Here is a 461,373-nt window from a genome sequence, read left to right as displayed (position 1 = left end):
CATCCCTGAACCTATAAGGTTCCTGAAGGGTTGTTGGAGACTACGACGTAGATAGGCAGGGTGTGTAAGCGTTGTGAGGCGTTGAGCTAACCTGTACTAATTGCCCGTGAGGCTTAACCATACAACACCCAAGGGGTTTTACGGACTCCATGAGCACTTGAATGTAGTGCGAGAACATCAGCTTTCGAGATTGTAAGAATTTTGCTTGGCGACCATAGCATTATGGACCCACCTGATCCCATGCCGAACTCAGCAGTGAAACGTAATAGCGCCGATGGTAGTGTGGGGCCTCCCCATGTGAGAGTAGGACATCGCCAGGCTTTAAATTTGCACTTGCTTACAACGTAAGCAAGTCACCATAGAGCTTTAAGTTTTCTTAGAGTTTTATGTTGACTTTCAAAGTGAGTAGCGTATTATACGCGTCCTGCTTAAGTGCTAAGGCACTGAAAGGCAATATGTTCTTTAACAATTTGACCATGCAATCTGTGTGGGCACTCGTGAAATGATAGTCAAAAAGAATTATCAATGAAACTGAGTGACCAAATCGAATCGCAAGATTCGGCACAGTCAATTCATTCATTACTTCGGTAATGGATTAACAGTATTCATTGAGCCAAAACTTTAATTGAAGAGTTTGATCATGGCTCAGATTGAACGCTGGCGGCAGGCCTAACACATGCAAGTCGAGCGGCAGCGACATGACTGAACCTTCGGGGGACGTTATGGGCGGCGAGCGGCGGACGGGTGAGTAATGCCTGGGAATATGCCCTGATGTGGGGGATAACCATTGGAAACGATGGCTAATACCGCATAATCTCTTCGGAGCAAAGAGGGGGACCTTCGGGCCTCTCGCGTCAGGATTAGCCCAGGTGAGATTAGCTAGTTGGTGAGGTAAGAGCTCACCAAGGCGACGATCTCTAGCTGGTCTGAGAGGATGATCAGCCACACTGGAACTGAGACACGGTCCAGACTCCTACGGGAGGCAGCAGTGGGGAATATTGCACAATGGGGGAAACCCTGATGCAGCCATGCCGCGTGTGTGAAGAAGGCCTTCGGGTTGTAAAGCACTTTCAGTTGTGAGGAAGGCATTGTCGTTAATAGCGGCAGTGTTTGACGTTAGCAACAGAAGAAGCACCGGCTAACTCCGTGCCAGCAGCCGCGGTAATACGGAGGGTGCGAGCGTTAATCGGAATTACTGGGCGTAAAGCGCATGCAGGCGGCTTGTTAAGCCAGATGTGAAAGCCCGGGGCTCAACCTCGGAATAGCATTTGGAACTGTCAGGCTAGAGTCTTGTAGAGGGGGGTAGAATTTCAGGTGTAGCGGTGAAATGCGTAGAGATCTGAAGGAATACCGGTGGCGAAGGCGGCCCCCTGGACAAAGACTGACGCTCAGATGCGAAAGCGTGGGGAGCAAACAGGATTAGATACCCTGGTAGTCCACGCCGTAAACGATGTCTACTTGGAGGTTGGTGTCTTGAACACTGGCTTTCGGAGCTAACGCGTTAAGTAGACCGCCTGGGGAGTACGGTCGCAAGATTAAAACTCAAATGAATTGACGGGGGCCCGCACAAGCGGTGGAGCATGTGGTTTAATTCGATGCAACGCGAAGAACCTTACCTACTCTTGACATCCAGAGAACTTTCCAGAGATGGATTGGTGCCTTCGGGAACTCTGAGACAGGTGCTGCATGGCTGTCGTCAGCTCGTGTTGTGAAATGTTGGGTTAAGTCCCGCAACGAGCGCAACCCTTATCCTTGTTTGCCAGCACTTCGGGTGGGAACTCCAGGGAGACTGCCGGTGATAAACCGGAGGAAGGTGGGGACGACGTCAAGTCATCATGGCCCTTACGAGTAGGGCTACACACGTGCTACAATGGCGTATACAGAGGGCTGCCAACTTGCGAGAGTGAGCGAATCCCAGAAAGTACGTCGTAGTCCGGATTGGAGTCTGCAACTCGACTCCATGAAGTCGGAATCGCTAGTAATCGTGGATCAGAATGCCACGGTGAATACGTTCCCGGGCCTTGTACACACCGCCCGTCACACCATGGGAGTGGGCTGCACCAGAAGTAGATAGCTTAACCTTCGGGAGGGCGTTTACCACGGTGTGGTTCATGACTGGGGTGAAGTCGTAACAAGGTAGCCCTAGGGGAACCTGGGGCTGGATCACCTCCTTAACGATATGACTGCGTTTTATGCAGTGTCCACACAGATTGCTTGGTCGAAAAGTAGAGAACATGTTCAGGTACCCAAACCTGAAAACACTTAGTCCCATTCGTCTAGAGGCCTAGGACACCGCCCTTTCACGGCGGTAACAGGGGTTCGACTCCCCTATGGGACGCCACGGGTCGTTAGCTCAGTTGGTAGAGCAGTTGACTTTTAATCAATTGGTCGCAGGTTCGAATCCTGCACGACCCACCATCTTCTCCTTTGAAGATGTAAAACATCGGAGGGCGATTAGCTCAGTTGGGAGAGCACCTCCCTTACAAGGAGGGGGTCACTGGTTCGAGCCCGGTATCGCCCACCACTCTCTAATCATTTTCTGCACGGATACGCAGATTCAATGAAGGTTAACTTTGTTGGGTCCGCTTTTTTGCCGCCGAAAATCATTAGAAAGTGGTTATCTAACGATAAACACATGCTCTTTAACAATCTGGAAAGCTGACTAGTAAATTGAATTTTTAAAATTCAATACTAATAGTTCTATCGAAAGATAGAACGAGTTCTCAAGCAACACACATTCAAGTGTCTTGTGTAAGAGTCCGGCGAAACACAGTTCATCACAACTCAGATGAACAACCTTGGTTGTTGAGCCATACGAAAGACCTCTTGGGGTTGTATGGTTAAGTGACTAAGCGTACACGGTGGATGCCTGGGCAGTCAGAGGCGATGAAGGACGTGCTAACCTGCGATAAGCCAAGAGAAGATGGTAAGAATCACTATACTCTTGGATTTCCGAATGGGGAAACCCAGCTGCATAAGCAGTTATCGTAACGTGAATACATAGCGTTGCGAGGCGAACCGGGGGAACTGAAACATCTAAGTACCCCGAGGAAGAGAAATCAACCGAGATTCCGGCAGTAGCGGCGAGCGAACCCGGATTAGCCCTTAAGCTAGTTTTGCGTCAGGTGAATGTGCTGGAAAGCACAGCGATACAGGGTGATAGCCCCGTAACCGGTAGCGCATTATCAGTGAAAACGAGTAGGACGGGACACGTGTTATCTTGTCTGAAGATGGGGGGACCATCCTCCAAGGCTAAATACTCCTGACTGACCGATAGTGAACCAGTACCGTGAGGGAAAGGCGAAAAGAACCCCTGTGAGGGGAGTGAAATAGAACCTGAAACCGTGTACGTACAAGCAGTAGGAGCCCTTCGGGGTGACTGCGTACCTTTTGTATAATGGGTCAGCGACTTAATTTTAGTAGCAAGGTTAACCGATTAGGGGAGCCGTAGGGAAACCGAGTCTTAACTGGGCGTACAGTTGCTAGGATTAGACCCGAAACCAGGTGATCTAGCCATGGGCAGGTTGAAGGTGAGGTAACACTTACTGGAGGACCGAACCGACTAATGTTGAAAAATTAGCGGATGACTTGTGGCTAGGGGTGAAAGGCCAATCAAACCTGGAGATAGCTGGTTCTCCCCGAAAGCTATTTAGGTAGCGCCTCGGACGAATACTACTGGGGGTAGAGCACTGTTAAGGCTAGGGGGTCATCCCGACTTACCAACCCTTTGCAAACTCCGAATACCAGTAAGTACTATCCGGGAGACACACGGCGGGTGCTAACGTCCGTCGTGGAGAGGGAAACAACCCAGACCGCCAGCTAAGGTCCCAAAGTTATAGCTAAGTGGGAAACGATGTGGGAAGGCTCAGACAGCCAGGATGTTGGCTTAGAAGCAGCCATCATTTAAAGAAAGCGTAATAGCTCACTGGTCGAGTCGGCCTGCGCGGAAGATTTAACGGGGCTAAGCTATACACCGAAGCTGCGGCAATGCATTTTATGTATTGGGTAGGGGAGCGTTCTGTAAGCGGTTGAAGGTGCATCGTAAGGTGTGCTGGACGTATCAGAAGTGCGAATGCTGACATGAGTAACGATAAAGGGAGTGAAAAACTCCCTCGCCGGAAGACCAAGGGTTCCTGTCCAACGTTAATCGGGGCAGGGTGAGTCGACCCCTAAGGCGAGGCCGAAAGGCGTAGTCGATGGGAAACGGGTTAATATTCCCGTACTTCTTACTATTGCGATGGGGGGACGGAGAAGGCTAGGTGGGCCTGGCGACGGTTGTCCAGGTTCAAGGGTGTAGGCTGTAATCTTAGGCAAATCCGGGATTACTTAAGGCTGAGACCCGATGTCGAGGCACTACGGTGCTGAAGTCATTGATGCCATGCTTCCGGGAAAAGCCTCTAAGCTTCAGATAGTAAGGAATCGTACCCCAAACCGACACAGGTGGTCGGGTAGAGAATACCAAGGCGCTTGAGAGAACTCGGGTGAAGGAACTAGGCAAAATGGTACCGTAACTTCGGGAGAAGGTACGCTGCCGGCGGTGAAGAGACTTGCTCTTGGAGCTGCTGGCAGTCGCAGATACCAGGTGGCTGCAACTGTTTATTAAAAACACAGCACTGTGCAAAATCGAAAGATGACGTATACGGTGTGACGCCTGCCCGGTGCCGGAAGGTTAATTGATGGGGTTAGACTTCGGTCGAAGCTCTTGATCGAAGCCCCGGTAAACGGCGGCCGTAACTATAACGGTCCTAAGGTAGCGAAATTCCTTGTCGGGTAAGTTCCGACCTGCACGAATGGCGTAATGATGGCCACGCTGTCTCCACCCGAGACTCAGTGAAATTGAAATCGCAGTGAAGATGCTGCGTACCCGCGGCTAGACGGAAAGACCCCGTGAACCTTTACTACAGCTTGGCACTGAACATTGACCCTACATGTGTAGGATAGGTGGGAGGCTTTGAAACCAGCACGCCAGTGTTGGTGGAGCCGTCCTTGAAATACCACCCTTGTAGTGTTGATGTTCTAACGTCGCCCCGTTATCCGGGGTGCGGACAGTGCCTGGTGGGTAGTTTGACTGGGGCGGTCTCCTCCCAAAGCGTAACGGAGGAGCACGAAGGTGGGCTAATCACGGTCGGACATCGTGAGGTTAGTGCAATGGCATAAGCCCGCTTGACTGCGAGAATGACGGTTCGAGCAGGTGCGAAAGCAGGTCATAGTGATCCGGTGGTTCTGTATGGAAGGGCCATCGCTCAACGGATAAAAGGTACTCCGGGGATAACAGGCTGATACCGCCCAAGAGTTCATATCGACGGCGGTGTTTGGCACCTCGATGTCGGCTCATCACATCCTGGGGCTGAAGTCGGTCCCAAGGGTATGGCTGTTCGCCATTTAAAGTGGTACGCGAGCTGGGTTTAGAACGTCGTGAGACAGTTCGGTCCCTATCTGCCGTGGGCGTTGGATGATTGAGAGGGGCTGCTCCTAGTACGAGAGGACCGGAGTGGACGAACCTCTGGTGTTCGGGTTGTGTCGCCAGACGCATTGCCCGGTAGCTAAGTTCGGAATCGATAACCGCTGAAAGCATCTAAGCGGGAAGCGAGCCTCAAGATGAGTCATCCCTGAACCTATAAGGTTCCTGAAGGGTTGTTGGAGACTACGACGTAGATAGGCAGGGTGTGTAAGCGTTGTGAGGCGTTGAGCTAACCTGTACTAATTGCCCGTGAGGCTTAACCATACAACACCCAAGGGGTTTTAACGGACTCCATGAGCACTTGAATGTAGTGCGAGAACATCAGCTTTCGAGATTGTAAGAATTTTGCTTGGCGACCATAGCATTATGGACCCACCTGATCCCATGCCGAACTCAGCAGTGAAACGTAATAGCGCCGATGGTAGTGTGGGGCCTCCCCATGTGAGAGTAGGACATCGCCAGGCTTCCAATTTATTTTCACTTTTAAAAAGTGAAGACAAATAGGGCACTTGCTTACAACGTAAGCAAGTCACCATAGAGCTTTAAGTTTTCTTAGAGTTTTATGTTGACTTTCAAAGTGAGTAGCGTATTATACGCGTCCTGCTTAAGTGCTAAGGCACTGAAAGGCAATATGTTCTTTAACAATTTGACCATGCAATCTGTGTGGGCACTCGTGAAATGATAGTCAAAAAGAATTATCAATGAAACTGAGTGACCAAATCGAATCGCAAGATTCGGCACAGTCAATTCATTCATTACTTCGGTAATGGATTAACAGTATTCATTGAGCCAAAACTTTAATTGAAGAGTTTGATCATGGCTCAGATTGAACGCTGGCGGCAGGCCTAACACATGCAAGTCGAGCGGCAGCGACATGACTGAACCTTCGGGGGACGTTATGGGCGGCGAGCGGCGGACGGGTGAGTAATGCCTGGGAATATGCCCTGATGTGGGGGATAACCATTGGAAACGATGGCTAATACCGCATAATCTCTTCGGAGCAAAGAGGGGGACCTTCGGGCCTCTCGCGTCAGGATTAGCCCAGGTGAGATTAGCTAGTTGGTGAGGTAAGAGCTCACCAAGGCGACGATCTCTAGCTGGTCTGAGAGGATGATCAGCCACACTGGAACTGAGACACGGTCCAGACTCCTACGGGAGGCAGCAGTGGGGAATATTGCACAATGGGGGAAACCCTGATGCAGCCATGCCGCGTGTGTGAAGAAGGCCTTCGGGTTGTAAAGCACTTTCAGTTGTGAGGAAGGCGTTGTCGTTAATAGCGGCAGTGTTTGACGTTAGCAACAGAAGAAGCACCGGCTAACTCCGTGCCAGCAGCCGCGGTAATACGGAGGGTGCGAGCGTTAATCGGAATTACTGGGCGTAAAGCGCATGCAGGCGGCTTGTTAAGCCAGATGTGAAAGCCCGGGGCTCAACCTCGGAATAGCATTTGGAACTGTCAGGCTAGAGTCTTGTAGAGGGGGGTAGAATTTCAGGTGTAGCGGTGAAATGCGTAGAGATCTGAAGGAATACCGGTGGCGAAGGCGGCCCCCTGGACAAAGACTGACGCTCAGATGCGAAAGCGTGGGGAGCAAACAGGATTAGATACCCTGGTAGTCCACGCCGTAAACGATGTCTACTTGGAGGTTGGTGTCTTGAACACTGGCTTTCGGAGCTAACGCGTTAAGTAGACCGCCTGGGGAGTACGGTCGCAAGATTAAAACTCAAATGAATTGACGGGGGCCCGCACAAGCGGTGGAGCATGTGGTTTAATTCGATGCAACGCGAAGAACCTTACCTACTCTTGACATCCAGAGAACTTTCCAGAGATGGATTGGTGCCTTCGGGAACTCTGAGACAGGTGCTGCATGGCTGTCGTCAGCTCGTGTTGTGAAATGTTGGGTTAAGTCCCGCAACGAGCGCAACCCTTATCCTTGTTTGCCAGCACTTCGGGTGGGAACTCCAGGGAGACTGCCGGTGATAAACCGGAGGAAGGTGGGGACGACGTCAAGTCATCATGGCCCTTACGAGTAGGGCTACACACGTGCTACAATGGCGTATACAGAGGGCTGCCAACTTGCGAGAGTGAGCGAATCCCAGAAAGTACGTCGTAGTCCGGATTGGAGTCTGCAACTCGACTCCATGAAGTCGGAATCGCTAGTAATCGTGGATCAGAATGCCACGGTGAATACGTTCCCGGGCCTTGTACACACCGCCCGTCACACCATGGGAGTGGGCTGCACCAGAAGTAGATAGCTTAACCTTCGGGAGGGCGTTTACCACGGTGTGGTTCATGACTGGGGTGAAGTCGTAACAAGGTAGCCCTAGGGGAACCTGGGGCTGGATCACCTCCTTAACGATATGACTGCGTTTTACGCAGTGTCCACACAGATTGCTTGGTCGAAAAGTAGAGAACATGTTCAGGTACCCAAACCTGAAAAAAACTTGTGTTCCGGTATGATGTCGCTTCTCGCAAGCTCGTCACTCCGCTTACACAAAGTTAGCGAAATGTATTTCGCTGACAAACTTTGTGTCCCATTCGTCTAGAGGCCTAGGACACCGCCCTTTCACGGCGGTAACAGGGGTTCGACTCCCCTATGGGACGCCACGGGTCGTTAGCTCAGTTGGTAGAGCAGTTGACTTTTAATCAATTGGTCGCAGGTTCGAATCCTGCACGACCCACCATCTTCTCCTTTGAAGATGTAAAACATCGGAGGGCGATTAGCTCAGTTGGGAGAGCACCTCCCTTACAAGGAGGGGGTCACTGGTTCGAGCCCGGTATCGCCCACCACTCTTTCTTCTTGAAAGACACCATTTCGATGGGGCTATAGCTCAGCTGGGAGAGCGCCTGCCTTGCACGCAGGAGGTCAGCAGTTCGATCCTGCTTAGCTCCACCACTCTCTAAAAACATTCTTGTGAGTGTGTTTAGAAAGTGGATGTCGAAAGACAAACACATGCTCTTTAACAATCTGGAAAGCTGACTAGTAAATTCAATCGATAGATTGATTTATTTTGTTCTTCTTTATGAAGAACGAGTTCTCAAGCAACACACATTCAAGTGTCTTGTGTAAGAGTCCGGCGAAACACAGTTCATCATACTCAGATGAACAACCTTGGTTGTTGAGCCATACGAACAGACCCCTTGGGGTTGTATGGTTAAGTGACTAAGCGTACACGGTGGATGCCTGGGCAGTCAGAGGCGATGAAGGACGTGCTAACCTGCGATAAGCCAAGAGAAGATGGTAAGAATCACTATACTCTTGGATTTCCGAATGGGGAAACCCAGCTGCATAAGCAGTTATCGTAACGTGAATACATAGCGTTGCGAGGCGAACCGGGGGAACTGAAACATCTAAGTACCCCGAGGAAGAGAAATCAACCGAGATTCCGGCAGTAGCGGCGAGCGAACCCGGATTAGCCCTTAAGCTAGTTTTGCGTCAGGTGAATGTGCTGGAAAGCACAGCGATACAGGGTGATAGCCCCGTAACCGGTAGCGCATTATCAGTGAAAACGAGTAGGACGGGACACGTGTTATCTTGTCTGAAGATGGGGGGACCATCCTCCAAGGCTAAATACTCCTGACTGACCGATAGTGAACCAGTACCGTGAGGGAAAGGCGAAAAGAACCCCTGTGAGGGGAGTGAAATAGAACCTGAAACCGTGTACGTACAAGCAGTAGGAGCCCTTCGGGGTGACTGCGTACCTTTTGTATAATGGGTCAGCGACTTAATTTTAGTAGCAAGGTTAACCGATTAGGGGAGCCGTAGGGAAACCGAGTCTTAACTGGGCGTACAGTTGCTAGGATTAGACCCGAAACCAGGTGATCTAGCCATGGGCAGGTTGAAGGTGAGGTAACACTTACTGGAGGACCGAACCGACTAATGTTGAAAAATTAGCGGATGACTTGTGGCTAGGGGTGAAAGGCCAATCAAACCTGGAGATAGCTGGTTCTCCCCGAAAGCTATTTAGGTAGCGCCTCGGACGAATACTACTGGGGGTAGAGCACTGTTAAGGCTAGGGGGTCATCCCGACTTACCAACCCTTTGCAAACTCCGAATACCAGTAAGTACTATCCGGGAGACACACGGCGGGTGCTAACGTCCGTCGTGGAGAGGGAAACAACCCAGACCGCCAGCTAAGGTCCCAAAGTTATAGCTAAGTGGGAAACGATGTGGGAAGGCTCAGACAGCCAGGATGTTGGCTTAGAAGCAGCCATCATTTAAAGAAAGCGTAATAGCTCACTGGTCGAGTCGGCCTGCGCGGAAGATTTAACGGGGCTAAGCTATACACCGAAGCTGCGGCAATGCATTTTATGTATTGGGTAGGGGAGCGTTCTGTAAGCGGTTGAAGGTGCATCGTAAGGTGTGCTGGACGTATCAGAAGTGCGAATGCTGACATGAGTAACGATAAAGGGAGTGAAAAACTCCCTCGCCGGAAGACCAAGGGTTCCTGTCCAACGTTAATCGGGGCAGGGTGAGTCGACCCCTAAGGCGAGGCCGAAAGGCGTAGTCGATGGGAAACGGGTTAATATTCCCGTACTTCTTACTATTGCGATGGGGGGACGGAGAAGGCTAGGTGGGCCTGGCGACGGTTGTCCAGGTTCAAGGGTGTAGGCTGTAATCTTAGGCAAATCCGGGATTACTTAAGGCTGAGACCCGATGTCGAGGCACTACGGTGCTGAAGTCATTGATGCCATGCTTCCGGGAAAAGCCTCTAAGCTTCAGATAGTAAGGAATCGTACCCCAAACCGACACAGGTGGTCGGGTAGAGAATACCAAGGCGCTTGAGAGAACTCGGGTGAAGGAACTAGGCAAAATGGTACCGTAACTTCGGGAGAAGGTACGCTGCCGGCGGTGAAGAGACTTGCTCTTGGAGCTGCTGGCAGTCGCAGATACCAGGTGGCTGCAACTGTTTATTAAAAACACAGCACTGTGCAAAATCGAAAGATGACGTATACGGTGTGACGCCTGCCCGGTGCCGGAAGGTTAATTGATGGGGTTAGACTTCGGTCGAAGCTCTTGATCGAAGCCCCGGTAAACGGCGGCCGTAACTATAACGGTCCTAAGGTAGCGAAATTCCTTGTCGGGTAAGTTCCGACCTGCACGAATGGCGTAATGATGGCCACGCTGTCTCCACCCGAGACTCAGTGAAATTGAAATCGCAGTGAAGATGCTGCGTACCCGCGGCTAGACGGAAAGACCCCGTGAACCTTTACTACAGCTTGGCACTGAACATTGACCCTACATGTGTAGGATAGGTGGGAGGCTTTGAAACCAGCACGCCAGTGTTGGTGGAGCCGTCCTTGAAATACCACCCTTGTAGTGTTGATGTTCTAACGTCGCCCCGTTATCCGGGGTGCGGACAGTGCCTGGTGGGTAGTTTGACTGGGGCGGTCTCCTCCCAAAGCGTAACGGAGGAGCACGAAGGTGGGCTAATCACGGTCGGACATCGTGAGGTTAGTGCAATGGCATAAGCCCGCTTGACTGCGAGAATGACGGTTCGAGCAGGTGCGAAAGCAGGTCATAGTGATCCGGTGGTTCTGTATGGAAGGGCCATCGCTCAACGGATAAAAGGTACTCCGGGGATAACAGGCTGATACCGCCCAAGAGTTCATATCGACGGCGGTGTTTGGCACCTCGATGTCGGCTCATCACATCCTGGGGCTGAAGTCGGTCCCAAGGGTATGGCTGTTCGCCATTTAAAGTGGTACGCGAGCTGGGTTTAGAACGTCGTGAGACAGTTCGGTCCCTATCTGCCGTGGGCGTTGGATGATTGAGAGGGGCTGCTCCTAGTACGAGAGGACCGGAGTGGACGAACCTCTGGTGTTCGGGTTGTGTCGCCAGACGCATTGCCCGGTAGCTAAGTTCGGAATCGATAACCGCTGAAAGCATCTAAGCGGGAAGCGAGCCTCAAGATGAGTCATCCCTGAACCTATAAGGTTCCTGAAGGGTTGTTGGAGACTACGACGTAGATAGGCAGGGTGTGTAAGCGTTGTGAGGCGTTGAGCTAACCTGTACTAATTGCCCGTGAGGCTTAACCATACAACACCCAAGGGGTTTTAACGGACTCCATGAGCACTTGAATGTAGTGCGAGAACATCAGCTTTCGAGATTGTAAGAATTTTGCTTGGCGACCATAGCATTATGGACCCACCTGATCCCATGCCGAACTCAGCAGTGAAACGTAATAGCGCCGATGGTAGTGTGGGGCCTCCCCATGTGAGAGTAGGACATCGCCAGGCTTCCAATTTAGATTATCGTGCTGAACACACGGTGATTTGAGTGGAGCGGTAGTTCAGTTGGTTAGAATACCGGCCTGTCACGCCGGGGGTCGCGGGTTCGAGTCCCGTCCGCTCCGCCACTTATTAAGAAACCTCAGTCGAAAGGCTGGGGTTTTTTGCTATCTGACGCTCCCGAAAGTGCTGTGCACTTTTTCGCGGGCCGGGATGCCGGACCATCGATTCCCGTCCGCTCCGCCACTTATACTAAGCCCGAGTCGAAAGACTCGGGCTTTTTTACGTCTGTCGGACATGTTCGCCTTGCAGGCGAATGAGTCCTGCTGGTACGCCAGCCCGTCCGCTCCGCCACTGACACTAAGCCCAAGACTGGGCCCTGCTGCTTTCTTCAACAGGGCTATTTACTGTTTTAAAGGTGTGTTACGCCTCTTTGAGACAATAGGTCTAAGGCTGGCTTTCAATGACAAAGAAAGGCGCCAGTAGCTCTAGGATTGTCTCGCGAAAAGGTTCATGGGTCTTACTGCCAAGTAGATCTGCAATTTCTTGACCTGTTGGTGATAAGCGATAATAGGTAAAGCTTAAACCTTTTTGGTGAGGGGTAAGTTGATAAGTATTATTTTGGTAACTAAAAGGAAGTGATATACCTGAAACTAGCTCTCCAGACTCTAACTCACTTTTTAAAATGAGCCCTAACTCCAGTAAGATTAGGAGGTCAGAATAAGGCAGAGAGAAATTACCCAATGTAACTTTATGGATAGTTGTCGTGAAAAGGCTAGGTAAAAACTTATGCTTCGCTTTTAAAGACGTCAGGATCTTTTTGCTTCTATCGTTGCCAAACTGGCATGACAGCGTGCAGGCTCTATGGAAAACCTGTGCTTCCTTGTGTGTCATATTACGAAGCGTATCAAGTGTTTTTAGTGATACCGAGCCAGGGGACAGAAACTCTTGTCTGAGGATGCGACTCCACAGTTGTTGCATTGAGCTGTTGCGGATATCTTGTGCGATTGATGTGAAATGGCTGAGCCAATCCGGGTCTATATTTTTGGCCTTATCTGATGCCGTATTATCAAAGGTTAATTTGAAAATTTTCTCAAGGCTTTCTTGTTGTGAGTAAAGAACTTTTTTATGTCGGTCTTCATACCTTTCGGCAAGAGTATGTGGGGCTTCTTTGGTAATGAGATAGCTGACCCCTAGCTCTTCCGCAACAGAGCTAATAATGTTTGGGGGATTGCTTCTCGTTTTTTCTTTGTCTGTCGGTTGTGGTTCGAGGGGCACGGGTACTTTGCTCTCGGCTTGGCCTTCCATTGGATTTACCCTATAAAATGAGTGGCCAGCCCAGAGGTGAGTTGGCCAAATTGCGTTTACATGTCATCGTAATCTTCGATAGCACTACCTTCTAATAGATAGCCTACTTCAGCGAGTTCATGACTGACCGATTGTGTTTTTAATGTTCCCACTACATACACCACATCCCATAGCTGCTGGATCGGTGCACCTTTGGGGAATTTCACGTAAACAATTTGGTTAGGCGGAGGTGGTGGAACGTGGATACATGCGCCAAAGTAAGGGACTAAAAGAAATTCGGTGATTTTTTTGTCGTCACCTTCTAAAGGGATCACAAAGCCAGGTATCTTGACTTCACTTCCATTTAGCTCTTCTCTGACACTGCCAATCATTGATTGCTTGGCTTGATCTCCGTCATGATTGAGTATTGGCATTTGGTTCGCGTTGAACTGGGTACGCTCTTTTTCTGGTACCAGGTCAATCCAGTCCAAGGTTAACGCTTCATTCGCAGCGCTGAGCAGTGGAAACCAGCAGCAAAGTGCAAGTAGCCATCTTTTCATCTATTTATACCTTTATAGTCATGCCATCCGATAGCGAATGATGATAAGCGCGGATAGCTGGAATAATACCAACTAGCATACCAGCTAACTGGACAAGTACTAACAACAACAACTCATGGTCTGTAGGAGCTGTGATCGGAATGAGTAATCCAAATTGTGCTTGGATTATCGGCTGTGTGATTAACAATATTATGTATAACAATGATGTTCCGGCTATCACTCCCAGTGCAGTTAACAGGGTTGCTTCACTGGTGAGTAGGAAGAAAATATGCCCAGGCCTTGCTCCCATCGCCCTAAGGATAGCCATTTCACGGCGCCTCTCATTCAAGCTTGTTAAGAGGCTGGTCAGCATGCCCAGAAGACCAGCGATCACGACAAAGCCAGATACTACCAGTAGCGCTTGTTCTGCTACTGACATCATGCCCCATAGTTCATGCAGTGCGATACCCGGCATAATTGCACTCAGGGGTTCTTTAGAGTACGTGTTGATATGGCGTTGCAGGGCAAAGGTTTGTATTTTTGAATTTAGCCCAAGCATGAATGCGGTGATCTGCTTAGGTTCAAATTGATGTGCAGCCAATGACTCTGCGTTAGGTGTTGGACCTAGACGTGCCCCGCTTTCCCAGCCGACATGAATAGCTTCAATCGCAGGTAAGGATACATGCACGCTGCGATCCACTGGGGTACCTGTAGGTTCAAGGATCCCCACTATTTTAAATGGTAGGCTATCGTGGCGGTTAAATGACTGATCGCTAATACCATGGGCAATGATGATCTCATCGCCGATCTTGTAATCGAGTTTTTTTGCTACTTCCGCACCGACCACGGTCTCGAAAAGGCTGTCGAAGACTTCGCCTTGGGCTAGTTCAAGGGGCTGCTTTTGGCCGTATCGATAATGCTTGAAGTAATCACCGTTGGTCCCGATGACCCGGAATCCACGGTGTGAGTCTCCCAGTGAAATAGGAATTGCCCATTTGACGGAGCGGTGTTGGCTGATTTCTTGGAAGCTTTGCCAATCAATATTATTGGTTGCATTACCGATCCTGAACACAGAATAGAGCAGCAGGTTTACCTGACCGGAGCGTGAGCCGACGATGAGGTCTGTTTCCGATATGGTATTGGCAAAACTCGACTTGGCCTGTGTCCTGACTTTTTCGACGCCAAGTAATAGTGTGACAGATATGGCCACGGTAAGTAGCGTCAGTACTGCGGTAGTTTTCCGATTGGATAAGCTCTGCCAGGCAAGGCGGATGATGGCTGCCATTAGTACCTCCTTGCTGCTTGGTTAATAGTATTGAGGCAGATACTACGATCAAATAAAGACTCTAAGGTTTGGTCATGGCTGACAAACAACAGTGTCGTTCCTGCCTGATCGCACTCAGCCATTAGCAATTTGATGAAGGCTTCCCGATTATCATGATCTAACGCTGAGGTAGGCTCATCAGCAATTAACAATTTCGGCTTGCCTATCAAGGCTCTTGCTGCAGCCACGCGTTGCTGCTGTCCGATACTGAGTTCACTTATAGGACGCTCCAAGCATTCATCAGGAAGATGAAGCTGGGAAAGCAGTTGTTTGGCTTGCTCATACATTCCGCCGCCAATGTGCTTTTTGCGTAATTTCGAAAAGCGGCAAGGGAGTAGGACATTATCAATTACTGACAGGTAGGGAAGGAGGTTGAACATTTGGAAGATATAGCCGATGTGATCGGCTCGAAAACGGTCTCTAGCCGTGGGTTTTAGGTTGCTGAAGGGCCGTCCGAGCAGCTCGACGGTACCCGATGTCGGTTCGTTTATACCGGCTAGCAAGCTTAGAAGGCTTGATTTACCACTGCCGCTGGGGCCTTTGATGAAAACTTTCTCACCCTCGTTTACCACCAATGATGGGACATCCAATAATGGTTGGGTTTGGCTAGGCCATTGGAAGGTGAGTTCGCGGATCTCTATGATGCTCATGATCTGTCCTGAAATGGGGAATGACTCCCCCATTTTGGTTACTTTGGAATTAGAAACGGAAAGTGGTGTTTGTGTTCAGCGATCCACCTTTTTGTCCTTTCTCTGTGATAGCGTTAACGGTAATGCGCTCTGTGGTTGGGAAATGTGTGAACCATTGGGTTTTGATATCAGTAAGCTGATTAATATCACCACACTTGTAGATATATTGTGCCGAGAACTCACCGTGGGCACTATGGTCATGCTGGTCATGCTGGTCATGCTGGTCATGCTGGTCATGCTGGTCATGCTGGTCATGCTGGTCATGATCGTGGCCGAGGTCATCATGATCGTGAGCATCACCACCTTCCTGGGAGGATAGCGTTTCTGTTACCTGGCTATCTACTAATTGGCATTGTGCACTTGCCGTTAGCATCCAAATCTCCCCAGGAGATTTTAGCTTCTCGATTGCGTTTTCAATCGCCGCTTTTTGCTCGTCAGTCTGCGGTGCGTGCTCAAAGCCGACAATATCGGCACCCGGCGCGTGAACTTCCATTAGTAAGTCTTGCCCATCCTGGGCGATGTTCACTTCAACGACGCCGTGGACGTGGGCGTCATGTTGGCGGAAGTGATCATCCGCAGCGGCCGAACCAGAGGCTGCGAGGCCAAGGGTGACGAACAAAGTGGCAATAGGTGAAAGAGATCGATTAAAACGCATGGTTACCCCCAAAAAAAATAGTTAATGATTTAAAAGTATCTGAATAAAACCATTTAATGTATTGGAGGTGAACGTGCTATGGGGGGAAGGTATCGCCGGAAGCCTTTTCCTGTCTTAGGAGCGGCCATTACTGATAAGTGCTTTATTGGGTACGCAATGAGAGTGGTTTGGTGATGGAAGCTGTCATGAACAATATGGCAGATCGAGCAGTCAATGGCGTGGTGGTGGTCAGTTGTTGCCTCAAGTTGGTGCAATACAGTGACTGGCCCGATGGCAATGATCAAGCTAATAAGTAAAAGGCTTAGTCTGGGTGTCCAACGCTGCGCAAGATTCACTTTGGTAAAATAAAAGCCATATCCAGAAGATGTAATAATATAACATTACTACTGTTGCTAGAATATGGCCTTCTTGGTCATTTTATTCTAATTTTCGCTTCGTTAAGCTGATTTAAAGGTTACTTTTCACCAGTTCAAGAGCTTGATTAATTTCTTGTTCTGTTAGCTTGCCCTCTTTGACAAAGAGTACCTGGCTCTCTTTATCAAGAACAATGATGGCGGAGTTTTCAGCAGCTAGCTGCCACGACTCATGAACACTGCCATTGGCATCAAGTACCATGGAAGACCAGGAAAACTCCTTCTTGCTGTCTTCGGCAGATGATTTTACGAAGCTCCCTGTGCCCCAGATCGCATCATCCTGGTTGATGATAGTGGTGGTTTGGTAGTGTTCATCAGGAAAGTCGGCGGCAGTAATCGCACTCATGAGATCCGCATTCATCGCTTTTGCTGAGCTGCGGCCGGCTATCGCTTGGATCACACGCACTTTGCCTGCAAGCTGATTACTGTGCCAGTCTTGATAGACAATTTTGTCATTCTGTAGGGTTATTTCCCCTTTATCTGCCACTGTTACACTCGGAAGAGCTTCACCAACAGCAAGGTTATGGGCAAGTACTGTCCCTGGCAACAGTATGGCTAGCAGGGCAAAAATAGGCTTCTTGTTCATCATTATTTCCATTATTTAATAGACGCGCCATTATCTTAGATTACTGATGGCTGGCTGGTTTAACCAGTTTCTAAAGCCTTGAACTTTATCACGAAAATATAAAACAAAGTGCATGGTTAAGTGGGCTGCTTGGAGTAATGAACAATAAGTTTGCTAATTACCGTTTAATTGGCAGATAACTTGCTTGATTTATCTTGTCTTAGAAAAAGGAAACATCCGAGCTTTTTCAGGGTCTATAGTAATAGTAATTTTGTGAGGGAACCATGTTAAGAGTATTCAAACAATATCGACCAAACCAAGTCGCTCGGTATGTGAAAAGTTATTTCAGAGGGCGATTATTTATAACCGGAGTTGGGGCTTTTGAATTTGATTGTGGGCGTTTGTTGCCTCCAAAGAAACAGGATACCAAGGCGCTGAATGTGCTTAGCGAAGTAAACAGAGAAATTCAGCTCCTCAGTGCAGAGGCTGTTTAGCCCGACTTATTGTGGAGGCATACAGACACCAGTGCCTCCCAGTCCGCAATAGCCGCCGGGGTTTTTAGCCAAGTATTGCTGGTGATAATCTTCTGCGAAGTAGAATGTCCCAGCCGGTAGGATTTCGGTGGTAATCGTGGCATCGGCAAGCGCTTGCTGGTACCGTTTTTTACTGTCCAGTGCTTCCTGGTGCTGCTTATCCGAATGGGTATAGATAGCCGAACGGTACTGGGTCCCAATATCATTGCCTTGGCGCATTCCTTGGGTGGGATCGTGCTTTTCCCAAAACAAGGTGAGTAGGGCCTCCAAACTAATTTGTTGTGGGTTGAAGATCACCCTGACTACTTCACTATGGCCGGTCCGTCCGGTGCATACCTCCTCATAGGTCGGATTGGGGGTGAGTCCCCCACTGTAACCAACCGCAGTGCTGTATACGCCGGCTTGTTGCCAAAAAAGCCTCTCTGCCCCCCAGAAACACCCCATGCCGATAGTGAGCACCTCCATACTTGGCGGAATATCATCATTTAACTGTGTTCCATTTACCGCATGGGGCAAAGAAGGGAGAATGGACGTTGCCCTGCCAATCAGGGCTTGGCTTTCATTGGGTAAGATTTTCTTTGCTGACGACATAGGTATTTCCTTATTTTGAAGTCACTGACTTTCTTCAAAGTAGAGGAAACCGGGAATACATTCAACTAAGGCTGAATTTCGAAGCAAAACATTGGCAGTTCAGGCTGTGCTTTGTCAAAATTAACCATGCAAAGACATAACAAAATAATGCGCTAACCAATGAAGTAAATAAGAATGAAGATACCTTTTTTGCGGTATGGCCTGGCAACACTTGCGCTCACCGTTGCTATACCGGCTTCAGCCGCAACCTCTCTGACGATTAAAGGTTTAAAAGGGAGCCTCAAGGATAATGTTGATGCCTATGTCTCAGCGATCCCGGAAGATGATTACAGTACCTCTCTGCGCTTTCGTGAGCAACTTGAGGGGGAAATTCGCGATGCACTCAAAGCATTGGGGCGATATAACCCAACCATCACTTACAGCGAAGCGGAAGACGGCAGTGAGCTTGTCGTTCAAGTCGACGCCGGCCCGAAGACTATCATTGCTCGAAGCAACATCATTTTGACGGGCATGGCGAGAAATGATCCTGATTTTCTTGCGTTGGTGCGTACCAGTGGGCTGGGATTAGGTGAGACGATCAACCATGGAAAATACGAGTCGCTGAAGTCTTCGCTGACTAGCCTGGCGCTGAGAAAAGGTTATTTTGATGGCGAGTTGAAAGTCAGTCGCCTGGAGGTTGCCCCAAGCCGTAACGAGGCGTTTATCACCATCGAGTATGCCTCTGGACAGCGCTATAACTTTGGTGAAACCGTTTTTGAAGGCAGCCAGATTGATCTCGACCGACTTGAGTCTTTAATGCCTTACGAGGAAGGGGACCCTTATCTTGCCTCGACCTTGGGTGAATTCAACCAGCGCCTGTCCAACGTCGGTTGGTTCTCTTCGATATTCGTCGGTGGTGAGATTGCCAATATCAAGGATGATGAAATCCCTGTTAGCGTAGTGGTTAAACCGCAAGTGAAGAACCAAATTGAAACGGGTATCGGCTATTCGACCGATGTTGGGCCCCGCCTGAAATTCAACTGGCGTAAACCGTGGCTTAACAGCAAGGGCCACAGCTTGAGCATTAAAACAGAGCTGTCAGAGATCCAGCCAAAGATCGAGGCAACCTACAAAATCCCGCTAGATGATGTGCTGAATGACTACTACCAAATTGTCGGGGGGATCCGCTATGTTGATAACCACGACACCATCAGTACTGAAACCAATTTGGCGGTAGAGCGCCACTGGCGCTTGGAATCGGGATGGAAACGGATCGCTTCAGTGCGTTTGCTCTATGAGGACTATACCCAGGGCAAAATAGAGAGTGGCAACTTGTTTATGGTGATCCCGGGGATAAGCTATGACAAAACCCGCCTCCGGGGGGGAGCGATGCCTACTTGGGGAGATAAGCAGCTGATATCTGTTGAGTATTCTGATCCAGCTTTAGGTTCTGACACCCGCCTGACGCGCCTGCGTGGTCGCTCGGCTTGGATTCGGAGTGCCGGGGAAAATCACCGGGGATTATTCCGCCTAGATGGCGGTGCGGTGATTGCTGATAGACTAGCAGATATTCCGCCGTCAATGCGCTTCTTTGTTGGCGGTGACAACAGCCTGCGAGGCTATGGGTATGAGTCAATTTCCCCTCGTAATGACCTTGGCTTGAGGGAAGGCGGTAAGTATATGCTTACTTCGTCACTGGAGTACCAGTACCGCGTCTATGGCGACTGGTGGGGAGCGGTGTTTTACGATTATGGCTCGGCCTGGAATGACAGCCCCGAATGGGTGGCCGGTACCGGGGTTGGCGTACGCTGGGCCTCGCCAGTAGGTCCTATCCGTGTTGATTTTGCTTGGGGACTGGACAAAGAAAAAGATAAGTTCCAGCTCCACTTTGTATTGGGGCCAGAAATATGATTTGGGTAAAGCGCTCTGCAATTGCCTTATTGGCACTATTGTTGGTATTGGTTATTGCCATTGCGGCATTGCTGTACACCCCTGCCGGGATCAAGGTTGCAGTTTGGGGGGCGCAGAGAGTGTTGCCGTCACTGAGCATCGGTGCCAGCCAGGGGAGCTTGCTCAATGGTTTTTCCCTGCAGCAGGTCGGTTATAACGATGACAGTATCAATCTGTCCGTCGCGCAACTGGCTCTGGATATCGAAGACAGCTGTTTGCTGACTCCGGCGGTGTGTATTTCTAACCTTGCGGTTTCCGGAGTGCGTTTCTCTATGTCGGAATTGCCGCCTTCGTCAGAAGAAACTGAGGAGGACGTAGCGTCTGAGCCGGTGACAGACATAAGCTTGCCAATTCCTATCTCCCTCTCTCGCTTGATACTTGATGATATTGAGCTGGATGTGCTGGGCAATAAAGTGGCTTGGAAGCACTTCTCAACGGCGGCAGAAATGCAGGGCGAGCGGATTGTTCTCAAGCCAACCGACTGGCAGAAGATAGATCTTACGCTGGCTCCGGCAAAGGCTGAGCCGGTTGCGGCGGCTGAACCAGAGAAAGTAGATTCAGGGCCGATCGTGTTGCCTGAGGTGATTATCCCGCTGTCGGTTGATATTGAACGTTTTACGGTAGAAGACTTTACCCTCCATGGTGACACGCCCCAAACCGTCAAAAAGCTCGACTTGGTGGCCTCAGCCAGAGGCAGTGAGGTTGTGGTTAATAAGCTGGAGGTGTCTGCCTCCCAGGCCGATCTTCAGGCCGAGGCCAATATCGCCTTGACGGGTGGTTATCCGCTGGCACTCAAGGCGGGTATTGCCATAAAAATGGCCCCGGTAGAGAACCATAACCTGATACTCAATGCCGAAGGCAGTGTTGCTGACCTGATCCTCGACGCGCGGCTTAAAGGGACGCTTGATGCCGGGCTGAAAGGTCGTCTGTCACCACTCGAGCCAGCGTTGCCGTTCGAGCTCTCCCTTAGCAGCCAACACCTACAGTGGCCGATAGACAGCGAGCCCGATTTCGAGGTCAAAGAGACCCAACTGACGGCAAAAGGGAGTCTTGAGGGGTACAGCTTCTCGCTGAACAGTCAGATTGATGGTAAGCCAATGCCGGCTGTCGGCGCTGAGCTGGTCGGCAAGGGCAGCCTTGAGGATATCGAACTGAACCGCCTGGCTATTGATACCCTGGGAGGTACGATTTCGGGCAGTGCCAGTGCAAGCTGGAAAGACTTGGTAAGCTGGCAAGGGGAGCTGGCTTTTAGCCATATTCAGCCGGGCTTGGAATGGCAGGATGTGCCGGGTGATTTAAGTGGCAAGCTGAAGACGTCGGGTGGCTTAACGCGTCAGGGAGGCTGGTATGTTGAATTGCCGGAATTGGTGGTTGATGGGGTCGTGATGGAGCAGCAGCTCGACCTTGCAGGGCAATTGTCGGCTAAAGATACCGCGGGCAAGGGAGAAGTACAGCTAGACACCCAAGGCCTGGCCCTCAAGCATGGCCCAAATGGTTTCTCGGCAAAAGGCCGGCTGACCAAGGCCTGGGATATGGCGGCGGAAATCAATGCGCCTGATTTGTCTCAGTCCGTTCCCGGTTTGCGTGGTAGCGTGCTGGGCAGTATTCAGTTAAAGGGGAAAATGGCCGAGCCGGACTTGGATGTCGATTTGGTAGGCGAAGCGTTGGGCTGGGAGGCGTTGGCCTCGCTGGATAGTCTGACGCTTAAAGGCAAGATTACCCCGATGCCTGCGTTGGATGCCGATCTCAGCCTGACAGCGGCTGGCGGTCGCTATGATGCGTTTACCTTAAAAGAGCTTTCACTGCTGTTTAAAGGCAGTGAAAAGCGGCATCAGCTAGCGCTTGATATGAATGCCGAACCGGTAAGTACCGTACTGCGTTTGCAAGGTGAGCTCAAGCGAGACTCCGGGTGGCGTGGTGTTCTTCAACAAGGGGAAATTGATACCGAGCTAGGGATATGGAAGCTTGACCGCTCTACAGCTATTGGATACCGCTTTGATAAGCAGTTGGCCAGTGTCGCGGCGCATTGCTGGGCACAGGACAAAGACAGGGCGGCTCTGTGCCTGACTCAGAACATGGAAGCTGGAGCAAGCGGTCGCGCCAATGTCGTCTTGAGCAACGTCGACTTCGAGATGCTTGCTCCTTACCTGCCAAATAATGTTGAGCTTAAAGGCAGTGCGGGGGCGCAGGCCGAAGTGGCATGGGCGCCGAAGTCTGCACCGTATGTCAAAGCCAGTGTCAATTTGCCTGCAGGCAGTGTCACCCAACAGCAAGATCCCGAGTTGGAACCTGTCACCGTTGCTTGGGATAAGGTGGCGGTTAACGCGGAAGTGAAGCAAGACACGCTCACTGCCGATTGGCTATTTGCGATTCGTGACAATGGTGACTTGAGTGGCCGTGCCAAGGTTGCTCCCCTGAGTGGAGAACAGCAGCTAGACGCTAATCTGAAATTGGACCGCTTTATGCTCGGCTTCTTGAAGCCATTATTGATGGATTACCATACCTTCGATGGGCAGGTTGATGCTGACCTTTCTGTAACAGGACCGGTGATGCACCCTGCAGTCAATGGCCTGTTTAAGATCAGCAATGTCAAGGCGTCGGGGCGGACTGTGCCGGTTGATGTCGACAGAGCCGATATTACGGCGACGTTCAGTGGCTATCAGGCTCGGCTCAATGGTGAGGTTGTGACACCTGACGGTAAATTGAATATCACAGGTGACGGTGACTGGCAGGATCTGGCGAATTGGCGTGGGCAGCTTGGGGTCAATGGCCGAGAGCTTGAAGTCACGGTACCGCCTTTATTGGCGGTGAAGGTGACGCCGGACCTGACCATCAAGGCCTCGCCGCAGCAAGCGGAAATTACCGGCAGCGTGGCTATTCCGTGGGGGCGGATCACGGTCGATCAGTTGCCGGAGTCTGCGGTCTCGGTATCGGATGACGAGATTTTGCTGGATGATGACTTGCAGCCAGTGGAGACGGATAAGCCGATCCCGTTTAATGTCAAAACCAATGTCCTGGTGAGAATTGGCAACGACGTCAAGTTGTCGGCTTTTGGGCTCAAGGCTGGGTTAGTCGGTGACTTGAATGTCCGTCAGGATGAAAAAGGTCCACTGATATACGGTGAAGTCAATCTGCGCAATGGTACCTACCGCTCTTTTGCCCAAGAATTGGTGATCCGCAAAGGACAGATCCTGTTTAACGGCCCGGCTGACCAACCTTATCTGTCGATTGAGGCGATTCGCAATCCCAACAACATAGAGGATGACGTGATTGCCGGGTTGAGGGTGACAGGACCAGCCGATGAGCCGAGGGTCGATATTTTTTCCGATCCGGCCATGCCACAGCAGAATGCCCTATCCTATATTTTACGGGGAAGGGATTTGGACAGTGAGTCGGGTGATACTGGTGATGCGATGGCAACGACATTGCTGACGATGGGCTTGGCACAGAGCGGCCAGCTGGTGGGGAATGTCGGTGAAGCATTCGGGGTCCAGGACTTGTCACTGGATACGGCCGGCGCGGGCGACGATACCCAGGTTACGATCAGCGGTTACATTGCCCCGGGCTTGCAGGTGAAATATGGAGTCGGGATATTTAACTCGATCCCCGAGTTCACCGTGCGTTATCGCTTGATGAAAGATCTCTATATCGAGGTCGTATCGGGTCTGGATAGTGCGGCAGACTTACTCTATCAGTTCGAGTTCAACTAAACGGAGGGTGCGTGAAGGTCTTTGTCTACGGGACGCTACGAGCGGGGGAGGCCAATGCCTACCTGCTCAAAGATGCGGTGAGGTTGGGTGATGAGTGCTTAGCCTCCGGGTACATACTGCATGACTTAGGGGCTTACCCCGCTGCCATTGCGTCCCTCGGTGGGACGCAACTTCTTGGCGAGGTTTATCAAATTAATGATGAGATCCTGCATTCTCTCGATTGGCTCGAGGAGTATCCGGTGGAATATGATCGGGTCGAGATCATGACCTCATACGGTGTGGCATGGATATACCTGTACAACCACTCTGTCGCAGGGTCACCGGTTATTGGCAACGGGGATTGGTGCCAGCGAAAAAGGCTGGCCAAGGCGAGTTAGCCATCGCTTAATGACTTGGCATTGCCTCGGCGAGCGCCTGATAGCTTTCACCATTGAAGATGTTGGAGTAGCCCAGTTTGTGCAGGGCAGCTTCGGCGATACCTGAACGGCGACCCGTTCGGCAGTAGATAAATAGGGACTGGCTTTTATCTGGGGCGAAAGTGGTTAGCAGTTCGATTTGATCGTAAGGGATATTGATGGCACCCGGTAGGTGACCGGCAATGAATTCTTGATGGCTGCGGACATCAATGATCATCGGTTTGCCTGAGTGGGTCCCATGGTAGGCATGCCAGAATTCTTCCGGTGTAACGACATCAGCAAATGACGTGTTGGCAACAGAGCCCAACAATAAGGTAGTGGCTATCAACAGCCTTTGCATAGGGGGTCCTCATTACTGTCCCGGGCATATTGCCCGGGAGGTTGTCGAATTTGCGGTTACTTTTCTTGGGCGCGCTTGAAGGATTCAAGGATCTCTTCTTTGGCGGCAGCAGCATCAGCCCAGCCTTCTACTTTTACCCACTTGCCGGGCTCAAGCTCTTTGTAGCGCTCAAAAAAGTGAGTGATTTGGGCCTTTAGCAGTTCCGGCAGGTCATTCACATCCTGAACATGATCATATTCTTTGGTGAGTTTGCTGTGAGGTACGGCAACGACCTTGGCATCTTCCCCGGACTCATCAGACATCTTCAGCACCCCGACTGGACGGCAGCGGATCACCGAGCCAGGTACCAAAGGATAAGGTGTCGGGACCAGCACATCAACCGGATCACCATCGAGTGATAGGGTATGGTTTACATAACCGTAGTTACAAGGATAAAACATCGGGGTAGACATGAACCGGTCTACGAAAACGGCGCCACTGTCTTTGTCGACTTCATACTTGATGGGATCGGCATTGGCAGGGATTTCAATGACAACATAGATATCTTCGGGTATGTCCTTTCCAGCTGGGACCTGATTAAGGCTCATTGTCTCTTCCTTTTGCTAGGTTAATCAATTGTTGGTGATGTTAAATTATAATACCAACAACCTTATTTTATTGTCTAATGGCAATAACTTGTCGGGAGTGATTCACAGTTTTTGGGGCGAGTGTCGGGGGCAGGGAAGAACAGGCTGAGCTGGTCAGCCTGTTGGTTGGTTTAGTCTAAGTCAGGGAATTCAGCCAAGAACTCCTCGACTTTGTTGACCATGTTGGTTGAGCCAACAAAGAAAGGCACGCGCTGGTGGAGCTCGGTCGGCTTGATATCCATGATGCGCTGTTCACCATCTGAAGCCTTACCGCCAGCCTGCTCGATCAGGAAGGCCATTGGGTTGCACTCGTACAGCAGGCGCAGCTTCCCGGTTGGGTGGGTTGCTGTGCTCGGGTACAGGTAAATACCGCCTTTCAAGAGGTTGCGGTGGAAGTCTGAGACCAGTGAACCGATGTAGCGTGAGGTATAAGGACGGTCGTCTTCCGGGACATTTTCCTGGCAGTACTTGATGTACTTTTTCACTCCCATCGGGAAGCGGAAGTAGTTCCCTTCGTTGATGGAGTAAATACGGCCATCTTCTGGTGTTTGCAAATTCTCGTGTGACAGGCAGAACAGGCCCAGGGAAGGATCGTAGGTAAAGCCGTGCACACCGTTGCCAGTGGTGTATACCAACATGGTGGATGAGCCATAGATGATATAACCTGCTGCAACTTGCTGGTTACCTGGTTGGAGGAAGTCTTCTTGGGTTGGTGGTGTACCTACCGGGGAAACCCTGCGATAAATCGAGAAGATAGTACCGACGGAAACGTTTACGTCAATATTCGAAGAACCATCTAGTGGATCCATCAAAACAACGTATTTAGCATTACGGTTCAGCTCTTTGTTGAACGTAATAGCTTCGTCCTCTTCCTCACTGGCTACACCGCAAACCTGGTCACGGGCTTCCAGAGCGGCCTTGAACTTATCGTTGGCATACACATCGAGCTTCTGTTGCTCTTCTCCCTGTACATTCTCGTCGCCGAACGAACCTGTGATATCAGCCAAGCCGGCTTTGTTGATTTCACGGTTGACGATTTTCGCCGCAAGTTTGATGGAGCTCAGCAGAGAGGATAGTTCACCGCTGGCGTGGGGGAAGTCGTTCTGTTTCTCGACAATGAACTCGCCAAGGGTTCTAATATCGGACATATACAATCCTTGCATCTTGTTGTCATTGGGGTAGTTAAGTCAGGTACAATGTCTCTAATGGACAATTTTTATACCCATAATGGCATGTCGCCGTTTTATAGTGTGTGCTCTGTTTTGTATAAAATATTGTATATAAAGATCTTTTTTATGGTAACGAAGTAACGCATTAGCGTGAAAATCGTGAAAATTACCGAGTGAGCCGAAAGTTATGCACATCCATATTCTAGGAATCTGTGGCACTTTTATGGGCGGTGCAGCAATCCTTGCCCGTCAGCTGGGTCACAAAGTGACCGGCTGTGATGCCAATGTTTACCCGCCGATGAGCACTCTGCTTGAGTCTCAAGGCATTGAAATCATTCAGGGTTACGACCCTTCACAGCTAAATCCTGCACCTGATCTCGTGGTGGTCGGCAACGCAATGAGCCGTGGTAATCCTTGTGTGGAGTATGTGCTGAACAACAATCTGCGCTATACCTCTGGCCCGCAGTGGCTGCAGGAGATTTTGCTGCATGACCGCTGGGTGTTGGCGGTGGCAGGTACCCACGGCAAGACCACGACAGCCAGTATGCTGGCCTGGATCCTGGAAGATTGCGGTTATCAGCCAGGTTTCTTGGTCGGTGGCGTGCTCGGAAACTTCGGTGTTTCCGCGCGTTTAGGCGAAAGTATGTTCTTTGTCGTCGAGGCGGACGAATACGATAGTGCTTTTTTCGATAAGCGTTCTAAGTTTGTTCATTATCGACCACGCACCTTGGTGATGAACAACCTGGAGTTCGATCACGCAGATATTTTCGATGACTTGAAGGCTATTCAGCGCCAGTTCCATCACCTGGTCAGAACGGTGCCAGGTAACGGCCGGATCCTGGCCCCTAAAGGTGTGACGGCGATTGACGAAACCCTGGAGATGGGCTGCTGGAGCGAGCTGGAGTATATCGGGGACGATGGCCACTGGCAGGCGATCAAGCAGGATACAGCCGGCAGCCGCTTCGATGTCTTGCTTGACGGCGACAAGGTAGGGACGGTGGACTGGGATCTGATTGGCGATCACAATGTCAACAATGCCCTGATGGCCATTGCGGCGGCCCGCCATGTAGGCGTTACGGCCGACTTGGCGTGCGAGGCATTGGGAACGTTTATTAATACCAAGCGCCGGCTGGAACTCAAAGGTGAGCAAGCCGGGGTCAAAGTCTATGACGATTTTGCCCATCACCCGACAGCGGTGGAGCTGACGCTCGGTGGCTTGCGGGCGAAAGTCGGAGATCAGCGTATTCTTGCCGTCCTTGAGCCTCGCTCGAACACCATGAAGCTTGGCGTTCATAAATTGGATTTGGCACCTGCACTGGCAGCGGCCGATGAGGTCTTCATCTACCAGCCAGATAATATTCCTTGGTCGGTGGATGAAATTGCCGAACATTGCCAGCAACCGGCGCAAACCGATGGTGATTTGGATGCCTTGGTGGGCAAGGTGGTGGCGAGTGCTCGCCCGGGCGATAACATCCTGGTGATGAGTAACGGCGGCTTTGGTGGCATTCACGGTAAGTTGCTCGCGGCGCTGGAGGCTACTGGTGAGTAGCCCTGATAAACGCATTACCTTGGCGTGGACGGGGGCCTCTGGTGCCCCTTATGGACTGCGCTTGTTGGAGTGCCTGCTGGCGGCGGATTATCACGTTTACCTGCTGATTTCTTCGGCGGCCAGGGTGGTGTTGGCGACCGAGCATGGTCTGAAACTCCCATCTGGGCCGGATGCGACCAAGGCCGCATTGGTGAAGCACTTGGGGTGTGATCCCGACGGGCTTGATGTCTGCGGCAAAGAAGACTGGTTCTCACCGGTCGCTTCAGGCTCTGCCGCGCCCAAGCAGATGGTGGTTTGTCCGTGCTCGGCGGGTACGCTGGCCTCGGTGGCCCATGGCCTGTCGGATAATTTGCTGGAGCGGGCGGCGGATGTCGTACTCAAGGAGCGTGGCCAACTGCTGATGGTGGTGCGGGAAACCCCGTTTTCGACACTTCACCTGGAGAATATGCTGAAGCTGTCGCAAATGGGGGCCACGATTATGCCGGCAGCACCAGGATTTTATCATCAGCCAGAGAGTATCGAAGACTTGGTGGACTTTATGGTCGCTCGCATCTTGGATCACCTGGGGGTTGAACAGGGGCTGGTGCCTCGCTGGGGCTACGACCAGAGAAAGTAATCTCTTGCTCAAAAAAAGCCCTTCATTTTGCGGGCTTTTTGATTTTTGCTATTTTTCCCTTAAGCACTCTCTGACAGGTGCCCCTGCGGTTTGAGGACCAAGACATTGATCGGGGAGTTCTCCACCACCTTGGCGGCCACCGATCCCAGCATGACTCTGTCGATGCCAGATCGCTTGTGGCTGGGCATGATGATCAAATCAGCCCCTACTCGCTCGGCATGATCTAAGATAGTCGTCCAGGTTTTACCTTCCGAGACATATTGGTGGTGGACGATTTCCGGTGGGATATATTCTTCAGCAAAGGCTTTAAGCTGTTGCTGGGTATCCTGCATCATTTTGCGCGCCGCGTCTTTGGGGAAGTAGCTAGACACCATGGCCATGTGGATACCGGGTAGGACATTGAGCAGGTGGATGGTGGCGTTGGAATGCTTGGCATGCCATACCGCCAGCTCAACGGCTTTGTCTGCGAACCCTTTTTCATTGAGATCGACCGGAACTAAGATTTGCTTGTACATACTTCTCTCTTTGTTCACGCAGGGAATGGCTCCCTATAGTGTATACCAAATAGGCCTGACCCTTTCGTGATGAAAGGGTCAGATTGGGGTTTACTTGATATGACCCAGTTTTTTGGCTCGTCGGCGCTGGTTCCAGCCCAGGGCACCCAGCACCAGCAAGGTAGGAATGAATACCCACTCTTTCATTGGCCTGACGGCAGGGAGGCTGACCGTCGTGATTTCCCAGTCAAAGTCGATGCCTGCCTGCTCTGCCGGGCTGCCAAACTCCACCATATCAACGATCATCTTCTCGCCGTCCTGACGCAGCATCAGACCGGTAGAATCAATCCGTTCATCGGCTGAGACGGCGCGCTCGTCAAAGGGCAGCAAGACATGCTTGGAGACGAATTTTCCTTCCAGGTTCTCCCCGCTGACCTGGAGCTCAAGCGGCTGGCCGATGGCGAGTTTGTCCGCCGCATCGGCGATTAAGGTACCTGGCATCTCGTGCTTGGGCGGATAGACCATATCCCACCAGAACCCAGGACGGAACAAGGAGAAGGTGATGAGCAGCAGGGCAGCGATCTCCCACCATTTGGTCTTGGTAAACCACCATCCCTGGGTCGCAGCGGAGAAGGTGAGCATCGCAATAATGGCAGAGCTGACAGTCAGCATCAGGTGCCACCAGGAATCGATATTCATCATCAGTAGCTGAGTATTGAAAATGAACATGAACGGTAGGATGGCCGTCCGGATGTCGTAGGTAAAACCTTGGATACCGGTCCGGATAGGATCACTTCTGGCGATGGCGGCCGCGGCAAAAGCCGCTAGGCCGACAGGGGGGGTATCGTCAGCAAGGATGCCGAAATAGAAAACGAACAAGTGAACAGCGATCAATGGAATGATCAGGCCGTGCTGGGCTCCCAAGGTCACAATAACCGGAGCCATCAGAGTCGATACCACGATGTAGTTGGCCGTTGTCGGCAGCCCCATACCGAGGATCAAGCTGATCAGAGCCGTGAACAGCAACATCAGAATGATGTTACCGCCCGAGATGAACTCGACGAACTCGGTCATCACTAGGCCTATCCCGGTGAGGGTGACCACGCCGACGACGATACCCGCCGCAGCCGTTGCCACACCGATGCCGATCATGTTTCGAGCCCCTGATACCAGGCTCTCCAGCAGGTCGACAACCCCTTCTTTGCCGGCTTCAGCCAGTGTCTTTTCTTTATTGAAGAGCGCCAGCAATGGACGTTGGGTCAGCAGGATGAAGATCATAAATACCGTTGCCCAAAAAGCAGACAGTCCCGGCGAGAAGCGCTCTACCGTCAGGCACCATACCAGCACCACAATCGGTAACAGGAAGTAAAGGCCTGACTTCATGGTCGGTCCGGGATCCGGTACTTCGGTAATGTCGGCGTTAGGATCCTCTAGCGCGTGATCTTGGTAATCTGCGGCGAGCTTAATCAAAGCGACGTAAGCAATCATGATCACTGCGGCGATCATCGGGGTGGCTGCTGCGCCGAAGACATCCTTGGTCCAGCCCACGCCGTAGTACACCGCGGCACTGACAACAATCAAGCCAAGGATCGTGCCGCAGAATGACAGCAGGCTCTGGGCAAGGGTCGGCTTATAACGACGCTCAAGACCGGACATCCCAGCTTTGCAGGCTTCTAGGTGCACGATATAAATCAGCGCGATGTAGGAAATCAGAGCTGGCAGCAAGGCGGCCTTGATGACTTCGACATATGAGATCCCGACGTATTCCACCATCAGGAAGGCTGCCGCCCCCATGATTGGCGGAGTCAGCTGACCATTGGTTGATGCGGCTACTTCGACGGCACCGGCCTTGGTACCAGGGAAGCCAACCTTTTTCATCAGCGGGATGGTAAAGGTACCGGTGGTGACTACGTTGGCAATGGATGAGCCTGATACTAAGCCAGATAGGCCCGAGGCGACGACGGCGGCCTTGGCGGGACCGCCACGCATGTGGCCTAGCAGCGAAAAGGCCACCTTGATGAAGTAGGCACCGGCACCGGCACGCTCAAGCATGGCGCCAAACAAAACAAACAGGAATACGAACGAGGTGGAGACGCCGACCGCGATTCCGAAAACCCCTTCCGTGGTTAGCCACAGATGTGACATGGCCTTGTTGAGGCTGGCACCTTTATGGGCAATAACATCCGGCATGTAAGGGCCGCCGAAAGTGTAGAGCAAGAAGACGGCAGCGACGACCATCAAGGGGGGCCCTAGTGCGCGGCGAGTCGCTTCAAGCAGTAGCACCATACCGGTAACAGCGACCACAATATCCATCTGGGTCGGGGCTCCAGAGCGGCCAGCCAGTTGGGTATAGAACAGGAACAGGTAGGCCGCGGCGAAGCTGCCTGCCAGCGCGAGGAGCCAATCGATCAGCGGGATCCTGTCTCGCGGTGAGTGTTTCAGTGCAGGGTAGGCGGTAAATGCCAGGAAGACGGCAAATGCCAAGTGAATCGAACGGGCTTCAGTGTCGTTTAGAACGCCAAAGTTAAAAATAAACGGTAACGGCGAAGCGTACCAAAGTTGGAACAGTGACCAACAAAGTGGAACAAACCACAGGATACGTCCAGCCAGTCCAATCGGGCTTCTTGCCCCGGTATCCGCCTGAGCCACCATATCTTGCACATCTGTCGACGATTGCGTTGTCTTCGTCATGCATAATCCTTCTTCGATGGGCTAGGGTGTGATTAGAATTTATCGGAATGAAAAATAGAGAAACAGCAAGCACCATAAGCTGGTGCTTGCTGGACAGTATTGCCTATCAGCAGGATTACTTCAGGTAACCTGCTTCTTTGTAGTATTTCACTGCGCCTGGGTGTAACGGGATGGACAAGCCGTCTTTGACCATGTCCTCAGGCTTGAGGTTGGCAAATGCTGGGTGGAGACGTTTGAACGTGTCGAAGTTTTCGAAAACGGACTTCACGACAGCGTAGACCACGTCGTCAGAAACGTCGGTGGAGGAAACCAGTGTAGCTGCAACACCAAAGCTGTTTACGTCGCTGTCAGTTCCCTTGTACATGCCACCAGGCACGGTACTCTTGGCGTAGTAAGGGTTGTCAGCCACGATCTGGTCGATCTTCGGTCCAGTGGCCGAGATCAACTTGGCATCACATGAGGTTGTCGCTTCCTTGATGGAACCGTTTGGATGGCCTACCACATAAACAAAGGCATCAATCTTGTTGTCGCAAAGTGCCTGCGAACGCTCGGAACCTTTTAGCTCGGAAGCCAGTTTGAAGTCTTTGTTGGTCCAGCCCATTGCGTCCATGACAACGCCCATGGTGGCACGGTCTCCCGAGCCAGGGTTACCGATGTTGACGCGCTTGCCTTTCAGATCTTCGACACCGTTGATGCCAGCATCGGTGCGGGCAATGATATTGAACGGTTCGGTATGTAGTGAGAATACCGCACGCAGTTTTTTGTATGGACCCTGCTCTTCGAATTTGCTGGTACCGTTATAGCCATGGTACTGCCAGTCAGACTGTACGATACCGAAGTCTAGTTCGCCGGCACGCATGGTGTTGACGTTGTAGATCGAGCCGCCGGTGGATTCCACCGAGCAGCGAACATTGTGTTCTTTGCGATCTTTGTTGACGAGCTTACAAATAGCACCACCTGTCGGATAGTAAACACCGGTGACAGAGCCGGTACCGATAGTGATGAAGTCTTGGGCATTGGCCATGCCAGTTGTCATAACTGCAGCAGCAAGTGCACTGACTTTGACGAATTGCTTTAATGCCATGTTTGTCCCTTCCTAGTTGTTGTTATTTCCAGAGAAAAGCCTTTTCCACCTGTGGAAAGGCATGTCTACCTGAAGGTAATTCATCGCTGAATCTGGCCAATGATATCAAAACAAAGCGATAACTTTAAAACTATGTTAACAATAATGGGGTGTTGGCCGAGTGGAAATAGTTGCTGACAGTAAGAGGGATTAGAATAATTATTTAAAGCAATCAATGGCTTGCAAGAAGAGTGGGCGTTTGGTGAAAGTTTGCCTTATTGTGATCTAACTCTCACAATACCAAGTAGCAAAACGTATTGTTTGCTACCTGGTATCCCGGTCGAAATAAGCAATTACTTGCTATAGTCGAACAGTTCACAGACAGAATTGTAAAGCTCTTCTGTCGAAATGGCGTTGGTTGGTGTGATAAAAATAGTATCGTCACCGGCAACGACACCTAGGATCCCTTCAGCCTTACCAAGAGAATCAAGTAAGCGGGCGATGACTTGGGCGGCGCCTGGACCTGTGTGGATAACGACGAGGGCACTGTTATAACCAATCTCCATCACTAACTCTTTGAGAGGGCTACTGGTTGTAGGAACGCCAAGCTCTACCGGCAGGCAGTAGACCATTTCCATCTTCGCATTACGGGTACGTACTGCACCGAATTTCGTCAGCATGCGAGAGACTTTGGACTGGTTGATATTGTCGAACCCCTGGGCTTTCAATGCGTCGACGATTTCACCTTGAGAGCTGAATTTCTCTTCTTTTAGAATTGCCTTGAATGCTTTGACCAAGCGTTCTTGTTTATCTGAATTTCGCATAAGTAAATTTCATGTGCAGGGACGAGGTGCTGTATTCTGGCACAACTTTTCGGATTCAAGCAAACAGTGTTCAAGTAAACTGGTGCATGTATCACCATTATAGAGGGATAAACTGAATAAATATTGGCGGATATGCAAGTTTCACGCGTTGCCGCCGTCAAGGCCATGGGGTGAAATGTTATAGGGATGTAGCACATTTTATTCTTGCTTATGCGCGATATCGCAAAGCTGGTGGCATCTGATTGTATTTCTGTATGGGTTGCTATAACGTCAGTTCTGTTTGTGATATGAAATCAGTGTTTTAAATCGACTGTGATTTCATATGATTAGGTCTGAAAATTTATACTTCTATCGTAAAGGAGAACGAACATGAAAGTTGCTGTAATTGGTGCGGCCGGTGGTATCGGCCAGGCTCTTGCCCTGTTGCTTAAAAACCGTCTGCCAGCAGGATCAGATCTGGCGCTATACGATATCGCCCCTGTAACACCAGGTGTTGCGGCTGATCTGAGCCATATCCCAACTCCTGTTTCTATCAAGGGATATGCCGGTGAAGATCCAACTCCGGCACTGGAAGGTGCTGATGTTGTTCTTATCTCAGCGGGCGTTGCTCGTAAACCAGGGATGGACCGTGCCGATCTGTTCAATGTGAACGCGGGCATCGTGAAGTCATTGGCTGAAAAAATTGCGGTTGTTTGTCCGAAAGCCTGCGTGGGTATCATTACTAACCCTGTTAACACCACGGTTGCAATTGCGGCGGATGTGCTGAAGAAAGCGGGTGTTTATGACAAGCGCAAACTATTCGGTGTGACCACGTTGGATGTTATCCGCTCCGAGACATTTGTGGCCGAGCTAAAGAATGTCGATCCGGGCGAAGTCCGTGTCCCTGTTATCGGCGGCCACTCTGGCGTGACAATTCTGCCGCTATTGTCTCAGGTAGAAGGTGTTGAGTTCACTGAAGATGAAATCAAGGCCTTGACGCCACGTATCCAGAATGCGGGCACTGAGGTGGTTGAAGCAAAAGCAGGAGGCGGCTCTGCGACCTTGTCTATGGGTCAGGCGGCTTGTCGTTTTGGTCTGTCGCTGGTGCGTGCGCTTCAGGGTGAAACGGGCCAGGTTGAGTGTGCTTATGTAGAAGGTGACGGCAAGCATGCCCGTTTCTTCGCACAGCCTATCTTGCTTGGTAAGGAAGGTGTCGAAGAGGTGATGGATTACGGTGCGTTGAGTGCGTTTGAGCAGGAAGCGCTGGAAGGTATGCTAGATACTCTTCAGGGCGACATTGCTAAAGGCGAAGAGTTTGCAGCCAAGTAACCACTGAGCAGCACAGCTAAGCAGTATGATAAGAAGCGGCCACCGGGCCGCTTTTTTTGTTGTGTGCTGGCCTGTCGATTTATCAATAGTAAGTATCGCAACCGGTATGTAGCTGAGGCTGCTCGACAAGATCATTGCAGTTAATGTTGATCCTGCGGTGATCGCTCATGTTCTCGATGATCGCGGTGTTGTGCTCTTGATCCACATCGATAACTTCAGCAACGCCCTGTTGGTACTCAACCCACATTCCAGGCTTCAGTTCTTTCGCTTGCATGGTGGCCTCCTGTCGTGATCTTGATGATCCAGCCGTTATTGATATAACTATAGAATATTGTCTATCCGATGAACGAGTACGGCGGCTGGGCGAGCTGGGATCAAAAAAGCCTGCCGGGTGGCAGGCTTTTGAAGAGCCGTTCAGGGGTTACTTACTGCGGTGAACCGCGAGGTGGGCCAGAGCAACCAAGGCTTCTTTATATTCGCTGTCGGCAATCGGGTCCAGGCTGGCAATTGCCTTCTCGGCCTCTTCCTCGGCCCGCTGCTGGGTATACTCAAGTGACCCAACCTGTTTCATGCATGCCAGGATAGGTTCGAGTTTGTCGAGGCCATTGCCCTTCTCGATAGCTTCGCGGATCATTGTTGCCTGCTCGGTGCTACCGTGTTGCATCGCGTGAAGCAGAGGAAGGGTCGGCTTGCCTTCGGCCAGATCGTCACCGACGTTTTTACCCATTTCATCGCCGTCAGCATTGTAGTCCAAGACATCATCAATCAGCTGGAAGGCAGTGCCGAGGTAGCGGCCGTAATCTTGCAGGGCACGTTCGATATCTGCTGGGGCATCGACGAGGATGGCGGCAATCTGGGTCGCGGCTTCGAACAGGCGGGCGGTCTTGGAGTAGATCACCTGCATATAGCTCTCTTCGGTCGTGTCGGGATCGTTGCAGTTCATCAGCTGCTGTACTTCCCCTTCGGCGATCACATTGGTCGCTTCGCTCATGACATCAAGGATCCGCAAGGATCGCAGGCTGGTCATCATCTGGAACGAGCGGGTATAGATATAATCGCCGACCAAGACGCTGGCCGCATTGCCAAACATGGCATTGGCGGTTGCCTTGCCCCGGCGCATATCCGATTCATCGACGACATCGTCATGCAGCAGGGTGGCGGTATGGATAAATTCCACAAAGGCCGCTGCGGTGGTGTGTTGCTCGCCTTGGTAGTCAAGGGCACGGGCTGCCAGTACAGCAAGCATCGGGCGAAGACGTTTGCCACCGCCGCTGACAATGTAAAAACCTAGTTGATTAATGAGGGCCACATCTGAGTTCAGTTGAGCCAGTATCTTCGCGTCGACCTGTGCCATATCATCGGCAGTGAGCGCTTGGATAGCTTTGAAATCCATTGTACATCCAGCAAAGTAATGTGCCGCACCCGGCGGATTGTTGTGCGTATTGGTTGATAGCGAATCAGCATTGCCTCAATTCGAACAAGCCTCCACTGAACGGGAGGTGGCTCACAATGAGTGATAAAAGGGTTGCATCGTCGAGATTTGTTAATCAACCAAGAAAAATTAATTATCGGATATTACACTAAAAGACAGCAATCTTCATAACCTCGATTGCGTTTAAATCGATGACTTTTATTACTGAGCAGCTTTTCGCCAATTTTCTTTGCACAAGCGCTTGCCAGTAGCCCTAATTTCGCGTAACATTCGCGCCCTATTGATGACAAGATTAAGCGCATACCCATTGCCCAAATTATACCTGGCAAATGGCCTATGCGGACAAGCGGAGTAAGACATGTACGCTGTTTTCCAAAGTGGTGGTAAACAACACCGTGTAAGCGAAGGCCAGACCCTACGCTTAGAAAAACTAGACGCTGAAACAGGCGCTAGCATTGAATTTGACTCAGTACTTCTAGTAGCTAACGGCGAAGAAGTAACTGTAGGCGCACCTTTCGTAGCTGGCGGTAAAGTAACTGCTGAAGTAGTTACTCACGGTCGTGGCGATAAAGTAAAAATCGTTAAGTTCCGTCGTCGTAAGCACTCTCGTAAGCAAGCGGGCCACCGTCAGTGGTTCACTGAAGTCAAAATTACTGGCATCAGCGCTTAATAACAGGAGAATTTAAAGATGGCACACAAAAAAGCTGGCGGTTCTACTCGTAACGGCCGTGATTCAGAAAGCAAACGTCTAGGTGTTAAGCGTTTCGGTGGCGAATCTGTACTAGCAGGTAACATCATCGTACGTCAGCGCGGTACTAAGTTCCACGCTGGTAACAACGTAGGTTGCGGTAAAGACCACACTCTATTCGCTCTATCTGACGGTAAAGTGAAGTTCGAAGTTAAAGGTCCTAAGAACCGTAAATTCGTTTCTATCGAAGCTGAATAATTCAGTCTCGACACGAATGATAAAGCCCTGCCTACTGGCGGGGCTTTTTGTTTATGGGGGGCTTTATGCCACAGCAAAATCCCACGGCTGGGATGCTTCTAGCATTGCTGACCGCTGTGTTCTGGGGAGCGCTGCCCATTGCAATGAAGCAGGCTGTCGAGGTGATGGATCCCTTTACCATTGTCTGGTACCGGTTCATGACGGCAGCCATCGGTTTGGGCCTCTGGTTGGCCTACCGACGCAAATTGCCCAGCCTAACTGGTCTCGGGGTCAAGGGAGGCAGTCTGATGTTGCTGGCAAGCTTGGGGCTTGCGGGTAATTTTGTACTGTTTAACAGCTCACTGTCTTACCTCAACCCGGCGGTGGTTCAGGTGATTATGCAGCTGGCCCCGATGATGCTGCTGCTGTCCAGTGTCTGGTTGTTCAAGGAGTCTCTGGGCAGGCATCAGGTGGTTGGCGTGGTGGCCTTGTTGTCCGGCTTATTGCTGTTTTTCAACGAGCGATTGGCCGAGCTGTTTACCAGCATGAGCGCGTACACCACTGGCGTATTACTGGCAATAGCTGCCGCGATGGTTTGGGTGGTTTATGCCTTGGCCCAGAAGCGCATGCTTAGGCAGTTTTCGTCACCGCAGATCTTGTTGATGATCTATGTGATCTGTGCACTGATCTTGATGCCAGTGGCAACACCAAGCCTGATCCAGCTGATGGATCCGCGTCAGTTGGGCATGCTGATATTTTGCTGCCTCAATACGTTGGTGGGATATGGGGCCTTTGCCGAAGCGATGGCCCGCTGGCAGGCATCTCAGGTGAGTGCGGTCATTACCTTGGCGCCGCTGTTTACGATCCTGTTTGTAGATCTGGCCAGTTTGGTATGGCCTGACTACGTAGCACCCGCCGCTCTGAATCAGTGGGGCTATGTCGGTGCTTTGATTGTCGTCGGTGGGGCGATGTTCAGCGCTATCGGCCATCGCCTGCTGAAGCGAAAGTAATATGGGCACCTGTGTTGCCCACGGTCATGCACGACAAAAGGTCGGATAAGCACGACGTTTGGTTGTACAATAGGTTAATAGCAACTTGGATAGCGCTATCCGGGTTGGAAAGTTTTAACGCCACAGTGCGGAGAAAGAGATGAAGTTTGTAGATGAAGCGGTAATTCGTGTTGACGCCGGTGATGGCGGTAACGGTACAGTAAGCTTCCGTCGTGAAAAGTATGTCCCGAAAGGTGGTCCTGACGGTGGCGACGGCGGTGATGGTGGCGATGTTTACCTACTGGCCGATGAAAACCTCAATACATTGATCGACTATCGCTTTGAACGATTCCATGCTGCGCAGCGTGGCGAGAACGGTCGTGGTGGTAACTGTACCGGTAAACGTGGTGAGGACTGTGTACTTTCGGTGCCGGTTGGTACTCGTGCTGTGGATGAAGAGACTGGCGAAGTGATCGCGGATTTGACTCAGCATGGCATGAAGGTGATGGCAGCCAAAGGTGGCTTCCACGGTCTGGGTAACACCCGCTTCAAGTCTTCGGTCAACCGTGCTCCACGCCAGAAGACCATGGGTACCAAGGGGGAAGTACGTCACCTTCGCCTTGAGCTTCTGCTATTGGCCGATGTGGGTATGCTGGGCTTGCCGAATGCAGGTAAATCCACCTTTATCCGTTCGGTATCGGCGGCTAAGCCGAAAGTGGCGGATTACCCGTTCACCACGCTGGTGCCTAGCTTGGGTGTTGTGCGCATCGATAACGAGCGCAGCTTCGTGGTTGCCGATATTCCTGGTTTGATCGAAGGCGCGGCTGACGGGGCTGGTTTGGGGATTCGCTTCCTGAAGCACCTTGAGCGTTGCCGTGTATTGCTGCACATGGTTGATCTGTTGCCTGCCGATGGCTCGGATCCAGTCGAGAATGCCTTCACTATCCTCAATGAGCTAGAGAAGTACAGTGACAAGTTGGCCAACAAGCCGCGCTGGATTGTGTTCAATAAGGTTGATTTGATGCCTGAGGAAGAAGCTCAGGAGAAGATCGACGAAGTACTGGATGCTCTGGCATGGGAAGGTGATTACTACTGTATCTCCGCTCTAAACCGTATGGGTACCAAAGAGCTGACGTACGATCTGATGCGCCAGATCGAGTCGATGCCGGCCCAAGTCTTCGAAGAAGACGAGGAAGAGACAGAAGATAAGAAAGTCGAATTCAAGTGGGATGATTACCACGAGCAGCAAGTTAAGAATGCTGACGCTGATGACGACGATGATGACTGGGATGATTGGAACGAAGACGACTACGATGTCGAAATCATCTACAAACCATAACTGGTAGTATATCGATGGTCAAAAACCGCCTGCAAGGGCGGTTTTTTTGTGCCTAATCAAGCTGATAATTTTAAATTTGTATGATAATTCATCATCCAGATCACAATTTAGAGGCAGGGGGCAGAAATGGAGGAGCCAAACGGGGCGTTGACCGAGCCAGTGCAGCGGGAGATTTCCCGGCTTGCGGTATTGGCGGGGCAAAGGCTATTGCAACACGGAGCGGAGAGTACCTTGGTGATGGATGTCGCCAGGCGGTTAGGGTTGGCGTTGGGGGTGGACAGTGTTGAAGTGTCCTTGTCAGCCAGTTCAATGGTATTGACGACTTTGAGTGACGGCCGCTGTATTACCACGACGAGACGGTGTCAGGATCGCGGGATCAACATGCAGGTGGTGACCGAGATCCAGCGGGTATGCATCATGGCCGAAAGGGGGGTGCTGGATGTCGATGGCGTTCATCTGCGGCTCGAGCAAATCAAGCCGATGCGCTACAACCGCTATTTGGTGATCGTGATGATCGGCCTGTCGTGTGCTTCGTTCAGCCGTTTGGCCGGCGGGGACTGGCCGGTGTTTGCGCTGACCTTTGTGGCATCGGCGGTGGGGATGTTCGTCCGTCAGGAAATCGCCCATTGCCATTTCAATCCACTGCTCAATTTCGGTGTTACCGCTTTTGTGACCACCTTGATATCCGGATTCGGGCAAGTGTATCAAATCGGCGAGGCCCCGTTTCTGGCGATGGCTTCTTCGGTATTGATGTTGGTGCCGGGCTTCCCGCTGATTAATGCCATATCTGACATGGTCAAAGGGTACGCCAACATGGGGATAGCACGTTGGACCATGGCCAGTTTGCTGACGCTGTCGACCAGTATGGGGATCGTTGCTGCCATGAATGTGCTCGGGGTATGGGGGTGGCTGTCATGATCACTATCGACTTTTTGCTGGCACTTCTCAATGACATGTTCTTTGCCTTGATCCCGGCGGTCGGTTTTGCCCTGGTGTTTAACGTGCCGCCGAAGGCATTGAAGTACTGTGCTATCGGCGGGGCGCTTGGCCACGGCTGCCGCTTTGCCCTGATGCATTGGGGCCTGTCGATTGAGTGGGCGACCCTGTGTGCCGCAACCCTGGTGGGGATGATAGGCGTGCATTGGTCGCACCGTTTCCTGGCTCACCCTAAGGTGTTTACCGTTGCGGCGATGATCCCCATGGTCCCCGGTGTGTTTGCCTTCAAGGCGATGATCGCACTGGTTGAGATCAACCACCGCGGCTTTACCCCCGAGCTGTGGGGCTTGCTGGTGGAGAACATGCTCAAAGCGGTCTTTATCGTCGCGTCTCTCGCAATTGGTCTTGCCATGCCTGGCTTGCTGTTTTATCGCCGCCGTCCTGTGGTATAACTCTTGCCAACAGGAACAGAGGAGACATTATGAAGATCAGTATGGTTGCCGCAATGGCCAAGGCGCGGATCATCGGTAAAGACAACGCCATGCCATGGCACCTGCCCGCCGATTTTGCCTGGTTCAAGAAAGTCACGATGGGCAAGCCGGTGGTGATGGGCCGCAAAACCTTCGAGTCCATCGGCCGTCCGCTACCGGGCCGACACAACATTGTGATTAGCCGCAATGCGGGTTATCAAGCCGAAGGGATCACGGTTGTCGCTGATATTGAAGCGGCCAAGCAGGCCGCCGGTAATGTCGATGAGTTGATGGTGATCGGTGGGGGCAGTATTTATGCGGCTTGCTTGGCAGAGGCCGACCGCCTGTACCTGACTTTCATTGATTTGGAGGTTGAGGGCGATACCCAGTTTCCTGATTGGGGGGAAAACTGGCGGGAGGTACACAGCGAGTCCTACGCGGCCGATGAGAAAAATGCCCATGATATGCGTTTCGTGATTTTAGAGCGCTGATCGGCTACGGCTTTAATGAAAAAGAGGCTTGCCTGACGGCAAGCCTCTTTTGTTTTGGGGGTAACAAAACGGATCAGGCATGTACCGGACAGGCGTGCTCGAAGCGGGCCCCGTCTTCCCAGCGCAGCAGGGTCATGCTGTTGCCCCATACGCAGCCTGTATCGAGCCCTATCACCTTATCATCCTCATAGCCCATCAGTGCAGCCCAGTGGCCGAAAATCATCGTCTTGGACTGCTCTGGACGCGGTAAGGTGAACCATGGCACCAGTTGATCGCTATTAGCCTCCTGCGGCGAGAGCTTGCACGCCATATCGAGGCGGCCGTCCGGATAGCAGAAGCGCATGCGGGTGAAGGCATTGATGGTGTAGCGGTAGCGCTCGATACCTTTAAGCGCTTCTGACCATGTGTCCGGTCCATTGCCGTACATGTTCTCAAGGAGCCATAGGAAGTGCTCGCCTTGCAATACCTGCTCGACCTCTCTGGCCCGCTCTCTGGCCTGCGGGAGATCCCATTGGGCAGGGATCCCGGCGTGAGTCATGACAAAAGGCAGTGCTGGGTGTTCGGCCAGCAGAGGCTGGTGGCGAAGCCAATGCAGCAGCTCATCGCGGTCCGGAGCATCGAGGATCGCTTGGAGTTTGTCTTTGGCTTTGTTTTTGGCAATGCCTTCGGCAACGGCCAGCAGGTGGAGATCATGGTTACCCAGTACAGTGGTTGCCTGTGGGCCGAGGTCTTTAACAAAGCGCAGTGTTTCAAGTGATTGGGGGCCACGGGCAACAAGATCCCCGGTTAGCCACAGTTGATCTTGGTGCGGATCGAAACCGGCGGTATCGAGCAGCTGGCGCAAATCATCGAGGCAGCCCTGGATATCGCCAACGAGGTAGGTCGACATAGTGATCCTTTAGTGGAGAATATTGGGTACCGATAGGCGAAACGGTGAGATCTCGGCGACAAACTCGTCACCGTTTTCATTGACCATGACGTAATGCCCCTGCATCACCCCTAATGGTGTTTCAATGATAGTGCCGCTGGTGTAGGTGTATTCTTCATTGGCCGGAATGGTCGGTTGCTCGCCGACAACGCCTTCCCCTTCAATCACCAACTTTTTGCCGTTGGCATCGGTGATCAGCCAGCGCCTGCTGAGTAGCTGGGCCTCTCCAGATCCCAAGTTGGCGATGGTGATGGTGTAGGAAAAGACATAGCGCTGGTTGTCAGGCTCGGATTGCTCTTCGATGTAGTGCGTGACGACCCGGCACTTGATGGTTGGTGTTACGTTCGTTGTCATTGTTATGCTTCCTTTCTCGGCAAGCTACCGGCACAGAATTAACAGTGCCGGCAGCTAGTCAATGTCATTGGCGAACGCAAATTTATTTGGTGTGGTTTGCATCCAGCCAGTTTGCCATTGCGACAAACTGCTCAAGCGTTAGGTTTTCTGGGCGCATACTTGGGTTGATCCCCAGTGCTTCCAGCTGTTCGCCAGTCATCAGTGACTTATAGCAGTTGCGGATTGTCTTACGACGCTGGTTGAAGCCTTCACGGCAAACACGATCCAACCATTTAAGGTTAGTACATGGGTGCGGCAAGGTTTCATATGGCGTCAGGCGGACAACGGCAGAGTCAACCTTTGGTGCCGGCTTGAATGACTCTGGCGGCACTTCCAGCACAGGCATGACGCGGCAGTAGTACTGGGTCATCACGGTCAAACGACCGTAAGCCTTGCTGCCCGGCCCCGCTGCCAAGCGGTTTACTACTTCTTTTTGCAGCATGAAGTGCATGTCTTCGACATGCTCGTGGAATGACAGCAAGTGGAAGATCAGCGGCGTAGAGATGTTGTACGGTAGGTTACCGAAAATACGCAGCTTGTTGTTTTCCTTAAGAAGCTGCGTGAAGTCGAAACGCATCGCATCACCTTCGTGGATGGTTAGCTTGTCAGCCAGATCCGGGTGATTGCGAAGACGCTCGGCCAGATCACGGTCAAGCTCGATAACCGTGAACTTGTCAACCATTTTACCGACAGGTTCAGTGATTGCACCAAGGCCCGGGCCGATTTCGACCAGGTTTTGGCCTGGGCGAGGGTTGATGGCGGAAACAATGCCATCAATGATGTATGGGTCGTTCAAAAAGTTCTGGCCAAAGCGCTTACGGGCGCGGTGACCTAGGTGGACTTGATCGCTGCTCATGCTTGTTTTTCTACCAATTCGAGGGCGTGTGATAGCGCTGTCCAAAGGCTACCCGTGTCCGCCTGTCCAGTACCGGCGAGTTCCAGTGCGGTACCATGATCTACTGAAGTTCTGATGAAGGGCAGGCCTAACGTAATGTTGACGGATTTACCAAAGCCTTTGAATTTCAGCACTGGTAGCCCTTGATCGTGATACATGGCCAGTACCGTGTCGGCATCGGCCAGATATTTTTCTTGGAAGATGGTGTCCGCTGGCAGTGGGCCAATCAGATCCATACCTTCCTGCTGGCGGAGTTGCTCCAGTGCCGGGGTGATCACATCGATCTCCTCGGTACCCAGGCAACCGTCTTCGCCTGCGTGTGGGTTTAAACCACAGACATAAATTTTAGGTTCGGCGATACCGAACTTGCTGACAAGATCAGCATGCAGGATACGAATCACCTGCTGTAGCCGCTCTTCGGTGACGGCCTTGGATACACAAGCCAAAGGGATATGGGTTGTGGCCAAAGCCACTCGCAACCCTTCGGTGGCCAGCATCATTACTACCTGGGCAGTATTGGATTGCTGGGCAAAAAACTCGGTATGGCCGCTGAACGAGACACCCGCCCGGTTGATCACCCCTTTATGGACTGGGCCGGTGACGACGGCAGCAAACTCACCGCTCATACACCCTTGGGCGGCTCGCTCCAGGGTATTGAGCACATAGTGGCCATTCTGCTCATTGAGCGTGCCTGCCTCTACGGAGGCTGCCAGTGGCAGATCGGCAACCACCAAGGTGCCAGCCTGGTGGGGCTCGGCAGCTTGGCTTGGATCATAGGCTCTGACAGCCAGTGGCAAACCGAGCTGGGCTGCACGTTCTACCATAAGCTGGGCGTTAGCACAAATGACAAGTTGGTGGGGCCAGTCCTGCTGGGCAAGGGCAAGCACCAAATCGGGGCCTATTCCTGCAGGTTCGCCCGGGGTGATGGCAATACGTTTAACCTTGGTCATCGGCACGTTCCGGTTGTTCGATAAAGGCTCCGGCACGCAGTTCTTGCAGCCAGGCCTGGGCTTCTTCGTTAAATTTACGGCTGAACAAGATGCGGTAGGCGCGGTTTTTCACCGCTGCATCGGTGCGGTCGACATCGCGGCGGTCAAGGACCTCGACAATGTGCCAGCCATGTACCGTTTTGAACGGTTCGCTGATCATGCCTTCCGGTAGTGTTTCCACTTTTTCCTTGAACTCCGGTACGTAGAGATCAGGCGTCTGCCAGCCAAGTTCACCGCCGTTGGCCGCAGAGCCCGGATCGGCACTCAGGGCCTGGGCTGCATCGGCGAAGCTGCGCTCACCGGCCAAAATTGCCCGTCGGGCTTGTTCCAGCTGTTCTTTGGCCCCCTCATCGCTGAGGATCACGGACGTTTTCACCAGAATGTGGCGGGCGTTCACTTCGGTTACGGAGACCGTTTCCAAGCCGTCAACCTGATTGATTTTCAGGATATGGTAGCCGACGCCGCTGCGGAAAGGGCCAACGATGGCACCGGTGCCTTGAGATTGGATTTGATCGGCAAAAATGGTCGGCATCTCTTCTTTGCGCATCCAGCCCCATTCTCCGCCCTGCAAGGCTTTCGGACCCTTGGAGTAGCTATAGGCTAGGTTGGCAAAGTCAGCGCCGTCTTTAAGCTGGTTGACAAGCTGCTGGGCTTCTTTGGCGACGGCATCGCGTTCTACGGCGCTAGCACCTTCTTCAACACGAAGCTGGATGTGGCTGATGTTGTAGCGCACCCCCTGCTGCTCATGCTGGCTCAGTTGGCTAGCCAAGGTTTCGACTTCCTGCGGCAGGATGTTGATCCGGCGGCGTACCTGGATCGTGCGGGCTTCGCTGGCGGTCATATCGCGGCGCATTTGCTCGCGGAAAATCGAGTAGCTGATGCCATTGGCTGCCAGCATCTGCTGCAGCTGGCCAACCGTCATTTGCTGCTCGGCGGCCATTTGGTTGATGGCCTGATCAAGGCGGTTGTCATCGATGCGGATCCCGAATTGCTCGGCTTGCTGGAGCTGAAGGCTTTCCATCACCAGTTTTTCCATGATCTGGTCGACCAGTACATCATCCGGTGGCAGTGGCTGGTTCTGGCCGGCAGCATTCATGCGCACGGTTTTGAGCATGGCATCGACATCGCTTTGCAGGATCACGCTGTCATTGACGATCGTGACAATACGATCCAGTTCTTGTGGTGCGGCAATGGTACCGGCCGAAAGGCCCAGTAAGGCGATACCGAGCAAGCTAGACTTCCAATTTTTCATAGTTTGTTTCCATCGTGCGCCGGGGCGCGTTAAATCTTGATAGGAAGGGCAGTCCCTTCCTTCTATTAATTATTGAGGTAGAAAGGGCGACCGTAGCTGATCGAGTTGTTGTCACTGGTCGTGCCAATCGGTGCCAACCCAAGTCCAATCAGGCTGAACGAAATACTGAAGTTCCGCTCGTATTCGGCCGGGCTCGACGATACGTTCTGGCGTGTTTTCAGGTATTCGTTATAGCCCAGGCTGATCATCCAGCAGGCCGTGCGGAAGTTAAGGCTGATCTGCCCTTCCAGCATCTGGTTTTCGGTCAGGTCGTGGTAGTAGTCACCGCGCAGCGTCACCCCATTATAGACAGGGAAGCCGGTAGAAAAGCCTAGCTGCGAGATACCGTCCTCGGTATAGCGATTGAGCTGCTCCTCGTCGAGGATGTTATCGAGCAGGTACTCTTTCGAAATATAGCGGTAGTTCAGCTGGCTAAAGGTGCCCCCTTCGCGGTATTCAATCGCACCGTTGGCAAACTGGAGATCTTTTTTGCTGGCGTCATACTGCAAGCCGCCATGGAAGAACAGCCAATCATCGTAGTTAAAGTCCGACTCGAACGCGGTTGCCGAGTAGTTGGGGCTGGTCTCGTTGTCAGTATCTAGGTTTCTGCCGGCATCATTGAGGTAGAAAATTTGCCCCACCGCAATATTGAAGCGCTCCTTGAATTGGTTATCGAAGTAGCGAGACGTGGCACCGACGGTAAACTGATTGGCGGCGGCAATCCGATCGACACTGGAGTAGCGCTTGTCGCGGAACAGGCCGTAGTAGTCCGTTTGCATCAGGGTGGTGTCGTAGGCATCGTAAATCCCTCTTTGATCTACGTCCTTGACATACAGGTACTGGATTTGCGGCTCAAGGCTCTGGGTGTAGCTGTCGCCCCAGATCAGGGTATCCCGCTCGAGGTACAGGCCGCTGTGGAGCCGGATACTCGGCACGGTCCGCGAGACGCTTTCTTCTAGCTCAAGGCCTTTATCCACGATTTCCTGGGCATTGGGGTCAAAGTCCTGGTTGTAGTAGGTGTACATCAGCTTGGCCTCGCTGGTCACCGACCACCAAGGGGTAGCATAAGGCAGCGTCAGGGTCGGCTCGAAATGAACGCGATCCGCGGTTGGCTTGTCTGGGTTGTCATTTTCAAACCGGCTGACATGGCTGTTCAGGGAGAAGTCCAGGCCGTACGGCATGTCTTCGTAGTAATAGTTCGCCTCCACCTGTGGCATCAGGCGGTAGCTTGAAGAGACACCGAGGGTCAGTGGCTGGAAGTCTCGGACACGGAGCGTGGAATCCCAATTGCGGTCACGGTAAGACACTTCTGCCGTTTGCAGCAGGTTGTTGTCTTCTCGCTCACCGATGCTGGAGTCGATATCAGAAAAGTATGTCGGATCGCTGACCTTGCTATAGTCAATTTCGAATAACCAGTGCTGGTTATACATGCCGTTGTGAGACCAGTTGAAGCCCCAGCGTGGATCTTTGTCTGAGTCTTTCTTGTCATTGCCTAGGTACTCGCCGGAGAGGCTGCCCGTACCGAATTCGGTGAGGTAACGGAACTCGGAGTTGAGCTGCAAGCCTCGGTTGCTCATGTACTTCGGTGTGATCGTCATGTCATAGTTGGGCGCGATGTTCCAATAGAACGGGGTTTCGAGCTCGAAGCCATCGCGTGAGCCGTAGCTGACTGATGGGTAGAGGAAACCAGTCAGGCGCTCGTCGCCGACAGGGACCCGAAGGTAGGGCATGTAGAATACCGGGACATCGGCCACTTCGAACCGGGCATTGTAGAGATCGGCAAAGGGCGAGTCATTCTCCCGCTCGATGCTGGTGGCCGAGAACTGCCAGCTTTTGTCGCCCGGCGGACAGGTGGTATAGGTGCCGTTTTTCAGCCGGTAGTAGGAGATCCCGTTTTTGGTCACACGCTCGGCCTCACCGCGACCGGCTTCGCAGGTCATGTTGTAGACCGCATTGTCCATCTGAGAATCTTCGGTATCCAGGTTGCTCTGGATACGGTCTGAATATACCTCGATGGTACCGTCATGGAAGTAGACGTTACCTTCGGCGGTGACAATATTTTCTGGTTGCTGCAGCTTGGCCGTATCGGCGACAACAGTACGGTTACCCTGGCGGACGATAACATCGCCGGTGTAGGTAACGTTCTGGTTATTGAGGGCCTCAGCTTGATCGGCGGTGACTCTGATCGGCTCGTTGTTAGGATCGGCCGGCATCTGCTCTGGGGCAATACAGGTACCACGAATCATTGCCAGTTCGTCAGTTTCATCACTGACCGCAGAGTCGCTACTGGTTGTCTCTGGGGCGGCTTGGTTTGCGTAAGCCACCGTCGGGCCGAAAAGTGCCAGGCTGATCATGGTTGCCAGTAAGCTGCGGGAAGTTGATGACATCTAACTAAACGTTCCTGTAATAAAAGTTTTTAGCGCATTTGTTATTGTTGACTGGGTTTTGACAAGCTTTCCCAGTAAATGCCAGCTATGATAATGCAAATTCTACCCGACGGCATCTTTTGGCTCATTTTTTGACTTTAGCTATCGGGTTTAATGCAAAATAAATATTTCTAAATTTAGCAAATTACCAGAGAGTAGCGAATGCAGGTTTGGGGCAAAATACTTGGGGCATTTTTTGGCTTCCTCCTTGGCGGGCCGTTTGGTTTGTTGTTAGGTCTCTTTTTGGGCCATAAGTTCGATAAAGCGCGTGCAAAAATTTATTACGGTGGCGGGTTTGGCGGTTTTTCCGGTGGCCATAGCTCGGCGGAAAACCAAGCGGCCTTCTTTTATGCGGCCTTTGCCGTCATGGGCCATGTGGCCAAGGCCAAGGGGCGGGTCACCGAAGAAGAAATCCGGGTAGCCAGTGCCTATATGGATCGGATGGGCTTGCAAGGTGAAGCCCGCCGCCAGGCCCAGGAGGCCTTCCGCGAAGGCAAGGAAGAGCATTTTCCATTGGAAGACACCTTGATGCGGGTGCGCCAGGCCAGTGCCGGCCGGGCGGATTTGCTCCAGTTTTTCCTCGAGCTGCAAATCCAGGCAGCGTTTGCCGATGGCTCGTTGCATCCGAGCGAGCGCAAGTTGCTCCATGTCATCGCCCGCATTCTGGGTTTTTCCGCCCAGCAGTTGGAGCAGCGGCTGCACATGCAAGAAGCGGCATTCCGTTTCCAGCAAGGTGGGTTTCACCAGCAGTACCAGCAGCAGGGCACTTACCGCCAGGCTCCGACCCGAGACCAATTGGCCGATGCCTTTGAGTTGATGGGAGTCCCCGAAACAGCCTCTGCGCAGGAGCTCAAGCGGGCCTACCGCAAGCAGATGAACGAGCACCACCCGGATAAGCTGGCAGCCAAGGGCTTGCCGCCGGAGATGATGGAGCTAGCCAAGCAGAAAACCCAGGAGCTACAGGCTGCCTACGATCTGATCCGCAAGGAGAAGGGGTTTAAATAAGGAAGAACGGTGCTTTGGGAACAAAGGCGGTTCTATGAACCTATGGTTTAAGAGCGAAAGTTTGTAACCGTTAGTGACAGATTACCTTGCGTTTTTTGCGCCTGCTTGCAGGACCGCAGGACCACAAAAAAGGCGAGACCGTTGGTCTCGCCTTTTTGCTTTTTAGGGCCGGTGCGTACCCATCAAACCTGATTCTGCGGTATGCCGGCGGCAAACGCATTGAGGTTGTCGACAAGCTGGTTGGCCAGGGCCTGGATGGCACTGTCTGAGCCCCAGGCAACGTGCGGGGTCAGCAGCAGGTTCGGCAAGTGGCTGTTGGCAATCAGCGGGTTATCCTTCCCGGCTGGCTCCTCGGTGAAGACATCGCAGCCGGCCCCGGCGATTTCGCCCGAGGCCAAGGCATCGATCAGGGCCCGCTCGTCCACCAGCCCGCCGCGGCCGGTATTGATCACGATGGCACTGTTTTTCATCTGCTTGAGCTCAGCACGGCCGATGATATTGCGGGTTTCGTGGTTGAGCGGGCAGTGCAGGCTGATCACGTCGGCCTGCTCCAGGACATGGCTGAAAGGCAGGTATCCCTCTCGGCTTTGCGGAGCGCCTTTCCTGTCGGCAAAGATCACTTTCATTCCCAGTGCCCGCCCAAGGGTGGCCATGGCCTGCCCCAATCCTCCGCCACCGATAATGCCCAGGGTCGCGCCGCGAATATCACCGATAGGGTGGGTGAAAAAGCAGAACTGCTTCTTTTCCTGCCAGACGCCTTGCTGGATATCACGATGATAGCCCAATAGGTTGCGGCGCAAGGCGAACATCATGGCAACGGCGTGCTCGGGCACTGAATCGATGGCGTAGCCACGGATATTGCTCACTGTGATGCCCTGCTGGCGGCAGTATGCCAGATCAACGTTGTTGGTGCCGGTGGCGGCAATGGCGATCATCTTGAGCTTTGGCAGTTGGGCTAGGATCGCTGCATCAAGAACCACTTTATTGGTAATGGCGATGGTTGCATCCCTGAGCCGTTCGATGATCTGTTCGGGGTGGGTGGACGAATACTGTGTCCATTGGTGATCAAACTCCGGGGAAGGAAGAGCGATGTGGTCCGGTATCGTGTCGCGGTCGAGAAAGACAATGTGTTCCATGGTTAGCCAAATATAGGATCGAGGATAGTGGGCTTAGTACACACTATCCTCGGCGGCCAACTCAACCCCTAGGATTTGGAATAGTGATCCGGTAGGGTCTTTTGCGGTGCCCCGGTAAAGAACTCACATGGCGCGAACAGGTGCATCGGCGCCCCGCTGCGCGGGTGGAAGAAGCTCAGCTCTGCGGCATGGAGCTGCAGGCGCGGGGCCATCGCTTTGGCCTCCGGGTGGGCGTAGAAGCCATCACCGAGGATCGGATGGCCCAAGGCAAGCAGGTGAACTCGCAGCTGGTGGGAGCGGCCGGTGATCGGACGCAGGCGGACCAGGCTGGCGTTGTTGCCTCGCTCAAGGACTTGATAGTGAGTAACGGAAGGCTTGCCGTCGTCAAAGCAGACCTTTTGCTTCGGCCGGTTTGGCCAATCGCAGATCAGCGGCAGGTCGATAGTCCCGCTGTCTTGCTCGATATGGCCGAATGCACGGGCATAATAGACCTTTTCGGTACGGCGCTCGCGGAACTGGGCCTTGAGATCGCGTTCGGCCTCTTTGTTCAGGGCGAGGACAATCAAGCCTGAGGTGGCCATATCAAGGCGGTGGATGATGTGCGAGTCAGGGAAGTCGGCCAATACCCGAGCATAGATACTGTCATGGAACGCAGGATCACGGCCTGGGTTCGAGAGCATGCCTGACGGCTTGTTGACGGCAATGATATCGTCGTCCTGGTACAGGATATCCAACCAAGGATCTTTGGGGGGGTTGTAATCAATCTCTGGCAGTGTGCTCATGGTCGCAGGGTCCGCTATAAGGGCCGGTAAAAGAGGCCGTGAAATTGGAAGGCGGCGATAATAGCATAATTGCCCGCGGCGTAATGCGCCTGAAACAAAAAAGCCGCCTGTGAAGGCGGCTGGAAATAGCGATGCGACAGGGCGCTTAACCGTGGCTGACTACGATAAGGCGTAGCGAGTCCAGTTGGATCTGCGCCTTGGCGATGTAGCCGGTGAGCTCCTCGATTTGGTTTTCGATCAGCTCAAGCTCGTCGTCACGAATATTCGGGTTGACCGCCTTCAGAGCCTGGAGACGATCCAGCTCTGCGCGTAGCGTTGCTTCCATCTCGGCTTGGGCTGCGTCGCGGATAGCAACCAGCTCACCGGATACCACTTGTTCAGCACTTTCAATCAAGGTGTGAATATCTTTCTGCACCGAGTTCACCAGCTTGCTGCCAAGGTGGCGGTTAACCGGGCTCAGCTGGCGGTTGAAGCCTTCGAACTCGACCTTGGCCGACAGGTTGTTGCCCTTGGCGTCTAGCAAGATGCGGATCGGTGTCTTCGGCAGGAAGCGGCCGATACCGGATTGCTTCGGTGCCTGGGCATCAACCACATACACCAACTCAAGCAGCAAGGTACCCGCAGGCAGCGCCTTGTTCTTCAGCAGCGATACCGCCGTGGTACCGACACCTTCGGACAGCAGCAGATCGATACCGCCCTGGATCATCGGGTGCTCCCAGCTGATGAAGTGCAGATCTTCACGTGATAGCGCGGTGTCACGGTCGAAGGTGATGGTACAACCATCGTAAGGCAGGCCTGGGTAGCTCGCCACCATCATGTGCTCAGACGGGGTTACCACAATGGCGTTCTCGCCTTTGTCGTCCTGGTTCAGGCCGATAGTATCGAACAGACCAAGGGCAAAGGTCACCAGATTGGTGTCGCCGTCTTTGCTGCTGATCTCTTCAACCAGCTTCTGGGCGTCAGCGCCGCCGTTGGAATGGATTTCCAGCAGGCGGTCACGGCCTTGCTCCAGCTTACCCTTGAGCTCATGGTGCATTGATGCACTTTTTTCGATGAGCTCATCGAGTTGGTCGCCGTCAGGCTTGTCGCTGGCCAGCAGCTCCAGCAGATCGCCGCTGAAGGCATCGTACACGGCACGGCCGGTCGGACAGGTTTCTTCAAAGGCATTAAGACCTTCGTTGTACCAGCGGGCCAGTAGGGCTTGCGAGGTGCCCTGTAGGTGCGGCACATGAATTTCGATATCACGCTTCTGGCCAATACGGTCAAGACGGCCGATGCGCTGTTCAAGCAGATCCGGGTTGTTCGGTAGATCGAACATCACCAACTGGTTGGCGAACTGGAAGTTGCGGCCTTCCGAGCCAATCTCAGAACACAGTAGTACCTGGGCACCGTCTTCTTCCTGGGCGAAGTAGGCGGCAGCCTTGTCGCGCTCGATGATCGACATGCCTTCGTGGAACACGGTGGCACGGATCCCCTCGCGCTCACGCAGAGCTTGCTCGAGGATCAGGGCTGTTTGGGCGCGAGAGCAGATCACCAGCACTTTTTCCTGGCGGTTGGCTTTGAGCATATCCAGCAGCCAGTTTACGCGTGGGTCGAAATGCCACCAGGTTGCGGAGTCACCTTCGAACTCCTGGTAGATATCTTCTGGGTACAGCAGCTTGAAGGCCTTTTGCTCCACGCTCATTTTGCCGCCCATCATACCGGCTACGCGCATGGCGGTTTGGTACTGCGATGGCAAGTCCAGCGGATACATGTTGAGGTGGCGCTGCGGGAAGCCCTTGATAGCGGCGCGGGTGTTTCGGAACAGTACGCGACCGGTACCGTGGCGGTCCATCAAGTTGTCGATCAGTTCGTGGCGAACGGTCTGCTGTTGCTCTGGGTCGAGATTATCGGCTTCGATAATGCGCAGCATCGGTTCGATATCTTGCTCCGGCAGCAACTCCACCAGGGTATTCTTGGCGTCGTTGTCGAGCTTCTCGCCAGACAGCAGGCGGGATACCGCATCGGCGACCGGGGCATACTGGCGTTCTTCTTCGACGAAGGCGTCGTAGTCGTAGAAACGGTCCGGGTCGAGCAGGCGCAGGCGGGCAAAGTGGCTCTCGTGGCCCAATTGTTCTGGGGTTGCCGTCAGCAGCAGCACGCCCGGCGCCTTTTCGGCCAGCTCCTCTACCACCTGGTATTGGCGGCTCGGCTTGTCTTCGCTCCACTCAAGGTGGTGGGCTTCATCGACCACCAGCAGATCCCAGTCGGCATCCAGCGCTTGCTCGAAGCGGCGGCGGCTTTTGCGCAGGAAGTCCAGCGAGCACAGCACGTACTGGGCGGTATCGAACGGGTTGGCTGAATCGGCAAAGGCTTCGACGCAGCGCTCTTCGTCGAAAATTGAGAAGTGCAGGTTGAAGCGGCGCATCATTTCGACCAGCCACTGGTGCTGCAGGGTCTCAGGTACCAGGATCAAGATACGCTCGGCCCGGCCCGACAGCACCTGCTGGTGGATGATCATCCCGGCCTCGATAGTTTTACCCAGGCCGACTTCATCGGCCAGCAGTACGCGCGGCGCATAGCGGCGGCCGACTTCATGGGCGATGTAAAGCTGGTGGGGGATCAGGCCGGCACGCATACCGCACAGGCCACGCAACGGGCTCTTGTGTTGCTCGTACTGGTTCTTGAGCGCGCGATAGCGCAACGCAAAGCGATCCATCCGGTCAATCTGGCCGGCGAACAGTTTGTCCTGCGGCTTGTTGAAGCGGATTTGGTTGCTGAGGAAAATCTCACGCAGGGCGACATTCTCTTCGCCGGTATCGGTACGGGTACCGATGTAGGTAAAGACGCCGCCGGTTTCGTCGACCTGCTCGACATTGAGCGACCAGCCGTCATGGCTTTCAACCACATCACCGACATTGAACATTACACGGGTCACGGGGGCATCATTGCGCGCATAAAGTCGGTTCTCTTCACTGGCTGAGAACATCAGAGTCACGGTTCTGGCATCGACAGCCACGACCGTACCTAGACCCAGATCACTTTCAGTATCACTGATCCAACGTTGGCCCAAAGCAAATGGCATAGTGGTTAAAACCTTCTAATTATTTGAAATTAAGGAAAATGCTAAGCCGATGCACCAGCATTTATGAACTACACTCAAAGTAATACCGTACTAGATGGTATCTACCAGCTGCCGCTGGCAGCGAGTATCGGTATATAAGTGTAAGCCAGAATCCGCACCGGTAAAAAGGGGAGTAATGTTACTGCAAGCCGTGAGCAAGGTCACGGTCATTGTGACAAGAAAGTACCAAACTGTAACTGTCACATTTTTTTAATTATCTCCGGTCTTAAATAGTATTACCCCCGTTTGGCGGGCACAGGAAATACCCTGGTGGAGCACCCACCGTTTTGTTACCAAGGAGGTACCTATGGATGAAGCTGGCAGGAAAGTTTTCGTTCTAGACACCAATATTCTGCTTCATGAGCCCCTCGCAGTTTATTCCTTCAAAGAGCATGATGTTGTTATTCCGATGACGGTGCTCGAAGAACTCGATCGCATCAAGGACAGTAAGCGGGATGTCTCCCGTGATGCCCGGGTTGCCATCCGCACCCTGGAAGATATCTTCCATGACGCCACCCCCGAGCAAATCGCCGAGGGTATTCCTCTTAGCCCACAAGGTGGCGAGCTTGGCAAGGTTGCCATTTTTGCCGATTACGAAGTCACCGAAACGGTCCACGCCTTTGCCGACAAGGCAGGGGATAACCGTATCCTCAATGGCGTACTGTTTCTCCAGGCCCACTACGCCCCGCGAGAAGTGGTACTGATCACCAAAGACATCAATATGCGGCTGCGTGCCAAAGGGGCCGGGGTCTGTTTTGTCGACGACTATCGCACCGACCAGCTGATTGATGATGTCAAAATGCTGACCAAGGGGTTCTACCAGTTCAGTGGCAACTTCTGGGAGCGGGTCGGTGAATGCTATTCGGAGAAGAAGGGACGCTCGACCGTGCATACTCTGCCAGCGGAGTTGTTCGAGGCGCCATTTATCAACCAATATCTGATTGACGAGGACAGTGACTTTGCCGGTCGGGTCCAATCGATTGATGCTGGAACCCTGACCTTGAAAGATATCGGCCACGAGCGGATGCTAAGCCGCCAGGCCTGGGGGATCCACCCGAAAAACATCTACCAGGGCATGGCGCTGGATGCTTTGATGGACCCGAAAATTGACCTGGTGATCCTAACGGGTCCTGCCGGGTGTGGTAAAACCATTCTGGCCATGGCAGCGGCGTTGGAGCAAGTGATAGAAAAAGGGATGTATGACAAGATCATCGTGACCCGTAATACCCCGGAAATAGCAGAGTCCATTGGTTACCTACCGGGTACTGAGGAAGAGAAAATGATGCCATGGCTGGCGGCGGTCACCGATACCATGGAGGCTTTGCACAAACACGATGTGTGTACCGATGGCTCGATGAAGTACATTTACGACAAGGCCAATATTCAATTTAAATCGATTAACTTTATGCGCGGACGTTCCATCCAGAATGCATTTGTATTACTGGATGAGTGTCAGAATCTCACCGCCTCCCAGATCAAAACCATCATCACTCGCTGCGGGGAGGGCACCAAGCTGGTTTGTTCCGGTAACCTGGCCCAGATTGACTCCAGTTACCTGTCTCCTGTTACGTCGGGCTTGACCTATATCGTCGAGCGTTTCAAGAATTTTGAGGGCAGTGCCAATATCTATCTCAATGGCGTTGTCCGCAGCCGGTTGGCTGAGTTCGCCGAGGAAAACCTGTAGTACCTGCAGGTCTTATCTGTAACCTATTAGCAAAAGCGAGCCATCTGGCTCGCTTTTCCGTTCATGCCCCTCAGTGGCCGAGGTAATGTACCAGGGCAGGATCGCTGGGGGCGGCCAAAACGTCCCGGCACGGACCAAACACCTTCACCCGCCCCTGGTAGATAAAGGCGCACCTGTCGGCAATTTTCAGGGCATCCTCTGGGCTATGGGTGACCATCAGCACGGTCGTTCCCTGCTCCCGGGCCAGTTTGCTGACCAGCTCCAGCATTTCCTTGCGCAGTGCCGGATCCAGGGCCGAGAACGGCTCATCAAGCAGCAGTAGAGGGCGCTGGCGGATCAGGCAGCGTGCCAAGGCCACCCGCTGGCGCTGGCCGCCGGAGAGTTGCTCCGGCAGGCGGTCAAGGTAGCCCTGGAGCCCAACTTTCGCCGCGGCGACCACCACTTGCTCTTTCTGTTCGTTGCTGAGCTTGAGGGCCGGGTTCAAGCCGAGGCCGATATTTTCATACACACTCAGGTGGGGGAACAGGTTGTGCTCCTGAAACAAGATTGAGAGCGGCCGCTGGGCCGGGTGCTGCTGGACGATAGGCTGGCCGTTGACCGTCAGCGTGCCGCTGTCGGGGGCGAGGAAGCCTGCCACCATGGCAAGCAGGGTACTTTTACCGGCACCGCTCGGGCCGAGCAGGGCGACAATATCTCCGGCCTCTACGCTGAGGTCGAAACATAGCTGGGTAGATTGGCCGGGTTGCTTGGGGTGATGGAAGCAATGTTGTAGGCGCTGCAAAATTAACATCATGGAGTCCGGATGATCAGTTTTTCAACCAAGGAGAAGAGACCGAGGCTAAGGGTGAGCAGGATCAGGGCAGCCACGGCGGCGGCGTCCATCTGGTAGCTGCCGAGTAACTGGAACAAATACAGTGGCAGGGTCTGGAAATCCTGGCTGCCAAACAGCGCGATTGCGCCCAAGTCACCGAGTGACAGGACAAAGCCGATCGCCAGAGACTGGGCAAATGGCTTTTTCAAGGCCCGCCATTCCACCAGCTTGAGCCGCGATAGCCCGGCCATCCCGAGGCTTTGGCACAAGGGATCATATTGCTGGGCAACGTGGAGCATGGGCTGGCTGAGGGTTTTGAGTACATACGGCAGCGCCATCAGGGCATTGACTGCGATGACAACCCAGAAAGCGACGGCAAACGCATCGGTGAACTGGCGCAGCAGCAGGAAGATCCCGGTACTCAGGACCAGCCCCGGCGTGACCAGGATAATGGTGCCGATCAGATCCAGGCCATCAGCCTGCCAGCGCTGGTGGCGAAGCCGCCATTGCCTGCTGGTCAGAAGGATTGCCACCCCGCCAACCACTGCCAAAAGACAAGCCAGACTGGCGATCCGCAGTGAGTTGAATACTGCCTGCCACAGCCCGGGGCTGCGCAGCGAGGTGAGGGTTTGGCTGTTGAACCCGGCAAGGATGACCGCAATCAGCGGGGGGAGTACCAGCAGCAGGGCCAACCCGATCCAGCCCCAGTCCCAGCAGCGGCTGGCCAGACTGTCAAACTGGCTCTGGCGCCGGCTTGTGATGGATTGGCTCGAGGTCGCCAGCGGCTTGGCAAAGCGCTGGCTCAATAGCACCAGGCTGCAACACAGCAGCATCTGCCACAGGGCGAGAATCGCACCGCCGGCCAGGTCGAAGTCGTAGCGCAGGGCCTGGTAGATAGCCAGCTCAATCGTGGTTGCCTTGGGGCCGCCGCCCAGTGCCATGATGACCGCAAAGCTGGTAAAGCACAGCATAAAGATCAGGCTGACGACATGGGGAAGTTGCTGGCGCAGTCGTGGCCAGGCAACGAAGCGGAAGGTCTGCCAGCTCGACATACCGAGATGGGTGGCCAATTGGTGCTGCTCAAAGGGGATCCCCTCGAGGCTTTGGACAAACAGCCGTGCTGCCAGAGGGAGGTTGAGGAAAACATGGGCCAACAAGATCCCCTGCAGGCCGTAGAGTGAAAAGCTGCCCTGCCAGCCCAGCATTGCCAGTACCCCGGTTAGCACACCGTTGTTGCCGTAGATCGCCAGCAGGCCGAATACCGCGACCAGTACCGGCAGCACCAGGGTCATGGCAAAGATCCGCATCAGCAAGGCTTTGCCGGGAAATTGCCGGCGTGACAGGGCATAGGCAACCGGGATCGCCGGCAGCGTGCTCAGTAGGGTTGAAAGCAGGGCCTGGGTAAAGGAGAAACCGGTAATATGGCGTAGGTAGGGATCGTGCCATAGCGAGGCAATGTCGAGAGCACTGGCCTCATTGACCAGGGCACCAAGGGCGCTGATCACCAGGCACAGGATAAGCCCGGCGGTGACAAGGCCGGGCATCAGTTGGGTATTGCGTGTGTTCAAAAGTGAGTGCCTGCTACTTGGTCAGAGCCTGTTGCCACTCGCGTACCCAGTTCCTGCGTTGCTTGGCAACCTCCTCGGCAGAAAACTCCAGGGCCTTGCCCGGTAGGGTGAGAACCTTGAACTCGGCTGGCTGGGCGACATCCGTTACCGGATACATCCAGTTGCCCGTCGGGATCACGGATTGGAACTCCGGGGTCAGGATAAAGGCAAGAAACTCGTCGGCCAGCGTCTGGTTAGGGCTGGTTTTGAGTTTGGCCGCCACTTCCACTTGCATGTAATGGCCCTCGCTGAAGTCGGCTGCCTGGTATTTATCGTCCTGCTCGGCAATCAGGTGATAGGCAGGCGAGGTGGTGTAAGAGAGCACCATATCTGACTCGCCCTTGAGGAACATGCTGTAGGCCTCAGACCAGCCCTTGGTAACCGTGACTGTTTTCTTGGCCAGCTGCTGCCAGGCTTGCGGTGCCTGGTCGCCGTAGACTGACTTCACCCACAGCATCAGGCCCTGGCCCGGCGTCGAGGTGCGCGGATCTTGGTAGATGATAGTCAGATCATCACGGCTGACCAGCTCATCCAAGCTTTTCGGCGGGTTGTCCAGTTTGGTGCGGTCATAGACAAAGGCAAAGTAACCATAGTCGTAAGGCACGAAGGTGGTATCGCTCCAGCCGTTTGGCAGGGTGAGTTTACTGGTGTCCACTTGGTGCTCGGCCAGCAGGCCCGTTTTCTTGGCCTCGGCAATCAGGTTGTTATCGAGCCCAAGCAATACATCGGCTTTGGTGCGCTTGCCTTCGAGGCGGATACGGTTGAGGATCGACACCCCGTCATCCAGGGCGACAAATTCCAGGTTGCATTCGCACTGTGCCTCGAACGCTTGCTCGATGGCTGGTCCCGGCCCCCAGTCAGAGGCGAAAGAGCTGTAGGTGTAAACCGTAAGGGTATTGTCCGCAGCCAGTGCTGGCATGGCGGCTAAAGTAACAAGTGGGAGTATTTTTTTCACTATGCGCTCCTGATGCTCTTGCGTCCGGCAAGAGGAAAAATAATCGTACGAGCGGCACAGGGTTGAGCCGCAGGCTGGCGTCATGCCAACCCGGCGGGATAAGAAGGCTTACCGTATCGAACTCAATTCCTACGCCAGTACTAACTGGATCAGGTTCTGTGGGTCTTGCCGCGGCAATCTCAGCAGCTTGCTCTGATAGCGCAGTGCTACCAGACAAGCGCTCCCCAATGAGAACGCTTGTTATTGTAATGTGCCGGGCTACGGGTTGCCAGCAGGAACGTATGATTATGCTGGCTTAGGCATGGAGAGCGGTTGGGGTGGCCGGTTACCTGAGCTCATTGAGCGACCAATCGTAGTCATAGCTGACATTGCCAAGGCTGATTGGCGTACCTTGACGATACTGGTTGATGTGTTTCTGTAGCTGGGCCTGACTACCGAAATCGCTGCCGTACCAGTCATAAATCGAAGAGAGCTTGGTTTTGCCGCCCTGCGTATTGACGCCCTTGCGGCTGTTGATAAAGCGGGTGGCCGCCTTGTCCAGCAAGCGCTCGCGGTTGCTGGCCGTAAATACCTCCGGTTGGAGATCCGGACACCCCAGGCTGGCGCAGTTGACCGCATAATGGATACGCGGGTCGCGCCAGATCGGGCGCAATATGCGGTGCTCGATATCATTGAGGGATAGGGTTTTGCCGTTGATGGTAAGCACTTGCTGATCCCACGGTCCGAAACTGAAAAAACCGCCCAGTTTGGTGATGGATGACACGGGGTAGCTATCGAGGATCAGTTTGACCGTCTGGGCATTGTAGAGGTTGACCCAATAGGCAAACTGCTCGTGGCGGCTCAGTTGGCGTGGATCAAGCCTCGTCAGGTCGCGCAGGTAGCGATCCAGCTCATACTTGTCGCTGTCGGTCACCTGGTTATAGCGAAACAGGGTTTGGTTGGGCTGGACAACCAAATACTTATCGAGCAGGCGCTGCCAGCGGCTGTGGTCGACCGTTTGCGAGTCGGTAGTGGCGTATTGCTGCCAGTAGGGCCAGAGATCGGCTTTGGGAGCGGCGAAGGCGCAGGCCGATAAGATGAGAAGCAGCAGGCTGACAAAAAAGCGCATAGGATATCCTCGGTTATTTCACCCAAGTTAATACAAATTACCTGGGTATCACTAGCTTAGACGACCTGGTGTGAGGGGAGTTTATTGCAAAAAGAAAAAAATACGCCCCAGCCATAATGAACTGGGGCATTTGTGTTTTCAGTATTTGGCGAAAACAGTAATGGCGTTACGCCAAGAACGCAGGGATCTTACTTTCGTACTCGGCAATCTTGTCTTCGTGCTGCAAGGTCAGGCCGATGTTGTCCAAACCATTCAACAGGCAGTGGCGGCGGAATTCGTCAATCTCGAAGCTGTACTGCTTGCCGTTGGCCGTGACCTGCATAGCCTCCAAGTCTACCGTGATCTCCGCGCCTTCGTTGGCCTCGACGTACTGGAAGATCTCATCGACTTCTTGTTCGGTCAGGCGAACCGGTACCATTTGGTTGTTGATCGAGTTGCCGTAGAAGATATCGGCAAAGCTTGGCGCGATCATCACCTGGATACCGTAATCGGCCAGTGCCCACGGGGCGTGTTCACGCGACGAGCCACAGCCGAAGTTTTCGCGTGCCAGCAAGATGCTGGCACCTTGGTAGCGCGGCGCATTCATCACAAATTCTGGGTTAGGCTGCTCGCCGGCATCGTCGAGGAAGCGCCAGTCATGGAACAGGTGCTTGCCAAAACCAGTGCGCGTCACTTTCTGCAGAAACTGCTTAGGGATGATGGCATCGGTATCGACGTTGGCGGCATCCAAGGGAACGACCAAGCCGGTGTGTTGTTTAAATCCTGTCATTGTCTCGTTCCTTCTCTTAAGCCGTTTCTGCAACGTTTTCTAGTTCGCGGATATCCACAAAGTGGCCGGCACACGCCGCCGCTGCCGCCATGGCGGGACTCACCAGGTGGGTACGACCATCACGGCCCTGGCGGCCCTCGAAGTTACGGTTACTGGTTGAGGCGCAGCGCTCGCCCGGGCCTAGGCGGTCGTTGTTCATGGCTAGGCACATTGAACAACCCGGCAGGCGCCATTCAAAACCGGCTTCGATGAAGATCTTGTCCAGGCCTTCCTTTTCAGCCTGGGCTTTCACCTGCTCCGAGCCAGGAACGACCAATGCCTGTACGTTGGCGGCGACTTTGCGGCCTTTGGCAATTGCCGCGGCGGCACGCATGTCCTCGATACGCGAGTTGGTACAAGAGCCGATGAATACTTTGTCGATAGCAAAGTCAGACAGCTTCTTGCCGGCTTCCAAGCCCATGTAAGCCAATGCTTTCTCTGCAGATGCTTGCTCGACCGGATCGGCAAAGTCAGTTGGTGCAGGGATAGGTTGGTCCACGGCAATTACCTGGCCTGGGTTAGTGCCCCAGGTGACCTGCGGCTTGATGTCTTTGGCCTCTAGGGTAACCACGGTGTCGAACTGGGCATCGTCGTCAGTTTTCAGGGTCTTCCAGTATTCGATAGCTGCTTCTAGATCGTCACCCGCCGGTGAGAACTTGCGATCTTTGATGTAATCGAAAGTGGTTTGGTCTGGGGCGATAAGGCCGGCTTTGGCGCCTAGCTCGATAGCCATGTTGCAGACCGTCATACGGCCTTCCATGGTCAGATCGGTAATGGCTTCGCCGCAGAACTCCACCACGTGGCCGGTACCGCCGGCTGCCGTGGTCTTGCCGATGATTGCCAATACGATGTCTTTGGCGGTAATGCCTTCAGCGACCTTGCCTTTGACTTCGATTTTCATCGTTTTGGCGCGCGCTTGCTTGAGGGTCTGGGTCGCCAGTACATGCTCGACTTCCGAGGTACCGATACCAAAGGCCAGTGAGCCGAACGCACCGTGGGTCGCGGTGTGCGAGTCACCACAGACAATCGTCATGCCCGGCAGGGTGATGCCCAGCTCGGGGCCCATGACATGGACGATGCCTTGGTATTTGTGGTTTAGGTCATAAAGGGTGACGCCGAACTCTTCACAGTTCTTGGCCAGGGTTTCCATCTGGATCCTGGCCATTTCGCCTGATGCCTTGATGTCCTTGGTCTGGGTTGAGACGTTGTGGTCCATGGTGGCGAAGGTTTTGCCCACCTGGCGTACCTTGCGGCCTTTTTCACGCAAGCCGTCGAAGGCTTGCGGTGAAGTTACCTCGTGCACCAAATGGCGGTCGATGTATAGGATCGGGTTCTCGCCTTCGGCGGCAACCGCAACGTGGGCATCGTAGATTTTTTCGTATAGCGTCTGAGGCGCTTTGGTCGTAGACATTGCTCGTTTGCTCCTTGCTGCGATTAGGCTTGGCGGACGTACTGGGCGATCTTGTCGCCCATTTCGCTGGTGCTCAGTGCCGGGCCGTTGCCCGCTAGGTCTGCGGTGAGTTCACCGGCTTCCAGTGCTTGCGATACCGCTTGTTCGATAGCGCGTGCCGCCTGCTCTTCGCCCAGGCTGTAGCGCAGCATCAGGGCGGCAGACAGGATTTGTGCGACTGGATTGGCAATGTTTTTGCCGGCGATATCTGGTGCCGAGCCGCCAGCTGGTTCGTACATGCCGAACTTGTCCTGGTTCAGGCTGGCAGAAGGCAGCATCCCCATCGAACCGGTGATCATCGCGCATTCGTCCGAGATGATGTCGCCGAAGATGTTCGAGCACAGCATTACGTCGAATTGCGAGGGATCCTTGATCAGCTGCATGGTCGCGTTGTCGATGTACATGTGGTTCAGGGCGACTTCCGGGTAGTCTTTGGCCACTTCCTCAACCACTTCACGCCATAGGATAGAGCTCTGCAGGACATTGGCTTTATCGATGGAGTAGACGTTTTTGTTACGCAGCATCGCTGACTCGAACGCGATACGGGCAATACGCTCGATTTCAAAGCGGTGGTAAATTTCGGTGTCGTACGCTTTCTCTTGAGGCCCTTCCCCCTCGCGGCCTTTCGGCTGGCCGAAGTAGATACCGCCGGTTAGCTCGCGGACTACGACGATATCGAAGCCACGCTCGGAGATATCGGCACGTAATGGCGAGAACGCCTCCAGGCCACTGTGGATCTGCGCCGGGCGCAGGTTACAGAACAGCTGGAAGTGCTTGCGCAGCGGAAGCAGGGCACCGCGCTCTGGCTGATCGTTAGGTGCAAGGTGCTCCCACTTCGGGCCGCCTACCGAGCCAAACAGGATCGCATCGGAGTCTTCGCAGCCTTTCAGTGTTGCTTCCGGTAGCGGGCAACCATGGTTGTCGATGGCAATACCGCCGACATCAAATTCGCTGCACGCTAGGGTGAAGCCGAACTTTTCCTGCACAGCGTCCAGCACTTTGTGGGCCTGCTGCATGACTTCTGGGCCAATACCGTCACCCGGTAGAACGGCAATCTTATATGTACCTGCCATGGTTATACTGTCTCCATTTGGGATTTCTGTTTAATTTCTGCAATCTTATCGGCGCGATGAATGCTGTTGATCACGTGAAGTAGTGCTTGCCCTGATGCTTCGACAATGTCGGTCGCCAAGCCGGTACCGTGGTACTTGCGGCCTTTGTAGTTGGCGATGATGTCGGCTTGGCCCAGGCCATCCTCCCCCTCGCCTTTGGCGGTGAGGTCAAATTTATCCAATACGATGTCGTAGCCGGTCAGGCGGTAGATACACTGGTATAGCGCATCAACCGGGCCGTTGCCGACCGCGGCTTCGCATTTTTCCTCGTCGCCGCACTGCAGCTTGATGCTGGTGGTTGCCATCACGCTGCCCGACTGGACGCTCAGGTAATTCAGCTTGAAGAAGTCGTCTTCTTCACGCAGGTTGGCAAAATGCATCAGCGCTTCCAGATCGTAGTCGAAGACTTGGCCCTTGCGGTCGGCCAGCTTCAGGAAGTCGGCGTATAGGGTATCTAGATCGTATTCGTTTTCGGTGTAGCCCAGCGCATCCATGTGGCTCTTCACTGCCGCACGGCCCGAGCGCGATGTCAGGTTCAGGGCTTGGTTCTTAAGACCAATCGACTCCGGGGTCATGATCTCGTACGTATTCTTGTTCTTCAGCATGCCATCTTGGTGGATGCCCGAAGAGTGGCTGAAGGCGTTGGCACCGACGATCGCCTTGTTGGCCTGTACCGGCATGTTGCACAGCTGGCTGACCATCTTGCTGGTACGGTGGATTTCGTCGTGCTTGATATTGGTGTGGACCCCCAGCAACTCGGCGCGGGTCTTGATGATCATGGCGATCTCTTCCAGCGAACAGTTACCGGCGCGTTCGCCGATACCGTTGATGGTCCCTTCGACCTGGCGGGCTCCGGCCTGGACGGCCGCCATCGAATTGGCCACGGACATGCCAAGGTCGTCGTGGCAGTGCACCGAGATAATTGCCTTGTCGATATTGGGCACCCGGTCGAACAGCTGGGAGATGATACCGCCGAACTCGCTTGGCAAGGTATAGCCAACCGTGTCTGGAATATTGATGGTACTGGCACCGGCATTGATTGCGGCTTCTACCATGCGGCATAGGTTGTCGATCGGGGTACGGCCAGCATCCTCGCACGAGAACTCGACATCGTCGGTATAGTTGCGGGCACGCTTGACGGCAGCAACACCCATCTCAATCACGTCATCATAGCTGCGGCGCAGTTTGTCCTGGACGTGGACCGTCGAGGTGGAGATGAACGTGTGGATCCGGAATGCCTCGGCCACTTTCAATGACTCGGCAGCCACATCGATGTCTTTGGCGACAGCGCGGGACAGGGCACAGACCCGACTGTTCTTGATGTGTTTGGCAATGGTCTGGACTGATTCGAAGTCGCCCGGGGAGGACACAGGGAAGCCAGCTTCGATAACATCAACCCCGAGGCGTTCAAGGGCATAAGCGATCTGCAGTTTTTCTTTCACCGTCAGGCTGGCTGATAGCGCCTGTTCACCGTCCCGTAACGTGGTATCGAAAATGATAACCTGATCTTTCATTGCAACTTCCTTTCATTGGCTGCCGGTATCGGCGTGGTCCGCATCCGCTTGCGCTGGCCTGTATAAGAAAAAACCCGCGCAGTGTGCGCGGGTTTTTTGAATTCTTAGTGGTGTTTCCCACCCATAAGCTACCCGCGCGATCTTGTCACGATAAGGAGGAGGCTTAGGAGAAGAGATGAGAAACGTGTTTTCATAATTGAAATATATCCACAAACTTGGTTAACAAATGAATACCAAATAGACAGGTGGACCGTCAACCCCAAATTGCATGTTTATTTTCATTTTATGGTTATTGAGTTGATATTTCGTGGCTATGATGACAAATCAGACCAGTTGTATTCACGGTGGCCGAGACGGAATGGTTTGGACTGGCCGCAGCAACGGACCGACGCGAATGTTATTTCTTTGTTGGTGTCACATCAAAGAGAGAAAATCTCTCTTAATATTAAAATTAATCAATTGATTAAATTGTGGGGAATTAATGCCCTGTTAGTCTGATGGGCAAAGCTTAAAATTAATCAACTGATTAATTGAACGACATGGAAGCAAAATGTGCGCAAGAACAACGGTCTTACGGAGGCATCATGGTGGGTAAAACGGGGCGTCCCGTCGGGGATTCCGATGCCAGGGAGCGGTTGATTGTCGAGGCGAGGAAACTGTTTGTCAGTTTGCCTTACAGCAAGGTGTCGACACGGATGATTGCGAGCCGTGCTGATGTGAACGTGGCGTTGATCCGCTATTACTTTGCCAACAAGGCTGGCTTGTACGAAGCCATGTTGAGAGAAACGATCACCCCTATCCATGCGCAGTTGAAAGTAACCTTGAACAAGGGGGACTTTGCCTCGATCGGTGATTTGATGCGTACCTATTACCGTATCATGGCGCCAAACCCGGATATGCCTAAGTTGATCGCGCGAGCCATGATGATGGAGCCAGCAGATCTCCAGCGCCAGACGATGGAAAAGATCTTCAACGAGGTGGCGCGTCCAGCAATTGAAGTCATGTTTCTGCAACTGCAAAAGCAGGGTGTGTTAAGGGGGGACGTCTGCCCGGACAAGGCGAGAATGAGTTTTATCAGTTTGATGGTATTCCCCTTTCTCATTCCACCTTCTTTGCTGACATTACAAAACATTGAGATGGACGAAACGTACCTGGCCGAACTGGCTGAGCATAATGTCAACCTGCTTGTGCGTGGCCTGACGATGCCGAAGGAAGAGAATAAATCATGCTGAAAAATCGAAAATTGCTCTTGTTTCCTGCTGTACTGATCGGCGTGGTGATATTGGTAATGGCCATCAATCTACGTCCGTCACCAGAGGTGAAACCGACGCTGGAGCGGGCCCGGGTGGTGGACGTGATCAATCTCGAGCAGCAATTGCTTGCCCCCGAGGCGGCCGGTTTTGGCCGGGTGGCGCCCAAGGTTGAATGGCAGGCCATCGCTGAAGTCTCGGGCAAGGTGGTATATCGCCACCCTGACTTGAACAAGGGACGGGTGCTTGATGCCGGAACGGTCTTGCTCAAAATAGACCCGTTGGATTATGAACTGCGCTTGGCGCAGGCCGAAGCGGATGTTAGTGCCAGCCAGGCACAACTGGCCAAGCTGGCCCAGGAAGAGCAGAACCTCAAAACGACCCTCAAGATTGAAAAAAACCGATTGGCAATCAGCAAGAAAGAGCTGGCGCGTAAGCAGGAGCTGCGTACCAAGGGGCTGACCTCACAGTCGACGGTGGATCTCGAGCAGCAGAATACGTTGGCCAGTCAGAAAGTGGTCCAGGAAATTGAAAACCAGCTCATTGTGCTGCCCAACGAGCGCAAGGTGACCCAGGCTCAGCTGGAAGTGAACTTGTCGCGGGTCAGCGAGGCGCAACGAGCACTGGAAAAAACCGTGATCTCCCTGCCGGTTGATGCCCGGATATCTAGTGTGGATATCGAACAGGATCAGGTGGTCAATACCCAGCAGGTGATGGTGGTGGCCCACGGTATCGACACGGTGGAAATTGATGCCCAGATTGCCCTGCATGACATGCAGGTCCTGGCTGCGAGCCTGACCCAGTATACCGCCCATGCCGATGGTAAGCCGCGCGCCGATCAGCTTGATCTCAGTGCCCGCATCCAGCTCTCAAGCGGCAGCTTCATCCAGCAATGGCCAGCCAAAGTGACCCGCATCAGCGACACGGTCAATGCCAACCAGGCTACCGTCGGGGTGATCCTCGAGGTGGATCAGGACTACAGCCAGCTGTCACCGGAAACCGCTCCGCCTTTGGTCAATGGCATGTTTGTCGAAGCGCGACTGTCAGGTCAGCCCAACCCGCACTGGGTGATCCCGGAGCGAGCCCTGCATGGTGACAAAGTCTATTTGGTCGATGGTGGCAGCAATTTGAAAATACAGCCGGTGACCGTGCTGTTTCGCCGCAGTGGCCAAGTGGCGATCAGTGGCGAACTGGCGTCAGGCACCCAATTGGTGGTCAATGATCTGCTGCCTGCTGTGGCTGGCATGGCGCTGAAAGTCGTGACGGTCAATGGCAAGCCGGTAGCAGAGGCTCAGCATCAAGGGCATGGGGAGGAGCCGGCATCATGATCCGTTATTTCTCCCGCCATCCGACGGCTGCCAACTTGATGATGCTGGCACTGATTATCCTCGGTCTGGTGTCGCTGCCGAAAATTAAGCGTGAAACCTTTCCGGAGTTTTCTCCGCCCTACATCATTGCCTCGGTGGTGTACCCCGGTGCTTCGCCACAGGAAGTGGAAGAGAGCATTTGTATGCGGATGGAAGATGCCGTCGACGGGCTGGCCAATATTGTCGAGACCCGATGTGAAGCGGTAGAAGGCTCGGCGTCGTTGATCCTCAAGCTGACCAATAGCGAGGTGGTCTCGCGGATGCTGGTGGATGTCCAGACTCAAATCAATGCGATCAATGATTTTCCGTCCGAAATTGAATCGCCGATTGTCCGCGAACTGGACTGGAATGAGCCGGTGGTCGATGTTGCGATCAAAGCCGATACCAGCCTGCCGCACCTCAAAGCCTATGCCGAGCAGCTCAAGCGGACCCTCAAGCTTGACTACGGCGTCTCGCTGGTCGAAGTCAGTGGCTTTTCCGATCACCAGCTCAGGGTGGAGCTCGATGAGGTGGCGATCCGTCAGCTTGGCTTGAGTGTGAGTGATATCGCCAGCAAGCTGAGCCGTCAGAATATCAAGCTGCCAAGCGGCAATATTGAGTTGGCAGACCGTAACCTGCTGATCCGCTTTGACGAGCAGAAAATCACTCCGGAGACCATTGCCCGCACGGTGGTCGGGGCCGATGCGCAGGGGGCGGTGCTGCGGCTGGGGGATGTCGCGACCATCACCGACCGTTTTGCCCTTGATGAACAGAAGGTGCTGTTTGATGGCGTACCGTCGGCCATGCTGCGAGTCAGCAAGAACAAGGCCGATGATGCGCTGCGGATCAAAGAGCGGGTTGAAGCGTTTGTCGAGGCTGAAAATCTGCGGGCGCCGACGGGGGTCACCTTGACCCTGACCAATGATCTGTCATCGCTGCTGTGGGATCGTCTGACCATGATGGTCAAAAATGGCTGGCAGGGGGTCGTCTTGGTCTTTGCTGTGATGTGGCTGTTCTTCTCGTTCCGTTATTCGTTCTGGATCGCGGCAGGCCTGCCGGTCGCTTTTCTCGGCAGCATGTACCTGATGGCGACCTTTTCCCTGTCGATCAACATCATGTCTCTGGTGGGCTTGCTGATGGCCATCGGGATCATGATGGATGATGCGATCGTGATATCTGAGTCCATCGCCTCCCATCTTGATCGCGGCCAGAAGATCCAGGATGCGGTGTACAACGGGGTCAAGAAAGTGCTGCCGGGGGTGGTGTCGTCGTTTCTCACCACCATCTGTATTTTCGGTAGCCTGATTTTCCTGGAAGGGGAAATGGGGGCGGTATTGCGGGTGGTGCCGCAGGTACTGATCTTGGTGTTGTCGATCAGCTTGGTTGAAGCCTTCTTGATTTTGCCGAGCCACCTCAGCCATTCACTGCATCGCCAGAAGCAGGAGCGGCGGCCGCCGCGCTGGAAGCAGAGTTTCCTGGCCCGCTTTGAGCGGTTTCGTAATGAGTACTTGGTCAAGATGGTAACCCTCGTGGTGCAGTGGCGTTACCTGTTTGTCGGCGGGGTGATTGGCCTGCTGTTTGCCTCCTTTGCCTTGTTGGCGGGCGGCGGTTTGAAGTTCGTCGGTTTCCCTGAGCTCGATGGTGATATTGCCGAAGCGAGGATCATCCTGCCACCGGGCTCGACACTCAGCCAGACCGAGGCGGTGGTTGATGTCATTGTGGCTTCAGCCAAACGTCTCAATGAGCAGTGGAGTGAGCGCAACGAAGGCGGAGTCTCGCTGGTGAGCAACATCACCGAGCAGTTTAACTTCAACGCCGATGCCGACGAGAATGGACCGCATGTGGCAACTGTCCGGCTTGATCTGCTCAGTGCCGAGATCCGCAATAGTTTGATTGATGAGTTCATCGATGCCTGGCGGGAAGATGTTGGCGAACTGGCAGCGCCGGTGGCTTTGGTTTACAAACAGCCAATGATGGGGCCTGGTGGGCGTGCCATTGAGGTACGGATGCAGCACGATGATTTGGCGATGCTCAAGGCTGCTTCTGTCGAAACCCAACAGTTCTTCAATGAGTTTGCTGGTGTATCGGGAGTACTGGATGATATGCGGATGGGTAAGCCGGAAGTGCTGATACGCTTACGCCCAGGGGCAGAGGCTTTCGGTGTCGACGGCCAGATGATTGCTTCCCAGCTCCGGGCTGCCTATTTTGGCCAGACTGCCGATGAAATCCAGATCGGACCTGAGAATATCGAAATCGAAGTGATGTTCAACAAGGAGCGGGCGGCGGATCTGCAAAACTTATCGAGCTTCCCGATCATATTATCCGACGGTAGCCAGATCCCATTGGCCTCGGTGGCGATCCTCGAGCACCAGCGTAACTATGTCCGTATCCAGCGCATTAACGGACTTCGCACCCTCAGTGTCTACGGCGATCTGCAAGAGAGTGTGATCAGCTCCGGTGAGGTGCTGGGTCAGTTCAGGGCCAAACTGATGCCGAAACTGCAGCAAGATTACCCAGGACTCCGGTTTGACTTCGAAGGTGCGGCCAAGGACACCGCGGAAACCGGCCAGTCGATGGCGACAGGGTTTGTGCTGGGGATCTTCGGCGTGTTTGTGATCCTCAGCTTCCAGTTCCGCAGCTATCTCGAGCCGTTTGTGGTGCTACTGGCGATCCCCCTGGCACTGATCGGGGTATTCTGGGGCCACCTGCTGCTGGGTCACCCGTTGAGTATGCCGAGTATGATGGGGTTCGTGTCACTGGCCGGGGTGGTGGTCAATGACTCTATCTTGCTGGTGCAGTACATCCGCCACCATCTCGACGATGGCGACGATATCGAGAAAGCCGTGGTCCAGGCAAGCCGCGAGCGTTTTAGGGCGGTATTCCTCACCTCGCTGACCACGGCGGCCGGCTTGTTGCCGCTGATGCTGGAGACCAGCCTACAGGCCCAGGTGATAAAGCCGCTGGTGATTTCGATTGTGTTTGGTATTTTCACATCGACTTTGTTGGTGCTGTTCATGATACCGGCGGCGTATGTGATCCTCTCTGACTTCAAGCTGGTCCATCGCCACGAAAGTTTGGTATCGGCGTGAATGCCGGACAATCCTTCCGCCGAGCGCCGCTGCTCTGTGCGGAAGGATTGTCATTATCCCTCCTTTAAAGCGTCACTGCGCTGTCATATCCCCCTTCTAACCTGATATTGAATCTAATCCAGAGAAGGATCGGGGAATGACCTTACTGACACCGTTACAGCGAATGGATTATGCCTTTTCGGCGCTTTGTCTTTGCCACCGCTTTAACCTGAAAGTGGCTCGCTTGAGCCGCGCGGTATCCCATACGGGGGATGGTCACTTGTATGTGATGTTTGCGGCTTTGGTGTGGGTCGCGGACCCCCGTCAGGGAGCCGATGTGGTGAAAACTGGCGTGTTGGCGTTTGCCTTGGAGCTGCCCGTTTACTTGATCCTCAAAAACAGTTTGAAGCGGCGTCGCCCGGTGGCATTGCCCACTTTTGTCACGCCGTCGGACAGGTACAGCCTGCCATCGGGCCATACCTCGGCAGCGTTTGTCATGGCCTCGCTTGTCACGGCCTTCTATCCGGACACCTCGTGGTTTATCTGGCCGTGGGCGGTAGCGATCGGCTTTTCCCGGGTCCTGCTCGGGGTGCACTACATTACCGATGTCATAGCCGGGGCGCTGCTGGGTATACTGTGCTTCCAGTTGGTGAGTGTGTAGGGAGTAGCCAACGATGAAGATCCTTTATGGTGTCCAGGGAACGGGCAATGGCCATATTTCCCGAGCTCGAGAAATGGCCAGGGCGTTTGCGGCACTCGGAGCCGAGGTAGACTTTTTGTTTTCAGGCCGTCCGGACAACCGTTATTTCGACATGGACTGTTTTGGCCCGTACCAGGTTCGACGCGGGCTGACTTTCGTGACGGAAAATGGTGAAGTGAACCGCTGGAAAACCTTGGCCCGCAACCACATCGCCACTTTCCTGCGTGATGTCCGCACCCTCGATGTGTCCGGCTATGATGTTGTGATCAATGACTTCGAGCCGGTGTCGGCTTGGGCGGCAAAGAGGCAGAAAGTACACACTATCGGTCTTAGTCATCAAAATGCTTTTCTGTACGATATCCCGACCCTGGGACGGACCTGGCTTGATGGGATGGTGCTCCGTGGTTTTGCGCCGGCATCCCAGTCGCTGGGCGTGCATTGGTTTCACTTCAACCAGATGATCCTGCCGCCGATTGTACCTATGTCTGAGGTCGGGATGGACAATGATCAGTCAGTGCTGGTTTACCTGCCTTTCGAAAATTTGCAAGCTGTACTTGAGTTGTTGACCCGCTTCACTCAGGTCCATTTTTATTGCTACCACCCCGAAGCCGAGGAAGATCGGGATTATGGCAATGTCAGTATTCGCAAACTGTGCCGGGAAGGTTTTCATTACCGGCTGCAACGCTGCTGTGGGGTGATTGCCAATGGCGGTTTCGAATTACCCTCTGAGGCGATGAGTTTGGGCAAGAAGCTGCTACTCAAGCCGTTACATGGCCAGTATGAGCAGATCAGCAATGTGATGACCCTGGAGATGATGGGGCTGGCCAGTTCGATGAGCTATTTGGATCCGGCGGCGGTCAGAAATTGGTTGGACAGTGGTTCAGCCGGACCGGTGATCGTACCGGATGTGGGGATGGGCATTGCACGCTGGGTGTTATCGGGAAACTGGTATAACTGCGGTGAATTATGGCAGCAGCTGTGGGAGAGGGTCGAGTACCCGGAGGTGGTCCAAGAGGCGATGGTCGAATGGAATGGTCAGCACAGCCCCCGCCGTCAGCATTCCGTGATAACGACGTTATAACCTTGCTGTATTGACTCTTGGAGAAAAGGCCGCCTAAGGCCTTTTTTTGTCTCTTCTAACTCTTTAATTTTGCTTATAATTGAAGCTTTATTTTAATTATAGATATTTTAGGTTTTTTTATGGTTGCTATAAACCATTGATATATAAGTATTTGTATTCTGAATTGAGCTTTTTATATATCAATGCATCAATTTGCTGATACCCGCCTATTTATTTCGTCAATCTATTTGAAACATACTGGCATCTCCCCGAGAGAGGGAGTCAGTTTTCAGAGGCATTGGAATGCCCAGTTATTCACCGGTGGCATAACGGATTTTGCCCCATAACGGTAATCTATAGAGGCAAATAATGGCACGCAAAAATTCACCAATTCATCCTGTTGATGGATACAAAATGGAATCCAATTTACGCAGCGTTGATCTCAATTTGTTGACGGTGTTCGATGCGGTGATGCAAGAGCAAAATATCACCCGGGCGGCACATAATCTGGGGATGTCCCAGCCGGCAGTCAGCAATGCCGTGGCCCGCCTGAAGGTGATGTTCAACGATGAATTGTTTATCCGCCATGGTCGCGGAATCCAGCCTACCCAGCGTGCCAAGCAGCTCTTTGGCCCATTGCGCCAAGCGTTGCAGTTGGTGAAGAATGAACTGCCGTCTTCCATTTTTTCACCAGACACCTCGACCCGCACCTTCAAATTGGCGGTTTGCAGCCCGTCGGATATGCGTTTTGCGCCCCGGATCCTAAGCAACGTGGCCGAGCAGGCCCCCTATGTCAGGGTACAGGTGGAAGCCGAGTTAGATGCCGAGCTGCCACAGAAGATGCGCTACCAGGACATTGATTTTGTCATTGACTATGCGCGCTTCGATGAGCCGGGCTTCTGCAGCACCGAGTTGTTCACCGATGAGCTGGTCGTGGTCGCCGCCGGTAATCACCCGCGTATTGGCGAGACGCTCACTGAGGCTGAGTTTGCCCAGGAGCAACATGCGGTCATGAAGTCGATCCCGGGGGTGAAGATGTTTGCCGACCACATTTATCACAGCCATACCAGCTATCAGGAAGCCTACCAGGGCGCGAGCCTGAGCAACATAATGTATGTTGTCAGCCAGTCTGAGCTGATTGCCGTGGTACCACGTTGGCTGGCCAACGTCACCGCCGCCAGCCAGCAGCTGAAGGTTTTGCCGTTGCCGGTGGAATCACACAAGATTGCTGGGTATCTCAGCTGGCATGAATCATCACAAAAGGACAAAGGCCATATCTGGATGCGCGATCAGTTGCTGTCGGTATGTGGTGACAGCTCGATCTAAACCGCTCGTCCTTGCCTTTGCGAAAAGAAGCCAGCACTTGCTGGCTTCTCTGTTTCGCAGCAAGCCCGAGCGTACCGTTATACTGTAAGTAGGCGGATAGTTAGACGTATTTCCTTACACTTTGTAGCCATGCTATTAGGGAAAGGTAGAGCCTTTGTAATATCTGGCTTTTCAATTCTGGTCGTACCAGAGAAATAGGGATTTTGTGAGCTCACGGAGTTGCCTTTTTCCCTGCGTCACGGGTAGACTCCCCAGCGGAATAGGCTTACAGGTGTAAGCCCGAATGGCAGAGTAGTTATGGCTAAACGTGAATTTCATATCGTCAACCGTATTCGTTCTCAAGTTGAGCGTTTAGGTGATCAGGTTGCATTACGCCACCAAGTGGCAGGTCAATGGCAGGATATCCGCTGGAGCGAGTTTGGCGAGCAGATCCAACAGCTGGCGCTGGCCATGGTTGGGCATGGTCTGAATGTCCAAGACAAGGTCGGTATTTTCTCCAACAACATGCCACGATGGACAGTGGCTGACTTTGCAACCCTCTACAACCGAGCCGTAACTGTCCCTATTTACCCTACCAACACGCCGCAGCAGGCCGCATACATCATCAATGATGCCGGGATCCGTATTCTGTTTGTCGGAGAGCAGGCTCAGCTCGATGCCGCAGTTTCCGTAGCGGGCGATTGCCCGGAGCTGGAGCATATCGTGGTGATGGGAGAAGTGGAAAGCCTGACCGAGCACCCGCTGGTGATCCGCTTTGACGATTTTGTGGCGGCTGCCGACTCAGCAGCCAATGAAACCCTGGCCCAACGCCTCGACGAAGCGGCCATGGACGATCTGCTGACGCTGATTTACACCTCGGGCACCACCGGGACGCCAAAAGGTGTCATGCTAGACTACGCCAACATAGCCTCCCAGATCGAGGGCCACGACCAGACGCTGGCTTTGGAAGAAGGCGATGTGTCGCTGTGTTTCCTTCCACTGTCGCATGTTTTTGAGCGTGCGTGGACCTTCTATGTCCTGCATCGCGGAGGGGTGAACTGCTACCTCGCCGATACCAACCTGCTAAAAGAAGCCTTGGCCGAAGTGAAGCCGAATGTCATGGCGGCAGTACCAAGGGTCTACGAGAAGATTTATTCAACCGTCCACGACAAAGTGGCCCGTGCCCCTTTCCAGCGCAAGGTGATCTTCACTTGGGCGGTAAACATGGGCGCCCGTATGGCTCTCGCTCGCCAGGAGTGCCGTGAACCGTCATGGCTGCTGAAGAAGAGCCATGCGCTAGCTGATAAGCTCGTGCTGTCCAAGCTACGTGCCATCCTGGGCGGTAACATCAAGTTTATGCCGTGCGGTGGTGCCAAGCTCGATGAGAGTATCGGCCGCTTCTTCCACGCCATTGGTATCAACGTCAAGCTGGGTTACGGCATGACGGAAACCACGGCGACCGTATCGTGTTGGGATGACAAATGCTTTAACCCGGACTCGATTGGTATGCCGATGCCGGGTGCCGAAGTCAAGATTGGCGAAAACAACGAAATCTTGGTGCGTGGTCCGATGGTCATGCGCGGTTACTACAACATGCCGGAAGAAACCGCTAAGAACTTCACCGACGATGGTTTCTTGAAGACTGGTGATGCCGGCCATATCGATGCCGATGGCAACTTGTTCATCACCGATCGTATCAAGGAGCTGATGAAGACTTCTGGCGGTAAGTACATTGCCCCGCAGGTGATCGAAGGTACGATTGGTAAAGATCATTTCATCGAGCAAATCGCAGTGATAGCCGATACCCGTAAGTTTGTATCGGCCTTGATTGTGCCATGTTTCGAAACCCTGGAAGAGCATGCCCGTGAGCTCAATATCAAGTACCAGGATCGGATGGAGCTGATCAAGCACAACCAGATCATAGAGTTGATCGAAAAGCGCGTGGTAGAGTTGCAGAAAGACTTGGCACGTTTTGAGCAGGTGAAGAAGTTTACCCTGCTGCCGAGCGCGTTCTCGATGGATAAAGGCGAGCTGACACCGACCCAGAAACTGCGTCGCAAGGTTATCCAGGATCGTTACCACCAGCAAATTGAGCGCATGTACGAGGAAAGCCACAAAGCGGCGAGCAAGTAATTGCATCTCATCCCTGTAAAGGAGAGCTCCGGCTCTCCTTTTTTATTGCCTGTTGAAAGGTGGGCGCGAGGAGTGGGATGCCCGAAATCCCGTGCTGTGGCGTAAAGGGGGATATTCTTGCTGGTTTGAGCAGTCAAACATGCTGCCATGGTGAGGGTTGGTGGGGCATTATCTCAATCTGGCTCTATTGGTTAGCTATTATCCTGACGAATATTTACTCATTTTAGAGGAAACGTGTTAACTGGCTTCGAGCAATAGACTTGTTTGCTAAAAAAACGTTACAGTTGTTGCGGATTGCTGCTCGTGTTACGACACAGAGCAGAACACATAGCATGAAAACATCACTTGATTTCATTTTATTAGGCTAAAAATAAGCCCTAACTATGTTATATCAGCCTGTATAGCTAATTGAGGCAGCCGTGCAACTCGAGGCTGCGGTATTTCCGGTAGCAGGCTAGCGCAACCCGTGCTGATGCCCTGTCTGTTTGCTCCTCCAACCGAACAGACGGGATCAGGCCGCTAGCCGAGAGCCTAGGAATGAATTAGCTATGCAGGGTGGTATACGCGACCTGGAGGCAGAAATATGGAAATGTTGTCCGGCGCCGATATGATCGTTCGTTCGATGATCGATCAAGGCGTGAAACATATCTTCGGATACCCTGGTGGTTCAGTACTTGATATCTACGATGCGCTGCATGAGAAAAGCGATATCGAACACGTACTGGTCCGCCACGAGCAAGCGGCAGTGCACATGGCCGATGGCTATGCCCGTGCCACTGGTGAGGTCGGCGTGGTGCTGGTAACGTCTGGCCCGGGGGCGACCAATGCCATTACCGGTATTGCCACCGCTTATATGGACTCCATTCCTATGGTCGTACTCTCCGGCCAGGTCATGAGTAACCTTATCGGTAACGATGCCTTCCAGGAGTGTGACATGGTGGGGATCTCCCGCCCTGTGGTCAAGCACAGCTTCTTGGTGAAAAAGCCGGAAGATATCCCAGCGATCATCAAAAAAGCCTTCTACATTGCCTCTAGCGGCCGTCCTGGCCCTGTGGTTATTGATATTCCCAAAGATATGCTCAATCCGGCTGAGAGCTTTCCGTACAAGTATCCTGAGTCGATTACGATGCGTTCTTACAACCCGACCACTCAGGGCCACAAGGGCCAGATCAAGCGCGGCCTCAAAGCCTTGCTAGCCGCCAAGAAGCCGGTGTTGTATGTCGGTGGTGGGGCCATCATGGCCGACTGCAGCCCGCAGTTGCTCAAGCTGGCCGAAAGCTTGAATATTCCCGTTGTGAATACGCTGATGGGGCTGGGCGCTTTCCCGGGCTCGCACAAGAACAACCTGGGGATGCTGGGCATGCACGGTACCTACGAAGCCAATATGGCAATGCACAACTCGGATCTGATCTTTGGTGTCGGCGTCCGTTTTGACGACCGCACTACTAACAATGTCGAGAAGTACTGCCCCAACGCCACTATCATGCACATCGATGTCGATCCGTCATCCATCTCAAAGACTATCGCGGCCGATATTCCGATTGTCGGCTCGGCGGATACGGTGCTGAACTGCATGCTCAAGATGCTGGATGAGCAAAACAGCCAAAACGATGATGCCGCTATCGATGAATGGTGGAGTGAAATCGAATCTTGGCGTGGTCGCCAGTGCCTGAACTACAGCAAGGATAACGAGCGCATCAAGCCGCAGGAGGTGATTGAGGTGCTTCACCGGCTGACTGATGGCGATGCCTATGTTGCCTCGGATGTGGGTCAGCACCAGATGTTTGCTGCTCTGTATTACCCGTTTGACAAGCCGCGACGCTGGATCAACTCCGGCGGCCTTGGCACCATGGGTTTTGGCTTGCCTGCCGCAATGGGGGTGAAGTTCGCCCTGCCGGATGCCGAAGTGGTCTGTGTGACCGGTGATGGCAGTATCCAGATGAACATCCAGGAGCTCTCTACTGCGTTGCAGTATGATATTCCGGTCAAGATCATCAACCTCAACAACCGTTTCCTGGGCATGGTCAAGCAATGGCAGGATATGATTTATCAGGGCCGCCACTCCCACTCCTACATGGATTCGGTGCCTGACTTCGCCGCTATTGCCGAGGCTTATGGTCATGTCGGGGTACGGATTTCCGATCCCAACAAACTGGAAGAAGAGCTGGAGAAGGCGCTGGCACTGAAAGATCGCCTGGTGTTTATCGATATCAGTGTCGACGAGACCGAGCATGTCTACCCAATGTTGATCCGTGGCGGGTCGATGAGCGAAATGTGGCTGAGTAAAACGGAGAGAACTTAATTATGCGCAGGATTGTATCAGTACTTCTTGAAAATGAACCGGGCGCATTGTCACGGGTTGTCGGATTGTTTTCGCAGCGGGGCTATAACATTGAGTCGCTGACGGTAGCGCCGACGGATGATTCAACGCTATCTCGATTGAACATCACAACCAATGTTGAGGATGATGCCGCGCTGGAGCAAATCGAAAAGCAACTGCATAAGCTGATTGATATTCTCAAGGTCAGCAATGTCACCGAGAGCGAGCATATCGAGCGTGAGCTGATGCTGGTCAAGGTCAAGGCCAGTGGTTTTGCCCGCGCGGAGGTCAAGCGTACCGCTGATATATTCCGCGGGCAGATCGTCGATGTGACCAGCCAGATCTACACTGTTCAGTTGGCCGGGGCGAGCGAGAAGCTGGATGCCTTTATATCGGCTGTCGGTGAGGCAACGGAAATTATTGAAGTCGCGCGCAGTGGTGTGGTCGGTATAGCCCGGGGGGAGCGGGCGCTCAAGGCTTAGCCCTTCCGTAAACTGTATCATGACTAATACACCCGGTGTTTTCACCGGGTGTTGTCTTATGGTCACCCTGAAAGTCTAGCCTTATTAGACTAAAGTCTAATAAGGCTAGGTGCCAACTGGGTTGTATGGCACTAGGGGGAATCGATGAATCATAAGTTTCTGGCAAGGTTGACAGTACTCAGCCTTTTTTTACTCGGCTTCAATGTCAGTGCCTTGTACTTCCTGTTGGCGGTATTGCTGCTCAATACCCACCACAAGGAAATTTTCTGGTAGGTTACTCGAGATCACCTTTAATCATCTCCATGGCCCGTTCTGAATGCGTAGCCATGATTACGAGTGCCTGTTCGGTATTGCGGTCCAATACCGCTTTCATCATCGCCTCATGCTCACCGTTGTCGTGATAGCGCTCCTCATACCGGCGGTGGCGGCTTACCCAAAGGTGGCGGTAGCGCTCGATTTGCTCGTAGACCTGGCGGTATAGGGCCAGCATGGTCGGTGATTGGCTGCCAGCCAGCAGGGCGTGGTGAAAGTCGCTGTGTCTTTGCTCCCACTCGGAAAAGTCTGTTGTTGCTTCGGCTGGGTTTAGCCGGCTTAGTTTGTGGAAGCTGGTGAGGATATTGATCTCCCAGGCCTCATCGCCATGCTGTATCGCGCGTTGTAGCAGGATGTTGGATAGCTCCTGGCTGGTATCGAACAGATCTTCCAGTTCAGCCGCAGAGACACTGGCGACCCAGCATCCTTTTTGCGGGGCAAAGTGCACATACTTACGCCAAGCCAGTTGGACCAAGGCCTCGCGGATCGGTGAGGCTCCTACTTGATATTGCTGCTTCAGATCAGCGACAACCAGTTTTTGGCCGGGGGACAGTTCACCTGACAAGATATCTTGGCGGATCATTTCCATGACTTTATCGGCAAGGGTAGGGCTGGACACGGTCTTCCTCTTGTGTGGTTTCAGCTCAAAATGGACAGTGTTACCCGTGATGTTAGGTCCATGAGGCTATGCTCTGGGGGAATACTGCATGGTGAAGTATATCGAGGAAAAAAATGGAGTGCGATTGCTAAGTTTCATTATTGTGAGAGGTCATCACAGATCATTTGGGCTGCCGGCCCGGAGAGCGGTGGGGGATAAAAAAACGGGAGCCGAAGCTCCCGTTTCTAATAATCAGCGTGGTAGCACTTACAGTACGTGTACAGAAGCTGTGTTTGTTGTACCAGAAGGAACTAGCGCGCCCGATACCATAACAACGATATCGCCTTTCGCACCTAGGCCAGTTTCTAGTGCAAGCTCTTTACCGCGACCGTAGAACGCATCAGTGTTGTCGATTGAGTCAACAACCACTGGAGTAACACCTTTAGTCAGAGCCAGCTGAGCTGCAGTCTTAGTGTTAGTCGTAACAGCTAGGATGTTAGCCGTTGGGAAGTACTTACGTACAGAACGTGCAGACTTACCAGCTTCAGTTGCGACAACGATAAGTGGTGCGTTTAGTTTCTCAGACGTGTCTACCGCACCTTTACATACTGCTTCAGTGATGCGAAGGCGTGGGCTGTCTAGGCGAGAACCTAGCTCTGCTTTTAGGGCAGCGTCAGTGCGCGCACAGATCTGAGCCATGATAGTTACCGCTTCGATTGGGTACTTACCTTTCGCAGACTCACCAGAAAGCATTACAGCATCAGTGCCGTCCATGATTGCGTTCGCAACGTCACCCGCTTCTGCGCGAGTTGGACGTGGGTTCTTGATCATAGAGTCAAGCATCTGAGTTGCAGTAATAACCACTTTACGTGCACGGTTACACTTCTCGATCATCATCTTCTGAGCGAAGATAACTTCTTCAACTGGGATCTCAACACCAAGGTCACCACGAGCAACCATGATACCGTCAGAGGCTTCTAGGATTTCGTCGAAGTTGTCAACGCCTTCCTGGTTCTCGATCTTAGAGATGATCTGGATGTTTTCGCCGCCGTTAGCTACTAGTAGCTCACGGATTTCTTTAACGTCAGACGCTTTACGGATGAAAGAAGCGGCAACGAAGTCAACGCCTTGCTCACAACCGAATACTAGGTCAGCTTTGTCTTTTTCAGACAGTGCAGGAAGCTGTACAGAAACGCCAGGCAGGTTAACACCTTTGTTTTCGCCTAGGTCACCGTTGTTAAGAACTTTACACTTAACTTCAGTGTCAGTGGTTTCTAGAACTTCCATTTCGATCAGGCCGTCGTCAACAAGGATAGTGTTGCCTTTAGCCAGGTCTTTAGCGAAGCCAGGGTAAGTTACCGCCACGCGGTCTTGGTTACCGATTACAGAAGTGTCAGTTGTGAACGTGAACTCCTGACCAGCAACAAGAGAAAAGTCTTGACCGCCTTCAAGCTTGATAGTACGAATTTCTGGACCTTTAGTGTCTAGAAGAATCGCAAGCTGCTTACCCGTTTCAGCCATAACGTCACGTAGGTTCTGGATACGCTGGCCGTGCTCAGCGAAGTCACCGTGTGAGAAGTTTAGGCGCATTACGTTCATGCCAGCATTTGCTAGCTTAGTAAGCATTTCTACAGATTCAGTTTTAGGTCCAATCGTACATACGATCTTGGTCTTTTTCATTGAGAATGGTCTCCGGACGAACTTTTACCCAAGGGAAATTTGATTCACAGAGTTATACCTGAAAACGCAGTGCCATTGATGTTGAAATACGCCTACAAAATGTGGCGGACATCAAAAAAATGTAACTTCCGTCCAGTTATCACCAGTGATAATACAAATTTTTTCAAAAATATTGCCTTACAAAAGCAGTCGGTTTGCTTTTGTAAGGCATCTCTTGTGAGCCAAAGCTGCCGTTAACCGGGAGGGTCATTGGCAAGGTGTCATGATTATACTGTAGTCCCATGACGCTTGTATGTCTGCCTTACATAAATCGGCAGGCCAAACAAGGGTCGTATACTAACATAGTCAATCTCTTTAATCACCTTGTGATAGTGCGCAAATTTTTAACGCTTGCTCAAAGAGAGGGTGAGATTATCTACATATTTCACAGATTTTTTTTGTTTATTATCAATTGATGATTTATTTAGGAGAGAAAAATAAATCATAAACTTGTTAATAGGTTAAGGTTGCAGCAAGGCGGAAGGGAGTAACGGCATGATCCTAACAGCGTGCTGGCTGAATCGGATCCAAATAGCAAAAGGCCTGAGTGGTTACTAACCGCTCAGGCCTTTCTATATTTGGTGGCCCCTCCCAGACTTGAACTGGGGACCAAGCGATTATGAGTCGCCTGCTCTAACCACTGAGCTAAGGGGCCGAATGGGGGAAATTATATGGGAAGGCTGTCAGCTTGTCTAGCGAATAAACTGGTTGTTTTGCTTGCTTTTTAGGCAGTTAACGGCAAGTGCCGAAGGTCGATAGCGCGGGAGTTAAGTGCTTGATGGTTTATGGAAAGAAATAAAAAACGGGCCGTTGGGCCCGTTTATATAAGCAGTGTCAGGTTGGGTGATTATTCATCCAGGAAGCTGCGGAGCACGTCTGAGCGGCTTGGGTGGCGAAGCTTACGTAGCGCCTTCGCTTCGATCTGACGGATACGCTCACGGGTAACGTCGAACTGCTTGCCCACTTCCTCAAGGGTATGGTCAGTGTTCATGTCGATACCGAAACGCATACGCAGTACCTTCGCCTCACGTGGCGTTAGCCCTGCCAGTACTTCGTTGGTTGCCATCCGCAGGTTAGTGGCGGTGGCTGCATCCATCGGTAGCTGAAGCGTGGTATCTTCGATGAAATCACCCAGGTGCGAATCTTCATCATCACCGATAGGGGTTTCCATCGAGATTGGCTCTTTGGCAATCTTCAGTACCTTGCGGATCTTGTCTTCCGGCATTTGCATCCGCTCGGCCAGCTCTTCCGGCAATGGCTCACGGCCCATTTCCTGCAGCATCTGGCGAGAGATACGGTTCAGCTTGTTGATGGTCTCAATCATGTGAACTGGGATACGGATAGTACGTGCCTGGTCAGCGATAGAACGCGTGATCGCCTGGCGGATCCACCATGTCGCATAGGTCGAGAACTTGTAACCACGGCGGTATTCGAACTTGTCTACCGCTTTCATCAGGCCAATGTTACCTTCCTGGATCAGATCCAAGAACTGCAGGCCGCGGTTGGTGTATTTCTTGGCAATCGAAATAACCAGACGCAAGTTGGCTTCAACCATCTCTTTCTTCGCACGGCGCGCTTTTGCTTCACCGATTGACATGCGACGGCTGATGTCCTTGATACGCTCGATAGACAAGCCCGTATCTTGCTCAAGAATACTCAGCTTGGTGGTAGCACGACGAAGATCTTCTTCGTATGTTTTCAGGCGCTCAGCATAAGGCTTGCCCGAGTTCAGTGCCTCGTCAATCCACTCAGAAGAGGCTTCGTTGCCGGCAAACAGGCCGACAAACGTTTTCTTCGGCATCTTGCTGTTGTCGACACACATACGCATGATCAGGCGCTCGTTGGTGCGCACTTTGTCCATCGACTCACGCAGGGAGCTGATCAGCTTGTCGAACTGCTTCGGGATCAGGCGGAATTGCTTGAAGACTTCAGATAGCTCTTCAATCGCCACCTCAGTTTTCGGATCCTGACGGCCATGAGCATCAATGGCTAGGGCCATGTTCTCGTAGGCTACACGCAAGTCATTGAACTTCTCGCGTGCGACCTCTGGGTCGATACCAGAATCTTCCTCGCTCTCGGTATCTTCGTCTTCGTCTTCTTCCAGATCTTTGTCTTCGTCTTCAAGATCTGCTTCGCTAAGCTCAGAGCCGATGTGTGTTGCTGTTGGGGCCGCAGTTTCTTCTTCATTCGGGTCAACAAAACCAGAAATGATATCGGTCAGGCGAAGCTCTTCGGCTTCCACCTTGTCAAACTGTTCTAGAAGATATGCGATGGCGCTAGGGTATTCGGCAACAGAGCACTGAACTTGGTTAATACCGTCTTCAATGCGTTTTGCGATATCAATCTCGCCTTCGCGGGTAAGTAGTTCAACGGTACCCATTTCACGCATGTACATACGTACTGGGTCCGTGGTGCGGCCAATTTCGCTTTCTACACTTGATAGGGCCTGGGCCGCGGCTTCAATCGCGTCTTCGTCCGCATTGTCTTCTGTCATCATCAGATCATCGGCATCAGGGGCAGTTTCAACCACCTTAATACCCATGTCATTGATCATCTGAATGATGTCTTCCACCTGATCAGAATCGACGATGTCCTCTGGTAGGTGGTCATTTACTTCGGCGTAGGTCAGATAGCCTTGTTCCTTGCCTTTAGCAACAAGTAACTTTAGCTGTGACTGCGGATTTTGCTCCATAGACGATATCCAACTTAGGGTCTGATTGAGAATAGTAGTATGCAGAGATGCAAACCAATAATTATAACAAATTTCTTAATTGATGACTACTTACTAGCCGGGACGGTTGAGTATCAGCAACTGCAATTCCCGTTTCTCTTCGACTGATAAGCCGACGGTTCTCGATTTAGCCTGCAACTTTTCGATTTGTTGTTTAACGCACTGGTCGATGACTTTGTCCATTGCGTCAAGAAAAACATCTAGAGTGTTGTCCTCTTCTTTGGCGAGGGGGAGTTCCCAGGCTGCCAGACGTGCCAGCATCCCTTCACTTTTGCTTCCGCGCCAACCCTCTAGGAGTTGTCCAGTTTTAATATTGGGGTTCGCCCGACACTTTTCAACTATTGTTATCAATAAATTTAGTCCAGCGACTTCAATCCCTTCAAATGCGGCCATATCAAATTCTAGGCTATTCACAAATTCTGGGTTCTGGATCAGCAGGGCGATAACCTCCCGCATCGGGGTACGCTTGATTTCCGGCTGGCCGGCTTTCCTATGTGTCTCGGCCCCTTGCTTTGAGATTAGTTGCTGCAGTTGCTCTTCGTTGGGCAATCCTAGTTTTCTGCCAAGCATCTCGCGCAAATAGAGGCGCAGGGTACCGCCGGGTACTTTATCGATAAGCGGCACGGCCAGGGTGCTGAGCTTGGCCTTGCCTTCGTTGCTGCTGGTATCCACCTGCTGCAGCAGGGTGCTGAACATGAAGTCCGACAGGGTCATGGCCTGGTCGACTTGCTGCTCGAACCCGTCCTGGCCGTACTGGCGGATATAGGTGTCGGGATCCTCACCGTCCGGGAGGAACATAAATTTAAGCTGGCGGCCGTCGTTGAGGTACGGTAGGGCCTGCTCCATTGCACGCCATGCCGCATCGCGGCCGGCCCGGTCGCCGTCGTAGCAGCACACCACGGTGCCGGTCTGGCGGAACATCATCTGGATATGATCGCCGGTAGTAGACGTACCCAGCGAGGCTACGGCATAGTCAACCCCGAACTGGGCTAGGGCGACAACATCCATATAGCCTTCGACGACCAGCAGCCTCTCCGGCTCGCGGTGGGCCTGCAGGACTTCGTACAGGCCATAGAGCTCACGCCCCTTGTGGAAAATCGGGGTTTCCGGCGAGTTGAGGTACTTTGGCGTACCGTCACCCAGTACCCGGCCACCGAAGCCGATCACCCTGCCGCGGCGGTCGTGGATCGGGAACATCACCCGGCCACGGAAGCGGTCGTAGCGTCTGCCGTTGTCGTTTTCAATCAGCATACCGGCACTGACCAGTGCCTGCTGGGCCTGCATATCGCGACCAAAGCGGTTGCGGATCAGATCCCACTGATCCGGCACAAAACCGATACCGAATTTCTTGACTACCTCGCCCGACAGCCCCCGTCCTTTGAGGTAGTCGATGGCAACCTGACCTTCCTGGGTACGCAGCTGGCTCTGGTAGAACTGGGAGATCTGGCCCATCATCTCGTACAGGCCGAGCTTTTCTTTGCTGCGCGCACCGGACTGCCCGCCGCCGCTACCTTGTTCGCGCGGGACTTCGAGCCCCAATTGCGAGGCCAGTTCTTCGATGGCTTCGACAAACTCCAGCCGGTCGAATTCCATCACGAAGTCGAGGACGTTGCCGTGGGCACCGCAGCCAAAACAGTGGTAGAACTGTTTTTCCTGGCTGACCGAAAACGATGGGGTTTTTTCGTTGTGGAACGGGCAGCAGGCACCAAAGTTCTTGCCCTGTTTCTTGAGCTTTACCCTGGCATCCACAATATCCACGATGTCATGGCGCGAGATCAGATCATCGATAAATGTACGTGGGATTTTTCCTGCCATAGCGTGGTGTTACCTGCCTGCGTTGGAGTGGGGTTAGCAAATCAAAGTGTTATCGCCAAGTGATGATAGCATTTTGATTTGTTACCGGAGAAATAATATCGACGGATGCTGAATACGAACAAGCCGCGCAGTCCGGAACCGGATAGCACGGCTTGTTGCAGAATAAGGGTAGGGATTAACCTAGCTTGGCTTTCACCAGCTGGCTAACTTTACCCATATCGGCACGACCCTGAACTTGTGGCTTCAGCACACCCATTAGCTTGCCCATGTCTTGCATGCTGGCAGCACCGGTCGCAGCAATTGCCTCATCCAGCAGAGCGGCGACTTCATCGTCGCTCAGCGGCTGTGGCATAAACTCTTCCAGTACTGTGATTTCGGCAAGCTCGACATCAGCAAGATCTTGGCGACCTGCTGCTTCATATTGAGCAACAGAATCACGGCGCTGTTTTACCATTTTGGTCAGTACTGCCAGCACGTCGTCTTCGGAAAGAGTGATCTTTTCATCGACTTCACGCTGTTTGATGGCAGCCATTACCAAGCGAATAGTGCCAAGACGAGGTTTGTCTTTGGCTTTCATCGCTGCTTTTTGTTCGTCTTTAAGACGTTCAATCAGGGTCATAACACGTTCCTTCTGTTAATCAGCAGATTAGTACAGACGAACGCGACGCGCGTTTTCGCGAGCCAATTTCTTCAGGTGACGCTTAACTGCCGCTGCTTTCGCACGCTTACGTACAGTAGTAGGCTTTTCGAAGTGCTCACGACGACGAACTTCAGAAAGGATACCTGCTTTTTCGCAAGAGCGCTTGAAACGACGTAGTGCTACGTCAAACGGTTCGTTTTCACGTACTTTGATTACTGGCATGTAATACTCACCTCAGAGTGATTCGGTTAATGCTGACGTTCAATAAAGTGTCAGCTGATTAAAAATGGTGCGAAATTCTAATCTGATCTGGGGGCATTTGTAAAGCATTCTGCAACCCCGAACTGGTTAATTTCTGTCAAGGGCGGTAGTATGGCCCCCAATTACCATAAGTATAGAGGTTGTTATGCGTATACTGGGCATCGAAACCTCCTGTGACGAAACAGGCGTGGCTATTTTCGATGATGAAAAAGGCCTATTGGCACATGAACTTTACAGCCAGGTAAAACTGCATGCCGACTACGGCGGTGTGGTGCCGGAGCTGGCGTCGCGTGACCATGTGAAGAAGACGATTCCGCTCATCAAGGAAGCGCTTAACAATGCCGGCTTGACGCCCGCAGATTTGGATGGCGTGGCATATACCGCGGGCCCTGGTCTGGTCGGCGCACTGCTGGTTGGTGCAACTATTGGCCGCAGCCTGGCGTATGCCTGGGATCTACCTGCGGTTGCAGTACACCATATGGAAGGCCACCTGCTGGCCCCGATGCTGGAAGACAACCCGCCTCAGTTTCCGTTTGTGGCCTTACTGGTGTCCGGCGGTCACACCATGATGGTGGAAGTGAAAGGCATTGGCGAATACCAGATCCTCGGCGAATCGATTGATGATGCGGCCGGCGAGGCATTCGATAAAACCGCCAAGCTGATGGGCTTGGATTATCCAGGTGGTCCGCTATTGTCACGCTTGGCCGAAAAGGGCACGGCAGGGCGCTTTACGTTCCCGCGCCCGATGACTGATCGCCCTGGGCTGGATTTCAGCTTCTCGGGCCTGAAGACATTTGCTGCTAACACGATCCGCGACAATGATGATAGCGAGCAGACCCGTGCCGATATTGCCTACGCGTTCCAGGAAGCGGTGGTGGATACCTTGGCGATCAAGTGTAAGCGCGCCCTCAAGCAGACGGGCTTCAAGCGCTTGGTGATTGCCGGCGGCGTGAGTGCCAATAAGCACCTGCGTGAGCAGCTGGAAGCGATGATGACGAAGATGGGCGGCGAGGTGTTCTACCCGCGTACTGAATTCTGTACAGATAACGGGGCGATGATAGCCTTCGCTGGCATGCAGCGTCTGAAAAACCAAGAAACGATGGACTTGGGCGTGAAAGCCTATCCGCGTTGGCCCATCGATCAGCTCAAGCCGATCAAAGGCGAATAAAGCCCACTGTCTATAGAGTGGCAGTTTTGGCACAATGAGTAAGCAACCCCGTGACAGGCTGGATATCAGTCTTGTGGCGGGGTTGTTTTGTTTCTGCGCTGGAGTTTATTCCAGATTTTGCTTTCTTGCCCTTCGAGCAAGCGGCGAACGTTGTCGTGGTGGCGGAAGACGATCAGGCATGACAGCATGGCTACCGGCATGGTGTACTCCGGTTTGACCCACCAAGTAAACAATGGTGCGGCCAGAGCGGTAACCATGGATCCGAGAGAGGAGTAGCCGGTGATTAACACAGTGAGTAACCATGTGCTGATCAGCAGGCCGCTAAGGTCCCAGCCAATGGGGGCCAATGCGCCCAACGCGGTCGCGACACCTTTGCCGCCGCGGAAATGGAAAAAGATAGGGTAGATGTGCCCGAGGCAGGCGGCAATACCGATGAAACCCAGCATAAATGGGTTGATGCCGATAAAGTAGCTCAGCCAGACCGGTAGCATGCCCTTGAGGATATCGCACACCAGTACACTGGCCGCCGCCCCGCGTCCGCCCAGGCGAAGGACATTGGTCGCCCCCGGGTTGCCCGAGCCATTCTCGCGCGGATCCGGCAGGCCGTACAGGCGGCAGATCAGGACGGCACTGGAAATTGAACCCAGTAAATAGGCGCCGATAATGATCATGAGTACAAGTGGTGTCATGCAAGGTCCTGTAGCAAGCGGCCAGAGGGCGCTGATTTAATCTATCGCCGGCCATGATGCATGGGCCAGCATATGATATAGTGCTCAACCAACGCCGGATAGGCAACACGATGATCATATAAATCAAGATCATAGTATATAGACGATTACGACCTGATAATACGCGTTTTTGCTCAAATTAGGTATCCGACCTCTAACAATATTAGCGATTGAACATGGATTCAGTATTTATCGAACATCTAGAAGTCATCGCCACCATTGGTGTGTATGACTGGGAACAGGAAATCAAGCAGAAACTGGTGCTTGATTTGGAAATGGCTCACGATAATCGTCCTGCGGCACAAAGCGATGATGTCGCCTATGCCTTGGATTATGCGGCGGTGAGCGATGCCGTGACGCAGCATATTCAAACGGGTCGCTTCTTGCTGGTAGAGCGCGTTGCTGAAGAGATCGCTAACCTGATCATGACGCAGTTCTCGGTACCGTGGATCAAGGTACGGGTGACCAAGCCGGGTGCGGTTGCCAATGCCCGCGGTGTGGGGGTTGTGATTGAGCGGGGAAGCAAGTGACCACGGTCTACATCAGCCTTGGCTCAAACATCGACCGTGAACGCCACCTTGCGGCGGGCCTGGCCGGTTTGAGCTCGCTGGGCTCGGGCATGCAGGTTTCGACCATTTATGAAGCCGAGCCGGTGGGGTTTAGCGGGCCGAACTTTTTTAATTGTGTTGCTGTCATCGAAACGTCTTTGTCATTAGATACACTTTGGCAGGCGCTGAAGCAGCTTGAGCTGCAGCATGGCCGCGCGCCAGATGCCGCAAAAAATCAGAGCCGTACCCTGGACCTGGATATTCTCCTCTACGGGGATACCGTGCAGGAGAGCTATCCGGTGCTACCTCGCAGCGATATTTACAAGTTTGCCTTCGTGTTGCAGCCCTTGATGGAGTTGTGCCCACATCGGGAGATCCCCGGTGATGGCCGTACGGTAACCGAGCTTTGGCAAGCTTCTCGTTTTGAACAGGCACTTTGGCCTGTTGAGCATCATTTTGTTGTTTAGGGATTGTTATGAGTTATTTTGAAGCCTTTATGCTGGCCCTGATCCAGGGGCTGACGGAGTTTCTGCCGATATCGAGCTCTGCTCATTTGATTTTGCCTTCCGCTATTTTGGGCTGGGATGATCAGGGGTTGGCGTTTGATGTTGCCGTCCATGTCGGAACGCTGGCTGCGGTGATCTGGTATTTCCGCAAGGAGGTGGTTGCCCTGCTATCGGCGTGGTTCAGCTCCATTTTCAAGAAAGAGCACAGTGCCGAGTCCAAGCTGGCGTGGATGATCGTGCTGGCGACGATCCCGGCGTGTATTTTTGGCCTGTTCATGAAAGACATCATCGAGATCTACCTGCGCTCGGCATGGGTCATTGCTTGTACCACGATTTTCTTCGGCTTGCTGCTGTGGTGGGTGGATGTGCGTGCCATGCAGAAAGATGATGAGTATCAGGCGGACTGGAAGCGCTCGTTGTTTATTGGCCTCGCCCAGGCGGCGGCAATGATCCCGGGGACCTCGCGTTCCGGTGCCACCATGACCGCGGCGCTGTACTTGGGCTTTACTCGAGAAGCCGCAGCGCGTTTCTCGTTCCTGATGTCGATCCCGATCATTCTGCTGGCTGGTGGTTACCTGGGGATGAAGCTGGTGGCCAGTGGGGCACCGATCCAGATTGAGGCCCTGACCATTGGTATCGCGGTCTCTTTTGTCAGCGCTTATGCCTGTATTCACGCGTTCCTCAAGCTGGTGACGCGTCTGGGGATGCTACCTTTTGTGGTATACCGCCTGTTGCTTGGCGCTGGCCTGATGGCGTTTCTGCTCACCCAGTAGTCCCTTTTCATCGGATTGATACAGAAAGCCCGGCCATAATGCGCCGGGCTTTTTTTGGTGCGCCGAGCATGGCGTTGTTCTAGGAGGTGAAAGTCCTCTACGGGCTCAGTCGAGCGAGAACCGTTAGCCTATGCAAGGGTGCCCACCGTGAGGTGGGATCTGAAGGAAGCAAACGGCAAAACTTGGTTGTGACGAACAGAAATCTGATAGTAGGCCAGTACAACTTGGGTAACCTAGCCATATATAGAATAGCCCAATGCCTCGACGGGAAGTGTGTACGGGTAAATCAGGCACAACCAAGGGAAAGAACAACGTCTTACCTCGGGAGATCTTATTAGCTGTCTCGGACGAGACTAGTGCAGCAGTGATGCTGCGTGACGGTTAATAAGAAGTCAGCAGAAGGCATAGTACCTTGGGGAAGTACAACCCAAGGGAAGGCCGGAACTGAATATATCAAGAAGCAGTCATTAGACACTCAATCATGTGGAGTCATAGCAAGATGAACAATATCTCTACGTACCAATGGGCAACACCGCAAGTGACGCTCATGGCCACGAAGAATGACAAGCATGTTTGGCGTAGACAGGAGGACGAGTCTTGGTGACCTCCACTCAGTTGATGGAGCAGATCTGTTCATCAACGAATCTGAACCAAGCCCTGAGAAGAGTAAAGAAGAACAAGGGATGTGCTGGGGTTGATAAACTCGACATAGCAGCCACTATCTCGGTGCTTCGGCAGTCTTCCAATGGGCAAGCGCTCCGCCAGAGCCTTCTGGACGGTAGCTATCAACCCCAACCCGTCTTGGGTGTAGAAATCCCTAAACCTAGTGGGGGAGTGAGGCAGCTAGGTATCCCAACGGTACTTGATAGGATCGTCCAGCAGGCCATCACATCAGTCCTGACAGATATCTACGAACCTAAGTTCTCCAACAGCAGTTACGGGTTCAGGCCCAACCGTAGTGCCCACCATGCTCTGGCGGCAGCAAGCCACTACATCAGGGAGGGGCGGGGTTATGTAGTCGATGTTGACCTAGCGAAATACTTCGATACTGTGAACCACGATAGGCTGATGCACAGGTTATCGAAAGATATCACAGATAAACGGGTACTGAAGCTGATCAGGTCATACCTACAGGCAGGCATAATGCGAAACGGGTTAGTCGAGCAGAGGCAACGAGGGACACCACAGGGTGGCCCATTATCTCCGCTGCTATCAAATATCGTATTAGATGAGTTGGATAAAGAGCTTGAACGAAGAGGGCATAAGTTCTGCCGATATGCAGACGACTGCCAAATCTACGTGCACAGTGAGGAAGCCGCAAATCGAGTAAAAGCCTCGATAACGGAGTTCTTGGAGCAGAAACTGAAACTCACGGTCAACCGGGAGAAGAGTGCAGCAACAAGAGTGACAGAGCGGACTTACTTAGGCCATCGCTTCCAACGAGATGGAAGTATCCATATCTCGAAGACAGCACAAACTCACATGAAGAAGCGAGTGCGTCAAATAACGAAGCGGAATCGAGGACGAGAGTTGAAGACAGTAATAGTCGAACTAACTCAATATCTAAGAGGTTGGCAACACTACTTCAAGCTCGCCATGCGGAAAAGCGCGATGCAGCGCTTGGATGAATGGATAAGACGGCGCTTACGGTGCTACCGACTCAAGCAGCGAAAACGCAGACACAGCATAGCGATATGGTTACGCCAAGAAGGCGTAAACGAGCGCAATGCTTGGAAGCTAGCGATGTCAGAGAAAGGATGGTGGCATCTGGCTTTATCGCCGCAGCTCAATCAGGCCATGCCAACGAAACGGTTCAAGGAGATGGGCATGTACTCATTGAGAGATGGGTATGAGTCACTGAAAATATATTCGGAACCGCCGTATGCGACCCACGCTTGTACGGTGGTGTGAGAGGACGGAGGCCGTGAGGCCTCCTCCTACTCGATTGGGCAATGAAGCCGGTGCTGCGGCTAGCGAAGGTGGGTGAGGGCGACGGCGACGGCTTCTGCACGTCTTAGGGCCAGTTGCTCTTTGATTTCCTTACCTTTGAATCCGGCCTCGACGATAGGTTTGACGTCGACAGACTGGGCGGCGGCAAAGGTACCTTCGAAGATATCGGCCTGCGGGTAGGGATCATTTTCGAACCCGGTTCGGCCACGGACATCAGCCCGGCAGCAAGTGGCCAGCTGGGCGACGCGCTCCGGTTTTCGCCAGGCATCGATTTGGTCGAAGATATTGATGAAGGTGGCAGGGCGCAGCGCGGCGGCATGGTGGATCTTGGTGTGCTGGGCACAGACCACGAGGGCAATGTCACGGTACTCGTTGGGTACTCTCAGGCGCCGGCACAGATCGCGTATGGCATCGAGCCCGGTGCGGCAGTGCATCTTGTGGCTTGGGAGTTCTTCCTTCGGAGTCAGGGCCTTACCGAGATCATGGACCTGGGCGGCAAAGCGGATCACTGTTGACGTACTGAGCTTCGCCGCCTGCTCGGCTACCAGCAGGGTGTGGATGCCACAGTCAATTTCCGGGTGCCATTTCTCCGGCTGGGGAACACCGAACAGGGCGTTGAGCTCCGGCATGATCACCGCAAGGGCGCCGCACTGGCGCAGTACTTTTAGGAAGATCTCGGGGCTGTCCGACTGCAGTGACTTCTCCCACTCGATCCAGACTCGTTCGGGTGTCAGTGCAGAGAGTTCACCGGCAACCACCATATCCTGCATCAGCGCCATGGTTTCGGGGGCGACGGTAAAACCAAGATGGGCAAAGCGGGCGGCAAAGCGAGCCACGCGCAGGACACGCAATGGATCTTCGACAAAAGCCGGGGAGACATGGCGCAGTTGGCGGAGCTCGAGATCGCGTTGGCCTTGGTAGGGATCAATAAGGCTACCGTCGTCGGCTTGGGCGATAGCATTGATTGTCAGATCTCGGCGCATCAGATCCTGCTCGAGGGTCACATCCGGTGCCGAGTAGCAGGTGAACCCGGTATAGCCCTGGCCTGATTTTCGTTCGGTACGGGCAAGCGCATACTCTTGTTTGGTTTTCGGGTGCAGGAAAACCGGGAAGTCACTGCCGACCTGGCTGTAACCTTGGGTGAGCATTTGCTCGGGGGTCGCCCCGACAACGACCCAGTCTTTATCTTTCACGGGCAACCCAAGCAGGGCATCACGGACAGCTCCGCCTACTAAATACGTTTGCACTTTTTTATCCTTTTGTCGCTCGGCCTGCAGGCTGTTGTCTGTCGATTATACCAAACCTTGCCGGGTCCCACGAATGGCTTGAGCAAGGCCGAGGTTTGATGGTTAGCGGCTTGTCAGGCTTGAGCTGAGGGGCTATACATTCAGTTAAGGGACAGGTAACTTAAGGGCTTTCCCCTTCCAGGCCAACAAAAAGAGAACACATGGCATGTACAAGGACTTTTTTGGCATCACCGAGCCACCGTTTTCCATTGTGCCTAGCGCACGCTTTCTTTATCTGAGTGAGCGTCACCGCGAGGCGCTGACCCATATGTTGTCTAGCCTCAATGGAGGGGGCGGCTTCGGGTTATTGACCGGAGAGGTTGGTACCGGAAAAACGACGGTGCTGCGGGCGTTGGTGTCACGCCTGCCTCAGGAAACCCAGGTCGCGCTGATTATGAACCCGTCGCTGTCCACCCTGGAGCTGCTTGCCAGCCTGTGCGATGAGCTCGGCATTGACTATAGCGAAGGGGCCACGATCAAAATTCTGACCGATGGGATCTACCAGCACCTGCTGGCTAACCACCGGGAAGGCCGCCAGACGCTGTTGCTGATTGACGAAGCCCAGCACCTGTTGCCGGAGGTGCTTGAGCAGCTGCGTCTGCTGACCAACCTCGAAACCGACAGCATTAAGTTGCTCAAGGTGGTGCTGGTTGGCCAGCCTGAGCTGCAGCAGCTGCTGCAGCAAGATCGGTTGCGCCAGCTTGCTCAGCGCATCACCTCCCGTTATCACTTGCTGCCGCTGACGGAAGACGAGGTGCGGGAGTACATCCATTACCGGTTGCAGGCGGTAGACTGCCTGCATGAGGTTTTTCCTCCGGCCCAGACCAAGCAGATTGCCAGGGCAACCGGTGGGATCCCCCGGCTTATCAATTTGGTGTGTGATAAGTCGATGCAATTGGCCCACCAACAATCAACCCACCAGCTGAACAAGGAATTGGTCGAGCGTGCTTGTAATGATGTCTTGAGCTGGCAGCTGCCGCATTACACTGCGCCTGGTGCCTCCGAGGCCTCTCCCGCTTCGCGTAAGCCGTTGGTCGCGGCGCTGGCGGCTGGGGTGCTTACGGCTGCTGGTCTGGGGTACTGGTCAGGGATAGGGGCGTCGTTTGGCCTTCCTTCCTTACCTTCTGAGCCTGCCATTGCTAAGCAAGTTCCGGCCCATAATTCGGCGCCTGTCGCAAGGGCTGAGGAGCCAACCGCTGCCCGCCAGGCTGTTTCTGCGTCTCCAACGGTTACTCAAGCTGCGCCGACAGTGCAGGCTCCCCCGCAACAGCTCTCTCCTCAAGAGCAGTGGCAACAGGTTGTTAAGCAGGCGGGCTCCGAGCGACTGGCGATGCAAACGTTATATAGCCTGTGGGGATATAGCACCCAGCTCAACCAGGCCAATTGTGAGTCCGGTCGACGGGTCCAGCTGAGTTGCTTTAGCGGCAGTGGCACACTAGAGCAACTGGCACTGATCAACCGCCCGGCGATTGTCGCTCTCTCTGAGCCGGGAGGGGAGGCATATTTTGCCACCTTGTATGCGATTGGCCAGGAGCGGGTTGAACTGTTATTGGCCGGCCAGCGTTTTGCCGTGAGCCCGAAATGGTTATCCCAGCGCTGGAGCGGGGAGTATACCTTGCTATGGCGGCCGCCTCTGGGCGATAACAGTGCTATCCGTTATGGCCAGCAGGGGCCAAGGGTACAGTGGCTCGACCGCCAGCTAAGTCAGTTGCTTGGGGTCATGCCTGAGAACCAGGATACTTTCGAGCAGGCTCTGCTCAACAAACTGCGTCGTTTCCAGCGCGCACAGGATTTATCGGTGGATGGGATCGCCGGGCCACGCACCCTGATGGTGATTGATTCAGCCCTGAATTTACCGGGCCCGACCCTGCAACCGGAGAAAAGTTAATGTCGAAGTTATTATCTGCTCTGGCCCAGTCGGATGCCCAGCGCACCCCGGCAACTCCGCCATCGGTAGGGGCTTTCCGCTCGGGGCCGGCAGCTAAACCCGCCACCCCTTGGCTGCTGCCGGGCGTCGGTTTTGCCCTGCCGGTCATTGGGATGCTGGGGTATTTGTTCTTCCAGCAACAGCAAACGGAACCGCACAAGGTGCCTCAGCCACAGGCACCCGAACATCAGGTTGCTGTTGCGTCGGAGGTGACCTGGAGTCGGGTATCCGTTCCGGCTGCGGAAGGGGGACCGGCACCAGTCCTTGAACCGGCCGCCGAGATTGAGGTGCCGAAGTTTCCGCAAGGCATTGAGAAACTCGATTACCCGCAGCTTTATGCCGAGCCTCTCCCTAGCCAACAGGGACAGCCATACCGCGCACGATCCCCCCAAACGGCATCCGTCCCGGTTCGGGCTGGCAGTGTACCAAATGGCTGGGACAGCGAGCCGGCTCCATTGCCTGCATCGGTTGAGCTGCCGGTTAATAGTTCAGCGCGTAAGTCGGGGAGTTCGGTTGATGATAGTTGGGATCTGGAAGCGCTTGACTATTCGGAGCTGTCACCACAACTGGCGAACCAGCTTCGGGCCGCGATAGCTGCAACAGGAGAGGGCGAGACCCTGCCGCAGCTGCTGCAGGAAGAACGTTTGCCGTCAATGCCGGAGCCGCAGGCGCCGCTAAGTGCCGTTTCGATTGGCGACTTGCCGGCCTCGGTCCAAAACAGGATACCGAGCCTGAACTTCCAGACCCATATTTACTCTTCGTCGGCGGATAGCCGGTGGGTGAAGGTTAATGGCAGTGAGGCCTATGAAGGAGATGAGATTGCTCCGGGGGTGGTGCTGCGACGGATCGAGCCGCGAGCGGTGGTCTTCGATTTTGAGTCTTATCTGGTCTCCATGCCGGCGCTGTCGGAGTGGTAGTCCGCCGCGATTGGACCGGAAATAAAAAAGGCAGCCAAGCTGCCTTTTTTTGACCCTGCTAGAGACTACCGGGGGTTATGCCCAGCCGTTGTTGCGCTTGCGACGGCGCGGGATAAGGTGCGGCAGGATCAGGCCAAACAGCAAACCGCCGCCGGCAACCATACCGCCGTAGGTGAACCAGCGCATCAACAAGTCGTCTTTTTGGGTATCCAGGCGGGCACGTAGCTCGCGGATTTCCGCTTGTGACGTCATTAGTTGCTCGTTCAGTTGGCTGTTTTGTGTTTCCAGATCAGAAATCTGGTCGTTGCGAAGCTTGAGTGACGTTTGCAGGCTAGCGGTTTTCTCATCGCTTGATTCCAGCGCTTCTTCAAGCTGGGCCTTTACTTCGGTCAGCTCTTTTTCTAGGGCCGGAAAACGTACCTTCAAACCCACTTGTGTTGAAACAAAATCAGAGTTGACCCAGCCGGTGCGGCCGCGGTTATCGCGAATTTTGCTAAAACCGGTATCACGGTTAGTTTCCAGTAGCTCGACTTTGGTGCCGGCATTCACACTGCCCATGATACGGAACTGTGTGCTTGGACCGTTGTGCATGTAGGTGAATAGGTTGTCGGAGATATACCGAGTTTGAGCCTGTGCAGGCATGGTCACCATGGCACAAGCGAGTAATAGTAAGCTGATTAGCTGCTTCACAATTTGATTCCTTGGGGGAGAGCCTGTTTTTTCTCTAAGAGGCAAAGTCTAAGAATTTTGTGGGCCGGGTGCAAGAAAAGAGGGAGGCATCGCCTCCCTCTTTTGATCTTGAGCCCGCTTTGACGGTGTTTAACCAAACACCGCTTGCATTACGTAGAAGAAAATGACTGCCAGCAGGGCACCTGCAGGTAGGGTTACCACCCAAGAGGCAACAATGTTACGTACCACGCCAAGGTTCAGTGCGGCGATACCGCGGGCAAAACCTACGCCCAATACTGCACCAACCAGTGTTTGGGTGGTTGAGATAGGTAGACCAGTACCAGAAGCCAATACTACGGTAGAGGCCGTTGCCAGCTGAGCGGCAAAGCCACGGCTAGGTGTTAGTTCGGTAATACCGGTACCAACGGTTGCCATTACCTTGTGGCCAAGTGTTGCCAGACCCACAACGATACCAAAGCCACCCAAAGGCAGGATCCACCAAGCAATTGCGCTTTTCGACGTGATCTCACCCATATGCTCAACAGTAGAGACAACGGCAGATAGAGGACCGATAGCATTGGCTACGTCGTTTGAGCCGTGGGCAAAAGCCATCGCACAAGCTGTAACCACCATGAGTAGGCTGAAAATACGCTCTACACCGGCATAACCGTTGCTATCAACAGAAGAGCCGTCATCTGTATACTTGCGGTTAATATAAATGTAACCAAACACCATTACAATCAGTGACACGACAACGGAAGCAATCCACGCCTCGCCGCTGGACAGGTGAAGGCCTACGTGCTTCAAGCCCTTTTTGATAGTCACTAGTGCGATGACTATCGTGGTAATGAACATGTAGACAGGGACAAAACGCTTTGCGTTGACCAGTGGGTTATCCGTATCGAAAATCAGGCGTTGGGCGCTGACGAAAATACCGTAAGCGAACAAACCTGAAATAAACGGCGTGATGATCCAACTGCCGACGATACCTTGTACCGAGCTCCAGTCAACGGCTTCAGTACCGACTGAAACACAGGCAAAACCGATGATGGCACCAATGATGGAGTGGGTTGTTGATACCGGCCAGCCCATGTAGGACGCAACCAGTAGCCAGGTACCCGCAGCCAGCAGGGCTGACATCATGCCGTACACCAAAATTTCCGGGTTGGCAGCATAGTGGGATGTCTCGATCACTCCTTTACGGATAGTGTCGGTTACTTCACCACCGGCTAGGTAAGCACCTGCAAACTCGAAAATCATCGCAATGATGATTGCTTGTTTAACGGTCAGTGCTTTTGAACCAACCGAGGTGCCCATGGCGTTGGCAACATCGTTTGCACCAATACCAATAGCCATCAAAAAACCAAAGAAAGCCGCCACCAAAATAATTATGGTGCCGTAGTTAGCCAGGATTTCCATTGTAAAACCTTGTTTTTGTTACAGTCTTTCGCTTATGAACGCGATAGCATGATTTCAAGACGCGAGCCGACACGCTGTGCCTGATCAGCAATAGCGCCAACCCACTCGAGAATCTTGTAAAGGAACATGATATCCACCGGACTGTGTTGGTCTTCGATGGACATGAGCTGTTGACGAAGTTTGATCTGCATGCTGTCTGTATCGTCTTCGATAACATCAAGCTGGTTGATCATCTCTGCCACGAGCGTCACTTCTCTGCCTTTAAAGCCTGTTTCAAGTAGCTCGTCCAGTTCGTTGATCACACGGTTCGCCTGATTGGCGGCGTCAAGACAACGTTGAACGTAGGCAATAAAGTCAGGATACATTTCGGAAGGGATTTGGAGCTGGCGACCCAAGACGCGGCCTGCAATGTCTTTCGACAGGTTGGCAAGCTTATCTTGCTGGGTCAGCAGGCTTAGCATGTCAGTACGATCGACTGGCATGAAAAGGCCACGAGGTAGCTTCAGACGGATCTCACGCTTGAGCACATCCGCATCTTTTTCAAGCTGGGAGATCTGCTCGCGCAGGACAGCCGCCTGCTCCCAATCACCCGCCTTACAGGCTTCGAAGAAAGGGACAAGTAGTTCGCAACATTCATTTACACGGGTAACGTGACGTTGCAAGGGTTTGATTGGGGACTTAGCAAATAGCCCCATAATAGTATTTACTGGCATAGCCGAATAACCTAGAAAGTGCCTTAAATGGCTAATTCTTGTGCGATGGTCATTAAGGCGCGCATGGTAACGCATAAGTAAGTATAGGGGAACTAATTTCGATCAAGGTTTTGTTTATATTTCGTGCTTGCCCCGGAGTGCAATTGCCAATATCCTTGGTTTGCCACTGTTTATAGGTAGAACTATGGAAACTGAGATAGAACTGAAGTTTTTCGTCTCACCAGAATTTTCGAGCCAGTTACTGAAAAAAATCGCTGAAGCGAAAGTTCTGCAGCAAAGTCGTCGTGAGTTAGGCAACGTCTACTTCGACACCCCAGACCAAATTCTTCGCCAGTACGATATCGGCCTTAGGGTCCGTCGTTTTGATGATGTATTTGTCCAAACATTGAAAACCGCAGGCCGTGTGGTTGCCGGATTGCACCAGCGTCCGGAGTACAATGCCGAAACCAAAAGCACTGATCCCGATCTTTTCCTGCATCCAGCTGATGCCTGGCCGGAAGGCTTTGATGTCGAGCGCACCCAGCAGCAACTGATGCCGCTATTCTCTACGGATTTTGTCCGACAGCAATGGTTGGTCGCCATGCCTGACGGCAGTCAGGTCGAGCTGGCGTTTGATCAGGGCGAAGTCAGCGCCAATGGTGAAACGTCACCGATCTGTGAGGTGGAGCTCGAACTGAAATCCGGTCAGACCGAAGCCTTGTTTACCCTGGCGCGTGAATTGTGTGCCGATGGCGGTATGCGCTTGGGCAACCTAAGCAAGGCCGCTCGGGGCTACCGCCTGGCTGCGGGCTATCAGGGCGATCAGGTAACGATGCTGGCACCGGTTGAGCTCGACGGCCATGAGTCGGTAGAAACCGTGTTCGTCAAAACTCTCGAGCATGCCCTGGAGCACTGGCATTACCACGAGCAAATTTTTGCTGAGCGGCAAGAGCCGGCGGCATTGGGGCAAATCCAGCAGGCGCTGGGCTTGATCCGCCAGACTCTGGTGACGTTCGGCGGTATGATCCCGCGCCGGGCCAGTGCCCTGCTGCGCCAGGAGCTACAGTGGCTGGAAGGCGAATTGGACTGGTTGGGCGATGCTGCGGGTTTAGATTACTTGTTGGCAGAAAAGGGCCACGCCCTGAAAAAGCTCAATGCACGCAAGCAGCTGGTCAAGCAGCTTGAAGCCATTGAGGCCGATCTGCCTGATGACAACGAAATGCTGCTGCTGATCAGCTCAGCCCGCTATTGTGGCTTGCTGCTTGATTTGAGTCGCTGGCTGTTAAGCCGGGGGTGGCAGCCATTCCTCGATGATAAGTCACGGGCGCGCCTGGCCGAGCCGGTTAAAGGATTTGCCGATAATATGCTGGCACGATCCTGGCAGGAGCTGCTGGATGTCTTTCCGGCCGAGCGCCAGCTCAATCGGGTCGACTACCTGGATCAGCAGCCGCGTTTGATCCGCAATCTGATGAGCGGTCTGAGTTTTGCTTCTCTGTATGAAGAAGAGAAACGGCTGGCCTTCCGGATGCCTTGGCTTGATTTGTTGCAGGGGATTGAGGACCTGCGCCATCTCGAACCTATCCGTCAGCTGCTGGATCAACAGGAGGATGAGGAGGACCGAAGCCAGATAGAGAAATGGCTGCAGCGCAAGGAAGAGTCCCTGATCCATGCCATGGATCAGACCCGGCAAATGGGGATTGAATTAATCCCGTACTGGCCGTAAGCCCCATCCCCAAAAATACCCGGCGATACGCCGGGTGTTTTTTTAGCCGTTACTTCTGCTCCAGCTTCTTTTCGATGGCCTCAAGGCGCTCGATCAAGCGCTGCTGGTTGGCCAGCATCGCTTGCCATTCCTGTTCATGGCGGACATCGTCCAGCTCTTTGGTGTGCTCGGGATCGGAAATGATCGCACTGACCAGACCGGCCACCATACCAAACAAGCCGACGCCACAGATAATAATGACCGCTGCCAGTACCTTGCCCAGCAGCGTGACCGGATAATGGTCACCATAGCCGACGGTTGAAATCGTGACGAAAACCCACCACAGGGCATCGCTGGCATCTTTGATGTTGGACTCGGGGACATTGCCTTCGAGGATCAGCATCAGGGCAGAGCCAACAGAAACCAGCACGGTTAACAGCAGGAAAATACTGGCGACGGTCGCCTCACGGCGGTTGCTGCGGATTTGGCTCAATATCTGATGGCTGGAGCGGATCAGGCGGATCACCCTGAAGATTTGCAGCAGCCGGGCGAAACGGATTTGCTCAATGATCGGAATGCTGGCGATAAAATCGAGCCAGTGGGTTTTGAGGTACTGCACTTTCTCCCTGCTGCGGAAGAAGTCTGCCAGCAACTGGCACCAGAACACCAGACAGATAAAGGTATCAATGCCTAGCAGCAGGCGGTAGCCGTTACTTTGCTTGGGCAGGAAGATCATGGTGGTCACAATTGTCAGTGATACAAACGACAATACCAGTGACATCAAGCTCATCGGATTGAGTTCATATTTGACGGGGTCGATCTTTTTCATCATTAAATTTTTTAACTGCGCAGCCGATAGATAGAATGGAATTTATTGTTTCGGTGCGAAAAATAAATAGATTTCTAGGCACCGATTCCCTACTTCCCCAAGCGTCGATGTCGGTCGTATGACGGCCAAAGTGTGCTCTGGGGCGTAATAAGAATATATGGAGATACCACATGACCAAAATGGTTTTCAAGCCATGGGAAAAAGGGCTGACAAATATTCGGTTGATACCCAAGCTGTTATTGCTGATGGTGTTCAGTACGATTCTATTGGTTGGCAAGCAGCTTTGGGATGCCAGCACCTTCTATCAATCGGTAGTGGAAATCCAGCAGGACAGGGCAAAAGAGCAGGCCCGGGCAACGGCGGCGGTGATACAGGCATTACCGGTAGCCAGCCAGCAGGATACGGCACTGGTCGAGCAACTTGTCAGCGCTCAGGCGACAGTCATGAACCGCGGCGCCTATGTCTACTTGGTGGAGCGGGGAAGCAATACCGTCATCGGCCACCCAAGTGCCAGTGCGCTGGCTGATCTGCAGAGCGATATAGACAGCCAAGGCAGCCTTAACCGCACCTTGCAGCAACTGACTGGCCATGCGAGCTTGAATTTTGCCGATCAGTCCCGTTTTGAATATGCGGTTGAACTGCCCCGTCTCAATTGGGTGGTCGTGGCTTCGCAGCCGGCCTCGGAAGCCGAAGCATACTATCAGCAGTTCTTGGTACAGGTGGCTTGGCAAACGGCCCTGATGGTCATTGCCTTTGTGGTGATTTTGCTCGGTGGCTCCCATGTCATGTTGCGCCAGACCCGCTACCTGGCCGATAACATCAAGCATTTGGCTGCCCGCGATCTGACCCGGCCAATTGTGATGGAGTGCCGTGATGAATACGGTGATTTGGCCCGTGAGTTGGAGAAAACCCGGCTTCAGCTGCGTGACGTGATTGGGAGCCAACGCGATGCGGCCGGCGAGCTGTCAGGTCTTGCGGAAGTGATGTCGATCAGCATGGTGGAAACCAAGGAGTCGGCGCAGGAAGAGTTCAATGAGATTGACCAGCTGGCATCGGCCATGAGTGAGATGACCTCAACGGTCCAGACGGTGGCCGAGCATGCCCGTGAAGCTTCCAGTGCTACCGAGGGGACGTCAGGCCAAGCGGTGCAGGGGCAACAGTTCGTGGCTCAGACCATAGGGACTATCAACCAGCTGTCGCAGGATATCAGCCAGTCAGCCAACGCCGTTAACCAAGTGGAGGAGCGGGTTGAGAAGATCGGCAGTGTGATTGTCACCATCCAGAGCATTTCCGAGCAGACCAACTTGCTGGCGTTGAATGCGGCGATTGAAGCTGCCCGGGCCGGGGATGCAGGACGTGGCTTTGCGGTGGTTGCCGATGAGGTTCGTAACCTCGCCCAGCGCACCCAGACCGCGACAGTGGAAATTCAGGAGATGATCTCCCAGCTGCAAACCAGTGCTCAGCAAGCCGTGGGGTTGATGGAGCAGAGCGTGGTGGAAGCGGCTGAGGGCGTAGAGCTCGTCACCAGTGCCGGCGGGGAACTGGATAAAATTGTTGAGCAGGTCAGCCTGATCAATGACATGAACTTCCATATTGCCTCGGCAGCCGAGCAGCAGAGTACTGTTGCCGATGAGATGAACCAGAACCTGACTAATGTTCGCGAGCTGGTGGAGGCCTCGGTGGTGGTGGTCTCGGAGCTGTCGGAGACATCCGATGCCATGCAGAGCCATGCCACTGAATTGGAGAAGAAAATACAAGCCTTCCAAGTATAGTTAAGTACACGGGACAGAGCTGATTTTCGGCCAAATCAACGCCCGCCTTTGGCGGGCGTTGTGCTATCGTAAGGACAATTAAAACGCCGTCAGGCAATACCGCTTATTGCGCGGCAGGCCGCTGGCTGGCAACAACAAGGCATTTGAAAAGGAACCCCTATGACTGTGCAGGATCATTTCCAAACCGCAATGGACAAGGCTTGGGACAAGGTGAGTTGCGCCCAGCCAGAAGCAGTAGCCAGCTGGCCGGCGGAAAAGCTGGCCGAGCTCAAGCAGGCACTGGCCTACAGTGACTTCATTACTGCCGCGGTAGCCCGCGATGCCGCTTTGTTGCCTTGGCTGGCCCAGCACCTTGGGGAGTCGGCGCGGGCTGAAAACTACCGCAGCGAGCTGGCCGGAGAGCTGGCAACGGTCAACGATGAGGTGGGTATGATGCGGGTGCTGCGCCAGTTCCGCCGGCGGGAAATGGTCTGGATCGCATGGCGTGACTTCATTGGCCACAACAGTTTGGATTTGAGCCTGGGCCATCTGTCCATGCTGGCGGAGGCGATGATCATGGAAGCCTACGGGTGGCTTTATGCCCAGTGCTGCCGGGAGTGGGGAACGCCGATGAACAGCTGCGGCGAGGCCCAGCCGATGCTGATCCTCGGGATGGGCAAGCTGGGGGGCGGTGAACTCAACTTTTCTTCCGATATCGATTTGATCTTTACCTACCCGGAGAACGGGGAAACCCAGGGCGGCCGCCGCAGCCTCGCCAATGCCCAGTTTTTTACCCGCCTGGGTCAGCGTTTGATCAAAGCACTCGATCAGCAGACCTTTGATGGCTTCTGCTATCGGGTCGACATGCGCTTGCGCCCGTTCGGTGATAGCGGCCCGTTGGTCATGAGCTATGCGGCGCTGGAAGACTACTACCAAGAGCAGGGGCGCGACTGGGAGCGCTACGCCATGATCAAAGCCCGGGTCATGGGGAGGGAGAGCTTTTCCCAGTACCAAGAGCTGCGCCAGATGCTGAGGCCTTTCGTTTTCCGCCGCTATATCGACTTCAGTGCGATTCAGTCACTGCGGCGGATGAAGGCGATGATCAGCAGTGAGGTGCGCCGCCGTGGCCTGACCAATAACATCAAGCTTGGCCCTGGTGGGATCCGCGAAGTGGAGTTTATCGCCCAGTCGTTCCAGCTGATCCGCGGCGGCCGTACGCCGGAGTTGCGGGGGCGTGGTTTGCGCGAAACCCTGCGGGCCATTCGGACTCAAGGTTTGTTGCCGCCTCAGCAGGTCGATGATCTCGAGCAGGGCTATGCGTTCTTGCGCAGGCTGGAAAACTTGCTGCAGGCTATCGATGATAAGCAAACCCAGACGTTGCCGGACAAACCTTTGGATCAGTACCGCTTGGCCTTGGCGATGGGCTATGGGGATTGGGCTGGGCTCGAGCAGGCCGTTGGCCAGAATATGGCGGCGATCCACGCGGTATTCGATGACATCATCGGGGCCGATGAGGAAGAGCCGCACAGCGAGGCAACGGCCCAGTTCCATGAAATGTGGGCCATGATCAAAGATCCCGAGGTGGTGACGGCTATCCTCGCAGAGCTCAATGCCCCTGAGGCTGCCAGCCAGCTTTCTGTTTTGACCAATATGAAAGCCGAGCTGTCAAAGCGCACGCTCGGCCCCCGTGGCCGCGAAGTGTTGGCCAAACTGATGCCGGCAGTACTGATGCTGATTGTCACCCGTGATGATGCCCCCGCCGTGCTGGAGCGGGTATGCAAATTGATTGTGCGCATCGCGACTCGGACCACCTATCTCGAACTGCTCAGTGAGCATCCGGCAGCACTTGAACAATTAGTGCGTCTGTGTGCGGCGAGCCCGATGGTCGCTACCCAGCTGGCCCAGTACCCGATCTTGCTTGATGAACTGCTCGATCCCCAGCATTTGTACAACCCTACGCCACTGGAGCATTACGGCGATGAATTGCGGGAGTTCCTGGCCCGGATCCCGGAAGAGGACATGGAACAGCAGATGGAGGCGATCCGTCAGTTCAAGCAGGCCCAGCTGCTGCGTATTGCGGCGGCCGATATTGCCGGGGCCCTGCCATTGATGAAGGTCAGCGATCACCTGACCTATCTAGCCGAAGCCATTGTTGCGGCCGTGGTCAATCAGGCCTGGTTGCAAATGGTCGACAAATACGGCGAGCCGACCCATTTGCTCGAGCGAAGCGGGCGCGGGTTCGCGGTCTTGGGCTACGGCAAGGTGGGGGGCTGGGAGCTGGGGTATGGCTCGGACTTGGATCTGGTGTTCCTCCATGACTGCCCGGACAACGTGTACACCAATGGCCGCAAAGAGATAGACGGCAGGCAGTTCTACCTGCGCCTGGCCCAGCGGATAGTCCATCTGTTTTCGACTCGGACCGCCTCGGGGGTACTGTACGAGGTCGATATCCGCTTGCGGCCGTCTGGCGCGTCGGGCTTGCTGGTCAGTACCATGGATGCGTTTGCCGACTACCAGCAGCAAGAGGCGTGGACCTGGGAGCACCAGGCCTTGGTGAGGGCGAGAATGATATATGGTGATGCCCCGCTCCAGCAGGCGTTCGCGGAGGTCAGGCAGTCGGTCTTGATGGCTCGCCGAGAGACCGTGGCTTTGCGTCGGGAGGTGGTGGAGATGCGCCAAAAGATGCGCGAACATCTCGGCAGCAAGAAGGCGGGCATGTTCGGCCTCAAGCAGGATGAAGGCGGGATCACCGATATCGAGTTCCTGGCCCAGTATTTGGTGCTGCAACACGCGGCGAAAGAAAAGGCCCTGACCCGCTGGTCCGACAATGTCCGCCTGTTCGATACCATGGCGGATCACGACATCTTGGCACCGGAGCAGGCCGTGCAGCTCAAACAGGCCTACTGCGTGATGCGGGATGAGATCCACCGTCTAAGCTTGCTCGGTCTCCCCGCCTATGTGGAAGAAGGTCGGTTTGCCGCTGAGCGGCAGGTCGTCCAGGCTGTTTGGCACGCATTGCTCGAGGCCGATGCCTAGCTACAGGTTGATCTGCATGCGAAGGTGCGGGGGAGGCCTCGCTCTTTGTGATTGAATAACCGTTGAAATCCCCTGAGCAGATGCATGCTAATTTGGCTTTGTGTTAATATTTGGGGGTTATCACAATCCCGGAGAAAAAAATGAAACTGACTCTTCCTGATTATGATCAAGCAGGCGTGCTGGTCGTGGGTGATGTCATGCTGGATCGCTACTGGTATGGGCCGACCGGCCGTATTTCCCCTGAAGCCCCCGTTCCTGTGGTGAAAGTAGATCAGGTCGAGGAGCGTCCGGGGGGGGCGGCGAACGTGGCAATGAATATTGCTGCTTTGGGGGGCCATGCCCGCCTGGTTGGTCTAACTGGTATCGATGAGCCGGCCCGTGCGCTGTCTGAAAAGCTCTCGTCGCTTGATGTGCGCTGTGACTTCGTGACGTTGCCGGATTACCCGACCATCACCAAGTTGCGCGTGATGAGCCGCGGCCAGCAGATGATCCGTTTGGACTTCGAAGAAGGTTTCCATAACGTGCCGGCGGATGTGATTTTGCCGCGTATGGAGCAGGCCTTGCCTTCCAGTAAGGTGGTGGTGCTGTCAGATTATGCCAAGGGTGCGCTGGAGCACGTGCAGGCGATGATCCAGCTGGCGCGCAAGGCTGGGATCGCGGTCATGGTCGATCCTAAAGGGGCGGACTTTGAACGCTACCGCGGTGCGACTCTGCTGACGCCGAACTTGTCTGAGTTCGAAGCCGTAGCGGGTAAAACCGAGTCGGAAGAAGATTTGGTCGAAAAAGGCCTCGCGCTAATCGAGCGCTTTGAGCTGGAAGCGCTGCTGGTGACGCGCAGCGAGCACGGTATGACCCTGCTGCAAAAAGGCCTGGAGCCGCTGCATATGCCGACCCAGGCTAAAGAGGTGTATGACGTGACCGGTGCCGGTGATACCGTGATTTCGGTGTTGGCGGCCTCGCTGGCAGCGGGCAAGTCGCTATCGGACTCTTGCAAGCTGGCCAATGCTGCCGCGGGTGTGGTGGTTGGCAAGTTGGGCACCTCGACCCTGTCGACGATTGAATTGACCGAAGCGATCCATGGTAGCCAGGACAGTGGGTTTGGTGTGATCAGTGAAGCCCAGCTCAAGCAGGCCGTGAAAGCCGCCCGTGCTCGCGGCGAGAAAGTCGTGATGACCAATGGGTGTTTCGATATCCTGCATGCCGGCCACGTGGCCTACCTCAACGAGGCAGCGAAGCTGGGTGATCGTCTGATCGTTGCTGTCAATTCCGATAGCTCGGTACAGGCGCTGAAGGGGCCGGGGCGTCCGGTCAATCCTGAAGATCGCCGTATGGCGGTATTGGCCGGATTGGGGGCCGTTGACTGGGTGGTGCCGTTTAGCGAAGAGACGCCACAGCGTTTGATCAGTGAAATTTTGCCGACCCTGTTGGTAAAAGGTGGCGACTATAAGCCGGAAGAGATTGCTGGTGGCCAGGAAGTGATTGCTGCCGGTGGCGAAGTCCGGGTCCTGAACTTTGAAGACGGCTGCTCGACAAGCGAAATCATTGCGGCCATCAAAGGGGGCCGTGGCTAACTCGCCTCTGCCGTCGTAACGTGCCTCGGGCTTGCTGAGGTCTCACCAGGACAACAAAAAGCGCCATCAGCTGATGGCGCTTTTTTTATGCTTGGTGTCGAACGTTAGGCGATTACTTCGCCTTGATCAGTCCTGCATTAACATCCAAGACATCTTGTTCGTTCAGTGAACCTACGGCTTGTTTCAGCTGAAGCTGGCTGATGATGTAATCGTAGCGGGCATTGGCCAGCTGGCGGTTGGCATCATACAGGCGGCGGGTCGCATCCAGGACGTCAACAATGGTACGGGTACCGACATCGAAACCGGCTTCGGTCGCTTCAAGTGCCGACTGGGCCGAAACCACGGACTGCTGGTAAGCGCGAAGGGCACCGATAGAGGCGTTGATGTTGTTGTAGAAAGCACGTACGTCACGGACCACGCTGCGGTAAGAGCCTTCCAGATCTTCACTTGCCGCCACATAACCGAACTGGGCCTGCTTCACTTCGGAGGTCACACGGCCGCCGGTGTAGACAGGTAGTGCCAGGTTGATACCGGCGGTCAGTGTGCCGTCATCAGTGCTTGCTAGCTTGTCATCGTAGTTGTAGCCGGCATTGAAAGACAGGGTCGGCAAGTGGCCAGACTCTGCCAGGGCAATTTGATCGCGGGCGATATCTTGCGAGATACGGGCCGTCAACAGGTTAAGGTTTTCCGTCTCGGCATCCTTGATCAAATCTAGCACGCGTGCTTTGGGTGCGCTGGCGCTGAAGCGGCGGGTATCCAAGGTGCTGAGATCGGTGTGCTCTTGGCCGGTGATTTCACGGAGGCCTTCGTAGCTGTTGGTCAGGGCATTTTCAGCCAAGATCTCATCTGCCAGCACGCTGTCGTACTGCGCCTGGGCATCGTGCACATCGGTGATTGCTGATAGGCCGACTTCGAAACGCTGCTTGGTTTGCTCTAGCTGGCGGCCAACGGCTGCTTTCTCGGCACGGACGAAGTCTAGGTCATCCATTGCGCGCAGCACGGCGAAGTAGGCATCAGAGACACGCAGGATCAGGTTTTGCTGAGAGGTCGCATAGAATGCATCGCTCTGGCGGGCCACCTTCTCGCTGATATCCAGGTTTACCCAGCTGGCACGGTTGTAGATCGATTGGTCCAGGGTCAAACCACCGTTGAAACCATCGGCATCGCCATCCATGCGGGCGATGTTATAGCCAGCGGTTAGGTTGATTTGTGGTAGCAGTGCGCTTCGGGTTGAGTTAATCGCTTCGAACGCAGTATCTTTATCGGCAGCCGCACGGAGCAGCTGAGGGTCATTCTGTTTGGCTTGTTGGTAGATTTCGGCGAGATCATCAGCCAGTGCAGTGTGGCTGAGACCGCCAAGCGCAAAGCTAACAAAAAGCGGAAGCAATTTTTTCATGTATGCCTTTCCTGGTCCTGACAAAAATAAGAGCAAGGCTCCAGTTTAACCTATGTTTCCTTGCCTGAAACTGATCATTGAACAATTTACTTTATTTTACGATATTTTACTGGATTAATTGTGATTCTAATCTTTTCGTTGGGAAAAATGACTTAAAAAAAATCATAATTATTGTCATAAATGTTGAATTAAATCATTGCCGTTCCTTACCGGGGATGGAATGATATACGCCTTCGTCGGCCGGAGGCCGTGCCAGAAAGGGTTATAAGGAAGAAAAACATGGCAAAAACAGGTAGTAAGCAAGCCGGGCCGGGACAGTTTTCTGCTGATGATGTGGAAATTCTCGCCCAGGAGCCGTTGTATCAGGGCTTTTTCAGTATGGTGAAATACCGTTTTCGTCATCGCCTGTTTGCGGGGGGCTGGAGTGAGCCACTGGACCGCGAGATGTTCGAACGTGGCCATGCTGCTGCTATGTTGCCTTATGATCCGGCCACCGACCGGGTGGTGCTGGTCGAGCAGTTCCGGGTTGGAGCGATGGCGGCGGATTGCTCGCCATGGCAGTTGGAGATCGTGGCCGGCATTATCGAGCCGGGCGAGCAAGCCCAAGACGTGGTGCGCCGTGAGTCGGTGGAAGAGGCTGGCGTTGACGTTGGCCAGTTACATAAGATTACCCGCTATCTGTCGAGTTCCGGCGGTTGTTCGGAAACCTTGGATATTTTTGTCGGCGAGGTAGACAGCACGGCGGCACAAGGCATCCATGGCCTGGCAGAGGAAGGCGAAGACATAAAAGTGCATGTGGTTTCTCGGGAAGAGGCTTACCGGTGGGTGGAATCTGGTAAAATTGAGAATGCAGCCTCAATCATTGCCCTGCAATGGTTGCAATTGAACTACACTCGGTTGCAGGCGGCCTCTTAGACGGACACAGCACAGAGGATACCGATTGAATAGAAGATACGCTGTTGATTTTGCTGGTATCATGCGTTTGTACGAAACCAACTATGCGAAGTTGCTCCCATTGCTACCAAAAAGCGATCAGGTAGGGGACCATTGCATTTATTGTGTTTCGGAACAGGAATATCATCTGACCATTATTGAGTCGACCCGTTATACCACGGTGGTTGAATTACATCTCAAGGCAGAGGAATCACTGCCTGACTACCTGATCCCAAAAATGACGATCAGGTTGTACCACGATGCTAGGGTCGCAGAAGTGTGTTCAGCTCAGCAGACTTCTCGTCTAAAGCCAAGGTATGATTACCCCAATATGCGAATGCATCAGAAAGATGAGAAGCATCAAGTTAACCGTTTTCTGGGAGACTGGTTGGCATACTGCCTAAAAAACGGGATCAGCAGACAGTCGGTTTGTTAATAGAATCAGATAGACAAGGTTTTTGACGTTTTGCAGAACTTTACTCTGCCACAGACGAACCGCGATAGTGTGGTTCTTCTGCAAATTACCGATACCCACCTTTTTGCCGATGATGGCGGCAGTTTGTTGGGCGTCACGACAAAAGATAGCTTTCATGCCGTGCTGGATGCGGTAGATGCAGCTGCGCGCCCTTTTGATGCCATTGTGGCAACGGGCGACATTTCCCAAGACCATACTGAATACTCCTACCAGCGCTTTTGCGAGGGGATCGCGCGCTGGTCGCAGCCATGCTTCTGGCTGCCTGGCAACCACGACTACCAGCCTAGCATGCAGGCGGTGTTGCCTTCGCCACAAATCAAGCCATGCCACCAAGTGCTGGCTGGCGAGCATTGGCAGGTGATCCTGCTCGATAGCCAGGTAAAGGGGGTTCCCCACGGCGAATTGAGCGGGGAGCAGTTGGATTTGCTCGATCAGGCCCTGTCGGCCCATCCGGACCGCCATGCGCTGGTTCTGTTGCACCATCATCCGTTGCCGGCGGGTAGTGCCTGGCTCGATCAGCACCAGCTCCACAACAGTGAGCCGTTTTGGCAGGTGGTTGGCCGTTATCCGCAGGTGAAGGCGATTTTGTGCGGCCATATCCACCAAGAGTTGGACCGCATCCACCGGGGCGTGAGGGTCTTGGCAACCCCGTCGACCTGTATCCAGTTCCAGCCGGATTCGCAAGATTTTGCGCTGGATCAGAAAAGTCCTGGCTGGCGCTACCTTGCGCTGCACCGCGATGGGCAGCTCGATACCCAGGTCCACCGTCTTGAAGGCCATGGTTTTACCCCGAACTTTGACTCCGCAGGTTACTAGATGAAGCCGCTACTCTTGTATATCCACGGCTTTAACAGCTCACCGAAGTCGCTCAAGGCGACCCTGATGGCTGAGTATTGCCAGCGTGAACGGCCGGATATCAGGGTCGAGATCCCGCAGATGCCGAGCTACCCGACCGACGCCGCCGAGTTTATTGATGGGCTGGTTCGGTCGTTTATAGGTAATCATCAGGTCGGTTTGGTCGGTAGTTCGCTGGGGGGCTACGTATCCACCTGGCTTAATGACCGCTATCAACTGCCCGCCGTACTGGTCAATCCTGCCGTCAAGCCGTATGAGCTGTTGCAGGACTTCTTGGGCGAGCAGGAAAATCCCTACACCGGGGAGCGCTACCTCCTCGAAACCAAACATATGGATGAGCTGCGCCAAATGGATGTGGCCAAACTCCGCCACCCCGAGCAGTTGTGGCTGCTCCAGCAAGAAGGTGACGAAGTGCTGGATTACCGCCAGGCTGTCGAGAAATACTCGGCCTGCCGGCAAACGGTTGAGCCCGAAGGGGATCATAGTTTTGTCGGATTTGATCGTTATCCCGAACAAATCATTCAATTTCTGGGTCTGTAATACTTACCGAGCACTTGTTGCTTGAGAGGATTTGTCCCGACTTGGATCAAATTCGACTCACAATTGTGGGCCACATTTTCGGCCCTAGCTTGACATCCGAGCTGGGGTTACTGACTATTGTGGCAAAAAATTTTTCCGTAACTTTCCGTAATTATGACAGATCAAAGCTATAACGCTGGAGCCATTGAGGTTCTAAATGGCCTTGAGCCAGTACGCCGCCGTCCGGGGATGTATACCGACACGGTACGGCCTAACCACCTAGGCCAGGAAGTCATCGATAACAGTGTCGACGAAGCCTTGGCTGGCCACGCCCGCAAGGTAGAGGTCATTCTTCATGCGGATCAGTCACTGGAAGTGATTGATGATGGCCGGGGGATGCCGGTCGATATTCACCCGGAAGAAGGGGTCTCGGGGGTTGAGCTTATCCTGTGTAAGCTGCACGCCGGTGGTAAATTCTCAGGCAAAAACTACCAGTTTTCTGGTGGTTTGCACGGGGTGGGGATCTCGGTGGTTAACGCCCTGTCGACCCGCGTCGAAGTCACGGTCAAGCGTGATGGCCAGATTTACCAGATCGCCTTTGAAAACGGTGACAAGGCCAGCGAGCTGGAGGTGATTGGTACCTGTGGCCGCCGCGCCAAGGGAACCCGGGTGCATTTCTGGCCGGATGCCAAATACTTCGATAGCCCGAAATTCTCTGTCTCCCGCCTGAAAAACATCCTCAAGGCCAAAGCGGTGCTTTGTCCGGGATTGGAAATTGTCTTTACCGACAAAAACAGCGATGAGACCCTGCGCTGGTGCTATGACGATGGCTTGAAAGACTACTTGGCCGAAGGCGTCAAGGGGTACACCCTGTTGCCTGAAGAGCCGTTCACCGGCGCATTCAGTGGCCAGAGCGAAGCGGCGGATTGGGCCTTGCTGTGGTTGCCGGAAGGCGGTGAGCTGATCACTGAAAGTTACGTCAACCTGATCCCGACCGCCCAGGGCGGTACCCATGTCAATGGCCTGCGCCAGGGCCTGCTGGATGCGATGCGCGAGTTCTGTGAATTCCGCAACCTGCTGCCGCGCGGTGTGAAGCTGACCGCTGATGATATCTGGGACCGCTGCTCGTACGTGTTGTCGGTCAAGATGCAGGATCCGCAGTTCGCCGGCCAGACCAAAGAGCGCCTGTCATCGCGCCAGTGTGCCGCCTTTGTCTCCGGTGTGGTCAAAGATGCCTTCAGCCTGTGGCTGAATGAGCGTCCGCAAATTGCCGAGCAGCTGGCCGAAGTGTGTATTGCCAACGCCCATCGCCGCATGCGTGCCAGCAAAAAGGTGGTGCGCAAGAAGGTGGCTTCGGGCCCGGCGCTGCCGGGTAAGCTGGCTGACTGTTCGCAGCAGGATTTGTCACGTACTGAACTGTTCCTGGTCGAGGGTGACTCGGCAGGGGGCTCGGCCAAGCAGGCCCGCGATCGTGAATTCCAGGCGATTATGCCGCTGCGCGGTAAAATCCTGAACACCTGGGAAGTGTCTGCCGATCAGGTGCTGGCCTCGCAGGAGGTCCATGATATTTCGGTCGCGCTGGGCATTGATCCGGACAGCGATGATTTGAGCGGCTTGCGTTACGGCAAGATCTGCGTGCTGGCCGATGCTGACTCGGATGGTTTGCACATTGCCACCTTGTTGTGCGCCTTGTTTGTCCGTCACTTCGAGGCCTTGGTCCGTGCCGGCCATGTGTATATTGCGATGCCGCCGCTGTACCGTATCGACCTGGGCAAGGAAGTCTACTATGCCCTGGACGATGCCGAGAAAGACGGGATCCTCGATCGCCTCAGCAATAAGCGCGGCAAGGTTAATGTCCAGCGCTTCAAAGGTCTGGGTGAGATGAACCCGCTCCAGCTGCGCGAAACCACCATGGATCCGAACACCCGCCGCCTGGTTCAGCTGACGATCGATGATGACGAGCAGACCAACGAGATGATGGATATGCTGCTGGGCAAGAAGCGGGCGGAAGACCGCCGCCACTGGCTGCAGAGCAAAGGCGATATGGCCGAAGTGTGATTGATTGGGCCGGCCACAATATTGGCCGGCCCTGCCTGATGATTTGATAGCCTCTGCGATATGTTGGCACGGGCTGGAAACATAAACGGAATACCCAACGATGACTGATGTCTCAATGGATGGCGTTGAACAGCTTCCGCTACGGAAGTTTACTGAAGACGCCTACCTCAATTACTCCATGTACGTGATCATGGACCGTGCCTTGCCGTTCATCGGTGATGGCCTCAAGCCGGTACAGCGCCGTATTATCTATGCGATGTCTGAGCTTGGCCTGTCGGCAACCGCGAAATACAAGAAGTCGGCCCGTACCGTCGGTGACGTACTGGGTAAGTACCATCCGCACGGCGACTCCGCGTGTTACGAAGCCATGGTATTGATGGCGCAGCCGTTCTCCTACCGCTACCCGCTGGTTGACGGCCAGGGTAACTGGGGGGCACCGGATGATCCGAAATCTTTCGCGGCGATGCGTTATACCGAATCGCGCCTGTCGCGCTTCTCTGAGGTGCTGCTCAACGAGTTGGGCCAGGGCACGGTTGACTGGGGGCCGAACTTTGACGGCACCATGAAAGAGCCGAAGATGCTGCCAGCCCGCTTGCCGCATATCCTGCTCAACGGCGTCACCGGTATTGCCGTGGGGATGGCAACGGACATCCCGCCGCACAACGCCCGCGAAGTAGCCAATGCGGTTGTTCATCTGATCGAGAACCCGAAGGCCGAGCTTGATGAGGTGATGGAATTCGTTCAGGGGCCGGATTACCCGACCGAAGCGGAGATCATCACGTCGAAGAGTGATCTGAAAAAGGTCTACCGTACTGGCCGCGGCAGTATCAAGATGCGTGCGGTGTGGCACAAGGAAAACGGTGATATTGTGATCACCGCGTTGCCACACCAGGTCTCTGGCTCGAAGCTGCTTGAGCAGATTGCCAGCCAGATGCGCGCCAAGAAGCTGCCGATGGTGGAAGACTTGCGTGACGAGTCGGATCACGAGAATCCGACCCGTATCGTGATTGTGCCGCGCTCTAACCGTGTTGACAGCGAGCAGCTGATGAATCACCTGTTTGCCTCGACGGATCTGGAGAAGAGCTTCCGCGTTAACCTCAACATGCTGGGCCTTGATGCCCGTCCGCAGGTTAAAGGCCTGGTGCAGATCCTCAACGAGTGGCTGCAATTCCGTCGTACCACGGTACGCCGCCGTTTGCAGCACCGTCTGGACAAGGTCAATGCCCGTTTGCATATCCTTGAAGGTTTATTGGCGGCCTACCTCAATATCGATGAGGTGATTGAGATCATTCGTACCGAGGATGATCCGAAAGCCGAGTTGATGTCGCGCTTCGATCTGACCGTGATTCAGGCCGATGCCATTCTTGAAATCAAGCTGCGCCAGTTGGCTAAGCTGGAAGAGATCAAGATCCGCGGTGAGCAGGATGAGCTGTCGAAAGAGCGCGATCACCTTGAGAAGCTGCTGGGCTCTGAGCGCCGTCTGAACACCCTGATCAAGAAAGAGATCTTGGCTGATGCCGAGAAATACGGCGATGACCGCCGCTCGCCATTGGTTGAGCGTGAAGAGGCCAAGGCGCTGACCGAGCGTGAGCTGATCCCATCTGAAGCGATCACTGTGGTACTTTCCGAGAAAGGCTGGATCCGCCATGCCAAGGGCCATGAGGTTGATCCGACGTCATTGAGCTACAAGTCGGGTGATGGCTATCAGGCCCATGCCCGTGGTAAGAGTAATCAGCCGGCTATTTTCCTCGGTTCGGACGGACGCAGTTATGCGCTCGAATCCCATACATTGCCATCAGCGCGAAGCCAGGGTGAGCCAATTACCGGCCGCTTGAATCTGACGCCGGGCAGCCAGGTTCGCCAGGTGATGATGGCCGATGATGACCAGTTATGGCTGATGGGTTCGGATGCTGGCTACGGTTTCATCTGCAAGGGGAGCGATATGGTATCGAAGAACAAGAACGGTAAGGCCTTGTTGACGGTACCGGAAAAGGCCGAAGTGATGCCGCCGCAGAGCATCGCTGATTTGGAGAACGATGAGATCCTGGCCATTACCAATGAAGGTCGGATGTTGTTGTTCCCAATCAAGGAACTGCCACAGCTGGGTAAAGGCAAGGGTAATAAGATCATCAACATCCCGGCTGCCCGTTCGAAAGCTCGGGAAGAGTTCTTGTCCCAGCTGGTGGTCCTACCGCATGGCAGCCACCTGACGCTGTACGCGGGCAAGCGTAAGCTGGGCCTGAAGCCGAGCGACTTGGATAACTTCCGTGGTGAGCGTGGCCGTCGTGGCAGTATGCTGCCGCGCGGTTTGCAGCGGGTGACTCGTTTTGAAATCAAATCGCCGCAAGAGTCTGACGCAGAATAAGTTCCTGCTGTGTGCCGGAATGTGAAGCCCTCCTGTTGGAGGGCTTTTTGTTGGTTCATGACTGCCGAAAGGGGCTGAAACAGGCCGCCAGTGGTCTAATTTCTGCACATAAAAGGTGTTTTTTCCCGCAGCCCAAGTATACTAGCGAACGCTTGTACGCTGAGGAGAGTCTGATGTTATTTGTATTGCGCATGATTGCTGTAGCAGTGTTTGCTGTTGTCATGTTTGTTTTCGGCTGTGGCTACTGTCTACTGAGCCCCCGCAACCCCAAGAATGTTTATATTGTCGGCCGCCATTTCTGCAAGATGGCGCGTATCTTCGGTATTAATCTGGAATTTCGCTACCCTGAGGGGGAACAGCCTATGCCCAGCGTATACATAGCGAACCACCAGAATAACTACGATATGTTCACGGTATCGGGAGCGATCCAGCCTCGTACGGTAACGGTCGGCAAGAAAAGCATTGCCTGGATGCCGTTGTTTGGCCAACTTTACTGGTTAACCGGTAATATCTTGATTGACCGTGCCAACCGCAGCAAGGCCGTGGGCACCATTGGCCAGGTGGTTGAAAAAATCAAAGAACGCAATGTGTCAATTTGGATGTTCCCGGAGGGCACCCGCTCACGAGGCCGCGGTTTGCTGCCGTTTAAAACGGGCGCGTTTCATGCCGCGATTGCTGCGGGTGCGCCGGTCGTTCCCATTGTGTGCAGTAGCACGGAAAATGTTAAACTCAATAAGTGGGATAACGGCGTGGTGATTGTCGAAGTACTGCCAGCCGTACCGGTAGACGGGCTGACCAAAGAAGATGTTCGCCAGTTGTCCAATCAGTGTCGTGATCTGATGGCGGCAAAACTGGATGAGCTCAATGCTGAGGCGACGCGCCGCTCGGCAAGCTAACAGATCGGGCGCAACTGCCTACTGTGACTTATTAAGGACATGCCAATGCGTGTCCTTTTTGTTTTTAAGTTGAATAAAGCATGATTGAAGAACAGGTTATATTAGTCGATCCGCAGGGCAGGGAGCTAGGCGTAGAAGAAAAAATGCAGGCCCACCGGGACGGTGTCCTTCATTTGGCTTTTTCGGTATTGCTGTACCGGGATAGTGGCAAAGAACGGGAGTTCTTGATGCAGCAGCGCGCATTGGGGAAATACCACAGCGGTGGGTTATGGACCAATACCTGCTGCTCTCATCCGCGGCAGGGAGAGTCGATGGAACAGGCGGGGATCCGCCGGCTGGCGGAAGAGATGGGGATTGTTGATATCCAGGCACTATCTGATGTGGCCAATTTCGTCTACCGCGCCAAGCTTGACAACGGGCTGGTGGAACACGAACTGGATCATGTCTTGGTGGCTTCAGCTCCAGAGGTCATGGTGGTGCCGAACCCGGAGGAAGTATTGACCTATCGCTGGTGGCCTCAGAGTGAGTTGCAGACAGCGCTAGCACAAGAGCCCGAATGCTTTACCGCTTGGTTTCCGCAGGTACTGGAACTCGCTCTAGCCAACGCCTAGTGAAGTGCCTTGTCGCTCGGTCACTGAATCGAAAAAAGCTGCCATCAGGCAGCTTTTTTTCGTGTTGGCGCTAATCGAACAGGCGATTATTTACGAACGGCAATCGCTTCAATTTCGATTTTTACGTCTTTTGGCAGGCGAGCGACTTCAACGCAAGAGCGCGCTGGGTATGGTGCATTGTGCTCGTCGAAGAATTTGCCGTACACTTCGTTAACAGTGCCAAAGTCATTGAGATCTTTAACGAATACCGTCATTTTGACGATGTCAGCGACCTTAAGGCCAGACGACTCAACTACAGCCTTAACATTTTCTAGTGACTGGCGAGCCTGCTCAGCGATATCGTCAGACACTTCACCGGTTTGAGGATTTACAGGGATCTGGCCTGAAGTGAGTACCATGTTGCCTAGATCTACACCTTGTACATAAGGGCCGATTGCAGCTGGTGCCTGCTCTGTGTGAAGTACTTGAGTCATTACTTGTCCTTACTTAAATTATGTTAGGTCATCGTTAGAGGTCTAGTTTGCAACCCATTGGCGAAGAGGTCAAAGGGTTTCAGGTAGGCTGGATAAAAAGGCAGCATTATTGGGCTGCCTTGTTTCGCGCGAGAGGGCGTCGACGCTTCAGGCTGGGATCCCGAGCCTTGCCTTGACCACTTTTTCACACTCATCAATACGGGTGATATCTTTCGGCGCGACCATGACCGTGTCGTTGCCGCCTACGGTACCGAGGATCTCGGCATGTGGTTGTATGTCGATGAGCCTAGCCACAAGCTGGGCGCCGCCGGGGTGGGTTTTTACAACCACGACCAGTTGGTTATGGGTAATAAACTCTATTTGGGAGGCAATCGATGAGCCAACTTGTACCGGCTCGCTTTCTACGGTTAGGCAATAGACTTTTTTGCCATAGGCATTGGGTACCTTTGCCACGCCCAGCCTTGATAACAGGCGGGAGACGGTGGACTGGCTAACATCTTCAAAGCCCATGGCGATAAGCTGTTTTCGGATATCGTCCTGGGTTGAAAAGCTTTGTTGCTGCAATAACCGCTTGCAGGCGGAAGTCATGCTTTCCTCTTGGCAGAAAGCGTCTATCGCTCCGTGCATACTGTATCCACTCACGGGCAACTCCTTGTTATTCTATTGGTCTTTTGATCGTATCTCGTTCGTAAGCCCTCGCAACGGTGGGGTGTTGTGTGAAGTCTCCGCTTCTTCTCGGTGCGAGTTATCGGCTGCATAGTGGCAAGATATAATGTCTCGGTTGCATAATCTTGCAATGGCATCATATCAACAATGTCAAAGTAATTTATTGACCCCTATCACCAAAACAAAACGCCATCCATTTGCTCAGAATGAGGGATTATATCCTGACTGGTTGAGTAGGGTTCGAGGATCTAACTTGACCGCTGGTTGGGGTTGGTTGGCGGCCACTCCTTCTTCCTCGTCAGGGAGGTTGAGCCCCGACAGGTTGCCCGGGGGATAGTCTTTGTACTGGGTTGCCGGTAACAGGGCACGGCGTTGCTGGCGGTCAGGTGATGCGATGGGGCTGCTATTGCTGACAACCTGAATCGCTTCTTTGCTCGGGCGGTTGAGTTCGCTGACGTAGTCTGACACTTTGACTCCGGCCAGCTCGACACTGGCCGACTTCACTTCGATACCTAGGGCATCCAGCCAGTCGAAAATCAGCGGGGAGGGAACAAACTGGCTGTAGCGCGCGGCCGGCCGCAGGTTGTCCAAATCTTGCGGGTTGTTGACGATGGCCACTGTGATCCCGGCAATTTCCCCGTCTTCATTGAAGACCGGCCCACCGCTCATGCCCGACATGACAGGTGCATCACTGAGTGAATAGAGGCAATCGGTGTTGGTATCAACTACATCCTGGAGGTATTTGCCTTTGCCACTCACCGTGGTCCCTACCAGAGAGTGGCCATGGTGGGTGACGGACTGGTCGGGGTAGATCAAGCCCCAAATCGGTTGGGTATTGGAGGGGCGTCGGATCAGGGCTAAGTCGCATGCCGGGTGGTAGATGACATCGAGATCCCAGGACAACTGGGCGACATGCTTGGCGGTGATCATATAATCATTGCTGATCGGTACGGCCGAGCCGAAGCCGCCCAGCAGCATTGGCACCCCGATCACTACCATCTCGTTGGCAGAATGCTGGTAGGTCTGCTGGACGGGACCGTTGCTGGTAACACAGCCAGATAATGTGGCTGAAACAAGAAATATATGACAGGGACGGACAGGCAAGCACCAGACTGCTTTGACAAGGCGCGCATGATTTTTCATTTCACTAACCTATGATTGTTTTTGATTTTATTGTTTGCCAGCACGCAGGGCCGGAATATTAAAGGTAGTGAGCCAAACTAAGTGACGGGTGGTCGGAAATGAGAATAAAAAAGCCTGCTCAAAGTTGAGCAGGCTTTCTTTTTCCTAGGGCATAAGATGTCGTAATTGAGACGGTTTTTTCAACCAGTTAGCCGCTTTTGAGCTGGTGGCTTAGTTGCTTTCTGTGACGATTTCCCGTGAGAAGACTTTTTCGCAGTACTTACACTTGAGTTGGATGTCTTCTTTCTTGGTGATCACCTTGAAGCTGCTATCGACTGGTTCGCCGTGTGAAATACAGTTACTGTTCGGGCACTTGAACACCGCATTGATTTGCTCCGGCAGCGTCAGGTTCAGCTTTTTCACCACTTCGTAGTTTTCGATTTGGTTGACGGTCGCCTGTGGCGCGTAAAGGGCCAGCTGGCTTGCTTGCTCTTCACTGATGAAGATGTTTTCGATCTTGATCAGATCCTTGGCTCCCAGTGCCGAGGAAGGCAGGTTGAGGCCAACGGTGACGCGCTGGTTGGTTTTGTGCATTTTGAACAGCTTCAGGACCTTGAAGCCGACATTTGCAGGAATATGGTCGATAACAGTACCGTTCTTGATCGCTTCGACCTGTAGTTGAGTTTCCTTCGCCATTGTTTTCTCTCCTGCTTAGATTGCTTCGTTTAGGACCAGTGCCAGTAGGGCTTCACGTGCGTACACACCGTTTTCTGCTTGCTGGAAGAAGTAAGCATGCTTGGTCTTGTCGACATCAGTGGTAATTTCGTCAATGCGTGGTAGCGGGTGCAGTACTTTCAGGTTGTCACGGGCTTCGGCCAGCATTGGGGCCGTAAGGATGTAAGCCGCTTTCATGTGGGCATACTCAGACTCGTCGAAACGCTCTTTTTGCACGCGGGTCATGTACAGGATATCTAGCTCAGGGATCACTTCTTCCATCGCGTGGTGGATGCTGTAGCTGATGCCGGCTTCGTCCAGCTCTTCGCAGATATAATCTGGCATTGCCAGCACTTCCGGCGCAATGAAGAAGAACTTCACATTGTTGAATTTCGCCAGTGCTTGGGTCAGGGAGTGAACTGTGCGACCGTACTTCAGGTCACCGACGAACGCCACATTGAGGTTATCCAGCGTGCCCTGAGTTTCGTAGATAGTAAACAGGTCCAGCAGGGTTTGGGTTGGGTGTTGGTTGGCACCGTCACCACCGTTAATCACAGGGACGTTGTTTGAGAACTCGGAGGCAAGACGGGCTGCCCCTTCCTGTGGGTGGCGCATCACAAAGGCATCCACATACGAGGAGATGACCTGGACGGAGTCGGCAAGGGTCTCACCTTTTTTCGCCAGTGAGGTGTTACCACCGTTGTCAAAGCCAATCACGGTGCCGCCCAAGCGCTGAACCGCAGTTTCAAAAGAAAGGCGGGTACGGGTGGATGGCTCGAAGAAACAGCTTGCAACTACCTTGTTCTTCAGAAGTTCAGGGTTCGGTTCGGCTTTCAGTTTGCCTGCAGTCTCGACAACCAGCTCAAGCTCACTACGGCTCAGTTCCGGGATGGAAATGATGTGCTTTTGAAACAGCGAATTCGCCATGGCTTCTCTTCCCTTTTAATTACGATGATGAACGACAGGTGCCTGCGGGTGTTTGTTGCAGGCAAAAAAAAGCCCCCTTAATAAAGGAGGCTCTTTTTACAAAAACAGGAAAAACAAAAAACGGCGCCAGCGCCGAGAATCGGCGTAGGGTCATCAGGTTTAGCTGAAAAGACGGGCGCATTTTTTATCTCTCTCTGGACAAATTGCGAAGGATTATACCCCCATTTTTTGCGAACGCAAGCGTTTGCCTAAAGTATTCATTTGCTGGAACTTTATGCACTATGTATGGGTATTTTTCGGGCTAGGCAAGGCTGCCTAACATGCTGATCTCGCGGAGGTTGTTTTGCTATAGGACGCCGGTAGGTGGTGGGTATATCGGCATAAAAAAATACCGGCCCGAAGGCCGGTATGGGTTTGAGAGTAGTTACACTCAAGAGAGTCGATTATTGACCCAGTGTCGCTACCATCACAGCTTTGATGGTGTGCATACGGTTTTCAGCTTCGTCGAATACGATAGAGTAGTCAGATTCAACCACTTCATCAGTTACTTCACAGCCTTGTGCCAGTACTGGGTATTCTGCTGCTAGCTGCTTACCAACAGTGGTGTCTTCACCGTGGAACGCTGGTAGGCAGTGCATGAATTTCACGTGTGGGTTGCCAGTGGCTTTGATCATGTCCATGTTGACCTGGTAAGGCAGCATTAGGTTGATACGCTCAGCCCATGCTTCTTTCGCTTCGCCCATAGAGACCCAAACGTCAGTGTATAGGAAGTCTACGCCTGCAACGCCTTCTTGTACGTCTTCAGTCATAGTGATTTTCGCGCCAGTGGTTTCAGCAATTTCACGGCACTGAGCAACAAGTGCTTCTTCAGGCCAGAACTGCTTAGGAGCCACTAGGCGGATGTCCATACCCATTTTCGCTGCACCAACCATTAGGGAGTTACCCATGTTGTTGCGTGCATCGCCAAGGTAGGCAAATTTCATTTCGTGTAGCTGCTTGCCACGGCCGTGCTCTTGCATGGTCAGGAAGTCAGCTAGGATTTGGGTTGGGTGGAATTCGTCTGTTAGGCCGTTCCATACTGGTACACCAGCGTATTGGCCTAGCTCTTCAACGATTTCCTGACCGAAACCGCGGTACTCGATGCCGTCATACATGCGGCCAAGAACGCGAGCGGTATCTTTCATTGATTCTTTGTGGCCGATTTGAGAGCCTGATGGGCCAAGGTAAGAAACTTGTGCGCCTTGGTCGAAAGCCGCTACTTCAAAAGCACAGCGAGTACGAGTCGATGTTTTTTCGAAGATTAGGGCAATGTTCTTGCCGGTTAGGCGAGGCTGCTCGTAACCGTTGTACTTCGCTTTTTTCAGCTCAGCAGATAGCTCTAGTAGGTGCTGGATTTCACGTGGAGTGAAGTCTAGTAGTTTTAGGAAGTTACGGTTGCGAAGGTTAAAAGCCATGATGTTATCCTCTCTGAATCTGTATCTCTCTGTCCGGGGAGAGGCTGAATGATTTGGGTAGCCCCGCCGCCGGAAGGTTTTATGTATTGTTTAACGTATTATTTATGATTTGTGAATAACTATTCTGTTATTCTGCAATAATATTTGTGCCAGCTTCACCTTTTAGGATGGCGAGGCCATCTTCAAGGGCACCGATCCCAACCAGCTTGCCGCCTTTCTTAATGAAATCGCATGAGGCATCGATTTTCGGTCCCATTGAACCGGCATCGAAGGCATACTGAGCCAGCTCACGTGGAGTGGTGCTGCGTAGTGCTTTCTGGGTTGGTTTACCCCAGTCCAGGTAAACCGCATCGGCATCGGTCAGGATCAGTAGGGCATCGGCATTAAGCTGCTGGGCAAGGTATGCTGCAGACATGTCTTTGTCGATTACCGCTTCTACGCCAACCAATTTGCCATTTTCTTTCTTGACCGGGATACCGCCGCCGCCGGTACAGATCACCAGATGCTCTTGCTTGATCAGGGTGGTGATTGCATCGCTCTCGACAATACCGGTTGGAAGTGGGCTTGGTACCACGCGGCGGAAGTACTGGCCGTCAGGCTTGACTGTCCAGTGGTATTTCTCTGCCATTTCGCGGGCTTCAGCTTCTTCGTAGACTGGACCAATAGGTTTGGTTGGATCGGCAAAGGCCGGATCGTTCGGGTCTACGGTCATTTGGGTCAGCATGCAGGAGACGTCTTGCTCCGGCAGTAGGTTCTTCAGTTCTTGCATCAGCATGTAGCCAATCATGCCCTGGGTCTCTGAACCCAGTACATCCAATGGGTATGGGCTGACCTTTTTGTATTCAAGTCCTTGCAGTGCCAGTAGGCCAACCTGCGGACCATTGCCGTGTACAAGAACAACGTTGTACTCTTTGCCGATCTCCGCGATGGTCTGCGCCGCTTTGGCAATATTCTGGCGCTGGATATCAGCTTCGAGTGGCTCGCCGCGGCGAAGCAGGGCATTACCGCCCAGTGCCACAACAACAGTTTGCTTGGTCATGTGATCGTCTCTCTTGGTTTTTACTCTCAGTTATTGTTTTGTTTGGCTTTTTGCCTGGATTCTGAGAGGTCTTGCTGTTGTGTGGCCGGTGCCGGGCACCGGCCGTTAGGTTAGGCTAGTTGCCTCGGTATTAGATACCGTCACGCTCGATTGGGCAGCTCATGCAGCGAGCACCACCACGGCCGCGGCCTAGTTCATCACCTGGGATAGGTAGGACTGTGATGCCTGCCTTGTCGTATTTCTCGTTGGTGTAGACGTTGCGCTCGTAACCGATAACAACACCTGGCTTAACAGTCAGTACGTTGTTCGCATCGTTCCACTGCTCACGCTCAGCTTCGAAGCTGTCACCACCGGTGGTGATAAGGTTCAGCTGACCGACACCCAGTGCTTTCTCGATAGCAGTTACGAAGTAGCCTTCTTCTTTCGCTTTCACTGCGCCAGACTCGTCGCCAGTTAGGCTCCAGCATTTCACATCTTTGCGGACCACTTCTGGGTAAACCGAGAAGGTATCTTCACGCATGTGCGTCATTACGGTGTCTAGGTGCATGCAAGAGCGGTGCTTAGGTAGCTCCATCGCAATAACCTGCTTGGCCTGACCGTGCTTGAATAGGCTTGACGCCAACTGCTCAACACCTTGTGCTGTTGTACGCTCGGACATACCGATAAGCACTGAGCCTTTACCGATAACCAGCACGTCGCCGCCTTCGATAGTCGAGTTGTCGTATAGCTTCTCTTCGTCACCGAAGTACTTGATGAAGTCTTCACCGGCGAAGGTTGGGTGCCAGCGGTAGATAGCACGTAGGTGGTTGGTTTCACGCTGGCGAGCAGGTTTAGCCATTGGGTTGATAGAAACACCGCCATATACCCAGCATGAAGTATCACGGGTGAACAGGTGGTTTGGAAGCGGCTCGATGATGAAGTCGCTTGGCTCATGCATGCCCTGCAGCATAGAAGATGACTGGATTGGTAGCTCAGAGTATGCCAAGCCGCCCAGTAGGATTGATGCTAGTTCGCGATGAGGTAGATCTGCTAGGAAGCAGCGTACATCATTGGCGAAAGTTGGGCCGAAACGGTAGTCAGAGATCTGGGTGCCTAGCAGCCAGTCTTTGGCTTCAGGAACCGCTAGGGTTTCAGCCAGCATGTCGTGTAGTAGGAAGACCTCAACACCTTGCTCACGCAGTGTGTTGGCAAATACGTCATGCTCTTCGCCAGCGCGTTCAACAGCCAGTACATCATCAAATAGTAGATCGTGGCAGTTAGAAGGCGTCAGGTGAGTGAGAGCTCGCTCAGGGCGATGAAGAAGAACGCGACGCAGTTGGCCTATTTCAGAACCTACATAGAACTTACTCATGATCGTATCTCTCTTTATTTATTGCCAATGGTTTGGCTGTATTTGTTTTATTGCAAAGTAAGAAGTTATTTATTTCTTTGCTTTCGTATCTGGGGTTTATTTTACCCTTAAGGCGTTCACAGTCTTAGAGGTTTATCACAGTTTTGTTATTAATGCGGTAACGCTATATATTTGTTTTATTAACATTTTTAATGCATGTGTCACTCGATTACGCGCATGGGTATTTATGTGTTTTGACTAGGTTTTAAGTAGTTTTATGTTGGTTAAGTTGTTGTTTTTACTGTGTCTAAAAGGGGTGTTGGGAATCTTATTCAGATTTTTTCACGTTGCTTGAATGTAAAAAGCATAATCTTATGCACTAAAACTGTTTGTCTATATAAAAATAAGCAAAATGTTACTGCGCTGGTAACAAATATTTTTCCTTTTATATTTTGTTTTGGGGTTTTTGTAATTTTAGTACATTGGTTTTTCAGTGCTTTATTTGTCGTTGTATAGGAGGTTAAATTCAGATTTGAATTATTTATACAATGTTTTTGTGGTGCCAAATTAATATTTGATTCAATAAGGTTGTGATGAATGGTCGGGATTTATTCTTCGAGGTACCGGCGTATTGAGACTGTACTGGGTGAGTGCAAAATCGTTGTGTGGTGCTGGGCACACAATTGTCGGGGGCGTGCTCACTAGGGGAGCTTCACGTCGCTAGATATTTATGGGTCGATTTGCCCTGGAAGGCTAGAGGTTAATTTGTTGCCGGTGGGGAAAGAAAAAAGCCGCCCCATAGGGGCGGCGAAACAAGCAAGATCGAAAGGGGGGATTAAAGCATGGCGCCTACACTCAGCATTGCCATGATCAGTACTGTTAGGATACCTAGCAGTGGAGCGACCCACTTAACCCAGCGTACGTAAGGGACGCGTGCGATAGCCAAGCCACCCATTACCACCGCAGAGGTTGGTGTCATAAGGTTTACAATACCTGAGGCAGACTGGTATGCCGTTACCACTAGATCGCGGCCCACACCGGCGAAGTCTGCTAGCGGAGCCATGATAGGCATGGTCAGTACCGCTAGGCCCGAAGACGAAGGCACCAAGAACGACAGCAGGATTTCCAGCCAGTACATCACGTTGATGAATACGATTGAAGACAGGCCGGTTACTGCGTGCTCGGCAGAGTTCAGGATGGTATCAGTGATCATACCGCGGTCCATAATTACCACGATACCGCGGGCGATACCGATAATAAGGGCAACACCGAGCAAATCGCGGGCACCGTCGATGAAGCTAGATGTGAACTCTTCTTCGCTCATGCGGGCAATCAAACCGATGATGATTGTTGAGGCCAGGAACATAGCGGAAATTTCTGCCATCCACCAACCCACAACGGCCACACCGTAAATCATAATACCGAAAGAAGCAGCAAAGATAGCCAGGATAACTTTACGGGTTGTAGTGAACTCCAGCATTTCGCCAGACTGGTTGCCCAGGAAGTGTGCTTTGTTTTCTTCGTACTTGTCATAGACAATCGATTTGGTCTTGTCGGCACGTACCATCTTGGCATAGCGCATGACATAAGCGACACAGATCAGCCAGCCAACAACCAGCATGGCAACGCGTAGCATGATGCCATCGGTGAACGGGATACCGGCCGCGTTGGCAGCGATAACTGTAGCAAATGGGTTGATGGTTGAACCCAGGGTACCGATACCGGCACCAAGCAGTACGGTTGCAGCGGCAACTACTGGGTCGAAGCGGGCGGCCATCATCACAGGCACCAGCAGGGTATAGAACGGCAGGGACTCTTCAGCCATACCATAGATAGTACCGCCGGCGGCAAAGAGTGCCATCAGGATCGGGATCATCAATTCTTCCCGGCCCTGCAGTCGGGCGGTAACCCGTTCGATACCTGCGTCAATCGCACCGGTTTTGGTCACTAGGCCAAGGAAGCCACCGATGACCAGAATGAACAGTGAGACATCGATAGCCGCTGCTTCATAGGTGTTGTGATCGTAGAAGCCATCGATAGGAGCCAGTAGGACATCTACGACACCTTGCGGGTTGCTCTCTACTGCGTGGTAAGTTCCGGTAACTGGTACTTCTTTGCCCAGGTCTTCATTCATGACACGGTCATACTGGCCAGCCGGTACGATCCAGGTCATCAATGCGACGAGGGCAATAAGGGCAAATAAAATGGTATAGGCAGAAGGGAATTTAAAGTTGGCGAAGAAGCCGCCTTTTTCTTCCGGTTTCATTGTTTCGGTTGTCATTGTTTTCTCCTTGCCCTTGTACATCCAAATACAAGGGTGATTCATCTACCAGGCCTGCCGTTAGGCATGACAGGGCTCGCCGACATGACGCCGGAGCAGGCAGAACCAGGCATTAGCAATAGCTAACGGAAATGGTTTATAGGTTGTTTATCCTTGCTGGCGAGGCAGCTTGGATAGGGGGTGTCAATGTTGGGTGAGATGTCGGAGCCGTACACTCGCACTCTGGCACCGCAAAGGACTCCGTCGGCGCAATGCCGTCCAATGCTGTTGTCAGGTGGGTGAGTGTCCTACGGGGACGACGCAGCTGGCTGCGGCGCCGTCTCCCTGGCTCAGGGCCGTGGTAGAAGTTACTCATGATCGTATCTCTCGTATGCTTATATAATGGCCATCAGTCTTTGCCGTGGCTCTATTTGTTTGTTGCCAGTGAATTTTATGCCGCCGAGCGCAGTATATCTTTGGGATTGTTCACATTTTTTTGGCGCTTTCATACCGCCCACCTATCGGTAAACAGAGTGCTCAGGGTATTTCTCTGGGTTTTATGGGTGAATATGCTATTGAGGGTTTTGTGTTTATTCGCTTAAAGCGCATATCGGGGAATATTATGCATTTTCTCGCTTCATCACCGCTCGAAATATATTTATCGTTAGTTTGATAAATATCAAGTTTCAGGGAGAGGGATATTTCATTTGGTATTTTATTGCGATCCGTGCGATATTTGCGTTCGAATTTATTCCATAGGTGGAGTTTCCCCATGTCTTATGCAGAACTAATCGAAGAGCAGAAGGAAGAAACGCGCGAAATCATCGCGGCGTTGCTAGAAGATGGCAGTGATCCTGATGCACTTTACAGCATTGAGCACCATTTCTCGGCGGATACGTTCGAAGAGCTTGAAGGTGCAGCCGTAGAAGCTTTCAAAATGGGCTTCGAGGTACTAGAAGCCGAAGAGCTTGAACTGGCTCCTGAAGACGGTGGCGGTAAAGTGGTATGTTTCGATGCTGTTATGGAATCGGCACTGAATGCAGAAGTCATTGATGAGCAGGCTGAGAAGCTGATCCAGCTAGCCGAAAAGCATAACATTGACTACGACGGCTGGGGAACTTACTTCGAGTCGGGTGAAGATGACGAAGAAGAGTACGAAGACGAAGAGTGATCTTCGATACCCGTAACGTCGAGATAAAAGCTGGCATTAAGCCAGCTTTTTTGTGTCCGCCATTTTCTAATTAGGCTTTTATTACTCGTTTTCAGAGCCCAGAATCAGAGCGTTTTGAGCATCCTGACTTCGCAGGCATCGTGGCCGGTTTGCCCCATGGCCTGTGAAATTTGGATAAACCCCAGCCCCTGGTATAGCTTGATGGCGGCCTGCAGCGAGGCTGTGGTTTCAAGGTAGCATGCCTTGAAGCGGTTCTCCCGGGCGAATTTCAGAGCCGTGGCGGCGATCCGTCGGGCGAAGCCTCTGCCACGTAGCTCTGGCAGGAAGTACATTTTCTGCAGCTCGCAAACGCCTTCTTCCCCTGTAAGGGGAGCTATTCCCCCGCCGCCCAGGATGCGGTTGTCTTTTTCTATTACCCAGTATGCGCTGTCAGGCTCGCTGTATACCTCGCTCAGGGCGTCCAGCGTCGGATCGGCAACACCGTAGCCTTTGTCCGCAGTTAGCCCGTGCTCGGCGGATACACGGCGTACTACGGCGGCCATAGCGGCATTGTCGAGTGGAGTGAGCAGCCTCAGCTGGTAGCCCTGCTGTTGTTTGTTGGCCTGAATCGCCTTGGTATAGCGTTGCAGGCTTTGGGCGAGGCAGGTGATTTCATCTTGGTCGAGTTGCTCCATAAACTGGGCAACTTGCAGGTTGAGAGCCTGGTTGAGGCTATCGAGCAAGGTTTGGCCCTGCAAAGACAAGCTCGATAGCTGCCGGCGGCCGTCATGGGGATCGGCGTGGGTGATCAGAAGGCCGGCATTGAGTAGGCTAGCGCTGGTGCGGCTGGCGTTGGATTTATCCACTTTTAGCCGGGCGGCAAGCTGGTTGACGGAAAGCGGTTGGTTTTCCAGTTCAATCAGGGCGTGGGCTTGGACCGGGGTAATGTCGAGATTACCGCACTGGCGGTCAAGCATGCCCAATTCCCGCACAAGTAAGCGGGACTGGGCTCTGAGGGTCGCTGCGTCCATGTATCAGGTCTCTTTTGGTTGCTTATTGCAACCAAAATTAGTTGCTTGTCGCAACATTGTCAACAGTGATATCGCTGACATCGGCACACTCCCGCAGTTTGCCATGGTGGCAAGCAAGGTGGCCCAGTGCTTCCTTGGCAGCTTGCTGTGCGGATTTCTTCTGCCAGATGCGCTCGTGGAAATAGTAGGCTACCGTGTTGATAGCCGGCTCAATCATGGCCATCACACTCCCAACCAGCACATCACTGGTTAGCAGGTAGGCGACACCGAATGCGACGCTGAAATGGACAACGGCAAAACTGGCCGTTTTGCGGCCTGGGTTGGCAAAGCCACTGCGAATAAGTGCCTTGTGTTGCCAAGCTTTTTCATGGAAATAGAAGGCCACTGTATTGACCATTGGCTCGATCATGGCGATCAGGCTGCTGATCAGGATCTCGCCTGTCAGTAGATAGGCGATACTGAATGCGACAAAAAAGTGGATAACGGCAAAACTAACGGTCTTCTTCATGGTGGTTTCTCCCTCAGTGGATAATTTCATGCTAGTGATAATTGTTATCATTTGCAATCTGTTATCATCTATAGCTTTGATAGGTGTGACCGATGATCGATTGCGGTTATCACTAAGGGTGAAACAAGGCTAGGGAGCAGAGTGGATATGGCGGGCAATAAAAAAGCCGGCGCAAGGCCGGCTTTGAGTCATGGTATTGTTGGCGGTTACAGTGCCGCGATGGTTGCTTGCTGCTCGGCCAGCTTCACTAGGGTGTCCTTGTAGCCTTCAAGCTTCTCGCGCTCTTTGGCAACAACCGCTTCAGGTGCTTTGGCTACGAAACCTTCGTTGCCCAGCTTGCCTTCGATGCGCTTGATTTCACCTTCGGTCTTCTTGATTTCTTTCGCTAGGCGATCAAGCTCAGCGTCTTTGTCAATCAGGCCTGCCATTGGGATCATCAGCTCAGACTTGCCAACCAGTGATGTTGCACAGGCTGGTGTCTCTTCACCGGCAGCCAGTACGCGGATGTTCTCTAGCTTGGCTAGAGAAACCAGTACTTGTTTGTTGGCTTCAAGGCGCGCAGCATCTTTTTCGTCTGCGGCTTTTAGCATTACATCAAGCGCTTTGCTTGGGGCAATGTCGTACTCGGCACGCAGGTTACGGATGCTGGTGATAAAGCTCTTCACCCACTCGATGTCAGCCAGTGCTTCTGCATTGAAGTTCGCTTCATCGTACTGAGGCAGTGCCTGCAGCATGATGGTATCGCCGTCAACACCGTCAACCAGCGGCTTGACGCTCTGCCAGATAGTTTCGGTGATGTATGGGATCACTGGGTGAGCCAGACGCAGGGTCTTCTCGAGTACGGTGATCAGAGTACGGCGGGTTGCACGCTGCTGCGCTTCGGTGCCTTTCCACAGAACCGGCTTGGTTAGCTCTAGGTACCAGTCACAGAACTGGTTCCAGATGAACTCGTAGATCGTGTTCGCCGCCATGTCCAGACGGAAGTTGTCGATATGACCGTTGAACTCTTTCGCTGCAAGCTCGAACTGAGATTCGATCCACTTGTCAGCCAGCGAGTACTCTAGCTCGGCATCTGCGGCGAAACCACAATCTTGCTCTTCTGTGTTCATCAGTACGTAACGGCTGGCGTTCCATAGCTTGTTACAGAAGTTGCGGTAACCCTCAAGGCGTTTCATGTCCCAGTTGATGTCACGGCCGGTAGAAGCCATGGCTGCAAGGGTAAAGCGCAGGGCATCGGTACCGTAAGGTTCGATACCGTTTTCGAATGTCTTGCGGGTGTTCTTCTCGATCTTCGCGGCCAGCTGCGGCTGCATCATGTTACCGGTACGCTTGGTAACCAGTGACTCTAGATCGATACCGTCGATCATGTCGATTGGGTCAAGCACGTTACCTTTTGACTTCGACATCTTGTCGCCGTTTTCGTCACGGATCAGACCCGTTACGTATACGGTCTTGAACGGAACCTGTGCCTTGCCGTCTTCGTCTTTACAGAAGTGCATGGTCATCATGATCATGCGGGCAACCCAGAAGAAGATGATGTCAAAACCCGTCACCAGTACATCTGATGGGTGGAAGACTTTCAGATCTTCTGTCTGCTCAGGCCAGCCTTGAGTACCGAACGTCCATAGTGCAGACGAGAACCAGGTATCTAGTACGTCATCGTCCTGGCGAAGAACCACAACCGGTGCCAGGTTGTTCTGCTCGCGAACTTCTTCTTCGCTGCGGCCAACATAAACGTTACCGTCGTTGTCGTACCAAGCAGGGATACGGTGACCCCACCAAAGCTGGCGAGAGATACACCAATCCTGGATATCACGCATCCAAGAGAAGTACATGTTTTCGTACTGCTTAGGTACGAATTGGATGTCACCGTTTTCTACCGCAGCAACCGCAGGCTCTGCCAGAGGAGCAGCACGTACGTACCACTGGTCAGTTAGCATTGGCTCGATAACCACACCACCACGGTCACCGTAAGGTACCGTCAGATCGTGATCTTTGATTTCGTCCAGCAGGCCTAGCTCGTCGAACTCGGCAACAATAGCTTTACGCGCGGCAAAGCGCTCCATGCCGTGGTATTTCTCTGGCAGTTCAGTGCTGTAGGCATCGCTTGGCTCACCATTGGTAGTGAACACTTCAGCCGCGTTGCGAATATCAGCGTTGAACGTCAGGATGTTGATCATCGGCAGGCTGTGGCGCTTGCCCACTTCGTAGTCGTTGAAGTCGTGCGCAGGGGTGATCTTCACACAACCAGTGCCTTTTTCCATATCGGCGTGCTCGTCGCCTACGATTGGAATACGGCGGTCAACGATTGGCAGTAGGATTTCCTTGCCAATCAGATCTTTGTAACGAGGATCTTCCGGGTTTACGGCCACACCGGTATCACCCAGCATAGTTTCCGGACGGGTAGTCGCTACCACGATGTAGTCTTTGCCTTCAGCCGTTTTCACGCCGTCAGCCAGCGGGTAGCGGAAGTGCCACATGTGGCCTTTCTTGTCTTTGTTTTCAACTTCAAGATCAGAAATCGCAGTGTGCAGTTTCGGATCCCAGTTAACCAGACGCTTGCCGCGGTAGATCAGATCTTCTTCGAATAGGCGGACGAAAACTTCCTGAACCGCGTTAGACAGGCCGTCGTCCATCGTGAAGCGCTCACGGTCCCAGTCTACAGAAGCGCCTAGGCGACGAAGCTGCTTGGTGATAGTGCCACCAGACTCGCCTTTCCACTCCCAGATTTTATCGATGAAAGCGTCACGGCCGTAGTCGTGCTTGGTCTTGCCTTCTTCGGCAGCAATTTTACGCTCCACAACCATCTGGGTCGCGATACCTGCGTGGTCGGTACCGACTTGCCATAGGGTGTTCTTGCCCTTCATGCGCTCACAGCGGATCAGGGTATCCATGATGGTATCCTGGAACGCGTGGCCCATGTGCAGGCTACCTGTGACGTTCGGCGGTGGGATCATGATGCTGTAGGCATCTTTTGATGTGTCACCGTGAGGCTTGAAGTAACCAGCCTCTTCCCAGCGCTGATACAGCGCTTTTTCAATTGATTGTGGGTTGTATGTCTTTTCCATAGCGCTCTTAGAAGGATCTATGTGGAATTAGGGCGTCTTAGCAGCATTGGCGGTGTTGAGCTGAATACCAGCCTGGCGATATTGCTTGTAGCGTTCGCGTGCCAATTGCTTCTGTTTTTCATCGCAAGGGACGAAGTCTACCACTTGTGAGAAGGTAACGGCAAAATTTGGTGCGTCTTGTCCCAAATTAATCAGGATCCCGCGCCGTCCGCTGTGGCGCAGTCCGGGCCAGCCAATCTCGACCGGTGAACCGCCTCGGGGGCCTTCACCAATCAGGTTATGGGGCACGAAGTTATCGGGATCCAGTTGCCATAAGTACTCATCTATTTGTTCTGCTTGCGCTTTGTCTGCAGCAAGCAAGTAGACTTTGTGGCCCTGGCGGTAACTCATTGCTGCTTGATGACAGGCAAAATGCAGCTGGAAGTCGTTATCCTCTGCATGTTGCTGTTCACTGATTATATAAAAAGTAGCATGAGTCATGGCGTTTACTCTATAAACGAAGGGGGCCGTTTGGCCCCCTCTAGCGTCAATGTTACTCGACGTTCTCTAGGCCGGCTCGGTTGAGCAGGAACTGGACCAGCAGTGGGACCGGACGACCGGTTGCACCTTTTGCCTTGCCACCGACCCAAGCGGTACCTGCGATATCCAGGTGCGCCCAGTTGTATTTCTTGGCAAAGCGAGACAGGAAGCAACCTGCGGTAATGGTCCCAGCCCCCGGAGTGCCAAGGTTGGCCATATCGGCAAACGGGCTGTTCAGTTGCTCTTGGTACTCGTCATTCATTGGCAGGCGCCATGCGCGGTCACCGGCTTGCTCCGAGGCGTTGATCAGCTCGTGGGCCAGCGGGTTGTGGTTCGAAAGCAGACCACTGATATGGTTACCCAATGCCACTACACAGGCGCCAGTCAGTGTCGCGACATCGACAACGCACTCTGGTTCGAAACGCTCAACGTAAGTCAGGGCGTCACAAAGTACCAGGCGGCCTTCGGCATCGGTATTTAGCACTTCTACTGTCTGGCCAGACATAGTGGTCAGGATGTCACCTGGACGGTAGGCACCGCCACCCGGCATGTTTTCACAGCCTGCCAAGATACCCACCACATTGATCGGCAAGTTCAGTTTGGCCAGGGCCTTCATGGCGCCAAAGACAGTCGCCGCACCGCACATGTCGTATTTCATTTCATCCATCTGGGCTGATGGCTTGATAGAAATACCGCCGGAGTCGAAGGTCAGCCCCTTACCGATCAGGACAATTGGCTTGGCATCTGAATCCGGGTTGCCCTTGTATTCGATGACCGACATCATGGCTTCGTTCTTCGACCCCTGGCCGACGGCTAGGTATGAGGTCATGCCTAGTTCTTTCATTTCCTGCTCGCCAATGATCTTGGTACTAACGGTATCGAAATCATCAGCCAGGCGACGAGCCTGTGAAGCCAGGTAAGCTGGGTTGGCCACGTTTGGCGGCATGTTGCCGAGATCTTTACCAGCTTTGACGCCAGAGGCTACAGCCAGGCCGTGCGAAATGGCACGTTCGCCCAAGGAAAGCTCGCGGCGGGTCGGTACATTGAAGACCAGCTTGCGCAACGGGCGGCGGGTTTCCGGCTTGTTGCTCTTGAACTGGTTGAAGGTGTACAGGCTGTCCTTGGTCGTTTCTACGGCTTGGCGGACTTTCCAGTAGGTATCGCGTCCCTTGACGTGCAGCTCGGTCAGGAAGCAGACCGCTTCCATCGAGCCGGTTTCGTTCAGGGTGCTAATGGTTTTTTTGATGATCTGCTTGTACTGGCGTTCATCAAGTTCGCGCTCTTTACCACAACCAACCAGTAATACACGCTCTGATAATACGTTTGGTACATGGTGAAGCAGCAGCATTTGGCCAGGCTTGCCTTCTAGATCACCACGGCGAAGCAGTGAGCTGATATAGCCATCGCTAATTTTGTCGAGCTGTTCGGCAATGGGAGAAAGGCGACGTGGTTCGAATACGCCAACGACGATACAGGCACTGCGCTGTTTCTCGGGGCTACCACTCTTTACACTGAACTCCATGCGTACTCCTACATCCTAATAAAGACAATTAAAGCTAAATGTTAGATAATGCCGCACTTATGTTGCTGGACCATAAATTCGGTATAGGATTAAAGTGCAGGTTAACAATTAGCCGAAAGATTAAAAAAATAACTGATTAACCGAAAAATTATAGTGATTCCAGTAAAAAAACAAGTTTTCTATGGGTAATTAAAGCGTGATTATTGTTCGGTATTTGACGCGTGAGACATTAAAAAGCCAATTTGCGGTGCTTTTTGTCCTTTTTCTTGTCTTTATCAGTCAGAAATTTATTCGCATTCTAGCTGATGCAACAGAGGGTTCCATCCCGAGTGATTTGATCGCCACCTTGCTCGGTTTATACATGCCTTCCATGGCCCTGCTGATGCTGCCGCTCAGTTTGTACATCGGTATTTTGCTGACTTTCGGCCGCTTGTATGCCGAAAGTGAAATTACCGTGATGAATGCCACTGGTATTGGCAATAAATTCTTGATCCAGGCTGCGTTGTGGCTGGCGATTATCACCGGCTCGGTAGCGGCTTTTAATGCGCTGTGGTTGGCCCCGTGGTCGGTGGAAAAAACCGAGCAATTAATGGAGCAGGTTAAAGCGGATTCCGGCCTGGATTTGTTGGTGAAAGGACAGTTTCAGTCTGCGCCGGATGGCCAAGGGGTGGTATTTGTTAACGATATCACCAACAGCGGCAGCCGTTTGGACAAAGTGTTTATTGCCCAACTGTCCGCCCGCGATGCGTTGCGTCCGAGCGTGATGGTAGCAGACCGTGGTTATGTCAGCGAGCTGCCAGATGGCCGGCAGGTATTGGACCTGAAAGAAGGGACTCGCTATGAGGGGATCCCGACCCGGTTGGATTATTCTATTACTCAGTTTGATGACTATCAGGCGTTGATTGGCCAGAGGGCAGTACGGGAAAAGAGCCGGGACTGGGATGCCTTGTCGACATTGGAATTGATGCAGCGCCCGGAGTTGGCAGCCAAGGCCGAGTTTCAGTGGCGGATGTCACTGGTGTTATGTATTCCCTTGCTGACCATGGTGGTTGTTCCTCTGTCGGCAGTTAACCCGCGTCAGGGGCGTTTTGCCAAGCTGGTACCGGCCGTGCTGATTTACCTGGCTTACTTTCTGGCCATCAGTGCGGCCAAGTCTGCCGTCGAAGACGGGGGGCTGCCGTCATATATTGGTCTGTGGTCAATCAATGGGGTTATTTTTGTCGTGGCGATAGCCCTTAATAGCTGGGATACCTTACCGGTACGTAAGTTGAGAGAGAAGTTTCGGAGACGTGGCTGATGTTTAAGATTCTGGATTTATACATTGGCCGAACGCTGATTTCGACCTCGGCCCTGACTTTGTCAACTTTGGTGGGGCTATCGGCCATCATCAAGTATGTTGAGCAGTTGCGTAAAGTAGGCGACGGCACCTACGATCTGTGGAAAGCGTTGGCTTATGTTTTGCTCAGTATTCCGCGTGATATTGAAATGTTCTTCCCGATGGCAGTATTGCTGGGCGCGCTGATTGGCTTGGGAATGCTGGCGTCGAGTTCGGAGCTGGTGGTCATGCAGGCTGCGGGCTTTTCCAAGCTAGATATTGGCTTGTCAGTTTTGAAGACAGCGGTGCCGTTGATGTTGATGGTTACCCTGCTTGGTCAGTGGGGGGCGCCTGAAGCCCAGAAAGCCGCGCGAGAGCTTCGTGCCCTGTGGACCTCTGGCGGTAATATCCTCTCGGTCCAGCGTGGAGTTTGGACCAAGGATGACAATGATTTTATCTATATCGGTCGGGTCCATGAGCAGCAAGAGCTTTACGGGATCAACATCTGGCAGTTTAACGAAAAAGACGAGCTGACCCATTCAACTTTTGCCGAGTCGGCGACATTTGAAAATGGGAAAGGCTGGTTACTCAAGGATGTAACGCTAACATCTTTGGGCCGGGAGCAGCAGGTCAATGAGCGCCTGCCGCAGATGCACTGGCAGACGACCCTGACCCCGGATAAGTTGGCGGTTGTGACTCTCAAGCCGGAGGAGCTGTCGCTCTCTGGCGTTTATGATTACAAGAACTATCTTGAGGATTCCAAGCAGGACGCGTCGCGTTATGCCTTGGCGTTCTGGCGCAAGGCGCTGCAGCCCTTCTCGATTGCGGTGATGATGCTGCTGGCGTTGTCGTTCGTCTTTGGCCCGCTGCGTTCGGTGACTATGGGCGCGCGGGTGCTGTCTGGGGTGATCTTCGGTTTCGGTTTCTATATTTCGAATGAAGTATTCGGGCCGATGAGTATTGTCTATCGGCTCCACCCGATCATCGGAGCAATAGGCCCAAGTCTGGTGTTCCTGTTTATCACCATCTATCTGCTGCGAAGAAAGCTATAATCTCGACTAAAAAAGGCGCCACTGGCGCCTTTTTTGTGTCTGTTGTTTATTACCAGCCTAGATCAGTTGGCCTTCGGCAGGACAACCATCTCACAGTCGGCCATGGCATCCTGGAAAGACTGCTTGGTTTTGCTGAAAGGCGCCAGCAAGTTGCCTAGCCCAAATGCTGACGTCGCCATGCGGATCATTGCCTGTGTTGGGCGGATATTGGAACCATCCTTATTTTGGATGCGCAGTTTCCATGCTCGCATCCCCAGGGTTTGTCCTGCTTGGCACCAGAAATAGGTAAAGAAGCCAACGATGACCATCGCGAGGTAGCCGGTATAGAGCATGCCAACCACAGGGTGCATGGTCATGTAGGCACTGACATCCTCGTAGCCGCTGATATCGACCAGGCCGATGGAGACCAGCAGTGCCATCAGGCCGATAGCAATGCCGCCTGCGAGCATCAGTACGGCGGCGATGACCAGGCTGTCATAGAGCCAGGCGGCCAGGCGGCGGAAAAGGCTAGGGTATTGTTTGGTGGTGTCAACGTCCGGTTGTTTCTTCTTTTTCACAGGGATATCCAAATTAGCTAAGCTTCAAGATCTTGCGTGCAGTGTAGCAATATAACTGGCGAGGGTGAATGATGCGGATCTTGGAAATGAGAGTCATCCCAACAGCAGTTTTGGACAAGGGCACTATATTTATTGAAGTCTGTGGCCCCAAATTGCCTCGGAGCGAGGAAGGAGAGGCCGATTTCCAAATGAAAGCCTTCTTGGGCTTATTGTGATTGAGGAGCAACACCATGGCAGATACCAATGACAATACAACCAACTGGCCGGAACTGGCTGGTGCCCTTTATGACAAACTGACGGAGCGACATGCTGAATTAACCTATGATTTTGATCACGTTGAAATCAGTGTACCCAGCGGTGCCGGCGAAAAGTCGGACCATTCTATCTGGAAGGTCAACGGCAGTATTAGTATACGCGGCCGCAACCTCGATTGATGCTGGAGTACAATGGTGGCGTTGAGGTCGAGCTTGATGGGGAAGTCGCTCACCTCAGCGCTCAGGGGACTCAACTGACCCTTACGGTTCCGAGCGCTGGGATGCTGTCGGCTTTGGTTGGTTTGTATTGTCGTGTTGCTGTATCTAAGACGTTATCGCACGCCCCTTTTATCTTTGCCGGACATCAGTTAGTTGTGCTTGTCCCTAATGGTGGATCTCTGAGAATTACCCGGCGTCAGAGCTGGCTGCGTGCCTGGCTGCCCTATAAAGTCTCGATGACAGGGCTGGGCTGGTGGCTACAACATGGACCTAAGTGTTTATATCAATTCTGGCGGGTTTAGCGCTGGGTTATGGGCTTGATTTTCAAAAATGCTCAAAATCTCAGCAAACAAACTTGAGAGCGCGATTTTCTTCCTTTTTCCTATTGCGTTGGCAAACTAGATACGTAGAATGATTCGCATGCCCGGGTGGCGAAATTGGTAGACGCAGCGGATTCAAAATCCGCCGGTGAATAACTGTGCCGGTTCAAGTCCGGCCCCGGGCACCATTTTCAAATGACAAAGCCTCGACGAAAGTCGGGGCTTTGTTGTATCTGGCACTCGCCAATATCAAATCATCTACAGTTTGCTAAATAGGGTTGGCTCGTTATCGGGTGTCCAGTTCGGCTGCGAAATATGGGCTGCGTTGACTACATAGCGTGCACCTTTGTAGGTCACGACATCGCCCTCATCGTAGCTGACATTGACCGTCCATACTGTGAGGGGCATGCTATTCACCCAAAGACTCGATGTCGATGATGGTGCCCAATCAGCTTGCGCCGTGTGATCAACCGTTGCGGTATACAGGGTATTGTCGAGGGTGACATAGTCGCCTTTGGCGTACGAGGTACCTACTGTCCACTCCGGGGTATAGTTGTCCAAAGTGTCGAAGGTATACCCTGCCTCCTTGGCGATCTTGAGGAACTTGCGTAGTTTAGGCAGATTCTTGGTTGCCCCCATACCACGCTTGCCATCTTCGTAGAGGAAGGCATGGGTCAGTACGATCACCTTGTCGGCATGGAGCGGTGTACCGCATGGGAAGTTCTGGGTCTTTGAATTGACCGGCTCAATGGTTGTGGGGGCGCAAGTATTGAAAGCGGCTTCGACATATCCCAGAAAAGCTTCGGCTTCAGTTAAGCTGTTGGCTGGCATGTCAATGCCCCAGTTTTCCGGTGCCCAGTCGACATCCCAGCCGTGGAACTGGTAATTTTTATTGGTGAGGATTTCCGCAACGCCAATGGATGAGCGGACGCTGTTGGAGGGATCGGCTGGGTCGCAGATATAGCCAGGCTCCCAGGGCTTGTAGTCATCGGAGGTTGCACATAGTCCATCCCCCTTGAAATCTTTGGCGACCCGCCAGCTGTTGGTGTAGGGCAGGCGGGCGAGGTTTTTACCTTTGTAATTCGGGTAGCTGTTGATAGCTGGAATATATGACTCAAGTACCGTCACATTCATATCGAACATAGAGGCATCGAATGCAGGATCTTGGTAAGAATTAATCTGATGGTTACCGGTCGCGTTGCACTCTGCGGCACTATTGGGGCCGAACTTCTCGACACAGTTGTGCACCATATGGTTGTAGCTGTGGTTGGCGACGGTATGTCCAGTGTCGAGGAGCAGCTGCAGTGCCTCAAGTGCTCTATCCTCATTCTCGTCACCGATCCCATCGAGGTGCCAGCCATTGACATAGAAGGTCCCCTTTACACCAGCCTCGTTCATGATTTCCACAATGGGGATGGTTGCATCGATTGGTCCATCGTCAAATGTCATGTAAATCGTGCCTTTAGAGGCTGCCTGGGCTGTTATTGAGGTCGCAAGTATTGCGCTGTAGCAGAATACTGCTAGCGTTGTTTTATTCAGGTTCATAGTTACTCACATATAGAGGTTGGTCAAAGTATCAAATATTTATTGATATAACTGTAATAAATGCTTTGGAAATCAAATAACTCGTGATTGGTTATTTAATAGCGCTCCTTTTATTTGAAATATTCTACAAAGGTACTTTGATTATGCGGGCCATTTCTCATTATGTTTAATTTGTTTTATTTTATTTCATGGAAACTTTGATTTAAATGATGCTATAAATGACTATCGACAAATTACTCATTTATAATGAGGTTAAATAATATTTTTGTGTTTTTATTTGGTTGGAGTGTTTTAATTCATTTTCCATTATAAATTGAGAGTGTGTTCACAATTAATGCAACCGGTTGCGCTTTAGGTTTTTATCTTATTTGTTTAGACTTTTTATAACGTTTGGAAAGCGTAAAAAAACTGGAGAGTGGGATGAAGAAGATTTTGTTATGTTGTAGCGCTGGCATGTCAACCAGCATGTTAGTTCAGAGAATGGTAAAAGCAGCGGATGAGCGTGGTATTGATTGCCAAATTGAAGCGCAAGCAGTGACGGCGTTTGAAGATGCGATACAAGTGTTTGATGTCTGCCTGCTAGGCCCGCAAGTTCGCTTTCAGCTAGAGGAACTGAGGAAGACGGCTAGTCGCTATGGTAAACCGGTTGAAGCGATTTCACCGATGGCTTACGGCATGATGAAAGGCGAGGAAGTTCTCGATCAGGCCTTGTCATTAATATCAGATTAGAGCCAAGCAAAATCAATAGAAATATACTCGGCTGTTTTAACTTGATTTTAAATAAGGAATTCTTTGTTCTCTATGTTTGTTTTTGAGAGAAGCTTAGATGAAAGAAAAGGACTGGTTATATGAAGTTTTATGATAAGGTCATGAACGTCGTCGAACAGCATATCGCTCCGTTGGCGTCGAAAGTGGGTACACAAAAACATGTACGGGCAATGCGTGATGGCTTTATTACCGCAATGCCCTTTATTATCGTGGGTAGCTTTATTTTAATATTGGCTTTCCCCCCGTTTTCCGAAGACTCTCAAAATGCCTTTGCCCGTGCTTGGCTGGATTTCGCAAGCAATAACTTCGACCAAATAATGATGCCATTCAACATGTCGATGGGCATTATGACAATATTTGTGTCGCTGGGCGTCGCCTATAGTCTCGCTCGCGCTTACAAGCTCGATGGCATCACCAGTGCATGCCTGTCGCTGATGAGCTTCTTGTTGGTTGCCTCCCCCGCCCGAGATGGCGGATTGCCGACCGCGCACATGGGCGGCACGGGGATCTTCACTGCCGTTTTGTGTGCGTTCTTCTCGGTTGAGCTATACCGCTTACTGAAAAAGCACAATGTGACCATTCGGATGCCCGAGCAGGTTCCGCCGGCGATTGCTCGCTCGTTTGAAATGCTGATCCCGGTATTGGTTGTGTTCATGACGTTGTATCCACTGAGCCTGTTTGTCCAGACCCAGTTTGACATGCTGATCCCGGATGCGGTGATGCAGATGTTCAAGCCGCTCGTCAGCGCTTCGAACTCCTTGCCTGCCATCATTGGTGCGCTGTTACTGTCTCAGCTGCTGTGGTTTGCCGGTATCCACGGTGCAGCCATCGTTGTTGGTTTGCTATCGCCAATCTTCCTGACTAACATTGGCGCCAATATCGAGGCGTTTGTGGCTGGCGAGCCTATCCCTAATATCTTTACGCAACCTTTCTGGGACTTCTACATCTTCATCGGCGGCTCGGGGGCAACCTTGGCGCTGGCTATCCTGATGGCGTTCAGCCGCTCGGCTCACCTGCGCAGCCTAGGACGAATGAGTGCGGTTCCGGGCTTCTTCCAAATCAACGAACCGATTATTTTCGGTGCACCGCTGGTACTTAATCCAACTTTGTTTGTCCCGTTTGTTTTCGCCCCTATTTTCAATGCAGTGATTGCCTATACCGCCGTGCATATGGGCTTTGTCGGCATGGGGGTCGCCACAACCCCGTGGACAACCCCGGCAATTATCGGTGCATCGTGGGGGAGTGGCTGGACGCTGGCCCCAGTGTTGCTGGTTGTTGCGCTGATTGTTGTCGATCTGTTCATCTACCTGCCGTTCTTCAAGATTTTTGAAAAGCAATTGCTCGAGCAAGAAGGTGAAACCGCAGCAGCCCAAGAGAAGGCCCCAGAGGGGGAGGGTGTCACCGCTTAATATTTACCGGGAGGCGGGAGAGCCGCCGCCTGGCTTTTCACTAAGGAGAGTTATATATGGATCAAGAAGCGGTAGTGATGAACATCATCGTTAATGCGGGCGAGGCACGCAGTTTGTGCTTTGAGGCACTGTCATTGGCAAAAAAACAAGAGCTGGACCAGGCTCGCGAACGGCTTAAACAGGCCAAGGTGTGCCTGAACCAAGCCCATCTGACCCAAACCCAGCTCATTGAAGCGGATGAAGGGGAAGGCAAAGTGAAGATGACCCTCGTGATGGTCCACGCCCAGGATCACTTGATGACAACCATTCTTGCCCACGAGATGGCGACGGAGATGGTGTCCTTACATGAAAGGTTGTCAGGTAAATAAGGAACGATTATGACGAAACCATCACTCAAGCTTGCGATTATCGGTGGGGGAAGCAGCTACACGCCAGAGCTGGTCGAAGGAGTGCTCAAGCGGCTAGACAGCCTGCCAGTCACGGAGATGCACTTTGTCGATATTGAAGCCGGCCGAGAAAAGCTGGAGATCATCGAGGCGCTCACGCGGCGAATGGTCGAAAAGTCTGGGGCGAAAATGACGGTTCGGGCATCGCTGGATCGCCGGGCAGCCATTGACGGTGCGGATTTTGTTATGACCCAGTTCCGGGTGGGTGGTTTGCAGGCGCGTGCGAACGATGAGCGAATTCCCCTTAAGTACGATGTGATCGGGCAGGAGACAACGGGCCCGGGCGGGTTTGCGAAGGCACTCAGAACGATCCCGGTTATTTTGGATATCTGCCGGGATATTGAAGAACTGGCCCCTAATGCGTGGATGCTCAATTTCACCAATCCGGCAGGACTGGTGACCGAGGCGATCTTGAAACACACCAAGGTGAAATCCATTGGCCTTTGCAATGTCCCGGTATCGATGAAAATGATGATTGCGGAGATCATGAAATGCTCGCCAGAGAGCCTATCGCTGGAATGTGCCGGGCTGAACCATTTGGTATGGGCACACCGTGCCTGGCTTGATGGCACAGATATCACTGCTGAGGTGTTGGAAAAAATCGGTGACGGTGCGAACTTCAGCATGAACAATATCTTCGAAGAGCCGTGGGATCCTGACTTTTTAAAAGCGCTGGGGGCGATCCCTTGTCCGTACCATCGTTATTTTTATCAGACTGATGCCATGCTGGCCGAAGAAAAAGAGGCCGCGCTCAACGGCGGGACTCGGGCCGAGCAGGTCAGGGAAACCGAGGCCGAGCTGTTCGAGCTATATAAAGATACCACGCTGGATCATAAACCCGAGCTGCTTGAGAAGCGCGGCGGCGCTTACTACTCCGATGCGTCATTGAACTTGGTCGATGCCATTTACAACAACCTCAACACGATCCATGTCATTAATGTTCGCAATAACGGGGCCATCACAACCCTACCGGATGATGCGGTGATCGAATGCAGTGCGGTGGTAGGGAGCTGGGGAGCTCGTCCGCTGGCGATCGGGACGCTGAGTCCGGCAATGAGTGGCTTGATCCATCAGGTCAAAGCTTATGAGCAATTGACGATCGAGGCCGCGGTCAGTGGTGACTATGACAAAGCGTTGATGGCATTGGCAAGCAACCCTCTGGTTCCGGATATCACTCGGGCCAAAGGGATACTTGATGATACGCTGCGGGTAAATCACGACTATTTGCCGAATTTTTCTGCACGCTAACTTACCTGCGACCAGTGCGGTGGCATGCCGCGCTGTTTCGCATGAGGAGGTAAATTATGCATGTCATATTTAACGCCGATGATTTTGGTTTGACGCGAGGCGTCAATCTTGGGATCGCTGATGCGTGCTATAACGGGGTAGTGCGCTCGACAACCATGATGGTTGGGGAGCTGGCGGAGAATCATGCAGTTCAACTAGCTGCCGAGAATCCTTCGTTGGCTGTCGGGCTACACCTACGGTTAACTGCCGGAGCTCCTTTAACCGTTCCCTCCTGCCTCGTGGGAAATGATGGCTACTTTTTGAATAAAGATGAGTTCTGGTTAAGGCGGGATTTTAATGAGCAACAGGTGGCCGATGAGGTAACAGCACAGATTGAGTGTTTTTTGGCTACGGGGTTACCGCTTAGCCATGTCGACAGTCACCACCATACGCATATGCACCCCAAGCTATTGCCTGTTATCGAGGATGTTGTTGGCTGCTATCAGGTACCGCTCCGGGCTTCGAGTTCGTTTAGCGGACGTAGTTATGCCTTCAATAAGGACTTCTATAGCGATGCCCCGAAGCTTGATGATCTGTTGGCGATTATTGATCAGCACCGTGGGCAGTGCGAGGTGCTAGAGATTATGTGCCATCCGGCCTATGTCGATCAGCCTTTACTCGAATCTAGTAGCTATGTGCTGCCAAGGGCGAAGGAATTAGAGATCTTGACGGACGATAGGCTGGGTGAAGCACTGGAACGGTGGGAGGTGACCGTCAGTAATTTCAATGTTCTTAAGTAACTTGCAGTTAGAGCGGTGAGGGAGCAATAAAAATAATAGCCGCTGCCAGTAGTGCATTATTCCCCCTCTGTATATGAACCGATGCATTCTACTGGCAGCTTGCTATATGTTGAGATCTGAATATTAAAACGCTCGTTAATCACTTCATGTACCAATTAAATCACTTTATAGTCGCTAGCGAGATATGATGAACCAATAATATGGTTGGAAAATAATGGTGAAGGAGGAGAGGCAACTGCCATGGCAAGTATAAAAGATGTTGCAGCATTGGCTGGTGTCCACCGCTCGACAGTATCGCGGATCATAAATGGAGAAGGTGCCTTTCGTTCCGATACCAAAAGGAAAGTCGAGCAGGCAATGGCAGAGCTAAACTATCGGCCAAGTGCGATCGCCCGTTCGTTGGCGACAGCTTCATCCAATATGACTGGTTTGCTTGTCACCTATTACACAGGTGGATTCTTTGGCCAAATGATGGAGCAGGTACAGGCAGAACTGGATTTGCACAAAAAGTTTCTGATCACCGCTCAAGGACACCACAGCGCAGAAGGTGAGCGGGAAGCGATTCGCCGGTTCCATGCCCTCCGGTGTGAAGGATATGTCCTGAATAGTCGCCATTTGAGTGACGATGAATTGAGGGAGCTTGCTCAGGAATCTACTCCGTTTGTGATTCTGGACCGGGTGGTTGAAGGCTTGGAGTCTCGCTGCATTACTTTTGATCATACTCTAGCAGCAAAAATGGCGGTGGAGCATTTGATAGAGCAGGGGCATCGCCACATTGGTTGTATCACCGGTCCTATAAGTCGTCCAAGCAGCCACCTCCGCCTACAAGGTTATAAAGAAGCTTTGCACCAATCGGCGATTAGTTTTGAACCTGCGTTTTGTGCAGAGGGAGACTACGGCAGAAAAAGTGGTTATTTAGCGGCGGAGCAACTCCATCGCTCTGCACCATCAATGACGGCATTGTTTTCATGTAGTGAGGAAATGACCCAGGGGGCATTGCAATATTTCCATGAGCATAATGTAAAACTGCCGCAACAACTATCCTTGATAAGTTTCGACAGTATTGAGCTTTGTGCTGCGCTTTATCCGCAGGTGTCGTCGGTTCACTTTCCTATTAGTCAAATGGCTCAAACCGCCGTTGAACTACTGATGTGTCAACTCAACCAAACGGAATGCTCTATCACGAAGCACTTTGTACCGGAGTTACGCCTACGACAGAGTATAAATAAACAGGCTATCCCTGAAGTATGATTTCTGATGCTCTCAAGTAATTGATGAGGATCTACTCAACAAAGAAATGATGCCATAAGCTGGTGGTGCTGTTTTGAACGTATTGGTTGCGTACTATGCACCTGCAGGGTGGTTTTGATAAGATAGAAAAAAATGATTGTCTATCAGGCTGATATACGTATAATGAGCCGCATCTGCCCGGGTGGCGAAATTGGTAGACGCAGCGGATTCAAAATCCGCCGGTGAATAACTGTGCCGGTTCAAGTCCGGCCCCGGGCACCAATTTCAAACAACAAAGCCTCGACGAAAGTCGGGGCTTTGTTGTATCTGCACCTAAGCAAAGTGAACGTGCCTCTCATATATTACCATCCAAGCTGCCTCTGTATAAAAGATTGCCTATAGTGGCACCCTCACTGCAACGATCTGGAATATAGGCGATGCCATCAGGGAGAGAGCCAAGCCCGGCTATCATTGTTATTGAGCTGATTAAGCAGCAGATTAACCAGCAAGTCTGGCTGCCGGGCGAGCGGATCCCGTCGATTCGCAAGATGAGCCAGTTGCAGTCCATCAGTCCAATGACGGTAATGAAAGCCTATGAGCAACTAGAGCTCGACGGTTGGATCTATGCCAAGCCCAAAAGTGGTTACTTTGTCTCACCGCATTTTAACCAGCTTCTCCCCACTCCACCGCAGCAACCACAAGTCGTCAACCAGTCGATCAACATTAACCGTCATGTTTTTGAAGTGATGAGGGCCATCAAGCAACCGGATGTGATCCCGTTTGGCTCTGCGTTTCCTGATCCTTCTTTGTTTCCGATGCCGACATTAGGCAGGTTGTTAAGTCGCACGGTGAAAACGATGCCATACGACAGTGGCATTACTGATTTAGCGCCAGGGTGCGAGTCTTTGCGCCGGGCTATCAGCCAGCGATACGCCAAAGCTGGTATTAATGTTAGTGCAGAGCAAGTTGTGATCACCTCTGGTGCGACAGAAGCGCTCGGTTTGGGCTTGGCGGCAGTGACACAACCTGGTGATATGGTCGTTATTGAGTCACCTGCTTTTTATGGTGCTTTGCAAACTATTGAAAGGCTTCATCTCAAGGCCGTAGAGATCCCTGTTTGCCCCACGAAAGGTTTAGACACGAAAGCCCTGGACAGCTGTCTTGAGCGCTATCCGATAAAAGCTTGCTGGTTGATGAGTAATTTCCAGAACCCAACAGGAGTGAGTCTTGCTCCTAAGCAGCAACGTGCTGTGTATGATCTGCTTGCTGCGAGAAACGTTGCCATCATAGAAGACGATGTGTATGGCGAACTCTATTACGGTACGCATAAGCCACCTTGTTTCAAGGCTATAGATAGTGAAGGACTGGTGATCCACTGCTCCTCGTTTTCTAAATCCCTTGCCCCTGGTTTTCGTGTCGGTTGGGCGTTGGCTGGACGGTTTACCCAGCAAGTTACCGAACTACAGTTTATGTCGACGCTTTCAGCGCCAGTACCAAATCAACATGCTATTGCCAGTTATATTAAAGAAGGGGTGTATGACAGTCACCTGAGGCAATTACGTAGAACTCTGGTAAAGAGACAGCAGCAGATGATAAAAGCAATACACCAATTGTTTCCCGCCGGAACGACAGTAACTAAATCGGATGGTGGTTATTTTGTTTGGGTGGCGCTCCCGTTTGATCTAGATAGCTCCGAGTTACTCACTCTATTACTTGAGCGTTATCGCATCAGTATTGCACCGGGCACACTGTTTTCCTCAGGCAAGCAATACCGGCATTGCATACGTATCAACAGTAGTTATGAACTGAGCGCTCAGAACTACGAAGCGCTTAAAGCCTTAGCACAATTGCTCAGTAGTCATAAGCAATAAACTGTTTAGCCGTTTTTAAGGCTAACTGTGCTACCTACTTTCTTATTTACTCCTGTTCAATATTGATTTATTGCGTAGATAAAGGAGAACAGTATGGAGAGGAAAGCCAATCGGGTTGAGCTGAAATTGATAGGGGTCGCAATAGCGTGTGCATTGTTGTTGGTCTTTGGTCATCTCATCTTGGCCAAACAGCTAATTGAATATGCTTGGGTTGAATATACAGCCGCGGGGATTCCCTTTCTATTGTTCGCTATTGCTGCTTGGGCAATACGCTATACCTTACGATTGGAGCAGAAAAGCTAGGTTTTCTTATGGAAAGCCTTAGCTCAAACAGAGTGGCTTGTAGGGATTTTATGCGCAAAACAGAGCTGTTGCTTGTTTATTGAGCGCTTGGTTAATTTAAATGAAATAATTGCATTTTGGCTATTGCCAATGTGATCGAAGTCTCTATAATGCCACCTCACTGACACGGAGCACGGCAACTTAAGCCGCTAACCAATCAGTATTGTTCTTTAACAATTTGACCATGCAATCTGTGTGGGCACTCGTGAAATGATAGTCAAAAAGAATTATCAATGAAACTGAGTGACCAAATCGAATCGCAAGATTCGGCACAGTCAATTCATTCATTACTTCGGTAATGGATTAACAGTATTCATTGAGCCAAAACTTTAATTGAAGAGTTTGATCATGGCTCAGATTGAACGCTGGCGGCAGGCCTAACACATGCAAGTCGAGCGGCAGCGACATGACTGAACCTTCGGGGGACGTTATGGGCGGCGAGCGGCGGACGGGTGAGTAATGCCTGGGAATATGCCCTGATGTGGGGGATAACCATTGGAAACGATGGCTAATACCGCATAATCTCTTCGGAGCAAAGAGGGGGACCTTCGGGCCTCTCGCGTCAGGATTAGCCCAGGTGAGATTAGCTAGTTGGTGAGGTAAGAGCTCACCAAGGCGACGATCTCTAGCTGGTCTGAGAGGATGATCAGCCACACTGGAACTGAGACACGGTCCAGACTCCTACGGGAGGCAGCAGTGGGGAATATTGCACAATGGGGGAAACCCTGATGCAGCCATGCCGCGTGTGTGAAGAAGGCCTTCGGGTTGTAAAGCACTTTCAGTTGTGAGGAAGGCGTTGTCGTTAATAGCGGCAGTGTTTGACGTTAGCAACAGAAGAAGCACCGGCTAACTCCGTGCCAGCAGCCGCGGTAATACGGAGGGTGCGAGCGTTAATCGGAATTACTGGGCGTAAAGCGCATGCAGGCGGCTTGTTAAGCCAGATGTGAAAGCCCGGGGCTCAACCTCGGAATAGCATTTGGAACTGTCAGGCTAGAGTCTTGTAGAGGGGGGTAGAATTTCAGGTGTAGCGGTGAAATGCGTAGAGATCTGAAGGAATACCGGTGGCGAAGGCGGCCCCCTGGACAAAGACTGACGCTCAGATGCGAAAGCGTGGGGAGCAAACAGGATTAGATACCCTGGTAGTCCACGCCGTAAACGATGTCTACTTGGAGGTTGGTGTCTTGAGCACTGGCTTTCGGAGCTAACGCGTTAAGTAGACCGCCTGGGGAGTACGGTCGCAAGATTAAAACTCAAATGAATTGACGGGGGCCCGCACAAGCGGTGGAGCATGTGGTTTAATTCGATGCAACGCGAAGAACCTTACCTACTCTTGACATCCAGAGAACTTTCCAGAGATGGATTGGTGCCTTCGGGAACTCTGAGACAGGTGCTGCATGGCTGTCGTCAGCTCGTGTTGTGAAATGTTGGGTTAAGTCCCGCAACGAGCGCAACCCTTATCCTTGTTTGCCAGCACTTCGGGTGGGAACTCCAGGGAGACTGCCGGTGATAAACCGGAGGAAGGTGGGGACGACGTCAAGTCATCATGGCCCTTACGAGTAGGGCTACACACGTGCTACAATGGCGTATACAGAGGGCTGCCAACTTGCGAGAGTGAGCGAATCCCAGAAAGTACGTCGTAGTCCGGATTGGAGTCTGCAACTCGACTCCATGAAGTCGGAATCGCTAGTAATCGTGGATCAGAATGCCACGGTGAATACGTTCCCGGGCCTTGTACACACCGCCCGTCACACCATGGGAGTGGGCTGCACCAGAAGTAGATAGCTTAACCTTCGGGAGGGCGTTTACCACGGTGTGGTTCATGACTGGGGTGAAGTCGTAACAAGGTAGCCCTAGGGGAACCTGGGGCTGGATCACCTCCTTAACGATAGACTGCGTTTGCGCAGTGTCCACACAGATTGCTTGGTGAAATGGTTTTAGAATGAGCAAAAGTGCTAATGAATAACGTCAGTTATTGATTAACGCTTTTGCGTTATGCTCTTTAACAATCTGGAAAGCTGACTAGTAAATTCAATCGATAGATTGATTTATTTTGTTCTTCTTTATGAAGAACGAGTTCTCAAGCAACACACATTCAAGTGTCTTGTTATGTTTGATTTCACTTTTTTAAAGTGAAGACAAATAGTGAGTCCGGCGAAACACAGTTCATCATACTCAGATGAACAACCTTGGTTGTTGAGCCATACGAACAGACCCCTTGGGGTTGTATGGTTAAGTGACTAAGCGTACACGGTGGATGCCTGGGCAGTCAGAGGCGATGAAGGACGTGCTAACCTGCGATAAGCCAAGAGAAGATGGTAAGAATCACTATACTCTTGGATTTCCGAATGGGGAAACCCAGCTGCATAAGCAGTTATCGTAACGTGAATACATAGCGTTGCGAGGCGAACCGGGGGAACTGAAACATCTAAGTACCCCGAGGAAGAGAAATCAACCGAGATTCCGGCAGTAGCGGCGAGCGAACCCGGATTAGCCCTTAAGCTAGTTTTGCGTCAGGTGAATGTGCTGGAAAGCACAGCGATACAGGGTGATAGCCCCGTAACCGGTAGCGCATTATCAGTGAAAACGAGTAGGACGGGACACGTGTTATCTTGTCTGAAGATGGGGGGACCATCCTCCAAGGCTAAATACTCCTGACTGACCGATAGTGAACCAGTACCGTGAGGGAAAGGCGAAAAGAACCCCTGTGAGGGGAGTGAAATAGAACCTGAAACCGTGTACGTACAAGCAGTAGGAGCCCTTCGGGGTGACTGCGTACCTTTTGTATAATGGGTCAGCGACTTAATTTTAGTAGCAAGGTTAACCGATTAGGGGAGCCGTAGGGAAACCGAGTCTTAACTGGGCGTACAGTTGCTAGGATTAGACCCGAAACCAGGTGATCTAGCCATGGGCAGGTTGAAGGTGAGGTAACACTTACTGGAGGACCGAACCGACTAATGTTGAAAAATTAGCGGATGACTTGTGGCTAGGGGTGAAAGGCCAATCAAACCTGGAGATAGCTGGTTCTCCCCGAAAGCTATTTAGGTAGCGCCTCGGACGAATACTACTGGGGGTAGAGCACTGTTAAGGCTAGGGGGTCATCCCGACTTACCAACCCTTTGCAAACTCCGAATACCAGTAAGTACTATCCGGGAGACACACGGCGGGTGCTAACGTCCGTCGTGGAGAGGGAAACAACCCAGACCGCCAGCTAAGGTCCCAAAGTTATAGCTAAGTGGGAAACGATGTGGGAAGGCTCAGACAGCCAGGATGTTGGCTTAGAAGCAGCCATCATTTAAAGAAAGCGTAATAGCTCACTGGTCGAGTCGGCCTGCGCGGAAGATTTAACGGGGCTAAGCTATACACCGAAGCTGCGGCAATGCATTTTATGTATTGGGTAGGGGAGCGTTCTGTAAGCGGTTGAAGGTGCATCGTAAGGTGTGCTGGACGTATCAGAAGTGCGAATGCTGACATGAGTAACGATAAAGGGAGTGAAAAACTCCCTCGCCGGAAGACCAAGGGTTCCTGTCCAACGTTAATCGGGGCAGGGTGAGTCGACCCCTAAGGCGAGGCCGAAAGGCGTAGTCGATGGGAAACGGGTTAATATTCCCGTACTTCTTACTATTGCGATGGGGGGACGGAGAAGGCTAGGTGGGCCTGGCGACGGTTGTCCAGGTTCAAGGGTGTAGGCTGTAATCTTAGGCAAATCCGGGATTACTTAAGGCTGAGACCCGATGTCGAGGCACTACGGTGCTGAAGTCATTGATGCCATGCTTCCGGGAAAAGCCTCTAAGCTTCAGATAGTAAGGAATCGTACCCCAAACCGACACAGGTGGTCGGGTAGAGAATACCAAGGCGCTTGAGAGAACTCGGGTGAAGGAACTAGGCAAAATGGTACCGTAACTTCGGGAGAAGGTACGCTGCCGGCGGTGAAGAGACTTGCTCTTGGAGCTGCTGGCAGTCGCAGATACCAGGTGGCTGCAACTGTTTATTAAAAACACAGCACTGTGCAAAATCGAAAGATGACGTATACGGTGTGACGCCTGCCCGGTGCCGGAAGGTTAATTGATGGGGTTAGACTTCGGTCGAAGCTCTTGATCGAAGCCCCGGTAAACGGCGGCCGTAACTATAACGGTCCTAAGGTAGCGAAATTCCTTGTCGGGTAAGTTCCGACCTGCACGAATGGCGTAATGATGGCCACGCTGTCTCCACCCGAGACTCAGTGAAATTGAAATCGCAGTGAAGATGCTGCGTACCCGCGGCTAGACGGAAAGACCCCGTGAACCTTTACTACAGCTTGGCACTGAACATTGACCCTACATGTGTAGGATAGGTGGGAGGCTTTGAAACCAGCACGCCAGTGTTGGTGGAGCCGTCCTTGAAATACCACCCTTGTAGTGTTGATGTTCTAACGTCGCCCCGTTATCCGGGGTGCGGACAGTGCCTGGTGGGTAGTTTGACTGGGGCGGTCTCCTCCCAAAGCGTAACGGAGGAGCACGAAGGTGGGCTAATCACGGTCGGACATCGTGAGGTTAGTGCAATGGCATAAGCCCGCTTGACTGCGAGAATGACGGTTCGAGCAGGTGCGAAAGCAGGTCATAGTGATCCGGTGGTTCTGTATGGAAGGGCCATCGCTCAACGGATAAAAGGTACTCCGGGGATAACAGGCTGATACCGCCCAAGAGTTCATATCGACGGCGGTGTTTGGCACCTCGATGTCGGCTCATCACATCCTGGGGCTGAAGTCGGTCCCAAGGGTATGGCTGTTCGCCATTTAAAGTGGTACGCGAGCTGGGTTTAGAACGTCGTGAGACAGTTCGGTCCCTATCTGCCGTGGGCGTTGGATGATTGAGAGGGGCTGCTCCTAGTACGAGAGGACCGGAGTGGACGAACCTCTGGTGTTCGGGTTGTGTCGCCAGACGCATTGCCCGGTAGCTAAGTTCGGAATCGATAACCGCTGAAAGCATCTAAGCGGGAAGCGAGCCTCAAGATGAGTCATCCCTGAACCTATAAGGTTCCTGAAGGGTTGTTGGAGACTACGACGTAGATAGGCAGGGTGTGTAAGCGTTGTGAGGCGTTGAGCTAACCTGTACTAATTGCCCGTGAGGCTTAACCATACAACACCCAAGGGGTTTTAACGGACTCCATGAGCACTTGAATGTAGTGCGAGAACATCAGCTTTCGAGATTGTAAGAATTTTGCTTGGCGACCATAGCATTATGGACCCACCTGATCCCATGCCGAACTCAGCAGTGAAACGTAATAGCGCCGATGGTAGTGTGGGGCCTCCCCATGTGAGAGTAGGACATCGCCAGGCTTCCAATTTATTTTCACTTTTAAAAAGTGAAGACAAATAGGGCACTTGCTTACAACGTAAGCAAGTCACCATAGAGCTTTAAGTTTTCTTAGAGTTTTATGTTGACTTTCAAAGTGAGTAGCGTATTATACGCGTCCTGCTTAAGTGCTAAGGCACTGAAAGGCAATATGTTCTTTAACAATTTGACCATGCAATCTGTGTGGGCACTCGTGAAATGATAGTCAAAAAGAATTATCAATGAAACTGAGTGACCAAATCGAATCGCAAGATTCGGCACAGTCAATTCATTCATTACTTCGGTAATGGATTAACAGTATTCATTGAGCCAAAACTTTAATTGAAGAGTTTGATCATGGCTCAGATTGAACGCTGGCGGCAGGCCTAACACATGCAAGTCGAGCGGCAGCGACATGACTGAACCTTCGGGGGACGTTATGGGCGGCGAGCGGCGGACGGGTGAGTAATGCCTGGGAATATGCCCTGATGTGGGGGATAACCATTGGAAACGATGGCTAATACCGCATAATCTCTTCGGAGCAAAGAGGGGGACCTTCGGGCCTCTCGCGTCAGGATTAGCCCAGGTGAGATTAGCTAGTTGGTGAGGTAAGAGCTCACCAAGGCGACGATCTCTAGCTGGTCTGAGAGGATGATCAGCCACACTGGAACTGAGACACGGTCCAGACTCCTACGGGAGGCAGCAGTGGGGAATATTGCACAATGGGGGAAACCCTGATGCAGCCATGCCGCGTGTGTGAAGAAGGCCTTCGGGTTGTAAAGCACTTTCAGTTGTGAGGAAGGCATTGTCGTTAATAGCGGCAGTGTTTGACGTTAGCAACAGAAGAAGCACCGGCTAACTCCGTGCCAGCAGCCGCGGTAATACGGAGGGTGCGAGCGTTAATCGGAATTACTGGGCGTAAAGCGCATGCAGGCGGCTTGTTAAGCCAGATGTGAAAGCCCGGGGCTCAACCTCGGAATAGCATTTGGAACTGTCAGGCTAGAGTCTTGTAGAGGGGGGTAGAATTTCAGGTGTAGCGGTGAAATGCGTAGAGATCTGAAGGAATACCGGTGGCGAAGGCGGCCCCCTGGACAAAGACTGACGCTCAGATGCGAAAGCGTGGGGAGCAAACAGGATTAGATACCCTGGTAGTCCACGCCGTAAACGATGTCTACTTGGAGGTTGGTGTCTTGAACACTGGCTTTCGGAGCTAACGCGTTAAGTAGACCGCCTGGGGAGTACGGTCGCAAGATTAAAACTCAAATGAATTGACGGGGGCCCGCACAAGCGGTGGAGCATGTGGTTTAATTCGATGCAACGCGAAGAACCTTACCTACTCTTGACATCCAGAGAACTTTCCAGAGATGGATTGGTGCCTTCGGGAACTCTGAGACAGGTGCTGCATGGCTGTCGTCAGCTCGTGTTGTGAAATGTTGGGTTAAGTCCCGCAACGAGCGCAACCCTTATCCTTGTTTGCCAGCACTTCGGGTGGGAACTCCAGGGAGACTGCCGGTGATAAACCGGAGGAAGGTGGGGACGACGTCAAGTCATCATGGCCCTTACGAGTAGGGCTACACACGTGCTACAATGGCGTATACAGAGGGCTGCCAACTTGCGAGAGTGAGCGAATCCCAGAAAGTACGTCGTAGTCCGGATTGGAGTCTGCAACTCGACTCCATGAAGTCGGAATCGCTAGTAATCGTGGATCAGAATGCCACGGTGAATACGTTCCCGGGCCTTGTACACACCGCCCGTCACACCATGGGAGTGGGCTGCACCAGAAGTAGATAGCTTAACCTTCGGGAGGGCGTTTACCACGGTGTGGTTCATGACTGGGGTGAAGTCGTAACAAGGTAGCCCTAGGGGAACCTGGGGCTGGATCACCTCCTTAACGATATGACTGCGTTTTACGCAGTGTCCACACAGATTGCTTGGTCGAAAAGTAGAGAACATGTTCAGGTACCCAAACCTGAAAAAAACTTGTGTTCCGGTATGATGTCGCTTCTCGCAAGCTCGTCACTCCGCTTACACAAAGTTAGCGAAATGTATTTCGCTGACAAACTTTGTGTCCCATTCGTCTAGAGGCCTAGGACACCGCCCTTTCACGGCGGTAACAGGGGTTCGACTCCCCTATGGGACGCCACGGGTCGTTAGCTCAGTTGGTAGAGCAGTTGACTTTTAATCAATTGGTCGCAGGTTCGAATCCTGCACGACCCACCATCTTCTCCTTTGAAGATGTAAAACATCGGAGGGCGATTAGCTCAGTTGGGAGAGCACCTCCCTTACAAGGAGGGGGTCACTGGTTCGAGCCCGGTATCGCCCACCACTCTCTAATCATTTTCTGCACGGATACGCAGATTCAATGAAGGTTAACTTTGTTGGGTCCGCTTTTTTGCCGCCGAAAATCATTAGAAAGTGGTTATCTAACGATAAACACATGCTCTTTAACAATCTGGAAAGCTGACTAGTAAATTGAATTTTTAAAATTCAATACTAATAGTTCTATCGAAAGATAGAACGAGTTCTCAAGCAACACACATTCAAGTGTCTTGTGTAAGAGTCCGGCGAAACACAGTTCATCACAACTCAGATGAACAACCTTGGTTGTTGAGCCATACGAAAGACCTCTTGGGGTTGTATGGTTAAGTGACTAAGCGTACACGGTGGATGCCTGGGCAGTCAGAGGCGATGAAGGACGTGCTAACCTGCGATAAGCCAAGAGAAGATGGTAAGAATCACTATACTCTTGGATTTCCGAATGGGGAAACCCAGCTGCATAAGCAGTTATCGTAACGTGAATACATAGCGTTGCGAGGCGAACCGGGGGAACTGAAACATCTAAGTACCCCGAGGAAGAGAAATCAACCGAGATTCCGGCAGTAGCGGCGAGCGAACCCGGATTAGCCCTTAAGCTAGTTTTGCGTCAGGTGAATGTGCTGGAAAGCACAGCGATACAGGGTGATAGCCCCGTAACCGGTAGCGCATTATCAGTGAAAACGAGTAGGACGGGACACGTGTTATCTTGTCTGAAGATGGGGGGACCATCCTCCAAGGCTAAATACTCCTGACTGACCGATAGTGAACCAGTACCGTGAGGGAAAGGCGAAAAGAACCCCTGTGAGGGGAGTGAAATAGAACCTGAAACCGTGTACGTACAAGCAGTAGGAGCCCTTCGGGGTGACTGCGTACCTTTTGTATAATGGGTCAGCGACTTAATTTTAGTAGCAAGGTTAACCGATTAGGGGAGCCGTAGGGAAACCGAGTCTTAACTGGGCGTACAGTTGCTAGGATTAGACCCGAAACCAGGTGATCTAGCCATGGGCAGGTTGAAGGTGAGGTAACACTTACTGGAGGACCGAACCGACTAATGTTGAAAAATTAGCGGATGACTTGTGGCTAGGGGTGAAAGGCCAATCAAACCTGGAGATAGCTGGTTCTCCCCGAAAGCTATTTAGGTAGCGCCTCGGACGAATACTACTGGGGGTAGAGCACTGTTAAGGCTAGGGGGTCATCCCGACTTACCAACCCTTTGCAAACTCCGAATACCAGTAAGTACTATCCGGGAGACACACGGCGGGTGCTAACGTCCGTCGTGGAGAGGGAAACAACCCAGACCGCCAGCTAAGGTCCCAAAGTTATAGCTAAGTGGGAAACGATGTGGGAAGGCTCAGACAGCCAGGATGTTGGCTTAGAAGCAGCCATCATTTAAAGAAAGCGTAATAGCTCACTGGTCGAGTCGGCCTGCGCGGAAGATTTAACGGGGCTAAGCTATACACCGAAGCTGCGGCAATGCATTTTATGTATTGGGTAGGGGAGCGTTCTGTAAGCGGTTGAAGGTGCATCGTAAGGTGTGCTGGACGTATCAGAAGTGCGAATGCTGACATGAGTAACGATAAAGGGAGTGAAAAACTCCCTCGCCGGAAGACCAAGGGTTCCTGTCCAACGTTAATCGGGGCAGGGTGAGTCGACCCCTAAGGCGAGGCCGAAAGGCGTAGTCGATGGGAAACGGGTTAATATTCCCGTACTTCTTACTATTGCGATGGGGGGACGGAGAAGGCTAGGTGGGCCTGGCGACGGTTGTCCAGGTTCAAGGGTGTAGGCTGTAATCTTAGGCAAATCCGGGATTACTTAAGGCTGAGACCCGATGTCGAGCCGCTACGGCGGTGAAGTCATTGATGCCATGCTTCCGGGAAAAGCCTCTAAGCTTCAGATAGTAAGGAATCGTACCCCAAACCGACACAGGTGGTCGGGTAGAGAATACCAAGGCGCTTGAGAGAACTCGGGTGAAGGAACTAGGCAAAATGGTACCGTAACTTCGGGAGAAGGTACGCTGCCGGCGGTGAAGAGACTTGCTCTTGGAGCTGCTGGCAGTCGCAGATACCAGGTGGCTGCAACTGTTTATTAAAAACACAGCACTGTGCAAAATCGAAAGATGACGTATACGGTGTGACGCCTGCCCGGTGCCGGAAGGTTAATTGATGGGGTTAGACTTCGGTCGAAGCTCTTGATCGAAGCCCCGGTAAACGGCGGCCGTAACTATAACGGTCCTAAGGTAGCGAAATTCCTTGTCGGGTAAGTTCCGACCTGCACGAATGGCGTAATGATGGCCACGCTGTCTCCACCCGAGACTCAGTGAAATTGAAATCGCAGTGAAGATGCTGCGTACCCGCGGCTAGACGGAAAGACCCCGTGAACCTTTACTACAGCTTGGCACTGAACATTGACCCTACATGTGTAGGATAGGTGGGAGGCTTTGAAACCAGCACGCCAGTGTTGGTGGAGCCGTCCTTGAAATACCACCCTTGTAGTGTTGATGTTCTAACGTCGCCCCGTTATCCGGGGTGCGGACAGTGCCTGGTGGGTAGTTTGACTGGGGCGGTCTCCTCCCAAAGCGTAACGGAGGAGCACGAAGGTGGGCTAATCACGGTCGGACATCGTGAGGTTAGTGCAATGGCATAAGCCCGCTTGACTGCGAGAATGACGGTTCGAGCAGGTGCGAAAGCAGGTCATAGTGATCCGGTGGTTCTGTATGGAAGGGCCATCGCTCAACGGATAAAAGGTACTCCGGGGATAACAGGCTGATACCGCCCAAGAGTTCATATCGACGGCGGTGTTTGGCACCTCGATGTCGGCTCATCACATCCTGGGGCTGAAGTCGGTCCCAAGGGTATGGCTGTTCGCCATTTAAAGTGGTACGCGAGCTGGGTTTAGAACGTCGTGAGACAGTTCGGTCCCTATCTGCCGTGGGCGTTGGATGATTGAGAGGGGCTGCTCCTAGTACGAGAGGACCGGAGTGGACGAACCTCTGGTGTTCGGGTTGTGTCGCCAGACGCATTGCCCGGTAGCTAAGTTCGGAATCGATAACCGCTGAAAGCATCTAAGCGGGAAGCGAGCCTCAAGATGAGTCATCCCTGAACCTATAAGGTTCCTGAAGGGTTGTTGGAGACTACGACGTAGATAGGCAGGGTGTGTAAGCGTTGTGAGGCGTTGAGCTAACCTGTACTAATTGCCCGTGAGGCTTAACCATACAACACCCAAGGGGTTTTAACGGACTCCATGAGCACTTGAATGTAGTGCGAGAACATCAGCTTTCGAGATTGTAAGAATTTTGCTTGGCGACCATAGCATTATGGACCCACCTGATCCCATGCCGAACTCAGCAGTGAAACGTAATAGCGCCGATGGTAGTGTGGGGCCTCCCCATGTGAGAGTAGGACATCGCCAGGCTTCCAATTTAGATTATCGTGCTGAACACACGGTGATTTGAGTGGAGCGGTAGTTCAGTTGGTTAGAATACCGGCCTGTCACGCCGGGGGTCGCGGGTTCGAGTCCCGTCCGCTCCGCCACTTATTAAGAAGCCTCGTCGAAAGACGGGGCTTTTTTACGTCTGTCGGATAAGTTCGCCTTGCAGGCGAATGAGTCCCGCTGGAGCGCCAGCCCGGCCCTCCGCCACTTATTAAGAAGCCTCGTCGAAAGACGGGGCTTTTTTACGTCTGTCGGATATGTTCGCCTTGCAGGCGAATGAGTCCCGCTTGTGCGCAAGCCCGGCCCTCCGCCACTTATTAAGAAACCTCAAACTAGGCGTCCCCGACGAAAGGCTGGGGTTTTTTACATCTGTCGGTTATGTTCGCCTTGCAGGCGAATGAGTCCCGCTGGAGCGCCAGCCCGGCTGTTCCGCCACTTATTAAGAAGCCTCAACGAGGCGTTCCCGAAGAAATACTTGGGATTTTTTACGTTTCCGACCAATGCTATCGGCTTGAGGCTACAGGCAATAAAGCAATATCTTCGGAATAGAGAAGCCTGAGCTCGTGGAATAGCTGAGTATCTCCTTGTGCGAAATACCAACTTTTCGCAGCATTATTTAATGACACCTTCTGTTTGAAAGAGATATTTGTTGGATCGCCAATTGTCCGAGGTTTAGATAAAGAAAAAGGGTAGCTAAGCTACCCTTGCCGCCAAGGCTAAAGCCTGCGAAATGTAACAGCTATGCGCGTGTTACGATAGGACTCAACGTGTATCCCCAACACCAGCCAAGGCAGTGGTATGGCTAGTGTTGAGAAAGGGGGAAGCGTTAAAGGTTGAGGAAAGTCTTCAATTGACTCACAACCTTTTCTGCCTGTTCTTGGTTCTCCATCTCAGCGAACAGTCGTAAAAGTGGTTCCGTGCCCGAGAAACGGGCCAATGCCCAGCCCCCGTTCTTGAAGTAGACCTTGGCACCGTCGGCATAGCTGACTCGCTCGACCTCCCATTCAAACTCAGGCAACTCTTTGTTGATGTAAATTCGGTCGTAGAGATGCTGGCGCTCGGCTGGGCGGAAGGTACAGTCACCTTCGGCGGTATAGGCATAGCCATATTTGCTGTAGATTTCATCGAGCATTTCCGACAGTTTCTTGCCGGTGACGCTGATCATTTCGACCAGCAAGCTGGAAGCGAATACTCCATCTTTACCTTTGATATGGCCACGTATGGTCAGGCCGCCCGAGCTTTCACCACCAATGAGGGAGTCATCGGCCTCCATTTGTGAGCTGATGTGCTTGAAGCCGACAGGGACTTCGAAGCTCTTTTCGCTATGGTCTGCCGCAATTTTATCCAGTAGGTGCGTTGTGGCAATATTGCGCACAACCGAGCCTTTCCAGCCCTTATACTCAAGCAGGTAGTAATAGAGCAACATCAAGACTTCATTGGGGTGAATGAAGTGGCCTTTCTCATCGATGATCCCGAGACGATCGGCATCACCATCGGTGCCGATACCGATGTCGTAGCCCTCGTGGGCGACAAGGTGTTTCAGGCGGTACAGTGTTGCCGCACTCGGTGAAGGCATCAAGCCGCCAAATGCAGGATTTTGGCCATCGTTGATCACATCAACATCACATCGTCCCGTGATCAGCACGGTTTGCAGGGCGTTTTTGGCGACCCCGAACATAGGATCAATCAGTACTCGCAAGTTGGCTTTTTTGATCGCTTCAATATCGATGAAGTTAATGATGGAGTCGACAAAGTCATTCATCGGGTTGATCAAGGTAATCAGCTTGTCCTCAAGCGCTTGCTCGAAGTCGACTGACTTGACGTCTTTGGCTGTGAGTGTCGCGACCTGCTGTTCAATTTTAGCCGTAATCACTTCATCAGCATCTCGGCCCCCTTCGATGAAGACTTTGATACCGTTGTAGTCGGCAGGGTTATGCGAGGCGGTGATACAGGCCGAGTATGTAGCCCCGGTTTCCTTGGCCTGGAACATAACAATCGGAGTGGGAACAAACTTATTGATAAAGCTGACTTTGATCCCGTTTGCGGCCAGTACTTCGGCAAACCAGGCCGCTGCTTTGTCTGACAGAAAACGGCGGTCATACCCGATAACAAACCCGTTATCAGTAACCTGCTCGGCGATCATGATATTTGCTAACCCCTGGGCAGCCAAGCGCACATTGTCTTTGGTGAACTCTTCACCGATAAGTGCTCGCCAGCCTCCGGTTCCAAATTGGATCATAGTGGAACTCCTATTCTCTCGTAGATAGACGGGGCGCAACTGGCGCCCCAAGATGTGTTAGCCCATAACAACGGTCACGGTATTGGTGCTGCCAGCTGGCTGCACCGGAATGGCCCCTTCAATCAATTCGCCATTGAGGTTAATTGAACGAATGCCTTTGCTGACGCCGTTCGGGTTTTCCACTGTTATCTGATATGTTGCACCGCGCCACTGACGAGTGACCTCAAAGCCCGGCCAATGGGTCGGAATACAAGGGTTTACCGTCAGACCCGCAAAACCAGTCTGTACGCCCAAAATGAAGTTGGTGACAGCAAAATAGGCCCAGCCAGAGGTACCTGTCAGCCATGGGTGGTTAGCTCGGCCATGGTCTTGATGGTCGCGTCCCATGATGAACTGAACGTACGAATAAGGTTCGGCAATGCGTTTTTCGATGATGTCATTTTGGTTGTAAGGGTTCAGGGCATCGTAGAACTTCATTGCCTGATCGCCTCGGCCGAGCTTGGCTTCCGCTACCCAGGCCCAAGGATTGGGGTGGGAGAAGATGGCGCCATTCTCTTTTACTCCCTGGTAAACGCGGGTAACAAAGCCGATGTCATCATTTGGTGTGGCAAACGATGGGGCATTCAGGTGCAAGCCGTATTCCGAGAATAGGTTTTCGTCGACGGCATCCATGGCTTGCTCGCCGCGCTCTTGGGATGCCAGGCCTGACAGAACCGCAAGGGTGTTGGATTCAAGGTGGATGCGCCCCTCTGTTTGCTGGGCGGTACCGATCTTGTCACCGTTTTTGGTGAGGCCTCGGATATACCAGCCGCCTTCCTCGTCCCACAGGTGTTTTTCACAGGCTTCTCGGACATTGGCTGCCATTTCTGTATATTTGGCCACATCCTCGCTATTGCCAAGATACTTGGCCAGTTCGATGAATTCCTGTAGTGCCCAGAAGTGAAGGAAGGACACCATGGCTGACTCGCCCCCGCCAAGGTTCAAGCAGTCATTCCAGTCGGCACGCAAGCCCTTACAGATCCCCGTTTGCCCCACATATTCAGCAGAGAAGTTCAGCGCTGCTTTCATGTGCTCGTAAACGGTCGCATCGCCGCCGTCGGCATAGGTGATCACTTCATCAAAGAAGTGCTCTTCGCCGGTTTCCATCACGTACTTACAGATAGTCGGGATCAGCCAGAGGTGATCGTCCGAGCAGGTATCTTCGATACCGTGGATCTTATCTTCGTCGCTCGGGGTTGGGACAACCGTTGGCGACTTGGAGGGTTTGACATCGGCTTTCTCCGGATCAAACCAGTCGGGATCGAACAGGTGAAGGCCATAGCCAGCTTTAACCTGGCCGCGCAATAGATCGACTAGGCGCTTGCGGGTCATGGTGGCGTTGGAGTGCGGCACGGAAATGGCATCTTGGGCGGTATCGCGATAGCCCAGCCCGGTGCGTCCGCCGACTTCGATGAAGGAGGCAAAACGGGACCAGACCACACAGGTTTCGGCCTGATACAGGGTCCAGGCATTGATCATGGTGTCGAGCCCTTCATTGGGTGACTTGACTTGGAATTTGGCGCAACGCTCATCCCAGTGGGCTTTGATCCCTGCGAAGGCCGCATCGATTTCCTCAGGGTTCTGGTATTTGGCCCTCAAGCGTTCGCCATTGCCCTTGCCGATACCGAGGATGTAAGCAAAGCGGACTTCTTCACCCGGTTGAATGGTGAACTGCTTGTGCAGAGAGCCACAATGGTTGTAACAGGTCTGGGCTGAGTTTGAACACTGGCCTTTTTCAACGGCAATCGGGTTGGCTTCGTCACGGTACAGGCCGAGGAAGCTGTCACGCTGGCCATCGTAACTGTCAGGCGAGAACGTTGAGGCCAGGAAGTAGAAGCCTTCAAAGTCATTAGTGTTGTAGTAGAGATCGTATTCGATCACGCCATCGTTGTACTCCGTACCGGCAGAGTACAGTGACATCTGGTGGTTTTGGTTATCAGACTGAATATGACTGAACGAGAACTCAACAAATGAGAAGGCACTGATGGTACGTGGCTTATCGGTGGTGTTTTTGATAACCACATCCCACACTTCGGCATCTTCACCTTTGGGAACAAAAAGGGTTTTGGTCGCGGTGATACCACTGTATTCACACTTGAACTTGGAGTATGACAAGCCATGGCGGATTTCGTAGTTGGCTTCATCTAGGCTTTTGGCCACAGGCTGCCATGAAATAGACCAGTAGTCGCCTGTTTCGTCGTCGCGCAGGTAGACATAGTGGCCAGGGCGGTCGAAGGTCGCGTTCGGGCGGAATTTGGTCACCCGGTTGTACTCTGGTGAGTTATAGAAAGAGTACCCTCCCGCGTTGTGCGAGATAACGGTACAGAATTTTTCTGTTCCCAAGTAGTTGGTCCAAGGCGCGGGGACGTCAGGACGAGTGATCACATACTCTCTATTGTCGTTATCAAAAAAACCGTATTTCATGGTGTTTCAATCCTTTTATTGTAATCGTTGTCCTGCGCCTTACTCGCAGCGACGGTAATTGATGCCTACTTTGTCTAAATAAGCAAACTGGCCGGCTAGGCGGGCGGTGAAATCTGGCCAGCTGCGTTTTTCCGGGGCTGTCCAGCCGATCTCGGCGATGGCCAGCAAGCGTGGGTAGATCATGTACTCGAATCGGCTCTGGCTATTGATCAGCTCGCACCAGAGGGCGCACTGGATGCCTCTGATACGTTGGTGGGCGGGATCTGAGGTCGGCAAATCGGCAAGGGGCTGGTATTGGTATACCTGCTCCAGGACAAGCTTGCCTGCCCAGTCGACCCCCGCCTCGTCGGCAGAGTCGCCTTGGGCCATATCGAGGTAAGTACTTTGGCCGGGTTGCATCACAACTTCATACCCCGCTTGGGCTGCGGAGAGTCCGGCTTGCTCGTTCAACCAGGAGAAAATAATGGTGTCCTTGCTGACCTTGTCGCCGTGGGTCGCTTCTTCCCAGCCCATCATGCGCTTGCCTTTGCTGTTGAGATGATGCTCGGCAAAGCGCAAGAGGTGGCCCTGAAGCTCCATGGGTTCGGCGTAGCCATGTTCGTCCATCAAAGCCTGGCAGGCAGGGCTATCGGTCCAAACTCCTGTCGGGACTTCATCGGCTCCGATATGGACATAAGGCGCGGGGAAAAGCTCGCAGATTTCATCGAGTACCTTGGTGAGGAAGGTATAAGTCCCCTGCAATGCAGGCGACAAGATGTTGTCGTTGTACCCCTGAATACTTCGGTAAACAGAGCGGTCCTGAGGATCCACAAGTAATTCGGGTAGTGATTTTATTGCCGCACGACAATGTCCCGGGATATCAATCTCCGGGATCACCATGATCCCGCGATCCGCGGCATAGTCGATGATGTCACGGATATCCTGCTTGGTGTAATAGCCGCCGTAGCGGTGGCTTATGGTGGTAAATTGCGGTTGGATTGGCTCGTTGGGGCCACGCCAGGCACCAATGCGAGTCAGTTCCGGGTAGGCATCTATCTCTACGCGCCAGCCTTCGTCATCGGTGAGGTGCCAGTGGAAAACGTTGAACTTGTATCGTGCCAGCTGGTCGAGCAAGAACTTGATCCGCGCCACCGGATGGAAGTGGCGGGCACAGTCCAGCATCATGCCGCGGTGGCCAAAGTGCGGTGCATCGCTGATCTCCACCATGGGTAGGCGACGGGCCGCTTCTGCCCGGTGATTGGGTTGCGGGGGAAACAGCTGCAGCAAGGATGAGGTGGCATAACAGAAGCCGGCTTCAGAGCTGGCCAGCAACCAGATATCATCTTGTTCCACCAGCAGCTGATATGCGCCCTCAGCCAACTGCCCCCGGTATTGGTAGTGAATATTGCCTTGCGGCTGGACGTCGATCGGCTCGTTAAGTTGGCGCTCGAGCTCGGCCTGCAACCAGCGGCAGCAACCTTCAGCCAGAGGGGTACCCAGTGAGATGGCCGAGTGGGGAGTGAATGTAAACTTTCCGACCAGGGCTTTTAGCTGTTGCGGTGCAGGGACGAGACTGATTGCCGCGGCCGGTTCAAGCGGCGTACTGTGACGGTTGCGGTTCGGCTGCTGCAAGCCAAAGGCGGTGATTTCTACCGGCTGAGGGGTGATTAATGGCGTTTGGCCCTCACTGCAGATGAAAGCGTCAATGATTCCATCATCCAGTAGCGTAAACGGCTTGGTCCCTATGGTGAACTCGGTGTAGAAGTGGTCATTGGGCTTTAGCACTTCATCACGGCCAGGGGTTAAGGTGCAGTAGCTTCCTACCTGTTCAAGCTGGCCATGGGTCAAGCTGGTATGGTTGATCCAACGCCCCAGTGTGAAATGCAGTGACCACAGACACAGCGGCCGGTCTGACAAGTTGTGAAGCGTCAGCGCGAGCCGGGATTGATCCGGCTGCTGGTCGATGACGACAAAATCGAGACGAAAGCTCATAGCTACCTCACAATGGGTATAGGTTGTGGTTACCGCGGGCCATGGCCAGCGCACCATCCATCGCGTCACCCAATGGCGGGGTGATGCGCTGTTGCAAAGGCGGGATCAGCCAGGGCCTGATCCGCTCGGCAATACTGCCCATCAGGCAGATTTGATTGGCCCCGCGATGGATCAGGGCTTTCATCCACATTTCTACGTCCGCTGCCGTCTGGTTGAGCAGTTCGATCCCCAGTGCATCACCCCGGTAGGCCTCTGCAAAAATAGCAGGAGAGAATTGGCCGTAATCACAGGGGCGGGCAGTTTTAGACCAGCTGACGATGGCATCGATATCATGGTTGAAGTGGTCAAGCACATGCTCTGCCAGTGCCGTCATGGGACGGATCCCGTCATGGGCCAGCAGGGTTTGCTGGATAAGGCGAAGCCCCATGACGGCGCCGCCGCCCTGATCGGAGATCGGAAACTCGCGTCCGCCAACCACGTGCTGTTTGGTGTCTTTGAGCAAGATCCCGCACGAGCCTGTGCCTGCGATCAAAATTGCCCCGTCGTTACCGCCCCAGGCACCAAGGCAAGCCCCGTAGGCATCGGTGTTTAGGGTGACAGCCCCAAACGGGTGTGGCTGGGCCATAAACTCATACCATGCCGAGCGCTGCTCGGCGCCCGCCAAGGCCAGGCCAACAGACATTGCCGGGTAGCAGTCCTCGGTAAGGCCCGCGGCGGCGGCTGCGGTCGCAATGGCATCGATGATCGATGCCATGGCAACATCAGCGCCCAGCAAGATATTGGCGCTGCCGGTTTTGGCTTCCCCCAGGCAGTGCCCGTTATGGTCGGTGATCCGGGCGCGGCAGGATGTGCCGCCCCCGTCGACCCCGACGTAATAGCGAATAGGATCAGTCATCGTGTCGCTCCTTGAATTGCAGCGTTACAGCCAATAAATACCATGCGGCATGGGGGATCCATTGCTCCCCCCAGCGCCAGTTCTGCAACATATCCTGATGGTAAGGGGCCGGGTTAAAGGCAATGTCATGCTCGTTGTCGACCCCAGAGGTGATACCGTTGCAGATGCCGCCTCTCGCATTGAAAAAGCCGAGCTCTGGCAGGTAGTCCGGATTATTGCGGCCGTGGCCATCAAGCATCGAGATATCAAATGGGTTCAGTCCCAGCAGCCAATCAAGCAAGCGTTGGCCATAGGCTTTGAGCTGGGGGCGCAGTGGCTGGCAGCTTGGTATGCCCGCGGCAAGGAATGCCATACTGGCAAGCGAGGCCAAACGGGCATTTTCTCCCTGCCACCAGTAGCCGGTTTCGTTCTGGTGGGGAATGAAAAATGTGGCTGCTTTCTGGCCGTTAAGAGGTTTGGTGTACTGGCGCGGGTAGCCAAACGGGTTGGCCACGCCATGGGTAATATTGAGTTCGAACGCGACGGCATTGGCGATAACCTTTCCCAGTCGTTGCCGGCGCTCTGAGTCGGGTTCGATGGCCAGATACTGGAGCAGGCTGATCACCGGCAAGCCGGCTTCGGCTGCATGAAAGTAAGGCCGGCTGCCATCGTGGTTAGCAGACCAAAAATGTTGTTGCTGCTCGTCACTACATTGCCGCTTGGCCAGCCTGTCGGCCCAGTGACGGGCCTGAATTAAGAAGTCCTCATCGCCGATGGCACGGAATAATTCTACGCTAGCCAGCAGCGCACAGTATTCATCGATAATATTCTCGGTACCGTCATTGAGGTATTGGGTGTTGTACTCGATCAGGTGCCAGTAGCCTTGTACGGCAGCCTTCAGATAGGCATCGCGGTTTATTGCCGGGTAGCCTATGTGTTGTGCCGAAGAACTACGCAAGATCCGGCTAGCCGCAGCCAAGGCAGCAATAGCTACGCCCCCGCCCTGACGGAAGCCCGCTTGGAAATCGTCAGACTTGTCGCCACTCTGATGGGCGTAGCTGCAGATCTCACGCTGATCGGTTTGCTTGCTCCATTTATCGAACACGGTGGTGTAGAAGAAGCCCTGCGGTGATTGCATTTTCAGCAGGAAGTCAGCTCCATGAAGGGCTTCTTCCAGCAGCCGGACCCGGCTGAAAGCCGCGAAAGACTGTTCGTCGGCCAGCTTTTCGAATGCTGTCAGCATATTCCATACCACCATCGGAGTCTGCTGGGGATTGAAATAGTTGCTGAAAGAAAGGTGACTCAGGTATTTGCTGACGTCGCCGGATGCGTCGTACCAGCCACCGCGGACATCAACTCGGGTATCGGTGCCAAGTAGCGGTATAGCTTGATCCGCAAGGTCAAACTTACCGCCGCAGCGCTGGGATTTAAAATAGTGCAGGACATCGCTGAAAGTGCGCGTCATCAATAGCCCCTCGGCGATGGCAAATGGCTCCGACAGGATTTCACCAACACGCATCAGGTAGTCCCCGCACTTGTTGAGTGCGGAAAAGTCGACCGTGTAGGTGAGTCCTGTATGCCATTGATCGACCGGACCACAGGCCACAAGAGGCAGCTGCATAATTGGCTGGTGGCTGTTGGCACACAGTAGCTCGGCATATTGGGTGTCAATGGCCGAGGACGCTTGGACGACTGCTTGCTTATGGCCAAATTGCTCATAGCCTAAGTGATTGATTAACAGCTGCATGATCCCTCCGTTAATTCTCGTACAGGTAACAACGCACGAAATGGTTGTCGGAGAGCTGGGTAACTCCCGGCAGTTGCTGGCGGCACTTGTCGGTGGCGTGGGTACAGCGACCGGCAAATGGGCAGCCTAGGCTCTCCGGTGTCCAGAGCGGGATCTCCCCCTTGTTCCCCTTGAGCTTCTCGTGGATCGACTTCTTCGGATCCGGCACTGCCGATACCAGCAGCTGGGTATATGGGTGCTGGGGATCGTGGATGATCTCCTCGGTGTCCCCCCATTCGACCATGTGGCCGACGTACATCACCGCCAGATCTTCAGCAATGTAGCGCGCGGTTGCGATATCGTGGGTGATGTAAAGCAGCGCCATCTCGCGCTCGAACTTCATCTCTTCCATCAGGTTGAGGACCCCGGCCCGGATCGACACATCGAGCATCGACGTGGGCTCGTCGGCCAGGACCACCTCAGCACCGACGGCAATGTTTCTGGCCAGGTTCACGCGCTGGCGCTGGCCGCCAGAAAGCTGGTGCGGGTACTTGGCTGCTGTTTCTTTCGGCGGGATTAGACCAACCTGTTCGAGCAAATCGTAGACCTTCTCTTCCAGCTCCTTCTTGTTGCCCTTGCTCACCTTGTTGTGGATCAGCAGCGGGCGGGCAACATGGTGGAAAATGGTATGGGTCGGGTTCAACGAGCCGAACGGGTCTTGCCATACCATCTGGATTCCCTGGCGGTATTGCATCAGATCGGCTTTTTTCTCAATGGTGGCAATATCGCGCCCGTAGTATTCAATCTTGCCGGCTGTCGGGGCATACATTTTGGCTATCATCTTGGCCGTGGTCGATTTGCCCGAGCCGGATTCGCCGACGACGGAGAGGCCGCGGCTTTTGTACATCTTGAATGACACGTCGTTGATAGCGCGCATCATGGATTTCTTCAGCGAGTTGCTGTTGACCGGGAAGTCCTTAACCAGGTTCTTCCCTTCAATAATTGGTTGTCCGGTTGGCTTGCTCATAATGCTTCCTATTACTTAATCCTTAACTGCTCTTGTGGAATAGGTGGCAGTTACTAAAACGGCCGTGTTCCAACTGGCGAAGCTGGGTTGCTTGGCTAAAGCAGGCGTCATGGGCTTTGCCGCAGCGGGCCTGGAACCGGCACCCGGTCGGTACTTCCAGCAAGTTGAGCGGGTTGCCCGGGATCCCTGTCAGGCGGGTTTTCGGTCCGGTCAGCGGTGGGAATGAACTGCCCAGCCCTTCGGTATAAGGATGGAACGGGGTTTCCAGAATTTGCTTCGACGGTGCGACTTCAACCAGCTCGCCGGAATACATGATGCCGATACGATCGGAGAACTCGACCATCAAAGACAGATCATGGGTAATGAACAGGATAGAGAAACCGAATTCTTCCTTCAGGGCGTAGATCTTTTGCAGGATCTCGCGCTGTACCACCACATCCAGGGCGGTTGTCGGCTCATCCATGATGATCATCTTTGGATTGAGAGCCAGGGCAATGGCGATCACCAGACGCTGGCGCATACCGCCAGAGAACTGGTGCGGGTAGTCACGCAGCCGGCTAGGGTGGATATCAACGATTTCCAGCAGGCCTTCTGCTCGGCGCACTGCCTGCTGGCGGGTCATGGCGGTATGGCGCATGATCACATCGCAGAACTGCTCCTCCAGTGTCAGCACCGGGTTGAGGGCGTTCATCGCACTTTGGAAGACCATCGAGATCTCGCTCCAGCGAAAGGCAGACATCTGCATGTCATTGAACTTCAGGATGTCACCGTGGCCGTCGAAGATAACCTCACCGCCGGTGATAAATGCAGGCGGCTTGTGCAGGCGCATCAGGGAAAAGGCCACGGTGGATTTACCACAGCCGGACTCACCAGCCAGCCCAAAGATTTCGCCTTTGCCGATATCGAAGCTGACGTTGTTTACCGCACGCACATCACCGGCATCGGTAATGTAGTCAACGCACAGGTTGCGGATAGAAATTTGTGGATTGGTCATTATTTCTCTCCCCCTTCAAGGGCTGGCTGAGGCTTGATAGTGGCCTGAGCGTGTTTCTGGTTTTCTTTAGCCATGTTCTTCCAGCGGCGCATGCCTTTGTGCGAGCGCAGCTGCGGGTTGGCGATTTCATCGACTGCAAAGTTAAGCATCGCCAGACCAACGGCAATGAATGTCAGGGCCAGACATGGAGCCAACAGTTCCCACCAGGCACCGACCAGCATCGAGGAGGAGGTCTGTACGTTGTAGAGCATGATGCCCCAGCTAATCGAGTTCGGGTTACCCAAGCCCAGGAAAGACAGGGTTGCTTCGGTCATAATGGCGAGCATGACCGAGCCGATGAAGCTGGCGCCGACAATGGAAATCAGGTTAGGCAAGATCTCGACAAAGATGATGCGCACAGGTGATTCGCCCAAGACCTCTGCCGCCTTGACGAATTCTTTCTCACGCAGGGACAGAGTCTGGGCCCTGACTACACGGGCACCCCATGCCCAGGAAGTCATCCCGATGACGATAGCGATAGTGAGAGGGCCCGCCTGACCAATGAAGGCGGCAATCACGAACAACAGCGGCAGCTGGGGGATCACCAGCATGATGTTCATAGCGGCTGACAGGATGTCGTCGACACGGCCACCAAAGTAACCGGCGGAGACACCGATAACCGTTGCCAAGAAGCACACCATGATCCCGGCACCGAAACCGACAGCCAGTGACGTACGGGCACCGTAAACCACTTGAGACCAGACATCCCGGCCCATGCGGGTGGTGCCTAGAACGTGGTCAGCATCCTTGGACATCCGTAAGGTACGCTTACTATCGGCCAGGCTGGTTGCCACCCAACCGTCAGGGTTATTCTGCGCAGCCTTCACGACAAAGGCCGGGTATTCATGCGGGTTACCGGTACGCTTATCAGGTGCGTGCTTGGTGATCATTGGGGCAAACAGCGCACCACAAACGAAGGTCGCGATGATGATAAGGCCCAGCATAGCTTTGGCATTGCCAGAGAGTAGTTTAATTAGTCCTTTCATGATTATTTGCCTCCCTTACGTAGGCGAGGATCCAGAGCAACGATAAGAATGTCGGCCAAGAAGTTGAAGAACAGCATGAACATCGTCATGATCAGTAGCTGGCCCTGCAGCACTTGGTAGTCACGGGTGTTAATGGCATTGAGCAGTACAGTGCCAAGCCCCGGGTAGTTGAAAATCATCTCGATGATCAGTTGGCCACCGATGGCCATACCGATAGCCATGGACAGGGCGGTGACACTCGGCAGCATGGCATTTCGGGCGGCGTACTTGAAGACCACGCGGTTTTCGCTCAGGCCCTTGCCTTTTGCCATCGTGATGTAGTCTTCGTTGAGCAGGTTGATCATGTTGTTACGCATGTTGATCAGGAAGCCACCGATCTGGATGATCGTGGCGCAGAACAGCGGCAACACGGCGTGGTAGCCCACATCCAGGTAGAAATCCAAGCTGGTCCAGTCAGGCGTTGTCCCCGGGGTGTAGGCATAGGTCGACGGGAACCACTTGGTGCCAATCGCGAAGGTGTAGAGTACCAGCATGGCCACGACCACAGGTGGTACGGCTTGCACCACCATCATGCCCGGAGAAATGAAAGCGTCGTACTTGCTGCCGCGCTTCCATGCCGCAAAGATGCCGAGGGTCGAACCGAGGCAGAATGCCAAGATAACCGCGGTCCCTGCCAGGAACAGTGACCAGCCAACGGCATTGCCCAAAACGTCGTTAACGGTTTGCGGGTAGGTCTGGATGGAAATCCCCAAATCCCACGACAGGATTCCTTTTAGGTAGATCAGGTATTGCTGGTAGATAGGGCCGTCGACAAAGCCCAGCAGCTCTTTCATCGCGGCAATACGTTCTGGGGTCACCTGCACGGCGGCATTGGCAAACATCATGGTGACCGGATCACCGGGCATGGCCCGGGGAATAATAAAATTGAGGGTTATTGCGAACAGGAGCGCAATAAAATAAAAGCTAAGTCTGCGTATAAAAAATCCCATAACTCACACCTTAAAATATCCAGCTTCTCTAACCAGATTTCAGACACACTCTTCCCTGACCACTGGCCATAGTTATTTCTAAGGGGGAAGGTTGAAGGGGCGGTGCGCAAGGTGCGCACCGCAAATTGCGAAAATTACGATTTAGGTTTTAGGTCAAGTACTTGCAGTAGACGCTCTTGGGTGTTGGTGATTGGCATTGGACGCCCTTTCGGGTTGTTCTCGTTCCACCAACCGGTAAAGCGTGAAGTGTTGTACTGCGAGGTGTAGGCACCAGACATGACTGGGATGGTTACCTGGTTCTCTGCAATGATCTTCTGGATAGCGTGAGCCATTTTCACCTGCTCATCGCGATCTGCCGTCTTGTAGAAACCAGCCAGTAAGCTATCTAGCTCCTTGCTCTGCCAGTAGTGCAGCGCGAAGCGAGGCATGCCTTCGTTGGCCTGGAAGCGAGAGTGGTAAGCACTATCCCAGTAGGTGTAAGGATCCGCACCGTGGAAGTAGTTGGTGTACGCCACATCATACGTCGCATCTAGCATCGCCTGGTTGTATACCGAGAAGTCCGGGGTGCTGGCCTTGGCCTTGATGCCCACTTCCTGAAGCATTTCAACGCTGAGCTGTACGGTATTGTTGAAGTCGGTCCAACCGTTAGGCGACTGGATAGTCAGCTCAATGCTCTTGCCGGTCGGGGTTTCAACATAGCCATCACCATTGGTGTCTTTGAAGCCTGCTTTCTTCAAAAGGGCCTTGGCGTTAGCAACGTTGTAGGTCATGTATGGCTTGTACTTCTCGTAGACCGCATTGTCGGACCATGAAGCAAATGCCTGGCCCAGGCCTGATGCGTAGTCATTCACCACACCGCCGCCGTAGAAGGCGATATCAATGATCGTTTCGCGGTCGATTGCCATTGAGAAGGCACGGCGGAAGTCAATGTTGTTGATGGCTTCGTGGTTGCCCTTGTTCGGCGTATTGTAGTTCAGCATGAATGCCTGAGTACCACCGGCAGGGTACCAGTACTTGTTGTTCGGGCTAGCGGCGGCGTAGGTGCTGTCCACATCCGGAATGAACGCGTATGTCCAGTCAAACTGGCCGCTCAGTACCTGGCCAAGGAATTGGTCGTTGCCACCCACCTGCGGCAGGCGCAGACAGTCCACGTCTAGGTTGGCGTTGTCCCAGTAGTTCGGGTTACGGCACTGGGTGTATAGCTGAGGGGTAAAGGTATCGATTTCGGTAAACGGACCGGTACCGACAGGGTTTTCATTGGTAAAGCGTGTAGGATCGTCCACCTTGCTCCAGATGTGCTCTGGAACCACTGCAACTTTGGAGATCAGGTAAGGAACATTCGAGTTCGCTTCATTTAAGCTGAAGGTCACTTTGTCGCCTTTCGCTTGGACACCTTTCAGGCGGGCATTGATACCAGTGCGGTCAAGCTCTGGGTGTTTTTTCAGTAGTTCGAAGGTGAAGGCAACATCTTTGGCGGTAAAGGTTTTGCCGTCAGACCATTTTACGCCATCACGGATTTCGAAGGTTACTTGCATCAGGTCATCAGACATGTAGTAGTCTTTTGCCAAACGCATGACCGGCTCGTTGCCCTTCAGCTCATTGAACACAACCAATGGTTCGAAGATGAAGTCATAGGTGGTATCCAGCTGAGTCTGTAGGTAAGGGTTAAAGTTACGTACAAAGGTTGGGTAGAACTTAGGCACCATGGTTAGCTCGCTGCGCTCTGCAGCTGACGCCACTGGGGCGGTTAACATAGTTGAAGCGGCTGCGACAACGGCTAGCGCTAACTGGGTTTTCTTTATATTGGCAAGCATAGCTGTTCCTTACTCTTTGCTCTTAGTTTCACTTATGGAAAAAGCCCCGTATGCACGGGGAGGAAGAACCTACTTTGTTCAAGTTGAGTAACGCACCTGAACAAATGGCCTTGTAGGCTCTGTGTGCCTTAAGGAAACTCCGGATTAACAAAACGGTCAATCAGGCTGCCCGTCAAAAACGTTAAATTCACGCTTCCCTCCGTAAAAAACGTTAATAACGGACTGTGATCCAGCGCCCGCCCTCGACGGAGGTGTGCGGGAGGTCGCGTTTTTTATTTTTCTGTTTCATTAGTCAATAATCACCACGCCTAGTTAAGTTAATTTAAAACAATAACTTACGCGTAGGTGATTTCGGTGGGAATGTAACAGCGGAAAAAAACAGCTTAATTCCTTGCGGAAAATTTATGCGGAGACTTTGTTGTGATTACCTTCTCATAAACTGAAAGTTTTCATCGGAACAGCTGGGTTTGACGCATCATATGGCTAGAGTTGCGGAGTTTTTGGCCACTGTTTCGGTTTGTCATCTCGCGGCTTTTGCATTTTTCTAAGGATAATTTGAGGCAAAAAAAAGCCTGCACCAGGCAGGCTTTCCGAGGGGGCGCGCGCTATTGATTGATAATGTGCTGCAGCTGCTCCTTCATTGCCAGCAGCTCGGAATGGGCCGCGGTATTGCAAGGGCTGCGCTCAAGGACAAAATCAATGGTACTGAGTACGGTACGCCAGCGGGGCGTTTTCGGCAGGGTTTCCAAATGCAGGTATTTATCCAGCGTGCGGGTTTGCAGGGTGCTACGGTCGAGATAGACCCGCCACAGGCCACTTTCCTCTGCCAGTTCAAACTTGGTTTTTTGGGTCGACTCTTCCCAGTGATTGAGGGTGGTTTTCATGATGTCGACCAGCAGCTCCCGCAGGGTGTCATTCTTGCTTTTGCTGTTGCCCTCGAGCTTGTCTGCCAGGGAGCAGAACTCGTCACCCAGATGGCGCAGCTTCTGCAGACTGTCCTTGTTGCGGTTGAAGGCGAACCCCGACAGTACTTCGACGGCATTTTCGAGCACTTCTATACGGTGGCTGCTGGTTTGGCCTTGGTTATCGAAGATAAACATCCTTTGTAGTCCCGACTCTTCGGGGAGATTGATGACATCGGTATCAAGGGACTGGAGGCTATCGCCGATCCGGAACATCAAGCTGCCGTGGAAGTGGTGACTTTGGCTGATATCCTGAGGCAGGTGAGTGGCCAGGATATCTTCGATATGGTGGCGCTCAACCTGCTCCGGCGAGCGGTTGAAGAGCTTGCCTGCCGCGGCATTGGCATAGCGTATCCGCCCCCCGCTTTGGACGCAGAGAATTGCCTCGTTGGAGGACTCCAGCAAGCCAAGCAAGCGGTTTTGGGTTTCCAGCAGGCTGTTTTCCACCTGCTCCCGGCGTTCGATTTCTTCGGCAAGGCGCTGGTTCTCCTTGAGCTGACGCTCGGTTTGCCCGGCTTTGAGGTGGGCGCCGATCCGTGCCGTCAGCTCCTCTTTGTTGAACGGCTTGGTGAGGTAATCATTGGCCCCTGATTCGAAGCCTCGGATCCTATCCTGTACCTGCCCGAGTGCCGACAGCATGATGATCGGGAGATCCAGCATATTGTAGCGCTGGCGTAATTGTTCACACACTTCATAGCCTGACATTTCCGGCATCATGATATCCAGCAGCATCAGTGCTGGCTGGTGGCTCTCGACCAGTTTCAGCGCTTGCGGGCCACTTTCTGCGGTGATCACCCGGTAACCCTCGAGGCGGAGGAAGTTGTGAAGCACCTGCAGGTTCACCGGCTCATCGTCAACAATGAGCAGCAACTCGCCATCGGGGTTTTCCTCGATGTGCTCCAGTTCGTAGGCCTGGGCTTCCACGGAGGGAATCTGGAAGTGGCGGCTGCGGTCGGACAGCTCGCTGTTGGCAATATCGGCTTCGGAAGCGAGGTTGAGGGTGAAACTGAAGGTGGTACCGATCATTGGCTGGCTGCTGACATACAGCCGTCCCCCCATCAGCTCGATGAGCTGGCGGCTGATTGACAGGCCGAGGCCGGAGCCTTGGCGGTAGTTGGCCGACTGGGTATTGGCCTGGATCAGTGGCTCGAAGATGTGTTCCAGCTGTTCGGCCGGGATCCCCTGGCCGGTATCGACCACCTGAATGCGCAGCTGGGATTCTAGGATGGTGGCGGAAAGAATGATTTTTCCTTCCGAGGTGTACTTAATGGCGTTGCCGACCAAGTTGTAGAGAACTTGCTCCAGCCGCTGTTCATCACCCTGTACCAGAGGCAAGTCATTGGGGATCTGGTTGATGATACGTACCGGTTTGCTGCCGAGCAGATGGCCGGAGAGCTCCAGTACCAACCTGGCAGCGGAGGCAACATCCACCGCTTGTTTATGGATATCGAGATCGCCGTAGCGCATCTTGTGGTAGTCGAGCAGATCATCAACCAGGTTGGTCAGTCGCTGGCCGCTGTTGATCATCACTTCAAGCTGGCGCCGTTGCGAATGCTGGACCGGGCCGTTGGCACCGGCCAGCAGCGACTCGGCAATCCCGACCATGCCATGGAGCGGGGTACGCAGTTCATGGGATGTGGTGGCCAGGAATTCATCCTTGAGTTTATCGGCGGTCTGCAGCTCTTTGTTTTTCTGCTGGATGATCTGGATACTCTGCTCCAGCTCGTTGTTTTGCTCGCGGATCAGGGTCATTTTTTCCCTCACCGAGGACTGCATCCGGGCAAAGCTGATCGCCAGACGACCGATTTCGTCACAGCGCTCGGTTCCCTCGATCTTTTGGTCCATGTCACCGGCCGAGACTTGTTCCGCAGCCCAGGTGAGACGCAGCAGGGGGGCGGTGATGGAGTTCGACAGCCAGTGCGAGGCGATAATGACCAGCACAATGGCCGTCAGCATGGCAACAAAGAAGATCACCTCTAGCTGGCGGATACGGGCGAAGGCTTCTTCTTCTGGCAGCTCGACCACCAGCGCCCAGGGGCTATCCATAATGGTGAGCGGGGCAAAGGCACTGAGCACGGGAACACCGTTGAAGTTGGCGAAGCTGCCGACGCCGCTGTCTCCCTCAAGGGCACGGTTGATGCTGCTACTGGAAAAAGAGGCAGGATCATTGCTGGAGGTCGGCAGTCTGGAGCGGTGGTCTTGGCCTACCAGCAGGGTTTGGACCGAATAGGAGTTATTGCCGGTATCACTAAGGAAGTCGCGGATTGATTGGTTGCTCAGCTTGAAGAGCACGTAGCTGTGCAAATAGCCTTGCTGGATGATTGGGGCGGCAAACCACGCGGCAAGATCCGCTTCGCCTTGTGATTGGCTAAAGTCGGTAAAGGTAACCGGTACTTGATCGGTTTCTCCTTCTGAACGTTCGGTTTTTTTCTGGATTGCCGAGAACGTTTGGCTTAGTGCCGGGTATGTCTGGGCTGATTGCGGAAGGTTAATGCCGAAGATGTCAGGGCTATTGGCGGCATAGACAATATTCCCGCTGATATCAACCAGTAGAATGTCACTGAAGCTTGAGCGCTTGAGGTACTCTTCGTAGGCCCAGTTGTAGCGTTTGTACATCAGCCGGTAGCGCTCGTGACCTATATAGTTGCCGGTATCCTGTTCGCCGGCTGACTTGTTGATCAAGGTTTCGGTGTAGTAGCGGCTCCTACCGGTATTGCGTAGCACCTCGGAGATATCGCCGAGCTGGTGGTAAGCACCGACCAGGCCATAAAAACGCCCTCCGCTGGCATTGGCCAGTTCGGAGCGGGCAAAACTTTGTACCTCTGATTCCCGGCTGGCAAAGAAGTTGTTGAGTTGTTTCTTCTTGTTGTCGAGCAGGGAGGCAAGGTGATTCGTGCTCTGCTCAGACAGATCCTTGGTATGTGAGTTCAGGAAGAAGAGGGCCGACAGTATTAACGGGGTAATACTCAAAACTAAAAAAGCCAGCATTAAGGTGTGCTGGAGACGCTTTAAACGGGTAGTCTGCTGCATGCCAGTGCCTGAAATTACCTGTGAGACAAGCTGTGAACAAGGCTCATCTATAGCCTTGATTTATAATGAAATGATTGCTGGTGGTGACCGGTAAATTGACGGAGTCAACGGTTACTGGTACGGAATATTCACCATAACGTTCAGTTATACTGTGTTTTTTCGCTGAAGCAAGAAAGTGGATGCGGAAGCGTGTGCCGACACACAGATTTGGTGCTGGTGAGGTTGTGAATGACAAGGTTATTGCCCATATTTCGCCATTTTGTCTTGGAATGTGGGCAAAGGCCGGGGAGGCCGGCCTTGTGGTTGTTTGGTTAGCCGTTATTTTTTCGCGGCGTAAATGCTGAACTTGTTGTTCTTGGCAATTGTTTCGCAGCTGCCGAGGCTATCCTCAATCAGTGGCGGATAGCGCAGAAAACTATTGGCCACGATGATCAACTGTCCTTCGCTGCGCAGGTATTGCGGTGCTTGAGCGATAAAATCTTCGGTCGCCGCATAGAAGGTTTTCAGCCCGGCATGGAACGGAGGGTTGCTGATCAGGTAATCGTACGGGCCTTGCAGCGAGGCATAGACGTCGGTTGCCGTAAAGGTCCCCTCAAGTTGGTTGACCCGGAATGTCTCTTCGGCTGAGGCAATCGCCAAGGCACTGATATCACAAAGCTCCAGCTCGATAGACGGGTTGTTGGTCTTCATCACGGCACCAATCACACCGGCACCGCAACCGAAGTCCAGTACGCGGCCTGTCAGGGCGGGCAGGGTATCAAGCAACAGCTTGGAGCCTTGGTCGAATTCACCGTGACTAAATACGCCCGGCAGTGAGCGGATAGTCAGCTCGGCACCCGCGATATTCAGCGGGTAGCTGCGGAACCAGTCGTTGATGTCGAAGGCCGGTGCCGGCTTGTCACAGCGTCCCCAGAAGAAGCTGCAGCGTCGGGCCGAGTCGTACTTGGTCAGCTTGCCGTAAGGGGCAAACATTTTTTCTGCGCTGCGGACACCGCTGCGGTTTTCGCCGACCACGCAGATTTCGGTTTCCGGGCCAAACTTAGCCAGTAACATGGCCAGCAGGTATTCCGCCTCGGCTTTGGCTTTCGGCCAATACAGCAAGATCATATCGATATCGGCTTCTTCGCTGAACTCGGCACCAAACACGGTGTGAACGCTGTTGTGGGAAGACATGCGGCGGGCATAGCCAAAGTTGGTGGTAAAGATCGTTACCGACGAGGCGGTCTGCGAGAGCTCAGTTGGAAAGGTGTCATCAAGTTCGCCGGCCACTAGGACCTTGCGGTTTTCAAAAAATTCCAGCTGGCGGGCGGCAACCTGGCTAGCAGCACTGTATGACATAACGACCTCAAGAATGGATGAAAGCTGTATTGGGGCGCGAATTGTTCCACAAATTCGTCGATAAGAAAAGACGGGCCGGGGAAGGGCCCCCGGCCAATCTCATCAGTGATGGTCCTGGTGTTGCAGGAAGTCCTGGAATTCGGTTTCGTAGAGCTTGAACAGTACCAGGGTGACGGCGAAGATGATGGGGCCGTAGATCAGGCCAATCAGGCCAAAGACATGCAGACCACCGATAATGGAGAAGAAGATCAGTAGCGTACTCATGCCAGAGCTGCCCTGCATCAGCAGCGGTCGCAGGAAGTTGTCTATCGAGCCGACGACAATGGCGCCCCAGCCAACCAGGAACAGGGCCCATTCCCATTTACCAATCAGCAGTAGGTAGATACTGGCCGGTAGCCAGATCAGCGCGGTGCCGACCACGGGGATCAGCGAGGCAAAGGCCATCATCGAGCCCCAGAACAGCCCCTGAAAGCCAGCCAGCCACATGGCAAAACCACCGGCAAAGCCTTGGGCGAGAGCGGTAAGGAATGAGCCTAAGACAGCAGACTTGGCGACCTGCTCGACTTCATTGAGTACCGCATCTTCCTGGCTGCGGGAGAGCGGCAGTACATGCCTGATGGTTTGGACGATCTTGTCGTGGTCGCGGAGCAGGAAGAACAACACGAACAGCATTAGCATGAAATTGATCAGGAAGTTGGTGGCATCACCCAATAACCGGGCACTGACGTTGAGCAGCTGGGCGCCGAACTTTGACGATGCCGTCGCCACTTTCTGGATCACCGCTTGGGTATCGAGTGGCTCGAACGGGGAGTATTTCTCGATAAGGGCCAGAAGCTTGACTACGGATGGGTGGGCCAATACTTCCTGAACACCGCCGGAGGTTAGCCAGGTATAGCTCTCTTTGGAAAAGGTCGTCCCCTGGTGGATGATCGAGCTGAAGACCACCAGCATCGGGATCACGATGATGAAGGTCAGTAAGGTACAAGACAGTACCGATGACAGGTTGGGCGAGCGAGGCATCAACTTGTCCAGCTTGACATGCAGCGGGTAGTAGAGCAGCGATATGATGAAGGCCATCACGATAGGGCCGATGTAGGGCTCAATCAAGGTGTAGCTGGCGTAGGCCGCCAGCGCCAAAGCGGCAATAAGCATCCAGTGGCGTGATTCAACTTTGAATGGTTTGGGCACGATGCATCCCTTCTCGATAGTATTGATGAGGCGATAGTTGCAGTTTGGTATTATGATTGCACCACATTGCTTGCGAGGCAATCGATAATATCTGCCTGATTTTCCAAGAGAGGAGGTACGAAGATGGGGTGCTGTGATTGTGGTTGCGAGACCAAAAAAAAGCGGCGGGTCCCGATGGCGGCCTGGGTGCTGCTGTCACTGGTGCTGTTGGCGGTTTGGTTCTGGCAGTAACCTAGACGGATAGGCAAGAAAGCAACAAGCCGCTCTCAGAGCGGCTTGTGTCTTTATGGTGGCCCGTTTGACTCGAACGCGGATTACGCAGTCGCTTCTTCGGCCAGGGTCTTGAAGGCGTACTCTGCCGCTGCCAGTGTTGCTTCAATTTCCTTGTCGCCATGGGCAAGGGAGGTAAAGCAGGCTTCAAAGGCTGAAGGGGCCAGGTAGACACCTTTTTCCAGCATCAGGTTGAAGAAACGCTTGAAGCGTTCAATGTCGCACTTGGCCACGTCGTCGTAGCAGGTAACTGTGTCCTGATCGGTAAAGAAGAAACCGAACATGGCGCCAACCTGGTTGGTTTTCAGTGGGATACCGTACTTGTCAGCCAAAGCCTGGAAGCCATCAGCAAGACGCTGGGTTGTGTTGGCAAGTTGTTGCTCGTGACCTTCTTTGGTCAGTACGCTCAGGCAAGCGTGGCCAGCGGCCATGGCAACAGGGTTGCCCGACAACGTACCGGCCTGGTAGACCGGGCCGGTTGGGGCAATATACTCCATCACTTCACGGCGGCCGCCGAAAGCACCGACAGGCATACCGCCGCCAATAACCTTGCCCAGCGTGGTCAGATCCGGTTTGATGTTGTAGTAACCCTGTGCACCACCGTGAGATACACGGAAGCCGGTCATGACTTCATCGAGGATAAGCAACGCGCCGAATTCATCACAGATCTCACGCAGGCCTTCCAAGAAACCCGGTACCGGTGGAATACAGTTCATGTTGCCTGCTACCGGCTCGACGATAATACAAGCGATCTGCTCAGGGTGTTCAGCAAATGCTTCGCGCACAGACTCTAGGTTGTTGAAAGTACAAGTTAGGGTGTGCTTGGCAAAATCAGCCGGTACACCCGGTGAGCTTGGCTGACCCAGGGTCAGGGCACCAGAGCCGGCTTTGACCAACAGGCAATCGGCGTGGCCGTGGTAGCAGCCTTCGAACTTGATGATCTTATCACGGTTAGTGAAACCGCGGGCCAGGCGGATCGCACTCATGGTTGCTTCGGTACCCGAGCTTACCATACGGACCATTTCCATTGACGGTACCAGTTGGGACACCATTTCAGCCATGGTGATTTCCATCTCGGTTGGCGCACCGAAACTCAGGCCCTGCTGGGCCGCGTTGATCACCGCATCGCGAATCGCGACATGGTTGTGACCAAGGATCATCGGACCCCACGAGCCAACATAGTCAATATAGGCTTTGCCATCGGCATCAAAGATATAGGCGCCATCTGCGCGCTCGATAAATAGCGGGCTGCCGCCTACGCCGGCAAAGGCACGGACTGGTGAGTTAACGCCACCAGGGATCGTCTGTTGCGCTTTGGCAAATAAATCAGCTGACTTGCTCATTGTGATGTCCTGTTATTGAAGATTGTCCGATTTGAACTGCCGGCATTGTACCTAGGCTATGTAGGGCTTTCAATTGGTGGTGAAGGAACTCTGCGCTAGCGCAAAACGAGAAGGCACTAAAGTGCTGTGCATCACTGAAAAGCTAGTTTTCAACATTGAATATGTAAAAAAAACAGTCGCTCAGCTATGCTTTCTCAAGGTGTCAGCCCCCATTCGTTGGGATAGCGCCCCTTTCTTTTATTTCCCGGCTCCGGGATGACTTCACGATTACGGCAACTTTGATGACAGATAATAACCAAGGCACCCCTGCGCCTGAGAGACTGCAGCCGAGCGGGCTGGTCCGGCGCTTCCTATCGCGCGATAAAACCCCTGTTTCCGTCCTTTTCCTTTCTGCGCTGGTGGGGTTGGGGGCCGGCTTGTTATCGACCTTGTTTGAAATTGCGGTACATTGGGTGTCGGAGCAACGCACGGAGTGGCTGCGCCATGAAATCAGCAATGTGTTGCCATTGTGGTTGTCGGCCTTTTTGATCAGTGCACTGTTGGCCCTGGTTGGCTATTACCTGGTCCACCGTTTTGCCCCTGAAGCCGCGGGCTCTGGGATCCCGGAAATTGAAGGGGCGATGGATGATATCCGCCCGGTTCGCTGGTGGCGGGTGCTGCCGGTAAAATTCATCGGTGGTCTGGGGGCGCTAGGTTCGGGAATGGTGCTGGGCCGAGAGGGGCCGTCGGTACAGATGGGCGGCAATATCGGCCGGATGGTGTCGGATCTCTTCCGGCTCAAGGACAAAGAAGGTCGCCATGCTCTGCTTGCTTCTGGTGCGGCGGGAGGGCTGGCTGCAGCTTTCAATGCCCCGCTGGCGGCTATTATGTTTGTGGTCGAGGAAATGCGGCCGCAGTTTCGTTACAGCCTTATCTCGATTAAGTGCGTAATGATCTCGGCCATTGTCGCCAATATTGTTTTTCGCAGCATTTCCGGCCAGCAGGCGGTGATCACCATGCCGCAATACGATGCGCCGTTACTGCGTTCGCTGTGGCTGTTCCTGTTGCTCGGGATGGCCTTCGGAATCTTCGGGGTGATCTTCAATCAGCTGATCACTCGCAGCCAAGACATGTTTGCCCGTATCCACCGCAACAACCGCCGGCGCTACTTGCTGACGGGCACCCTGCTGGGGGGGAGCTTCGGTCTTATCCTGCTGTATCTGCCAGAGTTGACCGGCGGGGGGATCAGCCTGATCCCGAGTGCGACCAACGGCGAGTATGGCATCAGTGTGCTGTTGATCCTGTTCTTGGCCCGAGTGGCGACGACCCTGCTGTGCTTCGGATCGGGGGCGCCGGGGGGGATTTTTGCCCCGATGCTGGCGCTGGGTACCCTATTCGGTACCTTCTTCGGCACCCTGGCCCAGCAGCTGTTTCCTGAGCTGGGTCTGGAGCCGGGGATGTTTGCCATTGCCGGTATGGGGGCGCTGTTTGCGGCCACGGTGCGAGCCCCAATCACCGGTATCCTGTTGGTGATTGAGATGACCAACAACTACGATTTGATCTTGCCGCTGATCATTACTACGTTGGGGGCAACCATGCTGGCCCAGGTACTGGGCGGCAAGCCAATTTACTCCCAGCTCTTGCATCGCACCATAGAAAAGGAAAAAATGGCTCAAAGGGAGCAGTCTTCGGTGGTCAATACTTGAACGAGATAGTCAGGTATTAGATAATCACTGTCATGACCGATAGTATTTGAGAGGTTTTTAATGAGCGATGCCAATCTGCCGCTGAATTTTTCCGATGTTGCAGCGAATAAAGTGAAAGCGCTTATTGCCGAGGAAGAGAACCCGGAGCTGAAGCTGCGTGTTTACATCACCGGCGGTGGTTGCAGTGGTTTCCAGTACGGCTTTACCTTTGACGAGAAAGTCAACGAAGGCGATACCACGATTGAAAAGAGCGGAGTCACACTGGTTGTTGACCCGATGAGTCTGCAGTACCTGATCGGTGGTACAGTTGACTATACCGAAGGGCTGGAAGGTTCCCGCTTCTTCGTTGACAACCCGAACGCGACGACCACTTGTGGTTGCGGTGCATCGTTCAGCGTCTAATTGAGCCATCGGCAGCCCGACTTGGTTGCCGTTGTGCAGGAAAATAAAAAGCCGCTCCCTTAGGGGGGCGGCTTTTTTTGTGCTGTCTGGCTGTTAGGTCCGGTCGCCAAGCAGCGGGCTGTTGTCGGCGATAAACTGGCTGAAGTGGTTCAGCTGGGCCATCCGCTCTTTCGCATATTGCTGGAACTGGGTCTTCTCTTTGCCGCTCAGCGAGCGGGCCTGAGGCAGTTTGACCGTTCTCGGGTTCTTGTGGACGCCGTTGACCAAGAACTCATAGTGCAGGTGAGGGCCGGTTACACGCCCGGTACCGCCCAGAGTACCAATGGTTTGCCCCTGCTTGACCCGCTGGCCGGTTTTGACGCTGCGCTTGGTCAGGTGGAGGTACTTGGTTATGTAAGTCGAACTATGGCGAATGAACACATAGTTACCGTTGAACTTGTTGTAGCTCGACTGCATGACCACACCGTCACCGGCAGCCCAAATCGGTGTGCCTACCGGAGCGACATAGTCGGTCCCGCGGTGGGGGCGGACTTGGCCGGTCACCGGGTGCAAGCGACGCGGGTTGAAGTTCGAGCTGACGTAACGGAAGTTGATGGGCGAGCGCAGGAAGGCTTTGCGCATCGCCTGGCCTTTTTCGTCATAGTACTTACCGTCCTCGCTGCGGATCGCGGTGAAGGTCTGGCCCAAATTGCTGAAGGTTGCGGCGAGAATATTGCCCCGGCCGATAGGTTCGCCTTCGACCAGGCGCTCTTCGAACAGGACAGAGAAACTGTCACCGGCGCGGATATCCAAAGCAAAATCGATATCCCAACCAAAGATCCCCGCAATTTCCATGATCTGGTTGGCGGTGAGCCCAGCTTTGTCGGCGGCATTCCAGAAGCTCGAGGTGATCACGGCCTGGGCAAAATTGAGCTGGAGATCGACGTCCTTGCTTTCTTTGTCCGAATAAAAAGTATCGGCGGTGCGGGTGATCACCAGGCTGTCGGTCGCACTCTGAGGCTGTATCAGCTGGACTAGTTGGTTGTCCTCGTCAAAGCCGAAGCGCAACTTGTCGCCAGGGCGCAAGTTGGTGAGAGACTTTGTCCCTTCATCGGCATTGACCAAACGGTAGAGTGTTGCCGGCGACAGACCGACCTTGTCGAATACTACTGCGAGGCTCTCGCCGGATTGTACTTCGTGCTCTTTCCATTTCAGGGCCGGGATTGCCGGCTTATCGTCTGTCGCCATTGGGCGTAATTGCGCACTATCGAGGGAGATTTCCAGTGGGTAGAGCTTACCGATTTCAAATTTTCGTTCAGGATGCCCGCTGTTTTCCGTACTCGGCCATAATATTAACACCACGAGCAGCGTGCTGATCACGGTGATGAGGGTTTGGTGCATCCTTGGCAACCGGCGGAGTATCGGTACTTGCATGTGGTAATTTTTTGCGATTTCATAAAAAATAAGACAACCCTTAGTCTAACTGGTTTCAAAAAACATCGCTATTCAAGTAAGATTGAGGATTATTACTTTTTTGCCAATTCTGTGGGAGCGAACAAGAATGGCCAGCATTGAACAAGCTTTAGCTGAAATTAAGCGTGGTGTGGATGAGCTGATTCCGGAAGAGGAGCTGATTGCCAAGCTGAAAGAGAACCGTCCTCTGCGAATCAAACTGGGTGCCGATCCAACTGCACCGGATATTCACCTGGGTCACACCGTGATCCTGAACAAACTGCGTACGTTCCAGGAGCTAGGCCATGATGTCACGTTCCTGATCGGTGACTTCACCGGTATGGTGGGTGACCCAACAGGCAAAAACACGACTCGTCCACCGCTGACACGCGAAGACGTGCTGCGTAACGCTGAAACCTACAAAGAGCAGGTTTTCAAGATCCTAGACCCAGCCAAGACCAAGATTGAGTTCAACTCAAGCTGGCTATCAGAGCTGGGCGCAGAAGGTATGATCCGCTTAGCAGCAAACCAGACTGTTGCCCGTATGCTTGAGCGTGACGACTTCAAAAAGCGTTACAATGAAGGTCGCCCAATTGCGATTCATGAATTCATGTACCCGCTGCTGCAGGGCTATGACTCTGTTGCAATGGAGACAGATGTTGAGCTCGGTGGTACCGATCAGAAATTCAACCTGCTGATGGGCCGTGAGCTGCAGAAAGCCAATGGCCAGAAGCCACAGGTTGTCCTGACTATGCCACTGCTTGTTGGCCTGGACGGCGTGAAGAAAATGTCGAAGTCTGCCAACAACTACATTGGTGTGACTGACGTACCAAGCGAGATGTTCGGTAAAATCATGTCTATCTCTGATGATCTGATGTGGAACTACTTCGAATGTCTGTCTTTCCGCCCGCTGGAAGAGATTGACCAGTTCAAGGATGATATTGCTGGTGGTCGTAACCCGCGTGATGTGAAAATCTTGCTGGCGAAAGAAATCATTGCCCGCTTCCACAGCGAAGCTGATGCCGATGCAGCCGAGCAGGAATTCATCAACCGTTTCCAGAAAGGTGCGATGCCAGATGAAATGCCTGAATTCGAGTTCGAAGCTGGTATTGCGATTGGTAACCTACTGAAAGAGGCTGGTCTGGTAAACTCTACCTCTGACGCGATGCGTATGATCCGCCAGGGCGCAGCGAAAATCGATGGCAACAAGATCGAAGATACCAAGCTGATCCCTGCTGACGGTACAGCGGTTTACCAGGTTGGTAAGCGCAAGTTTGCCCGCGTGACCCTGAAGTAATCCTACTTCTGTTTTCATTGATTAAAAGGCGCCCCTGGCGCCTTTTTTGATCCTACTGCCAATAGCCAACAGGCTATACGCTATAGTCATTGCGCTGGCCGTTATTCTGGCTCAGGTATTCGATAAATTCCCACTCGATGCCGTTGGGATCCCAGAAATAAATCCGCTTACGCCAGGGATGCGATGTCTCCATCTCGTTTTCCTGATAGCCCGCTGCCAGCAAGCGGGCGCGGATCTCTTCTACATCGTCGCTCACTAAACCGATATGGTTGATACCGCTGTCCACGTATGGGGTGCGGTCGACCGATGCCCGCTCGACGACCTCCTGTAGGGCAAGATAGCTGTGTTCCGTTCCGATATGGCACCAGCGGTAGCTATCTCCCTGGCCGCAATGGCGGACGGCAAAGGCGGGCAGGGCGGTTTGGATGAACTCGATAGTATGGTCGATATTGGCGACGGTGATGTTGGCATGTTCTACGTAGGGCATCATAGGCACTTCACTCCTTATATAAATTTTTTTGTTTATTTAAATGTAGAGCAGTGGTTAATTAAGTAAAGTTTTTATTTTACTTAATTGGTGTGAGACAGAAAAAACCGCCAGCATGGCGGTTTTTGTGAAGGGGCGTAAGTGATTGCACTAAAAGCTTGGGACCGATTAGTGTCTCAGGGCGAAGGTGGGCAGGGAAAGGTGCCAGCGTATCGCCGCGAGGCGAATGGTCAGGGTCGTGATGATCCCTGCCAGGGTTGCGACTGCTGAATCGACACTTGCCGATAGGGCCATGGTGTGGACAATGCCGCCGAGGATACAAGCGGTGGCGTACACTTCGGTGCGCAGTACCATTGGAATTTCTCGTGCCAACACATCACGGATCACCCCGCCACCACAACCGGTTATCACGCCCATAATCACGGCTACCATCGGCGTGGCACCGAAACGCAGGGCCTTCTCGACCCCAATGGCGACAAAGACAGCAAGACCGATGGCATCGGCCACGGGTAATATCCACCAGGCCATCTGGCGTGGGCGGCGGATGGCCAGCATGCTCACCAGGCAGGTAATGAAGATCACCCACAGGTAGTTGGTATCGGTGATCCAGAAAACAGGCGTGGCACCAAGGGCCATATCGCGAATGGTTCCCCCGCCGATTGCGGTGACGCTGGCCAGCACCACTACCCCGAACGGATCCATCCGGAGCCTGCCTGCCAGTAATACGCCCGAGGCGGCAAACACGGCCGTCCCAAACATATCGAGAATATAAATGAGCATCATGAAACCTGCTGAGTCAGAGAATATAGGGAGATCGCGCAGATTGTACGACGAATCAGACGGCTGACAACTCGCTGCAATCGCTTTGTGAGATGACTCACAGTGATTGTTGATGGCGTGTTACAACGCAGACTGACGTACCTGATCAAGGTACTGGCAGATTTCCTCGGCAGCCAGAATAGTGCGTGGTGTCGGCCGGTTTAACCAGTCTGAGGTCACGGTAAAAATGTGCTCTCTTTCCACTGCGGGTAACTGCTGACGCCAATTATCCCACACCGAAGGGTCGGCTGCGGCATGCGAGGTACCGAAAATTACCTCTGGCTGGCGGACAATCACTTGCTCTTGCGAGATTTGCGGGTAGGCCGCGCGGCTGTCGGCAAAGATGTTTTCCCCGCCGCACACGGCGAAGACTTGGCTGGGCCAATTGTTGCCAGCCACCGTGATCATCGGGCTGCTGCTGAGCTGATAGAAGTAGCTGACTGGCTGCTTGTCCTGATGGGCTCGACGCAGTGCATCCAGCCGCTGGCGAAAATCGCTAGCGCTACGCTGGGCCTGGGTTGGTGAGTCGGCAAACTGGCCCAGTTGTTCCAGGGTGCTGGCGATATCTTCCAGTGAGCCGGGATTGGAGTAGAACACCTTGAAGCCGAGCTGCTCCAACCGGGTCATTTCGCGGCTGGGGTTGCCTCCTTTCCAGGCCAAGATCAGATCCGGCTGCAGGGCGACGATACGCTCCATTTTTATGCCGCGGTAGTTGGCGACCCGCTCGAGGGACTTGGCCGCTTCCGGATAGTCGCTGTAGTCACTGGCGGCGATCAGCTTGTCACCCAGTCCTGCGGCATAGGCCATTTCGGTCGTATGTGGCGAGAGGCTGATGATCTTTTTTACGGGTTCGGCAGCGACAGAGAAAACGGGGAGTAGCAGTAGGCATAAAGCGGCGAAACGCACTTAAACGGCTCCTTGTAGCATTAACAGTAACAGGCTTTGGGCTGCGACCCAGCCCCAAAGGCGCTGGTTGGCCAGGCGATCTATCTGGCTCAGGTGAAAGGCTGCCGGGGCGATTCTGCCGCCGAGCTTTGGCCGCTCCATCTTGGTTTTATCGTAGATAGCAGGTCCGCCCAGCGATAGTGATAGTTTGTGTCCGGCAGCGGCTAGCAGCCATCCTGGTCCCGGAAGGAGCCAGTTTTCTCCCTGTTGCTTGAGGCCCCGCAGTGCCATTTTCCCGTTGTTGCCAAGTGTCAGCAGCAGGGCAAACAGGCGCAGTGGAACAATATCCAGTACGGCTAGTATCGTGGTAGCGGGCTGGCCGAAATGACGGAATTGCTGCCTGCTCGGTGACCAGCAGCGGCTAAGCTCGACGGCCAGGCGATACAAAATTGCGCCGATCCCTCCGGCAAGGGCGTACCAGAACAAGACGCCGGCAGCCAACCGGCCGTAGCCGATCAGCAGGGTTTCAGCGCCGGCCTTGCCCAGGCCCAGCAAAGAAAGGCTGTCGGTATGGCGGTTGAGCCTGCTGCCAAGCAAAACCCGGCACTGCAGTTTGTCTTCCCGGCTGTAGGCGCGGATAAATTGCTGGCTGAACTTGTGCATGTTGCGCCAGTCAAGGGCGATCCACAGCAGCAGGAGGTGGAAAGCGGTATCGATCCACACTAGCTGGTACAGGCAGATCAGAACAACCAATACGGTTAGCCATAGCAGTGACCAAGAAAGCAAGCCTGATAGGCGTCTTTGCTGCGGGGCGTCGCTGGGTTTGTTGACCCGAGCGGCGAGAGCCAGGGCAAGCTGGCGCCAGATTTGCAGAGGATGTAACTGGGTGGGGATAGGCAACAGCCATTGCACTGCCAGAGCACCCCACAAGGCAAGCAGGGTGCTGTTTTCGGCGATGAGTGCAATGGCGTCGGTCATCGTTACTGGTTCAGCAGCTCAACCATTTTGGCGACCATTACCGAAGAGCTCTGGGCCGCAACCGGCAGGAATTCTTCAAAGCTCATTGGCGACTCTTTGTCTGCCACATCAGAGATCGCACGCACGACCACGAAAGGTACCTTGAACTGGTGACAGGCCTGGGCAATGGCTGCAGCTTCCATTTCAACGGCAATGACAGACGGGAAGTTGTCACGGATAAAGGCTTGTCTTTCAGCCGAGCACACGAAGGCGTCGCCAGTACAGATCAGGCCGCGTACCGCGTGAGTGTCAGCCATGGTGGCCAGTGCCTGCTCGGCAACATCCATCAGCTTGGCATCAGAAGCAAATGCCGCTGGTTGCTGGGCCATCTGGCCGATTTCGTAACCGAAGGCTGTAACATCGGCATCGTGGTAACGGACCTCGGTCGAGATCACCACATCACCGACATTCAGGCTACTATCGAAGCCGCCGGCTGAACCGGTGTTGAGTACGACATCAGGCTGGAAGATTTCAAGCAGAACCGCAGTGCCTACAGCAGCTGCCACTTTGCCGATACCAGACTGAAGCAATACCACGTCAGCGCCGTTCAGCGTACCTGTGTAGAACGTACAGCCCGCCTTGCTGTGCGTTTCGCGGTTCGCCAGTTGATCTTTAAGGATGGCAACTTCTTGCTCCATCGCGCCGATAATGCCGATTTTCATCAATACAGTCTCTTGTTAGGTAACAAGCCCCCGTAGAGGGGGCGTTGGGAATGGCGTGATTGTAACATGCTGAAGCCGGACAATGCCAAGTTGCCGACCGGTTAGTTACACATTGAGGTAGTCGAGGATCCCCTCGGCGGCACGGCGTCCTTCATCGATAGCAGTGACGACCAGATCCGAGCCGCGGACTGCATCGCCGCCGGCGAATATCTTCGGGTTGGTGGTCTGGAAGGCAAAATCACCGCGCTCCGGAGCCTGGATCCGCCCCCATTGGTCCAGCTCGACCCCGAATTCGGCCAGCCATGGCATGGCATGGGGTTGGAAGCCGAAGGCCATGATCACCGCGTCGGCAGGCAAAACATGATCGCTGCCCGGCACGGGTTCAGGGCGACGGCGACCGGCCTCATCAGGCTTGCCGAGTGCGGTCCTGACCATCCTGACGCCGCAGATCTGGCCGTTGCCATCGACTTCCAAGCCGGTAGGCTGCAGGTTGAACTGAAACATCACACCTTCCTCGCGGGCATTTTTCACTTCGCGTTTCGAGCCGGGCATATTGGCCTCATCTCGGCGGTAGGCACAGATCACGTTGTTGGCCCCCTGGCGCATCGAGGTTCGGACACAATCCATTGCGGTATCACCGCCGCCGAGCACCACCACATTCTTACCGGCCATATCGATAAATGGTTGCTCGTCTTTGAGCCCCATAACCCGGTAGGTGTTGGAAACGAGGAAAGGCAGGGCATCGAATACCCCGGGGGCGTCTTCGTTCGCCAAGCCGGCCCGCATGTTCTTGTAGGTTCCGACACCGAGGAAGACGGCATCAAACTCAGCTACCAGCTCGGCCAGTTGGACATCCTTACCTACTTCGGTATTGAGGCGGAACTCGACACCCATATCGTTGAAGATCCGGCGGCGGTTGATCATTACCTCCTTTTCCAGCTTGAACGACGGGATACCGAACGTCAGCAGGCCGCCGATCTCCGGGTAGCGGTCGAACACCACAGGTTTGACCCCGTTGCGTACCAAGATATCGGCACAGGATAGGCCGGCCGGTCCGGCGCCGATGATCGCCACCTTCTTGTCAGTCCATTCGACATGGGACATGTCCGGTTTCCAGCCCATCTTAAATGCTTTGTCGGTAATGTATTTCTCGACATTGCCGATGGTGACTGCGCCGAAGTCATCGTTGAGGGTACAGGCCCCTTCGCACAGGCGGTCCTGTGGGCAGACCCGGCCGCAGACTTCGGGCAGGGTGTTGGTTTGGTGCGAGAGCTCAACCGCTTCGATGATCCGTCCCTCGTTGGCGAGTTTGAGCCATTGGGGGATATAGTTGTGGACTGGGCACTTCCACTCGCAATACGGGTTGCCGCAATCGAGACAGCGGTCGGCCTGGGCGCTGGCCTGTTGTTGGGTGAACGGTTCGTAGATTTCGACAAACTCAATCTTGCGCACTTTCAGTGGCTTCTTGGGCGGGTCGATACGCGCCACATCGATAAACTGGTAAATGTTCTGGCTCATCGGGCTCCCTCCCTATTGGGCTTGTACGCGCAGCTCGGCGGCTGAGCGGCTCTGGTGGCCGAGTAAGGTATTGACATCGGCAGTCTTTGGCTTGGCTAGGTAAAAGCGTGGGATCCACTGGTCGAATTCGGCCAGGATCTCTTGCGCTCTATCCGAGCCGGTCAACTCAAGGTGCTGGTCAATCAGGCCTCGCAGGTGTTCTTGGTGGATTTTCAACTCAGCCAGAGGCAAGGCTTCGACCAGCTCGGGATTGACCCGTCCGGCAAAGTCGCCGTCCTCGTCGAGGATATAGGCAAAGCCCCCGGTCATCCCGGCGCCGAAGTTAACCCCGGTCTTGCCGAGAATGGCGACGATGCCCCCGGTCATGTATTCGCAGGCATTGTCGCCGGCTCCCTCGATAACCGCGATGGTGCCCGAATTCCGCACCGCAAATCGCTCCCCGGCTTTACCGGCGGCAAACAGTTTGCCGCCCGTTGCGCCATACAGGCAGGTATTGCCGATAATGGTCGACTGGTTGGATTTGAATGCCGACCCAAGCGGTGGGCGAATGACTATTTGCCCGCCGGTCATGCCCTTGCCGACATAGTCATTGGCATCGCCGGTGAGGAAGAGGTTGAGGCCCCCGGCATTCCATACCCCGAACGACTGGCCGGCGGTACCCGTCAGGTGGAGGTTGACCGGTGTCGACGCCATGCCCTGATTACCCCAGCGTTTGGCGATTTCTCCTGATAGCCGCGCCCCCACCGAGCGGTCGGTGTTGCGGATATCCTGGAAGATGTCCGCGCCGCTGCGCGCCTCGATAGCTGGCAGGGCCTGCGCGAGCAAGGCGCCGTTGAGCGGTGCATTGTCAAACGGGGTATTGGTTTCACTACAGTACAGGGTCTTGCCCTCCAACGGCTCGCTGGTCGCGAGCACCGGAGAGAGATCGAGTTTGCTTTGCTTGGCGGTGTAGCCCCCGATGACTTCGAGTAACTCGGTCCGGCCAATCAGGTCGGTGAGCTTTTCGATGCCCAGCTCGGCGAGGATTTCCCGCACCTCCTGACCTAAGCCGATGAAGTAGTTCATGACTTGTTCGGGCAAGCCTTTGAAGAAGTCGCGCCGCAGGGTTTCATCCTGGGTTGCCACTCCGGTGGCGCAGTTGTTGAGGTGGCAGATGCGCAAGTATTTACAGCCCAATGCTACCATTGGTGCGGTGCCGAAGCCGAAACTCTCGGCACCGAGGATTGCGGCCTTGACCACATCGAGGCCGGTTTTCAGGCCACCGTCGACCTGGAGCCGGATCTTGTGGCGCAAGCCGTTGGCGACCAGTGCCTGCTGGGTTTCGGCCAGGCCCAACTCCCACGGGCTACCGGCATATTTCACCGAGGTGAGAGGGCTGGCCCCGGTACCGCCGTCGTAGCCGGAAATGGTAATGAGATCGGCGTAGGCCTTGGCGACCCCGGTGGCAATGGTCCCGACCCCTGGCTCGGACACCAACTTGACCGACACCAAGGCCGTCGGGTTGACCTGCTTGAGGTCGAAGATCAGCTGGGCCAGATCTTCTATCGAGTAGATGTCATGGTGAGGCGGTGGCGAGATCAGGGTGACACCCGGCACCGCATAACGCAGCTTGGCTATTTCGGTAGTGACCTTGTGGCCGGGCAGTTGGCCACCTTCACCCGGCTTGGCACCTTGTGCCACCTTGATTTGGATGACATCGGCATTGACCAGGTAGTGCGGGGTGACACCAAAGCGGCCGGAGGCCACCTGCTTGATGCGCGAGTTGCGCTCGCTATTGAAGCGGCGCGGATCTTCACCGCCTTCGCCCGAGTTGGAAAAGCCGCCCAACCGGTTCATGGCGATCGCCAGTGCTTCGTGGGCCTCGGGGCTCAGGGCTCCGATGGACATCGCGGCAGAGTCAAAGCGCTGGTAGAGCGCTGCGGCTTCTTCGACCTTGTCGATGGCGATAGGGGCATTGTTGGCTGTTAGCTTGAGCAAATCGCGGATAGCCGCGACGGGCCGCTCGTTGACTTGCTTGGCGAAGGCCTGGTAGTCGGCGTAGTCACCGGATTTGACCGCCCGCTGCAAGGTAGCGACAACATCGGGGTTGTAGGCATGGAACTCGCCGCCGTGGACGTATTTGAGCAACCCGCCATGTTCGATCGGTTTGCGCTTGAGCCAGGCCCGGCGGGAAAGGTTGAACAAGTCTTGCTGGAAGTCGGCAAACCCCGCTCCCTGGATCCGGCTCGAGACACCGCGGAAGCACAGTTCGACCACCTCATCATCAAGGCCGACAGCCTCAAACAGCATGGCACAGCGGTAGGAGGCAATGGTGGAGATCCCCATCTTGGACATGATTTTGTACAGGCCCTTGTTGATCCCGTTGCGGAAGTTGAGCATCACGTCGCGGTAGGGCTTGGCGATGGCACCGCTATCGACCAGTTGGCCGAGGGTCTCATAGGCCAGGTACGGATACACCGCGGTGGCCCCGAAGCCGAGCAGCACCGCAAACTGGTGCGGATCGCGGGCGGTGGCGGTTTCGATGATGATATTGGCATCACAGCGCAGCTGCTTGCTGACCAGCCGGTTCTGTACCGCCCCCACCGCCATTGCGGCCGGGATTGGGAGCTTGCCGGCATTGATACCGCGGTCTGACAGGACAATGAGGACGGTACCGCTGCGCACCAGGCGCTCTGCCTGATCGCAAATATCGATAATGGCCTGCCTGAGATCTTTCTCGTTCGGGTCAAAGTTGATATCGATAATGCTGTTGCGGTAGTACTGGTTGTCGAGTTCGAGCAGCTGTACCAAATCGGAATAGAGCAGCACCGGCGAGGCAAAGGCGACCCGGTGGGCATGGCTGTCGGTTTCGCAGAAGACGTTGATTTCACGGCCGATACAGGTGGCCAGCGACATCACATGCTTTTCCCGCAGCGGGTCAATCGGCGGGTTGGTAACCTGGGCGAACATCTGTCGGAAGTAGTCGGTGACGGCGCGCTCGCGCGAGGACAGTACGGCCATCGGCGCATCGTCGCCCATTGAGCCGGTGGCCTCCTGGCCGTTTTCGCCGATCACCCGCAGTACCTGATCGATCTCTTCGCGGTTCATGGCGAACTGCTTCTGGCAGGTGCCGAGCTCGGTATCATCGAACGAGCGGAATCCTACCTGCTCGTCCCCGAGTTCTTCAAACGGCACCAGGCGCTTGACGTGGCTGGCCATCCACTCCTTGTAGGGGTGGCGTCCCATCAGGTCGTTATCGATATCGGCTGAATGCCAAATCTTGCCGAACTTGGTGTCGATCACCAGTAATTCGCCCGGCCCGACTCGGCCTTTTTCGGCCACCTCATCGGGTGCGTAGTCCCAGATCCCGACTTCGGAAGCCAGGGTGATCAGCTTGTCCTTGGTGATGATATACCTTGCCGGGCGCAGGCCGTTGCGGTCGAGGTTACAGGCGGCGTAGCGGCCATCGGACATGACGATACCGGCCGGGCCATCCCACGGCTCCATGTGCATGGAGTTGAAATCATAAAAAGCCCGCAGCTCGGGATCCATGTCGGGGTGGTTCTGCCAGGCGGGCGGGACCAGCAGCCGCATGGCGCGGAACAGATCCATGCCGCCGGACAGGAACAGCTCGAGCATGTTATCGAGGCTGGAAGAGTCAGAGCCGGTTTCGTTGACAAAAGGGGCCGCCGTCTGCAGATCCGGCAACAGCGGCGAAGCAAACTTGTAGGCCCGGGCCCTTGCCCACTGGCGGTTGCCGGCAATGGTGTTGATCTCACCGTTGTGGGCGAGGTAGCGGAACGGCTGGGCCAGCGGCCAGCGGGGTTGGGTATTGGTCGAGAAGCGCTGGTGGAACAGGCAAATGGAAGACTCCAGCCGGATGTCACCCAGATCCCGGTAGAAGCGGGGCAGATCGGCCGGCATGCACAGCCCTTTGTAGACGGTCACCTGAGTCGAGAGGCTACAGATATAAAAGTCGGGGTCGTCCGTAATGCGCTTTTCGATCCGCCGCCTGGCCACATACAGTCGGCGGTCGATATCGCGGGGTTTCCAGCCGGCCGGAGCGTTGATAAAGACCTGCTCGATATTGGGGAGAGTTTCGGTGGCTATCGGGCCCAGTACCTGTGGGTTGATAGGTACGGGGCGCCAGCCGACCAGCGACAGGGTTTCCTTGGCCAGCTCTTCGCTGATGATGGTACGGGCCTGCTCGGCAAGCACCGGATCTTGGCTGAGGAACAGCATACCGAGGGCAAACTCCCGCGACAGTTTCCAGCCGCTGTCCTCGGCAACGATGCGGTAGAAGCTGTCGGGCTTTTTCATCAACAGCCCGCAGCCATCGCCGGTTTTGCCATCGGCGGCGATACCACCGCGGTGGGTCATGCGGTCGAGGGCGGAAATGGCGGTCCGGACAAGCTTATGGCTGGTTTCTCCTTCGATGTGGGCGATTAACCCGAAGCCACAGTTGTCTTTATCCAGCATGGGGTTATACAGTGTCATTGCAACTCTCCCTAGCTTCTGCCTGAATAAGCAGAAATACTGCATTTTTTGACGGTCTTCCTGACCATCGATGACAGCCTTTGCGCCTCCCAGGTTGTTGCTTTTTGATTGTCGGGTGGTCGCTAAAGGTACCTATTTGCTTCCAGCGACCTTTCAAGTTAACGGCTATTTACAGAAAGGTCAAACTATAAACAATAAATTAACATCAGGAGTGGGCACGGATAATGCAGCGAAATAGGGCTGGGTAGCAGTGAATAATTATGGCGGTCAGGGCTTGGAGGAAAGAAAAAACCGGCCGTTACGGCCGGTTTGGATTCAGTCTACCGAGATGAACGGGGGAGTGGCCACTTAGCCATTTGATAGCATCAGCGAATCAGCCTTGGCTTCAAGGTTGCTGTTCCCCATCAGGTAGGCATCGATTTCCCGGGCACACTCGCGGCCTTCGTTGATACAGCGAACCACCAGTGATTGGCCAGTACGCATATCGCCGGCAGCAAAGACGCCTTGCTGGTTGGTGGCAAACCCTTGTGTTGCGACGTTGCCACGGTCATCAAGCTTGATATCCAGCTGGGCCAGCACGCCTGTTGGCTCTGGATGCAGGAAGCCCATCGCCAGAAACGCCATATCACACGGAATGATACGCTCCGAGCCTGCCACTTCGGTAAAGCCTGGGCGCTCACCCGCTTTTGCCTCTTCCCACTGGATGTCAGCAATACGCAGTGCTTTGACATTACCCGCTTCATCGCCAATGAACTCCTTGGTTAGGATATTCCAGTGACGTTCACAGCCTTCCTCGTGGGAGGTCGAGGTTTTCATGATCATCGGGTAAGAAGGCCATGGCTGGTTGGCTGGGCGCTTCTCAGGCGGGATCGGCATGATCTCAACCTGGGTAATGCTCTCTGCACCGTGGCGGTTGGATGTACCCACACAGTCAGAGCCGGTATCACCACCACCGATCACCACTACATGCTTGCCTTTGGCGTGGATCGCTTCGGTCTTTAGATCCATGTCGTTGGCACGACGGTTGTTCTGGGCAAGGAACTCCATGGCGAAATGCACGCCTTTGAGTTCACGGCCTGGGATTGGCAGATCGCGCGGGACCGTCGAACCACCGGTCAGCAAGACGACATCAAAGTCCTGGCGTAGCTGTTGGGCGTTGACGTCGACACCAACATGGGCGTTCACTTCGAACTTGATCCCGGCATCGGCCATCAGGTTGATCTTGCGATCGATAATGTCCATGCCCAGCTTGAAATCCGGGATCCCGAAACGCAGCAAACCACCGACTTTCTCATCGCGCTCGAACACTGTCACACAGTGACCGGCACTGTTGAGTTGCTCGGCTGCAGCCAGGCCCGCCGGGCCCGAGCCGATGATGGCGACCGTTTTACCGGTACGCGAACGTGGTGTCTTCGGTTTGGCGTATCCTTCGCGGTACGCCGTCTCGACAATGGTCTTCTCGATATTACAAATCGTGATTGGGTCTTGATTGATCCCCAGTACACAGCCACTCTCACAAGGGGCCGGGCACACACGGCCGGTGAATTCCGGGAAGTTGTTGGTCGAGCTCAGGATGTGCCACGCCTCTTCCCAGCTGTCACGGTACACCGCGTCATTGAACTCCGGGATGATGTTACCGATCGGGCAGGAGTTGTGGCAGAAAGGAACACCGCAGTCCATACAGCGCGAGGCCTGCGTGTTGATCTTGTCACCGAACTCCTCGTTGAGAACAAACTCCTTGTTGTCCTGGATACGGACACTCGGATCCAGCTTCTTTGGCAGCTCGCGGCCAAACTCTAAAAATCCAGTAGGCTTACCCATTGACGGCCTCCAACTCTTCCTTGTTTTGTGCTTCTGCCTTGCGCTTCTGAAGTACTGCCTTGTAATCCCTTGGCATTACTTTCACCATCTTCTCGAGGTTGGCCTCGAAGTTAGACAGGAAGGTTTCCGCGACCGTACTGCCAGTAAGCTCGACGTGCTTGGTCAGCATATCGTGCAGCAGATCTTTGTCTTCCTGCTCGATTGGGTCGAGGTCGACCAGCTCAGGGTTGAGCTTGGTGTCGAAGTCTTCGAACTGATCCCAAACATAAGCCACGCCGCCACTCATTCCGGCTGCGAAGTTACGGCCCGTTTGACCCAGAATAACGGCCACCCCGCCTGTCATGTATTCACAACCGTGGTCTCCGACGCCTTCAACCACTACCTTGGCGCCCGAGTTACGGACACAGAAGCGCTCGCCCGCCATACCGCGGATGTAGGACTCCCCCGATGTTGCACCGTAGAAACAGACGTTACCGACCACGATGTTGTCTTCCGGGATGATGTCAGATTTGGCATCTGGGTAGAGTACCAGCGTACCGCCCGACAGGCCCTTGCCCCAGTAGTCGTTGGCATCGCCTTCGACTTCGAACTTGACGTTCTTGGCCAGGAAGGCACCGAAGCTCTGGCCGGCAGAACCCGTGAACTTAACGTTCATTGGCTGCGGCAAGCCCTTGTCTTTGTAAATCTTGGAGATTTCGTTCGACAACATGGTACCGGCACTGCGGTCGGTGTTGATGATGTCAAACTCGGTATCCACCTGCTTGCCCTCGTACAGGGCCGGGGCCGCCGCTTCAATCAGTTTGCGATCCAGTACCTCTTCGAGGTTGTGGTTCTGCTCTCGCTGGTTATACACACCGTCTTCGTCACGGGCAGGCTCGATGTACAGTACCGGGCTCAGATCCAGGTTCTTGTACTTCCAGTGGCCGATGTTGTCACGGATTTTCAGTTTGTGTGATTGGCCAACCATTTCGTCGACGCTGCGGAAGCCCAGCTCTGCCATGATTTCACGTAGGCCTTCAGCCATGTATTGGAAGAAGGTCACAACATCTTCTACGCGGCCGTCGAAACGCTCACGCAGGGTCTTGTTCTGGGTCGCGATACCTACTGGGCAAGTGTTCTTGTGACACTTACGCATCATGATACAACCTTCAACCACCAAGGCTGCGGTTGCGACGCCCCACTCTTCAGCACCTAGCAAGGTGGCGACGGCAAGGTCACGCGGGGTCTTCATCTGACCGTCAGTCTGGACCACGATACGGTTACGCAGGCCGTTCTTCAGCAGGGTCTGGTGGGTTTCAGCCAAGCCAAGCTCCCACGGTAGACCGGTGTGGCGGATAGACGACATTGGTGATGCACCAGTACCACCGTCGAAACCTGCGATAAGCACAACATCCGCTTTCGCTTTGGCAACACCGGAGGCAATCGTACCGACACCGGCTTCCGATACCAGTTTGACGTTGACGCGGCCGGCGCGGTTGGCGTTCTTCAGATCGTAGATCAGCTGTGCCAAATCCTCGATAGAGTAAATATCGTGGTGTGGCGGTGGCGAGATCAAACCGACGCCCGGGGTGGAGTGACGGGTTGCCCCGATCCAGTCATCGACCTTATCGCCCGGTAGCTGACCACCTTCACCCGGCTTGGCACCCTGTGCCATCTTGATCTGAATTTCATCAGAGTTGGTCAGATAGTAGGAGGTTACACCGAAGCGGCCAGATGCGACCTGCTTGATCGCAGAGCGTTCCCAGTCACCGTTATCTTTCTTCTCAAAACGGGCCGGGTCTTCACCACCCTCACCTGAGTTGGATTTAGCGCCGATACGGTTCATCGCTACAGCAAGCGTCGAGTGGGCTTCGTAAGAGATGGAGCCGAAGCTCATTGCACCGGTCGCAAAACGCTTGAGGATGCTCTCGATTGGCTCAACCTCTGCCAGCGGGATAGAGCCTGCAGGGTTCTTGATGAACTCAAGCTGGCTACGCAGGGTCGCTGCGTTATCGCCCTGGGCATCAACGGCGTTGGCGTACGCTTTGAACTGGGCAAAGTCCTTGTTACGGGTAGATTGCTGCAGCAGCGAGATAGTTTCTGGGTTAAACAGGTGTTTTTCACCACGCTGTTTCCACTGGTAAACGCCACCGACATCCAGCATCTGAATTGGTACTTCGCGCGTAGGGTAGCCCAGGCGGTGACGGATCAATACTTCCTTGGCAATGTCATCGATGGTCAGGCCCTGGATACGGGAAACCGTACCGGTGAAGTACTTATCGACCACTGACTTGCTGATCCCTAGCGCTTCGAAGATTTGGGCGCCGTGGTAAGACTGCAGGGTTGAGATCCCCATCTTGGAGAAGATCTTCAGCAGGCCGCCGTTCACACCCTTGCGGTAGTTGTTGAACAACTCTTCGGTCGGAACTTCTGGATCCAGCTTGCGCTTGCGCTGCAGGTCAACAATGGTCTCGGTGACCAGGTATGGGTTAACCGCATTGGCACCATAGCCTACAAGAGTTGCAAAGTGGTGGGTTTCGCGGGCATCACCGGTTTCAACCACGATGTCACACTTGGCACGCAGGCCTTTGCGGATCAGGTGGTGGTGAACCGCACCGACGGACAGCATTGCTGGGATAGCGGCATGGTTGGAGTTTACCGCACGGTCGGTAAGGATAATGATCGAGTAGCCGTCGATAACCGCATCTTCCGAGTACTGGCAGATACGCTTCAGCGCTCGTTCTAGCTTGCCGTCTTCGCCGCTGGCGCGGAACACGATATCCAGCGTCTTGGCCTGCAGGTGCTCGTTATCGATGGCCCGCAGTTTTTCCAGCTCGGCGTTGCTCAGCACCGGAGATTCGATTTCAACCTTCCGGCAGTGCTCAGGGGTTTCGGTCAGCAGGTTGTGGTCTTTACCCAGGTAGGTATTGAGTGACATCACCATACGCTCGCGGATCGGGTCGATCGGCGGGTTGGTGACCTGGGCAAACAGCTGCTTGAAGTAGTTCGACAGGTGTTGTGACTGGTGCGACAGCACAGCCAGCGGCCAGTCGGCACCCATGGCGCTGAGCGGCTCGTAACCTGTTTTCGCCAGCGGCACAATGATGTCGTTGACTTCTTCCGAGCTCATGCCGAAGGCTTGCTGATGGTGCAGCAGACGCTCAGGCGTTGGCTGGTGGTGCATGTTGTCCGCTTCAGGCAGGCTCTTCAATGTCAGCAGGTTGTCCTTGACCCACTGCTCATAAGGCTGGGCTGAGGCAATCGTGTCTTTGACTTCTTCGTCAGAGATAATGCGGCCTTGTTCAAGGTCGGCAACAAAGATACGGCCAGGCTGCAGGCGGCCACGGAACTGGACGTTCTCCGGTTCGATTTCAACCACACCGGATTCCGAAGCCATGACCAGGAAGTCATCCTTGGTCACGGTGTAGCGCGATGGGCGCAGGCCGTTACGGTCAAGGGTGGCACCCACCTGGACACCGTCGGTGAAACAGACTGAGGCCGGGCCGTCCCAAGGTTCCATGACGTTGGCATGGTACTGGTAGAAAGCACGGCGCTTCGGATCCATGTTTTTGTTTTCTTGCCAAGCTTCAGGGATCAGCATCATCAGTGCATGCGGCAGGCTTCGGCCCGACAGCACCAGCAGCTCCAATGCCATATCGAAGTTGGATGAATCTGAACTGCCTTCCTGACAGATAGGCAGCAGCATATCGATTTCCTGCTGGCTGAACAGTTCCGACTCAAGGATGGCTTCACGGGCCTTCATCCAGTTCAGGTTACCGCGCACGGTGTTGATCTCACCGTTGTGGGCGATGTAACGGAAAGGCTGGGCCAAGCGCCATTTGGGGAAGGTGTTGGTCGAGAAGCGGGAGTGGACCAACGCCAGTGCCGTTACCATCGACGGGTTCTGTAGATCAAGGAAGTACTGGGGGACCTGTTCAGTCGTTAGCTGGCCCTTGTACACCAATGTCTTGTATGACAGGGAGTTAATATAGAAGTCATCACCGATGTTGGAGATGCTTTCCAGGCAGACGCGAACGGTGTAGTTACGCAGTACGTATAGCTTACGTTCGAGCTCGGCCGGATCCATGCTGGCGCCGCCGGTAATAAAGACGTGCTCAAACTGGGGCTCGGTACTGAGCGGATCGACACCAATCATTGAGTTGTCTACCGGCAGCACCCGGTAGCCAATGACTTCAAGGTCTAGTCGTTTGGCATTGCGCTCGAGGATGTCACGGCATTGCTGACGTTTGTGTTCGTCTTTGGGGAACAGCACCACACCTACGCCGTATTGGTCGAACGACGGCAGGCGGATCCCTAGCTTGACGGTTTCTTCCAACAGGAATTCGTGGGGTTTTTGCAGCAATATACCGGCACCATCACCACTGCTCGGGTCACAACCCTGGCCGCCACGGTGTTCCATCCGAGCTAGCATATCAAGGGCTTGGGTGACAATTTCGTGGGATTTACGGTTCTTCAGGTGGGCCACAAAGCCGATACCGCAGGCATCGTGCTCCATTTCAGGCACATAAAGTCCCTGAGCATTCAGCTCTTGATCTGTCATAGATACTTCCTTCCAGTTTCAACAGGTACCAATCCAGGCACCTGAGTTATCCCTAATTTTGTTTATACATCCTGCTGGGCCTTGGAGGGACTCCTGTCCGGCCGTTTCGGATGGGTTTGCTGTGGGATGATGTAGTCAATCAATAGCAAACTTCATTCTGTAGCACCTGTGCTCTGGTATGCAAAAGCGCTGCAGTTTTGAGGGGAAGCAACATAAACCACCAAATATTTGCCAAGTTTAGTTACTTTTATTGTTCATAAATTGCACACAGCTGTAACTATCCTACAATTTTGATTGATTAATTACCAATAAAAAATATCCCATCTCCATAACATCCCGGCATGGCAATGAATTAATTGCTAATTCAGGTGCGTATCTATTCGAAAATGAAGGTCTGGGTGCATAGTGGTGTACTTATCTCTTGCTTTTTGTATGGTAATTGGGAGGGGGTTAGACCAAAGTATTACAAAATGATGTTGTTGCTAATTTTCATTCCTTTTATCGGCCCATAAATGGTGAAAAAAACGCCTTTTTTGTTTTTGCACAACTTTTGACGGTGCCGTTGGTGCTAATCTGTGCCGCTTTTTCGACCCCTTGAATGACTAGGTGACAAGATGCAGCTGCATGAGCTCGTGAATACATTTGGCCAGGACCTACAGCGCCGCTACGGAGAGAAAGTGCACAAACTGACGTTGCATGGTGGCTTTAGCTGCCCGAACCGTGATGGCACCATTGGCCGTGGCGGCTGCACGTTTTGCAATGTTGCCTCTTTTGCCGATGAGCAGGCGCAGCACAAACCCATCACCGAGCAGTTGGCGCAGCGTGCCGGGGAGGTCAACCGTGCCAAGCGCTACCTTGCCTACTTTCAGGCCTATACCAGTACCTATGCCGAAGTGCAGACCCTCAAAGTGATGTATGAGGAGGCATTGGAAGCGGCGGATATCGTTGGCCTTTGTGTCGGCACCCGGCCTGACTGTGTACCGGATGAGGTATTAGAGCTGCTGGCGGGCTACCGTGAGCAAGGCTATGAAATTTGGTTGGAGCTCGGCCTGCAGACCGCCAATGACAAAACCCTCAAGCGCATTAATCGCGGCCATGATTTTGCCTGTTACGAGGCCATTGCCAAGCGGGCGAGGGCACTTGGCCTGAAAGTGTGCGCCCACTTGATAGTCGGGCTGCCGGGCGATACCCGTGAGGACAATCTCGAGACAGTGCGCAAGGTGGTGGCGGCCGGCGTCGATGGCATCAAGCTGCATCCGCTACATATTGTCGAGGGGAGTATCATGGGCCTATCGTGGAAAGCGGGCCGCCTGGCTGAGCTGAGCCTCGAAGACTATACCGGTATTGCGGCGGAGATGATCCGCCTGACCCCGCCGGAGGTCGTCTACCACAGGGTATCGGCCAGTGCGCGCAAACCTACTCTGCTAGCCCCTGAGTGGTGCGAAAACCGCTGGTTGGCGATGACCGAAATTGGCCGAAATTTGGACCAGCTTGGCGGCCAGGGGACAGTGCTGGGCAGGCCGTTTGAGTACACGCCACCCACCCCTCGTGCGATGGCAAAACCTGCCGGCTGACGCAGGGGCCTTGCATTAGCGATTAGGACGGTAAGTGTGTTAGATTACGAGTAAAATGACGTCAATTACTAATATCAATGCATACTTCCTGTCAGGAACGATCTTGTAGTCCTCTACTGCTTACATTGCTCACCTTACTGGCCCGTTACGGGGGGCTCCTGCTGCGGGTAGGGGCTCGTTATCTGGTATTGTTGGGGGCGATGCTCTTCGCCCCGGCCACATTGGCCTCGACTGTCTCCCAGTGGTTCCATGTTGGAACTCCGGCTTTGCTGCTTTCGCTCCTGATCCTCTTGCTGGCCATTGGCGGGGGACTGCTGAGCGTACTGCTTCACCACCTCGACGTTGGCTCTTTTCGCCGCCTCCATCTTCAGCTCAGCGTTATGCCTATCGCCGTTGCGATTGTCCGCAAGAAGGATGGCCACCTGGTATATGGCAACAAAGCCTGTCGCCAGCTGCTGGGCGTGCGTAAGCTCAATGACAGGTACCTCTATCCCGACGGGCTCAGCAGCAAGATGCTGTGTGATTTCTTGCGGCCATTTGCAGGCCTGAAAACCTTCAAAGATGTCGATGAGGCCCTGCCCCAAAACAACGGCAAGGTGATCCCGCTGGTGGTGTCGGGGTTATCGATACGCTGTCAGTGGCAATCGTGCTGGCTGCTGTTTATGGACCCGCCGCGTGCCTGTCATGGCGAGCAGGTGAAGTTGGAGAACGAGCAGCGGATTTTCCAGCAGGTACTCAATTCCCTGTCCGAGCTGGTGTATTTCAAGGACAAGTCAGGCCAGTTAATCGGGACCAACAAGGCGTTTGACCGTTTCTGGCGTGGGCGGGTTGAAGAAGGTATTACCGGAGAGCAGGATATTGGTTCGCTGGGTAATAGCGCGGCCCATACCTGGACCACGGCGCCGGACGGTTCCAGTCGTTTGCTGGAAACCAACTGCAACTTATTAATCGGCGATACCGGTGAGGCGATCGGTACGCTCAGCATCAGCCATGATGTAACCGACTGGCACGAAATGCAGGAAGTGCTCAAAAGCGAGATAGAAAAGCGGGAAGTGACCGAGCAGGAGCTGGCTCAGCGTAATACGCTGCTCGATACCATTCTCAGTGCCAGCCGGGATCCGATTGCCCTATATAATGAACACGGGGTTTATGTGGGGTGTAACGAGCCGTTTGCCCGCTCGCTCGGCTATACCCAGCACGCCTTGTTGGGGAAATCTTCCGCCGATGTACTCGAGCCGGATAAGTTGGAGATATTTAGGCAGACGGACCAGCAGGTTATCCAGCAAGGGATCAGCGTAAAGCTCGATGACTACGTCATTTTAGAGGACGGCACGCCGATTTGGTACGAGGTGCTCAAATCCCCCTACCGGGATCCGACGGATGGTACCACCGGGGTGTTGATGATGGCCCGGGACGTGACCGAGCGCAAGATGGCCGAGCAGCAACTGGCCGACGCCATCATGGAGCTGCAGGAACTCAGTTTCGTCGATAGCCTGACTAAGGTTGCCAACCGCCGCAGCTTCGACGAGCAATTGCGGAAAATGTGGTATAGCCATATCCGCGAGCAGCACCCGCTGACTCTTATTTTGTGTGATATCGACTACTTCAAGGCATTCAACGACAACTACGGCCACCAACAGGGTGACTTTGCCTTGCGCGAAGTGGCCAAGGTGCTACGCAGTGTGGTCAAGCGTGAAACTGACGAGGTAGCCCGCTATGGCGGGGAGGAGTTCGCCTTCCTGCTGCCTAATACCAGCCTCGAGGGCGGGCAGGTGGTTGCAACAGAAATTCACCGGGCATTGGCCGAGAAAGGGCTGTCTCACCGCTACTCAGATATTGCCTCCACACTGACCGTGAGTCTGGGGGTCGCGACACTGACTCCCAAACCTAGCCAGGACTACGGTAAGCTGGTGGAACTGGCCGATGTGGCACTCTACCGGGCCAAGGCTGCAGGCCGAAACTGTACCATGACGATGTCGGAAAAAGAGGCCGGGTAGCTCGGCATCGGGTGGCGAGAAGACCGGATAAACAAAGTGTGAAGGACGGCAGGCGAATGGGAAAAGCCTGCTTGGGTTCTCGGCGGCTCGCCTTTATGATGGGGGGAGCGGTAGTGAATAGGAAGCAATAATGAAACAAATCAAAGTACTGGCACAGTATTACGTCGATCTGCTGGTCAAGCTCGGACTGGTTAAGTTTAGCTTGTTACTGGCAATGGCATTGGTTGCCCTTGCGGTGGTGGTGCAAATAGGCGTCACCTTGGTTTTGCAGGGGGAAGTGCTAGATATTGATATTGTCCGCTCGGTCTTCTTTGGCCTGTTGATCACGCCATGGGCCGTTTACTTTCTCTCGGTGGTGGTGGATCAGCTCGAGGAATCCCGCCAGCGCTTGTCCAAGCTGGTGACCAAGCTTGAAGAGATGCGTTCGCGCGACATGCTGCTCAATAAACAGCTGCATGAAAACATCAATCAGCTGAACCAGGAGATCGAAGAGCGGGAAAAGGCCGAAGAAGCCCGCCGGGAAGCGATGCAGGACTTGGAAAACGAAGTCTACCAGCGTGAAAATGCCCAGCTAGAGCTGGCAGAGCAGAGTGCCTTGCTCAAATCCTTCCTCGATGCCTCCCCGGATCTGATTTACTACCGCAACGAAAAAGGCCAGTTTTCCGGCTGCAACCGGGCAATGGAAGAGCTCACCAATCATACCGAGAAGGAGTTGGTTGGGTTGACGCCGTGGGATGTCTACAGCGAGGAGGTGGCGAGCAAAATTGCCGAGACGGATCAGCAGGTGTTCCAGAAAAATGTCTCGCTGACCTATGAGCAGTGGTTGGAGTACCCGGATGGGCGTAAGGCGATCTTCGAGCTGCGCAAGGTGCCTTTCTACAGCCGTGACGGTCGCCGCTTGGGCTTAATGGGCTTTGGCCGTGATATTACCGAGCGCAAGCAATACCAGGATGCCCAGGAAAAGGCGAGCCGCGACAAGACGGCCTTCATCTCGACCATCAGCCATGAATTGCGTACGCCACTTAACGGTATCGTCGGCCTCAGCCGGATGCTGCTCGAAACCAAGCTTGATCAAGAGCAGCGCGATTACATGCGTACTATTTATGTCAGCGCTATCACTCTGGGTAACATTTTCAACGATATCATAGATATGGATAAATCTGACCGACGTCGTCTGGAATTGATGCCCAAGCCGCTCGACTTCCATGATTTTGTTGCCGAGATGGAAAATATCTCGGCCCTGATGGCCGGTCAAAAAGGGCTACGCTTTGATCTCGAGAGGCTGACGGAGCTGCCGGAGTGCATCGAGGTTGATGGTACCCGCCTGCGCCAGGTGCTGTGGAACTTGATCAGTAACGCGACCAAGTTCACCAAGGAAGGGGGGGTGGTGATGTCGGTCAGTAGCGAAGTGGAGGAGCAGCAGGCCCACATTACCTTCGAGGTGGAGGATAGCGGGATTGGGATCCCGGCGGCTGAGCTCGACAAGATTTTTGCCATGTACTACCAGGTCAAGGATGAGGATGACAACCTGCATGCGGTCGGTACCGGGATTGGCCTATCGGTGTCCCGCCAGCTGGTCCAGATGATGGGCGGCGATATTACCGTCAGCTCGGAAGTGGGCGAGGGCAGTACGTTTACCGTGACCATTACGGCACCGTTGGTGGAGCGGGTAGAGGAGGAAGAAGCCCTCCCGGCCTTGCCGCAGATCAGCCTCAATATCTTTATGGTCGAAGATATCGAGCTTAACATTACCGTGGCCAAGGCGCTGCTGGAGAGTCTGGGTCATGAGGTCACCGTGGCCATGCGCGGCGAAGAGGCCTTGGCGATGTTTGATCCCGAAGCCTATGATTTGGTCCTGTTGGATATCCAACTGCCGGATATGACCGGTTTCGATGTAGCGGCTAAACTTCGAGAGCGGTTTGACTACTTGCCGGCCTTGGTGGCACTGACGGCCAATGTGATCAAGGATAAGAGTGAGTATCTGGCCAAGGGGATGGACGACGCTATCAGCAAGCCGCTGAGCGTCAAGGCCATCACTGAAGTGATCCAGCGTCTGGTGCTGACCTGCCCGCTGGATGATGATGAGGGAGAAGAACTGGTGGTTGAGAGTGATAGCCCGAATGGGGTCAGTGATGAGATGATCAACACGTTGTTGGATCTGGAAATGCTGTCTTCCTATGTGGAGATAGTGGGTACCAAACCGGTATATGACAGCATTGCAATGTTCGAGGCCAAGATGCCCGAGTACATCGCGATCCTCGATTCCAACATGACCGCCAAGGATCAGGACGGCATCAAGTTTGAAGCGCATAAAATCAAGGGGGCGGCAGGCTCGATCGGCCTCAAGCATATCCAGCAGGTTGCCCAGAAGGCACAATCACCGGAACTGCCGGCCTGGTGGGAGAATATCAATGATTGGGTCGATGAAATCAAAGATGGCTACCACAATGATCTACAGGTGCTCAAAGACTGGCTAGCCCAGCAGGAGAAAGCATGATGGGGACAAAAGCAAAAAGACTGTTGCTAGCGGCAGGGATCCTCGCGCTGGTGGGGTGCGGCGAAAAGGCTAAAGACCAAGACACGCAACCCCAGGCGCCGGCAGTGGCCGAGGAGTCGGCCGTAGAGGAGGCGCCTGCCGTTGCAGAGCTACCGGTGACTCTGCCAGCCGAAGTCGACATCTGGCAGTCACCGCAGGAGCTGGTACTGTCCGATGTGGCCGTTTATCTCGGCAGCGAGCTATGGCTCAACAGCATGCCGGTGATCGGCGATGACGGCAGCAAGCCGGCCGACAAACTGCATGCCTCTATTCGTTTGCTGACAAGAGATATGAAGCCACTGCCGCAAGGGGTCGAAATCTTGCAGGTGATGGTGGCACAGGATGATCAGCAATGGTTGGGGCAGGAGAATCTTGACGTGCGCTCAGAGGGTGAGATGAGCCTAGAAGTGAGCTTGCGCGGTGGGCCGGAGTGGCTGCCGGGCAGCAAGGCAGATATTGCGGTAACGATACTCTATCAAGGCCAGGAGCAGATAGTGGTACAGCGCGACGTGCTGATCAGCCAGGTGTTCTGACCGGTTGTTTCTATCGCCACGTGCGTTGCACTAAAAACAAAAAAGGCTCCGCGAGGAGCCTTTTGCTTTGGGGATATCCAGAAGGATTATTCTTCTTCCAGATCGCCGCAGAAACGGTAACCTTCACCGTGAATAGTCGCGATGATTTCCGGCGTATCGGCAACTGATTCGAAGTGCTTGCGAATACGGCGGATGGTTACGTCCACAGTACGGTCGTGTGGTTTCAGCTCGCGGCCTGTCATCTTCTTCAGTAGCTCGGCACGAGTTTGGATTTTGCCTGGGTTTTCACAGAAGTGAAGCAGGGCACGGAACTCAGAACGCGGCAGCTTAAACTGATCGCCATTCGGGCTCACTAGCGAGCGGCTGTTGATTTCCAGCGACCAGCCGTTGAACTCGTAACGCTCCACCATGCGCTTGTCTTCGGTTGGCAAGCCTTGGTTCATTGCACGCGTTAGCAGGTTGCGGGCACGGATAGTCAGCTCGCGAGGGTTGAAAGGCTTAGTGATGTAGTCATCCGCACCGATTTCCAAGCCCAGGATCTTATCGACTTCGTTGTCGCGGCCAGTCAGGAACATCAGCGCCATGTCACCCTGCTCGCGAAGTTCGCGCGCAAGAAGCAGGCCATTTTTACCTGGCAAGTTGATATCCATGATCACCAGGTGAACGGGATGCTCAGAAAGCATCTGGTGCATTTCAGCGCCGTCATTGGCTTCAAAAACCGTGTAACCCTCTGCCTCAAAGATGCTTTTCAGGGTGTTACGTGTTACGTGCTCGTCTTCTACAATTAGAATGTGAGGGGTTTGCATTGGCAGTACCTAATTTCTAAAAACGGAATCTGGTCAAAAACAGAATAGTAAAATTCTATATAAAAAATTCACATACAGGCAAAAACTTGGGAGAAATACGTGCTTGGTTGTATTTGCTCGTTTTCCTGTTGGTACGCCATCCATTTATTCAGCTCATCAAGGCATGATAATTTTCGCTGAAAAAGCCCAAAGTTAGGGGCATTGGCTACAATTTCCGTGGGATGGCGACGATTGTATTCACTTAACAGCTCGCTAACAATATAAGTGCTTTGTTTCCGGGCTGCTTTCGGGCACTTTATTGATTTACATCAAACAGTATGAAGTGTATTACGACTCTCCACTTTGTTTAACATTCGCTACAAAAAAATGCATCGTCCCAAGGGTGTCCTTTTCTATGTGTGAAAAAAAATCGCTATGGTGTAGCTACCAATCGATCATTTTTAATCTTAAGCAACACCCTGTTTACCCTTGCTTTGCAATTCTAACAGCATTTAATCCGAGAAGCATCGTTCTTAGCAATAAAGAGAACTTATCGCGTCACCATCAGCTGGAGTTGGTGCTCAAGTCACAATATCAAGGTGTGTTACCGATAAGCTGCAGTGCGGTGGACGGGCAATGGCAAGAGTTGGGGTTTGTGGTACCCATGCCTTTGGCCCAGGCATGCCGGGAGGCGGCCCGTTGGGGGCAGAATGCGATTTACTGGGTTGAGGGTAACGATCTGTTTTTAGTGCCTGTTTTAATCAAGGGGGTTGAAGCACAAAGATTGGGTGATTGGCCGAGCTTTCTCTACACTTAACTTAACCCCACGGAATTGGGGGAAATGGCCCCGGACAGGAAAGGCCACAACGATAATAAAGGAGCCTGCGATGAAAGATTTGACCCCAGATTTATGCGATAACTTTGAACAGGATGTGCGTTGGTTACCGTTGAGCATGCAAGACTATGGAGGCCGGAGCGTATTTTATGGCGAGGTAGTCACCTTGCGATGCTTTGAAGATAACAGCCTGGTTCGTGATATTCTCGCCCGCGACGGTAAAGGCAAGGTGCTGTTCATCGACGGCCATGCGTCTTGCAGCAAAGCCTTGCTGGGGGATCAACTGGCCCTGTTGGCCGTCCAGAATGGCTGGGAAGGGATCATTATCAACGGTGCGGCGCGTGATGTCGGTACCATCGCCACGCTGGATATTGGTGTCAAGGCGTTGGCGACCTGCCCGGTGAAAACGGTCAAGCGGCAGACCGGGGAAGAAAATGTTACGCTCACTGTTGCCCACACCCTGGTCTATCCCGGCGATATGCTGTATGCCGATCTCAATGGCATCGTGTTCAGCAAGCAGCCTCTTGATTTGTCTGTGGTCAGCGCCTAGTTCCGCCCCCAGGGCGAGACAGTAAAACGCCTGGCATTGCCAGGCGTTGTTTTGGTGTCTACTGCCGATGCTGGCCATCGCCGCTAGAAGCGAAAGCCGATCCCGACCTGGTAGATTTGCTCCAATGCCTCGTAGTCGAGGGTAGCGTGCAAATTTAGCCTTTCCGTGACTTCATATTGGCTCGAGACCTCGACACCCATCACGGTATCTTGGTTCTGGGTTTCTGACGTCACCGCGCTCTGCAAGCTCAGCTTCGACGTGAAGTTGTATTTTACCCCTGATAACAGCCCGCGACTGGCGGATTGTTTATCGTTGCCGGTTTTCAAGCGAGTACTGAGATAGAGCTCGGTGTTGTCTGAGATAGAGTACGCATAGCCGCTGTCGATTTGCCAGAGATCGAACTGCTCGGCCCCCTTGGACTGGGATGACATAAACCACCCAGAGGACGTGTTATCGTCCAGTATACTAAATAGTCTGCTTTCTGCTGCAGTTGTTGGTAACGCCACTACCAGCAGGGCAATTGTGATTAGCCATGTACGCATTCATCACCTTCCCTGTTTTCTTGTTGTATTTTGTTGTTTATATCCTTAACAAAATAATACTAGGTCAATTAGTACAAAAATGACACAAAGGTTTTGCATTGTTGAGACATTTTGTCCGTTCTATCCCATAGGCTGGCCGACAGTGAGCCGTTGCTGGGTGCTGTATGGGAAGACATCCTCGAACTTTCCTTCTTCGATATTCCGCTGTAATTGCTGCCAGTAGCGGGGGTCGAACAAGTCACTGTGCAGCTCATTGAACAGCTGCCGTACCTTCGGGTTGATGAGCAGGAAGGTTCTGAACTCTTCGGGAAAGACATCGTTGATCCCGACGCTGTACCAAGGCTCTGCCGCCATTTCGTCTTCCGGGTAGCGGGGAGGCGGGATCTGGCGGAAGTTCATTTCCGTCATGTAGCTGATTTCATCGTAGTCATAGAACACGACCCGCTTGTGGCGGGTCACCCCAAAGTTCTTGAACAGCATGTCCCCGGGGAAGATATTGGCTGCCGCCAGTTGTTTGATGGCCTTGCCGTATTCGTCGACCGCGTGGCGTAGATCTGCATCGTTAGCCTGTTCGATATACAGGTTGAACGGGATCATCCGCCGTTCGATATACAGGTGCTTGATCAAGATTTGCTTCTCGGTGACCTTGACGATGGACGGCGCGACCTTGAGCAACTCGTCTAGCAACTCATCACTGAAGCGGTGGCGGTCGAAACTGAAGTTGCGGTATTCCTGGGTATCGGCCATACGACCGACCCGGTCATGTTCTTTTACTAGCCGGTACTTTTCCTTGACCACGGCATGGCTTATCTCTTTTTGTGGCGCAAATTTGTCCTTGATGATCTTAAACACAAAGCCGTAGGACGGGAGGGTGAAGACCGACATCACCATGCCCTTGATCCCCGGCGCTAACACGAACTGGTCGTCAGAATGCTCGATATGGTGCAGGAACTCGCGGTACAGCTCGGTTTTGCCATGTTTCTGGCAGCCGATCGCCGTGTAGAGCTCGGCTTTGGTTTTGTTCGGCATCAGCTCACTGAGAAAATGGACCAGCGCCGCTGGGGCGGGGGCGTATACCATGAAGTAGGAGCGGGCGAAGCCGAACAGGATACTGACCGCATCGACATCGACCAGGCAGGCATCGACGTACAGCTTGTTGTCCTCGGTGGTTAATATCGGCAGGACAATGGGAAGGTGATGATGGTCATCGAAGCGGATCCGCCCGACCAGATAGGCAGCCTTGTTGCGGAAAAAGGGCTCGCGGACCATTTCTATGACAGGAGGAGGATTGCCGATAGCGGCCAAGTGTTGGTGGATGCGTTCGCCAAGCAGCTGGATATCGCGCTGTTTATCCTGCCATTCCAGGCTAAAAGGCGTGTCGTCGAGGATTCGGCCCAGCAGGGTTTCAAGGCTTGCCCCGGTGTTGTACAGGCGGCTGAGGTTAGTCGGGTAGATGGGGATCCGGCCTTCTTGGGAGCTATGGACGAATAATTTGTCGCGTTTGATGTTGCGGTGTTCGAAAATCCGGCAGTAGACGGAATTGAAAAAGCTCTCGGCAATATCATAGCGAGGGTAATCGAGCAGCAGATCCTTGTAGGCGTTTTTTACCGCCATCAGGAAGGTGTGGTTGGCATAGCGTTTGCCCAGCATGATGGTAATTTGGCTGGTGACCAGGCCGACATGGTGATCGTAGAACTTGATACGGGTCTTGAGTGCTTGCTGGACCGCTGGCCAGTTCTGGCTTTCAAAGCGCTCCTGCGCACCGGCGGTGACATCCAAAAATCGGCCATACATGGCATCGAAACCTTGCAGAATCGTATGGGCGACAAGTTGTTCCATTGCTGCTGTCATTACAACTCCCTCTTAAATTTTCGTTTGTCTACACGTCACGGTGCTTAGCAACCCCGTTCAGGCGTACCACCCTGCATTGCTTAATTATTCATCACTTTTACTATGCATGGTGTTTAAGATAACTGCAATAAAATGATGCCAGTCATGCTTCAATGGTATAGCTATATCGCTAGTTTTACCCGCATTTTGCTAGCCAAATAGACAGCTCGGGTAAAAAATAAGGTTGACTCGGGAAAATGATTACGGTAAACGTAAATGCATACATATATCGGTTATCTCTTTAGGACACGTATGTTTAACGCATTCAGCATGAATACCACCACCATTATTATTACCGGCACCATGGTTGCTGGGGTGGGCTGATGCGCGAAAGAATTGCAAAGAAGAGCCCACATCCCAAAAAGATGTGGGCTTTTTTTTAACCTGATATTTCATCCTGGAGTGGCAAAGAGTCCCCAGGGGCACGTTTTAGGAAGTTGTGGGAGTAGGGAATGCGAGTATTAAAGTTTGGTGGTTCATCGCTGGCCGATGCAGATAGGTTTTCGCGGGCTGCGGATATTATTGCCAATAATGCCCAGCAAGGGCCGGTGTCGGTAGTGCTGTCGGCACCGGGCAAGGTGACGAACAAATTGGTCTCGGTGATCGAAAATAGCATCCAGTTTGGCGAGGCGGACTTACAGCTGGCTGATCTGGAAGCGGTGTTCTCGGAGCTGCTGGCTGGGTTAAAAGCGGTGGAGCCGGGGTTCGACAAGGAGGCCTTGGATGCCAAGCTAGCGAGCTCGCTGGGCCAGCTGAAGCAATACGTTCACGGTATCAAATTGTTAGGCTTATGCCCTGACAATGTCTACGCCAAGATCATCAGCAAGGGCGAAAGGCTTTCCATTGCCACTATGCAGTCGCTGCTGCAGGCCAAGGGCCATCAGGCTAGCCTGATCGACCCGGTGGCTTACTTGCTGGCACATGGTGATTACCTCGAAGCCCATGTGGATATTGAGGCCTCTACCCAGAATTTCCGCCAGAACCCGTTGCCACAGGATCATGTCAATATCATGCCGGGGTTCACTGCCGGTAACGAAAAGGGCGAGCTGGTAACTCTGGGCCGTAATGGTTCCGACTACTCGGCGGCGGTGCTGGCTGCCTGTTTACGTGCCGAATGTTGTGAAATCTGGACCGATGTCGATGGTGTGTACAGTTGTGATCCGCGCCTGGTACCCGACGCCCGTCTGCTGAAATCATTGAGCTACCAGGAAGCGATGGAGCTGTCTTATTTCGGTGCCTCGGTACTGCACCCGAAAACTATTGCCCCTATCGCCCAGTTCCACATTCCTTGCTTGATCAAAAACAGCTTCAACCCTCAGGGCGCCGGCTCCTTGATCGGCCTGGATACCGGCGAAGACAAGCTTGATATCAAGGGGATCACCACGCTGAAAGATCTGACCATGGTCAATGTGTCCGGTCCGGGCATGAAAGGTATGGTCGGTATGGCCGCCCGCGTCTTCGGAGCGATGTCATCGGCGGGGGTATCGATTGTGCTGATCACCCAGTCTTCGTCGGAATACAGTATCAGTTTCTGTATCGAGAGCGGCGATAAGCTAGCGGCCCAGCGCGCACTCAGGGAACATTTTGAGCTGGAGTTGAAAGAAGGCCTGCTCGAGCCAGTTGAATTTATGGATAACGTAGCCATCGTGACATTGGTTGGCGATGGTATGCGCACTTCCCGCGGGGTTGCTTCGCGCTTCTTTACCTCGCTGGCGGAGGTGGATGTCAATATCGTGGCGATAGCCCAGGGCTCTTCCGAGCGGGCGATTTCTGCCGTGATCCCGGATGACAAGGTTTCGGAATCGGTCAAGGCATGTCATGAGAACCTGTTCAACAGTCAGCACTTCCTCGATGTATTCGTTATCGGGGTCGGTGGTGTTGGCGGTGAGCTGGTGGATCAGATCCAGCGCCAGCAGGCGAAACTGGCCGAAAACGGCATCGTGATCCGGGTATGCGGCTTGGCCAACAGCAAGGGCCTGTTGCTTGACAGCAATGGCCTGCCGCTGGAGAACTGGCGCGACGCGATGGGCCAGGTCACTGAGCCATTGAGCCTCGCCCGTATGATCCAGTTGGTTAAGCGCAACCACGTGATCAACCCGATAGTGATTGATTGTACGTCTGATCAAGGCATTGCCGAGCAGTATGTCGACTTCCTCTCGGCGGGCTTCCACGTGATCACGCCGAACAAAAAGGCCAATACCGCCAGCATGGCGTACTACCAGCAGCTGCGCCAAGCAGCGCGCTCGATGCGCCGTAAGTTCATGTACGACACCACGGTAGGGGCGGGCTTGCCAGTTATCGAAAACCTGCAGAACCTGATGGCGGCCGGTGATGAACTGGAGCGCTTCTCGGGCATCCTGTCGGGCTCGCTGTCCTTTATCTTCGGCAAGCTAGATGAAGGGATGAGCTTCAGCGAGGCTACGACCGTTGCCCGTAACAATGGCTTTACTGAGCCGGATCCGCGTGATGACCTGTCGGGTATGGATGTGGCGCGCAAGCTGCTGATCCTCGCCAGGGAAGCGGGTATGGCACTGGAGCTGGAAGACGTAGTGGTCGAGCAGGCCCTGCCGCCGGGCTTTGATGCCGAGGGGGCGGTGGATGACTTCATGGCTCGCCTGCCTGAGGCGGATGCCTACTTCGCCAAGTTGGTTGAAGAAGCCGCCAACGAGGGCAAGGTCTTGCGCTATGTCGGTGAAATCAAAGACGGACAATGTGCCGTGAAGATTGCAGCGGTCAACCCGGATGACCCTATGTTCAAGATCAAGGATGGTGAGAATGCATTGGCTTTCTATAGCCGCTATTACCAGCCAATCCCATTGGTGCTGCGAGGATACGGTGCAGGTACCGAAGTAACAGCCGCTGGGGTCTTTGCTGATCTGATGCGTACGCTGGGCTGGAAACTAGGAGTTTAAGATGAGTGTTGTGGTATATGCGCCGGCGTCGATTGGCAATGTCAGTGTCGGTTTTGATGTGCTGGGGGCGGCCGTGTCGCCTCTTGATGGCACCCTGCTGGGCGACCGGGTGCTGGCTGAGCAGGGGGCTGAGCCGTTTTCGCTGAGCTGTGTCGGGGCGTTTGTCGACAAGCTGCCCAAGCAAGCTGAAGAGAATATTGTTTACCGCTGCTGGCAGGTGTTTGCCCGCGAGCTGGATAAAAAAGGCGCGGAGCTAAAGCCGGTCGCCCTGACATTGGAAAAAAACATGCCGATCGGTTCAGGACTGGGCTCCAGTGCCTGTTCGATTGTGGCGGCGCTCGATGCGCTGAACCGTTTCCATGAACAACCGCTCGACGAGAATGAGCTGCTGGCCCTGATGGGGGAGATGGAAGCGGAGATTTCCGGTAGCTTGCATTACGACAATGTTGCTCCGTGCTATTTGGGCGGGTTGCAATTTATGGTCGAGGAGCTGGGCATCATCAGCCAGCCGGTACCCTGCTTTGATAACTGGTATTGGGTCATGGCCTATCCCGGTATTAAAGTCCCGACCGCAGAAGCCCGCGCTATTCTGCCATCCCAGTACCGCCGTCAGGATGTGATTGCCCATGGTCGTTATCTGGGCGGGTTCATTCATGCCTGCCATTCTGGTCAACCGGCGCTGGCGGCAAAAATGATCAAAGATGTGGTCGCTGAACCTTACCGCGAGCGTTTGCTGCCTGGCTTTGCCAAAGCACGGCAGTATGCGCTGGAAGCCGGGGCGTTGGCTAGCGGGATCTCCGGCTCGGGGCCGACGATGTTTACCGTGTGTGACGACCTTGAAGTCGCAAAACGTATTGCACGATGGTTGCAAGATCATTATGTTCAGAATGAAGAAGGATTCGTCCATGTCTGTCGTTTGGACGGGCAGGGCTCAAGAGTAACAGGAAGTGAGCTGTAACCATGAAGCTATATAACCTAAAAGATCACCAAGAGCAGGTTTCGTTTGGCCAGGCAGTCCGCCAGGGGCTGGGAAGCAACCAGGGCTTGTTTTTCCCCGCCGACCTCCCGGCTTTCGACAATGTCGATGCGCTGCTGGAACAAGACTTTGTCAGTCGCAGTACCGCCATTCTGTCGGCGTTTATCGGCGAGGAGCTAGCCGCAGAGACCGTCTCTCAAATGGTCGGCAACGCTTTCCAGTTCAATGCGCCGATCAAGCCGGTGAAAGAGGGGGTCTATGCCCTTGAGCTGTTCCATGGCCCGACGCTGGCCTTCAAGGACTTTGGCGGCCGTTTCATGGCCCAGTCACTGGCTGCGGTGTCTGACAGTGACGGCAACATCACTATTCTGACCGCGACCTCGGGTGATACCGGCGCTGCTGTTGCCCATGCGTTCTACGGTATGGATAACATTAAGGTGGTGATCCTCTACCCGAAGGGCAAGATCAGTCCGCTGCAAGAAAAGCTGTTCTGCACCCTAGGCGGCAATATTTCTACGGTTGCCGTAGACGGCACCTTTGATGATTGCCAGGCACTGGTCAAGCAGGCCTTTGACGATGCCGAGCTGCGCCAGGAGGTGGGGCTGAACTCGGCCAACTCGATCAACATCAGCCGCTTGCTAGCCCAGATTTGCTACTACTTCGAAGCGGTTGCCCAGTTGCCGAAAGCGCAGCGCGAGGAGCTGGTCATCGCGGTCCCTAGCGGTAACTTCGGTAACTTGACCGCCGGTTTGTTGGCCAAAGCCATCGGCCTGCCGGTGAAGCGCTTTATCGCCGCAACCAATGTCAATGATACCGTGCCTCGTTACCTGCAAACTGGCGAGTGGGCTCCGGAGCCAACGGTACCGACTATTTCCAACGCGATGGATGTCAGCCAGCCAAACAACTGGCCGCGGATCGAGGAGCTTTGCCGCCTCAAAGGCTGGGGCCTGGGTGAGCTGGGCTACGGCGCGGTCAATGACGAGCAGACGGCTGAGACCTTGCGCGAGATGGATCAGGAAGGTTATTTGTGCGAGCCGCACGGGGCCATTGCCTACCGCGTATTGAACGAGCAGCTGGCCGCCGGTGAAACCGGGTTGTTCCTGTGTACCGCTCACCCGGCCAAGTTCAAAGAGGTCGTGGATGAGATCTTGGGCAAGGACATCGAGCTGCCGGCGCCTCTGGCCAAGCACAATGCAATGGAGCTACTGTCGCTCGAGCGTGACAACGATTTTGAGCAGCTTAAAGCGGTACTGCGTAGCGTTCAGTAAGGTTTTTTCGTTGTAAGCAAATGCAAAAGGGAGCCAGCGGCTCCCTTTTATTTTTTTGTTTTACCGCTTATGACTAGGCGGTTTGTTCGCTGCTGGCAGTGGCAGTTTCTGTTTCGGTCGAAACAGCGTCATCCGCAAACTTGTCAACCCACAGTGCCAGTGCACCGTCACCAGTGATATTACAAGCGGTACCGAAGCCATCTTGGGCTAGGTGCAAGGCAATTTGCAGGCCAATCATCGCTTCGGTAAAGCCCATCATTGATCCCAGCAGGCCTACGGCCGCCATGACCGCACCGCCTGGCGCGCCCGGTGCGGCAACCATGGTGATACCCAGCATGCCGATAAATGGTAAGGCTTCAAGGAAACTCGGGACGTTAGCATTGCCCGTTACCAAGAGCACGGCAACGCAAACAGAGGTGATACTGATTGCCGAGCCGGACATATGGATATTGGCACAGAGCGGCACCACGAAGTTGGCGATCGGCTTTTTCACGCCGTTTTCCTGCGTTTGGCGCAGGGTGACAGGCAGGCTGGCCGCCGAGGACATGGTACCCAGCGCGGTGACATAGGCCGGCAGCATAGTTTTCAGCAGTTTGAGCGGGGAGCGGCCAAGCAGTGCGCCGGTACTGATAAACTGGAAGGTCAGCCATAACCAGTGCAGCACAACAATCAGCACCAGTACCAGGGTGAAGGTCTTGAGCGTCGAGAAGACAGTGCCTTTGACGGTCATATCGGCAAACACGCCGGCAATATAGAACGGTAGCGACGGCACCATGACTTTAGCCAGGAACAGCTCGATGATATTGCGGCCTTCATCGCTCAACTTGCGTAGGTGCTCGCTGTTGGTTGCCGTGATCCCCAAGCCAAAGATGAAGGCTACGGCTAGTGCGGTCATCACCCCCATTATCGGCGGTATCTTCAGGTCGATCAACGGGGCAAGAGTGCGCGCTGCTTCACTGACTTCTGCTGAGCTGTGCAGCATGGAAGGCAGGACCTGCCCAGCCACGAGATAAGCCATTGCTCCCGCGCCCATGGTCGACAGGTAGCTGAGGCCGACGGTTTTCCCCAGCAGTTTGCCGGAGTTTTTCGGGAGGTTTGCGATCCCGCTGGTCACAAAGAAGAGAATAAGCAGGGGAATGGTGAAGCCAATCAGCTGGCTGATCAAAGCCTTCATGGTGATAAGGATTTGAACCAGCACATCGGGGGCAAACAGGCCGAAAAGAATACCGGCCAGAATGCCAGCAATGAGTTTTAAAATCAGTTTCATCGCCAATAGTCCTATTGAGGAAAATGGATAGTAGTCCGTAACAAAGCGGCGACGTTTTACCATTACTTGGCAGAGGATGCCAAAAAAGAGGTGTTTTATGTGTTACATGGGGTGTAATCGTTAATTGTCTGGGTGCAATCCAAGCATATCGGTTGTTTTGTTGACATAAATTAAGGCGCAGCTGATTACTTGGCTGGGCCAAAAAACATCATACGCTATAGGTGTCATAAAAAAGGCAGGCCCAGGCCTGCCTTGCGTGAGAAGGTTGTCTTGTTATGATTCTGTTTGCTCGATAGCCTGAGATTGTGGCTGTTTGGCAAACTTGTTGACCCACAATGAGATAGCCCCATCTCCGGTAATATTACAGGCCGTACCGAAGCTGTCTTGGGCCATGTACAGTGCAATCATCAACGCCAGCTCTGCCTCTCCGAACCCAAGCATAGAGGCCATCAGGCCAAGTGCTGCCATTACCGCGCCACCTGGAGCGCCCGGTGCGGCAATCATGGTGACACCTAGCATCATGATAAATGGCAGCATTTCAAACAGGGAGGGGATGGCGATGTGCTGGCTGAGTGCCATGACCGCGGTGGAGCAGGTGACAAGGGTGATGGTCGAGCCAGACAAGTGAATCGTGGCACACAGCGGGATGGTGAAGTTAGCAATCGCTTCGTCAACATTGTTCTGCTTGGTTTGGCGTAGGGTCACCGGAATGGTGGCCGCCGAGGACATGGTGCCGATTGCCGTGAAGTATGCAGGCATCATGTTTTTGATCAGCTTCAGCGGTGAGTGTCCCAATGCCAGCCCGGTCACGGTGTACTGGATGGTGATCCATACCCAGTGCATGAAGATAGCCAGTGCCAACACCAATCCGAATGTTTTCAGGGTCGTGAATACCGTGCCCTCTGCAGCCATTTCGGCAAAGACGCCTGCAATATAGAACGGCAGGAGCGGGATAATAATGTTGGAAAGCAATAGGTCGATGATCCTGCGGCCGTCTTCGGCGATGGTTTTCAATGGCTTGCTATCGGTAATGCTGATCCCTAGTCCAAACAGGAAAGCGGTAGCAAGGGCGGTCATCACCCCAAATAGTGGTGGCACTTCAATGGTAATGAAGCTGGTTAGCTTCTCGGCGCTGTCTGCTGCTGCGCCAGCAGGCTCGGCCATGGTGCCAATAACGGTACTGGCCACAATGAAGGCCAGGCTGCCGGCAATAATAGTTGAACCGTAGGATAGGGCCACGGTTTTACCCAGTAGCGAGCCGGAATTTTTCGGCAGGCTGGCAATACCGCTGGTGATATAGAACAGGATGATGAGAGGGATAGTGAAACCGATGAGCTGGCCACCGAGGAGTTTGATGGTCAGCAGGACGCGAATGATGGCGTCGGGGGCAAAAAAACCAAGGAGGATACCGATCAAAATACCCGCGATAAGCTTGAGGATTAACTTCATGAACTGGCTCCGATTATAGTGTTATATGTATTGCTCCATTTTTTTGACATTGCCCGTGGAAAAGCTCAGGTGGTAGGCAACGCTATGAATGTACACTTTTATTAACATTAATACCTAAATTGTTGTCACATTTTAGATGATAATATAACCAGTATCTGCGGTCGGATAACTGTGGTGGTCGAACCGGGGCAAAAAAAACGGCACCCAAAGGTGCCGTTTTTTGCTAACAGAGGCTGTGATTACAGGCTGTTAGTGAAAGTACGTGCGATAACGTCACGCTGCTGCTCTGTAGTCAGAGAGTTGAAGCGTACTGCGTAGCCAGATACACGGATAGTTAGCTGTGGGTATTTTTCTGGGTGCTTAGCCGCATCTTCCAGCGTCTCACGCTTCAGTACGTTAACGTTTAGGTGCTGGCCACCTTCGATTTTTGCAGGCGTTTCGATAGCAACTTCACGAGACTCGTACTCACCTAGGTCAGCAGCAGGGATTACCTGATCAGCTTCGAAACCGGCAGAAGCAGCCACACAGCGAGCTTCGTTAGTTTCAGTATCTAGTAGCCAGATTGAGTTCAGTAGGTCATCGTTAGCTGATTTAGTGATTTGAATACCTTGGATCATGACTTTCTTCTCCGTTTTGAGACTTATCTTTTATGACCTAACCCCTAAGGTTTAAGCCTGATTTTGCAAAATTATGACTATTGAAAAATACGACCGAATTTCGGTTTTTATGAATTAGTGAAGCTATGTGAGCAACAAGCTTCAACCGCAACAAGCCATATTTTTTAGTAGTTATAATTTGCAATCTCCGCCTTGGGGATGTCGTTAGTTTTTTCGATTTTCTCGTTGAGTTGCGTATTATATATCTCGTCGGTGCTAATTGTGTATTGATTTAGATCAAATTACAACAAAAAACCATAAATTAAATCGGGCTATTTTATTGAGCTAGGTCAACTAAGCCGCATATTTATTGATGTTTAACTAATATTTTATCATTTAAAAAATATTTGAATTGATCATTTGTAGTAAAATTACATCAAAATAACGAGTGGGGTTTACCTAACCTCTCGGAAAGTGTGTACTGCCCCGGATCAACCTGTAAGCGCTGACGTTGATAAATAACGTACAATCCGTGCTGTAAAAATTGAATATCGAAGTAGGAACAAAATGAAATTAATCGGTGCGCACGTATCCGCTGCTGGCGGTGTGCACAACTCGCCAGAGAATGCCAACAAGATCGGTGCTAACGCATTTGCCTTGTTTACCAAGAACCAGCGTCAGTGGGCTGCCAAACCACTTGAGCAAGATGTGATCATGGCATTCAAGGCCCGCTGCCAACAATACGGCTTTACCCCTGATGCGATCCTTCCCCATGATTCATACCTGATAAACCTTGGGGCGCCAGAACGCGAAAAGCTGGAAAAGTCGCGTACTGCCTTTGTTGATGAAATGGCTCGCTGTGAGCAGTTGGGACTGCATCTGCTTAATTTCCACCCGGGCAGTCATTTGAAGAAAATCTCCGAAGCCGAATGCCTGGCTTTGATTGCCGAGTCGATCAATTTAGCCCATACCGCCGTGCCGAATGTGGTGGCGGTGATCGAGAATACGGCCGGGCAAGGGAGTAACCTCGGTTGGCGCTTCGAGCAGCTCGCCAGCATTCTCGAACAGGTCGAAGACAAATCGCGGGTGGGTATCTGTATCGATACCTGCCATGCGTTCGCCGCAGGCTATGACTTGCGTAGCGAGACGGCTACGGACAAGACCTTTGCTGAATTTGACCAGGTTGTCGGGATGCAGTATCTGCGCGGTATGCATCTCAATGACTCTAAAGGTGGATTGGGCAGCCATCTTGACCGCCACCACAGTTTAGGTGAAGGGGAAATCGGCTGGGAGTGCTTCCGCTATCTGATGCAAGATAAGCGTTTCGACAATATTCCGCTGGTACTGGAAACGATTAATCCCGATATCTGGCAGCAAGAGATTGCGACATTGCGTTCGTTTATCCCCGGGGCAGCCTAGGCGAGGCGGCACAGTAGCCCCGGCGGGTATTGTGTGTCCTAGATTGGGGCAGGTTTCACCAAGGTTGGGCGGTGAGAACTAAAGGGGGAGCTAGTTTCTTTTATAAGGATCTGAAATTTAAATCTTTTTGTTTGTTCTCAATATTGGCATTAAGTTTTCATGTCTATATCCAGTGGTTTAGCAACTGGGTAGGGAAAACTATGAATGCTGAAATGATGATGTTGAGTTACGGGATCTCTCGTTTGCCGCAGGCTCACCGCCATAATCAGGGCCGGGGTCACTGGCGCACGCCGGTGCATCCTAAGGCGCGCTATCAGGTGGACTAGTACTGCGCACTTTTCTCCTTTGATGAGCCCCCCTATCCGCATGGCCGGATAGGGGGCTTTGTTTTCTCGGCCAAACCCATACAATGGGCAGCCAAAGAGGAGGAGCAAAGAATGAGCCCTGTATTGAGTTGGCAAGATGTTATTGATAGTGAGCGCCAGAAACCGTATTTCCAGCAAGTGGAGCAGTATGTGGCAGCCGAGCGCTCGGCTGGCAAAGTGATTTACCCACCTCAGGAAGATGTGTTTAATGCGTTGCTGGCCACACCGCTTTCGCAGGTCAAGGTGGTGATCTTGGGGCAGGACCCTTACCATGGCCCCGATCAGGCACATGGCCTGAGCTTTTCGGTCCGTCACGGAGTGAAGATCCCGCCGTCTTTGGCCAATATGTACAAGGAGCTGGCGACCGATATCGACGGCTTTTCCCCGCCAGCCCATGGCAACCTGCAAAGTTGGGCCGAGCAAGGGGTACTGCTGCTCAATACGGTATTAACGGTAGAGCAGGGCAACGCCCATTCCCATGCCAAAATCGGCTGGGAGACATTTACCGACCGCTTGATTGAGGTTATTGACCAGCAATGCGAGGGGGTCGTCTTTTTATTGTGGGGCGCGCACGCTCAGAAGAAAGGAAAGAAAATCAATACTGAGCGTCACCATGTGTTGCGTGCTGCCCACCCATCTCCGTTGTCAGCGTATAGAGGCTTCTTCGGTTGCAAGCATTTTTCCCAGACGAACCAGCTCCTATTGCAGATGAATAAGCCGGGAATTAACTGGTTGCTGGATGATTAAGCTTTTTTTGTTAAAATGTATAGTTAATGTAAATTATCTGCGCGTAAAATAATCAGGATCAAGGTGTTTTTTTCTATCCTTGCATACACTTACAGTAATGGAGACGACTGGGAGACTTATGCAATGATGCTTGATGATATTCACACTGAACATGGTTATATCTGCCGGCTGTTGAAAATTCTTCAACAGAAGCTTACTGCAATACGTAGCGGGCAAGAGGTTAACTATGGCTTGATCAAAGATATTGTTGATTACTTGCAGAATTACGCTGAGTGCTGTCACCATCCGAAAGAGGATGTGCTCTACCATTATTACCAGGCACATTATGCCGACCATGTCGGTGAGGTAGAAAGCCTGGCGAAAGAGCATGAGGAACTGGCGAAGCTGACCCAGGAGTTTGCCGATACGGTCGATATGATCCTGATGGACTCGGTGATCCCGTTGGATGTGTTTGCTGAAAAACTTAATGCATTTGTCGTTCGTCAGTATGCCCATTTGGAGTTTGAGGAAAAGCACATCCTCCCCTTGATACGCGACCATTTCACTCAGGAAGATTGGTTGGCGGTGTCACAACAATATGAAGAATGCGACTGTGACCCATTGTTTGGAGCCCAGGTTAATGATCGGTATCGTAATTTAGCTGAGCGCTTGCAGTTATAGCTTCAGTAGGACAAGCCCAGAGAACCAAAGAGCCGGCGGAAGCCGGCTCTTTGGTTAAGCATGGCTGTTGAATTAGAAATCAAGATCGTCGTCTGATAACTCCTTGAAAATATCAATATCAGCAAGTTCACGACGTAGTCGTTGCCTATCTTTAAGCGCTTCAATTTCACGCCACTTGCGTTTTACGGGCTTGCTACGGGAACCACGTCTTGGTGTTTCTGTTGCAAGAATGTCATCGAATGCATAGCTGTCCATAGAGCACCTCTTCCTTACAATCGGTCTTACTTAAATATCATAGCAAGCCACAAAATAAAATTGATGTGTTTCGCAAATGTTACTTAATCATGAACTTTTGATGTGCGTACGATCCCATTATTAATTTGGTTGTATAAAAAAACACCAGGCAAGAGAGGGGGTTAGAGGTTGAACCGGCAGGTAGAACTTAGAATATCGCCCTTAATTTCGCCAGTATAAGGCCAGATAAGCAATATTCATCAGTAGAATATTGATTTTTGCTGGTTATCTTTGCATGATCATCAGCCATCTGCAGTTATACCATATAAGGTCCAGTTAGCAGGTGGCTTTCTTTCTACGCCTTCCGTTAACACCATACCAACATAATAGCTGCGCCAGATAGCGGCCTGTACGAGCAGGAAGGTCCTTTGCTGTCTTTTGCCACATAATAAAACTAAGGTTGTAGTATCTGTTTGGCCAAAACGACAGGCTTTCGTCAGTGTGGTCGATGGGCTATAGCGATATTTTCTGTAGGCGGTCTGGTTGGCCGGCTTCAGCTCATTTTGATTTCTAGAGGGGTAGACGTGTCAAGTCAGATTAATTTTTTGAACGATCTGTTATGGGGCTCAGTGCTCATTTATTTGCTGATTGGCGTTGGCGTGTTCTTTACCTATCGGTTGGGCTTTATTCAGTTCCGCCATTTTGGCCACATGTTCAGCGTGATGAAAAACAGCCGTAAATCCGATAAAGCCGGCATTTCGTCATTCCAGGCGCTATGTACCAGCCTGGCTGCCCGGGTGGGCACCGGCAATATGGCTGGTGTTGCTGTTGCCTTGACCCTGGGTGGTCCGGGGGCGATTTTCTGGATGTGGTTGATCGCCATGCTGGGGATGGCGACGGCATTTGCTGAAAGTGCCTTGGCTCAGCTCTACAAGACCCGTGATGATGATGGAAACTACCGTGGTGGCCCTGCGTACTATATGGAAAAGGGACTGGGCATGCGCTGGATGGGCGTGGTGTTCTCTATTTTCCTTATCATCGCATTTGGCCTGGTGTTTAACTCGGTTCAGGCCAATTCTATTACTCAGGCGATGAATGTCGCTTTCGGCTGGAACCCGACTTATGTCGGTATTGTGCTGGTGGTGATGGCCGGAACCATTATTTTCGGTGGCCTGCGTGCTATAGCCCGTACCGCAGAGATCTTGGTGCCTGCGATGGCCCTGTGCTATTTGCTGCTGGCCCTGTTCATCATGTTCACCAATATTGATAAGCTGCCTGAGGTGCTGGGGTTGATTTTCCGCAGTGCGTTCGGCCTGGAAGAAGCCGCATCAGGCGCCTTGGGCTATACCATTGCCCAGGGCATGATCAACGGCCTCAAGCGCGGTTTGTTCTCTAATGAGGCCGGTATGGGATCGGCTCCTAATGCCGCTGCGTCGGCGACGCCGTATCCGCCGCACCCGGCTTCTCAGGGCTATGTGCAGATGCTGGGGGTGTTCATGGACACCATAGTGATCTGTTCAGCGACTGTCGCGATTATTCTGATGTCGGGCGAGTATGTCCCGCATAGCGAAATTACCGGTATCGAGTTGACCCAGCGCGCACTGAGCTCCCAGGTCGGTGGCTGGGGGGCGATTTTCATTGCCGTGGCGATCTTCTTCTTTGCCTTTACGTCTCTGGTGGCCAACTATTCTTATGCTGAAACCAATCTGATTTTCCTTGAGCATAACCACAAGGCCGGCCTGGCCGTGTTCCGTATCGTGGTACTGGGGATGGTGATGTTCGGCGCGGTCGCCGATTTGCCGACAGTCTGGGCGATGGCGGATGTGTCGATGGGAATGATGGCAATCATTAACCTGATTGCCATCGTGCTGCTGTCCGGTACGGTGGTGAAACTGGCCAAGGACTACAACCGGCAGCTGGATCAGGGCAAAGTTCCGACTTTTGACAGCAAGGACTACCCGGAATTGCATGCCCAGTTAGAGGAAGGGATTTGGGACCAACCGAACAAGAACTGAGTTGCCGACTGATTGATGTTGACCATCGATTTTGGCGATAGGTGCAATAGAAAAGACCATGCGTACTGCGCGTGGTTTTTTTTTGTCAGGCTGTTAACATTCCTATATCAACGATTATAAGGAAGCATCCCATGTTAATTGTGGTTTCACCGGCTAAAACCCTCGACTATGACTCGCCGCTGGCAACAGAGACGTTCACCCAGCCTGAGTTGACTGATCATTCCGCCGAGCTGATTGAGGTGTGCCGCGAGCTGACACCGGCACAGATTGCCAGCCTGATGAAGGTGAGCGACAAGATTGCCGGCCTGAATGCAGCCCGCTTTGCCGAGTGGCAGCCTGAGTTCACCACCGAAAACGCCCGCCAGGCGATCTTGGCCTTCAAAGGGGATGTCTATACCGGATTGGCTGCGGAAACCATGGATGACCGGCAATTTGCCTATGCCCAGCAGCACCTGAGAATGCTGTCTGGCCTTTACGGCTTGCTGCGCCCGCTGGATCTGATGCAGCCGTACCGACTGGAGATGGGGACCAAACTAGCTAACCCGCGCGGTACCAATTTGTATCAGTTTTGGGGGAATATTATTACCGACAAGATCAACCAGGCGCTGGCAGAGCAGGGCGATGAGATCCTGATCAACCTGGCTTCGAACGAGTACTTCAAGGCGGTAAAGCCCAAGTTAGTGGCCGGTAAGATCATTACCCCGGTATTCAAAGACTGCAAGAATGGCACCTACAAGGTCATCAGCTTTTATGCCAAGAAGGCGCGTGGCATGATGGCGCGCTACATCATTGACAACCAAGTGGGTTCAGTGGAACAGCTCAAGCAGTTCGATACCGCGGGCTATTACTTTGTCCCGGCGGAATCGACAGCCACTGAGTTGGTGTTCAAGCGTGAAGAGCAGTAAACGTTTGTCTATTGTCTCGTCCTAGGAATAAAAAACGGGCTGGTATCTACCAGCCCGTTTTTTTATTTGTTCCCTGCGGCAAAAAGCCTTACTTCTTGGCTTTTTTCTTTTTCGCCGCTACCTTCTTTTTCGGATCTTTTTTCTTCTTCTTTTTCACCGTAGCAGGCTTTTTGTGTTGCGGGCGCATGCCTTCAATAAAGCGCTCAGCGACTTCTTCCTTCATGTAACGGCCGACACGCTCGATCATGGCCTGATCGTGGGCTTCAATCAAAGAAACCGCGGTGCCTTTCTTACCGGCACGGGCAGTACGGCCGATACGGTGGAGGTAGACATCGGCGGTGCGCGGCATATCGAAGTTGATCACGTGGCTGATATCAGGCAGGTCGATACCACGGGCCGCAACGTCGGTGGCCAGCATGATGTTCACTTCCCCCTCGCGGAAACGGCGGATAGTGTTGTTACGCGAAGCCTGGGCCATCTCGCCCTGGATCCAGCAGCATGGGATCTGCATGGCAGCCAGCTGATCGCGCAGGGTGGCAAGACGCTCGCGGGTCTTGACGAAAATAATAGTGCGCTCGGCTTCTCCCTTGAGGATGTTTTCCAGCAATGCCAGCTTGTGGGCCATGTCATCACAGCGGTGGTAGTACTGGTGGATCTTCTTACGTTCGCGGCGTGGCGGCTCGGCATTGACTTCAACCGGCTCGTTGAGGATGGTGCGCGAGAAGTCGCGGACACCCTTGCCTTCCAGCGTGGCTGAGAACAGCAAGCTCTGGCGACGCCAGCGGCATTCGTTGTGAATACGCTCAACGGCTTTGCCAAAGCCCATATCCAGCATGCGGTCGGCTTCGTCGAGGATCAGGCACTCGATGGCACGGCAGTCGAAGCGCTCGCTTTCGATGTACTCCATCAAACGGCCCGGTGTGGCCACCACGATATCCTGGGTTTTGCCCAGGAGCTCGGCATGCTCGTCGTAGGAGATCCCGCCGGTAATGGTAAACACCTTTAGCTGGGTGTGTTTGGCCAGCGCGCGCGCCTGATCGGCAACCTGGATAGCCAGTTCACGGGTCGGGGTCAAAACCAACACGCGGGCAGGCCCCGGTTTTTTACGCGGGAAATCCTGCAGGTGCTGGATCATCGGCAGAAGAAATGCTGCGGTCTTTCCGGTACCGGTAGGAGCGGACGCCAGTACATCCCGGCCATCCAGCGCGTGCGGGATCGCCTCAGCCTGGATCACGGTTGGGCGATCGTAGCCGATATCTTCAATGGCCTGCAGCAGCTCGCTATCTAATTCTAATTCGGAAAAGTCTCTCACCAGTCATTTCTCCTTGGGAACTCAGGGGATCTTCCCATTTTCTCGGGGAAGCCTATAGATCGCCGGTTACGTGCAAATTATATAAGGGGCGGCATTATAGAGATTATTGCCGCAACGATCACCGATAAAAGTATAAAAACTTCCGCAATTTGCCAAACCGCATCAGCCTTGCCGCTTACATCTTCAGGTAAAACGCCTTGGTCAGGGCAACAAAAGCCTCGCTGTATTCGCCGCCTTGGTGGATCACCAACTGCTCGGTTTGGCAAGTTGACGGGCTGGCTGACAAGGCAATAAGAAGCCGGCTAGCGACCTTGCGCTCTGTGGTTTTTACTTCGCAAACCCGTTGGCAGTATAGCTGGTGGGAAGGGGCGGCTGCTATCAGTTGCTTGCCTTCGTAGACCGGCAGGATCAAGCTGGCGCTCCCTGTTGGGCTCAGCAGGTGGTTGATAGCCGCCAGCAATTCATGATGCGGCAGGGTATCGGTATGGCGTGCCGTGGCCCGCGCCTGGCAGTCGGCCTGCTCGCCGTGATTGAAGTAGGGAGGGTTGCACACAATCGCTGCCACGCTGCCGGCAGGCTGCTGGCTGGCCCAGCCCTGGATAGTTTGATGGGCCAGCCCGATGCGCGGTGCCCATAGGGAGTCCGCAAAATTACGCCGGGCAGCCTGCGCGGCCCCATCATCGACTTCTATGGCGGTGATGGCATTGCCGTGCTCAGCCGTGCGCTGCGCGACCATGAGCGCGAGCAGGCCACTGCCGGTGCCGATATCGAGGATCTGGCCCGATACGGGTAGCGCTGCCCAGGCGCCGAGCATGACGCCATCGGTACTGACAGGCATGCCGCAGCCGTGGTCGTTGACGTGGAATTGCTTGAAGGTGAACCCTTTTGCCATGGTGTTGCTGGACCTTGTTATGTTTTTGACCATGGCATTATAGCCCGCCAGTGGCGAATTGCAGAATGGCAACCTTCTGTTGAATAGATGTTGCATAGTTATTAATTCTGTTTTTTATCTTTCTTATAAGTGGCTTTTATTGGTTTTATCTGTTGTTTGGGTGGGGCGGCTTGGTTGTTCATGCTGGTTTTTGAGTTGCACAGCCAAAGATTATGGTGTTTTTCACTATGATGTTGCTTGTTGGCTGCTTTTTCGTCATTATGCTGCGAGCAAGGTCACATTCAGGTAATCCTTTTTTGTGGCCAAAAAAATAACAAAAGTTACGAAAACAGCAAACATAACATCAGAGTGGAAGGTGCAGTTTGAAAAAGTCACTCAGTTTAACCGATATCATGGCGTTGGGTTTTATGACCTTCGCTTTTTTCCTGGGCGCAGGTAATATCATATTCCCGCCACAGGCTGGCCAGCAGGCCGGTGATCACCTCGTTCCGGCAATGCTCGGGTTCCTTTCAACCGGTGTAACCTTGCCGCTTGTCGCCATCATTGCCGTTGCTGTCGCAGGCGGCTGGAAAGGGATGACCCAAGATCTGCCGTCAAAAGTTGCCACCTTGCTGGCAGTGCTGATTTTTATCGTCATCGGTCCGGCGTTCGCCGCTCCGCGTGCCGGTTTGGTGGCCTATGAAATGGGTGTGAAGCCATTTATTGCCGATGCAGGACAGCTTAGCCTTACTCTTTTCTCAATTGTCTTTTTTGGCATTGCGATGGTCCTGTCTCGCTCTCGCGGTAATCTGGTTGATATGGTCGGTAAGTTCCTGACTCCAATCTTGTTCATTGCTCTGGTGGCACTGGCTGTCAGCGTTGTCGCCAACCCGCAGGATGCAATTGAGGCCGCGCGTGGCGATTATATCGAAATGCCTTTCCTTAAAGGTTTTGTCGAAGGGTACAACACCCTGGATGCGGTAGCGGCGTTGCTGTTTGGTATGGTGATAGTTGATGCCGTTCGCAGCAAGGGCGTGAGCGACGAGCAGGCAACTCGCAAATACTTGGTCATGGCTGGCCTTATCGCCGCTGCGGGTCTGGCATTTGTTTACATCTCCCTGTTCTACTTGGGTGCGACCAGTGTGAATATCGCAGCCAATGCGTCAAACGGTGGTGATATCCTGGCTATTTACGTTGCAGCTTTGTTTGGCCCTGCTGGCCAGATGATGCTGTCGCTGATTGTATTGCTGGCCTGTTTGACCACGGTAGTTGGCTTGATCAGTGCATGTTCTGAGTATTTTTCTTCTTTGACAAGCTGGTCTTACGAAAAATGGGCTGTGGTATTGTCAGTGACCTGCTGTGTGGTGGCCAATGTTGGCCTGAACCAGCTGATTGTCCTGTCTCTGCCAGCCTTGTTTGCCTTGTACCCAATCGCTATGGCACTGGTTATCCTGACGTTTATCCGTCGTTGGTTGCCAAATCCTGCGCTGTCTTACCGTGTGGTGATGCTGGTGGCATTGTCGTTCAGTATGATTGATGCGGCGAAGGTGTCGGGCTTTGATGTGTCGGCGTTCCGTGTGATCCCACTGTTCGACTACGGTATGGCGTGGTTGATGCCGACCTTTGCGGCACTGGTGGTGACGTGTTTTGTCGGTGCGCAGAAAGCCGCCCAGCAAGAAGGCCAAACAGCCTAACTGTGGACGTGTTTTACAGTACGTAGCAAAAAGGGATGCCTCGGCATCCCTTTTTCGTTTCGGTGTTCGCCTGGAGTTTGGCGATAGCGGCTGGCGTTATAGCGTTTCACTGTACTCGGTGAGGATTTGCTCGCACCAGGCGGTGATTCGTTCGTCGCTCAGCTCGTACTGGCTGTCTTCGTCCAGTGCCAGCCCGACGAACAGCTTGCCGTCTTCGGTCAGGGCTTTCGAGGCCTCGAACTCATACCCTTCGTTGGGCCAGTAGCCGACAAACTGGGCTCCGGTCGGTAGCAGCTTGTCGTGCAGCATGCCCATCGCATCGAGGAACCACTCGGCATAGCCTTCCTGATCGCCCAAGCCAAACAGGGCCACGGTTTTGCCTTCCAAGCTCAGTCCGTCAAGCTGCTCCCACACGGCTTCCCAGTCTTCTTGCAGCTCTCCGAAGTCCCAGGTCGAGATCCCCAGGATCAGCATGTCGTACTGGTTCATCTCGGTGAGATCTGCTTGTTTGATGTTGTGTAAATCAACCAGTTCGGCACCGATACAGTCGCGGATTTTTTCCGAGGCCATTTCGGTATAGCAGGTGGTTGAGCCGTAGAATAAGCCAATCTTCATGCTGCTTGTCCAATGTGTAACGAATTAATGATGAGGGGATTCTACCTAGCTTGGGCGGTCTTGACTATTTCTGAGTGATTGAGTCAGAAATTCCGGTTCTCTCCGGGGTGGGTCGTTACATTTAGTGGGAAATCGTCTACCATTGACTACTGTGTATTTATCCATGTGTTTTGCCGGGCAATAATCCATGCCCCAAAACGGACACCGAGGTTGTAGTGGAAAACGATGAAGTGATCATCGAGCGGTTTCTCGATGCGATGTGGATGGAGCGGGGCCTGTCTGAAAATACCCTGATGTCCTACCGTAATGATCTGAAAAAGCTGGATAACTGGCTAAAAGACCAAAGTCTGACCCTGGAGAAGGTGTCGACCGATGATCTTCAGCGCTACCAGCAGTGGCTGTTTGACGCCGAGTATAAACAGACTTCCCGGGCCCGCATGGCATCGGCGATCCGCCGGCTGTTCCAGTATTTGAACCGGGAGAAAATGCGCGATGATGATCCCAGTGCCATGCTGGTCAGCCCCAAGCTGCCCAAGCGCCTGCCCAAGGATATTACCGAAGAGCAGGTGGATGCTTTGCTGTCGGCCCCCGATCCCAATGACCCTATCGAGCTGCGGGACAAGGCCATGCTTGAGTTGCTCTATGCCACAGGCTTGCGTGTTACCGAGCTGGTCAGCCTGACGATGGAAAATGTCAGCCTGCGCCAAGGTGTGGTCCGCGTTATAGGCAAGGGTAATAAGGAACGCCTGGTTCCAATGGGGGAAGATGCCATTGATTGGATCGAGCAATTCTTGCAAAGCGGCCGCCCACAGCTGCTGGGCGAGAAAAGCTCAGATGTGGTGTTCCCGAGCAAAAGGGCCAAGCAGATGACCCGCCAGACGTTCTGGCACCGGATCAAGCACTATGCCGTCAAGGCGGGCATTGACGGCGATACCTTGTCGCCGCACGTTATGCGCCATGCGTTTGCCACTCACCTGCTCAATTACGGGGCGGATTTGCGGGTGGTGCAGATGTTGCTTGGTCACAGTGATTTGTCGACCACCCAGATCTACACCCATGTCGCAACCGAGCGTCTCAAGCAGCTTCATCAAGCGCACCATCCGCGAGCTTGAATGGGGCAAAGCCCACCTTAGCGCAAAAGCGGGCCTGCCTTGGCGTGCTGCTTGGGTGTATACTAGAAGAGGTTGAGATATTTTGCGGAATATGAAATTTTTTTGCACTATCGGGGTCATATAGCCGAGTAACCTAGGTATAAAGTCTACCAGTAGTGATGGGGGCTGGCGGAGAGCGCTACAGCCCGGCACGCATTTATTATTTGAAAGGAAAGAGTCACATGCACTTTTTGGGTCGTACGTTACTTGCAACCGCAGTCGCAATGACAGCCTTTACGGCATCAGCTAAGCCCGATGAGGCGGCAATTACCAGTAAGTTGAGCAAACTGGGGTTGGTGCCGGTTACCATCAGTGCTTCTCCGCTGCCAGGGCTTAACGAGGTCGTGACTGACCGCGGTATTTTTTATGTCTCCGATGATGGCGGCCATTTCATTCTTGGCAGCTTGTATCAGGCAACGGATGCCGAGCCGGTTAACCTGACTGAGCAGAAGATGGCCAAAATGAACAAGGCCAAGCTGCAGGGCATGGAGGACGAAATGATCGTCTATCCGGCCAAAGATGAAAAATACGTGGTGACTGTGTTTACTGATACCAGCTGTGGTTACTGTCGTAAGCTCCATAACGAGATGCAGGCTTACAACGATGCTGGCATTACGATTCGTTACCTGGCTTTCCCGCGTGGCGGTGAGCGCTCGCGCAACTTCAGCGAAATGAGTGCTATCTGGGGAGCCAAAGATCCGGCCAAGGCGATGGATCAGGCCAAAGAAGGCAGTTTCAACCCGGAAGGTGTCGAGCAGCAAACCGAATTGGTGAAGAAACATTACCAACTGGGTGTCGCGATGGGCGTTTCCGGTACCCCGGCGATGATTTTGGAAGATGGTACCATGCTGCCTGGCTACCAGCCGGCACCGATGCTGCGCAAGATGCTGGATAACCGCAGCTAAATCGCTAAAGAGCCCTGGCCTTGGTCGGGGCTTTTTTTTGGGTATCGAATTTCTGTTGCCCACTTATGCCCAGAGCCTATAATGGCTTGATGCGTGGTATACCCAAGTAACCTTAACCTCCCCCTGCCGATAGATAGTTCCGATGATTGAAATTAAACGCCGTCCAGAAGCCGATACCAGCCAGTTTACCGATGTTACTCCCCCGCTGTTGCAGCGGATATATGCTGCCCGCGGTATCACCAGCGAAGCCCAATTGGAGCGCGGGGTGCGCGGTTTGCTGGGTTATAACCAGCTGTATGGTATTGCCCCGGCAGTGGCCCTGCTCAAGCAGGCGCTGGCCGAGCAGCGCCGGATCATCGTGGTGGGTGATTTTGATGCCGATGGGGCGACCAGCTCGGCACTGTCGGTACTGGCCCTGCGGATGCTGGGCAGCCGCAATGTTGACTACCTGGTGCCCAACCGCTTCGACGATGGTTATGGCTTGAGCCCGGAAGTGGTCGAGCAGGCTGCCGCGCGCGGTGCCGAGTTGATCATGACGGTGGACAACGGGGTGTCTTCGATCGCGGGCGTCGCGGCGGCGAAAGAGCGGGGGATCCAGGTGCTGGTCACCGATCACCACCTGCCGGGGGATACGCTGCCGGAGGCGGATGCGATCGTCAACCCGAATTTGCACGAGTGTGATTTTCCCTCCAAGGCCCTGTGCGGTGTGGGGGTGGCCTTTTATCTGATGCTGGCCGTTCGGGCGGCGCTACGTGAGGAAAACTGGTTTGCCGAGCAGGGGCTACCTGAGCCTAATTTGGCGGAACTGCTCGACTTGGTGGCATTGGGTACCGTGGCTGATGTGGTGGCACTCGATGGCAACAACCGGATTTTGGTCCATCAGGGCTTGCAGCGTATCCGGGCGGGCAAGTGCCGGCCGGGGATCCGCGCCTTGATTGAAGTGGCCAACCGCGATCCGGCCCGGCTGGTCGCCACTGACTTGGGGTTTGCCCTCGGACCGAGGATCAATGCGGCGGGGCGCTTGGATGACATGTCATTCGGGGTCGAGCTATTGCTGTGTGACAATATCCAGGCGGCACGCCGAATGGCGACCGAGCTGGATGCCCTCAACCAGACCCGCAAGGAAATCGAGCAGGGGATGAAAGAAGAGGCGGTGGCGATCTGCGAGCGGCTCAAGTTCAACCAACAGGATATGCCATACGGCTTGGCGCTGTTCCAGCGTGACTGGCATCAGGGCGTCATTGGCATTCTCGCCTCGCGCATCAAAGAGCAGTACCACCGCCCGGTGATCGCCTTTGCCGACGCCGGCAATGGCGAGATCAAGGGCTCATGCCGCTCAATCCCGGGCCTGCATATGCGTGATGTACTCGACGGAATTGATACCCAGAACCCGGGTATGATCCTCAAGTTCGGCGGCCACGCCATGGCGGCGGGGCTGACCATTCCGGAGGCGAAGCTCGAGGCCTTTAGCCTGGCGTTTGACCAGGCGGTGCGTGCCGAACTGGACGAGGATGCCCTGCGCGGGGTGCTGCTCAGCGACGGCGAGCTGATGCCACAGGAGCTGAACTTGCAGACCGCGGAAGTTTTGCGGGCCGGTGGCCCGTGGGGGCAACAGTTCCCCGAGCCGATGTTCGATGGCCGCTTCCGTCTGCTGCACCAGAAACTGGTGGGCAGTAAGCACCTCAAGATGATGCTTGAGCCATTGGCCGGCGGCAGTGTGATTGATGCCATTGCGTTCAATGTCGATGTCCGGCGCTGGCCCGATGCGTCGGTCCAGCAGGTTGAATTGGCTTACCGCCTGGATGTTAACGAGTTCCGAGGCAACCGCAGCGCTCAGTTGTTGGTGGAGCATATTGCTGCCCTTTGATGGGTTTTCCCCAGCCGCTTGGGTGATGGCTGGCAGGCGGTAGTGCCCTGCCAGTGTGCCCATGGCAGGGCGGCGAATCCCAAAACGCGGGTATGCGGTAGGGGGTGTTTTTGTGATCAGCTTAATAAAATAAATTCACCGATTCCCTTCCCTTTTCCCTGTATATTCTATCTACAATTCGATAGAATCCTCCGGTTATGTCCATTTCGGCAATGAAGAGTGGCAATGTTCGAGATTAATCCTATTAAAAACCGACTTGAGGATGTATCAGCGCGTACTGATGTCCTTAGGGGGTACCTTTGACTATGATGCCAAGAAAGAGCGTCTAGAAGAGGTTAATGCAGAGTTAGAGCAACCAGATGTATGGAACGAGCCAGAGCGTGCACAGGCGCTGGGCAAAGAGCGTGCATCCCTGGAAGCGGTTGTTGACACTATCGACCAGCTGGATCAAGGCGTAGAAGACGTCGAGGGTCTGCTTGAGCTGGCGGTAGAAGAAGAAGACCAAGAGACATTTGACGAGATTGAACCAGAACTCGCTGAGCTAGAGAGCAAACTGGCCAAGCTTGAGTTCCGTCGCATGTTCTCTGGCGATCACGATAGTTCGGATTGCTACATCGACCTGCAGGCAGGTTCGGGTGGTACCGAGGCACAGGACTGGACATCAATGATGCTCCGCATGTACCTGCGCTGGGCTGAAGCGAAAGGCTTCAAGACCGAAGTGATCGAAGTGTCTGAAGGCGATGTGGCGGGCCTGAAGTCGGCGACAGTCCGTATCAGCGGTGAATACGCATACGGCTGGCTGCGGACTGAGACCGGGGTTCACCGCTTGGTGCGTAAGTCGCCGTTTGACTCTGGCGGCCGTCGCCATACGTCGTTTGCTTCTGCGTTTATCTACCCGGAAGTGGACGACAATATCGATATCGAGATCAACCCATCTGATCTGCGTATTGACGTTTACCGTGCCTCGGGTGCCGGTGGTCAGCACGTTAACACCACCGAATCGGCGGTACGTATTACCCACGTTCCGACCAATACCGTGGTGCAGTGTCAGAACGACCGCTCTCAGCACAAAAACAAAGATCAGGCCATGAAACAGTTGAAAGCAAAACTGTTCGAGCTTGAGATGCAGAAGCAAAATGCTGAGAAGCAGGCCAATGAAGATGCCAAGTCAGACATTGGCTGGGGTAGTCAGATCCGCTCCTACGTGCTGGATGACTCCCGTATCAAAGATTTGCGTACCGGGGTGGAAAACCGTAACACCCAGGCCGTACTTGACGGCGATTTAGACCGTTTTATTGAAGCCAGCCTGAAATCAGGTCTGTAACCGACTCCGGTTAAAACATTTAAGGGTTAACCCATGACTGATCAATTACAAGATGAGAATAAGCTGATTGCTGAACGTCGCGCGAAATTGGATAAAATCCGCGAGCAGTGCAAGGCAAACGGCCACCCAAATGATTTCCGTCGCGATAGCCTAGCGGCAGATCTGCAGGCTAAATACGGCGAACTGAGCAAAGAAGAACTGGAAGAAGCGGGCAACGTTGTGGCGATTGCTGGCCGTATCATGGCTAAGCGTGGTCCTTTCCTAGCTATCCAGGACGTATCTGGCCGCATTCAGGCTTATGCTGACAAGGCGGTTCAGAAAGAGCTGAAAGAAAAATACGCAGGCTTGGACATCGGTGACATCATCGGTGTGAAAGGTGCCCTGCACAAATCAGGCAAAGGCGATCTTTACGTCAACATGGAAGAGTACGTGCTGCTAACCAAGGCACTGCGTCCTCTGCCGGAGAAATTCCACGGTCTGACAGACCAGGAAATGCGCTACCGTCAGCGTTACGTTGACCTGATCGTCAACGAAGAGTCGCGCAAGACATTCATCATCCGCTCTAAGCTGGTGGCATCTATCCGCAACTTCATGATGTCGAAAGGCTATCTTGAAGTGGAAACGCCAATGATGCACGTGATCCCTGGTGGTGCGACGGCACGTCCGTTCATTACCCGCCACAACGCACTGGACATTGACATGTATCTGCGTGTGGCGCCTGAGCTATACCTGAAGCGTTTGGTCGTTGGTGGTTTCGACCGTGTGTTCGAAATCAACCGTAACTTCCGTAACGAAGGCCTATCGCCACGTCACAACCCTGAATTCACTATGATGGAATTCTACCAGGCATACGCGGACTACAAAGATCTGATGGATCTTACCGAAGAGATGCTGAGCACGGTGGCGATGGATGTACTGGGTTCAACGTCTATGCCTTACGGTGACGAGACGGTCGAGTTTGGTGGCAAGTATGCGCGTATGAGCATGTTCGAGGCGATCAAGCACTACAACCCTGATCACGAGCAAATTCAGGCGCTGACAGAAGAAGATCTGCAGAACCGTGAGCTTATGGTTGCGATTGCCAAGTCTGTTCACGTTGAAGTGGAAGATTTCTGGACATGCGGCCAGCTGCTTGAGGAGATCTTTGGTGAAACGGCTGAGCCTAAACTGATCCAGCCAACCTTCATCACTGGCTACCCGGCAGATATCTCGCCATTGGCTCGCCGTAGCGACGACAACCCGTTCTTCACCGACCGTTTCGAGTTCTTCATCGGCGGTCGCGAAGTGGCGAACGGCTTCTCCGAGCTAAACGATGCTGAAGATCAGGATGCGCGCTTCAAGGCTCAGGTTGAAGCCAAAGATGCGGGTGACGACGAGGCGATGTTCTACGATGCGGACTACATTACCGCACTGGAGCACGGTCTTCCGCCGACAGCGGGTCAGGGTATCGGTATCGACCGCCTGGCGATGCTGTTCACCAACACGCACACGATCCGTGACGTGCTTCTGTTCCCGGCAATGCGCCCGCAGAACAACAACGCGTAAGCAACGTGAACTGCATCTACTAAGCCACCTTCGGGTGGCTTTTTTTATGGTTTCCGATAATAAAAACGGTGGAAAAATGTTCATATAGTGAATTTTTGCATGTGACAGAGCACACGTTTTCCGTAATTGACAAGACTGTAGATCGGCTAATATGCCGCCATACTTTCTGCTAATGATGGTGCAAATAAGTTGCCGTTTTGTATGGCTTTTGGTGTTTTGTTTTGTGTTTTTTGCGACTGGCTGGTGATTAATATTGTGTTTCAACTGTAGCCAAATTGTAAAAATTGTTCTTTTAAGTTTGTTGTGGCTGTGTAAAATGACGCTCAATCTCGCGATGGACAGCGGGAACAAGAAGTAAACAGAGTTTTTACAAGCACAACAGACTGGAGATGGACGATGAAGAAATCGCTATCAGGAAAGATTTTTACAGGCCTGTTTGCCGGCCTGATTATCGGTACGGCAATACAGTACCTGTTTAACGGCGTGACCTTGATGGATACTTATGTGCTCGGCCTGGCAGAAGGGGCTGGTGGCATGTTTGTTTCGCTGATCAAATTACTGGTCGTGCCTTTGGTGTATGTGTCGATTGTTTGCGGCATCGTTGAACTGAAAGACATTACCGCGTTTGGTCGCCTTGGTGGTAAAACTTTTGCCCTCTACATTATTAATACTATCATCGCGATCACCTCTGCCCTGACCATTGGCATGATTATCCAGCCGGGTGCGGGGGCTAACTTGGCCGGTACGGTGACTGAGGCTGTGCAGTTGACCACGACCGAAACGCCGGATATCTTCTCCCTGATCGTCAACATCGTACCGAGTAATCCGGTACAGGCATTTGCCAATGGCGACATGCTGCAGATCATCTTCATGGCGATCCTGACAGGCCTGGCCATTCAGGCGCTTGACACCCGTGGCGGCCCTGCGATCAAGACGTTTAAAATGGCCAACGAAATCATGATGAAGTTGGTCGGGCTGGTCATGAGCCTAGCACCATTCGGTGTATTTGCACTGATGATCCAACTGGGTGCCACCTTGGATGCCAACACCCTGATGTCGGTAGCCGGCTATGTTGCCTTGGTTGTCTCGATGCTGGTGTTCTGGATTTTCATCTTCTATCCAATGATGGTAGGCCTGACTACCGGTATTAAGCCGAGTGCCTTCCTGCGCCATACCCGCGAGCAGATCCTGTTCTCGCTATCAACCGCGAGCTCGAACGCCACGATTCCGGTGACCATGCGTACCCTGACCGACAAGATTGGTGTGTCTAAGTCTGTGGCGGGCTTCGGTGTGCCTCTTGGTGCGACCATGAATATGTCTGGGGTGTCTATCTATATTGCTTTGGCTACCCTGTTTGTCGCCAATGCTTTTGGCCAGCCAATCAACAGCGCGGATATCTTTACCCTCGGTCTGACCATCCTGTTGCTATCTATCGGTGCCGGCGGTGTACCGGGCGGTGGTGTGGTGATGGTCGGTGTATTGTTGCACCAACTGGGTCTGCCGCCAGAAGGGCTGGCGATTGTCGCAGCGGTTGACCGTATCAATGATATGTTCTGTACCAGCTCGAACGTGGTTGGTGATACCGCAGTCAACACCATCGTGGCAAAATCGGAAAATGAAATTGGCAGCGTTGACGTTGATGCCGAACCACAGGCCGACCGTGTCACTGTGAGCTAGAGCCACAACTAAACATGCAGCAAATTGGAAGCGCCCTCGGGCGCTTTTTTTTATTTGCGTCCAATATTTCTTCCAATCGCCAGATTTGGCTACAATTTTATTATTAAATTAATTGCGCATTGATTGAGTCGTGTTCACTGGTTGGGAATAACCTGGTCTTGGCATGGGGAAACCTATGTCTGTAAAAGTCCTTCAGTCTGCATGGATGCATTGGCCGAGAGGTATCGTGGATGAAAAAAACAAAGGGAAGCAGCACTGCACTGGGAACATTGGTGATCTTGGGGGGAGGGGCTCCGGCGTGGATAAAAATGCTGGAGCAAGCGGGTTGGGCTTGCCACCGCTGTTATGATCTCCGTGCTGCAGAATCACTGTTGCTGGAAGTGGGCCCTTGTATCGGGGTGGTCGATCTCACCCGGGATGAGTTCAGCCTGCAAGGGGTGGCAGGCTTAGTGAACCGCAATAAGCAAGTTCGATGGTTGGCGTTGGTCCAAGAGCGCCAGCTGGACCATGATGCGATATGCCAATTTATCCTCAACTTCTGCATTGATTACTTTACCGATCCTGTCCCTGAGTCCCAGTTGCTCGATACGATTGGCCATCAGCGCGGGATGCTACAGCTTGAGCGCCGGGTATGGCCGCAACTTGGCGTGTTCGGCCACTCGGGTTTGCAGGGTGAGCAGGCAGCGATGAAGAGCTTGCGCCACCACGTTAAGCGGATTGCCATGACGGAGGTTCCGGTCTTGATCCAGGGGGAGATCGGCACAGGCAAGGAGTTGGTTGCCAGGGCTATCCACCAAGCATCTACGCGTGGCAAAGGGGCTTTTGTCTGTGTTAATTGCGAGTCGCTGACCGAAAGCTGGATGGTTGATATGGGGGCGGGTAATTTGCCCAAGTGCTGCCTGCAAGCGGCGGATCGCGGGGTATTGTTCCTCGATGAAGTTACCCACCTAGACCTGGCACGGCAGCAGGATTTGGCCCGCTTCCTGCGTGATGAAAGCTTTACGACCGAAACCGGTAGGCAGGTGAGTGCGGATATTCGTTTGGTGGTATCCACCCGCTATACCCCGGATGAATTGTTGGACTCAGGCTTGCTCTGTGAAGAACTGTATTTCCAGCTCAATGCGTTTGGGATCATGGTGCCCGCGTTGCGTGAGCGGGGTCAGGATATCGTGTTGCTGGCTGAATTTTTCATGCTTAAGTTTGCCCGGCAGTATAACAGTCCGGTCAAACAGCTATCACCGGAAGCGGGCCAGTTGCTGATGGGCTATTCGTGGCCTGGCAATGTCAGGGAGATGATCGGTCATATCAAGCGGGCGATTCTGCTGAGTGACGACAAGGTGCTCGAAGCAGAGCATCTTGATCTGCCGAGAACGTCGGATGACAAGCAGAGCCTTAAGGAAATCCGCTCTGACTCTGAGCGTGGAGCAATACTGGCGGTACTTGAAAATAATAAAGGGCAGATTTCCGCGGCGGCAAGAGAGCTCGGTATTTCAAGGGCAACGATGTACCGGTTGCTCAACAAGCATGATCTGGTGCCTCCGCCCAAGTACCTACGCCAGGATAGCTAAGGTGTCATAGTCTGGAATCGGCCCGGATGGTGGTGAATAATTCATCAAAATACGCTTTTCATCGACAGGGTTTAGATTATTGTTGTTTTTATCGTCATTTATAGCCTAAGTGGTTGTTTAGTATTCACTGCTTGTTACAATAACCCCATATTTCACATCTTCATAACTTATTGCCGGAGGAACTGATATGCCAATTACTGTCATGATGTCGCACACCTGTTCCTGTGGTGATACCAGCATCAAACCTAATCATTAACGGCAATCCGCTGTGTAAATGGGCCGCGGATTTCTGTCGCGGCTAGTTAAGTTATAGACTTATGTTGTCAGCCTGAACGGCAGGATCTGTGTCCCTCCAATTATCTGTCAATCATATGGAGAGCACGATTATGCGCCAATCAGTCTATTTACGCCTTGCAGTCTTTCTTGTTCAACTCGATGTTAAACGCGAGGACGCTCAATGGCGACGGGAGCACCGCCGAATTCAGGTACACATGCCCTATCCTTTTTCTGCCCATTTACTCAAAGATATGGGAATTGATAAGGAGAACCGCATTTCTCAGGATCAACTGACCTCTTCAGCGGCTCGTAAGGTACGACACCTGAGGCGGGAGTATAAATCAAGACTTGTGACGTGATGCCTCCCCCCGCAATGCGTTTGCGGGGGGAGGGAAATATGACGAACTGTTAGCAACCGCACTAGCCCGTCACGGCTTGTAACATTTCCCAACGCTTTGCGACGAATGTGGCCTAGAGCCATTGGCAAGGCTTAGGTAAAGTAGCTGGGCATCAACAAAGGTGTCTACCTAAGTTGGTTGAGCTAATGTTTTTCGGCCCCCGTATTACGGGGGCTTTTTTTTACCTGCGTTTTGCGCTGGGGGGGGGGGAGCTATGGGCAAGGGTTGGAGTATTGAATACCGGCCTCTTGCAGCTCCTCTAGCACATCTGCGCTCAGTACGGTATCCAGACTGTCGATATTGGCATTGAGCTGCTCAAGTGTTGTCGCGCCAATGATATTGCTGGCGACGAAGGGACGCTGGTTGACAAAAGCCAGTGCCATCTGGGCCGGATCTAATCCATGCTTATGGGCAATGTTGACATAGGCCTCGGTAGCGGCGATGCCCTGCGGCTTGAAGTAACGCGAGAAGCGCTCGAACAGGGTACAGCGAGCCCCTTGTGGGCGTGCACCATTGAGGTACTTGCCGCTCAGGGTACCGAAGGCCAGCGGTGAGTAGGCCAGCAGCTCGACCCCTTCATGGTGGCTGATTTCGGACAGGCCGACTTCAAAGCTGCGATTGAGCAGGTTGTACGGGTTCTGGATAGTTACCACTCTCGGCAAGTCGTGCTTTTCGGCCAAGCGTAAAAAAGACATCACGCCCCATGGGGTTTCGTTGGACAAGCCGATATAGCGGATTTTTCCGGCCCGGACCAGTTCGGCCAGCGCCTCAAGCGAGTCGGTCAGGGTCACACCGGAGTGATCTTCTTGGTATTGGTAGTTGAGCTGGCCGAAGCAGTTGGTTTCCCGTTGCGGCCAGTGCAACTGGTAGAGATCGATATAGTCGGTTTGCAGTCGGTTGAGGCTGGCTTCAACCGCATCGTGGATATTGCGTCGGTCGAGGGCCATCTCCGGCCGGATGTAGGGCAGGTTACGCGGGCCCGCGACTTTGCTGGCGAGGACCACCTTATCCCTCACCCCTTTGTTTTTCATCCAGTTGCCAATAAAGGTTTCTGTCAGTCCCTGAGTTTTTCCGTTGGGGGGGACTGGATACATTTCGGCGGTATCGATGAAGTTGATCCCGCGCTCAAAGGCCAAGTCAAGCTGGCTGTGCGCGTCTTGCTCGTTATTTTGTTCACCGAAGGTCATGGTCCCTAGGCAGATTTTGCTGACCTCAAGACTCGAGTGGGGGATCTTGTGGTATTTCATTAGCCCTCCTTGGACTCATCAGATGTTCGCTCTTCGACTATAACGCGAGTTCTATAGTGTGAGAAGACCCACAACACATTGAATCGTCTTGATCTTGACCTTGCCGGGTTTAGTTTTGTGGCCAATAGTTAACCTTTATAGGGTAAGGTTGGGGAGGGGGGATGAAACTGTCACAATTGAAGCACTGGACCAAATCGGGCACCGGGTCGATACCGGCGTGCATCTTGACCAGCTATGCTGGATGCTCCGACTATCTGCTTGAGGTGGAGTACAAGCATCACCTTGAACCGCTCAAGACCGATAGCGGAGAGATGGTCAAGTTCCAGTCGATTGAACAGGTGGGGGAGCTATTGCGCCCGCTTGGTATCACCAGCGTGACACTCAGGGTGATAGATCCCTATGATGAGTTCTCGCCTGACGGCCAGCTCAGTCAATGCCGGGAAGACATGACTATCGCCTTGTAAGGCGCTTTACAGAATAAAGTATTTTTCCAGCAAGCCGGCGGTGAACTGGGTCTTGAGGTAAAAGCCCCGCGGTAGGGTCTTTATTGGCTGGCCGTTGGCACCGTAGGCTTCTGTTAGCGCTTTGCTGTTGGCTGCTTTCGGGCGCAGTTGCAGCACCTCGCCGTGGCGGGCAGTGATTTGCTCGACTTGGCCGAGCACGATCATATCCATCAGCTCTTCCCAGTCCTGCCTGAGTTGTTGTTCCTCTTCTGCCGAAGGACTCCACAGCAGCGGTGAGCCGACATGGCGTTCGGCCAGGGGAATATCACGCTCACCCTCTACCGGGATCCACAGCACCCGGGCCAGCTTATGGCGAATATGACTATTTTCCCAGCACAAGCCGTGTAAGCCTATCAGAGGAGCCACGCAGACGAAGGTCGTCTCCAATGGCTTGCCGTGGTACCCGATCGGGATGGTCTTGAGCTCGATGCCGAGCTCCGCGAAATCTGGTACCGGCTTGCTGCCGGCGCTGGCTCCTAGGTGCCATTCCAGCAGCTGCCCCACCCAGCCTTTGTCACGCCGCAGATCTGGCGGGACCGTGATATTGGCCATTTGCGCCAGTTCGCCGAGGGTCATCCCGGCGAGTGCGTTGGCACGCATCAAAAGTTCCTGTTCAGTCTTCGGAGTCGGTTGCATGGTGTTTACCTTCTGTGTGGCAGGCGATCCTACCATAGCCGCGATGAAGGATCCTATTATCTAGTTATCCACAGGGTGCGCTGAAAAAAACATCATTATACCTTGTCTGTGCATTTATACAGGGGTTGGTTGGTAATTTAACCAGTTGGCTGGTGGTTTTTTGAGTGGTTGATGCTTTTTGATGTGGATAAAATGATGGGTGGTTGATCTTTAACCGATCTAAAAGTGTGACAGTAATGATCTAGTCATAAAGTGGCGGTAAAATTCACTTTTTATTCTTTAGTCTATGTTTAGTAAGGTTTTTGTTTGGTGTTTATGCAGTGTCTTCTTGTTTGCTTGTAGCTCCCGCTGGCAAAGTAACCCACTGGATTGACGGCTTCTTCACAATTCTATCCACAGAAAACGTGTATAAATGTGGGCTATGTCTCATTGTGATGTTTATAAAGTATCCGGCAGCGAAAAGTTATCCAGATTGTGTGGCTCAGCTAGGAAAATAGACGGATAAATAACAATGTTTGTTTACCCATAGGGTTGTCTGTGAAAAAATCACTATTAATAGAGATTTAATTGAGGTCGTCCAGTGATTGATGGCGATGGGTACCGCCCAAATGTGGGTATTGTGATCTGTAATAGCCATGGCCAAGTATTCTGGGCTCGACGATATGGACAACATTCCTGGCAGTTTCCGCAAGGTGGGATTGATGAGGGGGAGACCCCTGAGCAAGCCATGTATCGGGAATTATACGAGGAAGTAGGGCTAACCAAGAAGGATGTACGGATTGTGGCGTCTAGCCGCCATTGGCTGCGTTACAAATTACCCAAGCGGCTGGTTCGCTGGGATTCCAAGCCGGTTTGTATCGGGCAAAAGCAGAAGTGGTTTCTGCTCAGTCTAGAATGCGATGAGTCTAAGGTGAATATGCAACGTGGCAGTACGCCGGAGTTCGATGGTTGGCGCTGGGTCAGCTATTGGTATCCCGTGCGGCAGGTTGTGTCTTTCAAGCGAGATGTATATCGCAGAGCATTAAAAGAATTTGCTGCCATAGCCATGCCTTTTAAAGAGCGCAAAGAGCGAAAAAAGCGCCGAGTCAAGCGCGGCTAAGTCAGTTGGTAGGGAGCGGGGCGGATTATGCTGACGCAACTAAGAGAAATTGTTGAGAAGGTGGCGGCAGCCCCGAGTCTGCTTGATGCCCTCGAACAACTGGTGATCAGCACCTGCAAGGCAATGAAGACCGAGTGTTGTTCGGTCTATATTGCGGATGAGCAGCGCCAGCGTTTTACCTTGATGGCGACCAAGGGGCTGAGAAAGCCCCATCGTCATGTTGGCTTGCCTTTTGGCCAAGGGTTGGTTGGTCTGGTTGCCGACCGGGCTGAACCGATTAATGTAGCCGATGCCCGGCATCACCCTCATTTCAAACATCTCCCTGGGATCGGGGAAGAGTCTTTCAGCTCCTTTTTCGGTACGCCGATTATTCATCAGCGCCAAGTTCTGGGTGTACTGGTTATCCAGCAGCGTGAACAGCGTGAGTTCGACGAGAGTGAAGAGTCCTTCATGGTGACGCTGGCCGCCCAGCTGGCCGTGTTGCTTGCCCACGCCAAGGCGCAGGGGATGTGGCCGGATCAGCATAACGGCCTGCATTTGGTAGGCTCTGCGGCCTCCTCCGGGGTAGCGGTTGCTCGTGCCTGGTGGGACGACAATCAGCCCCGGCTGGAACACGTAGTCCCCGCCTCCTGCCTGGATCGCGAAGCGGAACAAGAGCGGTTGAGTATCGCCATCGAGATGGCGAGCGCCGAGTTTCGCCGCCTGCGTAAGCGCTTCGACAGTGAACTGCACAAGGAAACGCTGGCCATATTCGACCTGTTCAGCCACCTGCTCAATGACCCCATGCTGCGCAAGGATCTGTTCCATAAAATTGCTGGCGGTGATTTGGCCGAGTGGGCGATCCGCCAAGTGGTGGAAACTTATTCTGCCCGTTTCGCCAATATGGAAGATGCCTACCTCAAGGAGCGGGCGCAGGATATCCGTGAGCTGGGCCAGCGGTTGCTGTTCTTTTTGGCCAATGAGGAGGCTTCCGAACTCTCTTGGGAGGAGCCGGTTGTATTGCTGACCCGTGAGCTGACCGCAGCCATGCTGGCCAGCGTGCCGCGCGATAAGCTGGCTGCCGTCGTTTCCCAGGAAGGGGCGGCCAACTCTCATGCCGCGATTCTTTCCAGAGCGCTGGGGATCCCCGCGGTGATGGGGATCGATTTTGTGCCGGAGAAAATTCATAACAGCCTGGTCATTGTCGACGGTTACCGTGGCGACTTGCTGGTCAACCCGAACCGTCATGTGCTGGCTGAATATCGGCGTTTACAGAAAGAAGAGCAGGAGCTGGCGGCAGTCGTTGAAACCGGATTGGACAAACCGGCGGCGACACTCGATGGTGAGCGGATCCACATCTTTCTCAATGCTGGCCTCAGTGCCGATACCAGTATTGCCGTAAACCGCGGTGTCGATGGCGTTGGCTTGTACCGTACCGAGGTGCCGTTCCTGCTGCAGCGCAGTTTCCCGTCGGAAGAAGAGCAGACACAGCAATATCAGTCGATCCTAGAAACCTATGGCGGCAAACCAGTGGTTATGCGCACCTTGGATATCGGAGGTGATAAACCGCTGCCTTACCTAGCGATTGAAGAGGATAACCCGTTCCTGGGCTGGCGAGGCATCCGTTTTACCCTGGATCATCCCGAGATCTTCTTGATTCAGGTGCGGGCGATGCTTAAAGCCAGTATCGGCCATGACAACATGGATATCTTGCTGCCAATGATTTCCGGCATTGCCGAGCTGGACGAGTCGCTGGTACTGATTGAACGGGCCTATACCGAGGTCGCGAAAACAGCAGCCGAGCAGGGGTTTGTTTTACGTCGGCCCCGGATCGGAATCATGATTGAAGTCCCTTCCATTCTCTACCAATTACCGGTGCTGAAAGGGCGGGTGGATTATATTTCTGTCGGTAGCAACGACCTGACCCAGTATTTGTTGGCCGTTGACCGGAACAATTCACGGGTTGCCGGTGTCTATGATGCGCTGCACCCGTCGGTGATCCATGCGCTCAAGCATATTATTGATGTCAGTCGGCAGCTGCAGCTCCCTGTCAGTGTGTGTGGTGAGCTGGCCGGTGATCCGATTGGCGCCTTGCTTCTGGTGGGCATGGGGTATCGGTCGCTCAGTATGAATACCCGCAATGTTGCGAAAATAAAATACATGCTGCGCCACGTTTCGGTCGATGACATGAAGCACTTGGCCGATTACGCACTGTCGGCCACCTATGCTGATGAGGTCAGGCGTAATACGATCGAGTTTGTTGACGGCCACGGCTTGGGCGGATTTATTCGTGCCGGTAAGTAGTCTCGTTGTTTTAGCTAGTTGGTGTGAGTAGTATGGCCGACATGTTGGTTTTGTATGGCAATGAACTGTGGGTGTTTGCCTGCTGTTTGGTGTTGGGTGCCATTGTCGGCATTTTAGCCGGCCTGCTCGGGATCGGGGGCGGGTTGCTGGTGGTACCGGCGCTGGTCTGGCTGTTGCCGCAAGCCGGGGTCGAAGCTAACTTGGTAATGCATATTGCCTTGGGCACCTCCCTTGCCAGCATCGTGCTGACATCGGGCTCGTCGGCGCGCAACCATTTTCGGCTCGGTAATGTCGATTTGGCTATTGTCCGTGGTTTGGCGCCGGGAGTGGTATTGGGGGGACTGGGCGGCAGTTTTGTTGCCGAATTGGTGCCAAGCTCGCTGCTACCGAAAATCTTTGCCATTATTGTGTTATTGCTGGCAACCCAAATGCTGTTGTCGATGCGGTTTAGCAGCCAGCGTGATTTGCCCCGAGGCATGGGAACCTTCTGCTCGGGCGGGGTGATCGGTGTGGTGTCGAGCCTGGCCGGAATAGGCGGCGGTTCGCTGACTGTGCCGTTTCTCAATTGGCATGGCGTTGAAATGCGCCGGGCAATAGGGTGTGCCTCTTTCTCCGGGGCGCTGATTGCGATTGCGGGAATGACCGGGTTTGTACTGGCGGGAGTCGGTGAGCAGACCCTGCCACCGATGAGTTTGGGTTATGTCTATTTGCCGGCGTTGCTTGGGATTGTCCTGGTCTCGATGCAGACAACACGGTTTGGTGCCGCGTGGGTAAGTCACCTGCCGACACCGGTATTGAAGAAAATATTTGCTGTTTTTTTACTGTTTGTCAGTATCAAAATGTTTATGGGATAGTCATCATGGGCACACTGCCTGTGAAGAATAGAGATAGAGTTGATGAGCCAAGGTTATTTAACGTTTCCGAATATAGATCCGGTGTTGATTGAAATCGGGCCGCTAGCCATTCGCTGGTATGGCATGATGTATCTGTTGGGATTTGTATTTGCGCTGTGGTTGGCCAATCGCCGGGCGGACAAGCCGGGCAGCGGTTGGACTCGCGATCAAGTCAGTGACTTGTTGTTTGCCGGCTTCCTCGGCGTGGTGCTGGGTGGCCGTATTGGCTACGTGCTGTTCTACAATTTCCCGTTGTTTTTGGATAATCCGCTGTACTTGTTCAAGGTATGGACGGGCGGGATGTCATTCCACGGCGGTTTGCTCGGGGTTATCGCGGCGATGTTCTGGTATGCGCGCAAGCATAACCGTACTTTTTTCAATGTCGCCGACTTTGTTGCTCCGCTGGTGCCTTTTGGCTTGGCGGTAGGGCGTTTGGGCAACTTCATCAATGGGGAGCTCTGGGGGCGTGTCACCGATGTGCCTTGGGCTATGATCTTCCCTACAGGTGGTGATCTGCCTCGCCATCCTTCGCAGTTATATCAGTTCTTCATGGAAGGCTTCTTACTGCTGATTATTCTTAATGTCTTCATTCGCAAGCCGCGCCCGGCTGGGGCGGTATCAGGGCTGTTCTTGTTTGGCTACGGGGTGTTCCGCTTCATTGCCGAGTACTTCCGCGAGCCGGATGCGCACCTTGGCCTGTTTGCCGGGTGGATCAGCATGGGGCAGATCCTGTCGTTGCCAATGGTCATTGGTGGTGCCCTGATGATGTTGTGGGCCTACAAGTGCCAGCCGAAAGGTAAGATGGCCTAATTTCTCCAGATGATGACAGGGCAGCCTTGGGGCTGCCCTTTTTTTTAAACCAGACCAATAATTCGTGTAGAATTGGCCCACTTTATTTTTGAATTAGGGCCAGCGGAACCATGAAACAGTATCTCGCGCTTTGTCAGCGCATTGTGGACGAAGGAGTGTGGGTTGAGAACAAGCGAACAGGCAAACGTTGCCTGACAGTGATCAATGCCGACTTGAGCTACGATGTAGCCAACAACCAGTTTCCGCTGATCACCACCCGCAAGAGCTTTTGGAAAGCGGCGATTGCCGAAATGCTGGGCTATATCCGTGGCTACGACAATGCGGCTGACTTCCGAGCCCTGGGCACCAAGACCTGGGACATGAACGCCAATGACAATGCCGCTTGGCTGGCCAACCCGCACCGTAAGGGCGAGGATGATATGGGCCGCGTTTATGGGGTACAGGGTCGTAGCTGGCAAAAGCCCGATGGCAGCACCATAGACCAGCTGCGCAAGATCATCGATAACCTGAGCCAGGGTATTGACGACCGCGGTGAGATCCTGACTTTTTACAACCCAGGTGAGTTCGATATGGGTTGTCTACGTCCGTGCATGCATACCCACACCTTCTCGCTGGTTGGCGATACCCTGCACCTAACGAGTTACCAGCGCTCTTGTGACGTGCCACTGGGACTGAACTTCAACCAGATCCAGGTCTTTGCTCTACTGGCATTGGTGGCCCAGATCACCGGGCACAAGCCGGGTCAGGCCTATCACAAGATCGTCAATGCCCATATTTACGAAGATCAGCTTGAGTTAATGCGTGATGTCCAGCTAAAGCGCGAGCCGTTCCCGTCGCCGCAGCTGAAGATCAACCCTGAGATCAAATCGCTGGAAGATCTGGAAACCTGGGTCACCATGGACGACTTCGAGGTCGTGGGCTATCAGCACCACGACCCAATCAAGTACCCTTTTTCTGTATAGAAACCTTGCTGCGGGTAACAAAATATTGCCGCAGAAACATATTTTTGCCCCTAAAAGCCTCTTTTAGGGGCTTTTTTATGGGTTAAGAGCGGTAAAGAGTAGCGGTACTGTGGTTCGATGGCTCTATGGATTTGCGCCTAGATTATTCGAATTAGGAGGGCGTTTGACGAGCAAAAATGAAGATAGATTGCTTGACTAAAGTAGCCTTCAGATCAAGCCTGCACAGCACCACAGCACCACAGCACCACAGCACCACAGCACCACAGCACCACAGCACCACAGCACCACAGCACCACAGCACCACAGCACCACAGCACCACAGCACCACAGCACCACAGCACCACAGCACCACAGCACCACAGCACCACAGCACCACAGCACCACAGCACCACAGCACCACAGCACCACAGCACCACAGCACCGCTTTTTCAACCAACAAAAAACCCCGCCGGAGCGGGGTTTTGTTCAGTGTTTCGGCTTGTGGCTTATGCGGTCAGCGCTAGGATTGAGCCAGGGATCAGCACGAATACCAGGGCGATGTAACCAGCCACTGCGGCTTTGCTCTTGGTACCGATCTCACCTAGGTAGAAGGCTCCTTTCAGTGGCAGTTCACGCAGGAACGGTACACCGTAGATTAGGATTGTTGCCAGCAGGTTGAACGCAAGGTGTACCAGTGCGATTTGTAGAGCAAACACTGCGTACTCGCCCGATACAGCGGTTGCAGCCAGTAGAGCCGTGATACAGGTACCGATGTTAGCGCCTAGCGTGAACGGGTAAACATCGCGTACTTTCAGCACACCGGTACCAACCAGCGGTACCATCAGGCTCGTTGTTGTCGAAGATGACTGAACCAGAACTGTGACGACTGTACCTGAAGCGATACCGTGGATTGGACCGCGGCCAATCGCGCTTTTCAGGATTTCACGGGCACGTCCTACCATCAGGCTACGCATTAGCTTGCCCATTGCAGTGATAGAGACAAAAATCAGGCCGATACCAATCAAGATCATGAACACGCCACCCATGGTGCCGAAGCCAGCCAGTGGGCCTTTGATCAGGCTTACGCCCGGGCCTGTCAGTACTTTCATGAAGTTCATGCCACCCATGTCCATGTTAGCTGTGCCCATCATTGGCGATACCAGCCAGGTGGAGATTTTGTCCAGCAGGCCGAACATCATTTCCAGCGGAAGGAAGATTGCAACAGCTAGCAGGTTAAAGAAATCATGAATCGTGGCACTGGCGAAAGCACGGCGGAATTCGTCTTTACAGCGGGCATGGCCCAGGCTAACGAGAGTATTGGTCAGAGTTGTACCCATATTGGCACCCATGACCATCGGGATCGCCGTCTCAACCGGCAGGCCGCCTGCCACTAGGCCGACAATGATAGAGGTTACCGTACTTGACGACTGGATAAGCGATGTTGCTACCAAGCCGATCATCAAGCCAGCAATCGGATGCGAGGCAAACTCAAACAGCGTTTTAGCTTGTTCACCAACAGATAGTTTGAAGCCGCTGCTCACGACAGAGACAGCAACAAGTAGAACGTAAAGCATGAACGCCAGGTTAGCCCAGCGGACCCAGCGCATAGAGCTGTTCATTGGCTGTTCAGCAGTAGAGGCTTGGGTAGTCATAATCATTTCTCCATGACAGGAATATGTCTTTTGGGTTTCATATTTTTGAAATCTGGGGGCGATGTTAGAGATCGAATATTTCAGAAATATGACAGTTGCTGTCACAAAGTAAGTTTGTGCTCATTTTGCGATGGGAAGCGACGGTTTTAGGTGTAATGAATAATTTACTTTTTATGTATTGTATTGATTTTTATGGTTTTTTATCGATCTGCTAAATTAATGGAGTGGTGAAGTTTTTTTCTCTTGTCATCCTGTGTTTTTTTAGAATTAATGTGGTTTTGGCTGTTTTTTGAACAGTTCTGGGTGGCGAATATGACAGGGTAAATAACACAGTACGGATATTGCTTACCTTGGGGATGTATTGTTCGGTTTTACCGATGTTTATCTTCTGAACAAACGATTTAACAGTTTAGTGCTGTGACGGCTAAACTAAATTTACATTTTTATTGTGACATTTGTTTCATGCAAAGGAGTTCCGGTCAATGACCGATGCGATTCGTAAATTTTTAAAACTGGAGTCTGCTGGTGGGATAATCCTGATCATCGCGGCAGCGATGGCTATGATGATTGCGAACTCGCCATTGCAGGATCTGTATAACGGAACACTGCACACTTATGTTGCAGGTTTATCAATTTCACATTGGATCAACGATGGCCTGATGGCTGTGTTCTTCTTGCTAATTGGCTTGGAAGTAAAGCGCGAACTCATCGAAGGGGCGCTCAATACCAAAGAAAAAGCGATCTTCCCGGCCATTGCAGCAGTAGGCGGCATGATTGCGCCAGCGTTGGTTTACGTACTGTTTAATTTTGCCGATCCCCTTGCCATTCAGGGGTGGGCGATTCCGGCAGCAACAGACATTGCTTTCGCTTTGGGGATCATGGCCCTGCTAGGCAGCCGAGTCCCGGTTAGCCTCAAAGTCTTTTTGCTGGCATTGGCGATTATTGACGATCTAGGCGTTATTGTGATCATCGCGCTGTTCTACAGCAGTGATTTGTCAACCTTGGCATTGGCTGTGGCCTTTGCGGCAACAGCTGCACTGTTTGTGATGAATGCCAAAAATGTTACCAAGGTCTCTTGGTACGTTGTGGTTGGCCTGATCCTTTGGATCAGCGTCTTGAAGTCTGGGGTTCATGCCACACTGGCTGGGGTGGTGCTGGGCTTTGCGATCCCGCTGTCGGGCAAAGACGGCTTATCGGACGAGCATTCGCCGCTTAAGAAAATGGAGCATGCACTGCATCCGTATGTCGCTTTCCTGATTTTGCCTGTGTTTGCGTTTGCCAATGCCGGGATCTCATTAGACGGCGTTTCGCTGGCGGGTCTGACGTCCATGTTGCCATTAGGTATCGCTATGGGTCTGATGATCGGCAAGCCTCTTGGTATTTTCACCGCGAGTTATCTGGCAATCAAAACCGGTCTGGCGAGCATGCCGGAAGGAATTGGCTTTAGACAGATCTTTGCGGTCTCAGTACTGTGTGGTATCGGCTTTACCATGTCCATCTTCATCTCGTCGCTGGCCTTTGTCGGCGCTCCTGAGGACTTCAGTACGTACTCTCGTTTGGGAATTCTGTTGGGATCGACAGTATCCGCTGTATTGGGTTACATGATGCTAAGCCGGTCGTTGCCAAGGAGTGTTGCCAAGGAAAATGGAGGTGTTATATGAAACACGCATGGGTTATTGCCGGGATCATGATGTCAGCAACAGCGGTGGCTGTGCCTGATTACCAAAGCTGCAACCAAGATAGCAGCTCTGATATCTGCCAAGCCTACCTGGCCGGTGTCAACCACGGCAAAGCGGCTGGTGAAACGACCGCAATGGTGGAAAACGAAAGCTCATTCCGCTCAAGGGCATTGGAGCAGCGGGTGGGGGAGCGCTACCGAAAAATGACATCGATCGAGCCTAAAACACCTTTACCAGTAGATTGACTGTTTTTCCGGTGTATGAACACTGAATAAGTGTAATATTTCATTGGTGAATGAATAATTACAGTTGAAGCACCCAGAAGCTAAGCGTAAGCTGGCTTCTGGGATTTTTATTTTTTGGTAGCTTTATTTCCAATCAGCATTAATCAGGCCTAAGTTGCTGGTTATGGCGACCGACTACGTCATCAGCATTTTGGTAACCCCGTTACCGTTATCTCCTCTTGTATTCGGTTGCTCAACCTCCGAGTTGGCCCTTACCTATCCCGATTGGAAATATACTGTTTATGGAAAATGGTAGCTAAACATGTCTCACCTTAACTACAACCACCTATATTACTTCTGGATGGTTTGCAAGCAGGGCTCAGTCACCAAGGCTGCCGATGCGTTGTTCTTGGCTCCGCAGACGGTCACCGGACAGATCAGGGCGTTGGAAGAGCGCCTCAAAGGCAAACTGACCAAGCGGGTTGGCCGTAATATCGAGCCGACTGAACTGGGCCAGCTGGTCTTTAAGTATGCCGATAAGATGTTCGACCTCAGTTACGAGATGTTGGATATCGTCAATTACACCCAGCGCGAGAACTTGCTGCTGGAAGTCGGGGTGGCGGATGCGTTGTCCAAGCGGCTCGTCAGCAAAGTGTTGATGGAAGGCCTGCCAGAGGACGATCGTATCCATCTGCGCTGCTACGAATCGACCCACGAAATGCTGCTGGAGCAGCTGTCGCAGCACAAGCTGGATATGATCCTGTCGGATTGCCCGGTTGACTCCACCCAGAGCCCTGGGCTATACAGCAAGAAGCTGGGGGAGTCGACCATGAGCTTCTTCTGTAACGAGCCGGACAAACCGCTGAACTTTCCTGCCTGTATTGAAGATTACAAACTACTTATCCCTGGGCGGCGCACCGCGATGGGGCGCAAGCTGATCCATTGGTTCGACCAGATGGGGATCACCCCAAATATCCTCGGCGAGTTCGATGATGCTGCCCTGATGAAGGCTTTTGGCCTGTATCAGCAGTCGATGTTTGTCGCGCCGTCGATCTATGCGGCCGAATTGGAAGATACGGCCCATAACATCCGCGAGGTGAAGCGGGTGAAAGAGATCAAAGAAGAGTACTACGTTATTTTTGCCGAGCGGATGATCATGCACCCTGCGGTCAAACGCATTTGTGAGGCGGATTTTAGAAAACTGTTTAAATAAAGTTGCTAGATTTTGTTCGTTTGATTCAAATATCCATACTGTGTGCTAGAAAACCATGTTTAAATTAAGTACATTAGCGTTAACTTAATTGACTGGTGGTAGCAGTATGGAACTACAGCAAATGGAGCAAAATGCCCCTAAAGCCGTAGCTCTGCTAAAAGCAATGGCCAATGAGCGGCGTTTATTCATCCTGTGCTATTTACTGGAGGAAGAAATGTCGGTTGGTATGATGAGTGAGCGACTGGGGATCAGTCAGTCGGCATTGTCACAGCATTTGGCGTGGTTGCGGCGCGATGGCCTGGTAGAAACCAGGAAGGTTGCTCAGACGGTGTATTACCGTCTCAAGAGCGACGAGGTCAAAGCGATGATGCAGTTGCTACACAAGATGTATTGTGGAGCCTAGCAGCGCAGCGATTGCTGAAAAGCAGATATAAAAAAACCGGCGCAAGCCGGTTTTTTTATCAAAATCAGAAACTCAAATTATAGAGCTTTGATTTTTGCAGCTAGACGAGCTTTGTGACGTGCAGCTTTGTTTTTGTGGATCAGGCCTTTAGTAGCCATGCGATCCATAACAGGTTGCATTTCAGCGAAAGCTTGAGTAGCAGCTTCTTTGTTGCCCGCTTCGATAGCAGCAATAACTTTCTTGAAGAAAGTACGCATCATTGAACGACGGCTAGCGTTGTGCTGGCGACGTTTTTCAGAAGTGATCGCACGTTTCTTAGCAGATTTGATGTTAGCCAAGGGTATAACTCCAAAACTTGGTACGGTGACATTTTAAGGCCGAGGACTATGCCTGTTTAGCCAAAGATTGTCAAATGATTTGTGCAAATAAACGCCTAACCAATTGAATTGGCACTTGCGGATTAACACGGTTAATATGGCGGCAGATTTTACCAGCATTTGGCTACGGAAGTCACCTTTTGGGGCCATCTTTATGAGGTTTTTTTTGTGAGCAAGCGTCTTTTGCGCTCAGGACTGATTGTCAGCACCATGACATTGGTCTCTCGGGTGCTTGGTTTGGTGCGCGATGTCGTTGTTGCCAACCTGATGGGGGCCGGGGCTGCGGCCGATGTTTTCTTCTTTGCCAATAAAATTCCCAATTTTCTGCGGCGGCTGTTTGCCGAGGGGGCTTTTTCCCAAGCTTTTGTCCCGGTTCTGACCGAATACCATGCTTCTGGCGAGATGGATCGTACCCGGCAGTTGATTGCCCGGGCGTCGGGTACCTTGGGCGTGATTGTCACTGTGGTTACCCTGCTGGGTATTTTGGGCTCGGGTGTGGTCACGGCCTTGTTCGGGGCCGGATGGTTTATCGACTGGCTCAATGATGGCCCGTCGGCACCGAAGTTTGAGCTGGCCAGCTTGCTGTTGAAAATTACCTTCCCGTACCTGTGGTTCATCACCTTCGTTGCCTTGTCGGGGGCGATCCTCAATACATTGGGGAAATTTGCCGTTTCATCATTTACCCCGGTATTCCTAAATGTCGCGATCATTGGTTGTGCGTGGTTTGTTTCCCCTAACCTCAGCCAGCCCGAAATTGGCTTGGCATTGGGGGTATTCCTCGGCGGTCTGATCCAGTTTTTGTTCCAGCTGCCGTTTTTATATAAGGAAGGTATGCTGGTGAAGCCGAAATGGGGATGGAATGACCCCGGGGTGGTGAAGATCCGTACCCTGATGATCCCGGCTCTGTTCGGGGTATCGGTCAGCCAAATCAACCTGCTGTTTGATACCTTCATTGCCAGCTTCCTTACCACCGGTTCAATCAGTTGGCTGTATTACTCCGACCGCTTGTTGGAGTTTCCGCTAGGTCTGTTTGGTATTGCCATTGCCACGGTGATTCTGCCGGCCCTGTCACGCAAACACGTTGACCAAAGTCCGGAGCAGTTCGCCCATACCATGGACTGGGGGGTGCGGATGGTACTGTTGCTCGGGATCCCTGCCATGCTCGGATTGATGGTGCTGGCCAAGCCGATGCTGATGGTCTTGTTCATGCGCGGTGAATTTAGCCCCAATGATGTGCAGATGGCATCCATGTCACTGCTGGCCTATGCATCCGGCTTGCTCAACTTCATGTTGATCAAGGTGCTGGCACCGGGATACTACGCAAGGCAGGATACCAAGACCCCGGTGAAGTTTGGTATCGTCGCGATGGTGACGAATATGTTCTTCAACGCCATCTTTGCCTATTTCTACGGCTATGTTGGCCTGGCGATGGCAACGGCGCTGTCGGCGCTGGTTAACGCCGCCCTGTTGTATCGTGGCCTGCACATTACGGGTGTATACAAGCTGACGGGCGAAACCTTGTGGTTTGTCTTGCGCCTTGTCGTCGCGGGGGGAGCCATGGTCGGAACATTGCTTTGGGCTCTGCCAGAGATGGCGGTTTGGCTGGAGTGGACCCTGCTAGACCGTGTGCTGTGGCTGACTGGTCTTATCGGTGCCGGTGCTGGGGTATACCTAGTGGCTGTTATGCTGATGGGCGTTCGTCCCCGCCACCTGCGTGCAGCCAGCTAACGGGGCTAAAGGTGGTGCTAGTGCGGATTATTCACCGATAAAATCTCGCTGAAAGATGCATATTGGAGGGGTTTGGGTATATAATCCGTCAGTTTTTCACTCTGCGAAAATGAACTTGACGCATGGAATTGATCCGAGGAATACATAATATCCAGCCAAAGCACCGCGGTTGTGTGCTGACGATTGGTAATTTTGATGGTGTTCACCTAGGTCACCAGGCAGTGCTACGCAATGTCATGGCCAAGGCTGAGGCTCTGGGCTGTCCAGCGACAGTGATGAGCTTTGAACCCCAACCTCAGGAGCTGTTTGCCGGAGACAAGGCGCCTGCTCGGCTAACTCGTTTTCGAGACAAATACTTACGCTTGAAAGAGCAGGGTTTGGACCGTTTCCTGTGCGTCACCTTCAATCGCCATTTCGCCAATTTGTCGGCACAAGATTTTGTCCGCCGCTTGTTGGTTGAGCAATTGGGTGTTAAGTTTCTGGTAGTTGGTGACGACTTTCGTTTCGGCAAAGGCCGCAGCGGGGATTTCGCCATGTTACAAGCTGCCGGTAAAGAATATGGTTTTACTGTGGTGAGTACCCAGAGTTTCTGTGTCTCCGCGCAGCGTGTCAGCAGTACGGCAATCCGTCAGGCTTTGGCGGAAGATCAGCTCGAGCTGGCTGAGTCTATGCTGGGGCGTCCGTTCAGTATCAGCGGGCGCGTCTCCCATGGCCGAAAACTAGGACGGACGATCGGATTTCCGACAGCCAATGTCCCACTAAAACGCCGGGTCTCTCCGGTTTCTGGCGTTTATGCCGTCGACGTCTACGGCGTGGCCGATACTCCGCTTGCCGGGGTGGCCAATGTCGGCCGTCGACCGACGGTAAATGGCGTGCGCCGCCAATTGGAAGTGCACCTGTTTGATTTCCAGTCTGATCTCTACGGAGCTAAGATTGACGTCGTGCTGCGCCACAAGCTGCGCGACGAGATAAAATTTGAATCATTTGATGCGTTGAAAGCACAAATCGAGCGTGATGCGCAGTCGGCACGGGTGTGGCTGGCTGAGCGTAATAATGTCCAACTTCGCCCAAGTAACGGAATCGAGAATCAATGAGCGACTATAAAGATACCCTGAACCTGCCTGAAACAGGGTTTCCGATGCGAGGCAACCTAGCTCAGCGTGAGCCTGCAATGCTTAAGCGTTGGTACGATGAAGATCTTTACGGTGAAATTCGTAAAGCCAAGAAGGGTAAGAAATCCTTCGTACTACACGATGGCCCTCCATACGCCAACGGTGATATTCACATTGGTCACGCGCTAAACAAGATTCTTAAAGACATTATTATTAAGTCAAAGACTCTGTCAGGCTTTGATGCGCCATATATTCCTGGTTGGGACTGCCACGGTCTTCCTATCGAGCTGATGGTAGAGAAGAAAGTCGGCAAGCCGGGCCAGAAGGTGACGGCCGCGGAATTCCGCGAGAAGTGCCGTACCTACGCAGCTGGCCAGGTTGAAGGCCAGAAAGAAAGCTTTATGCGCCTTGGCGTACTGGGTGAGTGGGACAAGCCATACCGCACGATGGATTTTGGCACCGAAGCCAACATCATCCGCTCGCTGGGTAAGATTGCCGATCAGGGCCACCTGCTGAAAGGTTTCAAACCTGTTCACTGGTGTACAGACTGTGGTTCTGCACTGGCTGAAGCAGAAGTTGAGTACAAGGACAAAGTGTCTCCGTCTATCGATGTTCGCTTCAAGGCGGCTGACGAAGCGGCTACTGTGGCTAAGTTCCAGTGTGCTGACGGCCATGCCGGCGAAGGCGATATCTCTATCGTGATCTGGACCACCACACCTTGGACACTGCCTGCCAACCGTGCGGTTGCGGTGCGTGACGACTTGGAATACGTACTGATCCAAGTAGAAGGCGAGAAGAAAGAGCGTCTGATCGTTGCCTCTGAGCTAGCGAAAGATGTACTGGACCGTGCCGGTATCGAGCATTTCCACAACCTTGGCTTCTGTAAAGGTGCGGATCTGGAGTTGGTGCGTTTCAACCACCCATTCTACAGCTTCGACGTACCGGTGATCCTGGGCGATCACGTTACCACTGAATCGGGTACGGGTTGTGTGCACACTGCACCGGGCCACGGTCAGGAAGACTTTGCGGTCGGTCAGAAATACGGCCTTGAAGTTGCTAACCCTGTGGGCAGCAATGGTGTTTACCTGCCGGATACCGAGCTATTCGCTGGCCAGCACGTATTCAAAGCCAACGATGCGGTTGTTGAAACCTTGAAAGAGCACGGTGCGCTACTTCACCACCATGCCTACGAGCACAGCTACCCGCACTGCTGGCGCCACAAGACGCCAATCATCTTCCGTGCTACGCCGCAGTGGTTCGTGTCGATGGATCAGGCAGGTCTGCGAGCTAAAGCTCTGGAAGAAATCAAAGCGGTACAGTGGATGCCTGAGTGGGGCCAGAGCCGTATCGAAGGTATGGTTGAAGGTCGCCCTGAGTGGTGTATCTCTCGTCAGCGTACCTGGGGTGTGCCAATTGCCCTGTTTGTTCACAAAGAGACGCAGGAACTTCATCCGAACAGCGCTGAGCTGATCGAGAAAGTGGCGCAACTTGTCGAGCAGAAAGGTATTCAGGCGTGGTGGGATCTTGACCCTGCAGACATCATGGGTGAAGAAGACGCTGCCAAGTACGAAAAAGTACTCGACACTCTGGATGTATGGTTCGACTCGGGTGTGACTCACTTCTCGGTCGTTGACAGCCGCGAAGAATACAACGGCAACAGCGCCGATCTTTACCTGGAAGGTTCTGACCAGCACCGTGGTTGGTTCCAGTCATCACTGATTTCATCGGTGGCGATGAAAGGCAAAGCACCTTACAGGCAAGTACTGACCCACGGTTTCGTGGTTGACGGCCAAGGCCGCAAGATGTCGAAGTCTATCGGTAATGTTGTCGCTCCGAAAGATGTGACCAACAAGCTGGGTGCTGACATCCTGCGTCTATGGGTTGCGTCGACTGACTACACCGGTGAAGTTGCGGTTTCTGACGAGATCCTGAAGCGTTCTGCCGATGCTTACCGCCGTATCCGTAACACAGCGCGTTTCTTCCTGGCGAACCTAAGCGGTTTCAATCCTGAAACTGACCTTGTGGCTCCAGAAGAGATGGTGGCACTGGATCGCTGGGCGGTTGGCCGTGCGATGGCTGCGCAGGAAGAAATCATCAAGGCATACGATGAGTACAACCTACATGCGGTAACTCAGCGCCTGATGCAGTTCTGCTCGGTTGAAATGGGTTCATTCTACCTGGATGTGATCAAAGACCGTCAGTACACCGCCAAGCGTGGTGGCCATGCACAGCGTAGCTGCCAGACCGCACTATACTACATCGTAGAAGCACTGGTTCGCTGGATGGCGCCTATCATGTCATTCACCGCTGATGAGATCTGGAACGAAATGCCGGGTCAACGCGACAAGTTCGTATTCACGGGCGAGTGGTTCGAAGGTCTGTTTGGCCTAGCTGAAGGCGAAGAGCTAAACAACGAATTCTGGGCTGAACTCCAGACCGTACGTGGCGCGGTAAACAAGCTGCTTGAAGGTGCGCGTAAGGACAAAGTGATCGGTGGTGCCCTGCAGGCCGAAGTGACCCTTCATGCCTCTGAAGCACTGGCTGCCAAGCTGAACAAGCTGGAAGATGAACTGCGTTTTGTTCTGCTAACATCAAAAGCAGAAGTCGTTGTTGCTGACAGCAAGCCAGAAGGCGCACAGGATACTGACGTTGACGGCCTGTTCGTGACCGTGAAAGCGTCAGAAGCGGCGAAATGTGATCGCTGTTGGCACCACGTTGCCGATGTTGGCACTATCGAAGGCCACGAAGAAGTGTGTGGCCGCTGTGTCAGCAATGTCGAAGGTGAAGGTGAAGAGCGTAAGTTTGCCTAATGAGTAAGTTATCGTCTGAAAACGGACTATCGCTGAAACAATCTGGGGTTCGCTGGCTGTGGCTGGCGGCTCTGGTATTCATTGTAGATATCGGCAGTAAGCTACTGGTGATGAATACGATGGAGTACGGTTGGCCTAACCGTATTGAACTGCTGCCATTCTTTAATTTGCTGTACGTCCACAATACCGGGGCGGCCTTTAGCTTTTTGAGTGATGCTGGCGGTTGGCAGCGTTGGCTGTTTGCAGCGATAGCTCTTGGGGTCTGCTCCATGCTGGTGTTCTGGATGCGCAAGCTGCCGGCGACCCAAAAACTGGCCAATGTTTCTTATGCCCTGATCATTGGTGGGGCATTGGGCAACTTGTTTGATCGTCTGTACCACGGTTTTGTGGTCGACTTTCTCGATTTTTATGTCGGGAGCTACCATTGGCCGGCCTTTAATATTGCCGACATGGGCATATGTATCGGTGCCGGTCTGATCATCCTTGATGGCTTCTTGTCTGATAAGGACAAGAAGAAGCAAGCGGTTAAGCATTAAATCGGCCTAAGGCTCAAATATCCCTAAGCGCCGTCCGTTGATACGGGCGGCGCTTTGTTGTTAAATGGGCGGGTATAATTAGAGAGAAGGATCCTACATGTCGGTCATTACGGAAAGCAGTGAAGTACTCATGCACTTTGCCATCAAACTTGAAGATGGCTCTGTGGCAGATTCAACCCAGGCGATGGGCAAACCGGCAAAATTCAAAATGGGCGATGGCAGCCTGACAGACAATTTCGAAAAATGTCTGCTGGGTCTGGCAAAGGGGCAGCAGAGCAGCTTCGACCTGGAGCCGGAAGATGCGTTTGGCTTGCCAAACCCAGATAACATCCACCATGTTGACCGTACCAAATTTGGTACCGATGCCCCGGCCGAAGTTGGTAACATTATCGCCTTTGCCGGTCCTGACGGCAGCGATATTCCGGGCATCATTACAGAAGTTCTCGGTGACTCTGTGACCGTTGATTTCAATCACCCGCTTGCAGGGCAGCGTGTGACTTTCGAAGTTGAAGTCGTTGCCATTGAAAACTAAGAGCAGTTAGCAATGAAAATCTTACTCGCGAACCCTCGGGGTTTCTGTGCCGGTGTCGACCGAGCCATCAGTATTGTTGAGCGTGCGCTGGAAATGTACCAGCCACCGATTTACGTCCGCCATGAAGTGGTCCACAACCGTTTTGTGGTCGAGGGATTGAAACAGCGCGGTGCCATTTTTGTCGAAGAACTGCATGAAGTGCCGGACGACAATATTGTGATTTTCTCGGCTCACGGGGTGTCGCAGGCGGTACGCAGCGAAGCCAAGGTCCGCCAGTTGACGGTATTCGATGCGACCTGCCCGCTGGTGACCAAGGTCCATATGGAAGTGGCGCGTGCCAGCCGCCGCAATATGGAAGTGGTACTGATCGGCCATGCCGGCCATCCTGAGGTGGAAGGCACCATGGGGCAGTACTCGAGCGAGACGGGTGGGATGTACCTGGTTGAGAAGCCGGAAGATGTCGAGGCTTTGAGCGTTAAAGATCCAAGCAACCTGCACTACGTCAGCCAGACAACCTTGTCGGTCGACGAGACGGCTGATGTGATCAACAAGCTGCGCGAAGTTTTCCCCGAGATCCAGGGGCCGCGCAAGGACGATATCTGCTATGCGACCCAAAATCGTCAGGATGCGGTACGCGAAATGTCGGCGGCTGTCGATGTGATGATCGTGGTGGGGTCGAAAAACTCGTCGAACTCCAACCGCCTGCGCGAGCTGGCCGAGAAGCTCGGCACGCCGGGTTACCTGACCGATTGCCCTGAAGATGTTGATCCGGCCTGGTTTGACGGCAAGGCGAAAATCGGTATTACCGCCGGTGCCTCTGCGCCAGAAGAGCTGGTTAACCAGATCATCAGCCGTATTCAGGCCCAAACGGATGCCAGCGTAGAAGAATTGACCGGCCGTGAAGAAAATATGTTTTTCGAAGTGCCGCGTGAATTGCAGGTCAAAAACGTCTAAGCGCCGAACGACTGTCGATGAGCGTTTCAGATTTATCAGCCCCAGCATACGCTGGGGCTTTTTTTATCTGTCTCAACAGGCTACATTGGAGAACACAAAGAACATAGAACCAGGGAGATGAAGCGCAATGGTAAGAATTGCGATTGCTGGCGCGGCAGGACGTATGGGCCGCCAGTTACTGAAAGCGACACACTTGTCCGAGCAGGCGGTATTGGGCGCAGCGACAGAGCGTCCTGAATCGACGTTGATTGGTGCCGATGCGGGTGAGTTGGCTGGGATTGGCCCGGTATCGGTAATGATTGTCGAGGACTTGGTCAAGGCCGCTGATGATTTTGATGTGCTTATCGACTTTACTGCACCGGCAGCGACGTTGGCGAATCTGGCATTCTGCCAGCAGCACGGTAAAAAAATCGTAATTGGTACCACGGGTTTCAGCGATGAAGAGCGTGCCCAAATCGATCAGGCTGCCAAGTCTGTCCCTGTTGTGATGGCTCCGAATTACAGTGTCGGTGTCAACCTGGTGTTTAAGTTGCTTGAGAAAGCGGCCAAGGTGATGGGGGATTACTGCGATATCGAAGTGATCGAGGCCCACCATCGCCATAAGGTGGATGCGCCGTCTGGTACCGCGATTGGTATGGGCGAGGCGATTGCCGGGGCGATGGGCAACAAGCTGAGCGATGTTGCTGTCTATGCCCGCGAAGGGATCACCGGTGAGCGCAGCCGAGATGAAATTGGCTTTGCGACGATCCGTGCGGGCGATATCGTTGGAGAGCATACCGCCATGTTCGCAGATATCGGTGAGCGGGTGGAAATTACCCACAAGGCGACCGATCGTATGACCTTCGCCAGCGGCGCTGTTCGCGCGGCAGCATGGCTAAATAGCAAGCCGGCGGGCTTCTATACCATGCACGATGTGCTAGGGCTCGATGAGCTGTAATCGACATGACATGAACCGGCCTGTTGGCCGGTTTTTTTATACCCTATCACCACGCTAACCCGGTGAGACGGAGGAAAACCCGTGCAGAATGGCGGGATGGCTGTATTCCCCAGGGGAATCTTTCGATGTGGCATGCATGGCCGATATGCTTGTCGAGTGCATAATCAGCCACTTTCATGCTGGCTGGTTGCTAGGTTGGCTGGCAATTGTCAAATTGGCGGCGCTCTCTTGCTTTTAGCTTTGGTTTTGCCGTGTTTGGTGCTTTTTTTCTATGGTTTGCCCAAAACCAATAGTAAAGTATGGGCTATTTGGCTTTTGTGGTGGTGCTTTTTTGATTTTGATTTTTGTCGGATTGAGGCAAACGATAAACCCGATCTTGGGTGAAAAAATAACCATGAAAAGATGGGGTTTTCTTGGCGTTTTACCCGTCTTCGCTGGTTTTTATGGTGGGTTGGCTAAAAAATAATTTTATTTTTGGTGATCTGTTGACAGATCCCGATGTCGTCACTAGAATGCGCGCAATTTGTCAAAATTCTGCTTGACTCGGATTTTGACTTTGTATGGAATGGGTAATTGCAACTTTATCTGTTTTAATTGCATTTTTATTATTTTTGGAGGTTGTCTTGAGCAAATCAGCGCTGTTAGTCCTGGAAGATGGGACAGTGTTCCGCGGCGTGTCCATTGGGGCAGATGGTTCGGCCGTTGGTGAAGTTGTTTTTAATACCTCGATGACGGGGTATCAGGAAATTCTCACCGACCCTTCTTATTCTCAGCAGATTGTTACTCTTACTTATCCCCATATTGGTAATACCGGAACTAATTCCGAAGACGAAGAATCCTCCTCAATCCACGCCCAAGGCCTGGTAATTCGCGACCTCCCTCTTATCGCTTCTAACTTCCGTAATCAGCAGTCCCTTTCTGATTACCTGAAATCCCAGAACATCGTTGGCATCGCTGACATCGATACCCGTAAGCTAACTCGCCTACTGCGCGAGAAAGGTGCACAGAACGGTTGCATCGTTGCGGGCAACAACCTGGACGAGGCGCTGGCACTGGCGAAGGCGAAAGAGTTCCCTGGCCTGAAAGGCATGGATCTGGCTAAAGAGGTCACAACCTCTGAAGCTTACCAGTGGAAACAGGGCTCGTGGACGCTGGAAGGCGGCCTGCCAGAAGCCAAAGATGACAGCGAGCTGCCATACCACGTTGTGGCGTACGACTTCGGTGCCAAGCGCAATATCCTGCGCATGCTGGTAGACCGTGGCTGCCGCCTGACTGTGGTACCAGCCCAGACTTCGGCGGAAGAGGTACTGGCGCTGAACCCAGACGGCGTCTTCCTGTCAAACGGCCCTGGTGACCCAGAGCCATGTACTTATGCGATTGAAGCAACCAAAGTGTTCCTTGAAAAAGGCCTACCAATTTTCGGTATCTGCCTAGGCCACCAGATCCTAGCTCTGGCTTCAGGTGCACAAACGGTGAAAATGAAATTTGGTCACCACGGTGCCAACCACCCGGTTAAAGACCTTGACCGCAACGTGGTAATGATCACCTCTCAGAACCACGGCTTTGCCGCTGATGAAGCAACGTTGCCTGAAAACCTACGTGCGACCCACAAGTCACTGTTCGACGGCTCGCTACAAGGTATCCATCGTACTGACAAGCCTGCCTTCAGCTTCCAGGGCCACCCTGAAGCAAGCCCAGGCCCGCACGATGCAGCGCCACTATTTGATCACTTCATCGACCTAATTAAGCAGCACAGCGCCTAAGCCGGAGTAACTAAGCAATGCCAAAACGTACTGATATTCAAAGTGTTCTAATCCTAGGTGCTGGCCCGATCGTTATCGGCCAGGCATGTGAGTTTGACTACTCGGGTGCCCAGGCGTGTAAAGCCCTACGTGAAGAAGGCTACCGAGTTATCCTGGTTAACTCGAACCCTGCAACCATCATGACTGACCCAGAGATGGCCGATGCAACTTACATCGAGCCAATCCACTGGGAAGTGGTGCGCAAGATCATTGAAAAAGAGCGCCCGGATGCGGTACTACCGACTATGGGTGGCCAGACAGCGCTGAACTGTGCGCTGGATCTTGAGAAGCACGGCGTACTTGAAGAGTTCGGCGTGGAGATGATCGGTGCGACCGCTGACGCTATCGACAAAGCGGAAGACCGCTCTCGCTTCGATGCGGCGATGAAATCAATCGGCCTTGAGTGCCCGCGCGCCGATACCGCGAAAACCATGGAAGAGGCTTACAAAGTCCTCGATATGGTTGGCTTCCCATGTATCATCCGTCCTTCATTTACTATGGGTGGTACCGGTGGTGGTATCGCTTATAACAAAGAAGAGTTCGAAGAAATCTGTCGCCGTGGTCTGGACTTGTCTCCTACCAACGAGCTGCTTATTGACGAATCTTTGATTGGTTGGAAAGAGTACGAGATGGAAGTGGTTCGTGATAAGAACGACAATTGCATCATCGTATGTTCAATCGAAAACTTCGATGCCATGGGTATCCACACTGGTGACTCAATCACGGTAGCACCAGCACAGACCCTAACAGACAAAGAATACCAACTAATGCGTAACGCATCGCTAGCAGTACTGCGTGAAATCGGTGTTGAAACCGGTGGTTCTAACGTACAGTTTGGTATCAACCCGAAAGATGGCCGTATGGTTATCATCGAGATGAACCCACGTGTATCTCGCTCTTCGGCGCTGGCATCTAAAGCAACAGGCTTCCCAATCGCAAAAGTGGCGGCGAAACTGGCTATCGGCTTTACTCTTGATGAGCTGATGAACGACATCACTGGCGGTGCAACGCCTGCATCGTTCGAACCAACTATCGACTACGTTGTTACCAAGATCCCTCGCTTTAACTTCGAGAAATTCGCTGGTGCCAACGACCGTCTGACCACTCAGATGAAGTCGGTGGGTGAGGTAATGGCTATCGGCCGTAACCAGCAGGAATCGTTGCAAAAAGCCCTTCGCGGCCTCGAAGTTGGCGCGAACGGCTTTGATGAGATGGTTGACCTAGACGCGCCTGACGCACTAACCACTATCCGCCATGAGCTGAAAGATGCGGGTGCCGAGCGTATCTGGTATATCGCTGACGCATTCCGTGCCGGTCTATCAGTAGACGGCGTATTCAACCTAACCAATGTTGACCGCTGGTTCCTAGTTCAGATTGAAGAGCTGGTTAAACTTGAGAACGAAGTGAAAGAAGGCGGCTTTGCTGGCCTGAATGCCGATGTGCTTCGCAAGCTGAAGCGTAAAGGTTTTGCCGATGCTCGCCTAGCTAAACTACTGGGTGTTGCTGAGTCTGAAATCCGCAAGCTGCGTGACCAGTACGATATCCACCCGGTGTACAAGCGTGTTGATACCTGTGCGGCGGAGTTCTCTTCAGATACGGCTTACATGTACTCATCATACGATGAAGAGTGTGAAGCTCTACCAACTGACAAAGACAAGATCATGGTATTGGGCGGTGGCCCGAACCGTATCGGTCAGGGTATCGAATTCGACTACTGCTGTGTTCATGCCTCATTGGCACTGCGCGAAGACGGTTACGAGACCATCATGGTTAACTGTAACCCAGAGACTGTATCTACCGATTACGATACGTCAGACCGTCTATACTTCGAGCCGGTAACGCTGGAAGACGTATTGTCTATCGTCCGTGTTGAAAAGCCAAAAGGCGTTATCGTTCAGTACGGTGGCCAAACGCCACTGAAATTGGCGCGTGCGCTGGAAGCGGCTGGCGTGCCAATCATCGGTACTAGCCCAGATGCTATCGACCGTGCCGAAGACCGTGAGCGTTTCCAGGCAGCCGTTGAGCGCCTAGGCTTGCTACAGCCAGAAAACGCAACCGTAACGACAATGGAGCAAGCGGTTGAGAAGTCAAAAGAAATCGGTTTCCCGCTAGTTGTTCGCCCATCTTACGTACTGGGTGGCCGAGCGATGGAAATCGTCTATGACGAAGCTGACCTGCGCCGTTACTTCAACGAAGCGGTAAGCGTGTCTAACGAGTCGCCGGTTCTGCTTGACCGCTTCTTGGACGATGCAACAGAAGTTGATATCGATGCCATCTGTGACGGTGAGCGTGTGGTTATCGGCGGTATCATGGAGCACATCGAGCAGGCTGGTGTTCACTCGGGTGACTCGGCATGTTCGCTTCCGGCTTACACCCTAAGCCAGGAAATCCAGGATGTGATGCGCCAGCAAGTTGAGAAGCTTGCCTTCGAACTTGGCGTACGCGGCCTGATGAACACCCAGTTCGCGGTGAAGGACAACGAAGTTTACCTTATCGAGGTGAACCCACGTGCTGCGCGTACGGTACCGTTCGTCTCGAAAGCAACAGGCGCACCACTGGCTAAAATTGCTGCGCGCGTAATGGCGGGCCAGTCTCTTGAGTCGCAAGGCTTTACCAAAGAGATCATCCCACCTTACTACTCAGTGAAGGAAGTGGTTCTGCCGTTCAACAAGTTCCCTGGTGTTGACCCGCTACTAGGCCCAGAAATGCGCTCTACCGGTGAGGTCATGGGTGTCGGTGACACGTTCGCTGAAGCATTTGCTAAAGCTGAACTAGGCTGTGGCAAAGAGAAGCTAGCGAAAGGTCGTGCACTTCTGTCTGTTCGCGGTAACGACAAGCAGCGTGTGGTTGACCTGGCTTCCAAGCTGGTTAAGCAGGGCTACGAGCTGGATGCAACCCACGGTACCGCAGTCGTACTTGGTGAAGCGGGCATCAACCCTCGCCTAGTGAACAAGGTACACGAAGGTCGTCCTCACATTCTTGACCGTATCAAGAACAACGAGTACTCGTACATTGTCAACACAGCGGAGGGCCGCCAGGCTATCGAAGACTCGAAAGTCCTTCGCCGCGGCGCACTGGCCGAGAAGGTGAACTACACCACCACGCTAAACGCAGCGTTCGCAACCTGCATGGCTTGGACGGCGGATGACCGCAACAAGGTGACTTCGGTTCAAGAGCTGCACGCGCGCATTAAAGACGCATAATCACTGTTTCAGCTAGCACAAAATAGTACCAAAACGGCCTGTGAATACAGGCCGTTTTTTATGGATGGCAAAGCGAAATTCACCATAATGTCATGGTATTGAAAAACTGTGACGCCATTAATAATTTGTGTCAATTCGGGTTGAAAATATCCTTGCAACCCCATTTTAAGCGCGTACAATTAGCCGCGTCGCATAAGCGATAATTTTTTTTGGAGACTTAGATGAACGATACCGACCATCCCCCGAGTATGAAGGTGGAAAATCAAACCTGCTAGCGGTGTCGGTCTCCTGTGATTCCGAACTGTCCTCAGGTTCGGAATAGTCTGTTCTTTTCTCATCTTTTGATGACCCTTTTCAAACATACTTTTCCTCGGTTTTCCCAGCCATTTTCTCAATATAGAATGTCGCCAATGTGTGGTGAATGACAGGCTTTTTGCTGTCTGCCAAGTGCTTTGTGAATGAGCTCGTGCAGATAGGAACTAGCACATTCACGCCGTGGTATGGCGTGTTCTGGTGGTCGTTGCCGTTACCTAGCTAATCGGGAGATTCGCCATGGCGGTAATGAACTATGCAGCTGATGCTGTACTGGTAAACGAAAATCTGGCTCAGAACGATGTTCTGGCCGCACGCAACGCTTTTCTGAAATATGACATTGATGAGCAGGCCAAACTGCTGGTCAAGATGCCACTTTCTGAAGCGATTGCGATCTTGAGTGAAATGCCATTGCGTCATGTACAGACCCTGTTGGATCTACTCGATGAAATGGACGAAGAAGTGTGCATGCGCCACTTGGCGAACGGCCTTGGTCTGATCTGCTCGGAAGCCGAGCCTGCGGGGCACTATCTGCAGAATAGCGTGTTTAGCCATGTGCGCGAGCGTATTGGCTGGATTGTTGGCCTAGCATTGCTGGGTATTGTTTCTGGCCTGATTATCTCGCATTACGAAGACACCCTGAGTCAGCTGGTATTGCTGGCAGTATACATGCCGGTCATTGCCGCGGCAGGTGGTAACACGGGGTCGCAGGCGGCAACGCTGGTGGTACGTGCACTGGCGATGGAAGAGATTCGGTGCCGGGATTGGGCCAAGGTGCTATGGAAGGAATTCCGCGTCGCACTGATGATTGCCGGCGTACTTGCCGTTGTGATCATGGGGCGGGTGATGATGTTCAGCGATGGCTCGTCGCTGCCAATCGGTATGGAGCTGATGGACATTGCCATGGCGATCGGTGTGGCCATCTCTCTGCAGGTTGTCCTGTCGACAACTGTCGGTGGTGTGTTGCCGATGGTCGCCCGTGCGGCCAAGCTTGACCCGGCGGTACTGGTCAGCCCGGTACTGGCCTCGGTGGTGGATATCACCGGTATGATCATCTACTTCAAGACGGTCAATGCTTTCCTTGGCCTAGCCTAGACACCAAGCTATAACAACACATATCGAAAAAGCGAGTGGTGATGAGCCACTCGCTTTTTTAATGTGCTCAATGCTCACATCGTCATTAAAACTGCTGGTACATGCCCCGGTACAGGCTGCGCTCGAAGGCTTCGATCGGCGGGGCAATAGCCGGCAGGTTTTCGTCGCGCTCCGGTGGGAAGTAGTTACTCACCATCTGGACAAACAACAGGGTTTGGCCTGACTGGGTCTTGATTAGGCCTGCTAGGTTATAGGTGCCGTACAATGAACCGCTCTTGGCGAGGATAGCTCCCTGCAGCGGTGGTTGGCGGAGACTCTGGCGGTAGCGTAGGGTGCCGCTTTGGCCGCTGACAGGCAGGGTTGCCACTAGTGCTAGCTGACTGTCATGCCGGTAAATGTAAGTGATCACTTCCATCATCTGGCTTGCGGTCATGCGGTTGTTGCGCGACAGGCCGGAGCCATCGACGATGACTGCCCGCTCCAAATCAATATTGGCCTTGTCTTTTAAGATAGCCTTGATCGCTTTGCTTCCGTTGGCAAAACTGCCCGGCTGGTTGAAATACTTGGCGCCCAGGGTTTTGGCAATGTTGTCTGCGTACAGGTTATCGGAATCCTTGACCATGGTATCGAGTAGCTCATGAAGAGGGGCCGAGCGGTGGCGCGCGATCACCTTGCCAGTGGCTGTGTCGTCACGCTTGATCTCGCCTTCCAGTTTGATACCGAGTCGTTTGAGTTCGGCTTGTATCACATTGCTGATGTAGGCCTCGGTATCCTGCACCGCGAAATTGAGCGGCAGAGGCTTGTCACGCTTAATCAGGCAACCGCTTAAGTGGTAATGGTTGTTGCCTTTGTCTTTCAGCTCAAGATCGCAATGGGTGGCTTTCTGGCGCTCTTTGGTGGTAACGCGGGCACTGGTCGTAACGGTCAGTGGCTGGTGGCTGGGAATGTTGACCCGTGTCGTTTCACCTACCGCTTGGTTGCTGTACAGCGCCCCTTGCACACAATTATGCTCGAGGCTCAGGCTGCTCGACGGGGCGCTGTAACACACCCCGAGAATATCCCAAGGCCAGCCGGGAGCCTGCTCGTAACCGCTGAACTGGCTGCCATTTAACAGCAGGTTACCTTTGAGGGTTCTGCCGCTGTGGGGTTTTAGTTTACCCAGCAGCGTTGCGAGCTGCTGGCGTGACAGCGCCGGGTCACCACTGAAACGCAGTACGATATCGTCCCCTAGCAGCTCAAGCTGGGTGGTAAAGCGGTAGTCCTTGCCAAGGTACAGTTGGGCCGCCAGTGCCGTCACCATTTTCTGGGTACTGGCTGGCGGCTGGTATTGGTATTCGCGCTGGGCGTAAACGATATTGCCGGTATCGGCCTCGGCAACCAGCAAGGCAGTATCGTGACCCGCGGGCAGCAAGCTGAAATCAGGTTGATACGTGCGGGGGACAACCGCTGGCTGCGCTGAATGAGCCTGATTGGCCATGAGCTGTGGTGAAAGCAGCGCTAGGCTAGCTGAAAAAAGCAAAAATCGAAATGGCAGACGCATTGGTGGCCTTTTATTGAATATTGGGGTTAGTTCATCACTGCCGTCATGATAAACAATATTAGGCAGATAAAAAGTCAGAGATCGGCAAGCTTAAGGTCGAAGACCCTCAAGGTCAGCTTGAATATCCAGAGATAAAAACACCGGCCCAAAGGCCGGTGTTTAGAAAAGGCGGAGTTACATTTCTCTATCCAAGCAGGGTTAGAAGTCGTAACGTGCACCCAGAACGAATTCGTCAGACGTACCCGCGCGAGTACGGTCACCAGCCTGGTCTAGGTTGTTGAACTTGTAAGACGCGTAAGTACGGAAGTTCTTGTTGAAGTAATGTGTGGCATCAAGGGCAATGGAGTCAGTCAGATCTGCTGCCTTACCTGATGCGTTACGATCTTCTAGGTAGTTGTAGGTTGCGGTAAATACCGTGTTGTTGAGCGTATAGGCCGCCGCAAATTCGTAACCACGGGTTTCGCTGGCTAGGTTGCCAAAGACGTTGTCAGATGCATTACGTGCATCTTGGTATAGGCCGGCAATGTAGAAGTCACCGTGGGTGTAGGAGATAGCACCGAATGCCTGCTTCGCCGTACGGTTGGTATTTGTGCCAAGCTCTTGCTCACCGTAGCCCGCACCGAAGGCTAGACCCATGTCCAATGCGTAGATTGCGCCGAACGAGTAGCCGTCCTCTTCAGAGCCATTGTCGAACACGTAGTTCGCTTTAACCGTTAGGTTGTCACCCATGATGTCGAAAGAGCCAACGTAGGCTAGGTTGTTACCCGTACGGTCAGCTGCTGCGATTTTACCGCCCGCTTCGTTACCGTGGTAAGACATGATATCGGTGAAGTCGGTGATCATGCCCAGAGAGCCGTCTGTCTTACCGTAGCGAACCTGGCCGAAGTCACCACCGATACCTGCGTTCAGGTGGCGGTTGTTGACTGCATTACCGTCCGTGTATTCGCCTTCCCAGAAGCCAAGTGCATATACTGTGTCAGTGATGTCTGTCTTACCGGCAACGTTGACACGCACGCGTGTGGCATCGTTGACTTTGGTATCGCCGGCATCATTGTCGGCCATCACGGCGCGAGCTTCGAAACGGCCACCTACTGCGAGGCTGGACGTTGCATCAGAGTAGACTTCAGCAGCATTGACCGAAGTGATAGAAGCGGCAGAAACGGCCAGCGCAATCAGGGTTTTGTTCATTGTCGAATCCTTTATAAATATTGTTCATGCAAAGTGATGTTTTTGCATGTCATTCTTTTTACTTGTCTTTTTTTGTTTTGGGCAGTAAAAAAAACTGAAAAATGATGTTTTTTGGGTTGTGTCCAAATGTATTTTGGTAGCCGTTTTGCTACCAGTACGGTTCGAACCCTATTGTTCGCTCTGGGGCGGAGCAAAGTGGGATGGATGCCAGGGGGAGGCTAGCGAGGTGAGTGATTGGCGACGAGAGTGACAGGGGTGAAATAAAGAAAAACACTGGCCCGAAGACCAGTGTTTAGAAAAGGCGGTGTTAGATTTCTATATCCAATCAGGATTAGAAGTCGTAACGTGCACCTAGAACGAACTCGTCAGAAGCTGCTGCTTTACCAACATCTTTAGAGTCTAGGTTGTTGAACTTGTATGACGCGTAAGTGCGGAAGTTCTTGTTGAAGTAGTGAGTCGCGTCGATTGCGATAGAGTCTGCAAGATCAACGCTGTTGTCTTTGTCTTCTAGGTAGTTGTAAGTTGCAACGAATACAGTCTTGCCGTATGTGTATGCTGCAGCAAATTCGTAACCTTGTGCTTTGTCAGCTTGGAAGTTACGAGTGTCTTGGTATAGACCTGCTACGTAGAAGTCGCCGTAAGTGTACGAGATAGCACCGAATGCCTGCTTACCAGTTGCGTCAGCACCAGACTCTTTCTCGTAGCCGTCTTGCTCGCCGTAACCAGCACCGAACGCTAGACCCATGTCCATAGCGTAGATTGCACCAACAGAGTAACCGTCTTCAAGGCCATCTTTGTTGCTGTCGCCTTCGAATACGTAGTTAGCTTTAACTGTTAGGTTGTTGCCGCCTAGGTCGAAAGAACCTACGTATGCTAGGTTGTTGCCAGTACGGTCAGCAGCAGAAATTTTACCACCAGCTTCGTTACCGTGGTAAGACATGATATCAGTGAAGTCAGTGATCATGCCTAGAGAGCCGTCAGTCTTACCGTAACGGATTTGACCGAAATCACCGCCGATACCAGCGTTTAGGTGACGGTTGTTTACTTCGCTACCGTCAGTGTATTCGCCTTCCCAGAAACCTAGCGCGTATACTGAGTCAGTGATGTCTGTTTTACCAGCAACATTGATACGTACACGAGTCTTGTCATTAACTTTGCTGTCGCCAGCATCGTTGTCCTGCATTACTGCACGCGCTTCAAAACGACCGCCTACTGCTAGGCTTGAAGTTTCGTCAGAGTAAACTTCTGCTGCGTTTGCTACAGAAGAGATAGATGCTGCTGCTACTGCTAGAGCAATCAGTTTCTTGTTCATTGTCGAATCCTTTTGGAATTTTTTGTTGTATGCATATCTGTGCTAAATGCATGCTGTTCTTTTTACTGGTGTCTGGCGCGATCTGTTAGTAAAAAAAACTGAAAAATACTTTATTTGAGTGGGTTTGATGCTAATTGTGAGTGCTAACCGACGAAATATCAGGTGGTTACCAGTGATCGAAAAAGTTCGGTGTTGGGGGCGTTTTTTAGCTATTTTTAGGCTTTGCCGCTTGCATTTTTAGGTGGGATATTTTGTATAAATACGTGATTTTGTGATCTTTGGCGCATAATTTTTAATCGCTATGCGCTAGGCGTATTGAACATGACATTTTTATGATTTGCAGGCGATAGGGTAGCGCTTGTAACCTAAGTTATGCCGCTGAATGAACAAGGGTGATCTCTTTGGCATCTTTGTTTAGAATGAAGTGTTCCCATTAGTAATCGCTTTGTTCGACCAAACTGTCGGACAGGCTTTGTTTTGCCTTTTATAGCTGTGGCTATACGGGCGTTGAGGTAATAAGAGTTATGGATAAGATTCCAATGACGGTTCGCGGCGAGAAGCTGCTACGTGAAGAACTGGATGTACTAATTAAGCGTCGCCCGATCATTTCACAGGCCATTGGTGAAGCGCGTGAACTGGGTGATCTGAAAGAGAATGCCGAGTACCACGCAGCCCGTGAAGAGCAGGGTATCTGCGAAGCGCAGATCCGTGATATCGAATACAAGCTATCAATGGCACAGGTTATCGACGTGACCAAGATGCAGAATACTGGCAAAGTGATTTTCGGTACCACAGTGACTTTGATTGATGTGAACACGGATGAGGAAGTCACTTACCAGATCGTGGGTGACGACGAGGCGGACATCAAAGCGGGACGTATTTCAGTGAATTCTCCGATTGCCCGCGGCCTAATCGGTAAAATGCAGGACGACGAAGTGACTATCACCACACCGGGCGGTGCGCGTGAGTTCGAAATTGCGGAAGTCGCTTACATTTAATCACACGAAATTGTTATTAAATGTATCTGTAAAGGTTGGATCATGGCATTCCGTGCCATGATACAGACATAAAAAAGGCCGCAGCGGCGGCCTTTTTTATTTGCGCGGAAGTTCGATCTTACGCTCTTCGCTCTGGCGGTATAGTACCAGTGTCTTACCGATCACTTGGACTTTTTCTGCCTTGGTTTCGCGAACAATTGCGTCAACGATCAAAACCTTGGTCTCGCGCTCTTCAGCAGCCACTTTAACCTTGATAAGCTCGTGGTGGTCAAGTGCCAGTTCAATCTCGGCAATCACGGCTTCAGTCAGGCCATTTGCGCCCATTAGGACAACTGGCTTTAGGTTGTGGGCAAGACCTTTGAGGTATTGCTTCTGCTTGGTGCTTAGATTCATGTCGGCTCTATTATTAATTTAGGGTTGAAAACCGCGTATTCTAACGCCATATAGTCTAGATGACTAATTTGTTTAGTATACGCCATTTGTGGTGTTGCTGAGTATACTTGATAAGTACCCAAACTCATTAGGTAAATCATGAGTAAGAAAAAACATTCGGGCAGCTCTGGCCGATGGCTGAAAGAACATTTTGACGACAAGTATGTTCTAGAAGCGCAAAAAAAGGGCTACCGTTCCCGCGCGATTTTCAAAATCGAAGAAATCCAAAACAAAGACAAGCTGCTGAAACCCGGTATGACGGTGGTTGACTTGGGGGCGGCTCCTGGTGGGTGGTCTCAGTATGCTGCAGAGGTTGTTGGCGACGAGGGCCAGGTGATTGCCTGTGACATCCTGCCAATGGATTCGCTGCCAGGCGTGAGCTTCCTGCAGGGAGACTTCCGAGAGGAAGCGGTGTTGGATGCATTGCTAGAGCGTATCCAGCCGGACATGGTTGATGTTGTGTTATCGGACATGGCACCGAACATGAGCGGCAACTTAGCTTCGGATCAGCCTAGAGCTATGTATCTTGTTGAACTAGCATTAGATATGTGTAGACAGGTACTTGCACCTAATGGCAGCTTTGCGGTAAAAGTTTTCCAAGGGGAAGGCTTTGATCAATATCTGGCAGAAGTGCGTAGCATGTTCAAAGTGGTCAAAATCCGTAAGCCGGATTCGTCACGAGATCGTTCTCGTGAGGTATATATTGTAGCTACAGGTTACAAACTGTAGTACCCTAAATTCATCTATTAGTTATCGCGGGGTTAACACCTTGAGTGACATGGCAAAAAACTTGATTTTGTGGTTGGTCATCGCTGTGGTTCTGATGTCTGTATTCCAGAGCTTCGGTCCCGGTGATAGTGCTGGCCGTCAAGTCGACTATACAACCTTTGTCCGTGAAATCGGTCAGGATCAGATAAGGGAAGTGCGATTCAATGATCGTGAGATTACCGTATTCAAACGTGATAACACGCGATACGTCACTTATCTGCCTGTCGTTAACGACCAAAAGCTGTTAGACGATCTGATTAACGCTAACGTAAAGGTCATGGGTACTCCGCCTGAGGAGCCAAGCCTACTGGCCTCAATCTTTATCTCCTGGTTCCCGATGCTGTTGCTCATCGGTGTCTGGATCTTCTTCATGCGCCAAATGCAGGGCGGCGGTGGCAAAGGTGCCATGTCGTTCGGTAAGTCTAAGGCCCGCATGATGAGCGAAGACCAGATCAAAACCACCTTCAATGACGTTGCCGGGTGTGACGAGGCGAAGGAAGATGTGAAAGAGCTGGTGGATTACCTGCGTGACCCGAGCCGTTTCCAGAAACTGGGCGGTAAGATCCCGACCGGTGTGTTGATGGTCGGTCCTCCAGGTACGGGTAAAACCTTGCTGGCGAAAGCCATTGCCGGTGAAGCGAAAGTACCGTTCTTTACGATCTCTGGTTCTGATTTCGTGGAAATGTTCGTCGGTGTGGGGGCATCCCGTGTCCGTGACATGTTCGAGCAGGCGAAAAAAGCCGCGCCTTGTATCATCTTTATCGATGAGATCGATGCCGTCGGTCGCCAGCGTGGTGCCGGTGTGGGTGGTGGTCACGATGAGCGTGAGCAGACCTTGAACCAGATGCTGGTTGAGATGGATGGTTTTGAAGGTAACGAAGGTATCATTGTTATCGCCGCGACCAACCGTCCTGACGTACTGGACCCTGCGCTATTGCGTCCTGGTCGTTTCGACCGCCAGGTAGTGGTTGGCTTGCCGGACGTACGTGGCCGTGAGCAAATCCTGAAAGTGCACATGCGCAAAGTACCGCTAGACGGTGATGTGAAGCCTGAGCTTATCGCACGTGGTACTCCTGGCTTCTCGGGGGCGGATCTGGCCAACCTGGTTAACGAAGCTGCTTTGTTTGCTGCTCGCGGCAACAAGCGAACCGTATCTATGGTGGAGTTCGAACTGGCCAAAGATAAGATCATGATGGGTGCCGAGCGCAAGTCGATGGTAATGACCGATGAGCAGAAAGAGTCGACGGCTTACCATGAAGCGGGCCATGCCATCATTGGTCGCTTGGTGCCGGATCACGATCCTGTGTACAAGGTCTCTATCATTCCGCGCGGTCGCGCATTGGGTGTGACCATGTACTTGCCTGAGCAAGACCGTGTCAGCCACTCGCGTGAGTTCTTGGAGTCAATGATTTCAAGCCTGTACGGCGGTCGTTTGGCTGAAGAGCTGATCTACGGTGTGAATAAGGTCTCGACCGGTGCATCGAACGATATCGAGCGAGCCACTGATATTGCCCGCAAGATGGTGACCCAGTGGGGCTTCTCTGAGAAATTGGGTCCGTTGCTGTATGCGGAAGACGAAGGCGAGGTTTTCCTTGGCCGTTCGGTGACGCAGAGCAAGCATATGTCTGACGACACAGCGAAGCTTATCGACAACGAAGTTCGCGCTATCATCGACCGCAACTATGAGCGTGCGCGTGAAATCCTTGAGCAGAATATGGATATCATGCACGCGATGAAAGATGCGCTGATGAAGTACGAGACCATCGATGCTGGCCAGATTGACGACTTGATGGAACGCAAGACTGAAATCCGTGCACCGAAAGGCTGGGGTGACGAAAAAGATACCCTGAAAGCCAGTGACGCTGCTCCAGAGCAGCAGAGCGAGCAACAGGAAGCACCTGCTGAACCAAAAGCAGAAACGCAGCCTGAGCAAGCGCCTGAAGCACAGCCAGTGCAGAACAAAGAAGATGACAAGCCACAGGCTTAATCATTAATCGATAAGCAAAAACCCCGGCCTAGGTTCGGGGTTTTTTTATATAAAAGACCCAGGAGCGGTAAATTTGATCCTCAAGAGCAAAACCAAGACGCTAGATCTTTCCCGTCCCCATACCATGGGGATCTTGAATGTCACCCCTGATTCTTTTTCCGATGGTGGTCGATTTAACCAGCTGGATGCCGCCTTGCGTCATGCCGAGGAGATGTTGTCAGCGGGCACGTCTATTTTGGATATCGGTGGTGAATCTACCCGCCCTGGGGCGGATGACGTCTCGCTGGCGCAGGAACTCGACCGAGTGGTACCGGTGATTGAAGCGCTGCGCCAGCGCTTCGACTGCTGGATATCGATTGATACCAGCAAGGCTGCGGTAATGCGCGAGGCCGTTGCGGCTGGGGCGGATTTGATTAACGATGTCCGAGCTTTGCAGGAGCCGGGGGCACTGCAGGTGGCTGCGGATGCCGGGGTGCCGATTTGTATAATGCATATGCAAGGGCAACCACGTACAATGCAGCACCAGCCGACATACCAAGATGTCATCGCCGATGTCGGTGACTTTTTGGCTGAAAGAATTCATGCCTGCGAGCAGGTGGGGATCCCCCGGGAGCAGTTATTGCTCGACCCGGGGTATGGGTTTGGTAAAACCCTCGAGCACAACTACCAATTGCTGGCTCACCTTGATGAATTCCACCGCTTTGGCCTTCCCTTGTTGGTTGGCATGTCGAGAAAATCGATGGTGTTCAAATTATTAGATAAACAACCGGCCGATTGCCTGGCTGGTAGCCTTGCCTGCGCCGCTATCGCTGCCATGAAAGGGGCCCAGATCATCCGGGTCCATGATGCGAAAGAAACGGTTGATGTGCTGAAAGTGTGCGAAATGACCATGTCCCAGTACCGGGATAAATGAAGTCAGGTAAGGTTGTAATTATATAGATTGCTAGGAGCAGAGAATGGCTGAACGCAAGTATTTTGGTACCGATGGGGTACGTGGTTTTGTGGGCAAAGGTCCAATTACCCCGGATTTTGTCTTGAAATTGGGCTGGGCTGCAGGACGTATCTTGTCACAGCAGGGTACCAAGAAAGTTATCATAGGTAAGGATACCCGCATTTCCGGCTACATGCTGGAATCGGCACTTGAAGCGGGGTTGGCTGCCGCTGGCTTGCAGGCGGCATTCACCGGCCCGATGCCGACGCCGGCCGTCGCCTACCTGACCCGCACTTTCCGCGCGGAAGCCGGGATTGTGATCTCGGCGTCGCACAACCCTTACTACGATAACGGGATCAAATTCTTCTCATCGGAAGGTACCAAGCTGCCGGACGAGGTTGAACTTGCCATTGAAGCCGAGCTGGACAAGCCGCTGACGTGCGTTGAGTCTGCCATGCTCGGCAAGGCATATCGCATTAATGACGCGGCTGGCCGGTATATCGAGTTCTGCAAAGGTACGTTCCCAAGCCAGTATGACTTGGCCGGGTATAAGATCGTGGTTGACTGTGCCCACGGCGCGACCTACCACATCGCCCCTAATGTGTTCAAAGAGCTGGGTGCCGAGGTGATCACTATGGGCTGCGAGCCGAACGGTACCAATATCAACGACAAGGTCGGTGCGACCGATGTGGCGGCGCTGCAGGCGAAGGTACTGGAAGAGAAAGCCCATTTCGGTATTGCGCTGGACGGTGACGGCGATCGGGTGATCATGGTCGATGAAGAGGGCAACAAGGTCGATGGCGATCAAATTGCCTATATCATTGCCCGTGATGCCCTGCGCCGCGGCGAGCTGAAAGGCGGTGTGGTCGGTACGCTGATGACCAATCTGGGGATGGAAAATGCCCTGAAGAACCTGGGGATCCCGTTTGTTCGCGCGAAAGTAGGCGATCGCTACGTAATGGAAGAGCTGAAGAAGCACGACTGGCTGATCGGTGCCGAGAACTCGGGCCATGTCATTTTGCTTGATAAAGTGACCACCGGTGACGGTATTGTCGCTGGCCTTCAGGTGATGGCATCAATGGTCGGTAGCAAGATGTCACTCAAGGAGCTGGCTGATGGCATGACGATGTACCCGCAAGTACTCGAGAATGTTCGGTTTGCCGGCGATTCCAATCCGCTGGAATCAGAGGCTGTTTTGTCAGCTGCGGCTGCCGTTGAAGCTAAACTAGGTGATAAGGGGCGCGTACTGCTGCGTAAATCCGGCACTGAGCCGCTGATCCGCGTAATGGTGGAAGGCGAAGATGCGGAGCTGGTCAAGGAATCGGCCCTGTACATTGCCGAGGCAGTGAAACAAAGCTGCTAAGTGTGCGCTAAATTCGACTAACTGGTGTCGGTTTTGCCTAATTCTTCGACAAGTGATTCAAGAAACAGAGTTTTCGGAGAAATTTTACTTGTCAGTGAAGAGAGCTTTCGCTAGTATTCATCCCGCTCCTAGTGGAAGGGGTGCGCTGGCACTGCTAAAGCAAAGCCGGCACAACAATTTAACCATAGGTGGAACCCATGTACGAAATTCTACTTGTGATTTATCTGTTGGCTGCGCTTGGTGTTATTGGCCTAGTTTTGGTTCAACAAGGTAAAGGCGCAGATATGGGAGCTTCATTTGGGGCTGGCGCATCAGGTACCCTGTTCGGCGCGAGCGGCTCTGGAAACTTTTTGACCCGAATGACCGCGATTTTCGCGACCATCTTTTTCGTCATCAGCCTAGTGCTTGGCAACATGAGTACCAAGAAGGCGCACGAAACCAGTGGTTGGGAAAACCTAAGCGCTCCAGCGACTGAGCAAGTTGTTGAGCCAACTCAGAATGCACCGGTAAATAGTGACATTCCTGAGTAAAAAAAGAATTTAGCCGAGATGGTGAAATTGGTAGACACGCTAGCATGAGGTGCTAGTGCCGCAAGGTGTAGGGGTTCAAGTCCCCTTCTCGGCACCATTATTACTCACTTGAAAGAGTGATGTCTGGGCGATATAATCGCCGTCAGATTACGGACGCGGGGTGGAGCAGCTTGGTAGCTCGTCGGGCTCATAACCCGAAGGTCGTCGGTTCAAATCCGGCCCCCGCAACCACTTTCCGAAAAAACAGCTATTCTTAGTAAGGTTGTTTTTTCTATCACAGCGATATGCTGTGGTATCAGGGTCCAGTGATATTAAACCCCGTAATTCGGGGTTTTTTATTATCTGAAACATGACCATTCAGGTATCTACTGGGCTTTATAGCCCTTTTTTTGTTTCCGGGGGGTTGTCTTGACAGCTTTAGAGATGCAATTGACCGAACTGCTTGAGGCGCCGGTAACGGCCACAGGCTATGAACTTGTCGGTCTGGAATTTATCCGTGCAGGCGAACACTCAACACTGCGTGTATTTATCGATCACGAAAACGGGATCACCGTTGAAGATTGTGCCGAAGTTAGCCGCCAGATCAGCGCGGTGATGGATGTTGAAGATCCAATCACTGTTGCCTATAACCTGGAGGTCTCTTCCCCTGGTCTAGAAAGGCCGCTATTTAAAGCCGCACATTACCAACAGTTTATTGGCCACGAGGTCAGCCTGGTGTTGAAAATGGCGATGGGCAACCGTCGTAAGTGGAAAGGTGATATCGTTGCCGTTGACGGCGAGCTTGTCACATTAAATGTTGATGGCAATGAAGAAACATTTGCACTGAGCAATATTTCCAAGGCCAACCTGGTTCCAAAATTCTAACCGCTAAATTGGGGCATTAGAAATGAACAAAGAAATCTTGGCTGTCGTTGAAGCGGTATCCAACGAAAAAGCTGTACCTCGTGAGCGCATCTTTGAAGCACTTGAGATCGCACTGGCAACAGCAACGAAGAAAAAATACGAAGCGGAAATCGACGTACGCGTAGCGATCGACCGCAAGACCGGTGAGTTCGAAACTTTCCGTCGCTGGAAAGCGGTTGAGGAAGTGACTCAGCCGACTCTGGAGATCACTCTGGAAGCAGCGCAGTACGACGACGAAACGATCAACCTTGATGATTACGTCGAAGAGCAGATCGAGTCGGTAACGTTTGACCGTATCACGACTCAAACGGCCAAGCAGGTTATCGTTCAGAAAGTTCGTGAAGCTGAGCGTGCACAAATCGTTGAGCAATTTATTGACAACGAAGGTGAGCTAATCACCGGTGTAGTAAAGAAAGTTAACCGCGATGCTGTTATCATTGACCTTGGTAACAATGCAGAAGCTGTTATCCAGCGTGACGACCAGTTGCCACGTGAAAACTTCCGCCCGGGTGACCGTGTTCGTGGCCTTCTGTACAAAGTAGCGCCAGAAGCACGTGGTTTCCAATTGTTCATGACTCGCTCTAAGCCTGAAATGCTGTCAGAGCTATTCCGCATCGAAGTGCCGGAAATCGGCGAAGAGATGATTGAACTGATGGGTGCAGCCCGTGATCCAGGCTCTCGTGCCAAGATCGCCGTTAAGACTAACGACAAACGCATTGACCCTGTGGGTGCATGTGTAGGTATGCGTGGTGCACGTGTACAAGCCGTATCTGGCGAGCTAGGTGGCGAGCGTATCGATATCGTACTGTGGGACGAGAACCCAGCCCAGTACGTGATCAACGCGATGGCTCCGGCAGAAGTTAGCTCTATCATCGTTGATGAAGACAACCACACGATGGACATTGCTGTTGAGAAGGACAACCTTGCTCAGGCAATCGGCCGTAGTGGTCAGAACGTTCGCCTAGCGTCTCAGCTGACTGGCTGGGAACTGAACGTAATGACGGTTGAAGATCTTCAGAAGAAACACCAGGAAGAAGCCCAAGAGTCTATTGAAGTGTTCACTAAGCACCTTGATATCGACGAAGACTTCGCCACTGTACTGGTTGAAGAAGGCTTCACCACGCTAGAAGAGATCGCCTACGTACCAGTAGCCGAACTGATGGCGGTAGAAGGTCTGGACGAAGACACCGTTGAAGAGCTGCGTAACCGTGCGAAAGAAGCGCTTACCACGCTAGCCCTTGCTCAGGAAGAATCTTTTGACGGTGTTGAGCCGGCAGAAGACCTACTGGGTCTGGAAGGCTTGGAGCGTGAGCTTGCATTCAAACTGGCCGCGAAAGGCGTTGCGACGCTAGAAGATCTTGCTGATCAGGGTACTGACGATCTAACAGATATCGACGGTATCGATGAAGCAAGAGCGGGCGAGCTGATCATGGCTGCTCGTAACATTTGCTGGTTCAGTGACGAAGCATAATATTTAATCGCAAGGGAGGAGCAGCATGTCAGAGGTTACAGTTAAAGCACTTGCCGAGGAAATCGGCACGCAGATTGACCGTTTGCTTCAACAGTTTGCCGATGCTGGTATCAGCAAGAAAGCTGAAGATAGCGTAAGCCAACAAGAAAAACAGAGTCTATTGGCCCACCTGAAGAAAGAACACGGTGGCGATAGTACATCTGGCGAGGCTCCTACACGCCTTACTTTGCAACGTAAGACCCGAAGCACGCTGAGTGTTTCGGGCTCGGGTGGCAAAAATAAAAGTGTTCAGGTAGAAGTGCGCAAAAAGCGCACCTACGTAAAGCGTTCTGCGCTTGAAGAAGAACAGCGTGCCGCGGAAGAAGCAAAACGCCAGGCTGAAGAAGCAGCCCAGCGTGAAGCGGAACAAGCCGCTCAGCGAGCAGCCGAAGAAGCTGCCAAGCGTGAAGCAGAAGAGCTGGCAAAACGCGAGGCGGAAGAAGCTGCTAAGCGTGCTGCTGAAGAAAAGCGCTTAGCTGAAGAACAAGCTAAGCAAAATGCAGAACAGAATGCGAAGCGCGATGCAGAGGACAAGCTGAAGCGTGAAGCAGAGGACAAGCGTTTGGCTGAAGATAAAGCGAAACGCGCCGCCGCTGACGACCAGGCTAAGAAAGAAGCTGAGGCGCTACAACGTCGCCGGGAAGAGGAAGCCAAGCGTAAAGCCGAAGAAGAGAGTCAGCGTCAGCTAGAAGAGGCACGCAAAATGGCAGAAATGAATGAAAAGAACTGGTCAAAAGCTGACCAGGAAAAAGGTAATATGGATAAAACAGACTACCATACTACGACGTCTAGCTACGCTCGCGCAGCGGAAGACGAACAAGACCGTAAAGAAGAAGGCGGTCGCCGTCGCAAGAAGAAGAAAGCGGGTGCTAAGCAAGACGACCGTAATGCAAATGCTCGCGGTGGTCGCAATCAGCGTGGCCGCGGCAAGCCGCAGATGGCTAAGCCTACGTCAATGCAGCACGGCTTCGACAAAACAGCAACCGTTGCTAAGCAAGACGTAGTGATCGGCGAGACTATCGTTGTGTCTGAACTTGCTAACAAGATGTCGGTAAAAGGCGTTGAAGTTATCAAGGTGATGATGAAGATGGGTGCAATGGCAACCATCAACCAGGTTATCGACCAGGAAACTGCTGCGCTAGTAGCAGAAGAAATGGGTCACAAAGTTATCCTGCGTAAAGAAAACGAGCTGGAAGAAGCGGTACTGTCTGACCGCGATGAGAACCTAGCTGTTGTTCCTCGTGCGCCGGTTGTAACCATCATGGGTCACGTTGACCACGGTAAGACTTCTACCCTTGACTACATCCGTAAAGCACACGTTGCAGCGGGCGAAGCAGGTGGTATTACCCAGCACATCGGTGCATACCACGTTGAAACTGAAAACGGTATGATCACCTTCCTTGATACTCCGGGACACGCCGCGTTTACCGCAATGCGTGCTCGTGGTGCTCAGGCGACAGATATCGTTGTTCTTGTTGTTGCAGCGGACGATGGCGTGATGCCACAGACAATCGAAGCGATCCAGCACGCGAAAGCGGCAGGCGTGCCTCTGATTGTTGCTGTGAACAAGATCGATAAAGAAGATGCTAACCCAGACAATGTTAAGAACGAGCTAGCTCAGTACGACGTTATTCCTGAAGAGTGGGGCGGTGAGAACATCTTCGTTCACATCTCTGCGAAACAGGGTACTAACATCGACGGTCTTCTTGAGTCTATCCTGCTTCAGGCTGAAGTTCTTGAGCTGACAGCCGTTGCAGAAGGCATGGCGAAAGGTGTGGTTGTTGAATCTCGCCTAGACAAGGGCCGCGGTCCTGTTGCGACAGTCCTAGTTCAGGAAGGTACGCTGCGCAAGGGCGACATCGTTCTTTGTGGCCTTGAGCACGGCCGTGTTCGTGCTATGCGCGACGAGCTTGGTAAAGAAATCGAGTCTGCTGGTCCTTCTATCCCAGTTGAGATCCTAGGTCTTTCTGGTGTGCCTTCTTCAGGTGATGAAGCGACAGTTGTTCGTGACGAGCGTAAAGCCCGTGAAGTTGCGCTTTACCGTCAAGGTAAATTCCGTGATGTTAAACTGGCTCGCCAGCAGAAAGCGAAACTGGAAAACATGTTCTCTAACATGGCTGCCGGTGAAGTTGCTGAGCTTAACGTAGTACTGAAAGCTGACGTACAGGGTTCTGTAGAAGCGATTGCTGACTCACTACGTAAGCTATCGACTGACGAAGTTAAAGTGAACATCGTTGGTTCTGGTGTGGGTGGTATCACCGAAACTGACGCCGTACTGGCTGCTGCGTCTAACGCTATCATCCTTGGCTTCAACGTTCGTGCTGATGCATCTGCGCGCCGTACTATCGAGACCGAGAACCTTGACCTGCGTTACTACTCAATCATCTACCAGCTGATTGATGAAGTGAAAGCAGCGATGGGCGGTATGCTGTCTCCTGAATTCAAGCAGGAGATCATTGGTCTGGCTGAAGTACGTGATGTGTTCAAGTCGCCTAAGATCGGTGCTATCGCAGGTTGTATGGTTACTGAAGGTATCATCAAGCGTAACAACCCAATCCGCGTACTGCGCGACAACGTGGTTATCTACGAAGGTGAGCTAGAGTCACTACGCCGCTTCAAAGACGACGTTCAAGAAGTTAAGAACGGCTACGAGTGTGGTATCGGCGTTAAGAACTACAACGATGTTCGCGTCGGTGACCAGATCGAAGTTTACGAAATCATCGAAGTTCAGCGTACCCTTGACTAATTTTCAAGGTCTAAGCTGTTCTAATATATACATATAATCCATGGGGAGCTTCGGCTCCCCATTGTTTCAAGAGAGCTTTCTCTAAGAGAGGCAATGAATGTCTAAAGAATTTAGCCGCACCCAGCGTGTTGCTCAGCAGCTGCAAAAAGAGCTAGCTGTGATCCTGCAGCGTGAGATCAAAGACTCGCGTATTGGCATGGCCACCATTTCAAGTGTCGATGTTTCCCGCGATATGGGTTACGCCAAAGTCTATGTCACCTTCCTGACCGTAGGCGAGCAGACCCCGGAAGGCAGCCTGGAAGCACTGCGCGAGATGGCACCGTACATCCGCTCGCTGTTGGGTAAGCAGATCCGTCTGCGCGTGACACCTGAGCTAAACTTCATCTTTGACAAGTCACTAACTGAAGGTATGCGTATCTCCAACCTAGTGTCTCAAGCTGTCCGTGATGATGAAGAGCGCCGTGGCGATGAGCCGCAGGCAGAAGACGAGGAGTAATCCATGGCACGTCGTCGTAAGGGCCGTCCTATTGATGGTGTTATCTTGGTGGATAAGCCGACCGGGATCAGCTCGAATGATACGCTGCAGAAAGTAAAGCGTATCTTCTTTGCCCAGAAAGCCGGCCATACCGGTGCCTTGGATCCTTTAGCGACGGGCATGCTGCCGATTTGCTTTGGTGAAGCGACCAAGTTCTCCCAGTTCCTGCTGGATTCGGACAAGCGCTACCGAGTGATAGCCAAGCTGGGCGAGCGTACCGATACCTCGGACTCCGACGGTGAAGTGGTACAGACCCGCGAAGTGAAAGTCGATCGTGGCCAGCTGGAGCGTTGTATTGCCAAGTTCCGCGGTACCACCGACCAGATCCCGTCGATGTACTCGGCACTGAAATACCAGGGCCGTAAGCTGTACGAATATGCCCGCGAGGGGATTGAAGTGCCGCGTGAATCGCGCAAGATCACGGTGTACTCGGTTGAGCTGCTGCGCTTTAGCAATAATGAAGTGGAAATGGAGCTGCATGTGTCGAAAGGCACCTACATCCGGACTATCGTTGATGATCTGGGCGAGATGCTAGGTTGCGGCGCCCACGTCACTTACCTACGCCGTACCGGGGTATCCAACTACCCGGTTGAGCGCATGGTGACGATTGAGCAACTGGAAGCGCTGCTGGATCAAGCCAAGGGCCAGGATATTGCCCCGTCGGAACTGCTTGATCCGTTGCTGCTGCCAATGGATACCGCCGTACAGGATCTGCCGGAAGTGAATATCATCCCGCAGATCGCCATCTATGTACGCAATGGTAACCCGGTCAACGCCGGCCGTGTTCCTGCCGAAGGGACCCAGGTACGCATTACCGTCGGCGAAGAGCGTGAGTTCATCGGTGTCGGTGTTATCGACCGCGAAGGCATGCTAGCGCCAAAGCGTGTGGTAGTTAACGAGCAAACAGCTCAGTAACGGATACTGCTCTAAAATCCCCAGCCAAGTGCTGGGGATTTTTGTTTTTAAGAAAAGGTTCTATGGTCCTATGGATTTGCGTCTAGGACATTCAAATAGATAGGGAGTTTGACGTGTGAAAGTGAATTTAGAATGCTTGACTAAAATAGCCCCTTAAGAAAACTTGTACAGCACCACAGCACCACAGCACCACAGCACCACAGCACCACAGCACCACAGCACCACAGCACCACAGCACCGCTCTTCCCAATAAATTTTCTTGTAGTTATTTTGCGCTCCACGTATAATCCGCGGCTCGGGTGTCGGCTGAATCAGAGATTGGCTGGCACAAATTAGAAACATCTTTGTATTAGGAATGAGTTATGTCTCTGAATGCAGAAACTAAAGCAGCAATCGTTGCTGAATACGCGCAGTGCGAAAACGACACTGGTTCTCCTGAAGTTCAGGTTGCTTTGCTAACAGCACAAATCAACCACCTTCAAGGTCACTTTGCTAACCACAAACACGACCACCACAGCCGTCGCGGTCTTCTACGCATGGTTTCTCGTCGTCGTAAGCTTCTAGACTACCTAAAAGGTAAGAACCTAGATCGCTACCAAGACCTAATCAAGCGTCTAGGCCTACGTCGCTAAGATTGCTTTTGAGAAAGGAGCCTTATGGCTCCTTTCTTTTTTCCGGTAATTCATCACAATTCACGAGTCGTTTTCGTCGACCTAGAGGTCGCGGCTAATGACAGTTCTTCGATTATTGAGAATTATCATTAGTCGCGATACGTGAAATTGCTGTAAATTGCCTTTCATCACATGACGCTTTTCCTTGTGTCAGATATACTTAACGGCGCAAATAGAAAGCGGAATAAATTTAAGGAAATTCACGTGAATCCTATCGTAAAGACTTTCCAGTACGGTAACCACACGGTTACCCTTGAAACTGGTGTTATGGCGCGTCAGGCGACCGCTGCTGTTATGGTTAGCATGGACGATACATCTGTATTCGTTTCTGTTGTTGGTAAGAAAGAAGCTGTTGAAGGCCAAGATTTCTTCCCGCTAACGGTGAACTACCAGGAGCGTACTTACGCTGCAGGTAAAATCCCAGGTGGTTTCTTCAAGCGTGAAGGCCGTCCATCTGAAGGCGAAACTCTGACAGCCCGTCTGATTGACCGTCCAATCCGTCCGCTATTCCCAGATGCATTCAAAAACGAAGTACAGGTTATCGCGACTGTGGTTTCTGTGAACCCAGACGTTCAGCCTGACATCGTTACTATGATCGGTACATCTGCTGCGCTTGCGATTTCTGGTATCCCGTTCAACGGCCCAATCGGTGCTGCACGTGTAGGTTACATCAACGATCAGTTGGTACTGAACCCAAGCAACACTGAGCTAGAAGATAGCAAGCTAGACCTAGTAGTTGCGGGTACTGAGAGCGCTGTACTGATGGTTGAGTCAGAAGCTGACCGCCTATCTGAAGAGCAGATGCTACAAGCTGTTGTTTTCGGTCACGATCAGCAGCAGGTTGTTATCAATGCGATCAACGAGTTCGCGGCTGAAGTTGCAACTCCAGCTTGGGAGTGGGAAGCACCAGTGGTTAACACTGAGCTGAAAGCCCGTGTTGCTGAGCTTGCAGAAGCTCGCTTGACTGACGCTTACCAGATCACTGAAAAGATGGCGCGTTACGAGCAAGTAGGTGTTATCAAGAACGAAGCGGTTGAAGCGCTTCTTGCCCAAGACGAGACACTAGACGAGCGCGAAATCCGCGGCATGCTAGGTTCTCTAGAGAAGAACGTTGTACGTAGCCGCATCATCGCGGGCAACCCACGTATCGACGGCCGTGAGAAAGACATGGTTCGTGCGCTTGACGTACGCACTGGCGTACTTCCACGTACCCACGGTTCTTCTCTGTTCACCCGTGGTGAAACTCAGGCTCTAGTAACTGCGACTCTGGGTACGCAGCGCGATGCACAGATCATCGACGAGCTAACTGGCGAGCGTAAAGATCACTTCCTGCTGCACTACAACTTCCCTCCATACTGTGTGGGTGAGACTGGCTTTGTAGGTTCGCCTAAGCGTCGTGAAATCGGCCACGGTAAACTGGCTAAGCGTGGTATCGCTGCCGTAATGCCTTCTGTTGACGAGTTCCCATACACAGTACGTGTGGTATCGGAAATCACTGAATCTAACGGTTCTTCTTCAATGGCTTCTGTATGTGGTACGTCTCTTGCGCTTATGGACGCAGGTGTGCCAATCAAAGCATCTGTTGCGGGTATCGCAATGGGTCTTGTGAAAGAAGGCGATGACTTTGTTGTTCTGTCTGACATCCTGGGTGACGAAGACCACCTTGGTGACATGGACTTCAAAGTAGCGGGTACTGAAGACGGCATCACTGCACTGCAGATGGATATCAAGATCGAAGGTATCACTAAAGAAATCATGCAGATTGCTCTGAACCAAGCGAAAGGTGCGCGTACGCACATCCTTAGCGTGATGGATCAGGCTATCAACGCGCCTCGCGAAGAGATTTCTGAGTTCGCTCCTCGTATCCACACGATGAAGATCAACCCAGAGAAGATCAAAGATGTTATCGGTAAGGGTGGCGCAGTTATCCGTGCACTAACGGAAGAAACTGGCACGACTATCGAAATCGAAGACGACGGTACAGTGAAGATCGCGGCAACCGAAGGTACAGCTGCGAAAGAAGCTATCCGCCGTATCGAAGAGATCACCGCTGATGTTGAAGTTGGCCGTATCTACACCGGTAAAGTTATGCGTATCGTTGACTTCGGTGCCTTCGTATCGGTTATCGGTTCGAAAGAAGGTCTTGTTCATATTTCTCAGATCTCTCAAGAGCGTATCGAGAAAGTGGCTGATCACCTTGAGATGGGCCAGGAAGTTCAGGTTAAGGTACTGGAAATCGACCGTCAGGGCCGTATCCGCCTGAGCATGAAAGAAGCACAAGCTGAGCTGAACCCAGCACCGGCTGCTGAAGAGAAGCCAGAAGCATAAGGCTTTTTGCTAAAAGCATGATATAAAGGGGCTATTCAGCCCCTTTTTTTATTATATTTAGAGCTCACCGGAAAATCCCTCGCAATAATCGGTCAGGAGAACGCGGTTGCGTCTCTAATGGGCTACGATGGTATATGCTAGAGGTAGACGTGTCTCACTCAGGGAGAACTGCATTGATTGCAAATAGGATAAAACTCGCATGCTTGGCGATCGTCTTGGTCTTGTCAGGCTGTTCATCACCTAAATCGCAGTGGAACCAGCCTCCGATGGCGGTCCCGTTCCAGCCAACGATCCAACAGCAAATTCAGTTGGCACGCATTGATCAGCTATTGCAACGAGATGATCTTAACAACGAAACCTTGGCCCAGGTGTATTACGAGCGTGGCTTGTTGCATGACAGCTTGGGGCTGCGTGATTTGGCTCGACTGGACTTCAACCAATCCCTATCTTTGAAGCCGGATCAGCCAGATGTGTTCAATATCCTTGGGGTCTACTTTACCCAGGGCGCCCACTTTGACGCCGCTTATGAAGCCTTTGACTCAACCCTGGAGCTCAATGTCCGTCACCCTTTTGCCCAGCGTAACCGCGGTATTGCCCTCTACTATGGCGGTCGCTATGAATTGGCGTTTGAGGATCTTAATGCCCATTACCAGCAGAACATCAACGATCCTTACCGGGTGATTTGGCTGTACCTGACTGAGCTTGAACAAGATCCTGCAACCGCAGCGGAGAAACTGCGCAATCGCTACAATGCGGCTACAGATAACAATGACTGGGGGTGGCAGATCGTCCGCCTTTATCTCGATGATGTCAGTGAGTCAGAATTCCTGCACCAGATCGCCTTAGAGAGTGAGGATAACGATGTACTGGCCGAGCGCCTGACGGAAGCCTACTTCTACCTGGGCAAGCGCTACCATTACAACAAAGATTTCTCATCGGCACTGATGCTCTACAAGCTGACCTTGTCCGGTAATGTGTACGAATTTGTCGAGCACCGTTTTGCCTTGCTAGAACTCAATCGCCTGATGACAGAAGTTAACCTCAGCCAGCCGGTTTCGCTGCCAGAGGAAGAAGAGGTGTAGCCTTCTACTGCTTGCCGACCCCGATTAAAAAGCCGCGGACTACCGCGGCTTTTGTGTGCTTGATGGGGCGAACAATGTTGGCCCTACTCAATGTTAAGGCCGGCCAGATTGTGCCAGTAGCCGTTGCAGTGATGGCCGCCTTCGAGCTTGTGCTGGTGGGCACCCTGCTGGTTGGCACGGAAGGTATCTACCAGGGAAAGGGTATCTATGCCCATTGGGCTCAAACGGACCACATCCACTAGGCCTGCCATGCCAGGTTGATCGTTGATCAGGTTATAGCAGTAACCGGACTGAGTCTGGATCCCGTTGAGGGTGAAGACTTTCTGCTCTTCCTGGCTATTGACCGTGATCCCGGTTGGGTATTTGATACAGCAGGTTTCGCAGTCATCCTTGGCGCGGTCTTCGGCGCGGGCGGTAAAGCAACGCGCCGAGTAGGCCAGCGGCAGGTAGCCGTAGCTGAAGACTTCGGTTTCGAACTTGTCGCGGATCCCCATCTGTTCGCACTCGTTGGCCACGTTTTGCAGCCACTGGCGTGAGAGTTCAACCGGCATACACCAGCGGATCATCCCTTTTTTCAAAAACAGGTTAAGGGTCTGGGCGTTGTAGCAGTTCACCGCCGGGCCGACCACAAAGGGTACCTTGCTTTCGTGGGCCAGCTGGATGGCCGAGACATCGTTGGCCTCAATCGCGAAATCACCGTTATCAATGTACTTTTTCATCACGTTGACTTCGCTCGGTGCTTCGAGCAGCGCCATGGTCGACAGGACCACCTGCTTGCCGGTGGCAGAAAGCTCCTTGGCGATATCGAACCAGTGGGCCGGTTTCATCTCGCGGCGTTTGGAGCAGACGGTTTCACCGAGGTAGATAATATCGGTATTGGCGTCTTTGGCTTGCTGGTAGAACGCTTCGACATCCATTTTTGGCCAGAAATACAGTAGGGGGCCAAGAGAATATTTCATTGTTGGCTCCTTATTGCCATTTGCGGTGGTAGGCACCGAGGGTGGTCTGCTTGCCTTCTGAGACGTTGCCCAGGCAGGCATTCCAAGCCGGCTCGACATGGTAGCTTTCCGGTGAGGCGAGATAGCGATCAATCGCGGCACGCCAAGTACGGGTTACCTGCTCGACGTAGGCCGGGCTGCGCTGGCGGCCTTCGATTTTTACCGAGGCAATATTGGCCTTGAACAGTTCAGGTAAGATTTCCAGGGTGTTGAGACTGGTCGGCTCTTCCAATGCGTGGTAGCGGCGGTTTTCCCCGTCGAGGTTGACGTCAAAGCGGCCTTTGCACAGGGTGGGGTAGCCGGCATTTTCTCCATGGGCGTAGCGGTCGATCAGCACCTCGTTGAGGCGTGACTCGAGCCCGGTCGGGGTCTCCTGCCAGCGAACGTATTTTGCCGGCGAGCAGGCACCGACGGTATTTGGCGATTCGCCCGTCATGTAGGAGGACAGGTAGCAGCGCCCTTCCGACATGATACACAGGCTGCCGAAGGCGAATACCTCCAGTTCGACATCGGTATTGCGAGCCAGCTGCTTCACTTGGTGGATAGACAATACCCGCGGCAAGACGACCCGTTTGACATTGAAATTCTGGCGGTAGAAATCAATGGCAGCCGTATTGGTGGCCGATGCCTGTACCGAAAGGTGCAGCTCGAGATCCGGGTACTTGGTGGCCGCATATTCCAACACCGCGATGTCAGCCACAATCAATGCATCGACGCCCATGGCCGCGGCGTTGTCGACGGCGTTGCGCCAGCGCTCGAAGCCATCGGGATGGGCGAAGGTATTGAGGGCGACATGCAGTTTACGGTCGTGGTCACGTACGTACTGCACGGCTTTTTCGAGTTTACGTCCTGTAAAATTTAAACCTGCAAAGTGGCGCGCATTGGTATCGTCTTTAAAACCGATATAAACCGCGTCGGCACCGTTATCAATGGCAGTTTTCAGCGCCGGCAAGTTACCAGCGGGGCAGAGTAGCTCCATATTATTTTTATCTACCAGTGTTAGAAGAAAGTAATAGAAGCAAATAGTAGGGGGCAGGCTGCCGGCGTGTTTTGATGTCAGGCAGGTTTTGTTGATTTAGGACAACTTATTTTCCACTTTTGCACAGATGAATAACCACTAATGATGGCTTCGTGGATCAATGGTGCTTGTGCAGCGTTGCCTCTAGCTCGTTTTTCGGCAGCGGCTTGTAGAAGTGGAAGCCCTGGATGGCATGGCAGTCGAGATTCGACAGCAGGGTGGCCTGCTGGCGGGTTTCGACCCCTTCGGCAACTACGCTCATGTTGAGGGATTTACCGAGGTTGATGATGTTCTCGATCAGCGTCAGCTGCTTGGGAACCTCTTCGATGTCTTTGATGAAGGCACGGTCGATCTTCAGCTCGTCCAGCGGGAAGCGGGCCAGGTAGGACAGCGATGAGTAGCCGGTACCGAAGTCATCGATAGACAGCGAGAAGCCGAGCTTCTTGATCGCGTTGAGCATCTGGATGGTATGTTCGCCATCGCTCATGACTGCACTTTCGGTGAGCTCGAAGGTAATGTCGTTGGGGTTGACCCCGGTAGCCTTGCGCAGCTTGTCGACAAACTGGATGAGGTTCGGGTTGCCGAATTGCTGCGGTGACAGGTTAATTGCTACTTTGCCCGGCAGTAGCCCTTGGGTTTTCCAGTAGCGGACGGTGGTGAATACCTCGCGCATGACTACTTGGCCGAGTTGCTCGATGAGGCCAGAGCGTTCGGCGACAGGAATAAACTGAGCCGGGCTGATATAGCCCTCGACAGGGTGGTTCCAGCGTACCAGTGCTTCTGCGCCGTTGATTGAAAAATCACGGGCATGCACCTTGGGTTGGTACCACACTTCGAGCCCATTGTTCTGCAATGCTTTCTGGAGCTCGATCTCCAGCCATAGCTGCATTCGGGCCTCTTTGTTCATTTCCTCGCTGAACTTCACGGCCCGGTTACGGCCGCGGTTCTTGGCTTCGTACATGGCCGTGTCGGCATTTTGCAGCAGGATACGGGCGTCATTGCCGTCACCGGGGTATTGCACCATCCCGATAGAACAGGCCAGGTGCTTGCTGAAGTGATGCAAGTCGAAAGGTTGGTTGATCAGGGCAATGACTTGGTCCGCAATCAGGTTGCTTTGCTGGTTATGTTCCGGGTTGGGGAGCACGATGGTGAACTCATCCCCGCTGAGGTGGCCGATGATCGCACTGTCGGGCAACAGCCGCTTGAGCCGCTGAGAAATCTCCTGCAGAACCTGATCACCGATATGGTGCCCGAGTGAATCATTGATGTTTTTGAAATTGTCGATATCGAGGTAGAGCATCACCAGCGGGATCTGCTGGTTGATCAGTTGCTCTAGCTGGCGGCTGATCCCGTGGCGGTTGAGTAGCCCGGTAAGCGGATCGATATGGATGGATGACTCTACTCGGTTCTGCTTGGAGCGTGTTGGGGTGTAGGACTTGAGGATCACCAATTGGGCGGCGGCCCCGAGTACCTCGATAGGCGATGTCGAGAGCTGCAAGGTTTGCGGCTGCGGACAGTGGCGGCTGGTCTGGCATAACCAGCCTTCACCTTGCTGTAGGGAGACCAACTGAGCCGGGGTAACCGGCTGCTGCTGGCTATCGACCACCAGTTTGCTAAATGCCTTGCCCTTGAGATCATTGGGGTGTTCAAAACCGAGCAAGAGTGCGGCTTTATCATTGGCTGAGAGCACCGTGTCATTCTCGACGATACAGCTGCCGTCATGCATCAGCTCATTGAGGGTTTGCAGGTGCTTTTCGTGCTCTTGGATAGCATTGGTCAGGATTTGCCGTTCGGAGGTATCGGCGCAGTGCAGGACTATATGGGTGATTTTATCGCCTTCGCTGCGCAGCGGGGAGAGGCTGAAGTGCATGCTGGTGTCATGATGGTTGTCATCGAGAATGACTTCGCTTTCCAGGGTTTCGCCATTGAAGGCCCGTTCATAGAAGGGACGCATCGCGTGGTAAAAGGTTTTGCCAAGGGTGTCGACATCACTGAGGCCGATAAGCTCTTCACGGCTCAGGCCGCTGAGCTCGCAGTATCGGTTATTAACCATTAAATAGTTGTGCTGCTGATCCAGTACCGCAAACAGGAATGGGCTGTGATCAGTGAGAAGGGGAAACCAATGGTTGAGTTGCTCTGTCGGCATGGTCTTGGGATACTGTTCCGTAGGTTGCTGCCATCCAGCTGCGAGGTGACAGGTGGGTTTGCAACCACTATATCTAGGTCCCTAGCACAATACCAAACTTTACCCGAACAAAGCTGTATTTTTTGACTCAAGGCATAAAATTACTGCCTTGTCTTGCCATACAATTAATAAATATATGCGACCGACTACAGGAAAAATAATTCAGTGATTGCTCAACTTAGAAAACAGCTGGTCCAGAATGGGCCTGCCTTATTGCGTGTTCCTGCCAAACTGGCTCCCTTCCCCCTCCAGAAGAAGGTCATGCTGGAGGGATTGGGCATGGTGTTCAAGGAAGCACTGGAAGATGGCGACTTTGAATTTCTAGAAGATCGTTGGCTGAAAGTGGAAGTGCGTGATCTGGATCTGCGCTGGTACATCAGTTACCAGGATGAGCAATTGGTGGTGGCTGAGCACGTTGAGCAGGAAGATGTGAGCTTCAGTGGTGAGTGCAATGACTTGGTATTAATTGCCGCTCGCAAGGAAGATCCTGATACACTGTTCTTCCAACGTCGCCTTCGCATCGAAGGGGATACCGAGTTGGGGCTGGAAGTGAAAAACTTGATGGATAGTATCGATCTCGACTCGCTCCCGGCACCGGTTAAATTTGTACTGCACCAGTCGGCCGATTTCATCCACAAAGGCATGCAGTCGGCGGCTGGGCAAGAAGAGGTCATGAATGCTCATTAGAACTGAGGCCCCGGCCGATATTATGCCGATTGATACTTTGCTGAAGTCTGTTTTTGAAACGGAGGCCGAAGCCGAGTTGGTCATGCGGTTGCGGGAAAACGGCAAGCGCACCCTGTCGCTGGTGGCGTGCACTGACGACGGTGAGCTGATTGGCCATGCCTTTTTTAGCCCGGTTATGCTTGATGGCGAGGATCACTGCTGGCAAGGGCTGGCCCCTATGGCGATCAAGCCTGAGTATCAGCGTCAGGGCATAGGCCTGGCCATGCTGGAAGAAGCCAAGCAGACGCTGGCAGAACTCGGCTACCCGGTGGTGGTGGTACTGGGTCACCCAGACTATTATCCGAAAGCTGGCTTTACACCGGCGGCCCCTCAAGGCATTCAATGCCCGTGGCCGGTGCCGGAAGAGGTCTTCATGGTATTGGAAGTGGTACCCGGAGCGATGGGCGATAAGACCGGCATGATCAGCTATAGCGAAGAGTTCGACGCGCTGTAGGTTGTCAGCGAAAATCAGTTACATGAAAATACCACCGCGAGGTGGTATTTTTTTGTGTTTTGATTTGCCTGCTATCTGTCCTTTTCCATCCTTGCGGATAGGCCAGAATATTACTCAGTTTGGGATAAATTCTGGTAGTATTCCCGGCCAAAGTGAACATCATCAAGGTGAGTGGATGAAACAGCGTGATTTACAGTTGATGAAGGCGATCGGGTTGACCTATTGGCAGATCCGTAAACCGGGCTTTTTTCCCGAGCAGGAGCAGCCGGTGATTGACCTGCCGGAAAGCTGTAAGTTGTTGTTTGTTTGCGATGAAGAGCTGGACGAGCACGACCGTTGGCTGTTTGGCCGGATCCTGGGCAGCATGAAGCTCAAGCCGGAGCAAGCGCTATGTATTCCGGCGGAAGCGGTTGAGCAAGTTCGCGAACATCAGCTGAAATGGTGTTGGGTGGCCGGTTGTGAAGCCGCCCATCCGGCGGACTGCCAACTGCTGACGTCGGCTTCACTGAAATCGATGCATACCAACCCCGGCGCGAAAAAAGCGCTGTGGCAACAGATTTGTTCTTATGACGCATAACATTGTGACTTTGGCGCCCCATCATCTCGATGATGTCTGGCGCATCGAGCAGGCGGCCCATGCCTTTCCTTGGGCAGAATCATTGATCCGCAAAGAGCCCAATAAATTGGCACTTAACTGTGGGTTGGAGATAGATGGCCAGCTGGTCGGTTATTGCTTCGGCCAGCTGGTGGCAGGCGAAGCGACCCTGCTCAACATCGCTGTCGACCCGGCCTGCCAGGGCAAAGGCTACGGCAAGGCTTTACTGGAAGGCTTCATTACCCTTGTTGAGCAACAAAAAGGCGAGGAAGTCTGGCTGGAAGTCAGGGCGAGCAATACCCGGGCTTACCAGCTGTACGAGTCGCTCGGCTTTAACGAAATCAACCGCCGCGAAGGGTACTACCCGGCAGAAAATGGTCGCGAGGATGCGCTGATCATGACCTACTTGGTGATGTAGCATTTCGCTCGTTGTTGCCGGCAGGCCCTGCCGGCATGTTACCGCTGTCTCTTTGGCCGGAGTTTGCGTATAATTCCGCCATCTTTATCGCACCGGCTCGCGGCAGTCGCAGTCGTTCGATTATTGAAATCTCTAACAGGATTATCAACGCTTATGTCTTTTCAAACTGAAGTGAGCAAACGCCGTACGTTTGCGATCATTTCTCACCCGGATGCGGGTAAAACAACCATTACCGAAAAAGTCCTGCTGTTCGGAAACGCGATCCAGAAAGCGGGTACCGTTAAGGGCCGCGGCTCCAACCAGCATGCCAAGTCAGACTGGATGGAGATGGAAAAAGAACGTGGTATCTCGGTGACCACGTCGGTGATGCAGTTCCCCTACAACGATTGTCTGGTAAACCTGCTAGATACCCCGGGACACGAAGATTTCTCGGAAGATACCTACCGTACGCTAACGGCGGTTGACTCATGCCTGATGGTGATCGATGCGGCCAAAGGTGTCGAGGATCGTACCCGCAAGCTGATGGAAGTGACCCGTCTGCGTGATACGCCAATCGTGACCTTCATGAACAAATTGGACCGCGATATCCGCGATCCGATGGAGCTGCTTGACGAAGTCGAAACCGAACTGAACATGGCGTGTGCGCCGGTATCATGGCCGATTGGCTGTGGTAAGGAGTTCAAGGGTGTATACCATATCCACCGTGACGAGACGATCCTGTACAGCACCGGTCAGGGCCATACCATCCAGGAAGAACGCATCATCAAGGGCTTGGATAACCCTGAGTTGGATGCCGCGGTGGGTGACGATCTTGCCGAACAGTTGCGCGAAGAGCTGGAGCTGGTGATCGGTGCATCGCACGAGTTCGACCGAGAACTGTTCCTGAGCGGTGAGCTAACCCCGGTCTTCTTCGGTACCGCATTGGGTAACTTCGGTGTTGACCACATGCTAGATGGCCTGACGGAGTGGGCGCCTGCGCCGATGCCGCGTAAAGCCAATGAGCGTGAAGTCGAAGCGACCGAAGAGAAATTCTCCGGTTTCGTCTTTAAGATCCAGGCCAACATGGATCCTAAGCACCGTGACCGTATTGCCTTCATGCGAATTGTATCGGGCACCTACAGCCAGGGCATGAAGATGAACCATGTCCGTACTGGTAAGAACGTGAGTATCTCCGATGCGGTAACCTTCATGGCCGGTGACCGCGCGCGTGCGGAAAAAGCCTATGCGGGTGACATTATCGGTTTGCACAACCACGGTACTATCCAGATCGGTGATACTTTCACCCAGGGTGAGAGCCTGAAGTTTGCCGGTATTCCTAACTTTGCGCCGGAGTTGTTCCGTCGTATTCGCCTCAAAGATCCTCTCAAGCAGAAGCAGCTGCTAAAAGGTCTGGTCCAGCTGTCGGAAGAAGGCGCGGTACAGGTATTCCGTCCGCTGCAGAACAACGACCTGATCGTCGGTGCGGTGGGTGTGCTTCAGTTTGACGTGGTGGTTGCCCGCCTGAAAGCGGAATACAACGTGGAAGCGATCTACGAAGGCGTCAACGTCGCAACGGCCCGCTGGGTTGAATGCGATGACAGCAAGAAGCTGGAAGAATTCAAACGCAAGAACCAGTCTAACCTGGCATTGGATGGCGGTGATAACCTGTCTTACATCGCACCGACCATGGTTAACCTGAACCTGGCCAAAGAGCGCTTCCCTGATATTGACTTCCGTGCAACCCGCGAGCACTAATTCGCACTAGGCCACGGGCATCAAGCTCTACCTCGAAGCCGTCACACTGTGGCGGCTTTTTTTGTACTTTTTGTGAAGCGGACCTCCCCCGGCCAGGTTTGGGTCGACTATTCTGGTTATGCAGGCTGGTGCATTGGGTTGCCAACGCATTGGCAAAAAGGCACATGCGACAAACCATGGGGATGCTGGCATGAACAGGGGCAACGATAACATCGCACTCAGTACCGCGTTGGCGGCAGATAATCAGATCTATACCTTGCAAGGCGAGGCGTTCCCGCTCGGTTCGTCGGTGCGCGAGGGCGGGGTGAACTTCAGTCTCTACTCCAAAGATGCCACCCGGGTGACGTTGCACTTGTTTGCCAGTGCCGACTCAGCCGGGCCGTTTCGCTCTTTCGAGCTCAGCCCGGTGCTGCACAAGCGCGGCCATTACTGGTTTATCTTTGTCGGCAATATTGGCCACGGCCAGCACTACGGCTTTCAGGTGGACGGGCCTTGGGTTCCCGAGCGGGGGTTGCGTTTTGATAGCGACAAAATCCTGATTGATCCCTATTGCCAGGCGGTGGGGATTGGCCATAACTACCGCCGGCTGCGGGCAGTCGAGTCGGGCAGCAACATCGACGCCTGCATGAAGAGTATCGTGGTTGACCACAGCGGCTTCGACTGGCAGGGGGATGTGGCCCCACGCCACTCGCTGACCGATACCATCATCTATGAAATGCATGTGGCCGGCTTTACCCGCCACTCTTCTTCCGGCGTAGAGACGGCCAAGAAGGGGACCTTTTCCGGGATCATCGATAAAATCCCTTACCTGAAATCGCTCGGCGTCACAGCCGTCGAGCTGATGCCCGTCCAGCAGTTCGATATCGATGATGGGCCGGAAGGGCGGGGGAATTACTGGGGCTACAGCCCGATCAATTTCTTTGCCGTTCATGCCGACTACTGTGTCGAGAAAGCCCCCCTCAGTGCCATCGATGAATTCAAAACTCTGGTCCGTGAGCTGCACAAGGCAGATATCGAGGTGATCCTCGATGTAGTCTTCAACCATACCGCCGAAGGGGATGAGCAGGGGCCGACGTTCTGTTTCAAGGGGCTGCAAAACGGGGCTTACTACCTGCTGGACAGGGAGACAGGGCGCTATAGAAACTACAGCGGCTGTGGCAATACCTGCAACGCCAACCACAGTGTCCTGCGGCGGATGATCATTGATGCCCTGCATTACTGGGTGACGGAGATGCATGTTGACGGCTTCCGGTTTGACCTGGCCTCGGTGCTGGCCCGCGATAGCCAGGGCAAACCGATGCGGGAGCCGCCGCTGCTGTGGTCGATCGATTCGGATCCGATCCTGTGCAGTACCAAGATCATCGCCGAGGCCTGGGATGCGGCAGGCCTGTATCAGGTCGGTTCGTTTATCGGAGATCGCTGGAATGAATGGAACGGCAAGTTCCGTGACGATGTTAGGGCATTCTGGCGTGGTGATGCTGGTTACGTCAGCCGGTTTGCCTCGCGGATCTTGGGGTCGCCGGACATGTACTGCAGCCACCACCATTCGCCGCACCGCTCGGTGAACTTCATTTGTGCCCATGACGGCTTCACCCTCAACGACCTGGTGAGCTACAGCGAAAAGCACAACGAGGCCAACGGGGAGGGCAATCGCGATGGTGACAACCATAACCTGTCAAGCAACTACGGGGTGGAAGGGCCGACGGCCATTGCCGAGATAGAATCGCTGCGCCACCGCCAGTGTAAGAACATGCTGGCGACACTGTTCCTGGCGCTCGGTACCCCGATGCTCAATATGGGCGACGAAGTGCGCCGGACCCAGCAGGGCAACAACAATGCCTACTGCCAAGATAATGAAATCAGCTGGTTTGACTGGAGCTTGGTGGATACCCACAGCGATTTGCTGCGCTTTGTCACTTTGCTAAGCCAGTTGCGCACCGCCGAGCCGACCATCGACTGGAACATGCACATGTCGCTTAATTCGGTGCTCGAGGATGTCGGGATCCGCTGGCACGGGATCCAGCCCGGCCAGCCCGATTGGTCGGAAAACTCTCATTCCATCGCCTTGACAGTGTACCACCCGATCACCCAGGACGAGCTGTACGTGATCTGCAATGCCTTCTGGGATCCGCTGGAGTTTACCCTGCCGGATCGCCACAGCAGCGACTGGCACCTGGTGATCAATACCGCCAAGCCGTCCCCCTATGATATTTATCCCATCGATGACGCACCGCTCTATACCCGCGATACCATCTTGGCGACCGGGCGTAGTATGATCGTTATGGTTGCCAAGGCCACCAAAACGACAACCTAACAGGATAGATAGCCATGATGTCACTCATAAAGCGTGGGATAGCGGTCTATGACCGCTGGTGTGAAAAAATGGGTCTGGTGCCCGAGAATCGCCGCTGCTGTGCGCCGGTTCGCTATGACAGTGACGACCCTCGCCACCCAGCCAACAGGCAGAGTGGCGCTGCCGTACAGGGCAAGTCGGATGCTGATTGATAGCCACTGTCATTTTGATTTTGCGCCGTTTTGTGATGACCCCGAGCATTACTTGGCATTGGCCCGCCAGGCCGGGGTAGAGAAGATCGTGATCCCGGCCGTCGGGCAGCGGAACTGGCAGGTGCTGCGTGACTTGTCCGGAAGCTTCCCCAACCTCTATTTTGGCCTGGGGTTACACCCTTTTTTCAGTACCGAGCATGATGCAAACGCCTTGTCGCAGTTGGAGTCGGCGCTGGCCGCAGAGGCTGTGCTGCGAGAAAAAAGCGTATCTCGCTGCGTTGCTGTTGGGGAATGTGGACTAGACTTTGCCATTGTGAATGCCGATAGAGATCAACAGATTTCGTTATTGGCAGCCCAGTTACAGCTGGCCAACCGCTTTGAACTGCCGGTGATTTTGCATTGCCGCAAGGCGTTTCCCGAGTTGCTTCGGGTTTTGAGGCAAAACAGGCCGATTGCCGGTGGGGTGTACCATGGATTTAGTGGTAGCCACCAACAGGCACAGCAGCTTATTGATCTAGGTATCAAAATTGGTGTCGGGGGAACGATTACATATCGCCGGGCCAATAAGACTCGAAATACAATAGCTGCACTGCCACTGGATGCATTGCTGCTGGAAACGGACGCACCAGACATGCCAGTCGCTGGGTTTCAAGGGGAGCCAAACCGACCTGATCGGTTAGTGAATGTGCTGGGTGAGCTTGCAGCGATCCGGGCGGAAAGTGAACAGGAAATTAAGCAGGTCATTAGCTTAACCACTGCTGAACTTTTCCGTATCCAGGTGTGAATGAGCATCACAAAATAAACGTTTGCGTAAAACGTTTGCGTTAAAGTGTGATGGGTCTCACATTTGGAATTGAACTTTCACTCCCTTTCCTTGCAAACTGTGAAGTCGGCATTATTTTATCCGCCGCAGCATGAGTATAATGCGCCGGACTCTTAATGAGCCGAATTGTCGAGACGCCAAACTTAACTAAAGGGAAGCCATAAACTATGAGCATGTTTATGAGCCTGGTTGGGATGGCAGTACTGCTAGGTCTTGCAGTACTTCTATCTGATAACCGTAAAGCTATCAATCTACGTACTGTGGGTGGTGCATTTGCCATCCAATTCTGTTTGGGTGCATTTGTTCTTTATGTACCTGTTGGCCGTGACGTACTGTATGGTATGTCTAACGCCGTTGCCAACGTTATCGCCTACGGTAACGACGGTATCAACTTCCTATTCGGTGGCCTAACTTCAGACAAAATGTTTGAAGTGTTCGGTGGTGGCGGCTTCGTGTTTGCCCTGCGCGTACTACCAGTAATTGTTTTCTTCTCTGCACTGATCAGCGTACTTTACTACCTGGGCATCATGCAGGTTGTGATCAACATCCTAGGTGGTGGTCTGCAGAAAGCACTGGGTACTTCTCGTGCCGAATCAATGTCTGCAACAGCTAACATCTTCGTTGGTCAAACGGAAGCTCCTTTGGTTATCCGTCCGTTCGTACCAAAAATGACTCAGTCTGAGCTGTTCGCGGTTATGTGTGGTGGTCTGGCGTCTGTAGCGGGTGGTGTACTTGCGGGTTATGCTTCTATGGGTGTACCTCTAGAATACCTGATCGCTGCTTCATTCATGGCAGCTCCGGGTGGTCTTCTATTTGCTAAGATCATCAAGCCTGAAACTGAAGAGCCAATTGAGCAGCTTGCAAGCGATGCAAATGCAGGTGACGACAAGCCAGCTAACGTCATTGACGCAGCGGCAGCGGGTGCCTCTTCTGGTATGCAGCTAGCGCTAAACGTGGGTGCAATGCTTCTAGCCTTCATCGGTCTGATCGCTCTAATCAACGGTATGCTAGGTGGCATCGGTGGTTGGTTCGGTATGCCTGAGCTGACTCTAGAGCTTATCCTAGGTTACGTATTCTCTCCTCTTGCATTCCTAATCGGTGTGCCATGGGAAGAAGCAACGATCGCAGGTTCTTTCATCGGTCAGAAGCTGGTAGTTAACGAATTCGTTGCTTACCTGAACTTTGCCCCATACCTAGCTGAAGGTGCTGCAGTTACTCTATCTACGAAGACTGAAGCAATCATCTCGTTCGCTCTATGTGGTTTCGCCAACCTATCTTCAGTAGCAATCCTACTGGGTGGTCTAGGTGGTCTGGCGCCAAGCCGTCGCCACGATATCGCACGCTTCGGTATGAAAGCTGTTGCCGCTGGTACGCTTTCTAACCTGATGTCTGCAACTATCGCAGGTCTATTCATCAGCCTTGCTTAATTATAGCGAGCTGAAAGCCTGATAAAACGCCGCGGGTAACCGCGGCGTTTTTGTATGTAAAAAACACGGGTTTCTGGTTCCTAGGTCCTAGATCCTGGGAAGAGCGAAAAGCAGAAGTAAGAGCTTGGCGTATCATAGCTATAAGCGAGTGCTACTTGCAGAACCCAGAACCCAGAACCCAGAACCCAGAACCCAGAACCCAGAGCTCTTTCTCCAGGAACTAGGATCGCTCTTTCCCCTAGGATCTTGAATCAACAGATTCAGTAAACATCTTCCCCATCGTTTCTATTTGATGCCATAAAATCGATTGCGCTCCGGTTTCTGGCAAAACCCTCTGCTACCATTACTTTCATCGCGGGGCAGGCTACACTTTCTTTGTGCTGTACCAGACAGAGAAAATGATTATGAATGAAGTACTGCTGGCGATGATTGCTGGGTTTATTGTCGGAGTGTTGTTTTCTGCGATTAAACTGCCAATTCCGGCACCCCCGGTGCTCCCGGGTGTGATGGGCATTGTAGGTGTCTATGTGGGTGGGGTTGCCTACCAATGGATCGTTGAACGGTTCTTTACCTAGCCACTGGGGCAGGCCCAGAACAGAACAGGACAGTGGACAATTCCTTTCGTTGGGTAAACACATTGTCCACGCTGGGAAACGTAACTTTCGTGGTGGCAACTAGGCCTGCTTGGTATTATAGAGCAGCACCATCACAAACAGATTTTCGTTGCTCAGGTCAATACCGTCATGGTGTTACCTTTCGCTAGGCAAGGCCTGGGCAACGTATTTGCAGGGAAGTGGCGAGAACACTTCCCATGCGGTGAAAAGGATATCAATCAGGGAAATGCCAGCGCATTGTTTACCTGAGTCTTCAAGGAGTCAAGTCCGTAACCCCGTCGACAGATGGCTGGTTGTCGGGGCACCTGTTCGCGTAAGCGGGCCGTTTGGCGGTGGCGCAATCTATACCGTCAGGCGTATCTATTGCTTAGTAGAAAACAGCTTGGTAGAAACTAATTGGACTGGAGATAGTCATGAGCGAATTGAAAGCGGCTGCACTGCGTGCACTTAAACTAATGGACCTTACCACTCTTAACGACGACGACACTGATGCGAAAGTGATCGAGTTGTGTAAGAACGCGAAGAGCCCGGTAGGCAACACAGCGGCCGTATGTATTTACCCACGTTTTATCCCAGTTGCTAAGAAGCAGCTTCGTGAGCAGGGTACACCAGAAGTCCGCATCGCGACGGTAACTAACTTCCCGCACGGTAACGACGATATCGAAATCGCTGTTGCAGAGACAAAAGCGGCAGTGGCTTACGGTGCTGACGAAGTCGACGTAGTATTCCCATACCGCGCACTGATGGCTGGCAACGAAGAAGTTGGTTTTGAGTTGGTTAAGCAGTGTAAAGAAGCGTGTGGCGATATCATGCTGAAAGTGATCATCGAAACGGGCGAGCTGAAAACAGAAGAGCTAATCAAGAAAGCGTCTGAGATTTCAATCAAAGCCGGCGCAGACTTCATCAAGACCTCAACCGGTAAAGTGCCAGTTAACGCTACACCAGAATACGCAGAAATCATGCTGAATGTAATCAAAGATATGGGTGTTGCGGAAACGGTAGGCTTCAAGCCAGCTGGTGGTGTTCGCACAGCAGAAGATGCGCAGCAGTACCTAGATATGGCAGACCGCATCCTGGGTGCCGACTGGGCTGACAACATGCACTACCGTTTTGGCGCATCAAGCCTGCTAGCTAACCTGCTTCACACCCTAGGTGAAGGTGAAAAAGCAGCGGAAGGCGGCTACTAATTCTTTCCATTAAGGTGGCCTTTGGGCCGCCTTATTTTTAATTACCTGTGACTCTTTACTGTTTGGTTCTTGCCTTACTGCACTACGCAGCCTAACGGGCGGTTGCCCTGTACCCGAGAATCAGATCATGCGTTAGATAATCGCTCACAGCGAAGGCGCACACTCCAAGTAAACAGTCATGACCCTACACTAGAATTTACTGGGGAATACCATGTATTTACCACAAGAAATCATCCGTAAAAAACGTGACAACATTGAACTGACCGCTGACGAAATTAATTTCTTCATCCAGGGTATTGCTAAAGATACCGTATCTGAAGGCCAGATCGCAGCATTCGCCATGGCGATTTACTTCAACGACATGACCATGGACGAGCGTGTGGCACTGACGTGTGCGATGCGCGACTCTGGTATGGTTATCGACTGGAGCCACATGAACTTCGATGGCCCGATTGTCGACAAGCACTCAACTGGCGGTGTAGGTGATGTGACGTCACTGATGCTTGGCCCTATGGTGGCAGCATGTGGTGGTTACGTGCCGATGATTTCTGGCCGTGGCCTTGGCCACACTGGTGGTACGCTGGATAAGCTGGAGGCTATTCCTGGCTACAACATCACGCCAAGCAACGAAGTTTTCGGCCAGGTGACCAAAGATGCAGGGGTGGCGATCATCGGCCAGACCGGCGATCTTGCTCCTGCTGACAAACGTGTTTACGCGACCCGTGATGTGACCGCTACGGTTGATAACATCTCGCTGATCACCGCTTCTATCCTATCGAAGAAGCTGGCTGCTGGCCTTGGCTCTCTTGTGATGGACGTGAAAGTGGGTTCCGGTGCATTCATGCCGACCTACGAGGCGTCTGAAGAACTGGCAAAATCGATTGTTGCGGTTGCTAACGGTGCCGGCACCAAGACCACGGCATTGCTGACAGACATGAACCAGGTATTGGCATCAACTGCTGGTAATGCACTCGAAGTGCGCGAAGCCGTGCAATTCCTGACCGGTGAATACCGTAACCCTCGCTTATTTGAAGTGACCATGGCATTGTGTGCAGAAATGTTGGTAAACAGTGGTTTAGCAACAGATATCGAGCAGGCACGCGAGAAGCTTCAGGCTGTTCTGGACAACGGTAAAGCGGCAGAGTGTTTTGGTAAGATGGTTGCTGGCCTGGGTGGCCCGGCTGACTTTATGACCAACTACGACAACTACCTGGAAAAAGCCGAACTGGTGAAGCCGGTTTACGCCGAAACCACAGGTTATGCCTTTGCTATGGATACTCGCGCACTGGGTATGGCCGTTGTCGGCATGGGCGGTGGCCGCCGAGTGGCGACCGACACTATCGATTACGCGGTAGGCCTGAGCGACATGATCCGCCTGGGTGATGAAGCCAATGCTGACAAGCCGCTGGCTGTTATCCACGCTCGCAACGAAGCACAGTGGGAAGAAGCAGCGAAAGCGGTACGTGCTGCGATTACTATTTCAGAACAGAAACCAGAACCGACACCTGAAGTTTACCGTCGTGTTCGCCCAGAAGATGTTTAATGGAGTCATCATGAAACGTTCTATTATTCTCGTCCTTGATTCATTTGGGATTGGCGCTACAGAAGATGCCGTTCAGTTCGGCGATGTAGGTTCCAACACACTGGGTCATATTGCTAAAGCCTGTGCCCGCGGCGAAGCGGACAATGGCGAGCGCAGCGGTAAGCTACACCTGCCAAACCTGAACAAACTGGGTTTGGGCAAGGCATGTGAAGAGTCTTCGGGCTACTTCCCTGACGGCCTGGATGCCGATGCGCAGATCACCGGTGCGTATGCTCACGCTGCTGAGCTGTCCTCTGGCAAAGACACCCCGTCTGGCCACTGGGAAATTGCCGGTGTACCTGTGCTGTTTGACTGGGGCTACTTTACCGACAAAGAAAACAGCTTCCCGAAAGAGCTGACTGATCGCATCCTTGAGCGTGCTGGCCTGCCAGGCTTCCTGGGCAACTGCCATGCTTCAGGTACCCAGGTACTGGACGATTTGGGTGAAGAGCACATGAAGAGCGGTATGCCGATCTTCTACACCTCTGCGGACTCAGTATTCCAGATCGCGTGTCACGAAGAGACCTTCGGTCTTGATCGCCTGTTGGAGCTTTGCCAGATCGCCCGCGAGGAGCTGGCAGACTACAACATCGGCCGTGTGATCGCCCGTCCGTTCATTGGCCCGGGCAAAGGCCAGTTCGAGCGTACCGGTAACCGCCGTGACTTGTCTGTCGAGCCGCCATCTGCGACCGTACTGCAGAAGCTGGTTGACGAGAAGCAGGGCGACGTGGTGTCGATCGGTAAGATCTCTGACATCTATGCTGGCTGTGGTATTACCAAGAAAGTGAAAGCAACCGGGATCCCGGCCTTGTTTGAAGCCACGCTGGAGCAAATCAAAGCCGCGGGTGATAACACCATCGTCTTCACCAACTTTGTTGACTTCGATTCTGCCTACGGCCACCGCCGTGATGTTGCGGGTTATGCTGCGGCACTGGAATACTTCGACAAGCGCCTGCCTGAAATCATCGAGTTGCTACAGGAAGACGACGTGCTGATCCTGACAGCCGACCACGGCTGTGACCCAACGTGGGAAGGCACCGACCATACCCGCGAGCACATCCCGGTACTGGTTTCGGGGCCGAAAATCGCCGCCGGCTCTCTGGGCCGCCGCGAGACATTTGCTGATATCGGCCAGAGCTTGGCGGAATACTTCGGTACGTCTGATATGGAATACGGTAAGTCATTCCTGTAACCGGCGAGGGCAGGTGACCCCTGCCCCAAAAGACGATTCTTTTTATGGTTTCGGTCTATATTTGTCCTAGATCGAAACCGTATTTGCAAGACAAGACTACATTCGGTTGGCAATGCAAAAAACCAACAGATGACAGAAAGGAAATAACGATGGCTACTCCTCACATTAATGCTGAAATGGGTGATTTTGCAGACGTAGTACTGATGCCTGGTGACCCGCTACGTGCCAAGTACATTGCAGAAACCTTCCTGGATGATGCAAAAGAAGTCTGTAACGTTCGTAACATGTTCGGTTACACCGGTACTTACAAAGGCCGTAAGATCTCTGTAATGGGCCACGGTATGGGCATCCCTTCATGTTCTATCTATGCAACAGAGCTTATCAAAGACTACGGCGTGAAGAAGATCATCCGTGTGGGTAGCTGTGGTGCAGTACGCGACGACGTAAACCTGCGTGATGTTGTGATCGGCATGGGTGCGTCAACTGACTCTAAAGTTAACCGTATCCGTTTCGGTGATCACGATTTTGCCGCTCTGGCGGATTTTGGCATGGTGCAGAACGCGGTTGACGCGGCGAAAGCCAAAGGCGTCGATGTGAAGGTGGGTAACATCTTCTCTGCTGATCTGTTCTACAGCCCTGATTTCGACTTCTTCCAGACCATGAAGAAGTACGGCATTGTTGGTGTTGAAATGGAAGCGGCTGGTATCTACGGCCTGGCGGCTGAGTTTGGTGCCAAAGCACTGACTATCTGTACTGTCTCTGACCACATCCTGCGTGGCGAAGCGACAACGTCTGAAGAGCGTCAGCTAACGTTCAACGACATGATGGAAATCGCACTGGAGTCGGTTCTGTTGGGCGACGCTGAAGAAGCGTAAGCATCAGAGCAAAGACAATAAAAAGGGCTTGCCGCTGGCAAGCCCTTTTTTTATTTGCGGTCCATTTTATCGACTGCCCTTTTCCGCGCTGAGCAGGATAGGGAAGTGCCAGTCTTGCTTGCGGTTGCCAAAGGTGTAGGCCAACAGGAACCCGATGGCCATCGCCGTGGCGATCAGCGCCCGGATAATATTGGTGATGGCATCGATATCCGCCATGGTCTCGGCAATCAGCTTGTCATGCTCGAGGGTGATGCGAACAAACCCTACGACCTGGTGCTGGCTCATGATTGGCTCGATCAGCTGCTGGCGGCCGTAGCTGGCAACGGCCAGCGGGGTGGAAAGTCCGGTGACTTGGGGGAGCGGCAGGGCATCTTGGCTCTTGGCCAGAGTGACACCTTCCAGATCATAGATAGTGGCATCGAGTAGCAACGGCTCTTTGGCCAGTTGCTCAACCAGCAGCTGCAAGCGGTCCTGGTTCTTTTCGATCACATCCTCAGACGCCGTATCGGCAGCCTGACGTACCACTAACCGTGACAGTTGCTGGGTTTGATCGCTCAGGGTACGGTAGTTTTCCTTGGCTAGGTTAGAGCCATATTCAACCATGGTGATCAGCGCTGCCAGGCAGCCGAAAAGGATGAACAGCCGCCAGGCTTTTTGGAATTGGGTATGTTTTTTCTTCATCATATCAGCGGTGGATTCATGGCCAATGTCATCTTGGGGCTTGCCCTGGTAATTTGCAATAGGGTAAGTTGTTTAGTCAAGTGACGTCAAAATGTTCGGTTCATTGTTGGGCCCGGCACATCGAGGTCACTTGGGTATATAGGCGATTACTTTAACATGGATGGTTTGCAAGTGCTCAAAATAAGGAAACATACCTCTTTACTACAGCGATTCCCGGAAGTGGTGTCAGTGTCCAACCTTGACCGGCAACGTGCCACCACCTTGGTGTATGGCCGTTCTATTGATGCCGTGGCGGTGGAAGCTATCGAGGCGGCGTACGGTGAACCGCTAGAGCTGGCCGCCGCCTGGAAGGTAGGGAAGTACGATTGCCTGTTGCTGGCGACCCCCTACTCCCTGCTGCTGGAGCAATGCGTCACCAGCGTGCAGCTTGATATTGCGGATCTGAGCCAGCAGCCTGATCTGAGGGAGCCGGGGTTGGTGGTGATGGACATGGACTCGACCGCGATTGAGATCGAATGCATCGACGAGATTGCCGTCTTAGCCGGTGTCGGTGAGCAGGTGGCCGAAGTCACCGAGCGGGCGATGCAGGGGGAACTCGACTTCGAACAGAGTTTGCGCCAGCGGGTCGCGACCCTGGCTGGCAGCGATGCGGCGATCCTTGAGCAGGTCAGAAGCCAGCTACCTTTGATGCCAGAGCTGCGCGAGCTGGTGGCTACTTTGCATCACTATGGCTGGAAGGCGGCGATTGCCTCGGGCGGCTTTACCTATTTTTCCGATCACCTCAAGCAGGAGCTGGACTTGGCCCATGCCCAGTCGAATACGCTGGAGATTGTCGATGGCAAGCTGACGGGCAGGGTGCTGGGAGAGGTCGTTGATGCGCAGGGCAAGGCCGCGATATTGCGCAGCCTGGCCGAGCGATATGACATTGCCCCGCACAATACGGTGGCGGTGGGTGATGGAGCCAATGATCTGGCCATGATCAATGCGGCAGGGCTGGGCGTCGCCTACCATGCCAAGCCGAAAGTCGAAGACGAGGCCCCCGTGGCGATCCGTTTTGCCGATCTTGGCGGCCTGATGTGTTTGCTGTCGGCCTCCCTGGTACCGCAGCAGTTGGGGTGGTAGCCGGACGATGCGGGCTATTTGATCTCCAGCCTGATCTGCACTTCATCGGTGACATCGAGGATTTCGCCACAGCCAACGACCGAGCTGAGCTCCTGCTCAAGCGCCCTGGCCCGATGTAATACCTGTCTGGCAAGTTCGCCCAGCTCTTTGCCGATCAGGGCCGTCATTGGACTTAGGACCGGGGCGGCGGTCAGCCTCAAAGCCATAAAGCTGCCGGCGGACTTTGCCTGTTTGATGTAGGCGATCCGCTCCTCGATAGTACGGAACTCATCAAGTCGCTTGGCGTCAATCCTTGGCGTCTGGCCGTTGCGCTGTTCGATAGCGAGATAGAGCTCATGGACATAGGGCTGGCTGATCTCAACCGGACGCATGGTTTCGGCCAGCATGGATTTTACCCGGTTGCGAAACAGCGGCTCTAGCGAGCAGCCCTGACCGCCTGCCAACAGGCTAAACAGCTTGATCTGGGGCGGTGGTGGGAAGTTGCACCCGACAGCTTTGAGCTTGATTTTGTGATCAACTTTTTCAGCGAAGTAAGGCACACTCTTTAGTCGCGTCAGCAGCATCTGGTGCATCGCCAGCAGCAGCTCACCCTGTGGCAGCTTTTCCTCGGTCATCAGCAACTTATTCTCATTGTGCAAAATCAGCTTGCGCAGGAAATGCTCGCTCTGGGCGGCGAGGTTGCCGCTACCGGTCGTTAGTTGGATATTGCAGTGATCCGGGCTGATCCTGACGACGCTATAAGGGATCTGGCTCAGGGGCGCATTCCTGTTGCTTTTCTGCAGTCCCGGAAACGATACCAGTACCTGATCGCCACGGCGAAGCACTATCGGTGCGGCCAGTTTGATATTCAGGCCTCGGGTCGAAAAGTCAATGCTCTGTCCGGATACCGAAGTCCCGTCCTCAGGGTTGAGGGTGATCGGTGTATCGAACAGGTAGCGGTCTTCGCTTCGCTGCGGTCTTGGGTCAAAGTAAACCGCTTTGGCCGCGGCAACCGGATTGCGTGGGTGCCGGAATGCCTGCAGGGTTTTGCCCGGTAACTGCGGCTTGACGCTCAGGCGGTAGTCTTGCTGGGCGTCCGTGTTAGTGAGATCTTGCAGCACACCGACATGGGTCAGGGAGCTCAGTTTGTCGACCATGTCGGGAGCAATACTTTGCAGGCTGTCGATATCTTCCTGGTCTATGGGCTGCAGGCTCAGGCGCATGACCCGCCAGCTGTCGCGCTGTGCCCCGACATGCCAGAACAGGCGGCGCTGTTCGGCGTTCATTTCCGGCAGGGCTGCTGAATAGAAAAAGGTTTTGCCGTCATGTTCGTGGCTGAAGCTGTAAATCAGGGTACTCGACTGTTTCAGCCCGGCTTTGCCGAGGCTGGCGAGACGCTCCTGCGAAATCAGGTGGTTGAGTACCGGCTGGTTTCTTTCGTCGTGCCAGTGGGACCAAATATGGCGGTTGTACTGGGTCAGCAGGCAATAGGTTAGCTGGGTGCCCGACAGAAATACCGGCATGCTGGTGCTGTGCTTGAGAAAGCAGTGCTCGTAGCCACGGGTCCGGATCTGGATGATCTTGTCTTCGCAATTGTGTCGGGTGCGGTTTTGCGACTGGCTCAGGCCATGATCAATGACGGCTTTGATCAGGGTGTTGTCACTCAGCAGCTTTAGCCTCAGCCATTTGTAGCTGTCATTATCGGGGTTTTCGTCGATACCGAGGATCCGGTAGCTCATCCCCTGGGCCAACCGAGGGTCATTGAGCTGTTCGGCAAGCTTCGGGAAGCGCACCACAACCGCCATGCCCAGCGTGTAGTTAAAAGCGGCAGGCACTTTGAATTTAGCACCGGAATACGATAAATCCGCGCTGATGCCGTTGATCATCTGGCTCAGAGGAAGCTCTAGGCTAACCGGTGTGGCAATCTGCCAACGGTTCTCGTTACGGGTCAGGTAATGGCCGAACCGGATCAGGGGGGCAATCAATGGATTGTCCGGCTGCAGCTCGGCTTTTGGGGCCGGTTTGGGTTGTAGCTTGCCTTGCTGGTGCATGACTCGGAAGTTGTTGCGGGTATTCGTCAGGGCTTCGTACAGGCCGACCCGAAACTGGTTGCCGAAGGCTTTGATTCGCTTATGGTAGGTATTGATGGCAACATCGTCGAGCCAGTGCTGGCGTCCATTGAGCAGATAGGGGCGGCACTCGCCCTGGACCCGCCCGCGAAGATCGACGGCTTTCATGGCGGGGGCCATGATACGGTGCAATTCCATTTTTAGCTGGAGCCGGGTTGGCCCGTCCTCGCCTTCGGTCATCATCTGGAAGACATCTTCAAAATCTTCGCTATCGTAGACAGGGATCAGCCTTTCAATCAGTCCTTTGTAATCGTCTAGCACCATAGTTATTTTTGATTATCTCATTCTTCGTTTATTATCGGCATATTTCCCAGAGGGTTGAGCATTGCTTCACCCTGAGGGCAAGCCCTATTCTACATCTGTTTTCCGGATGTGTTTAACCAAATATATCAAGGTGAGTCATGGCAAAAACCAAGCGGGCCTATGTGTGTAGTGATTGTGGCGCAGACTTCCCCCGCTGGCAGGGCCAGTGTAGCGCGTGTGCGGCATGGAATACGATAACCGAGTTCACAGTTCCCAAAACACGCTCGGCCGTGGGCGCCGTTTCGGCTGCTGGTACGAGCAGCTACGCGGGGGCGGCGACCAAGGTGCAAAAACTGTCGGAGGTCGAGAGCAAAGATCTGCCGCGCTACAGCTCCGGGGTTTCCGAGCTGGACCGGGTATTCGGCGGCGGTATCGTACCGGGCTCGGTGTTGCTGCTGTGTGGTGATCCTGGCGCCGGTAAATCGACTTTGCTGCTCCAGAGTATTGGTTCGGTAGCTGCGACGAAGTCGTCGCTGTACGTATCGGGTGAGGAATCGATTCACCAGATCTCCCAGCGGGCCAAACGATTGGGCACCCAAAACCTCGACAATATCAATGTGGTAGCCGAGACCTCGGTCGAGGCGATCATCGAGCATATCCGGGCACAGAAGGCCGAGTTTGTGATCATCGATTCGATCCAGACCATGACTGTCGCCCATAACGACTCGGCGGCGGGCAGCCCGAGCCAGGTCAAGGAATCGGCGGCGGCACTGACCCGCTTTGCCAAGACCGAAGGCGTGACCTTTATGATCGTCGGCCACATCAACAAAGACTCGAATGTGGCCGGTCCGATGCAGCTGATCCATATCGTCGATGGCCTGTTTGCCCTGTCGTCGACGGCGGATGAAAAGTTCCGGGTATTGCGCACGTCCAAGAACCGTTTCGGTGCCGACTCCGAGTCGTGCTTTTTTGCCATGACCGAAACCGGGATGAAGCAGGTCAAGAACCCGTCGGCGATTTTCCTCAGCCGTTCGGATAAGAACCATGCCGGTTCGGTGTGTACCACATTGTGGGAAGGCACCCGACCGTTGCTGGTGGAAATCCAGGCGCTGTGCAATAACTCGGTGACTGAGAACCCGCGACGCCTGACCGTCGGCTACGATAACAACCGCCTAGCAATGTCGATAGCGGTACTGGCGCGTCATGGTGGGGTGATGCTGTCGGACATGGATATCTTCGTTAACTGTGTCGGCGGGATCAAAATCGAAGAGACCTCGGCGGACTTGGCCGTCTTGCTGGCGATTTTCTCCAGCTTCAAAAATGCTCCGGTACCGCAGGATGTCTTGGTGTTCGGCGAAATCGGCCTCAACGCCGATATCCGACCGGCAGCCAACGGGGTGGAGCGTATTCGCGAAGCGGTCAAGCAGGGCTTTACCCGTGCAATCGTCCCTAAGGCCAACGCCAGCCGCCAGGTCCCGGGCATCGAAATTATCGCGGTGGAAGATCTGCAGGAAGCGCTGACGGCGTTCGAACGCGTGGCTCTGTAGCCAGACACCAGCCTAAACCGGTATTTGAACAATATTGCTGGTTAAAAACTCATGAAAAAGAAAGGGCTGCACGATGCAGCCCTTTGTGTATCTAGATATAGCCAGCGAATTACTTGGAAATACGCTTGTACTTGATACGGTGTGGCTCAGCGGCTTGCGCACCCAGCGTTTTCTTCAGCCAATCTGTGTACTCGGTGTAGTTACCTTCGAAGAAGTTAACCTGACCTTCGTCACGGTAGTCAAGAATGTGGGTCGCGATACGGTCTAGGAACCAGCGGTCGTGCGAGATCACCATGGCACAGCCAGGGAACTCTAGCAGAGCTTCTTCTAGTGCACGTAGTGTTTCAACGTCAAGGTCGTTGGTTGGCTCATCGAGTAGCAGTACGTTGCCGCCGGCTTTAAGCAGTTTGGCAAGGTGGACACGGTTACGCTCACCACCAGACAGATCGCCGATGCGTTTTTGCTGATCGCTGCCTTTGAAGTTGAAGCGTGAGCAGTAAGCACGCGCCTGGATTTCAAAGTTGTTGATCTTGATGATGTCGGCACCTTCAGAGATCTCTTGGTAAACCGTGTTGTTGTCGTTCATGCTGTCGCGGAACTGGTCAACAGACGCCAGGCTTACTGTTTCGCCAAGCTCAATGGTACCGGCATCTGGCTGCTCTGTGCCGCTTAGCATCTTGAACAGGGTCGATTTACCGGCACCGTTGGCACCGATGATACCCACGATCGCACCCTTAGGCATGCTGAACGACAGGTCATCGATAAGCACGCGGTCACCGAATGACTTGGTCAGGTTGCTCACCTCGATAACCTTGTCACCCAAGCGCTCACCCGGCGGGATGAACAGCTCGTTGGTTTCGTTACGGCGCTGGTGCTCGGTGTTGTTCAGCTCTTCGAAGCGAGCCATACGGGCTTTTGACTTCGCCTGGCGGCCTTTAGGATTCTGGCGAACCCACTCAAGTTCTTTCTCGATGGTCTTCTGGCGAGCTTTCTCTTGCGAGGCTTCCTGCTTCAGACGGGCGTCTTTCTGCTCTAGCCAAGAGGTGTAGTTACCTTCCCATGGAATACCTTCACCACGGTCAAGTTCCAGGATCCAGCCCGCAGCGTTATCTAGGAAGTAACGGTCGTGGGTGATCGCAACAACGGTGCCGCTGTAGTCAACCAGGAAGTGCTCAAGCCAAGCCACTGATTCTGCATCAAGGTGGTTGGTTGGTTCGTCAAGCAGTAGCATGTCTGGCTTGTCCAGAAGCAGGCGACAGATAGCCACACGGCGACGCTCACCACCCGACAGGTGTTTGATTTTCGCATCCCACTCAGGCAGGCGCAGGGCATCAGCCGCACGCTCAAGTTGCATCTCTAGGTTGTGGCCGTCTTTGGTTTCGATCAGCGCTTCTAGTTCACCCTGTTCTTTCGCCAGTTTGTCGAAGTCTGCACCTTCTTCGGCGTATGCCGCGTAAACGGCATCAAGACGAGAAAGGGCATTTTTTACATCCGCCACAGACTCTTCAACCACTTCGCGTACGCTTTTCTCTTCGTCCAGTACAGGCTCCTGAGGAAGGTAGCCTACCTTCAGGCCTGCTTGTGGGCGAGCCTCACCTTCGATATCGGTATCGATACCCGCCATGATGCGCAGTAGGGTCGACTTACCGGCACCGTTCAGGCCCAAAACACCGATCTTGGCGCCAGGGAAGAAGCTCAATGAAATATCTTTCAGGATTTGACGCTTAGGTGGGACGATTTTACCCACGCGCGACATGGTATAGACGTATTCAGCCATATCCGTTTGCGATCTCTAAACTAAATGAAAGGGGGTATTTTACCTGTTCTGGACATAAGTTTAACAGCAATGTTCATAATTATGGCCGTTAAGGGATTACTCTGCGTCCATCTTTGTGTCGTTGGTGCACTTTTCTTGCAACATGGCGGTGCTATTTTTCTGTAATTCACCAACGCGCGCGATTATTCAAAACGGCAAATTGGTATTACGCTCAATACAGAGCCGCGTGAAGGTGGTAGGTGCCAGCCCTGTGGATGGCAGAGGCTTGTCGAGATGGAATTTATATGCAATAAAACACACAGGTTGTTTGACCTGAATGAACATGGAAAACGAATGGAAGGCTGTTGTGTCTAGCAATAAAAACCTTAGAGTAATTTCAGGTCTTGTGCTGTCTGTTGGCTTGTTGCTGTCGCCCCTGATGCGAGCGTCGACACTGGAGCAGCAGCGCGAACAGTATGAGCAGGCCCAAGTCGCACTGGAAGAAAACGATCTGGCGGCGTACCAGGCGTTGCGTGCTCGCTTGGATGACTACCCCCTGACACCCTATCTTGATTACCGTGAATTTATCCAGACGCTGTTCGCCAAGTCGCCGAGCGAAGTCGAGGCCTTCATCGAGCAGTATTCGGCGCTGCCATTCAGTACGACTGTCAAGGATCGTTACCTGGCCCACCTTGCCGCGACCGAGCGGTGGGAAAATTTCATCGAGGTTCAGCCGATGCCTCCGCGCAGCCAGGTCCTGCGCTGCCATTACTATTACGCCCAGAGCAAGCTCGGCAACAAGGATGTCGCCTGGCAAGGGGCCGAGACCTTGTGGCTGACGGGAAAATCGACCCACGATGCGTGCGATCCGCTGCTCAATACGTGGCAGAAGGCCGGCCAGCGTACCGATGAGCTGGTGCTGGACCGGATGCTGCTGGTGTATGCCGAAGGCAACCGTGCCCGGCTCAATTATCTCAACAAACAGTTGGGAGCCAAAAGTAAGTCATCGGGTAAATCGGTTATGGCTCTGTTCGACAAGCCCGAGGGGGTTGCTGCCTTTTCCAAGCGTCACCAGGTGACGCCTTTCAACCAGAACCTGACAGTGCTGGCATACAAGAAGCTGGTGCGCAGCGACGTCGGCGAGGCGGTAAAGCAGTACCATAAAACCGTGCAGGGGCAGCATTTTGGCGAAGCCAAGCGTCAGTCCCTTGCTGACTATACCGCCAGCCGGCTGATGGCCACTGACGATGAAAAACTGCAGGAATGGCGTGATAATGTCTTGGCGAAAACGACCAATATCAGCTTGCTCGAACGCCGTATCCGCCAAGCGATGCGCGAAGATAAATGGGAAGAGGTCAAGGTCTGGGTAGATCGCCTGCCTGAGCAGGCCAAGCAGACCACTCGCTGGACGTTTTGGCAGGCCCGGCTGGCCGAGAGGGACGGCAACAAGGCTCTGGCTGAGAAAAAGTATACCCAGATCTTGGGCCAGCGTGATTTCTACAGCGCAGCAGCGGCGACGGTGCTGGGTAAGCCGATTACCTACCCGGTAAAAACCGCGGGGGACGCCCATGGCGAAGTGAAGGAATATAAGCAGACTTTGGAGCGGATCGAAGAGCTGATTGCTGTTGATAAGCTACTGGCGGCCAACCGTGAATGGCACTACCTGCTAAGGGGTCTGGACAACGACAAAATTGTTTCCCTGGCGGCTTATGCGGCGACCAACAAGTGGCATCACCTGGCGGTACAGGCCACTATTTCCGGCCAGCTTTGGGACTATGTTGAACTCCGCTTCCCGGTGGCGCACAAGTGGTGGTTTGATTTCTTTAGCAAGAAGCGGGAGCTGCCCGTCACTAGCATGATGGCGCTGGCTCGCCAGGAAAGTGCGCTGAATATCGAGGCGGTCTCGCCGGTTGGGGCGCGGGGCCTGATGCAGATTATGCCTGCTACCGCTAAGGAAACGGCCAAAAAGCTGGGGCGTAACTACGAAGGGAAAAACAGCTTGTTTGATCCCGGCGTCAACATTCGCCTTGGCAGCGGCTACCTGAAAATGATGCTCGAGCAATACGACAACAACCGTATCTTTGCCTTTGCGGCGTATAACGCAGGACCGAGCCGGGTCACCCGCTGGCGCAACGGAACCGATGGTCGGCTGGATGTCTATGCCTTTATCGAGGCGATCCCATTCAATGAAACGCGGGGCTACGTGCAGAACATCTTGATGTTCGAAGTCTATTATGGAGACTTGACCCAGAGCCCGGTGCCCTTGCTCAAAGAAAATGAATTGAACGCCAAGTATTAGCTTTTTTGATGGAAAGGCTAGGTTGTCGGTGGCGAAAGGGATAGAATCAGTACTCGAGAACGAGTACATCAAATGAGGATGACATGTCGAATATTCAAGAAACCCCGGAATTTACCGAGTGGCAACAGGTGGTGGATATCTTGCGCCAGGCGACAGCTGAGCACAAAGACGATACCTTGCTGAGGCTGCTGTTGACCCCCGACGAAAGGTCGGTGTTACTGTCCCGAGTGAATATTCTGCATGAGCTGCTTAACGGTGAGCGCAGCCAGCGCAAGATCAGTGAGTTGCTTGGCGTTGGGGTTGCGACCATTACCCGCGGCTCCAACGAACTCAAGCACCATGATGACGACACCAAGGCGTGGCTTTCTGCCCTGCTCAAGGAACAATGCCCTAGCGCTTAACTGTCATTGAGCACCCGATGCAAAAGAGCCCCCGGATCACATGTCCGGGGGCTCTTTTTTTGCAGATATACCTAAAAGGTTTGTTACTCGGCCTTAATTTATTTAGCGAATAATGTTGGGTGAATGAAAGGAATGAGCGCCAGGATCAAGGCCTGTTGGTAGACCGAGCTGCGGCTGAGCAAGTGGTTGGTCAGCATTGCAATCGCCCCGCCTTTTTGCTTGATATTAGTCTGGTTGAACATGTCATCCATGACATCGCCTAATTCAGCCCCCAGGTGCAGTTGCTCTAGTGCCTGTGGTGGTAGAGGCAGTGAGGCCGAGCGGGATTCACCCCGGGTCTCGCCACTTTCGATCACCATCCAGGCAAAGGTGAATGAGCCATCAATACCGGCTTCCAGGCCGACGTAATAGTCAGCGTCCGGTACGGCATGGCGTGCATTGCAGACACGGTTTCTCGCTCCCTGCAGGGTTTCGTCAGCACACATAGGCTGATCGCGGACACCGCTGTCAACACTGATCCCCTCGATAGCAAACTGGATATCGGGAAAGGTATGGTTGAAGGCGGCTTCAACGGCAGAAATTTTGGCGGGATTGGTCGAGGCGACAATAATTTTAGGCATAGCAAACATCCATTCTCTGAGTGCTTACTATTCTAATACTTGGCGGCGCGATGTCACGCCGCCAGTGAGGTTAATCATAGCAAGGGTTGGACCTGCTAATGACTAACGGTCGTAGGACCAGTCTGATTGGATGATGTAGCCGTGGATCTGGAATTCCCCGTTGTTGACAAACAAGTTGGGAAAGTCCGGTTGCGAGGTCGAGAACACTACGCCGTCGGCAAGTTGGGTCATGTGGTAGAAATCAGGTTCGCTGCCGCGTACCGAGGCAAAGACCGGTTGTTTCGGGCGGTATGCTGCCGACTTGGTGGCAAGGGCGTAGCTGCCCACCGGCGCACATTGCGCAATGTTTTCGTTATCTACCAGCAGGCCTAGGCAGTCTTCGCGCAGCAAGTGCTGTGGGATAGCTCGCTTGCTGATCACATCAACCGATGCGCCGCTGCGAAAGGACATGAAGTCCTTGCGGTGGATGATTGGGATATAGGTGCTGGTAGTGCCTTGGTCGATATTGTTGTTGATGGTTGTGGTGGCTTGGGTACCGGTATCAACTTGGCCTGTCAGCAAATAGCTGATCGATGTGCTTAGTGCCTCGGCAATTTTTTCCAGCTCGCGCACTTCGATACCGTACTTGCCAGAGAGCTTGCGGCTCATAGTACCCTGTTGTAGATCGAGGGCTTCACCCAGCTGTTTTTGGCTGATCCCTTGGATTTTTGCCAATCGCTTTATTCGGTCTAAATATTCCATACTCACTAGCTTCCTGCTTGAAATCTTTGTCTGATGCAATACGCATTCTTAAATGTCATATTGATTGTACTGATAACAGTGAATTGGGGATCTGGCGGGTATAAAAAATGCGATTGGTTTCGTTGTGGGCATATCATTTTTTTTCCAGATGGGAAAAAAAGGGAACAAATTTCGCAAATTAAAATAAGGTGTATCGAGTATGAATTATTGAAGCGGTGTCACATTTTGTAACATCTTCTGCGCATGAAGCGTTATGGTGCTTTGCCTGGCGGGTCTTCGCTATTTTGTTGTTAAGGTTATGATATTTAACCGTTTATTTTGGGTTTGTTATTGATTGAACAACCAGCAGCTTCAGACCCAATGATCTAGCTGCCTGCCTGTCTTTTTCTTTTGTTTCAATGTCACTTGGCTATCTGTTTTATCAATAATGGCGGAAAAAAAGCGGTTATGCTCACAAAGAGAGATGTGCTGTAGTTATTCCTTTGCGGGATAATCGGTGGGGAGTAAAAGAGGAAGGCGAGCCTTCCTCTTTGGGAACGATTAGCGAGTTAGGTAGGTGTACAAGAACTTAGTGATCTCTACCATGTCATCGATTTTGATGAACTCTTCGGTCGTGTGTACCTTCGCCATACCGGTAGACAGGTTCACTGTCTTCAGACCTTTGCTGTTGAAGATGTTCGCGTCGCTACCGCCGCCTGTCGGCTTGGTCATAGGCTCGATGCCATTGGCTTTGAAGGCTGCTTTGATCTTCTCGACATGCGGGTCATTGTCGGCGATGCGGTAAGCGTTGTAAGCACGCTTGGAGGCAATGTTGATTTCCGCGCCGTGTTTTTCAGCAGCCGCTTCGAACGTGTTGACCATGTGGTCGACCTGTGCCTGGAGCTTGTCGTCGTCCAATGAGCGCGCTTCGGCTTCAATGTAAAGCTCAGGCATTACGATGTTTGTTGCCTGGCCGCCTTTCACCACACCGATGTTTGCGGTGGTTTCCTCGTCGATGCGAGATAGCTTCATGTTGGTGATGGCATCAGCCGCAACCGTCAGGGCGTTGATCCCTTCTTCTGGCGCTAGGCCTGCGTGGGCTGGTTTACCTGTAATGTTTACTTTCAGGTTCTGCTGGCCCGGCGCGGTAGTGATGATGGTGCCGATTGGGCCACCAGAATCAAACACGATACCGGTTAGCGACTCGACTTTGCTCATGTCGAAGTTCTGCGAGCCGTGCAGGCCGCCTTCTTCGTATACAGTGAACGCCAGTTCGATAGTCTGGTGCTCTTCGCCGTCAGCCTTGATGCAGCGAACCGCTTCCATGATGGCCGCGATGCCGGATTTGTCGTCACCGCCAAGGATAGTGTCGCCCTTCGAGCGGATGATACCGTCTTCGATAATTGGCTCGATGCCGTTACCCGGAGTCACGGTATCCATGTGGCAGCTTAGCAGGATAGTGCCTTCCAGCTTGCCTTCTAGTTTGGCGTAGATGTTGAAGCCGTTGGAGATCTCAGCAGGAACAGGAAGCTTCTGTACGTCAAAGCCCATTTCACCTAGCTGCTCGGCCAGTGTCTCGGCAATTGCTTTCTCGTTGCGCGACTCACTGTCGATTTTAACCAGTTCAATAAAGTGTTGGACCAGACGGTCCTGATTGATATTTGCCATTTAAGCACCTCCGTAGTAGGGGTTATATTACGTGAACTGGCTTAACTAACCTTGATCTGTCCACCAATATCGTGGGGGTAATCACTATAAAACTTGAGTTGTTAGGAGGATTATTCTGGGATGTTGGAGAAATGTACTGGTAGGGTTGGGGAGGTGTTTTTCTGCAGTTACATGCTTGTCTTATGCTGTATCATTGTGTGAATGTTTAATATTATCAATGTATTATGTCTTTCACCCCGTTGGTGAACCTGTATGGTCATCACGTTGAGGGGCTGATAGCCCCTCAGTAGGTATTATGCGGGCAGGGTTTGAAAACCACACTGTAGGAGGTATTGGTAGGTCTGTTGGTAGTAACTTTTTGGCCGGGTAGGGTCACCGTCGTTGCCTTCGGGAACAAAGATCACCATCCCTTGTCGTGCTCTTGTCAGTAGTACTCGGTAAGCGTTCTCTAGGTAGCGTTTATCTTGGCCCTTGTTACGCTTTTGCCAACTTAAACAAGTTGATCAGGCTGACATTTCTCAGGCCACGCTCAATGCCACTGATATAGGTGCGATCAAGCCCACTACGCGCAGCCAGCTCTTCTTGGCTTAGCGCTGCATCCTTTCTTAGCTGTTTGATATGTAACCCAAAGGGTTTGAGTATTGAGTCGTTCACGGCAATCTGTTTTGTGCTTGTTTATGAACGATATGGTCTTCGCCTGTAGACTTTTGGTCCACGGACTATAAGTCACATTTTTGTGTGAATGAGAAGTGTGAGGTGTGAGGTGTGAGTGCTGGTTATATCTGAACAAACAAAAAGGGCGGTAATCTTTCGATTACCGCCCTTTCCAAACGTTTGGTGGAGCTGGCGGGAGTTGAACCCGCGTCCAAAACCAGTCTAACAGATGGCGCTACATGCTTAGTCTTTCTATATTCTCGTAAGAGCACTGCGGAAAGACACGCCATGCCAATACATACCAGAATTCTATTTCGCGGTTCACCTCTCTGGTCGAAAGTTCCCTCGCTATCTTGTTTGGGTTTGAACCCCTGTTGGTCCCCGTCTTACAAGCGGAAGCTAGGGCAGGAGCGCTCTTAGCAGGTTATTAAGCTGCTAGTGCGTAGTTTTCGTCGTTTGCGACTATTTTTTTGCGGCTTTTTTACGAGGCCAACCGCACCTCGGCATGCTCCACAAGCCTTCGTGATCCTGTCGAATCCTAAATCAGCCCCAGAGTTAAGGCGATGGTAACAGAATTTCACCTAGCGTCAATACAATTCCCTGCCAGTGTGTCTCTTATGGAGAAAAATCCATCACTTATACCAACTTGGATAAACAGATATCTATACAGGTTGCTATGACTGGCAGGAAAGGCGTACTAGCGCAGGCTGCTCTTCATGATACGAGCCTTGTCGCGCTGCCAATCTTTGTCTTTCTTGTCAGCACGCTTGTCGTGTAGTTTCTTACCTTTCGCCGTACCTATCTTAAGTTTAACCCATGAACCTTTCCAGTACATGGAAAGGGCCACGATGGTTTCGCCATCGCGGTTAACGGCACCCATTAGCTTGTCGATTTCACGACGGTTCAACAGTAGCTTACGGGTACGGGTAGGGTCGGCCACCACGTGGGTAGACGCCGCGTTCAGCGGGGTGATCTGCACGCCCGAAATGAAGGCTTCGCCGTTGCGCAGGAATACGTAGCTTTCCGAGATGTTCACTTTACCAGAGCGGATCGCTTTTACTTCCCAACCCTGAAGTTCCATGCCGGCTTCGTACTCGTCGCTGATCGCGAACTCGAAGCGGGCGCTTTTGTTCTTGGCAATAGTATTGCTACTTTGCTTTGGTTTTTTCTTTGCCATAAGTACTCTTAAATGTTGCTGTCCCAGCGGCAGATGCTCTGGCTGGTCGAAAAGTGTCTATTTATAAATCAAAGAGATGAAGTCAATAAACACGCTTATTTTGGCTGTTAGCCCAGTAATGTTATCATTGAGGTTGTCCTTGTCATAGTTTTACCCGCAATGCGCTTGAAGCCGGTGACAGGCGGCACGTTTAAACCGTAAGGAGAAGCTATGCCTCAGATCAGTCGTTCTGCACTCGTACCATTTAGTGCAAAACAAATGTTTGAACTTGTTAACGATGTTGAATCATACCCTGCATTCCTGCCGGGCTGCTCTGGTACCAAAATTTTAGAAAGCTCCGAACAGCATATGATGGCCTCGGTGGATGTGTCCAAGGCCGGTATCAAGAAAACATTTGTGACCCGCAATGATCTGACAGACGGCAGTATGATTGCCATGCAACTGGTCGATGGCCCGTTTAGCCGACTGGTCGGTGGTTGGCACTTCACCGAGCTTGATGCAGAGGCGTGTAAGGTTGAGCTCAAGCTGGACTTCGAATTTACCAATGGGCTGGTGGAGGCGGCGTTCGGTAAAGTCTTCCGCGATCTGACTAACAACATGGTGTCAGCTTTTACCCAACGTGCGCGAGAGATTTATGACTTCTGAAGAAAAGCTGATCCACGTTGAAGTGGTGTATGCCCTGCCTGATGTGCAGAAGGTGATCCGGGTGACGGTCACGCCGGATATGCAGGTACAGCAGATCATCGAGCAATCCGGGGTGCTGGCGCTCTACCCTGAGATTGATTTGAAAAAGAACAAAGTGGGGATCTACAGCCGTAATGTGAAGCTCGATGCAACGGTACACGATGGTGACCGGATCGAGATTTACCGCCCGTTGCTGGCCGATCCGAAAGAGATCCGCCGCAAGCGCGCAGAGCAAGCCAAGCAAGAAGCATTGGCTGCCAAGGGTGAGAAAGCCTAAGTGCCGGCAGCAACGAATCCCAATAAAAAAGCTCGCCAATGGCGAGCTTTTTGTTTTTTGGTAACCAGCAATGCTGAGCAACCTTAGTTGAATTGCTCCATGAACTGAGGACTTTTCTCGTAGTCCCCCTCAAGGCTGGTTAGCTGATTCTGGGCATTGAATTTCAGGATCAGGTTTTTCTGTTGCGGCTCTTCGTGGCCCGGCTTGTGGTAGTAAACGTAGTACCAGGTATTCGGGTACTCTTGTTCAACCAGCATTGGCGAGCCGAGCACGAACTGGACCTGCTCTTTGTTCATTCCGTATCGAAGGGTGTCGATATCTTTTTGCTCCAGGTAGTTACCCTGGTTAATATCAATTCGGTAAACCAGTCGTTCAACGACTGAACAGCCACCCAATAAACTGACCGCTAAAGTCACGGCAGCAAGGTTTTTCCAACTCATAGCATCCCGGCAAGTTCGCTTTATTCTGCAGCGATGATAAACAACCCCCGAGCAGAAGTAAAAAAGCAGTAAAGAAAAAAACTGTAATTGAGACTGCAGTACAACCATTTAGTTGCACTGCCCACTAAGTTTATTCTATTTATGCCGCAACCAGCAGCTCTTTTGCGTTTGCCAGTGTGCGCTCGGTAATTTCGCTGCCGCCCAGCAGGCGGGCCAGCTCGTTGACGCGGGCTTCCTGGGTCAGCGGGAACATGTTGGTTTCGGTTTGGCCCTTGCTGGATTTCTTCGCCACGAACATCTGCTGGTGGCCGCATCCTGCTACCTGTGGCAAGTGGGTTACACACATTACTTGGGTCGACTCGCCCAGGGTACGCAGCATCTTGCCGACGATGGCGGCTGTCGGTCCGCTGATACCCACATCGACTTCATCGAAAATCAGGCTTGGTGTTTCGACTTTCTGCGCCGTGATCACCTGGATGGCTAGCGAGATACGCGATAGCTCACCACCGGATGCTACTTTGCCCAGCGGCTGCAATGGCTGACCCGGGTTGGTCGAGACCAAGAAGGTGATAGTGTCGAAGCCCAGTGGGCTGAGCATTCCTTCGGTATCGCTCTGAACATCGATTTTGAATACGCCGTTTTCCATGCTGAGTTGGTGCATGCTGTCGGAGATCTTCTTGTCGAGCTCCTTGGCGTAGCGTTGGCGGCTCTTGCTGAGCTTTTCGGCACTGGCCAGGAATTTCTGGCGCAGGCATTCGACGTTCTCGGCAATTTCTTCCAAGCGCTCATCGCTGCAATCAAGGTTCTCCAGCTCTTTAAGCAATTCCTGGTGCTTGCTGTATAGCTCTTCCGGCATCACGTAGTGCTTGCGGGCAAGGGACATGATCTTGGCCAGGCGCTCTTCCAGGTACATCAGCCGCTGTGGATCCATATCCATGTTATCAAGGTAGCTGCGCAGCTCCTGGCTTGCTTCTTGTACCTGGATGATGGCTTCTTCCAGCATTTGCGGAATAGCACTCAAGTTGCTGTCGATTTCGCCCAAGTTAGCCACTTCCTGACAGGCCGACTGCAGCATGTTGAGGGCGTTGCAATCTTCGTTGTCATAGAGCATCGACAGCGCTGTCTGGCTCGATACCGCCAGCTCGCCGCTGTTGGATAGGCGCTTGTGCTCTTCTTCGATCTCGGCGTACTCGTCTTCGGCCAGAGCAAGCTCGTTGAGCTCCTTGACTTGGTACTGGATCAGCTGCTTTTGCGCTTCGTTCTCTTCGCGGTTCTGAACCAAACGCTTGTATTCATTGTTGGCCTGGCGCCAGCGCTGGTAGTGGTTGCGGGTTTTTTCCATCAGCTGATGGTGGCCGGCATATTGGTCCAGCATTTGCTGCTGGTAATCAGGTCGCATCAGCTGCTGATGGGCATGCTGACCATGAATGTTGATCAACAACTGTCCCAAGGCTTTTTGCTGCGATGCAGGTACCGGGCTACCGTTGATAAAGCCACGTGAACGGCCTTCCTTGGTGATGACACGACGTAGGATACATTCGTCACCATCAATCAGCTCGTTGTCTTCCAGCCAGCGGCGGGCAGCTTGGTTGTTGAGCAATGAAAAGGCGGCAGAGATTTCTGCTTTGTCTTCATTCGGGCGAACCATGCAAGCTTCGGCGCGATCACCCAAACACAAGCCAAGTGCATCTATGGCAATGGATTTACCTGCACCCGTTTCACCGGTGATGGTCGTCATTCCCGGTTTAAGTTCAAATTCAAGGTTTTTGACAATAGCAAAGTTTGAGATCGTCATATGAGCCAGCATGTGTTCACCTGTTTAAATCAACACCTGTTTTTTCATACAGTATATACTGTATCTACATACAGTAAAGTACTGTTGGTGAAATTTTTCCGACAAAGCTTGATTTAGGTTAACGTTCTGAAAATTGGCAATAAAAAAGCCAACCGCAGGGTTGGCTTCAGAATCGGATAATTGAGGTGGTTTGCGCTAGAACAATCGGCTCGACCAGCCCAGTTTGCCCCGCAGCACTTCATAGTAGCTGTAATTCTTCGGGTGGATAAGCTTGAGGGTTTCCGGGCTTTGGTAAATGTGGATCTCATCGCCCGGGCTGACCGGCAGTGATACCTGACCGTCGCAGCTGACTTCCAATGTACTGCCATTGGTTGGTGAAACCATCAGTTTGATCCGGCTGTTGCCATCGACCACCAGTGGGCGGCACGACAGGGTATGCGGGAACATCGGCACCAATGAAATGGCATTGAGCTCGGAAGACAGGATCGGGCCGCCACCGGAGAGCGAATAGGCCGTTGACCCGGTTGGGGTAGAGATGATTAGTCCGTCGGAGCGCTGCGAGAAGGCGAAGGTATCATCAATGTAGACCTCGAACTCTATCATGTGAGCGATCTTGTCCGGGTGCAGCACCGCTTCGTTTAGGGCCGCGTTGCGGCTTTTGATCATGCCATGGCGGTGGACTTCTGCTTCCAGCAGAAAGCGCTTTTCAACCACGTACTCGCCGTTGAGGACCTGGTCGAGCTCGTCTTCGAAGGCATCGGGATCAAGATCGGTCAAAAAGCCAAGGCTGCCGCGGTTGACGCCAATCACGGCAATGTCGAAGCGCGACAGTACCCGAGCTGCGCCCAGCATATTGCCGTCACCACCGACCACGATGGCCAAGTTGGCTTTGTCTCCGATGGTCAATAGATCACAAAAGGCGGTCTTGGGCAGTGACAGGTCGTTGGCCAGTCGGTGGTCAACAAGTACTTCATACCCTTTCTCGACCAGCCATTTATAGAGGCTCAAATGGGTTTGCAGGGCTTCGGGGTTGCGGGGTTTGCCAATTATCGCGATAGTCTGGAAAACGCGTGTCATGTCCATGATCCGACAAATAAAGAGATGACCAGTATAGCGCCAGGATTAGATACTTGTCGCGCATTGTGAGCGATATCGGCTTGAATCATTGAACTTCATCCCCATAATATGCGCATAACGAGTTTTTTGGATAGAGCTGATTATTCTATCCTCCATTGAATACCATGATCTTGGCGGAGAAGCGAAAGCATGAGCAACGAAGAGAAAAAAGTACAGGACGAACAGCTACAGCAAGAGCAAACTGTTGAAGCGGTTGAAACTGAATCTGCTGAGGAAGAAGTGGTTGAAATGACCCTTGAAGAGCAGCAGGCAGCCCGCATCGCTGAGCTAGAAGCTGCTTTGCTAACCAGCGAAGCCAAAGTACGCGAGCAGCAAGACAGCGTGTTGCGTGCCCGTGCCGACGTAGAAAACATGCGTCGCCGCAGCGAGCAGGAAATCGACAAGGCACGTAAGTTTGCTCTGAATAAGTTTGCTGAAGAGCTATTGCCGGTTATCGATAACATGGAACGTGCGATCGAGATGGCAGACAAGAACGACGAAGCGATCAAACCAATGGTTGAAGGTGTTGAGCTAACGCTGAAAACCATGATGGGCACGGTTGAGAAATTTGGCCTGAAGCAGCTGAACCCAATCGGTGAAGCCTTCAACCCTGAATTCCACCAGGCGATGTCTATCCAGGAAAGTACTGAGTACGAGCCGAACACAGTCATGCTGGTAATGCAAAAGGGCTACGAGCTAAACGGCCGTGTCGTCCGCCCGGCAATGGTAATGGTGTCTAAAGCGGCAGCCGGCAACATCGATACCCAGGCATAAGCGGGACGTTGACTGTCACAAGCCCGCTTCGAGCGGGCTTTTTAATTTTTTTTGATTTTTTTTCGATGTCGCCCTTGAAAACAAATTGGCTGCCCCTATTTAGTAGTCATACGACATCGTAAATCAATTTCAGCGGGTAACACCGCATTGTCAGCGGCGTTAAGGTAACGGGCTGGCAAGTAAGCTAAATGAATTTCGGAGAGAGCCTGATGGGTAAAATCATTGGTATTGACTTGGGTACAACTAACTCTTGTGTAGCAGTACTTGATGGTGACAAGCCACGTGTAATTGAAAATGCTGAGGGTGAGCGCACAACGGCATCTGTGATCGCTTACACCCAAGACGGTGAAACTCTAGTTGGTCAGCCAGCTAAGCGTCAGGCGGTTACAAACCCTGAAAACACGCTATTTGCAATCAAGCGTCTGATCGGTCGTCGCTTTGAAGACGAAGAAGTACAGCGCGACATCGAAATCATGCCTTTCAAAATCGTTAAGGCTGACAACGGTGATGCTTGGGTAGAAGCAAAAGGCCAGAAAATGGCTGCTCCTCAGGTTTCTGCTGAAGTACTTAAGAAAATGAAGAAAACTGCTGAAGACTTCCTTGGTGAGGAAGTAACAGGTGCAGTTATCACAGTTCCAGCATACTTCAACGATGCACAGCGCCAGGCAACGAAAGATGCCGGCCGTATCGCAGGCCTTGAAGTTAAGCGTATCATCAACGAACCAACAGCGGCTGCTCTGGCTTACGGCCTAGACAAGCAGGGCGGTGACCGTACTATCGCGGTTTACGACCTTGGTGGTGGTACTTTCGATATCTCTATCATCGAAATCGACGAAGTTGAAGGCGAGAAGACGTTTGAAGTTCTTTCTACCAACGGTGACACGCACCTAGGTGGTGAAGACTTCGATAACCGCATGATCAACTACTTGGTTGACGAGTTCAAGAAAGAGCAAGGTATCGATCTTAAGAACGATCCGCTAGCGATGCAGCGTGTTAAAGAAGCGGCTGAAAAAGCGAAAATCGAACTTTCTTCTGCCCAGCAGACTGACGTAAACCTACCTTACGTGACTGCTGATGCGACTGGTCCTAAGCACATGAACATCAAAGTGACACGTGCGAAACTAGAATCTCTAGTTGAAGACCTAGTACAGCGCTCTCTTGAGCCACTAAAAGTTGCTCTTGCTGATGCAGACCTATCTGTAGGCGACATCACTGACGTTATCCTTGTTGGTGGCCAGACTCGTATGCCTATGGTTCAGGCGAAAGTTTCTGAGTTCTTCGGCAAAGAACCACGTAAAGACGTGAACCCAGACGAAGCAGTAGCCGTTGGTGCTGCCGTTCAGGGCGGTGTTCTGGCTGGTGAAGTTAAAGACGTTCTACTACTAGACGTTACTCCACTATCTCTTGGTATCGAAACCATGGGTGGCGTAATGACTAAGCTAATCGAGAAAAACACCACTATCCCTACTAAGGCGAACCAGGTGTTCTCGACTGCTGAAGACAACCAGAGCGCGGTAACTATCCACGTTCTACAGGGTGAGCGTAAGCAAGCGGGCTACAACAAGTCTCTTGGCCAGTTCAACCTAGAAGGTATCAACCCGGCTCCTCGCGGTATGCCTCAGATCGAAGTAACATTCGACCTAGATGCCGACGGTATCCTGCACGTATCTGCGAAAGATAAGAGCACAGGTAAAGAGCAGAAGATCACTATCCAGGCATCTGGCGGTCTGAGCGACGAAGATATCGAGAAGATGGTACAGGAAGCAGAAGCTAACAAAGAAGCGGACAAGAAGTTCGAAGAGTTGGTAACTGCACGTAACCAAGCTGACCAGCTAGTTCACGGTACTCGCAAGCAGATCGAAGAAGCGGGCGACGCACTGCCAGCTGAAGATAAAGCGACCATCGAAGCGGCTGTAAACGAGCTTGAAGAAGCACGTAAAGGCGAAGACAAAGAAACAATCGACGCTAAAGTTCAGGCGCTTATCGCAGCTTCTCAGAAGCTGATGGAAATCGCTCAGCAGCAGGCTCAAGCACAGCAGGCACAAGCTGGTGGCGAACAGCCAAAGCAAGAGCAAGACGACAACGTGGTTGACGCTGAGTTCGAAGAAGTTAAAGACGACAAGAAATAAGATAGTTAATTCTTAATCTTATTTGAGCGCGGGCGTTGGAGGTTACTCTTGCGCCCGTAGCTGTATTAAGGCAGGTGACAGATAAGTATGTCAAAACGAGATTTTTACGAAGTTCTGGGCGTAAGTCGTGATGCGTCAGAGCGTGATATCAAGAAGGCTTACAAGCGCCTTGCAATGAAATTCCACCCTGACCGCAACCAGGGTGACGAGCAAGCGGCTGAGAAGTTCAAAGAAGTTAAGACTGCATACGAAATCCTAACGGATCCTCAGAAGAAAGCAGCTTACGACCAGTACGGCCATGCTGCCTTTGAACAAGGTGGTGGCGGCTTCGGCGGCGGTGGTTTCGGCGGCGGTGCTGACTTCGGTGATATTTTTGGTGATGTGTTCGGCGACATCTTCGGTGGCGGTGGCCGTCGTGGTGGCCAGCAGCGTGCGCAGCGTGGTGCCGACTTGCGCTACAACATGGAACTGACACTGGAAGAAGCGGTTCGCGGCTGCAGCAAAGAGATCCGTGTTCCTACCTTGGTTCACTGTGATACCTGTGATGGTTCAGGTGCCAAGAAAGGCACTTCAGCCACCACGTGTGGTACCTGTCACGGCAGTGGTCAGGTGCAGATGCGTCAGGGCTTCTTCGCTGTTCAGCAGACCTGTCCGCACTGTCATGGTCGCGGCAAGATCATCAAAGAGCCTTGTGGCACATGTCATGGCCAGGGCCGTAAGGAAGAAACCAAGACTCTGTCGGTTAAAATTCCTGCCGGTGTGGATACTGGTGATCGCATTCGTCTATCTGGCGAGGGTGAAGCTGGCGAGTTCGGTGCGCCAGCAGGCGATCTCTACGTGCAGGTTCACGTTGCGCAGCACAATATCTTCGAGCGTGACGGCAACAACCTATACTGTGAAGTGCCAGTGAGCTTCACTATGGCCGCGTTGGGTGGCGAGGTAGAAGTACCAACCCTTGATGGCCGTGTGAACCTGAAAGTGCCGTCTGAAACCCAAACTGGCCGTATGTTCCGCATGCGTGGTAAGGGCGTGAAATCTGTACGCGGTGGTGCTGTGGGCGATCTGATTTGTAAACTGGTGGTTGAAACCCCGGTTAACCTAAGCGCCCGCCAGAAAGAGCTATTGCAAGAGCTTGAAGAAACCCTAGGCGGTAAAGCGGCAAAGAAGCATAAGCCAAAAGCTGAAGGTTTCTTTGACGGAGTGAAGAAGTTCTTCGATGATCTAACCGGTTAATTGACCTGTTAGATTAGATATACGAAAAGCCAGCGCAAGCTGGCTTTTTTGTTTTTACCAGCAGTTACTGGGTGTAGTTGTGCCATTCCCTTTGATGGACAGCGTACCACAGGAACCAGCATCCTGCGGCCCTCCGCTTACGACATTGGCAAAGATCTCGTAGGTGGCATGTGGCGGCGATACAGTTGTAGTAAGGCTATAAGTATAACGGGGGGTATGAAAATTACATGCTGGGCATTCACTTGCCGAGATAGCCCCGTCTGTTAGTGTTCCTGCCCTTACTTGCTCTTCGGCCCATAGCTGCATCATCACTAGGTTAGTCTTTGCCTGGACGCGATGGCTTTCCACTAAATGACGGGTGTAAGCCGGGTAGGCAATGGCGGCTAGGACGCCAATAATGATTACCGCGATCATTAATTCGATCAGAGTCACGCCGCGTTGCTTCAATTGTGCCTCCCGTTGCTTTGATACTCGAAATGCCTCGAATGATTCTTTTTAAAAAATAAACAGCTACAGATGCAATGGTATCCTGACACGAGCTGTGGATCTTTGGCACATTATTGTTTTATTGGGTTTTTCGGAAATGACTCACATTGGTGTATCGCAAATTAAGCAACAGAGAAGGCAAAGATCTAACCGTGTCGCAGGCTTTACCTTAATCGAGCTTGTGATCGCGATAGCAGTGCTCGCGATTCTGGCGGCTGCGACAGCACCTTCTTTCCAGACTTTGCTGGAGCGCAACCGTGTGGTTCGTCTGGCCGAAGAATTGCAAGGGCTGTTAATGCAGGCTAAGTCTGAAGCGGTGATACGCAATGAGGAGTTGAATCTTGAGTTGGTGCGGGATGATGGGAATGATGTCACTAGCTATCATTCCGATGGTGAGTGGGTATTGGCGCTGCTGCCTTCGGCGGTTTCAGGCGCATCAATATCGGATACTGTTGGTAATGCTTATTCTGTTTTACAGGGGAATGGCTTTAAGCAAGTTTATGTCAAAGCTAATTATTCGACCACAGTTACTGTCAGCCCGATCAGGGGGACTTCCAATCTCCATATTACTTACCAGTTTTACGCGTCGGACCCGGCTCAAAGCGTCGAGGTTAAAATGAACCGGATGACGGGGCGCATTTATATATGTTCTGATTCGGGAGCTTATGGTTATGGTGTCTGTTAATAGGCAACTCGGTCTTTCGCTGGTGGAATTTACCGTTGCCGCTGCCGTTAGCATGATAGTTATCACCAATGTAGGGGCGGTATACTTTTCTGGCTTTAAGGTAATATCAGAAAGGGCAAAAAGCCTGTCTCTTTATCAGGATGTCAATGACGCATTGAGGCTGATGAAAGAAGAATTGGTAAGGGCTGGTTACAGTGGTGGAACTGGGAGTGTAGCTATGTTGTCAGGATCGAGCAGTACTGTCGAAATGGGGACTAATGAAATCGGCTTCGTCTATTTAGATGAAGCCGGTGAGTGGCGAGGCATTAAGTTTCATAAAACGACTTCACTGGCCGGTACAGAAACCGTTCAAATGTGCCAACGACGAGAAATAGCATCAACTCCCTCTTTTTCTTATGCCGATTTGTGCTCATCGGCGGAGGTCGCCGCAATCCTTCCTTATAAACAACTCGAAGTGAATAGTTTTAATGTTGTCAGCGATATTGTGTCTACAGCATCGGCGACCAGTTACAAAATAACCCTGACACTCGATGTCACCAATGGCATGCAGTCGTATGAGAAGCAGACAAGTTTTTTGGTAAGGAACTGGCAATGATACGTAAACAGTCTGGAATGATGAGCTTGCTTATTACCGCCATTATGCTGGTAGCGGCGCTTATGATGACGTTGGGGGCATCAAGAACAGTGTTTTATCAGATTAAGCGGGCCGATAATGAACTGGCGGCACGAAAGGCCTATTGGGCCGCGGAGGGGGGGCTTGAGTGTGCTTTTACTAAGGCTTCCGTTGATTTAGATCCAGCTATGCTTGATGACAGCATTTACCCGGGTTACCTTGCATCAGAATGCAAGTCGCCCCTAGCACTATCAGTATTAAAATACCAATTAAGTGGCACGCACTATGACGTTATTTCTGAATATAGTACCCAGGGTATAAAGAAGCGACTAGTTAAAACAATGGCATTTGAGGGAAGTGCCCCCGGAGCACTTAAGTCAACGGCTGATCTGTATATTTATGGATCGTCTGCATTTTCAACCCCCGATCCCGGTGTGCTTGGCCCGGAAGGATGGCAGTGCGTGGCGATAAATTACAAGCGTATTTTCTCATCACATTCTGGAGCTGCCAACCTAGGCCTGATTCATGGGGCCGCTCCTTATCAGGGCTTTGACTCTCAGGGTTTCGATTGTGCTGACAGTCATATGACAAATGTATCCAGTAATTCTGGTTATGGTGCAGATTTCGTACAAACAACAGGCCTTGACCCGTTTTTTGACATGTTTAAGCGGGACAAGTCGGACTGGAACGAGGTGCGAACAAGCAGTGAGTGGGGGTTTTCAACGATTAACGCGTCAAAAACGGTTTCGATTTCGGGGGTAGACTACGGAATAGTCGAGAATTGCGGAGAGAAACTTGCGAGTAAAGTCGAAGCAGGAGTGTCCCACATCTGGGTGGAGGGTTCGTGCGAGTTAACTTCAGGTGTTGGTGGGGGAGTAGAGAAATTATCAGAGGCTTTCACTAGTAAGGGGAATCCGGCCACATTTCTAATGATCCACGATGGTATCTTCTCAATTCAGGGTTCGATGACTTTTCCGGGGATGCTGTATCACCTGACAACAGACTTCACGCCAGTCGAAGCGCTTTGGGGTGAATTTGAAGCCAACAGCCATTTTGGTAATGCTGTATATTTCCCTACCCTGACAAAAGGTAACACTGTCTATTTTCAACGGGGGGCTTTTGTGTTTTCTGGTGGGCAGATACTTGATACCGAAAATCTCGATGCCTACTTTGCTCAGTCACTTAACTTTGCTTTTAACAAAGACAAAATCGATGATGTTACTCTCGTACTTCCGCCTGTATGGATAGAGGGCTCATGGCATGATTTCTAAGCAAAAAGGTTTTAGTTTGCTGGAGGCCGTGATTTCTTTGGCTGTGTTGTCGGTGGGGGGACTGGGATTAGTCCGAATGCAGAGCTATCTGGAACGAAAGGCAGACTATGCACTCAATTCTCTTGAAGCCATAGCTCTGGCTGAATCAAAACTCGATCACTACCGTACACGTTCAACAATTTCTGGTGCAATTGGCACAGTTTTGTTTGATGGTGCTTCTATGGCGGCGGGAATGTATCCAGAAAATGGCCTATCAGTTTCTGGCTCGGCTTATAGTTTTAACCGTAAGGTTTTTATAACTGACGCCATTTTACTGCCGGGAGCGACATCTGCGGCGGCAAAAACGATCAAGGTGAAAATAGACTGGACAGATCGCTGGGGTACACCCCATGCAATAGAGTTCAAGACAATGGTTTCTCGTTTTAGTGAGTTTAACTAGCAGTCTGATTTTCTTTAAAGTGGACGATTCAAAGAGAGGTTTCAGTTGATAGACTTCAGTAAAAAGGCTTCTGTTGGGTCGCTATTTAGCACCTTTGGTTGTGTTTTGTTCAAAAGGCTCTTTTTTATTAAAAAACTATTGCCCTCTCGAAATCTCTCCCTATAATGCCACCTCACTGACACGGAGCACGGCAACTTAAGCCGCTAACCAATCAGTATTGTTCTTTAACAATTTGACCATGCAATCTGTGTGGGCACTCGTGAAATGATAGTCAAAAAGAATTATCAATGAAACTGAGTGACCAAATCGAATCGCAAGATTCGGCACAGTCAATTCTTACTTAGAAATAAGTAATAACAGTATTCATTGAGCCAAAACTTTAATTGAAGAGTTTGATCATGGCTCAGATTGAACGCTGGCGGCAGGCCTAACACATGCAAGTCGAGCGGCAGCGACATAACTGAACCTTCGGGGGACGTTATGGGCGGCGAGCGGCGGACGGGTGAGTAATGCCTGGGAATATGCCCTGATGTGGGGGATAACCATTGGAAACGATGGCTAATACCGCATAATCTCTTCGGAGCAAAGAGGGGGACCTTCGGGCCTCTCGCGTCAGGATTAGCCCAGGTGAGATTAGCTAGTTGGTGAGGTAAGAGCTCACCAAGGCGACGATCTCTAGCTGGTCTGAGAGGATGATCAGCCACACTGGAACTGAGACACGGTCCAGACTCCTACGGGAGGCAGCAGTGGGGAATATTGCACAATGGGGGAAACCCTGATGCAGCCATGCCGCGTGTGTGAAGAAGGCCTTCGGGTTGTAAAGCACTTTCAGTTGTGAGGAAGGCATTGTCGTTAATAGCGGCAGTGTTTGACGTTAGCAACAGAAGAAGCACCGGCTAACTCCGTGCCAGCAGCCGCGGTAATACGGAGGGTGCGAGCGTTAATCGGAATTACTGGGCGTAAAGCGCATGCAGGCGGCTTGTTAAGCCAGATGTGAAAGCCCGGGGCTCAACCTCGGAATAGCATTTGGAACTGTCAGGCTAGAGTCTTGTAGAGGGGGGTAGAATTTCAGGTGTAGCGGTGAAATGCGTAGAGATCTGAAGGAATACCGGTGGCGAAGGCGGCCCCCTGGACAAAGACTGACGCTCAGATGCGAAAGCGTGGGGAGCAAACAGGATTAGATACCCTGGTAGTCCACGCCGTAAACGATGTCTACTTGGAGGTTGGTGTCTTGAACACTGGCTTTCGGAGCTAACGCGTTAAGTAGACCGCCTGGGGAGTACGGTCGCAAGATTAAAACTCAAATGAATTGACGGGGGCCCGCACAAGCGGTGGAGCATGTGGTTTAATTCGATGCAACGCGAAGAACCTTACCTACTCTTGACATCCAGAGAACTTTCCAGAGATGGATTGGTGCCTTCGGGAACTCTGAGACAGGTGCTGCATGGCTGTCGTCAGCTCGTGTTGTGAAATGTTGGGTTAAGTCCCGCAACGAGCGCAACCCTTATCCTTGTTTGCCAGCACTTCGGGTGGGAACTCCAGGGAGACTGCCGGTGATAAACCGGAGGAAGGTGGGGACGACGTCAAGTCATCATGGCCCTTACGAGTAGGGCTACACACGTGCTACAATGGCGTATACAGAGGGCTGCCAACTTGCGAGAGTGAGCGAATCCCAGAAAGTACGTCGTAGTCCGGATTGGAGTCTGCAACTCGACTCCATGAAGTCGGAATCGCTAGTAATCGTGGATCAGAATGCCACGGTGAATACGTTCCCGGGCCTTGTACACACCGCCCGTCACACCATGGGAGTGGGCTGCACCAGAAGTAGATAGCTTAACCTTCGGGAGGGCGTTTACCACGGTGTGGTTCATGACTGGGGTGAAGTCGTAACAAGGTAGCCCTAGGGGAACCTGGGGCTGGATCACCTCCTTAACGATATGACTGCGTTTTATGCAGTGTCCACACAGATTGCTTGGTCGAAAAGTAGAGAACATGTTCAGGTACCCAAACCTGAAAACACTTAGTCCCATTCGTCTAGAGGCCTAGGACACCGCCCTTTCACGGCGGTAACAGGGGTTCGACTCCCCTATGGGACGCCACGGGTCGTTAGCTCAGTTGGTAGAGCAGTTGACTTTTAATCAATTGGTCGCAGGTTCGAATCCTGCACGACCCACCATCTTCTCCTTTGAAGATGTAAAACATCGGAGGGCGATTAGCTCAGTTGGGAGAGCACCTCCCTTACAAGGAGGGGGTCACTGGTTCGAGCCCGGTATCGCCCACCACTCTCTAATCATTTTCTGCACGGATACGCAGATTCAATGAAGGTTAACTTTGTTGGGTCCGCTTTTTTGCCGCCGAAAATCATTAGAAAGTGGTTATCTAACGATAAACACATGCTCTTTAACAATCTGGAAAGCTGACTAGTAAATTGAATTTTTAAAATTCAATACTAATAGTTCTATCGAAAGATAGAACGAGTTCTCAAGCAACACACATTCAAGTGTCTTGTGTAAGAGTCCGGCGAAACACAGTTCATCACAACTCAGATGAACAACCTTGGTTGTTGAGCCATACGAACAGACCCCTTGGGGTTGTATGGTTAAGTGACTAAGCGTACACGGTGGATGCCTGGGCAGTCAGAGGCGATGAAGGACGTGCTAACCTGCGATAAGCCAAGAGAAGATGGTAAGAATCACTATACTCTTGGATTTCCGAATGGGGAAACCCAGCTGCATAAGCAGTTATCGTAACGTGAATACATAGCGTTGCGAGGCGAACCGGGGGAACTGAAACATCTAAGTACCCCGAGGAAGAGAAATCAACCGAGATTCCGGCAGTAGCGGCGAGCGAACCCGGATTAGCCCTTAAGCTAGTTTTGCGTCAGGTGAATGTGCTGGAAAGCACAGCGATACAGGGTGATAGCCCCGTAACCGGTAGCGCATTATCAGTGAAAACGAGTAGGACGGGACACGTGTTATCTTGTCTGAAGATGGGGGGACCATCCTCCAAGGCTAAATACTCCTGACTGACCGATAGTGAACCAGTACCGTGAGGGAAAGGCGAAAAGAACCCCTGTGAGGGGAGTGAAATAGAACCTGAAACCGTGTACGTACAAGCAGTAGGAGCCCTTCGGGGTGACTGCGTACCTTTTGTATAATGGGTCAGCGACTTAATTTTAGTAGCAAGGTTAACCGATTAGGGGAGCCGTAGGGAAACCGAGTCTTAACTGGGCGTACAGTTGCTAGGATTAGACCCGAAACCAGGTGATCTAGCCATGGGCAGGTTGAAGGTGAGGTAACACTTACTGGAGGACCGAACCGACTAATGTTGAAAAATTAGCGGATGACTTGTGGCTAGGGGTGAAAGGCCAATCAAACCTGGAGATAGCTGGTTCTCCCCGAAAGCTATTTAGGTAGCGCCTCGGACGAATACTACTGGGGGTAGAGCACTGTTAAGGCTAGGGGGTCATCCCGACTTACCAACCCTTTGCAAACTCCGAATACCAGTAAGTACTATCCGGGAGACACACGGCGGGTGCTAACGTCCGTCGTGGAGAGGGAAACAACCCAGACCGCCAGCTAAGGTCCCAAAGTTATAGCTAAGTGGGAAACGATGTGGGAAGGCTCAGACAGCCAGGATGTTGGCTTAGAAGCAGCCATCATTTAAAGAAAGCGTAATAGCTCACTGGTCGAGTCGGCCTGCGCGGAAGATTTAACGGGGCTAAGCTATACACCGAAGCTGCGGCAATGCATTTTATGTATTGGGTAGGGGAGCGTTCTGTAAGCGGTTGAAGGTGCATCGTAAGGTGTGCTGGACGTATCAGAAGTGCGAATGCTGACATGAGTAACGATAAAGGGAGTGAAAAACTCCCTCGCCGGAAGACCAAGGGTTCCTGTCCAACGTTAATCGGGGCAGGGTGAGTCGACCCCTAAGGCGAGGCCGAAAGGCGTAGTCGATGGGAAACGGGTTAATATTCCCGTACTTCTTACTATTGCGATGGGGGGACGGAGAAGGCTAGGTGGGCCTGGCGACGGTTGTCCAGGTTCAAGGGTGTAGGCTGTAATCTTAGGCAAATCCGGGATTACCTAAGGCTGAGACCCGATGTCGAGCCGCTACGGCGGTGAAGTCATTGATGCCATGCTTCCGGGAAAAGCCTCTAAGCTTCAGATAGTAAGGAATCGTACCCCAAACCGACACAGGTGGTCGGGTAGAGAATACCAAGGCGCTTGAGAGAACTCGGGTGAAGGAACTAGGCAAAATGGTACCGTAACTTCGGGAGAAGGTACGCTGCCGGCGGTGAAGAGACTTGCTCTTGGAGCTGCTGGCAGTCGCAGATACCAGGTGGCTGCAACTGTTTATTAAAAACACAGCACTGTGCAAAATCGAAAGATGACGTATACGGTGTGACGCCTGCCCGGTGCCGGAAGGTTAATTGATGGGGTTAGACTTCGGTCGAAGCTCTTGATCGAAGCCCCGGTAAACGGCGGCCGTAACTATAACGGTCCTAAGGTAGCGAAATTCCTTGTCGGGTAAGTTCCGACCTGCACGAATGGCGTAATGATGGCCACGCTGTCTCCACCCGAGACTCAGTGAAATTGAAATCGCAGTGAAGATGCTGCGTACCCGCGGCTAGACGGAAAGACCCCGTGAACCTTTACTACAGCTTGGCACTGAACATTGACCCTACATGTGTAGGATAGGTGGGAGGCTTTGAAACCAGCACGCCAGTGTTGGTGGAGCCGTCCTTGAAATACCACCCTTGTAGTGTTGATGTTCTAACGTCGCCCCGTTATCCGGGGTGCGGACAGTGCCTGGTGGGTAGTTTGACTGGGGCGGTCTCCTCCCAAAGCGTAACGGAGGAGCACGAAGGTGGGCTAATCACGGTCGGACATCGTGAGGTTAGTGCAATGGCATAAGCCCGCTTGACTGCGAGAATGACGGTTCGAGCAGGTGCGAAAGCAGGTCATAGTGATCCGGTGGTTCTGTATGGAAGGGCCATCGCTCAACGGATAAAAGGTACTCCGGGGATAACAGGCTGATACCGCCCAAGAGTTCATATCGACGGCGGTGTTTGGCACCTCGATGTCGGCTCATCACATCCTGGGGCTGAAGTCGGTCCCAAGGGTATGGCTGTTCGCCATTTAAAGTGGTACGCGAGCTGGGTTTAGAACGTCGTGAGACAGTTCGGTCCCTATCTGCCGTGGGCGTTGGATGATTGAGAGGGGCTGCTCCTAGTACGAGAGGACCGGAGTGGACGAACCTCTGGTGTTCGGGTTGTGTCGCCAGACGCATTGCCCGGTAGCTAAGTTCGGAATCGATAACCGCTGAAAGCATCTAAGCGGGAAGCGAGCCTCAAGATGAGTCATCCCTGAACCTATAAGGTTCCTGAAGGGTTGTTGGAGACTACGACGTAGATAGGCAGGGTGTGTAAGCGTTGTGAGGCGTTGAGCTAACCTGTACTAATTGCCCGTGAGGCTTAACCATACAACACCCAAGGGGTTTTAACGGACTCCATGAGCACTTGAATGTAGTGCGAGAACATCAGCTTTCGAGATTGTAAGAATTTTGCTTGGCGACCATAGCATTATGGACCCACCTGATCCCATGCCGAACTCAGCAGTGAAACGTAATAGCGCCGATGGTAGTGTGGGGCCTCCCCATGTGAGAGTAGGACATCGCCAGGCTCGAATTTTTGTTTGTGTCACTGACATGAACAGTAACAGATTTACTTAGCGACCATAGCACAGCGGTCCCACCTGATCCCATGCCGAACTCAGAAGTGAAACGTTGTAGCGCCGATGGTAGTGTGGGGCCTCCCCATGTGAGAGTAGGACATTGCTAAGTGCCAAATTGCAATATGCTGAATAGACACGCTGCGGAGCGGTAGTTCAGTTGGTTAGAATACCGGCCTGTCACGCCGGGGGTCGCGGGTTCGAGTCCCGTCCGCTCCGCCACTTATTAAGAAACCTCAGTCGAAAGGCTGGGGTTTTTTGCTATCTGACGCTCCCGAAAGTGCTGTGCACTTTTTCGCGGGCCGGGATGCCGGACCATCGATTCCCGTCCGCTCCGCCACTTATACTAAGCCCGAGTCGAAAGACTCGGGCTTTTTTACGTCTGTCGGATATGTTCGCCTTGCAGGCGAATGAGTCCCGCTTGTGCGCAAGCCCGGCCCTCCGCCATTTATTAAGAAGCCTCGTTAGAAATAGCGAGGCTTTCTTGTATCTGACGCTCCTAAAAGTGCTACGCACTTTTCGCGGAACTAAGCGTCCCCGCCGCAATGCCGGACCATCGACTCCTGGTCGTGTGCGACCCCAGCCCTCCGCCAATCATTAAGTCCCTAGCAGCAATGCTGGGGATTTTTCGTATGCTCAGTACAGCTATTTTAGCTTTTTGACTATAGTGCCCCAAAAGCTGCACATGAATTTAAGTTTTTAAAATCAATATTTTATTTTGGTAATGGTGTCGACCTAATCTAAGTTTTTCTTTTGTGCAGCAAAAGGGAGATTTTACTTTCAGGAGTTGAACGAGGGGCGGAGTCTCATTTTGGCAGGCTGTCCTGGCTTGGCACTCGCTGTCTTTTCCTATAACGGCTAAAATAGCCCTTCAGCTCAAATCCTATTCGTAACCCTTATTAGTAACAAAAGGTATGGCCATGACAGCGCCCCATAATGACACCACCCATGTAGACAGCGATCTGCTTACCGAAATTGCCATCGCCTATTACCAGGATGGGGCTACCCAGGAAGAAATCTCGAAGATGTTTGGGATGTCGCGAGCCAAAGTTGGCCGTTTGCTGCGCCGTGCCAGAGATGAAGGGGTGGTTGAAATCACCGTGAAGTACCACCCGGTGTTCAGTGAGAAGCTGGAGCAGCAGCTGGTAGAGCGCTTTAATTTGAAGCGGGCACTGATAGCCCTTGATCAGCCTGATGACGAAAGCCAGCGTCAGCAGGTGGCCAGTTTGGTGTCTAGCTATCTGTCCTCCATACTGACCGATGACATGGTGGTAACCGTTGGTCAGGGACGCAATATTGCCTCAATCGCCAGCCATGTCGGAGTCGTTCCTCACCGTAATTGCCGTTTTGTCTCGGGTATTGGAGGAACTCACCGCTCCGGTAATGCAATCAATGCCGACCATATCTGCCGCCAGCTGGCCAAGAAGTACGATGGCATCAGTGAGACCTTGTATGCGCCGGCCTATGTGGAAGATATTAAGGTAAAAGAAGCTTTTATGAAGAACGGTACGGTAAAGGAGACCCTGGATCGTGCAAGGCGCGCAGATGTGGCATTGGTTGGTGTCGGGGATATGAATGAGAACAGCCACATGGTGAAGTTGGGTTGGTTCACTCCCCAGGAGATTGTCGAAGCGAGGATCCGCAAAGGCGTGGTGGGTGATATTGCCGGTTATGACTTCTTTGATAGCCAGGGCCGACGTGCCGATACCATGATGAGCGACAGGGTGATCGGATTGAGTATGGAAGAGCTGCGCCATATACCGACAGTTGTGGTAACCGCTGCCGAGAACAGTAAGGCATTGGCCCTGCTCGGTGCGCTGCGCTCTGGTGTTGTGGATGTGCTGGCAACCAGCGTCAGCAATGCCCTGACCATTTTGAATTTGGATCAGCAGATGAAATAAAGATCGCCATCTTTTTTTCGACCCTAAATGATCAAGCTGCCTGCGGGCAGCTTTTTTGTTGCTTGCTATGCTGAAAAGTATGCGGATAAAAAAGTGACAAAGGAACAGACAGGCATGAGGTATTTTTTTTCCCTATTGTTGGGTATTGCGTTGGGCTCGTCGGTATCTGCCAGCCCGTGGGAAACAGTTAAGGCCCCGAGCCAGGGCGAGTCGGAGTCGATCGGCACCTACAATAACGGATGCCTGGCAGGGGCCGAGCCATTACCTCTGGCGGGTGAAGGCTATCAGGTGATGCGTTCGCAGCGGGGGCGATATTACGGCCACGAATCGATGATCCGTTTCCTCCATGATTTATCAAAAAGCGTTCATAAACTCGAGCTGGGCCAGTTGTTGGTGGGTGATATCGCGATGCCTCGGGGTGGGCGTTTTTCGTCGGGCCACAACAGTCACCAGACCGGCCTCGATGCGGATATTTGGCTCAAGCTAAGCGATAGACCACTCAGTGAGGAAGAGCTGATTGACGTTCAGCCTCTGCCGATGGTGCACATCAAGCAATACAAGATAAACAAGAAAAACTGGGGAGATAAACAAGCCTTGATGGTTCAGTTGGCCGCAGCGGATGAGCGTGTGGCGAGGATATTTGTCCATCCGGTGATCAAAGAGCAGCTGTGCCAGAGTGAATGGACGGATAGGGATTGGCTGCAGAAAGTCAGGCCGTGGTGGGGGCATTATTACCACTTCCATGTCCGGCTCCATTGCCCAGACGGGGACAGCAGTTGCAAAGCCCAACCTGCACCTCCGCCGGGTGATGGATGCGGAGCAGAGCTCGCTTCCTGGAAACCCAAGCCAAAACCGAAAAGAGAAAAAGTTGCCAAGGTGAAGAAAAAGCCCAAAGCGAAACCCATTCCGCCAGCACAGTGCCTGGCCTTGCTTAGAAAAACAAGCGAGGGGCTAAAATGAAGAGACAAAAAAAGCGCCGTCCGGCGCTTTTTGCATTATGCCAAACCCTGTAGGGTGACAAACTTTTCGAACAGGGCTTCTTCTGTCTCGACGTTGTCAGGATCGGTAATGATACAGTTGGTGATTGGACACACCGACTGGCACGTCGGCTTGTCGTAGTGTCCTTTACACTCGGTGCATTTGTCTGGGTCGATTTCGTAGATTTCGGCCCCCATGGTGATCGCCTCGTTCGGACACTCGGGATCACACATGTCGCAGTTAATGCACTTACTGGTAATAAGCAGTGCCATGGTGATTATTTACCGTCTTTTGGTGCGTGTGGGTTACGGGTGTTCTCACCTGAGTTTAGGTTACGCATCAGCAGGCCGTATTCCAGATCCATATCTTGAGGTACTGGGATAAACACGAAGTGGCCGTTACCCTTGGCGTCAGTTACCGCTTCAGACTTGCGGTTTTCCATCGCTTCAAGGGTGAAGATCACGTTGCCCTGCGGTGTCATTAGCTCAAGGCTATCACCGACTACAAACTTGTTCTTCACTTCTACTTCTGCCAGATCACCACGGCGCTTGCCGGTGAACTCACCCACGAACTGCTGGCTGTCAGAGATTGAGTAGCCGTAGTCGTAGTTCTGGTAAGCATCATGGGTGTGGCGGCGCAGGAAGCCTTCGGTGTAACCACGGTGGGCTAGGCTTTCCAGAGTACCCATCAAGCTTTCGTCGAATGGCTTGCCTGCGACGGCGTCATCAATCGCCTTACGGTAAACCTGTGCAGTACGGGCACAGTAGTAGAAAGACTTGGTACGACCTTCGATTTTCAGCGAGTGAACACCCATCTTGGTCAGGCGGTCAACGTGTTGGATAGCACGAAGATCTTTTGAGTTCATGATGTAGGTGCCGTGCTCGTCTTCGAAGGCTGCCATCTTCTCTTCCGGACGGTGCGCTTCGCTTAGCAGTACCACTTCATCGGTTGGCTTGCCGCGGCCGATTGTTGTCTCAGGACGCTCGTCCTGTACTTCGATTGCTTGGGCATCGCTTGGGTTGAACTCTTCAACGATCTGGCCGGCGTCGTTTTCAGTGCCTTTTTCCACTTTGTATTCCCAGCGGCAGGCATTGGTGCAGGTACCCTGGTTAGGGTCACGCTTGTTGATGTAGCCAGAAAGTAGGCAGCGGCCAGAGTAAGCCATACAAAGTGCACCGTGGACGAATACTTCCAGCTCGGTGTCAGGGCAGTGTTCGCGGATCTCTTCGATTTCTTCCAGAGACAGCTCACGAGAGACGATCACGCGCTCGACGCCATTGGCAGCCCAGAACTTCACGGTTGCCCAGTTAACGGCATTGGCCTGAACCGATAGGTGGATCGGCATATCAGGGAAGTTCTCACGCACCATCATGATAAGGCCTGGGTCAGACATGATCAGTGCATCCGGGCCCATTTCCACAACAGGCTTCAGATCGCGGATAAAGGTTTTCAGTTTTGAGTTATGTGGCTGAATGTTACATACCACGTAAAGCTTCTTGCCCTGGGCATGCGCTTCGTCGATACCGATCTTCAGGTTCTCGTGGTTGAACTCGTTGTTACGAACGCGAAGGCTGTAACGTGGTTGGCCGGCGTAAACAGCATCTGCACCATAGGCAAACGCGTAGCGCATGTTCTTTAGGCTGCCCGCAGGCGATAACAATTCAGGTTTAAACATAGCTCTTATATTCCAGTGTCTGATTGCAAATCAGGCCGTATCGCAGGGGGATACGGAGTTGAGGCGGGATTTTACTGTGATCTACCCCCCAATAGCAATGTTATTGCCGAATTAGGCAATCTTTCTTGGCTAGAGACTGTAAATGGTTATTTGGAAGGGATTAGCCGAAGGGAGAGATGTACTGTAAGGATGACGAGAAAGTGAAAAATGTGGCACTGAGAAAATCAGTGCCACGAATGATAAAGGCTGGTTAAGCTTTGGCTTCCAGGCCGCCAAGCACCTCGAACAGGTTCGGCAAGAATGCGGAGAATTCGCCAGCCATCAGTGATAGATCGGCATCGATACGCTGGGCCATCTCGTCGCGGTCGATATCGTCATTCTGCTCTTTCAGCTCGTCGGAGAACTTCAGGCGCTTGATAGACAGATCGTCAGCCAGAACGAAGTCGATGCGGTCCTGCCAGTTGATAGACAGCTTGGTCACCAGCTTGTCGGCTTCGATGTGGGCCATGATCTCGTCGCTCGACAGATCCTGCTGCTTACAGCGGATCACACCGCCGTCTTCCAAAATTGCTTTCAGCTCGGCTTCTTCGCCGATAGTGAAACCGTCCGGCGAAGTGTTCGAGCGTACCCACTCGGTCATGGTCAGCTCGGCAGGTTTTTCTGGTGTTACCGGGATAACTGGCAGGCTGCCGATCGATTTGCGTAGCAGCGCCAGCAGATCTTCGGCTTTCTTGAAGCTACCGGCATCAACCAGCACATAACCTTGTTTTGGCATGATCAGCGCGTAGGTCTGGCTCTTGCGGCTGAAGGCTCGTGGCAGCAGATCCATCACGATTTCGTCTTTGATGGTGTCTTTTTCGCTTTTCTTTAGCTTGCGGCCTTGTTCAAGCTCTTGTGCTTCCACTTTCTCGTTCAGTGTTTCTTTGATCACTGACGCTGGCAGCATTTTTTCTTCTTTGCGGGCACAAATCAGGATGTTGTCACCAATTACATGGGTGAACATGTCGCCGTGCTTACCCAGCGCATGAACCCAGCCAAACTTTTGCTGATCCTGGCTGCCACACGGGGTGAAGCGGAACTCTTCCAGCTGTTTTTCCAGTTGGTCAGGATTGAGGTCGATCTCGCGGCTGAAGCGATAGGTAAGTACGTTTTTAAACCACATCATGGCTGTTACAAATCCTTGGTTGTGCATTTGGCTGTCAATCTTATTGCATTGGTCGGCTTTTGTCTTAAGTTTTCGTGCTCTGCTGCTTGGGCATACCGCAAAGTGCGGTACAATCCAAACAAGTGTTTCCATAACGGCATATCGACCGCAATGAAGATCCTCCATACCTCAGACTGGCACCTGGGTCACCAGCTGCACGGCTATAACCGCGATTTCGAGCACCAGGCTTTTCTTGATTGGCTGGCGCAAACCCTTGAACAAGAGCAGGCCGACGCCCTGCTGGTGGCCGGTGACATTTTTGATACCGCCAACCCGCCGGCGAGTGCCTGGCGGATGCTGTATCGCTTCTTGGCCCGAATGGCGAAAAGTATGCCGGCGTTGAATGTGGTGATGATCGGCGGCAATCACGACTCGCCGAGCAAGCTGGATGCCCCGCATGAACTGCTCAGGGCATTCGACCTGCACATTGTCGGTGGCATTCATCGTCTTGCTGATGGCGAGCTGGATACCGAGCGGATGCTGGTCCCGCTGACCAACAAGGCGGGGGAGCAAGCCGCGTGGGTACTGGCCGTACCGTTCCTGCGCAGTGCTGATTTGCGAACTGAAGATCTGGATGAAGAAGACGATCGTCTGATCAAAGGGGTGGAAAGCTTGTATAGCGAGATGACCGAGGCGGCGCGCCAGATCCAGAAGCCGGAGCAGGCCCTGATTGGCATGGGCCATGCCTATATGGCCTCGGGCAAGTTGTCGGAAATGTCCGAGCGCCGGGTTCTGGGCGGTAACCAACACGCTTTGCCTGCCTCGATCTTTGCCGATGATATGGCATACGTAGCGCTGGGCCATCTGCACTTGGCCCAGCGTGTGGCGAAGAAGGAACAGGTACGTTACAGCGGCTCGCCGCTGCCGCTGTCGATGTCCGAGCGGGGGTACAACCATCAGGTGGTCATGGTGGAGCTCGATGGCGCATCAGTGGCCAGCATCGCGCCGCTGTCCGTGCCGCGTGCCGTCGATATGCTCAAGGTACCGTCGTCTCCGGCACCGCTCGAGCAGGTGATCGAAGAGCTCAAAGCGCTGGATGTTGATGAGCGCCCGCGAGAAGAGCAACCGTTTTTGGAAGTGCATATCCAGCTGGATAAACCACAGGCGCTACTGCGGGAGAAAGTGCTCGAAGCGTTGGAAGGCAAGGCGGTCCGGCTGGCCAAGATCACCCCGCATTACTTGCAGCAACAAGCACAGAATGGCCTGGGCCAGCGCCGTCTTTCCGATGTTACGCCGCAGCAGGTATTCAGTTTGAGCTGGAGCCAGAAGTATCAGGGTGAACCGGACGAGGCGATGGCGGCGGCTTTTGAAAGCCTGCTAATTGCCGTGGAAGATAGCGACGCTGTTGAGTCATAAACTTAGCCAAGAGAAGAAAGAGAATAACGATGAAAATCTTAGCGCTACGTGGTGAAAATCTGGCGAGCCTACAGCAGCCATTTGAGATTGATTTTGCCGGCGGTCGCTTGGGCGACGCGGGCTTGTTTGCCATTACCGGCAAGACCGGAGCCGGTAAGTCGACCTTGCTTGATGCGATTTGTCTTGCCTTGTACGACCGTATTCCCCGTCTGCAATCGAACAAGAAAAATGATGCGGAAATCGGCCGAGATGGCGACAGTGGCCGGATCAAGGCCAACGATGTCCGCAGTATCTTGTCACGCGGCAAGGCCGAGGGTTATGCCGAGGTTGATTTTGTAGCCAATGACGGTAGCCACTGGCGGGCGCACTGGCATGTACGTCGGGCTCGAGGCAGGGCTGATGGCCGTATCCAGGCGTCGGAGCAGTGGCTGGAGAGTCTCGAGACCGGCCAGCGCTTTGCCGGCAAGAAAGCCGAACTGCAGGCGGAAGTCGAACGCTTGGTCGGCTTGTCGTTCGAGCAGTTCCGTCGGGCGGTGATGCTGCCGCAGGGGGAATTTGCCGCGTTCCTCAAAGCGGGGGCGGATGAGCGTGCTGCCTTGCTGGAGCGAATGACTGGCGGTGAGATCTACGGCCGACTGTCGATGGCAGCCTATGAGCGGGCACGGGACGAAAAGCAGAAACTCGACGCTCTGCAGGCCCAGCTTGGTGATATTGAGCTGCTTGACGATGAGCAAAAAGCGCAATTGACCGGGCAGTTGGCGGTGCTCAAGCAGCAGCTTGGCCAGTGGGAGCAGTCAATCAATGCGTTGGCGCAGCATCACCAGGCGCTGCAAATCCAAGCGAGGTTGCACCTGCAGCAGCAGGAAGCCGAGCAGGCGTTGGTTAAAGCCGAAGAGCAACTCAAAGAGGCTGCTCCTCGCCAAGAGCAGCTGAAACAAATAGCCAAAGTCCAACCTGCCCGCAGTGATTTTTCCCTGTTGCAGCAAACACAGTTGCAGCTGAGTAAGCTGCAGGCATCGCTCGCCAGGGCAACAGACGAGCTGGCTCAGCACAAGCAAGGGCTGCTGGAGGCGGACAGTCGCGTACAGGGCACCAAACAGGCGCTGGCGAAAGCCAAGCTGCATTGGGATGATTTGGCGCCGAAACTCAAGCAGGTCGCGTTGCTCGATGAGCAGTTAGCGGCCGGGCAGCGTCAGTTGGCCGATCTGGATACCGATCACCAGCAGCAGCTCAAGCTGTTTAATGAACAGCAGCAGGCTACGGAGCAGAAGAAACGCCAGCGCCAGCAGTTGCAGCAGCGCCACCACCAGTTGGCGATGGTGCTTGAGCAAAATCGTGAGCTGGCCGGCGTTGCTGAGCAGTATCAGCCGGTACTGGATAACCTGGATCAGTACTTGTCCGCCCATAGGACACTGGCGACATTGTCGCGAGAAAAGCAGCAACTGCAGTTCGAGCAGCAATCCCATGACCGCAATGCGGCCATGCTGGAGGCCCAGCAAAAAGAAGTGGCAGGTCAACTTGACGCGGTCAACAAGCTGCTGGAGGAGCTCAAGGTCGAGCAGCAAGAGCAGGCGATCGCCGACAGCCAGAAACAGTTTGCCAGCAAACAGGCCGAACTCGATGTCCTGCGTCAGGCGATGTCGGGAACCAAAGAGTGGTCGACTCTGCTCGAGCAGGTGGAAAAACTCAAGGCTGAGCATCAAGAGCTGACCCACCTCAAGCAGCAGGCCGAAGCCCGGCTCGAAGCGCTGGTACCGGACATGGACCAGCTCCTTGCCCGCTATCAAGAGGCCGAGCAGCAGCTGCAGCAAAGCATGGCGGTGGTGAATCTTAATGAGTACCGTAGCCACTTGAAGCCAGAGGCTCCTTGCCCATTATGCGGCTCTCTTGAACACCCTTATGCCGAGCAGCATCCAGTTGTGGAGGGCTTGCTGCACAGCCAGCAGCAGCGCTTGCGTGAGTTGCAGCAGCAACTGCAAAACGGCGAGGGCGAGCGCCGCCACCTGCAGCAGCAGTTGCCGCAATGCCAGCAACGTCTGGCGGTGATTGATAATGAACTGGCTCGTTACCGGGCCTACAGCGATCAAATTGTCAGCCAGTTGCTGGCTATGCTTGAGCAGGCCGAGTTGTCGACCCCGCTCACCGCCGAGGCTGGCAGTGACCACCTTCATAACCAGCTGGTTCAATGGCAGCAGCAGGCGGAGCAGGCGTATGTCGAGATCCGGGCATTGCAGCAGGGAATGGAAACGGCCCAGCAGCAGCTGCAGCAGGGGCGCCAGTTGCAGTACCAGCGCCAGCAGCTGCAACAGGCGGAAGCCGAGCTGAAAGAACATGTGCATCAGCAGTCGCAGGCGAATACCCAGCGCACCGAAAGGCTGCAGTCGATTGAGCAGCAGAGCCAGACTCAGCAGGATATCTTGCTATCCCGTGGTGAGGCCCTGAATGAGCAATACGGAAACGAGCAATGGCTTGATATGCTGCGCCAGCACGGGGCCGAACAGTATATCCAGCAGCTCAAGCAGCAGGTGGAGCATTACCTTGCAAGCCATAAGGCGCAGCAAGAGGTGGAGCGAGAGCTGCATGAGCTGGCCCCGCAGCTTGCCGAGCTGGAAGCGAGTATGGCGGCGAGCTATAAGCAGGCACTAGAGAAGCAGCAAAAAGCTGAGCAGTTGCAGCAGCAAGTTCAGTCACTGTGGCAGCAGCGTGTCGGTCTGTTCGGTGAGCAGGCGGCCGATGCGGTAGAACAGCAAGCCAAAATGGTTTTGTCCGAAGCTCAGCAACAGCACGAGCAAGCCGAGCAGGCACAGCGTCAGGCCGGAGAAGCCATGGCGGCAGCGACAGCTGCACTGGCCGGCCTGCAGCAGCAAGAGAAGGAGCTATCGGCAGAGCATCGCCAGATTGTTCATAACTGGCTTGGCTGGCAAGAAAAGTTGGCGCTCAACGAGCATCAGCTGATGCAGCTGCTCAGCAAGGACGAAGCGTGGCAGGCCCAAGAGCAGGCGGCGTTAAGGGCCCTTGATGATGCCCGCACCGAGGTGGCAACTCGGGTGCAGGAGCGTGCCGCGGCACTTGCACAGCACAAGGAGGCCACGGTGTTGGCCGAGCAGTGGTTTGTCGAACACCAAATCGATCCGGTAGCGTTGGTGGCAGATGATGGCCCTGTACGCCAGCTACGAGAACAATGGGGCACGGAAAAACAGTCTTGCGATGAGCAGATTTTCCAGTTGCGCCAGCGCTTGGCGATGGCCGAGCAAGCCTTGCAGCAGGCCGGAGAGCTGACCGAAAAAATGGCGGCGCAGCAAAAGCAAACCGAGCTCTGGCTGCAGATGAGTGAGCTGATCGGTTCGGCGACGGGCAACAAGTTCCGCACCTTGGCCCAGGGTCTGACTCTGCAGCAGTTGGTGATGCTGGCCAATGAGCATTTGCATGACTTGGCGCCGCGCTATGCGTTGCAGCCAGTGCCAAACAGTCCGCTGGCTTTGCAGGTCGTCGACCATGACATGGGCGATGAGGTGCGCAGTGTCGAGTCGCTATCCGGTGGTGAAAGCTTCCTGGTGTCGCTGGCACTGGCACTGGCACTGGCCTCTCTGGCAGCCGATACCCGCCAGCTCGGGTCGCTGTTCATCGATGAGGGGTTCGGTACGCTCGATCCTGACAGTCTGGAAATGGCATTGGCCTGCCTTGATGCCTTGCAGGCCGATGGCCGTCAGATCGGGGTAATTTCCCATGTTGGCACCTTGGTGGAAAGGATCGGTGTACAGGTTGCTGTTGAGGCGCAGGGAGGCGGCCGGAGCCAGATCAAGGTGAAGGGGTAATTCCTAATCATCTTTTTTATCAGTATGTTGCAACTAAGTGCTACAAGGTGCTATATGACAGTATGATATACGTTCAGTTACGTATTTATCCGTGAAAGTCACAAAAGTGTCATACTTAACACACATAATGGCGCTCGAAAGACAGCAAATAATAGGTATTGATTACGATGGTAAGACGGATTCTTGTTGTAGAGGATGAAGCTCCAATCCGCGAGATGCTTTGCTTCGTTCTCGAGCAGAAGGGATATCAGGCGATTGAAGCCGAAGATTATGACATGGCGCTGGAGAAACTGTGCGAACCGTATCCGGAGCTGATTTTGCTCGACTGGATGTTGCCAGGTGGCTCGGGAATAAATCTTATCAAGCACTTGAAGCGTGATGAAATGACCCGCCAGATCCCGGTCGTTATGTTGACTGCCCGCGGCGAGGAAGAGGACAAGGTGCGAGGCTTGGAAGTGGGAGCGGATGACTACATCACCAAACCCTTCTCGCCGAAAGAGTTGATGGCACGCCTCAAGGCCGTGATGCGCCGCGTATCACCGACGTCATTGGATGACGTGATTGATGTGCAGGGCCTTAAGCTTGACCCGGTGTCTCACCGCGTGACGTCCAATGAACAGCCGCTGGACATGGGGCCGACCGAGTTTAAGATGCTGCACTTCTTCATGACCCACCAAGAGCGTGTGTACAGCCGCGAGCAGCTGCTGAACAACGTTTGGGGTACCAATGTGTATGTTGAAGACCGCACGGTTGACGTACACATCCGTCGCCTGCGTAAAGCGTTGGAGACCGGTGGTCACGACAAGTTGGTTCAGACGGTGCGCGGAGCGGGTTACCGTTTCTCGACCCGAGTTTAGTAGTCACAATCAAGCAGGCGCACGGCGGGTAACGCGGTGACGGAGTTATAGATGGTAGAACGGCTTTCGTGGAAGAAGTTAGTCTGGGAACTGCTCTTTTTCTACTTGCCTTGGATCGCGCTGGGGTGGATTTTTGGTTATATGCCCTGGTTCTTGCTGGTCGCAACATGGATCCAGCTGATTTGGCATTTTCACAATTTGCTAAAGATGTCCAATTGGTTATGGAAAGAGCGTAGTCTTACCCCGCCTTCGGGCTCGGGGAGCTGGGAGCCTCTGTTCAACGGGATTTACCGTCTGCAGCAACGCAACCGACGTCGTCGCAAAGAGCTGGCAACCTTGATCCGCCGTTTCAGAAACGGTGCGGAATCCCTTCCTGATGCTGTTGTTGTCTTTCGCAGCGAAGGGAACATCGTGTGGTGTAACAAGCTTGCCCAGCACCTGCTTGGCTTCCGTTGGCCGGATGATGCTGGCCAGCCAATCAGCAACTTGCTCCGCAGCCCGGACTTCGTCCGTTACCTGAGCAAGCAGTCGTTTGATACCCCGCTGGAAATCACCTCGCCCTTTAACTATGACCGTACTCTTGAGCTGCGGATCATGCACTACACCGAGGGTGAATACCTGATGGTGGTAAGGGATGTCTCGCAGGTGAAGCAGCTCGAAGGCATGCGCCGCAACTTCTTTGCCAATGTCTCCCATGAGCTGCGTACGCCAATGACAGTACTGCAGGGCTACCTGGAGATGTCGAAAGATCCCGATATGCTGGTGGGGCCGATGTGGGACAAGGCCCACGGGGTAATGACCGAGCAGTTGACCCGGATGAATTCCTTGGTTGAACAGTTGTTGACTCTGTCGAAAATCGAGGCAGCACCGAATATCGAGCTGGAAGAGACCATCGATGTCCCGGCAATGCTGGATGTCTTGGAAAAAGAGGCCATCTCGCTGAGCGGGGGCAAAGAACAGCTGTTTAGCTTCGAGGTCGACAAGTCGCTTAAGGTGCTGGGTGATGAAGATCAGCTGCGCAGTGCGATCTCCAACTTGGTCTACAATGCCGTCAAGCATACCCCGCCTGATGCCGAGGTGAAGGTACGTTGGTATCTGACGGCTGCCGGCCCAAGGCTGGAAGTGACCGATCAGGGGCAGGGTATTGAGCCGCAGCATATCCACCGACTGACCGAACGTTTCTACCGGGTGGATAAAGCCCGCTCGCGTGAAACGGGCGGGAGTGGCCTAGGCTTGGCAATTGTTAAGCACGCCCTGAGCCATCATGATTCGCACCTCGAAATCGAGAGTGAAGTTGGAGTTGGCAGTACGTTTGCCTTCACCCTACCACAGCGATTGATTGCTAACGCTGCGTAAAACGGATGCGGGCTATCTTTTAAAAAACTAGGCCTTGAAAGCCAAAGCTCTATAAAAATAAGCTTTGAAAAAATATGCTAAGGTATTGAGCGGCCCCAGGGCCGCTTTTGCCGTTTTAAGGAGTCAAACTAAGCGAATGATAAATCGGATCAGGCAGGCCATGGATCGATGGCTGAAAATCACTTCCCTTCTTACATTGTATTTACCTGTTTTGGCGGTGGCCAGTCCGGCCTTGGCTGATCACAGCCCGCTGCCTCACTATGTTAAGGTGCAAGGGATCTCCGGTAATTTATCTTCGGTTGGCTCCGATACCTTTGCTAACCTGATGACCTACTGGTCAGAAGAATTTAAGCGTACTTATCCGAGTGTGAATATCCAGGTCCAGGCTGCGGGCTCGTCGACGGCTCCGACTGCCCTGATAGAAGCAACAGCTCAGTTCGGACCAATGAGCCGACGGATGAAGGCGAGAGAAGTCGCGGCATTTGAGCAGGAATACGGCTATAAGCCGACGGAGATCCGGGTCGCGATTGATGCCCTGGCGGTGTTTGTCAATGAAGATAACCCGTTGCAGGGGCTGGACTTCAGCCAGCTGGATGCCATTTTCTCACAGACCTTGCGTTGTGGGGGCAACCAGTCGATCACCCGGTGGGGCCAACTGGGGCTGACCGGCAGTTGGGAAAAACGGAGCATCCAGTTATTCGGTCGCAATTCCGTCTCAGGCACCTATGGCTATTTCAAGCAGAAAGCCCTGTGCCACGGGGACTTTCGTAATAATGTCAACGAGCAACCGGGTTCAGCTTCGGTGGTACAGTCGGTTTCGACGTCTCTCAACTCCATCGGTTACTCCGGTGTTGGTTACCAGACCACGGGGATCCGGGCGTTGCCGATCGCCCGTCAGGGCAGTGACTATGTGGCGCCGACCATAGAGAATGCTGCCAGCGGCCGTTACCCATTGGCTCGTTATCTGTATGTCTATGTCAACAAGCACCCAGACCGGCCGTTGCCGCCGCTCGAGAGCGAATTTATCCGTTTTATCCTGTCGGACCAAGGGCAGGATTTGGTGAAAAAGGACGGTTATGTTCCCTTGCCAGCCGAGGCCGTGAAGCAAACTTTGGTGACGTTGGGCTTATAGCCGGAACTACAGCAGAACAAAGCCGGAGTGGCGAGGCCTACTCCGGCTTTGTTGTTAGGGGCAAACAGGGTGGCTAGTCGCTGTCCGGCATTAGTAACAACTCCCAGCCGGCCTTGCGCCAGTACTCCTGTTCCTGGCGCAAATCTGCTGCCAGTAAGCGGTTACTTTCCTCCCAGCCTTCAGGTAGCGTAAGCCGCCAGTTCTCCTTATCGGCATCGACCGCAATCGCCGGCAGGGGATCGTCACTGCGTTGGCCGTTAAGCACGACGGCCAGCCTCAGGGTACGGATCAGCGGATAGAGGTGTTTGCGCTTGTATATGCTCAGCTCCGGCATTTCCTCGAGTTTTAAACTCTTGCGCTGGAAGCGAACCAAGGTGGCTAATACCGTTTGTTGCTCGAGGTTAAAGCCTGGCATGGTGCTGTGGCGTAACAAGTAGGCGGAATGGCGGTGAAAGCCGGGATAGCTGATACTCAGTCCCACTTCGTGGAGCAGGGCCCCCCAGCTCAGCAGGGTCGCCAGTTCAATTTTGGTTAGTCCCGGTTGTGGCTCTATCTGATTGTAGAGCAGTTCTGCCGTAGCCTTGACCCGGTTAGCCTGGGCTATATCGACATTGTATTGCGCGGCCATGGCCGTGGCGGTTCGCACTCTGATGTCGCTATGGCGGAATCGCTCTTCCATCTCGTATAGCAGCCCTTCGCGCAGGGCACCATCCGAGAAGTTCATCTCGTCGATGTTGAGCGAGTTGAAAACCGCACTGAGGATAGCAACCCCGGCAGCAAAGACGGGTTTCCGATCCTCGTTGAGGCCATCGAAGCTGAGGTCATCGTAATGCTTGACGGTCAGGATGGCTTCAGAGAGCTGTTGCAAGCGCTTGGCGGTGATCACTCCGTCACTATGCCCTTGCCCTATCAGGACTTCGCGTATTGCCTTGATGGTGCCCGAAGAGCCGATAGCCGTCTGCCAGCCCTCACGGATATATTGACTGGCGATGCTTTCGAGTTTCTGCTGGGCAGCGAGCTGGGCGGCAGCCATATTCTTGGCACTGATCTTCCCTTTGGCAAAGAAGCGTTTGTGGTAACTGACGCAGCCCATGTGTTTGCTATAGGCAAGCTGAGGCTCAAAGTCGTCACCGATAATCAATTCGGTACTACCACCACCGATATCCACCACCAGTTTTTTCCCGCTGTCGGGTTGGGTATGGGCAACGCCGAGGTAAATCAGACGGGCTTCTTCGGTGCCGGGGATGATTTCAATCGGATAGGGCAGCACGCTTTCTGCGCGTTTAAGGAAAACGTGGGCGTTTTTTGCTTGGCGTAAGGTATAGGTCGCAGCGATGCGCACATTCTCAGGCTCGAACCCTTGCAGCCGCTCGGCAAACATTGCCAGGCAATGCAGGCCGCGGTTGATTGCTGCCTGATCCAGGTTGCTCTGGCTATCTAGGCCTGAGGCAAGATGGACGCGTTGTTTGTGGCGGCTGATAATTTGCAGGCTTTGCCCGATGATGCGGGCAACCACCATATGAAAACTGTTCGAGCCAATATCGATTGCTGCGACTTCTCTTGGGCGTGCAGGTTCTGTCATGTATTGGTATCGCTCTTTAATTTTTTCTTCAGCTGCTTTTCTGACTGTTTGAGGTAGTCGTAAATCGCGAGTTGCGATCGGATCTTACGTTTGTTGCCTCGTGGCACGTACTTATTGGACATTTCTCTATCAATAATACGTGCCTTCACGGTGTCAGAAAGCTGGATATTGAGTATGTCGATAATCTTCTTTTTCAGTTCCGAATCGAAAACCGGGCAGCCGACCTCGATTCGGTTGTCGATATTGCGCGTCATCCAGTCGGCAGAAGAGATATACACTTCTGGTTCGCCGTTGTTCTCGAAGACAACTACCCTGGGGTGTTCGAGAAAACGGTCGACGATACTGATCGCGGTGATGTTTTCGCTGATCCCCTTGATCCCCGGGATCAAGGCACACATTCCACGAACGATGATTTTGATTTGCACACCGGCACTGCTCGCTTGGTAAAGCAGGTTAATCAGACCTTTATCGACAAGGTTATTCACCTTTAGTGTAATACCGGATGGCAAGTTTTGCTTGGCATGGGCGATTTCGCGGTCGATCAAGTCGTAGAGACGCGAGCGGGAGTTGCGCGGCGAGACAATTAGGTGTTTGAATTTCACCGGGCGGTAAGGGTTCTGGATATAGTTGAACACCATCCTGACCTCTTCGGTGATTTCCTTCCGGCAGGTCATCAATGAGAAGTCGGTATAAATGCGGGCTGTTTTCTCGTGGAAGTTGCCAGTCCCGATATGGGTATAACGCACGAGTTCATTGTCTTCCAGGCGCGTGATGAGGCACAGCTTCGAGTGGATTTTTAGTCCCGGCACGCCAAACAGCACCAGTACCCCGGAGTCGGTAAGGCGGCGGGCCCACTCAATATTGGCTTCCTCGTCGAAGCGCGCCTGCAGCTCGACCACGACCGTTACTTTCTTGCCGTTGTTGGCCGCATCGATCATTGATTCGATGATTTGTGAGTTCTTGGCCACTCGGTAGATATTGATTTTGATACTGCGTACTTTGGGATCGTACGCGGCCTGGCGAACCAGCTCGGTCATATGGCCAAAGGAATGGTATGGGTAGTAAAGCAGGATATCTTGCTGCTTGATGGCCTCGAATGCGTTGCGGGCACTGACAAACTGGGTACTTTCGAGCGGTGGCAGGGGTTTGTTTTCGAGATAATCGCGACCGACATTCGGGAAACCGATGAAGTCCTTGAAGTTATGGTAGCGGCCGCCGGGGATGATACTGTCGTAGCTGGAAACCTTCAGCAGGCCACAGAGTACATCGACCATATCGGTAGGCATATCGCGTTGGTAGACAAACCGAACGGGCATGGCGGTTAGCCGTTGGTCCAGGCCTTCGGACATCTGCTCGAGCAGGCTGTGCTCGAGTTCCAGGTTTAAATCGTACTCGGCATCGCGGGTCATCTTCATCGCATAGGCTGTCAGTTCGTCGTATTCAAACAGGCCGCTGAAGATATCATCGAGGCAGAAGCGAATAATGTTATCAAGGAAGATCAGGGTTTTGCGGCGCTTGCCTTTGGCTTCCGGGAGCTGGATGAAGCGCGGTAGCTGATCGGTTGGGATTTCGATCAAGGCATAGCGCTTGCTGTCGCCCTGACGCATTTCCACTGCCAGATAAGAATATTCGTCTTTCAAGAATTGCAGCAGTTCGATATCGTCGGTCAGCAGAATCGGGGTGACATGAGGCAGAATACGGCTGCGGAAATGCTTTCGCAGCCATACTTGCTGGTAGTCATCAAGTTGCTGTTCGTTGACCAGGAAGATATGGCGCCTTGCCATTTCCAGCAGGATTTCGTTGTACAGGGTATCGAAATCCTGGTTGAGCTTGAGGACCCGGCTTTGGATCTTGCTTAACAGATCCTTGGCCTTGTCATCGCCGCCTTGCTCTTCGTTGATCAGGATACGGCGTTTGACGTCAGCAAAGCGCACTTTATAGAACTCGTCGGTATTGCTCGAATAAATACCGAGGAAGCGAACTCGCTCGATTAACGGTACAGACTTGTCGGCGGCTTCTTGCAGTACGCGTTCGTTAAATGACAGCCAACTGAGTTCTTTGTCGAGATAGAGAGGTTCTGCGCTCATTGTCATCCTATCTTACTAATGGTGCATGAGAGGGATCAGTTATCGTCAATGTCGATGGTCAGATCGTCGGCGATCATCTCCAGCTCTTCTTGGACGTACTCAATACTCAGGTTGCTTGGCAACTCCAATTGGAAACGGGCTGAAAAAATCGGGTAGCCCCAGTTGGGGGCGCTGTCGGTGTGAGTTTTAAGTTTGTGAATATTGATACCAAGCTGGTTGAGCTTGGTGGTGACGTCTTTGACAATACCTGAGCGATCATTACCTGTGACCAGAAGGTGGTGTATAGCCGATGTTGGCAGGGTTTTGCTTTCTTCTTCGACAATCTGGACTTGAAGGGCGTCGAGTTGTTTGAGTGCATTGCTGAGGACGCTGACATATTGGTCAGCAACTTCTACTTGCAGGATACCGGTAAATTGGCCGGCTAATTTGCTCAGGCTGCTTGAAAGCCAGTTACCGTGGTTTTGATAAACTGTGTCTGACAGTGTTTCTACAAGGCCTGGGCGATCTTGGCCGATGACAGTGATGATCAGATGCTTCATAGCGATGTCCTTATACTCAGAGGCGTCATTACCTGTTCTATATAGACCATTATGTGAGCATCAGTAGTTGCTGTCTAGGCTTATAGCCAGATCAAGATATTGAATTTTTTACGAAATCACAGAAAAGAATAGGAGTTATATTTCATTTCATTTTTATGTCATTGATGCCTGTAAGCTCGGCATGACTGTGGGGATGCCTTGTCATATAATTGTCATATTAGGGAAATATTATTAGTAAACGTGTAAATTTATTGAGGTAATGATGGCAAAGGCCGGTGCGATATTGATGGGAGATAGTCCTGGCCGTAAGGTAAAAGATAAATTGGCCCGATATGGTGTGACTGCCGGTGGAATCTTTGTTCTTGTTACCCTCATTCTGATCTTTTTCTATCTTCTGTATGTGATCCTGCCGATCTTCTCATCGGTCAAGGTGACTCCCCAGCAGCAATTTACGACAGCCTTTACTGACAGGGCTGCGGATGTCCGTATCAGCGACAATAACGATTATCTGTTCCGGCTTGCAGATGATGGCTTGCTGAGCCTGATAAGCCTAACTCCCTCTGCGGGAGGGGATGTGTTAGGCACCGTTGAACTTCTTGATGATGTCGCGAGTATCGGCCGCACGCTGCCTGCTGACAGTCTGTATGCTCTGGGCGGAGGAAGCGGCGAAGTATTGATCGCCAAACCCGCTCTGAGCGGCGCGTCAGGTGATCATGTCCTTGCCTTGGACTATCCGTTGGGCAGCAAACTCATCGAACTCGATCCGGAAGGCCAGCCCATTGTTCGCCTGGCCGCTTCGGTGCGTGATAAGCAGGCGATCATTATGGGGATCACGGCCGATGGCAGGGCCAGGGCGGCATTGTTTTTCGAGACCAGCAATGTACTGGGCGGCAATGGGTCTGACTGGCAGTCATCTTTCTTTGCCATTAGCGGTTTGCCGGATACGGTCGAAGATATTGCGGTGACGCCCGATGCCCGCACCGCGTATGTGCTATCCGGTGATCAGCTTTACGTGGTGGCGTTTGGCACCGCATCAGGCTGGGTGCGGGAAGTGGTGGCGATTGAGCCGGGCGGCAGTCAGGCCCAGCAGCTGACCTTGTTGTCCGGAGCCAACTCGTTGCTGATCAGCCACAGCGACCAGTCGTTATCCCAGTGGTTCGAGATACGCAAAGACGGCAAGCGGACAATGGTTCGTGCCCGTGACTTTGCAGTCGGAGACAGCCCAGTTGCCATGTTGATCCCTGAATATACCCGAAAGGGCTTTTTTGCCCTGCAGCAGGACGGCCAATTATCGGCATTCTATACCACGGTAAAAGGGGCCATATATCGCGATAGGTTTTTGGCTGGTGGCTTACCCCAGCAACTTGCCATCTCGCCGCGGGCAGATCGCCTGGTTGCACTCCGAGACAATGATTGGCACATTTTTACGGTGGAGAACCCTCACCCGGAAATCGGGTTTGCTTCGCTGTGGCAGAAAATTTGGTACGAGGGCTACCCAGAGCCTGATTTTGTTTGGCAGTCGACATCAGCCAGTGATGAGTTTGAACCCAAGCTGAGCCTGGTGCCACTGGTCTTCGGCACATTGAAAGCAGCCCTTTATGGTTTGGTGTTTGCTGTTCCGTTGGCGTTGGCTGGTGCCATCTATACGGCTTATTTCATGTCTTCGCGGATGCGCGGGATCGTGAAGCCTACCGTGGAGCTGATGGAAGCGCTGCCAACCGTTATTCTCGGCTTTTTGGCCGGTATCTGGCTGGCTCCGATTGTGGAGTCACATTTGGTTGGTATGGTGGCGCTGGTCGTGATGTTCCCGCTGGGTATGTTGCTGGCTGGGATCGGCTGGGCGCTGCTGCCGGGAAGCTGGCGAAGCCGGATCCCGAGCGGTTTCCATGTCCTGCTGCTGATGCCGGTTATCGTATTGATCGCCTATGTTTGTTTTGAACTGAGTCCTTGGCTTGAGCAAAACTGGTTTGCCGGGGATGTTCGGGCGTACCTGAGCGATGAATGGGGGATTGGCTACGACCAGCGCAATGCCTTAGTGGTGGGGATCGCCATGGGGATTGCTGTCGTCCCCACGATCTTTTCTATTGCCGAAGATGCGATTTTTTCGGTACCGGGCCACTTGACCAGTGGGTCATTGGCCTTGGGGGCAACCCATTGGCAAACCCTGACGCGGGTTGTGTTGTTGACCGCAAGCCCGGGGATTTTCTCGGCCATTATGATGGGGCTGGGCCGGGCGGTAGGCGAAACCATGATTGTCCTGATGGCCACCGGGAATACCCCGATGATGGATTGGAATATCCTGGAAGGTATGCGTACATTATCGGCGACGATTGCGATCGAGATGCCGGAAAGCGAAGTGGGGAGCTCCCATTATCGGGTGATGTTCCTTGCCGCTTTTGTGCTGTTTGTATTTACGTTTTTGTTTAATACCATCGCTGAGTTAGTACGCCAGCGCCTGCGTGAGAAGTACAGCTCACTTTAATATCTTCGGGTAATGGACATCGATGAAAGTTCTGGAAATCTTCATAACAGTGAACAATATATTTAATGACTAGGTGGTTAAGATCTGGCGCACCTTGGGTATGGCTGACGGCGGGGGCGGTTAGCCTGAGCTTGATCGTGGTGCTTGGCTTGTTGCTATTAATCGGTTGGAAAGGGCTGGGGTATTTCTGGCCTGCGCCGGTGTATCAGTTTGACATCCAGCAAAATGGTCGTCACAGCACGGTGATCGGTGAGGTGTACGAGCGCAAGACTGTCCCCGTTGAGCAATTGACCGAAGCGGGGATCGACACTTCCGACTTCGCCGGCGATAAAGTGCTCCGCTACGTGATCAAAACCGGTAACCGCGATGTATTGGGCAGTGACTTTGTGACCGTGCTTGAGCCACATATTGTTAGCCAGGAGCCGGCAGCCGGTGTGGCGGTGATAGAACGGCTGAAGAACGGTCGTTTTTATGGCATTCCTGTCGGGTTGACCGATGATGGCGTGGCAATTCCGCTGGAAGAGCTAGAAAACAGCCTGGAGCAAGCCGATAGTGTCCGTGACTCGATTCGTCAGATTGAGAAAAAAGATCTGGTTGCATTGAACCATCAGTTTGAGCTGCTCAATGCCCAGCTCCGCAATAGCGATGCCTCTCCTGAGCTAATAAAAGAGCGTCAGCGACTGGAGCAACGCTTTGTCCAGATTGAACAGCAGTTGTTAAGGCTCCACCAGCAACTAGGCCGTGATAACTTGATTGTAAAGGAGATGACAGGTCAGGAAATCACCCTGCCAATCGAACAGATCCTGGATATCTGGTATCCCAACGATTTTTCTGCCGCAGGGAAGTTTGGTCACTGGGCGCGACAGCTCGGCCATTTCGTCAGTGATGATCCCCGCGAGGCGAACACCGAAGGTGGTGTTTTTCCCGCTATTTTCGGTACCGTTTTTATGGTGCTGCTGATGAGTGTGATTGTTACCCCGCTGGGGGTGCTGGCGGCCGTTTACCTTCATGAATATGCCGGCAAGAGTTTGTTTACTAAACTGATCCGGGTCGCGGTTATCAATCTCGCCGGTGTGCCGTCGATTGTGTATGGTGTCTTTGGGCTGGGCTTTTTTGTCTATATTGTCGGGGCACAAATTGATGACCTGTTCTTTGCCGAGCAGTTGCCGGCACCGACATTCGGCACCCCCGGGATTTTATGGTCGGCGCTGACCCTGGCCATCTTGACCCTGCCGGTGGTGATTGTCTCAACCGAAGAAGGCCTGGCCAGGATCCCCAACTCGATCCGCCATGGCTCGTTGGCATTGGGGGCAACCCAGGCCGAGACCCTGTGGCGTACCGTATTGCCGATGGCCAGCCCGGCGATCATGACCGGGCTGATACTGGCAGTAGCCCGTGCAGCAGGAGAGGTGGCGCCGCTGATGCTGGTGGGGGTGGTGAAAATGGCACCGTCGCTACCGATAGACGGGCAATTTCCTTACCTGCATTTGGATCGAAAATTCATGCATCTCGGTTATCATATATATGATGTTGGTTTTCAAAGCCCGAATGTGGAAGCGGCAAGGCCGCTGGTTTATGCCACATCATTTTTGTTGGTCACCGTGATTGTCGGTCTGAACCTGACAGCCATCGGGATCCGTAACCACCTGCGTGAAAAATTCCGCTCTTTGGAGCAATAGTGAGATTCAGGAAAGAGTATGTTTTCGATTAATTCCCCGATTGGCCTGTTTGAGCCTGTTGATTTGTCAGCGTTGCCGGAAGAGAAGACGGCGCTGTCAATCGAGGGGTTGGATCTGCACTATGGCTCTCATCAGGCGCTGTATGACATTAATATGCGGATTGCCAAAGGCCAGGTGACGGCATTTATCGGCCCGTCGGGGTGCGGCAAGTCAACGCTGTTGCGTTGTATCAACCGGATGAATGAGCTGGTTGAAGGCTGCAAGGTGGACGGCAAAGTAATGCTGCACGGCCAGAATATCTACGACAGCAAAGTCGACGTTGCGTCGCTGCGCCGCCGGGTGGGGATGGTGTTCCAGAGACCGAACCCATTCCCCAAGTCTATTTATGAAAATGTGGTCTATGGCCTGAGGCTGCAGGGGATCAAGGATCGCCGGGTGCTTGATGATGCGGTGGAAGGCTCGCTGCGCGGTGCGGCCCTGTGGGACGAGGTCAAAGATCGCTTGCATGAAAATGCCTTTGGCTTATCGGGTGGCCAGCAACAGCGTCTGGTTATAGCTCGGGCTATTGCGATAGAGCCGGAGGTGTTGCTGCTCGATGAGCCGACATCGGCTCTGGATCCGATTTCTACCCTGACCATCGAAGAGCTGATCAACGATCTGAAAACCAAATACACGGTGATTATTGTTACCCACAACATGCAGCAGGCGGCACGCGTGTCCGATAACACTGCTTTCATGCACATGGGGGAGCTGGTGGAGTACACCAGCACCAATGATATTTTCACCACCCCGAAAGAGAAACGCACCGAAGATTACATTACGGGTCGATACGGTTAAGGAGTAAGTAATGTTAGATAATTTGAGCCTTGGCCGTCATATTTCCGGCCAGTTTAACGCCGAGCTGGAAAGTATCCGCACCCATGTCTTGGCGATGGGCGGTTTGGTTGAGCAGCAGCTGGCCGATGCCCTCAAGGCGATGCACAAGCAAGATATCGAGCTGGCAAGGCGGGTTATCAAAGATGACCACAAGGTCAATGCGATGGAAGTGGCCATTGATGAAGCCTGTACCCGTATTATTGCCAAGCGCCAGCCGACTGCCAGTGACCTGCGCTTGGTGATTGCGATCATCAAGACGATTACCGACCTTGAGCGAATCGGCGATGTGGCTGAAAGTATTGCCAAGGTGGCGTTGGAAAACTTCACCAACAAGCAGTACAACTTGCTGGTGTCACTCGAAGCGCTTGGCCAGAGTGCGGTGAGGATGCTCCACGAGGTGCTGGATGCCTTTGCCCGGATGGATGTCAAAGCGGCGATCCAGGTCTACCAGGAAGACGATCGGATTGACCGTGAATACGAAGCCATTATCCGTCAGCTGATGACCTACATGATGGAAGATCCACGCTCGATACCGAATGTGCTGCAGGTGATGTGGTCGGCTCGCTCGATTGAGCGGGTGGGGGATCGCTGCCAGAACATTTGCGAATACATCATCTACTTCGTCAAAGGTAAGGATATCCGTCACACCAGCCAGGAAGAAATTGAAAATATCTTGAAGTAGAGAAAGATGTCATGGCTCGCCTGTGAGGGCGAGCCATGACAGAGCTCAAGCTAGAAGCCAAAGTTGATACCAAACCCGTAGCTACGGTAATAATTGTCCTCACCGAAAAGATCGGCCTTCTGGTAGCTAAAATAACCAATGATGTTGACATTAGGAACGATCTCTCGGCCTACTTCTAAGCCATAGATACCCGTTGTGTCTTGATCGCGATCTTTACGATACCCTTCTCCACGAACGTAATATTCACGGCTTTCTTCTATCCGGCTCACCCCTAACACCGCTGCGACATAGGCAGGCTGGTTGCCAATGGCCGTAAAGTGGTATTTGGGCTTCAATACGGCGCTGTAGCTGTAGGTTTTGTAATCGATAGCGGTGAAGCCTTTGAAGAAAATGCTATCGCCTAACTCAATGGCATTGAGCTCGATCCCCAGAGAGGCACTGTTGTTGATGGCAACATCATAGCCCGCCGTCAAACCATACTGGGCTGGAAGGGTTGATTTGCTGTAATCGGTAAACCCCAGTTTCAAGCCCGCATAGGGGCCTACTGCAGGACTGGCAACAGCCCCAGCGGATAGCAAAGTCGTCAGCAGTAATACGATACGTGATTTCATGGTGTTGGCTTTCTATGTTGGCAAGCAAAGGGGGAGAGCCTGACGGCACCGCACCGTCAGGCTGCAGGATTAGAACTTGTAGTTGGCACCGATGTAGAAGGTGTCGAAGTCAGTGTGTGATGTCGAGGTGCCACGGTAGCCACCTTTAACAGCAATATTTTTGTTGAACTCGTAGCCTGCTTCAAGACCGTAGGAGATACCGGTGTTAGTGTCATCTCCATTCAACCAGTCAATGGTGCTAGATAGCTCTTCTTTAACGCTATGAACACCAAGCTGTACGCCTGCAAAGAAGTTCTCATTAAAGTAGTACTTGGGTTTTACATTGACGCCAAATGATCGAGCTTCATATTTAATAGATTGGCCACCTTCGCTGTACTTATCTTCACCCATGTTACGGTACTCACCTTCCACACCAATGACAACTTGCGGGGTTACTTGAAAGTCATAGCCTGCAACCAGCCCTAGACCAGCATCAACAGAGTCGCCTTCAATACTGTTCGAGCCAATATCTGCACCAATATAAAAACCTTCTTTTGACGCTAGTGCAGGGGTCGATAGTAGTGAAGCGATGGTTAGAGCAAAAATCGTCTTTTTCATAATGGGTCTCTAAATGTTGTGATAAGTGTTGGTTCGCACAGATAAGAGCATTACCTCTTCCAATGCGAGAAATATTAAATTGAACACCGTACACAATCTAATTAGTTTGATTGATATGGCTAATAAATAGAACTTATTGCACGGTGTTTCATTGTGTTGTCATGTAAGCTGGAAGTCGTATCCGGAGCTCAAGCCGAGGTCGCTGCCGAGATAATAGGAGCCCACGTAATTGGTCCTTATATCTGTCCCGATATAGGGACTTGATAGCTTTTTTCAGCTAACCTTGTCAGCGAGATAGATACTAAATTTTGCTTTGTTATTAATCTAATTACTAAATCTAAAAACACTCATTCGTCATATTTATTGGTCAAGGGGTGGGGGATTGAGCTTCTTGAATAATCTGTTTGATGAGGCCTAATAGCCACTGGGTGAGAGGGTCTTTGTGTTTTGACTGGTGGTAGAAGCACACCGATGCGAAGCTAATCATCGGGAAATCAATATGGGCATCAACTTTACGAAAGTCTGGATGATCGTCTGGGAGCATGATATCCAGCGCTGGAAATAACAAATCTGTTTGTTTGACTGTTTGAAGGATTGTTTCCGGCGAAGTGGAGCGGAAGCGAATCTTTGGTACTAGGTTGTGATGGGCAAAGAATTGTTCAATATCAGCAACCTGTTCAGTGCGATCCGGCACTATCAAGCAGGCAAAGGTTGCATCTTTAGCGTCGTGTATGCTCATCACAGGTTTCGTAAAAGGGTGGTCTCTACGCACAATTACCACTCCTTTATCACCAGGGATTGTCTGTCGATATAACTCCTTACTGGTATTGGCGATATCATAGTTCAGGGCTATTTGGAGACTGCCATTGTTCAGTTCAGCAAACGTCGATGTACTCCAGTTGATCACCTCGACTTGGCAGTCAGGCGCCTGTTTTTGGATGAGTAAATATAACTTACTGCCAAAGGCATAGATATACTGGGGGGCCAACGCTATACGCAGCTTGCCAGTGATTTGCTGTGGGTTGAACTCTTGGTTGGTATTGACGGCTTGGAACAGGTTATCGAGAGCAGGTGAAAGCTCTTGGCACAATTGCTCTACATACGGAGTGGGTGTCAGCCCTGTACGGGTTTTGGTAAATAGCTCATCATCGAAATGCAACCTCAATTTCTGCAGTGCATGGCTGACGGCTGGCTGAGTTACGAATAACCGTTCCGATGCCTTGCGCAGGTTTTGCTCTTGGTAGATGATCAATAGGGTTTTGAGCAGGTTGAGATCGAGATTTGCTGATAGATCCTTGGCCATGATCGTAATTGCTCCCAGACGAACGGACTTAGATATAGTACCTAAACCGGAACAAAAGAAACATTGTTTTATATTGATTAAAACTAGTCATCGTTAAACAAGTCGGGAACAAAGGTCTGGTTCTCTTCCGGTGTACGGATATAGCCCTCCTTGTTGACTTCCGGCAGTTCAATCTCTGGATAGTCGATATCCTGATAGGGGATATGGCTCAAAAGGTGGGAGATACAATTGATCCTGGCTTTCTTTTTGGAATCAGCATCGACTACCCACCAAGGGCATTGCTTGGTATCGGTGTAGGCAAACATCCGGTCTTTAGCTGCGGAATAGGCTGCCCATAGACTGCGGGACTCCAGATCCATCGGGCTGAATTTCCAACGTTTTACAGGAGTGTTGATCCGTTCGAGGAAACGTTTTTCCTGCTCTTCGTCGGAGACCGAGAACCAGTATTTCAGCAATATGATGCCGGATCGTTTGAGCATGCGTTCGAACTCAGGACAGGAGCGAAGAAACTCTTCGTACTCATCGTCACTGCAGAACCCCATAACATGTTCGACACCGGCACGGTTGTACCAGCTACGATCAAACAGCACCATCTCGCCAGCTGCCGGTAAGTGGGGGACATAGCGCTGGAAATACCATTGGGTACGTTCTTTCTCGGTGGGCTTGGGCAAGGCGGCAATCCGGCATACCCGGGGGTTGAGTTTTTCAGTGATCCGTTTAATGACCCCGCCTTTGCCGGCAGCGTCTCGCCCTTCAAACACTACCACCACTTTGAGTCCTTCCTGCTTGATCCACTCCTGCAGCTTAACCAGTTCGATTTGCAGGCGCTCAAGTTCAGTATCGTAATCGTTTTTCTTGAGTTTTTTCTTCGGTGGGATATAGGACATAGCGGGGCTCTGTTGGTTTTCAACTTGATAACAAAAGAGTAACCGCAATTGGGGCTTTTGACGAATGGGGGAATGAATTGCTTGATATAGCTAGCATTTTTAGGGGCGCCAGCCCCTAATTAAATGATCTCTAAAGCGTACTCAATGCATTGACGACGGCTACGATTTTTTCCGGATCCGTGACCGGGATAGCGAAGTCATCGATATTGGCGTTACCCATATGGGCGGAACTGGCGTAGCAGCGCATCAGGGAAGGACGGGTAGATTTCCCCGACAGGTGTACTTCCCTGACGCCGGTCTGCTGGGCGATTTGGGCGACATTGCCGGCATTGACGCCGGCGCCGGCCATGATGGCCAGGCGTTCGCCGCAGTGTGCAACCATCTGCCTGAGCATTGGGATGCCATCGAAAGCATTGGCTTCGAGCCCTGAGGTCAGCACCCGCTCACAGCCGTGCTTCATGATGATATCCAAGGCGGACATAGGTTCGAGACACTGATCGATAGCACGGTGGAAGGTTAGGCCCATGCCGCTGGCTAGACGGCGGAGTTCGGCAAGGAAGTCTTCGTCGACCGTACTGTCGTCATTCAGTGCGCCAATTACCAGACCATTAAGCCCTGCTTGTTTGGCCATGTGGGCATCGGCCAGCATGATTTCCTTATCTTGGCTCGAAAACAGGAAGTCCCCTTGGCGCGGGCGGATCATGGCATAGACCGGTACCTTGGCATGCTTGGCGGCCAGTTGCATTAGCCCTGCGTTGGGGGTGAGTCCGCCGAGCGCGAGCGAAGCGCAAAGTTCGATACGGGTTGCGCCACCTTGCTGGGCGAGGTGGAGGGATTCGATGTTGTCGATACAAACTTCAATGTGATCAATGGTCATAGCAACGGTCAGGTCAGGGGTGAGATGACAAGCAGTGTAGTCGATATCGGTCTGAGAGACGATTGGTCAGATCAAGATTTTGATGGGCTATGGGGGGGGGGGGCAGATAGAAAAAGGGCCCGGTGTGTCCGGGCCTCATTATTTTGTCGTTGGCTGACAATTGGCTTTACGCTTTCGCGTTTATGACCTTCACACCGTTGAGCGTGGTGTGATTGCTAAATTACTTAGCTAGGTCTGCAGTGTGCTCAGATAGGTAGTCGGCAACACCTTTAGGAGATGCGTCCATACCTGCTTTACCTTCTTCCCACTGTGCTGGGCAAACTTCACCGTTCTTCTGGTGGAAGTTAAGAGCATCAACCATGCGTAGCATTTCGTCGATGTTACGGCCTAGAGGTAGGTCGTTAACTACCTGGTGACGTACAAGACCGTCTTCGTCGATTAGGAAAGAACCACGGAAAGCAACGCCTGCTTCTGGGTGCTCTACGTCGTAAGCCTTACAGATTTCGTGCTTAACGTCAGCAACAAGTGGGTACTGAACCTGACCGATACCGCCGTTTTCAACAGCAGTGTTACGCCATGCGTTGTGAGAGAACTGAGAGTCGATAGAAACACCGATTACTTCAACGCCTTTCTCTTTGAAATCAGCGAAACGCTTGTCGAAAGCGATTAGCTCAGAAGGACATACGAATGTGAAGTCAAGTGGGTAGAAGAAAACTACTGCTTTCTTACCTTTAGTGAATTCTGCGAAGTTGAAGTTATCAACGATTTCGCCGTTACCTAGAACAGCTGCAGCAGTAAAATCTGGTGCTTGACGACCTACTAGTACCATGTTGGTGCTCCTAAATTATTCGGTTTGTCGCCTACCTTTCCGGTCGGCTCTCTGTTTGGACGAGACAAACTATATCGAAACTGGTAAATTCAAAAAAGCGGAATAAATAGATTGATGTAATCGAAATTTACGATGAACAAGTTTCCTTCTCTAAAACAACTGCACTATTTAGTGACTTTATTTGAAACCCGTCATTTCGGTGAAGCGGCCAAACGCTGTTTTGTTAGCCAGTCGACGTTGAGCTCCGGGGTGCAGAACCTCGAGGAGCTGATTGGCTGCCAGCTGATCGAACGGGACAACAAGTCTTTGGTCTTTACTTCTACCGGCGAAGATGTGGTGGTACGTAGCCGCGAGTTGCTGGCGAGAAGCCAAGACTTGATGGAGCTGTCCAACTGTACTGGAGATGGAATGGAAGGCCAGTTGCGGGTGGGGTGTATCCCGACCATTGCCCCTTTCCTGCTGTGCGATTTGGTACAGGAAGTGAACCGCCTCCATCCGAACCTCAATTTATTGCTGCGTGAAGATACCACGACCAATTTGCTGGCCGCACTGCGCAATGGCGAGATGGATGTCCTGATCTTGGCTCTGCCAGTAGAGATTAATGGTATGCACAGCCAGCTCGTTGGCCGTGATGCGTTTAAGATGGTGATTAGCCGCAATCAAGCAGAGCAGGTTACTACGCCATTGCGCTACGCCGATCTTCCTGACGAGTCAGTCTTTCTGTTGGAAAAAGAGCACTGCCTGACGGACCATGCGGTTTCCGCCTGTAAGCTGACCACCAAAGAGAAGATCAACCCATTCACGGCGACCAGCCTGCATACGTTAGTACAAATGGTCGCCAATGGATTGGGCACGACATTTATACCGCAAATGGCTATTGATCATGGGCTGCTGCACAACCAGAACCTTGTTGTGGTCGATCCCCCAGGGCAGGAAGCTTACCGGGAAATCGGCCTGGTATGGCGCCCGACTTCAAGCCGTACCCGTACCTTCCATCGCCTGGCCGAGATTGTCGAAGGGTTGTTGTAACCACTTCATTCCCGCATTGTTTTTGCTTGTAGCCGTGTGTTTTGCGGCTACTTTGCAATATTTCCTTTCTGTAAATTAAGTGCTGGTATAAAACCGTCTTCTACAGCACAAAATGCTAATATTCCGCCCACCCTTGGTATTTCCCGACAATCTAATCTAAAGAAACTGACTGCAATTTGTAGGTTTATTATGTTTCGCAATAAAAATAAATGAAACCTGTTGATTAAGGGTCTATGCTTGCTGTGTATAAAAAACAACCATTACTTTGAGTTTACTGTTTGTTTTGGAAGCATTAATTAGCTTTGTGAAAATAACGGCTTTGTTTGAAACGCAGATCGGGACATCTGTTTGAAATTCGCTTTTTGGTAATTTAATTACGTAACTAGTTACGAAAATGAGGGAAATAAGTTATCGGCGATAAAACCGAGTTTTTTCCTGAAATTTGTTTCAATTCAGTGTTTTGAGTTATTGCTCTATGTTTCGTAAGTTGTTGTTTTTAATGGTCATGAAGGCTTTGTGTGGAGTGTGGTGAATTTGGCTGTCCTTGCAATTACGCGTATGTTGCGGCAACGTAAATAGGGCGTTAAGACCAGGTTTGTTTGTGTTGAGACAAAAGTGAACGTGGTTTAGGTGGTGATTAAGTTACATTCGTAAGGGAGCATTTGAGATGGAAAGTGAACTGTCTACCAACCATGAAGTGAAGCTATCACTACAAACGCCGCTATCGGCAGAGCAGGCAGAAATCCTCAATGATGATGTGTTGGCCTTTCTCGAGCGCCTTGTACAGCGCTTCGCAGGTCGGGTTCCAGAGTTGCTCGCAACACGGGAGTCTCGCCAATTAGCCATCGATGCCGGCGGCCTGCCCGACTTCCTTCCTGAGACGGCGGAGATCAGAAACCGCTCCTGGACGATCCAGAATATTCCGCAAGACCTGCAGGACCGCCGGGTAGAGATCACCGGACCTGTAGAGCGCAAGATGGTGATCAATGCCCTCAATGCCGATGTCAAAGTGTTCATGGCAGATTTTGAGGACTCCTTCGCCCCGGCTTGGGGCGAGGTCCTTGCCGGGCAGCGAAATTTAAAAGATGCGGTGAACGGCACTATTTCTTACACCAACCCAGAGACCGGCAAGCACTATCAGCTCAAGGACGATCCAGCGGTGCTGATCTGCCGGGTGCGTGGCTTGCACTTACCTGAAAAGCATTTGCTATGGCAGGGAGAGCCGATCCCGGGCTGCCTGTTCGATTTTGCCCTGTATTTCTACCATAACTACCAGCAGCTGTTGGAAAAAGGCAGCGGTCCCTACTTCTACCTCCCTAAGCTGCAGGCTTACCAGGAGGCTGCTTGGTGGAGTGAGGTATTCAGCTTTACGGAAGATACCTTTGGGCTGCCAAGAGGCACCATCAAAGCCACCGTATTGATTGAAACCCTGCCTGCCGTCTTTGAGATGGATGAAATCCTGTATAGCCTCAAAGAGCACATTGTTGGTCTCAACTGTGGCCGATGGGATTACATCTTCAGCTATATCAAGACATTGCGAAACCACCCAGACCGTATTCTGCCCGACCGGCAAGTGGTGACGATGGAAAAACCTTTCCTCAATGCCTATTCGCGTTTGCTGGTGAAAACCTGCCACCGCCGAGGGGCGTTCGCGATGGGGGGAATGGCTGCCTTTATTCCGTCGAAAGACCCTGAGCGTAACGAATGGGTGCTCAACAAAATCCAAACCGACAAGTCACTGGAAGCCAACAATGGCCACGATGGTACTTGGGTTGCCCACCCGGGATTGGCCAGTACGGCCAAAGCGGTGTTTGACGAAGTGCTAGGCGAGCGCAGCAACCAGCTTGATATCTCTCGCAGTAACGATGCCCCGATCACTGCCGAGATGCTCCTCGAGCCATGTGAAGGGGACAGAACTGAAGAGGGTATGCGCCACAACATCCGTGTCGCGGTGCAGTATATCGAGGCATGGATTTCCGGCAACGGGTGCGTGCCTATCTACGGCTTGATGGAAGATGCCGCTACGGCTGAGATATCTCGGGCTTCTATCTGGCAGTGGATCAAACACGGCAAAACCTTGAGCAACGGCCATGTCGTGACCAAGGCGTTGTTCGAGCAGATGCTGGAAGAAGAAATGCAGGTGCTTGAGCAAGAACTAGGCAGCGATCATTTCCTGCAAGGAAGGTACCGAGAGGCTGCGGTCTTGATGTCACAGCTGACCACCAGTGATGAGCTGGTCAATTTCCTGACCTTGCCGGGTTACGAGTACCTGCCTTAATAACGGCAGTACCTTTGAGAATAAGCAACACCCCAAAGCCAATAACGAGAAAGGCCCAGTGCCGGTGTCACCTGCCGGGCCGAGATAAAAAGTCAGTTTGCCAATAACAAAATGTGATGCGGATTATCGCCAAATGAAACGAGGGACATCATTATGACATTGACTCGCCAGCAACAAATTGAAGCATTGGAAAAGGATTGGGCGGAAAACCCACGTTGGAAGCATGTAAAGCGCACCTATACCGCAGAAGAGGTCATTAACTTACGCGGCTCGTTTGCCCCGGCCAACACGATTGCCCAGCGTGGTGCCGATAAGCTGTGGGATTTGGTCAATGGCGGTGCCAAGAAAGGCTATGTCAACTGCCTGGGGGCACTGACTGGCGGCCAGGCCGTCCAGCAGGCCAAGGCAGGGATCGAAGCGATCTACCTATCGGGCTGGCAGGTGGCTGCCGATAACAATACCGCCTCGAGCATGTATCCGGATCAGTCACTTTACCCGGTAGACTCGGTACCGGCAGTGGTTAAGCGCATCAACAACTCGTTCCGCCGTGCCGACCAAATCCAATGGTCGAACGGCAATTCACCGGAAGAAGGGATTGATTATTTCTTGCCTATTGTTGCGGATGCTGAAGCCGGCTTCGGTGGTGTCCTGAATGCCTACGAGCTCATGCGCAATATGATTGATGCAGGGGCGGCCGGGGTGCACTTTGAAGATCAGCTTGCGTCGGTGAAGAAGTGTGGTCACATGGGCGGTAAAGTGCTGGTTCCTACCCAAGAAGCGGTACAGAAACTGGTTGCGGCCCGTCTGGCTGCGGATGTGGCCGGTACCACGACCTTAGTGATCGCCCGTACCGATGCCAACGCGGCCGATCTGCTGACTTCTGACTGCGATCCGTACGATAAAGACTTTATTATCGGCGAGCGTACCCAAGAAGGCTTCTACCGCGTCCGTGCCGGTATTGACCAGGCCATCGCCCGTGGGCTTGCCTATGCCCCTTACGCCGATCTAATTTGGTGTGAAACCGCTACGCCATGCTTGGAAGAGGCGCGCAAGTTTGCTGAGGCGATCCATGCCCAGTACCCGGATCAGCTTCTGGCCTACAACTGCTCGCCATCGTTCAACTGGGAAAAGAACCTTGATGCCGCCACTATTGCCAAGTTCCAGCAAGAGCTGTCGGACATGGGCTACAAGTACCAGTTCATTACCTTGGCGGGTATCCACAACATGTGGTTCAACATGTTCGAGCTGGCCCACGCCTATGCCCAGGGTGAGGGTATGCGTCACTATGTCGAGAAGGTCCAGCGCCCAGAGTTTGAAGCCGCGGAAAAAGGCTACACCTTCGTTGCTCACCAGCAGGAAGTGGGTACCGGCTACTTCGACAAGATGACCAATACCATCCAGGGCGGAAACTCATCGGTCACTGCGTTGACGGGGTCGACCGAAGAAGATCAGTTTAAATAACTTAACAACCTGAACCTCCTAGTAATTGTTATATTTTCGTTGATGTTTGAGCGCCGCAGTGGCGCTCTTTTTTTATTCTGGTCTGGAGGGGGGATGGAAGTGCTGTGCTGCCTGTTCGACTTGTGGGTAAATCAAAAAAAATTCATGCTCCAACTGGCGGTAGTTGGCCATCAGGACATCGGGGGTTCGGGCGAGCTGGTGGAGCCTTGGCCTGCGGTTGGCCATGCGCAGCAGCGCCGTTTTCAGGGTCTCAGGGTACTGGTATTGCAGCAGCCAGTTTTGCTGCCACATCCGGCTCATGGTAAGCAGGTAGCTCTCTGGCATGTTGTGCTGGTATTTCTCGACTTCTGCTCTGGCTGCGGTGACGAAATCGGGCAGTGTCTGAGGGTGGAAATGTTGCCAATGGCGTGCAAGAAAGTGATCCCAAGCCATATCGAGGGCTATGCCGCTGACCCTGCGGGTCTCCGGGCCAAACAGTTGCCGGCATTGGCGTACTTCCGGCATGGCATCGATATAGCTGTCGACAAAGCGGTGGAGTTTGATCCCGTCTGCGATGTCCCGGTCGAACTGCCGGTAGGGATCGCCTCGGACAAAATCAGCCAGTAGATTCCCGGCAAGGTGGCTATTGCATTGCTGGGCGAGGTGGAGGTGGGCCAGAAAGTTCATGTGCTGTCGGTGGTCACGGGAATTTCTGGCACCGTACCTGATGGATATTCAGTAGCTGGATGTAGAGTCGTTTTCAAGCGGTTCGACCTCTTCCTGGAGCTCCAGTAGGTTGATGGCGATAGAAACAAAATCGGTATCGGTAATGATCCCCACTAACTTATTGTGGTCGACTATCGGCAAACAGCCAATTTGGTGTTTTTGCATGTAGAGTGCCGCTTCCTTGAGTCCCGCTGTCGGTTCTACGCACCTTAGATTGCGGTGCATGGTCTGCTCCAGTGGAATATCGAGGGCGGAAATAAACGTGCTCTTCGAGATTTGCTCAAGACTTGACTCCTGGGCAGAGAGGATATCCCGTTGGCTGACCAAGCCAATCAGGTGATTGTCTTTGTCGGTAACCGGGACATGGTGGATATGGTGCTTGGCCATGAGCCGCTTGGCATCGGCAAGGGTATGCGATGCGCTCAAGGTATGGGGGTGGGGCGTCATCATATCGGCGACGGTAAACATAGAGCCTCCTCAATAACGGTGAGTTATTGTTGTTTTTGCCCATTTTTGTGGGCTTCTCAGTTTCCTTTTTCTGCTTCTCCTAAGAATGTAGCCAATCCTGTGAGCGCGACCTATGACGCTAGTCAAAGATTTCGCAAGTTATTTGAATGTTTCTCATTTGTTTCTCATGCGTTAAAAAGAAAATTGTGTCGTATACTCATTAAAATGATGCCGTAGAGGAATGAGTCAATGCGTAAGCTGCTGTTTATCATGCTGTCTTGGGCGATGTGGTTGCCATTCTATGCACACAGTGATGATCCTGTCCCCCAACCGAAAATTATCGGTGGGATTGAGTCCGGGGCCAGTGAAATACCTTGGCAGGCTTACCTCAATATGACCTTCGGCGAAGGCGCGGATGAAAGAACGTTTATTTGCGGCGGTGTGGTGATCAGCGCCGATGTCGTGCTGACTGCTGCCCACTGTATGCGCAATGGCTTCGAGACCGCCAAACCGAGCAAGGTGAAGGTGTGGGCTGGTATCACCAGTATCTTCAGCGCGGGCTCGCTCAATGCGGTGTCGGTGCATGAAATCGTGCTTCACCCCAAATACAATGCGTCGCGGTTTGCCAACGATATTGCCATTATCAAATTATCCAGTCCCTTGCCGGACAGTGCGTTGCCTATCCGGATTGCATCGACGGATGATCAGCAGCGTGCTGATGAGGCTTTTGCCAACGGATGGGTAACCAACGACGAACGCCAGCCGAACTTATTGGTGTCAGGCTGGGGCAGTACCGATGCCAATAATTCTAGCTCTGGGGCAACCCGGCTTCGGCAGACCGTGTTATCAGGTGTGCCTGACAGTATTTGTGACTCCATGTGGGGCGCCAATATCAATAGCAGCGAATACAGTATTTTTATATGCGCCGGCTCCGTGTCTCCAACTCTCGGCCGGGACAGTTGCTTTGGGGATTCTGGCGGCCCTTTAGTCTGGCAGGATCCGCTGCGGGCAGCAGACAGCGATTTTGGCTTGCGCCTCGTGGGGCTTGTCAGTTTTGGTGAAGGTTGTGCCGGTCGTTTGCCTGGCGTCTATTCGGAAGTCGCGGGTCAAAGGAGCTGGCTGGAAGCGGAAATTGGCCAGGGGGCTTTGGATCAGGCTGCGTCAACCTTTGCCGTGGATCCCTTCTTGGCCAACTATGAAGGGGTGGGAGCCGTGGTCGATGTCTCCCAGTCCGTGGCCAGCGGTGGGGGCAACAGCGGCAGTGGCGGTGGACTCGGTCTCGTTGGGTTGGCACTGCTTGCGGCTGTAACGTGGTTGCGTCGGCGTGTCAGGGGCTAGCACTATCGAGGTGATCTTTGCTTGATATTGCAGTGTGGCAGCCTATACTAGCTGCCTGCTGTAATTTAGGGCCCTAATGATGCAAGTTTCTGATTTTGACTTTGACCTACCTGATGAGCTGATTGCTCGTTACCCGCAACCTCAGCGCACTGCAAGCCGCCTGCTGCAACTGACCGGTAATACTGGTGAATTGGCGCATAAAGGTTTTAAGGATGTCCTGGATCTGGTTGAGCCGGGTGATTTGTTAGTGTTCAACAATACCCGAGTGATCCCTGCGCGCTTGTTTGGTCGCAAAGCCTCCGGCGGTAAGCTGGAAGTGTTGGTTGAGCGTATGTTGGATGACAAGAGCATCCTTGCCCATGTACGTGCGTCAAAATCTCCGAAGCCGGGTAATGAATTGTTCCTTGGTGAGAATGATGAATATCAGGCTGAAATGGTTGCTCGCCATGATGCATTGTTTGAAATCCGCTTCAACAGCGACAAAACGGTGTTGGAGATCCTCGAAGAAGTGGGCCATATGCCGCTTCCACCATATATTGACCGCCCTGACGAAGATGCCGATAAAGAGCGTTACCAGACGGTTTACAACGCTAAGCCCGGTGCTGTGGCAGCTCCGACTGCGGGCCTACACTTTGACGATGAGCTGATGGCGGCCCTCAAGGCCAAGGGCGTGAACTTTGCCTTCGTGACCCTGCATGTCGGTGCCGGCACGTTCCAGCCGGTTCGTGTGGATAATATCAATGACCACCATATGCACGCCGAATATGTTGAAGTGCCAGAAGACGTGGTGGCGGCAGTTAACGAGACCAAGGCCAGCGGCAAACGCGTGATTGCGGTGGGCACGACCTCGGTGCGATCGCTGGAAAGTGCTGCCCAGGATGCCAAACAGAAAGGGACCGAGCTGAAGCCATTTTTCGGTGATACCGAAATCTTTATCTACCCGGGTTATGAGTATCAGCTGATCGATGTGCTGATCACCAATTTCCACTTGCCGGAATCAACCTTGATCATGCTGGTGAGTGCCTTTGCTGGCTACGAGCATACAATGAATGCTTACAAGCAAGCTGTTGAAAACAAATACCGTTTCTTCAGCTATGGCGATTCGATGTTTATTACCCGCAAAACTGTGTAATCGCACTTTTCATTGACGAAGTCAGTGTCACTTAAGGCTGCATTTGCTAAAATGCAGCCTTTATATTTTTCATCTCTGGATAATTAACACCAGACGATGACAAATTCATCCACTAGGCTTTATGGCGGAGTGGAAAACCTGCGATGCCAATGGCAGGTGTAATTAGGCAGGGCCGGCTTAGGGCCGGTTGATGCCAGTGTTGTGCCCCTGACCTTAGCGGGACGGGGGTGTTTATGTCAGATTGTTTCTCTGGCTGTTGGAGGCTTTGTGAAATTTGAATTAGATAAAACCCAGGGACGTGCCCGCCGCGGTCGTCTGCAGTTTGAACGTGGCACGGTAGAAACACCGGCCTTCATGCCGGTTGGTACCTACGGTACGGTCAAGGGTATGACGCCGGAAGAAGTAAAAGAAACCGGCGCCCAAATCTTGTTGGGTAATACCTTCCACCTGTGGCTGCGCCCGGGCCAGGAAGTGATGAAGCTGCATGGCGATTTGCACGATTTCATGCAGTGGCAAGGCCCGATCCTGACCGATTCAGGCGGTTTCCAGGTGTTCAGCTTGGGTGATATCCGTAAGATCACCGAAGAGGGTGTTCACTTCCGTAACCCGGTGAACGGCGACAAGATTTTCATGGACGCCGAGAAGTCGATGGAAATTCAGAAAGACCTTGGCTCTGACATCGTGATGATCTTCGACGAGTGTACGCCTTACCCTGCGACACACGACGAAGCGAAGAAGTCGATGGAGATGTCGTTGCGCTGGGCACAACGCAGCCGTAACCACTTTGACAAACTTGGTAACAAAAATGCGCTGTTCGGTATCGTCCAGGGTAGTGTATACGAAGACTTGCGCGATGTGTCGGTCGAAGGCCTGACGAAGATCGGTTTTGACGGTTATGCGGTAGGTGGCCTTGCGGTTGGTGAGCCGAAAGAAGACATGCACCGTGTCCTTGAGCACACCTGTCCGCAGCTGCCGGAAGACAAGCCGCGCTACCTGATGGGTGTGGGTAAACCAGAAGACCTGGTTGAAGGTGTTCGCCGCGGTATCGATATGTTCGATTGTGTGATGCCGACTCGAAATGCCCGAAATGGCCACCTGTTTGTGACCGGAGGTGTGATCAAGATCCGTAATGCGAAACATAAAACGGATACAACCCCTCTCGATCCGCACTGTGACTGTTACACTTGTCGCAACTATTCGAAGGCGTACCTGTACCACTTGGATAAATGTAATGAAATCCTCGGTGCGCGCCTTAACACAATCCACAATTTGCGTTACTACCAGCGTTTGATGGAAAGTATCCGCAAGGCGATTGAAGAAGATCGTTTCGATGTGTTCGTAGAAGAATTCTATGCACGTCGTAACCGTGAAGTTCCACCATTAAATGACAACAAATAATCGAGGACGTTAGTAAATGAGTCTGATTTCTCAAGCACACGCAGCAGCTGAAGGTGCACCACAGGGCGGCGGTATGCAGCTATTTATCATGCTTGGCCTGTTTGCCGTTATCTTCTATTTCATGATTTACCGCCCACAGGCAAAACGCGTGAAAGAGCACAAGAACCTAATGTCTTCTATGGGCAAGGGTGACGAAGTGCTCACCAACGGTGGCCTTGTAGGTAAGATTTCTAAGGTTTCTGAAGAAAACGACTACATTGTTATCGCACTAAACGACACAACTGAAGTTACTATCAAGAAAGACTTTGTAACTGCAGTGCTGCCAAAAGGCACAATGAAGTCTCTGTAAAACTTGCTTTGAAGGATCACTGCAGTGCTAAACCGTTATCCCTTGTGGAAGAACCTGATGGTAGTGTTTGCGCTACTTATCGGTTTGCTCTACGCACTTCCCAATGTATACGGTGAAGATCCAGCAATTCAAATCTCCGGGGCGCGTGGCGCCTCGGCAGATATGTCCACGCTGGATGCCGTCACCGAAGATTTAGAACAAAATCAAATCTCTTATAAATCAGTCGCTTTCGAAAACGGTACTGTCCTGGTCCGCTTTAACGACACTGATACCCAAATCAGTGCTCGCGATATTCTTAACGAACAGCTTGGCGACGATTTCGTCGTAGCCCTCAACCTTGCTCCTTCTACTCCTGACTGGCTTGAGTCCATCGGCGCTAACCCAATGAAACTGGGTCTTGACCTGCGCGGCGGTGTGCATTTCTTGATGGAAGTAGATATGGACGCAGCAATGGAGAAATTGCTGGGTCAGCAGGAAGAAACGTTCCGTACTGAGTTGCGTGAAGCGAAGATTCGTTACCGTGCGATCAGCAAAACCGATGAAGCGGTTGAAGTCCGCCTGCGTAATAGCGAGCAATTGGCTGAAGCCAAACGTGAACTGCAGCGTCTTCACCCGGATATGCAGTTTACCGATACTACCAGCGGCTTCCTGCTGAGTGCGACATTTACCGATGCCCGCCTGCAGGAAATTCGTAACTATGCGGTTGACCAGAACATTACCATTCTGCGTAACCGTGTAAATGAGCTGGGTGTTGCCGAGCCATTGGTTCAGCGCCAGGGTGCTAACCGTATTGTGGTTGAGCTTCCGGGTGTTCAGGATACGGCCCGCGCTAAGGAAATCTTAGGTGCAACCGCAACTCTAGAGTTCCGTGAAGTGGATAGCTCTGCCGATCTGGCAGCAGCAGCTTCAGGCCGTGTGCCACCAGGCAGCGAAGTGAAGTTTACCCGTGACGGGCGTCCAGCTGTGCTGAAGAAACGTGTGATCCTTGGCGGTTCTCACATTACCGATGCCAGCTCAAGTGCCGATGAATATGGCCGTCCTCAGGTTAACATCTCGCTAGATAGCGAAGGTGGTAGCAAGATGACAGCTTTCTCGCGTAACAACGTGGGTAAGTTGATGGCGACACTATTCACTGAGTACAAAGACAGTGGTGAACGTGACGAAAACGGTAAGGTTATCCTGGAAAAACACGAAGAAGTGATTAACCAGGCGACTATCCAGACTGCGCTGGGCCGTAACTTCCGTATTACTGGGATTGACTCGCAGGCTGAAGCCCACAACTTGGCGCTGTTATTGCGTGCCGGTGCCTTGATTGCACCAATCTCAATCGTGGAAGAACGCACCATCGGTCCATCAATGGGCCAGCAAAACATCGACATGGGGATCCAGGCGATGATTTGGGGCATGGTGGCGGTAATGCTATTTACTCTGCTTTACTACCGTCGTTTTGGCCTGTTTGCCAACTTGGCGCTGGTGATGAACCTGATCTTGATTATCGGTGTGATGTCGATGATCCCTGGTGCCACCATGACCTTGCCGGGTATCGCTGGTATCGTTCTGACGGTAGGTATGGCGGTCGATGCCAACGTACTTATTTTCGAGCGTATTCGTGAAGAGCTTCGCGATGGCCGTAGCCCGCAACATGCGATTCAGCAGGGCTATGCCAATGCCTTTAGTACTATCGCCGATGCCAACATTACCACCCTGATCACCGCAATTATCCTGTTTGCTGTGGGGACCGGTGCGATCAAAGGCTTCGCCGTTACCCTATCAATTGGTATTTTGACTTCCATGTTCACGGCCATCATTGGTACCCGTGCGCTGGTTAACTTGGTTTACGGCGGTAAGCGCGTCGATAAACTGTCGATCTAAGGAGACGCTGACATGTTTCAAATAATGAAAGCGGATAGGGCGATCGACTTTATGCGCTGGTCGAAAGGCGCATTTGTCCTTTCGATCATTATGATTATCGCTGCCATCGGCACCGTGACGACCCAGAAACTGAACTGGGGGTTGGATTTCACCGGCGGCACCCTGATTGAAGTGGGCTTCGAGAAGCCTGCAGATCTGGGCCAGATCCGTGAATCACTGGAAGTGGCTGGCTTTGGTGATGCGATCGTGCAGAACTTCGGTACGGCCCGCGATGTGATGGTTCGCCTTCAGCCGCGCGAAGATGCGCAGGGTGAGAAATTAGGGACCCAGATCATAGATGCCTTGAAAGCCGGTACGGGCCAGGACGTTGAAATGCGCCGTATCGAATTCGTCGGCCCGAACGTGGGTGACGAGCTGGCAGAAGCGGGTGGCTTGGCTATTTTGGTTTCGCTGATCTGTATCTTGCTCTATGTTTCAATGCGCTTTGAGTGGCGTTTGGCGGCGGGTGCGGTATTGGCATTGGCCCACGACGTAATCATCACGATTGGTATTTTCTCGTTTACCCAAATCGAGATTGACCTGACTATCGTGGCAGCCTTGCTGACGGTTGTCGGTTACTCGCTCAACGATACCATCGTGGTCTTCGACCGTATCCGAGAAAACTTCCGCAAGATGCGTAAGGGCGATGCGGTAGAGGTGATGAACAACTCAATTACCCAGACTTTGAGCCGTACCCTGATCACCTCTGGTACCACATTGTTCGTGGTTATCGCTCTGTTCATGAAAGGCGGTAGCATGATCCACGGTTTTGCCGCAGCCTTGCTGATCGGTATCACTGTCGGTACCTACTCGTCGATCTACGTGGCTTCGGCACTGGCGCTTAAACTGGGTATTACCCGTGAACACCTGATGCCGCCGCAAGTCGACAAAGAAGGTGAAGAGTTTGATGCCATGCCGTAGAGGCGCTGTGTCTACTTACTGAATGAAAAACGGAGCCGATGGGCTCCGTTTTTGTTTAGAGCGGGGAAGAGCGGTGCCTAGATCCTAGGACCTGGTTTCCTATTGGTTATTAGGCTTGACGCCTTTGTTGTCGCTTGAAGAGCCGGGCAAGGCCGCATCGACCGCTTTGCCAGCCACGCCCTCATCGGGTAGGGCATTGCTGACTGCGCCAGTGGCGGTATCTTTGGCCGCCTCTTTGGGAGAGCAACGCCCACTCACTCCCACTGTCATTTTGGCAGCAGTACTTTTGGCTGCTTTTTCAGCGGTACAGTCAGGATCCTTGATACTAGCCTGTAGTGGCATAGCCAAAGCGATACCTATCAAGAAGGGATAAACTACTTTCATTGTCTTCTCCTTTTAAGGTTAAGAAGAAGTGTAGTTGTTGGGGGATAAAAAAACGCCCCGGAGATGTTCATCTCCGGGGCGTTTCGTGTCTGTAGTTAGCGAGAATTATTTCGCTAGTGCTTCGCTACCGTGTTCACGGATTTTGCCTAGCAGTGGCTTAACTACGCGAGCGTTACCAGCAACGATGTTGCCAGTCACAAGGTGGTTAGTGTTGCCAGTGAAGTCTGCACAGATAGCACCTGCTTCGCGCGCGATAAGCTCACCCGCTGCAATTTCCCAAGGCTTCAGGCCTAGGCGGAACACGCCGTCAACACGGCCAGCCGCTAGGTAACACAGGTCTAGGGCTGCACAGCCAGACATACGCATATCGTCACACTCTACAAATAGAGCGCTCTGGATTTTCATGAAGCTTTCAGAGTGCTGCTTGGCAGCAAACGGTAGGCCTGTTGCCAGAGTCGTACCGGTCAGGTCACGTGGCTGAGATGCACGGATACGCTGGCTGTTTAGCTGTGCGCCGGAGCCACGAGTTGCAGTGAATAGCTCGTTGCGTGCTGGGTCGTATACTGCTGCCACTTCAGTGCGGCCGCGCATGCGTAGTGCAACAGAGATAGCGTAGTGAGGGTAACCACGAACGAAGTTCTTGGTGCCATCCACTGGGTCGATGATCCACTGGCATTCTTTGTCCTTGCCTTCAATCGTACCGCTTTCAGCTGCAATGATGCAGTGATCAGGGTAAGATTTGCGGATAGTGTCGATAATGATAGCTTCTGCTTCGTTATCGATGTTAGTAACAACATCATTGCCTTTGTTAGCTACTTCAATAGCTTGCGATTTTTCTAGAGATTTAATGACATGGTCACCAGCCTTTCGTGCAGCACGAATGGCAATGTTCAGCATAGGATGCATAGGATCTTCCCAACGGATGTTAAAGAACTAAAAAGCGGCGGCGAGTATATCAGAGCTAGGGCAAAAGGGAAGTGGTTATTTTTTATTCGTGTGGCCATGCCTGGCCAGGTGGCGGGGTTTTCATCGTCACAGCGCTCGTTTCGGTCTCAAATTACCAGTGAAACTGGCTTGTTATTCCATTCGGTTATTTACTTTGAACAGAACACATTGAGTAAAAACAGAATCGTGCAACATGAAGCCACTTAGGTATAAAGTTTTTACATGTTTTCACCTTTTTTAAAATCCCTGTGTTAATATCTTTCGGTTCGATTGATAGAGTTGAAAGTTGCACCTCCTATGTTAGATAAAGTCAGTGTAGTTCTCGTGGGTACCTCACATCCCGGCAATATTGGTTCTGCTGCCCGGGCGATGAAAGTGATGGGCCTGACCAACCTGGTTCTGGTCGACCCGGCCTGCGAGATAGACGAAACCACATACGCACTGGCTGCGGGGGCTTCAGATATCGTCGAGCAGGCGAAGATCGTGTCTAGTCTCGATGACGCTATCGCCGATTGCGGCTTGGTGGTGGGCTCCAGTGCCCGCTCGCGCACTTTGGAATGGCCGCAGCTGGATCCCCGCGAGTGCGGGATCAAGACGATTGCCGAGGCACCGTCCCACAACGTCGCAATCCTGTTTGGTCGAGAGCGTACCGGCCTGACTAATGAAGAACTGCAGCGTTGCCATTGCCACGTCTACATTCCGGCTAACCCTGAATACAGCTCGTTGAATCTGGCGATGGCCGTACAGACGGTGAGTTATGAAATTCGCATGGCGTTTTTGGCGTCGGAAAAATTCCAAACCCAACAGCATGTTGAGGAATACCCGCGAATGAAGGAGCTGGAAATGTTCTACCAGCACCTTGAAAAGGTGGCAACCAAGACCGACTTTATCAGTAAAGACAAGCCATCGATGGTAATGACCAAAATGCGCCGCCTGTTTTCCCGGGCTCGACCGGAATCACAGGAGCTGAATATCTTACGTGGTATCCTTTCCTCAGTAGAAAAGTCACTCTCTCGTCCAGAGAAATAGACACAAGTTCTCTATGGCTAAAAGCCTGACTGAAATAGTCAGGCAAATACTTGACCGTTTTAGTCAGGTATGCGACACTCCTCCCCATAGACAAACGTGGGTAGCGGTGTGTTATGAGATTGACATCAAAAGGAAGATACGCAGTCACGGCCATGTTAGACGTGGCTTTGCACTCTCAGGACGGTCCGGTTCCTTTGGCTGACATTTCAGAGCGTCAGGGGATCTCGTTGTCCTATTTGGAACAGTTGTTCTCTCGCCTGCGCAAGGCTGGCTTGGTGGCCAGTGTTCGTGGACCGGGTGGGGGGTATCGCCTTGGCGAAGATGCCAACCACATTGCAGTGGGTATGGTGATTGCGGCCGTCGATGAATCGGTAGATGCGACTAAGTGTCACGGCAAGGGAGACTGTCAAGGCGGGGTTCGCTGCCTGACACACACGCTATGGCGTGACCTGAGCTCCCGCATCAGCGGCTTTTTGAATAACATCACTCTTGGTGAGTTGATGCAAGACAATGACGTACAAGAAATATCTGACCGTCAGGATCAGATCCTAACTAAGTCGTCATTTGGACATAAAAATACACACGACAACACCTCAATCGGTGTCGATGTTCGCTCCTAGAGACCAGACGTCCGTGTTTTCGGAGATGAAGATGAAACTGCCAATATATTTTGATTATTCCGCTACTTGCCCAGTTGATCCGCGTGTTGCAGAAAAAATGATGCAATGCATGACCATGGATGGAAACTTCGGTAACCCGGCTTCTCGTTCTCACCGCTTCGGTTGGCAGGCTGAAGAAGCGGTTGATACTGCTCGTGAGCAGATTGCTGAGCTGCTAAACGCAGACCCACGCGAAATCGTATTTACTTCAGGTGCAACTGAGTCAGATAACCTGGCTATCAAAGGTGCCGCTCACTTCTACGGCAAGAAGGGCAAGCACGTCATCACCTGTAAGACAGAACACAAAGCTGTACTTGATCCATGCCGCCAGCTAGAGCGTGAAGGCTACGAGGTGACTTACCTTGAGCCAGAAGCCAACGGCTTGATCGATATGGCGAAACTGCGCGACGCGATGCGTGAAGACACCGTGCTGGTGTCAATCATGCATGTGAACAACGAAATCGGTGTTATCCAGGATATCGCTGCTATCGGTGAGCTATGCCGTGAGAAGAAAGTGATCTTCCATGTTGATGCTGCTCAGTCAGCCGGTAAGCTGCCAATCGATGTTCAGGAAATGAAGATCGACCTGATTTCGCTGTCAGCGCACAAAATCTACGGCCCTAAAGGTATCGGTGCTCTTTACGTTCGTCGTAAGCCGCGTATCCGCCTTGAAGCGCAAATGCACGGTGGTGGTCACGAGCGTGGTTTCCGCTCTGGTACCCTGGCGACCCACCAGATCGTGGGTATGGGTGAAGCATTCCGCATCGCCAAAGAAGAGATGGACAAAGACTACCAGCATGCCCTTGCCCTGCGCGAGCGCATGTTGAAAGGCCTTGAAGGTATCGAGGCGATGACCATCAATGGTGATCTGGAGCAGCGCCTACCGAACAACCTGAACATCAGCTTTGCGTTCGTTGAAGGCGAGTCGCTGCTGATGGCACTGAAAGATCTTGCTGTCTCTTCGGGTTCGGCTTGTACTTCTGCCAGCCTGGAGCCGTCTTATGTTCTTCGCGCCCTAGGCTTGGACGATGAACTGGCACACAGCTCAATTCGCTTCTCTTTCGGTCGCTTCACGACGGAAGAAGAAGTAGACTACGCAGTTTCACAAATCCGCGGTGCGGTTGAGAAACTACGTGACATGTCTCCGCTTTGGGATATGTATAAAGAAGGTATTGACCTGAACACGGTCGAGTGGGCACACCACTAATCTTGCGGTCATCACGTATTCGAGGAAACTGTCATGGCATATAGTGAAAAAGTTATCGATCATTATGAGAACCCGCGTAACGTGGGCTCATTTGATAAAAACGACAAAAGTGTTGGTAGCGGCATGGTAGGGGCTCCTGCCTGTGGCGACGTAATGAAACTTCAGATCAAAGTGACTGAGGAAGGCATCATCGAAGATGCCAAGTTCAAAACGTATGGCTGCGGTTCTGCGATTGCTTCAAGTTCACTGATCACTGAGTGGGTGAAGGGCAAGACGCTGGACGAAGCTGCTAGCATCAAGAACTCGGCGATTGCCGAGGAACTTGAGCTTCCACCTGTAAAAGTTCACTGCTCAATTCTTGCGGAAGACGCAATCAAAGCAGCTGTGAGCGATTACAAGAAGAAACACGAAGAACATTAATTTTCTAAGGGTTGTTGTATGGCCATAACGATTACTGAAGCGGCCGCGAGTCGCGTAGCTACTTTCCTAGAAAACCGAGGAAAAGGTATCGGCCTTCGGCTGGGTGTCCGGACTTCAGGCTGTTCGGGAATGGCCTATGTACTGGAATTTGTTGACCAGCTAGAGGAAGGTGATCAGATCTTCGAAGAGAAAGGGGTGAAGATCATCATTGATGCCAAGAGCATGGTGTATCTAGATGGTACTGAGTTGGACTTTGCCAAAGAAGGTCTCAACGAGGGCTTCAAATTCAACAACCCTAATGTATCCAGCGAATGCGGCTGCGGTGAAAGCTTCAACGTATAATCGCTGAGCCAATTGGACCTGATTGCTGCCTTTAGTCGAGGGAGGGTCAGGTTCAGTTATTTTTAGACTCGGTCTTTACAGAAACTCACGCGATATGAATCATTTCGAACTCTTTGGGCTACCATTTCAGTTTCAGCTGGACGGTAGCCTTCTTGCAACCCAGTTCCGCGAACTGCAGCGCCATTTCCACCCTGATAACTTTGCTACGGCTTCCGAGCGTGACCGTTTAATGGCGGTGCAGAAAGCTGCGCAGATCAACGATGCCTTCCAGACGTTGAAAAACCCTATCTCCCGCGCAGAGTACATGTTGTCGGTCAACGGCGTGGATATCCGTGGTGAGCAGAAGACGTTGCAAGATCCTGTCTTCTTGATGCAGCAAATGGAGCTGCGTGAAGAGTTGGAGGAGATCCCGGAGTCGAGTGATCCACAAAGCGCGTTGTTTGATTTTGAACAGCACGCCTCAACCCTGTACAAGGCACAGCTGGTTGAGCTTGAGCAATTACTTGTTGATGAAAACTGGGAAGTGGCGGCTGACGCCGTGCGCAAGCTGAAATTTATTGTTAAGCTGCGTGAAGAAGTCGAGCGCTTGGAAGATAGCCTGCTTGATTGATTTTATCCAAGCCCGGTAAAAACACCACAGGAACGAAAATGGCACTGTTACAGATTGCTGAACCCGGTCAAAGCGCTGCGCCGCACCAACACAAATTGGCGGTGGGTATTGATCTGGGCACTACAAACTCTCTCGTGGCTGCAGTACGCAGCGGCGTTCCGGAAACCCTGAAAGATGACCAAGGCCGTGCGATTCTGCCATCGGCGGTTCACTACAGTGAAAGTGACGTGGTCGTTGGCCATGAAGCCCGCGATATCGCCCAGCAGGATCCGATTAATAGTATTATTTCTGTTAAGCGTATGATGGGCCGCTCTCTGGCGGATATCCAAGCACGCTATCCGCAGATGCCATATCAGTTCAGTGCAACGGATAACGGTTTGCCTCAGCTGATCACCCGTGGTGGTGAGGTTAACCCGGTCCAGGTGTCGGCTGAAATTCTCAAGACCCTTAACCAGCGTGCGCAAGATACTTTGGGTGGTGAGCTGGAAGGTGTGGTGATCACTGTCCCTGCCTACTTTGATGATGCCCAGCGTGCGGGTACTAAAGACGCGGCGAAGTTGGCGAACCTCAATGTTCTTCGCCTGCTTAACGAGCCCACGGCGGCTGCGATTGCCTATGGTTTGGACTCAGGTCAGGAAGGCGTGATCGCTGTGTATGACTTGGGCGGCGGTACATTCGATATCTCTATTCTTCGCCTGTCGAAAGGTGTGTTTGAAGTGATGGCCACGGGTGGTGATTCTGCGCTAGGTGGTGATGACTTTGACCACCTGCTGGCGGATTGGATTGCCGAGCAAGCCGGTATCACCGAGCGCGATGCGATTGCCCAACGCAAGCTGCAAGATGCTGCGCAGGCAGCCAAAGAAGCGCTGTCCGATGCGGATGAAGTCTCGGTCGATGTGCTTGACTGGCAGGGTACTGTTTCCCGTGAGCAGTTCGATACCTTGATCCAACCTTTGGTGAAAAAGACGCTGATGGCATGCCGTCGGGCATTGAAAGATGCAGAGGTCACTGCCGAAGACGTGATCGAAACCGTCATGGTTGGTGGTTCAACTCGCGTACCACTGGTGCGTGAAATGGTTGGCAACTACTTCGGCAAAGCGCCACTGACGTCGATCGACCCGGATCAGGTGGTGGCGATTGGTGCGGCGATTCAGGCTGATATCCTTGCAGGTAACAAGCCTGATGCTGACATGCTGCTGCTGGATGTGATCCCGTTGTCGCTGGGTATCGAAACCATGGGTGGTATGATCGAGAAAATCATCCCGCGCAACACCACGATTCCTGTCGCCCGCGCCCAGGAGTTCACCACGTTCAAAGATGGTCAGACGGCTATGTCAGTCCATGTGGTTCAGGGCGAGCGTGAAATGGTGAGTGACTGCCGTTCACTGGCACGCTTTACCTTGCGCGGCATTCCTGCGATGGCCGCAGGTGCAGCACATATTCGTGTTACATATCAAGTGGATGCAGACGGTTTGTTGTCTGTAACTGCGATGGAAAAGAGTAGCGGTGTGCAATCTTCTATCCAGGTGAAGCCTTCATATGGCCTGACCGACGATGAAATTGCGACTATGATCCGTGATTCAATGACCTTTGCCCAGGACGACAAAGACGCCCGTGCCCTTGCCGAGCAACAAGTGGAAGCGGATCGCGTACTGGAAGGGTTGATTGCAGCGCTGGCTCAGGATGGCGATACTCTACTGAGCAAAGAAGAGCGCGACGAGCTGGAAGCCGTCATGATGGAACTGGTTCAATTGCGCCAGGGCACCGACCCGTACGCGATTGAAGCGGGAATTAAGAAAACAGATAAGGCGAGCCAGGAATTTGCATCGCGCCGGATGGATCAGTCTATCCGCCGTGCCCTGGCTGGTCAGTCGATTGATGAGGTTTAGGCATGCCTAAAATTGTTGTATTACCCCATGATGAGCTTTGCCCGGAAGGGGCAGTGCTAGAAGCGCAAGAAGGCGAGACGATTCTTGACGTGGCACTGCGCAACGGTATTGGCATTGAACATGCGTGTGAAAAATCCTGTGCCTGCACCACGTGTCACTGTATCGTCCGTGAAGGCTTTGACTCACTGGAAGAAAGTGATGAGCTGGAGGATGACATGTTGGATAAAGCATGGGGACTGGAGCCTGAATCGCGTTTGAGTTGTCAGGCCAAAGTTGCTGATGAAGATTTGGTGGTGGAAATTCCGAAGTACACCCTGAACCTGGCATCGGAAAACCACTAAGAGATTTAAAGCCCCGCTGGTGAAACCATCGGGGCTTTTTTATACCCGCTGCTTGTTATGAGCGCCGGGCTATTGGCTACACTAATAGGGCCAGAGGCTAGAGTAAGGAAGTAGAGGAGACCGTTATGGGCCTAAAATGGATAGATTCACGGGACTTGGCAATTGAGCTTTCTGAACTGCACCCTGATGTTGATCCGGTGACGATCCGCTTTACCGATTTGAGAGAGTGGATTTTGGCGCTGGATGACTTTGACGATGATCCCAGCCATTGCAGTGAGCGCGTGCTGGAAGCCGTCCAGATGTACTGGATTGAAGAGGCTGACTGAGCCTCGCTGTCGCTGAACTTGAACGCCTACCGCCGCCTTCCCCTATGATCTTGCTCTTAGTCTCGTTGTAAACAGCTTGTTTCTTGGCTGCAACCAAGGCAGAGTAAGATAAATTCTGAAAACGGGTCGGAAGGCCATATTTTCAACTCTATAGTCCTCCCCTATGCTGGAGAACTGCACGGAACGTGCTGAAATCGCTGTGAAACCCCTTGTAATACAGAAAAGAGCCCCAATAACATCTGTTATCGTGGGTAACATCATTGTCATTCATTTGTTATCCAAATGCATGAGAGATTATGTATTCAGGCGTTAGGCACGCCCTTTCACATCTCGTTACTGCGCCGAAGCTGGCGGGGTAACAACAATCCAAGGAGTATTTCATGTCTGCCAATATGCGTGTACTACTGACTGCGGAAGCAGCTGACGAAAAGTGGGGCAAAAACGCCCTGGTAACCTTTGAAGCTGACGGTGCGGTAGTACACCTGACAGAAGAAAATGTGCTGGCGTCTTTGCAGCGCGCTGGCCGCAAACTGGATGCACAGGGTATCAAGAACGTCGAGTTGGCCGGTGACGGTTGGGATCTGGAGTGTATTTGGGCATTTATTCAGGGACATCGCAACGCCAAGCCGGGTAACGAGGTCAGCTGGAGCGGTCTGTCTGAAACGGATGAAGCCGAGCTTCAGGCCCGCCTGATGGCGACCAACTGGGTGCGCGAGATCATCAACCAGTCGGCGGAAGTGGTACGTCCTTCGCAGCTAGCCTCGCGTGCTGGCGAGTTCATCAAGTCGTTGGCGCCAGAGCATGTGAGCTACAAAATTATCAAGGGCAACGATCTGCTGGACGAAGGCTGGAACGGTATCCACACTGTCGGTCGTGGCTCGGAGCGTTCTCCGGCAATGCTGCGCCTTGACTACAATCCGACGGGCAACGCCGAGGCTCCGGTACACACTTGCCTGGTTGGCAAGGGCATCACGTTTGACTCTGGCGGCTACAGCATCAAGCCGTCAGCGGGTATGACGGCGATGAAAGCCGATATGGGTGGCTCGGCACTGGCAACAGGGGCGCTGGCACTGGCGATTGCCCGTGGCACCAACAAGCGTATCAAGTTGATCCTGTGCTGTGCCGAAAACATGGTCTCGGGCCGTGCGTTCAAGCTGGGCGATATCATCACCTACAAGAATGGTACAACCGTTGAAGTATTGAATACCGATGCCGAGGGGCGCCTGGTATTGGCGGATGGCTTGATCTACGCCAGCAGCCAGAACCCTGAGCTAATCATTGACTGTGCGACCCTGACGGGGGCGGCGAAGAATGCGCTGGGCAATGATTACCACGCGCTGTTTAGCTTTGACCATGGCCTTGCCCAAAAAGCTTTGATGGCGGCAAGCGATGAAAACGAAGGATTGTGGCCGCTGCCGTTGGCGGACCACCACCGAGCCATGATGCCATCGAACTTTGCTGATCTAAGCAACATCTCGCAGGGTGACTTTATGCCAGGTGCCAGTACCGCCGCCGCCTTCCTGTCTTATTTTGTCGAAGACTACCAGAATGGCTGGATGCACATCGATGCCAGCGGTACATATCGCAAGTCTGCCAACGACAAGTGGGCGGCTGGGGCAACCGGCATGGGGGTCCGTACGCTGGCCAACATCCTGTGTGATCACGAACAAGACTAAAACAAAAAATAACCGATTGCTGCCGCCCAAGGGCGGCAGTGTTTTTCAGGAAGAAAGTATGTTAAAGATTTCACTCTCGTCGGCCCAATACTCGGGAGTATGGGGCGACAAGGCGCTGGTGGCCTATGAAGCCGACGGTGCCGTGATCCATTTTGCCGGTGACCATCCCTTGCGCCGCATCCAGCAGGCTGCCCGCCAGTTGCAGTCGCAGGGGATCACCCGGGCCAGCCTGGCTGGCGAAGGCTGGAGCTATGAGCGCCAGTGGGCGTTCTACTGTGGCTTCGCGACGCCAAAGGTAGAGGTAGAGCTGCGCTGGGCCTCGATTGACGAGGACGAGCTTGAGTTGCTCAATGCCCGCCGCCGCAGCGCCGACTGGGTTCGCAAGGTCGTTAATGCCACGCCGGAAGAAATGTATCCGCAGAAGCTTGCGGATGAAGCCGTGTCATTCCTGTCGGCGATCGCCGGTGATGCCCTTACCCACGAGATCCTGGTCGGTGACGCTTTGGCCGAGCAGGGCTGGGTAGGGACCCACAGCGTCGGTCGTGCCAGTAGCCGACCGCCGGTGATGCTCACCGTGGACTTCAATCCAACCGGCGATGCGGATGCGCCGGTATCGGCGTGTTTGGTCGGCAAGGGGATCACCTTCGACTCCGGCGGCTACAGTATCAAGCCAAGTGCCGGCATGGTCACCATGAAGTGCGATATGGGCGGTGCAGCCACCGTCACCGCCGCATTGGGGTACGCTATCGAGCAAGGTTTGCGTCAACGTGTGAAGTTGATCCTGTGCTGCGCCGAAAACCTGATCGCCGGAAACGCCTATAAGCTTGGCGATGTGCTAACGTACAAGAATGGTCAGACAGTAGAAATTGTGAATACTGATGCCGAAGGCCGCTTGGTACTGGCTGATGGCTTGATTGCGGCTAGCGAAACCAAGGCACCTCTGATCATCGACGCAGCGACCCTGACCGGTGCCGCCATGATGGCGGTGGGGACCGACTACAATGCGTTGTTTGGATTGGACAAGGCGCTGGTGTTAAAAGCACAGCAGCTTTCCGACCTGGTTAACGAGCCTGCCTGGCCGCTGCCGCTGGAAACCTGGCATCAGTCAAACTGCCCGTCTTACTATGCCGATACTGCCAATAGCCGAGTCATGAAAGGTGGCGGTATGGGCGGTGCATCCAATGCTGCCGCCTTCCTGTCGCGCTTTGTTGATACCGACAACTGCGGCTGGGTCCATTTTGATTTGGCAGCCTGCTTCCGTGACAGTGCCGATGCCCGCTGGGCCGCGGGGGCTACGGGAGCCGGGGTTGCCAACATTGCTGCAATGTTGCTTTAGAAGATTTAAGCCTGAGGGATAAATAATAATGACAATTGAAAGAACATTCTCAATCGTGAAGCCAGACGCCGTTAAGCGTAATTTGATTGGTGCCATTTATAACCGTATTGAAAAAGCGGGGCTTAGAGTGGTGGCTGCCAAGATGATCCATATGGATGCCAACAAGGCCAAAGGCTTTTATGCCGAGCACGAAGGCAAGCCGTTTTTTGATGATCTGGTCGCATTTATGACCTCTGGCCCTGTGATGGTGCAGGTGCTGGAAGGCGAAAATGCCGTTGTGCGTTACCGCGAGTTGATGGGCAAAACCAACCCTGAAGAAGCGGCCTGCGGTACCCTGCGTGCCGACTATGCACTGAGCCTGCGCCACAACTCGGTGCACGGTGCCGACAGCCCTGAATCTGCGGCGCGCGAGATCGCTTATTTCTTCGCAGACGACGAGATCTGCCCTCGCGACTAAGCCTGCCTAGCTATTTAATCAGTGAAAATGAAACGGGAAGCCATGTGCTTCCCGTTTTTATTTGCTTGGCAGTAGTAACCGCACCTGTGAACAAGTGGAATCTCACCGCCAAAGCCTGTACAATTTCGCGCCTTATACCCAGCTGGCTTCAGGTAATCCTCTCATAAATAGGTGCCTTGAAGTTACCCGGGTATAAAACCAAACTGATAAACAAGCAGGTGGATGAAAGCCTCTTGCTGGTCGTTTGGTACTCAAAGGTCCTGTCGTATACCGCATGTCGGTATGCCCAAGGCACAGATAACGTCACGTAATTTAAAGAGGCAACAACCGATGACAACTGTTAAAACGAATCTGCTGGATTTTGATCGCAAGGGGCTGCGTAAGTATTTTGCCGAGGAGTTGGGCGAAAAAGCCTTCCGTGCTGATCAGATTATGAAGTGGATTTATCATTTCGGTTGTGATGATTTCGATCAGATGACGAACATCAACAAGAAATTGCGTGAAAAACTCAAGCTGGTGGCTGAAATTCGTGCACCGTATGTATCGGCAGCCCAGCATTCTAGCGACGGTACCATCAAGTGGGCCATGAAGGTCGGCGATCAGGATGTGGAAACTGTCTACATTCCGGAAGATGACCGTGCAACCCTGTGTGTGTCGTCTCAGGTTGGTTGTGCGTTGGAATGTAAGTTCTGCTCAACAGCCCAGCAGGGCTTCAACCGTAACCTGCGTGTGTCGGAGATCATCGGCCAGGTTTGGCGTGCAGCCAAGGAGATTGGTGTCGAGAAGGAAACCGGCCGTCGCCCAATTACCAACGTGGTAATGATGGGCATGGGTGAGCCGCTGCTCAATATGAAGAACCTGATCCCTGCGCTTGAAATCATGCTTGATGACCTTGGCTTTGGTCTGTCTAAGCGCCGTGTGACCGTGTCCACGTCGGGAGTGGTTTCTGGCCTGGATCAGATGACCGGTAATATCGATGTGGCGCTGGCTATCTCCCTGCACGCGCCGACTGATGAGCTGCGCTCAGAAATCATGCCGATCAATGATCGCTGGAACATCGATGACTTCCTGGCCTCGGTACGCCGCTACATCGCATCGTCAAATGCCAACCGTGGCCGAGTGACGGTTGAGTATATTCTGCTGGATCATGTTAATGACGGCATGGAGCATGCCCGCCAGTTGGCCGAAACGCTGAAAGATACGCCGGCCAAGGTGAACTTGATCCCGTTCAACCCTTACCCGGGCTCGCCGTACAAGAAGCCGAGCAACTCGCGTATCGATCGCTTTATGAAAACCCTGATGGAGTATGACTTTACCGTCACGGTCCGTAAGACCCGCGGTGACGATATCGATGCGGCCTGCGGACAATTGGTAGGTGATGTGATTGACCGCACGAAACGCACACAAGCAAAGGCTCAAAACGGTGAACAAATCCCGGTAAAATCAGTCTAATAGACGGTTACCGAATCAGAGCAGGTAGAATGCTTGCTCTGGTTACACATTAATATGGATATTAAGGTGGGAATGCGATGGTACGGTGGACGATGTACCTATTATTGTGTAGTTTTATGGCCGGTTGTGTTACGGTCGATGAGACTGGCAATGCCCCCCAGAGCGTGAATAAGACCGAGGCTGCAGAAGCCAGGGTGACATTAGGGCTGGGGTATTTGGAAACAGGACAATGGCAGCGGGCACGCGATAACTTTGAGCAGGCCCTGCAGTATGCTCCGCGCTATTACCGGGCGCTAAATGCCATGGCCTATTACTACCAACGGGTGGGTGAGCCAGAATCAGCGGAGGCCATCTATCGCCAGGCACTGCAATATTCGCCAAAAAATGGCGATGTTAGAAACAACTATGGTGTATTCTTGTGTAGTCAGGGGCGCTATGATGAGGCGATCGATGAGTTTGAGCGTGCCATCAAGCAACCATATTATTATCTGACTTCGGCCAGCTATGAAAATGCCGCCTTGTGCAGCCTTGAGCAGGGCAATCAGCCTCAGGCTCGGGGGTATTTTGAAAAGGCGCTGGCTTATGAGCCTTATCGGGCCAAATCAATGCTGCAGTTGTCGAAGTTGGATATTGAGGCGCAGAACTTCAAGGAAGCCCGCGTCAGGCTGTTTACATTTAACAAGAGATACGGGTACAAAGCCGACAGCCTATGGCTGTTGATCCAGCTCGAGCAGCGGGCTGGCTATGATAGCCAAGCGGATAAGTATGCTGGCATTCTCAGAGCTCAGTACCCGGAATCTCAGCAATATCAAAATTATCTAGCCAATGAATACTGAACAGAACGAAGAACGATCAACCGAAGAAATCATTCTTCCAGGGGATATGCTGCGTCAGGCTCGAGAGAAGCTAGGCTATTCACAGAAGGATGTTGCCAGCCGATTGAGGCTCCGCCTCTCGGTGGTCAGCGATATCGAAGATAACCATTTCGAAGAAGCGCAGTTAGCCACGTTCACCCGTGGCTATGTGCGTTCCTATGCCAAATTTGTCGGCCTCAATGAGGCCGAGGTACTGGCCAAACTTGACCAGCACGGTCACGCCCAACCCCAAGAACAGGAAATGCAGAGCTTTTCACGCCGTACCAAACGTGAAGCGCACGATAACCGTATTATGCGCCTGACCTGGGTGCTGGGCGCCTTGTTTATCGGCTTGACCGGGATGTGGTGGTGGCAAAGCCTGCAGATGACGCCCGAGACTGAACTGTCGGCGACGCCTGGCCAGGTGCAGGCGCTGGATGAATCGATTGCCAATGCGGGTAACGGTACCAGCCCAGCCAGTTTGACCGCGGTCGCTGAGCTAGGGGCAGAAGAGAGCCCGAGCGCGGTTGAAGCCGTGCCTGCCCAGTTGCCTGAGATCGCGCCAGAGCCTCAGGCCAGTTTCGAAGATAGCTTCACCGAGTCGCAAGAGCTGGCTGATACTGACGTTGACAGTGCAGATAGCTTGGCCGCCGAGCAGTTGACTGATGTGGCCTCGGAAGAGGAGGCCGTGGTGGCTAGCTCTGATCTTGAGCTGAGCTTTAGCGGCGATTGCTGGATTGATATCCGCGATGCCAACGGCCGCCGCTTGGATACCGGTATTAAGAAAGCTGGTGATGTCCTAAAGCTGGACGGAAACGAACCTTTCCGCGTGGTGCTGGGTGCACCGAGCGTAGTAACCTTGAGCTACAAAGGCGAACCTGTTGATCTTAGCGGGTACCCTGCTGGTAAAGTGGCGCGATTGAAACTGCCGCAGTAAAGAGTAGATGTAATGCATAACGAGTCTCCAATTAAACGCCGTCAGTCCACCCGTATCTATGTCGGTGATGTGCCGATCGGTGACGGTGCGCCAATCGCGGTGCAGTCAATGACCAATACTCGCACCACAGATGTGGCTGCGACCGTTGCGCAGATCAAATCGCTGGAAAATGTGGGCGCCGATATTGTTCGTGTATCTGTGCCAACCATGGACGCGGCCGAGGCGTTTAAGCAAATCAAGCAGCAGGTGAACATCCCGCTGGTGGCTGATATCCATTTTGACTACCGTATCGCGCTGAAAGTGGCAGAATACGGCGTTGACTGCTTGCGTATCAACCCGGGCAACATCGGTCGTGAAGACCGTATCCGTGCGGTTGTAGACTGTGCCCGCGACAAGAACATCCCAATCCGTATCGGGGTGAACGGCGGCTCGCTGGAAAAAGATATCCAGCAGAAATACGGCGAACCAACGCCGGACGCACTGGTGGAATCGGCAATGCGCCATGTGGACATTCTGGATCGTCTCAACTTCGACCAGTTCAAGGTCAGTGTTAAGGCATCGGATGTCTTCCTGGCGGTAGACTCTTACCGTAAGCTGGCCCAGCAGATCAAGCAGCCGCTGCACTTGGGTATCACCGAAGCCGGTGGTGCGCGTGCTGGTGCGGTGAAATCCGCTGTGGGTCTGGGCATGCTGCTGGCTGAGGGGATCGGCGATACGTTGCGGGTGTCGTTGGCGGCCGATCCGGTCGAAGAGATCAAAGTTGGCTTTGATATTCTCAAGTCTCTGCGTATCCGCTCGCGCGGCATTAATTTTATTGCCTGCCCAACCTGTTCACGCCAGGAATTCGATGTGATTGGCACCGTGAACGAGCTGGAGCAGCGTCTGGAAGACATCACCGTACCTATGGATGTCTCCGTAATTGGTTGTGTGGTCAATGGCCCGGGTGAAGCGGAAGTGTCACACCTGGGTATTGCCGGCGGCAACCGCAAGAGTGCGTTTTATGAAGACGGCCAGCGCCAGAAAGAGCGCTTCGATAACGACAACGTTATCGATCAGCTGGAAGCTAAAATTCGCGCCAAGGCATCAATGATGGATACAGCAAACCGCATTGATGTGAAAGAAAAATAACGAAATTGGCAAGAATCGCCCCCGCACGCGTTGGGGCGGTTCACTATTTGCGTTATAACCTATATATTCAACTCCATTCCCCATCGGTTAACGAGAATAAACGTGGCGAAACAAATTCAAGCAATTCGAGGCATGAACGACTGCCTTCCAACCCAATCACCACTTTGGCAGAAAGTGGAATCGACCATCAAACAAGTAGTAAGCGCTTACGGCTACAGCGAAGTCCGTATGCCTATCGTCGAGTCGACGCATTTGTTTAGTCGGGCAATCGGTGAAGTAACGGATGTTGTTGAAAAGGAAATGTACACGTTCGATGACCGCAACGGTGACAGCCTGACTCTGCGCCCGGAAGGGACCGCAGGCTGTGTACGTGCGGGTATCCAGAATGGCCTGCTATACAACCAAGAACAGCGTCTGTGGTACACGGGGCCGATGTTCCGCCACGAGCGCCCGCAGAAAGGCCGCTACCGCCAGTTCCACCAGTTCGGCGTGGAAGTATTCGGCCTGAATGGTCCGGATGTTGATGCGGAACTTATCATGATGACGGCACGTATGTGGCGTGAGCTGGGTATCGACAAGCACGTTCGCCTTGAGCTGAACTCCATCGGCTCAATCGAAGACCGTGCTAACTACCGCCAGGCCCTGGTGGCCTTCCTCGAACAGCACATCGACATTTTGGATGAAGACTGCAAGCGCCGTATGCATACTAACCCGCTGCGCGTACTGGATACCAAAAATGCCGCTATCCAGGAAGTGCTGGTGGATGCACCTAAGCTGTCTGACTACCTGGGTGATGAGTCAAAACAACATTTTGCCGGTTTGTGTGAACTATTGGACGCTGCAGGTATCGAATACCAAGTAAATGAACGTCTTGTTCGTGGTTTGGATTATTACAACCGTACTGTATTCGAGTGGATCACCGAGAGCCTTGGCGCGCAGGGTACCGTATGCGGCGGTGGCCGTTACGACGGCCTGGTCGAGCAGCTAGGTGGTAAGGCGACCCCTGCAGTTGGCTTTGCGATGGGGCTTGAGCGCCTAGTGCTTATGATGGAAACCCTTGAGCTGACCGATGTACGCCGTCCGGTAGACGTCTACATGGTAACTGCCGGCGAAGGTACTATGATGGCAGGCATGAAGCTGGCTGAGAAACTGCGTGAAGACGTGGCTGGCCTGCGGGTAATGAGCCATTTCGGTGGCGGTAACTTCAAGAAACAATTCAAGCGTGCCGATAACGTCGGCGCGGCAGTTGCACTGGTACTGGGTGAAAATGAAATCGCCGAGAATACCGTGGTAGTTAAAGATCTTCGCGGCGGTGAGCAAACCACGATGGCGCAAGACGAAGTGGCAGCAAAGCTGGCCGAATTGATTTAAGAGAGGACAGGAAGTGGACGGCAATATCACAGAAGAACAACAAGTTGAACAAATAAAGGCTTGGTGGAAAGAAAACGGTAAAGCCGTTGTTCTCGGAACTGTGATTGGTTTGGGTGGTCTGTTTGGCTGGCGTTACTACCAGTCGGAAGTTCAGTCAGCCAAGGAGCAGGCATCCGATGCATATACCCAGGTGGTTAACCGTCTAGCAACTGGCAGTGAGTCTGCCGTTGCTGACGTACAGGCATTTATTGCGGCCCATGAAAGCAGCCAGTACTCAGTATTGGCCGCGCTTCAGCTGGCGAAAGCCCAGGTCGATAACGGTGATTTGGACGCCGCTGCCGAGCAGTTGAGCTGGGCGATTGCCAATACCAAAGATGTGGCAATTCTCCCTATTGCTCAAACCCGTTTGGCGCGGATCTATGCTGAGCAGGATGCCTTCGAGCAGGCGTTGTCCGAGCTTGACAAAGTGACAGCCGAAAGCTGGCAGGCCAAGGTCGCTGAGCTACGCGGTGATGTTCTACTGCAAAAGGGTGAGATTGAAGCGGCACGTGAAGCTTACATTAGCGCACAGCAGCTTGGCTCATCCCCAGCCTTGCAAATTAAGCTAGACGACTTGGCACAGTAAGGTAGAGCGTATGCAGAAGGTGTTGAAGCAAGCAGTGTCGGTCGCATTGGCTGTCGGTCTACTTGCGGGTTGTGCCAGTGAGGAAGACACTATCCAGATGGCACCATTGCCAGTGGTTGAAAACACGTTTACCCCGGTGCAGGGATGGAACAGCAAAGTCGGCAATGGCGTGGGCCATTTCTTTTCTAAGCTGAGTCCGGCAGTCGGTTACGGTAAAGTGTTTGTGGCTGATCGTAACGGTCTGGTCAAAGCGCTGGATCCGGATACGGGCAAGGAAATCTGGAAGCAGGATCTCGAAGAGGATATGCCGGCAAGGCTGGCCGGCGGCATTTCCCTGTCTTACGGCAAGCTGTTCATCGGCTCGGAAAATGCCGAGGTGATCGCCCTTGACGAAACAACCGGTGAGGTTGCTTGGCGCCAGACGGTGGAAGGCGAGGTCTTGTCGAAGCCGTTGGTTGATGAAGGTCTGGTCGTGGTTAATACCAGCCGTGGCATTTTGCAGGCACTAGATGCCAATACCGGTGAAAGCCGCTGGCAACTGGGCAGTGAATTGCCGACGCTGACTTTGCGTGGCGACAGCTCGCCAGTGTCAATTTCCGGCGGGGTGTTCTGGGGGCAGGCCAACGGCCGTTTGGCTGGCGCTCTGATGGGCAATGGCCAGATGCTATGGCAACAGCCGATCGGATCGCCTAAGGGCGGGACCGAAATCGACCGCTTGGTTGATGTCGATGCCTCTCCGGTGATTGATGGCGAGCGCTTGTTTGCCCTTGGCTACAATGGCAGCTTGGTATCGATTGATCTGCGCACCGGTCAGGCGGCCTGGAAACGTAACTATTCCTCGGCCACTGACTTTGTCATCGACGGTAGTCAGCTATATTTGATCACAGACAAAGATCATCTTGTTGCGGTGGATACCCGAAGCGGCATGGAGCTGTGGTCGAACAGCCAGCTGGAGCACCGTTTGCTCAGCGCCCCTGCTGTCATCAACGGTTACCTCGTTGTCGGCGATAGTGAAGGCTACTTGCATTGGCTAGATCCGTACAGCGGTGATTTTGTTGCCCAGCAGGAGACCGATGGTAGTGGTATTGCGGTACCGCCGGTCCGGATGAGTGATGGCTACTTGGTGATCACCCGCAATGGGCGTATTAACAAAATGCAAATGCCTTAATTTGCCGTTATAATACGCGCCATTATTATTCTCGGCTCCTGCTGTGGACACAGTCAGGGGCCGTTGTTGTTATATCCGTTCGCGATATTATTGTCGGATGAAGGTGTAGGCTTAGGGCCTGGCTGGAGGCAAGAATGAATGGAAAATATGTCATTAAGACTATGAAAAGTAAGAGGTACTTATGATTCCTGTTGTTGCCCTTGTCGGGCGCCCAAACGTGGGTAAATCGACGTTATTCAACCGTCTTACCCGCACAAGGGATGCGCTGGTAGCTGACTTTCCTGGCCTAACAAGGGATCGTAAATACGGTAAGGCTGAGCTCGAAGAGCACGAATTCATTGTGATTGATACCGGTGGTATCGACGGTACTGAAGAAGGCGTCGAGACCAAAATGGCCGAGCAATCACTGGCAGCGATCGAAGAATCGGACGTGGTCTTGTTCCTGGTTGATGGCCGTGCGGGTCTGACCTCTGCCGATGAGGCGATTGCCAAGCACCTGCGTAGCCGCGAGAAACCTACCTTCCTGGTCGTAAACAAGATCGATGGCATCGATGCTGACAGTGCATGTGCCGAGTTCTGGAAACTGGGTATGGACGGCATGTACCAGATTGCAGCGGCACAGAACCGTGGTGTGACAGCACTGATGGAACGTGCGCTGGCCCCGTTTGCTGACAACCTGAAGGCAAAAGCTGACCCAGACAGCGATGAAGTGCACATTGAGGATCTGACCTCGGTGGAAGATATCGAGAAGGCCAACCTGTCTGAGGCGGATGCGGAAGCGGCGTACAAGCGCTTGCAGGAGCAGCCAATCAAGCTGGCGATTATTGGCCGTCCGAATGTGGGTAAGTCGACTCTGACTAACCGTATTCTGGGTGAAGAGCGTGTGGTTGTTTACGATATGCCGGGTACGACCCGCGACTCTATCTATATCCCGATGGAGCGCGAAGGCCAGGAGTACGTGCTGATCGACACCGCGGGTATTCGCCGCCGTAAGAACATGCACGAAGCGGTCGAGAAATTCTCGGTGATCCAGACCCTGAAAGCCGTCGAAGATGCCAACGTGGTGCTGCTGGTTATCGATGCGCGCGAAAACATCTCGGATCAGGATCTGAGCCTGCTTGGCTTTGCCCTGAATGCGGGTCGTTCGCTGGTGATTGCCGTCAACAAATGGGACGGACTGGACAACGATGTCAAAGAGCGCGTGAAGTCCGAGTTGGACCGCCGCCTGGGCTTTGTTGATTTCGCCCGTATCCACTTTATCTCGGCACTGCACGGCACCGGTGTGGGCCACTTGTACGAGTCGGTACAGGAAGCCTACCAGTCGGCGACCAAGCGTATCAGCACCTCAATGCTGACCCGCATCATGCAGATGGCGCAGGACGACCACCAGCCGCCGATGATCCGTGGCCGTCGCGTGAAGCTCAAGTATGCCCACGCCGGTGGTTACAACCCGCCGATTATCGTTATCCACGGTAACCTGGTGAACGAGCTGCCGGGTTCGTACAAGCGCTACCTGATGAACTACTACCGTAAGTCGCTGGAAATGATGGGGACACCGATCCGTATCCAGTTCCAGAGCAGCGATAACCCGTTCGAGGGCAAGAAGCAGAAGCTGACGGTTTCCCAGGAGCGCCAGCGCAAGCGTCTGGCAACGGCACTGAAAAACCGTGATCGCGACAGCGATAGCTAATTGACGCTGAAATAGCGACGAAGACAAACCCGGTCAACAGACCGGGTTTTTTGTTGTGCGCCGAGCATGGCGTTGTTCTAGGAGGTGAAAGTCCTCTACGGGCTCAGTCGAGCGAGAACCGTTAGCCTATGCAAGGGTGCCCACCGTGAGGCGGGATCTGAAGGAAGCAAATGGCAAAACTTGGCCGTGACGAACAGAAATCTGATAGTAGGCCAGTACAACTTGGGTAACCTAGCAACATATAGAATAGCCCAATGCCTCGACGGGAAGTGTGTACGGGTAAATCAGGCACAGCCAAGGGAAAGAACAACGTCTTACCTCGGGAGATCTTATTACCTGTCTCGGGCGAGACTAATGCAGCAGTGATGCTGTGTGATGGGAAATAAGAAGTCAGCAGAAGGCATAGTACCTTGGGGAAGTACAACCCAAGGGAAGGCCGGAACTGAATATATCAAGAAGCAGTCACTAGACACTCAATCATGTGGAGTCATAGCAAGATGATCAAAATCTCTACGTACCAATGGGCAACACCGCAAGTGACGCTCATGGCCACGAAGAATGACAAGCATGATCGGCGTAGACAGGAGGACGAGTCTTGGTGACCTCAACTCAGTTGATGGAGCAGATCTGTTCATCAACGAATCTGAACCAAGCCCTGAGAAGAGTGAAGAAGAACAAAGGGTGTGCTGGTGTCGATAAACTCGATATAACAGCGACTATCTCGATGCTTCGGCAGTCTTCAAATGGGCAAGCGCTCCGCCAGAGCCTTCTGGATGGGAGCTATCAACCCCAACCTGTTCTGGGTGTAGAAATCCCTAAACCTAGCGGGGGAGTTAGGCAACTAGGTATCCCAACAGTACTTGATAGGATAGTCCAACAGGCTATCACCTCAGTACTGACAGATATCTATGAACCGAAGTTCTCCCACAGTAGTTACGGGTTCAGGCCCAACCGTAGTGCCCACCATGCATTGGCGGCAGCAAGCCACTACATCAGGGAGGGGCGGGGTTATGTAGTCGACATTGACCTAGCGAAATACTTCGATACCGTGAACCACGATAGACTGATGCACAGGCTATCGGAGGATATCACGGACAAACGGGTACTGAAGCTGGTCAGGTCATACCTACAGGCAGGCATAATGCGAAACGGGTTAGCCGAGCAGAGGCAACGAGGGACACCACAGGGTGGACCATTATCTCCGCTGCTATCAAATATCGTATTAGATGAGTTGGATAAAGAGCTTGAGCGAAGAGGGCATAAGTTCTGCCGATATGCAGATGACTGCCAAATCTACGTGGGCAGTGAGGAAGCCGCGAACCGAGTAAAAGCCTCAATAACGGAGTTCTTGGAGCAGAAACTGAAACTCACGGTCAACCGTGAGAAAAGTGCGGCAACAAGAGTGACAGAGCGGACTTACCTAGGCCATCGCTTCCAACGAGGTGGAATTATCCATATCTCGAAGAGAGCACAAACTCATATGAAGAAGCGAGTGCGTCAAATAACGAAGCGGAATCGAGGGCGAGAGTTGAAGACAGTAATAGTCGAACTCACTCAATACCTAAGAGGATGGCAACACTACTTCAAGCTTGCCATACGGAAAAGCGCGATGCAGCGCTTAGATGAATGGATAAGGCGGCGCCTACGGTGCTATCGACTCAAGCAGCGCAAACGCAGACACAGTATAGCGTCATGGTTACGCCAAGAGGGCGTAAGCGAACGCAATGCGTGGAAGCTAGCGATGTCAGAGAAAGGATGGTGGCACTTGGCTTTATCGCCACAGCTCAATCAGGCCATGCCAACGAAACGGTTCAAGGAGATGGGCATGTACTCATTGCGAGATGGGTACGAGTCACTGAAAATATATTCGGAACCGCCGTATGCGACCCACGCTTGTACGGTGGTGTGAGAGGACGGAGGCCGCGAGGCCTCCTCCTACTCGATTAAGGTTAGACGCCAAGCATCAGAATACTCGAAGTTGTAATGACTGAGAGTGTTTGTCATCGGTTTAACCAGTCGAAAGGGAGAATTTTTGTTATTATCGATTCTCCTCCGAGCAGTAAGGATATCCCCATAGTGATCAGTGCGACTCAGGTTCTTTTCCCAGAACGTATTTACCAGTGCGAAGCCAACATTCAATTGATTACCGCCCATCCGGAACAAGGGTGTTATGTGGTTACCGAGCAGACGCCTTTCCACCCAGTCAGCCATATCTGGCCCGATCACCCGGCGGATCGCGGCTCATTGATCCACCAAGGGAAGCCATACGATGTAGTGGGGTGCCACGTCGGTGCCGTCGAGCAGGAAAGTGGCCAGTTGTATGTTGGCGCAGACATTCCTGTGAAGCGTGATACTCCGGGATGGGTATTCGTGGTTGTCCACCAGCTGGCTCAAGGCCTGGACTGCCAGCCGGGCAGCGAAGTGATCTTGAGTGTCGATGAGCAATACCAGCTGGCATTGAGCCGGGCTCACAGTGGCGGCCACTTATCCTCGCTGGCGCTGAATAAAGTTTTGCACCATGGCTTTTGGCGTAAAGACGCATCACGCAAGGATGAACTCGGACATTATGATTTCCACAGCTATGCGCAGACTGAAAGCCGGGTAACGGAGGACTGTAGCACCGACACATACCGGATCGGAAAAACCTTGCGTAAACGCGGTCTCAATGCGGCTGATATGCTGGCAGCATTGCCTGCCATTACCGAGCAGATCAACCAGCAGCTGGCGCAATGGTGCGGAGCGGGTTATGCGGTGGAAATGCGCCGCGACGGGCCGGCACTTACCGATTCCCGTTATTGGCGCTGTGATCTGCAGGAAGGCGAGGTGGTCGAAATACCTTGCGGTGGTACCCATGTCCGCTCGCTAGCTGAATATGCGATGCTGCGGGTCGAGTTCCGAGTGGCCAGCGAGCAGGAACTGGTGATGCTGACGCACAGCCAGCCGGCTTGATCTGTGGGATGACAGCGCAATGAAGCCGCCTTTTGGTGGCTTTTTTTATATATATCAGGATGTTATTTTCGATTTGCGAATGTGCGCTGCAAGCGGGTGATCCTTTGTTGTTGTTTTTAAAATATTCTGGATCATTTGTATATTGACGGAAAGTGATAGTTTTATATATCGTTTAAAATTGAAAAACAGAATATGTAACTTATGCTTTCGGGAAGTGTATTGATAAATGTTCTTTTGATAGCAGATCGCTGATCACCGTGGCTTTTATCGTTGATCAACAGATCGAAGTACATTCAGGGCGCGCAATCTAAACTAGTATGGGATATCGGATGGGAGGCAGGATCTTGAGGCGCAGCAGGGAAAGTTGGATTATGATGGGGTCAGTTGGATTGAGGGTAAGCATATGAGCCAGAATATTTGTCCGAACTGTAGCCTTGAGCTTGAGTGGCAGGATGGGAAATACCATTGTGAAGGCTGTAGCACAGCATTTATCAAGAAGGCTTTTTGCCCAGACTGCGAAGCTGAGCTGGAAAAGCTTCAGGCATGCGGGGCAGCGAGCTATTTTTGCAATAGCTGCAATGAATTGAAGTCTAAGTCTCGGGTTAGAATTCAGTTCGATAAGGCTTGAGGCGGCCCCGGTGCCACTCCTTTGCCACTGAGATGAAAGTGCCGCCCAGTTTATGTGACAGGGCGGCATTTTTGTGTTGGTAACTTAGTACTGCGCTGGTTCGGATACCACCGAGTGGATCTCGCCGTCGGCGAGGGTTGTTCGGATGCATTCGCCTTGCTTGACTTGCTCGGTACTGCGAATGACCTGTCCCTTCTGGTTGCGGGTGATCGAGTAACCACGGCCTAGGGTGGCCAGTGGACTGACGGTCTCCAGTTTTTCCGCGGCCATTGCTAACTTATGGCTGGCATTGAGCAGGCGGCGATCCATCCCGTCCTGTAATCGCTGCTGTAGGCGCTCGAGCCGGTTTTGCTGCGCTTGGACGATCTGTGCCGGTGAGTTAAGTGCCAGTTTGTAGCTGTTGCGATCAATGTGCTGCTGGTGGCGGCTCAGGCGTTGTCTCATTGCCAGCTCCAGCTTGCCTGCCAATTCGTCCAGCTGCTGCTGTTGCTGGTTGAGGCGTACCTGCGGGTGCTGGCGATCAAGACGGTGTTGCAGTCTGATTGTCTGTGCTTGCTTACCCGAAAGGTAATGACGCATAGCATGCCGGAGCTGCTGTACTTTCTGGTTGATCTTCTGAGTCTGGAAACCCATGTCACGGCTGATCAGCTCTGCTGCTGCCGAAGGGGTCGGGGCACGGACATCGGCGACGAAATCCGCAATAGTGACATCCACTTCGTGGCCGACTGCGCTGACAATAGGGATCTGGCTGGCGGCAATGGTCCTTGCTACGATTTCCTCATTGAAAGCCCACAGATCTTCCAGCGAGCCGCCGCCGCGTCCGACAATCAGCACGTCGCATTCACGGCGGGCATTGGCACGACCAATGGCCTGGGCTATCGAAATGGCTGCGCCTTCCCCTTGGACGATGGTCGGGTAAATGATCACCGGCAGGCTAGGGTCTCGTCGCTGCAGGACATTGAGGATATCGTGCAGGGCGGCACCGGTCTTCGATGTGACAATCCCTACTCGCTGTGGCTGCTCTGGTAGCGGCTGCTTGAGTGACTGGGCAAACAGGCCCTCGGCCGCCAGGTTCATCTTCAGCTGCTCGAACTGCTGCTGCAGGCGGCCATCGCCTTCTGGCTGCATGCTCTCGATGATCAACTGGTAGTCACCGCGAGGTTCGTAAAGCGACAAGCGGGCCTTGACCAAGACCTGGGTCCCGTTGGCGGGTTTGAAGGTCACACGGCGGTTGCTGCCTTTGAACATGGCACATTTGACCTGGGCCCGTGAGTCCTTGAGGGTGAAATACCAATGGCCGGATACGGGCATGGAGAGATTCGATAGTTCACCGACCAGCCACACCACACCCATCTCGTTTTCAAGGATCAAGCGGACTTGGGCATTGAGGCTGGAAACAGTGTAGATACGGTCATTGGTCTGGTTCTGTTGAGCAAATAACGTCACGAGACAAGATACCTGTATTGGAAGGCTGATGGTGTGCGGTAGACCGGGGCCAGGATGTGGTGAAAAGAGCCTGGGCAGATCTATGGACAGATCTTGGTCGCAATATGCTGACCGCAGCACCGGATACTTAACCGATATATACTACACATCAAGACAAAATTGTCAATAAAAAAATTAAAAAAAAGTCTAGCCAATCGATTGCATCCTCCGTATAATTCGTCCGCAATATTTTATCCTTCTTTAAACCTTTACTTGGTGTGAGATATTGCAATGTTACGAATCAAACAAGAAGCTTTGACTTTCGATGATGTCCTGCTGGTTCCAGCCCATTCAACTGTACTGCCTAACACTGCCGATCTGCGCACCCGCCTGACGAAAGACATTACGCTGAACATCCCTATGGTGTCTGCGTCAATGGATACCGTGACAGAAGGTCGCCTGGCGATTGCCCTTGCTCAGGAAGGTGGCATTGGCTTCATTCACAAGAACATGTCTATTGAGCAGCAAGCCAATGAAGTTCGCATGGTGAAAAAATTCGAAGCCGGTGTGGTTTCCGAGCCTGTAACCGTGAAGCCTGACAACACGATTGAAGACGTGAAGCGCCTGACTATCGAAAATGGCTTTGCTGGTTACCCGGTTGTTTCTGACAGCAACGAGCTTGTGGGTATTATCACAGGCCGCGATGTTCGTTTTGTTACTGACCTTTCTCTTAAGGTTGAAGAAGTGATGACGCCAAAAGACAAATTGGCGTCGGCCAAAGAAGGCGCATCACGTGAGGAAGTTGAAGCTATCATGCAGCAGTACCGCGTTGAAAAAGTACTGTTGGTTAATGATGACTTCCAGCTTCGCGGCATGATCACCGCAAAAGATTTCCAGAAAGCCGAGCGTAAGCCGAACGCGTGTAAAGATGACCGTGGTCGTCTGCGTGTCGGTGCAGCGGTTGGTGCTGGCGCCGGTAACGAAGAGCGTGTTGCTGCACTGGTTGAAGCAGGCGTTGACGTACTTCTTATCGACTCATCTCACGGTCATTCTGAAGGCGTGCTAGCACGTATCCGTGAAACCCGTGCTGCTTTCCCTGAACTACCAATCGTTGGTGGTAACGTGGCAACGGCTGAAGGTGCTCGTGCCCTTATCGAAGCCGGTGTAAGCGCTGTTAAAGTGGGTATCGGCCCTGGCTCTATCTGTACCACTCGTATTGTAACCGGTGTTGGTGTTCCTCAGGTTACCGCGATTGCTGATGCTGTTGCTGTTGCAGATCAGTACGGTATTCCAGTTATCGCTGACGGTGGTATCCGTTTCTCTGGCGACATGTGTAAAGCCATTGCTGCTGGTGCATCTTGCGTAATGGTCGGTTCAATGTTCGCTGGTACTGAAGAAGCGCCGGGTGAAGTTGAGCTGTACCAAGGCCGTGCTTACAAATCATACCGTGGTATGGGCTCTCTGGGCGCAATGTCTAAAGGTTCGTCTGACCGCTACTTCCAGACTGACAACGCTGCTGACAAGCTGGTACCGGAAGGTATCGAAGGCCGCGTTGCTTACAAAGGCCACATGAAAGAAATCGTTCACCAGCAAATGGGCGGCCTGCGTTCAAGCATGGGCCTAACGGGCTCTGCGACTATCGAAGACCTACGTACCAAAGCTGAATTTGTGCGCATTTCAGGTGCCGGTTTGAATGAGTCACACGTTCACGATGTGACCATCACCAAAGAAGCACCTAACTACCGCTTGGGTTAATTTTCATCAGCTGTACCAGCAACTGACGAAAACGATTGCCTAAACGCGAAACTTGTATAAGATCGGGGGCGTTTTTATGCCCCCACCTTTCAATTATTTTTTGAGACAGCTCGAATGACCACGACCACAAATATTCATGACCAGCGTATCCTGATCCTGGACTTTGGTTCTCAGTACACCCAGCTTATTGCACGTCGTATCCGTGAAATTGGTGTTTACTGTGAGCTATGGAGCTGGGACGTTGATGAAGCGGATATTCGCGATTTCAACCCTAACGGCATCATCCTTTCTGGTGGCCCGGAAAGTGTGACTGAAGAAGGTTCACCTCGCGCGCCGCAGTATGTGTTCGAAGCCGGTGTGCCTGTATTCGGTGTTTGCTACGGTATGCAGACAATGGCCGAGCAGCTTGGTGGTAAAGTTGCTGGCTCGACAGAGCGTGAGTTTGGTTATGCTCAGGTGAAAGTGGTTGAGCCAACGGATTTCTTCAAGAATATCGAAGATGCGATTGCCGATGACGGCAAAGCTCTACTAGACGTATGGATGAGCCACGGTGACAAAGTGGTAGAGATCCCGTCTGATTTCGTGAAGGTTGCTGAAACCGAGACCTGTCCTTACGCGGCCATGGCCAACGAAGAGAAGCACTTCTACGGCGTGCAGTTCCACCCAGAAGTGACGCACACTCGCCAGGGTATGCGTATCATCGAGAACTTCGTTCTGAACATCTGTGGCTGTGAGAAGCTATGGACATCTGCCAACATCATCGACGATGCGGTTGCCCGTATCAAAGAGCAAGTGGGTGACGATGAAGTGATCCTTGGCCTGTCTGGCGGTGTTGACTCATCGGTTGTTGCGATGCTTATCCACCGTGCGATTGGTGACAGACTGACCTGTGTGTTCGTCGACAACGGTCTGCTTCGCCTGAATGAAGGTGAGCAGGTAATGGAAATGTTCGGTGACCACTTCGGTCTGAACATTGTTCATGTTAAAGCAGAAGATCGTTTCCTTGATGCCCTTGCGGGTGAAGCGGAGCCAGAAGCTAAGCGTAAGATCATCGGCCACGTGTTTGTTGATGTATTCGACGAAGAATCGAAGAAGCTATCAAATGCCAAGTGGCTGGCACAGGGGACTATCTACCCGGATGTGATTGAATCAGCTGCCTCTAAGACCGGTAAGGCACACGTCATCAAGTCTCACCACAATGTAGGTGGTCTGCCGGATGACATGGAAATGGGGCTGGTTGAGCCGCTGAAAGAGCTGTTCAAAGATGAAGTGCGTAAGATTGGTCTGGAGCTTGGCCTGCCGTACAACATGCTTTACCGCCACCCGTTCCCAGGTCCTGGTCTAGGTGTACGTGTTCTGGGTGAAGTGAAGAAAGAGTACTGTGATCTGCTTCGCCGCGCAGATGCTATCTTCATCGAAGAGCTGCACAAAGCGGATCTCTACAACAAGGTTTCTCAGGCATTCACCGTATTCCTACCAGTTCGCTCTGTAGGGGTAATGGGCGATGGCCGTAAATACGACTGGGTTGTTTCTCTGCGTGCCGTAGAGACTATCGATTTCATGACAGCGCACTGGGCGCATCTGCCATACGATTTCCTGGGCAAGGTTTCCAACCGTATCATCAACGAAGTAGACGGCATCTCACGTGTTGTTTACGATGTATCGGGCAAGCCACCTGCGACGATCGAGTGGGAATAATCGCCCCTGCAACAGTCAAGCTCGGCTTGGTTGGATAAGAAGAAGCACTCTCGGGTGCTTCTTTTTTTTTGGCTAAACTGTAGTCATGCCGGGGCAGCTATTGACGGCTTGCGGGGCTGCTCAAGGGTAGGGGAGGGGAATCATTTATATAAATGAAACTATTGTTGTGCTCTAGGGATGGGCTTGTAATGTGCTTGTTAGTGTAATGTTTTACATTAATATTTTATTACAATATGCTATTGTGAATATTTCTGAATGTATGGTGAATCGTGCGTAATTAATTGAACTTTTCATTACAATTCGCCACAAGCTTTTTCTTTCGTAGAAAAAACGGATTGACGGCGATACAACGACAATCTAGCGCCGCAAATTTACAACATCACTAATGACCATGGAGTTCCCATGAGCAATCAAGCTGTCAATAAGACACCTAATGAGTCGCCAAGTGCGATGAATAAGTTTCTTAACTTTATCGAGCGAACAGGTAACAAGATCCCGGATCCTGCTTTGCTATTCTTCTGGGGATTGATCCTTGTTTGGGTTCTTTCCGCAATTTTCTCCCAGTTTGAATTTGGTTTAATTCACCCAGTTTCAGGCCAGGCTGTTGAAGTTAACAACCTGCTGACCGGTGAGGCGTTCGCTAATTTCCTCGCGACGATGGTGAAAAACTTCACCGGCTTCGCACCTTTGGGTATTGTTCTGGTAGCAATGCTGGGTGTGGGTGTCGCTGAGGCTTCTGGCTTCATCAACACTGGCCTTAAGAAGATGCTGAACGTAACGCCGGCTAAATTCATCACTCCGGTGCTGATCCTGGTTGCTATCGTATCGCACACAGCGGCGGATGCGGGTTACGTACTGGTTATCCCTCTAGGTGGTATCATTTTCCACGCTGCGGGCCGCCATCCTCTTGCTGGTATTGCTGCAGCATTTGCTGGTGTATCCGGTGGCTTCGCTGCCAACTTCATCCCTTCAGGTATCGACCCTCTACTGGCAGGCTTCACTCAGGAAGCGGCACAAATCCTTGACCCTGAATATGTTGTTAACCCGCTTTCGAACCTATTCTTCACTGGTTTGTCATCGCTACTGATTGTTGCGATCGGCTGGTACATCACTGACCGTATTATCGAGCCACGCCTGTCGAACACGCCTATCGATGAAGATGCAGAAGAAGCACCTGACATGGGCTCATTCACCGAGCTTGAAAGTAAGGCTTTCTCGCGCGCGGGTTGGGCGATGATGGCGGGTATCGCGGTGCTCTTCCTGGCACTGATCCCTGAGACTTCGCCACTGCGTTCTCCAACGGGTGAAATCACGGCGTTCAATGCACCAGTAATGCAGTCTATCGTACCGCTGATCTTCATCCTGTTCGTGATCCCTGGTGTGGTATACGGCCGTATCGCCGGTACCTTCAAGGCGAGTGACGACGTGATCAAGTCAATGTCAGCGACAATGAGCAGCATGGGTAGCTTCATGGTAATGGCATTCTTCATCGCGCAGTTCCTGGTTGCTTTCACCCAGTCAAACCTAGGTACATTGCTGGCGTTGTCTGGTGCACAGCTTCTGCAGGCGATGAACCTACCGGGTCAGGTGACCATTGTGGGTATGATCCTGCTGACGGCTTTCGTTAACCTGTTGGTTGGCTCTGCATCTGCGAAGTGGGCCCTGATCGGTCCAATCATGGTACCGATGCTGATGGCTGTGGGTATTTCTCCTGAGCTGACTCAGGCGGCTTACCGTGTTGGTGACTCTGTATCTAACATCATTTCTCCAATGATGGTGTTCTTCCCGCTGGTTGTTGTCTACATGCAGCGTTACGTGAAGAGCTCAGGTATCGGTTCCCTGGCTTCGATGATGATGCCTTACTCAATTGCCATGCTGATTGGCTGGACAGTGTTCCTACTGATTTACTGGGCAATCGGTATCCCACTAGGTATTCAGGCACCGTACACTTACACCATGTAAGTTCAGAATATCCTGAAAATAGCCCCGCACTGCGGGGCTTTTTTATGCCTTCAGGGCAACCTCCGTCATGCTTTGTCGGAATGCTATGTTGTTGAAATGTAGGCGTGTATTGTCGGTGTCAATGATTTAGTGTTGAGTGATTGTTAATCCTGATTTTTTTGCATTATTTGAAATTTAATTTTGCAGGATTTAAATCCTGTACTAATGCAATAGTACGGTCTGAATTGTTGCTTAACCTGAGCTGAACGGACTTTTGCTCTGAGTTTTGTATGTATAGTGGTTTTTTGATTTGAATTGCTGTCGATTTAGTGGTTTTACTCAAATGAAATGATTTGTTAGCTTTCTTTGAAAGCACAACATTAAAACTCAATCGGTGTATTAAGGAAGTACGATTATGAGTGAGACCATTTCTAGCCCACCTTCGCAGAAAGGCATTATCGCGTTCATTGAGCGTGCCGGTAAAAAAATCCCTGATCCTGTGATCATTTTCATGTCGCTATTTGTATTCTGTCTGGCGCTAACTGCTGTCATCGGTGGCTTGCAGTTTGATATCACGGGGGCAGATGGTGGTGCTGTCACCCACACCATTAAGAACATGATGGCGACGGAAAACGTCCGCTGGATGTTTGATAATGCGTTGCTGACTAACTGGCTGTCGTTTGGCGGCGGAGTATTGGGTGTGATCCTGATTGTGATGCTGGGTGTCGGTATTGCCGAAAATTCAGGGTTGCTGTCGGCCGTTATCAAGAAAGTTGGCCTGCGTATCAATGAACGCTACCTGCCGCTGTTGGTGATCTTCCTGGGTATCATGAGCTCGATTGCAACGGATGCCGGCTACTTGATCCTGATCCCGCTTGCGGGCCTTCTTTACGCGGGTCTGGGCAAGAACCCATTGATCGGTATGGCTGCAGCGTTCGCCGGTGTGTCGGCGGGTTTCAGTGCCAACTTGATCCCGGCAACGCCAGTTGACGTCATTCTGGGTGCCAACGCACGGATCTTTGCGGAGTCTCAGGGGATCCCATTTGAAACCGCGGCAGGCGAAGCCATTAACCCGGCGACCATGCACTACTTCTTCATTTTCACCTCGACCTTTATCCTTGCGGGTCTTGGTGCCTGGGTGACAAGCCGCTTTGTTGCACCTCGCCTTGAGAAAATGTCTTACCAGCTTCCGGAAGATCTGAACCTGAATGACTTCCAGGTTTCGGATGCAGAAAACAAAGGCCTGCGTGCCGCTGGCCTAGGTCTTATCATTGCATTGGCGGCGGTGGTTGGCTTGGCGATGGGCCCACTGGCGACCTACACCAATGACGCGGGGCGTGAAGTGACGCCTTACCTAGACAATGTGATCCTGCTGATTGCGATGGTGTTTGCGGTTGTTGGTATCTTCTTCGGTGTTGCCACAGGTAAATTCAAGTCGTTGCAGGACGTGGTGAAGGCGATGGTAACGCAGATGAACACCATGGGCTACATCCTGGTATTGACATTCTTCTGCTACAACTTCCTGGCGCTACTTGGCTTCTCTGGTCTAGGCACCTATGTGACCTACCTGGGGGCAACGTTCCTGAGTGCACTTGGCCTGCAGCAGTTCCCAATCTTGCTGATCATCGGCTTTATCCTGACCACGGCGGTTATCAACCTGTTCGTCGGTGGCCTGACGTCGAAGTGGATGCTGCTTGGTCCTATCTTCGTGCCGATGCTGTATCAGGTGAACCCGAACATGACACCGGATCTTGTGACTGCGGCATACCGTGTTGCGGACTCTTCGACCAATATCATCACACCGATGATGAGCTACGCGGGGGTTATTCTGGCCTTCATGCGTAAGTACAAGCCTGAGCTGTCGTTCGGCGATGTGATTGCCATGATGGTGCCGTACTCGGTGGCTTTCCTGACGGTATGGACGTCGGTGCTGGTTGTTTTCTTTGCTTTCAATATCCCTCTGGGTTTTTGATTGAGCCTGTAGATGGCAATCGCCAGATAAAACGAACCCCGCGAAAGCGGGGTTTTTTTATCCGTGCCTGAAGGCTGGTTTACAGCAGGTACTGGGCATGGAAACGCAGGTGATCATCGATAAAGCTGGCGATGAAATAGTAGCTGTGGTCGTAACCTTCCTGCATCCTGAGTTCCAGCGGGTAGTCGACACTCTGGGCGGCAGCTGCGAGTAACTCCGGCTTGAGCTGCTCGTCGAGGAAGCTGTCCTGATCGCCTTGGTCAACGAGGGCTGGTACCGGTTGCTGGTTGTGCTTGAGCAATTCGGTGGTGTCGTATTGCAGCCAGTTGGTGCGATCGTCACCCAGGTAACCGCGTAGGGCTTTTTCGCCCCACGGACAATTGACCGGGTTGCTGATCGGACTGAAAGCGGATACCGAGTTGTAGCGTGATGGGTTGCGCAGGGCAATCATCAGTGCGCCGTGGCCGCCCATCGAGTGGCCGCTGATCGCCCGTTTGTCGCTGACCGGGAAGTGCGCCTCGACCAGGGCAGGCAATTCGTTGACCACATAATCGTACATCTGGTAATGGCGGTTCCACGGGGCCTGGGTGGCATTGACATAAAAGCCAGCACCGAGGCCGAAGTCGTAGGCCCCTTCTGGATCGTCCGGTACCCCTTCGCCGCGCGGGCTGGTATCCGGTGCCACGATGGCAATGCCGAGCTCCGCCGCTAGGCGCTGAGCGCCGGCTTTTTGCATGAAGTTCTCATCGGTACAGGTCAAGCCTGACAACCAGTACAGCACCGGCACTTTGGTACCTTGGGCAATGTGCGGCGGGAGAAAAATGGCGAAGCGCATGTCACAGTTCAGCACCGAAGAGTGGTGGGTATATTGCTTGTGCCAGCCCCCAAAGCTTTTGTTCCAGCTTGTGTTTTCGATAGTCATTAGATTCTCTTACTCTCTAGGGTAACTGGGCTCCCGAAGGAGCCCAGCGCTTTGCATTATTTGTTGTAGTGAATGACAGAGCGGATGCTCTTGCCTTCGTGCATCAGGTCGAAAGCGTCGTTGATGTCATCCAGGCCCATGGTGTGGGTGATAAAGTCATCAAGCTTGAACTCGCCAGCCATGTAACGTTCAACAATTTCAGGCAGCTCAGAGCGGCCTTTGACACCACCGAATGCCGAGCCTCGCCATACACGGCCTGTCACCAGTTGGAACGGACGGGTGGAGATTTCCTGGCCCGCGCCGGCAACACCGATTATCACCGATTCGCCCCAGCCTTTGTGGCAGCACTCAAGGGCGGAACGCATGACGTTGACGTTGCCGATACACTCGAACGAGAAGTCGACGCCGCCATCGGTCATTTCCACAATGACTTCTTGGATAGGCTTGTCGTAGTCATTTGGATTGATGCAGTCGGTTGCACCTAATTCTTTGGCCAGAGCATATTTGCTCTCGTTGATATCGACACCGATAATGCGGCTGGCACCGGCCATAGTCGCGCCAATAATCGCTGAGAGGCCAATCCCGCCAAGGCCGAATACGGCAACCGTGTCCCCCTTTTGTACTTTGGCGGTTTTCAGTACCGCCCCCATACCGGTTGTCACGCCGCAGCCGAGTAGGCAGACTTCTTCCAAAGGTGCTTCTTTGTTCACTTTTGCCAGAGAGATTTCAGGCAGTACGGTGTATTCCGAGAACGTCGAGCAGCCCATGTAGTGGAAGATTGGCTGGCCATCTTTGTAGAAACGGGTAGTACCGTCAGGCATCAGGCCTTTGCCTTGGGTTTCGCGGATTTTCTGGCACAGGTTGGTTTTGCCTGACTTACAAAACTTACATTCGCCACATTCCGGGGTGTAAAGTGGGATAACGTGGTCACCGACTTCTACACTGGTTACGCCTTCACCCACCATTTCAACAATACCGCCACCTTCATGGCCCAGAATCGCCGGGAAAATCCCTTCCGGATCATCGCCTGACAGGGTAAAGGCATCGGTGTGGCAGACACCGGTGGCGATGATGCGTACCAATACTTCGCCTTTTTTCGGCAGCATGACATCAACTTCTTCGACAGAAAGTGGCTGGTTCGGGCCCCACGCGATAGCTGCTTTGGATTTGATAAATTGTTCAGACATTGTATTTCTCTCTCATTATTAGTCGGCCGATTGCTTCACGGGCCAGTATTGGTTCCTGCTGTAGTTTTAACAGTAGGAGAGATTTATAACGATGGTGCAGAGATTGGCTGCACTGCCGTTTCGTTGTGATGGGCTTAGTATATTCATTTCTAATTGGTTGATAATTACCCTATAATGCAAATAACTTTTTCTGGTGTGTAACAATGGTGAGATATGTTTTTGTGGGAAGGGGTCAGCGAATTTGTCGCGGTGGCGGAATCCGAAAGTTTTACCGCGGCATCCAAGCAGTTGGGGATTTCCACCGCGCAAGTGAGCCGCCAGATCAGTGCGCTGGAAAACCGGCTTAATACCAAGCTGTTTTACCGTACCACCCGTAAGGTCTCGCTGACCGAAGAAGGGACCATCTATTACCAGCATTGCCGCCGCTTGCTGGATGGACTGCAAGAAGCCGAGCGGGCGATCAGCGATCGGCGTGATACCCCGCAGGGTAGCCTCAAGCTGACGGCACCGGTGACCTACGGCGAGCAGTACATTATGCCGCTGGTGGTGGATTTTATACTGCAGTATCCCGAGGTCGATGTGACGATGAATTTGACCAACCAAACCGTGGATCTGGTCGAGGGCGGCTATGATCTGGCGATCCGCCTTGGCAAGCTCAGCAGCTCGACCATGATGGCCAAGCGCCTTGCCAGCCGTACCCAGTTTGTCTGTGCGTCGCCGGGCTATTTGGAAAAGTTCGGGGTACCCCACTCGCTGTCAGAGCTTCGCCACCATAATTGCCTGGTGGGCAACTATGATCACTGGCGCTTCCAGGAGGCGGGCAAAGAGCGCAGTGTCAGGATCGATGGTACTCTGCGTTGTGCCAGCGGCCATGCCCTGCGTGATGCGGCTTTGAAAGGGCTGGGCCTGATCCAGTTGCCTGACTATTACATTATTGATGATCTGGAGAGGGGCGATCTGGTCACCGTGCTGGACACTTTCCGTGAGCCGGAAGAAGGGATATGGGCGCTGTACCCCCATAACCGCCACCTCTCCCCCAAGGTGCGTCTGCTGGTGGACTTTCTTGCCGAATCCTTGTCCTAGTGCCGTTGATACGGTATCTGGGCGATGGGGGGCGTGGTAAACCTCGCATCCGGTGGGCTTTTGGGTATAATCAGCGGCCTCAAGCAACAGAGAGAATACGTCCCATGACCGAGCCATCGATGTCAGAGCTAGCTAGGGCAGAAGCCATCCAGGAATACAACGACGAAGATTTCATGCGCCGTGCCATGGAGCTTGCCGCCCGTGCCGAGGCGGATGGTGAAGTGCCGGTCGGCGCCGTTGTCGTCTACCAGGGGCGGGTGGTCGGTGAAGGCTGGAACCGCTCGATCACCCAGCATGATGCCACCGCCCATGCCGAGATCATGGCACTGCGCCAGGCCGGCCAGGTGTTGCAGAACTACCGCCTGCTCGACGCCACTTTGTATGTCACCTTGGAGCCGTGCCCGATGTGTGCGGGGGCGATGGTGCACAGCCGGATCGGCAAGGTCGTGTTCGGCGCCCATGATCTAAAAACCGGTGCGGCGGGCAGTATCATGAACCTGCTGAGCTACGAGCAGGTCAATCATCATGTAGCGATTGAGTCCGGGGTGTTGGCCGATGAGTGCCGTCATCAGCTGCAGACCTTCTTCAAGCGCCGCCGGGCGGAAAAAAAGGCGGAAAAGAAAGCCCGCCAGCAAGCCTTGCAGGCAGCAGACAAACCTTCCTGAAAAATTAACGCCGACTCTTCCATCGCCGGCAGGGATCAGATCTCTGCGGTACTGTGAATGATGTAGCTGCGCTGGCGCCACAGGATCTTCTTGCGGATGTTGGCGTTGAGCCGCTTGCGGCGGGTGGCGGCAGATGCCATCCGCTTGCGCATATTGCTGATCGTTTTTTTCTTCGAAAAGTGCATAGAGCCTCCTCCATTAGAACTGCTCGGGGGCGAAGCATGTAGCATTAGTATCTCTGATCTCTACCATTTATCTAACGACAATGGTCACGCTTTGCGATCATTTTTTTCAGCAGGGAACATCAAGGTGTGAGCAATCTCACCCCGGCGAGGCCGGGGGAAGGGGAGATTAATTGCTGGCGGTTTTGCTTGGCGCTGCCGCATCCGGCGTGGCAGGGATGTCCTCGTCCGGCGGAAGTTGCTGGGCAAGGGTCTCTGTTGTTGGCGTAATAGTGTGTAGCCCGTCAATCAGTTCGATTTCATCGAGCTGCGGCTCCTGACTGTGGGTTTGCTCGTAGCCGATGATGCTCTGGTAGTAGCGGCGGATATTCTCTACGTAGTGCAGGGCTTCATCACCGCGGGCATAGCCATAGCGGGTCTGCTTGTAGTACTTGCGCTGGCGGAGCAGCGGCAGGCGTTGCTTCACATCGCTCCAGGCATCAGGGTTGCCGCCTTGCGACTGGGTCAGGCGGCGGGCATCCATCATATGACCGAAGCCGACATTATAGGAGGCTAGGGCAAACCACACTTTTTCGTGCTCTTCGATACTGTCAGGAATACGGTTGATCATCTTGCGCAGGTAGTCGGTACCGCCGCGGATGCTCTGCTCCGGATCCAGACGGTTCTGTACCCCGACAGAGCGGGCCGTCGGTAGGGTAAGCATCATCATCCCGCGCACCCCGGTTGGTGAGACCGCGCGAGGGTTCCAGTGTGACTCCTGATAGGACAGGGCGGCAATCAGGCGCCAGTCAAACTCGTTGGCGTACTGCTTGAAGAGGCCTTTCCATTTGGGCAGCTTGCTTTCAACCGCACGCAGGAAGGCCCGGGTATCGACATAATCGAATTTGTCGACATGGCCGAGGTATTTCTCTTCCAGCTTGGCCAGTTCACCGCTTTGCTGGATTTCACCGAAGAACTCGATCAGCAGCGCGTAGAGGCTGTCATCGTTGTTCTGGTTGACGAACCAGGCGATCGGCTCATCCTCGGTCAGCTCCAGCGCCGTGGTGACATCCGGCAGGATGCGCTGGTTCAGGGCAATATCGACCGAGTCAGCCAGGGTATAGTCAAGCTCGCCCTCGGCCACCTGGCGCAGCAGCTCGTCGCTGTCAATTTCTTCCAGTGACTGCCATTCAAGGCTTGGGTGTGCCAGCTTGAGGGCCTGCAGGGTCTTTTCGTGGCTGGAGCCCTTGACCACGGCCAGCGTTCCTTTGTTTTCGGCGAGATCCTCTATGCTGCGCGGGCGCCACTGGCCTTTTTTGTAGACCACTTTCTGGCTGGCGTAGTAGTACGCCGGCGCGGCACGAAACTGGGCCAAGCGCTCATCGGTCATGGTCAGTCCGGCAGCAAGGATGTCCACATCGCCGCGCTCAAGGCCGGGAAACAGGCCCGATAGGGTGAACATGGCTTTCATTTCCAGTTTCACGCCAAGCCGGTCGGCAAAGCGACGGGCCAGTTCGTAATCCAAACCGGTTGGGCCTTCATTACCGATATAGTAGGAGAGCTGGTTATTGAGCGTGCCGACCCGCAGGACACCTTCTTCCCGGATCCGTTCTAATTCCGTACGGGGCTCTTCTTGCCACAGGCAGCCATTGAGAACAAACAGACTCAATAGTAAGGCAATGAATTGTCTAAAACTTGGATTCGGGCGAAGAATGCTCAACGAGTTATGCTCTTGGTAAAAACAGGACGTCCTTTATACCAAAGCTCGCCCGATCCGCAAAATAATCACATTCGTTTGGTGCTAAGTTTGCGGCAGAAAAATACGCTTCTTAAATCCGAAATCGTAAAAAAATGTGTGAAAAGCAGACGCTGTGACGGATATCCCACTGGTTTTTGGTGCTGATTGAAAAAAAAACACGCAAACGGTTGCGTCAGGTGTTACGTCACAAAAAAATTTCCCTTATACTACGCCCCATCCTGAGCTGCTCGCCTCAAACAGGCCATGGCAAGCGAGGTGGCATTGACGTAATTGTCCCGGTATCGGTCCGGGGGTTAGGCCAATATCACCTTCATTCAACTGCTAATCGAGAGACGTACGCACATGGAAATTTTGCGTGGTTCACCCGCACTGTCTGAGTTTCGCGTTAATAAGCTACTAGAGCGTTGCCGCGAATTGGATCTGCCTGTGTCAGGTATTTATGCTGAGTTCATGCACTTTGCAGACTTGTCTGCGCCATTGAGTGCGGACGAGCAAGAAAAGTTGGCAAGCTTGCTGACTTACGGCCCTACGATTGCAGAGCACGAGCCGTCTGGCCTACTGCTGCTGGTTACCCCGCGTCCGGGAACAATCTCCCCATGGTCATCGAAGTCCACCGATATCGCCCACAACTGTGCCCTCGGCCAGATCAAGCGTCTTGAGCGTGGTACGGCTTACTACATCGAAACCTCAGCCGCGCTGTCTGCTGAGCAAATCACCGAACTGAAAGGCCTGATCCACGACCGCATGATGGAAGTGGTGTTCACTGAACTTGATTCGGCTGCCGCCCTGTTCCAAGTGGCAGAGCCTGCACCTGTTGCTGATGTTGACCTACTGTCAGGCGGCCGCAAGGCGCTTGAAGAGGCAAACGTTACCCTGGGTCTGGCGTTGGCGGAAGATGAGATTGACTACCTGGTAGACAGCTTCGTCAACAAGCTAGAGCGTAACCCGACGGATATCGAGTTAATGATGTTTGCCCAGGCGAACTCGGAGCACTGCCGCCATAAGATTTTCAACGCAGATTGGACAATCGACGGCGTTAAGCAGGAAAAATCCCTGTTCAAGATGATCAAAAACACGTTCGAAACGACACCTGACCATGTCCTGTCTGCGTATAAAGATAACGCCGCAGTAATGACGGGCTCTAAGGTCGGTCGTTTCTTCCCTGATCCTGAGACTCGCCAGTACAACTACCACAACGAAGATGCGCACATCCTGATGAAGGTTGAGACGCACAACCACCCAACCGCAATTTCACCTTGGCCGGGTGCCTCAACGGGTTCAGGCGGTGAAATCCGTGACGAAGGCGCAACCGGTATCGGCGGTAAGCCAAAAGCTGGTCTGGTGGGTTTCACAACCTCTAACTTGCGTATTCCAGGTTTCGAACAGCCATGGGAAACAGATTTCGGTAAGCCAGGCCGTATTGTTAACGCCCTGGATATCATGCTGGAAGGCCCACTAGGCGGCGCGGCGTTCAACAACGAATTCGGTCGTCCAAACCTGCTTGGTTACTTCCGTACTTACGAAGAAAAAGTGACTTCACACGCTGGTGAAGAAGTACGTGGTTACCACAAGCCAATTATGATTGCCGGTGGTATGGGTAACATCCGCGCTGAGCACGTGCAGAAGAAAGAGATCCCTGTCGGTGCCAAGCTTATCGTACTGGGTGGTCCTGCGATGAACATCGGCCTGGGTGGCGGTGCGGCTTCTTCCATGGCCTCTGGCCAGTCGGCAGAAGATCTGGATTTCGCGTCTGTACAGCGTGAAAACCCGGAAATGGAGCGTCGCTGTCAGGAAGTGATCGACCGCTGCTGGCAGCTAGGCGATGCTAACCCTATTGCCTTTATCCACGATGTAGGCGCAGGCGGTATTTCTAACGCACTGCCAGAGCTTGTCGACGATGGTGAGCGTGGTGGTATCTTCCAGCTACGTGATGTGCCAAACGATGAGCCGGGCATGAGCCCACTTGAGATCTGGTGTAACGAATCGCAAGAGCGTTACGTGATGGCCGTTGCGCCTGAGAACATGGCGGCATTTGATGCTATCTGTAAGCGTGAGCGTGCACCGTATGCAGTGGTTGGTGAAGCAACAGAAAAGCGCGAGCTGAAACTGGAAGATTCACACTTCGACAACACGCCAATCGATATGCCGATGGATATCCTGCTTGGCAAAACGCCGAAGATGCACCGCGATGCGAAAACATTGAAAGTTGATAGCCCTGCGATCACCCGTGACGGCATCGAAATCAATGAAGCGGCTGACCGCGTTCTGCGTCTGCCTACGGTTGCTGAGAAGACGTTCCTGATCACTATCGGTGACCGCACGGTGACAGGCCTTGTGGCGCGCGATCAGATGGTCGGTCCATGGCAGGTGCCTGTGGCTAACTGCGCGGTAACCGCAGCAAGCTACGACTCTTACCATGGTGAAGCCATGTCGATGGGTGAGCGCACGCCCGTTGCCCTCCTAGACTTTGGTGCCTCTGCCCGTCTAGCGGTGGGTGAGTCCCTAACTAACATTGCCGGTACTGATATCGGTGATATCAAGCGCATTAAATTGTCTGCTAACTGGATGTCTCCAGCCGGTCACCCAGGTGAAGATGCTGGCCTATATGAAGCCGTTAAAGCTGTCGGTGAAGAGTTGTGTCCTGCGCTAGGCCTGACTATCCCTGTCGGTAAAGACTCGATGTCGATGAAGACCAAGTGGGAAGAGAACGGCGAAAACAAAGAAGTCACTTCTCCGCTGTCTCTTATCATCACAGCATTTGGCCGTGTTGAAGACGTGCGCAAGACAGTCACGCCTCAGCTTCGCACTGACAAAGGCGAGACTTCACTGCTTCTCGTTGATCTGGGTAACGGCAAGAACCGTCTCGGCGCAACGGCACTGGCGCAGGTTTACAAGCAGCTGGGTGATAAGCCGGCTGACGTAGACAACGCAGAGCAGCTAAAAGGCTTCTTCGATGCGATGCAAACTCTTGTTCGTGACGACAAGCTGGTGGCTTACCACGACAAGGGTGACGGTGGTCTGTTCGTGACGCTGGCAGAGATGGCATTTGCCGGTCACTGTGGCGTGAAAGCGGACGTTGCAGGCCTGGGTGATGATGCACTGGCTGCACTATTTAACGAAGAGCTGGGTGCGGTTGTTCAGGTGAAGAACGACGACCTTGAAGCGGTTAAAGCGGTATTGGCAGCAAATGGTCTAGAAGCTTGCTCGCACGTTATCGGTAGCGTTGAAGCTTCTGACAGCATTGTTATCACTGCAGGCGATGCGGTTGTCCTTGAGCGTTCTCGCACCGAGCTTCGTACTATCTGGGCTGAAACCACGCATAAGATGCAGGGCCTTCGTGATAACCCAGCATGTGCTGACCAAGAGTTCGAAGCGAAGAAAGACAACACAGACCCAGGCCTTAACACCAAGCTAAGCTTCGACATTAACGAAGACGTCGCGGCACCGTACATTGCTAAGGGTGCCAAGCCGAAGATGGCTATCCTGCGTGAGCAGGGTGTTAACTCTCACGTTGAAATGGCGGCTGCTTTTGACCGCGCCGGCTTTGAAGCAACCGATATCCACATGAGCGATATCCTGACCGGTCAGGCGGTACTGGACGAGTACCACGGTCTAGTGGCTTGTGGTGGTTTCTCTTACGGTGACGTACTGGGTGCCGGTGAAGGTTGGGCGAAGTCTATCCTGTTCAATGGCCAGGCTCGCGAGCAGTTCCAGAGCTTCTTCAACCGTGACAACACCTTCTCGCTGGGTGTCTGTAACGGCTGTCAGATGCTATCGAACCTGAAAGAGCTGATCCCGGGGGCTGAGCTATGGCCGCGTTTCGTGCGCAACGAATCAGAGCGTTTTGAAGCGCGCTTCAGCCTAGTTGAAGTACAGAAATCAGACTCGGTATTCTTTGACGGCATGGCAGGCTCCCGCATGCCAATCGCGGTATCACACGGTGAAGGCCGCGTAGAAGTGCGTGATGCCGACCACCTAGCAGCGATTGAAGCGTCAGGTACTGTCGCGGTGCGTTACGTGGACAACCACGGCAACCCGACCCAGCAGTACCCGAACAACCCGAACGGTTCGCCAAATGCGATCACTGGCCTGACGACGCAAGATGGTCGCGTGACTATCATGATGCCTCACCCTGAGCGTGTGTTCCGTACCGTGGCGAACTCTTGGCACCCAGATGACTGGAGCGAGAACAGCCCGTGGATGCGCATGTTCCGCAATGCCCGAGTGAATATCGGCTAATAAGCTAATCGCTTCATTTTGATGAAAAAAACCGCTCCCAGTGAGCGGTTTTTTACTATCGGTATCATTTTTGGGAAATAAAAGTAGTACTAAATGCAAGAGTATGATTAAGCTGAAATTATCCATCTGGTGCAGGAGGCGAAATGATTTTCTTCGATCTGGATAATACCCTGCTTGATCATGACGGGGCGGAGCAAGACGCGATCCGCGACTTCGCCAAGCGTTATCGCGATGAGATCATCGACTGCCCCGATGGCATCGAGAGTATGTGGCGGACTATCACGGACCAAAAGCGCCAGCAGTGGCGGGCTGGAGAACTCAATTTCGAAGGCTTGCGCCGGGCCCGGATCAGCGCCTTGTTCCGCCGCCCGCTCAGTGAAGAGCAGGCTGACAGGCTTATCAGCGAATATTATGCCAGCTACCGCCAATACTGGCGCCTGTTCCCCGATGTCTTGCCTGCTTTGGAGAGACTACGCCATGTTGCTCCGCTTGCCATTATCACCAACGGTTTTACTTATCATCAGGAGGCGAAATTACAGGCGACAGGGATCCGCGAGTATTTCTCGTATCTGGTGATCTCGGAGCAGGTTGGTGCCGCCAAGCCAGACCCGAAAATCTTCCAGCATGCACTGAAGCAAAGCGGCAAAACTGCGCAGGAGTGCTGGTATATCGGCAATCACCCTCTCAATGATGCCATGGCCGCCAGTGAACTGGGGTTCAAGGCGGTGTGGCTCAACCGGTATAAGCTCGATACCAAAGTCTCGACCCGGGTGGTCAGAAGCCTCGCGGGGCTGGTCGATCTGGTCACCGTGCATTACTAGGGCGGGGAACCTATGGCTAAATCAAGGTCTAACGAATGGAGGAGCAATAAACTAATTGGTCAAAAATTGAATAATTGTTGTACTGGACAAAATACCCGCATAGAATATGCGCTTATTTTTTCCAGACATACTCCCAAGTAGCCTCAGAGGCTGGATCCAAGCTTCATTGCTGTGTTCAGTTCAAGGAAAGTTACCGCATGTCATAGTCATCTATTGCAAGGTTACTTGGGTAAATCATTACCGCTTTCATGGAAGAGAGACAACAATGGATGTAACACGTCGTGGACTGCTCCTGGCTGCCAAGGGCTTGGCAGTACTTGTAATGATCTGCCTGGTAAGATACGCCGACAGCTTTGTTTTGATTTTCAGCTTAAATCAGGTCGGCATTGTGCCAAGCTTTATCGCGCTCTTGGTCCTGCTTTCCGGTATCGGAGCGATATTAGGCCTTAGCCGCGGCAATCGCTGGGGCTTCATCCCGCTCTACTTTTTTATTCCCGCCGTCACCATGTTTTTCAACTATAGCCTGATCCCTTACCTGCCTCAGTTGGTTACTCCTGAGTTTCGCAGCATCGTGATCTTTTTCCTCAACAGTAGCGTGCTACTTTTTTCTGTTCTGCTGTTGCTGAAAATGATGGACAGTGATGTCATATTCTCGATAGAAAAATACTGAAACGCTGATCTTTCAGCCCCAGGCTTTTGATATACTTCAGCTAAAATTAAACAGGTCGTTGGCAGGTCCTCAATTCCACCTTTGCCAATTGCGTCCTGCTCAGCAAAGGATGATGAGAATGAAAAAAATTGAAGCCATCATCAAGCCGTTCAAGCTTGACGATGTTCGCGAAGCCCTAGCCGATGTCGGCATCACCGGTATGACCGTCTCAGAAGTTAAAGGCTTCGGCCGCCAGAAAGGCCACACCGAGCTATACCGTGGCGCCGAGTACATGGTCGACTTCCTGCCGAAAGTGAAGCTGGAAATCGTCGTGGCCGATGAAGTGGCTGATCAGTGTGTTGATACCATCATCGAAACGGCCCAAACCGGTAAGATCGGTGACGGCAAGATCTTCATGTTTGACGTCGAGCGCGTGGTGCGTATCAGGACCGGCGAGGAAGACGAAGACGCTATCTAAAATCGTCTCTGTCGTCGCTGTTTCATCCTCTGGCGTTATCGGAAGTGCTCATTTATGCGTATAAACTCCGCGCTTCCTCTTAGCCAGAGAATGAAACAGCATAGCCAACGAGGCCCTAGGAAAAGCGGGTTCTAGATCCTAGGAAGAGAGTAAAGCCAATAAATAGCTTGACGCTCAATCGTTTATTCAAAAATTCTGCAGCACCCCAGCACCCCAGCACCCCAGCACCCCAGCACCCCAGCACCCCAGCACCCCATCAATAGGTTTAATCTATTGAATGTATAAATCAATACGAATGGAGCAAGGTCATTCCCGCCCGTATTATTGAGGAAAACCAAGGGGGAAATGATTATGTCTACACACAATATGATTGGCCTGGATAGCAGTAAAGCGCAAGCGTTGGCTGTTGAACTCAACAAGCTGCTGGCCAACTACCAAGTACTTTACATGAACACGCGTGGTTACCATTGGAATATCAAAGGCAAAGAGTTCTTTGAGTTGCATGCGAAATTTGAAGAGATCTATACCGATTTGCAGGTCAAAATCGATGAACTGGCCGAGCGAGTGCTGACATTGGGCGCAACACCTTCACACAGTTTTACTCATTATGTGGAAGTGAGTGAAATCAAAGAGCACCTTAACGCCCATGCTGGTGATGAGTGTGTTGGCGGCCTGCAGCAAGGGTTCAGCGTTATCCTCGGCATGCAGCGTGGCATTCTTGCTCTTGCCGGAGAGGCCGATGACGAGGGTACCGCCGCGATTATGGGCGATTATATCCGTGAGCAAGAAAAGCTGATGTGGATGTTCAACGCATATAACCGTAATTGACACACAGCGTCTAGGCACTGCAGCATTCACGGGAATTAGGCTCGAAAAAAGAGGTCGCAGGATGCGACCTCTTTTTTTATTTTTAGCCTTTAGCCTTTAGCCTTTAGCCTTTAGCCTTTAGCCTTTAGCCGAGTCTTAACTTGCCTGCGGCTTTAGCTCACCGCTGTAGCGGCCTGGTTTGTGGTTCATCGCCAGAACCAGGTTCAGCATGAAAGCGCCGACGACCGAGAATAGCAATACCATCGGGCTGACCAGGAAGAAAGAAGCCACCAAAATGGTGATATCAATCCCCATCTGCAGCTTGCCGGCCGACCAGCCCATTTTTTCCTGAAGAAACAGTACCAGCACGTTGAAGCCACCCAGGCTGGTTTTATGGCGAAATAGGATCAGCATACCCAAGCCCATCAGCAAGCCACCGATCAGGGCGCAGTAAAGCGGTTCGAGGCGGCTGATCTCCAAAACGTGGTGGAGGTTGTCGGTAATGATGGATACCAGACCGCCGGAAATCACGCTAGTGACCGCAAAGCTCCTGCCCATACGGAACCAGGCCATCAGGTAAAACGGGCAGTTCATCATAAAGTACAGCTGGCCAAAGGACAGATCGACAAACTGGCTGATCAGCAGGGCCAGGCCAGTGGTTCCGCCGGTGAGAAGATCGGCTTGTTGGAGAAAGAAAACCCCTTGGGCAACGATGAAAGTACCGGTAAGAATAGCAATGATATTTTCTTTCAGTGAATGATGATAACCGCTCAAGACAACACTCCTTATGTATGGAGGCGTCATGATATAGGGCATTGGTGACAAGCGTGATAGCTGGCAATAAATCTGTCTGTTAGTCGGTGTACAAATTAAATTACGCTGTCGTAAAAAATTAATTTCAATCATTACTTGTAATATGGGTATTTTATCTTTGGTTACCTATGCCGAGGGAGTGAACAACTTGAAAACAATTCATACCAAAAATGAAATAAATACCAATAAAAAGTCACAATAGGGGTATCTGATTTAGATCAAATTATGTAAAATACTGTGTTATCTACAGGCGAGACGAAAACGTTTGCGTCCACGTGGCGCCTAGCTTTGCGGTTTTTCCGTTTTTTGCCAATTTTATGTGTTTACTGCCTCTTTGTCGGCGTGGCTACTAACCGGCTTGCCAGAGACAAAAAGGACTAAAACAATCTGAGTCAGGAGATACAGATGCTAAAGCGCGACATGAATATTGCCGATTACGATGCTGAACTATTTGCAGCGATTCAGGAAGAAACGGCGCGTCAGGAAGAGCACATCGAGTTGATTGCTTCTGAAAACTACACCAGCCCACGCGTGATGGAAGCTCAGGGCTCCCAGCTGACCAACAAGTACGCCGAAGGCTACCCGGGCAAGCGTTACTACGGTGGTTGTGAGTACGTTGACAAAGCCGAGCAGCTAGCGATTGACCGCGCCTGCCAGCTATTTGGTGCCGAGTATGCCAACGTTCAGCCTCACTCTGGCTCTCAAGCCAACAACGCAGTGTACATGGCGCTACTCAATGCTGGTGATACCGTTCTGGGGATGAGCCTGGCACACGGCGGCCACTTGACTCACGGCTCGCCAGTTAACTTCTCGGGCAAGCTATACAACATCATCCCTTACGGCATCGATGAGCAGGGCCAGATCGATTATGCCGAAGTGGAAGCTTTGGCTCTTGAGCACAAGCCAAAAATGATCATCGGCGGTTTCTCTGCCTACTCTCAGATTGTTGACTGGAAGCGCATGCGCGAGATCGCCGACAAAGTCGGTGCGTACTTCTTCGTGGACATGGCGCATGTTGCCGGTTTGATTGCCGCAGGCGTTTACCCGAACCCGGTTCCGCATGCCCATGTCGTGACGACGACCACGCACAAAACGTTGGCGGGCCCGCGAGGCGGCCTGATCCTGTCATCGGCCGGGGAAGACCTTTACAAGAAGCTGAACTCAGCCGTATTCCCGGGTGGCCAGGGCGGTCCTTTGATGCATGTGATTGCAGCGAAGGCGGTGGCATTCAAAGAAGCGATGGAGCCGGAGTTCAAAGACTACCAGGCCCGCGTGGTTGAAAATGCCAAGGCCATGGTCGGCGAATTCCTGGAGCGCGGTTACAAGATTGTCTCTGGCAGCACAGAGAACCACCTGTTCCTGGTTGATCTGATCGACAAGGGGATCACCGGTAAAGAAGCCGACGCGGCGCTGGGTGCTGCCAACATCACGGTGAACAAGAACAGCGTACCGAATGATCCGCGCAGCCCGTTTGTGACGTCGGGTATCCGTGTTGGTACGCCAGCGATCACCCGCCGTGGCTTTACCGTTGAGGATGCCAAGCAACTGGCGAACTGGATGTGTGATGTGATGGATAACATCGACAACCCAGAAGTGATTGAAGCGACCAAGGCGAAGGTGCTGGAGATCTGTAAGCGCCTACCTGTTTACGCATAATGGCAGGTGCCGGTCAGCGGCGGTAATAGAGCGAAAGGGGGTCTGCGGCTTGCAGGCCCTTTTTTATTGCCTGTTGGCCGCATTTTCGCGAGAAATTTTGTGGTAATAGTCTCCCCCCGTTACTGAAATGGGTTACACTGGTGCGACGAAGTTGAGGAGGCAAGATGCATTGTCCTTTTTGTGGTGCGAATGACACCAAAGTAATAGATTCTCGATTGGTGGCCGATGGCCATCAGGTTCGTCGCCGCCGTCAATGCCTAGCATGCAGTGAACGTTACACGACGTTTGAAACGGCTGAACTGGTGATGCCTCGGGTGATCAAAACCAATGGTAACCGTGACCCGTTCAATGAAGATAAATTGCGCGGTGGGATCCAGCGTGCGTTGGAAAAGCGCCCTGTCAGCGCCGATGACATCGAGCGCGCCATCAATACCATCAAGTCACGCCTGCGGGCGACCGGTGAGCGCGAAGTGCCGTCGGAAATGATCGGTAACCTGGTGATGGAAGCCTTGAAAGAGCTCGATAAAGTGGCTTATATCCGCTTTGCTTCCGTCTACCGCAGTTTTGAAGACATTCGTGAGTTTGGTGAAGAAATCGCTAAACTGGAAAAATAATTGATGCCGGACGAAATGCGCCGGCCTTCTAACCGATACTGAAGTCCCATGTTCTCATCTATCGACCATGCCATGATGCTCCGCGCAATCTCGTTGGCGAAGAACGGTCAGTACACTACCACCCCTAACCCCAATGTCGGCTGTGTGATCGCCCATGGCGATGAAATTGTCGGCGAAGGCTATCATTACCGTGCGGGCGAACCCCATGCTGAAGTGTTTGCGCTGCGTGCTGCTGGTGAAAAGGCAAAAGGGGCAACGGCGTATGTCACGCTGGAGCCTTGCTCTCACTATGGCCGGACCCCGCCATGTGCCGAAGCGCTGGTCAAGGCCGGCGTTGAACGTGTGGTCTGCGCGATGGTGGATCCCAACCCGAAAGTTGCCGGGCGAGGCATAGCCATCCTGCAACAGGCCGATATTGACGTGCAAACAGGCTTGTTGGAGCAAGATGCCGAAGCGTTGAATCCAGGGTTTATCAAGGTGATGAAGACCGGCCTGCCGTATGTCCAGCTCAAGCTGGCAGCCAGCCTTGACGGTCGTACCGCCTTGGCCAATGGCAAAAGCAAGTGGATCACGGGGCCGGCCGCCAGGGCGGATGTCCAGCGTTACCGAGCCAAGGCCGGGGCTATTTTGTCGACCAGCGCGACGGTATTGGCCGATGACCCGTCGTTGAACGTCCGTTGGCAGGAACTGGGTGAGGACATCCAGCAGGATTATCCTGAGGCGGAACTGCGACAGCCGGTGCGCGTGGTGATCGATAGCCAGAACCGGGTGACACCGCAGCACCGTCTGGTTAGCCTGCCGGGTAAAACGCTACTGGCAAGAAAGCAGGCCGATACGCTGGAATGGCCGCAGGATGTAGAACAACTGGTTATGCCAGCAGGCGAGGGGATTGACCTCCGTGCGCTGATGGTTGAGCTGGCGAAGCACAATATTAACCATATCTGGGTGGAAGCGGGCGCTGGCCTTGCTGGCGGCCTGTTGCAGGCGGGGTTGGTGGATGAGCTGATCCTGTACCAGGCCCCCAAGTTGATGGGCAGCGATAGCCGTGGCCTGGTGGATCTCAACGGGCTGGTGTCGATGGCCCAGGTTCCCGAACTGAGCATCTCGGATGTACGAATGGTCGGCGGTGATGTGCGTATCACTTCCCGTATTCAGCATCACATCCAATCTGATTTACTCAATGCAGACAAAGAATAAGGTTTGACATGTTTACTGGCATTATTGAAGCCGTGGGTACAATTACGGCCCTGACCCCAAAAGGCAAAGACATTTCTGTGACGGTGGACTCCGGCAAGCTGGACCTATCCGATGTAAAATTGGGTGACAGTATTGCAACCAACGGTGTGTGTCTGACTGTGGTAGCACTGACTGGCTCGGGCTACGTGGCTGATTTGTCGCTAGAAACCCTCAAGCGTACCGCATTTGTCAATTACCGTACTGGGCAGAAGGTTAACCTCGAGAAAGCCATGCTGCCAACCACCCGTTTCGGTGGCCATATGGTATCTGGTCATGTCGATGATGTGGCCGAGGTGATTGAGCGTACCCATACCGGCCGTGCGATTGAGTTTTGGCTCAAGGCTCCGGCTCATCTGGCCAAATATATTTCGGAGAAAGGCTCGGTGGCTGTCGATGGCATTAGCCTGACGGTCAATGCTATCCGGGGCGACGAGTTCAAGCTGACCATCGTGCCGCATACCGCATCAGAAACCACCATGGAAGCGTTCGCCGCTGGCCGCAAGGTTAACCTGGAAGTTGACGTGATTGCCCGTTACCTCGAGCGCTTGATGCTGGGCGAGAAGGCTGCAGAGCCGAAGTCAGAAGTTTCTATGGATTTGCTGGCCCGCAGCGGGTTCCTTCGATAAACAGACAGAAGATTAACAAGAATTAAGGTAGCGATATGGCTCTAAGCAGTGCAAAGGAAATCATCGAAGATATCCGCCTAGGTAAGATGGTTATCCTGATGGATGACGAAGATCGTGAAAATGAAGGCGATCTGATCATTGCGGCGGAAAAAATCACCCCCGAGGCAATTAACTTCATGGCCCGCCATGGCCGTGGTTTGATCTGCCTGACCTTGACCAAGTCGCGCTGTAAGCAGCTTAAGCTGCCTCTCATGGTGCAGGACAATACCGAGCAGTTCAGCACCAACTTCACCGTGTCGATTGAAGCGGCTGAAGGCGTGACGACGGGGATTTCGGCATCAGACCGGGCTGTGACCGTGCAGGCAGCCGTGGCGCCTGATGCGTCGCCAGCTGATATTGTGATGCCCGGCCATATCTTCCCACTGATGGCGCAGGAAGGCGGTGTTCTTGCCCGTGCCGGTCACACCGAAGCCGGCTGTGATGTGGCCCGTTTGGCAGGCCTTGAGCCAGCGAGCGTGATTGTTGAGATCCTCAACGAAGACGGTACCATGGCGCGCCGCCCGGATCTTGAAGTGTTTGCGCAGCAGCACGGCCTGAAGCTGGGTACCATTGCGGATCTGATTGAGTACCGCAATAACAACGAAACCACTATCGAGCGTGTCGCGCAGTGTACGCTGCCAACCGAATTCGGTGATTTCGAGATGATCACCTACCGTGACACCATCGACAACCAGGTGCACTACGCTCTGCAAAAAGGCGATGTTGTTGACGGTGAGCCGACTTTGGTCCGTGTCCACCTGCAAGATACGTTCAAGGATATTCTCCACTCGGGGGCAACCCAGTGGACACTGCCGTCGGCGATGAAGCGCATTGCCGACGAAGGCGGGGTATTGGTGGTTCTGAGCAAGGCTGAAAGCCAGGAATCGATCATTACCAAGGTACAGCACATGGCGGCTCAGGAAGAAGGCAAGCCGGGCGTGAAACTGAATCCGAAAGATCAATCGCGCCAGGTTGGCGTGGGCTCTCAAATCTTGGCTGATCTGGGCGTTTCTAAAATGCGCCTGCTGTCATCGAGTACTCAGCGCTACCATTCGCTATCGGGTTTTGGCCTCGAAGCGATTGAATATATTTGCGAATAATGAAGGCGGGCGAGTGCCCGCTGTTATCTGAAATATTTGCCCATTTATTAATTTGAAATCTTGCCGGTACAGGGCTGGCGGGGGCTGAAATATGCCAATTGGTATAACGCACAAAGTGTGATAGACTCCCGCGGTTTCTCATACCGGAAAAATGACATAGTCACAGGAAGGCCCATGAAGGTAATCGAAGGCGCCATCGCGGCACCAAACGCAAAAGTTGCTATCGTAATTTCACGCTTTAACAGCTTCATCAATGAAAGCTTGCTAGAAGGCGCGCTAGACGCTCTGAAACGTCAGGGTCAGGTAAGCGACGACAACATCACTGTTGTTCGTTGTCCGGGTGCATACGAGCTTCCGCTTGTGGCACAGCAAGTTGCTAAAAGCGATCGTTATGACGCTATCGTTGCGCTTGGCTCTGTGATCCGTGGCGGTACGCCACATTTTGATTATGTTGCCGGTGAGTGTAACAAAGGTCTGGCACAGGTTGCGCTTGAGTACAATACTCCAGTAGCATTCGGTGTTCTGACTGTAGATTCTATCGAACAAGCCATTGAGCGTGCCGGTACCAAGGCTGGTAATAAAGGGGCAGAGGCTGCACTAAGCGCGCTTGAAATGGTTAATGTCCTGTCCCAAATTGAATCCTAATGGGGGTTAGTGTGAAACCAGCCGCACGTCGTAACGCACGTCACTTTGCTGTACAAGCAATCTATTCTTGGCAAATTACCAAAGGTAACGTTGCAGATATCGAGCAACATTTCCTTTCTGGCGACAACTTTGAAGAAGAAGAGCACCAGGCAGATGCCCCGGCGCTAGCAGCACCACATACCGACGTAGCTTACTTCCGTGATCTACTGACCGGTGTTGTTCTGAACCACCAGGAGCTGGACAGCAAGATGCGTCCTTACCTGTCGCGTCCGCTTCAGGATCTGGACCAAATGGAACTGGCGCTACTTCGTCTTGCCATGTACGAGATGATGAAGCGTGATGACGTACCATTCAAAGTGGTGATCAACGAAGCAATCGAACTGGCGAAAGCCTTCGGTGCAGAAGACAGCCACAAGTTTGTGAATGGTGTGCTGGACAAGGCAGCACCATCACTTCGCAAGAAGTAATCACAACATGATTGTAAAAGGCCAGCAATGCTGGCCTTTTTTCTGTCTACCCAAAGAAGAATATGGCAAACGAATTTGATCTGATCGCCCGGTACTTTGAGCACCAGGCCGTGAAACGAAAAGATGTGCCTTTGGCAATCGGTGACGATTGTGCCTTGCTGGAGGTACCGGAAGGGAGCCAGCTGGCCGTCAGTACCGACTCGCTGGTTGCGGGGACCCACTTTCTGGCCGAGGCTGATCCGGCCTGGGTTGCCCACAAGGCCCTGGCCTCCAACCTCAGTGATTTGGCCGCCATGGGGGCGACGCCGGCTTGGGTTTCGCTGGCTCTGACTATGCCCAAGCCTGATGAGGCCTGGCTGGCAGGGTTCTGCGAGGGCTTTTTCGCCTTGGCCGAGTATTACAATGTCCAGCTAGTGGGCGGTGACACCACCAAGGGGCCGCTCAGTATCACCCTGACCGTGCATGGTTTTATTCCTAAGGGTAAAGCCTTGACCCGCAGCGGCGCCCACTCAGGTGACTGGATCTACGTCACCGGAAATTTGGGGGATAGTGCCGCCGGCCTGGCATTGCTGCTGGGACAGAGGACAGTCGATGATCCGATGCTCGAGTCAACTTTGCTTGAGCGCCACCACAAGGCACAGCCTCGTATTCTGGCTGGACAGGCATTGCGCGGAATAGCCTCGGCCGCATTGGATATCTCGGATGGCCTGATTAGCGACCTCGGGCATATTTTGCAACGCTCAGGGGTGTCAGCAGAAATTGACGTTGATAAACTACCTCTTTCGCCAGAGCTGGAAGCCTTTGAGCCTGAGCGGGATAAAGCGTTGCAGCTAGCCTTGGCCAGTGGCGAAGAATATGAGTTGTGCTTTACGGTGCCGGAGCAGAATCGGGGCGCAGTAGATATCGCCTTGGCCCACAGTGGCGTAAAGGCAACCTGTATTGGCCAGTTGCGACCGGGGCAGGGGACTCGCTTGGTACGCGATGGCCAGCCGCTAAACTGGCAGCTGCACGGATATGATCATTTTGCGGAGTAAATTGTGGCAAACCCGAAAGACAAGATTAACCTGAAAAACCCATGGCATTTGTTGGCGACCGGTTTTGGTAGCGGCCTTTCTCCAATCATACCGGGTACCATGGGAACCGTGGCAGCGATCCCGTTGTATTTGCTGATGGTGCAGTTGCCTTTCACGGTCTACCTGCTGATCACCGTGGTGGCTGCCTTTATCGGTATTACGATTTGCCAGAAAACCTCTGATGATATGGGTGTCCATGATCACGGCAGCATTGTCTGGGATGAGTTCGTCGGTTTCTGGATCACCATGGCGATAGCCCCTGTTGTGAGTTGGCAGTGGGTCCTGGCGGGGTTTGTGCTGTTCCGCTTTTTCGATATGGTTAAGCCATGGCCGATCAGCTGGCTCGACAAGCATGTCCACGGTGGGCTTGGCATCATGGTCGATGATATCTTGGCCGGTTTCATGGCGATGATTGCTCTCTGGGGCCTTGGTCACTGGCTGGGTTGGTAACCCAGTATTCTTGCCTTGATGAGATTGAAGCCGTGCACTAGCACGGCTTTTTTTATTTCTAATTCAGTGGGCTAAGCTTTAAGGGGCTAGAGGAGAAGGCACTAGGGAGGGGGCATGATCAGGAAATATCGAGAATGGGGAGGGCTGATAGCCATGATCCCCGTCTTAGCCTACGGCCAGATCTTCCCTTCGACTGGGGCGGCCTGGGTGCTACCGGGCAGTTGGCAAGATGCGGTGATTGACGGCAAGCCGGTCACGGCCGAGCAGGTAAAAGCCTGGGAGAGCCAGCATGCCGATGTGGTTTTCGGTAGCATGCAAGATCGGGCGATGAACCAGAAGATGAACGCGATGGGGTATATGTATGCCCACAAGTTTGACTGCCGTCCGGGTAAGCAAGAGGCCTGGCTGAGCCACCAGGCTTTTCTCGCTGGAGTCGACGTGGAAGAGGGGTATCTGCACTTTGCCGAAGATACCGTGTTGCTGATGGATAAGCCAAGCTCGGGAATGGCCTACCTGCTTGAGGGGCATCCCTATCACTTGCTTCTGGTCCGCAACCGCCAATTTTCCACGGCACGATTGCCGATTGATTTGCAGGCCGGCGATCAGCTCATTGTCATGTCGTCATATCCCTTTGATGCTTTTGAACTGGAGGCCGATAGCCTGCCCCGAGTTTCTCGCCATGTAGCCGATGACACCGGCGCCGTCGGGCGATGGCAGCCCGTAGCGGTGAGTTGGCAGGCCGAGGGCTCTAGTTCAAGCCTAGGAACGTTTGTGCCGGGCGGGGCATGGCACAGTGCCTTTCCCCGCTATCTAGGGCGGGAGCTCAACACCGGCGATCCCGGCCTGGCAGCAGGGCTGAGGGTATGGATGCTATCGCTGTCTTGGCCGCAGGCCAGTCGGCTTGACACCCTAGCCATCTCTCCTTGGCTTGCGGTTTCGCAGACCGGGCAACAGCAGGGCCTTGCCATTCCCGGCTGGGATCCCCGTAACGATAAGAATAGTGACGGCTATGTCGATGAGCATGAATTTTCGGTACGTGCCAATGTCAGTGCCTCGGCCCGCTTCCGCCATCAAGCAAGGCTGATCCCGGCAGGCTATTTATGGCCGGGAACCTGCTGGTATCGGGTCAACTTGCTCGATAGCGCATTCAATACCCTTCATGCCCAGTGGTACCAACAGGATTGGCAGCGGCAGGGACTGTCTGGAGCTTACAACGATGATATGGCGAAGTTGTTGGGTGACAACCAGTTCAAGGTGGTGTCGGGCGGTAAAATCAATGAGCTGCCGTATGTCGCCGGAAGTCAGCAGGCCGAGTACGATTATGCGATGCAGCTTGCTGGCTTTCTTAAGCAAGTCAAATCCCTGACTGGTACCCGGTGGCTGGCTGCCAATATCTCCGAGCTCAACCTGTGGCACTATGAAGCCTGGCCGCCGGCACTGAGGGAGGTGATTGATGTCTGGTTGCGGGAGCACTACCTCACTCCGGCTATCGGGCTTGGACGGCTTCAGCGATATTGGGATAACTTTGCCCTAGCAGTCCAACAGGACAAGAGCTTGATCATGGCTTCCACCAAAGGGGGGAGAAGCCAGCTCTCACCAAGGGATCTATCGGCATGGCAGCAGGACATCGAAACCGGCCTGGCACTCTACTATTTGTTCAACGTCCCCGGCCAAACCTATTATCACAGCTGGAACCAGAGCTATCGTTACGGCAGTGGCCACACCGATACTGCAAATTGGCCACAGCCGGGTATGGCCAAGAATAGCGCCTATCAACCGACAGCCATGCTGAGCGTTGACATCGGTGTTCCGGAGATAGCTCCGCAAGGGACTGAGCGGGTTGTGTTCGAAGGCAAGGGGGTAGAGGCAGACTCTGCTGCAACGGCTATCGGTGGTATTCCCCTCCAGCCTTCGGGCTGGTATTGGCTTCAGCGTAGTGGTTGGTTTGGTGATTTCCCCAAGCAGGGGGTGATTGCCCGCCGCTACAGCAAGGGGCTCGTTGTCTATCGGGGAGCCAGGGAGCGCAATCAATCCGACTTCTTCGCAACTGAGCCGCTTGATGTCAGTCTGGATGGACATTACCAGCGAGTTAATTTTGATGGCAGCTTGGGATCTGCGGTTAGCCAAGTGTCGCTAAGCGGCTATCAGGGAATGATCTTGAAACGAGTTGGCGACAACTAGCCGAGATAAAAAGCCCCAAGCAACCAGAGTCGCTTGGGGCAGAGAGTTTTGCTGTTATAGCTCAGTGTCGGCTTAGTCGAGATAAGCGCGGATCTGTTTCTCGATCCCCGGGCCGTCAATTTCCAGCATCGCATGGAGTTCGGCTTGGGTGCCTTGTTCAATGAAGCGGTCCGGCAGGCCGAGGTTCAGTACCGGCTTGAGCACCTTCTGTTTCATCAGGAACTCGTTGACACCGCTGCCTGCACCGCCGGCGATGGCATTTTCTTCCACCGTGACCAACACGTCGTGGCTGGCAGCCAGCTCGAGGATCAGAGCCTCATCCAGCGGTTTGACAAAGCGCATGTCGGCGACGGTCGCATTGAGGCTTTCGGCAGCCTCAAGCGCGTAGCTCAGCATGGTACCGAAGCTGAGGATAGCGATTTTCTCGCCTTGGCGGCGAACCACCCCTTTACCGATGGGCAATGCCGTCATTTCTCGCGCGGTTGCAATGCCCGTACCGCTGCCGCGAGGGTAACGCACCGCACTCGGACCTTGGTGAATGTGGCCGGTGTAGAGCATCTGGCGGCACTCGTTTTCATCGCTCGGCGCCATGATCACCATATTCGGAATGCAGCGCATAAAGCTTAGGTCGAAGGCCCCTTGGTGGGTTTGGCCGTCGGCACCGACCAGTCCACCCCGGTCGATGGCAAACATGACCGGCAGATCCATAATGGCGATATCATGGATCAGCTGATCATAGCCCCGCTGCAGGAAGGTCGAGTAAATCGCCACAACCGGGTGGTAGCCACCAATCGCCATACCTGTGGCCAGGGTCACGGCATGCTGCTCGGCAATCGCCACGTCGAAATACTGTGACGGGTACTCTTTGGAGAAGCGGACCATGCCAGAGCCTTCGCGCATCGCCGGCGTGATAGCCATCAGCTTTTCGTCTTGCTCGGCCATGTCGCACAGCCAGTCACCGAAGACATTGGAGAATGTCGGCTGGCTTTTGGCTTTCGGGATCGGGTTCTGGGTCAGATCAAACTTGGGTACCGCGTGGTAGTTGATCGGGTCGGCCTCGGCAGGGGCATAGCCTTTGCCTTTCTTGGTCATGATGTGCAGGAACTGCGGACCCTTGAGGTTGCGCATGTTCTTGAGGGTTTTGACCAGCTCTTCGACATCGTGGCCGTCAATTGGGCCGATGTAATTAAAGCCCAGCTCTTCGAACATGGTGCCAGGAACCACCATGCCTTTGAGATGCTCTTCGGCACGTTTGACCAGCTCTTTGATCGGTGGCGCACCGGAAAGGACTTTTTTACCGCCTTCACGGATAGTGGTGTAAAGGTTACCGGACAGCAGGCGCGCAAGGTGATTGTTAAGGGCACCGACATTTTCCGAAATCGACATTTCGTTGTCGTTGAGGATCACCAGCATGTCCGAATGGACATCACCGGCATGGTTCATCGCCTCGAAAGCCATTCCGGCGGTGATGGCACCGTCACCAATGACACTGACGACCTTGCGGCCCAGACCTTCTTTGTCTGCTGCGATAGCCATCCCCAGACCGGCACTGATCGAGGTTGACGAATGACCGACCGACAGGACATCGTATTCGCTTTCTTCACGCCACGGGAAGGGGTGTACCCCGCCTTTCTGGCGGATAGTCGGCATCTGGTCACGGCGCCCAGTCAGGATCTTGTGCGGGTAGGCCTGGTGACCGACATCCCAAATCAGGTGATCGAAAGGGGTGTTGTATACATAATGCAGAGCGACGGTTAACTCGACGGCACCCAGACCAGAGGCAAAGTGGCCACTGCTCTGGCTGACAGAATTCAGTAGGTAGGTACGTAGCTCGTCGCACACCGCCGGCAGGCTCTCTGCTGGCAGCAGGCGTAACTCATCTGGTGTGTTGGCCAACGCCAGATGAGGGTATTTTGAAATATCCAGTGTCATAACATTCACGGCGCTTTGCTGTTTTTAGTTATTGCGCTCGATGACGTATCGGGCAAAAACTTCTAATTGTTCTGTATTGTAAGGTATTGCACTCAATGCGTGTAGTGCCTGTTGGTACAGTTGCTGAGCTTTTGCCTTTGCGCCATCCAACCCGAGAAGAGCAGGATAGGTACTTTTTTCCAGCTCGATATCTGAACCCTGCGGTTTGCCCAGGGTTTCGGTATCACTTACTACGTCTAGAATATCGTCTTGGACTTGAAACGCCAAACCAATTGCATCGGCATAGGCATTTAGGTGGGGCAGAACAGCAAGTCCTTTGTCCCCGGCAGCCAGCGCACCCAGACGAACCGCACAGCGGATCAGCGCCCCGGTTTTGTGACGATGGATGGTTTCGAGCCGCTCAAGGCCTACCTGTTTGCCTTCGGCATCCAGATCAAGGGCCTGGCCCATACACATGCCACTGGCACCAGAGGCTTTGGCCAGTTCGCTGATCATGGCTACCCGATGGGGCTCTCCGTCGGCACTCAAAGGGCCGGAGGCCAGAATATCAAACGCCAGGGTTTGCAGCGCGTCACCGGCCAGAATCGCCGTCGCTTCATCAAAAGCAATATGGCAGGTCGGTTGGCCGCGACGTAGATCGTCGTCATCCATCGCTGGCAGGTCATCATGGATCAGTGAGTACGCATGGATGCACTCCACCGCGGCGGCCGGTGTATCGAGATCAGCCACGCTGGCTCCGAGCATTTCACCGGTCACATAGGTGAGAAACGGCCGGGCGCGTTTGCCGCCAAGCAGGGCACCGTGCTTCATCGCTTTGATCAGCGGCAGGTCGGCAAAAGGCTGGGTATCGATCCAGTCCCCGAGTTGCTGATTGCTGCGCGCTTGGTAAAACTGAAGTGATTGCGACAGTGATGGCGTGTTATTCATTATTTGCATCAAATTTGGTCAGGGGAGCTTCGTCGTCTGCCTGAAGCAGGATTTCAACGCGCTGTTCGGCTTGGGTCAGCTTTTGTTGGCTGGTACGGGCAAGAGCAATGCCGCGCTCGAACTTTTTCAGCGCATCTTCTAGCGCAATATCACCGGATTCCAGCTCATTGACGATTGAGTCTAGTTCATCCAATGCGGCTTCAAAGGCCATATTTTCTGGTTTTTTGGCTGCCATAGTGGTGTCGCTTCTTATATAAGTGCTCGAAAAAATAGCGTAGAGCGTATTCTGGGTCAAATTATCTCACAGTAATCTGTGTCACAAACAGGATTTTTCATTTTTTATCGGGGCAAGACTAAACCTGAGCAGCAAAGTGCCGATAATAAGGTGCAGTAAAGAGAATCGCGGATGTTTGGCTGCGTCTTGGCACTGCCTTGAAGTGTGAATAATGAACGAATGCAGCCCTTTTGGCATTGTGGCTTTGAAAGGTCACAAGGGGCTAGATACAATGTTCGCTCGATAATGATTCCCGAGAGCAACGAACTGGAGACTACCAAGTGGATTTGGCGACCCTTATAGGATTAATTGGGGCATTTGCTTTTGTCATAATGGCGATGGTGCTTGGCGGCAGCTTTGGCATGTTCGTTGATACTCAGTCTATTTTGATTGTGTTCTGTGGTTCGCTGTTTGTGGCACTGATGCAATACAGCGTCGGCCAGTTTTTGGGGGCGACTAAAATTGCCCTCAAGGCATTTATGTTCAAGAACGACAACCCGGAAGACTTGATTGCTAAAATCGTCGAGATGGCCGACGCCGCCCGTAAAGGTGGCTTCCTCGCGCTCGAAGAGATGGAAGTGGACAATACCTTCCTGCGCAAAGGCGTTGATTTGCTGGTGGATGGCCACGACGCTGATGTGGTAAGGGCGACACTGCAAAAAGACATCGCCTTGACCAATGAACGCCATGAGCAGGGGATCAGTATCTTCAAAGCGCTGGGCGATGTTGCGCCGGCGATGGGGATGATCGGTACGCTGATTGGCCTGGTGGCCATGCTGTCGAACATGGACGATCCTAAGTCGATTGGCCCGGCGATGGCGGTTGCCCTTCTGACCACCCTGTACGGGGCGATTTTGGCCAACATGGTAATGCTGCCCATTGCGGCGAAGCTGGGGCTGCGCAAAGATGAGGAAAAGCTCAACCGCCGCCTGATCCTCGATGGGGTGCTGGCGATTCAGGATGGCCAGAATCCGCGGGTTATCGACAGCTATTTGAAGAACTACCTCAACGAGAAAAAACGTACTATCAACGTTGACGATTAAGAAGGGCAGATGGAAGAAGAACATAAATGTCCCCCTCCGGGCCTGCCACAGTGGATGGGCACTTTTGCCGACTTGATGTCGCTGCTGATGTGTTTCTTTGTTCTGCTGCTGTCCTTTTCTGAAATGGACGTGCTGAAGTTCAAGCAGATCGCCGGTTCGATGAAATTTGCGTTTGGGGTGCAGAATATGCTGGAGGTGAAGGATATTCCCAAGGGCACCAGTGTGATCGCCCAGGAGTTCCGCCCGGGCCGGCCCGAGCCGACACCGATTGAGGTGATCATGCAGCAGACCATCGACATGACCCAGCGGACCTTGGACTTCCACGAAGGGGATTCCGACCGGGCCGGCGGGACCAAGCGTGATGCCGGCAAGCTGACCGGTGGCCAAAGTGCAGAAATCGCGACCCAGCAAAACCAGAACAACGAGTCGGAAATGTCCGAAGCCCAAGAGCAGTTGCTCGAGGTACTCAAGCAGGCCCTGAACCGCGAAGTGGAGGAAGGGGCCATCGAGGTGGAGAACCTCGGCCAGCAGGTGGTGATCCGCATCAAGGAGAAAGGCGCCTTCCCGGAAGGGTCGGCCTTCTTGCAGCCGAAATTCCGTCCGCTGATCCGCCAGGTGGCGGATTTGGTCAAAGACGTGCCGGGGGTGATCCGGGTCAGTGGCCATACCGACAACCAAAAATTGGACTCAGAGCTCTATCGCTCCAATTGGGATCTTTCTGCCCAGCGTGCGGTGTCGGTGGCGCAGGAGATGGAGCAGGTTGACGGTTTCAATCATCAAAGGCTGCGGGTGGTGGGCCTGGCCGATACCCAGCCACTGAACGACAACAGCACCCCGGATGCGCGTAAGGCCAACCGCCGGGTAGAAATTTCCATCATGCAGGGCGAGCCCCACTACAGCGAAGAAATTTCCAGTCGTAGTACTCAGTAAGCCTGATTGGCGTGATTTTACAGGCCGTCTTCCTAGCAGGAGACGGCCTTTGTTTGTTTGGGGATAAGCAACTGGCTAACGCTAAATGAAAATATGCCTACACTATATTTAAGTAGCTTGACTATATATCCTTGTTTCAGCAACAGCCTGCTTGCTGTATAATCCGCGCCTTTGATCCTTTTTGGTATTGTTTGGCCCAGTGTAGCGAAGCGTGTTATGAAATTTATCGTTAAACCCCATCCTGAGATTTTCGTAAAGAGTGAATCCGTACGTAAGCGTTTTACCAGAATCTTAGAATGTAACATTCGCATTATCCTTCAGCGTCTGTCTGATTCTATTGCGGTATACAACCGCCGCAGCCACATTGAAGTGGTGCCAAAAGACGAGAGCCTGCGTGAAGAAGTGTTGGCTGTCTTGACCCAGACTCCGGGTATTCACCATACATTGGAAGTTAAGCAAACGGATTTTACCGATCTGCACGATATCTACGAGCAGACGCTGGCCCATGTTGGTGACAGCCTAGAAGGCAAGACTTTCTGTGTGCGTGCCAAACGTACCGGTAAGCATGACTTTACCTCGATTGAGCTGGAGCGTTACGTCGGGGGCGGTTTGAACCAAGCGATTGAGTCGGCATCGGTGAAGCTGAAGAACCCTGATGTGACGGTGCGTGTCGAAGTCCAGAACGACAAGCTTAACCAGATCCTAGCCCGCCATAAAGGTTTAGGTGGCTTCCCGCTGGGTACCCAGGAAGACGTATTGAGCTTGATCTCCGGTGGTTTCGACTCGGGTGTGTCGAGCTACTTGCATATCAAACGCGGCAGCAAAGTCCATTACTGCTTCTTCAACCTAGGCGGTCCAGCGCACGAAATCGGCGTGAAGCAGGTTTCCCACTTCTTGTGGAAGAAATTCGGTTCATCCGCTAAGGTCAAGTTTATTGCCATCGACTTCGAACCGGTTGTGGGCGAGATCCTTGAAAACATTGATGACGGCCAGATGGGCGTTGTGCTTAAGCGCATGTTCATGCGTGCAGCGGGTATGGTTGCTGAGCGCTTTGGTATCGAAGCGTTGGTAACTGGTGAAGCTCTGGGCCAGGTATCGAGCCAGACGCTGACTAACCTCCGTCATATCGATAACGTGACCGATACGCTGATCCTGCGTCCGCTGATCAACTGGGATAAGGAAGACATCATCGATGTTGCCCGCCAGATCGGTACCGAAGATTTTGCCAAGACCATGCCTGAGTTCTGTGGTGTGATTTCCAAGAGCCCGACAGTCAAAGCGGTGAAAGAGAAGCTGGAAGCCGAGGAAGCGAAGTTCGATTTTACTGTTCTTGAGCGAGTGGTCACTGAGGCGCGTGTGATTGATATCCGTGACATCGAAAAAGAAAGCCAGGAGCAGGCACCGGAAATCGAGCTGGTCGATCAGATCGAGACCGACGCCGTGGTACTGGATATCCGTAGCCCGGATGAAGAGGACGAGAACCCGCTGGAAATCGACAATGTCGATGTGAAGCACCTTCCGTTCTACAAGCTGGCGACCCAGTTTGGTGATCTGCCGCAGGACAAGACTTACCTGTTGTACTGTGACCGTGGCGTGATGAGCCGCCTTCAGGCGCTGTACCTGAAAGAGAACGGCTTCGATAACGTCAAGGTGTATCGTCCGTAAGAGAAGGTGCTGGGAAGAGCTGGCCCTAGGAGAAGATGGATCTAGGAAAAGCAGATCCTTGTTCCTAGGAAAACATGAAGAGCAAAAAGCTTGAAAAAGCCGTCCGCATTTTCATAGCCTGCCTTCAGGACCCAGGACCCAGGACCCAGGACCCAGGACCCAGGACCCAAACAAAAACGAGAACCGTATGGTTCTCGTTTTTTTATGTCTGTACCTCGGGCAGGACGAATTTCCGCGGCCCTATTTTCTAGGTAAAACCGTGTAGTGCATATTCGGCCATACCACCATCGGCTCCGCGACCTCGGCGGCTTTTTCCTTGCCGGCCAGGTGGTTGATGATTTCAAACGCGAATTCCATTGCCGTTCCCGGCCCCTGGCTGGTCAGCAGGCGGTTGTTGATGTCGTAAACCACTCGCTTGGTACGCAGGCGCTCGGCCGGAATATGGTCGTGGAAGCTTGGGTGGGATGTCATCAGCGCGTCGGGATAGAGCTGGTGGTGCTCAAGCACCAAGGCAGGGGCAGCGCAAATTGCGGCAACTAATTTGCCGTCGTATTTATGCTGTTTGACAAATTCAACCAGCAGCGGGCTGTCGCGGAAGCATTCGGCCCCGCCGAGGCCGCCCGGCAGGACCACGCAGTCAAACGGCTCATCGGCAATATTGACCAGGGCGGTATCGGCGACCAGCTTGATGCCGCGCGATCCTTCCATGATCAATGCGCCGTCAGAGGCCGCACTGGCGGTAGTCACCGAGAAACCGGCGCGTACCAGCATATCGATGGTGGTCACGGCTTCCATCTCTTCGGTGCCCGGGGCAATGCATACCGCTACCCTGATCGTTTTTTGGCTGGCGCTGTCATTGGTCATGGTATTGTTTCTCCAGTTCTTTTATTGCTTGCCACAGGCGTTGGTTGCAAGGCACAGCGATCTGGTGTGCTTTCGCCCGGGCAATAAGATATCCGCTAATATAGTCGATTTCAGTCTGTCTTTGATGGCAAACGTCCTGATTCATGGAAGAAAAGTTGCCTGCCGTTGCTTTTATCACCGTGTCGACCTGTTGCCGGAGTTCAGAGCCTGCCACTGGGTAGCCCTCTGCGGTCATGACCTCAGCTACTTCCTGGCAAATATTGGTTAGTTCGGTATCAAACTGTGCCAGTGCCAGCTCACCATTTTTGCAATTGTGGAGGGCGGTCAACGGATTGATGGCGCAGTTTATCGCCAGCTTGCGCCATAAGGGTAGGTTGATGTCGTCCTGCCACTGGCAAGGGGAAAGGGCATCATCAAAAAGCTGGCCCAGTTGCTGTAAGCGATTTCCTTGAGCAGTGATGCCGCCCAATAGGGTTGGCCCGATACCGGTATGGCGTACTTCATCCTCGCTTGGACGGAACGCGGCCTGTGCTGTCGTGGCATAAACGATAGGGTTATCAGGAAGCATTTCCCGTACGGTTTGCTGGCTCCCCATGCCGTTGTGCATGACAACGACGGTTGCCTGCGGGGCAATATGCGGCCTGGCGGCTTGAATAGCGCCAGCGATTTGAAACGCCTTGACGGTCACCAGCACCAAGTCACTCCTCGCCAGGAAGGTTTCCTGATTGGCTTCAAAGTCGAAGGTGTTGCTGGATGTGGTGTGTTGGGTGGCCTCTGAGGCCGATAAATGAATCGTCAACTGGCGGCGATGGTCGCGGGTCCAGTATTGGACGTTATGTTTACCGGCAAGTTTGCAGCCCCATAGCCTGCCGATGGCACCTGCGCCGATGATGGTGATGTTCACAACTGGCTTCCGTGTATCTGATGGTATGGTGGGATGATAACACTGATAGGATTAATCGGGGGATGTTCCGCTCTTCCCTGAGCGGAGGTAGGCAGAAGTTAGATGGGGAACCGGTCAGAATTTATAGTTGGCCGAGAGGTAGTGGCCAAATCCTGTCGTTTCTCCGGCTATCCCACCATCTTTGAACAGAGCCATATTGTCATAATACTTGAGGCCGTAGCCAAAAGCCCATTGAGGGGTGTGGTAGTAGATACCATTGAACCACTCAATTGACGTAGTACTACGGTTTGGATCATCGGTGATCTTTGATGCGCCGAATTTATAATCCAAGTAGCCTTGATAGGTGACAAAATGGCCGCTGGCAAAGGTGTACCAGGGCTTGAACCAGTTGGTCGACACCATGTAACCGTCCCATTTGCCCTCGTTAGCGGCGCCGAAGTTCTCGCGCACGTAGCGGGCATAGGTATTGAGTCCCATCTTGCCGAACCAGGGCATCTCGATGTCAGAGCCCAGCCCGATGTAATGTTCAAACAACGCGTTATCGCCGACGTTGGTGACGGTGGAAATGTAGAGTTCCTGTACCGGACCAAACGACAAGTCTTTGCCGGTCATGCCATCGATTGACAAGCGCGGGGCAAACTTGAAGAAAAAGTTGTCGGCGAAATCATCGCTGCCTTGTGGCTTGTTGCGGTCTGAGGTGCTGGAGTTGAATATGTCGAACACATCCAGGTAGCCGTATACGTCAAGCCAGCCTGAGCGGCCGCCGAACTCCATTTCAAAGTAGGTGTCATCTTGGAAGCCAAAGGGGATCTTGTTGTCGATACTTTGCATCAGGTTGAACGTTATCCATTTATAGTCGTTTTTGCGGATATCGTCAGAATAATCGACAGCAAAGCCGGTCGTGGGCAGCATCAATGCTGCGCTGATACTCAAAGCGGTCAGGGTTTTATACATGATAGTGTCTCGCTAGCCATTTGCCATTGCCTGTTGAGCGCTGGTGGGCCATGTGGTCTGGCGTAGTCCAGTGCTAATTAAAGGCTAGCGGAAGTGGTCGGCGACGGGGCGCTGTCTTGCAACTGCGGCAAGGATCTTGCGTATGAAAATCTTAAAGCTTGAAAAATGTGCCAGAAATGAACAACAAAGACAGGGTGTCTCGAAAGTAATTTCTATCTTAGATTTGAGAGACCAGGGAATAGCAGGAGCAAGCCAAAACAAAAAAAGCACCCGAAGGTGCTTTTTCCGTCAACTACGTGAGCAGCAACTTAGAACTTGTAAGTTACGCTGAAGTAGTGGCCAACGCCTGAAGAGTCAGCAACTGGAGCCCATGGTAGAGCTTCGCCGTCTTTAAAGCCGTAAACGTTGTTGTATAGTTTCAGACCGTAACCCACTGCGTAGCGGTCAGAGTGCCAGTAGATACCGTTGAACATTGCACCGCCGTGGCTTGACTGGAATGCTGCATCATCTTCCATACCGAACTGGTAATCGATGTAACCCTGGTAAGAAATGAACGTACCGTTGTCTAGGAAGTAGAACGGCTTGAACCAGTTGGTCGAGATCTGGTAACCGTTCCAGTCTTTCTGGTTAGAATCGTAAGTTGCGTATAGGTTCAGGCCGATTTTGCCCAACCATGGCACCATTACGTCTGAACCCAGACCAACTTTTTGAGAGTTAACACCAGAGTTACCGCCCCACTCCATAACAGTCGCTAGGTATAGCTCCTGTACAGGACCGAAAGACAGGTCTTTACCTGTTAGACCGTCAAGAGACATACGTGGCGCGAACTTCATGAAGATTTTTTCTGCACCCGCTTTGTCGCTGCCTGGATCACTAGTTAGGTTGAAAACGTCAACGTAACCGTATAGGTCGAAGATACCTGAACGGCCGCCGAATTCCATTTCTAGGTAGTCATGAGTTGACTCAGGACCCGCACCTTTTTCGTCAACCGCTGCCATCAGGTTGAACTGAGACCAGCTGTAGTCGTTTTTGTGGATGTCGTCAGAGTAATCTGCCGCATTTACTGCTGTTGCAGCTGAAGCAGCTAGAACGCTTAGTGCTACTAGTGATTTACGCATGGGTGAACTCTCGCTAATTGTGTTTTAAGACCGGACTTTTGATTGTCCGTGTTCTGTTGGCGGAGAGTTTATTGCTTTATGTCACCTTTGTGAATGTAACGATTGCGCAATCCTTTGCTAAATGTGATCTTGATCGTTTGTAATCGATTACAAAGTCAGGTAAAAGTGATCTTTAGCGTGTTTTTTATGCATTTCATGGTAATTTTTCTGAACTAAGTGTGAAGAGGGGGCTCTAAGCGCACTTTTGCGAGCCCAATTAGCGATAAAAACAATGGAAAATAAAAAAGGAAGTATTCCTGCTCAACAGAATACTTCCTTTTTTGCTATTTGCTGGGGAAATGCAGCTAGTGTGGCTAGTGACTCTCTGCGGCCAAGCTTCCACTGTGCCTATTGACGATATAAATCAAGCCTAGTACCGGTAGGCCAATCAGGGCCGTGGTGAGGAAAAAGATATTGTAGCCAAACATATCGACATATAAGCCTGAGAAACCTGCGATAAATTTCGGGAACAGCAGCATGATAGAACTGAACAAGGCGTATTGTGTCGCCGAAAAAGCCACGTTGGTCAGGCTCGACATGAAGGTAATGAAAGCCGCAGTGGCGATACCGGCGCTGAGGTTATCCAGTGAGATCACCAGGGTCAGCATCGGCAGGCTGTTGCCAATATAGCTAAAGACCATGAAAGCCAAGTTGGTAACGGCAGCGAGCACGGCACCGAGGGCAAGGATACGCATGGTCGAGTATTTGCTGACCAGGATCCCGCCGAGGCCAGCGCCGAGCAGGGTCATGATCACACCATAGACCTTGGATACCGAAGCGACTTCGGTTTTGGTAAAGCCCATATCGACATAGAAGGCGTTGGCCATGACACCCATTACCACATCGGAGATCCGGTAACAGCCGATCAGGGCCAGAATGAGCAAGGCCTGTTTGCCATACCGATCAAAGAAATCTTTGAATGGCATGATAGCGGCAGTATAGAACCAGGCCATAAGCCTTGCCGTGCGAGGGGAAGTCCCTTTGGCAATCAGTTCCTGGCGGAATTCTTGTTCGACATTATCAATGGCGGAGCTATCAATAGTTGGCTCGTGGATACACAGCGCGGTCACGAGGCCAACGCCCATCAGGCTTGCCATGATGAAGTAGGCGTACTTCCAGCCTTCAGGATCATATCCGGTATTGGATCCGAACCACGCGGCAAAGGCCAGCGCACCTGCACCGGCCATGATCATCGCTAAGCGGTAGCCTGTCATATAGGCGGCCGCCAGCGCTGCCTGTAACCGCTCCGAGGCCAACTCGATACGGTAGGCATCGATTACGATATCCTGCGAAGCCGATGAAAAGGCGACAATGACGGCAAAAATCGCGAGCTGTACCAAGTCGGCTTGCGGGTTACTGACGGCCATTCCCACCAGGGAGGCAATGATCAGTAACTGCGAGAACACCATCCAGCCTCGTCGGCGCCCCAGCAGGGTGGACAGGACTGGAATAGGAAAGCGGTCGATGAGGGGCGACCAGATCCACTTGAAACCGTAGGCCAAGGCCACCCAACTAAAAAAACCGATATCTGTGCGGCTGACATCGGCTTCACGAAGCCAGAAAGACAAGGTACCAAATACCAGCAGCAATGGCAGGCCGGAAGAAAAGCCCAGTGCCAGCATGATAAGGACTTTTTTCTCTAGATAAACTCGCCAGCCAAGTTTTTCATTTTCAATCGATTGCTCCATGGATCCCTCAGGTCTTTCTGATTTAGCAGCCAGTAGTATAACCCCAAGCAATAGGGGCATACCCGCAAGCTACCGAGTAATTTGGTAAAAATACAGTAAAAGGTGGTGGCAAAGTATGAAACTTGTGTATTGCTGAAACAAAGTGGAGGAAAAGACTGAGGAATTTTTAGGAACACATAGCGGAGATTAAGGGCGGATCCCCTGCATCTTCGCCTGACGTTCACCCACACCTAGCAAATAATGTGCAGCCGAGCTGACCTTGTATTGCATGAAATTGTTGCCCAGCAACTCATGCTCCTCCAGTGACTCCAGCAAGTGGATCAAGTACCAGTAGGTCGACTCGTAATGATCGTCTGGCGAGCCTGAGGGGACAGAGAGTTTCCACCATTCATGAAGGTGTTCGGTGACGGTGGTCTTCATCGCGTCATAATTGACGTTGCCGCTGATGGTGGCCAGGGCACTGAGGGCAATGGCGGGTGCATGATCAGCAATATGTTGGCTGATCAATGATGCGGGGGCACCTTGTTTTGAAGAGACAAGTTTGAGCATAGCTGTCACCTGATCACAGGCTAATGATCAGGTGACATCAGCCTGTGTCTAATTTTTAATAATTTTGACACTTTCAATAACTATAGGCTGCTCCGGAACATCTTTCATACCCATGGAGCGGATAGTTGTAGTCGGAATTTCTGCCATTTTTTCAATAACTGCGAAGCCGCTCACAACTTTACCGAATACCGCATAGCCAGGCTGACTGCCCTTGGCATCCAGGAAGGTGTTGTTTTGGTAGTTGATGTAAAACTGGCGGGTCGCCGAGTCTGGCGCCTGGGTGCGAGCCATGGCGACCGTCGCCTTGGCATTGCTCAGCCCATTGGTCGACTCATTTTTGATCGGCTCATAGCTTGAACGGCGCTTGAGATCTTTATCAAAACCACCGCCTTGGGCCATGAAGCCCGGGATCACACGGTGAAAAATGGTGCCTTCGTAGCTGCCATCTTCCACATAACGAAGGAAGTTTTCACTCGAAACCGGGGCCTTTTCCTGCTCAAGCTCGATGACAAACTCGCCCAAGTTGGTGGTTACCGAGACTTGGGGGGCTGCACTGATGGGCAGAGCCAGGCAAAACAGTAGGGTCGATAGCAAACGACGCATTATAGGTTCTCCTGCATATAAGCGTTCAACTCTGGATCAGCATAGATGTCTTTAAGAACGGCAGTGATCAAATTGTTCATTGCCAGCTCCATATCTTCTACCGATGCACTCATTGCGCCATTGCGGGAAGATTTGCCGGAGTAACGCTTAACGAATTTTCCTTTAGGGGTCTCAACGACCAGCTGAAGCTGCAGCTTGCTGCTCAATTCATGGCTCATCACGCTGTGCTTGACGTTGACCATGGCTTCCAGGATATCAAGGCGCAGTGTCCCTGTGCTGTCTTCTGAGATGGTATATCCCTGCGATGTCAGCTGGCGCGATAGGGCGTCTTCCAGTGTCAG

365 protein-coding genes, 21 tRNA genes, 18 rRNA genes, 1 other RNA gene, 1 pseudogene, 1 riboswitch and 1 other annotated feature (2 of these 408 only partly in view) are annotated in these 461,373 nt (G+C 52.8%); of the genes and pseudogenes, 249 read left to right on the top strand and 157 right to left on the bottom strand.

Going from position 1 to position 461,373, the window contains the following annotated elements:
- From PTW35_RS15975 to PTW35_RS15900, 16 genes are all read left to right on the top strand, one after another.
- A 23S ribosomal RNA gene (locus PTW35_RS15975) occupies positions 1-121 on the top strand; it begins 2,766 nt to the left of the window's first position.
- A gap of 83 nt (positions 122-204) precedes the next feature.
- A 5S ribosomal RNA gene (rrf, locus tag PTW35_RS15970) occupies positions 205-320 on the top strand.
- A gap of 302 nt (positions 321-622) precedes the next feature.
- Positions 623-2,174, top strand: a 16S ribosomal RNA gene (locus PTW35_RS15965).
- 91 nt (positions 2,175-2,265) lie between these two features.
- A tRNA-Glu gene (locus PTW35_RS15960) sits at positions 2,266-2,341 on the top strand.
- Position 2,342: 1 nt separating this feature from the next.
- A tRNA-Lys gene (locus PTW35_RS15955) sits at positions 2,343-2,418 on the top strand.
- A gap of 30 nt (positions 2,419-2,448) precedes the next feature.
- Positions 2,449-2,524: transfer RNA gene (locus PTW35_RS15950), tRNA-Val, on the top strand.
- Positions 2,525-2,838: 314 nt separating this feature from the next.
- A 23S ribosomal RNA gene (locus PTW35_RS15945) occupies positions 2,839-5,725 on the top strand.
- 84 nt (positions 5,726-5,809) lie between these two features.
- Positions 5,810-5,925: ribosomal RNA gene (rrf, locus tag PTW35_RS15940) — 5S ribosomal RNA — on the top strand.
- Positions 5,926-6,259: 334 nt separating this feature from the next.
- Positions 6,260-7,811: ribosomal RNA gene (locus PTW35_RS15935) — 16S ribosomal RNA — on the top strand.
- A 176-nt stretch (positions 7,812-7,987) separates the two neighbouring features.
- Positions 7,988-8,063: transfer RNA gene (locus PTW35_RS15930), tRNA-Glu, on the top strand.
- Between the two features lies 1 nt (position 8,064).
- A tRNA-Lys gene (locus PTW35_RS15925) sits at positions 8,065-8,140 on the top strand.
- A gap of 30 nt (positions 8,141-8,170) precedes the next feature.
- Positions 8,171-8,246 (top strand) — tRNA-Val (locus PTW35_RS15920).
- A 30-nt stretch (positions 8,247-8,276) separates the two neighbouring features.
- Positions 8,277-8,352: transfer RNA gene (locus PTW35_RS15915), tRNA-Ala, on the top strand.
- A gap of 257 nt (positions 8,353-8,609) precedes the next feature.
- A 23S ribosomal RNA gene (locus PTW35_RS15910) occupies positions 8,610-11,496 on the top strand.
- Positions 11,497-11,580: 84 nt separating this feature from the next.
- Positions 11,581-11,696 (top strand): 5S ribosomal RNA (rrf, locus tag PTW35_RS15905).
- Together the 16S, 23S and 5S rRNA genes with 8 tRNA genes alongside form the textbook arrangement of a ribosomal RNA operon.
- A gap of 42 nt (positions 11,697-11,738) precedes the next feature.
- Positions 11,739-11,815 (top strand) — tRNA-Asp (locus PTW35_RS15900).
- Positions 11,816-12,134: 319 nt separating this feature from the next.
- On the opposite strand, the gene PTW35_RS15895 is transcribed toward PTW35_RS15900, so the two are convergent.
- From PTW35_RS15895 to PTW35_RS15870, 6 genes are all read right to left on the bottom strand, one after another.
- On the bottom strand, positions 12,135-12,995 hold the full coding sequence (locus tag PTW35_RS15895) for a TIGR03899 family protein (RefSeq protein WP_281025817.1): 861 nt from the start codon (positions 12,993-12,995) through the stop codon (positions 12,135-12,137).
- Positions 12,996-13,051: 56 nt separating this feature from the next.
- A complete protein-coding gene (locus PTW35_RS15890; RefSeq protein ID WP_281025816.1) occupies positions 13,052-13,534 on the bottom strand; it encodes a DUF3299 domain-containing protein in 483 nt (160 codons plus the stop codon).
- A gap of 4 nt (positions 13,535-13,538) precedes the next feature.
- A complete protein-coding gene (locus tag PTW35_RS15885; RefSeq protein WP_281025815.1) occupies positions 13,539-14,798 on the bottom strand; it encodes an ABC transporter permease in 1,260 nt (419 codons plus the stop codon).
- Positions 14,798-15,520: an ABC transporter ATP-binding protein gene (locus tag PTW35_RS15880; RefSeq protein ID WP_281025814.1), complete on the bottom strand. Its 723-nt coding sequence runs from the start codon at positions 15,518-15,520 to the stop codon at positions 14,798-14,800. The genes PTW35_RS15885 and PTW35_RS15880 overlap by 1 nt, the downstream gene beginning before the upstream one ends.
- A gap of 16 nt (positions 15,521-15,536) precedes the next feature.
- Positions 15,537-16,181: a DUF2796 domain-containing protein gene (locus PTW35_RS15875; protein ID WP_281025813.1), complete on the bottom strand. Its 645-nt coding sequence runs from the start codon at positions 16,179-16,181 to the stop codon at positions 15,537-15,539.
- 447 nt (positions 16,182-16,628) lie between these two features.
- A complete protein-coding gene (locus tag PTW35_RS15870; RefSeq protein ID WP_281027534.1) occupies positions 16,629-17,180 on the bottom strand; it encodes a YtfJ family protein in 552 nt (183 codons plus the stop codon).
- A gap of 263 nt (positions 17,181-17,443) precedes the next feature.
- Between PTW35_RS15870 and PTW35_RS15865 the strand changes: the two genes are divergently transcribed.
- Positions 17,444-17,653 carry a DUF1107 domain-containing protein gene (locus tag PTW35_RS15865; protein ID WP_281025811.1) on the top strand — a complete coding sequence of 70 codons (210 nt, stop codon included), beginning with the start codon at positions 17,444-17,446 and terminating at the stop codon, positions 17,651-17,653.
- Between the two features lie 6 nt (positions 17,654-17,659).
- Here the strand turns inward: PTW35_RS15865 and msrA are convergent, their stop codons facing one another.
- On the bottom strand, positions 17,660-18,283 hold the full coding sequence (gene msrA, locus PTW35_RS15860) for a peptide-methionine (S)-S-oxide reductase MsrA (RefSeq protein WP_281025810.1): 624 nt from the start codon (positions 18,281-18,283) through the stop codon (positions 17,660-17,662).
- A gap of 174 nt (positions 18,284-18,457) precedes the next feature.
- Here msrA and PTW35_RS15855 point away from each other — a divergent pair, with 174 nt between their 5' ends.
- The 3 genes from PTW35_RS15855 to PTW35_RS15845 are packed head-to-tail and all read left to right on the top strand — an operon-like array spanning position 18,458 to position 24,299.
- Complete coding sequence (locus PTW35_RS15855; RefSeq protein WP_281025809.1) at positions 18,458-20,173, top strand: autotransporter assembly complex family protein; 1,716 nt, start codon at positions 18,458-18,460, stop codon at positions 20,171-20,173.
- Complete coding sequence (locus PTW35_RS15850) at positions 20,170-23,922, top strand: translocation/assembly module TamB domain-containing protein (RefSeq protein WP_281025808.1); 3,753 nt, start codon at positions 20,170-20,172, stop codon at positions 23,920-23,922. The genes PTW35_RS15855 and PTW35_RS15850 overlap by 4 nt, the downstream gene beginning before the upstream one ends.
- A gap of 11 nt (positions 23,923-23,933) precedes the next feature.
- Positions 23,934-24,299: a gamma-glutamylcyclotransferase family protein gene (locus tag PTW35_RS15845; protein ID WP_281025807.1), complete on the top strand. Its 366-nt coding sequence runs from the start codon at positions 23,934-23,936 to the stop codon at positions 24,297-24,299.
- A 7-nt stretch (positions 24,300-24,306) separates the two neighbouring features.
- Here PTW35_RS15845 and PTW35_RS15840 read toward each other — a convergent pair whose 3' ends face one another.
- The 3 genes from PTW35_RS15840 to fbp all read right to left on the bottom strand — a co-directional run bounded on the left by PTW35_RS15840 (position 24,307) and on the right by fbp (position 26,452).
- Positions 24,307-24,678, bottom strand: a complete 372-nt coding sequence (locus PTW35_RS15840) for a rhodanese-like domain-containing protein (protein WP_281025806.1) — start codon at positions 24,676-24,678, stop codon at positions 24,307-24,309.
- 56 nt (positions 24,679-24,734) lie between these two features.
- The gene (gene ppa / locus PTW35_RS15835; protein ID WP_281025805.1) at positions 24,735-25,265 is read right to left on the bottom strand and encodes an inorganic diphosphatase; all 531 of its coding nucleotides are present in this window, start codon (positions 25,263-25,265) and stop codon (positions 24,735-24,737) included.
- 170 nt (positions 25,266-25,435) lie between these two features.
- Positions 25,436-26,452, bottom strand: a complete 1,017-nt coding sequence (gene fbp / locus PTW35_RS15830; protein ID WP_281025804.1) for a class 1 fructose-bisphosphatase — start codon at positions 26,450-26,452, stop codon at positions 25,436-25,438.
- Between the two features lie 208 nt (positions 26,453-26,660).
- Between fbp and mpl the strand changes: the two genes are divergently transcribed.
- Positions 26,661-28,022: a UDP-N-acetylmuramate:L-alanyl-gamma-D-glutamyl-meso-diaminopimelate ligase gene (mpl, locus tag PTW35_RS15825; protein ID WP_281025803.1), complete on the top strand. Its 1,362-nt coding sequence runs from the start codon at positions 26,661-26,663 to the stop codon at positions 28,020-28,022.
- Positions 28,015-28,638: a flavin prenyltransferase UbiX gene (locus tag PTW35_RS15820; RefSeq protein WP_281025802.1), complete on the top strand. Its 624-nt coding sequence runs from the start codon at positions 28,015-28,017 to the stop codon at positions 28,636-28,638. The genes mpl and PTW35_RS15820 overlap by 8 nt, the downstream gene beginning before the upstream one ends.
- Positions 28,639-28,697: 59 nt before the next feature.
- Here the strand turns inward: PTW35_RS15820 and PTW35_RS15815 are convergent, their stop codons facing one another.
- The 4 genes from PTW35_RS15815 to argR all read right to left on the bottom strand — a co-directional run bounded on the left by PTW35_RS15815 (position 28,698) and on the right by argR (position 33,710).
- The gene (locus PTW35_RS15815) at positions 28,698-29,153 is read right to left on the bottom strand and encodes a universal stress protein (RefSeq protein ID WP_281025801.1); all 456 of its coding nucleotides are present in this window, start codon (positions 29,151-29,153) and stop codon (positions 28,698-28,700) included.
- Between the two features lie 90 nt (positions 29,154-29,243).
- Positions 29,244-31,823 (bottom strand): TRAP transporter permease, encoded by a 2,580-nt coding sequence (locus PTW35_RS15810; RefSeq protein WP_281025800.1) that lies wholly within the window; start codon positions 31,821-31,823, stop codon positions 29,244-29,246.
- Between the two features lie 115 nt (positions 31,824-31,938).
- Positions 31,939-32,907, bottom strand: coding sequence for a TAXI family TRAP transporter solute-binding subunit (locus PTW35_RS15805; RefSeq protein ID WP_281025799.1), 969 nt, complete (start codon positions 32,905-32,907; stop codon positions 31,939-31,941).
- Positions 32,908-33,239: 332 nt separating this feature from the next.
- A complete protein-coding gene (gene argR, locus PTW35_RS15800; protein WP_039456419.1) occupies positions 33,240-33,710 on the bottom strand; it encodes a transcriptional regulator ArgR in 471 nt (156 codons plus the stop codon).
- Positions 33,711-34,079: 369 nt separating this feature from the next.
- On the opposite strand from argR, the gene mdh reads away from it, so the two are divergent.
- Positions 34,080-35,018 carry a malate dehydrogenase gene (gene mdh, locus PTW35_RS15795; RefSeq protein WP_281025798.1) on the top strand — a complete coding sequence of 313 codons (939 nt, stop codon included), beginning with the start codon at positions 34,080-34,082 and terminating at the stop codon, positions 35,016-35,018.
- 82 nt (positions 35,019-35,100) lie between these two features.
- On the opposite strand, the gene PTW35_RS15790 is transcribed toward mdh, so the two are convergent.
- Together PTW35_RS15790 and ispB are read right to left on the bottom strand one after the other, a co-directional pair.
- Positions 35,101-35,292 (bottom strand): hypothetical protein, encoded by a 192-nt coding sequence (locus PTW35_RS15790; RefSeq protein ID WP_281025797.1) that lies wholly within the window; start codon positions 35,290-35,292, stop codon positions 35,101-35,103.
- A 147-nt stretch (positions 35,293-35,439) separates the two neighbouring features.
- Complete coding sequence (ispB, locus tag PTW35_RS15785) at positions 35,440-36,411, bottom strand: octaprenyl diphosphate synthase (protein ID WP_281025796.1); 972 nt, start codon at positions 36,409-36,411, stop codon at positions 35,440-35,442.
- A gap of 397 nt (positions 36,412-36,808) precedes the next feature.
- Here ispB and rplU point away from each other — a divergent pair, with 397 nt between their 5' ends.
- The 7 genes from rplU (at position 36,809) to folA (ending at position 41,600) form a co-directional block, all read left to right on the top strand.
- Complete coding sequence (rplU, locus tag PTW35_RS15780) at positions 36,809-37,120, top strand: 50S ribosomal protein L21 (protein ID WP_039456406.1); 312 nt, start codon at positions 36,809-36,811, stop codon at positions 37,118-37,120.
- An 18-nt stretch (positions 37,121-37,138) separates the two neighbouring features.
- On the top strand, positions 37,139-37,396 hold the full coding sequence (gene rpmA, locus PTW35_RS15775) for a 50S ribosomal protein L27 (protein WP_036750185.1): 258 nt from the start codon (positions 37,139-37,141) through the stop codon (positions 37,394-37,396).
- Between the two features lie 65 nt (positions 37,397-37,461).
- The gene (locus tag PTW35_RS15770) at positions 37,462-38,385 is read left to right on the top strand and encodes a DMT family transporter (protein ID WP_281025795.1); all 924 of its coding nucleotides are present in this window, start codon (positions 37,462-37,464) and stop codon (positions 38,383-38,385) included.
- Between the two features lie 139 nt (positions 38,386-38,524).
- Positions 38,525-39,703, top strand: a complete 1,179-nt coding sequence (gene cgtA / locus PTW35_RS15765; protein WP_281025794.1) for an Obg family GTPase CgtA — start codon at positions 38,525-38,527, stop codon at positions 39,701-39,703.
- Positions 39,704-39,829: 126 nt separating this feature from the next.
- The gene (locus tag PTW35_RS15760; RefSeq protein ID WP_281025793.1) at positions 39,830-40,621 is read left to right on the top strand and encodes a threonine/serine exporter family protein; all 792 of its coding nucleotides are present in this window, start codon (positions 39,830-39,832) and stop codon (positions 40,619-40,621) included.
- A complete protein-coding gene (locus PTW35_RS15755) occupies positions 40,618-41,091 on the top strand; it encodes a threonine/serine exporter family protein (protein ID WP_039456400.1) in 474 nt (157 codons plus the stop codon). The genes PTW35_RS15760 and PTW35_RS15755 overlap by 4 nt, the downstream gene beginning before the upstream one ends.
- Positions 41,092-41,120: 29 nt before the next feature.
- The gene (gene folA / locus PTW35_RS15750; protein ID WP_281025792.1) at positions 41,121-41,600 is read left to right on the top strand and encodes a type 3 dihydrofolate reductase; all 480 of its coding nucleotides are present in this window, start codon (positions 41,121-41,123) and stop codon (positions 41,598-41,600) included.
- Between the two features lie 73 nt (positions 41,601-41,673).
- Here the strand turns inward: folA and PTW35_RS15745 are convergent, their stop codons facing one another.
- The 6 genes from PTW35_RS15745 to lptD form a co-directional block, all read right to left on the bottom strand.
- Complete coding sequence (locus PTW35_RS15745) at positions 41,674-42,489, bottom strand: symmetrical bis(5'-nucleosyl)-tetraphosphatase (RefSeq protein ID WP_281025791.1); 816 nt, start codon at positions 42,487-42,489, stop codon at positions 41,674-41,676.
- A 9-nt stretch (positions 42,490-42,498) separates the two neighbouring features.
- A complete protein-coding gene (apaG, locus tag PTW35_RS15740) occupies positions 42,499-42,882 on the bottom strand; it encodes a Co2+/Mg2+ efflux protein ApaG (protein ID WP_281025790.1) in 384 nt (127 codons plus the stop codon).
- Between the two features lie 82 nt (positions 42,883-42,964).
- Complete coding sequence (gene rsmA, locus PTW35_RS15735; RefSeq protein ID WP_281025789.1) at positions 42,965-43,777, bottom strand: 16S rRNA (adenine(1518)-N(6)/adenine(1519)-N(6))-dimethyltransferase RsmA; 813 nt, start codon at positions 43,775-43,777, stop codon at positions 42,965-42,967.
- Positions 43,774-44,766 carry a 4-hydroxythreonine-4-phosphate dehydrogenase PdxA gene (gene pdxA / locus PTW35_RS15730; RefSeq protein ID WP_281025788.1) on the bottom strand — a complete coding sequence of 331 codons (993 nt, stop codon included), beginning with the start codon at positions 44,764-44,766 and terminating at the stop codon, positions 43,774-43,776. The genes rsmA and pdxA overlap by 4 nt, the downstream gene beginning before the upstream one ends.
- Positions 44,753-46,057 (bottom strand): peptidylprolyl isomerase SurA, encoded by a 1,305-nt coding sequence (gene surA / locus PTW35_RS15725; protein WP_281025787.1) that lies wholly within the window; start codon positions 46,055-46,057, stop codon positions 44,753-44,755. Before surA ends, pdxA begins: the two co-directional genes overlap by 14 nt.
- A 65-nt stretch (positions 46,058-46,122) precedes the next feature.
- Positions 46,123-48,483, bottom strand: coding sequence for an LPS assembly protein LptD (gene lptD, locus PTW35_RS15720; protein WP_281025786.1), 2,361 nt, complete (start codon positions 48,481-48,483; stop codon positions 46,123-46,125).
- A gap of 201 nt (positions 48,484-48,684) precedes the next feature.
- Between lptD and djlA the strand changes: the two genes are divergently transcribed.
- The gene (gene djlA, locus PTW35_RS15715; RefSeq protein ID WP_281025785.1) at positions 48,685-49,527 is read left to right on the top strand and encodes a co-chaperone DjlA; all 843 of its coding nucleotides are present in this window, start codon (positions 48,685-48,687) and stop codon (positions 49,525-49,527) included.
- A gap of 182 nt (positions 49,528-49,709) precedes the next feature.
- Here the strand turns inward: djlA and PTW35_RS15710 are convergent, their stop codons facing one another.
- The 3 genes from PTW35_RS15710 to rapA all read right to left on the bottom strand — a co-directional run bounded on the left by PTW35_RS15710 (position 49,710) and on the right by rapA (position 54,509).
- Positions 49,710-50,663 carry a D-2-hydroxyacid dehydrogenase gene (locus PTW35_RS15710; protein ID WP_281025784.1) on the bottom strand — a complete coding sequence of 318 codons (954 nt, stop codon included), beginning with the start codon at positions 50,661-50,663 and terminating at the stop codon, positions 49,710-49,712.
- Positions 50,664-50,731: 68 nt separating this feature from the next.
- On the bottom strand, positions 50,732-51,445 hold the full coding sequence (gene rluA / locus PTW35_RS15705) for a bifunctional tRNA pseudouridine(32) synthase/23S rRNA pseudouridine(746) synthase RluA (RefSeq protein WP_281025783.1): 714 nt from the start codon (positions 51,443-51,445) through the stop codon (positions 50,732-50,734).
- A gap of 145 nt (positions 51,446-51,590) precedes the next feature.
- Complete coding sequence (gene rapA / locus PTW35_RS15700; RefSeq protein ID WP_281025782.1) at positions 51,591-54,509, bottom strand: RNA polymerase-associated protein RapA; 2,919 nt, start codon at positions 54,507-54,509, stop codon at positions 51,591-51,593.
- Between the two features lie 346 nt (positions 54,510-54,855).
- On the opposite strand from rapA, the gene PTW35_RS15695 reads away from it, so the two are divergent.
- A complete protein-coding gene (locus tag PTW35_RS15695; RefSeq protein ID WP_281025781.1) occupies positions 54,856-56,232 on the top strand; it encodes a PhoH family protein in 1,377 nt (458 codons plus the stop codon).
- A gap of 70 nt (positions 56,233-56,302) precedes the next feature.
- Here PTW35_RS15695 and thiQ read toward each other — a convergent pair whose 3' ends face one another.
- The 8 genes from thiQ to leuA form a co-directional block, all read right to left on the bottom strand.
- Positions 56,303-57,022: a thiamine ABC transporter ATP-binding protein gene (gene thiQ / locus PTW35_RS15690; protein WP_281027533.1), complete on the bottom strand. Its 720-nt coding sequence runs from the start codon at positions 57,020-57,022 to the stop codon at positions 56,303-56,305.
- Positions 57,022-58,587, bottom strand: coding sequence for a thiamine/thiamine pyrophosphate ABC transporter permease ThiP (thiP, locus tag PTW35_RS15685; RefSeq protein WP_281027532.1), 1,566 nt, complete (start codon positions 58,585-58,587; stop codon positions 57,022-57,024). The genes thiQ and thiP overlap by 1 nt, the downstream gene beginning before the upstream one ends.
- Before the next feature lie 37 nt (positions 58,588-58,624).
- A complete protein-coding gene (gene thiB / locus PTW35_RS15680) occupies positions 58,625-59,605 on the bottom strand; it encodes a thiamine ABC transporter substrate binding subunit (RefSeq protein ID WP_281025780.1) in 981 nt (326 codons plus the stop codon).
- A gap of 109 nt (positions 59,606-59,714) precedes the next feature.
- A riboswitch (TPP riboswitch) is annotated at positions 59,715-59,842 on the bottom strand.
- Between the two features lie 88 nt (positions 59,843-59,930).
- Positions 59,931-60,713: a DUF547 domain-containing protein gene (locus PTW35_RS15675; RefSeq protein WP_281025779.1), complete on the bottom strand. Its 783-nt coding sequence runs from the start codon at positions 60,711-60,713 to the stop codon at positions 59,931-59,933.
- 166 nt (positions 60,714-60,879) lie between these two features.
- The gene (leuD, locus tag PTW35_RS15670) at positions 60,880-61,482 is read right to left on the bottom strand and encodes a 3-isopropylmalate dehydratase small subunit (RefSeq protein ID WP_281025778.1); all 603 of its coding nucleotides are present in this window, start codon (positions 61,480-61,482) and stop codon (positions 60,880-60,882) included.
- Between the two features lie 16 nt (positions 61,483-61,498).
- Entirely contained in the window at positions 61,499-62,932 is a 1,434-nt protein-coding gene (gene leuC, locus PTW35_RS15665; protein ID WP_281025777.1) for a 3-isopropylmalate dehydratase large subunit, read from the bottom strand.
- Positions 62,933-62,955: 23 nt separating this feature from the next.
- Positions 62,956-64,044 carry a 3-isopropylmalate dehydrogenase gene (gene leuB / locus PTW35_RS15660; RefSeq protein ID WP_281025776.1) on the bottom strand — a complete coding sequence of 363 codons (1,089 nt, stop codon included), beginning with the start codon at positions 64,042-64,044 and terminating at the stop codon, positions 62,956-62,958.
- 2 nt (positions 64,045-64,046) lie between these two features.
- Positions 64,047-65,597, bottom strand: a complete 1,551-nt coding sequence (gene leuA / locus PTW35_RS15655; protein WP_281025775.1) for a 2-isopropylmalate synthase — start codon at positions 65,595-65,597, stop codon at positions 64,047-64,049.
- Positions 65,598-66,178: 581 nt separating this feature from the next.
- Here leuA and PTW35_RS15650 point away from each other — a divergent pair.
- The 10 genes from PTW35_RS15650 to PTW35_RS15605 all read left to right on the top strand — a co-directional run bounded on the left by PTW35_RS15650 (position 66,179) and on the right by PTW35_RS15605 (position 79,534).
- Complete coding sequence (locus PTW35_RS15650) at positions 66,179-66,829, top strand: TetR/AcrR family transcriptional regulator (protein WP_281027531.1); 651 nt, start codon at positions 66,179-66,181, stop codon at positions 66,827-66,829.
- Positions 66,823-68,175, top strand: coding sequence for an HlyD family secretion protein (locus tag PTW35_RS15645; protein WP_281025774.1), 1,353 nt, complete (start codon positions 66,823-66,825; stop codon positions 68,173-68,175). The genes PTW35_RS15650 and PTW35_RS15645 overlap by 7 nt, the downstream gene beginning before the upstream one ends.
- Positions 68,172-71,282 carry an efflux RND transporter permease subunit gene (locus PTW35_RS15640; protein WP_281025773.1) on the top strand — a complete coding sequence of 1,037 codons (3,111 nt, stop codon included), beginning with the start codon at positions 68,172-68,174 and terminating at the stop codon, positions 71,280-71,282. The genes PTW35_RS15645 and PTW35_RS15640 overlap by 4 nt, the downstream gene beginning before the upstream one ends.
- A 136-nt stretch (positions 71,283-71,418) precedes the next feature.
- Positions 71,419-71,922 (top strand): phosphatase PAP2 family protein, encoded by a 504-nt coding sequence (locus tag PTW35_RS15635; RefSeq protein WP_281025772.1) that lies wholly within the window; start codon positions 71,419-71,421, stop codon positions 71,920-71,922.
- Between the two features lie 13 nt (positions 71,923-71,935).
- Positions 71,936-73,042, top strand: coding sequence for an MJ1255/VC2487 family glycosyltransferase (locus PTW35_RS15630; RefSeq protein WP_281025771.1), 1,107 nt, complete (start codon positions 71,936-71,938; stop codon positions 73,040-73,042).
- 348 nt (positions 73,043-73,390) lie between these two features.
- Positions 73,391-74,347, top strand: a complete 957-nt coding sequence (gene leuO / locus PTW35_RS15625; RefSeq protein WP_281025770.1) for a transcriptional regulator LeuO — start codon at positions 73,391-73,393, stop codon at positions 74,345-74,347.
- Positions 74,348-74,644: 297 nt separating this feature from the next.
- On the top strand, positions 74,645-76,459 hold the full coding sequence (locus tag PTW35_RS15620) for a long-chain fatty acid--CoA ligase (RefSeq protein ID WP_281025769.1): 1,815 nt from the start codon (positions 74,645-74,647) through the stop codon (positions 76,457-76,459).
- Between the two features lie 583 nt (positions 76,460-77,042).
- The gene (locus tag PTW35_RS15615) at positions 77,043-78,761 is read left to right on the top strand and encodes an acetolactate synthase 3 large subunit (RefSeq protein WP_281025768.1); all 1,719 of its coding nucleotides are present in this window, start codon (positions 77,043-77,045) and stop codon (positions 78,759-78,761) included.
- A gap of 2 nt (positions 78,762-78,763) precedes the next feature.
- On the top strand, positions 78,764-79,261 hold the full coding sequence (gene ilvN / locus PTW35_RS15610; RefSeq protein ID WP_281025767.1) for an acetolactate synthase small subunit: 498 nt from the start codon (positions 78,764-78,766) through the stop codon (positions 79,259-79,261).
- 144 nt (positions 79,262-79,405) lie between these two features.
- Entirely contained in the window at positions 79,406-79,534 is a 129-nt protein-coding gene (locus tag PTW35_RS15605) for a hypothetical protein (RefSeq protein ID WP_281025766.1), read from the top strand.
- Position 79,535: 1 nt separating this feature from the next.
- Here PTW35_RS15605 and PTW35_RS15600 read toward each other — a convergent pair whose 3' ends face one another.
- The 7 genes from PTW35_RS15600 to rpsU form a co-directional block, all read right to left on the bottom strand.
- Positions 79,536-80,162: a GntR family transcriptional regulator gene (locus PTW35_RS15600; protein WP_281027530.1), complete on the bottom strand. Its 627-nt coding sequence runs from the start codon at positions 80,160-80,162 to the stop codon at positions 79,536-79,538.
- A gap of 276 nt (positions 80,163-80,438) precedes the next feature.
- Entirely contained in the window at positions 80,439-81,851 is a 1,413-nt protein-coding gene (gene pykF, locus PTW35_RS15595) for a pyruvate kinase PykF (RefSeq protein ID WP_281025765.1), read from the bottom strand.
- A gap of 618 nt (positions 81,852-82,469) precedes the next feature.
- Positions 82,470-82,545: transfer RNA gene (locus PTW35_RS15590), tRNA-Ile, on the bottom strand.
- Positions 82,546-82,737: 192 nt separating this feature from the next.
- A complete protein-coding gene (gene rpoD / locus PTW35_RS15585; RefSeq protein ID WP_281025764.1) occupies positions 82,738-84,582 on the bottom strand; it encodes an RNA polymerase sigma factor RpoD in 1,845 nt (614 codons plus the stop codon).
- 93 nt (positions 84,583-84,675) lie between these two features.
- On the bottom strand, positions 84,676-86,436 hold the full coding sequence (dnaG, locus tag PTW35_RS15580; RefSeq protein WP_281025763.1) for a DNA primase: 1,761 nt from the start codon (positions 86,434-86,436) through the stop codon (positions 84,676-84,678).
- A 175-nt stretch (positions 86,437-86,611) separates the two neighbouring features.
- Entirely contained in the window at positions 86,612-87,055 is a 444-nt protein-coding gene (locus PTW35_RS15575; protein ID WP_281025762.1) for a GatB/YqeY domain-containing protein, read from the bottom strand.
- Positions 87,056-87,082: 27 nt separating this feature from the next.
- Complete coding sequence (rpsU, locus tag PTW35_RS15570) at positions 87,083-87,298, bottom strand: 30S ribosomal protein S21 (RefSeq protein ID WP_005301411.1); 216 nt, start codon at positions 87,296-87,298, stop codon at positions 87,083-87,085.
- A gap of 184 nt (positions 87,299-87,482) precedes the next feature.
- Between rpsU and tsaD the strand changes: the two genes are divergently transcribed.
- Positions 87,483-88,505 carry a tRNA (adenosine(37)-N6)-threonylcarbamoyltransferase complex transferase subunit TsaD gene (gene tsaD / locus PTW35_RS15565; RefSeq protein WP_281025761.1) on the top strand — a complete coding sequence of 341 codons (1,023 nt, stop codon included), beginning with the start codon at positions 87,483-87,485 and terminating at the stop codon, positions 88,503-88,505.
- 65 nt (positions 88,506-88,570) lie between these two features.
- Here tsaD and plsY read toward each other — a convergent pair whose 3' ends face one another.
- The gene (plsY, locus tag PTW35_RS15560; protein WP_281025760.1) at positions 88,571-89,194 is read right to left on the bottom strand and encodes a glycerol-3-phosphate 1-O-acyltransferase PlsY; all 624 of its coding nucleotides are present in this window, start codon (positions 89,192-89,194) and stop codon (positions 88,571-88,573) included.
- Between the two features lie 215 nt (positions 89,195-89,409).
- Between plsY and folB the strand changes: the two genes are divergently transcribed.
- The 4 genes from folB (at position 89,410) to ltrA (PTW35_RS15540) (ending at position 92,971) form a co-directional block, all read left to right on the top strand.
- On the top strand, positions 89,410-89,763 hold the full coding sequence (gene folB, locus PTW35_RS15555) for a dihydroneopterin aldolase (RefSeq protein ID WP_044624273.1): 354 nt from the start codon (positions 89,410-89,412) through the stop codon (positions 89,761-89,763).
- Positions 89,760-90,248: a 2-amino-4-hydroxy-6-hydroxymethyldihydropteridine diphosphokinase gene (folK, locus tag PTW35_RS15550; protein ID WP_281025759.1), complete on the top strand. Its 489-nt coding sequence runs from the start codon at positions 89,760-89,762 to the stop codon at positions 90,246-90,248. The genes folB and folK overlap by 4 nt, the downstream gene beginning before the upstream one ends.
- An 8-nt stretch (positions 90,249-90,256) precedes the next feature.
- Positions 90,257-91,060 (top strand): undecaprenyl-diphosphate phosphatase, encoded by an 804-nt coding sequence (locus PTW35_RS15545; protein ID WP_281025758.1) that lies wholly within the window; start codon positions 90,257-90,259, stop codon positions 91,058-91,060.
- 618 nt (positions 91,061-91,678) lie between these two features.
- Entirely contained in the window at positions 91,679-92,971 is a 1,293-nt protein-coding gene (ltrA, locus tag PTW35_RS15540; RefSeq protein ID WP_348637735.1) for a group II intron reverse transcriptase/maturase, read from the top strand.
- Between the two features lie 59 nt (positions 92,972-93,030).
- Here ltrA (PTW35_RS15540) and PTW35_RS15535 read toward each other — a convergent pair whose 3' ends face one another.
- Positions 93,031-94,257: a multifunctional CCA addition/repair protein gene (locus tag PTW35_RS15535; RefSeq protein WP_281025757.1), complete on the bottom strand. Its 1,227-nt coding sequence runs from the start codon at positions 94,255-94,257 to the stop codon at positions 93,031-93,033.
- 205 nt (positions 94,258-94,462) lie between these two features.
- Here PTW35_RS15535 and PTW35_RS15530 point away from each other — a divergent pair, with 205 nt between their 5' ends.
- A complete protein-coding gene (locus tag PTW35_RS15530) occupies positions 94,463-96,184 on the top strand; it encodes an AAA family ATPase (protein ID WP_281025756.1) in 1,722 nt (573 codons plus the stop codon).
- The gene (locus PTW35_RS15525; RefSeq protein WP_281025755.1) at positions 96,184-97,140 is read left to right on the top strand and encodes a general secretion pathway protein GspB; all 957 of its coding nucleotides are present in this window, start codon (positions 96,184-96,186) and stop codon (positions 97,138-97,140) included. Before PTW35_RS15530 ends, PTW35_RS15525 begins: the two co-directional genes overlap by 1 nt.
- Positions 97,141-97,215: 75 nt before the next feature.
- On the opposite strand, the gene PTW35_RS15520 is transcribed toward PTW35_RS15525, so the two are convergent.
- From PTW35_RS15520 to PTW35_RS15510, 3 genes are all read right to left on the bottom strand, one after another.
- Positions 97,216-97,830, bottom strand: a complete 615-nt coding sequence (locus tag PTW35_RS15520; protein ID WP_281025754.1) for a TIGR04211 family SH3 domain-containing protein — start codon at positions 97,828-97,830, stop codon at positions 97,216-97,218.
- A gap of 129 nt (positions 97,831-97,959) precedes the next feature.
- The gene (locus PTW35_RS15515; protein ID WP_281025753.1) at positions 97,960-99,228 is read right to left on the bottom strand and encodes an inorganic phosphate transporter; all 1,269 of its coding nucleotides are present in this window, start codon (positions 99,226-99,228) and stop codon (positions 97,960-97,962) included.
- Positions 99,229-99,260: 32 nt separating this feature from the next.
- Positions 99,261-99,941, bottom strand: a complete 681-nt coding sequence (locus PTW35_RS15510) for a TIGR00153 family protein (RefSeq protein WP_281025752.1) — start codon at positions 99,939-99,941, stop codon at positions 99,261-99,263.
- A 184-nt stretch (positions 99,942-100,125) separates the two neighbouring features.
- On the opposite strand from PTW35_RS15510, the gene PTW35_RS15505 reads away from it, so the two are divergent.
- Positions 100,126-101,643 (top strand): inorganic triphosphatase, encoded by a 1,518-nt coding sequence (locus PTW35_RS15505; RefSeq protein WP_281025751.1) that lies wholly within the window; start codon positions 100,126-100,128, stop codon positions 101,641-101,643.
- Positions 101,644-101,692: 49 nt separating this feature from the next.
- Here PTW35_RS15505 and PTW35_RS15500 read toward each other — a convergent pair whose 3' ends face one another.
- Positions 101,693-102,451, bottom strand: coding sequence for a potassium channel family protein (locus PTW35_RS15500; RefSeq protein ID WP_281027529.1), 759 nt, complete (start codon positions 102,449-102,451; stop codon positions 101,693-101,695).
- 170 nt (positions 102,452-102,621) lie between these two features.
- On the opposite strand from PTW35_RS15500, the gene PTW35_RS15495 reads away from it, so the two are divergent.
- The 3 genes from PTW35_RS15495 to hldE all read left to right on the top strand — a co-directional run bounded on the left by PTW35_RS15495 (position 102,622) and on the right by hldE (position 108,809).
- Complete coding sequence (locus PTW35_RS15495; protein WP_281025750.1) at positions 102,622-104,223, top strand: methyl-accepting chemotaxis protein; 1,602 nt, start codon at positions 102,622-102,624, stop codon at positions 104,221-104,223.
- Positions 104,224-104,382: 159 nt separating this feature from the next.
- Positions 104,383-107,238, top strand: coding sequence for a bifunctional [glutamate--ammonia ligase]-adenylyl-L-tyrosine phosphorylase/[glutamate--ammonia-ligase] adenylyltransferase (glnE, locus tag PTW35_RS15490; RefSeq protein ID WP_281025749.1), 2,856 nt, complete (start codon positions 104,383-104,385; stop codon positions 107,236-107,238).
- A gap of 140 nt (positions 107,239-107,378) precedes the next feature.
- A complete protein-coding gene (gene hldE / locus PTW35_RS15485; RefSeq protein ID WP_281025748.1) occupies positions 107,379-108,809 on the top strand; it encodes a bifunctional D-glycero-beta-D-manno-heptose-7-phosphate kinase/D-glycero-beta-D-manno-heptose 1-phosphate adenylyltransferase HldE in 1,431 nt (476 codons plus the stop codon).
- A gap of 112 nt (positions 108,810-108,921) precedes the next feature.
- On the opposite strand, the gene tolC is transcribed toward hldE, so the two are convergent.
- Entirely contained in the window at positions 108,922-110,205 is a 1,284-nt protein-coding gene (tolC, locus tag PTW35_RS15480) for an outer membrane channel protein TolC (protein ID WP_281025747.1), read from the bottom strand.
- A gap of 279 nt (positions 110,206-110,484) precedes the next feature.
- Between tolC and nudF the strand changes: the two genes are divergently transcribed.
- The 8 genes from nudF (at position 110,485) to idi (ending at position 118,917) form a co-directional block, all read left to right on the top strand.
- Positions 110,485-111,120 carry an ADP-ribose diphosphatase gene (gene nudF, locus PTW35_RS15475; protein ID WP_281025746.1) on the top strand — a complete coding sequence of 212 codons (636 nt, stop codon included), beginning with the start codon at positions 110,485-110,487 and terminating at the stop codon, positions 111,118-111,120.
- A gap of 61 nt (positions 111,121-111,181) precedes the next feature.
- Positions 111,182-111,574, top strand: coding sequence for a DUF1249 family protein (locus PTW35_RS15470; RefSeq protein WP_281027528.1), 393 nt, complete (start codon positions 111,182-111,184; stop codon positions 111,572-111,574).
- Positions 111,575-111,604: 30 nt separating this feature from the next.
- Positions 111,605-112,429 carry a 3',5'-cyclic-AMP phosphodiesterase gene (cpdA, locus tag PTW35_RS15465; protein ID WP_281025745.1) on the top strand — a complete coding sequence of 275 codons (825 nt, stop codon included), beginning with the start codon at positions 111,605-111,607 and terminating at the stop codon, positions 112,427-112,429.
- Positions 112,430-113,008 carry an esterase YqiA gene (yqiA, locus tag PTW35_RS15460; protein ID WP_281025744.1) on the top strand — a complete coding sequence of 193 codons (579 nt, stop codon included), beginning with the start codon at positions 112,430-112,432 and terminating at the stop codon, positions 113,006-113,008.
- Between the two features lie 153 nt (positions 113,009-113,161).
- Positions 113,162-115,045 (top strand): DNA topoisomerase IV subunit B, encoded by a 1,884-nt coding sequence (gene parE, locus PTW35_RS15455; protein WP_281025743.1) that lies wholly within the window; start codon positions 113,162-113,164, stop codon positions 115,043-115,045.
- 100 nt (positions 115,046-115,145) lie between these two features.
- Positions 115,146-117,410, top strand: a complete 2,265-nt coding sequence (gene parC, locus PTW35_RS15450; RefSeq protein ID WP_281025742.1) for a DNA topoisomerase IV subunit A — start codon at positions 115,146-115,148, stop codon at positions 117,408-117,410.
- A gap of 173 nt (positions 117,411-117,583) precedes the next feature.
- The gene (locus PTW35_RS15445; RefSeq protein ID WP_281025741.1) at positions 117,584-118,306 is read left to right on the top strand and encodes a 1-acylglycerol-3-phosphate O-acyltransferase; all 723 of its coding nucleotides are present in this window, start codon (positions 117,584-117,586) and stop codon (positions 118,304-118,306) included.
- A gap of 80 nt (positions 118,307-118,386) precedes the next feature.
- Complete coding sequence (idi, locus tag PTW35_RS15440; protein WP_281025740.1) at positions 118,387-118,917, top strand: isopentenyl-diphosphate Delta-isomerase; 531 nt, start codon at positions 118,387-118,389, stop codon at positions 118,915-118,917.
- An 86-nt stretch (positions 118,918-119,003) separates the two neighbouring features.
- On the opposite strand, the gene PTW35_RS15435 is transcribed toward idi, so the two are convergent.
- The 10 genes from PTW35_RS15435 to PTW35_RS15390 form a co-directional block, all read right to left on the bottom strand.
- Complete coding sequence (locus tag PTW35_RS15435; protein WP_039456204.1) at positions 119,004-119,390, bottom strand: RidA family protein; 387 nt, start codon at positions 119,388-119,390, stop codon at positions 119,004-119,006.
- A 147-nt stretch (positions 119,391-119,537) separates the two neighbouring features.
- Positions 119,538-120,017, bottom strand: a complete 480-nt coding sequence (locus PTW35_RS15430) for an arginine repressor (RefSeq protein WP_039456202.1) — start codon at positions 120,015-120,017, stop codon at positions 119,538-119,540.
- 240 nt (positions 120,018-120,257) lie between these two features.
- Positions 120,258-121,199, bottom strand: coding sequence for a serine protease (locus PTW35_RS15425; RefSeq protein ID WP_281025739.1), 942 nt, complete (start codon positions 121,197-121,199; stop codon positions 120,258-120,260).
- 210 nt (positions 121,200-121,409) lie between these two features.
- A complete protein-coding gene (pyrI, locus tag PTW35_RS15420; protein ID WP_039456199.1) occupies positions 121,410-121,874 on the bottom strand; it encodes an aspartate carbamoyltransferase regulatory subunit in 465 nt (154 codons plus the stop codon).
- A gap of 15 nt (positions 121,875-121,889) precedes the next feature.
- A complete protein-coding gene (gene pyrB / locus PTW35_RS15415) occupies positions 121,890-122,819 on the bottom strand; it encodes an aspartate carbamoyltransferase (RefSeq protein WP_281025738.1) in 930 nt (309 codons plus the stop codon).
- Between the two features lie 443 nt (positions 122,820-123,262).
- Complete coding sequence (locus PTW35_RS15410; protein WP_044624255.1) at positions 123,263-124,273, bottom strand: ornithine carbamoyltransferase; 1,011 nt, start codon at positions 124,271-124,273, stop codon at positions 123,263-123,265.
- Between the two features lie 127 nt (positions 124,274-124,400).
- Positions 124,401-125,312, bottom strand: a complete 912-nt coding sequence (gene arcC, locus PTW35_RS15405; protein WP_281025737.1) for a carbamate kinase — start codon at positions 125,310-125,312, stop codon at positions 124,401-124,403.
- 130 nt (positions 125,313-125,442) lie between these two features.
- Positions 125,443-126,663, bottom strand: coding sequence for an arginine deiminase (gene arcA / locus PTW35_RS15400; protein ID WP_281025736.1), 1,221 nt, complete (start codon positions 126,661-126,663; stop codon positions 125,443-125,445).
- An 814-nt stretch (positions 126,664-127,477) separates the two neighbouring features.
- Positions 127,478-128,923, bottom strand: coding sequence for a YfcC family protein (locus PTW35_RS15395; protein ID WP_281025735.1), 1,446 nt, complete (start codon positions 128,921-128,923; stop codon positions 127,478-127,480).
- Between the two features lie 136 nt (positions 128,924-129,059).
- Positions 129,060-129,278, bottom strand: coding sequence for a hypothetical protein (locus PTW35_RS15390; RefSeq protein WP_281025733.1), 219 nt, complete (start codon positions 129,276-129,278; stop codon positions 129,060-129,062).
- A 396-nt stretch (positions 129,279-129,674) separates the two neighbouring features.
- Between PTW35_RS15390 and rraB the strand changes: the two genes are divergently transcribed.
- The gene (gene rraB, locus PTW35_RS15385; RefSeq protein WP_281025732.1) at positions 129,675-130,073 is read left to right on the top strand and encodes a ribonuclease E inhibitor RraB; all 399 of its coding nucleotides are present in this window, start codon (positions 129,675-129,677) and stop codon (positions 130,071-130,073) included.
- A gap of 104 nt (positions 130,074-130,177) precedes the next feature.
- On the opposite strand, the gene PTW35_RS15380 is transcribed toward rraB, so the two are convergent.
- The 5 genes from PTW35_RS15380 to pepA all read right to left on the bottom strand — a co-directional run bounded on the left by PTW35_RS15380 (position 130,178) and on the right by pepA (position 136,700).
- On the bottom strand, positions 130,178-131,083 hold the full coding sequence (locus PTW35_RS15380; RefSeq protein WP_281025731.1) for a helix-turn-helix domain-containing GNAT family N-acetyltransferase: 906 nt from the start codon (positions 131,081-131,083) through the stop codon (positions 130,178-130,180).
- A 37-nt stretch (positions 131,084-131,120) separates the two neighbouring features.
- A complete protein-coding gene (locus PTW35_RS15375; protein WP_281025730.1) occupies positions 131,121-131,591 on the bottom strand; it encodes a DUF2061 domain-containing protein in 471 nt (156 codons plus the stop codon).
- 206 nt (positions 131,592-131,797) lie between these two features.
- On the bottom strand, positions 131,798-134,659 hold the full coding sequence (locus PTW35_RS15370) for a valine--tRNA ligase (RefSeq protein ID WP_281025729.1): 2,862 nt from the start codon (positions 134,657-134,659) through the stop codon (positions 131,798-131,800).
- 27 nt (positions 134,660-134,686) lie between these two features.
- Positions 134,687-135,139 (bottom strand): DNA polymerase III subunit chi, encoded by a 453-nt coding sequence (locus PTW35_RS15365; protein ID WP_281025728.1) that lies wholly within the window; start codon positions 135,137-135,139, stop codon positions 134,687-134,689.
- Positions 135,140-135,191: 52 nt separating this feature from the next.
- Positions 135,192-136,700: a leucyl aminopeptidase gene (pepA, locus tag PTW35_RS15360; RefSeq protein WP_281025727.1), complete on the bottom strand. Its 1,509-nt coding sequence runs from the start codon at positions 136,698-136,700 to the stop codon at positions 135,192-135,194.
- Positions 136,701-136,896: 196 nt separating this feature from the next.
- On the opposite strand from pepA, the gene lptF reads away from it, so the two are divergent.
- A complete protein-coding gene (gene lptF / locus PTW35_RS15355) occupies positions 136,897-137,997 on the top strand; it encodes an LPS export ABC transporter permease LptF (RefSeq protein WP_281025726.1) in 1,101 nt (366 codons plus the stop codon).
- On the top strand, positions 137,997-139,067 hold the full coding sequence (gene lptG / locus PTW35_RS15350) for an LPS export ABC transporter permease LptG (RefSeq protein ID WP_281025725.1): 1,071 nt from the start codon (positions 137,997-137,999) through the stop codon (positions 139,065-139,067). Before lptF ends, lptG begins: the two co-directional genes overlap by 1 nt.
- A 62-nt stretch (positions 139,068-139,129) precedes the next feature.
- On the opposite strand, the gene PTW35_RS15345 is transcribed toward lptG, so the two are convergent.
- Positions 139,130-139,624, bottom strand: coding sequence for an RDD family protein (locus PTW35_RS15345; RefSeq protein ID WP_281025724.1), 495 nt, complete (start codon positions 139,622-139,624; stop codon positions 139,130-139,132).
- A 230-nt stretch (positions 139,625-139,854) separates the two neighbouring features.
- Between PTW35_RS15345 and PTW35_RS15340 the strand changes: the two genes are divergently transcribed.
- The 3 genes from PTW35_RS15340 (at position 139,855) to PTW35_RS15330 (ending at position 140,605) form a co-directional block, all read left to right on the top strand.
- Entirely contained in the window at positions 139,855-140,058 is a 204-nt protein-coding gene (locus PTW35_RS15340; protein WP_281025723.1) for a hypothetical protein, read from the top strand.
- Positions 140,058-140,399: a hypothetical protein gene (locus PTW35_RS15335; RefSeq protein ID WP_281025722.1), complete on the top strand. Its 342-nt coding sequence runs from the start codon at positions 140,058-140,060 to the stop codon at positions 140,397-140,399. The genes PTW35_RS15340 and PTW35_RS15335 overlap by 1 nt, the downstream gene beginning before the upstream one ends.
- A 120-nt stretch (positions 140,400-140,519) precedes the next feature.
- Positions 140,520-140,605 (top strand) — tRNA-Leu (locus tag PTW35_RS15330).
- Between the two features lie 70 nt (positions 140,606-140,675).
- Here the strand turns inward: PTW35_RS15330 and PTW35_RS15325 are convergent.
- On the bottom strand, positions 140,676-141,866 hold the full coding sequence (locus PTW35_RS15325; RefSeq protein WP_281027527.1) for a carbohydrate-binding protein: 1,191 nt from the start codon (positions 141,864-141,866) through the stop codon (positions 140,676-140,678).
- A 516-nt stretch (positions 141,867-142,382) separates the two neighbouring features.
- Between PTW35_RS15325 and PTW35_RS15320 the strand changes: the two genes are divergently transcribed.
- The 19 genes from PTW35_RS15320 to PTW35_RS15230 all read left to right on the top strand — a co-directional run bounded on the left by PTW35_RS15320 (position 142,383) and on the right by PTW35_RS15230 (position 161,210).
- Positions 142,383-142,691 (top strand): PTS sugar transporter subunit IIB, encoded by a 309-nt coding sequence (locus PTW35_RS15320; RefSeq protein ID WP_044624250.1) that lies wholly within the window; start codon positions 142,383-142,385, stop codon positions 142,689-142,691.
- 119 nt (positions 142,692-142,810) lie between these two features.
- Positions 142,811-144,139, top strand: a complete 1,329-nt coding sequence (locus PTW35_RS15315) for a PTS sugar transporter subunit IIC (protein WP_281025721.1) — start codon at positions 142,811-142,813, stop codon at positions 144,137-144,139.
- A 56-nt stretch (positions 144,140-144,195) separates the two neighbouring features.
- Complete coding sequence (locus PTW35_RS15310) at positions 144,196-144,507, top strand: PTS lactose/cellobiose transporter subunit IIA (protein ID WP_281025720.1); 312 nt, start codon at positions 144,196-144,198, stop codon at positions 144,505-144,507.
- Positions 144,508-144,516: 9 nt separating this feature from the next.
- Positions 144,517-145,833, top strand: a complete 1,317-nt coding sequence (locus PTW35_RS15305; protein ID WP_281025719.1) for a 6-phospho-beta-glucosidase — start codon at positions 144,517-144,519, stop codon at positions 145,831-145,833.
- Positions 145,834-145,889: 56 nt separating this feature from the next.
- Positions 145,890-146,612 carry a chitin disaccharide deacetylase gene (chbG, locus tag PTW35_RS15300; RefSeq protein WP_281025718.1) on the top strand — a complete coding sequence of 241 codons (723 nt, stop codon included), beginning with the start codon at positions 145,890-145,892 and terminating at the stop codon, positions 146,610-146,612.
- Between the two features lie 240 nt (positions 146,613-146,852).
- On the top strand, positions 146,853-147,863 hold the full coding sequence (locus tag PTW35_RS15295; RefSeq protein WP_281025717.1) for a LacI family DNA-binding transcriptional regulator: 1,011 nt from the start codon (positions 146,853-146,855) through the stop codon (positions 147,861-147,863).
- A 175-nt stretch (positions 147,864-148,038) separates the two neighbouring features.
- Positions 148,039-148,124: transfer RNA gene (locus tag PTW35_RS15290), tRNA-Leu, on the top strand.
- Between the two features lie 155 nt (positions 148,125-148,279).
- A complete protein-coding gene (locus PTW35_RS15285) occupies positions 148,280-149,713 on the top strand; it encodes a PLP-dependent aminotransferase family protein (protein ID WP_281025716.1) in 1,434 nt (477 codons plus the stop codon).
- 93 nt (positions 149,714-149,806) lie between these two features.
- The gene (locus PTW35_RS15280; RefSeq protein WP_281025715.1) at positions 149,807-150,016 is read left to right on the top strand and encodes a hypothetical protein; all 210 of its coding nucleotides are present in this window, start codon (positions 149,807-149,809) and stop codon (positions 150,014-150,016) included.
- Between the two features lie 369 nt (positions 150,017-150,385).
- Positions 150,386-151,937: ribosomal RNA gene (locus PTW35_RS15275) — 16S ribosomal RNA — on the top strand.
- A 345-nt stretch (positions 151,938-152,282) separates the two neighbouring features.
- Positions 152,283-155,169, top strand: a 23S ribosomal RNA gene (locus tag PTW35_RS15270).
- Positions 155,170-155,253: 84 nt separating this feature from the next.
- Positions 155,254-155,369: ribosomal RNA gene (gene rrf / locus PTW35_RS15265) — 5S ribosomal RNA — on the top strand.
- A 334-nt stretch (positions 155,370-155,703) separates the two neighbouring features.
- Positions 155,704-157,255 (top strand): 16S ribosomal RNA (locus PTW35_RS15260).
- Between the two features lie 176 nt (positions 157,256-157,431).
- Positions 157,432-157,507, top strand: a tRNA-Glu gene (locus tag PTW35_RS15255).
- Position 157,508: 1 nt separating this feature from the next.
- Positions 157,509-157,584, top strand: a tRNA-Lys gene (locus PTW35_RS15250).
- Positions 157,585-157,614: 30 nt separating this feature from the next.
- Positions 157,615-157,690: transfer RNA gene (locus PTW35_RS15245), tRNA-Val, on the top strand.
- 314 nt (positions 157,691-158,004) lie between these two features.
- Positions 158,005-160,891: ribosomal RNA gene (locus tag PTW35_RS15240) — 23S ribosomal RNA — on the top strand.
- 84 nt (positions 160,892-160,975) lie between these two features.
- Positions 160,976-161,091: ribosomal RNA gene (gene rrf, locus PTW35_RS15235) — 5S ribosomal RNA — on the top strand.
- Between the two features lie 42 nt (positions 161,092-161,133).
- A tRNA-Asp gene (locus PTW35_RS15230) sits at positions 161,134-161,210 on the top strand.
- A 725-nt stretch (positions 161,211-161,935) separates the two neighbouring features.
- Here PTW35_RS15230 and PTW35_RS15225 read toward each other — a convergent pair.
- The 14 genes from PTW35_RS15225 to hemL form a co-directional block, all read right to left on the bottom strand.
- Positions 161,936-163,348, bottom strand: coding sequence for a phosphoglucomutase/phosphomannomutase family protein (locus tag PTW35_RS15225; RefSeq protein ID WP_281025714.1), 1,413 nt, complete (start codon positions 163,346-163,348; stop codon positions 161,936-161,938).
- Between the two features lie 57 nt (positions 163,349-163,405).
- Positions 163,406-165,811, bottom strand: coding sequence for a N,N'-diacetylchitobiose phosphorylase (locus PTW35_RS15220; RefSeq protein ID WP_281025713.1), 2,406 nt, complete (start codon positions 165,809-165,811; stop codon positions 163,406-163,408).
- A 39-nt stretch (positions 165,812-165,850) separates the two neighbouring features.
- Positions 165,851-167,782 (bottom strand): beta-N-acetylhexosaminidase, encoded by a 1,932-nt coding sequence (locus tag PTW35_RS15215; RefSeq protein ID WP_281025712.1) that lies wholly within the window; start codon positions 167,780-167,782, stop codon positions 165,851-165,853.
- Between the two features lie 7 nt (positions 167,783-167,789).
- Entirely contained in the window at positions 167,790-168,677 is an 888-nt protein-coding gene (locus PTW35_RS15210; protein WP_281025711.1) for an N-acetylglucosamine kinase, read from the bottom strand.
- Positions 168,670-170,403, bottom strand: a complete 1,734-nt coding sequence (locus PTW35_RS15205; RefSeq protein ID WP_281025710.1) for a glycoside hydrolase family 9 protein — start codon at positions 170,401-170,403, stop codon at positions 168,670-168,672. Before PTW35_RS15205 ends, PTW35_RS15210 begins: the two co-directional genes overlap by 8 nt.
- 10 nt (positions 170,404-170,413) lie before the next feature.
- Complete coding sequence (locus PTW35_RS15200; RefSeq protein ID WP_281025709.1) at positions 170,414-171,409, bottom strand: ABC transporter ATP-binding protein; 996 nt, start codon at positions 171,407-171,409, stop codon at positions 170,414-170,416.
- A 22-nt stretch (positions 171,410-171,431) separates the two neighbouring features.
- Entirely contained in the window at positions 171,432-172,403 is a 972-nt protein-coding gene (locus PTW35_RS15195) for an ABC transporter ATP-binding protein (protein ID WP_044624238.1), read from the bottom strand.
- A complete protein-coding gene (locus PTW35_RS15190) occupies positions 172,403-173,428 on the bottom strand; it encodes an ABC transporter permease (protein ID WP_281025708.1) in 1,026 nt (341 codons plus the stop codon). The genes PTW35_RS15195 and PTW35_RS15190 overlap by 1 nt, the downstream gene beginning before the upstream one ends.
- Positions 173,429-173,430: 2 nt before the next feature.
- Complete coding sequence (locus tag PTW35_RS15185) at positions 173,431-174,417, bottom strand: ABC transporter permease (RefSeq protein WP_044624236.1); 987 nt, start codon at positions 174,415-174,417, stop codon at positions 173,431-173,433.
- Between the two features lie 134 nt (positions 174,418-174,551).
- Complete coding sequence (locus PTW35_RS15180) at positions 174,552-176,231, bottom strand: ABC transporter substrate-binding protein (protein WP_281025707.1); 1,680 nt, start codon at positions 176,229-176,231, stop codon at positions 174,552-174,554.
- Positions 176,232-176,836: 605 nt separating this feature from the next.
- The gene (locus tag PTW35_RS15175) at positions 176,837-180,223 is read right to left on the bottom strand and encodes a response regulator (protein WP_281025706.1); all 3,387 of its coding nucleotides are present in this window, start codon (positions 180,221-180,223) and stop codon (positions 176,837-176,839) included.
- A 318-nt stretch (positions 180,224-180,541) separates the two neighbouring features.
- Positions 180,542-181,561 (bottom strand): 16S rRNA (guanine(1207)-N(2))-methyltransferase RsmC, encoded by a 1,020-nt coding sequence (gene rsmC, locus PTW35_RS15170; protein ID WP_281025705.1) that lies wholly within the window; start codon positions 181,559-181,561, stop codon positions 180,542-180,544.
- Positions 181,562-181,663: 102 nt separating this feature from the next.
- On the bottom strand, positions 181,664-182,749 hold the full coding sequence (locus PTW35_RS15165; RefSeq protein WP_281025704.1) for an AI-2E family transporter: 1,086 nt from the start codon (positions 182,747-182,749) through the stop codon (positions 181,664-181,666).
- Between the two features lie 314 nt (positions 182,750-183,063).
- Positions 183,064-184,362: a glutamate-1-semialdehyde 2,1-aminomutase gene (hemL, locus tag PTW35_RS15160; protein ID WP_281025703.1), complete on the bottom strand. Its 1,299-nt coding sequence runs from the start codon at positions 184,360-184,362 to the stop codon at positions 183,064-183,066.
- 281 nt (positions 184,363-184,643) lie between these two features.
- Here hemL and clcA point away from each other — a divergent pair, with 281 nt between their 5' ends.
- Together clcA and erpA are read left to right on the top strand one after the other, a co-directional pair.
- The gene (gene clcA / locus PTW35_RS15155) at positions 184,644-186,047 is read left to right on the top strand and encodes a H(+)/Cl(-) exchange transporter ClcA (protein WP_281025702.1); all 1,404 of its coding nucleotides are present in this window, start codon (positions 184,644-184,646) and stop codon (positions 186,045-186,047) included.
- A 60-nt stretch (positions 186,048-186,107) separates the two neighbouring features.
- Positions 186,108-186,449 (top strand): iron-sulfur cluster insertion protein ErpA, encoded by a 342-nt coding sequence (gene erpA / locus PTW35_RS15150; protein ID WP_039467799.1) that lies wholly within the window; start codon positions 186,108-186,110, stop codon positions 186,447-186,449.
- Between the two features lie 93 nt (positions 186,450-186,542).
- On the opposite strand, the gene PTW35_RS15145 is transcribed toward erpA, so the two are convergent.
- The gene (locus tag PTW35_RS15145; RefSeq protein WP_281025701.1) at positions 186,543-187,862 is read right to left on the bottom strand and encodes a peptidoglycan DD-metalloendopeptidase family protein; all 1,320 of its coding nucleotides are present in this window, start codon (positions 187,860-187,862) and stop codon (positions 186,543-186,545) included.
- 127 nt (positions 187,863-187,989) lie between these two features.
- Here PTW35_RS15145 and tyrS point away from each other — a divergent pair, with 127 nt between their 5' ends.
- A complete protein-coding gene (gene tyrS, locus PTW35_RS15140) occupies positions 187,990-189,177 on the top strand; it encodes a tyrosine--tRNA ligase (RefSeq protein ID WP_281025700.1) in 1,188 nt (395 codons plus the stop codon).
- Positions 189,178-189,250: 73 nt separating this feature from the next.
- On the opposite strand, the gene PTW35_RS15135 is transcribed toward tyrS, so the two are convergent.
- From PTW35_RS15135 to gltB (PTW35_RS15095), 9 genes are all read right to left on the bottom strand, one after another.
- A complete protein-coding gene (locus tag PTW35_RS15135) occupies positions 189,251-189,667 on the bottom strand; it encodes a VOC family protein (RefSeq protein ID WP_281025699.1) in 417 nt (138 codons plus the stop codon).
- A gap of 165 nt (positions 189,668-189,832) precedes the next feature.
- Positions 189,833-190,444: a TRIC cation channel family protein gene (locus tag PTW35_RS15130; RefSeq protein ID WP_281027526.1), complete on the bottom strand. Its 612-nt coding sequence runs from the start codon at positions 190,442-190,444 to the stop codon at positions 189,833-189,835.
- A gap of 120 nt (positions 190,445-190,564) precedes the next feature.
- Positions 190,565-191,389 (bottom strand): vitamin B12 ABC transporter substrate-binding protein BtuF, encoded by an 825-nt coding sequence (gene btuF / locus PTW35_RS15125; RefSeq protein WP_281025698.1) that lies wholly within the window; start codon positions 191,387-191,389, stop codon positions 190,565-190,567.
- Positions 191,390-192,346 (bottom strand): cobalamin biosynthesis family protein, encoded by a 957-nt coding sequence (locus PTW35_RS15120; RefSeq protein WP_281025697.1) that lies wholly within the window; start codon positions 192,344-192,346, stop codon positions 191,390-191,392.
- Between the two features lie 2 nt (positions 192,347-192,348).
- Positions 192,349-193,047: a 5'-methylthioadenosine/S-adenosylhomocysteine nucleosidase gene (gene mtnN, locus PTW35_RS15115; RefSeq protein ID WP_281025696.1), complete on the bottom strand. Its 699-nt coding sequence runs from the start codon at positions 193,045-193,047 to the stop codon at positions 192,349-192,351.
- A 105-nt stretch (positions 193,048-193,152) separates the two neighbouring features.
- A complete protein-coding gene (locus tag PTW35_RS15110) occupies positions 193,153-194,565 on the bottom strand; it encodes an FAD-dependent oxidoreductase (RefSeq protein ID WP_281025695.1) in 1,413 nt (470 codons plus the stop codon).
- Between the two features lie 12 nt (positions 194,566-194,577).
- Positions 194,578-199,041, bottom strand: coding sequence for a glutamate synthase large subunit (gene gltB, locus PTW35_RS15105; protein ID WP_281025694.1), 4,464 nt, complete (start codon positions 199,039-199,041; stop codon positions 194,578-194,580).
- Positions 199,042-199,389: 348 nt separating this feature from the next.
- Entirely contained in the window at positions 199,390-200,862 is a 1,473-nt protein-coding gene (locus PTW35_RS15100) for a glutamate synthase subunit beta (protein WP_281025693.1), read from the bottom strand.
- Positions 200,855-205,402, bottom strand: a complete 4,548-nt coding sequence (gene gltB, locus PTW35_RS15095; protein WP_281025692.1) for a glutamate synthase large subunit — start codon at positions 205,400-205,402, stop codon at positions 200,855-200,857. The genes PTW35_RS15100 and gltB (PTW35_RS15095) overlap by 8 nt, the downstream gene beginning before the upstream one ends.
- A 614-nt stretch (positions 205,403-206,016) precedes the next feature.
- On the opposite strand from gltB (PTW35_RS15095), the gene PTW35_RS15090 reads away from it, so the two are divergent.
- The 4 genes from PTW35_RS15090 (at position 206,017) to PTW35_RS15075 (ending at position 212,042) form a co-directional block, all read left to right on the top strand.
- A complete protein-coding gene (locus PTW35_RS15090; protein ID WP_281025691.1) occupies positions 206,017-206,976 on the top strand; it encodes a TIGR01212 family radical SAM protein in 960 nt (319 codons plus the stop codon).
- Positions 206,977-207,101: 125 nt separating this feature from the next.
- Entirely contained in the window at positions 207,102-208,973 is a 1,872-nt protein-coding gene (locus tag PTW35_RS15085; protein WP_281025690.1) for a GGDEF domain-containing protein, read from the top strand.
- 130 nt (positions 208,974-209,103) lie between these two features.
- Positions 209,104-211,470: an aerobic respiration two-component sensor histidine kinase ArcB gene (gene arcB / locus PTW35_RS15080; RefSeq protein WP_281025689.1), complete on the top strand. Its 2,367-nt coding sequence runs from the start codon at positions 209,104-209,106 to the stop codon at positions 211,468-211,470.
- Complete coding sequence (locus tag PTW35_RS15075) at positions 211,467-212,042, top strand: hypothetical protein (RefSeq protein WP_281025688.1); 576 nt, start codon at positions 211,467-211,469, stop codon at positions 212,040-212,042. Before arcB ends, PTW35_RS15075 begins: the two co-directional genes overlap by 4 nt.
- Before the next feature lie 86 nt (positions 212,043-212,128).
- On the opposite strand, the gene arcA (PTW35_RS15070) is transcribed toward PTW35_RS15075, so the two are convergent.
- The gene (arcA, locus tag PTW35_RS15070; RefSeq protein ID WP_281025687.1) at positions 212,129-212,848 is read right to left on the bottom strand and encodes a two-component system response regulator ArcA; all 720 of its coding nucleotides are present in this window, start codon (positions 212,846-212,848) and stop codon (positions 212,129-212,131) included.
- 394 nt (positions 212,849-213,242) lie between these two features.
- Between arcA (PTW35_RS15070) and PTW35_RS15065 the strand changes: the two genes are divergently transcribed.
- The gene (locus PTW35_RS15065) at positions 213,243-213,644 is read left to right on the top strand and encodes a DUF3293 domain-containing protein (protein WP_281025686.1); all 402 of its coding nucleotides are present in this window, start codon (positions 213,243-213,245) and stop codon (positions 213,642-213,644) included.
- Between the two features lie 70 nt (positions 213,645-213,714).
- On the top strand, positions 213,715-214,212 hold the full coding sequence (locus PTW35_RS15060; RefSeq protein ID WP_281025685.1) for a putative 4-hydroxy-4-methyl-2-oxoglutarate aldolase: 498 nt from the start codon (positions 213,715-213,717) through the stop codon (positions 214,210-214,212).
- An 83-nt stretch (positions 214,213-214,295) separates the two neighbouring features.
- On the opposite strand, the gene PTW35_RS15055 is transcribed toward PTW35_RS15060, so the two are convergent.
- On the bottom strand, positions 214,296-214,754 hold the full coding sequence (locus PTW35_RS15055; protein WP_281025684.1) for a hypothetical protein: 459 nt from the start codon (positions 214,752-214,754) through the stop codon (positions 214,296-214,298).
- A 120-nt stretch (positions 214,755-214,874) separates the two neighbouring features.
- Entirely contained in the window at positions 214,875-216,605 is a 1,731-nt protein-coding gene (gene aceK / locus PTW35_RS15050) for a bifunctional isocitrate dehydrogenase kinase/phosphatase (protein ID WP_281025683.1), read from the bottom strand.
- Positions 216,606-216,906: 301 nt separating this feature from the next.
- Positions 216,907-217,026, top strand: a sequence feature (Thr leader region).
- A gap of 70 nt (positions 217,027-217,096) precedes the next feature.
- Between aceK and thrA the strand changes: the two genes are divergently transcribed.
- Genes thrA through thrC form a run of 3 tightly spaced genes read left to right on the top strand, consistent with a single transcriptional unit; the run spans position 217,097 to position 221,800 of the window.
- Entirely contained in the window at positions 217,097-219,556 is a 2,460-nt protein-coding gene (thrA, locus tag PTW35_RS15045) for a bifunctional aspartate kinase/homoserine dehydrogenase I (protein ID WP_281025682.1), read from the top strand.
- 1 nt (position 219,557) lies between these two features.
- Positions 219,558-220,514, top strand: coding sequence for a homoserine kinase (gene thrB / locus PTW35_RS15040; RefSeq protein ID WP_281025681.1), 957 nt, complete (start codon positions 219,558-219,560; stop codon positions 220,512-220,514).
- A 2-nt stretch (positions 220,515-220,516) separates the two neighbouring features.
- Complete coding sequence (thrC, locus tag PTW35_RS15035) at positions 220,517-221,800, top strand: threonine synthase (RefSeq protein WP_281025680.1); 1,284 nt, start codon at positions 220,517-220,519, stop codon at positions 221,798-221,800.
- A gap of 73 nt (positions 221,801-221,873) precedes the next feature.
- Here the strand turns inward: thrC and PTW35_RS15030 are convergent, their stop codons facing one another.
- The 3 genes from PTW35_RS15030 to grcA all read right to left on the bottom strand — a co-directional run bounded on the left by PTW35_RS15030 (position 221,874) and on the right by grcA (position 225,133).
- Positions 221,874-223,067, bottom strand: coding sequence for a dicarboxylate/amino acid:cation symporter (locus PTW35_RS15030; RefSeq protein ID WP_281025679.1), 1,194 nt, complete (start codon positions 223,065-223,067; stop codon positions 221,874-221,876).
- Positions 223,068-223,340: 273 nt separating this feature from the next.
- Entirely contained in the window at positions 223,341-224,516 is a 1,176-nt protein-coding gene (locus PTW35_RS15025; RefSeq protein WP_281025678.1) for a dicarboxylate/amino acid:cation symporter, read from the bottom strand.
- A 239-nt stretch (positions 224,517-224,755) separates the two neighbouring features.
- On the bottom strand, positions 224,756-225,133 hold the full coding sequence (gene grcA, locus PTW35_RS15020) for an autonomous glycyl radical cofactor GrcA (protein ID WP_281025677.1): 378 nt from the start codon (positions 225,131-225,133) through the stop codon (positions 224,756-224,758).
- Positions 225,134-225,679: 546 nt separating this feature from the next.
- On the opposite strand from grcA, the gene nfo reads away from it, so the two are divergent.
- The 3 genes from nfo to PTW35_RS15005 all read left to right on the top strand — a co-directional run bounded on the left by nfo (position 225,680) and on the right by PTW35_RS15005 (position 228,303).
- A complete protein-coding gene (gene nfo / locus PTW35_RS15015; RefSeq protein WP_281025676.1) occupies positions 225,680-226,531 on the top strand; it encodes a deoxyribonuclease IV in 852 nt (283 codons plus the stop codon).
- A gap of 437 nt (positions 226,532-226,968) precedes the next feature.
- On the top strand, positions 226,969-227,643 hold the full coding sequence (gene ung, locus PTW35_RS15010) for a uracil-DNA glycosylase (RefSeq protein WP_281025675.1): 675 nt from the start codon (positions 226,969-226,971) through the stop codon (positions 227,641-227,643).
- A gap of 123 nt (positions 227,644-227,766) precedes the next feature.
- On the top strand, positions 227,767-228,303 hold the full coding sequence (locus PTW35_RS15005) for a hemerythrin domain-containing protein (protein WP_281025674.1): 537 nt from the start codon (positions 227,767-227,769) through the stop codon (positions 228,301-228,303).
- A 72-nt stretch (positions 228,304-228,375) separates the two neighbouring features.
- Here the strand turns inward: PTW35_RS15005 and PTW35_RS15000 are convergent, their stop codons facing one another.
- Complete coding sequence (locus PTW35_RS15000) at positions 228,376-228,558, bottom strand: DUF3545 family protein (RefSeq protein ID WP_281025673.1); 183 nt, start codon at positions 228,556-228,558, stop codon at positions 228,376-228,378.
- A 563-nt stretch (positions 228,559-229,121) separates the two neighbouring features.
- On the opposite strand from PTW35_RS15000, the gene PTW35_RS14995 reads away from it, so the two are divergent.
- Together PTW35_RS14995 and yaaA are read left to right on the top strand one after the other, a co-directional pair.
- Positions 229,122-230,552, top strand: a complete 1,431-nt coding sequence (locus tag PTW35_RS14995) for a sodium:alanine symporter family protein (RefSeq protein ID WP_281025672.1) — start codon at positions 229,122-229,124, stop codon at positions 230,550-230,552.
- A gap of 131 nt (positions 230,553-230,683) precedes the next feature.
- A complete protein-coding gene (gene yaaA, locus PTW35_RS14990; RefSeq protein WP_281025671.1) occupies positions 230,684-231,457 on the top strand; it encodes a peroxide stress protein YaaA in 774 nt (257 codons plus the stop codon).
- Positions 231,458-231,545: 88 nt separating this feature from the next.
- On the opposite strand, the gene srmB is transcribed toward yaaA, so the two are convergent.
- Together srmB and PTW35_RS14980 are read right to left on the bottom strand one after the other, a co-directional pair.
- A complete protein-coding gene (srmB, locus tag PTW35_RS14985; protein WP_281025670.1) occupies positions 231,546-232,769 on the bottom strand; it encodes an ATP-dependent RNA helicase SrmB in 1,224 nt (407 codons plus the stop codon).
- A gap of 175 nt (positions 232,770-232,944) precedes the next feature.
- Positions 232,945-233,661: a methyltransferase gene (locus tag PTW35_RS14980; RefSeq protein ID WP_281025669.1), complete on the bottom strand. Its 717-nt coding sequence runs from the start codon at positions 233,659-233,661 to the stop codon at positions 232,945-232,947.
- A 362-nt stretch (positions 233,662-234,023) separates the two neighbouring features.
- Between PTW35_RS14980 and brnQ the strand changes: the two genes are divergently transcribed.
- Complete coding sequence (gene brnQ, locus PTW35_RS14975) at positions 234,024-235,334, top strand: branched-chain amino acid transport system II carrier protein (RefSeq protein ID WP_281025668.1); 1,311 nt, start codon at positions 234,024-234,026, stop codon at positions 235,332-235,334.
- A 96-nt stretch (positions 235,335-235,430) separates the two neighbouring features.
- On the opposite strand, the gene fldB is transcribed toward brnQ, so the two are convergent.
- A complete protein-coding gene (gene fldB, locus PTW35_RS14970) occupies positions 235,431-235,949 on the bottom strand; it encodes a flavodoxin FldB (protein WP_281025667.1) in 519 nt (172 codons plus the stop codon).
- 257 nt (positions 235,950-236,206) lie between these two features.
- Here fldB and xerD point away from each other — a divergent pair, with 257 nt between their 5' ends.
- From xerD to PTW35_RS14935, 7 genes are all read left to right on the top strand, one after another.
- The gene (xerD, locus tag PTW35_RS14965; RefSeq protein ID WP_281027525.1) at positions 236,207-237,061 is read left to right on the top strand and encodes a site-specific tyrosine recombinase XerD; all 855 of its coding nucleotides are present in this window, start codon (positions 236,207-236,209) and stop codon (positions 237,059-237,061) included.
- Positions 237,062-237,282: 221 nt separating this feature from the next.
- The gene (gene dsbC / locus PTW35_RS14960; protein WP_281025666.1) at positions 237,283-238,005 is read left to right on the top strand and encodes a bifunctional protein-disulfide isomerase/oxidoreductase DsbC; all 723 of its coding nucleotides are present in this window, start codon (positions 237,283-237,285) and stop codon (positions 238,003-238,005) included.
- Between the two features lie 142 nt (positions 238,006-238,147).
- The gene (recJ, locus tag PTW35_RS14955) at positions 238,148-239,872 is read left to right on the top strand and encodes a single-stranded-DNA-specific exonuclease RecJ (RefSeq protein WP_281025665.1); all 1,725 of its coding nucleotides are present in this window, start codon (positions 238,148-238,150) and stop codon (positions 239,870-239,872) included.
- A 225-nt stretch (positions 239,873-240,097) separates the two neighbouring features.
- Positions 240,098-241,196 (top strand): peptide chain release factor 2 gene (gene prfB / locus PTW35_RS14950; protein ID WP_107291697.1). Its coding sequence is split into 2 segments (ribosomal slippage): positions 240,098-240,172 and positions 240,174-241,196, totalling 1,098 coding nucleotides; the frame shifts between segments, so codons are not numbered across the junction.
- A gap of 33 nt (positions 241,197-241,229) precedes the next feature.
- A complete protein-coding gene (gene lysS, locus PTW35_RS14945; RefSeq protein ID WP_281025664.1) occupies positions 241,230-242,741 on the top strand; it encodes a lysine--tRNA ligase in 1,512 nt (503 codons plus the stop codon).
- 396 nt (positions 242,742-243,137) lie between these two features.
- Positions 243,138-244,418, top strand: coding sequence for a dicarboxylate/amino acid:cation symporter (locus tag PTW35_RS14940; protein WP_281025663.1), 1,281 nt, complete (start codon positions 243,138-243,140; stop codon positions 244,416-244,418).
- A gap of 230 nt (positions 244,419-244,648) precedes the next feature.
- Positions 244,649-245,986, top strand: coding sequence for a VpsR-related response regulator (locus PTW35_RS14935; protein WP_281025662.1), 1,338 nt, complete (start codon positions 244,649-244,651; stop codon positions 245,984-245,986).
- Between the two features lie 886 nt (positions 245,987-246,872).
- On the opposite strand, the gene PTW35_RS14930 is transcribed toward PTW35_RS14935, so the two are convergent.
- Complete coding sequence (locus tag PTW35_RS14930) at positions 246,873-247,907, bottom strand: NADP(H)-dependent aldo-keto reductase (RefSeq protein WP_281025661.1); 1,035 nt, start codon at positions 247,905-247,907, stop codon at positions 246,873-246,875.
- Positions 247,908-248,068: 161 nt separating this feature from the next.
- Between PTW35_RS14930 and PTW35_RS14925 the strand changes: the two genes are divergently transcribed.
- Positions 248,069-248,371 (top strand): DUF6482 family protein, encoded by a 303-nt coding sequence (locus PTW35_RS14925; protein WP_281025660.1) that lies wholly within the window; start codon positions 248,069-248,071, stop codon positions 248,369-248,371.
- 6 nt (positions 248,372-248,377) lie between these two features.
- Here the strand turns inward: PTW35_RS14925 and mutH are convergent, their stop codons facing one another.
- Complete coding sequence (gene mutH, locus PTW35_RS14920; RefSeq protein WP_281025659.1) at positions 248,378-249,046, bottom strand: DNA mismatch repair endonuclease MutH; 669 nt, start codon at positions 249,044-249,046, stop codon at positions 248,378-248,380.
- Positions 249,047-249,626: 580 nt separating this feature from the next.
- Here mutH and rppH point away from each other — a divergent pair.
- The 5 genes from rppH (at position 249,627) to PTW35_RS14895 (ending at position 255,093) form a co-directional block, all read left to right on the top strand.
- The gene (gene rppH, locus PTW35_RS14915) at positions 249,627-250,145 is read left to right on the top strand and encodes an RNA pyrophosphohydrolase (protein ID WP_281025658.1); all 519 of its coding nucleotides are present in this window, start codon (positions 249,627-249,629) and stop codon (positions 250,143-250,145) included.
- A gap of 27 nt (positions 250,146-250,172) precedes the next feature.
- The gene (gene ptsP / locus PTW35_RS14910; protein WP_281025657.1) at positions 250,173-252,428 is read left to right on the top strand and encodes a phosphoenolpyruvate--protein phosphotransferase; all 2,256 of its coding nucleotides are present in this window, start codon (positions 250,173-250,175) and stop codon (positions 252,426-252,428) included.
- A 32-nt stretch (positions 252,429-252,460) separates the two neighbouring features.
- Positions 252,461-253,282 carry a sulfite exporter TauE/SafE family protein gene (locus PTW35_RS14905; RefSeq protein WP_281025656.1) on the top strand — a complete coding sequence of 274 codons (822 nt, stop codon included), beginning with the start codon at positions 252,461-252,463 and terminating at the stop codon, positions 253,280-253,282.
- Positions 253,283-253,324: 42 nt separating this feature from the next.
- Entirely contained in the window at positions 253,325-254,131 is an 807-nt protein-coding gene (lgt, locus tag PTW35_RS14900; RefSeq protein WP_281025655.1) for a prolipoprotein diacylglyceryl transferase, read from the top strand.
- Positions 254,132-254,241: 110 nt separating this feature from the next.
- Positions 254,242-255,093, top strand: coding sequence for a thymidylate synthase (locus PTW35_RS14895; protein WP_281025654.1), 852 nt, complete (start codon positions 254,242-254,244; stop codon positions 255,091-255,093).
- Positions 255,094-255,244: 151 nt separating this feature from the next.
- On the opposite strand, the gene PTW35_RS14890 is transcribed toward PTW35_RS14895, so the two are convergent.
- Together PTW35_RS14890 and PTW35_RS14885 are read right to left on the bottom strand one after the other, a co-directional pair.
- Positions 255,245-255,532 carry a hypothetical protein gene (locus PTW35_RS14890; RefSeq protein WP_281025653.1) on the bottom strand — a complete coding sequence of 96 codons (288 nt, stop codon included), beginning with the start codon at positions 255,530-255,532 and terminating at the stop codon, positions 255,245-255,247.
- 46 nt (positions 255,533-255,578) lie between these two features.
- On the bottom strand, positions 255,579-256,724 hold the full coding sequence (locus PTW35_RS14885) for a Na/Pi symporter (RefSeq protein ID WP_281025652.1): 1,146 nt from the start codon (positions 256,722-256,724) through the stop codon (positions 255,579-255,581).
- Between the two features lie 482 nt (positions 256,725-257,206).
- Between PTW35_RS14885 and nhaA the strand changes: the two genes are divergently transcribed.
- The 4 genes from nhaA (at position 257,207) to PTW35_RS14865 (ending at position 260,243) form a co-directional block, all read left to right on the top strand.
- On the top strand, positions 257,207-258,385 hold the full coding sequence (gene nhaA / locus PTW35_RS14880; protein WP_281025651.1) for a Na+/H+ antiporter NhaA: 1,179 nt from the start codon (positions 257,207-257,209) through the stop codon (positions 258,383-258,385).
- Positions 258,382-258,648, top strand: coding sequence for a hypothetical protein (locus tag PTW35_RS14875; protein WP_281025650.1), 267 nt, complete (start codon positions 258,382-258,384; stop codon positions 258,646-258,648). The genes nhaA and PTW35_RS14875 overlap by 4 nt, the downstream gene beginning before the upstream one ends.
- 301 nt (positions 258,649-258,949) lie before the next feature.
- Positions 258,950-259,840 carry a transcriptional activator NhaR gene (gene nhaR, locus PTW35_RS14870; protein ID WP_281025649.1) on the top strand — a complete coding sequence of 297 codons (891 nt, stop codon included), beginning with the start codon at positions 258,950-258,952 and terminating at the stop codon, positions 259,838-259,840.
- Positions 259,841-259,946: 106 nt separating this feature from the next.
- Positions 259,947-260,243 carry a metalloregulator ArsR/SmtB family transcription factor gene (locus PTW35_RS14865; protein ID WP_039469610.1) on the top strand — a complete coding sequence of 99 codons (297 nt, stop codon included), beginning with the start codon at positions 259,947-259,949 and terminating at the stop codon, positions 260,241-260,243.
- A 77-nt stretch (positions 260,244-260,320) separates the two neighbouring features.
- Here PTW35_RS14865 and rpsT read toward each other — a convergent pair whose 3' ends face one another.
- On the bottom strand, positions 260,321-260,581 hold the full coding sequence (rpsT, locus tag PTW35_RS14860) for a 30S ribosomal protein S20 (protein WP_036799376.1): 261 nt from the start codon (positions 260,579-260,581) through the stop codon (positions 260,321-260,323).
- 207 nt (positions 260,582-260,788) lie between these two features.
- Between rpsT and murJ the strand changes: the two genes are divergently transcribed.
- From murJ to PTW35_RS14810, 10 genes are all read left to right on the top strand, one after another.
- Entirely contained in the window at positions 260,789-262,348 is a 1,560-nt protein-coding gene (murJ, locus tag PTW35_RS14855) for a murein biosynthesis integral membrane protein MurJ (protein ID WP_348637725.1), read from the top strand.
- A gap of 122 nt (positions 262,349-262,470) precedes the next feature.
- Complete coding sequence (ribF, locus tag PTW35_RS14850; RefSeq protein ID WP_281025648.1) at positions 262,471-263,442, top strand: bifunctional riboflavin kinase/FAD synthetase; 972 nt, start codon at positions 262,471-262,473, stop codon at positions 263,440-263,442.
- A complete protein-coding gene (gene ileS / locus PTW35_RS14845; protein WP_281025647.1) occupies positions 263,439-266,270 on the top strand; it encodes an isoleucine--tRNA ligase in 2,832 nt (943 codons plus the stop codon). Before ribF ends, ileS begins: the two co-directional genes overlap by 4 nt.
- A complete protein-coding gene (gene lspA / locus PTW35_RS14840; protein ID WP_044624185.1) occupies positions 266,270-266,806 on the top strand; it encodes a signal peptidase II in 537 nt (178 codons plus the stop codon). Before ileS ends, lspA begins: the two co-directional genes overlap by 1 nt.
- Positions 266,807-266,903: 97 nt before the next feature.
- A complete protein-coding gene (gene fkpB, locus PTW35_RS14835) occupies positions 266,904-267,338 on the top strand; it encodes an FKBP-type peptidyl-prolyl cis-trans isomerase (RefSeq protein WP_281025646.1) in 435 nt (144 codons plus the stop codon).
- Between the two features lie 12 nt (positions 267,339-267,350).
- Positions 267,351-268,292, top strand: coding sequence for a 4-hydroxy-3-methylbut-2-enyl diphosphate reductase (gene ispH, locus PTW35_RS14830; protein ID WP_281025645.1), 942 nt, complete (start codon positions 267,351-267,353; stop codon positions 268,290-268,292).
- 127 nt (positions 268,293-268,419) lie between these two features.
- Positions 268,420-269,229, top strand: a complete 810-nt coding sequence (gene dapB / locus PTW35_RS14825; protein ID WP_281025644.1) for a 4-hydroxy-tetrahydrodipicolinate reductase — start codon at positions 268,420-268,422, stop codon at positions 269,227-269,229.
- Positions 269,230-269,852: 623 nt separating this feature from the next.
- Positions 269,853-270,992: a glutamine-hydrolyzing carbamoyl-phosphate synthase small subunit gene (carA, locus tag PTW35_RS14820; RefSeq protein ID WP_281025643.1), complete on the top strand. Its 1,140-nt coding sequence runs from the start codon at positions 269,853-269,855 to the stop codon at positions 270,990-270,992.
- Between the two features lie 17 nt (positions 270,993-271,009).
- The gene (gene carB, locus PTW35_RS14815; RefSeq protein WP_281025642.1) at positions 271,010-274,234 is read left to right on the top strand and encodes a carbamoyl-phosphate synthase large subunit; all 3,225 of its coding nucleotides are present in this window, start codon (positions 271,010-271,012) and stop codon (positions 274,232-274,234) included.
- Between the two features lie 552 nt (positions 274,235-274,786).
- The gene (locus PTW35_RS14810; RefSeq protein WP_281025641.1) at positions 274,787-275,641 is read left to right on the top strand and encodes a magnesium transporter; all 855 of its coding nucleotides are present in this window, start codon (positions 274,787-274,789) and stop codon (positions 275,639-275,641) included.
- A gap of 85 nt (positions 275,642-275,726) precedes the next feature.
- Here the strand turns inward: PTW35_RS14810 and dacB are convergent, their stop codons facing one another.
- The 3 genes from dacB to PTW35_RS14795 all read right to left on the bottom strand — a co-directional run bounded on the left by dacB (position 275,727) and on the right by PTW35_RS14795 (position 279,681).
- Positions 275,727-277,181 carry a serine-type D-Ala-D-Ala carboxypeptidase gene (dacB, locus tag PTW35_RS14805; RefSeq protein WP_281025640.1) on the bottom strand — a complete coding sequence of 485 codons (1,455 nt, stop codon included), beginning with the start codon at positions 277,179-277,181 and terminating at the stop codon, positions 275,727-275,729.
- Positions 277,182-277,379: 198 nt separating this feature from the next.
- Complete coding sequence (locus PTW35_RS14800; RefSeq protein WP_044624178.1) at positions 277,380-278,369, bottom strand: porin; 990 nt, start codon at positions 278,367-278,369, stop codon at positions 277,380-277,382.
- 331 nt (positions 278,370-278,700) lie between these two features.
- Positions 278,701-279,681: a porin gene (locus PTW35_RS14795; RefSeq protein WP_281025639.1), complete on the bottom strand. Its 981-nt coding sequence runs from the start codon at positions 279,679-279,681 to the stop codon at positions 278,701-278,703.
- Positions 279,682-280,205: 524 nt separating this feature from the next.
- On the opposite strand from PTW35_RS14795, the gene greA reads away from it, so the two are divergent.
- Positions 280,206-280,679, top strand: coding sequence for a transcription elongation factor GreA (greA, locus tag PTW35_RS14790; RefSeq protein WP_281025638.1), 474 nt, complete (start codon positions 280,206-280,208; stop codon positions 280,677-280,679).
- Between the two features lie 96 nt (positions 280,680-280,775).
- On the opposite strand, the gene yhbY is transcribed toward greA, so the two are convergent.
- Positions 280,776-281,072: a ribosome assembly RNA-binding protein YhbY gene (gene yhbY, locus PTW35_RS14785; protein WP_039469639.1), complete on the bottom strand. Its 297-nt coding sequence runs from the start codon at positions 281,070-281,072 to the stop codon at positions 280,776-280,778.
- A gap of 138 nt (positions 281,073-281,210) precedes the next feature.
- Between yhbY and rlmE the strand changes: the two genes are divergently transcribed.
- The 15 genes from rlmE (at position 281,211) to nlpI (ending at position 297,380) form a co-directional block, all read left to right on the top strand.
- Positions 281,211-281,840, top strand: a complete 630-nt coding sequence (rlmE, locus tag PTW35_RS14780) for a 23S rRNA (uridine(2552)-2'-O)-methyltransferase RlmE (RefSeq protein ID WP_039469641.1) — start codon at positions 281,211-281,213, stop codon at positions 281,838-281,840.
- Between the two features lie 49 nt (positions 281,841-281,889).
- On the top strand, positions 281,890-283,866 hold the full coding sequence (gene ftsH, locus PTW35_RS14775) for an ATP-dependent zinc metalloprotease FtsH (protein ID WP_281025636.1): 1,977 nt from the start codon (positions 281,890-281,892) through the stop codon (positions 283,864-283,866).
- 73 nt (positions 283,867-283,939) lie between these two features.
- Entirely contained in the window at positions 283,940-284,779 is an 840-nt protein-coding gene (gene folP / locus PTW35_RS14770; RefSeq protein ID WP_281025635.1) for a dihydropteroate synthase, read from the top strand.
- 43 nt (positions 284,780-284,822) lie between these two features.
- Positions 284,823-286,160 (top strand): phosphoglucosamine mutase, encoded by a 1,338-nt coding sequence (gene glmM, locus PTW35_RS14765; RefSeq protein WP_281025634.1) that lies wholly within the window; start codon positions 284,823-284,825, stop codon positions 286,158-286,160.
- A 197-nt stretch (positions 286,161-286,357) separates the two neighbouring features.
- A complete protein-coding gene (gene secG, locus PTW35_RS14760; RefSeq protein ID WP_281025633.1) occupies positions 286,358-286,690 on the top strand; it encodes a preprotein translocase subunit SecG in 333 nt (110 codons plus the stop codon).
- A 12-nt stretch (positions 286,691-286,702) separates the two neighbouring features.
- Positions 286,703-286,787 (top strand) — tRNA-Leu (locus PTW35_RS14755).
- 57 nt (positions 286,788-286,844) lie between these two features.
- Positions 286,845-286,921, top strand: a tRNA-Met gene (locus PTW35_RS14750).
- Between the two features lie 177 nt (positions 286,922-287,098).
- Positions 287,099-287,554: a ribosome maturation factor RimP gene (gene rimP, locus PTW35_RS14745; protein ID WP_044624172.1), complete on the top strand. Its 456-nt coding sequence runs from the start codon at positions 287,099-287,101 to the stop codon at positions 287,552-287,554.
- Positions 287,555-287,576: 22 nt separating this feature from the next.
- Positions 287,577-289,064, top strand: coding sequence for a transcription termination factor NusA (gene nusA / locus PTW35_RS14740; protein ID WP_281025632.1), 1,488 nt, complete (start codon positions 287,577-287,579; stop codon positions 289,062-289,064).
- A gap of 25 nt (positions 289,065-289,089) precedes the next feature.
- Positions 289,090-291,849, top strand: a complete 2,760-nt coding sequence (gene infB, locus PTW35_RS14735) for a translation initiation factor IF-2 (RefSeq protein ID WP_281025631.1) — start codon at positions 289,090-289,092, stop codon at positions 291,847-291,849.
- Between the two features lie 97 nt (positions 291,850-291,946).
- Positions 291,947-292,345: a 30S ribosome-binding factor RbfA gene (gene rbfA, locus PTW35_RS14730; protein ID WP_281025630.1), complete on the top strand. Its 399-nt coding sequence runs from the start codon at positions 291,947-291,949 to the stop codon at positions 292,343-292,345.
- Positions 292,346-292,348: 3 nt separating this feature from the next.
- Positions 292,349-293,299: a tRNA pseudouridine(55) synthase TruB gene (gene truB / locus PTW35_RS14725; protein ID WP_281025629.1), complete on the top strand. Its 951-nt coding sequence runs from the start codon at positions 292,349-292,351 to the stop codon at positions 293,297-293,299.
- A gap of 362 nt (positions 293,300-293,661) precedes the next feature.
- Positions 293,662-293,931 (top strand): 30S ribosomal protein S15, encoded by a 270-nt coding sequence (rpsO, locus tag PTW35_RS14720; RefSeq protein ID WP_005369538.1) that lies wholly within the window; start codon positions 293,662-293,664, stop codon positions 293,929-293,931.
- 243 nt (positions 293,932-294,174) lie between these two features.
- Entirely contained in the window at positions 294,175-296,298 is a 2,124-nt protein-coding gene (gene pnp / locus PTW35_RS14715; protein ID WP_281025628.1) for a polyribonucleotide nucleotidyltransferase, read from the top strand.
- Positions 296,299-296,471: 173 nt separating this feature from the next.
- Positions 296,472-297,380: a lipoprotein NlpI gene (nlpI, locus tag PTW35_RS14710; protein WP_281025627.1), complete on the top strand. Its 909-nt coding sequence runs from the start codon at positions 296,472-296,474 to the stop codon at positions 297,378-297,380.
- Positions 297,381-297,463: 83 nt separating this feature from the next.
- Here nlpI and PTW35_RS14705 read toward each other — a convergent pair whose 3' ends face one another.
- The 3 genes from PTW35_RS14705 to PTW35_RS14695 form a co-directional block, all read right to left on the bottom strand.
- A complete protein-coding gene (locus PTW35_RS14705) occupies positions 297,464-298,339 on the bottom strand; it encodes a U32 family peptidase (protein ID WP_281025626.1) in 876 nt (291 codons plus the stop codon).
- A gap of 10 nt (positions 298,340-298,349) precedes the next feature.
- Positions 298,350-299,357 carry a peptidase U32 family protein gene (locus PTW35_RS14700; RefSeq protein ID WP_281025625.1) on the bottom strand — a complete coding sequence of 336 codons (1,008 nt, stop codon included), beginning with the start codon at positions 299,355-299,357 and terminating at the stop codon, positions 298,350-298,352.
- Positions 299,358-299,514: 157 nt separating this feature from the next.
- Positions 299,515-301,542 (bottom strand): GGDEF and EAL domain-containing protein, encoded by a 2,028-nt coding sequence (locus tag PTW35_RS14695; RefSeq protein WP_281025624.1) that lies wholly within the window; start codon positions 301,540-301,542, stop codon positions 299,515-299,517.
- Positions 301,543-301,746: 204 nt separating this feature from the next.
- Between PTW35_RS14695 and PTW35_RS14690 the strand changes: the two genes are divergently transcribed.
- The 14 genes from PTW35_RS14690 to deoD all read left to right on the top strand — a co-directional run bounded on the left by PTW35_RS14690 (position 301,747) and on the right by deoD (position 315,713).
- Complete coding sequence (locus PTW35_RS14690; RefSeq protein WP_281025623.1) at positions 301,747-302,268, top strand: SCP2 domain-containing protein; 522 nt, start codon at positions 301,747-301,749, stop codon at positions 302,266-302,268.
- Positions 302,258-302,761: an N-acetyltransferase gene (locus PTW35_RS14685; RefSeq protein WP_281025622.1), complete on the top strand. Its 504-nt coding sequence runs from the start codon at positions 302,258-302,260 to the stop codon at positions 302,759-302,761. Before PTW35_RS14690 ends, PTW35_RS14685 begins: the two co-directional genes overlap by 11 nt.
- Before the next feature lie 175 nt (positions 302,762-302,936).
- The gene (locus PTW35_RS14680; protein WP_281025621.1) at positions 302,937-303,338 is read left to right on the top strand and encodes a DNA polymerase III subunit psi; all 402 of its coding nucleotides are present in this window, start codon (positions 302,937-302,939) and stop codon (positions 303,336-303,338) included.
- Entirely contained in the window at positions 303,328-303,774 is a 447-nt protein-coding gene (gene rimI / locus PTW35_RS14675; protein ID WP_281025620.1) for a ribosomal protein S18-alanine N-acetyltransferase, read from the top strand. Before PTW35_RS14680 ends, rimI begins: the two co-directional genes overlap by 11 nt.
- 153 nt (positions 303,775-303,927) lie before the next feature.
- Complete coding sequence (gene prfC / locus PTW35_RS14670; RefSeq protein WP_281025619.1) at positions 303,928-305,508, top strand: peptide chain release factor 3; 1,581 nt, start codon at positions 303,928-303,930, stop codon at positions 305,506-305,508.
- Between the two features lie 190 nt (positions 305,509-305,698).
- Positions 305,699-307,822 (top strand): glycogen debranching protein GlgX, encoded by a 2,124-nt coding sequence (glgX, locus tag PTW35_RS14665; RefSeq protein ID WP_281025618.1) that lies wholly within the window; start codon positions 305,699-305,701, stop codon positions 307,820-307,822.
- Between the two features lie 14 nt (positions 307,823-307,836).
- Positions 307,837-308,013, top strand: coding sequence for a hypothetical protein (locus PTW35_RS14660; protein WP_281025617.1), 177 nt, complete (start codon positions 307,837-307,839; stop codon positions 308,011-308,013).
- Entirely contained in the window at positions 308,003-308,797 is a 795-nt protein-coding gene (locus tag PTW35_RS14655) for a TatD family hydrolase (RefSeq protein WP_281025616.1), read from the top strand. Before PTW35_RS14660 ends, PTW35_RS14655 begins: the two co-directional genes overlap by 11 nt.
- A 206-nt stretch (positions 308,798-309,003) precedes the next feature.
- Positions 309,004-310,263 carry a NupC/NupG family nucleoside CNT transporter gene (locus tag PTW35_RS14650; protein ID WP_281025615.1) on the top strand — a complete coding sequence of 420 codons (1,260 nt, stop codon included), beginning with the start codon at positions 309,004-309,006 and terminating at the stop codon, positions 310,261-310,263.
- Positions 310,264-310,667: 404 nt separating this feature from the next.
- Entirely contained in the window at positions 310,668-310,838 is a 171-nt protein-coding gene (locus PTW35_RS14645; RefSeq protein WP_039469530.1) for a XapX domain-containing protein, read from the top strand.
- Positions 310,839-311,290: 452 nt separating this feature from the next.
- Positions 311,291-312,064, top strand: a complete 774-nt coding sequence (deoC, locus tag PTW35_RS14640) for a deoxyribose-phosphate aldolase (protein ID WP_281025614.1) — start codon at positions 311,291-311,293, stop codon at positions 312,062-312,064.
- 211 nt (positions 312,065-312,275) lie between these two features.
- On the top strand, positions 312,276-313,607 hold the full coding sequence (gene deoA, locus PTW35_RS14635) for a thymidine phosphorylase (RefSeq protein ID WP_281025613.1): 1,332 nt from the start codon (positions 312,276-312,278) through the stop codon (positions 313,605-313,607).
- Positions 313,608-313,617: 10 nt separating this feature from the next.
- Entirely contained in the window at positions 313,618-314,838 is a 1,221-nt protein-coding gene (locus tag PTW35_RS14630) for a phosphopentomutase (RefSeq protein ID WP_281025612.1), read from the top strand.
- A 149-nt stretch (positions 314,839-314,987) separates the two neighbouring features.
- A complete protein-coding gene (gene deoD / locus PTW35_RS14625; protein ID WP_281025611.1) occupies positions 314,988-315,713 on the top strand; it encodes a purine-nucleoside phosphorylase in 726 nt (241 codons plus the stop codon).
- 66 nt (positions 315,714-315,779) lie between these two features.
- Here deoD and PTW35_RS14620 read toward each other — a convergent pair whose 3' ends face one another.
- A complete protein-coding gene (locus tag PTW35_RS14620) occupies positions 315,780-316,397 on the bottom strand; it encodes an AhpA/YtjB family protein (RefSeq protein ID WP_281025610.1) in 618 nt (205 codons plus the stop codon).
- A 153-nt stretch (positions 316,398-316,550) separates the two neighbouring features.
- On the opposite strand from PTW35_RS14620, the gene serB reads away from it, so the two are divergent.
- The gene (gene serB / locus PTW35_RS14615; protein ID WP_281025609.1) at positions 316,551-317,516 is read left to right on the top strand and encodes a phosphoserine phosphatase; all 966 of its coding nucleotides are present in this window, start codon (positions 316,551-316,553) and stop codon (positions 317,514-317,516) included.
- A gap of 14 nt (positions 317,517-317,530) precedes the next feature.
- Here serB and PTW35_RS14610 read toward each other — a convergent pair whose 3' ends face one another.
- The gene (locus tag PTW35_RS14610; RefSeq protein WP_281025608.1) at positions 317,531-319,888 is read right to left on the bottom strand and encodes a PilZ domain-containing protein; all 2,358 of its coding nucleotides are present in this window, start codon (positions 319,886-319,888) and stop codon (positions 317,531-317,533) included.
- Between the two features lie 137 nt (positions 319,889-320,025).
- Between PTW35_RS14610 and radA the strand changes: the two genes are divergently transcribed.
- A complete protein-coding gene (gene radA, locus PTW35_RS14605) occupies positions 320,026-321,414 on the top strand; it encodes a DNA repair protein RadA (protein WP_281025607.1) in 1,389 nt (462 codons plus the stop codon).
- A 109-nt stretch (positions 321,415-321,523) separates the two neighbouring features.
- On the opposite strand, the gene ettA is transcribed toward radA, so the two are convergent.
- Positions 321,524-323,191 carry an energy-dependent translational throttle protein EttA gene (gene ettA, locus PTW35_RS14600; protein ID WP_281025606.1) on the bottom strand — a complete coding sequence of 556 codons (1,668 nt, stop codon included), beginning with the start codon at positions 323,189-323,191 and terminating at the stop codon, positions 321,524-321,526.
- Between the two features lie 346 nt (positions 323,192-323,537).
- Here ettA and sltY point away from each other — a divergent pair, with 346 nt between their 5' ends.
- Positions 323,538-325,469, top strand: a complete 1,932-nt coding sequence (gene sltY / locus PTW35_RS14595; protein WP_281025605.1) for a murein transglycosylase — start codon at positions 323,538-323,540, stop codon at positions 325,467-325,469.
- Positions 325,470-325,552: 83 nt separating this feature from the next.
- Positions 325,553-325,870 carry a trp operon repressor gene (gene trpR, locus PTW35_RS14590; RefSeq protein ID WP_281025604.1) on the top strand — a complete coding sequence of 106 codons (318 nt, stop codon included), beginning with the start codon at positions 325,553-325,555 and terminating at the stop codon, positions 325,868-325,870.
- A 98-nt stretch (positions 325,871-325,968) separates the two neighbouring features.
- Here the strand turns inward: trpR and yjjX are convergent, their stop codons facing one another.
- The 7 genes and pseudogenes from yjjX to smpB all read right to left on the bottom strand — a co-directional run bounded on the left by yjjX (position 325,969) and on the right by smpB (position 330,709).
- On the bottom strand, positions 325,969-326,490 hold the full coding sequence (gene yjjX, locus PTW35_RS14585; protein WP_281025603.1) for an inosine/xanthosine triphosphatase: 522 nt from the start codon (positions 326,488-326,490) through the stop codon (positions 325,969-325,971).
- Positions 326,491-326,592: 102 nt separating this feature from the next.
- On the bottom strand, positions 326,593-327,231 hold the full coding sequence (locus PTW35_RS14580) for a helix-turn-helix transcriptional regulator (RefSeq protein WP_281025602.1): 639 nt from the start codon (positions 327,229-327,231) through the stop codon (positions 326,593-326,595).
- A 540-nt stretch (positions 327,232-327,771) separates the two neighbouring features.
- Positions 327,772-328,878 carry a M20/M25/M40 family metallo-hydrolase gene (locus tag PTW35_RS14575; protein ID WP_281025601.1) on the bottom strand — a complete coding sequence of 369 codons (1,107 nt, stop codon included), beginning with the start codon at positions 328,876-328,878 and terminating at the stop codon, positions 327,772-327,774.
- Positions 328,879-329,171: 293 nt separating this feature from the next.
- Positions 329,172-329,316: pseudogene (locus tag PTW35_RS14570) on the bottom strand (hypothetical protein); the annotation flags it as partial.
- 36 nt (positions 329,317-329,352) lie between these two features.
- A complete protein-coding gene (locus PTW35_RS14565; RefSeq protein ID WP_281025600.1) occupies positions 329,353-329,532 on the bottom strand; it encodes a helix-turn-helix transcriptional regulator in 180 nt (59 codons plus the stop codon).
- A 181-nt stretch (positions 329,533-329,713) separates the two neighbouring features.
- Positions 329,714-330,083, bottom strand: a transfer-messenger RNA (tmRNA) gene (gene ssrA, locus PTW35_RS14560).
- Between the two features lie 146 nt (positions 330,084-330,229).
- Entirely contained in the window at positions 330,230-330,709 is a 480-nt protein-coding gene (gene smpB / locus PTW35_RS14555; protein ID WP_281025599.1) for an SsrA-binding protein SmpB, read from the bottom strand.
- A 210-nt stretch (positions 330,710-330,919) separates the two neighbouring features.
- Here smpB and PTW35_RS14550 point away from each other — a divergent pair, with 210 nt between their 5' ends.
- Positions 330,920-331,354 carry an SRPBCC family protein gene (locus tag PTW35_RS14550; RefSeq protein ID WP_281025598.1) on the top strand — a complete coding sequence of 145 codons (435 nt, stop codon included), beginning with the start codon at positions 330,920-330,922 and terminating at the stop codon, positions 331,352-331,354.
- On the top strand, positions 331,344-331,670 hold the full coding sequence (locus PTW35_RS14545; protein WP_281025597.1) for an RnfH family protein: 327 nt from the start codon (positions 331,344-331,346) through the stop codon (positions 331,668-331,670). Before PTW35_RS14550 ends, PTW35_RS14545 begins: the two co-directional genes overlap by 11 nt.
- Positions 331,671-331,753: 83 nt before the next feature.
- Here the strand turns inward: PTW35_RS14545 and bamE are convergent, their stop codons facing one another.
- From bamE to nadK, 3 genes are all read right to left on the bottom strand, one after another.
- The gene (bamE, locus tag PTW35_RS14540; protein WP_281025596.1) at positions 331,754-332,110 is read right to left on the bottom strand and encodes an outer membrane protein assembly factor BamE; all 357 of its coding nucleotides are present in this window, start codon (positions 332,108-332,110) and stop codon (positions 331,754-331,756) included.
- Between the two features lie 139 nt (positions 332,111-332,249).
- The gene (recN, locus tag PTW35_RS14535) at positions 332,250-333,917 is read right to left on the bottom strand and encodes a DNA repair protein RecN (protein WP_039469492.1); all 1,668 of its coding nucleotides are present in this window, start codon (positions 333,915-333,917) and stop codon (positions 332,250-332,252) included.
- Between the two features lie 183 nt (positions 333,918-334,100).
- On the bottom strand, positions 334,101-334,991 hold the full coding sequence (gene nadK / locus PTW35_RS14530) for an NAD(+) kinase (RefSeq protein WP_281027523.1): 891 nt from the start codon (positions 334,989-334,991) through the stop codon (positions 334,101-334,103).
- A gap of 180 nt (positions 334,992-335,171) precedes the next feature.
- On the opposite strand from nadK, the gene grpE reads away from it, so the two are divergent.
- The 3 genes from grpE (at position 335,172) to dnaJ (ending at position 339,157) form a co-directional block, all read left to right on the top strand.
- Entirely contained in the window at positions 335,172-335,795 is a 624-nt protein-coding gene (gene grpE / locus PTW35_RS14525; RefSeq protein WP_281025595.1) for a nucleotide exchange factor GrpE, read from the top strand.
- A gap of 209 nt (positions 335,796-336,004) precedes the next feature.
- On the top strand, positions 336,005-337,924 hold the full coding sequence (dnaK, locus tag PTW35_RS14520; protein WP_281027522.1) for a molecular chaperone DnaK: 1,920 nt from the start codon (positions 336,005-336,007) through the stop codon (positions 337,922-337,924).
- Between the two features lie 87 nt (positions 337,925-338,011).
- Entirely contained in the window at positions 338,012-339,157 is a 1,146-nt protein-coding gene (dnaJ, locus tag PTW35_RS14515; RefSeq protein WP_281025594.1) for a molecular chaperone DnaJ, read from the top strand.
- A gap of 54 nt (positions 339,158-339,211) precedes the next feature.
- On the opposite strand, the gene PTW35_RS14510 is transcribed toward dnaJ, so the two are convergent.
- On the bottom strand, positions 339,212-339,604 hold the full coding sequence (locus PTW35_RS14510; RefSeq protein ID WP_281025593.1) for a prepilin-type N-terminal cleavage/methylation domain-containing protein: 393 nt from the start codon (positions 339,602-339,604) through the stop codon (positions 339,212-339,214).
- Between the two features lie 136 nt (positions 339,605-339,740).
- On the opposite strand from PTW35_RS14510, the gene PTW35_RS14505 reads away from it, so the two are divergent.
- The 14 genes from PTW35_RS14505 (at position 339,741) to mepA (ending at position 351,244) form a co-directional block, all read left to right on the top strand.
- Positions 339,741-340,328: a GspH/FimT family pseudopilin gene (locus PTW35_RS14505; protein WP_281025592.1), complete on the top strand. Its 588-nt coding sequence runs from the start codon at positions 339,741-339,743 to the stop codon at positions 340,326-340,328.
- Positions 340,315-340,923: a hypothetical protein gene (locus PTW35_RS14500; protein ID WP_281025591.1), complete on the top strand. Its 609-nt coding sequence runs from the start codon at positions 340,315-340,317 to the stop codon at positions 340,921-340,923. The genes PTW35_RS14505 and PTW35_RS14500 overlap by 14 nt, the downstream gene beginning before the upstream one ends.
- Positions 340,920-342,212: a hypothetical protein gene (locus PTW35_RS14495; RefSeq protein ID WP_281025590.1), complete on the top strand. Its 1,293-nt coding sequence runs from the start codon at positions 340,920-340,922 to the stop codon at positions 342,210-342,212. Before PTW35_RS14500 ends, PTW35_RS14495 begins: the two co-directional genes overlap by 4 nt.
- On the top strand, positions 342,202-342,651 hold the full coding sequence (locus tag PTW35_RS14490; RefSeq protein ID WP_281025589.1) for a prepilin-type N-terminal cleavage/methylation domain-containing protein: 450 nt from the start codon (positions 342,202-342,204) through the stop codon (positions 342,649-342,651). Before PTW35_RS14495 ends, PTW35_RS14490 begins: the two co-directional genes overlap by 11 nt.
- Positions 342,652-343,031: 380 nt before the next feature.
- Positions 343,032-344,583 (top strand): 16S ribosomal RNA (locus PTW35_RS14485).
- A 91-nt stretch (positions 344,584-344,674) separates the two neighbouring features.
- Positions 344,675-344,750: transfer RNA gene (locus PTW35_RS14480), tRNA-Glu, on the top strand.
- A gap of 1 nt (position 344,751) precedes the next feature.
- Positions 344,752-344,827: transfer RNA gene (locus PTW35_RS14475), tRNA-Lys, on the top strand.
- Positions 344,828-344,857: 30 nt separating this feature from the next.
- Positions 344,858-344,933, top strand: a tRNA-Val gene (locus PTW35_RS14470).
- A 315-nt stretch (positions 344,934-345,248) separates the two neighbouring features.
- A 23S ribosomal RNA gene (locus PTW35_RS14465) occupies positions 345,249-348,135 on the top strand.
- 84 nt (positions 348,136-348,219) lie between these two features.
- A 5S ribosomal RNA gene (rrf, locus tag PTW35_RS14460) occupies positions 348,220-348,335 on the top strand.
- Positions 348,336-348,379: 44 nt separating this feature from the next.
- Positions 348,380-348,495, top strand: a 5S ribosomal RNA gene (gene rrf / locus PTW35_RS14455).
- 33 nt (positions 348,496-348,528) lie between these two features.
- Positions 348,529-348,605, top strand: a tRNA-Asp gene (locus PTW35_RS14450).
- Positions 348,606-349,303: 698 nt separating this feature from the next.
- The gene (locus tag PTW35_RS14445) at positions 349,304-350,284 is read left to right on the top strand and encodes a sugar-binding transcriptional regulator (protein ID WP_281025587.1); all 981 of its coding nucleotides are present in this window, start codon (positions 349,304-349,306) and stop codon (positions 350,282-350,284) included.
- 114 nt (positions 350,285-350,398) lie between these two features.
- A complete protein-coding gene (mepA, locus tag PTW35_RS14440) occupies positions 350,399-351,244 on the top strand; it encodes a penicillin-insensitive murein endopeptidase (RefSeq protein WP_281025586.1) in 846 nt (281 codons plus the stop codon).
- A gap of 35 nt (positions 351,245-351,279) precedes the next feature.
- On the opposite strand, the gene PTW35_RS14435 is transcribed toward mepA, so the two are convergent.
- From PTW35_RS14435 to rdgC, 3 genes are all read right to left on the bottom strand, one after another.
- Complete coding sequence (locus PTW35_RS14435) at positions 351,280-351,534, bottom strand: YfhL family 4Fe-4S dicluster ferredoxin (RefSeq protein ID WP_281025585.1); 255 nt, start codon at positions 351,532-351,534, stop codon at positions 351,280-351,282.
- 5 nt (positions 351,535-351,539) lie between these two features.
- Positions 351,540-352,937, bottom strand: a complete 1,398-nt coding sequence (yegQ, locus tag PTW35_RS14430; protein WP_281025584.1) for a tRNA 5-hydroxyuridine modification protein YegQ — start codon at positions 352,935-352,937, stop codon at positions 351,540-351,542.
- 250 nt (positions 352,938-353,187) lie between these two features.
- Positions 353,188-354,099, bottom strand: a complete 912-nt coding sequence (rdgC, locus tag PTW35_RS14425) for a recombination-associated protein RdgC (protein ID WP_281027521.1) — start codon at positions 354,097-354,099, stop codon at positions 353,188-353,190.
- 153 nt (positions 354,100-354,252) lie between these two features.
- Here rdgC and PTW35_RS14420 point away from each other — a divergent pair, with 153 nt between their 5' ends.
- The 5 genes from PTW35_RS14420 (at position 354,253) to PTW35_RS14400 (ending at position 362,657) form a co-directional block, all read left to right on the top strand.
- Complete coding sequence (locus PTW35_RS14420) at positions 354,253-355,497, top strand: exonuclease SbcCD subunit D C-terminal domain-containing protein (RefSeq protein ID WP_281025583.1); 1,245 nt, start codon at positions 354,253-354,255, stop codon at positions 355,495-355,497.
- Positions 355,498-355,526: 29 nt separating this feature from the next.
- Entirely contained in the window at positions 355,527-359,312 is a 3,786-nt protein-coding gene (locus PTW35_RS14415) for an AAA family ATPase (protein WP_281025582.1), read from the top strand.
- Positions 359,313-359,479: 167 nt separating this feature from the next.
- On the top strand, positions 359,480-360,169 hold the full coding sequence (phoB, locus tag PTW35_RS14410; RefSeq protein WP_039469114.1) for a phosphate regulon transcriptional regulator PhoB: 690 nt from the start codon (positions 359,480-359,482) through the stop codon (positions 360,167-360,169).
- A 51-nt stretch (positions 360,170-360,220) separates the two neighbouring features.
- Positions 360,221-361,525 (top strand): phosphate regulon sensor histidine kinase PhoR, encoded by a 1,305-nt coding sequence (gene phoR / locus PTW35_RS14405; protein WP_281025581.1) that lies wholly within the window; start codon positions 360,221-360,223, stop codon positions 361,523-361,525.
- A gap of 160 nt (positions 361,526-361,685) precedes the next feature.
- A complete protein-coding gene (locus tag PTW35_RS14400) occupies positions 361,686-362,657 on the top strand; it encodes a phosphate ABC transporter substrate-binding protein PstS family protein (protein WP_281027520.1) in 972 nt (323 codons plus the stop codon).
- A gap of 73 nt (positions 362,658-362,730) precedes the next feature.
- Here PTW35_RS14400 and ppx read toward each other — a convergent pair whose 3' ends face one another.
- From ppx to PTW35_RS14385, 3 genes are read right to left on the bottom strand one after another with little or no spacing between them, the layout of a single operon-like run.
- Positions 362,731-364,239 carry an exopolyphosphatase gene (gene ppx / locus PTW35_RS14395; protein WP_281025580.1) on the bottom strand — a complete coding sequence of 503 codons (1,509 nt, stop codon included), beginning with the start codon at positions 364,237-364,239 and terminating at the stop codon, positions 362,731-362,733.
- Positions 364,236-366,326 carry a polyphosphate kinase 1 gene (gene ppk1 / locus PTW35_RS14390; protein WP_281025579.1) on the bottom strand — a complete coding sequence of 697 codons (2,091 nt, stop codon included), beginning with the start codon at positions 366,324-366,326 and terminating at the stop codon, positions 364,236-364,238. Before ppk1 ends, ppx begins: the two co-directional genes overlap by 4 nt.
- 35 nt (positions 366,327-366,361) lie before the next feature.
- Positions 366,362-366,865 carry an ACT domain-containing protein gene (locus PTW35_RS14385; RefSeq protein ID WP_281025578.1) on the bottom strand — a complete coding sequence of 168 codons (504 nt, stop codon included), beginning with the start codon at positions 366,863-366,865 and terminating at the stop codon, positions 366,362-366,364.
- 286 nt (positions 366,866-367,151) lie between these two features.
- On the opposite strand from PTW35_RS14385, the gene PTW35_RS14380 reads away from it, so the two are divergent.
- The 4 genes from PTW35_RS14380 to phoU all read left to right on the top strand — a co-directional run bounded on the left by PTW35_RS14380 (position 367,152) and on the right by phoU (position 372,584).
- Positions 367,152-369,347, top strand: coding sequence for an ABC transporter permease subunit (locus PTW35_RS14380; protein ID WP_348637724.1), 2,196 nt, complete (start codon positions 367,152-367,154; stop codon positions 369,345-369,347).
- A 65-nt stretch (positions 369,348-369,412) separates the two neighbouring features.
- Positions 369,413-371,026, top strand: coding sequence for a phosphate ABC transporter permease PstA (gene pstA / locus PTW35_RS14375; RefSeq protein ID WP_281025577.1), 1,614 nt, complete (start codon positions 369,413-369,415; stop codon positions 371,024-371,026).
- An 18-nt stretch (positions 371,027-371,044) separates the two neighbouring features.
- Entirely contained in the window at positions 371,045-371,863 is an 819-nt protein-coding gene (pstB, locus tag PTW35_RS14370) for a phosphate ABC transporter ATP-binding protein PstB (RefSeq protein ID WP_281025576.1), read from the top strand.
- 10 nt (positions 371,864-371,873) lie between these two features.
- A complete protein-coding gene (gene phoU / locus PTW35_RS14365) occupies positions 371,874-372,584 on the top strand; it encodes a phosphate signaling complex protein PhoU (protein WP_281025575.1) in 711 nt (236 codons plus the stop codon).
- Positions 372,585-372,634: 50 nt separating this feature from the next.
- Here the strand turns inward: phoU and PTW35_RS14360 are convergent, their stop codons facing one another.
- From PTW35_RS14360 to PTW35_RS14335, 6 genes are all read right to left on the bottom strand, one after another.
- Positions 372,635-373,195, bottom strand: coding sequence for an outer membrane beta-barrel protein (locus tag PTW35_RS14360; protein ID WP_281025574.1), 561 nt, complete (start codon positions 373,193-373,195; stop codon positions 372,635-372,637).
- A 69-nt stretch (positions 373,196-373,264) separates the two neighbouring features.
- Positions 373,265-373,792, bottom strand: coding sequence for a porin family protein (locus tag PTW35_RS14355; RefSeq protein ID WP_281025573.1), 528 nt, complete (start codon positions 373,790-373,792; stop codon positions 373,265-373,267).
- A gap of 367 nt (positions 373,793-374,159) precedes the next feature.
- On the bottom strand, positions 374,160-375,095 hold the full coding sequence (locus PTW35_RS14350; protein ID WP_281025572.1) for a LysR family transcriptional regulator: 936 nt from the start codon (positions 375,093-375,095) through the stop codon (positions 374,160-374,162).
- An 83-nt stretch (positions 375,096-375,178) separates the two neighbouring features.
- The gene (gene ppk2 / locus PTW35_RS14345) at positions 375,179-375,982 is read right to left on the bottom strand and encodes a polyphosphate kinase 2 (protein ID WP_281025571.1); all 804 of its coding nucleotides are present in this window, start codon (positions 375,980-375,982) and stop codon (positions 375,179-375,181) included.
- Between the two features lie 130 nt (positions 375,983-376,112).
- A complete protein-coding gene (locus PTW35_RS14340) occupies positions 376,113-376,859 on the bottom strand; it encodes a copper homeostasis protein CutC (RefSeq protein ID WP_281025570.1) in 747 nt (248 codons plus the stop codon).
- 220 nt (positions 376,860-377,079) lie between these two features.
- Positions 377,080-377,688 carry a peroxiredoxin C gene (locus PTW35_RS14335; RefSeq protein WP_039469144.1) on the bottom strand — a complete coding sequence of 203 codons (609 nt, stop codon included), beginning with the start codon at positions 377,686-377,688 and terminating at the stop codon, positions 377,080-377,082.
- 132 nt (positions 377,689-377,820) lie between these two features.
- Here PTW35_RS14335 and PTW35_RS14330 point away from each other — a divergent pair, with 132 nt between their 5' ends.
- From PTW35_RS14330 to aceA, 3 genes are all read left to right on the top strand, one after another.
- Positions 377,821-378,717 (top strand): hydrogen peroxide-inducible genes activator, encoded by an 897-nt coding sequence (locus tag PTW35_RS14330; RefSeq protein ID WP_281025569.1) that lies wholly within the window; start codon positions 377,821-377,823, stop codon positions 378,715-378,717.
- A gap of 667 nt (positions 378,718-379,384) precedes the next feature.
- Positions 379,385-380,995 carry a malate synthase A gene (gene aceB / locus PTW35_RS14325; protein ID WP_281025568.1) on the top strand — a complete coding sequence of 537 codons (1,611 nt, stop codon included), beginning with the start codon at positions 379,385-379,387 and terminating at the stop codon, positions 380,993-380,995.
- Between the two features lie 153 nt (positions 380,996-381,148).
- The gene (gene aceA / locus PTW35_RS14320) at positions 381,149-382,456 is read left to right on the top strand and encodes an isocitrate lyase (protein WP_281025567.1); all 1,308 of its coding nucleotides are present in this window, start codon (positions 381,149-381,151) and stop codon (positions 382,454-382,456) included.
- Positions 382,457-382,528: 72 nt separating this feature from the next.
- On the opposite strand, the gene PTW35_RS14315 is transcribed toward aceA, so the two are convergent.
- Positions 382,529-383,122: an ACP phosphodiesterase gene (locus PTW35_RS14315; RefSeq protein ID WP_281025566.1), complete on the bottom strand. Its 594-nt coding sequence runs from the start codon at positions 383,120-383,122 to the stop codon at positions 382,529-382,531.
- Between the two features lie 48 nt (positions 383,123-383,170).
- Positions 383,171-383,629, bottom strand: a complete 459-nt coding sequence (locus tag PTW35_RS14310) for a CBS domain-containing protein (RefSeq protein ID WP_281025565.1) — start codon at positions 383,627-383,629, stop codon at positions 383,171-383,173.
- 228 nt (positions 383,630-383,857) lie between these two features.
- Here PTW35_RS14310 and PTW35_RS14305 point away from each other — a divergent pair, with 228 nt between their 5' ends.
- From PTW35_RS14305 to secF, 6 genes are all read left to right on the top strand, one after another.
- Positions 383,858-384,946 (top strand): serine protease, encoded by a 1,089-nt coding sequence (locus tag PTW35_RS14305; RefSeq protein ID WP_281025564.1) that lies wholly within the window; start codon positions 383,858-383,860, stop codon positions 384,944-384,946.
- A 79-nt stretch (positions 384,947-385,025) separates the two neighbouring features.
- Entirely contained in the window at positions 385,026-386,078 is a 1,053-nt protein-coding gene (queA, locus tag PTW35_RS14300; RefSeq protein ID WP_281027518.1) for a tRNA preQ1(34) S-adenosylmethionine ribosyltransferase-isomerase QueA, read from the top strand.
- Positions 386,079-386,345: 267 nt separating this feature from the next.
- Positions 386,346-387,476, top strand: a complete 1,131-nt coding sequence (gene tgt / locus PTW35_RS14295) for a tRNA guanosine(34) transglycosylase Tgt (protein WP_281025562.1) — start codon at positions 386,346-386,348, stop codon at positions 387,474-387,476.
- Between the two features lie 16 nt (positions 387,477-387,492).
- Positions 387,493-387,825, top strand: a complete 333-nt coding sequence (yajC, locus tag PTW35_RS14290; RefSeq protein WP_039469161.1) for a preprotein translocase subunit YajC — start codon at positions 387,493-387,495, stop codon at positions 387,823-387,825.
- Positions 387,826-387,849: 24 nt separating this feature from the next.
- Positions 387,850-389,697, top strand: coding sequence for a protein translocase subunit SecD (secD, locus tag PTW35_RS14285; RefSeq protein ID WP_281025561.1), 1,848 nt, complete (start codon positions 387,850-387,852; stop codon positions 389,695-389,697).
- A 12-nt stretch (positions 389,698-389,709) separates the two neighbouring features.
- The gene (gene secF, locus PTW35_RS14280; RefSeq protein ID WP_281025560.1) at positions 389,710-390,657 is read left to right on the top strand and encodes a protein translocase subunit SecF; all 948 of its coding nucleotides are present in this window, start codon (positions 389,710-389,712) and stop codon (positions 390,655-390,657) included.
- A gap of 99 nt (positions 390,658-390,756) precedes the next feature.
- On the opposite strand, the gene PTW35_RS14275 is transcribed toward secF, so the two are convergent.
- Together PTW35_RS14275 and suhB are read right to left on the bottom strand one after the other, a co-directional pair.
- On the bottom strand, positions 390,757-391,041 hold the full coding sequence (locus PTW35_RS14275; RefSeq protein WP_281025559.1) for a hypothetical protein: 285 nt from the start codon (positions 391,039-391,041) through the stop codon (positions 390,757-390,759).
- Positions 391,042-391,146: 105 nt separating this feature from the next.
- Positions 391,147-391,947 carry an inositol-1-monophosphatase gene (suhB, locus tag PTW35_RS14270; protein WP_281025558.1) on the bottom strand — a complete coding sequence of 267 codons (801 nt, stop codon included), beginning with the start codon at positions 391,945-391,947 and terminating at the stop codon, positions 391,147-391,149.
- Between the two features lie 336 nt (positions 391,948-392,283).
- On the opposite strand from suhB, the gene trmJ reads away from it, so the two are divergent.
- The 23 genes from trmJ to PTW35_RS14155 all read left to right on the top strand — a co-directional run bounded on the left by trmJ (position 392,284) and on the right by PTW35_RS14155 (position 415,080).
- Positions 392,284-393,015, top strand: coding sequence for a tRNA (cytosine(32)/uridine(32)-2'-O)-methyltransferase TrmJ (trmJ, locus tag PTW35_RS14265; RefSeq protein WP_281025557.1), 732 nt, complete (start codon positions 392,284-392,286; stop codon positions 393,013-393,015).
- 113 nt (positions 393,016-393,128) lie between these two features.
- On the top strand, positions 393,129-393,635 hold the full coding sequence (iscR, locus tag PTW35_RS14260; protein ID WP_281025556.1) for a Fe-S cluster assembly transcriptional regulator IscR: 507 nt from the start codon (positions 393,129-393,131) through the stop codon (positions 393,633-393,635).
- A 31-nt stretch (positions 393,636-393,666) separates the two neighbouring features.
- Entirely contained in the window at positions 393,667-394,881 is a 1,215-nt protein-coding gene (locus PTW35_RS14255; protein ID WP_281025555.1) for an IscS subfamily cysteine desulfurase, read from the top strand.
- 33 nt (positions 394,882-394,914) lie between these two features.
- Positions 394,915-395,301 (top strand): Fe-S cluster assembly scaffold IscU, encoded by a 387-nt coding sequence (gene iscU / locus PTW35_RS14250; protein WP_039469180.1) that lies wholly within the window; start codon positions 394,915-394,917, stop codon positions 395,299-395,301.
- 18 nt (positions 395,302-395,319) lie between these two features.
- A complete protein-coding gene (gene iscA, locus PTW35_RS14245; RefSeq protein WP_044624098.1) occupies positions 395,320-395,643 on the top strand; it encodes an iron-sulfur cluster assembly protein IscA in 324 nt (107 codons plus the stop codon).
- A gap of 94 nt (positions 395,644-395,737) precedes the next feature.
- Positions 395,738-396,253, top strand: coding sequence for a co-chaperone HscB (gene hscB, locus PTW35_RS14240; protein ID WP_281025554.1), 516 nt, complete (start codon positions 395,738-395,740; stop codon positions 396,251-396,253).
- A gap of 38 nt (positions 396,254-396,291) precedes the next feature.
- Complete coding sequence (hscA, locus tag PTW35_RS14235; RefSeq protein WP_281025553.1) at positions 396,292-398,142, top strand: Fe-S protein assembly chaperone HscA; 1,851 nt, start codon at positions 396,292-396,294, stop codon at positions 398,140-398,142.
- A 2-nt stretch (positions 398,143-398,144) separates the two neighbouring features.
- Positions 398,145-398,483: an ISC system 2Fe-2S type ferredoxin gene (gene fdx, locus PTW35_RS14230; RefSeq protein WP_039469191.1), complete on the top strand. Its 339-nt coding sequence runs from the start codon at positions 398,145-398,147 to the stop codon at positions 398,481-398,483.
- Between the two features lie 125 nt (positions 398,484-398,608).
- On the top strand, positions 398,609-398,809 hold the full coding sequence (iscX, locus tag PTW35_RS14225; protein WP_281025552.1) for a Fe-S cluster assembly protein IscX: 201 nt from the start codon (positions 398,609-398,611) through the stop codon (positions 398,807-398,809).
- A gap of 380 nt (positions 398,810-399,189) precedes the next feature.
- Positions 399,190-400,485 carry an aminopeptidase PepB gene (gene pepB, locus PTW35_RS14220; protein ID WP_281025551.1) on the top strand — a complete coding sequence of 432 codons (1,296 nt, stop codon included), beginning with the start codon at positions 399,190-399,192 and terminating at the stop codon, positions 400,483-400,485.
- A 58-nt stretch (positions 400,486-400,543) separates the two neighbouring features.
- Entirely contained in the window at positions 400,544-401,821 is a 1,278-nt protein-coding gene (gene pepB, locus PTW35_RS14215; protein WP_281025550.1) for an aminopeptidase PepB, read from the top strand.
- A 28-nt stretch (positions 401,822-401,849) separates the two neighbouring features.
- The gene (gene ndk, locus PTW35_RS14210; protein WP_281025549.1) at positions 401,850-402,278 is read left to right on the top strand and encodes a nucleoside-diphosphate kinase; all 429 of its coding nucleotides are present in this window, start codon (positions 401,850-401,852) and stop codon (positions 402,276-402,278) included.
- A 330-nt stretch (positions 402,279-402,608) separates the two neighbouring features.
- A complete protein-coding gene (locus tag PTW35_RS14205; protein ID WP_281025548.1) occupies positions 402,609-403,730 on the top strand; it encodes a bifunctional tRNA (adenosine(37)-C2)-methyltransferase TrmG/ribosomal RNA large subunit methyltransferase RlmN in 1,122 nt (373 codons plus the stop codon).
- Between the two features lie 77 nt (positions 403,731-403,807).
- Positions 403,808-404,566, top strand: coding sequence for a type IV pilus biogenesis/stability protein PilW (gene pilW / locus PTW35_RS14200; protein WP_281025547.1), 759 nt, complete (start codon positions 403,808-403,810; stop codon positions 404,564-404,566).
- Positions 404,556-405,521, top strand: a complete 966-nt coding sequence (rodZ, locus tag PTW35_RS14195; protein WP_281025546.1) for a cytoskeleton protein RodZ — start codon at positions 404,556-404,558, stop codon at positions 405,519-405,521. The genes pilW and rodZ overlap by 11 nt, the downstream gene beginning before the upstream one ends.
- A 12-nt stretch (positions 405,522-405,533) precedes the next feature.
- The gene (ispG, locus tag PTW35_RS14190; RefSeq protein ID WP_281025545.1) at positions 405,534-406,649 is read left to right on the top strand and encodes a flavodoxin-dependent (E)-4-hydroxy-3-methylbut-2-enyl-diphosphate synthase; all 1,116 of its coding nucleotides are present in this window, start codon (positions 405,534-405,536) and stop codon (positions 406,647-406,649) included.
- A 102-nt stretch (positions 406,650-406,751) separates the two neighbouring features.
- Positions 406,752-408,020 (top strand): histidine--tRNA ligase, encoded by a 1,269-nt coding sequence (hisS, locus tag PTW35_RS14185; RefSeq protein ID WP_281025544.1) that lies wholly within the window; start codon positions 406,752-406,754, stop codon positions 408,018-408,020.
- Between the two features lie 13 nt (positions 408,021-408,033).
- On the top strand, positions 408,034-408,645 hold the full coding sequence (locus tag PTW35_RS14180; protein WP_281025543.1) for a tetratricopeptide repeat protein: 612 nt from the start codon (positions 408,034-408,036) through the stop codon (positions 408,643-408,645).
- Between the two features lie 10 nt (positions 408,646-408,655).
- Complete coding sequence (gene bamB / locus PTW35_RS14175; RefSeq protein WP_281025542.1) at positions 408,656-409,813, top strand: outer membrane protein assembly factor BamB; 1,158 nt, start codon at positions 408,656-408,658, stop codon at positions 409,811-409,813.
- A gap of 181 nt (positions 409,814-409,994) precedes the next feature.
- Positions 409,995-411,503, top strand: a complete 1,509-nt coding sequence (gene der, locus PTW35_RS14170; RefSeq protein WP_281025541.1) for a ribosome biogenesis GTPase Der — start codon at positions 409,995-409,997, stop codon at positions 411,501-411,503.
- Positions 411,504-412,119: 616 nt separating this feature from the next.
- The gene (gene ltrA / locus PTW35_RS14165; protein ID WP_348637736.1) at positions 412,120-413,412 is read left to right on the top strand and encodes a group II intron reverse transcriptase/maturase; all 1,293 of its coding nucleotides are present in this window, start codon (positions 412,120-412,122) and stop codon (positions 413,410-413,412) included.
- A gap of 164 nt (positions 413,413-413,576) precedes the next feature.
- Positions 413,577-414,452 (top strand): alanyl-tRNA editing protein, encoded by an 876-nt coding sequence (locus PTW35_RS14160; protein WP_281027517.1) that lies wholly within the window; start codon positions 413,577-413,579, stop codon positions 414,450-414,452.
- Positions 414,453-414,855: 403 nt separating this feature from the next.
- Positions 414,856-415,080 (top strand): zinc ribbon domain-containing protein, encoded by a 225-nt coding sequence (locus tag PTW35_RS14155; protein WP_281025540.1) that lies wholly within the window; start codon positions 414,856-414,858, stop codon positions 415,078-415,080.
- 84 nt (positions 415,081-415,164) lie between these two features.
- On the opposite strand, the gene xseA is transcribed toward PTW35_RS14155, so the two are convergent.
- A complete protein-coding gene (gene xseA, locus PTW35_RS14150) occupies positions 415,165-416,526 on the bottom strand; it encodes an exodeoxyribonuclease VII large subunit (protein ID WP_281025539.1) in 1,362 nt (453 codons plus the stop codon).
- A 270-nt stretch (positions 416,527-416,796) separates the two neighbouring features.
- On the opposite strand from xseA, the gene guaB reads away from it, so the two are divergent.
- From guaB to PTW35_RS14130, 4 genes are all read left to right on the top strand, one after another.
- On the top strand, positions 416,797-418,260 hold the full coding sequence (gene guaB, locus PTW35_RS14145; protein WP_281025538.1) for an IMP dehydrogenase: 1,464 nt from the start codon (positions 416,797-416,799) through the stop codon (positions 418,258-418,260).
- Positions 418,261-418,374: 114 nt separating this feature from the next.
- Positions 418,375-419,958 (top strand): glutamine-hydrolyzing GMP synthase, encoded by a 1,584-nt coding sequence (guaA, locus tag PTW35_RS14140; RefSeq protein WP_281025537.1) that lies wholly within the window; start codon positions 418,375-418,377, stop codon positions 419,956-419,958.
- A 402-nt stretch (positions 419,959-420,360) separates the two neighbouring features.
- Complete coding sequence (locus PTW35_RS14135) at positions 420,361-421,920, top strand: AbgT family transporter (protein WP_281025536.1); 1,560 nt, start codon at positions 420,361-420,363, stop codon at positions 421,918-421,920.
- Positions 421,921-422,314: 394 nt separating this feature from the next.
- Entirely contained in the window at positions 422,315-423,871 is a 1,557-nt protein-coding gene (locus tag PTW35_RS14130) for an AbgT family transporter (RefSeq protein ID WP_281025535.1), read from the top strand.
- Between the two features lie 79 nt (positions 423,872-423,950).
- Here PTW35_RS14130 and fghA read toward each other — a convergent pair whose 3' ends face one another.
- Both fghA and PTW35_RS14120 read right to left on the bottom strand, forming a co-directional pair.
- Entirely contained in the window at positions 423,951-424,793 is an 843-nt protein-coding gene (fghA, locus tag PTW35_RS14125; RefSeq protein ID WP_281025534.1) for an S-formylglutathione hydrolase, read from the bottom strand.
- 56 nt (positions 424,794-424,849) lie between these two features.
- Positions 424,850-425,980, bottom strand: a complete 1,131-nt coding sequence (locus tag PTW35_RS14120; protein WP_281025533.1) for an S-(hydroxymethyl)glutathione dehydrogenase/class III alcohol dehydrogenase — start codon at positions 425,978-425,980, stop codon at positions 424,850-424,852.
- Positions 425,981-426,193: 213 nt separating this feature from the next.
- Between PTW35_RS14120 and PTW35_RS14115 the strand changes: the two genes are divergently transcribed.
- Together PTW35_RS14115 and tadA are read left to right on the top strand one after the other, a co-directional pair.
- Complete coding sequence (locus tag PTW35_RS14115) at positions 426,194-427,063, top strand: LysR substrate-binding domain-containing protein (RefSeq protein ID WP_281025532.1); 870 nt, start codon at positions 426,194-426,196, stop codon at positions 427,061-427,063.
- 173 nt (positions 427,064-427,236) lie between these two features.
- Entirely contained in the window at positions 427,237-427,728 is a 492-nt protein-coding gene (gene tadA, locus PTW35_RS14110) for a tRNA adenosine(34) deaminase TadA (protein ID WP_348637738.1), read from the top strand.
- A gap of 35 nt (positions 427,729-427,763) precedes the next feature.
- Here tadA and PTW35_RS14105 read toward each other — a convergent pair whose 3' ends face one another.
- Both PTW35_RS14105 and mltF read right to left on the bottom strand, forming a co-directional pair.
- Positions 427,764-427,913: a hypothetical protein gene (locus PTW35_RS14105; protein ID WP_281027556.1), complete on the bottom strand. Its 150-nt coding sequence runs from the start codon at positions 427,911-427,913 to the stop codon at positions 427,764-427,766.
- 166 nt (positions 427,914-428,079) lie between these two features.
- Entirely contained in the window at positions 428,080-429,552 is a 1,473-nt protein-coding gene (gene mltF, locus PTW35_RS14100; RefSeq protein ID WP_281027516.1) for a membrane-bound lytic murein transglycosylase MltF, read from the bottom strand.
- A 438-nt stretch (positions 429,553-429,990) separates the two neighbouring features.
- Here mltF and purL point away from each other — a divergent pair, with 438 nt between their 5' ends.
- The 5 genes from purL (at position 429,991) to PTW35_RS14075 (ending at position 436,663) form a co-directional block, all read left to right on the top strand.
- Positions 429,991-433,887, top strand: coding sequence for a phosphoribosylformylglycinamidine synthase (purL, locus tag PTW35_RS14095; RefSeq protein ID WP_281025530.1), 3,897 nt, complete (start codon positions 429,991-429,993; stop codon positions 433,885-433,887).
- A gap of 143 nt (positions 433,888-434,030) precedes the next feature.
- A complete protein-coding gene (locus PTW35_RS14090) occupies positions 434,031-434,708 on the top strand; it encodes an HAD family hydrolase (RefSeq protein ID WP_281025529.1) in 678 nt (225 codons plus the stop codon).
- Between the two features lie 265 nt (positions 434,709-434,973).
- A complete protein-coding gene (locus PTW35_RS14085; RefSeq protein ID WP_281025528.1) occupies positions 434,974-435,378 on the top strand; it encodes a hypothetical protein in 405 nt (134 codons plus the stop codon).
- A gap of 118 nt (positions 435,379-435,496) precedes the next feature.
- Positions 435,497-435,835: a nitrogen regulatory protein P-II gene (gene glnB / locus PTW35_RS14080; RefSeq protein ID WP_039459737.1), complete on the top strand. Its 339-nt coding sequence runs from the start codon at positions 435,497-435,499 to the stop codon at positions 435,833-435,835.
- A gap of 351 nt (positions 435,836-436,186) precedes the next feature.
- Positions 436,187-436,663, top strand: coding sequence for a Dps family protein (locus tag PTW35_RS14075; RefSeq protein ID WP_281025525.1), 477 nt, complete (start codon positions 436,187-436,189; stop codon positions 436,661-436,663).
- A 135-nt stretch (positions 436,664-436,798) separates the two neighbouring features.
- Here PTW35_RS14075 and PTW35_RS14070 read toward each other — a convergent pair whose 3' ends face one another.
- Positions 436,799-437,446, bottom strand: a complete 648-nt coding sequence (locus PTW35_RS14070) for a YitT family protein (protein ID WP_281025524.1) — start codon at positions 437,444-437,446, stop codon at positions 436,799-436,801.
- A gap of 414 nt (positions 437,447-437,860) precedes the next feature.
- Between PTW35_RS14070 and glyA the strand changes: the two genes are divergently transcribed.
- The 10 genes from glyA (at position 437,861) to PTW35_RS14020 (ending at position 447,542) form a co-directional block, all read left to right on the top strand.
- Complete coding sequence (gene glyA / locus PTW35_RS14065; protein WP_281025523.1) at positions 437,861-439,111, top strand: serine hydroxymethyltransferase; 1,251 nt, start codon at positions 437,861-437,863, stop codon at positions 439,109-439,111.
- 164 nt (positions 439,112-439,275) lie between these two features.
- Positions 439,276-439,725: a transcriptional regulator NrdR gene (nrdR, locus tag PTW35_RS14060; protein ID WP_039460556.1), complete on the top strand. Its 450-nt coding sequence runs from the start codon at positions 439,276-439,278 to the stop codon at positions 439,723-439,725.
- A gap of 48 nt (positions 439,726-439,773) precedes the next feature.
- Complete coding sequence (ribD, locus tag PTW35_RS14055; RefSeq protein ID WP_281025522.1) at positions 439,774-440,922, top strand: bifunctional diaminohydroxyphosphoribosylaminopyrimidine deaminase/5-amino-6-(5-phosphoribosylamino)uracil reductase RibD; 1,149 nt, start codon at positions 439,774-439,776, stop codon at positions 440,920-440,922.
- Between the two features lie 8 nt (positions 440,923-440,930).
- Positions 440,931-441,587, top strand: coding sequence for a riboflavin synthase (locus tag PTW35_RS14050; protein ID WP_044624074.1), 657 nt, complete (start codon positions 440,931-440,933; stop codon positions 441,585-441,587).
- Positions 441,588-441,622: 35 nt separating this feature from the next.
- Positions 441,623-442,726: a bifunctional 3,4-dihydroxy-2-butanone-4-phosphate synthase/GTP cyclohydrolase II gene (gene ribBA, locus PTW35_RS14045; RefSeq protein WP_281025521.1), complete on the top strand. Its 1,104-nt coding sequence runs from the start codon at positions 441,623-441,625 to the stop codon at positions 442,724-442,726.
- Positions 442,727-442,900: 174 nt separating this feature from the next.
- Positions 442,901-443,371 (top strand): 6,7-dimethyl-8-ribityllumazine synthase, encoded by a 471-nt coding sequence (gene ribE, locus PTW35_RS14040; RefSeq protein ID WP_039460564.1) that lies wholly within the window; start codon positions 442,901-442,903, stop codon positions 443,369-443,371.
- Positions 443,371-443,838, top strand: coding sequence for a transcription antitermination factor NusB (gene nusB, locus PTW35_RS14035; protein ID WP_039460566.1), 468 nt, complete (start codon positions 443,371-443,373; stop codon positions 443,836-443,838). Before ribE ends, nusB begins: the two co-directional genes overlap by 1 nt.
- A 62-nt stretch (positions 443,839-443,900) precedes the next feature.
- Positions 443,901-444,872 carry a thiamine-phosphate kinase gene (gene thiL / locus PTW35_RS14030; RefSeq protein WP_281025520.1) on the top strand — a complete coding sequence of 324 codons (972 nt, stop codon included), beginning with the start codon at positions 443,901-443,903 and terminating at the stop codon, positions 444,870-444,872.
- On the top strand, positions 444,873-445,361 hold the full coding sequence (gene pgpA / locus PTW35_RS14025; protein ID WP_197068516.1) for a phosphatidylglycerophosphatase A: 489 nt from the start codon (positions 444,873-444,875) through the stop codon (positions 445,359-445,361). It begins immediately after the preceding gene.
- Positions 445,362-445,475: 114 nt separating this feature from the next.
- Positions 445,476-447,542, top strand: a complete 2,067-nt coding sequence (locus PTW35_RS14020; protein ID WP_281025519.1) for a hypothetical protein — start codon at positions 445,476-445,478, stop codon at positions 447,540-447,542.
- A 72-nt stretch (positions 447,543-447,614) separates the two neighbouring features.
- On the opposite strand, the gene dxs is transcribed toward PTW35_RS14020, so the two are convergent.
- From dxs to xseB, 3 genes are read right to left on the bottom strand one after another with little or no spacing between them, the layout of a single operon-like run.
- Positions 447,615-449,474 carry a 1-deoxy-D-xylulose-5-phosphate synthase gene (dxs, locus tag PTW35_RS14015; protein WP_281025518.1) on the bottom strand — a complete coding sequence of 620 codons (1,860 nt, stop codon included), beginning with the start codon at positions 449,472-449,474 and terminating at the stop codon, positions 447,615-447,617.
- Positions 449,475-449,498: 24 nt separating this feature from the next.
- Positions 449,499-450,383, bottom strand: a complete 885-nt coding sequence (ispA, locus tag PTW35_RS14010) for a (2E,6E)-farnesyl diphosphate synthase (protein ID WP_281027515.1) — start codon at positions 450,381-450,383, stop codon at positions 449,499-449,501.
- A gap of 10 nt (positions 450,384-450,393) precedes the next feature.
- Positions 450,394-450,636 (bottom strand): exodeoxyribonuclease VII small subunit, encoded by a 243-nt coding sequence (gene xseB, locus PTW35_RS14005; protein ID WP_039460575.1) that lies wholly within the window; start codon positions 450,634-450,636, stop codon positions 450,394-450,396.
- Positions 450,637-450,956: 320 nt separating this feature from the next.
- Between xseB and pomA the strand changes: the two genes are divergently transcribed.
- The 3 genes from pomA (at position 450,957) to thiI (ending at position 454,313) form a co-directional block, all read left to right on the top strand.
- Positions 450,957-451,718, top strand: a complete 762-nt coding sequence (pomA, locus tag PTW35_RS14000) for a flagellar motor protein PomA (protein ID WP_039460577.1) — start codon at positions 450,957-450,959, stop codon at positions 451,716-451,718.
- 9 nt (positions 451,719-451,727) lie between these two features.
- On the top strand, positions 451,728-452,648 hold the full coding sequence (locus PTW35_RS13995; RefSeq protein ID WP_281025517.1) for a flagellar motor protein MotB: 921 nt from the start codon (positions 451,728-451,730) through the stop codon (positions 452,646-452,648).
- Between the two features lie 216 nt (positions 452,649-452,864).
- Entirely contained in the window at positions 452,865-454,313 is a 1,449-nt protein-coding gene (thiI, locus tag PTW35_RS13990) for a tRNA uracil 4-sulfurtransferase ThiI (protein WP_039460582.1), read from the top strand.
- A 240-nt stretch (positions 454,314-454,553) separates the two neighbouring features.
- Here thiI and yajL read toward each other — a convergent pair whose 3' ends face one another.
- The 8 genes from yajL to PTW35_RS13950 all read right to left on the bottom strand — a co-directional run.
- Complete coding sequence (gene yajL, locus PTW35_RS13985; RefSeq protein WP_281025516.1) at positions 454,554-455,177, bottom strand: protein deglycase YajL; 624 nt, start codon at positions 455,175-455,177, stop codon at positions 454,554-454,556.
- The gene (gene panE / locus PTW35_RS13980; protein WP_281025515.1) at positions 455,167-456,081 is read right to left on the bottom strand and encodes a 2-dehydropantoate 2-reductase; all 915 of its coding nucleotides are present in this window, start codon (positions 456,079-456,081) and stop codon (positions 455,167-455,169) included. The genes yajL and panE overlap by 11 nt, the downstream gene beginning before the upstream one ends.
- Positions 456,082-456,195: 114 nt before the next feature.
- Positions 456,196-457,035: an outer membrane protein OmpK gene (locus tag PTW35_RS13975; RefSeq protein WP_281025514.1), complete on the bottom strand. Its 840-nt coding sequence runs from the start codon at positions 457,033-457,035 to the stop codon at positions 456,196-456,198.
- Between the two features lie 308 nt (positions 457,036-457,343).
- On the bottom strand, positions 457,344-458,153 hold the full coding sequence (locus PTW35_RS13970) for an outer membrane protein OmpK (RefSeq protein WP_281025513.1): 810 nt from the start codon (positions 458,151-458,153) through the stop codon (positions 457,344-457,346).
- Positions 458,154-458,506: 353 nt separating this feature from the next.
- Positions 458,507-459,880 carry an MFS transporter gene (locus PTW35_RS13965; RefSeq protein ID WP_281025512.1) on the bottom strand — a complete coding sequence of 458 codons (1,374 nt, stop codon included), beginning with the start codon at positions 459,878-459,880 and terminating at the stop codon, positions 458,507-458,509.
- Between the two features lie 186 nt (positions 459,881-460,066).
- Positions 460,067-460,429: a hypothetical protein gene (locus PTW35_RS13960; RefSeq protein WP_281025511.1), complete on the bottom strand. Its 363-nt coding sequence runs from the start codon at positions 460,427-460,429 to the stop codon at positions 460,067-460,069.
- A 48-nt stretch (positions 460,430-460,477) separates the two neighbouring features.
- The gene (locus tag PTW35_RS13955; RefSeq protein ID WP_281025510.1) at positions 460,478-461,032 is read right to left on the bottom strand and encodes a peptidylprolyl isomerase; all 555 of its coding nucleotides are present in this window, start codon (positions 461,030-461,032) and stop codon (positions 460,478-460,480) included.
- Positions 461,032-461,373, bottom strand: the 3' portion of a protein-coding gene (locus PTW35_RS13950; protein ID WP_281025509.1) for a YajG family lipoprotein. 228 nt of this gene lie beyond the right edge of the window; the window shows 342 of its 570 coding nt (coding positions 229-570); its start codon lies beyond the right edge, outside the window; it ends in the stop codon at positions 461,032-461,034. Before PTW35_RS13950 ends, PTW35_RS13955 begins: the two co-directional genes overlap by 1 nt.

Origin of the sequence: Photobacterium sp. DA100, assembly GCF_029223585.1 — a bacterium.
Lineage (GTDB): Bacteria > Pseudomonadota > Gammaproteobacteria > Enterobacterales > Vibrionaceae > Photobacterium.
Note: the sequence above shows the minus strand (reverse complement) of the source record. Positions and strands in the feature narration are given on the sequence as shown.

Coding starts and splice junctions, on each gene's coding strand:
- arcC (WP_281025737.1), bottom strand. CDS start 125,312: ATGACCAAGCAAACTGTTGTTGTGGCACTGGGCGGTAATGCCCTGCTT.
- lspA (WP_044624185.1), top strand. CDS start 266,270: ATGAGTAAGTTATCGTCTGAAAACGGACTATCGCTGAAACAATCTGGG.
- gltB (WP_281025692.1), bottom strand. CDS start 205,402: ATGACAGATCAAGAGCTGAATGCTCAGGGACTTTATGTGCCTGAAATG.
- leuB (WP_281025776.1), bottom strand. CDS start 64,044: ATGGCAGGTACATATAAGATTGCCGTTCTACCGGGTGACGGTATTGGC.
- PTW35_RS14340 (WP_281025570.1), bottom strand. CDS start 376,859: ATGACCATTGATCACATTGAAGTTTGTATCGACAACATCGAATCCCTC.
- nhaR (WP_281025649.1), top strand. CDS start 258,950: ATGTCTCACCTTAACTACAACCACCTATATTACTTCTGGATGGTTTGC.
- PTW35_RS15545 (WP_281025758.1), top strand. CDS start 90,257: ATGAGTTATTTTGAAGCCTTTATGCTGGCCCTGATCCAGGGGCTGACG.
- bamB (WP_281025542.1), top strand. CDS start 408,656: ATGCAGAAGGTGTTGAAGCAAGCAGTGTCGGTCGCATTGGCTGTCGGT.
- PTW35_RS15870 (WP_281027534.1), bottom strand. CDS start 17,180: ATGAACAAGAAGCCTATTTTTGCCCTGCTAGCCATACTGTTGCCAGGG.
- ribBA (WP_281025521.1), top strand. CDS start 441,623: ATGGCTCTAAGCAGTGCAAAGGAAATCATCGAAGATATCCGCCTAGGT.
- PTW35_RS15810 (WP_281025800.1), bottom strand. CDS start 31,823: ATGACGAAGACAACGCAATCGTCGACAGATGTGCAAGATATGGTGGCT.
- yaaA (WP_281025671.1), top strand. CDS start 230,684: ATGTTAATTGTGGTTTCACCGGCTAAAACCCTCGACTATGACTCGCCG.
- PTW35_RS15220 (WP_281025713.1), bottom strand. CDS start 165,811: ATGAAATACGGTTTTTTTGATAACGACAATAGAGAGTATGTGATCACT.
- PTW35_RS14655 (WP_281025616.1), top strand. CDS start 308,003: ATGCTGATTGATAGCCACTGTCATTTTGATTTTGCGCCGTTTTGTGAT.
- PTW35_RS15445 (WP_281025741.1), top strand. CDS start 117,584: ATGTTATTTGTATTGCGCATGATTGCTGTAGCAGTGTTTGCTGTTGTC.
- pyrI (WP_039456199.1), bottom strand. CDS start 121,874: ATGGCGAAGGAAACTCAACTACAGGTCGAAGCGATCAAGAACGGTACT.
- yajL (WP_281025516.1), bottom strand. CDS start 455,177: ATGACCAATGACAGCGCCAGCCAAAAAACGATCAGGGTAGCGGTATGC.
- nudF (WP_281025746.1), top strand. CDS start 110,485: ATGGCAAAAACAGGTAGTAAGCAAGCCGGGCCGGGACAGTTTTCTGCT.
- deoA (WP_281025613.1), top strand. CDS start 312,276: ATGTATTTACCACAAGAAATCATCCGTAAAAAACGTGACAACATTGAA.
- PTW35_RS15880 (WP_281025814.1), bottom strand. CDS start 15,520: ATGGGGGAGTCATTCCCCATTTCAGGACAGATCATGAGCATCATAGAG.
- lptG (WP_281025725.1), top strand. CDS start 137,997: ATGTTTAAGATTCTGGATTTATACATTGGCCGAACGCTGATTTCGACC.
- PTW35_RS15815 (WP_281025801.1), bottom strand. CDS start 29,153: ATGTACAAGCAAATCTTAGTTCCGGTCGATCTCAATGAAAAAGGGTTC.
- PTW35_RS15120 (WP_281025697.1), bottom strand. CDS start 192,346: ATGACCGACGCCATTGCACTCATCGCCGAAAACAGCACCCTGCTTGCC.
- iscU (WP_039469180.1), top strand. CDS start 394,915: ATGGCATATAGTGAAAAAGTTATCGATCATTATGAGAACCCGCGTAAC.
- plsY (WP_281025760.1), bottom strand. CDS start 89,194: ATGACACCACTTGTACTCATGATCATTATCGGCGCCTATTTACTGGGT.
- PTW35_RS15575 (WP_281025762.1), bottom strand. CDS start 87,055: ATGACCCTGATTGAACGTCTTAAAGACGAACAAAAAGCAGCGATGAAA.
- PTW35_RS14875 (WP_281025650.1), top strand. CDS start 258,382: ATGAAACACGCATGGGTTATTGCCGGGATCATGATGTCAGCAACAGCG.
- PTW35_RS15395 (WP_281025735.1), bottom strand. CDS start 128,923: ATGACAACCGAAACAATGAAACCGGAAGAAAAAGGCGGCTTCTTCGCC.
- trmJ (WP_281025557.1), top strand. CDS start 392,284: ATGTTAGATAAAGTCAGTGTAGTTCTCGTGGGTACCTCACATCCCGGC.
- arcB (WP_281025689.1), top strand. CDS start 209,104: ATGAAACAAATCAAAGTACTGGCACAGTATTACGTCGATCTGCTGGTC.
- rimI (WP_281025620.1), top strand. CDS start 303,328: ATGACGCATAACATTGTGACTTTGGCGCCCCATCATCTCGATGATGTC.
- mpl (WP_281025803.1), top strand. CDS start 26,661: ATGCACATCCATATTCTAGGAATCTGTGGCACTTTTATGGGCGGTGCA.
- PTW35_RS15755 (WP_039456400.1), top strand. CDS start 40,618: ATGATCACTATCGACTTTTTGCTGGCACTTCTCAATGACATGTTCTTT.
- PTW35_RS15190 (WP_281025708.1), bottom strand. CDS start 173,428: ATGAAAGGACTAATTAAACTACTCTCTGGCAATGCCAAAGCTATGCTG.
- ispB (WP_281025796.1), bottom strand. CDS start 36,411: ATGGATTTCAAAGCTATCCAAGCGCTCACTGCCGATGATATGGCACAG.
- pstB (WP_281025576.1), top strand. CDS start 371,045: ATGTTTTCGATTAATTCCCCGATTGGCCTGTTTGAGCCTGTTGATTTG.
- leuD (WP_281025778.1), bottom strand. CDS start 61,482: ATGACAGGATTTAAACAACACACCGGCTTGGTCGTTCCCTTGGATGCC.
- PTW35_RS15895 (WP_281025817.1), bottom strand. CDS start 12,995: ATGGAAGGCCAAGCCGAGAGCAAAGTACCCGTGCCCCTCGAACCACAA.
- carB (WP_281025642.1), top strand. CDS start 271,010: ATGCCAAAACGTACTGATATTCAAAGTGTTCTAATCCTAGGTGCTGGC.
- pepB (WP_281025550.1), top strand. CDS start 400,544: ATGTTAAAGATTTCACTCTCGTCGGCCCAATACTCGGGAGTATGGGGC.
- dxs (WP_281025518.1), bottom strand. CDS start 449,474: ATGACACTGGATATTTCAAAATACCCTCATCTGGCGTTGGCCAACACA.
- PTW35_RS14550 (WP_281025598.1), top strand. CDS start 330,920: ATGCCTCAGATCAGTCGTTCTGCACTCGTACCATTTAGTGCAAAACAA.
- mdh (WP_281025798.1), top strand. CDS start 34,080: ATGAAAGTTGCTGTAATTGGTGCGGCCGGTGGTATCGGCCAGGCTCTT.
- PTW35_RS14315 (WP_281025566.1), bottom strand. CDS start 383,122: ATGAACTTTCTGGCCCACCTCCACCTCGCCCAGCAATGCAATAGCCAC.
- PTW35_RS14330 (WP_281025569.1), top strand. CDS start 377,821: ATGAACAAGTTTCCTTCTCTAAAACAACTGCACTATTTAGTGACTTTA.
- PTW35_RS14500 (WP_281025591.1), top strand. CDS start 340,315: ATGGTGTCTGTTAATAGGCAACTCGGTCTTTCGCTGGTGGAATTTACC.
- rplU (WP_039456406.1), top strand. CDS start 36,809: ATGTACGCTGTTTTCCAAAGTGGTGGTAAACAACACCGTGTAAGCGAA.
- PTW35_RS14275 (WP_281025559.1), bottom strand. CDS start 391,041: ATGAAAGTAGTTTATCCCTTCTTGATAGGTATCGCTTTGGCTATGCCA.
- PTW35_RS15500 (WP_281027529.1), bottom strand. CDS start 102,451: ATGAAAAAGATCGACCCCGTCAAATATGAACTCAATCCGATGAGCTTG.
- PTW35_RS14620 (WP_281025610.1), bottom strand. CDS start 316,397: ATGATGAAGAAAAAACATACCCAATTCCAAAAAGCCTGGCGGCTGTTC.
- PTW35_RS15390 (WP_281025733.1), bottom strand. CDS start 129,278: ATGAGTAACTTCTACCACGGCCCTGAGCCAGGGAGACGGCGCCGCAGC.
- PTW35_RS14495 (WP_281025590.1), top strand. CDS start 340,920: ATGATACGTAAACAGTCTGGAATGATGAGCTTGCTTATTACCGCCATT.
- PTW35_RS15710 (WP_281025784.1), bottom strand. CDS start 50,663: ATGGAACACATTGTCTTTCTCGACCGCGACACGATACCGGACCACATC.
- PTW35_RS15315 (WP_281025721.1), top strand. CDS start 142,811: ATGAAGTTTTATGATAAGGTCATGAACGTCGTCGAACAGCATATCGCT.
- serB (WP_281025609.1), top strand. CDS start 316,551: ATGGATGGTTTGCAAGTGCTCAAAATAAGGAAACATACCTCTTTACTA.
- PTW35_RS15375 (WP_281025730.1), bottom strand. CDS start 131,591: ATGAAGAAGACCGTTAGTTTTGCCGTTATCCACTTTTTTGTCGCATTC.
- PTW35_RS14350 (WP_281025572.1), bottom strand. CDS start 375,095: ATGGCCAAGGATCTATCAGCAAATCTCGATCTCAACCTGCTCAAAACC.
- pepA (WP_281025727.1), bottom strand. CDS start 136,700: ATGGAGTTCAGTGTAAAGAGTGGTAGCCCCGAGAAACAGCGCAGTGCC.
- rpoD (WP_281025764.1), bottom strand. CDS start 84,582: ATGGAGCAAAATCCGCAGTCACAGCTAAAGTTACTTGTTGCTAAAGGC.
- PTW35_RS14680 (WP_281025621.1), top strand. CDS start 302,937: ATGAAACAGCGTGATTTACAGTTGATGAAGGCGATCGGGTTGACCTAT.
- cgtA (WP_281025794.1), top strand. CDS start 38,525: ATGAAGTTTGTAGATGAAGCGGTAATTCGTGTTGACGCCGGTGATGGC.
- PTW35_RS15850 (WP_281025808.1), top strand. CDS start 20,170: ATGATTTGGGTAAAGCGCTCTGCAATTGCCTTATTGGCACTATTGTTG.
- rodZ (WP_281025546.1), top strand. CDS start 404,556: ATGAATACTGAACAGAACGAAGAACGATCAACCGAAGAAATCATTCTT.
- PTW35_RS14580 (WP_281025602.1), bottom strand. CDS start 327,231: ATGGAATATTTAGACCGAATAAAGCGATTGGCAAAAATCCAAGGGATC.
- dsbC (WP_281025666.1), top strand. CDS start 237,283: ATGCACTTTTTGGGTCGTACGTTACTTGCAACCGCAGTCGCAATGACA.
- PTW35_RS15865 (WP_281025811.1), top strand. CDS start 17,444: ATGTTAAGAGTATTCAAACAATATCGACCAAACCAAGTCGCTCGGTAT.
- phoR (WP_281025581.1), top strand. CDS start 360,221: ATGGTAGAACGGCTTTCGTGGAAGAAGTTAGTCTGGGAACTGCTCTTT.
- dnaJ (WP_281025594.1), top strand. CDS start 338,012: ATGTCAAAACGAGATTTTTACGAAGTTCTGGGCGTAAGTCGTGATGCG.
- tadA (WP_348637738.1), top strand. CDS start 427,237: ATGCGCCGTGCCATGGAGCTTGCCGCCCGTGCCGAGGCGGATGGTGAA.
- apaG (WP_281025790.1), bottom strand. CDS start 42,882: ATGACAACGAACGTAACACCAACCATCAAGTGCCGGGTCGTCACGCAC.
- grpE (WP_281025595.1), top strand. CDS start 335,172: ATGAGCAACGAAGAGAAAAAAGTACAGGACGAACAGCTACAGCAAGAG.
- PTW35_RS15135 (WP_281025699.1), bottom strand. CDS start 189,667: ATGATGCCCTACGTAGAACATGCCAACATCACCGTCGCCAATATCGAC.
- PTW35_RS15075 (WP_281025688.1), top strand. CDS start 211,467: ATGATGGGGACAAAAGCAAAAAGACTGTTGCTAGCGGCAGGGATCCTC.
- PTW35_RS15380 (WP_281025731.1), bottom strand. CDS start 131,083: ATGGACGCAGCGACCCTCAGAGCCCAGTCCCGCTTACTTGTGCGGGAA.
- PTW35_RS15295 (WP_281025717.1), top strand. CDS start 146,853: ATGGCAAGTATAAAAGATGTTGCAGCATTGGCTGGTGTCCACCGCTCG.
- PTW35_RS15885 (WP_281025815.1), bottom strand. CDS start 14,798: ATGGCAGCCATCATCCGCCTTGCCTGGCAGAGCTTATCCAATCGGAAA.
- pdxA (WP_281025788.1), bottom strand. CDS start 44,766: ATGACCAAGGTTAAACGTATTGCCATCACCCCGGGCGAACCTGCAGGA.
- hemL (WP_281025703.1), bottom strand. CDS start 184,362: ATGAGCAAGTCAGCTGATTTATTTGCCAAAGCGCAACAGACGATCCCT.
- rsmA (WP_281025789.1), bottom strand. CDS start 43,777: ATGAGCAGCGATCAAGTCCACCTAGGTCACCGCGCCCGTAAGCGCTTT.
- ltrA (WP_348637735.1), top strand. CDS start 91,679: ATGGAGCAGATCTGTTCATCAACGAATCTGAACCAAGCCCTGAGAAGA.
- nfo (WP_281025676.1), top strand. CDS start 225,680: ATGAAATTAATCGGTGCGCACGTATCCGCTGCTGGCGGTGTGCACAAC.
- PTW35_RS14085 (WP_281025528.1), top strand. CDS start 434,974: ATGGATGTAACACGTCGTGGACTGCTCCTGGCTGCCAAGGGCTTGGCA.
- PTW35_RS15065 (WP_281025686.1), top strand. CDS start 213,243: ATGTGTGAAAAAAAATCGCTATGGTGTAGCTACCAATCGATCATTTTT.
- PTW35_RS14105 (WP_281027556.1), bottom strand. CDS start 427,913: ATGCACTTTTCGAAGAAAAAAACGATCAGCAATATGCGCAAGCGGATG.
- PTW35_RS14925 (WP_281025660.1), top strand. CDS start 248,069: ATGAAACTGTCACAATTGAAGCACTGGACCAAATCGGGCACCGGGTCG.
- PTW35_RS15365 (WP_281025728.1), bottom strand. CDS start 135,139: ATGACTCATGCTACTTTTTATATAATCAGTGAACAGCAACATGCAGAG.
- PTW35_RS14650 (WP_281025615.1), top strand. CDS start 309,004: ATGAGCATGTTTATGAGCCTGGTTGGGATGGCAGTACTGCTAGGTCTT.
- PTW35_RS15640 (WP_281025773.1), top strand. CDS start 68,172: ATGATCCGTTATTTCTCCCGCCATCCGACGGCTGCCAACTTGATGATG.
- dacB (WP_281025640.1), bottom strand. CDS start 277,181: ATGCGTCTGCCATTTCGATTTTTGCTTTTTTCAGCTAGCCTAGCGCTG.
- mutH (WP_281025659.1), bottom strand. CDS start 249,046: ATGCAACCGACTCCGAAGACTGAACAGGAACTTTTGATGCGTGCCAAC.
- PTW35_RS14980 (WP_281025669.1), bottom strand. CDS start 233,661: ATGGCAAAAGGGTTCACCTTCAAGCAATTCCACGTCAACGACCACGGC.
- ispG (WP_281025545.1), top strand. CDS start 405,534: ATGCATAACGAGTCTCCAATTAAACGCCGTCAGTCCACCCGTATCTAT.
- dnaK (WP_281027522.1), top strand. CDS start 336,005: ATGGGTAAAATCATTGGTATTGACTTGGGTACAACTAACTCTTGTGTA.
- nhaA (WP_281025651.1), top strand. CDS start 257,207: ATGACCGATGCGATTCGTAAATTTTTAAAACTGGAGTCTGCTGGTGGG.
- PTW35_RS15635 (WP_281025772.1), top strand. CDS start 71,419: ATGACCTTACTGACACCGTTACAGCGAATGGATTATGCCTTTTCGGCG.
- ribD (WP_281025522.1), top strand. CDS start 439,774: ATGTTCTCATCTATCGACCATGCCATGATGCTCCGCGCAATCTCGTTG.
- PTW35_RS14935 (WP_281025662.1), top strand. CDS start 244,649: ATGAAAAAAACAAAGGGAAGCAGCACTGCACTGGGAACATTGGTGATC.
- clcA (WP_281025702.1), top strand. CDS start 184,644: ATGACAGATAATAACCAAGGCACCCCTGCGCCTGAGAGACTGCAGCCG.
- PTW35_RS14810 (WP_281025641.1), top strand. CDS start 274,787: ATGGCGGTAATGAACTATGCAGCTGATGCTGTACTGGTAAACGAAAAT.
- deoD (WP_281025611.1), top strand. CDS start 314,988: ATGGCTACTCCTCACATTAATGCTGAAATGGGTGATTTTGCAGACGTA.
- PTW35_RS14400 (WP_281027520.1), top strand. CDS start 361,686: ATGGATCGATGGCTGAAAATCACTTCCCTTCTTACATTGTATTTACCT.
- pykF (WP_281025765.1), bottom strand. CDS start 81,851: ATGAAAAAGACCAAGATCGTATGTACGATTGGACCTAAAACTGAATCT.
- iscR (WP_281025556.1), top strand. CDS start 393,129: ATGAGATTGACATCAAAAGGAAGATACGCAGTCACGGCCATGTTAGAC.
- phoB (WP_039469114.1), top strand. CDS start 359,480: ATGGTAAGACGGATTCTTGTTGTAGAGGATGAAGCTCCAATCCGCGAG.
- PTW35_RS15645 (WP_281025774.1), top strand. CDS start 66,823: ATGCTGAAAAATCGAAAATTGCTCTTGTTTCCTGCTGTACTGATCGGC.
- arcA (WP_281025687.1), bottom strand. CDS start 212,848: ATGCAAACCCCTCACATTCTAATTGTAGAAGACGAGCACGTAACACGT.
- guaB (WP_281025538.1), top strand. CDS start 416,797: ATGTTACGAATCAAACAAGAAGCTTTGACTTTCGATGATGTCCTGCTG.
- rpmA (WP_036750185.1), top strand. CDS start 37,139: ATGGCACACAAAAAAGCTGGCGGTTCTACTCGTAACGGCCGTGATTCA.
- folA (WP_281025792.1), top strand. CDS start 41,121: ATGAAGATCAGTATGGTTGCCGCAATGGCCAAGGCGCGGATCATCGGT.
- msrA (WP_281025810.1), bottom strand. CDS start 18,283: ATGTCGTCAGCAAAGAAAATCTTACCCAATGAAAGCCAAGCCCTGATT.
- PTW35_RS14090 (WP_281025529.1), top strand. CDS start 434,031: ATGATTTTCTTCGATCTGGATAATACCCTGCTTGATCATGACGGGGCG.
- erpA (WP_039467799.1), top strand. CDS start 186,108: ATGAGCGATGCCAATCTGCCGCTGAATTTTTCCGATGTTGCAGCGAAT.
- PTW35_RS15000 (WP_281025673.1), bottom strand. CDS start 228,558: ATGGACAGCTATGCATTCGATGACATTCTTGCAACAGAAACACCAAGA.
- dapB (WP_281025644.1), top strand. CDS start 268,420: ATGGTAAGAATTGCGATTGCTGGCGCGGCAGGACGTATGGGCCGCCAG.
- PTW35_RS15760 (WP_281025793.1), top strand. CDS start 39,830: ATGGAGGAGCCAAACGGGGCGTTGACCGAGCCAGTGCAGCGGGAGATT.
- PTW35_RS14360 (WP_281025574.1), bottom strand. CDS start 373,195: ATGAAATCACGTATCGTATTACTGCTGACGACTTTGCTATCCGCTGGG.
- glyA (WP_281025523.1), top strand. CDS start 437,861: ATGCTAAAGCGCGACATGAATATTGCCGATTACGATGCTGAACTATTT.
- dnaG (WP_281025763.1), bottom strand. CDS start 86,436: ATGGCAGGAAAAATCCCACGTACATTTATCGATGATCTGATCTCGCGC.
- PTW35_RS15225 (WP_281025714.1), bottom strand. CDS start 163,348: ATGATCCAATTTGGAACCGGAGGCTGGCGAGCACTTATCGGTGAAGAG.
- surA (WP_281025787.1), bottom strand. CDS start 46,057: ATGAAAAATTGGAAGTCTAGCTTGCTCGGTATCGCCTTACTGGGCCTT.
- mepA (WP_281025586.1), top strand. CDS start 350,399: ATGAGGTATTTTTTTTCCCTATTGTTGGGTATTGCGTTGGGCTCGTCG.
- glgX (WP_281025618.1), top strand. CDS start 305,699: ATGAACAGGGGCAACGATAACATCGCACTCAGTACCGCGTTGGCGGCA.
- PTW35_RS14205 (WP_281025548.1), top strand. CDS start 402,609: ATGACAACTGTTAAAACGAATCTGCTGGATTTTGATCGCAAGGGGCTG.
- glnE (WP_281025749.1), top strand. CDS start 104,383: ATGACTGTGCAGGATCATTTCCAAACCGCAATGGACAAGGCTTGGGAC.
- mtnN (WP_281025696.1), bottom strand. CDS start 193,047: ATGAAAATCGGCATTATCGGCGCGATGGAGCAAGAAGTTGCCATCCTT.
- PTW35_RS15285 (WP_281025716.1), top strand. CDS start 148,280: ATGCCATCAGGGAGAGAGCCAAGCCCGGCTATCATTGTTATTGAGCTG.
- recJ (WP_281025665.1), top strand. CDS start 238,148: ATGATTGAAATTAAACGCCGTCCAGAAGCCGATACCAGCCAGTTTACC.
- PTW35_RS15055 (WP_281025684.1), bottom strand. CDS start 214,754: ATGCGTACATGGCTAATCACAATTGCCCTGCTGGTAGTGGCGTTACCA.
- infB (WP_281025631.1), top strand. CDS start 289,090: ATGTCAGAGGTTACAGTTAAAGCACTTGCCGAGGAAATCGGCACGCAG.
- phoU (WP_281025575.1), top strand. CDS start 371,874: ATGTTAGATAATTTGAGCCTTGGCCGTCATATTTCCGGCCAGTTTAAC.
- PTW35_RS15620 (WP_281025769.1), top strand. CDS start 74,645: ATGGCTAAACGTGAATTTCATATCGTCAACCGTATTCGTTCTCAAGTT.
- ribF (WP_281025648.1), top strand. CDS start 262,471: ATGGAATTGATCCGAGGAATACATAATATCCAGCCAAAGCACCGCGGT.
- thiL (WP_281025520.1), top strand. CDS start 443,901: ATGGCAAACGAATTTGATCTGATCGCCCGGTACTTTGAGCACCAGGCC.
- PTW35_RS15675 (WP_281025779.1), bottom strand. CDS start 60,713: ATGCGCTTTTTTGTCAGCCTGCTGCTTCTCATCTTATCGGCCTGCGCC.
- rraB (WP_281025732.1), top strand. CDS start 129,675: ATGTCTTATGCAGAACTAATCGAAGAGCAGAAGGAAGAAACGCGCGAA.
- PTW35_RS15510 (WP_281025752.1), bottom strand. CDS start 99,941: ATGCCAGTAAATACTATTATGGGGCTATTTGCTAAGTCCCCAATCAAA.
- ispH (WP_281025645.1), top strand. CDS start 267,351: ATGAAAATCTTACTCGCGAACCCTCGGGGTTTCTGTGCCGGTGTCGAC.
- PTW35_RS15630 (WP_281025771.1), top strand. CDS start 71,936: ATGAAGATCCTTTATGGTGTCCAGGGAACGGGCAATGGCCATATTTCC.
- folB (WP_044624273.1), top strand. CDS start 89,410: ATGGATTCAGTATTTATCGAACATCTAGAAGTCATCGCCACCATTGGT.
- yegQ (WP_281025584.1), bottom strand. CDS start 352,937: ATGTTTAAACCTGAATTGTTATCGCCTGCGGGCAGCCTAAAGAACATG.
- suhB (WP_281025558.1), bottom strand. CDS start 391,947: ATGCATCCTATGCTGAACATTGCCATTCGTGCTGCACGAAAGGCTGGT.
- PTW35_RS14415 (WP_281025582.1), top strand. CDS start 355,527: ATGAAAATCTTAGCGCTACGTGGTGAAAATCTGGCGAGCCTACAGCAG.
- PTW35_RS13975 (WP_281025514.1), bottom strand. CDS start 457,035: ATGTATAAAACCCTGACCGCTTTGAGTATCAGCGCAGCATTGATGCTG.
- aceK (WP_281025683.1), bottom strand. CDS start 216,605: ATGACAGCAGCAATGGAACAACTTGTCGCCCATACGATTCTGCAAGGT.
- PTW35_RS14490 (WP_281025589.1), top strand. CDS start 342,202: ATGATTTCTAAGCAAAAAGGTTTTAGTTTGCTGGAGGCCGTGATTTCT.
- ettA (WP_281025606.1), bottom strand. CDS start 323,191: ATGGCTGAATACGTCTATACCATGTCGCGCGTGGGTAAAATCGTCCCA.
- PTW35_RS14660 (WP_281025617.1), top strand. CDS start 307,837: ATGATGTCACTCATAAAGCGTGGGATAGCGGTCTATGACCGCTGGTGT.
- PTW35_RS14335 (WP_039469144.1), bottom strand. CDS start 377,688: ATGGTACTAGTAGGTCGTCAAGCACCAGATTTTACTGCTGCAGCTGTT.
- ndk (WP_281025549.1), top strand. CDS start 401,850: ATGACAATTGAAAGAACATTCTCAATCGTGAAGCCAGACGCCGTTAAG.
- queA (WP_281027518.1), top strand. CDS start 385,026: ATGCAAGTTTCTGATTTTGACTTTGACCTACCTGATGAGCTGATTGCT.
- thiQ (WP_281027533.1), bottom strand. CDS start 57,022: ATGTTAATTTTGCAGCGCCTACAACATTGCTTCCATCACCCCAAGCAA.
- PTW35_RS14305 (WP_281025564.1), top strand. CDS start 383,858: ATGCGTAAGCTGCTGTTTATCATGCTGTCTTGGGCGATGTGGTTGCCA.
- lysS (WP_281025664.1), top strand. CDS start 241,230: ATGACTGATCAATTACAAGATGAGAATAAGCTGATTGCTGAACGTCGC.
- PTW35_RS15410 (WP_044624255.1), bottom strand. CDS start 124,273: ATGGCTTTTAACCTTCGCAACCGTAACTTCCTAAAACTACTAGACTTC.
- PTW35_RS15320 (WP_044624250.1), top strand. CDS start 142,383: ATGAAGAAGATTTTGTTATGTTGTAGCGCTGGCATGTCAACCAGCATG.
- PTW35_RS15325 (WP_281027527.1), bottom strand. CDS start 141,866: ATGACATTTGACGATGGACCAATCGATGCAACCATCCCCATTGTGGAA.
- fghA (WP_281025534.1), bottom strand. CDS start 424,793: ATGACTATCGAAAACACAAGCTGGAACAAAAGCTTTGGGGGCTGGCAC.
- PTW35_RS15340 (WP_281025723.1), top strand. CDS start 139,855: ATGGCAGATACCAATGACAATACAACCAACTGGCCGGAACTGGCTGGT.
- hldE (WP_281025748.1), top strand. CDS start 107,379: ATGAAACTGACTCTTCCTGATTATGATCAAGCAGGCGTGCTGGTCGTG.
- ftsH (WP_281025636.1), top strand. CDS start 281,890: ATGGCAAAAAACTTGATTTTGTGGTTGGTCATCGCTGTGGTTCTGATG.
- hscA (WP_281025553.1), top strand. CDS start 396,292: ATGGCACTGTTACAGATTGCTGAACCCGGTCAAAGCGCTGCGCCGCAC.
- rpsU (WP_005301411.1), bottom strand. CDS start 87,298: ATGCCAGTAATCAAAGTACGTGAAAACGAACCGTTTGACGTAGCACTA.
- der (WP_281025541.1), top strand. CDS start 409,995: ATGATTCCTGTTGTTGCCCTTGTCGGGCGCCCAAACGTGGGTAAATCG.
- PTW35_RS15875 (WP_281025813.1), bottom strand. CDS start 16,181: ATGCGTTTTAATCGATCTCTTTCACCTATTGCCACTTTGTTCGTCACC.
- PTW35_RS14905 (WP_281025656.1), top strand. CDS start 252,461: ATGGCCGACATGTTGGTTTTGTATGGCAATGAACTGTGGGTGTTTGCC.
- PTW35_RS14610 (WP_281025608.1), bottom strand. CDS start 319,888: ATGGTGCTAGACGATTACAAAGGACTGATTGAAAGGCTGATCCCTGTC.
- rsmC (WP_281025705.1), bottom strand. CDS start 181,561: ATGTCATACAGTGCTGCTAGCCAGGTTGCCGCCCGCCAGCTGGAATTT.
- tsaD (WP_281025761.1), top strand. CDS start 87,483: ATGCGTATACTGGGCATCGAAACCTCCTGTGACGAAACAGGCGTGGCT.
- bamE (WP_281025596.1), bottom strand. CDS start 332,110: ATGAGTTGGAAAAACCTTGCTGCCGTGACTTTAGCGGTCAGTTTATTG.
- PTW35_RS15205 (WP_281025710.1), bottom strand. CDS start 170,403: ATGCAGCTGTTAATCAATCACTTAGGCTATGAGCAATTTGGCCATAAG.
- PTW35_RS15425 (WP_281025739.1), bottom strand. CDS start 121,199: ATGAAAAATCATGCGCGCCTTGTCAAAGCAGTCTGGTGCTTGCCTGTC.
- purL (WP_281025530.1), top strand. CDS start 429,991: ATGGAAATTTTGCGTGGTTCACCCGCACTGTCTGAGTTTCGCGTTAAT.
- iscX (WP_281025552.1), top strand. CDS start 398,609: ATGGGCCTAAAATGGATAGATTCACGGGACTTGGCAATTGAGCTTTCT.
- PTW35_RS15110 (WP_281025695.1), bottom strand. CDS start 194,565: ATGAGCCAGAACATTTACCAGTTTATCGATGTGGCGCGTATCGACCCG.
- secG (WP_281025633.1), top strand. CDS start 286,358: ATGTACGAAATTCTACTTGTGATTTATCTGTTGGCTGCGCTTGGTGTT.
- argR (WP_039456419.1), bottom strand. CDS start 33,710: ATGCGAAATTCAGATAAACAAGAACGCTTGGTCAAAGCATTCAAGGCA.
- ileS (WP_281025647.1), top strand. CDS start 263,439: ATGAGCGACTATAAAGATACCCTGAACCTGCCTGAAACAGGGTTTCCG.
- pilW (WP_281025547.1), top strand. CDS start 403,808: ATGGTACGGTGGACGATGTACCTATTATTGTGTAGTTTTATGGCCGGT.
- PTW35_RS14885 (WP_281025652.1), bottom strand. CDS start 256,724: ATGACTACCCAAGCCTCTACTGCTGAACAGCCAATGAACAGCTCTATG.
- PTW35_RS15310 (WP_281025720.1), top strand. CDS start 144,196: ATGGATCAAGAAGCGGTAGTGATGAACATCATCGTTAATGCGGGCGAG.
- xerD (WP_281027525.1), top strand. CDS start 236,207: ATGTGGATGGAGCGGGGCCTGTCTGAAAATACCCTGATGTCCTACCGT.
- PTW35_RS14545 (WP_281025597.1), top strand. CDS start 331,344: ATGACTTCTGAAGAAAAGCTGATCCACGTTGAAGTGGTGTATGCCCTG.
- hscB (WP_281025554.1), top strand. CDS start 395,738: ATGAATCATTTCGAACTCTTTGGGCTACCATTTCAGTTTCAGCTGGAC.
- PTW35_RS15890 (WP_281025816.1), bottom strand. CDS start 13,534: ATGAAAAGATGGCTACTTGCACTTTGCTGCTGGTTTCCACTGCTCAGC.
- rluA (WP_281025783.1), bottom strand. CDS start 51,445: ATGAGCACACTGCCAGAGATTGATTACAACCCCCCCAAAGATCCTTGG.
- leuC (WP_281025777.1), bottom strand. CDS start 62,932: ATGTCTACGACCAAAGCGCCTCAGACGCTATACGAAAAAATCTACGAT.
- PTW35_RS14445 (WP_281025587.1), top strand. CDS start 349,304: ATGACAGCGCCCCATAATGACACCACCCATGTAGACAGCGATCTGCTT.
- ppk2 (WP_281025571.1), bottom strand. CDS start 375,982: ATGTCCTATATCCCACCGAAGAAAAAACTCAAGAAAAACGATTACGAT.
- lgt (WP_281025655.1), top strand. CDS start 253,325: ATGAGCCAAGGTTATTTAACGTTTCCGAATATAGATCCGGTGTTGATT.
- PTW35_RS14155 (WP_281025540.1), top strand. CDS start 414,856: ATGAGCCAGAATATTTGTCCGAACTGTAGCCTTGAGCTTGAGTGGCAG.
- iscA (WP_044624098.1), top strand. CDS start 395,320: ATGGCCATAACGATTACTGAAGCGGCCGCGAGTCGCGTAGCTACTTTC.
- PTW35_RS13955 (WP_281025510.1), bottom strand. CDS start 461,032: ATGCGTCGTTTGCTATCGACCCTACTGTTTTGCCTGGCTCTGCCCATC.
- PTW35_RS14865 (WP_039469610.1), top strand. CDS start 259,947: ATGGAACTACAGCAAATGGAGCAAAATGCCCCTAAAGCCGTAGCTCTG.
- ppk1 (WP_281025579.1), bottom strand. CDS start 366,326: ATGAGCGCAGAACCTCTCTATCTCGACAAAGAACTCAGTTGGCTGTCA.
- recN (WP_039469492.1), bottom strand. CDS start 333,917: ATGCTGGCTCATATGACGATCTCAAACTTTGCTATTGTCAAAAACCTT.
- PTW35_RS15745 (WP_281025791.1), bottom strand. CDS start 42,489: ATGTCGACCTACCTCGTTGGCGATATCCAGGGCTGCCTCGATGATTTG.
- pepB (WP_281025551.1), top strand. CDS start 399,190: ATGTCTGCCAATATGCGTGTACTACTGACTGCGGAAGCAGCTGACGAA.
- PTW35_RS15335 (WP_281025722.1), top strand. CDS start 140,058: ATGCTGGAGTACAATGGTGGCGTTGAGGTCGAGCTTGATGGGGAAGTC.
- PTW35_RS13960 (WP_281025511.1), bottom strand. CDS start 460,429: ATGCTCAAACTTGTCTCTTCAAAACAAGGTGCCCCCGCATCATTGATC.
- PTW35_RS15505 (WP_281025751.1), top strand. CDS start 100,126: ATGGAAACTGAGATAGAACTGAAGTTTTTCGTCTCACCAGAATTTTCG.
- PTW35_RS15100 (WP_281025693.1), bottom strand. CDS start 200,862: ATGGGTAAGCCTACTGGATTTTTAGAGTTTGGCCGCGAGCTGCCAAAG.
- PTW35_RS15525 (WP_281025755.1), top strand. CDS start 96,184: ATGTCGAAGTTATTATCTGCTCTGGCCCAGTCGGATGCCCAGCGCACC.
- yhbY (WP_039469639.1), bottom strand. CDS start 281,072: ATGAATCTAAGCACCAAGCAGAAGCAATACCTCAAAGGTCTTGCCCAC.
- thiP (WP_281027532.1), bottom strand. CDS start 58,587: ATGCCCGGCCTTGTCACCGCCGGGCTTATCCTGTGCCTGGTGATCAGC.
- smpB (WP_281025599.1), bottom strand. CDS start 330,709: ATGGCAAAGAAAAAACCAAAGCAAAGTAGCAATACTATTGCCAAGAAC.
- PTW35_RS15280 (WP_281025715.1), top strand. CDS start 149,807: ATGGAGAGGAAAGCCAATCGGGTTGAGCTGAAATTGATAGGGGTCGCA.
- PTW35_RS14700 (WP_281025625.1), bottom strand. CDS start 299,357: ATGGAGCTACTCTGCCCCGCTGGTAACTTGCCGGCGCTGAAAACTGCC.
- leuA (WP_281025775.1), bottom strand. CDS start 65,597: ATGAAAGATCAGGTTATCATTTTCGATACCACGTTACGGGACGGTGAA.
- PTW35_RS14705 (WP_281025626.1), bottom strand. CDS start 298,339: ATGAAATATTCTCTTGGCCCCCTACTGTATTTCTGGCCAAAAATGGAT.
- PTW35_RS13995 (WP_281025517.1), top strand. CDS start 451,728: ATGGAAGAAGAACATAAATGTCCCCCTCCGGGCCTGCCACAGTGGATG.
- PTW35_RS14050 (WP_044624074.1), top strand. CDS start 440,931: ATGTTTACTGGCATTATTGAAGCCGTGGGTACAATTACGGCCCTGACC.
- PTW35_RS15185 (WP_044624236.1), bottom strand. CDS start 174,417: ATGGGATTTTTTATACGCAGACTTAGCTTTTATTTTATTGCGCTCCTG.
- PTW35_RS15470 (WP_281027528.1), top strand. CDS start 111,182: ATGCGTTTGTACGAAACCAACTATGCGAAGTTGCTCCCATTGCTACCA.
- nusA (WP_281025632.1), top strand. CDS start 287,577: ATGAACAAAGAAATCTTGGCTGTCGTTGAAGCGGTATCCAACGAAAAA.
- PTW35_RS13965 (WP_281025512.1), bottom strand. CDS start 459,880: ATGGAGCAATCGATTGAAAATGAAAAACTTGGCTGGCGAGTTTATCTA.
- PTW35_RS14070 (WP_281025524.1), bottom strand. CDS start 437,446: ATGACGCCTCCATACATAAGGAGTGTTGTCTTGAGCGGTTATCATCAT.
- truB (WP_281025629.1), top strand. CDS start 292,349: ATGGCACGTCGTCGTAAGGGCCGTCCTATTGATGGTGTTATCTTGGTG.
- ilvN (WP_281025767.1), top strand. CDS start 78,764: ATGCGCAGGATTGTATCAGTACTTCTTGAAAATGAACCGGGCGCATTG.
- yqiA (WP_281025744.1), top strand. CDS start 112,430: ATGAAGCCGCTACTCTTGTATATCCACGGCTTTAACAGCTCACCGAAG.
- PTW35_RS15495 (WP_281025750.1), top strand. CDS start 102,622: ATGACCAAAATGGTTTTCAAGCCATGGGAAAAAGGGCTGACAAATATT.
- PTW35_RS14075 (WP_281025525.1), top strand. CDS start 436,187: ATGTCTACACACAATATGATTGGCCTGGATAGCAGTAAAGCGCAAGCG.
- xseB (WP_039460575.1), bottom strand. CDS start 450,636: ATGGCAGCCAAAAAACCAGAAAATATGGCCTTTGAAGCCGCATTGGAT.
- greA (WP_281025638.1), top strand. CDS start 280,206: ATGGATAAGATTCCAATGACGGTTCGCGGCGAGAAGCTGCTACGTGAA.
- yjjX (WP_281025603.1), bottom strand. CDS start 326,490: ATGCCTAAAATTATTGTCGCCTCGACCAATCCCGCCAAAATTTCTGCC.
- fbp (WP_281025804.1), bottom strand. CDS start 26,452: ATGTCCGATATTAGAACCCTTGGCGAGTTCATTGTCGAGAAACAGAAC.
- PTW35_RS15195 (WP_044624238.1), bottom strand. CDS start 172,403: ATGACCAATCCACAAATTTCTATCCGCAACCTGTGCGTTGACTACATT.
- PTW35_RS15615 (WP_281025768.1), top strand. CDS start 77,043: ATGGAAATGTTGTCCGGCGCCGATATGATCGTTCGTTCGATGATCGAT.
- glmM (WP_281025634.1), top strand. CDS start 284,823: ATGGCTGAACGCAAGTATTTTGGTACCGATGGGGTACGTGGTTTTGTG.
- PTW35_RS14020 (WP_281025519.1), top strand. CDS start 445,476: ATGATCAGGAAATATCGAGAATGGGGAGGGCTGATAGCCATGATCCCC.
- tyrS (WP_281025700.1), top strand. CDS start 187,990: ATGGCCAGCATTGAACAAGCTTTAGCTGAAATTAAGCGTGGTGTGGAT.
- nusB (WP_039460566.1), top strand. CDS start 443,371: ATGGGGGTTAGTGTGAAACCAGCCGCACGTCGTAACGCACGTCACTTT.
- PTW35_RS15025 (WP_281025678.1), bottom strand. CDS start 224,516: ATGAAGTTAATCCTCAAGCTTATCGCGGGTATTTTGATCGGTATCCTC.
- ptsP (WP_281025657.1), top strand. CDS start 250,173: ATGCTGACGCAACTAAGAGAAATTGTTGAGAAGGTGGCGGCAGCCCCG.
- deoC (WP_281025614.1), top strand. CDS start 311,291: ATGAGCGAATTGAAAGCGGCTGCACTGCGTGCACTTAAACTAATGGAC.
- yajC (WP_039469161.1), top strand. CDS start 387,493: ATGAGTCTGATTTCTCAAGCACACGCAGCAGCTGAAGGTGCACCACAG.
- tolC (WP_281025747.1), bottom strand. CDS start 110,205: ATGAAAAAATTGCTTCCGCTTTTTGTTAGCTTTGCGCTTGGCGGTCTC.
- PTW35_RS15370 (WP_281025729.1), bottom strand. CDS start 134,659: ATGGAAAAGACATACAACCCACAATCAATTGAAAAAGCGCTGTATCAG.
- fldB (WP_281025667.1), bottom strand. CDS start 235,949: ATGAAGATTGGCTTATTCTACGGCTCAACCACCTGCTATACCGAAATG.
- thiI (WP_039460582.1), top strand. CDS start 452,865: ATGAAATTTATCGTTAAACCCCATCCTGAGATTTTCGTAAAGAGTGAA.
- PTW35_RS15435 (WP_039456204.1), bottom strand. CDS start 119,390: ATGACTCAAGTACTTCACACAGAGCAGGCACCAGCTGCAATCGGCCCT.
- PTW35_RS14115 (WP_281025532.1), top strand. CDS start 426,194: ATGTTTTTGTGGGAAGGGGTCAGCGAATTTGTCGCGGTGGCGGAATCC.
- PTW35_RS14135 (WP_281025536.1), top strand. CDS start 420,361: ATGAGCAATCAAGCTGTCAATAAGACACCTAATGAGTCGCCAAGTGCG.
- PTW35_RS15515 (WP_281025753.1), bottom strand. CDS start 99,228: ATGGAAATCCTGGCTAACTACGGCACCATAATTATTTTGGTGGCGGCT.
- nrdR (WP_039460556.1), top strand. CDS start 439,276: ATGCATTGTCCTTTTTGTGGTGCGAATGACACCAAAGTAATAGATTCT.
- pyrB (WP_281025738.1), bottom strand. CDS start 122,819: ATGGCGAATTCGCTGTTTCAAAAGCACATCATTTCCATCCCGGAACTG.
- PTW35_RS15600 (WP_281027530.1), bottom strand. CDS start 80,162: ATGGAAATGATCCGCCAAGATATCTTGTCAGGTGAACTGTCCCCCGGC.
- thrA (WP_281025682.1), top strand. CDS start 217,097: ATGCGAGTATTAAAGTTTGGTGGTTCATCGCTGGCCGATGCAGATAGG.
- lptD (WP_281025786.1), bottom strand. CDS start 48,483: ATGTCATCAACTTCCCGCAGCTTACTGGCAACCATGATCAGCCTGGCA.
- PTW35_RS14310 (WP_281025565.1), bottom strand. CDS start 383,629: ATGTTTACCGTCGCCGATATGATGACGCCCCACCCCCATACCTTGAGC.
- ltrA (WP_348637736.1), top strand. CDS start 412,120: ATGGAGCAGATCTGTTCATCAACGAATCTGAACCAAGCCCTGAGAAGA.
- PTW35_RS15855 (WP_281025809.1), top strand. CDS start 18,458: ATGAAGATACCTTTTTTGCGGTATGGCCTGGCAACACTTGCGCTCACC.
- PTW35_RS15530 (WP_281025756.1), top strand. CDS start 94,463: ATGTACAAGGACTTTTTTGGCATCACCGAGCCACCGTTTTCCATTGTG.
- PTW35_RS14930 (WP_281025661.1), bottom strand. CDS start 247,907: ATGAAATACCACAAGATCCCCCACTCGAGTCTTGAGGTCAGCAAAATC.
- PTW35_RS14130 (WP_281025535.1), top strand. CDS start 422,315: ATGAGTGAGACCATTTCTAGCCCACCTTCGCAGAAAGGCATTATCGCG.
- PTW35_RS14385 (WP_281025578.1), bottom strand. CDS start 366,865: ATGAAGCATCTGATCATCACTGTCATCGGCCAAGATCGCCCAGGCCTT.
- PTW35_RS15805 (WP_281025799.1), bottom strand. CDS start 32,907: ATGGCATTAAAGCAATTCGTCAAAGTCAGTGCACTTGCTGCTGCAGTT.
- ung (WP_281025675.1), top strand. CDS start 226,969: ATGAGCCCTGTATTGAGTTGGCAAGATGTTATTGATAGTGAGCGCCAG.
- aceB (WP_281025568.1), top strand. CDS start 379,385: ATGGAAAGTGAACTGTCTACCAACCATGAAGTGAAGCTATCACTACAA.
- glnB (WP_039459737.1), top strand. CDS start 435,497: ATGAAAAAAATTGAAGCCATCATCAAGCCGTTCAAGCTTGACGATGTT.
- PTW35_RS14435 (WP_281025585.1), bottom strand. CDS start 351,534: ATGGCACTGCTTATTACCAGTAAGTGCATTAACTGCGACATGTGTGAT.
- PTW35_RS15215 (WP_281025712.1), bottom strand. CDS start 167,782: ATGAGCTTTCGTCTCGATTTTGTCGTCATCGACCAGCAGCCGGATCAA.
- PTW35_RS15180 (WP_281025707.1), bottom strand. CDS start 176,231: ATGCTTGCCAATATAAAGAAAACCCAGTTAGCGCTAGCCGTTGTCGCA.
- ppx (WP_281025580.1), bottom strand. CDS start 364,239: ATGACAGAACCTGCACGCCCAAGAGAAGTCGCAGCAATCGATATTGGC.
- pstA (WP_281025577.1), top strand. CDS start 369,413: ATGACTAGGTGGTTAAGATCTGGCGCACCTTGGGTATGGCTGACGGCG.
- PTW35_RS15305 (WP_281025719.1), top strand. CDS start 144,517: ATGACGAAACCATCACTCAAGCTTGCGATTATCGGTGGGGGAAGCAGC.
- PTW35_RS13970 (WP_281025513.1), bottom strand. CDS start 458,153: ATGCGTAAATCACTAGTAGCACTAAGCGTTCTAGCTGCTTCAGCTGCA.
- rlmE (WP_039469641.1), top strand. CDS start 281,211: ATGAGTAAGAAAAAACATTCGGGCAGCTCTGGCCGATGGCTGAAAGAA.
- PTW35_RS14255 (WP_281025555.1), top strand. CDS start 393,667: ATGAAACTGCCAATATATTTTGATTATTCCGCTACTTGCCCAGTTGAT.
- thrC (WP_281025680.1), top strand. CDS start 220,517: ATGAAGCTATATAACCTAAAAGATCACCAAGAGCAGGTTTCGTTTGGC.
- PTW35_RS15060 (WP_281025685.1), top strand. CDS start 213,715: ATGAAAGATTTGACCCCAGATTTATGCGATAACTTTGAACAGGATGTG.
- PTW35_RS14355 (WP_281025573.1), bottom strand. CDS start 373,792: ATGAAAAAGACGATTTTTGCTCTAACCATCGCTTCACTACTATCGACC.
- PTW35_RS14685 (WP_281025622.1), top strand. CDS start 302,258: ATGCTCATTAGAACTGAGGCCCCGGCCGATATTATGCCGATTGATACT.
- arcA (WP_281025736.1), bottom strand. CDS start 126,663: ATGAGTAAGTTCTATGTAGGTTCTGAAATAGGCCAACTGCGTCGCGTT.
- idi (WP_281025740.1), top strand. CDS start 118,387: ATGATTGAAGAACAGGTTATATTAGTCGATCCGCAGGGCAGGGAGCTA.
- PTW35_RS15790 (WP_281025797.1), bottom strand. CDS start 35,292: ATGCAAGCGAAAGAACTGAAGCCTGGAATGTGGGTTGAGTACCAACAG.
- fdx (WP_039469191.1), top strand. CDS start 398,145: ATGCCTAAAATTGTTGTATTACCCCATGATGAGCTTTGCCCGGAAGGG.
- PTW35_RS14645 (WP_039469530.1), top strand. CDS start 310,668: ATGAATGAAGTACTGCTGGCGATGATTGCTGGGTTTATTGTCGGAGTG.
- PTW35_RS14695 (WP_281025624.1), bottom strand. CDS start 301,542: ATGCCGACAGAGCAACTCAACCATTGGTTTCCCCTTCTCACTGATCAC.
- leuO (WP_281025770.1), top strand. CDS start 73,391: ATGGCACGCAAAAATTCACCAATTCATCCTGTTGATGGATACAAAATG.
- PTW35_RS14575 (WP_281025601.1), bottom strand. CDS start 328,878: ATGGCAAATATCAATCAGGACCGTCTGGTCCAACACTTTATTGAACTG.
- parC (WP_281025742.1), top strand. CDS start 115,146: ATGACTGATGTCTCAATGGATGGCGTTGAACAGCTTCCGCTACGGAAG.
- rbfA (WP_281025630.1), top strand. CDS start 291,947: ATGTCTAAAGAATTTAGCCGCACCCAGCGTGTTGCTCAGCAGCTGCAA.
- PTW35_RS15770 (WP_281025795.1), top strand. CDS start 37,462: ATGCCACAGCAAAATCCCACGGCTGGGATGCTTCTAGCATTGCTGACC.
- rdgC (WP_281027521.1), bottom strand. CDS start 354,099: ATGTGGTTTAAAAACGTACTTACCTATCGCTTCAGCCGCGAGATCGAC.
- rapA (WP_281025782.1), bottom strand. CDS start 54,509: ATGCCATTTGCTTTGGGCCAACGTTGGATCAGTGATACTGAAAGTGAT.
- PTW35_RS14800 (WP_044624178.1), bottom strand. CDS start 278,369: ATGAACAAAACCCTGATTGCGCTGGCCGTTTCTGCCGCTTCTATCACT.
- radA (WP_281025607.1), top strand. CDS start 320,026: ATGGCAAAAACCAAGCGGGCCTATGTGTGTAGTGATTGTGGCGCAGAC.
- chbG (WP_281025718.1), top strand. CDS start 145,890: ATGCATGTCATATTTAACGCCGATGATTTTGGTTTGACGCGAGGCGTC.
- gltB (WP_281025694.1), bottom strand. CDS start 199,041: ATGACACTGTATAACCCCATGCTGGATAAAGACAACTGTGGCTTCGGG.
- PTW35_RS14940 (WP_281025663.1), top strand. CDS start 243,138: ATGAAGAAATCGCTATCAGGAAAGATTTTTACAGGCCTGTTTGCCGGC.
- guaA (WP_281025537.1), top strand. CDS start 418,375: ATGACCACGACCACAAATATTCATGACCAGCGTATCCTGATCCTGGAC.
- djlA (WP_281025785.1), top strand. CDS start 48,685: ATGCAGGTTTGGGGCAAAATACTTGGGGCATTTTTTGGCTTCCTCCTT.
- PTW35_RS14795 (WP_281025639.1), bottom strand. CDS start 279,681: ATGAACAAGAAACTGATTGCTCTAGCAGTAGCAGCAGCATCTATCTCT.
- PTW35_RS14420 (WP_281025583.1), top strand. CDS start 354,253: ATGAAGATCCTCCATACCTCAGACTGGCACCTGGGTCACCAGCTGCAC.
- PTW35_RS15840 (WP_281025806.1), bottom strand. CDS start 24,678: ATGCAAAGGCTGTTGATAGCCACTACCTTATTGTTGGGCTCTGTTGCC.
- aceA (WP_281025567.1), top strand. CDS start 381,149: ATGACATTGACTCGCCAGCAACAAATTGAAGCATTGGAAAAGGATTGG.
- parE (WP_281025743.1), top strand. CDS start 113,162: ATGACAGATCAAAGCTATAACGCTGGAGCCATTGAGGTTCTAAATGGC.
- PTW35_RS15145 (WP_281025701.1), bottom strand. CDS start 187,862: ATGCAAGTACCGATACTCCGCCGGTTGCCAAGGATGCACCAAACCCTC.
- PTW35_RS14630 (WP_281025612.1), top strand. CDS start 313,618: ATGAAACGTTCTATTATTCTCGTCCTTGATTCATTTGGGATTGGCGCT.
- PTW35_RS14895 (WP_281025654.1), top strand. CDS start 254,242: ATGAAACAGTATCTCGCGCTTTGTCAGCGCATTGTGGACGAAGGAGTG.
- PTW35_RS14505 (WP_281025592.1), top strand. CDS start 339,741: ATGACTCACATTGGTGTATCGCAAATTAAGCAACAGAGAAGGCAAAGA.
- PTW35_RS15430 (WP_039456202.1), bottom strand. CDS start 120,017: ATGCACGGAGCGATAGACGCTTTCTGCCAAGAGGAAAGCATGACTTCC.
- ribE (WP_039460564.1), top strand. CDS start 442,901: ATGAAGGTAATCGAAGGCGCCATCGCGGCACCAAACGCAAAAGTTGCT.
- PTW35_RS14120 (WP_281025533.1), bottom strand. CDS start 425,980: ATGTCTGAACAATTTATCAAATCCAAAGCAGCTATCGCGTGGGGCCCG.
- PTW35_RS14380 (WP_348637724.1), top strand. CDS start 367,152: ATGGGAGATAGTCCTGGCCGTAAGGTAAAAGATAAATTGGCCCGATAT.
- PTW35_RS15695 (WP_281025781.1), top strand. CDS start 54,856: ATGGATGAAGCTGGCAGGAAAGTTTTCGTTCTAGACACCAATATTCTG.
- trpR (WP_281025604.1), top strand. CDS start 325,553: ATGTCGAATATTCAAGAAACCCCGGAATTTACCGAGTGGCAACAGGTG.
- secF (WP_281025560.1), top strand. CDS start 389,710: ATGTTTCAAATAATGAAAGCGGATAGGGCGATCGACTTTATGCGCTGG.
- PTW35_RS15030 (WP_281025679.1), bottom strand. CDS start 223,067: ATGAAACTGATTTTAAAACTCATTGCTGGCATTCTGGCCGGTATTCTT.
- grcA (WP_281025677.1), bottom strand. CDS start 225,133: ATGATCCAAGGTATTCAAATCACTAAATCAGCTAACGATGACCTACTG.
- PTW35_RS15175 (WP_281025706.1), bottom strand. CDS start 180,223: ATGCAGCAGACTACCCGTTTAAAGCGTCTCCAGCACACCTTAATGCTG.
- PTW35_RS15210 (WP_281025711.1), bottom strand. CDS start 168,677: ATGACTGATCCTATTCGCTATTACGTCGGGGTCGACGGGGGCGGCACA.
- PTW35_RS15005 (WP_281025674.1), top strand. CDS start 227,767: ATGATGCTTGATGATATTCACACTGAACATGGTTATATCTGCCGGCTG.
- PTW35_RS15200 (WP_281025709.1), bottom strand. CDS start 171,409: ATGAGCAAGCCAACCGGACAACCAATTATTGAAGGGAAGAACCTGGTT.
- PTW35_RS15130 (WP_281027526.1), bottom strand. CDS start 190,444: ATGCTCATTTATATTCTCGATATGTTTGGGACGGCCGTGTTTGCCGCC.
- thrB (WP_281025681.1), top strand. CDS start 219,558: ATGAGTGTTGTGGTATATGCGCCGGCGTCGATTGGCAATGTCAGTGTC.
- ppa (WP_281025805.1), bottom strand. CDS start 25,265: ATGAGCCTTAATCAGGTCCCAGCTGGAAAGGACATACCCGAAGATATC.
- fkpB (WP_281025646.1), top strand. CDS start 266,904: ATGTCGGTCATTACGGAAAGCAGTGAAGTACTCATGCACTTTGCCATC.
- prfC (WP_281025619.1), top strand. CDS start 303,928: ATGTCTTTTCAAACTGAAGTGAGCAAACGCCGTACGTTTGCGATCATT.
- rpsO (WP_005369538.1), top strand. CDS start 293,662: ATGTCTCTGAATGCAGAAACTAAAGCAGCAATCGTTGCTGAATACGCG.
- PTW35_RS15605 (WP_281025766.1), top strand. CDS start 79,406: ATGAATCATAAGTTTCTGGCAAGGTTGACAGTACTCAGCCTTTTTTTA.
- PTW35_RS15090 (WP_281025691.1), top strand. CDS start 206,017: ATGCAGCTGCATGAGCTCGTGAATACATTTGGCCAGGACCTACAGCGC.